Annotated in this window: 374 protein-coding genes, 2 tRNA genes, 5 pseudogenes, 2 CRISPR repeat arrays, 1 riboswitch and 2 other annotated features (1 of these 386 running past the window's edge); of the genes and pseudogenes, 91 read left to right on the top strand and 290 right to left on the bottom strand. The window is 53.1% G+C overall.

The annotated features are described in order from the left end of the window. The 11 genes from hemA to NST08_RS07525 all read right to left on the bottom strand — a co-directional run. On the bottom strand, positions 1-280 hold the 5' end (the start) of the coding sequence (hemA, locus tag NST08_RS07575; RefSeq protein WP_213617200.1) for a glutamyl-tRNA reductase. It extends 1,124 nt beyond the left edge of the window; the window shows 280 of its 1,404 coding nt (coding positions 1-280); it begins with the start codon at positions 278-280; the stop codon falls past the left edge of the window. Between the two features lie 304 nt (positions 281-584). Further along, positions 585-983 (bottom strand): adenosylmethionine decarboxylase, encoded by a 399-nt coding sequence (gene speD, locus NST08_RS07570; protein ID WP_007130744.1) that lies wholly within the window; start codon positions 981-983, stop codon positions 585-587. Positions 984-1,290: 307 nt separating this feature from the next. After that, positions 1,291-1,881 (bottom strand): hypothetical protein, encoded by a 591-nt coding sequence (locus NST08_RS07565; RefSeq protein ID WP_007130745.1) that lies wholly within the window; start codon positions 1,879-1,881, stop codon positions 1,291-1,293. 213 nt (positions 1,882-2,094) lie between these two features. Next, positions 2,095-2,745, bottom strand: coding sequence for a ribosome biogenesis GTP-binding protein YihA/YsxC (gene yihA, locus NST08_RS07560; RefSeq protein WP_007130746.1), 651 nt, complete (start codon positions 2,743-2,745; stop codon positions 2,095-2,097). A gap of 19 nt (positions 2,746-2,764) precedes the next feature. Continuing rightward, the gene (gene lon / locus NST08_RS07555) at positions 2,765-5,101 is read right to left on the bottom strand and encodes an endopeptidase La (protein ID WP_213617198.1); all 2,337 of its coding nucleotides are present in this window, start codon (positions 5,099-5,101) and stop codon (positions 2,765-2,767) included. 84 nt (positions 5,102-5,185) lie between these two features. Then, on the bottom strand, positions 5,186-6,895 hold the full coding sequence (gene lonB, locus NST08_RS07550) for an ATP-dependent protease LonB (RefSeq protein WP_285852581.1): 1,710 nt from the start codon (positions 6,893-6,895) through the stop codon (positions 5,186-5,188). Between the two features lie 1,382 nt (positions 6,896-8,277). After that, positions 8,278-9,387, bottom strand: a complete 1,110-nt coding sequence (gene ispG / locus NST08_RS07545; protein ID WP_007130749.1) for a flavodoxin-dependent (E)-4-hydroxy-3-methylbut-2-enyl-diphosphate synthase — start codon at positions 9,385-9,387, stop codon at positions 8,278-8,280. A 115-nt stretch (positions 9,388-9,502) separates the two neighbouring features. Then, positions 9,503-10,771: an ATP-dependent protease ATP-binding subunit ClpX gene (gene clpX, locus NST08_RS07540; RefSeq protein ID WP_007130750.1), complete on the bottom strand. Its 1,269-nt coding sequence runs from the start codon at positions 10,769-10,771 to the stop codon at positions 9,503-9,505. A gap of 14 nt (positions 10,772-10,785) precedes the next feature. Next, positions 10,786-11,376 (bottom strand): ATP-dependent Clp endopeptidase proteolytic subunit ClpP, encoded by a 591-nt coding sequence (clpP, locus tag NST08_RS07535; RefSeq protein WP_007130751.1) that lies wholly within the window; start codon positions 11,374-11,376, stop codon positions 10,786-10,788. Between the two features lie 272 nt (positions 11,377-11,648). Next, positions 11,649-12,986: a trigger factor gene (gene tig, locus NST08_RS07530; RefSeq protein ID WP_007130752.1), complete on the bottom strand. Its 1,338-nt coding sequence runs from the start codon at positions 12,984-12,986 to the stop codon at positions 11,649-11,651. Positions 12,987-13,131: 145 nt separating this feature from the next. Then, entirely contained in the window at positions 13,132-13,971 is an 840-nt protein-coding gene (locus NST08_RS07525; protein WP_213616078.1) for a hypothetical protein, read from the bottom strand. A gap of 360 nt (positions 13,972-14,331) precedes the next feature. On the opposite strand from NST08_RS07525, the gene NST08_RS07520 reads away from it, so the two are divergent. The 3 genes from NST08_RS07520 to NST08_RS07510 all read left to right on the top strand — a co-directional run bounded on the left by NST08_RS07520 (position 14,332) and on the right by NST08_RS07510 (position 17,225). Continuing rightward, a tRNA-Arg gene (locus NST08_RS07520) sits at positions 14,332-14,405 on the top strand. Positions 14,406-14,584: 179 nt separating this feature from the next. Beyond that, positions 14,585-15,013, top strand: a complete 429-nt coding sequence (locus NST08_RS07515) for an EamA family transporter (RefSeq protein WP_007130754.1) — start codon at positions 14,585-14,587, stop codon at positions 15,011-15,013. Between the two features lie 55 nt (positions 15,014-15,068). Continuing rightward, positions 15,069-15,295, top strand: a binding site (T-box leader). A gap of 64 nt (positions 15,296-15,359) precedes the next feature. After that, complete coding sequence (locus tag NST08_RS07510) at positions 15,360-17,225, top strand: arginine--tRNA ligase (protein WP_341341661.1); 1,866 nt, start codon at positions 15,360-15,362, stop codon at positions 17,223-17,225. Positions 17,226-17,366: 141 nt separating this feature from the next. Here the strand turns inward: NST08_RS07510 and NST08_RS07505 are convergent, their stop codons facing one another. After that, entirely contained in the window at positions 17,367-17,810 is a 444-nt protein-coding gene (locus tag NST08_RS07505; RefSeq protein ID WP_341341660.1) for a hypothetical protein, read from the bottom strand. A 248-nt stretch (positions 17,811-18,058) separates the two neighbouring features. Beyond that, entirely contained in the window at positions 18,059-19,072 is a 1,014-nt protein-coding gene (locus tag NST08_RS07500) for a S66 family peptidase (protein ID WP_341341659.1), read from the bottom strand. A gap of 200 nt (positions 19,073-19,272) precedes the next feature. Between NST08_RS07500 and NST08_RS07495 the strand changes: the two genes are divergently transcribed. Beyond that, the gene (locus NST08_RS07495) at positions 19,273-19,626 is read left to right on the top strand and encodes a hypothetical protein (protein ID WP_341341658.1); all 354 of its coding nucleotides are present in this window, start codon (positions 19,273-19,275) and stop codon (positions 19,624-19,626) included. A gap of 151 nt (positions 19,627-19,777) precedes the next feature. Here NST08_RS07495 and NST08_RS07490 read toward each other — a convergent pair. Further along, positions 19,778-19,851 (bottom strand) — tRNA-Arg (locus tag NST08_RS07490). A gap of 154 nt (positions 19,852-20,005) precedes the next feature. Here NST08_RS07490 and NST08_RS07485 point away from each other — a divergent pair. Further along, positions 20,006-20,302, top strand: a complete 297-nt coding sequence (locus NST08_RS07485) for a DUF4870 domain-containing protein (RefSeq protein WP_007130758.1) — start codon at positions 20,006-20,008, stop codon at positions 20,300-20,302. 82 nt (positions 20,303-20,384) lie between these two features. Here the strand turns inward: NST08_RS07485 and NST08_RS07480 are convergent, their stop codons facing one another. The 3 genes from NST08_RS07480 to NST08_RS07470 form a co-directional block, all read right to left on the bottom strand. After that, on the bottom strand, positions 20,385-21,866 hold the full coding sequence (locus NST08_RS07480; protein ID WP_007130759.1) for a stalk domain-containing protein: 1,482 nt from the start codon (positions 21,864-21,866) through the stop codon (positions 20,385-20,387). Between the two features lie 357 nt (positions 21,867-22,223). Then, positions 22,224-22,589: a hypothetical protein gene (locus tag NST08_RS07475; protein ID WP_007130760.1), complete on the bottom strand. Its 366-nt coding sequence runs from the start codon at positions 22,587-22,589 to the stop codon at positions 22,224-22,226. Positions 22,590-22,646: 57 nt separating this feature from the next. Further along, positions 22,647-22,964 carry a hypothetical protein gene (locus tag NST08_RS07470; protein ID WP_007130761.1) on the bottom strand — a complete coding sequence of 106 codons (318 nt, stop codon included), beginning with the start codon at positions 22,962-22,964 and terminating at the stop codon, positions 22,647-22,649. A gap of 164 nt (positions 22,965-23,128) precedes the next feature. On the opposite strand from NST08_RS07470, the gene asnB reads away from it, so the two are divergent. After that, positions 23,129-24,973, top strand: a complete 1,845-nt coding sequence (gene asnB / locus NST08_RS07465; RefSeq protein WP_341341657.1) for an asparagine synthase (glutamine-hydrolyzing) — start codon at positions 23,129-23,131, stop codon at positions 24,971-24,973. A gap of 68 nt (positions 24,974-25,041) precedes the next feature. Here asnB and NST08_RS07460 read toward each other — a convergent pair whose 3' ends face one another. From NST08_RS07460 to NST08_RS07450, 3 genes are all read right to left on the bottom strand, one after another. After that, entirely contained in the window at positions 25,042-25,674 is a 633-nt protein-coding gene (locus NST08_RS07460) for an XTP/dITP diphosphatase (RefSeq protein WP_341341656.1), read from the bottom strand. A gap of 4 nt (positions 25,675-25,678) precedes the next feature. Continuing rightward, complete coding sequence (gene rph / locus NST08_RS07455) at positions 25,679-26,437, bottom strand: ribonuclease PH (RefSeq protein ID WP_007130764.1); 759 nt, start codon at positions 26,435-26,437, stop codon at positions 25,679-25,681. A 122-nt stretch (positions 26,438-26,559) separates the two neighbouring features. Then, the gene (locus tag NST08_RS07450) at positions 26,560-27,615 is read right to left on the bottom strand and encodes a GerMN domain-containing protein (RefSeq protein WP_341034104.1); all 1,056 of its coding nucleotides are present in this window, start codon (positions 27,613-27,615) and stop codon (positions 26,560-26,562) included. Between the two features lie 216 nt (positions 27,616-27,831). Between NST08_RS07450 and NST08_RS07445 the strand changes: the two genes are divergently transcribed. Next, the gene (locus tag NST08_RS07445; RefSeq protein ID WP_007130766.1) at positions 27,832-28,395 is read left to right on the top strand and encodes a phosphatidylglycerophosphatase A family protein; all 564 of its coding nucleotides are present in this window, start codon (positions 27,832-27,834) and stop codon (positions 28,393-28,395) included. A gap of 447 nt (positions 28,396-28,842) precedes the next feature. On the opposite strand, the gene NST08_RS07440 is transcribed toward NST08_RS07445, so the two are convergent. From NST08_RS07440 to NST08_RS07420, 5 genes are all read right to left on the bottom strand, one after another. Beyond that, complete coding sequence (locus NST08_RS07440) at positions 28,843-31,275, bottom strand: glycogen/starch/alpha-glucan phosphorylase (RefSeq protein WP_341034105.1); 2,433 nt, start codon at positions 31,273-31,275, stop codon at positions 28,843-28,845. A gap of 251 nt (positions 31,276-31,526) precedes the next feature. After that, positions 31,527-32,543 carry an MBL fold metallo-hydrolase gene (locus NST08_RS07435; protein WP_340901226.1) on the bottom strand — a complete coding sequence of 339 codons (1,017 nt, stop codon included), beginning with the start codon at positions 32,541-32,543 and terminating at the stop codon, positions 31,527-31,529. 230 nt (positions 32,544-32,773) lie between these two features. After that, positions 32,774-34,492 (bottom strand): proline--tRNA ligase, encoded by a 1,719-nt coding sequence (locus NST08_RS07430; RefSeq protein WP_341034106.1) that lies wholly within the window; start codon positions 34,490-34,492, stop codon positions 32,774-32,776. A 437-nt stretch (positions 34,493-34,929) separates the two neighbouring features. Next, positions 34,930-35,235: an ArsR/SmtB family transcription factor gene (locus NST08_RS07425; RefSeq protein ID WP_007130770.1), complete on the bottom strand. Its 306-nt coding sequence runs from the start codon at positions 35,233-35,235 to the stop codon at positions 34,930-34,932. Continuing rightward, a complete protein-coding gene (locus NST08_RS07420; RefSeq protein WP_341341655.1) occupies positions 35,216-36,289 on the bottom strand; it encodes a flavin-containing monooxygenase in 1,074 nt (357 codons plus the stop codon). Before NST08_RS07420 ends, NST08_RS07425 begins: the two co-directional genes overlap by 20 nt. A gap of 462 nt (positions 36,290-36,751) precedes the next feature. On the opposite strand from NST08_RS07420, the gene NST08_RS07415 reads away from it, so the two are divergent. Genes NST08_RS07415 through NST08_RS07405 form a run of 3 tightly spaced genes read left to right on the top strand, consistent with a single transcriptional unit; the run spans position 36,752 to position 39,082 of the window. Beyond that, positions 36,752-37,003, top strand: a complete 252-nt coding sequence (locus NST08_RS07415; RefSeq protein ID WP_007130772.1) for a FeoA family protein — start codon at positions 36,752-36,754, stop codon at positions 37,001-37,003. Next, positions 37,000-37,734, top strand: coding sequence for a FeoB small GTPase domain-containing protein (locus tag NST08_RS07410; protein WP_210095148.1), 735 nt, complete (start codon positions 37,000-37,002; stop codon positions 37,732-37,734). The genes NST08_RS07415 and NST08_RS07410 overlap by 4 nt, the downstream gene beginning before the upstream one ends. Next, entirely contained in the window at positions 37,697-39,082 is a 1,386-nt protein-coding gene (locus NST08_RS07405) for a nucleoside recognition domain-containing protein (protein WP_341341654.1), read from the top strand. The genes NST08_RS07410 and NST08_RS07405 overlap by 38 nt, the downstream gene beginning before the upstream one ends. Before the next feature lie 114 nt (positions 39,083-39,196). On the opposite strand, the gene NST08_RS07400 is transcribed toward NST08_RS07405, so the two are convergent. The 9 genes from NST08_RS07400 to NST08_RS07360 form a co-directional block, all read right to left on the bottom strand. Next, a complete protein-coding gene (locus NST08_RS07400; protein ID WP_007130775.1) occupies positions 39,197-40,081 on the bottom strand; it encodes a carbohydrate ABC transporter permease in 885 nt (294 codons plus the stop codon). A 13-nt stretch (positions 40,082-40,094) separates the two neighbouring features. Beyond that, entirely contained in the window at positions 40,095-40,976 is an 882-nt protein-coding gene (locus NST08_RS07395) for a carbohydrate ABC transporter permease (protein ID WP_028406781.1), read from the bottom strand. Between the two features lie 99 nt (positions 40,977-41,075). Continuing rightward, a complete protein-coding gene (locus NST08_RS07390; RefSeq protein ID WP_341341653.1) occupies positions 41,076-42,404 on the bottom strand; it encodes an extracellular solute-binding protein in 1,329 nt (442 codons plus the stop codon). Positions 42,405-42,516: 112 nt separating this feature from the next. Beyond that, positions 42,517-43,305, bottom strand: coding sequence for a response regulator transcription factor (locus tag NST08_RS07385; RefSeq protein WP_341341652.1), 789 nt, complete (start codon positions 43,303-43,305; stop codon positions 42,517-42,519). After that, entirely contained in the window at positions 43,280-45,070 is a 1,791-nt protein-coding gene (locus NST08_RS07380; RefSeq protein ID WP_213616068.1) for a cache domain-containing sensor histidine kinase, read from the bottom strand. The genes NST08_RS07385 and NST08_RS07380 overlap by 26 nt, the downstream gene beginning before the upstream one ends. Positions 45,071-45,351: 281 nt before the next feature. Further along, positions 45,352-45,633, bottom strand: a complete 282-nt coding sequence (locus tag NST08_RS07375) for a hypothetical protein (protein ID WP_213616066.1) — start codon at positions 45,631-45,633, stop codon at positions 45,352-45,354. A 238-nt stretch (positions 45,634-45,871) separates the two neighbouring features. After that, on the bottom strand, positions 45,872-47,605 hold the full coding sequence (locus NST08_RS07370) for a hypothetical protein (protein ID WP_213616064.1): 1,734 nt from the start codon (positions 47,603-47,605) through the stop codon (positions 45,872-45,874). Continuing rightward, positions 47,586-47,813, bottom strand: coding sequence for a hypothetical protein (locus NST08_RS07365; protein ID WP_007130782.1), 228 nt, complete (start codon positions 47,811-47,813; stop codon positions 47,586-47,588). The genes NST08_RS07370 and NST08_RS07365 overlap by 20 nt, the downstream gene beginning before the upstream one ends. Before the next feature lie 218 nt (positions 47,814-48,031). Continuing rightward, positions 48,032-48,256, bottom strand: coding sequence for a helix-turn-helix domain-containing protein (locus NST08_RS07360; RefSeq protein WP_006208732.1), 225 nt, complete (start codon positions 48,254-48,256; stop codon positions 48,032-48,034). A gap of 289 nt (positions 48,257-48,545) precedes the next feature. On the opposite strand from NST08_RS07360, the gene NST08_RS07355 reads away from it, so the two are divergent. From NST08_RS07355 to nagA, 3 genes are read left to right on the top strand one after another with little or no spacing between them, the layout of a single operon-like run. Beyond that, positions 48,546-49,421, top strand: coding sequence for a MurR/RpiR family transcriptional regulator (locus NST08_RS07355; protein WP_007130783.1), 876 nt, complete (start codon positions 48,546-48,548; stop codon positions 49,419-49,421). A 4-nt stretch (positions 49,422-49,425) separates the two neighbouring features. Further along, the gene (nagB, locus tag NST08_RS07350) at positions 49,426-50,154 is read left to right on the top strand and encodes a glucosamine-6-phosphate deaminase (protein ID WP_210095154.1); all 729 of its coding nucleotides are present in this window, start codon (positions 49,426-49,428) and stop codon (positions 50,152-50,154) included. After that, positions 50,151-51,338 (top strand): N-acetylglucosamine-6-phosphate deacetylase, encoded by a 1,188-nt coding sequence (gene nagA / locus NST08_RS07345; protein WP_341341651.1) that lies wholly within the window; start codon positions 50,151-50,153, stop codon positions 51,336-51,338. Before nagB ends, nagA begins: the two co-directional genes overlap by 4 nt. Positions 51,339-51,444: 106 nt before the next feature. Here the strand turns inward: nagA and NST08_RS07340 are convergent, their stop codons facing one another. The 19 genes from NST08_RS07340 to NST08_RS07250 all read right to left on the bottom strand — a co-directional run bounded on the left by NST08_RS07340 (position 51,445) and on the right by NST08_RS07250 (position 68,388). Then, positions 51,445-52,500 carry a YhcN/YlaJ family sporulation lipoprotein gene (locus NST08_RS07340; protein WP_007130786.1) on the bottom strand — a complete coding sequence of 352 codons (1,056 nt, stop codon included), beginning with the start codon at positions 52,498-52,500 and terminating at the stop codon, positions 51,445-51,447. A gap of 210 nt (positions 52,501-52,710) precedes the next feature. Then, positions 52,711-53,658: an NAD-dependent epimerase/dehydratase family protein gene (locus NST08_RS07335; RefSeq protein WP_213616057.1), complete on the bottom strand. Its 948-nt coding sequence runs from the start codon at positions 53,656-53,658 to the stop codon at positions 52,711-52,713. Then, positions 53,640-54,467, bottom strand: coding sequence for a dTDP-4-dehydrorhamnose reductase family protein (locus NST08_RS07330; RefSeq protein ID WP_007130788.1), 828 nt, complete (start codon positions 54,465-54,467; stop codon positions 53,640-53,642). Before NST08_RS07330 ends, NST08_RS07335 begins: the two co-directional genes overlap by 19 nt. Further along, positions 54,464-55,450 carry a polysaccharide biosynthesis protein gene (locus NST08_RS07325; RefSeq protein WP_007130789.1) on the bottom strand — a complete coding sequence of 329 codons (987 nt, stop codon included), beginning with the start codon at positions 55,448-55,450 and terminating at the stop codon, positions 54,464-54,466. Before NST08_RS07325 ends, NST08_RS07330 begins: the two co-directional genes overlap by 4 nt. Then, on the bottom strand, positions 55,440-56,534 hold the full coding sequence (gene wecB, locus NST08_RS07320) for a non-hydrolyzing UDP-N-acetylglucosamine 2-epimerase (protein ID WP_251537046.1): 1,095 nt from the start codon (positions 56,532-56,534) through the stop codon (positions 55,440-55,442). The genes NST08_RS07325 and wecB overlap by 11 nt, the downstream gene beginning before the upstream one ends. A gap of 128 nt (positions 56,535-56,662) precedes the next feature. Then, positions 56,663-58,066: a glycosyltransferase family 4 protein gene (locus tag NST08_RS07315; RefSeq protein WP_341034118.1), complete on the bottom strand. Its 1,404-nt coding sequence runs from the start codon at positions 58,064-58,066 to the stop codon at positions 56,663-56,665. Between the two features lie 148 nt (positions 58,067-58,214). Beyond that, positions 58,215-59,336: a CgeB family protein gene (locus tag NST08_RS07310; protein ID WP_007130792.1), complete on the bottom strand. Its 1,122-nt coding sequence runs from the start codon at positions 59,334-59,336 to the stop codon at positions 58,215-58,217. 46 nt (positions 59,337-59,382) lie between these two features. Continuing rightward, positions 59,383-60,453, bottom strand: coding sequence for a CgeB family protein (locus tag NST08_RS07305; RefSeq protein ID WP_007130793.1), 1,071 nt, complete (start codon positions 60,451-60,453; stop codon positions 59,383-59,385). A 206-nt stretch (positions 60,454-60,659) separates the two neighbouring features. Continuing rightward, a complete protein-coding gene (locus tag NST08_RS07300) occupies positions 60,660-60,971 on the bottom strand; it encodes a hypothetical protein (protein ID WP_213616051.1) in 312 nt (103 codons plus the stop codon). A 22-nt stretch (positions 60,972-60,993) separates the two neighbouring features. After that, on the bottom strand, positions 60,994-61,293 hold the full coding sequence (locus NST08_RS07295; protein ID WP_251537050.1) for a hypothetical protein: 300 nt from the start codon (positions 61,291-61,293) through the stop codon (positions 60,994-60,996). Further along, positions 61,293-61,601, bottom strand: coding sequence for a hypothetical protein (locus NST08_RS07290; protein ID WP_007130796.1), 309 nt, complete (start codon positions 61,599-61,601; stop codon positions 61,293-61,295). The genes NST08_RS07295 and NST08_RS07290 overlap by 1 nt, the downstream gene beginning before the upstream one ends. Positions 61,602-61,638: 37 nt before the next feature. Further along, a complete protein-coding gene (locus NST08_RS07285) occupies positions 61,639-61,929 on the bottom strand; it encodes a nucleoside-diphosphate sugar epimerase (RefSeq protein WP_251537052.1) in 291 nt (96 codons plus the stop codon). A 135-nt stretch (positions 61,930-62,064) separates the two neighbouring features. Further along, the gene (locus NST08_RS07280; RefSeq protein WP_251537053.1) at positions 62,065-62,796 is read right to left on the bottom strand and encodes a glycosyltransferase family A protein; all 732 of its coding nucleotides are present in this window, start codon (positions 62,794-62,796) and stop codon (positions 62,065-62,067) included. Next, complete coding sequence (locus tag NST08_RS07275; protein WP_340901246.1) at positions 62,793-63,524, bottom strand: sugar phosphate nucleotidyltransferase; 732 nt, start codon at positions 63,522-63,524, stop codon at positions 62,793-62,795. The genes NST08_RS07280 and NST08_RS07275 overlap by 4 nt, the downstream gene beginning before the upstream one ends. After that, positions 63,521-64,282, bottom strand: a complete 762-nt coding sequence (locus tag NST08_RS07270; RefSeq protein WP_340901247.1) for a glycosyltransferase family 2 protein — start codon at positions 64,280-64,282, stop codon at positions 63,521-63,523. The genes NST08_RS07275 and NST08_RS07270 overlap by 4 nt, the downstream gene beginning before the upstream one ends. Beyond that, on the bottom strand, positions 64,279-65,220 hold the full coding sequence (locus tag NST08_RS07265) for a glycosyltransferase family 2 protein (protein WP_210095161.1): 942 nt from the start codon (positions 65,218-65,220) through the stop codon (positions 64,279-64,281). Before NST08_RS07265 ends, NST08_RS07270 begins: the two co-directional genes overlap by 4 nt. Positions 65,221-65,345: 125 nt before the next feature. Beyond that, positions 65,346-66,203: a glycosyltransferase family 2 protein gene (locus NST08_RS07260; protein WP_213616047.1), complete on the bottom strand. Its 858-nt coding sequence runs from the start codon at positions 66,201-66,203 to the stop codon at positions 65,346-65,348. 182 nt (positions 66,204-66,385) lie between these two features. Next, positions 66,386-66,961 carry a WIAG-tail domain gene (locus NST08_RS07255; protein WP_213616045.1) on the bottom strand — a complete coding sequence of 192 codons (576 nt, stop codon included), beginning with the start codon at positions 66,959-66,961 and terminating at the stop codon, positions 66,386-66,388. A 281-nt stretch (positions 66,962-67,242) separates the two neighbouring features. Further along, the gene (locus tag NST08_RS07250; protein ID WP_007130804.1) at positions 67,243-68,388 is read right to left on the bottom strand and encodes a glycosyltransferase family 4 protein; all 1,146 of its coding nucleotides are present in this window, start codon (positions 68,386-68,388) and stop codon (positions 67,243-67,245) included. 327 nt (positions 68,389-68,715) lie between these two features. Here NST08_RS07250 and NST08_RS07245 point away from each other — a divergent pair, with 327 nt between their 5' ends. Further along, positions 68,716-69,825, top strand: a complete 1,110-nt coding sequence (locus tag NST08_RS07245; protein WP_007130805.1) for a YheC/YheD family endospore coat-associated protein — start codon at positions 68,716-68,718, stop codon at positions 69,823-69,825. A 147-nt stretch (positions 69,826-69,972) separates the two neighbouring features. Here the strand turns inward: NST08_RS07245 and NST08_RS07240 are convergent, their stop codons facing one another. The 5 genes from NST08_RS07240 to NST08_RS07220 all read right to left on the bottom strand — a co-directional run bounded on the left by NST08_RS07240 (position 69,973) and on the right by NST08_RS07220 (position 76,185). Then, positions 69,973-73,260 (bottom strand): DUF5704 domain-containing protein, encoded by a 3,288-nt coding sequence (locus tag NST08_RS07240; RefSeq protein ID WP_445933630.1) that lies wholly within the window; start codon positions 73,258-73,260, stop codon positions 69,973-69,975. Between the two features lie 11 nt (positions 73,261-73,271). Next, entirely contained in the window at positions 73,272-74,210 is a 939-nt protein-coding gene (locus tag NST08_RS07235; protein WP_007130807.1) for a copper amine oxidase N-terminal domain-containing protein, read from the bottom strand. Between the two features lie 353 nt (positions 74,211-74,563). Continuing rightward, the gene (locus NST08_RS07230) at positions 74,564-74,962 is read right to left on the bottom strand and encodes a helix-turn-helix transcriptional regulator (RefSeq protein ID WP_007130808.1); all 399 of its coding nucleotides are present in this window, start codon (positions 74,960-74,962) and stop codon (positions 74,564-74,566) included. A gap of 102 nt (positions 74,963-75,064) precedes the next feature. Continuing rightward, entirely contained in the window at positions 75,065-75,805 is a 741-nt protein-coding gene (locus NST08_RS07225; protein ID WP_100085240.1) for a hypothetical protein, read from the bottom strand. Positions 75,806-76,029: 224 nt separating this feature from the next. Then, positions 76,030-76,185, bottom strand: coding sequence for a hypothetical protein (locus NST08_RS07220; RefSeq protein WP_007130810.1), 156 nt, complete (start codon positions 76,183-76,185; stop codon positions 76,030-76,032). Between the two features lie 267 nt (positions 76,186-76,452). Here NST08_RS07220 and NST08_RS07215 point away from each other — a divergent pair, with 267 nt between their 5' ends. The 7 genes from NST08_RS07215 (at position 76,453) to queF (ending at position 80,445) form a co-directional block, all read left to right on the top strand. Next, positions 76,453-76,722, top strand: coding sequence for a hypothetical protein (locus NST08_RS07215; RefSeq protein WP_007130811.1), 270 nt, complete (start codon positions 76,453-76,455; stop codon positions 76,720-76,722). Then, positions 76,719-76,880 carry a hypothetical protein gene (locus tag NST08_RS07210; protein ID WP_007130812.1) on the top strand — a complete coding sequence of 54 codons (162 nt, stop codon included), beginning with the start codon at positions 76,719-76,721 and terminating at the stop codon, positions 76,878-76,880. Before NST08_RS07215 ends, NST08_RS07210 begins: the two co-directional genes overlap by 4 nt. A 38-nt stretch (positions 76,881-76,918) precedes the next feature. Continuing rightward, entirely contained in the window at positions 76,919-77,623 is a 705-nt protein-coding gene (locus NST08_RS07205; protein ID WP_007130813.1) for an AIM24 family protein, read from the top strand. A gap of 290 nt (positions 77,624-77,913) precedes the next feature. Next, positions 77,914-78,594 (top strand): 7-cyano-7-deazaguanine synthase QueC, encoded by a 681-nt coding sequence (gene queC, locus NST08_RS07200; RefSeq protein WP_028406449.1) that lies wholly within the window; start codon positions 77,914-77,916, stop codon positions 78,592-78,594. Continuing rightward, positions 78,591-79,082, top strand: coding sequence for a 6-carboxytetrahydropterin synthase QueD (gene queD / locus NST08_RS07195; RefSeq protein ID WP_007130815.1), 492 nt, complete (start codon positions 78,591-78,593; stop codon positions 79,080-79,082). Before queC ends, queD begins: the two co-directional genes overlap by 4 nt. Beyond that, positions 79,075-79,869 (top strand): 7-carboxy-7-deazaguanine synthase QueE, encoded by a 795-nt coding sequence (gene queE / locus NST08_RS07190; RefSeq protein WP_007130816.1) that lies wholly within the window; start codon positions 79,075-79,077, stop codon positions 79,867-79,869. The genes queD and queE overlap by 8 nt, the downstream gene beginning before the upstream one ends. A gap of 78 nt (positions 79,870-79,947) precedes the next feature. Then, positions 79,948-80,445 carry a preQ(1) synthase gene (gene queF / locus NST08_RS07185; protein ID WP_007130817.1) on the top strand — a complete coding sequence of 166 codons (498 nt, stop codon included), beginning with the start codon at positions 79,948-79,950 and terminating at the stop codon, positions 80,443-80,445. Between the two features lie 177 nt (positions 80,446-80,622). Here the strand turns inward: queF and NST08_RS07180 are convergent, their stop codons facing one another. Next, positions 80,623-81,534 (bottom strand): EcsC family protein, encoded by a 912-nt coding sequence (locus NST08_RS07180; protein WP_007130818.1) that lies wholly within the window; start codon positions 81,532-81,534, stop codon positions 80,623-80,625. Between the two features lie 224 nt (positions 81,535-81,758). Continuing rightward, positions 81,759-82,247: a Dps family protein gene (locus tag NST08_RS07175; RefSeq protein WP_245256083.1), complete on the bottom strand. Its 489-nt coding sequence runs from the start codon at positions 82,245-82,247 to the stop codon at positions 81,759-81,761. 328 nt (positions 82,248-82,575) lie between these two features. Between NST08_RS07175 and NST08_RS07170 the strand changes: the two genes are divergently transcribed. Next, the gene (locus tag NST08_RS07170) at positions 82,576-83,685 is read left to right on the top strand and encodes a GNAT family N-acetyltransferase (protein WP_144871455.1); all 1,110 of its coding nucleotides are present in this window, start codon (positions 82,576-82,578) and stop codon (positions 83,683-83,685) included. Positions 83,686-83,935: 250 nt separating this feature from the next. On the opposite strand, the gene NST08_RS07165 is transcribed toward NST08_RS07170, so the two are convergent. Next, positions 83,936-84,613, bottom strand: coding sequence for a general stress protein (locus NST08_RS07165; RefSeq protein WP_007130821.1), 678 nt, complete (start codon positions 84,611-84,613; stop codon positions 83,936-83,938). Between the two features lie 230 nt (positions 84,614-84,843). On the opposite strand from NST08_RS07165, the gene NST08_RS07160 reads away from it, so the two are divergent. Both NST08_RS07160 and NST08_RS07155 read left to right on the top strand, forming a co-directional pair. Then, the gene (locus tag NST08_RS07160; protein WP_210095169.1) at positions 84,844-85,797 is read left to right on the top strand and encodes a hypothetical protein; all 954 of its coding nucleotides are present in this window, start codon (positions 84,844-84,846) and stop codon (positions 85,795-85,797) included. 71 nt (positions 85,798-85,868) lie between these two features. Beyond that, positions 85,869-86,108 (top strand): NHLP leader peptide family RiPP precursor, encoded by a 240-nt coding sequence (locus tag NST08_RS07155; protein ID WP_007130823.1) that lies wholly within the window; start codon positions 85,869-85,871, stop codon positions 86,106-86,108. A 96-nt stretch (positions 86,109-86,204) separates the two neighbouring features. Here the strand turns inward: NST08_RS07155 and NST08_RS07150 are convergent, their stop codons facing one another. From NST08_RS07150 to NST08_RS07140, 3 genes are all read right to left on the bottom strand, one after another. After that, the gene (locus NST08_RS07150) at positions 86,205-88,070 is read right to left on the bottom strand and encodes an ATP-binding protein (protein WP_341341649.1); all 1,866 of its coding nucleotides are present in this window, start codon (positions 88,068-88,070) and stop codon (positions 86,205-86,207) included. A 175-nt stretch (positions 88,071-88,245) separates the two neighbouring features. Next, positions 88,246-90,156 carry a HAMP domain-containing sensor histidine kinase gene (locus NST08_RS07145; protein ID WP_341341648.1) on the bottom strand — a complete coding sequence of 637 codons (1,911 nt, stop codon included), beginning with the start codon at positions 90,154-90,156 and terminating at the stop codon, positions 88,246-88,248. A 205-nt stretch (positions 90,157-90,361) separates the two neighbouring features. After that, positions 90,362-91,813 (bottom strand): SulP family inorganic anion transporter, encoded by a 1,452-nt coding sequence (locus NST08_RS07140; protein ID WP_341341647.1) that lies wholly within the window; start codon positions 91,811-91,813, stop codon positions 90,362-90,364. Between the two features lie 349 nt (positions 91,814-92,162). On the opposite strand from NST08_RS07140, the gene NST08_RS07135 reads away from it, so the two are divergent. From NST08_RS07135 to NST08_RS07120, 4 genes are all read left to right on the top strand, one after another. After that, a complete protein-coding gene (locus NST08_RS07135; RefSeq protein WP_341341646.1) occupies positions 92,163-92,891 on the top strand; it encodes a hypothetical protein in 729 nt (242 codons plus the stop codon). Between the two features lie 323 nt (positions 92,892-93,214). After that, positions 93,215-93,394 carry a hypothetical protein gene (locus NST08_RS07130; RefSeq protein ID WP_341341645.1) on the top strand — a complete coding sequence of 60 codons (180 nt, stop codon included), beginning with the start codon at positions 93,215-93,217 and terminating at the stop codon, positions 93,392-93,394. A gap of 119 nt (positions 93,395-93,513) precedes the next feature. Then, positions 93,514-93,906 (top strand): hypothetical protein, encoded by a 393-nt coding sequence (locus NST08_RS07125; RefSeq protein WP_341341644.1) that lies wholly within the window; start codon positions 93,514-93,516, stop codon positions 93,904-93,906. Between the two features lie 199 nt (positions 93,907-94,105). Further along, entirely contained in the window at positions 94,106-94,897 is a 792-nt protein-coding gene (locus NST08_RS07120) for a peptidylprolyl isomerase (protein ID WP_341341643.1), read from the top strand. A 100-nt stretch (positions 94,898-94,997) separates the two neighbouring features. Here the strand turns inward: NST08_RS07120 and NST08_RS07115 are convergent, their stop codons facing one another. Then, positions 94,998-97,151 carry a class I SAM-dependent methyltransferase gene (locus tag NST08_RS07115; RefSeq protein ID WP_341341642.1) on the bottom strand — a complete coding sequence of 718 codons (2,154 nt, stop codon included), beginning with the start codon at positions 97,149-97,151 and terminating at the stop codon, positions 94,998-95,000. 631 nt (positions 97,152-97,782) lie between these two features. On the opposite strand from NST08_RS07115, the gene NST08_RS07110 reads away from it, so the two are divergent. From NST08_RS07110 to NST08_RS07090, 5 genes are all read left to right on the top strand, one after another. Further along, positions 97,783-98,502 (top strand): 3-ketoacyl-ACP reductase, encoded by a 720-nt coding sequence (locus tag NST08_RS07110; protein ID WP_341341641.1) that lies wholly within the window; start codon positions 97,783-97,785, stop codon positions 98,500-98,502. A 449-nt stretch (positions 98,503-98,951) separates the two neighbouring features. Next, positions 98,952-99,875 carry an AEC family transporter gene (locus NST08_RS07105; RefSeq protein WP_341341640.1) on the top strand — a complete coding sequence of 308 codons (924 nt, stop codon included), beginning with the start codon at positions 98,952-98,954 and terminating at the stop codon, positions 99,873-99,875. Between the two features lie 29 nt (positions 99,876-99,904). Then, positions 99,905-101,092 (top strand): MalY/PatB family protein, encoded by a 1,188-nt coding sequence (locus NST08_RS07100; RefSeq protein WP_341341639.1) that lies wholly within the window; start codon positions 99,905-99,907, stop codon positions 101,090-101,092. Positions 101,093-101,248: 156 nt separating this feature from the next. Further along, entirely contained in the window at positions 101,249-102,517 is a 1,269-nt protein-coding gene (locus NST08_RS07095) for an MFS transporter (protein WP_213616019.1), read from the top strand. A 14-nt stretch (positions 102,518-102,531) separates the two neighbouring features. Then, a complete protein-coding gene (locus NST08_RS07090) occupies positions 102,532-103,638 on the top strand; it encodes an ArsR/SmtB family transcription factor (protein WP_341341638.1) in 1,107 nt (368 codons plus the stop codon). 133 nt (positions 103,639-103,771) lie between these two features. On the opposite strand, the gene NST08_RS07085 is transcribed toward NST08_RS07090, so the two are convergent. The 8 genes and pseudogenes from NST08_RS07085 to NST08_RS07050 form a co-directional block, all read right to left on the bottom strand. Continuing rightward, positions 103,772-105,691, bottom strand: a complete 1,920-nt coding sequence (locus NST08_RS07085; protein WP_028406334.1) for a DUF4855 domain-containing protein — start codon at positions 105,689-105,691, stop codon at positions 103,772-103,774. A 231-nt stretch (positions 105,692-105,922) separates the two neighbouring features. Continuing rightward, a pseudogene (locus tag NST08_RS07080) lies at positions 105,923-106,608 on the bottom strand (N-acetylmannosamine-6-phosphate 2-epimerase). A 55-nt stretch (positions 106,609-106,663) separates the two neighbouring features. Further along, positions 106,664-107,497 (bottom strand): carbohydrate ABC transporter permease, encoded by an 834-nt coding sequence (locus tag NST08_RS07075; RefSeq protein ID WP_007130841.1) that lies wholly within the window; start codon positions 107,495-107,497, stop codon positions 106,664-106,666. Further along, positions 107,497-108,426: a carbohydrate ABC transporter permease gene (locus NST08_RS07070; RefSeq protein ID WP_007130842.1), complete on the bottom strand. Its 930-nt coding sequence runs from the start codon at positions 108,424-108,426 to the stop codon at positions 107,497-107,499. The genes NST08_RS07075 and NST08_RS07070 overlap by 1 nt, the downstream gene beginning before the upstream one ends. Before the next feature lie 108 nt (positions 108,427-108,534). Continuing rightward, on the bottom strand, positions 108,535-109,851 hold the full coding sequence (locus NST08_RS07065) for an ABC transporter substrate-binding protein (protein WP_341341637.1): 1,317 nt from the start codon (positions 109,849-109,851) through the stop codon (positions 108,535-108,537). Between the two features lie 252 nt (positions 109,852-110,103). After that, positions 110,104-111,066 (bottom strand): ROK family protein, encoded by a 963-nt coding sequence (locus NST08_RS07060; RefSeq protein ID WP_144870779.1) that lies wholly within the window; start codon positions 111,064-111,066, stop codon positions 110,104-110,106. 103 nt (positions 111,067-111,169) lie between these two features. Beyond that, entirely contained in the window at positions 111,170-112,039 is an 870-nt protein-coding gene (locus NST08_RS07055) for an SIS domain-containing protein (RefSeq protein ID WP_144870781.1), read from the bottom strand. Positions 112,040-112,284: 245 nt separating this feature from the next. Then, positions 112,285-112,809, bottom strand: a complete 525-nt coding sequence (locus NST08_RS07050) for a hypothetical protein (RefSeq protein WP_144870783.1) — start codon at positions 112,807-112,809, stop codon at positions 112,285-112,287. 236 nt (positions 112,810-113,045) lie between these two features. Between NST08_RS07050 and NST08_RS07045 the strand changes: the two genes are divergently transcribed. Beyond that, a complete protein-coding gene (locus tag NST08_RS07045; protein WP_341341636.1) occupies positions 113,046-113,648 on the top strand; it encodes a M15 family metallopeptidase in 603 nt (200 codons plus the stop codon). A 150-nt stretch (positions 113,649-113,798) separates the two neighbouring features. On the opposite strand, the gene NST08_RS07040 is transcribed toward NST08_RS07045, so the two are convergent. Then, positions 113,799-114,599: a hypothetical protein gene (locus NST08_RS07040; RefSeq protein WP_341341635.1), complete on the bottom strand. Its 801-nt coding sequence runs from the start codon at positions 114,597-114,599 to the stop codon at positions 113,799-113,801. A gap of 248 nt (positions 114,600-114,847) precedes the next feature. Here NST08_RS07040 and NST08_RS07035 point away from each other — a divergent pair, with 248 nt between their 5' ends. From NST08_RS07035 to NST08_RS07025, 3 genes are read left to right on the top strand one after another with little or no spacing between them, the layout of a single operon-like run. After that, positions 114,848-115,234: a GntR family transcriptional regulator gene (locus tag NST08_RS07035; RefSeq protein ID WP_341342618.1), complete on the top strand. Its 387-nt coding sequence runs from the start codon at positions 114,848-114,850 to the stop codon at positions 115,232-115,234. Next, positions 115,224-116,102 (top strand): ABC transporter ATP-binding protein, encoded by an 879-nt coding sequence (locus NST08_RS07030; RefSeq protein ID WP_341341634.1) that lies wholly within the window; start codon positions 115,224-115,226, stop codon positions 116,100-116,102. Before NST08_RS07035 ends, NST08_RS07030 begins: the two co-directional genes overlap by 11 nt. Next, positions 116,099-116,812, top strand: coding sequence for a Tat pathway signal protein (locus NST08_RS07025; RefSeq protein ID WP_341341633.1), 714 nt, complete (start codon positions 116,099-116,101; stop codon positions 116,810-116,812). The genes NST08_RS07030 and NST08_RS07025 overlap by 4 nt, the downstream gene beginning before the upstream one ends. 127 nt (positions 116,813-116,939) lie before the next feature. Here the strand turns inward: NST08_RS07025 and mmsB are convergent, their stop codons facing one another. From mmsB to NST08_RS06990, 7 genes are all read right to left on the bottom strand, one after another. Next, positions 116,940-118,106: a multiple monosaccharide ABC transporter permease gene (gene mmsB, locus NST08_RS07020; RefSeq protein ID WP_028406346.1), complete on the bottom strand. Its 1,167-nt coding sequence runs from the start codon at positions 118,104-118,106 to the stop codon at positions 116,940-116,942. A 2-nt stretch (positions 118,107-118,108) separates the two neighbouring features. After that, positions 118,109-119,641, bottom strand: a complete 1,533-nt coding sequence (gene mmsA / locus NST08_RS07015; RefSeq protein ID WP_144878460.1) for a multiple monosaccharide ABC transporter ATP-binding protein — start codon at positions 119,639-119,641, stop codon at positions 118,109-118,111. 45 nt (positions 119,642-119,686) lie between these two features. Continuing rightward, the gene (gene chvE / locus NST08_RS07010) at positions 119,687-120,772 is read right to left on the bottom strand and encodes a multiple monosaccharide ABC transporter substrate-binding protein (protein ID WP_007130853.1); all 1,086 of its coding nucleotides are present in this window, start codon (positions 120,770-120,772) and stop codon (positions 119,687-119,689) included. 357 nt (positions 120,773-121,129) lie between these two features. Next, positions 121,130-122,365, bottom strand: coding sequence for a response regulator (locus NST08_RS07005; RefSeq protein WP_028406348.1), 1,236 nt, complete (start codon positions 122,363-122,365; stop codon positions 121,130-121,132). Beyond that, positions 122,362-124,305, bottom strand: a complete 1,944-nt coding sequence (locus NST08_RS07000) for a cache domain-containing sensor histidine kinase (RefSeq protein ID WP_007130855.1) — start codon at positions 124,303-124,305, stop codon at positions 122,362-122,364. Before NST08_RS07000 ends, NST08_RS07005 begins: the two co-directional genes overlap by 4 nt. Further along, positions 124,295-125,302 (bottom strand): substrate-binding domain-containing protein, encoded by a 1,008-nt coding sequence (locus NST08_RS06995; protein ID WP_007130856.1) that lies wholly within the window; start codon positions 125,300-125,302, stop codon positions 124,295-124,297. The genes NST08_RS07000 and NST08_RS06995 overlap by 11 nt, the downstream gene beginning before the upstream one ends. Before the next feature lie 195 nt (positions 125,303-125,497). Next, positions 125,498-126,118 carry a TetR/AcrR family transcriptional regulator gene (locus NST08_RS06990; protein ID WP_007130857.1) on the bottom strand — a complete coding sequence of 207 codons (621 nt, stop codon included), beginning with the start codon at positions 126,116-126,118 and terminating at the stop codon, positions 125,498-125,500. A gap of 182 nt (positions 126,119-126,300) precedes the next feature. On the opposite strand from NST08_RS06990, the gene NST08_RS06985 reads away from it, so the two are divergent. Both NST08_RS06985 and NST08_RS06980 read left to right on the top strand, forming a co-directional pair. Next, positions 126,301-127,008: a futalosine hydrolase gene (locus NST08_RS06985; protein WP_210095175.1), complete on the top strand. Its 708-nt coding sequence runs from the start codon at positions 126,301-126,303 to the stop codon at positions 127,006-127,008. Continuing rightward, positions 127,005-127,856, top strand: a complete 852-nt coding sequence (locus NST08_RS06980) for a 1,4-dihydroxy-6-naphthoate synthase (RefSeq protein WP_210095176.1) — start codon at positions 127,005-127,007, stop codon at positions 127,854-127,856. The genes NST08_RS06985 and NST08_RS06980 overlap by 4 nt, the downstream gene beginning before the upstream one ends. Before the next feature lie 135 nt (positions 127,857-127,991). Here the strand turns inward: NST08_RS06980 and NST08_RS06975 are convergent, their stop codons facing one another. Together NST08_RS06975 and NST08_RS06970 are read right to left on the bottom strand one after the other, a co-directional pair. Next, positions 127,992-128,510 (bottom strand): mismatch-specific DNA-glycosylase, encoded by a 519-nt coding sequence (locus NST08_RS06975; RefSeq protein ID WP_341034153.1) that lies wholly within the window; start codon positions 128,508-128,510, stop codon positions 127,992-127,994. 33 nt (positions 128,511-128,543) lie between these two features. After that, positions 128,544-129,047: a hypothetical protein gene (locus NST08_RS06970; protein ID WP_341341632.1), complete on the bottom strand. Its 504-nt coding sequence runs from the start codon at positions 129,045-129,047 to the stop codon at positions 128,544-128,546. A gap of 155 nt (positions 129,048-129,202) precedes the next feature. Between NST08_RS06970 and NST08_RS06965 the strand changes: the two genes are divergently transcribed. Both NST08_RS06965 and NST08_RS06960 read left to right on the top strand, forming a co-directional pair. Continuing rightward, positions 129,203-129,718: an RNA polymerase sigma factor gene (locus NST08_RS06965; protein ID WP_040738902.1), complete on the top strand. Its 516-nt coding sequence runs from the start codon at positions 129,203-129,205 to the stop codon at positions 129,716-129,718. Further along, positions 129,718-130,761, top strand: a complete 1,044-nt coding sequence (locus NST08_RS06960) for a hypothetical protein (RefSeq protein ID WP_007130863.1) — start codon at positions 129,718-129,720, stop codon at positions 130,759-130,761. The genes NST08_RS06965 and NST08_RS06960 overlap by 1 nt, the downstream gene beginning before the upstream one ends. A gap of 131 nt (positions 130,762-130,892) precedes the next feature. Here the strand turns inward: NST08_RS06960 and NST08_RS06955 are convergent, their stop codons facing one another. Continuing rightward, on the bottom strand, positions 130,893-131,774 hold the full coding sequence (locus NST08_RS06955; RefSeq protein WP_007130864.1) for a DUF6612 family protein: 882 nt from the start codon (positions 131,772-131,774) through the stop codon (positions 130,893-130,895). A gap of 125 nt (positions 131,775-131,899) precedes the next feature. Here NST08_RS06955 and NST08_RS06950 point away from each other — a divergent pair, with 125 nt between their 5' ends. Continuing rightward, positions 131,900-132,457 carry a DUF1273 domain-containing protein gene (locus tag NST08_RS06950; protein WP_341341631.1) on the top strand — a complete coding sequence of 186 codons (558 nt, stop codon included), beginning with the start codon at positions 131,900-131,902 and terminating at the stop codon, positions 132,455-132,457. Between the two features lie 102 nt (positions 132,458-132,559). Here NST08_RS06950 and ald read toward each other — a convergent pair whose 3' ends face one another. From ald to NST08_RS06885, 13 genes are all read right to left on the bottom strand, one after another. Further along, entirely contained in the window at positions 132,560-133,678 is a 1,119-nt protein-coding gene (gene ald, locus NST08_RS06945) for an alanine dehydrogenase (RefSeq protein WP_007130866.1), read from the bottom strand. A gap of 272 nt (positions 133,679-133,950) precedes the next feature. Continuing rightward, positions 133,951-134,178 (bottom strand): hypothetical protein, encoded by a 228-nt coding sequence (locus tag NST08_RS06940; RefSeq protein ID WP_040738904.1) that lies wholly within the window; start codon positions 134,176-134,178, stop codon positions 133,951-133,953. Between the two features lie 53 nt (positions 134,179-134,231). Further along, positions 134,232-135,746 (bottom strand): alpha-glucosidase/alpha-galactosidase, encoded by a 1,515-nt coding sequence (locus NST08_RS06935; protein ID WP_341341630.1) that lies wholly within the window; start codon positions 135,744-135,746, stop codon positions 134,232-134,234. A gap of 117 nt (positions 135,747-135,863) precedes the next feature. After that, positions 135,864-136,775: an AraC family transcriptional regulator gene (locus NST08_RS06930; protein WP_251537083.1), complete on the bottom strand. Its 912-nt coding sequence runs from the start codon at positions 136,773-136,775 to the stop codon at positions 135,864-135,866. A gap of 80 nt (positions 136,776-136,855) precedes the next feature. Continuing rightward, positions 136,856-138,835: a methyl-accepting chemotaxis protein gene (locus tag NST08_RS06925; RefSeq protein ID WP_341341629.1), complete on the bottom strand. Its 1,980-nt coding sequence runs from the start codon at positions 138,833-138,835 to the stop codon at positions 136,856-136,858. A 17-nt stretch (positions 138,836-138,852) separates the two neighbouring features. Beyond that, a complete protein-coding gene (locus tag NST08_RS06920; protein WP_260842840.1) occupies positions 138,853-138,978 on the bottom strand; it encodes a hypothetical protein in 126 nt (41 codons plus the stop codon). A 234-nt stretch (positions 138,979-139,212) separates the two neighbouring features. Then, complete coding sequence (locus NST08_RS06915; protein WP_007130870.1) at positions 139,213-139,875, bottom strand: response regulator transcription factor; 663 nt, start codon at positions 139,873-139,875, stop codon at positions 139,213-139,215. 43 nt (positions 139,876-139,918) lie between these two features. Beyond that, positions 139,919-142,375 (bottom strand): sensor histidine kinase, encoded by a 2,457-nt coding sequence (locus NST08_RS06910; RefSeq protein WP_007130871.1) that lies wholly within the window; start codon positions 142,373-142,375, stop codon positions 139,919-139,921. A gap of 294 nt (positions 142,376-142,669) precedes the next feature. Then, complete coding sequence (locus NST08_RS06905) at positions 142,670-143,470, bottom strand: ABC transporter ATP-binding protein (RefSeq protein WP_007130872.1); 801 nt, start codon at positions 143,468-143,470, stop codon at positions 142,670-142,672. Next, the gene (locus NST08_RS06900; protein ID WP_007130873.1) at positions 143,457-144,467 is read right to left on the bottom strand and encodes an ABC transporter ATP-binding protein; all 1,011 of its coding nucleotides are present in this window, start codon (positions 144,465-144,467) and stop codon (positions 143,457-143,459) included. Before NST08_RS06900 ends, NST08_RS06905 begins: the two co-directional genes overlap by 14 nt. Positions 144,468-144,475: 8 nt before the next feature. After that, positions 144,476-145,312 carry an ABC transporter permease gene (locus NST08_RS06895; protein ID WP_007130874.1) on the bottom strand — a complete coding sequence of 279 codons (837 nt, stop codon included), beginning with the start codon at positions 145,310-145,312 and terminating at the stop codon, positions 144,476-144,478. Position 145,313: 1 nt separating this feature from the next. Further along, the gene (locus NST08_RS06890) at positions 145,314-146,324 is read right to left on the bottom strand and encodes an ABC transporter permease (RefSeq protein ID WP_007130875.1); all 1,011 of its coding nucleotides are present in this window, start codon (positions 146,322-146,324) and stop codon (positions 145,314-145,316) included. A gap of 116 nt (positions 146,325-146,440) precedes the next feature. After that, positions 146,441-148,282 carry an ABC transporter substrate-binding protein gene (locus NST08_RS06885; protein ID WP_007130876.1) on the bottom strand — a complete coding sequence of 614 codons (1,842 nt, stop codon included), beginning with the start codon at positions 148,280-148,282 and terminating at the stop codon, positions 146,441-146,443. A gap of 274 nt (positions 148,283-148,556) precedes the next feature. On the opposite strand from NST08_RS06885, the gene NST08_RS06880 reads away from it, so the two are divergent. Next, a complete protein-coding gene (locus NST08_RS06880) occupies positions 148,557-149,819 on the top strand; it encodes an ATP-binding protein (RefSeq protein ID WP_040739039.1) in 1,263 nt (420 codons plus the stop codon). Positions 149,820-150,068: 249 nt separating this feature from the next. On the opposite strand, the gene NST08_RS06875 is transcribed toward NST08_RS06880, so the two are convergent. Beyond that, on the bottom strand, positions 150,069-151,367 hold the full coding sequence (locus NST08_RS06875) for an alpha-glucosidase/alpha-galactosidase (protein WP_007130879.1): 1,299 nt from the start codon (positions 151,365-151,367) through the stop codon (positions 150,069-150,071). 203 nt (positions 151,368-151,570) lie between these two features. Between NST08_RS06875 and NST08_RS06870 the strand changes: the two genes are divergently transcribed. After that, complete coding sequence (locus tag NST08_RS06870) at positions 151,571-152,452, top strand: AraC family transcriptional regulator (RefSeq protein ID WP_007130880.1); 882 nt, start codon at positions 151,571-151,573, stop codon at positions 152,450-152,452. 276 nt (positions 152,453-152,728) lie between these two features. On the opposite strand, the gene pepT is transcribed toward NST08_RS06870, so the two are convergent. The 17 genes from pepT to NST08_RS06785 all read right to left on the bottom strand — a co-directional run bounded on the left by pepT (position 152,729) and on the right by NST08_RS06785 (position 172,788). After that, positions 152,729-153,961, bottom strand: coding sequence for a peptidase T (pepT, locus tag NST08_RS06865; protein WP_040738909.1), 1,233 nt, complete (start codon positions 153,959-153,961; stop codon positions 152,729-152,731). Positions 153,962-154,506: 545 nt separating this feature from the next. Next, the gene (locus NST08_RS06860) at positions 154,507-155,337 is read right to left on the bottom strand and encodes an MBL fold metallo-hydrolase (RefSeq protein WP_007130883.1); all 831 of its coding nucleotides are present in this window, start codon (positions 155,335-155,337) and stop codon (positions 154,507-154,509) included. Positions 155,338-155,407: 70 nt separating this feature from the next. Continuing rightward, complete coding sequence (locus tag NST08_RS06855) at positions 155,408-157,768, bottom strand: glycoside hydrolase domain-containing protein (protein ID WP_341341628.1); 2,361 nt, start codon at positions 157,766-157,768, stop codon at positions 155,408-155,410. Between the two features lie 12 nt (positions 157,769-157,780). Then, positions 157,781-159,382 (bottom strand): extracellular solute-binding protein, encoded by a 1,602-nt coding sequence (locus NST08_RS06850; protein ID WP_007130885.1) that lies wholly within the window; start codon positions 159,380-159,382, stop codon positions 157,781-157,783. Between the two features lie 52 nt (positions 159,383-159,434). Then, positions 159,435-160,292, bottom strand: coding sequence for a carbohydrate ABC transporter permease (locus NST08_RS06845; protein WP_100085248.1), 858 nt, complete (start codon positions 160,290-160,292; stop codon positions 159,435-159,437). Positions 160,293-160,329: 37 nt separating this feature from the next. Continuing rightward, positions 160,330-161,247 carry an ABC transporter permease gene (locus NST08_RS06840; protein WP_050954053.1) on the bottom strand — a complete coding sequence of 306 codons (918 nt, stop codon included), beginning with the start codon at positions 161,245-161,247 and terminating at the stop codon, positions 160,330-160,332. 96 nt (positions 161,248-161,343) lie between these two features. After that, complete coding sequence (locus NST08_RS06835) at positions 161,344-162,519, bottom strand: Gfo/Idh/MocA family protein (protein ID WP_341341627.1); 1,176 nt, start codon at positions 162,517-162,519, stop codon at positions 161,344-161,346. Between the two features lie 118 nt (positions 162,520-162,637). Then, on the bottom strand, positions 162,638-163,666 hold the full coding sequence (locus NST08_RS06830) for a LacI family DNA-binding transcriptional regulator (protein ID WP_306437006.1): 1,029 nt from the start codon (positions 163,664-163,666) through the stop codon (positions 162,638-162,640). Positions 163,667-163,992: 326 nt separating this feature from the next. Further along, positions 163,993-164,613 (bottom strand): LysE family translocator, encoded by a 621-nt coding sequence (locus NST08_RS06825; protein WP_007130890.1) that lies wholly within the window; start codon positions 164,611-164,613, stop codon positions 163,993-163,995. 183 nt (positions 164,614-164,796) lie between these two features. Further along, a complete protein-coding gene (locus NST08_RS06820) occupies positions 164,797-165,630 on the bottom strand; it encodes a MetQ/NlpA family ABC transporter substrate-binding protein (protein WP_007130891.1) in 834 nt (277 codons plus the stop codon). 77 nt (positions 165,631-165,707) lie between these two features. Then, the gene (locus NST08_RS06815; protein ID WP_341341626.1) at positions 165,708-166,412 is read right to left on the bottom strand and encodes a methionine ABC transporter permease; all 705 of its coding nucleotides are present in this window, start codon (positions 166,410-166,412) and stop codon (positions 165,708-165,710) included. After that, positions 166,399-167,157 (bottom strand): methionine ABC transporter ATP-binding protein, encoded by a 759-nt coding sequence (locus tag NST08_RS06810; RefSeq protein WP_198031530.1) that lies wholly within the window; start codon positions 167,155-167,157, stop codon positions 166,399-166,401. Before NST08_RS06810 ends, NST08_RS06815 begins: the two co-directional genes overlap by 14 nt. A 170-nt stretch (positions 167,158-167,327) precedes the next feature. Beyond that, positions 167,328-169,298, bottom strand: coding sequence for a tetratricopeptide repeat protein (locus tag NST08_RS06805; protein ID WP_028404524.1), 1,971 nt, complete (start codon positions 169,296-169,298; stop codon positions 167,328-167,330). Between the two features lie 215 nt (positions 169,299-169,513). Then, positions 169,514-170,026 (bottom strand): DUF3995 domain-containing protein, encoded by a 513-nt coding sequence (locus NST08_RS06800; protein WP_341341625.1) that lies wholly within the window; start codon positions 170,024-170,026, stop codon positions 169,514-169,516. A gap of 178 nt (positions 170,027-170,204) precedes the next feature. Next, positions 170,205-171,197 carry an ABC transporter ATP-binding protein gene (locus NST08_RS06795; protein ID WP_341341624.1) on the bottom strand — a complete coding sequence of 331 codons (993 nt, stop codon included), beginning with the start codon at positions 171,195-171,197 and terminating at the stop codon, positions 170,205-170,207. Positions 171,198-171,214: 17 nt separating this feature from the next. Then, positions 171,215-172,015 (bottom strand): ABC transporter permease, encoded by an 801-nt coding sequence (locus NST08_RS06790; protein ID WP_341341623.1) that lies wholly within the window; start codon positions 172,013-172,015, stop codon positions 171,215-171,217. Then, on the bottom strand, positions 172,012-172,788 hold the full coding sequence (locus tag NST08_RS06785; protein WP_341341622.1) for an ABC transporter permease: 777 nt from the start codon (positions 172,786-172,788) through the stop codon (positions 172,012-172,014). Before NST08_RS06785 ends, NST08_RS06790 begins: the two co-directional genes overlap by 4 nt. Before the next feature lie 230 nt (positions 172,789-173,018). Between NST08_RS06785 and NST08_RS06780 the strand changes: the two genes are divergently transcribed. Continuing rightward, positions 173,019-173,453 (top strand): hypothetical protein, encoded by a 435-nt coding sequence (locus NST08_RS06780; RefSeq protein WP_051425070.1) that lies wholly within the window; start codon positions 173,019-173,021, stop codon positions 173,451-173,453. 356 nt (positions 173,454-173,809) lie between these two features. On the opposite strand, the gene NST08_RS06775 is transcribed toward NST08_RS06780, so the two are convergent. Continuing rightward, positions 173,810-174,748, bottom strand: coding sequence for a LysR family transcriptional regulator (locus NST08_RS06775; protein WP_028404518.1), 939 nt, complete (start codon positions 174,746-174,748; stop codon positions 173,810-173,812). A 119-nt stretch (positions 174,749-174,867) separates the two neighbouring features. Here NST08_RS06775 and NST08_RS06770 point away from each other — a divergent pair, with 119 nt between their 5' ends. Further along, a complete protein-coding gene (locus NST08_RS06770; protein ID WP_341034177.1) occupies positions 174,868-176,259 on the top strand; it encodes an MFS transporter in 1,392 nt (463 codons plus the stop codon). 243 nt (positions 176,260-176,502) lie between these two features. Here the strand turns inward: NST08_RS06770 and NST08_RS06765 are convergent, their stop codons facing one another. From NST08_RS06765 to NST08_RS06750, 4 genes are all read right to left on the bottom strand, one after another. After that, positions 176,503-178,365, bottom strand: coding sequence for an ABC transporter ATP-binding protein (locus NST08_RS06765; protein ID WP_341034178.1), 1,863 nt, complete (start codon positions 178,363-178,365; stop codon positions 176,503-176,505). Further along, on the bottom strand, positions 178,346-180,091 hold the full coding sequence (locus tag NST08_RS06760; RefSeq protein ID WP_341035051.1) for an ABC transporter ATP-binding protein: 1,746 nt from the start codon (positions 180,089-180,091) through the stop codon (positions 178,346-178,348). The genes NST08_RS06765 and NST08_RS06760 overlap by 20 nt, the downstream gene beginning before the upstream one ends. 514 nt (positions 180,092-180,605) lie before the next feature. After that, positions 180,606-181,622: a C45 family autoproteolytic acyltransferase/hydolase gene (locus NST08_RS06755; protein WP_144878433.1), complete on the bottom strand. Its 1,017-nt coding sequence runs from the start codon at positions 181,620-181,622 to the stop codon at positions 180,606-180,608. Positions 181,623-181,748: 126 nt separating this feature from the next. Next, positions 181,749-183,236: an alpha/beta hydrolase gene (locus tag NST08_RS06750; protein WP_034272709.1), complete on the bottom strand. Its 1,488-nt coding sequence runs from the start codon at positions 183,234-183,236 to the stop codon at positions 181,749-181,751. A gap of 179 nt (positions 183,237-183,415) precedes the next feature. Between NST08_RS06750 and NST08_RS06745 the strand changes: the two genes are divergently transcribed. From NST08_RS06745 to NST08_RS06735, 3 genes are all read left to right on the top strand, one after another. After that, positions 183,416-184,153, top strand: a complete 738-nt coding sequence (locus tag NST08_RS06745) for a response regulator transcription factor (protein WP_028404515.1) — start codon at positions 183,416-183,418, stop codon at positions 184,151-184,153. After that, entirely contained in the window at positions 184,150-185,607 is a 1,458-nt protein-coding gene (locus NST08_RS06740) for a HAMP domain-containing sensor histidine kinase (RefSeq protein WP_028404514.1), read from the top strand. Before NST08_RS06745 ends, NST08_RS06740 begins: the two co-directional genes overlap by 4 nt. Positions 185,608-185,792: 185 nt before the next feature. Then, positions 185,793-189,248: a copper amine oxidase N-terminal domain-containing protein gene (locus NST08_RS06735; RefSeq protein ID WP_251537110.1), complete on the top strand. Its 3,456-nt coding sequence runs from the start codon at positions 185,793-185,795 to the stop codon at positions 189,246-189,248. Between the two features lie 155 nt (positions 189,249-189,403). Here NST08_RS06735 and NST08_RS06730 read toward each other — a convergent pair whose 3' ends face one another. The 12 genes from NST08_RS06730 to NST08_RS06675 form a co-directional block, all read right to left on the bottom strand. Beyond that, on the bottom strand, positions 189,404-191,350 hold the full coding sequence (locus tag NST08_RS06730) for a PAS domain S-box protein (protein WP_251537111.1): 1,947 nt from the start codon (positions 191,348-191,350) through the stop codon (positions 189,404-189,406). Between the two features lie 83 nt (positions 191,351-191,433). After that, positions 191,434-192,333, bottom strand: a complete 900-nt coding sequence (locus NST08_RS06725; protein ID WP_341341621.1) for a hypothetical protein — start codon at positions 192,331-192,333, stop codon at positions 191,434-191,436. Positions 192,334-192,363: 30 nt separating this feature from the next. Beyond that, positions 192,364-193,125: an SDR family oxidoreductase gene (locus NST08_RS06720; RefSeq protein ID WP_186311102.1), complete on the bottom strand. Its 762-nt coding sequence runs from the start codon at positions 193,123-193,125 to the stop codon at positions 192,364-192,366. Next, positions 193,109-193,489: a MerR family transcriptional regulator gene (locus NST08_RS06715; RefSeq protein ID WP_144878428.1), complete on the bottom strand. Its 381-nt coding sequence runs from the start codon at positions 193,487-193,489 to the stop codon at positions 193,109-193,111. Before NST08_RS06715 ends, NST08_RS06720 begins: the two co-directional genes overlap by 17 nt. A gap of 132 nt (positions 193,490-193,621) precedes the next feature. Beyond that, positions 193,622-194,299, bottom strand: a complete 678-nt coding sequence (locus NST08_RS06710; protein WP_007130913.1) for a CPBP family intramembrane glutamic endopeptidase — start codon at positions 194,297-194,299, stop codon at positions 193,622-193,624. 200 nt (positions 194,300-194,499) lie between these two features. Next, on the bottom strand, positions 194,500-195,375 hold the full coding sequence (erm, locus tag NST08_RS06705) for a 23S ribosomal RNA methyltransferase Erm (RefSeq protein WP_341034185.1): 876 nt from the start codon (positions 195,373-195,375) through the stop codon (positions 194,500-194,502). 386 nt (positions 195,376-195,761) lie between these two features. Next, on the bottom strand, positions 195,762-196,079 hold the full coding sequence (locus tag NST08_RS06700; protein WP_007130915.1) for a thioredoxin family protein: 318 nt from the start codon (positions 196,077-196,079) through the stop codon (positions 195,762-195,764). Positions 196,080-196,082: 3 nt separating this feature from the next. Further along, positions 196,083-196,460, bottom strand: coding sequence for a MerR family transcriptional regulator (locus tag NST08_RS06695; RefSeq protein ID WP_341034186.1), 378 nt, complete (start codon positions 196,458-196,460; stop codon positions 196,083-196,085). Between the two features lie 173 nt (positions 196,461-196,633). Beyond that, a complete protein-coding gene (locus NST08_RS06690; RefSeq protein ID WP_341035052.1) occupies positions 196,634-197,182 on the bottom strand; it encodes a histidine phosphatase family protein in 549 nt (182 codons plus the stop codon). A gap of 18 nt (positions 197,183-197,200) precedes the next feature. Beyond that, positions 197,201-197,992, bottom strand: coding sequence for a class I SAM-dependent methyltransferase (locus tag NST08_RS06685; RefSeq protein WP_051425067.1), 792 nt, complete (start codon positions 197,990-197,992; stop codon positions 197,201-197,203). A 45-nt stretch (positions 197,993-198,037) separates the two neighbouring features. Then, a complete protein-coding gene (locus NST08_RS06680; protein ID WP_341034187.1) occupies positions 198,038-199,504 on the bottom strand; it encodes a serine hydrolase domain-containing protein in 1,467 nt (488 codons plus the stop codon). Between the two features lie 76 nt (positions 199,505-199,580). Further along, a complete protein-coding gene (locus NST08_RS06675; RefSeq protein WP_341034188.1) occupies positions 199,581-200,387 on the bottom strand; it encodes a class I SAM-dependent methyltransferase in 807 nt (268 codons plus the stop codon). Positions 200,388-200,443: 56 nt separating this feature from the next. After that, positions 200,444-200,674 (bottom strand) — a binding site (T-box leader). 208 nt (positions 200,675-200,882) lie between these two features. On the opposite strand from NST08_RS06675, the gene NST08_RS06670 reads away from it, so the two are divergent. After that, positions 200,883-201,437 (top strand): histidine phosphatase family protein, encoded by a 555-nt coding sequence (locus NST08_RS06670; RefSeq protein ID WP_341341620.1) that lies wholly within the window; start codon positions 200,883-200,885, stop codon positions 201,435-201,437. Positions 201,438-201,618: 181 nt separating this feature from the next. Here NST08_RS06670 and NST08_RS06665 read toward each other — a convergent pair whose 3' ends face one another. The 5 genes from NST08_RS06665 to NST08_RS06645 form a co-directional block, all read right to left on the bottom strand. Continuing rightward, positions 201,619-202,194 carry a PadR family transcriptional regulator gene (locus NST08_RS06665; RefSeq protein ID WP_007130922.1) on the bottom strand — a complete coding sequence of 192 codons (576 nt, stop codon included), beginning with the start codon at positions 202,192-202,194 and terminating at the stop codon, positions 201,619-201,621. A 154-nt stretch (positions 202,195-202,348) separates the two neighbouring features. After that, a complete protein-coding gene (locus NST08_RS06660) occupies positions 202,349-203,746 on the bottom strand; it encodes an MDR family MFS transporter (RefSeq protein WP_341341619.1) in 1,398 nt (465 codons plus the stop codon). Between the two features lie 38 nt (positions 203,747-203,784). Next, entirely contained in the window at positions 203,785-204,138 is a 354-nt protein-coding gene (locus NST08_RS06655; protein WP_007130924.1) for a VOC family protein, read from the bottom strand. A gap of 253 nt (positions 204,139-204,391) precedes the next feature. Next, positions 204,392-204,952: a DUF4256 domain-containing protein gene (locus NST08_RS06650; RefSeq protein ID WP_007130925.1), complete on the bottom strand. Its 561-nt coding sequence runs from the start codon at positions 204,950-204,952 to the stop codon at positions 204,392-204,394. Positions 204,953-204,986: 34 nt separating this feature from the next. Next, entirely contained in the window at positions 204,987-205,181 is a 195-nt protein-coding gene (locus NST08_RS06645; protein ID WP_040738919.1) for a hypothetical protein, read from the bottom strand. A gap of 264 nt (positions 205,182-205,445) precedes the next feature. Here NST08_RS06645 and NST08_RS06640 point away from each other — a divergent pair, with 264 nt between their 5' ends. After that, positions 205,446-206,276 (top strand): methyltransferase domain-containing protein, encoded by an 831-nt coding sequence (locus NST08_RS06640; RefSeq protein ID WP_007130927.1) that lies wholly within the window; start codon positions 205,446-205,448, stop codon positions 206,274-206,276. Positions 206,277-206,350: 74 nt separating this feature from the next. Here the strand turns inward: NST08_RS06640 and rlmD are convergent, their stop codons facing one another. Beyond that, positions 206,351-207,970, bottom strand: a complete 1,620-nt coding sequence (gene rlmD, locus NST08_RS06635) for a 23S rRNA (uracil(1939)-C(5))-methyltransferase RlmD (protein ID WP_341341618.1) — start codon at positions 207,968-207,970, stop codon at positions 206,351-206,353. Positions 207,971-208,377: 407 nt separating this feature from the next. Between rlmD and NST08_RS06630 the strand changes: the two genes are divergently transcribed. Next, the gene (locus NST08_RS06630; RefSeq protein WP_028404495.1) at positions 208,378-209,154 is read left to right on the top strand and encodes a sporulation protein; all 777 of its coding nucleotides are present in this window, start codon (positions 208,378-208,380) and stop codon (positions 209,152-209,154) included. A 64-nt stretch (positions 209,155-209,218) separates the two neighbouring features. Here the strand turns inward: NST08_RS06630 and NST08_RS06625 are convergent, their stop codons facing one another. The 7 genes from NST08_RS06625 to NST08_RS06595 all read right to left on the bottom strand — a co-directional run bounded on the left by NST08_RS06625 (position 209,219) and on the right by NST08_RS06595 (position 216,689). Beyond that, on the bottom strand, positions 209,219-209,893 hold the full coding sequence (locus NST08_RS06625) for a GntR family transcriptional regulator (protein ID WP_007131632.1): 675 nt from the start codon (positions 209,891-209,893) through the stop codon (positions 209,219-209,221). Between the two features lie 93 nt (positions 209,894-209,986). Next, positions 209,987-210,787 carry a Nif3-like dinuclear metal center hexameric protein gene (locus NST08_RS06620; RefSeq protein ID WP_007131631.1) on the bottom strand — a complete coding sequence of 267 codons (801 nt, stop codon included), beginning with the start codon at positions 210,785-210,787 and terminating at the stop codon, positions 209,987-209,989. Positions 210,788-211,096: 309 nt separating this feature from the next. After that, positions 211,097-212,077 (bottom strand): DMT family transporter, encoded by a 981-nt coding sequence (locus NST08_RS06615; protein ID WP_007131630.1) that lies wholly within the window; start codon positions 212,075-212,077, stop codon positions 211,097-211,099. A 141-nt stretch (positions 212,078-212,218) separates the two neighbouring features. After that, a riboswitch (FMN riboswitch) is annotated at positions 212,219-212,380 on the bottom strand. 240 nt (positions 212,381-212,620) lie between these two features. Continuing rightward, complete coding sequence (locus NST08_RS06610) at positions 212,621-212,830, bottom strand: hypothetical protein (protein ID WP_028404493.1); 210 nt, start codon at positions 212,828-212,830, stop codon at positions 212,621-212,623. 354 nt (positions 212,831-213,184) lie between these two features. Then, positions 213,185-214,801: an extracellular solute-binding protein gene (locus tag NST08_RS06605; protein ID WP_007131628.1), complete on the bottom strand. Its 1,617-nt coding sequence runs from the start codon at positions 214,799-214,801 to the stop codon at positions 213,185-213,187. Between the two features lie 39 nt (positions 214,802-214,840). Continuing rightward, positions 214,841-215,722 (bottom strand): carbohydrate ABC transporter permease, encoded by an 882-nt coding sequence (locus tag NST08_RS06600; RefSeq protein ID WP_007131627.1) that lies wholly within the window; start codon positions 215,720-215,722, stop codon positions 214,841-214,843. A gap of 13 nt (positions 215,723-215,735) precedes the next feature. Further along, positions 215,736-216,689, bottom strand: coding sequence for an ABC transporter permease (locus NST08_RS06595; RefSeq protein WP_007131626.1), 954 nt, complete (start codon positions 216,687-216,689; stop codon positions 215,736-215,738). 312 nt (positions 216,690-217,001) lie between these two features. Between NST08_RS06595 and NST08_RS06590 the strand changes: the two genes are divergently transcribed. Together NST08_RS06590 and NST08_RS06585 are read left to right on the top strand one after the other, a co-directional pair. Beyond that, a complete protein-coding gene (locus tag NST08_RS06590; RefSeq protein WP_007131625.1) occupies positions 217,002-219,269 on the top strand; it encodes a helix-turn-helix domain-containing protein in 2,268 nt (755 codons plus the stop codon). Positions 219,270-219,324: 55 nt separating this feature from the next. Next, positions 219,325-219,567, top strand: coding sequence for a hypothetical protein (locus NST08_RS06585; protein WP_138919352.1), 243 nt, complete (start codon positions 219,325-219,327; stop codon positions 219,565-219,567). A 79-nt stretch (positions 219,568-219,646) separates the two neighbouring features. On the opposite strand, the gene NST08_RS06580 is transcribed toward NST08_RS06585, so the two are convergent. Next, positions 219,647-220,849 (bottom strand): acyltransferase family protein, encoded by a 1,203-nt coding sequence (locus tag NST08_RS06580; protein ID WP_341341616.1) that lies wholly within the window; start codon positions 220,847-220,849, stop codon positions 219,647-219,649. 181 nt (positions 220,850-221,030) lie between these two features. On the opposite strand from NST08_RS06580, the gene NST08_RS06575 reads away from it, so the two are divergent. From NST08_RS06575 to NST08_RS06560, 4 genes are all read left to right on the top strand, one after another. After that, a complete protein-coding gene (locus NST08_RS06575; RefSeq protein WP_007131623.1) occupies positions 221,031-221,963 on the top strand; it encodes an AraC family transcriptional regulator in 933 nt (310 codons plus the stop codon). 201 nt (positions 221,964-222,164) lie between these two features. Beyond that, positions 222,165-223,478: an ABC transporter substrate-binding protein gene (locus NST08_RS06570; protein ID WP_341341615.1), complete on the top strand. Its 1,314-nt coding sequence runs from the start codon at positions 222,165-222,167 to the stop codon at positions 223,476-223,478. Between the two features lie 48 nt (positions 223,479-223,526). Next, the gene (locus tag NST08_RS06565; RefSeq protein WP_007131621.1) at positions 223,527-224,477 is read left to right on the top strand and encodes a carbohydrate ABC transporter permease; all 951 of its coding nucleotides are present in this window, start codon (positions 223,527-223,529) and stop codon (positions 224,475-224,477) included. Between the two features lies 1 nt (position 224,478). Beyond that, positions 224,479-225,303, top strand: a complete 825-nt coding sequence (locus NST08_RS06560; protein ID WP_007131620.1) for a carbohydrate ABC transporter permease — start codon at positions 224,479-224,481, stop codon at positions 225,301-225,303. A gap of 95 nt (positions 225,304-225,398) precedes the next feature. Here NST08_RS06560 and NST08_RS06555 read toward each other — a convergent pair whose 3' ends face one another. The 3 genes from NST08_RS06555 to NST08_RS06545 all read right to left on the bottom strand — a co-directional run bounded on the left by NST08_RS06555 (position 225,399) and on the right by NST08_RS06545 (position 228,078). After that, positions 225,399-226,070, bottom strand: a complete 672-nt coding sequence (locus tag NST08_RS06555; RefSeq protein ID WP_341342617.1) for a pectate lyase — start codon at positions 226,068-226,070, stop codon at positions 225,399-225,401. Between the two features lie 316 nt (positions 226,071-226,386). Then, positions 226,387-227,019, bottom strand: a complete 633-nt coding sequence (locus NST08_RS06550; RefSeq protein ID WP_341341614.1) for a GyrI-like domain-containing protein — start codon at positions 227,017-227,019, stop codon at positions 226,387-226,389. Between the two features lie 39 nt (positions 227,020-227,058). Next, positions 227,059-228,078 (bottom strand): helix-turn-helix transcriptional regulator, encoded by a 1,020-nt coding sequence (locus NST08_RS06545; protein WP_341341613.1) that lies wholly within the window; start codon positions 228,076-228,078, stop codon positions 227,059-227,061. Between the two features lie 301 nt (positions 228,079-228,379). Between NST08_RS06545 and NST08_RS06540 the strand changes: the two genes are divergently transcribed. Both NST08_RS06540 and NST08_RS06535 read left to right on the top strand, forming a co-directional pair. Continuing rightward, a complete protein-coding gene (locus NST08_RS06540) occupies positions 228,380-228,862 on the top strand; it encodes a PH domain-containing protein (protein WP_144879172.1) in 483 nt (160 codons plus the stop codon). Continuing rightward, positions 228,855-230,495 (top strand): PH domain-containing protein, encoded by a 1,641-nt coding sequence (locus NST08_RS06535; RefSeq protein WP_445933643.1) that lies wholly within the window; start codon positions 228,855-228,857, stop codon positions 230,493-230,495. The genes NST08_RS06540 and NST08_RS06535 overlap by 8 nt, the downstream gene beginning before the upstream one ends. An 84-nt stretch (positions 230,496-230,579) precedes the next feature. Here the strand turns inward: NST08_RS06535 and NST08_RS06530 are convergent, their stop codons facing one another. From NST08_RS06530 to NST08_RS06505, 6 genes are all read right to left on the bottom strand, one after another. Next, the gene (locus NST08_RS06530; RefSeq protein WP_341341611.1) at positions 230,580-233,480 is read right to left on the bottom strand and encodes a family 10 glycosylhydrolase; all 2,901 of its coding nucleotides are present in this window, start codon (positions 233,478-233,480) and stop codon (positions 230,580-230,582) included. Between the two features lie 352 nt (positions 233,481-233,832). Beyond that, positions 233,833-237,915 carry an S-layer homology domain-containing protein gene (locus tag NST08_RS06525; RefSeq protein ID WP_341341610.1) on the bottom strand — a complete coding sequence of 1,361 codons (4,083 nt, stop codon included), beginning with the start codon at positions 237,913-237,915 and terminating at the stop codon, positions 233,833-233,835. 244 nt (positions 237,916-238,159) lie between these two features. Next, a complete protein-coding gene (locus tag NST08_RS06520) occupies positions 238,160-239,149 on the bottom strand; it encodes a Gfo/Idh/MocA family protein (RefSeq protein ID WP_028404483.1) in 990 nt (329 codons plus the stop codon). Then, a complete protein-coding gene (locus NST08_RS06515) occupies positions 239,149-239,493 on the bottom strand; it encodes an antibiotic biosynthesis monooxygenase family protein (RefSeq protein ID WP_007131611.1) in 345 nt (114 codons plus the stop codon). Before NST08_RS06515 ends, NST08_RS06520 begins: the two co-directional genes overlap by 1 nt. Positions 239,494-239,843: 350 nt before the next feature. Further along, positions 239,844-245,954: a phosphodiester glycosidase family protein gene (locus NST08_RS06510; protein ID WP_341341609.1), complete on the bottom strand. Its 6,111-nt coding sequence runs from the start codon at positions 245,952-245,954 to the stop codon at positions 239,844-239,846. Positions 245,955-246,394: 440 nt separating this feature from the next. Further along, positions 246,395-247,474, bottom strand: a complete 1,080-nt coding sequence (locus NST08_RS06505; protein ID WP_210095461.1) for a CapA family protein — start codon at positions 247,472-247,474, stop codon at positions 246,395-246,397. A gap of 519 nt (positions 247,475-247,993) precedes the next feature. On the opposite strand from NST08_RS06505, the gene NST08_RS06500 reads away from it, so the two are divergent. Genes NST08_RS06500 through NST08_RS06490 form a run of 3 tightly spaced genes read left to right on the top strand, consistent with a single transcriptional unit; the run spans position 247,994 to position 249,657 of the window. Further along, the gene (locus tag NST08_RS06500; protein WP_007131608.1) at positions 247,994-248,476 is read left to right on the top strand and encodes an Lrp/AsnC family transcriptional regulator; all 483 of its coding nucleotides are present in this window, start codon (positions 247,994-247,996) and stop codon (positions 248,474-248,476) included. A gap of 39 nt (positions 248,477-248,515) precedes the next feature. Beyond that, entirely contained in the window at positions 248,516-249,115 is a 600-nt protein-coding gene (locus NST08_RS06495; protein ID WP_276825314.1) for a chromate transporter, read from the top strand. Then, the gene (locus tag NST08_RS06490) at positions 249,115-249,657 is read left to right on the top strand and encodes a chromate transporter (protein WP_251537150.1); all 543 of its coding nucleotides are present in this window, start codon (positions 249,115-249,117) and stop codon (positions 249,655-249,657) included. Before NST08_RS06495 ends, NST08_RS06490 begins: the two co-directional genes overlap by 1 nt. Positions 249,658-249,796: 139 nt before the next feature. Here NST08_RS06490 and NST08_RS06485 read toward each other — a convergent pair whose 3' ends face one another. The 8 genes from NST08_RS06485 to NST08_RS06450 all read right to left on the bottom strand — a co-directional run bounded on the left by NST08_RS06485 (position 249,797) and on the right by NST08_RS06450 (position 259,387). After that, entirely contained in the window at positions 249,797-250,261 is a 465-nt protein-coding gene (locus tag NST08_RS06485; protein ID WP_157462163.1) for a hypothetical protein, read from the bottom strand. A 250-nt stretch (positions 250,262-250,511) separates the two neighbouring features. Continuing rightward, a complete protein-coding gene (locus NST08_RS06480; protein ID WP_251537151.1) occupies positions 250,512-250,868 on the bottom strand; it encodes a Rieske (2Fe-2S) protein in 357 nt (118 codons plus the stop codon). Between the two features lie 51 nt (positions 250,869-250,919). Further along, positions 250,920-251,975 carry an amidohydrolase family protein gene (locus NST08_RS06475; RefSeq protein WP_034272725.1) on the bottom strand — a complete coding sequence of 352 codons (1,056 nt, stop codon included), beginning with the start codon at positions 251,973-251,975 and terminating at the stop codon, positions 250,920-250,922. Positions 251,976-252,022: 47 nt separating this feature from the next. Next, on the bottom strand, positions 252,023-253,573 hold the full coding sequence (locus tag NST08_RS06470) for an extracellular solute-binding protein (protein WP_213616666.1): 1,551 nt from the start codon (positions 253,571-253,573) through the stop codon (positions 252,023-252,025). Positions 253,574-253,658: 85 nt separating this feature from the next. Then, a complete protein-coding gene (locus NST08_RS06465) occupies positions 253,659-254,519 on the bottom strand; it encodes a carbohydrate ABC transporter permease (protein WP_007131601.1) in 861 nt (286 codons plus the stop codon). Between the two features lie 12 nt (positions 254,520-254,531). Further along, the gene (locus NST08_RS06460) at positions 254,532-255,452 is read right to left on the bottom strand and encodes an ABC transporter permease (RefSeq protein WP_007131600.1); all 921 of its coding nucleotides are present in this window, start codon (positions 255,450-255,452) and stop codon (positions 254,532-254,534) included. A 204-nt stretch (positions 255,453-255,656) separates the two neighbouring features. After that, positions 255,657-257,960, bottom strand: a complete 2,304-nt coding sequence (locus NST08_RS06455; RefSeq protein ID WP_251537153.1) for a helix-turn-helix domain-containing protein — start codon at positions 257,958-257,960, stop codon at positions 255,657-255,659. 1,079 nt (positions 257,961-259,039) lie between these two features. Next, positions 259,040-259,387: a hypothetical protein gene (locus NST08_RS06450; RefSeq protein ID WP_251537155.1), complete on the bottom strand. Its 348-nt coding sequence runs from the start codon at positions 259,385-259,387 to the stop codon at positions 259,040-259,042. A gap of 130 nt (positions 259,388-259,517) precedes the next feature. Between NST08_RS06450 and NST08_RS06445 the strand changes: the two genes are divergently transcribed. Both NST08_RS06445 and NST08_RS06440 read left to right on the top strand, forming a co-directional pair. Then, entirely contained in the window at positions 259,518-260,213 is a 696-nt protein-coding gene (locus tag NST08_RS06445; RefSeq protein ID WP_251537157.1) for a hypothetical protein, read from the top strand. Positions 260,214-260,650: 437 nt separating this feature from the next. Next, complete coding sequence (locus NST08_RS06440; protein WP_251537159.1) at positions 260,651-260,938, top strand: hypothetical protein; 288 nt, start codon at positions 260,651-260,653, stop codon at positions 260,936-260,938. A gap of 349 nt (positions 260,939-261,287) precedes the next feature. Here NST08_RS06440 and NST08_RS06435 read toward each other — a convergent pair whose 3' ends face one another. From NST08_RS06435 to NST08_RS06370, 14 genes are all read right to left on the bottom strand, one after another. Beyond that, positions 261,288-261,839: a hypothetical protein gene (locus NST08_RS06435; RefSeq protein ID WP_251537161.1), complete on the bottom strand. Its 552-nt coding sequence runs from the start codon at positions 261,837-261,839 to the stop codon at positions 261,288-261,290. Position 261,840: 1 nt separating this feature from the next. Next, a CRISPR array of direct repeats spans positions 261,841-262,275; the repeat unit is 32 nt; unit sequence ATTTCAATCCACGCACCCGCGAAGGGTGCGAC. A 203-nt stretch (positions 262,276-262,478) separates the two neighbouring features. Then, complete coding sequence (gene cas2 / locus NST08_RS06430; protein WP_251537163.1) at positions 262,479-262,769, bottom strand: CRISPR-associated endonuclease Cas2; 291 nt, start codon at positions 262,767-262,769, stop codon at positions 262,479-262,481. 9 nt (positions 262,770-262,778) lie between these two features. Next, positions 262,779-263,810, bottom strand: a complete 1,032-nt coding sequence (gene cas1c, locus NST08_RS06425) for a type I-C CRISPR-associated endonuclease Cas1c (protein ID WP_251537164.1) — start codon at positions 263,808-263,810, stop codon at positions 262,779-262,781. Then, positions 263,807-264,466, bottom strand: a complete 660-nt coding sequence (cas4, locus tag NST08_RS06420; protein ID WP_251537165.1) for a CRISPR-associated protein Cas4 — start codon at positions 264,464-264,466, stop codon at positions 263,807-263,809. The genes cas1c and cas4 overlap by 4 nt, the downstream gene beginning before the upstream one ends. Beyond that, on the bottom strand, positions 264,453-265,319 hold the full coding sequence (gene cas7c, locus NST08_RS06415; protein ID WP_251537166.1) for a type I-C CRISPR-associated protein Cas7/Csd2: 867 nt from the start codon (positions 265,317-265,319) through the stop codon (positions 264,453-264,455). Before cas7c ends, cas4 begins: the two co-directional genes overlap by 14 nt. Then, on the bottom strand, positions 265,320-267,239 hold the full coding sequence (gene cas8c, locus NST08_RS06410; protein WP_251537167.1) for a type I-C CRISPR-associated protein Cas8c/Csd1: 1,920 nt from the start codon (positions 267,237-267,239) through the stop codon (positions 265,320-265,322). Continuing rightward, on the bottom strand, positions 267,240-267,959 hold the full coding sequence (gene cas5c, locus NST08_RS06405) for a type I-C CRISPR-associated protein Cas5c (protein ID WP_251537168.1): 720 nt from the start codon (positions 267,957-267,959) through the stop codon (positions 267,240-267,242). It abuts the gene before it with no gap. Positions 267,960-268,176: 217 nt separating this feature from the next. Next, positions 268,177-270,603 (bottom strand): CRISPR-associated helicase/endonuclease Cas3, encoded by a 2,427-nt coding sequence (locus NST08_RS06400; RefSeq protein ID WP_007131592.1) that lies wholly within the window; start codon positions 270,601-270,603, stop codon positions 268,177-268,179. Between the two features lie 426 nt (positions 270,604-271,029). Beyond that, positions 271,030-272,137: a CRISPR direct-repeat array (repeat unit 32 nt; unit sequence GTCGCACCCTACATGGGTGCGTGGATTGAAAT). A gap of 318 nt (positions 272,138-272,455) precedes the next feature. After that, positions 272,456-274,732: an outer membrane protein assembly factor BamB family protein gene (locus tag NST08_RS06395; RefSeq protein WP_007131591.1), complete on the bottom strand. Its 2,277-nt coding sequence runs from the start codon at positions 274,730-274,732 to the stop codon at positions 272,456-272,458. A 114-nt stretch (positions 274,733-274,846) separates the two neighbouring features. Then, complete coding sequence (locus NST08_RS06390; RefSeq protein ID WP_251537169.1) at positions 274,847-276,115, bottom strand: polysaccharide deacetylase family protein; 1,269 nt, start codon at positions 276,113-276,115, stop codon at positions 274,847-274,849. Positions 276,116-276,473: 358 nt separating this feature from the next. Next, positions 276,474-278,552, bottom strand: a complete 2,079-nt coding sequence (locus NST08_RS06385) for a stalk domain-containing protein (protein WP_050954068.1) — start codon at positions 278,550-278,552, stop codon at positions 276,474-276,476. A gap of 2 nt (positions 278,553-278,554) precedes the next feature. Next, complete coding sequence (locus NST08_RS06380; protein WP_376773072.1) at positions 278,555-279,760, bottom strand: sensor histidine kinase; 1,206 nt, start codon at positions 279,758-279,760, stop codon at positions 278,555-278,557. Between the two features lie 57 nt (positions 279,761-279,817). Next, positions 279,818-280,510 carry a response regulator transcription factor gene (locus NST08_RS06375; protein ID WP_007131586.1) on the bottom strand — a complete coding sequence of 231 codons (693 nt, stop codon included), beginning with the start codon at positions 280,508-280,510 and terminating at the stop codon, positions 279,818-279,820. Positions 280,511-280,690: 180 nt separating this feature from the next. Further along, the gene (locus NST08_RS06370; RefSeq protein WP_007131585.1) at positions 280,691-281,872 is read right to left on the bottom strand and encodes an acyltransferase; all 1,182 of its coding nucleotides are present in this window, start codon (positions 281,870-281,872) and stop codon (positions 280,691-280,693) included. A gap of 536 nt (positions 281,873-282,408) precedes the next feature. Between NST08_RS06370 and NST08_RS06365 the strand changes: the two genes are divergently transcribed. Next, entirely contained in the window at positions 282,409-283,158 is a 750-nt protein-coding gene (locus tag NST08_RS06365; RefSeq protein WP_007131584.1) for a class I SAM-dependent methyltransferase, read from the top strand. 187 nt (positions 283,159-283,345) lie between these two features. On the opposite strand, the gene NST08_RS06360 is transcribed toward NST08_RS06365, so the two are convergent. The 13 genes and pseudogenes from NST08_RS06360 to NST08_RS06300 form a co-directional block, all read right to left on the bottom strand. Then, positions 283,346-283,834 (bottom strand): cation:proton antiporter regulatory subunit, encoded by a 489-nt coding sequence (locus tag NST08_RS06360; RefSeq protein ID WP_341341608.1) that lies wholly within the window; start codon positions 283,832-283,834, stop codon positions 283,346-283,348. Positions 283,835-283,918: 84 nt separating this feature from the next. Then, a complete protein-coding gene (locus NST08_RS06355) occupies positions 283,919-285,139 on the bottom strand; it encodes a cation:proton antiporter (RefSeq protein WP_340901350.1) in 1,221 nt (406 codons plus the stop codon). 255 nt (positions 285,140-285,394) lie between these two features. After that, positions 285,395-285,649 (bottom strand): response regulator transcription factor, encoded by a 255-nt coding sequence (locus tag NST08_RS06350; protein ID WP_341342616.1) that lies wholly within the window; start codon positions 285,647-285,649, stop codon positions 285,395-285,397. A 21-nt stretch (positions 285,650-285,670) separates the two neighbouring features. Then, positions 285,671-285,976, bottom strand: a pseudogene (locus tag NST08_RS06345) (response regulator); the annotation flags it as partial. 21 nt (positions 285,977-285,997) lie between these two features. Next, positions 285,998-287,113, bottom strand: a pseudogene (locus NST08_RS06340) (histidine kinase); the annotation flags it as partial. 124 nt (positions 287,114-287,237) lie between these two features. Next, on the bottom strand, positions 287,238-288,314 hold the full coding sequence (locus NST08_RS06335) for a fatty acid desaturase (RefSeq protein ID WP_007131579.1): 1,077 nt from the start codon (positions 288,312-288,314) through the stop codon (positions 287,238-287,240). 180 nt (positions 288,315-288,494) lie between these two features. Beyond that, entirely contained in the window at positions 288,495-289,487 is a 993-nt protein-coding gene (locus NST08_RS06330; protein ID WP_028406907.1) for a Gfo/Idh/MocA family protein, read from the bottom strand. Positions 289,488-289,508: 21 nt separating this feature from the next. Beyond that, on the bottom strand, positions 289,509-289,967 hold the full coding sequence (locus NST08_RS06325) for an acyl-CoA thioesterase (RefSeq protein WP_007131577.1): 459 nt from the start codon (positions 289,965-289,967) through the stop codon (positions 289,509-289,511). A gap of 693 nt (positions 289,968-290,660) precedes the next feature. Beyond that, on the bottom strand, positions 290,661-291,656 hold the full coding sequence (locus NST08_RS06320; RefSeq protein WP_144871036.1) for an ABC transporter permease subunit: 996 nt from the start codon (positions 291,654-291,656) through the stop codon (positions 290,661-290,663). Then, entirely contained in the window at positions 291,653-293,143 is a 1,491-nt protein-coding gene (locus NST08_RS06315) for a sugar ABC transporter ATP-binding protein (protein ID WP_341341607.1), read from the bottom strand. The genes NST08_RS06320 and NST08_RS06315 overlap by 4 nt, the downstream gene beginning before the upstream one ends. 141 nt (positions 293,144-293,284) lie before the next feature. Continuing rightward, positions 293,285-294,406: a sugar ABC transporter substrate-binding protein gene (locus NST08_RS06310; RefSeq protein WP_341341606.1), complete on the bottom strand. Its 1,122-nt coding sequence runs from the start codon at positions 294,404-294,406 to the stop codon at positions 293,285-293,287. Between the two features lie 1,157 nt (positions 294,407-295,563). Continuing rightward, a complete protein-coding gene (locus NST08_RS06305; protein WP_007131573.1) occupies positions 295,564-296,199 on the bottom strand; it encodes an SGNH/GDSL hydrolase family protein in 636 nt (211 codons plus the stop codon). A gap of 679 nt (positions 296,200-296,878) precedes the next feature. Then, positions 296,879-298,621 carry an ABC transporter ATP-binding protein gene (locus tag NST08_RS06300; protein WP_007131572.1) on the bottom strand — a complete coding sequence of 581 codons (1,743 nt, stop codon included), beginning with the start codon at positions 298,619-298,621 and terminating at the stop codon, positions 296,879-296,881. 134 nt (positions 298,622-298,755) lie between these two features. Here NST08_RS06300 and NST08_RS06295 point away from each other — a divergent pair, with 134 nt between their 5' ends. From NST08_RS06295 to NST08_RS06285, 3 genes are all read left to right on the top strand, one after another. After that, on the top strand, positions 298,756-300,198 hold the full coding sequence (locus tag NST08_RS06295) for an ABC transporter permease (protein ID WP_007131571.1): 1,443 nt from the start codon (positions 298,756-298,758) through the stop codon (positions 300,196-300,198). A 13-nt stretch (positions 300,199-300,211) separates the two neighbouring features. Further along, positions 300,212-301,720 carry an ABC transporter permease gene (locus NST08_RS06290; RefSeq protein WP_007131570.1) on the top strand — a complete coding sequence of 503 codons (1,509 nt, stop codon included), beginning with the start codon at positions 300,212-300,214 and terminating at the stop codon, positions 301,718-301,720. Positions 301,721-301,794: 74 nt separating this feature from the next. Continuing rightward, positions 301,795-303,618, top strand: a complete 1,824-nt coding sequence (locus NST08_RS06285) for an ABC transporter substrate-binding protein (protein WP_007131569.1) — start codon at positions 301,795-301,797, stop codon at positions 303,616-303,618. 1,919 nt (positions 303,619-305,537) lie between these two features. Here the strand turns inward: NST08_RS06285 and NST08_RS06280 are convergent. From NST08_RS06280 to NST08_RS06260, 5 genes are all read right to left on the bottom strand, one after another. Then, positions 305,538-305,963, bottom strand: coding sequence for a DoxX family protein (locus NST08_RS06280; RefSeq protein ID WP_341341605.1), 426 nt, complete (start codon positions 305,961-305,963; stop codon positions 305,538-305,540). Further along, complete coding sequence (locus NST08_RS06275; RefSeq protein WP_007131567.1) at positions 305,960-306,445, bottom strand: hypothetical protein; 486 nt, start codon at positions 306,443-306,445, stop codon at positions 305,960-305,962. The genes NST08_RS06280 and NST08_RS06275 overlap by 4 nt, the downstream gene beginning before the upstream one ends. 137 nt (positions 306,446-306,582) lie before the next feature. Beyond that, complete coding sequence (locus NST08_RS06270) at positions 306,583-307,014, bottom strand: GyrI-like domain-containing protein (RefSeq protein WP_341342615.1); 432 nt, start codon at positions 307,012-307,014, stop codon at positions 306,583-306,585. Between the two features lie 267 nt (positions 307,015-307,281). After that, a complete protein-coding gene (locus NST08_RS06265) occupies positions 307,282-308,760 on the bottom strand; it encodes an Lsa family ABC-F type ribosomal protection protein (RefSeq protein WP_341341604.1) in 1,479 nt (492 codons plus the stop codon). Positions 308,761-309,291: 531 nt separating this feature from the next. Next, a complete protein-coding gene (locus NST08_RS06260; protein ID WP_341341603.1) occupies positions 309,292-309,849 on the bottom strand; it encodes a protein-tyrosine phosphatase family protein in 558 nt (185 codons plus the stop codon). Positions 309,850-310,225: 376 nt separating this feature from the next. Here NST08_RS06260 and NST08_RS06255 point away from each other — a divergent pair, with 376 nt between their 5' ends. Next, positions 310,226-310,783 (top strand): matrixin family metalloprotease, encoded by a 558-nt coding sequence (locus NST08_RS06255; RefSeq protein WP_341341602.1) that lies wholly within the window; start codon positions 310,226-310,228, stop codon positions 310,781-310,783. Between the two features lie 23 nt (positions 310,784-310,806). Further along, a complete protein-coding gene (locus tag NST08_RS06250) occupies positions 310,807-311,391 on the top strand; it encodes a hypothetical protein (protein WP_007131562.1) in 585 nt (194 codons plus the stop codon). A gap of 129 nt (positions 311,392-311,520) precedes the next feature. Here NST08_RS06250 and NST08_RS06245 read toward each other — a convergent pair whose 3' ends face one another. The 17 genes from NST08_RS06245 to NST08_RS06165 form a co-directional block, all read right to left on the bottom strand. Continuing rightward, entirely contained in the window at positions 311,521-312,387 is an 867-nt protein-coding gene (locus NST08_RS06245) for an IS3 family transposase (protein ID WP_244152659.1), read from the bottom strand. A 35-nt stretch (positions 312,388-312,422) separates the two neighbouring features. Next, positions 312,423-312,854 carry an HTH domain-containing protein gene (locus NST08_RS06240; RefSeq protein ID WP_007127449.1) on the bottom strand — a complete coding sequence of 144 codons (432 nt, stop codon included), beginning with the start codon at positions 312,852-312,854 and terminating at the stop codon, positions 312,423-312,425. A 238-nt stretch (positions 312,855-313,092) separates the two neighbouring features. Then, positions 313,093-315,654: a beta-mannosidase gene (locus tag NST08_RS06235; RefSeq protein WP_007131561.1), complete on the bottom strand. Its 2,562-nt coding sequence runs from the start codon at positions 315,652-315,654 to the stop codon at positions 313,093-313,095. Between the two features lie 185 nt (positions 315,655-315,839). Further along, positions 315,840-316,856, bottom strand: coding sequence for a glycosyl hydrolase (locus NST08_RS06230; RefSeq protein WP_007131560.1), 1,017 nt, complete (start codon positions 316,854-316,856; stop codon positions 315,840-315,842). A 226-nt stretch (positions 316,857-317,082) separates the two neighbouring features. Then, positions 317,083-318,081: a carbohydrate ABC transporter permease gene (locus NST08_RS06225; RefSeq protein WP_040739841.1), complete on the bottom strand. Its 999-nt coding sequence runs from the start codon at positions 318,079-318,081 to the stop codon at positions 317,083-317,085. 98 nt (positions 318,082-318,179) lie between these two features. Next, a complete protein-coding gene (locus tag NST08_RS06220; protein WP_007131558.1) occupies positions 318,180-319,079 on the bottom strand; it encodes a carbohydrate ABC transporter permease in 900 nt (299 codons plus the stop codon). Beyond that, on the bottom strand, positions 319,076-321,652 hold the full coding sequence (locus NST08_RS06215; protein ID WP_007131557.1) for a DUF5696 domain-containing protein: 2,577 nt from the start codon (positions 321,650-321,652) through the stop codon (positions 319,076-319,078). Before NST08_RS06215 ends, NST08_RS06220 begins: the two co-directional genes overlap by 4 nt. Before the next feature lie 15 nt (positions 321,653-321,667). Further along, on the bottom strand, positions 321,668-322,288 hold the full coding sequence (locus NST08_RS06210) for a Yip1 family protein (protein WP_341341601.1): 621 nt from the start codon (positions 322,286-322,288) through the stop codon (positions 321,668-321,670). After that, entirely contained in the window at positions 322,285-323,730 is a 1,446-nt protein-coding gene (locus NST08_RS06205) for a hypothetical protein (protein WP_007131555.1), read from the bottom strand. The genes NST08_RS06210 and NST08_RS06205 overlap by 4 nt, the downstream gene beginning before the upstream one ends. A 10-nt stretch (positions 323,731-323,740) precedes the next feature. After that, positions 323,741-324,652: a carbohydrate ABC transporter permease gene (locus NST08_RS06200; RefSeq protein WP_007131554.1), complete on the bottom strand. Its 912-nt coding sequence runs from the start codon at positions 324,650-324,652 to the stop codon at positions 323,741-323,743. A gap of 5 nt (positions 324,653-324,657) precedes the next feature. Then, positions 324,658-325,626 carry a carbohydrate ABC transporter permease gene (locus tag NST08_RS06195; RefSeq protein ID WP_007131553.1) on the bottom strand — a complete coding sequence of 323 codons (969 nt, stop codon included), beginning with the start codon at positions 325,624-325,626 and terminating at the stop codon, positions 324,658-324,660. Between the two features lie 13 nt (positions 325,627-325,639). Continuing rightward, positions 325,640-328,591, bottom strand: coding sequence for an extracellular solute-binding protein (locus tag NST08_RS06190; RefSeq protein ID WP_341341600.1), 2,952 nt, complete (start codon positions 328,589-328,591; stop codon positions 325,640-325,642). A 66-nt stretch (positions 328,592-328,657) separates the two neighbouring features. Continuing rightward, positions 328,658-330,031 (bottom strand): ABC transporter substrate-binding protein, encoded by a 1,374-nt coding sequence (locus NST08_RS06185; protein WP_007131551.1) that lies wholly within the window; start codon positions 330,029-330,031, stop codon positions 328,658-328,660. Positions 330,032-330,458: 427 nt separating this feature from the next. Further along, on the bottom strand, positions 330,459-331,499 hold the full coding sequence (locus NST08_RS06180) for a LacI family DNA-binding transcriptional regulator (protein WP_341341599.1): 1,041 nt from the start codon (positions 331,497-331,499) through the stop codon (positions 330,459-330,461). 369 nt (positions 331,500-331,868) lie between these two features. Then, entirely contained in the window at positions 331,869-332,777 is a 909-nt protein-coding gene (locus NST08_RS06175) for a hypothetical protein (protein ID WP_341341598.1), read from the bottom strand. A gap of 444 nt (positions 332,778-333,221) precedes the next feature. Then, positions 333,222-333,641 carry a VOC family protein gene (locus NST08_RS06170; protein WP_007131547.1) on the bottom strand — a complete coding sequence of 140 codons (420 nt, stop codon included), beginning with the start codon at positions 333,639-333,641 and terminating at the stop codon, positions 333,222-333,224. 112 nt (positions 333,642-333,753) lie between these two features. Continuing rightward, on the bottom strand, positions 333,754-334,677 hold the full coding sequence (locus tag NST08_RS06165; RefSeq protein WP_341034234.1) for a putative RNA methyltransferase: 924 nt from the start codon (positions 334,675-334,677) through the stop codon (positions 333,754-333,756). Between the two features lie 423 nt (positions 334,678-335,100). Here NST08_RS06165 and NST08_RS06160 point away from each other — a divergent pair, with 423 nt between their 5' ends. The 3 genes from NST08_RS06160 to NST08_RS06150 all read left to right on the top strand — a co-directional run bounded on the left by NST08_RS06160 (position 335,101) and on the right by NST08_RS06150 (position 337,438). Next, on the top strand, positions 335,101-335,610 hold the full coding sequence (locus NST08_RS06160) for a DUF6773 family protein (protein WP_007131545.1): 510 nt from the start codon (positions 335,101-335,103) through the stop codon (positions 335,608-335,610). 23 nt (positions 335,611-335,633) lie between these two features. Continuing rightward, the gene (locus NST08_RS06155; protein ID WP_007131544.1) at positions 335,634-335,828 is read left to right on the top strand and encodes a helix-turn-helix transcriptional regulator; all 195 of its coding nucleotides are present in this window, start codon (positions 335,634-335,636) and stop codon (positions 335,826-335,828) included. Positions 335,829-335,989: 161 nt separating this feature from the next. After that, complete coding sequence (locus NST08_RS06150; protein WP_341034236.1) at positions 335,990-337,438, top strand: erythromycin esterase family protein; 1,449 nt, start codon at positions 335,990-335,992, stop codon at positions 337,436-337,438. A gap of 182 nt (positions 337,439-337,620) precedes the next feature. Here NST08_RS06150 and NST08_RS06145 read toward each other — a convergent pair whose 3' ends face one another. After that, positions 337,621-338,109 (bottom strand): DinB family protein, encoded by a 489-nt coding sequence (locus NST08_RS06145; protein WP_341034237.1) that lies wholly within the window; start codon positions 338,107-338,109, stop codon positions 337,621-337,623. Between the two features lie 241 nt (positions 338,110-338,350). Here NST08_RS06145 and NST08_RS06140 point away from each other — a divergent pair, with 241 nt between their 5' ends. Next, entirely contained in the window at positions 338,351-339,307 is a 957-nt protein-coding gene (locus tag NST08_RS06140; protein WP_341034239.1) for a helix-turn-helix transcriptional regulator, read from the top strand. A 133-nt stretch (positions 339,308-339,440) separates the two neighbouring features. Further along, positions 339,441-340,130, top strand: coding sequence for a hypothetical protein (locus tag NST08_RS06135; protein WP_341034240.1), 690 nt, complete (start codon positions 339,441-339,443; stop codon positions 340,128-340,130). A gap of 92 nt (positions 340,131-340,222) precedes the next feature. Here NST08_RS06135 and NST08_RS06130 read toward each other — a convergent pair whose 3' ends face one another. From NST08_RS06130 to NST08_RS06095, 8 genes are all read right to left on the bottom strand, one after another. Beyond that, entirely contained in the window at positions 340,223-341,515 is a 1,293-nt protein-coding gene (locus NST08_RS06130) for an N-acetylglucosamine-6-phosphate deacetylase (protein WP_341034241.1), read from the bottom strand. Next, on the bottom strand, positions 341,508-342,296 hold the full coding sequence (locus NST08_RS06125) for a glucosamine-6-phosphate deaminase (protein WP_251536695.1): 789 nt from the start codon (positions 342,294-342,296) through the stop codon (positions 341,508-341,510). Before NST08_RS06125 ends, NST08_RS06130 begins: the two co-directional genes overlap by 8 nt. Before the next feature lie 150 nt (positions 342,297-342,446). Next, positions 342,447-343,469, bottom strand: a complete 1,023-nt coding sequence (locus NST08_RS06120) for a Gfo/Idh/MocA family protein (protein ID WP_251536693.1) — start codon at positions 343,467-343,469, stop codon at positions 342,447-342,449. Between the two features lie 16 nt (positions 343,470-343,485). After that, a complete protein-coding gene (locus tag NST08_RS06115; RefSeq protein WP_341034242.1) occupies positions 343,486-344,523 on the bottom strand; it encodes a Gfo/Idh/MocA family protein in 1,038 nt (345 codons plus the stop codon). 3 nt (positions 344,524-344,526) lie between these two features. Further along, positions 344,527-345,384: a sugar phosphate isomerase/epimerase family protein gene (locus tag NST08_RS06110; protein ID WP_251536689.1), complete on the bottom strand. Its 858-nt coding sequence runs from the start codon at positions 345,382-345,384 to the stop codon at positions 344,527-344,529. A gap of 56 nt (positions 345,385-345,440) precedes the next feature. Continuing rightward, positions 345,441-346,265 (bottom strand): carbohydrate ABC transporter permease, encoded by an 825-nt coding sequence (locus NST08_RS06105; RefSeq protein ID WP_007131534.1) that lies wholly within the window; start codon positions 346,263-346,265, stop codon positions 345,441-345,443. 178 nt (positions 346,266-346,443) lie between these two features. Then, positions 346,444-347,409, bottom strand: a complete 966-nt coding sequence (locus NST08_RS06100; protein ID WP_007131533.1) for a carbohydrate ABC transporter permease — start codon at positions 347,407-347,409, stop codon at positions 346,444-346,446. Positions 347,410-347,442: 33 nt separating this feature from the next. Next, entirely contained in the window at positions 347,443-348,804 is a 1,362-nt protein-coding gene (locus tag NST08_RS06095) for an ABC transporter substrate-binding protein (RefSeq protein ID WP_341341597.1), read from the bottom strand. A 199-nt stretch (positions 348,805-349,003) separates the two neighbouring features. Here NST08_RS06095 and NST08_RS06090 point away from each other — a divergent pair, with 199 nt between their 5' ends. Together NST08_RS06090 and NST08_RS06085 are read left to right on the top strand one after the other, a co-directional pair. Next, positions 349,004-350,869 carry a sensor histidine kinase gene (locus NST08_RS06090; RefSeq protein WP_341341596.1) on the top strand — a complete coding sequence of 622 codons (1,866 nt, stop codon included), beginning with the start codon at positions 349,004-349,006 and terminating at the stop codon, positions 350,867-350,869. Next, positions 350,857-351,945, top strand: coding sequence for a response regulator transcription factor (locus tag NST08_RS06085; RefSeq protein ID WP_341341595.1), 1,089 nt, complete (start codon positions 350,857-350,859; stop codon positions 351,943-351,945). The genes NST08_RS06090 and NST08_RS06085 overlap by 13 nt, the downstream gene beginning before the upstream one ends. 20 nt (positions 351,946-351,965) lie before the next feature. Here the strand turns inward: NST08_RS06085 and NST08_RS06080 are convergent, their stop codons facing one another. The 11 genes from NST08_RS06080 to NST08_RS06030 form a co-directional block, all read right to left on the bottom strand. Beyond that, on the bottom strand, positions 351,966-352,574 hold the full coding sequence (locus NST08_RS06080) for a GrpB family protein (RefSeq protein ID WP_341341594.1): 609 nt from the start codon (positions 352,572-352,574) through the stop codon (positions 351,966-351,968). A gap of 64 nt (positions 352,575-352,638) precedes the next feature. Further along, a complete protein-coding gene (locus NST08_RS06075; RefSeq protein ID WP_007131528.1) occupies positions 352,639-353,178 on the bottom strand; it encodes an NAD(P)H-dependent oxidoreductase in 540 nt (179 codons plus the stop codon). A 314-nt stretch (positions 353,179-353,492) separates the two neighbouring features. Further along, a complete protein-coding gene (locus NST08_RS06070) occupies positions 353,493-357,851 on the bottom strand; it encodes an S-layer homology domain-containing protein (protein ID WP_341341593.1) in 4,359 nt (1,452 codons plus the stop codon). A 33-nt stretch (positions 357,852-357,884) separates the two neighbouring features. Next, the gene (locus NST08_RS06065) at positions 357,885-358,934 is read right to left on the bottom strand and encodes a peptidylprolyl isomerase (protein WP_341034250.1); all 1,050 of its coding nucleotides are present in this window, start codon (positions 358,932-358,934) and stop codon (positions 357,885-357,887) included. Between the two features lie 206 nt (positions 358,935-359,140). Next, entirely contained in the window at positions 359,141-360,265 is a 1,125-nt protein-coding gene (locus NST08_RS06060) for a glycoside hydrolase family 88 protein (RefSeq protein ID WP_341341592.1), read from the bottom strand. 20 nt (positions 360,266-360,285) lie between these two features. Further along, on the bottom strand, positions 360,286-362,151 hold the full coding sequence (locus NST08_RS06055; RefSeq protein WP_341341591.1) for a DUF2264 domain-containing protein: 1,866 nt from the start codon (positions 362,149-362,151) through the stop codon (positions 360,286-360,288). A gap of 33 nt (positions 362,152-362,184) precedes the next feature. After that, the gene (locus NST08_RS06050; RefSeq protein WP_210095424.1) at positions 362,185-363,786 is read right to left on the bottom strand and encodes a response regulator transcription factor; all 1,602 of its coding nucleotides are present in this window, start codon (positions 363,784-363,786) and stop codon (positions 362,185-362,187) included. After that, complete coding sequence (locus NST08_RS06045) at positions 363,761-365,566, bottom strand: sensor histidine kinase (protein WP_341035053.1); 1,806 nt, start codon at positions 365,564-365,566, stop codon at positions 363,761-363,763. Before NST08_RS06045 ends, NST08_RS06050 begins: the two co-directional genes overlap by 26 nt. A 120-nt stretch (positions 365,567-365,686) precedes the next feature. Further along, positions 365,687-367,048 carry an ABC transporter substrate-binding protein gene (locus NST08_RS06040; protein WP_210095422.1) on the bottom strand — a complete coding sequence of 454 codons (1,362 nt, stop codon included), beginning with the start codon at positions 367,046-367,048 and terminating at the stop codon, positions 365,687-365,689. A gap of 137 nt (positions 367,049-367,185) precedes the next feature. Further along, complete coding sequence (locus NST08_RS06035; protein ID WP_210095421.1) at positions 367,186-368,007, bottom strand: carbohydrate ABC transporter permease; 822 nt, start codon at positions 368,005-368,007, stop codon at positions 367,186-367,188. A gap of 27 nt (positions 368,008-368,034) precedes the next feature. Further along, a complete protein-coding gene (locus tag NST08_RS06030) occupies positions 368,035-368,943 on the bottom strand; it encodes a carbohydrate ABC transporter permease (RefSeq protein WP_210095420.1) in 909 nt (302 codons plus the stop codon). A 465-nt stretch (positions 368,944-369,408) separates the two neighbouring features. On the opposite strand from NST08_RS06030, the gene NST08_RS06025 reads away from it, so the two are divergent. The 3 genes from NST08_RS06025 (at position 369,409) to NST08_RS06015 (ending at position 371,824) form a co-directional block, all read left to right on the top strand. After that, on the top strand, positions 369,409-369,795 hold the full coding sequence (locus NST08_RS06025) for a winged helix-turn-helix transcriptional regulator (protein ID WP_007131516.1): 387 nt from the start codon (positions 369,409-369,411) through the stop codon (positions 369,793-369,795). 264 nt (positions 369,796-370,059) lie between these two features. Then, entirely contained in the window at positions 370,060-370,605 is a 546-nt protein-coding gene (locus NST08_RS06020; protein ID WP_213616729.1) for a PadR family transcriptional regulator, read from the top strand. A 37-nt stretch (positions 370,606-370,642) separates the two neighbouring features. Next, on the top strand, positions 370,643-371,824 hold the full coding sequence (locus NST08_RS06015) for an MFS transporter (RefSeq protein ID WP_007131514.1): 1,182 nt from the start codon (positions 370,643-370,645) through the stop codon (positions 371,822-371,824). Between the two features lie 174 nt (positions 371,825-371,998). On the opposite strand, the gene htpG is transcribed toward NST08_RS06015, so the two are convergent. The 12 genes from htpG to NST08_RS05955 all read right to left on the bottom strand — a co-directional run bounded on the left by htpG (position 371,999) and on the right by NST08_RS05955 (position 389,260). Next, positions 371,999-373,876, bottom strand: coding sequence for a molecular chaperone HtpG (gene htpG, locus NST08_RS06010; protein ID WP_213616731.1), 1,878 nt, complete (start codon positions 373,874-373,876; stop codon positions 371,999-372,001). Between the two features lie 382 nt (positions 373,877-374,258). Next, the gene (locus NST08_RS06005; RefSeq protein WP_007131512.1) at positions 374,259-375,500 is read right to left on the bottom strand and encodes an MFS transporter; all 1,242 of its coding nucleotides are present in this window, start codon (positions 375,498-375,500) and stop codon (positions 374,259-374,261) included. Positions 375,501-375,557: 57 nt separating this feature from the next. After that, positions 375,558-378,656 carry a glycoside hydrolase family 2 TIM barrel-domain containing protein gene (locus NST08_RS06000; RefSeq protein WP_341341590.1) on the bottom strand — a complete coding sequence of 1,033 codons (3,099 nt, stop codon included), beginning with the start codon at positions 378,654-378,656 and terminating at the stop codon, positions 375,558-375,560. Positions 378,657-378,706: 50 nt separating this feature from the next. Further along, positions 378,707-379,519, bottom strand: a complete 813-nt coding sequence (locus NST08_RS05995; RefSeq protein WP_007131510.1) for a carbohydrate ABC transporter permease — start codon at positions 379,517-379,519, stop codon at positions 378,707-378,709. 3 nt (positions 379,520-379,522) lie between these two features. Beyond that, positions 379,523-380,515: a carbohydrate ABC transporter permease gene (locus NST08_RS05990; protein ID WP_007131509.1), complete on the bottom strand. Its 993-nt coding sequence runs from the start codon at positions 380,513-380,515 to the stop codon at positions 379,523-379,525. A 24-nt stretch (positions 380,516-380,539) separates the two neighbouring features. Then, positions 380,540-381,814, bottom strand: coding sequence for an ABC transporter substrate-binding protein (locus tag NST08_RS05985; RefSeq protein ID WP_341341589.1), 1,275 nt, complete (start codon positions 381,812-381,814; stop codon positions 380,540-380,542). 139 nt (positions 381,815-381,953) lie between these two features. Beyond that, the gene (locus NST08_RS05980) at positions 381,954-383,129 is read right to left on the bottom strand and encodes a response regulator (protein WP_213616735.1); all 1,176 of its coding nucleotides are present in this window, start codon (positions 383,127-383,129) and stop codon (positions 381,954-381,956) included. Then, positions 383,089-384,852 carry a cache domain-containing sensor histidine kinase gene (locus NST08_RS05975; protein WP_213616737.1) on the bottom strand — a complete coding sequence of 588 codons (1,764 nt, stop codon included), beginning with the start codon at positions 384,850-384,852 and terminating at the stop codon, positions 383,089-383,091. The genes NST08_RS05980 and NST08_RS05975 overlap by 41 nt, the downstream gene beginning before the upstream one ends. A 213-nt stretch (positions 384,853-385,065) precedes the next feature. After that, positions 385,066-386,772, bottom strand: coding sequence for an amylo-alpha-1,6-glucosidase (locus NST08_RS05970; RefSeq protein ID WP_341341588.1), 1,707 nt, complete (start codon positions 386,770-386,772; stop codon positions 385,066-385,068). Positions 386,773-386,979: 207 nt separating this feature from the next. Further along, positions 386,980-387,672 (bottom strand): YqeB family protein, encoded by a 693-nt coding sequence (locus tag NST08_RS05965; RefSeq protein WP_341341587.1) that lies wholly within the window; start codon positions 387,670-387,672, stop codon positions 386,980-386,982. Beyond that, positions 387,665-388,264, bottom strand: a complete 600-nt coding sequence (locus tag NST08_RS05960; RefSeq protein WP_028405789.1) for a TetR/AcrR family transcriptional regulator — start codon at positions 388,262-388,264, stop codon at positions 387,665-387,667. The genes NST08_RS05965 and NST08_RS05960 overlap by 8 nt, the downstream gene beginning before the upstream one ends. Positions 388,265-388,522: 258 nt before the next feature. Further along, the gene (locus NST08_RS05955; RefSeq protein ID WP_213616745.1) at positions 388,523-389,260 is read right to left on the bottom strand and encodes a FadR/GntR family transcriptional regulator; all 738 of its coding nucleotides are present in this window, start codon (positions 389,258-389,260) and stop codon (positions 388,523-388,525) included. 108 nt (positions 389,261-389,368) lie between these two features. On the opposite strand from NST08_RS05955, the gene NST08_RS05950 reads away from it, so the two are divergent. Both NST08_RS05950 and NST08_RS05945 read left to right on the top strand, forming a co-directional pair. Then, positions 389,369-390,784, top strand: a complete 1,416-nt coding sequence (locus tag NST08_RS05950) for an FAD-binding oxidoreductase (RefSeq protein ID WP_341341586.1) — start codon at positions 389,369-389,371, stop codon at positions 390,782-390,784. Beyond that, complete coding sequence (locus NST08_RS05945; protein WP_341341585.1) at positions 390,777-392,144, top strand: (Fe-S)-binding protein; 1,368 nt, start codon at positions 390,777-390,779, stop codon at positions 392,142-392,144. Before NST08_RS05950 ends, NST08_RS05945 begins: the two co-directional genes overlap by 8 nt. Before the next feature lie 184 nt (positions 392,145-392,328). Here NST08_RS05945 and NST08_RS05940 read toward each other — a convergent pair whose 3' ends face one another. The 5 genes from NST08_RS05940 to NST08_RS05920 form a co-directional block, all read right to left on the bottom strand. After that, positions 392,329-392,526 carry a hypothetical protein gene (locus NST08_RS05940; protein WP_007131499.1) on the bottom strand — a complete coding sequence of 66 codons (198 nt, stop codon included), beginning with the start codon at positions 392,524-392,526 and terminating at the stop codon, positions 392,329-392,331. Between the two features lie 19 nt (positions 392,527-392,545). Further along, positions 392,546-393,751, bottom strand: a complete 1,206-nt coding sequence (locus NST08_RS05935; protein WP_007131498.1) for a hypothetical protein — start codon at positions 393,749-393,751, stop codon at positions 392,546-392,548. Then, a complete protein-coding gene (locus NST08_RS05930) occupies positions 393,748-394,215 on the bottom strand; it encodes an RNA polymerase sigma factor (RefSeq protein WP_341341584.1) in 468 nt (155 codons plus the stop codon). The genes NST08_RS05935 and NST08_RS05930 overlap by 4 nt, the downstream gene beginning before the upstream one ends. Positions 394,216-394,815: 600 nt before the next feature. Beyond that, on the bottom strand, positions 394,816-395,778 hold the full coding sequence (locus NST08_RS05925) for an NAD-dependent epimerase/dehydratase family protein (protein WP_341341583.1): 963 nt from the start codon (positions 395,776-395,778) through the stop codon (positions 394,816-394,818). 546 nt (positions 395,779-396,324) lie between these two features. After that, positions 396,325-396,840: a TetR/AcrR family transcriptional regulator gene (locus NST08_RS05920; RefSeq protein WP_144871206.1), complete on the bottom strand. Its 516-nt coding sequence runs from the start codon at positions 396,838-396,840 to the stop codon at positions 396,325-396,327. 358 nt (positions 396,841-397,198) lie between these two features. On the opposite strand from NST08_RS05920, the gene NST08_RS05915 reads away from it, so the two are divergent. After that, a complete protein-coding gene (locus NST08_RS05915) occupies positions 397,199-397,669 on the top strand; it encodes a DinB family protein (protein WP_144871204.1) in 471 nt (156 codons plus the stop codon). 424 nt (positions 397,670-398,093) lie between these two features. On the opposite strand, the gene NST08_RS05910 is transcribed toward NST08_RS05915, so the two are convergent. From NST08_RS05910 to NST08_RS05885, 6 genes are all read right to left on the bottom strand, one after another. Next, on the bottom strand, positions 398,094-398,825 hold the full coding sequence (locus NST08_RS05910) for a nucleoside phosphorylase (protein WP_007131271.1): 732 nt from the start codon (positions 398,823-398,825) through the stop codon (positions 398,094-398,096). 1 nt (position 398,826) lies between these two features. Continuing rightward, positions 398,827-399,501, bottom strand: coding sequence for a sulfite oxidase-like oxidoreductase (locus NST08_RS05905; protein WP_007131270.1), 675 nt, complete (start codon positions 399,499-399,501; stop codon positions 398,827-398,829). A gap of 65 nt (positions 399,502-399,566) precedes the next feature. Then, positions 399,567-400,490 carry an ABC transporter permease gene (locus tag NST08_RS05900; protein WP_007131269.1) on the bottom strand — a complete coding sequence of 308 codons (924 nt, stop codon included), beginning with the start codon at positions 400,488-400,490 and terminating at the stop codon, positions 399,567-399,569. Beyond that, positions 400,474-401,541: an ABC transporter permease gene (locus NST08_RS05895; protein WP_077569504.1), complete on the bottom strand. Its 1,068-nt coding sequence runs from the start codon at positions 401,539-401,541 to the stop codon at positions 400,474-400,476. Before NST08_RS05895 ends, NST08_RS05900 begins: the two co-directional genes overlap by 17 nt. Next, complete coding sequence (locus NST08_RS05890) at positions 401,538-403,034, bottom strand: ABC transporter ATP-binding protein (protein ID WP_210095400.1); 1,497 nt, start codon at positions 403,032-403,034, stop codon at positions 401,538-401,540. Before NST08_RS05890 ends, NST08_RS05895 begins: the two co-directional genes overlap by 4 nt. A 71-nt stretch (positions 403,035-403,105) precedes the next feature. Beyond that, on the bottom strand, positions 403,106-404,149 hold the full coding sequence (locus NST08_RS05885; protein ID WP_210095399.1) for a BMP family protein: 1,044 nt from the start codon (positions 404,147-404,149) through the stop codon (positions 403,106-403,108). 617 nt (positions 404,150-404,766) lie between these two features. Between NST08_RS05885 and NST08_RS05880 the strand changes: the two genes are divergently transcribed. Then, positions 404,767-405,441, top strand: coding sequence for a hypothetical protein (locus NST08_RS05880; protein WP_251536655.1), 675 nt, complete (start codon positions 404,767-404,769; stop codon positions 405,439-405,441). Positions 405,442-405,553: 112 nt separating this feature from the next. Here the strand turns inward: NST08_RS05880 and NST08_RS05875 are convergent, their stop codons facing one another. After that, positions 405,554-409,414: an RCC1 domain-containing protein gene (locus NST08_RS05875; RefSeq protein WP_007131264.1), complete on the bottom strand. Its 3,861-nt coding sequence runs from the start codon at positions 409,412-409,414 to the stop codon at positions 405,554-405,556. Positions 409,415-409,604: 190 nt separating this feature from the next. Between NST08_RS05875 and NST08_RS05870 the strand changes: the two genes are divergently transcribed. Beyond that, positions 409,605-412,220 carry a LuxR C-terminal-related transcriptional regulator gene (locus NST08_RS05870; protein ID WP_341341582.1) on the top strand — a complete coding sequence of 872 codons (2,616 nt, stop codon included), beginning with the start codon at positions 409,605-409,607 and terminating at the stop codon, positions 412,218-412,220. 91 nt (positions 412,221-412,311) lie between these two features. On the opposite strand, the gene NST08_RS05865 is transcribed toward NST08_RS05870, so the two are convergent. After that, a complete protein-coding gene (locus tag NST08_RS05865; RefSeq protein WP_341034270.1) occupies positions 412,312-413,664 on the bottom strand; it encodes an MATE family efflux transporter in 1,353 nt (450 codons plus the stop codon). Positions 413,665-414,075: 411 nt separating this feature from the next. On the opposite strand from NST08_RS05865, the pseudogene NST08_RS05860 reads away from it, so the two are divergent. Further along, a pseudogene (locus tag NST08_RS05860) lies at positions 414,076-415,354 on the top strand (chitinase). A gap of 224 nt (positions 415,355-415,578) precedes the next feature. Here the strand turns inward: NST08_RS05860 and NST08_RS05850 are convergent. Beyond that, positions 415,579-415,962: an MmcQ/YjbR family DNA-binding protein gene (locus tag NST08_RS05850; protein ID WP_007131260.1), complete on the bottom strand. Its 384-nt coding sequence runs from the start codon at positions 415,960-415,962 to the stop codon at positions 415,579-415,581. Positions 415,963-416,290: 328 nt separating this feature from the next. Between NST08_RS05850 and NST08_RS05845 the strand changes: the two genes are divergently transcribed. Then, positions 416,291-417,046: a YheC/YheD family protein gene (locus NST08_RS05845; RefSeq protein WP_341341579.1), complete on the top strand. Its 756-nt coding sequence runs from the start codon at positions 416,291-416,293 to the stop codon at positions 417,044-417,046. A 99-nt stretch (positions 417,047-417,145) separates the two neighbouring features. Here NST08_RS05845 and NST08_RS05840 read toward each other — a convergent pair whose 3' ends face one another. The 4 genes from NST08_RS05840 to NST08_RS05825 all read right to left on the bottom strand — a co-directional run bounded on the left by NST08_RS05840 (position 417,146) and on the right by NST08_RS05825 (position 421,072). Further along, entirely contained in the window at positions 417,146-417,532 is a 387-nt protein-coding gene (locus NST08_RS05840) for a RidA family protein (protein WP_341341578.1), read from the bottom strand. A gap of 82 nt (positions 417,533-417,614) precedes the next feature. Next, entirely contained in the window at positions 417,615-419,132 is a 1,518-nt protein-coding gene (nhaC, locus tag NST08_RS05835) for a Na+/H+ antiporter NhaC (RefSeq protein WP_213614765.1), read from the bottom strand. Between the two features lie 36 nt (positions 419,133-419,168). Continuing rightward, the gene (locus NST08_RS05830; RefSeq protein WP_341341577.1) at positions 419,169-420,341 is read right to left on the bottom strand and encodes a MalY/PatB family protein; all 1,173 of its coding nucleotides are present in this window, start codon (positions 420,339-420,341) and stop codon (positions 419,169-419,171) included. 59 nt (positions 420,342-420,400) lie between these two features. Beyond that, a complete protein-coding gene (locus NST08_RS05825; RefSeq protein ID WP_144872711.1) occupies positions 420,401-421,072 on the bottom strand; it encodes a helix-turn-helix transcriptional regulator in 672 nt (223 codons plus the stop codon). 205 nt (positions 421,073-421,277) lie between these two features. Here NST08_RS05825 and NST08_RS05820 point away from each other — a divergent pair, with 205 nt between their 5' ends. Continuing rightward, on the top strand, positions 421,278-421,721 hold the full coding sequence (locus NST08_RS05820) for a DUF5946 family protein (protein WP_210095391.1): 444 nt from the start codon (positions 421,278-421,280) through the stop codon (positions 421,719-421,721). A 185-nt stretch (positions 421,722-421,906) separates the two neighbouring features. Here the strand turns inward: NST08_RS05820 and NST08_RS05815 are convergent, their stop codons facing one another. The 3 genes from NST08_RS05815 to NST08_RS05805 all read right to left on the bottom strand — a co-directional run bounded on the left by NST08_RS05815 (position 421,907) and on the right by NST08_RS05805 (position 423,507). Further along, complete coding sequence (locus NST08_RS05815) at positions 421,907-422,410, bottom strand: CYTH domain-containing protein (RefSeq protein WP_007131253.1); 504 nt, start codon at positions 422,408-422,410, stop codon at positions 421,907-421,909. A gap of 135 nt (positions 422,411-422,545) precedes the next feature. Then, positions 422,546-423,016: a DinB family protein gene (locus NST08_RS05810; protein WP_244152748.1), complete on the bottom strand. Its 471-nt coding sequence runs from the start codon at positions 423,014-423,016 to the stop codon at positions 422,546-422,548. Between the two features lie 173 nt (positions 423,017-423,189). Continuing rightward, the gene (locus NST08_RS05805; RefSeq protein ID WP_210095407.1) at positions 423,190-423,507 is read right to left on the bottom strand and encodes a DUF2628 domain-containing protein; all 318 of its coding nucleotides are present in this window, start codon (positions 423,505-423,507) and stop codon (positions 423,190-423,192) included. A gap of 288 nt (positions 423,508-423,795) precedes the next feature. On the opposite strand from NST08_RS05805, the gene NST08_RS05800 reads away from it, so the two are divergent. Beyond that, a complete protein-coding gene (locus NST08_RS05800) occupies positions 423,796-424,770 on the top strand; it encodes an aldo/keto reductase (RefSeq protein WP_028405405.1) in 975 nt (324 codons plus the stop codon). A 207-nt stretch (positions 424,771-424,977) separates the two neighbouring features. Here NST08_RS05800 and NST08_RS05795 read toward each other — a convergent pair. The 3 genes and pseudogenes from NST08_RS05795 to NST08_RS05785 form a co-directional block, all read right to left on the bottom strand. Further along, positions 424,978-425,175, bottom strand: a pseudogene (locus NST08_RS05795) (KGG domain-containing protein); the annotation flags it as partial. Positions 425,176-425,271: 96 nt separating this feature from the next. After that, a complete protein-coding gene (locus NST08_RS05790; protein WP_007131248.1) occupies positions 425,272-426,123 on the bottom strand; it encodes a manganese catalase family protein in 852 nt (283 codons plus the stop codon). A gap of 238 nt (positions 426,124-426,361) precedes the next feature. After that, positions 426,362-427,141 carry a helix-turn-helix domain-containing protein gene (locus NST08_RS05785; RefSeq protein WP_028405406.1) on the bottom strand — a complete coding sequence of 260 codons (780 nt, stop codon included), beginning with the start codon at positions 427,139-427,141 and terminating at the stop codon, positions 426,362-426,364. 170 nt (positions 427,142-427,311) lie between these two features. On the opposite strand from NST08_RS05785, the gene pyk reads away from it, so the two are divergent. Then, positions 427,312-428,727: a pyruvate kinase gene (gene pyk / locus NST08_RS05780; protein WP_007131246.1), complete on the top strand. Its 1,416-nt coding sequence runs from the start codon at positions 427,312-427,314 to the stop codon at positions 428,725-428,727. Between the two features lie 327 nt (positions 428,728-429,054). Here the strand turns inward: pyk and NST08_RS05775 are convergent, their stop codons facing one another. The 22 genes from NST08_RS05775 to NST08_RS05670 all read right to left on the bottom strand — a co-directional run bounded on the left by NST08_RS05775 (position 429,055) and on the right by NST08_RS05670 (position 461,244). Further along, the gene (locus NST08_RS05775; protein ID WP_007131245.1) at positions 429,055-429,366 is read right to left on the bottom strand and encodes a YbjQ family protein; all 312 of its coding nucleotides are present in this window, start codon (positions 429,364-429,366) and stop codon (positions 429,055-429,057) included. A gap of 307 nt (positions 429,367-429,673) precedes the next feature. Beyond that, positions 429,674-430,423 (bottom strand): MerR family transcriptional regulator, encoded by a 750-nt coding sequence (locus NST08_RS05770; RefSeq protein WP_028405407.1) that lies wholly within the window; start codon positions 430,421-430,423, stop codon positions 429,674-429,676. 287 nt (positions 430,424-430,710) lie between these two features. Beyond that, a complete protein-coding gene (locus tag NST08_RS05765) occupies positions 430,711-431,682 on the bottom strand; it encodes a phosphotransferase enzyme family protein (protein WP_341341576.1) in 972 nt (323 codons plus the stop codon). Between the two features lie 291 nt (positions 431,683-431,973). After that, positions 431,974-432,321 (bottom strand): hypothetical protein, encoded by a 348-nt coding sequence (locus tag NST08_RS05760; protein ID WP_007131242.1) that lies wholly within the window; start codon positions 432,319-432,321, stop codon positions 431,974-431,976. A gap of 239 nt (positions 432,322-432,560) precedes the next feature. Then, positions 432,561-434,837: a glycoside hydrolase family 95 protein gene (locus NST08_RS05755; protein WP_341341575.1), complete on the bottom strand. Its 2,277-nt coding sequence runs from the start codon at positions 434,835-434,837 to the stop codon at positions 432,561-432,563. Beyond that, complete coding sequence (locus NST08_RS05750) at positions 434,764-435,144, bottom strand: glycoside hydrolase N-terminal domain-containing protein (protein ID WP_341341574.1); 381 nt, start codon at positions 435,142-435,144, stop codon at positions 434,764-434,766. Before NST08_RS05750 ends, NST08_RS05755 begins: the two co-directional genes overlap by 74 nt. A gap of 77 nt (positions 435,145-435,221) precedes the next feature. Continuing rightward, positions 435,222-438,005, bottom strand: coding sequence for a discoidin domain-containing protein (locus tag NST08_RS05745; RefSeq protein ID WP_341341573.1), 2,784 nt, complete (start codon positions 438,003-438,005; stop codon positions 435,222-435,224). A gap of 380 nt (positions 438,006-438,385) precedes the next feature. Further along, positions 438,386-440,248 (bottom strand): cache domain-containing sensor histidine kinase, encoded by a 1,863-nt coding sequence (locus tag NST08_RS05740; RefSeq protein ID WP_341341572.1) that lies wholly within the window; start codon positions 440,246-440,248, stop codon positions 438,386-438,388. Continuing rightward, on the bottom strand, positions 440,245-441,270 hold the full coding sequence (locus tag NST08_RS05735; protein WP_144878200.1) for a response regulator: 1,026 nt from the start codon (positions 441,268-441,270) through the stop codon (positions 440,245-440,247). Before NST08_RS05735 ends, NST08_RS05740 begins: the two co-directional genes overlap by 4 nt. Positions 441,271-441,513: 243 nt before the next feature. Next, a complete protein-coding gene (locus tag NST08_RS05730) occupies positions 441,514-443,097 on the bottom strand; it encodes an extracellular solute-binding protein (RefSeq protein WP_341341571.1) in 1,584 nt (527 codons plus the stop codon). Between the two features lie 908 nt (positions 443,098-444,005). Then, a complete protein-coding gene (locus NST08_RS05725) occupies positions 444,006-445,037 on the bottom strand; it encodes a glycoside hydrolase family protein (RefSeq protein ID WP_341341570.1) in 1,032 nt (343 codons plus the stop codon). After that, entirely contained in the window at positions 445,021-446,862 is a 1,842-nt protein-coding gene (locus tag NST08_RS05720; RefSeq protein ID WP_341341569.1) for an alpha-L-fucosidase, read from the bottom strand. Before NST08_RS05720 ends, NST08_RS05725 begins: the two co-directional genes overlap by 17 nt. A 323-nt stretch (positions 446,863-447,185) precedes the next feature. Then, positions 447,186-448,121: an N-acetylneuraminate lyase gene (locus NST08_RS05715; protein WP_341341568.1), complete on the bottom strand. Its 936-nt coding sequence runs from the start codon at positions 448,119-448,121 to the stop codon at positions 447,186-447,188. Positions 448,122-448,135: 14 nt separating this feature from the next. Further along, positions 448,136-449,176, bottom strand: a complete 1,041-nt coding sequence (locus NST08_RS05710) for a sialidase family protein (protein ID WP_341341567.1) — start codon at positions 449,174-449,176, stop codon at positions 448,136-448,138. Then, positions 449,176-451,920 carry an exo-alpha-sialidase gene (locus NST08_RS05705; protein ID WP_341341566.1) on the bottom strand — a complete coding sequence of 915 codons (2,745 nt, stop codon included), beginning with the start codon at positions 451,918-451,920 and terminating at the stop codon, positions 449,176-449,178. Before NST08_RS05705 ends, NST08_RS05710 begins: the two co-directional genes overlap by 1 nt. Positions 451,921-451,932: 12 nt before the next feature. Then, entirely contained in the window at positions 451,933-452,817 is an 885-nt protein-coding gene (locus tag NST08_RS05700) for a carbohydrate ABC transporter permease (RefSeq protein ID WP_341341565.1), read from the bottom strand. An 11-nt stretch (positions 452,818-452,828) separates the two neighbouring features. After that, a complete protein-coding gene (locus NST08_RS05695) occupies positions 452,829-453,785 on the bottom strand; it encodes an ABC transporter permease (RefSeq protein WP_084046713.1) in 957 nt (318 codons plus the stop codon). Positions 453,786-453,806: 21 nt separating this feature from the next. Next, the gene (locus tag NST08_RS05690; RefSeq protein ID WP_341034280.1) at positions 453,807-455,390 is read right to left on the bottom strand and encodes an extracellular solute-binding protein; all 1,584 of its coding nucleotides are present in this window, start codon (positions 455,388-455,390) and stop codon (positions 453,807-453,809) included. Between the two features lie 160 nt (positions 455,391-455,550). After that, positions 455,551-458,001 (bottom strand): helix-turn-helix domain-containing protein, encoded by a 2,451-nt coding sequence (locus tag NST08_RS05685; protein ID WP_341341564.1) that lies wholly within the window; start codon positions 457,999-458,001, stop codon positions 455,551-455,553. 226 nt (positions 458,002-458,227) lie between these two features. Beyond that, complete coding sequence (locus NST08_RS05680; protein WP_007131227.1) at positions 458,228-458,398, bottom strand: hypothetical protein; 171 nt, start codon at positions 458,396-458,398, stop codon at positions 458,228-458,230. 14 nt (positions 458,399-458,412) lie between these two features. Next, positions 458,413-459,054: a TetR/AcrR family transcriptional regulator gene (locus tag NST08_RS05675; RefSeq protein ID WP_341341563.1), complete on the bottom strand. Its 642-nt coding sequence runs from the start codon at positions 459,052-459,054 to the stop codon at positions 458,413-458,415. Between the two features lie 180 nt (positions 459,055-459,234). After that, entirely contained in the window at positions 459,235-461,244 is a 2,010-nt protein-coding gene (locus tag NST08_RS05670; protein WP_341341562.1) for a PTS fructose transporter subunit IIABC, read from the bottom strand. Positions 461,245-461,373: the final 129 nt, after the last annotated feature.

Raw genomic sequence — 461,373 nt, 5'->3', positions numbered from 1 at the left:
CATCTTCATATATATATAGATGCTGTGTAAATTCCTCACGGTTAATGCCGAACCACTGCTCCATAAAACTGCGGATAAAGTAGCCGCACATATGAAGGCGATCTACCACAACATAAATCTCAGTACGGTTGCAGGTAGCGACAATGACGCCCTCCAATACGCTCTTGGTTGATTTCAGCTCCCGCAGCGCCTCCGGCAATTCAGCTTCCGAAAACGTAAAGCGTTCCCTGACCTCCACGGGCGCCGTGCGATAATTCAACCCAACAACGACGATGTGCATTGCATGTTCACCTGCCTATTTCTCCGATAGTATGACCGCGATCAAGCGGTCTGCCCTGACCTTGTTCATTATATCACAGTCAGCCAAATCCCCTTGTCTATTTTATGAAATGTTTATGAAATCCCCATGTTTCGTTATATTCTGTTCATGGGGACTCCCCTCATTTCCTGTTTACCTACACCTTACTATTGTGGATATTGAGCACTGGAGATATACGTATGATTTTCCTTGAAAAGGTCGTCTCAAAATAAATAACCATGGAGGACTCCATGGTTATAGGTATACACAATTTGTAGTTGGCCTGTTAAACGAGTTCGGCCAGTTTCATCTCGGGCGTCTCGACCTTCATTTCTCCAAGTCCGCGCACGAGTTTCTTAGCATAGCATTTTTCAGGTTTCAGTACGGATACCAGGTAGTCAATAGCCAATTGCGGATCTACCGTCTCCCCGCAGGTGTAACAGTCAATCGCAGCAAAACCTCTCTCAGGGTATGTGTGAATCGAGAGATGGCTTTCCGACAGCAATACAAGCACCGTGGCTCCTTGTGGCTCGAACTGCTTGGATTGGACGGACAATACCGTTGCTCCACATGCTTCAGCGGCTTCGACCATCTGAGCTTGTAAAAATTCTGCACTGTTCAATAGTTCAAAATCGACTCCCCAAGTATCAACAGCAACGTGTCTTCCGAAAGTTGAGTATTCCATCTTCCGGTTTCCCCCTTCCTAGGAATAAAATGTTTGAAAATTTCATCCGCTAGGACCTACGTCATTCACTTCCCGAGGGAATAATCTCTCGCAACATTACATGTCCTGAGTGAATCCTGGTTCCTATATTCTTTTCAACGAGATTAAAAATAACATCTATGACAGCGAAATGCAACACCTTTTTCAAAAATAACCTAATAAATAATTTTACAGCTCAATATATGTGCCAAATTCCGAAGCTGTGACTAAGATTACTCCCCTTCCGCAAATAAAAAAGCCGCCCATTTATGGGCAGCCTAACCTAGTCTTATGCTTCGAGAACGAATAGCCGCTGATTGTAGCTCCGGAGCTGTTCATCGATCGATTGGATCTTAGACATGTCATTGCCTGCCGCAATCCGCTGGTCCAGAAGAAGATTAATATTCCGCTGAATGGATTCGATCTCTTTCTCAGCTTCCTTGCTGTTAAACAGGCGCAGCAGCTCTCCGGCCGTATTCTTGTACTCGTATATGACGATACTCTCGTTCCCGGTCATCTGGGTGATTCGGTGAACCGTTCCGACGTGGTAATCATAGCTCATTGTAAAGCCGCGATAGATCCGATTTACCTTCCCCGACCCCTTAAAAGCCGTAAACAGCTTACGTACGGCATCGGCCAGATGGGGAGTTACCAATCGGCACGACAGCTCACAGACGTACAGGCCATTCTTGCGTTCAAAGGGCAAATGAACTTCTTCCCCGCTTTCATCTTCAAGCACGAACTCATGCTCTCCGCCGTCCATCACTTTCACTCGGCTGCTCACCCGGAAAGCGTGGGTCCCTTGCAGAAATCGATCCATTTGAACATCCGTCATTTGCATTGTGGCATTAACATATTCTGTGGCTAACCGCTGAGCCATAAAAATCCCTCAATTCTTTTAACTTACTCCCATTATACTGTACATCCCAGCGGTCTTTCCTGTCGTCCGAACGAGATTATTCATCATATTTCATAAAAAAACGGTTTTAGCCGGAATCAGACTGAGATTTCCCTCAACATGCTCACTTTCCTGTCAAGAATACACCGATTCCCTCTATTACTCAAAAAATCAGGCAAATCCGCTCGATTACGCTTATTCGTCTTCTTCGACGGCTGCATCCCGGAAATCGCCGTTGTCCCCTTCGCCGTTTTCTTGACGGTATCCGATATGTGATTCGATGATTTCCCATAGCTCCTCTTTACCAAGCCCTAACTCCGAAGAGAACATGACGAATGAATGATGAGGCTGAAAGCCAAGCGTTTCCTTTACAATCTTGACGTGTTTCTGTCTGCGCGTCTTCGGGATTTTGTCCGCTTTGGTCGCGACGACGCACACCGGTCGGTCGTAATGCTGCAGCCACTCATACATGCTGACATCGTCCTTTGTAGGCGGGTGGCGCATATCGACCACCAGCAGAACGAGCTTCAGCTCATCCCGGCTGAGCAAATATTTCTCGACCATCTCGCCGAACGCCGCGCGCTGGCTTTTGGATACCTTGGCGTATCCGTACCCCGGAAAGTCGACCAAATACAAATCCTCGTTGACCCGGTAATAATTGAGCTGCTGCGTCTTGCCTGGCGTTGCGCTCGTACGGGCCAAGTTCTTTCTCGATATCATACGGTTGATCAGTGAGGACTTGCCCACATTGGAACGCCCTGCCAGAGCAATTTCCGGCAAGGCGTCTTCAGGATATTGAGCAGGACCGACCGCACTGATGACGAATTCGGCTTTTGTTACTTTCATGATTTTTAAAGGTTCCTCTCTAATGCACTCCCGCCTGCTCTACGAGCGCATGCTCGAGAACTTGGTCCATGTGGGATACCGGAACGAATTCGACGTCATTCTTGACACTGTCCGGAATGTCGCGCAAATCCCTCTCGTTATCTTTCGGGAGCAATATTTTTTTGTAGCCGGCCCTATGAGCGGCCAAGGACTTCTCCTTAAGCCCTCCGATCGGCAGCACGCGTCCGCGGAGTGTTATCTCGCCGGTCATCGCCACGTCACGGGCAACATGGCGCTTCGTTAAGGATGAAATAAGGGCCGTAGCAATCGTGATGCCTGCAGACGGACCATCCTTCGGAATGGCTCCTTCGGGGATATGGATGTGGACATCCAGCTTCTCGTGGAAATCCGGGTCGATGCCGAGCTCTGCGGCCTTCGAACGGGTAAAGCTGAAAGCTGCCTGAGCCGACTCCTTCATTACATCTCCCAGCTTGCCCGTTAGCGTCAGCTTGCCGGTTCCGGGAACGACGGTAACCTCAATGGTCAGCGTCTCGCCGCCAACCTCGGTCCACGCAAGACCGGTTACGGTTCCGACTTGGTCCTCCAGCTCGGCCATACCGTAGCGGAACTTCGGAATGCCGAGATAATCCTTAATATCGTCCGCACCGATCACAATGGAATCGGATTCGTTCGTAACAATCCGCTTCGCGGCCTTCCGGCACAGAGCCGCCACCTGCTGCTCCAGGTTCCGGACGCCGGACTCCCGCGTATATTCACGGATCACCTTCAGGAGCGCCCCTTCGTCTACCTTGAGCTGCTCGGGCTCAAGCCCGTGCTCGCTCTTCTGCTTCGGCAGCAGATAGCGGTTCGCAATCTGGAGCTTCTCGATTTCCGTGTAACCCGGAATATAGAGAACCTCCATCCGATCGAGCAGCGGTCTTGGAATGTTATGAAGAGCGTTGGCTGTCGTCACGAACATGACCTGGGATAAATCAAACGGAATTTCGATAAAGTGATCGCTGAACGTATTGTTCTGTTCCGGATCGAGCACCTCCAGCAGCGCCGAAGACGGGTCGCCGCGGAAATCCGAAGCCATTTTATCGATTTCGTCGAGCAAGAATACCGGATTTAAAGAGCCTGCGGTCTTCATGCCTTGAATGATTCGGCCGGGCATGGCCCCGACATAAGTCCGGCGATGTCCCCTAATTTCGGCTTCATCCCGCACGCCGCCGAGGGAAATGCGGACGAATTTGCGCTCCAGGGAGCGGGCGATGGAACGGGCCAGCGACGTTTTGCCGACGCCCGGCGGTCCGACCAAGCACAGAATCGGCCCCTTCATCTTCTTTACGAGCTTCTGCACGGCCAAATATTCCAGCACGCGCTCTTTCGGCTTCTCCAGCCCGTAGTGATCCTCATCCAGGACCTGCTCGGCTTTTGCGATGTCGAGATCGTCTTCGGTCTTGTTCGTCCACGGCAAGGCAAGCAGCCAATCGACGTAATTCCGGATGACGCCGCCTTCTGCCGAACTGGCCGGCATCTTCTCGAGGCGGTCGATTTCCTTCTCGACTTTCTCGTGGACGCGTTCCGGAAGCTGAAGCTCTTGCAGCTGACTGCGCAGCTCCTCGACTTCCCCAGCACGGCCTTCCTTATCGCCAAGCTCTTTCTGGATGGCCTTCATCTGCTCGCGCAGATAGTATTCCTTCTGGGTCTTCTCCATCTGCTTCTTAACCCGCTGGTTGATCTTTCGCTCCAGCTCCAGCACTTCGCGCTCGTTGTTTAAAATATCCAGCAGCTTTTCCAGCCGTTTGCGGACGTCGATCGTCTCAAGGATCTCCTGTTTATCCTTGATCTTTAACGATAAGTGGCTTGTAATGACATCCGCCAGACGCCCCGGCTCATCGATATCGGAGACGGCCGCAAGCGTCTCGGGCGTAACTTTCTTGGACAAATTGATATAATTCTCAAACTGTGACAGCACCGTCCGCATCAAAGCGGATACTTCAGGGTCATTGTTCTCTTCCTCTGGAAGCTCGCGCGCGATGACCTCGTAGTAATCCGCTTGATCCGTATATTGAATAATTTCCGCCCGTTCCATACCTTCCACAAGCACGCGTATGGTACCGTTTGGAAGCTTAAGCATCTGGCGTACATTCGCAACGGTTCCAATTCGAAAAATATCCTCTTGCGTCGGTTCTTCAATGTTCACTTCCGATTGAGAACACAGGAGAATCAAATTGTCTTCAACCATCGCCTTTTCTAAAGCCTTTACGGATTTCTCCCGGCCTACATCCAAATGAAGCACCATACTGGGGTAGACAAGAAGACCTCTTAAAGGCAATAAAGGAAAACGACGACCTTTGGTTTTACTTGGTCCCATCGCTTTCGCACCTCCAATGGCTCTCAATGTTGACACTATTCCTATTTTATCAAATCTGCGTATAAAAAACCAACAACGGGAAACTTAAACGCCGCCGGCATCGGTCATTTTGCCATTGCGTGGTGGCGTGGCCTGCAGAAGCGATGCCGAGGAGGCCGGATAGATGTCGGTGTTCGGAAGCTCCACGATGTCCGCCGCCAGCGAGCCGCCGAATACTTGGCGGAACACCTCGTCGACCGTTTCGACCGGAATGACCCGCAAGCCGCCGCTCAGATCCTGGAATAACGATTGCCAGTTATCCTTCGGGATGATGACACGGGTTGCTCCGGCCTGGAACGCTGCCTCCACTTTGGCAATCACCCCGCCGATCGGCTTCACTTTGCCGTGAATGCTCATCTCACCGGTCATCGCAATTTTATTATCGACCTCAATTCCCTTAATCGCCGATACGATCGCCGTTGCCATAGCAATACCGGCGGACGGGCCGTCAATCGGGGTTCCCCCCGGGAAATTGATATGGAGATTATAATCCTTCGGCGAGAAGCCCATCGCTTCCAGCACGGTCAGGACATTCTCAATCGATCCCTTGGCCATGCTCTTGCGCCGCAGCTTGCGCGATCCCCCGCCAAGCTCTTCTTCATCCACGACACCGGTAATATTGTAGGTGCCCTGTCCCTTCTCGACCGGCACCGCTGACACTTCAATCTCGAGCAGCGCCCCCATATTCGGACCGTATACGGCCAGCCCGTTGACAACGCCGATCTGCGGCTTCTCCGGCACCTTGCGGTCCGGGCGGGGCTGCAGCTGACTGCTACTCGCTACCCACTCTACATCCGAGGCGCGGATGGAGTCTCTTTTTTCCGTTAATGCAAGCCCTGCGGCGAGTTGAATCATATTGACGGCCTCGCGTCCATTGGAGCAGTACTGCTTCACGACGTCCACCGCTTCCGGCGCTGCGCCAAGGCCTATCTTCTGAATGGCATCCTCCGCGATTTTACCGATCTCCTCGGGGAGCAGCGGACGGAAGAAGATCTCCATGCAGCGTGAACGAAGAGCGGGCGCAACTTCTTCCGGGGAGCGCGTGGTCGCGCCAACCAAGCGGAAATCGGCTGGAAGTCCGTTTTGAAAAATATCGTGAATATAGGCTGGCGTATTGGCATCCTCTGAATTATAATATGCACTTTCAAGCAGGACCTTGCGGTCCTCCAGTACTTTTAGCAGCTTATTCATCTGAATCGGGTGCAATTCGCCGATTTCGTCAATGAACAGAATGCCGCCGTGCGCTTTCGTCACTGCGCCCGGCTTCGGCTGCGGAATGCCGGCTACGCCCATCGCACCGGCCCCCTGATAGATCGGATCGTGCACCGACCCGATGAGCGGATCGGCAATACCACGCTCGTCAAAACGGGCGGTGGTCGCATCGATCTCCGTAAACTTTGCATCGTATTTAAACGGCGATTGCGGATTCTTCTTCGCTTCCTCCATCACCACGCGCGCTGCCGCCGTCTTGCCCACCCCAGGCGGGCCATAGATAATGACGTGCTGCGGATTGGCGCTGCACAGGGCGGCCTTCAAGGCCCGCAGTCCGTCCTTTTGTCCGACGATGTCGTCCATGGTCTGAGGTCTCGTCTTCTCCGCGAGCGGCTTCGTCAACGATACCGACCGGAGCTTGCGCAGCTTATCGAGCTCCTTGCGCGATTCCCGGTCCACTGCGGTCTTGCTGGTCTTCTGCCCACGCAATAAGTTCCAAAAATAAATGCCGATGATGACTGCAAAAAACAGCTGCACCAGCATAATCACGATACTCAGATTCACAAGTCATTCCTCCTGTTTCTCCATTATGTCAAGATCCAACGTTAATACTTGGTAGTATTGCCGATTCGTTTGCAGGTAAAACGCCAATGCGGGAACAATTTGTAAAGGGGCTTTTTCACAACAAGTCCCTTAAAAGACATCTTCACAGCCAGTTGAACCTTTGTGAGCTTAATCAGCACTCCGCATGCGGATTGTTCTTACGATCTCTGTTGTCCTCGGATTTCTTTGAATTCTATGTTCCTATTGATGAAATCCGAGGGCAAGGAGAACGCTTCGCTTCTTCTGAACAATTCCACCTGCTCCGTTGAAGCTTTCCTGGCGGGCAAGGCAAATCCCTTTTGGGGATTTGCTTGCTCCTTTGGAGCCCACTTTCGCTCTGCAGGTTCCCTTTGGGTACATCTTCACTGCCAGTAGGACCGTTGTGAGCTTAATCAGCACTCCGCCTGCGGATTGTTCTTACGATCTCTGTTGCCCTCGGATTTCTTTGAATTCTGAGTTCCTATGATGAAATCCGAGAACAAAGGAGAACGCTTCGCTTCTTCAGAACCATTCCGCCTGCTCCGTTGAAGCTTTCCTGGTGGGCAAGTCCCTTTTGGGGACTTCCTTGCTCCTTTGGAGCCCATTTTCGCTTTACAAGTTCCTTTCGGGGACTTGCTTGCTCTTTTGAAGCCCACTTTCGCTCTACTAGTTCCTTTTGGGGACTTGCTTGCTCCTTTGAAGCCCACTTTCGCTCTACTAGTTCCTTTTGGGGACATCTTCACAGCTAGTAGGACCGTTGTCAGTTTATCAGCACTCCGCATGCGGATTGTTCTTACGATCTCTGTTGCCCTCGGATTTCTTTGAATTTTTGGGTTCCTATGAGGAAATCCGAGGGCAAAGGAGAACGCTTCGCTTCTTCTGAACAATTCCGCCTGCTCCGCTGAAGCTTTCCTGGTGGGCAAGTCCCTTTTGGGGACTTGCTTGCTCCTTTGGAGCCCACTTTGCCTCTTCAAGTCCCTTTTCGGGACCTACTTGCTCCTTTTCTGCAATCGTGTCACTTTGCGACGGCTCTCACGTTCTCCCAGTACTTGCATTGACTCGTGGCTCACCAGAAGTGTCGTTCCCCCAACTTGAGTCCACGGAACGCAATTCGGCTGAATCCGAGGACGATCCCGATGAAGAATAACAAAAAGCGGCAGCCTCCTGAATCAGAGGCTGCCGCTTAAGGCAAACGCTATTGAATTACCAAGCAAAGATGTATGGAGCTCCTGCATGGTGTTTGGAATCACGACACAATGCTTAGCGTACGGTATGTGGCTTCTAGTTACATCGCAACCACCGATGCCAAGGCCATGTGTGACTGACATTGCATACCATCAAGCTCAGACCGTGGACTTATGCTTGCGGCCAGGGATTTCGCCTGTCTCCTCGTACACCTTCACAATGTTATCGATCTCTTTCTTCAGCTCCTCCACCATCGTGGCTTCCGGAACCTTGCGAATCATTTCGCCGTAACGGAACAGCAGTCCCTCTCCGCGAGCGCCGGCAATTCCAATGTCGGCCTCTCTCGCTTCACCCGGTCCGTTCACGGCACAGCCAAGAACGGATACCTTGATCGGCACTCTCAGTTTCGAGATATACTCCTCGACCTCATTGGCAATGGAGAACAAATCGATATCGAGACGTCCGCACGTCGGGCAGGATACGAGCGTTGCCATATCGGAAATCAATCCGAACGTTTTGAGAAGCTCGCGTCCGACTTTAATCTCCTCTACCGGATCGGCGCTGAGCGAAATCCGCATCGTGTTGCCGATGCCCATCGACAGGAGCGCACCGAGTCCGGCCGCGCTTTTCACCGTTCCGGAGAACAGCGTACCGGCTTCCGTAATGCCCAGGTGAAGCGGGTAAGGAATCACCTCGGCAGCCTTCGTATACGCCGCAATAGCCATCGGAACATCCGATGCCTTCAAGGATACGATGATGTCATGAAAATCGAGCTCCTCCAGAATACCGATATGGTACAGGGCGCTCTCCACCATCGCTTCCGGCGTCGGATAGCCGTATTTTTCAAGAAGATGATTCTCCAGCGAGCCGGCGTTTACGCCGATCCGGATCGGAATGCCTTTCTCCTTGCACGCTTTTACGACCGCTTCGACCTTCTCGCGTTTTCCGATGTTGCCGGGATTAATCCGGACTTTATCGATGCCGTTCTCTATGGCGAGAAGGGCAAGCTTATAGTTGAAATGAATATCCGCAACAAGCGGGATATGAATGCGTTTCTTGATTTCCTTAATGGCAGCGGCGGCTTCCTCATTGTTGACCGTTACCCGGACGATTTGGCATCCGGCTTCCTCCAGACGCAAAATTTCCGCGACGGTCGCCTCGACATCCGCTGTTTTGGTGGTGCACATGCTTTGAATAATGACTTGGTTATTTCCCCCTATGGTGAGGTTCCCCACCTTAACGGGCCGTGTGTCTTGTCTCAAAAACATGGTACGATCTCTCCCGTATAACGCCAAAGCTCCACTCCAGCCTAGGCTCATGGCCATAACTGGAAGTGGAGAGGATCAGCGTAAATTTATATCACGTCCGCAGCGTTAGAACGCCTCAGGCGCTTTCTTCCTGTTTCTTGTCATCTTCCGTTCCCTTGCCTTGCATCAGCTCAGGGATCACTCTGTCACGAACGACCTGTTCGGTGATGACGCAATCCTTGATATCGTCTCTGGACGGCACTTCATACATTACATCCAGCATGATGCCTTCAATGATGGAGCGCAGTCCGCGCGCGCCCGTATTGCGCTTGATTGCCTCCTGGGCAATGGCTTCGAGAGCGCCGCGTTCGAACTTGAGATTGACATTATCAAGCTCAAGCAGCTTCTGGTACTGTTTGGTGAGGGCATTCTTCGGCTCGGACAGAATCCGTACCAGCGTCGCCTCATCCAGTGGTTCCAATGTGGAAACAACCGGCAGACGGCCGACAAATTCCGGAATGAGACCGAACTTGAGCAGGTCCTCAGGCAGCACCATCGTCAAATATTCGCCTGGCTTCAGATCTTTCTGGCCTTCAGCGGAAGCGTTGAAGCCGATGACCTTCTTGCCGATCCGGCGTTTGATGTACTGCTCCAACCCGTCAAATGCGCCGCCGCAAATGAACAGAATGTTGGTTGTATCGATCTGAATAAACTCCTGGTGCGGGTGCTTGCGCCCACCTTGCGGCGGAACGGAAGCGACCGTTCCCTCCAGAATTTTCAGAAGCGCCTGCTGAACCCCTTCGCCGGAAACGTCACGAGTGATGGACGGATTCTCGGATTTGCGGGCCACTTTATCAATTTCATCAATATAGATAATGCCGCGTTCCGCTTTCTCCACGTCATAGTCGGCGGCTTGGATCAGCTTGAGCAGGATGTTCTCGACATCCTCGCCCACGTAACCGGCCTCCGTCAACGAGGTGGCATCGGCAATGGCAAACGGAACGTTCAAGATTTTAGCCATCGTTTGCGCAAGCAATGTTTTACCTGAACCTGTAGGTCCCAGCAGCAAAATGTTACTCTTCTGCAATTCAACGTCATCAATCTTGTTTTGCGTATTGATCCGTTTGTAGTGGTTATATACGGCAACCGATAAGGACTTCTTCGCTTGGTCCTGTCCGATGACGTATTGGTCAAGAATATCCCGAATTTCACGCGGCTTCGGAATATCCTTCAAATCCACTTCTTCCTCATGGCCGAGTTCTTCCTCTACGATTTCCGAGCACAAGTCAATGCACTCGTCACATATATAAACACCGGGCCCCGCAACCAGCTTGCGAACCTGCTCCTGCGATTTGCCGCAGAAGGAGCATTTCAGCTGCCCTTTGTCGTCGTTAAATTTAAACATGCAATAACCACCCCTTATGATTTGGTCGGTGAAGACAGAACTTCGTCAATAATACCGTACGCCTTCGCTTCCTCCGCGCTCATAAAAAAGTCACGGTCTGTATCGCGTTCGATTTTTTCAAGGGGCTGACCCGTGCGCTCCACATAGATTTGGTTAAGTTTCTGTCTGGTCTTGATGATCCAATCTGCATGGATTTGGATATCGGATGCCTGACCTTGAATTCCGCCAAGCGGCTGATGGATCATGACTTCGCTGTTCTCAAGCGCATACCGTTTGCCGGGCGCTCCGGCGGTGAGCAGCAGCGAGCCCATGCTGGCGGCCATGCCGACGCAAATAGTGGACACATCAGGCTTAATCAACTGCATCGTATCATATATACCCATCCCGGCCGTCACCGAACCGCCAGGAGAATTGATGTACAGAGAGATGTCTTTCTCCGGATCTTCCGCAGCCAAGAAGAGCAGCTGGGCAATGACGAGATTGGCTACATCGTCATCGATCGCATTGCTGAGGAATATAATGCGATCCTTCAGTAATCTTGAGTAGATATCGTAGGATCTTTCGCCTCGACTGGTTTGCTCCACCACCATAGGTACAAGACTCATGCGACCAACCTCATTTCCTTGAAAATTTACTTATGCGTTACAAAAGTTATTCTAACATGTTCAAAGCGCAATGTCATTTTTTAACCCTGATTACATTCTATGAACTTCGCTAGAAATATATCCAGCCAACTTGTCTCATTATGTATGTCGAAAAAATAACCAATTCATGTCACATTTAGTTGAAAATTGGCTATTCTTAGGTAAAAATAAGGCACGCATAAAGTACGTGCCCTATCTCATGTAACGGCAGCTTCGGCAGCCGCCTGTTCTTATTATTCTTCAGTCGCAGTTTCTGCAGCTTCTTCCTTCTTCTCCACTGGAGCGCCTTCTACGCTGTTTTCCAGCAAGAAATCAATCGTCTTGCGGAGAAGCAGCTCTTCGCTAAGGCTGTCAAGGGAACCGTTGGCAGCCAGGATGCTGCGGATTTCTTCGGCGGAACGCTTGTACGTTTCAGCCATATTGTCCAGTTCCTTGTTGATTTCCTCTTCGGAAACTTCAAGCTTCTCTTCTTTCGCAATCGCTTCAAGCACAAGGTTGTTGCGAACGCGCTTCTCGGCATCGTCCTTCATCTGACCTTCCAAATCCGCATTGGTTTGGCCGGAGAAGCTGAGGAACATCTCGAGGTTCATGCCTTGCTGGCGAAGACGGTTGTCGAAATCGCGCATCATGTTCTGAACTTCGGATTGAATCATCGCTTCCGGAATATCGATTTCGGCGTTAGCTGCCGCTTTTTCAACAACTTCATTCTCGCGGACGCCTTGAGCTTCCTGCTCTTTGCGGGCCAGAAGCTGCTTCTTCAGATCTTCCTTGTACTCATCAAGCGTATCGAACTCGCTTACGTCTTTAGCGAACTCGTCGTCCAGCTCAGGAAGCTGCTTGCGCTTGATTTCATGCACTTTCACTTTGAAGACTGCTTGTTTGCCGGCCAGCTCTTCCGCGTGGTAGGTTTCAGGGAATGTCACTTCCACGTCTTTGAAGTCACCCGTAGCCATGCCGATCACTTGATCTTCAAAGCCTGGGATGAAGGTGTTGCTTCCAAGCTCCAGGGAATAACGCTCGGCTTGTCCGCCTTCGAAAGGAACGCCGTCCACGGAACCGTCGAAATCGATCACGACGATGTCGCCGGATTCAGCCGAACCTTCATCGATGACAGCCAGCTCAGCATGACGCTGTTGCAGGCGCTCAAGCTCTTGGTTCAGCTCCTCATCCGAAACCTCAGCTGTTACAGCAGCAACTTCAAGTCCTTTGTAATCGCCAAGCTTAACTTCTGGCTTCACGGTTACTTTTGCTTTGAATTTGAAGGTTTCGCCTTTAGCGAACTGCTCGATTTCTACTTCTGGACGATCTACCGGGAAAATATCCGCTTGCTCAACAGCTTCGCTGTATACTTCAGGGAGCAGAATGTCGATTGCATCCTGATACAAGCTCTCTACGCCGTAACGAGCTTCAAAGATCGGGCGCGGTACTTTACCTTTACGGAATCCAGGTACATTTACTTGTTTCGCTACTTTATTAAAAGCTTTGTCGAGGGCGGCCGCAACGCGATCCGCATCAACCTCAACGTCAAGAACGCCAAGGTTCTTCTCTATTTTTTCCCAAGTTGCTTTCATTTATGCTTTCCCCTCCAAAATAGTTCACGTGGTCGGCGCAATAATCTATCACGTACCGAATAACCACTATAGTATAAACAACATTACATGCTTTTTCAAGGGCGTACCCTTATGGAGCGATACCGTAAACGTTTTCCATCTCTGCCTATTCCTCCGCCCCGGCAGCTACGAATTGCTTTAACGAACGGTATGCTCCCTCATAGCGAAAACGCATGGTGTCCGTAATTCCGTACAACGGCCGGATTTCGTCCTCATTCCGGAACCCTTTTAAACTCTCCGACACGATGTCGTGCAATGCTGCGGCCCAAATATCGAGCGTAGACTCATCCTCGTCGAGCATGGACTCGTAATCCAAGGTTCCGTAAATGGCCATAATGAACTGCGACCATAATTCCTGAGCGAAATAAAACAGCGTCGGCTCGTGAACCTCTGTCTGATCGGCAACGCGTTCCAATATTTTCGTTATTGCAGGCGGGAATTCCGATGGATCGAGCGGTACCGAGTCAATCTCGATTTCGACGGCCTCCTGTCCTCTCTTAAGCGTTACGCTCCCTTCCATGCCACGTCTGCGCAGCGTCTGCAGCACGCGGAATTGGAGCAGAGGATGAAGCGGGGTCTCGCTAAGCCAATCCGCTAGAGCCGCATCGATTTCCGGACGGTCCAGATAGGCCAGCTGTTCAAGCGCAAGGATCGTCTGCTCGGTCAAAGGTCCGTTCATGACCGAAGCGAGAAGTTTATCCGCATATCCTGCATCCTGTGCTACCTTATCGTTAACCATCTGGCGGGTCATTTCCGCTTCGTCCGGATCGTCGATCTCCTCGGTATCGGCATCATTCTCACGGGGCACGGCTGCTTCGGGGAAGGCTGCCTCCAGCCATTCCAGAAGGGCCCGCCATTCCTCATAGTTCCGCTCATTCTGTCCGCTGCATTGCAGCAGAAACCGCAGCACCTCCATCGCTTCGCCGTACCGTTCATTCTCGAGCATAACCGTTAGCTGAATCTGATAATAATCCAGCGTCTTCGGAAACAGGATGATGTTCTTATCCTCTTGTTCGGGGGAGTAAGAGTCCTTGATAAGGACACCTCCTTTCTAGTCCTGTTTTTAATATTCGTTGATTATAGCATATGTACCGCCAAGATTAAAAAAGCGCGGGTTCCATGGGTTCCTTCTCTTACTTAGAGGGATCGGGATCACCGATCAAGTAAAGAGCAACCGTATTTTATCAATATAACCCCGGATTGCCTAGTCATAATCTAATCGCATCAAAAATCTTCTATTCTCAAAAATATATAGTTGAAATATTCCAGAGCATATGATAATATATTTTTTGCTTGAAAAAAATGTGTCCCAGTAGCTCAGCTGGATAGAGCAACGGCCTTCTAAGCCGTCGGTCAGGGGTTCGAATCCCTTCTGGGACGTAAAAATAACACCGCCTTAGGGCGGTGTTTTTGCGTTCCTTGGGATCCTTTTTGCGTTCCATGGGATACCCAAATTAAAAAATAATGGCTTTTTCCCAATAACCCTATACTATAAAAAAAGAATCCCTGTCGGATTCGAAAGTGATGCCAAGCTACATACATAAAAGAGGAGGATGCGTATGCCTTTGTGGCTTATATACGCGCTGCTGTCTGCCGTAGCCGCTGCGCTCGTGGCCATCTTCGGCAAGATCGGCCTGCAGAACATCGACGCGAATTCCGCAACCGCTATACGATCAGTCATCATGGCTTTGTTCTTGCTCGGGGTCATAGCGGTTCAGGGAAAATTCTCGCAGCTCGGCGACATTCTAACGCAGAAAAAGGCGCTCAGCTTCATCGTGCTCAGCGGAATTGCCGGTGCCTTATCATGGCTGTTCTACTTCCTGGCACTGAAGTACGGCAAAGTATCGCAGGTAGGGCCGATCGATAAATTGAGCGTCGTGATGGCGGTCATTCTTGCTTTTGTTTTTCTGGGTGAAAAAATTTCCTGGATCAACGCAGCCGGCGTTGCTCTGATTGCTGTCGGCGCGCTGCTGGTTGCGGTGAAATAAAAATCGTATTGCTTTTCGAAGCAGATTGGTTATAATATGGAAAACTCGATCATTTTGATGTTCTGTGATTGGGAGAGTAGCTGCACGCGCTTCAGTCCAAGCGAGCCGGGACAGGTGGGAACCGGTACGAAGCCGCCAGTGAAACGGGCCCAGGAGACGGTTATCCGAAACTTTCAGTAGGGTGACCCGGCTTACACCGTTATCGTAGCAAAGGGGTCAGCCTTCCAATTTCGGGGGTTGACAACAAGAGTGGTACCGCGAGCATAAGTCCTCGTCTCTTAGGAGACGCGGACTTTTTTATTTTTTCAGACATGGTTGTCACTGTTAAAAGGGGGATTTCACCATTATGTTAAGTCACTTTATCATTGAAAGCCTGGAACAAGCCGTAAGCAAGGTGTGCCAAAGCTTCGGCACGAAGCTGCCGGATTCCGTGCAGGTCCGTATCGAGCAGCCTGCGAGCATGGAGCATGGAGATTATGCGACCAACATCGCCATGCAGCTTGCCAAAGTTTTGCGCAAGGCACCCATTGAAATCGCCGGGCTGATTCAGCAGGAGCTTCATCAGCATGAGCCATTCCTCGAGCTTATAGCTTCCGTAGAAGTCGCGGCACCGGGCTTTCTGAATCTCCGCATCCGCTGGGAGGCGTGGGCGGGACAGCGTTTCGAGCTGCCTGCTGCCCCGGATGAAAAAATCGTCATTGAACACACATCCATCAACCCGAATAAATCGGCACACATCGGCCATCTGCGAAATTCTTGTATCGGCGACACGCTGGTCAGATTGATGAGAAGGCTCGGTTATGAAGTCGAGGTCCATAACTATATCGACGATCTGGGGAATCAGCTGGCAGATACGGTCGTCGGTCTTCTTCATACTCCGCTCACACAAGAGCATGCCCGGTTCGGGGATTATTGCTGGGATGTATACTCTGCCACCAATCGGGCTTATACGCAGGATCCTTCGCTCGTGCAGCATCGAACCGAAGTGCTTCACGCTCTGGAGGAAGGACACCAGAACTTGGCGTGGATCGGACTCCTCGTGGCGGAGCGGATCGTTAAAGAGCATTTGGAGGAGATGAAGCAGTTCGGCATCGAGTATGATCTGTTGGTGTGGGAGAGCAGCATCGTAAGAGAGGGCTTCTGGGATTATGCATTCGAGCTGCTGAAGAATACGCCGCTGTTCCAGCAGGAAACCGAGGGCAGGCTGGCTGGATGCTGGGTGCTGAAGCAATCCGGCGGCGAAGACGCTGCGGGAAATCCGGAGGCCGAGCACAGCATGGATAAGGTGCTTGTCCGCTCCAACGGCATTTTGACCTACACGGCCAAGGACATCGCGTACCACTTGTGGAAATACGGGGTTTTGGCCAAGGATTTTGCCTACAAAAAATTTACGGAGCATGTGTGGACAACAAGCGCTGACGGCGAGCAGCAGCCGTTCGGCAAAGCCTCTATGGTAATCAATGTTATTGATTACAGGCAGCAATATCCGCAGGCGATGGTCAAGCAGGCGCTCGAAAGCCTGGGGTTCGTCAAGGAAGCGGAGAAGCTCCGTCATGTGAGTTACGGGGTCGTTTCCCTCAGTCCGTCGGCTGCTGCTGACCTAGGGATTGATACGAGTGACGGCAAGGCCTCCTACGCGATGTCCGGGCGTCAAGGGATCGGTATTAAAATTACGGAGCTTATCGATCAGGTGGAGAAGGTCATTGAGGAGACCCGCTCGGATAAAAACGGACTGTCCAGCCGCGAAATCGCGATCGCCTCCATCCGTTACTACCTGCTTCGCTTTGCACTACAGACCGAGGTCGTATTTGATCTCAAGCAGGCTACCGAAATATCCGGCAATACGGGAGTATACCTGCTCTATTCTTATGCACGAGCGCTGAGTGTACTGAATAAAGCGAAGGCATCCGGTGTGGAGCCAGTAAGACCTGTACATTTTCCTGCCATGGAAAAAGCCGAGCACGCCTTGCTGAGACATATCAGCACTTGGCAGGACACCCTCGTCACGGCCGGACGCGAGCTGTCTCCAAGCGCCATTTGCAACTTCACTTACGAGCTGTGCTCATGGTTTAACAATTTTTATTCGGCATGCCCGATCCTGAAGGCGGAGGAGGAGGTCCTCCAATTCCGTGTATGGCTGACCTCGGTGTTTAAAGAGACGCTGGGCGATGCGCTGGACGTCCTCGGGCTGCCTACGCCAAGCCGGATGTAAAATCGTATGCAGAGCATCCGCCCGCTCTCCTTCTTCCTAGAAACTTGCCTGGTAAACGCTTAGGCTTTTAGGTTCTAAAGGACCAGGAATCAGTCCTCAAAAAATAGCCGCCATCCCGATGGATGACGGCTATTTCCCCTTCTATTGCAGCCCTCTAACCGTAAGCTTAACCTGAATCTTCCCGCCTGTCAGAGGTTCTTCTTGAATGGTCCAATTAACAGCGAGCGTATCCTTCAAACGGCCCAGCTGATCCTCCGTCAGCTGCAGCTGATCTATGATCCCTTCGCCTACGCGAAAGTCGGATTCGGAGCTGATGCCAAACGCTTCCTCCAGCCATATTTTCAAGCCATTCCGCGTATTAAATGTAATTCTGTAGCCTTCCTGTACAGCCTTCTCCAGATCCTCCCCATGCTCCTCGGCGTAGGAGAACAATTCATCGTAATGGAAATGGCCGGTTTGAGCCCTCCCGAACCGTTCAACCTCCCGTGAACGAACGGCATCCAAGAGATCGGCGGATGACATTCCTGAATTTTTGGCATGCTCCAATAGAATGGCGGTGTTTTGCGATATTTTCGTAAGCTGCATAGTAAATTAAGGCCTCCTCAAGGATGAAAAAAATCATTTTCTACTATTATAAGACTCGCAATGATGTGAGACGGGGAAGCTTCGCAAGATATAAACTAAACGTTCCATCGCTTATGTACTTGCTAAAGGACTTAATCTCATAATACCCCAGCTTTCTGCAAAAATGAACCGATTCCTACCGCAAAAAGGTTAAGCCATTCTCCCGATTCCCAGTACCGTCTAAACAAAGCGGTTATCGTCTGTCAACCTCATCGAAACGTCTGAACGACCACCCCTTTGCCGTCCTTTACATCCACCTCGGCATATGCCCCATTGATCAATGTCATCTGCGGTGGAACATGTCCGCAGTCCATATCATAAACGATGGGAACGCCAAGCTCCTCGGCAAGGTCTTGGTATACATCCTCCGCCTCGTAATTCTCGATGGCATGATTGGCAGCGCTTCTGCCGAACAGAATGCCGGAACAGTTCGCGAACCAGCCGGCAAGCTTCATCTGAACAAGCGATCTGCGTAAATCGGTCGTGGATAGCTCGCAGTTCTCGAAGTACCAGAGGATGGGTTCATTTCCGATGTACTGCTGCTGGAAGCTCGTCACGTCGCCGTAGGGAGTGCCGATCAGATGGCGGATCACATCGATGCAGCCCCCAAGCAGTCGTCCCTTCATTTGGGCAGGAGCGCCGTTGACGGATTTCCACTCCGTCGGCTCCGTCAAATGGTAGATCCATGGAGTCGGGTTGTCATGCTGCCATTCCTTCTGATAGCTTTCGGAAGATTGCTGGGCGACGGATCCGCCCCTGGACGTTGACAGCACGGTTTGCCATCGTGAAGTCGTCGGGTCAGTTTGCTCCCCGCGCAGGTCAATGAGATTCGTGCCATGCGCAGTGGCGATGCCTCTTACCAACGTGAGTGCCAATAGGAGCACACTCGTGTCCGAGTAGCCAAGAATCCACTTGGGGCTCACTTGATCAAATTCGATATGCTCCAGGATTTCGATCAATAGCTCCCCGCCCCATGGAGGAATGATGAGATCGATCGCTTCATTCTGAAGCATTGCATTCAGCTCTTGGGCCCGAATACGCGCAGGAGCCGACTTAGCCTTTTCCTGTGTCCAGACAGTATCTCCGACAATCGTACGGAATCCCCTCGACTCCATCCGGTTGATCGCTTGCCTCAATAAACCATGCAATTCGGCCTCTACGCCCGATGACGGAGCGGGTATGCCGATGGTCGCCCCTTCCTGCAAGAACGGATAATGGATCATTGGTTATCTTCCCCTCTCATACGTATCGCTTCCTGCCTGCAAGCCTTCACGGTTGTACAGACTTCAGATGCCTTCTACCGAGTATATACTAATCTTAACATCTAAAGCGTCCCAGAAGGGATGCGGCCTTTCAGGCCGCCGCGATGTCATCCTCCCGAAGCGGATGCTTCGACGCCCCCCTAACTGGGGTTCTCATCCTCATGGAACGCAAAAACACCGCCATTAAGGCGGTGTTCAGGCTGTCGAGAAACCCCCTGTTTTTTTGCAGGGGGTTTAAAATTGCCTCGTCGGTCACTGAAGTAGGGTTCTCAGAGCGCTTTAAATCGATTTTTATTTTAAAAGATATGATTCCCCATATAAAAAATAGAGTGTCGAAAAGTCCGTTGGACTTTCTCGACACTCTGAACACCGCCATTAAGGCGGTGTTATCTTTACGTCCCAGAAGGGATGCGGCCTTTCAGGCCGACTGCGAAGTCAGCCTCCCGAAGCGGATGCTCCGACGCCCCCCTAACTGGGGTTCTCATCCTCATGGAACGCAAAAACACCGCCATTAAGGCGGTGTTATTTTACGTCCCAGAAGGGATGCGGCCTTTCAGGCCGACTGCGAAGTCATCCTCCCGAAGCGGATGCTCCGACGCCCCCCTAACTGGGGTTCTCACCTTCTGGAATACGCAAAAAATCGCCGTTTGGCGATTTCTTAGAAAGCGTCCCAGAAGGGATTCGAACCCCTGACCGACGGCTTAGAAGGCCGTTGCTCTATCCAGCTGAGCTACTGGGACATATGTATATTTCTTTTTCAAACAGTAACGAAATATATTATATCGCATCTTCGTCATTTTTCAAAGATTTTTTTTGTAAAGGAATCATTCGGGGAATCAGCCGTTCGCTCGCAGGGTATTGTAATATCAAACAACCTTTCAGGAGGTGGTACCCGTGAGACAGCTGCTATCCTCATTATCGTACTTCAGCATTTTCTTTGCGCCCTTTATTCTCCCGATCCTGGTGTGGATTCTATCCCAAGATGCTTATGTAGCGAAGCATGCGCGCCGCGCCCTTTTCTCTCATCTCTTCCCGCTTCTTGCAGCCATCCCGCTCATCTATATGGCGGTAACCTCAGGCTCCTTCGGTTCCGTGATCGGGTACCTGATTCTGTTCGGCATCATTTATTTCGGCAGCTTCGTGTATAATATCGTCCTGGGCATTCAGGTTCTCCGCGAACCGAGCTACTGATGCTTTTATCTGGGGATTTCGCAAAATCCTGACCTAAAAGAAGAACCATGCCGCAATCGTCCGGCATGGTTCATTTTATTTATTATTTCGTTGTAATGTGCACCATTTTCTCGCTGCTGTCCCACTTGACGTCAGCGCCGAGAGCCGTAGCGACAAATCGAAGCGGTACCATCGTAGTGCCCTTTACCATGCGCGGTGCGGAATCAAGCGTAACGTTCTTTCCGTTCACCACGGCCTGCTTTGATCCCATCTTCAGCTTGATTTGGGAGGAGCCTTTGACGGAGGTTATGGTCTGCGTCTTCTGATCCCATTTCACGGAAGCGTCAAGCGATTCGAAAATCGCGCGCATCGGCACCAGCACGCTGCCGCCGGACATAACAGGTGCCTGTGCATAAGATTGCAGCTGTCCGTTCAGCTTGATGCGGATCGGCATTTGGCCGATTTCTCTTCCGGATTGATCGTAGTATTTCAGCTTCACGCTCTTCACACGGGAATCATAGTCGATCCGCAGCGTTGTGGTCTCATGAGCCGACAAGAACGTAGAGTTGGACTCCGATCCCAAGGAGCGTCCTTTCGCATCGTACGCCGTCGATTTGACGGTAATGCGCTGGGACGTATCCCCGTTCTCGATCCCGATTGTAACGACAAGCTTGTTGTTAACGGTCATCCGGCCTTCGGCGATAATTTTCGGCGTTTGGCTGCTTCCGGTCAGGAACACCTTGATATTGCTGGCCGCTTTGCCTGCTTCCAGCTCAGCCGCAAAATTCGCGATTTCGCTGCCGCTCAGGTAACCTGTGGTCGTGTTCACTTCCAGCACCTTGCCGCTGCCATTGCTGCCGACGACGATTACGCCAACCCGTCCGCCTTCTTTACGGTTTTGGATCGAGCCGGTTACGATCAGCTTCCCGTTCTCGAGACGGCTTCCGGTTTGAAGCAGCTTCACAGCGTCCTCTACCGGATCAATCGCGGAAACTTTAACCGTTTTAATCAATTTGGCTGCTTTCAACTCGACTTCGAAGGTAGAAACCTCGCTGCCGGTGAAGTAGCCGTCTGCCGACGTAACCTCAACCGCTTTACCGGAAGCGTCGTATCCAACAGCCAACATGCCCACATTGCGGCCCTCGGTTCCATTCTGAACGACGCCGGTTACCTTGACCACTCCGTTATCCGTCCTCGATCCGGATGCCAGCAGCTTGGCTTCACTGCCTGCCGGACCGGCTGGAAGCACTTCTACCCGCTTGATGCTGCTCCCGCCGTCTAGATCCACTTCATATGTATTGATTTCATCGCTCATGAAATATTCCGAGTTGCCGGCTACTTCCAGCGCATTGCCGTTCTCGTCATAACCTACGACATAAAAGCCGCCCTCTTTGCCGGAACCGCCATTGCGAACATCGGCAGTAACGCGCATTTTGCCATTAATAAGCTCATGGGATGATTCAAGTATGCTAATTCCTTCAGTGCCTTCTGCCTTCACAGCTCCCTGAACGGGTCCGAAGATGAGCGAAAAAGCGAGCAGTCCCGCGCCCAGCAGCTTCGTCAAATTTCTGTTTGTTTTGCGCAAATCCAATCTCCCCTTGTCAAATATGCTAGAATCATGCTTACACTAATCTAACATTATAGGCAAGATTCCCCTGTTATCAAATAGAGGATAAGTCCTATTTCTTAATTTTGCGTAATCCACAGCCGTCATTGGTCCCTATTCCCCAGAGCGATGGGCTCCTCCACCAGCATCCTATATTCAGACGGCCTTTCGCTTGCAGAACTGCGTAATGAAACGCAAAGGCATCCGAGAAAGGTTGTGCTTACGGCGGCAGCTTCCCCTTTACATGGGCCATGTGACATGAAAAAGCCTGGTCCAAACGGACCAGGCTTTTTACAGGGTTTTGACACAAGCGCTTTATTGTTTTATGTGACTTGCCTAAAAATAAAGCGGACCTTCGCTCAGCCGTTGATTCAGCTGTTCGTACAGCTGTCCGGTGGAGAGCAGCTGCTGCTTGAAGGCATCCCGGTCTTCTTCTGCTGTAGACGCCGCGCTGTTCTCGAACGCCACATCCGTCGCATCCACAAAAGCATCATGCATGCTGTTATCATACCAGTCCACCTCCAAGCTGGCATTGCTGCGTACGATTTTGACCAGATCATAGCCTCCCAAAGGAGACGATGGGGTCAAATAGGCCAGCAAAGCGCTTTCTCCCTCCTCTTGCGGATAAACCTCAACCTCGGCGCAAGGCGCTCCGTTCACTTCCGTAATTCGCCGTATTTTAGCATCTCTAATTGCATACATGGTTCCATTCTCCTTACCCGGATGCGCAGCTTCCATGCTCAGCATCCTTCATATTTTTCAAGTCAGCTCGGATAGCAGCCGCAGCTCCTCCATCTGTTGACGCGTTTCTGGCGTGCCCAGACGGTAGATGGTCCGGTATACTCTGTCCAGCGAGGTCTGAAACAAAGTATTTGTGCTTTGCTCCGGAGTATCCGGCCAAGGGAAGACATATCCCGGAAACGCCTCCTCTTCTTTCTCCTGCAGCATGTCCAGCTCAATCCGGACCTGATCCGCCTCTTCGGGCGTAGCCTCGATCTCCCATTCGTACGGACTCGCCCCTTGTTCGGTTAGAACCGAACGGCTTTGCACGGACACATAGTAGGTTGACTTGTCCATGGACGCTTCTCTCCTTCGCTTTGAATTCGCCGTCGTTCCTTAGTTTTCGTAAAAGGACAGACATTTTATGCCCTGCTTCGGCATATATCTGGTATCACTTTGGCGACTAAGGGAGTAAAAAGATGGGACAGCGTACAACAAAGACAAAGAGAGGATGAACCGTCATGTGCGGAATAACCGGTTTTATACAATGGAACGGCGATTTGACGCAGGATTCGCAGCTGCTGGTAAAAATGACAGAGAGTTTGGCTCACCGCGGACCTGACGGATCCGGCACCTGGATTTCCAACCCGTGCGCATTCGGTCATCGTCGACTCAGCGTGATCGACCCCGAAAATGGAGCACAGCCGATGATCATTCATCAGGAAGATGAAGTCTACGCTATTGTATACAATGGGGAATTATATAATGCAGTCGAGCTTCGAGAGGATCTCATACGACGCGGACACCGTTTCAGCACCAAATGCGATACCGAGGTTCTCCTGGTCTCCTATATCGAATGGGGCCCCGACTGCCTGGAGCGCCTTAACGGTATTTTTGCGTTTGCCATTTGGGACAGCGCGCGTGAACAGGTATTTCTGGCGCGTGACCGGGTCGGGGTTAAACCTTTGTTCTACAGTTATATCGATGGAACGCTAATCTTCGGCTCCGAGCCGAAGGCACTGCTGCAGCACCCCAAGGTCGAGCCGGTGGTCGGGGCGGAAGGGCTTGCCGAAGTGTTCATTATCGGCCCTGCAAGAACGCCTGGGCATGGCGTTTACAAGGATATTTCCGAGCTTCGTCCTGGCATGGCCATGATCTTTAGCCGGGAAGGGCTGCGAAAGTATACGTACTGGAAGCTGGAAAGCAAGCCCCATGAGGATGATGTCCTACGCACGGCAAGCTACCTGCAGGGCCTTCTCCGCGATACGGTAGAACGCCAGCTCGTATCGGATGTTCCGGTCTGCTCGCTGCTCTCCGGAGGGCTGGATTCCAGCGCGCTCTCGTCGCTGGCCGTAGACTATTACCGGCGAACAGGCCAAGGACAAGTGCATACCTACTCCGTCGATTATGTCGACAACAGCAAGCATTTCCAGTCCCACTCCTTCCAGCCTGGCGCCGATGGACCGTGGATCAAGCGCATGCATGAGGAGCTCGGGACCCATCATCATTGGGTCGAGTTTGACACGCCCGAGCTGGTCGAGGCGCTGGATGATTCAACAAGGACGCGTGATCTGCCGGGAATGGCGGATGTCGATGCTTCCTTATTCCTCTTCTGCCGCGAGATCAAAAAAGGCGCAACGGTCGCCATATCCGGCGAGGCTGCCGATGAAATATTCGGCGGCTATCCATGGTTTCACCGGGAAGAAATGCTCAATTCCGGCACCTTTCCTTGGTCGGTTGCACCGGATATGCGGGCAAGTCTCTTGTCCCCCGAAATCCGGGAATGGATCCGGCCGCTGGAATACCTCGGGGATCGTTATTCGGATGCGGTGGCCGAGGTTCCGAAGCTGGACGGCGAAACCGGGGAGCAGGCGAAGATGCGGGTCATGTCATACCTTAATATCACCCGCTTCATGCCGACGCTGCTGGATCGGAAGGACCGGATGAGCATGGGCGTTGGATTGGAAGTCCGGGTTCCTTATACAGACCACCGGCTGATTGAATATGTATGGAATATTCCGTGGAGCATCAAGACGACCGGAAACCGGGAAAAGGGCATTCTCCGAAAAGCGCTCGAAGGCGTTCTTCCAGACGATGTGCTCTATCGGAAAAAAAGTCCGTATCCAAAAACCCATAACCCGAACTATCTCGCGGCGGTCAAGGCTCAGGTGCTCCGCATTTTGGACGATGCCTCCTCACCGCTGCTGCCGCTTATCGACAAGACGCGGATCCGCGAGCTGGCATCCTCACCGGATGCTTCGTCCAACCTTCCTTGGTTCGGGCAGCTGATGTCCGGCCCGCAATTGTTTGCATACCTGTCACAGGTACATTTCTGGCTTAAGGAGTACAATGTCTCGATACGCTGACGATTGCCTTTCAGCATAAAAAAAAGGAACCATGCCCGTCTCGCCAGGGCATGGTTTCCTTACGTTCCCTACATTTCCGATTTCAGCTGGGCCACAAGCTTCGACAGCGCTTCGCCGCGATGGCTGATAGCCTGCTTCTCTTCCATGGTCAATTCCGCCATCGTCTTCTCATGGCTCGGCAGGTAGAAGAGCGGATCATAGCCGAAGCCGCCCCCACCGGCCGGCTCGGATGTAATCCAGCCGTCCACCGTTCCCTCAGCCGTAAGCTTACGTCCCGACTGCGGATCATACAATACCAGAACGCAGACGAACCGGGCCGGACTGAGCAGCGGCTGCTCCGTGTCCTCACCGAGCTTCAGCTTCTCCAGCTCGGCAAGAAGCTTCGCGTTGTTATCCTCGTCGGCGCCGTGCGTTCCGGCGTACCTGGCAGAGTACACGCCGGGCGCTCCCCCGAGCGCATCGACGCACAAACCGGAATCGTCCGCAAGCACGGGCAGCCCCAGCGCTTCGGCGACCTCTTTGGCTTTCTTGAAGGCATTCTCTTCAAACGTTGCTCCGTCCTCGACGACATCCGGCAGGTCGGGAAAGTCATACATGCTTTTTACTTCCGTGCCGAAAGCTGTGAATGCATGGGCGAATTCCTTCACTTTCCCCGCATTGCGCGTCGCTACGATAAGTGTATCTCCTAGTACGAATGCCATCGCCTTACACTCCGCTTCCCGCGTTCACCGATCCAATCTTTGCCGCGATCGGTCCAAGCGCTTCCTGTTGTCTAGCGATCAGCTCGTTGATTCCTTTTTGCCCAAGCTCCAAAATTTGGTCCAGCTCCTGTCGGGAGAACGGGCTCTCTTCCCCGGTTCCCTGAACCTCGACGAATGTTCCGCTGCCCGTCATGACCAGGTTCATATCCACCTTCGCCTTGGAGTCTTCCTCATAGTTCAGGTCAAGCAGCGCCTGTCCGCCCGCAATGCCGACGCTGACGGATGCCAGGTAATCGGTAATCGGGAATACCGCAAGCTTATGCTGCTCGGCAATTTTATTGACCGCGATGGCCAGCGCAACGAATGCACCCGTGATGGAAGTCGTCCGCGTTCCGCCGTCCGCCTGGATAACATCGCAATCCAGGGTAATCGTCCGCTCGCCAAGCGCATTCAGATTTACAACGGACCGGAGCGCACGGCCGATCAGCCGCTGAATTTCCATCGTCCGTCCGCTCAGCTTGCCGCGGTTCGCTTCCCGCTGATTGCGGGACTGCGTTGCGCGCGGCAGCATCGAATATTCGGCCGTAACCCAGCCTTTTCCCTGTCCCTTCAGGAACGGGGGAACCTTCTCGTCCACGGTAGCGGTAATCAATACCTTGGTGTCCCCCATCTCGATGTACACAGAGCCTTCCGCATATTTATTCACATGGGTTGATAAATTCATCGGGCGAAGCTCATCGCTCTTACGTCCGTTAGATCTCATTTGTTTGCCTCCTACTTCATATCGCAATCCTGATTAGCATCCCCTATTCTACCAAAGTGTTGGCATAAAAGCACCTTTTTGGACGAGAGGCAGTCCCCGTATCGTCAGCAAATGCCCGGCTCTTAAATCGATATTTCGTTAATGAATTCCGGCGCGCTTACAGGCTCGCTGTAGTTGCGGCTGTCTTCCCCGATGACCTCGGCCAGATCATTCATATGGATTTTGACCTTCGCGTCGTTCGCGTTTTCGGATACCGTCAATACGACGGCTTGAAGCAGCTCAACCGGAACCGCATCCCCTTCGACAAACATGCCGTCTTCAAGGGATACGGTCACCGAACCGTCCTCCCCTTTCTCGATAGTTTTTACCTTCGTATTGTCCGGAATGACCTCCGCCAGGCCGTCACCGTACTGCGGGCCGCGGATCAGCTCGTTCAGCGCGGCTGTTACCGCATCTTGACCGCTCGGCACGAGTCTTGTAACCGGGACATAGTACTGGATCCCGGACGGAGTAACCGAGGAGAAATATACGGTAACCGGGGAAGAAGCGGAATACACCGCATCGTCGGCCTTCTGCAGATTGATGCCCATCGAGCGGGAGAGCGGGCGGTCCAGCGGCGTTTTATTCACCGGCATTTCGGTCAAGCGTGTCCCCTCTACCCATACCTGCATCTGTTCAACACCCTCATGCCCTGTCAGCGTCCAGGTCAGCGCCTCCAAAATTTTCCGTTCATCCGAAGGCTTGTATTCGGTAAATGCCTTATTGAATTCCACAACGGCCATTTTGTTCTCCGCATCGACGGTCACATTGTTAATTACCGTTCCGGCCGGCAGTACGCCTTGGAAGCCCTGCGGAATATATCCGGTATAGCGTCCGCCGCTGACGAGTACTTCCAAAGACTCCTTTAGCTCACTCCCGGCCTCCGCCTTCGGTATGCCCAGCGTCACAGGCGCAAGCATTCCCCTGGCATCGGCAAGATATACCGTCGTCTGCATGCCGATCTCACCCTGGGCAGCCGAGGAATTCACATTCTCCAACATTTGCTTCTCCACTTGTGCAGGCGGCGGGTCAATCGCTTCGGACTGTTTGCCCGCAAACGGACCGCAGCCGGACATGATAATCGGAACAGCAAGCAGCCCGGCGGCCGAAAGCCTGCGAAGATTACGTTTACTGGTCATGTATTGTTCCTCCCCTAACATTTTTAGTACAGGTTGTACTCCTATGTATACGAGCCCTTTCCAAAAAAATACCGTCCAGTTTCCCCTTTCTGGACAAAGGGGTTCCTAAAAAGTACAATCGTCTTTAAGCGCGAGATCAAAAAGTCAAAAGACGGCTTTTTGAACAACCTCTATAAGCAGCTTTTACCAAACTACGAAAATGAGGTGATATCCATCATGGCTGAAATGGATGCAAACATCCCGTATAGTCTCAACAGCAAAAAGGTAGCGGAAGCAACCCGAAGCCTGCTTAAGGAACGAGGAGTCAAGGTGGAGGAAATCGCCGAGCTGGTGATGATCCTTCAGAAGAAATATTATCCGAATTTGACGATGGAGGAATGCATGCAGAACGTCGACGCGGTTCTAAGCAAGCGCGAGGTCCAGAATGCGGTGCTGACCGGAATCCAGCTGGACAAGCTGGCGGAGGAAGGGAAGCTTATTTCTCCCCTTCAGGAGATGCTGGCCAATGATGAAGGGCTGTATGGCGTAGACGAGGTTCTGGCCTTCTCCATTGTTAACGTGTACGGCAGCATCGGCTTTACGAACTACGGATACATCGACAAGCTGAAGCCCGGCGTCCTTGAACGGCTTAACGACAAAACGGACGGAGACGTCCATACCTTCCTGGACGATATCGTCGGGGCTGTTGCCGCGGCGGCCAGCAGCCGGATCGCCCACCGCAAGCAGGCGGAACGGGAGCTTGAATTGTATGGGACGACCGAAGAACTGCCGAAGGATTAGTGCAATTAAACCTCCTCTGGCGGACGCTACTTTCAACATATGAAGTAAAGCAAGCAGGCCCGCTTCTGAAAGCGAGCCTGCTTGCTGCTTTTAACGCGAAAGACGCTGCAAGAATACAATCTTTACAGAAAAGAACCGTCAAAACGTTCCTCATTTCAAAGAGTTATAGACGAATGGGATAGGTCACAGAAGCTCTGCAACGTCCTCTGCAGCCGGGTTTCTTCTATAATATAGGGTCTCGCACATTCCGAAATAATCGGGCCTTAATTTCGTCCACACCGGTAAATCTATCTAGTCATTCTTCAAACCTCGAACATATCCTATGATGAGAACGATTCAATAGAGCACCTGTTGCTGCCCCCCGTTATCCTGTAACGGGGCTTTTTTTCGTAGGATTATAGATTTATTACTCCGTGCGATCCCGCTCCATTCCGGAAGCCGGACGTCCTATCCCTTCTTCACTGGGAGCACCCGCCATATCTCGGAGGCATACCGGGCAATGGTGCAGTCACTGGAGAAGCGGCCCGAATGTGCGATATTGACAATAGCGCTCTCAGCCCATCTTCTTGGATTGACATAGGCTTTTTCAACAGCTGCCTGTGCCGTGACATAGGCATGAAAATCCTTCAGCACGAAATATTCGTCATTATGATCGAGCAGCGCCTGGAGAATGCGGCCAAATGGCCGGCCGTGACGGCTGAAGGGACTCGGGTAAGCCAGTTGATCCAGCACGCGGGCGATACGGGCATCCTGATCATAACAGGCTCTTGCAAAATACCCGCCGGATCGGGACAGCTCAAGCACCTCCTCGGCTCGCAGCCCGAACAGAAACATATGCTCCTCCCCGATCATCCGGTACATCTCCACATTGGCCCCGTCCAGCGTTCCAATCGTCAACGCCCCGTTCATCATGAATTTCATGTTCCCCGTTCCGGAGGCCTCTTTCCCCGCGGTCGATATTTGTTCACTGACATCGGCAGCCGGAATGACCTTCTCGGCAAGGGAAACGGAATAATTTTCGAGAAAGAGCACCCGCAGCTTCTCATTCACCTCCGGATCCCGATTGATGACATCGGCCACCGCATGGATCAGCTGGATAATGCTTTTCGCCAAATCGTATCCCGGCGCAGCCTTCGCTCCGAATATAACCGTACGCGGAACACGAGGAACCGTCGGCCGCTCCTTCATCTCATTGTAATCATGCATCACCCTCAAAATGTTTAACAGCTGCCTCTTGTAACCGTGAAGCCGCTTGACATGAACATCGAACAAGGAATCCGGATCCACCCGGACGCCTTGCCTGGCTGCAATAAAGTCCGCGAGCCGCCGTTTATTGTCCTGCTTAATCCGCATGAGCCGTTCCTGGAAGGCGGCATCCCGCTTATAGGCTTCCAGCTCCCGCAGGGCTAAGGGATCGTTGATCCACTCCGTGCCGATCGCGGAGCTGATGAGCCGCGTTAGTCCCGGATTGCTGTGAATCAGCCAGCGCCGATGAGTAATGCCGTTCGTCTTATTGCTGAATCGCTCGGGGTACAGCTCGTAGTGATGCTTCATGACATCCGTCTTCAGCAGCTCGGTATGCAGCCCGGCGACGCCGTTAATATGATAGCTGCCCCAAGCCGCTAAATTTGCCATTCGGATCTGATCCCCTTCGATGATCGCCAGCTCCGATATCCGCTCCATCTGCTGGGGATATCGGGCCAGCAGCATACCGCAGAAGCGCTTGTTCATCTCCTCAATGATCATATAAATGCGGGGCAGCAATTCCCGGACCATCCCCGCCGGCCATTTCTCGAGAGCTTCGCTCATCAGCGTATGGTTCGTGTAAGATACCGTCCGATGGGCCACTTCCCAGGCTTCATCCCAGCCAAGTCCCTTGTCGTCGATGAGAATTCGGATCAGCTCGGGGATTACGAGCGTAGGGTGTGTGTCGTTAATGTGAATGGCGGCATGCTCCGGCAGCTCCCTGTACGGAAGTCCAAGCTTATCAAATGTTCGAAGAATGCTCTGAACGCCTGCACTGCATAGAAAATATTGCTGTTTCAAACGCAGCAGCTTGCCCTCGTAGGATTTATCGTCCGGGTACAGAAACTCCGAAATCGACTCCACCTGACGGGCGTATTCCAGATACCGGTAATACCCGCTTTGATGGCTCAGGCGAATGGCTGCGGAATCGACGGTCGCTTCGGCGCTCCACAGCCGCAATGTATTCACTTGCGACTCGCCGTAACCGATCACCGGCATATCGTACGGCACAGCCAATATTCGCTCATCCTCCACGGTATCAAACACCGTTTTGCCATCACGCTCCGAAATCTCCACACGACCCCAGAAGGAAATCTCCACCGCTTTATCCGCTCGCCGCTCCTCCCACACGTTTCCATCCCGAAGCCAATTATCGGGCAGCTCCACCTGCTCGCCGTCCATAATACGCTGCTCGAACAGCCCGTATCGGTACCGGATGCCGCAGCCGTGTCCCGCATAGCTTAACGAGGCGAGCGAGTCCAGGAAGCATGCGGCCAGCCTTCCGAGCCCCCCGTTGCCGAGACCGGCATCCGGCTCCTGTTCCTCAAGCTCCTCAAGCTCCCAGCCGAGCTCCTTCAGCCCGCTGCGGACGATGTCCAGCAGTCCGAGATTGAGCAGATTGGCGCCCAGCAGACGGCCGATCAGAAATTCCATCGAAAAATAATACACCTGCTTCTGCTTCGTATCCCGGTACGTCCGATTTGAAGCTGCCCACTGGCTTCCGACGAATTCGCGAATCATGCCGCCGAGAATTTTGTAGGCATCCTCGGCTGTAGCCTCTTCAAGCCCTTTTCCCAAACGGCTTACCAATAGCTCTGTAAAGACCTGTTTGAACGCTTCCTTGTTGTTAAACAAATGAAATCCTCCTGACGGATCCGTAATCAATACAATGCGGAAGGCTTATGCAATTGCGGCGACCGTACCTATATATATGCGTGTATATGCGGAGTAAGCCTAACTCTGACTGATAAACCCCGCGAGCAAGGGAATTTTCAGAGCAATGGAATATTTGCCGCCAGAACATGAATAACCGCCCTGTCTACGACAGCTTGAGCAACAGTCGTAAACGGGCGGTCTTGGCAAACGGACACGTTAATCGCTCTGGATCAGGGGCGCTTCCGCACAGCGAAATAGCTTGTGCCATCCCCTGCATCCAGCTGCTCCGCGTGGCCGCGGGATACGAGCTCGGCAAGATGGGCAAGCGCTTCGCACATGGCGAAGCGCAGCTGATGGATGCCGAGCTTATCGCCGAAGAGGGCGGTGCATACCTCGAAGGCGGTGAGTCGCCCGGCAGCGCCAAGCATGCCGGCGATGTCACTCAGCCGCTCCTCATGGTGAAGGAGGAGCGCATCAATCCGTTCACGGAAATGCGTGAACGGGTGACGGTGTCCGGGATACGCCGTCCGGACATGCAGTTCCCGCAGGCAGCGCAGCCCTGCAAGGAACGAAGCCAGCGGCCGGGGATCGCTTCCCGGCAGCAGGCTCACGTTAGGCGATATTTGCGGGAGCACGGCATCGCCGCATAACAGGGACCCGCTGTCTTCGTGGAAGAATGAGAGGTGGCCCGGCGCATGACCGGCCGTCTCGATCGGCAGCCATAAGCGGCCTCCCATGCGCAGCGGCACCCCTTTATGAAGAAAAGACACCTTCGGCTGGGGGGTCACCTGGGGAAAGAAGCTGTTCAAATGCCCCGGCAGCTCCGCAAGCCTCGCCTCCGGCATGCCGTGACGGCGGAAATACGCAGGGAGCACCCGATCCATGCTCGAGTTCGTCCCCCACATCAGCCCGGCCTCCTCATGGGCCCGCTGCGACATCCACACGTCAGCCCCGGACCGTTCTTGGAACCAGCCGGCCAATCCGTAATGATCGGGGTGATGATGGGTCAGCACCACGCTAGCGATGTCCCCGAAGCCGATACTCAGACTGGAGAGGGCGTTCAGCCACTCCTGCTCCGAGTCAGCCGTACGCGGGCCCGGGTCCAGGATGGTAACCCCTTCTTCCCCCTGCAGTACGTAGCTGTTCACCCAGCGAAGCGGATTGGCCAGCGTAATTTTGACTTGAATCAGCTCGTGCTCATCCAAACGGCAAATATCCGGATGGTCTCCCTTGCGATTGTTATTCATACAGATAAAAAACCTCCATCGGTCTGTCGCTTCGACTCCTATCCCTACCATCATAAGCCCGTTCCCAACATGGACACAAGCTTGGGCTTACCATCGCATGAACCCAAGCAATTTAAAGGTGCGCTTCCCTTGATCGTCTCGGCCCGCTGAAGGATACGGGCCGATGTGCAGCCACGCAATTTGAATCATCTGATGTACATCTATTTGCTGTCAGGGATTGGAGATCAGCTTTACCTGCTGGAGGCAGCAGTCTCCCTTGCCCGGCGAACGGCCTCATCCGCCTTCAATGGAAGCTTAATCCCGTCCTCGCCCATCCACTCCACCTCGCCGGAGGCGGCCCCGCGGCCAATGATCAACCGCAGCGGCGCGCCTGCCAGATCGGCATCCTTGAACTTGACGCCGGCCCGCTCATCGCGGTCATCCAGCAGCGGTTCAAGACCGGCGTTTGCAAGCTCATGGTACAGCTGTTCGGCGAGACGCATCTGGGCTTCATCCTTGACCGCTATCGGGATAATGTGCACCTTAAACGGAGCGATCGCCATCGGCCAGACGAGCCGTCCGCCGGAAATGCGCTGCTCGGCGACCGCTGCCATGACGCGGGACACGCCGATTCCGTAGCAGCCCATAATCAGCGGCTTCTGTCTCCCGTCCGCGTCCAGGAACATCGCGTTCATGGACGCGCTGTATTTGGTGCCAAGCTTGAAGACATGCCCGAGCTCGATGCCGCGATGAAACTGCAGCCGTCCGCCGCAGCGGGGACACGCATCCCCCTCGGTCGCATTGCGGAAATCGCCAGTATGCGCAAGCGGAAAATCCCGGCCGGGACGGACGCCCGTAAGATGGGCATCGGCTTGATTGGCACCCGTGACTCCCTCGGAAATTGCGGCAACGTCACGGTCGACCAACAGCTTCAGCGATAGCCCGACAGGGCCGGCATATCCGATCGGAGCTCCCGTAGCCTCCGCCACCTCTTCTGCGCCTGCCAGCTCCACGCTCTCGGCCTTTAGGTATCCCTTCACTTTTAGCTCATTCACTTCCCTGTCGCCTCGGACGAGCACCCCGACCAGTTCATCGTCGGCTCGGTAGATCAACGTCTTGATCACCTGTTCAGGGGCGATCCCCATAAAAGCGGTGAGCTCCGCGATCGTCCGAACGTTCGGCGTCCGAACCAGCACCGGTTTCAAAGCGTTCCGGCCCTCAATCTCCGCGTCAGGGGCATTCGCGGGATACTTCATCTCAGCCCGCTCCAGATTGGCGGCATAGCTGCATACGCTGCAGGAGACGATGGTATCCTCCCCGATATCGGCAAGCGCCATAAATTCATGGGTCTCCCCTTGTCCGCCCATCGCCCCCGTATCGGCTTCAACCGCCCGGAACTTCAGGCCGCAGCGCTTGAAGATGCGCTCATACGTTTCGTACATGATCCGGTACGATCGATCGAGGCCTTCCCAGTCCTTGTCGAAGGAATATGCGTCCTTCATCAAGAATTCCCGTCCCCGAAGCAGGCCGAATCGCGGCCGGCGCTCGTCGCGGTATTTCGTCTGAATCTGGTATAAATTCACCGGAAGCGAGCGGTACGAAGCGATTTCCTGGCGCACGATCGAGGTGATGACCTCCTCATGCGTCGGTCCGAGTACAAACTCGCGTTCATGGCGATCATGCAGCCGGATCAGCTCCGGCCCGTACACACCGTATCTTCCCGATTCCCGCCACAGCTCGGCCGGCTGCATCGCGGGCATCAGCAGCTCCTGCGCGCCGAAGGCATCCATCTCCTGGCGCACGATCTCTTCAATGTTGCGCAGCACGCGCCGCCCAAGCGGCAGATAGGAATATATCCCTGCCGCGTTTTGACGGATATAACCTCCGCGCAGCATCCATTGGTGGCTCAGCGCCTCCGCCTCGGACGGCACGTCGCGCTTCGTGTTCATGAGCAGTCGGCTTTGCCGCATGTCCATCATCCTCCTTTATTTCGTAGCGTTCGTGAACGAATACCTGATAGGGCCCGACCAACAGCGGCAGCCAGGGCTGAATCGATCGGGCAAATATAAAAAAGCACATTCATCCCAAAGGGACGAATGTGCTCGTGGTACCACCCTAATTCAACCTTCCGAAATAGCCAAAGAGCGGTCTCGGAAAGATCCTTATCCTCGGCTGTAACGGGCCGTGCCGGCACCGGCTTGCTTGCACAAGGCCAGGGCAACTGCAAGGTAGGAAGCACGCAGCCTTGCGAGCGAAGCCTTTCAGCCGTGGGCCTCTTCTCTGTCTCGCCGGATCCTGCGGACTCATGTCCTTGGTCATCGTTATTTTCGCGAACATTTATTTCCCAATACATTACAGCCAAGTCGCCTGTCATGTCAAGCAGGTTAAGCTTTCAGTTCAAGCTTCCTTAATGAGCAAGGTGGTCCAGCACCTGGCGCAGAATGCCGATGACATGCTCATCCTCATATGTATAGTAATACGTGTTGCCGTCTCTCCGGTATTTGACCAGCCGCAAGCTTCGAAGATAGCTTAGCTGGTGGGATACCGCAGACTGGCTCATGCCGAGCACCTCGGCGATATGACCCACGGGGCATTCCTCTTGGGACAGCAGATGCAGAATCCGGATCCGCGTCGGATCCGATATCGCTTTAAGCAGCCGGGACGCTTCCATCGCCTGCTCCTCATGTAGAAGCTCATGGTGTTCCTTTTCCATTCCTTATCCCCTCTTTCTGAATCATCATCGCTCGCACAACCTCGCGGGCGTCCCGGCCGACACCGGCCAGCAGTGATGAGCCGCGGTGCGTTTGCCAAGGCAATCCGACATAATACAATCCCTCGATCGGACCGACGCCGCGCGTATGGACAACCTTCCGGTTGGCATCCAGCGCCCCATCCACCTGCAGCCAGCCGTATGATGTAACGTAGCCTGTCGCCCAAACGATGTTCCGGACCGTCAGCCGGGAGCCATCGGCGAATTGAATGCCGGCAGCCCCGGCATGGACGGCTCTCGTTTTTAACACCACTTTACCGCACTTCACCGCTTGTTTCAATTCATAGCCGAAGATCGGATCTCTTTGACGTCGTAATCGTTGTCCTGCCCAAGAAGATGAATCGGCTCTCAAAATGCCCGCGAGATCCAGCCACCAGAACAGGCTGCGGCCGAAAAGCGACATAGGCAAGTACCGCGGCTGCTCAGCCAGTGCCAGGTAAGTTTCACGGGTATCGGCCAGCTCCGCCGCAATCTGGGCTCCGCTGTTGCCGCCGCCAACGACGAGCACCGGCCCGTCTTGAAGCTGGGAAGGCTCTTGATAGGCAGAGGAGTGGAGCTGCATAATGTCCCTCGGCAGATGTGAAGCAAAATCGGGAACTCTCGGCTGCTGGAACGGGCCCGTCGCCACAATCAGCGCACGTGATTGGAATACTTCACGCTCGGTATGGATCAGGAAGGTCCCTTCCTCCTTCCGGACAGCGACCACTTCGCTCCCGAACCGAATCGGCAGCTCGAACTTCGCGGCGTATTTTTTCAAATAAGCAGCCATCTCTTGTTTGTTCGGGAAGCCGATGGGATCCCCTTCAAGCTTCAACCCGGGGAGAGCGCTGTGGGTTCGCGGGGTGAACAGCTTCAACGACTTGTAACGCGAACTCCACATTTCTCCCGCCTCCCTCCCCCGGTCCAATATGAGAAAATGCTGCCCTTCCCGCTTCAGCCAATACCCTGCCGCCATTCCAGCCTGTCCTGCCCCTATAACGATCGAATCATAAATCATGTCCGGTTCACCTCATCTTTAAAATGTAATCTTATCCCTGATCGTATGAATATTTATATGAATAATTGCTCATATATAGATATATCATGGATCATCATTCCCCGCAATCCCAATCCACTATTACTAGTCCATAATGACGCCAGGTCTATAATGTCGGGTCCACCATAATACCAGTCCGTCGTAATGCCAGGTCCACCATGATGCCAATCCATCATGATCCCAATTCTGCATTAGAAACGTCATATAATCTAATCGTCAAGCCGTCCTCTTCCGTGGCAACCGACCAACGATCCAGCAAAAGAGGAAGTATGGGTGATCCGGCAATATCCGAATCGGAATCTGAATAGAAAAAATTTCTTCTGCCAGTTGACAATAGAGCGAATCGGTCATACTATAGGCGTAAAGTTGCTTTAAGGAAACAATATATGCTCGGACCAATTTAATAGGGAGAGGTTAAACTTTATGGACGAGACTAATATTTTGCAGCATTTGCATCAGGCGTCTCTCGGGGAACGTTTCCTGATTGAGCGAGTCGATATACAGGGTGAGCTTAAACGCAGGCTTCTGGACCTGGGCTTTGTTCCGGGGGCCGTCATTGAAGTGCTGAAGGCGAGTCCGCTGGGAGATCCCATCTCTTATAGAGTAGCTGGTACGGTCATCGCATTGAGACAAGAGGAGAGTCAGTTAATCTGGGGCAAGGTGATGCCGTCATGAGAACTTATACGATTGCACTGGCCGGGAATCCGAATACGGGAAAAAGCACGCTGTTCAACGCTCTCACCGGCCTCAAGCAGCATACCGGCAACTGGTCGGGCAAGACGGTAAGCTTGGCCAGCGGCTATTACGAATACAAGAATTCCCGTTTCCGGTTCATCGATCTGCCGGGAACGTATTCCCTGTTCTCCAACTCTGCGGACGAAGAGGTAGCCCGCGATTACATCGTCTTTGAGAAACCGGACGTGACGCTGCTGGTGCTGGACTCGACGGCGCTGGAACGCAGCCTGAATTTGGCGCTTCAAGTGCTTGAAATGACGGACCGGGTGATCGTCTGCCTCAATCTGATGGATGAGGCGAAGAAGAAAGGCATTAAGGTTGATGCAGGCAAGCTTGCGCAAAAACTCGGCGTTCCGGTTATCCCGATATCCGCCAGAAACAATGAAGGCCTGGATACGCTGTCCGAGCAGCTGCTTCTCATGTGCACAGGAAGCATTCGAACGACTCCTTACCGCATGAAATATAACGAACGGCTGGAGGAGGAGATCGCCAAGCTTGAGACGGAGCTGAAGCTGATCGTTGGCGATGAATATCCGGCAAGATGGCTGGCAATCCGTCTTCTTGACGGGGACCGGAAACTGATCGACACATTGAAACAGAAACTTGCCGCTTCGGATAGAGGGGGAATGATTTATGGAGCAGCTAAAGCGCTTGGAAGCACTAACCGGTAGCATTCCTGCCGACCAGGTGGATGACGTCCGGGAGTCGATCGTCGGGGAATTGTTCAAAAAATCCAGAGAGCTGTGCGCCGAAGCGGTCACCGTCACGGATCGCGAACGATTGTACCGTTCGGAGCGCCTGGACCGGATATTCACCTCCAAGCTGTGGGGGTTCCCGATCATGCTGGCCATGCTCGGCGTTATATTTTACCTGACGATTGCCGGAGCCAATGTCCCCTCCTCCATGCTGTCAAGCTTCTTCGGCTGGATTGAAGGCTATCTGACGGCGGCATTCGAAGCGGTTCACGCTCCGGATTGGCTGCATGGGATATTGATCCTTGGATTGTTCCGCGGCACCGCCTGGGTCATCAGTGTCATGCTGCCGCCGATGGCGATTTTCTTTCCGGTGTTTGCCCTGCTCGAGAACTACGGATATTTGCCTAGGGTTGCCTTCAATCTCGACCGCCTGTTCAAAAAATCAGGCGCTCACGGCAAGCAATCCCTCACCATGGCCATGGGGTTCGGCTGCAATGCCGCAGCGATTATGTCAACCCGGATTATCGAATCGCCGCGCGAGCGGATGCTGGCCATCCTGACCAATAACTTCGTGCCATGCAACGGACGCTGGCCGACGCTCATTCTGCTGGCTTCCCTGTTTATGGCTGCAGGTTTTTCAGGGGGCTTGCAGACGCTCGTAACCGCATCGGTTGTTATGGGCATGGTTCTCTTGGGGATCGTTGTTACGCTGACGGTGTCTTGGACCTTGTCCAAAACGGCGCTCAAAGGCGTTCCTTCCCACTATACCCTGGAGCTGCCGCCCTACAGGAAGCCGAAAATACTGAATACCATTCTGCGGGCAACGCTCGACAAGACGATCTATGTTCTGCGCCGAGCCGTTATCGTTGCCGCGCCGGCAGGCGTGCTCACCTGGATTCTGGCGAATATTTATATCGGGGATACGAGCATTCTGCTTCACTTCGTCCAATTCCTGGATCCGTTCGCCAAGGCGCTCGGATTGGACGGCTTCATTCTGATGGCGTTTATCATCGGACTGCCCGCGAACGAGATCGTGCTGCCGATCCTCCTAATGGGGTACTTGGCAACCGGGTCGCTGACCGAGGTGGAGAACATGTTTGCTTTGAAGCAGATTTTCGTGGATCAAGGCTGGACCTGGCTGACGGCGCTGAATATGATGCTGTTCTCCCTGCTTCACTATCCGTGCGGCACGACCTTGTTCAATATTTGGAAGGAAACGAAAAGCTTCAAGTGGACCTTCCTGTCCTTTGCCATTCCGACGGCCATTGCGATTCTAGTTACATTTATTGTCGCCCAAGCCGCGCGAGCGCTCGGGTGGGTCTGATACACCAAATCTGTCATGGTCAACGATATCAATGCCGCAGCCCGGTCTCTCATTCTGAGACCGGGCTGCTTAATATGTGACTCTACTTGTCACCCTTTATCAAAACGCATGCAATTATCCCTTCACCGAACCGGCTGCAATGCCTTCCACAATCCGGTCGCTCAGGAAGAGGAACATCAGCAGAATCGGCAAAATGCTGATCATCAGCGTCGCGCCGATGGCTCCCCAATCGGTCGTATACTGCCCGATAAAGTTCTGGACCCCCACGGTCAGCGTCTTGAACATATCCGAGCTGATGAACGTGTTCACGAAAATAAACTCGTTCCAGTTATAGATCATGTTGATGATTGCCGTCGTGGCCAATACCGAGCCTGTCATCGGAAGCACAATCCGGAAGAATACGCGGTGAACCGAGCAGCCATCCATGACTGCGGCCTCCTCCACTTCCCTCGGCAGCGTATAGTAAAATCCGAGCAGAATCATGATCGTGATCGGCATATTGAACGCCACATACGAAAGAATGAGCGACACCGGATGGTCGGTCAGCCCGGCTTTGTTGAACAGGCTGAACAACGGAATCAGCGTGGAGTGAACCGGGATCATCATCGCAACCATGAATAAGCCGAGAACGAAGGAGCTGCCCTTCCACTTCATTCTCGTTATGGCAAACGTCACGAGACTGCCAAGCATAATCGTCAATACGGTGGCGGCGACGGTAATCCAGACGCTGTTCAGAAAATACACGCTGATGTTGCCCGCGCTCCATACCTTTTCATAGTTCTCCCAGCGCGGATTCATCGGCAGCGACAATGGCGGCAGATCGAATACTTCCTGGTTGTTCTTCAGCGAGAACAGCAGCAGCCATACGAGCGGAAACAGCTGGAATACCGCCACTCCGATCAGCACGACATACAGCAGGGTGTACCCCAGCTTACGCGCACCCCCGCCGCCAGATCGGGATGGACGGCTCCGGAGCTGTCCTGCGGCTCCTTGAATCATGAAACATCCCTCCTTATGAATATTGGATCGTATCTTTGGTTGCCGTTAATTTCCGAATGACCCAAGTCACCAGCAGACAGATGACCAGCAGGAAGAAGCCGATGGCACTCCCATAACCGAAATCATAAGCGCGGAAGGCCGTATGGTACATATAGGACGCCATAACCTCGCTCGCGCCGTTCGGTCCTCCGTCGGTCATAACAAAGATTAAGTCGAAATATTTCAAGGAGCCGACGACGGCGAGTACAATCGTTACCTTGATGACTTCCATGATAAGCGGCAGCTTGATCCGGAATGCAATTTGCAGCGAGGTCGCCCCGTCGATCTTCGCCGCTTCCACCAGCGATGCCGGGATGTTCTTGAGGGCGGCGTAATAGATCAGAATGTAAAAGCCCGCATACTGCCACAAAATCGGGATGAACAGGGCGTACAGCACCAGCGAAGGCTCGGCGAGCCAGGCCGGCGGGTTCGTGATCCCGATCGACTCCAGGAAGCTGTTCACGATCCCGTTCGTCGGATGGTACATGCGAAGCCACAGCTGCGCTATGGCTACGGAAGACAGCAGCATCGGAATCAGATAGATTTTGCGGAACAGGCCGGCGCCTTTAATCTTTGAGGACAGCACCATCGCCACAGCCAGGTAAACGATCAGGCTGAGCGCGGAGAATACCGCAAGCAGCAGCGAGTGCCATGCACTGTCCCAGAACTTGCCGTCGGACAACAGCGCCTGGTAATTGTCCAGCCCGATAAACGTCATCGCGCCGATGCCGTTCCACTCGTTCAGGCCGTAAAATGCCGTAAGCACGATTGGAATATACACGATCGCCATGATCACAAGCAAAGCCGGCAGCACGTACAAGGCAATGACTTTTTTATTGGACATTACTTTATCCAAAGTTATCGACTCCTTTCCCGAATCGGTCCTCCAGGAAGCATTTATCCGGCATCGCTGCCGGATAAATGGGATTCCCAGTCTCTTGGTTGCCTGATCGTCTTATTTCCCTTTGGATACGGCCTTGTCGTGCTCGTCCGAGAAGTTCTCCGGCGTGACCGCTTTGCCGAAGAGGGCCTGAATCATATTCAAATGCGTCTCGGCTGCATTCGCTTCCATCTGGACATCCGCAAACAAGGTAATGCTGCTTGCCTGGTTCATTTCGTTGAACAGGTCGATATACAGCTGCGGAAGCTCCAGCGATGCGGTATCCACCTTCGTTGCCGGAATGACGCCCGCGCCGGTCACCGATTGCTCGCCCCATTTCGTGACGAAGTACTCCACGAATTTCTTCGCTTCCTCCTTCACCTTGGAGTCCTCGGAGATGAACAGTCCGACGCCCGGACCGCCAACCCAGCTGTTAATGTCGCCTTTGCCGCCATCCACCGTCGGGAATTTGAAAAATCCGACGCTGTCGCGGAATTCCTGCGGAATCTCTTCATTGGTCGTAAAGTTCGGCAGCTCCCAGGTTCCCATCATATACATGGCAGCTTTGCCGTTCAGGAATTCGGATTTGGCCTCTTCGTTGGACAAGCCGTTGAACCCTTTGACAAAAGCATTGCCGTCGACCAGCGACTGAATTTCTGCGGCAGCCTTCACAAGAGATTCGTCCTTAAACGATACGTCGCCGCTAATCGCGTTCGCCAGCGTGTCCTGTCCGCCGATCCGATCAGCGAGGTACATATACCAAAGGGAGCCGGTCCAGCGATCCTTATTGCCCAACGCAATCGGTGCGATTCCGTTATCGGAGAGCGTTTTCACAATCTGCTTGAATTCCTCGTAGCTCTGCGGCACTTGCAGGTTATACTGTTCAAAAATCGCTTTATTGTAGTACACCGGAGCGATGTTGAACTCCAGCGGCAGCGCATAGGTCTTGCCATCGATCGCATAGGCCTCCGTCGTACCCGAGACGAATTTTCCGTTCAGCTCGCCGCTGAGCAGATCATCGACAGGCGCGAACAGATTGCCTTCCACATAAGGCTTTAAAAATCCGGCAGCCCATGTTACGCCGACATCCGGCAGCTCATTCGATGCAGAAAGCACTTTCAATTTGTTCTTGTACTGCTCGTTATCCAGAACCTCCTGCTTGATCGTCACGTTCGGATTCTCATTCTGATAATCCTCGATGATCTGGTTAACGATCTTGTTCTGGCCCGCGGATACGCCGGCCGGCCACAGATGCATGAAGTTTACGGTTACTTTCTCTCCCTCGCCGCTGCCGCTGCTTTTATCGCCGCCGGCCCCTTCGGTACCGCCGCCCGATCCGCAGCCTGCCGCAAATACAGCCAGGCACAATGTCAGAAGAAGAACTGTCCATTTTTTGTTGAACACGTTTCCAACCCCTTTTTTAGGATGTCTTTTGCGTAATGAAACCGCTTTAGTTCAATTGTAGCAATGAGGGGATGAACGGATAAGGTCATAACGATTGGGTCTAATTCCACTATTATTGGATCTTCTCTCCTGCATCCGTCACGCTCTGCCGGTATTGGCTCGGGCTTACCTGCTCCATGTCCCGGAACACTTTGACAAAATATTTGGATGTCTGGTAGCCGACCTGCTCCGCGATTTCAGCAACGGACAGGGGTGTTGCCGCCAGCAGCTCCTTCGCCCGCTGCACGCGCCGTCTTGTCAAATATTCGCTGAAGGTCAGCCCGGTCTGTTCCTTGAACAATACGCTGAAATAGCTCGCATTCAAGTGAAGCCCTTCAGCCACCTCCTTCAGGGATACCTGCGCCTGGAGATGCTCATCCACATACCGCATCGCCTCCTGCACCTGAACGCTGTACACCTTCTCCTGCCCTGCTGCCTCCAGGAGCTTCGGATCAACGAGCTTCTCCATCCGCGCTACGCGCTCCTTCTGGTCGCCGCGCTGAAGCGCCATCTCCACCGCTTCCACGAGCTTCCGCTTATCGATCGGCTTGAGCAAATAGTCCACCACGCCGAATTGGAGCGCCTTCCTTGCATAGTCGAACTCCGAATAACCGGAAATCACGATAATCACCGGAGGATGCCTCAGATCCTGCAGTCGCTCGATCAGCTCCAGCCCGCCGATTTCCGGCATGCGGATATCGGTCACAATGAGCTGCGCCTCGTGCTCCTGCAGCCATTTCAGCGCCTCAACGCCGCTGGCAGCGGTCTCGATCCGGTTGCGTCCGGAAGACCATGCTTCCAGTGTTTTTCGAATGCCTTCTCTTGTTCTCGGTTCATCATCCACGATCAATATCGTCTTCATGCGTCTCTTCCTCCCCGGGATTTCTACGGTACACGTTCGGGATCTCAAATGAGATGGTTGTTCCTGCGCCTGCCTCGCTCTGAATGCACAAGCCCGCTTGTCCGGCATCATAGTACAACCGCAAGCGCTGCTCGACGTTGGACAGGCCGACGCCGCTGTTTTTGGAAGACGGCACATGCCCTTTTTCCATGGAGGCATACAAGGACGCGAGGGTTTCCCCGTCCATGCCGGGTCCGTCATCCGATACGGACACCACCGTATGCCCCGGCCGTTCGGATGGCTGTGCCCGCACGATGACCGTGCCCGGTCCGAGCCGCTGCTCCACGCCATGGAGAATCGCATTTTCCACAATAGGCTGGATGAGCAGCTTCGGGATCGGAACCGCCCTGCTCGCCTCGTCCGCTTCAATCCTCCAAGAGAGGCGGTCCAGCATCCGCATTTTCATAATGATCAAATAGCGCTCGGCATGATCCAGCTCATCGCCGATCATCACCCACTCATCCTCATCCTTCCGGTTAATCACGTAACGAAACAAGCCCGACATGGCCACTACGATTTGAGCCAGCTCTTCTTCGCCCTGATCATCGAGCGCCCAATAAAACGCTTCCAGGGTGTTGAACAGAAAATGCGGGTTAATCTGCGCCTGCAGAGCCTTCAGCTCGGTCCGGCTCTGGATAAGCTCCTTCTGATACACCACCTCGATCAATTCGTTAAGTGAATCGACCATCTGGTTATACGTATTGGTAAGCTCGTTGATCTCCATCGTCTTCGAGGTGACCGATATCGGCTTCAGCGTGCCGAACCTTGCCCCTCGCATCGACTTGATCATCTTGAGAATCGGGCGGATAATCATCGTCGTCAAGATGAAGCTAAGGATTAGGAACAGCAGCGCGCCGACCGCGCCGGATACGATAACCGCCGTCCGCAGCACCGAAATGCCCTCTGTCGTATAATCCACCGGCGTCAAAATCACGAGCGTCCACCCCGTGGCTTCCGACTGCTTCTGCACCGCGATATAATCCTCGTTACCTATGGTGACCGTCTCGCCCTCGCGATGCAAAATCTCCTTGGAATCCACCGTCACGTCGAAATCGGAGGATATTTCATGGCCGGCTTGATCGAACAGCCCCATCGCTTCCCGGGATTGCCCCGTATCGCCCGCCGAGTCGGCGAGCTCGAAATAGCTCTTCTCCAGCCGGACGAGCAAGTACCCGCCATGTGCGAAGGATTGGTCAACCAGGCGGACCCGCCGCATGGCTACGACCACATCCTGATCCCGGGGATCCTGCCCGAACCATACAAGCTTGCCCATTCCCTCGTCCGCCATCGCGATCCATTCGCCCCTCACCCGGCTCGCCAGGCTCCCCTCATCCAGCGGAAACAATCGCCGATAATCGGTCGTATACAGCTCCAGCGATCGAATACCGGTCGCGTAGGCCTCATATTTGCGAACCTCCTGCTGCAAGGACTGCCGCTCGCCGAACGTAATCGGTTTGCCTTCGGTTTCCTGGGTCAGGAATCGCTGGACCGTGGCATTCGTGGACACTTGGGCGGTCAGCGTATCGACCTGCTTAAGCAGCACATCCAGCTTGCCCGTGGCTTGAACGGCGGTCTGCTGAATATGCTTTTCTGCACTGTTGCGGAGCAGCACGGATACCTGCTCGTATACAAATGCGCCTACCAGCGCAAGCACGATCACCATGACCAGCATAAACCCGAGAAATATTTGATTTCGCAGCGTATTCAGCCTGCCGAATCGGTTCATGTTCCAAGCACACCCCTTCCCGTGGATGAACAGACTGTTATTCGCTGTGCACATCATGAGTGAGCGAAGCGAAAGCTTCGCCTCATGAGAAAGTTATAACAAACGATATCGGCTTAAGTCTATGGCTATGTTTATACTCGTAAGGAAATCCTTTGTAAGTTGAACAAATGAATGTAGTTAGGGCAAGTATGTAGAGTATTCCTTCAATCGCTGTTAGGCAAAAAAGAGGAAGGGCGCAGAATATGACTCTCTCGCCCTTCCTCATTCGCACATGCTCAGCTCTACACGGGATACAGCTCCTGATGCCGCTCCAATTCTCTTCGGCACGCCTTGCACAATCCTCTGACAGCCCCCGAAGCATCGGCATAAAACGTCAGCTTGCGCCGCTGCTTGCATCGGCTGCAGATCTGTCCTCTGCCCGCACCTCCGCTTCTTCGGCTTCTCGATTTCAGATCGATCACGTTACCGCCCTTCGCAGCTTGCCGTGTACGTCTTAATCGAGCGAAAAATACGGGAACGAAAACTGCGATGATTATGACCGCAATTCCGACCGCCACCTCCACGCCGGCCCACCTCCTCGCTCTTTAGGGCGCCAGAACCCGCTTTTTGGCCCTGTCTGGATTCCGGCTTCTATGCCCTCTTCCGGATTCCCTTCTGTCTCTTACAGTCTAACAAATGAGGTGCCCGTTCGGAAAGCAGCCTATTAAACCCTATTCCCATTCCGATGGAGGTGCCCATAAATGACCGCAATACAAGCGAAAGATCGGAATACGCCTTGTGCGCCTTGCTTCTGGCTAAAGCTTAATTTCCTGTTAAAAAACGCCTCTCGACCCAAACTCCCGGTGCCCCCGCAGTAATACACTCCCAACCATCAACAATATATTTGGTTCCTACCGTGCCCAGCTCCGCCCTATTTTCGTTCACAACACGATCACCCTTTTTCCAGCTACCCTGTGTTGGGATGGCCGGGCCTGTAACAGCAACGTTGTCGCCTTCCATTCTAATCTTGGTATACGTTGAATTAAATGAACCCACAGGGCCTGCTGATCGCGTTTTCCATCGTTCGCCCGTCGAGAGGAAATATCCGAGATCATAGACGTGCACGCCATTGCCTACAGGGATATCAACCCAATGCGTATACTGCCCGGCCATTTTGCCTCGGTAGAGTCTGATTTTTGACAATTGCATTTCAGGCCGATTCGACACATTGAGATATGGAACTTGAGCTGCCGGATTGGTCACGTGAGCACTTTGTTCCCCTCCGCCCCATCTTCCAACCTCCCGATCTACAGGGCCGAAGTAGTACACTGCCTGATAGTAATACGTCCCAGCAGCTTCATCAAAGCTCGTATGGTTTGTGACGGGCACCCCGAACAGCACGAAATTCCTTGTGAACTCTGCCTCGTTGATACTCGTGAATATTCGATTATCCGAAATGTAACTGTCTTTCGAGTAGAGCGGGCTGGCGTTCTCCCACTGTTCCGAAATTTTGGTACCGTCAAAGCTTATTTTTGCCGCCGTGGCCATTCCGAATGAAGGATCCAATGCGAACTGCGGACGCCGGAAGAAGTTTGTGATTTTGACATTCGTATTCTTGAAGTAAGCATCAAAATAATCGGGATCCGTGTAATTCTTCGACTGATCGGTTCTGCCCCTTAAGTGTATAACTGCATAGTTTTCGATGATGCACGGCATGGACGGTTTGTCGTTGGCTGCACCGGTTATCGTTAATGGGATCGGCTGATAATCCTTGTGGTACCAGTGATATATGTCCCTCAGCGTTACCTGGCTGGAGATGATATGAATCTTTCCGTGTTCGCAATGGAAATTCTCGATGGAAACGCCCATGGATTTATTGATCCGTATATCCCCGTTTATGCATCCAGCGATTTTTCCGCCATTGCAATATTCCAGGTTCAGCAGATTAAAATTGCTGTCCGCGGCACCTGCTGTATGGCACCGATCGATAAAGAGCCCGTCGCCGTTGTATTTAATGTCAATCAGCGGGTCTGTGCCCATACAGTTCACAAAATAAAGTTTCTCAAGATGCATCATATCGGAGTAATCGCCGTCACTGAACCCCTCTTTCAAAATCCCTTTGTACACACCTCTAAATGTGATGTTACGAAAATTTGTTTTCCCTCTGGTGTAGAACGCCTTAGCGTCCGACAATTGATGAGGGTTTTCGAATTTGAGGTTTTGGATGGTAGGAACCTGTTCCCCACCCCATTTCACGATGGTCGAGTTTTGGAGGGTTGAGTTCACGTAAAACAAAAATCCACCTGTCAACGTCCCGCCGCTCAAAGGGATTATCTTGGCCAGATTCCCTTCAATGCTCACATTATGTGGGATTATGACTGTATTCTTAATGCCGTAAGTTTTAGTCCCATTAAGAATGATAGTCCCAGCTTTGCCCCCCAATTTATCGATCGCGTCCAAGAAAGCTTGAGTATCATCGGAGCCATCACCAGCCGCACCAAACTGAGAAATGCTCACTCCAAAATCGAATTGTTGATCACGGATTTGCTTGTCCATCGGATGCCACCGCCTTCTCTTTGATGGCCATTGCAGCATTGCCATTAGCAGGAGCAAACGCCGTCCCATTCCCCAGCGTATCATCAGCCGATTCTGCTTTGATCTTTACCTTCATACCTCCGTCATCGCTGTCGGCCAGGTTGATCGCTTCGCCGGCGTTGTTGTATTGCTTGTTAAGCAATGGTGCAGCATCATACGCACTGCTCATACATGGTTCGCTCCTTTTTTGACTGGTTTGGACCTCGCCGGTCGTTACTTCATCATATGCTATGTTTTCATGTGTGCCTTCGGTTTGTATTGTTTCGCTAACATAGCAGCAAGGATACTGGGAGAAGTCACCTTCCTCCAACACAAAAAAGCCTTCTTGCTCCCCTTACAGGGGAAGAAGGCTTTCGCTGTGCTCTCGTTCATACAACCGGCATGATGTCAGATCTTTAACTCACCGAGTTTTATCAACTCAACGACAGCTTGCGAACGGCCCTTGACGTTTAGCTTCTGCATGACGTTGGAAATGTGGTTACGCACCGTCTTTTCGCTAATAAACAACTGCCCGGCGATGTCGCGAGTCGTTTTGTCTTGAACGAGCAATTCAAACACTTCGCGTTCACGGTGGGTTAACAAGAACTTGCTGTTATGGTCGGTCCCCTTCAATGGTGTCACCCCTCCTTGCCCGGGTATGTGTGGTCTAACAAGGTTTAGGGATACAGTCAACTCATATTATGTTGAAAATGGGGGGATGGTGCGCGTGCTGCCGCCATTTGGGCGTATTATCGACGATTAGTGATTTTTATCCTTGCTTATCCGCACACGTTGTTCTATGATGATGTTGTTAAAAATTATTTTCTTTTCATTTTCATTTTCAATAAAATTATTTTCATGAATTCGCACCTGATGCCGCACGATAAGCTTACCGGGAATCAGTGAAAAAAGGAGGCTTGCGATGACACCGATCCTGCATATTATCTCTGTCGAAAAGGACCGCCTGCCCCGGCAGGAAAGACGGCTCGCAGAGTTCATTTTGGCGGCCCCGTCCGAGATCGTGCACATGGGCATTAAGGATCTTGCCGATCAGTGCGAAGTCAGCGCCGCGACGGTAACCCGCTTTTGCAAAAATTTTCAATGCAAAGGGTATCCTGATTTTAAGCTCAAGCTTGCCTCTGAGATTGCGCATGCCGAGATGGCAGCGCGGACCGGCAACACCCGCTATCAGGATATCGTGGCCGGGAATCCGCTCGCAGGCATCGTCGAGGCGATCGAATCCAATCATCTGACCTCGATTCGGGACACCACGGAGCTCCTTGATCTCGGGCAGCTGGAACGGGCAGTGGATGCCCTGTGCCGCGCCAAGCGGATCGATCTGTACGGCGTTGCTACTTCATCGATCGTGGCCCAGGACTTCTATCAGAAGCTGATCCGGATCGGCAAGAACTGCACGGCCTTCGCAGACTCCCATATGCAGATCACATCGGCTTCGACCTTGACGTCAAGCGATGTGGCCGTAGCGGTCTCCTACTCGGGCGAAACGCCCGAAACGATTGATGCGCTTGCTTGCGCAAAGGATGCCGGCGCATTTACGATCAGCATCACTTCTTATCGAAGCAGCGCGATATCTGCCTTGGCGGATATCACACTGTATTCTTCCTCGCTGGAGGAAGGCATGCGCCGGGGCGATATGGCTTCCCGGATCGCGCAGCTTCACATTATCGACATCCTGTTCATGGGAATGGCCAGCCGTGACTTTTCCACGTATGTACCGAGGCTGGAACAGTCCTATCTGAATGTTAAAAACTACCGCAAAAGCCGAGGAGGACATTGAAGACATGAATATTTTCATACTGCGTAACGAAGAACAATTTGTACAAACAGGCGCCAGCCTGATCTCGGGACTGCTGCACACGAATCCACGGGCAACCCTGGGTCTGGCTACGGGCAGCACGCCGATCGGTTTGTACGCCAAGCTGATTGAAATGAACAAGCAAGGGCTGGTCAGCTTCGCGCAGGCTACGACTTACAATCTGGACGAGTATGTCGGTCTGCCTGAGAACCATCCGGAAAGCTACCGGACCTTCATGAACGAAAAGTTCTTCAACCATATCGATATTCAGATCGAGCGGACGCATGTGCCAAACGGCAATGCAGCAAATCTCGAAGAAGAGTGCCTGAATTACGACCGGATGCTCGAAGAGCACGGCCCGGTCGACCTTCAGCTTCTCGGCATCGGCCATAACGGTCACATCGGCTTCAACGAGCCTGGCGAATCCCTTACCGGGGGAACCCATTTGGTTGAGCTTCAGGAGAAGACTCGCACGGCGAATGCAAGATTCTTCCCTTCCTTGGACGATGTCCCTACCCATGCCATCACGATGGGAGTGGCCAGCATTCTAAAGGCCCGTCAGATCCTTCTTCTCGTTCGGGGCGAGGATAAAGCCGAAATCGTGCATCGCGCACTGAAGGGGCCAATTACAACGGAATGTCCTGCATCCCTTCTTCAGTGCCACTCCAATGTGGTCGTTCTTCTCGACCAAGGCGCAGGGAGACTGTTCGTATGAAAAACGACACCTTAGCTCAAATGCAACTGCTGTATGGAAACGTGCTGACACCAACAGGTCTGATCCAGGAAGGCGTGCTCGCCATCGCAGGAGAGAAGATTGTTTATGCCGGTGAAGCTGCCGGATTGCCGGCCGAGCTTCAGCAAAATAATGCTCAAGTGCTCAAGCACCCGGATGGTTACATCATTCCCGGCTTCATCGATATTCATGTCCATGGCGGCAACCGCGAAGACTTCATGGATTCGAGCAAGGAAGTTTTGGATAAAATCACATCGTTCCACAGCTCCCAAGGCACGACGGCAATGCTGGCGACGACGATGACCGCGCCGAAGGCAGATATCGACCGGGTTCTGCATGACGTACAGAATTACCGTAATCAAGAGATGCCTTATACCCGGCTTGAAGGCGTACATCTCGAGGGGCCATTCATCAGCCCAAAATGGCCTGGAGCTCAAAACCCCGAGCATATCGTCCTGGCGAACATCGAGTGGCTCGAGGAATGGGTATCGACGTATCCTGGCCTTGTTCGGCAGGTCACCCTTGCCCCTGAGCGCGAAGGCGCACTGGAAGCCGTGAAATGGCTTAGCAGCCATGGTATTGTCGCTGCGCTGGGTCATACCGATGCAACCTATGAAGAAGTCGAGGCGGCCGTTGAGGCCGGTCTGAGCCATGGCGTGCATACATTCAATGCCATGACGGGTCTGCATCACCGCAAACCCGGCGTCGTCGGAGCCATGCTGAGCGATGACCGTCTGAGCTGCGAGATCATTGCCGACGGCATCCATGTTCATCCGGCAGCGATGCGAATTCTGGCTCGCGTGAAGCCTCAAGATAAGCTCATCCTTATTACGGATGCGATGTCCGCAGCAGGGATGCCTGACGGCGAATACACCATAGGCGATTTGCCTGTCGTCGTAGAGGATGGCATCGCTACGCTCAAGAGCAACCGCAACAGTCTGGCAGGCAGTACCTTGACCATGATCAAGGGCTTCCAGCTTCTCGTTCGCGAGGTTGGGTTAAGCCTGGAGCAGGCTTCGCTTGCCGCCAGCACGAACCCGGCCAGGAAGATCGGCATCGACGACCGCACCGGTTCGCTTGAAGCCGGCAAGCTCGCCGATGTGCTGCTGCTTGATCATAAGCTTGAGCTGCAGGGCGTATGGATTCAAGGAACGCGCAAACATTAAGCTGTAACAGCGATCGAAGTATGAAGGAACATGCAAAGGAGCTGCCATGTTAAGGATGTACTCATCCTAACGGGCAGCTCCTTTAGCTACAGCGAATGTTTCGGTTTTACCGGCTGTTCCGGTTCCCGCCGAACCATCCATCGTCCGTATCGTTTCTCATGAGATTGCCGCGGGTATCATTCATGCCGTCACGTCCGCCAAGGTTAAGCGGGAAGATGCGGTTGATCCATGAACCGAAATCACGGGAAAGCGTACCGAACGTGTTGCCGGCATTGCCGTTGGTAGCAAATCCGTTTGCTTGCTGATAAAAATCCTGATCCGAGGAAACATAAACCTGCTGGATATGCGGAGCCGTCTTGCGAATTTTGCTGCTAATTTCCATACGGATATGCTGCGGAACATCATTAGCGTTATTATTTGTGTTCATCATTCCCATATTGTTACCGTTATAAGTTCCATAAGGCACGCCGTTAATGCCTGTTCCGATTCGGGTGTCGTTCATGTTGCCGTCAGTGCCTCTCGTACCTGTCATCGTGTTGGTACGCGGGGTATTCATCGTATTGAAGCCGCCGTCAGCGAAGCCGTTGTTCCGCGTCGTACCGCGAACCCCGAAACCGCGCGTATCCGCATTGCCGCCAAGGCCTGTACCAAATCCGGTATTGTTATCTACGGTACGTCTGGTATTGTCGGTCATATCGCGAAGAAGACCGACACTGCCGGTGCTTGTGTTATACGTGCCGTCCATCGCATTGCTGCGGGTTCTAGTCGTCATCGTTCTGCCGGTACCGGGACTAATTCCCGTCGTACGTCCGTTGATGCTGTTGGTTTGTGCTCCGCCGTTCTGGTTGTCCAGAGCCAGCGAGACATAAGCGTTACGGTTGGTTACAAACACATGCGCAGAGCCTACGCCGCTGATGCGGGACACTTTAGCGGAAAGCTCCCGGCTGTATTTCAGATTTGTAAGGTCGTGCTGCGTGCCTGTTGGAGTTTGGTTGTTCCGAATGGAATTTACCCCGACACGGCCGCCGTCGACATTATTCGTGCGCGTCGTATTGCCGTTGTTCGCTTTGCCGTTGTTCGCATTGCCGCATCCTGCAACTGCGGTCATGCTGAGAAGCAGGGCCGCGGAGACGGTCAGGTTGAGGGCTTTCGATTTAATCATGTTCATCCTCCATCTCTATAATAAGTGTAGTAACACCGTTAGGATGGCTTTGCGGCAGTAGCGGTATGCTGAAAGGTTTTAACATGGAATATAAGTGTATCCTCGGTTCAACGGCACTCCTGTATGCGAAACACCCGCTTTTCGGTCCGCTGCCATATAAAAAATGCCGATGGAATTCCATCGGCATTTGATATGGATCAGCTTACGGACTTAGCGGGCTCGGCTTCGCGCATACTCCATAATATCGGCGACCGATTCCGCCAGCCTATACCTTGGCGTCCAGCCTAGCGACTTCAGAAGAGCGGCTCCTTGCCCATCACCGCTTCCTTTATTAAGTGAATCGGCCGACAAAGGACTCGATTCAGGGCCCCAATCGATAGGCACCGCTTCCTGCGTCAAACCAAGGAGCGCCTGGGTCAGCTCTTCGAGCGTATGATTTTCTCCGGATTCGATCGGGTAGGTTACGCCTGGCGTACCGTGGCTTAATAGATATCCGTATGCACACACCGCATCCCGCACGTCCAGGAAATCCCTGGATTCGTGACGCGAGCTTATTTTAAATACCGGACGCGGTCTTCCGGCTTCGAAGTCGGCGATATAGCGAGCCAGCAGCGTGCAAAAGCCTCTGGATTCTCCCGGGCCGATTAGATTGGATGGCTCCGCTAAAATAATCGGCTGGTTATACAGACTGTGCCAGGCGGCAGCGGCCCATGTGCCAAAGGTTTTGCTGAGACTATATGGATGCGGCACGGCGGCCGGCCCTTTGGCCGGATCGATGCTGAGACGCGAGCCCACCATGAGGATGACGCTATCCGGACGATGGCGGCGCAGCGCCTCAAACAAGTAGACGGGAGCCATCGCATTGCTCTCCATATATTGATCAGGATGCTCCCACGACTCGGAAGCTGAATTTTTTCCGGCCAAATGCAGAACATAATCAGGAAGACTCTCCTTCACCAATCGTTCGGTTTGCTCCCGATCCTCCAAATGGCATTCCCGCGGAAGCACATCCGGGATGGCCTTAAGCCGTGTCAAATCCCGTCCAGCAGCGATAACCGTGCAGCCCTGGCGGATAAAATACGCACAGGCATGAAGGCCGGTAAACCCGGAGGCTCCTGTAATGAGAAGCTTTTTCTTATTTAATGTGCCTGCTGCCATTCATACATCTCCTTTAACATGCGAACATAATCGGGGAACGGATACACGGCATCCAGCCGTGTATTCCGGAGCGTACGGTCCTGAACGAACTCATCGGACGGCACAACATCGACGTCTTGCTTTCCCCATATGTCCTTGAACAACAGCAGCAAATCGTATTTGCTAACCGGATTGGGATGACCGAGATGTATCAATCCTCCGACATCCTTATTCATGAAGAAATCGATGGCTTTCGCCAGTTCCAGGGTCGTGACTCCATTCCATTTGACGGCACGGTATCCCGTAACCTCCCCCCGCTGCTTCATGAACCAGTTGAACAAGCCGATTCCGCTCGGGCGGATCTCCGGACCGATAATAGAAGTCCGTATCGTTAAATGATCGGGCTCACGCACCTCACCCAGCGCCTTCGTAAGCGCGTAGGCGGAGATTCCATCGGGAAGATCATCTTCCCGATAGCCTCCTTTGTTCCCAAGAAACACACAATCCGTGCTGATGTGGATAAGACGTGCCGAGATGGCGTCCGCCAAATAACGCAGACGGTGCGGCAGGAAGCCGTTGATATGATATGCATTTATTTTGTCATCCTCAGCCCGTTGATTCAAGACCCCGACGGCGTTAATGATAATATCCGGCCTTACCGCCCGAACGACATGCTCCACTGCGCTCATATCGGTAACATCCAGCACCAGGCTTTTGGAATCGCAACTGTCTCGGGTGGTATAAAAGACATGGTGCTTGCCTGATTGCTGAAAGTACTGAACAAGGATATGCCCAGCCATTCCGTTTCCCCCGAGAATGAGCATTTTCATGACAAGAAGCCTCCGCGCCGCAGGATCTCGCGAATTTCGTCTTTATTCATTAAATTATGCTCGGAGCTGAAACTGCTGAACGATACCTTCGGCAGGCCTTGATACCGCTCTTTCAGATTCGGAATGTCGAGGGTCGGAAGAATAACCAGGTACTCGTCGTCATAGACGACGGTCGTCAAGCTTTCGAAATCACTCATCAGAATTTCATGGATTTTCTCGCCGGGCCGTGTGCCGGTTTCAACCAGGCTGACCTCGCTTCTTCCGGATGCCTCGATCAGCACGTCCGCCAAATCGACGATCCGGCAGGTCGGCATCATCATCACGAAGATTTCGCCGCCTACGCTTTCAACGGATGCTTTGAACAGCAGGGAGATGGCATCCTTCAGCGTAAGGAAAAAGCGCGTCATATTTTTATCGGTGATACTGATCTGACCCTTCTGCCTAATTTGGCTGTTGAATACATGCACGACGCTTCCGTTGGTTCCCAGCACGTTGCCGCCCCGGACACAGACGAACTTCGTCGTCGGGCTCAGCAGGTTCGCGTAGACGATCAGCTTCTCGCCGATCGCTTTGGTCATGCCGTAGAAATTGGACGGGTTGGCCGCCTTGTCGGTCGATATATAAATGACCTTTTTCACATTGTTCTCAATGGCGGCCTCGATCACATGCTGCGTGCCGACCACATTGGTCTTCAGCGCCTCGTAGGGATGCTCCTCGCACACGGGAACATGCTTCAGCGCCGCCAGATGAAATACGTAATCGACGCCCTGACAAGCCGCGGTAAGCGCCTCCTTATCGCGAATATCTCCGATCCGGAACGTCAACCGCGGATCCTCGAACTCACGGTCCATCGCTACCTGCGTCGCCTCGCTTCTGGAATAAACGATAACCTGCTTCGGATCCATCGGCAGCAGCTGGCTGATCAATTCATGTCCCCAAGAGCCTGTGCCGCCGGTCACCAAAATCCGTTGATTAGTGAACATTCATTTTCCCCCCAAGCACAAATTTTACGACGGTATGCGACACATTGTCCGCCAGATAGCCCTCCGGGCACTTCCAGTCACGGCTCAGCTGCGTCATGAGCTTAACCGCCCCGTGAATTCGCTCGGCATCAAGGCCGGAAACGATATTGCTGCCGCAGTCCACCGTTTCGGGCCGCTCCGTCGTCCGTCGAACCGTTACCGTGGGCACATGCATAATGCAGCATTCTTCTTGTACGGTACCGCTGTCCGTAATAGCGCATAGTGCCTCTTTCTCCAGCCTTACAAAATCAAAAAAGCCGAACGGCTCATGAAATTCGATTAGCGGATGAAGCGGAACGTCCGCCACCTCTTGCAAACGCGAAGCCGTCCGAGGATGCAGGCTGGTGATCAAACGGTGGCCGAAGCTTTCCGCGACGGCATTCAGCCCTCTGAAGATTTCTCTCAAATGCTCAGGCCGATCGACATTTTCCGACCGGTGAATCGTTACCAGAAAGTACTGCCGGCTGGTTAAGGACAGCTTTTCCATAATCATGCTTTTACTGACCTTGGCATCATAATGCTTCAAAACTTCATAGATCGGATTACCGGTTAGGACAATGCGCTGACTGGGAAATCCTTCCCGGAGCAGATGATTTTTGCTGTAGCTTGTATATGGCATATTGATGGTGGAAACCGCGTCGATGATTCGGCGGTTCTTCTCCTCGGGCACCTCCAGGTCAAAACAGCGATTCCCCGCCTCCATATGCACGACGGGATATCCCAACCGCTCGGCCAGTATGGCGCATAACGCACTGTTCGTATCGCCAAGGAGCAGTACAGTGTCCGGCTGCTCCTTCTGCAAAATTTCCTCGATGCGGCTAAACATGACGGATAGCTGTCCACCCAAAGTGGCCTGCCGATCCTGAAGCACATAATCCGGGGCACGGAGACCCATCTCCGAAAAAAATATTCCGCTTAGCGTTTCCGTGAAGTTTTGCCCCGTATGAACAAGCACATGCCGCTTCGCATACCGATCCAGAAGAGGAATGATCAAGCTTAGCCGAATAATTTCAGGCCTTGTACCCAAGATCGTCATGACTTTCATATTGGATTCTCCCTTGCCAACTTAATCACAGATCCGAGGGCGATCATTGACGCAGCACGATCATTCTTCTGCTTTAAGCGGAGACAGCAGCTGTCTGGTCTGGTCCTTTGCTCTGCTAGTTCGTTGTGCTATGCCTTTCTTCGCCTCACGGACGTTCTGCGTATTCTTATTTTTGTCGCCCGGCGTCTTGCTTTTCTAAGCTCAAATCTTCTGCTCTTTCGGGCAGTGCGTAGATGCGGAAACGAGAAGCCTCTCTTCTTCCGGTTCCGTCCCCGGCTTTTATGACGTGATGAAGGCAGCAAATGCCGGAAGTTGATCGCCTTTTTAATTTGGAACCATGAAGGCTGCTCCGTCATCCAGCGAGTAACCATGCCGTTGACGCGTGCTCTGTAGAGTTCAGGACCATAGACGGACACCACCTGTGCCCTGTTTTGCTGCCCCAATGCCTCCCCGTGATCGGATTGCTCCAAAACGGCCGCCACTTTTTCCGCTAAAGAGGCCGGGCTCGAAGGTTCTGCCAGCATCTGCGGGCATCCTACAGCCGTAAGCATTTCCGCAAGCCCGCCGGCAGCATAGGCAACGACCGGTTTCCCATAGAGCAGTCCCTCAAGGGCCGTAAGGCCAAATCCTTCCGGAACCAAACTCGGCACTACCACAATATCCAGTGCAGGGTACACTTGCTCCATATCCTCCTTGGATCCGGAAAATATGAACCGGCTTTGCGCGCCGGCAGCTTCGATGCGTTCCCTGCATTGCTTCTCATAGCCTGGATCCATCACACTGCCTACGATTAGAAACAGCGCTTTAGCGAATGTGTCCTTAAGGGAGAGGGCCATGTCAATAAAATGGTGCACGCCCTTCGTTTCGATGAGAAACGAGGAGATCATGCCGATAACCGGAATGTCCGGGCCGATGCCGAGTCTGCTCCGAAAGGATTCCCTAAGTGCGGGCCATATTTCGGGATGAATGTCGAGATCGTTCCAGGACGGAGGAAGAATCGTCATCTTGGACTGCCTGACATCCACAGGAAAATACTGGGCCACGGATTCGGAGATACTGATGATCCAGCTGCTGTATTGGTGTATCAGACTAGCCGACAGGTGGGCGTACCCGTTATTCGTAATCATCTCGGTCAGCTGCCATAGAACCGGGATACCAAGCTTCTTCCCTGCAACAGCCGGAAGCAAATGCACGCAGGTGTTGGTAACGATGACGCTCGGCGACTCGCCAGCGATCCACTGGACGAAGGAGCGGAATACCGAAGTGGATACCAGCCTGTCAGCCTCGGCAAGCAGACCCGGACCAGGGGTGTATATACTGTGCAGCAGAGGGACCTTGTAGATTCTGACATCATGCCCCGACGCTCTGGCGAGTGTTGTCAGCCTGCCTTCGTTTGGGGCAACCAGAACGCATTCGAAATAAGGGGAGATTTGCTGGCAGAAGAACAGGAGCAGTTTTTCCGCTCCCGTTATGCTTGTCGGATTACAAACGTGCGAGAATATCAACATCTTCGGTTTAAGGACCATCGGCATTGTCCGCATCTCCAGTAACCGTGGTTTGAGCGCAGTACCGGATGCGATCCACCTCCTTTTCACCCAGTTGGTACAATATATTAGAGAGACAAAGATACCGTAACGACACTTGTTCCTCCAGCATTCAACTATTTATGGCTTCATGCCCTTAAGGAAAGATGACCGAGAGCAGCGTATTCAGACGGTGCGCATAGGTATGCTCCCCATACGTTCTCTCCAACGCGCGGTGCGCAATGTCTTTTCGATGCTGATCGTTCGCAAGATAATATTCGATCTTCTCCAGCAGCTCACTTTGCGAACGGTACGTCTCAATCTCGATGCCCGGCGTATAAAAACGCGCCAAGTCCTCTCGCTCGTCGACTAGCTGCAGCGTTCCGCAAGCGTTGATCTCGAACGTGCGCGGATTCGGCGATGCGGCAGGAATTCGGCCACTGTTCTGATTGATATCATCGTCATCGACAGCCCGGTGCAGATTAATGATGATTTTGGCGCTGTTGTAGACGTCTGCGGTCTCCGCAGGGCCCATCCACTTATTGACCTCGATCCGGTTGCTGAATCTGGCGTAACCCGGGAGCCGTTCCCACCAGTTGCCGCTGATGAAGGTACGATGCCGCATCAGCTGATCCATGATCGGCTCGAAAAAACGGATCCGCTTCGGATAAGCCGTGCCGACGAATCCGATGTCCCGGCTCGCTGCCGCCGGCATGGCGATGGGGCGGTAATGGAGCGGGAAGGCGCCGAACGGCAAATAGTGAACCTGTGCACACCCCAAATTCTGATAATGTGCTACGCAGTTCAGCTCCAGCGTAAATATATAATCATAGTGATGAATCCAGCCGACCGATATATCCGTGTAGTACGGATCATCCGTCATCCAAACGGCGGTCCGCAGCCCCATCGACCGGATGGCGTCCATCTGCTCCACAGGCATATACATCCCGTCCAGCACCAGCACGAGGTCCGGTCGGGTCCGGCTAGCCTCGGCCGCCACATCCTGCTTCGCATCCGATACGGTCACTTGCGAAACCATCGTATGCAGAGTTGCAATAATCGCCTCATCGATCGGAGAGTACGGGAAGCCTTTACCCGAGCTGACAAATAATACATGCAGATTCCGCAGCGTAGGGGCGTACAACACCCGATTCACGATTCCTTGCGACTTTCCACGGAAATATCCATCCATATAACCCTGTTGCAAGCCGGAGCTGCGCCCTTGCTCGTAGGCATCGGCAGCAGCCCGTTTCGGGCCTGCGGCAAACATTCTGGGCATCCGCTTCACTCCTAACGTTTTTGTGTTTTCCGACACACGCGACCGTTCATAACGGGATTTTTCCCAGCAGCTCGGGAAGCCTGTGCGCATAGGTATGCTTAGACATCGTAGAGGCAACCGCACGCATGGCTATGCTCCGGCGGTGATCCTCGTTGGCAAGATAATAGGAAATCTTCTGCTTCAGCTCCTCGACAGAACCGAAGGTTTCAATGTCGACGCCGGGTGTATAGTACATGGTTAAATCCTCGCGGATGTCCGTCAGCTGCAGTGTTCCGCAAGCATTGATTTCAAACGTCCGCGGGTTGATCGAACGTCCTTGCAGATTCATAATGTTGCGATTGTCGCTCCCTCTTTCGCTTGGGCGGTGCAGATTGATCACGATCTTCGCCCCGTTGTAGAATTTAACGGTTTCGGCTGCCGGAATGAATCCGCTGTACACAAAAGGCGACAGCTCCTTGTAACGGGCCAGCCTCTCCCAAAAACCGCCGATAATGCGCACACGCTTACCGGCCAAAAACGGAGCCAGCTCATCGAATAAGGCGGCGCGGTTGCGGAAGGCGTTGCCGATAAAGCAAATATCCGACTGATAGGCGGGTCCTGCCATGGTCGGGGCAAACAGCTCCGGGTGAACGGCGAGCGGCATATAATGCACCTCCTGCGCTCCAACGCTTTGATACAGTTGAACGCAGCTGAGCTCATGCGTGAACACGACGTCAAAGTGCCGGGACAGTTCGGGCGTTTCATCCGTGAAGTAGGGGTCATCCACGAACCAGATCGCTGTTCGAAAGCCCTGCTGACGCACTTGGTCCAACGATTCACGGAAATGCTCCGGAAATACATGCAGGCCGTTCATCACCAGAATCAAGTCCGGTTTTACCGACAGCGTCGTTTCCAGCAAGGTTTCGGGGCGCCCGACGATGCATTCACGGACCATGCCGCCAAGCGCCTTCGTGATCCCTTCGTCAATCGATTCAAACCCTTGGGGAATATACAAAATTCTTGCATCGAAAAATGGCGGCGCCGCAGGCGGAATGCGCTCTATAAGCGCGCGATATCCTCCAACGCGGTAGCCTTCGTTATAGCCGGCCTGATAGCCTTCCTTCTGACCTTTACGCATCGCTAAACTCACGGCTTTTCACCCTGTCTTTTGTGAGATTTGCTCAGGTTCATATAACTATATGCCGGGAGGACGGATGCATCATGGACGATTGTCCACTAATGCCAAGAAATTGGCACATGCCCGTAATGCATCAAGCTTGTCCCAACCAAAAAGCGGTTCTCATGGATGGGTATGTTCCATGAGAACCGCTTGGAGCAGCTCCTTCATGAGATTGGAGGAGGAGGGGCTGCCAGACCGTCTTCATAGCCTTTCGCGAATCCGGCTTTGAAGCCTTCATCATAGGCTTGGCTGTAGCCTTGATTATAGGCTTGGGAAGAAGCCGGAAATACACGTCCTACCCTTCTCAAACGGTAGCCTCCACGAGCTCCCCGGCGTCTGGATAGTCCGGATTTGGCCCGGCGACGGCGCCTTGGGCCTTGAACCACCTTCAGACGATGCATGCCGGGAAATGACCTTCTGCTGCCGGCCGGCCGAATTCTCCCTCTCTTTCGCACGGCGGAAATCTTTATTTTCATTTCAATAGCCTCCTGTCCCGCTTCAATTCATTCTTGCGATGTTCTCATTCGGGCTTGCCGAGCATCCGTCCGCAAGCCAGGGCGACGTCGGATTTCCCGTCTTCGTCCGGTTCAGCGATATGCCGGTCAGCATCTCTGTCATCACCGATTGGTAGGCGGTCAGAAGCCTGATATTCTCCGCTAGCGTTCGCGCAGTCAGATCGGAATGGGCAGAAATATCGGCAATGCTCTCCAATATACCGGCAAGGGCCTCCTGGCTTCTCGCAATCGACGAGACAATCGCAACCCTCGCCGCTTGTTCACGGTGAGTGCGCGTAATCATTAATCGGAATCTCCAAATTCAAATTCATCAAACCCTCCGCCGGCACTCCGCTCCTCCGTACCGATGGCGATCCGCAAATTCCGGCATAGTCCGGATCCGATCCTTGTCAGCCCCTCAATCTGCTCCACGATTTGCTCGTGAATGGTCAGGGTTTCCTTCAAGCCATTCATGGCAGAGGGCTCCTGCGAAACGACCCATTCACGGACTTTTTCCGCTTCAACGGCCTTCCCCTCCAGTATCAAAGAGGTCTCCCGCTGAATAGCGACAGCTGCATCCAGCATACGCATCAAAGACTCTTCTTTGCTCACTTTATTTTCCCGCCCTTGTCATCCGGTATAGGACCGGTTATTCTTCCTCTTGCTCACGAAGCTCTTTCAGCACGATCTCCAGGTTATCCGCTGCAGTCTGCTGCAAATCAGCCATCGCGTTCAGGTAGGCTACGATGCTGCGGTTGATTTGCTCCGCCTGACCGCCGGAAGACCGCGCTCCATCAGCCACTCGAAATTCATATTCAGGCAATGCATATATAATTTGAGCCATGCGAACAGCAGAATGGCGCTGCGCCTCCAGAATCCGAGCCAACTGCTGCTGAGAATGCGAGAGATGCGCAAGCATATCATCGATCCGGCTTTCCATGTCAGTACACTCCTTCACTCTCATCTACCCTCCAGCATATGCGGAGAAGAGATTCCCTGTGCCAGACCCCTTCATCCCCCGCATCCTTTTCGGGCACGTGCTACAGCTTGCCGGAACACAAAAAAGCCGCCGGAATCACGTAGCGGCCGTTTTGTTCTCATTGAAAATATCGGGTCGGAAGATGCGCTGCGTCTTTTCTAGCCGATCAAGCCACTTCTGCAGATGCTCCTCCACCGTCATTGTGCCCGCGTCCCACCATCCGATTTCGGCCGGCAGCTTCCTCCGGAACAGCACGCAGCCGATCCTGTCCCTAACCGTCTGTTCCTCTTGAAATGCGGACTGCTCTTGAGCCTGGTCAAACGGGGGACTCAAGGCTCGGGATGCAGCACATACAACCTTCGCTTCCGGATGATGCTCAAGCTCAAAGAGCATTTCACCGATCCAGTTGTCGCAGACGGGGGCAGAATCGGTCAACACGGCAATGTACTCGCCGAGCGATACCTTCATCGCCCGATTGACCACTTGAACCAGGTTCTCCCCCTGACTGCCTTTAATATGCCGGAGCGCTCCGCTTCGGTCGTGAAAATACCGCCTGCTGGAAACCGACGCACCGGCATCTGCAATAAGCACCTCGTAAGGGTGGGGCGTTGCCGCCTCGATTTGCTGGATGATGCGAATCACCGCATCGTCGTGGGGACGGGCGGGAATAATGATGCTCGGTCCCTCGAATACCGTTCCGCTGTCTTCCCGGCCGAGCTGATACCCTAGTGCATATCCCGCTTGATAACCGGCGCGGTAATCGCCGGAAGCCGCCCCTCTCTCCTCCACAGGGTGGAATGCTATGCGTGCAGTTCGGCGTCTGTTCATGGCAGAACATCCTTCATATGAGCCGCCGCCTCCTGTAATGACTCAAAGGTGCCGGCATCACACCACCACTGCTGCAGGATGTCATACATCAGCTTGCCGTCTGCTGCGTACAGGTTGTTGACATCCGTGATCTCCAATTCGCCTCTCTCCGAAGGATGGATCCGGCGAATGATGTCAAACACCGCATCATCATACATATAGATTCCGGTCACCGCTTGGCGGCTGCGGGGATTAATCGGTTTCTCCTCGATGAAGAGCAGCTTTCCGCTCCCGTCCTCGGCAAATACGGGCACGCCATATCTATGCGGGCGATCCGTCGGGCTAAGCAGCACCATCGCCGTGCCCGGCGGCTGCCCCATATATTTCTGGATGAACGGCTTCAACTCATCTTGAAACAGATTATCGCCCAGCAGAACGACAAACTTTTCCCCAGGCAGGATATAACCTCGCGCCAGCTCCAGTGCTTCCGCAATCCCGCCAGCCTGCTCCTGGACTCGGTAGGTCAGGTTCACGCCAAAATCCCGGCCGTTCTCCAAATACTCTGCATATAATCCAACCGATTTGGAGCCGGTAATCAGCATGATATCCTCGATACCGGCTTGATGGAGCTTGTGAATGCCGTATGCGATCATCGGATGCCTGCCTACCGGAAGCAGGTGCTTATTCATATATTTCGTTAGCGGATGAAGACGGGTTCCGTTTCCTCCAGCCAGCAATACCCCCTTCATGATGCGTCACCTCTCTCCTCGATGAACTGTAACGGATCCACTTTCCATTTATCTACAAACCGCTTGCGGTTCCGCTCCACCAACTCTTGGAACCCTCCGGGGTACCGGTTTCGGAAGCTAGCGCTTCCTTCATGATGGACCAGCACATTACCGGCTACCAGCAGCTTGAAGCCAGCCAGGCGGGCACGGTAGCAGTAATCATCATCCTCGTAATGTCCCGGGGAATACATCTCATCCAACAGGCCGATACGATCCATCACCGTACGTTTAAACAAGTAACATAACCCGACGATGCGGTGGACTTCCTTCCACTTTGCGGGGTCCGGCACATTCCAGGACTCGGCCTCACGAATAAAGCCCGCTAAATCGCTGTATCCGACCTTCACCTGCTGGATGCCGCTGGCGTAATTCGTTACTGGTCCCACAATCCCGATGTCCTCCCTGCTGTACAGCGCATCCAGCATATAGGACAGCCAGCGCGGCGAGGCAAAGCAATCGTTATTCAGCAAGAGCAAATTGTCGCCGGAGGCGATCCTCAAACCGCGATTGCAGGCGACGGGAAACCCTGCGTTATCCGGCAGGGATACAAGCAGCAGCTTCTCACGAATACAATATGCAGCTGTGCCGTCACGGGAACCGTTATCCACCACGATTATTTCGTAGGGCACGTTGGTATAAGCGCGGATATGCTCCACACATGTCCGAAGAAGATGAAGCCCGTTATACGTTGGAATAATAATGCTCGTCAGTCCGCTCATATGCCGTTCCTCCGTATTGCGAATTCGTCCCGGGACACCTGTCCCCATTGCAGGCGGGTGCCGGCACTCTTCATGGCTTCCATCAGGGCCTCGATATGATCCCCAATGATCAGCCGGGCTACCGGATTATCCCTGCCTCGGTTCAACGTTCGTCTACGGTTGACGCTGAGCACATCTACCGTTTGAACCGCCTGGATTCGAAGCCCTGCCCGGATGGCAAGCGTCTGCGCTTTCGGCGGTACGGCAAGATTATCGTATCCGATCATCTCGATCGCCCTTCTTGACAGGGCATGGGGGACAGCGGTCATCGAATTCGCCTCCAGATCATCACGTCCCATCATCCGGTTAAGAAAGGTCTTGCAGCGGGTGACCTCATCCTGCCGGTCAAACGCAGGCAAGAGAGGCATAATATCATTGAGTGCCACGTCCACGCCCCGATCTGCCGCCACCAAAAAGGCGGACAGTAAATGAGCGGACACCGGCATATCTCCATCTATAAACAAAACGAAATCTCCCGTACTCAGCTTCGCTCCGATTCCACGCGCCACATCATGCCCAAGCCGCTCGGCGATATGAACGACGATCACACCGTCGAAGGAACGCGCTGCAGCAAAGCTGCCGTCTTGGCTTCCGTTCACTACCACAATGATTTCATGGAAGGGAAGCCGCTTGAGCTCCCTCAATACCGCCGGCAGCGAACCCGCCTCGTTGCAGGCGGATACAACCACCGAAGGACGTCCTGCCAGAGGCGGCATTAGAGGGGAGGGAATCTGGCTGCCGGAGCTTCGGACGAAGCCGCGGCGGAAGGATTCCGCAACGCCGGGCAGCAGGCGAAACAGCTGTCCGGCAGGCAATGCGGCCGATGCCAGCCACTGCCCGAACGCGGCGGCTGCGGCGCCTCCCCTTCTTCCCGCCAAGCGGCCGGCCGTCACTGCCATCCTCCCCCACCTGCCGTTCCGCAGGGAACGTAAGCCTGCGTTCCGTACTAAGCTTCTTCCCGGACGCCTCCGGCCACGCCGGCGGATTAGCGCTGATGCTTTGGGGCCGTGCCTTTTCACACTCGTCACCTCACCATGCTCCGTCTTCGTTCTCCATCATGAAATCCTCCGCGCACACCGCGCTCCACCACCAATGCAGCCAATGCCTCCAGATGATCGCCCAGCACAAGCTTCTCGAGCGGATCTCCTCCGGCAGCCCGACCCGGGTTCAACCTGCCGACCTCTACCCGATGCACTGCCTCGACGCGCAATTCCCTGCACACCGCCGCAGCCTGAGCCTTCGGCGGCACGGACAGGATCTCGGCTCCGATCGTCTGCAGGGCACGTCGGCTTATGGCATGCGGAACAGCGGTCATGGATGCTCCCCGCAGATCGGGCCTGCCCAGCATGGAATTTAATGTATACTTCGCAAGAATGACCCGGTGCACCAGCGATCGGTCAGTAGGACCCGTATAATCGTTTAACGCCACATCGACTCCGGATTGCACCGCATGCACAAATGGCTTCAATTCGCTAGAAGGAATCACCATATCGCTATCCGTAAACAGTAAGATTTGGCCCTTGGCCGCCTGTGCGCCCACGCTTCTTCCCACATCGTTGCCCAGCGGGTCGGCAAAAGCCAAAACCTTCGCTCCCATACGCTCCGCTGCCATTTCCGTATGGTCCCTGCAACCATTCGCGACAACGATAACCTCCGTTGCCGGATGGACGGCCCTCGCTTCGGCGATCACGGCGGCAATCTTGCCGGCTTCATTCATAGCCGGGATAATGACCGATACCAACGGTTCCGGATGGTTCTGCTTGGGGATCAGCGGTTCAAAGAAACGGTAGGTCAGCCTTACCGGCGCCGTCTCCGGGACCTGCGGCGCGGAAGGGCGCCGGACCCTTGATCTTCTTGGTCTTAACCGCTGCACGTGACGCATGATCGTATTCCTCCTCCGCAAAGGGGTCTCTTTTCTCCTCGGCAATCTATGCTATTGTATGTAAGACATCCGGCACCGTAACGGCATATGTACAGTCATCTCTGCTTGACTTACCTCGTGAATCCTGGATGCATACAAAAGGGCTGGAGTCGCCTCCAGCCCTGCTGACCGTTATGCTCTGCCTACTTCAAGCCGATGGCAATCCAGGACAGCCACCCTTCACCTGCGAGGCTGTCTTGGGGTCTTGTAATTCCTACAACCGCCTGCAGTTCATTTTTTGCGCGAACGCCCGCCTGGAATGCCGGGTCATTGCATGAAACGACCATCACATAATTTCCATCCGGGTAAAAGGCCTGCAGTGTTACGGATACATCCATTTCCGTGGCGCCTTCCGGGAATATGAACGGTATTTGACCGAACTGCTGCATCACCGGCCGTTCCGCCGCTCCCTGCACAGGATTAAAATTCAGATGCTCTAATTCCACGGAGTTTAACGCGATCTTGGAGGATGTAATCGATTCAGGAGACAGATGAATGCTGTACACGGAATAATCTTCGATGGCTTCGCTTCGCACACTCCGATGCTTAAGATGGGAAGCGCTGATCGTATCCTCGGCCAAAGCATAATCCGAGTCGCCGTCTGCCCGATCGGCTCCGGCCGTTGTTTTTCCCCTGAAGGCGGATGTCCGGAGACGTCCGGAATATCGCCGGCAAGGGCGTATCCCTCTCCCTCTCGTAATCCTTCTGGCTTTGTTCACTGTCGGCTCTCTCCTCTGCTCTAATCGTTACATTCATCCTATTCGGGAAGGAGGGCTCCTGCCACTGCACCCGGGTTTTGCATGCAGACATGTTATTTCCCGGGCTATAAGCTAGAGCACCCCGGCTTACTTGCAGCCGGTGTACTAGTATCCATTCCGAGCCGGCCCGATTATGAGGATTCCGTAAAAAGGGCAGGCATCCATGATCGATTGTAGATCGTATAAATATAAACCGTTAAGATTGCGGATTTCTTTGTCCCGGTTGCTTCAAATTGTCGGACTCAGATCGTCTGCATCAGCCGCACCCAGCGCTCCGCGGTATGGTCCCATCTAAAGCGCTGGCGGACCGCTTCACGGCCAGCCATCCCGAGCCGAATGCGCAGCTCCTCGTTCTTCAGCAGACGGTCAATCTGTTCAACGAGTCCGGTCTGCAGCTCATCCCCTTTGACCAAATATCCCGTAACGCCGTTTTCAACGATTTCCGGTATACCTCCTGCACTTGCGGCAATGACCGGCACACCGGCTGCCATCGCTTCTACGTTCACGAGTCCGAACGCCTCCCTTGGAGCGGACGGGACGACAACGACATCCGCCAGCGAGTACCAGTCCGCGATAGCCGGATACGGAACAAAGGGGCGAAAATGCACCCACTTCTGATATGGCCTTGCCGCTTGCTTCAGCTCCCGGACATAAGCGGTTTCCCGGTCGGATCCATAAGCCGCGCTTCCGACAATAAGAAGCAGGACATTCGGATGTCTTTCGACCAATTGGGGCAATGCTGCGATGAGATGGTGAACGCCTTTGTCCGGAATGAGCCGTCCGGCAAACATAACAATACGACGTCCGCTCCAGCCAAAGTGCGCCAGCCTCCCTTCTTTCAGCGCTTTGGCCGCCGGACTGAACGGCGGAGTGAAATGCTCGAGGCGGACACCGAGATGATTGATCGTCATTTTCTCATGGAGCCATGGGTATAGCGAGGTTATTTCCTCCAGCAAAAACCGGCTGTTGACGACAATTCCGTCCATCCAGCGGGCGATGCTCCCAAATCGCTGCCGGCTTATATAAGGCGGGGAGATGAAGGTATTCGAATGAAGATTCAGCACGATTTTGATATCCGGAAGATGCATCTTCAGACGCTGGGCCAGAAGCGGACGATTGTGCACTTCAATGATGTCGGGTCTCCACTTCTGAAGTCTTCGCAGCAGGGAGGAATAGTAGCTGGCACCGGCCGGCAGGCGGTAGCACGGCACTCCTCCAATCGTGTCTTTAACAGGCAGTCCTTTGCCCACCACACCATAGATTCGGACGTCCATCGCCTCTTGAGCTAAAGGAATGATCTGTTCGACGACCCGCTCCACGGAACTGCTCCTTCCTGATGGAATGACAAAAGACCCCGGCGTCACGACCGCCACCTTCCGTAAACTCATATCTTCACATCCTTCTCGCAGCATATCTATTAAAAATTTCCATATCCACCCCATTGGATTCCCGAAATTCATAATTTCGCGGCAACCCGTTCGGTGTATAGAATTTGATACGATTCATAAATCAATATTCCGGCCATGCTCTCCTCCGGTGCCTGATTTTCACCGTATCCGATGTGCCGTCTCCCCCGTCCCATAGGGAAGCGAACATGCTCACCTGAAAGAATAGGCCAACCATGCACGACACCCGTCCATCCGGGACAAACTTTCCTATGCATACGATGAGATACGAAAAAACTACAAAGATTTGTGGCAGCAAGGAGGATGACCATGCATCCGGAATTTGTCGGCATTCTGCTTAACAACAGCACGTATCGCAGAATTTCCAGCGGGAGAATCGGTACCGAATCACTGAGCAACTATGAAGAAGCAGCTGCCATATACGGACTGGTTCCTTGTTTTTTTACCATCCGCCATATTTCGCTTGAAACCGGAGAGGTCACCGGATTTATGCCGAAGCGGCCGTACGGATATACACGCGTGCGTATTCCGATTCCACGGGCGATTCATATGCGGGCCATTTATTCCCATCGGCGGGAACGATCCCAGATCGAAGATCTTATCCAGCGCGGATTCTTCGTATACAACGGCCGCACCCGGTACGGCAAGGATGCTATACATCGTATGCTGGAGCAGGACCCAGAGGTCACACCTGCCCTGCCGCATACGGTAAAAGCTACCGCTGCCTCCATTCGAACGATGCTTCACGAGTATGGCGACCTGGTCCTGAAGCCCTGCAGCGGCAGCGTAGGCGTAGGGATCATGCGGTTGCGAAGCAGTCCGCCGGGGGGCAGCTTGCTCACCTACTCCCGCTCCTCTCCTTCAGCGAAGGGCTGGCGAACCGTGAAGCTTGCAGCCGGAAATCTGCATCCGCTGATCTTTCAGCGAATCCGGCGGGCTCCCTTTCTTGCCCAGGAACGCATTCCGCTGGCCGAGTATAAGGGACGCCCTTTCGACATCCGCGTCACCGTTCAGCGGGGAGGCAGCGGAGCCTGGGAGGTAGCGGGCATGTTCGCCAAGACCTCGCCGCCGCGCACATTTGTCTCGAACATCGCCCAGGGCGGATCGGCTTACCAGGTCCCGTATATCCTGCAGAACAGCCTGCCAGACCTGCCGGTTCCGCTCATGATGAAACGAATCACGGAATTTTCCCTTCATATCGCCCGCGTGCTGTCCCTGTTTATACCGTATGCAGCGGACTTCGGTCTCGACATCGGAATTACTGCGGATGGGAAGCTATATTTCATCGAATGCAACGGATGTGATCAGCGCTACGGATTTTTGGAGGCAGGGATGGAGGAAGCGTGGAGAACCGCTTACCGCAATCCGATGGCCTTCGCCCGTTATCTATATGATCACCAGGCATGGCCCGATTACTAGTCGAACACTTTTGAGATCAAGTCTGCTGCGATTAGATGGACCGCAGGCACAAAGGAAAAAACGGGCCAATCAAGCATTTCGAAGCTTGATTGGCCCGTCTTTGAATGACGCTCCAAGCCAGGTTGCAGCAAAACAGCCGTAAAGACATTAATGCGGTACCCTGGAAAGGAAGTCCCCCTTACTGGATTTGTCGCCATGATAGAATACGACATCGCCATCGAGCAGGCTGAATCGGTGCCCGTAGGGATCGGTATAAGAACTTGCGTACCCCTCCAGCCTCCATTGGTTCATCAGCGGAGCATGAATATACTGCAGATGCGGCCTTGCCGTGTTGCCATCCCGGATCGATTCGAGGTTAAACCGAACGATGATATATCCTTTTTTCAGAAAAATATCGGACTTTTCGTCCAATCGCCGGGTTCGACCGTGCTCTGCAATATTCGTTCCTTTCTTGACGACATATACATCAGAGGGAATGCTGTACTCCCCATACCATCGCTGGATTGCTGCGTTGGCTCGCCCGGCATCCACCGTTGCCGGCAGTCCTGCTTTCGGCCCGATCAACGTACGCACCCCTGACGGAAGCATAAGCCAGTCATACCGGCCAACCCAGGTCTTGGATTTGCTAAGCTTCTCGATATACTGCTTGGTGAACGCTTCAGCAGGCATGCCGGCTGAGGCCCCGCCTTGACGGTACAGATAGTCGGCTGTATCCCGAAGCTCTGCTATCGGAACATTTCGAAGCCGCTCGTTCAGAATGACATATCGCTTCTCCGTGTCCTCAGGGGAGCCGATTCGTATAAACTTTCGGTCTCCGCTGTGGTAGTACAGATCCACCTCCTGCCGTCCCGTTCCATCCTTGCCCACAAAATAAAAGCTAGGCGTGATCGCGATCCCGTCTGCGGCACCGAACATATTGCCCTTGGTCTTCAAATCGAATTTGAAATGGTAGCCCGTCTTCACGGCGGCATTGTTATACCCTTTAGCCGGATGCTTCCCTGGCGCGATTGGGAGCATGTATGGAGCGGTATTCCCCCGGACTCCCCCATCGATATCCCGAAGTCCCGTCCAATAGGAGACACCGCTTGGAACGGCGCTCCCCTTCTGTTTGCGAAAGACCCCCTCCCAGTTATAATCCGCGATATCGGTAATATGAAAATCATACATCCGCCCGATCACCTCTACCGGCTCGATATCTGTGGCTGCATGGTGGATCAGATCCACATTTGCGCCCGGCTGCGTCGTATAATCGGGCGGCGCATTCTCAGCAATCGTACGGAAATACACCTGATAATCCCCTTCATCAACCCAGACCGGCAGGAAAAATTCCGTATCGAGCTGGGCTGTCGGGATCGTGATCCACGTATTTTTCGGGTGAAACGTCCGCTTATCACCGCTGTACACATCAAACGGAAAATAGACCTGCTTCGCTTTTACATACTTGGCATAATCCCGATTTCCGTAACCCGGAATATTGCGATGCTGTCCGGACGTCGGGATGCGTACCGTAAACGGTCTGTCCAAAATAAAGGCAGACCGGTCCGGATTCGGCACCGTCTTTTGATTATGAGCCCGATCATCCGTTACGGAGGAATAGTTGACCACGGGAGTATGAACGGTGACCGTATTGATACCGTAAATCGGGAACTCCTTGTCGCTGCCTCCATTTATGCTCCCCGGCAGCAGGCCATACGCGATTGTACCGGCGCTTGTTGTATTCGCCCGATTGGCCTTATCGCTGCTAATCATGTTGCCGGGCTTGTACAGCACGTTCTCGCGGATCTGAGGCGGCTCGGGAATGCTTCCCGGCGTGGGACCGCTCTCCACAGTCCGGCGGCTGTCCATAATCGTTGCTCCGTTAAAAATGAGGGAGTCATTGGCGACCTCCACTTGATCCACGCCGGCCTCTGCGATGCTTTGCAGATTTTCGCTAGGCGGGGATGGCTTGCTCTTGTAAGAGCTGCCTCCGTAGGAGCCGGACGGCGCTATGATCGGATCCGGCGGGGAAGGCGGATAGAAAGCACCCGTTTGGCTGGTTGAATACTGCGGCGGCTGATAGCCTTGCGGATCAAGGCGGATTTCATTGCCGGGGAGCGCATAATTTCGGAGCAGGCCTTGGTTGATTCTGTATACTTCCAGGTTGTCGATCACCCAATAGGAGTAGGGACGCTTAACCGTATATCGCTCCGTCACTTTCTCTTCCGCTTGCTGGGGATCCGGTACCGTGGTCGGCTTACCGTCCGGTCCTTTTGGTCCGGGCTTGCCGGGATCCCAGTGCAGTGTCCAGCTCTTCTCCACATTCACTTCAAATGTGCATACCCCGGTCATTTTGACAAACGTGTTCTGAACAAGATAGCTGCGAGCCAGAATGTTGCCGTATAAGCTCTCGGAGGTCGGAATTCCCTGCAGCACGTCAAAGCGTTCGCTGCCACGCTGATCGGCCAGGATCTTCGCCGTCACCACCGGGTCCATATACCGTCCGTTGATCGTCTGCCCTGGAGCGGGCTCCGTACAGGCTCCGGTTGACGGGTCAGGCGGGGGCGGTGTGTCCCTGGTTGGTTCGTAGTAAAAGTATAGGTAATAGGTAGGGAAAGACCCGTCATAGGTAAACGGATACGGATCCCCCGGCGTAATTGGGCCGCCGCTCGGAGCAGCTATTGTGCTCTTCTTATGCCCCTTGTATGTATAATCCGCATTGCCCGGTGTGTGCGTAAAAGCATAGGGCTTATCCTTCTCCAGCTTCTCCTCCCGGTCTGAAAAACCGGGGACTCCATGTAGCGGTTTCCCTGTAGTGGTGTAGTGTTTAATAATCGCATTTCCTTCCGCCGGTTCAAGCTCGATTTCGAATAAGGTAGGGAAGTAGTAACGCCAGCCTTGTACTAGAGGGGCAAATTGTTGCCCTTTTTGTTCCTCTTCCCTTTTTCTATCTACAGGTAAATCAGATTCTAACATTGCACGAATTACATAAACTGGTACATTAGCAATATTTGTCCCTTTCCCTGACCAAGGTTGATTTGTTAACGAATAGATAGGCGAAGTTGCCCTTACATAATATGATTTTGGGTTCTGTGACATTTCTACGGAACGGGAAGCAAGAAAGATTTCATCCCCATACTCCCGGTTATAATCGAACTTACTAACCCGGATGTCCTTTATTTTTCGAGAGGAATTAAATTCAAATAAATAGTCAAATCCATCTACATCAGTTTGGCTACCTGGTGGCTTTGTAATCCATTGACCAGCAGCATTACTCCAGGTTTCATAGTAGACCATACCCACAAAATAAAATTTATTGGGGTTCTGTGGGTCTTGAAACATTCTATTAACTCCGATGGCCTCTGCTCTACCTGGGTTAATGATGAACACCGTGGTCATGAGAGTGATGAAACAAAGAAATATCTGAATGAATTTCTTTAATCTGTACCTTAGCTGCATAATCCGTCTCCTTATTTAAAAGGATTAACGATAACTACAAGATAGTCTTTCGGTTGGTGGGTACTAAAAGCAATATAATCTGCATTACTCAATGTGAATTTTGTCCAATCATAATATTGATTGTACTTCCCATTTTGAAAGACATCAGAAGTGCTAGTAACCGGATAATAATTCGTTGCTGTCCCGTCTTTATTGTTTACAAATGCACTGTCCAGCCCATATCTAAACTTAACAAAATCATCCTTAACCATGAAAAAAACCGGAGTATTTCGCTCTGAACTACGAGTAACGATATAATCCATACCCTTTACATTTTCTAGTCTAATATCATAAATAATCTCACCATCACCTAGCTTAATCGGTAACTGATTTGCCTGAACGATTTTAATTCCATTGTATGGTTCATCTGAAGCGACCTTATTAAAAAATATGTTGGCCTTCATATACGCCTTAAAATCACTCAACGGCCGCAGCTTAAACTCCGCATCATCGGTATTCCGGAATGTTTTCTCACCAATCCAGACCCACCGGCCAACCTTATCCCACTCCACCTTTTCGCCCAGCCCTTCACTGACAAGCCGCAGCGGCACAAAGGTACGGTTTTGTTTCAAGATCACCTTCGTCCCGTAGTCTTTCGCTTTCCCGTTCACCTGGGCGCTCGTTTGGCCCACGGTCATTTTTACAAGGTCATCGCCCTTTCGAATTTCAACGATCGTCTTGCCTCCAGACTTGCTGTAGCTGATCTTCCCGCCGAGCGCTTCGGAGACGAACCGGATCGGTACCATGACGCTGCCTTGGCTATCTTGGAACGGCTTGGCATCCGGAAAGCTCAGCTTGTTAGCGTTCAATAGGACTTCAACCTGTCTTGGGCTCGAGGCCTCTGCTCCATCAGTTCCCAGTACGGATAATGCCACCATACTCAACAACATCGTCAGAATGATTTTTTTCATCGATCTTCTTGCTCCCCTCTCCATTTCTCAAAAACTAGTTATGCATGTCGTGCATCCCTTGCACGGATCTCCTTTCTACGCCCTTGCTTAGGGACGTTATGCCGCTATATCCCCATCCGGATCAGCAATTGACAGATTCTGATCCCTAGAGATAAATTGTAGTCATTTTATCATATATTCATATAATTTGGTATATTATCCCTATCTTTTATAGTCTTTAAGACACTATTCGCATTGAAGAAGAATGAGTTTATAGTCCTAAACAACAAAAACCCCGAATGACTGTCACATGCCAATTCCATGTGCTTCATTCGGGGCTTCACATTTACGATGTGCGATTTCGTCTGCGAAAATTAGGCTTGGACAGAGGAATCATCACGGTCCCCCGCCTGGATTTCGGCCTTTTCCGCACTCTGTTTATATACGGCAGCCAGCACTTTTTCATAAGCGCTTTCAAATTCTATGGGCAGCAGCGGTTTGATTTTGTCCATTACGGGCATCAGCTTGAATAGTGCCTGCACCTCTTCTTCCGTCAAACCAAGCGGATACATGGCAAAATGGCCGATAAACGTATATCCGCGCCCGCGCCCCTGGTGGGTAATGGGGATATGCATCGCGCTGAGCGCATCCATATCACGATAGATGGTTCTTTCACTCGTTCCGCAGCGTTCCGCAAGCTCTCTCGCCAAAATTCCGGGTCTTGCTTGTACAAGGGTAATGATTCTCATTAGTCGGATCAGTCTGTCTGTCATATGCATTCTCCCTATCTCTCTAGTAAATTAGACGTATATTTTATGACTATAAAATAGTACATTCGACCCTGATATCATTTTTCCTTTTTTGGACAAAGATTCTTAATAACTAGCATCAGAATAAGCCTTAAGTCCTTGTCTTTTCGCAATGCGGGAACGGAACTTACGGTATGTATCCATATACAAAGTGCTTAACCTATACAAAGCCTCCGCTTCTTTTAAATAATCGGCATCCTCTAAACGTGCGGCGTACAGCAGCATTTCATCGGCCCGTCTAAGAATAATCGCTTCCCCTTCGGCCAGTTTTCCACGCTGCATTTCCTGTCTGGCTTGCTCCACGATCATCGGATTCTGCAGCAATTTGAGTGCCTTTTCCACACGATGATCGGCGCCCCGCTTTATTAATGCCGTACTGTTGCTGAACTGGAGGGGGATTGTTCGAGACGGCTGCAGCACCATCTTTTGTTTGATCACATCCAGATAAGTCCACAGCATCGTGACAATGGGGTAAACACCTGACGGCCGGGGGCCGACCGACAGATCGAGCACCAGCCGCCTTACCTTTCCTTCGGACAATGTGCCCAGCGATAATGAGAGATTCCGGTCATTCAGCATTTCGCCTTCGCATCCGTACATACGACCAAGCTGCACGCGCTCACCCAATTGGAGATGCAGCTGAACTTGATCCGCGAGCAGCTGTTTGGAACCTTTTGCCGGCAATTTCGGCCCTAAGACTCCACCCCTCCACTCGATCAGCAGAAAGACTTGATTACAGCCGCTAGCTGATACCTGGTTATGGCTCCATAAAAAATCCGAATACAACCCTGACTGCAATACATCCACCTCTTTCCTCTTCTTCTAATAATGTACCAATAGAGAGGGACATCTTACTGTCACGGAACGTATGTTCGACAAATGTTTTCGACAAAAAAAGACCGCAGCCTCTATCGCTGCAGTCTTTGTCATGGATTCTGTCAGGACCGATTAGATAACCGGCAACCGCCTTGTCGTTCCTCCCAGGGAACCCAAAGCTCCTTCTAAAAAAAAGTAGTCGCTGTATGACCTGCTTAACCAATCACCGTGCTCGCAGCCCTGCTCGCTTCACTGCGGGCCTCCTCTGCACGCCCGACGGGCGCGTAGGTGACTTTATCAATAACCAGGCCGTTTCCAACCGGTTTGCCGTTTACGGTAATCATGATTTTTTTCACGTTATTGTTATTCATATGCATAATCTCCTTATTTCGAAAATTCTATTAATTTGTCATCTTGTTCAAAAGCGTGTCTATTATTCCTTGTCGTATTCTGCCTTTCATGCCTGAGCATGCTTGGCCGCTGCTTGCCAACATCTATTTACCCGATTCAACCGCCTATTAAACATCCTGGCGGCCCGAGATGAAACGCCGCCTCTCCAGTGGGTAAATGATACTATGGAAACTTGTTCCTCTATCATTTCGTATGTACTATTATATATCAAAGGACGGTGATCCCTCATGGACAAGTCTGCACGATCTAAGCTGATCCGACTTTCTTTGATAATACTGGCGACAGGGATCGCGCTTCCCCTCGGAGGCCGCACGGCCAGCGCCGGCTACATCAGTAATTTGTACGACAATATACAGCAATTTCGTGAATTGCCGCAAGAGGTTACCGAGCTGAAGGACAGCTATAATCAAACCTTGCAGGAGCTGGATCGAGCTCGGATGAATACGGAAAAGCTCCAGCAGCAAAATGCGGAGCTAGCGGAGCAAATCGGCAATTGACGCAAATGGTGAACCAGCTGCAGGAAGCGGAAGCCGCCCGAAAGCGGGGAGCGGAACGGCTGAAGAACCTGGCGATTACGGCGGCCGCGCTAGCTGCAGGATATTTTTTGCTGATACGCGCCCTTCGATTCGGCATGCGCCGAACGAACCGCTTTTAAATAAAGCAGCCAGTCAGACTGATAAAGGAGGTGGGCGTGTGATTATCCGAATGGAAGATACGTCCGGCGGCGGGGCCGGGCAAGCGGTTACCTTTTCCTTGGCCGACGGCGACATTGCCCATGTGCTGCATCCCGATCAGATTGTAGCGTACCGGGGTCCCTCGACCGGGCGAAGCGACCGTCTGATGAACGTGAAAGGGATATACCGGAAGAAGAAGCTGATCCGTGCCGACATCAGCGGTCCCAGCCAGTTTACGGCAGCCCTCCCTCCGGGCTTCAACATGCATGAGATCCGGCTGGAAGGCGGGGAGGATATGCTCTACGATTTCAGGCATGTATTCTTCTATACCAGTAATGTAACAATGCAGACCCGTATTTTGAAATTTAAAAATATGCTCGTTACGCGGGACGCCATTAAAATGAAGTTTTCCGGCAGCGGCAGCATCGGCATCCTGACCCAAGGTCCGGTCTGCAAGGTGAAGCTGCACCCTACGGAGCCGCTATACGTCGATGCAGGCAGCATCATTGCCTATCCGGAAGGAGCCAAACTGGATTTGACCGTATACGGTAACCACCTGGCAAGCCAGCATATGAATTACCATTGGAAGCTTACCGGAGAAGGATATGTCCTGTTTCAGGCCGGGCGGCAGAACCAGCGGCTGGTCGACGAATTCAACGATGAAGGGATTATCAAGCGCTTCTTACGGGAAGCAATTCCCTTCGGCGGAGTGTTTATCAAATAATGTCCCCGTGTTATAATGTAGGGCATAAGTACCCGGCTGCAGCGCAAGAGCCGCTAGCGGCCGCTAGTGACAACAGAAGACAAGTCCATACGCTGCAAAGCGTATGGGAGAGGTTCGCGAACTCCCTCTATAAAAAACTACATTGTCTTATTCGGCATCGAATTATCTTTTTTAAGCTGCCGTGAAAATAAGGCTTGTTTTTTTGCGGATTCAGTTCAAGAACTTCTCTATTCTTCTACGGGATCGGCCTCCGGGCTCCCCTAAAACTATGAAGAATGAGAGGTTTTTTTATGCTTAAACATGAGAAAGCGGTCGTCGTGTTCAGCGGCGGCCAAGACAGCACCACCTGTCTGTTCTGGGCGAAGGAACGCTTTGCCGAGGTGGAGACGGTCACCTTTGATTACGGCCAGCGCCACAAGCTTGAGATCGAATGCGCCGCCCAGATCGCCAAAGAACAAGGCGTGAAGCAAACCGTGCTCGATATGAGCCTGTTGAACCAGCTGGCTCCCAATGCGTTGACACGCACCGATATTGAAATCAAGGAAGGCGACCAAGGCTTGCCAACCACGTTCGTGGAGGGCCGGAACCTGCTATTTCTAAGCTTCGCTGCCGTCCTTGCGAAAGGAATCGGAGCCAAGCATCTCGTAACCGGCGTATGCGAGACGGACTTCAGCGGCTATCCCGATTGCCGCGACAGCTTTATCAAATCGCTCAATGTGACGCTGAATCTGGCCATGGACTATCCTTTTGTCATTCACACCCCGCTTATGTGGCTGGACAAAGCGGAAACATGGGAGCTCGCAGACCAGATGAACGCCCTGGAATATATCCGTGATCACACGCTGACCTGCTATAACGGCATTAAAGGCGACGGCTGCGGAGAATGCCCTGCCTGCAAGCTGAGAAAAGCCGGGTTGGATAAATATTTGAGCCGCAGGAACGCGAGCGTTGAAGGGGGGCGCACGGTATGAGCCGAGAGCCTGGAGCATTTCGGATCGTTGAACGGCTGCAGAAGCTCGGCGAGGATATCGATGCCGGCAGCCTGCGCTACCACCGGAAGCGCGTGCTCGTCTCCAAGGAATTTACGTTCGATGCAGCACATCATCTGCATGCTTATGAAGGAAAATGCAAGAACCTCCACGGGCATACCTATAAAGTCGTATTCGGCATCAGCGGCATTCCGGATGAAGTCGGAATTACCGTTGATTTCGGTGAAATTAAGGACATCTGGAAATCGGAGATCGAGCCTTATCTCGACCATCGATATCTGAACGAAACGCTGCCTCCGATGAACACCACGGCGGAGAATATGGTCGTATGGCTGTTTGAGAAAATGGAAGCCGCCCTCAGCGCCAAGCCATCCCATGAGCAGCAGGGAACGCGCACCGAATTCGTGCGTTTGTTCGAAACACCGACCAGCTATGCCGAGGTCAGACGGGAGTGGATGCTAGGTGAATAATCAGCATAGTAAGGCAGAGACCGGCACAAGCGGAGGCGCATTCGCTGCGGCAACCGTCGACCGCCCCATTCCGGTAATGGAAATTTTCGGCCCTACCGTACAAGGCGAAGGGATGGTCGTTGGCCGAAAAACGATGTTCGTCCGCACGGCGGGCTGTGATTACCGCTGCGCCTGGTGCGATTCCGCGTTTACGTGGGACGGATCGGCGGCAGATTCGATCCGCAAGATGAGCACTGATGAAATATGGCAGGAGCTGTATCGTCTTGGGGGAGAACGGTTCGACCACGTCACCCTTTCGGGCGGCAACCCCGCCCTGCTGTCCCAATTAGGCTCCCTTGTGGATGAGCTGCACCGGCACGGCATTACCGTTGCGGTAGAGACGCAAGGCTCCCGCTGGCAGGATTGGCTGAACGACATCGATGAAGTCACCATATCGCCGAAGCCGCCGAGCTCCGGTATGGAGACGGATTGGGAGAAGCTTGACATCATGATCTCCCGCTTGTCCGCGCGCCAGCCCGGCCGCTCCTTCAGCTTGAAGGTGGTCGTATTCGACGATACCGATCTGGCTTACGCCGAAACGGTGCATGAGCGATATCCGAATGTCCCGTTTTACCTGCAAACCGGCAACCCGGATGTCAGCACAAGTGATACGTCCTCCCATGTCAGCTACCTGCTGGAGCGATACGAGTGGCTGGTGAATGCGGTTATGCAATCCGATCGGCTCAACGACGTGCGCGTCCTTCCCCAGCTGCATACGCTCGTATGGGGCAATAAGCGCGGCGTCTAGACAGCTGTCCGGCATGCCGCTTGATGGCCTAATGAACCTGAACAGAAAACGATTATAATATAGAGGAGTTATGCATTCATGGCTGGAAGACAAAGAGAGGAAATGCAAGAGGTTACCCTGCTGGGCAACCAAGGCACGAAATATACCTTCGAGTATGATCCCGGCATCCTGGAAAGCTTCGACAATAAGCATCCATATCGGGATTACTTCGTAAAATTCAACTGCCCCGAGTTTACAAGCCTGTGTCCGATTACGGGCCAACCGGACTTTGCCACTATTTACATCAGCTACATTCCGGATATTAAAATGGTGGAGAGCAAGTCCCTGAAGCTGTATCTGTTCAGCTTCCGCAATCATGGCGATTTCCATGAAGACTGCGTCAACATCATCATGAACGATTTGATCAAGCTGATGGATCCGAGATATATTGAAGTGTGGGGCAAATTCACTCCGCGCGGCGGGATATCCATCGATCCGTACTGCAACTACGGCCGTCCCGGAACCAAATACGAGGAAATGGCTGCACAGCGTCTCATGAATCATGATCTGTATCCGGAAAAAGTGGATAACCGTTAAATACAAGTTACCTGTACTGGTAACAAGTACAGGTACAAGTTAGATTTACAAGCAAGCTAACACTTCTTACACGATGCTTTACCTCTAGGCATTCATACCAATAAGGGCCGCTCCATTTACGGAGCGGCCCTCTTTTTAGTCTCAATCTGCACCCATTCTTCTGGCTTAGCTGAAAACTTACAGCGGATATTCCATATTGCGCAGTCGGTGGTTCAGGCGACGTTTTTTGTAGAGCATCTTTCCGGCTTCCGCCACGTCCCCGATGGTGCCCTTGTTGTTGATCGAGCCGAATACAATCCCGGCAATCGGAATAAGCTGGAACAGCTTCTTCATTCCGAAGCTGTCCGTGTACGACTGGATCACTTCCCTCCATCCCTGCAGCTGGGAGAATACCTGATCCGTCCCCTTCTCGTCATCAAAGCTGGCGAGCTCCTCCAGCACCGCCTTCTTGCCCACTATATCGGCGGAAGCGAACTGCAGGCACTTCACGATAAACACCCGCTCCCTGGTATCGTTCGGATCATAGCCGTAGCATAGCGCCATCTCTTGAAGCACCTTTAGTGACTGTCCGAGCACCATCGGAATATCGACTGCAATCGTAAAGACGCCGCCGATCCCGGTGGCTGCCCCTTGGGCGGCGGCAAATTTGACCCGTTTAGCCGTCAAAATATCCGCCGCGGCATCCATCACCTGCAGCGGCAAACGAGAAGCCTCGGTCAAGGTCAGCTTCTGATCGCCTGAGCCATCCGCCGCGTTGCCACCCGTACGGGAAGGATCGGTTTCTTCTTCGATCTCCCACGCTTCGGCTTCCTTGGAAGCGGTCCCCTCATCTCCCGCCGTTTTGGCCAACAGATTCATTACGGACTGCTCGCGCACCAGATACTGGCCTCCGGTCTGGATAAAGCTGCCGACATCGTTAAGCGCCTCGCCGATTTTATTCCGCACGGCCTTCGGTGTCAGCCGATCCAGAAGCATGAAGGGGATTCTGCCGAGCTTTTCCCAGAACATCACGTCCTTCTGTTCTTTTTCCCACACCAATATCTCTTGAAGCTGTGACTCCAACACTTGCCGTGATTCCATTTCTGCCATGTTCACAATCTCCTCTTCAATTCAGCGTTAACTATGGAGTATATACGCATCAAACGTAAAAACGGCGCAGTATTTTTCAAAACTGATGCCTCAGCACGATATCGCCCAAATCGAGCAGCCCCATTATAGCCAGCTAATCATACGAAAAAGCCATCCCATCTGGGATGGCCATTTTACGATGTTTTTCGAAATGTAATGAACATCAAGCAACCTGTATACGCCGCTTATTTGCCCAAAAATGCGTTCAACATCCAGGCATGCTTCTGAATATCGGTCATCATGCCCGTGAACAAGTCGGCTGTCGCATCGTCACCTGCTGCATCGGCTGCCGCGATCCCCTGCTTAAGCTCGGCTGCGATCGTTTCATAATCGGCGATAAGCTGGCTCACCATCTCTTCAGCGCTGTTCTCACCGTTCGCTTCTTGAAGCGTCGTCAGCTGCAGATACTGGGTCATGCTTGCTGCCGGTTTGCCACCGATGGCCAGCAGCCGCTCAGCCAGCTCGTCCACGTAATCGGCTGCCGCGTTATACAGCTCCTCAAACTTCTCATGCAGCACGTAAAACTGTGGCCCTTTCACATACCAGTGGTAATGGTGCAGCTTTACGCCCAGCAGGCTCCAGTTCGCAACTTGGAGATTAAGGATGCTGTGGAGCTCGTTTTCACCCTGCAGGTTTTGAGTCAAATTTACATTCGCGTTCGTATTTGTATTCATCATCTATATCGTCTCCTTTAGTTGATATTGTATTTAGACTTATTCTAAATCCTTGTCTTTATAATATCAGATTTTCATCTTATTTGCAAAGCAATTCACGATTTCTTAGATGAAGATAGGATGAAGATTTTTCTCTGTTTTTATACCCTATCATAAGTGCTCCTTGCCGAGCCGGCTGTGAATTGAATCATGTTGTTCTTCAGGTGATGGGTGCTGAGAGCGGTTTATCCATAAAAATCTATTAATTTGTAAACGTTTACTGGAAATCCCGCGGTCTGTCACCTTATACTGGTGTTAAGTGACAACCATAGGGAGGCGAAATACCCCAGTGCATATTTCTATCATGAATTCCGATCAACTGACCCAAGCGATTGAATTATCCGATCGTATTTTTCTTAAGCAGCCCGAGCAGCCCTCCATGGGCGTATCCTTCCCGCTTATCTTCTCTCCGGGTATCAGCCATTCATACGGAGCATGGGATCAAGAAAAGCTTGTCTCGTTCATGGGATTTGTCCCGTTTATGATGAAGATCCGTGGAGCACGGCTGAACGTATTCTCGATCGGATCCGTATGTACGGACCCAGACTATCGGGGACAGCGGCTTGCCGGTTCGCTGCTTCAAGCATGCATCAAGCATGGGGAAGCTTCGGGCGCATCCCTGATCTTCATCTCCGGAGGGAGATCCCTGTACACCCGTGCCGGCAGCCGTTTGTTCGGCCGGGCCCAGCGCTTTCAGGTGACCCCTTCCATGGTCGAGCCCCTTCGGTCCTCCACCGCAAAGCAGGTTCAGATCCGGGCCATGAAGCCGGAGGATCTGTTGCAAGTCCACGCGCTTATGGAAGATCGGGAAGCCGGGTATATGTCGACGCCTACCGAGCTTGGCAAGCTGCTTGACGCAAGCGCCTATTCCAACGTGATCCGGCTTGAGCAGCAAGTGCTTGTCGCCGAGCAGAACGGGGAATTGTCGGCATTCGCAATCATTGCCGTGCCCGGAACCGTGATGACGCCTTCCCGCGCATCCACGCTTGTGGAATGGGGCGGCAGCCCGGAAGCCGCCGCGCTGGTCATTGCTGAAGCAATCGCCGGCTTTAACCTGCCGGAGCTGATCATTCCACTGGCCTGGCAGGACCGAGAGCTCGCCGCGCTGCTTCAATCCGCCGGTGCCATGCCGGAATCGATCCAGAATGACGGGACGGTTTACCTGGTGAACGGAATCCGGCTTCTGGATCAGCTGGCTCCGCTGCTGCCGGAAGGCGCCATCCAAGCCGATGGGGAGCATGGACCTTATCGCATTACGCTCTCGGGGGAGACTGTTGTCCTGGATGACGAAGGACTGCTGTCGCTCCTGTTCGACCCTTTGTCTCCGTACCGGATTCAAGGGACAGCAGCGTTCGACCCGATTCCGCTGCCGTATACCTCCGGGCTGCAGTATATTTAAATAAGCCAACGGATACCGAATACTCATCGAACCGAATGTTCACCGAGGTTTGGCCTGATAGTAAATTTTTTATCCTAGAGATGAGCCGCTTTTCCAGATTTAATAGGCATAAAGTGATTGATGGCAAACCGTAACTGCGAAAGGAAATCCATAACGGTTACTGAAGTGGCTTGACAGCAGGAAGAGGGGCTGCCCCAGATCGATGATCTTGTGGGACAGCCCCTCATTTTATAGAGTAATATATAGTATCTTAAAGTCTCTTAGATGACCCTTCGCGGCCCGTGCTTACACCATCAGGTCTCACCGCGCCTCCGTCCCCGTTGCCATAGCCGTGATACAAATTCGGATCCGGAACGGCATCCTCGGTAGCCGCCGCCGCTTCCGTGCGGGAATCGATTGGGGAGCCCGTGCCGTTGTACGTTGTTCCTTGACGGTAATGATGCTCATTAAGCGCGCTGTTGCTGCGGAAGATATCATATACCTTTCCGCCGCGGCTCTCATCCGCATCCACCATGACGAGAATATGCCCTTCATCCACATAGCTTCCGTATTCCTTCGCCTGATCTTCCGGTATGCCGAGTCCGATCAATCCTCCAACCAGCCCGCCTGCGCCTGCTCCGACGGCAGCTCCCGTAAGAGTGGCAGCGATGGGACCTGCAGCGACAATCGGGCCGATGCCCGGTATAGCAAGCGCGCCGAGCCCGGCAAGCAGTCCGGTTACGCCGCCCAGGACGCCGCCTGTTGCTGCCCCGGACGCCAGGCCTTCCGGCGCCTTCGTCCCTGTCTCTTCCTCAATCGCCGACGTTTCACCGCGATCCTTTGCAATGACAGAGATTTCATCTGCTCTGAACCCTTGCGACTTCAGTTCCTCTATAGCGCGGGTTGCTTCCTCTTCCGAACGAAAAGCACCAACAATTTTCTGAGTCATATGAGTTACCTCCTTATGGTCATTTCAGTTATCGGTGTACACTTCATTCTTAAACGTCTGAGGACTTGATCAAACAACAGATCCCGGCCAAAAGGCATCGTTCCATCGATTTCCATACCGAGCGGAAGAATCTCCCCTGAATTTGAATGGTAATATTTAACTATTAAGTTATTCATGCTAGAATTAAAAGTAAGTAATTCCCAATAAAATAGAAATAGGCTGGTGATTCGATGAATTGGTTTAAGTCATTCGAGGACGATCTTGCTGCCGTATTTGCGCAATGCGAAGCTCGATTGTCGGACCTGCCCCCTCCGTTGAATGAACTCGGAATTTCGTATTTGCGCGCTTTCGACGTCTTCGAGCAAGACAGCTCCAAAAACTACATCTGTTATCTACTTCCCTTCTGGATGAAAGAACTTACCACACTCCCAGCAGAAAGTTACCGCCACCTGGCAGCAGCCAACATCATCGGAATGCTCTACTATTTCATTCAAGACGACATCATGGACTCTGTTCGGGAGAGTCCATCCCCGCTCCATGTGAAACAGCATCTTGCACTCGCGACCCTTTTATATTCGGAATTCCTTGCGATGTACCAAGCTTACTTCCCGCCTGACTCCGCATTCTGGCAATTTTTCAAAGTTTATAATCAAGAATGGTCGGATGGCGTCATTCACGAGAGCAGCGCTGATTATTTCGTGAACGTGCCGATTGGAGTCGCCAAGAAGGCCGCTCCGGTTAAACTCGGCAGCACTGCCGTCCTCCTTCTGGCGGAACGCCCTGAGCTGATTCCTGCCGCGAATGACATGATGAACCACGTGCTGCTGACCTTGCAGATGATGGACGATTGGATGGACTGGAAGCAGGATCTTGCAGACGGCAGCTACAACTGCCTGCTCGCCATGATTAAAGCAAGGCTAGGGCGTCCCTGGGATGCAGCGCTAACCGAAGCGGAAGCTCAAGAGGCGATTTATATCCGCAACCTCTTGAAGCCTTATGCAGCGATTGCAGCTGAGACGCATACCCGCCTGACAGAGACCAGGCTTGACGCGCCGAATCTGATATCCTTCCATTATACGATGGTGGACGAGCTCATTTCGGATGCAAATCATATCGAAAATAGCAAGCAAACCCTGGCTTTAGGCGGTTTGAATTATTATTTGTCTATATCAACCAAAAAATAATAGATTTTAAATTTATTCCATGGTATCCTTAAAGAGTAAATTATAACCATTTATTTGAAAGGGTGATTCTAATGACAACAGAAGCCATCTTTCAAACACAACTGATTCAAAAAGCATGGGAGGATCCTAGCTTTAAAGCAAAGCTGGTCAGCGATCCGAAATCAGCGATCAAGGAAGTACTTGGCGTGCGAATCCCCGACCACATTGAAGTAAGAACGCTCGAAGAGCAGCCCAATGAGCTGTACCTGGTCATCCCTCCGAATCCGGCAGGCGTGATCAAGTCCGAAGCCAAAGAAAGAGCCATCTGGTAAAGACTACATAACAGCCCGGGATTTACTCATACATGGAAGAACACGAAGCAAAGAGTGGGGACTGGAAGCCTTCCGCCAAGTCCGCAGCCTACGATTTTATTCGTAAGCTGCGGGCAGCGTGATAACGGCATCCGTCCCCACTCCTTTTTTACTTGTAAATTGAATGCTGCCATCCATGGCCTCGATAATTCGAAACGTGACCATAAGCCCGAGTCCCGTCCCCTTCGTCTTGTTGGAGAAGTACGGCTCGCCTAACCGGGCCAGCACATCCTCCCCCATTCCTTCGCCGTTATCCACGACGTGTATGTATACCCGCCCCTGCTTCTGATAGCAGCGGATCTGGATGACCCCCTCCTCTTGCAAAGCTTCAATGCTGTTCTTGATAATGTTAATGAACGCCTGCTTGAACTTGGAGGAATTGCCGCGTACGGCAAGGTCCTCTGGAATGTCCACGGTGATCTTTCCGCCATGCAGATGCGCTAGCGGTGCAAGAATCCCCTCGATATGCTTGAATTCGTCGGAGATCTGAAGCACGGTGTCCTTGCCGAACTCCGGCTTGGCAAAGGTCAGGAAGTCCGTAATAATGCCCGACGCCCGATCCAGCTCCACCAGCGCCAAATCCAGATACTCGCGTTCAGCCGCCTTGGCCTTGCCCATGAGCAGCTGTAGAAATCCTCGTGTTACTTGAAGCGGGTTGCGGACTTCATGGGCTACCGAGGCTGCAAGCTCGCTGATGATCTCCATCTTCTCGGAGCGCTGCAGCTCATTGTTGAACATCTCCAGCTCCTTGGAGTATTGGAGAATCCGTTCATGATTTTTGGCAAAATGGCGCCCCAGAATGACAATGAGCGATACGATAAAGACGACAACGCCCCATTTCCATAAAAACAGATTATAGCTTCCCCGGCTGAGGAAAAACTGCAGCAGCTCGCCCAATCCGATAACGGCAAACGCGGCAAAGCCTGCATTGAAAATGACGGCATCCCTGTTTCCTTTGATGGCAAAATACATCGAGCTTCCGATCAGCAGCGTGAATTGCAGGATCATAACAACGCCGAGCACCTGCACGGAAAAGAAGTAGTACAGCCCAAACCACTGGTTTGCGGCCAGTTGATTGGCGATCAGGAACAGAATACAAAACAAGGAGTAAAACACTTGGAAATTGCGCAGTTTGTGAAGCATGCCCTTCCAGCCATGACCGAATATTTTTTCGAAAAACAGGCTGAACGAAGGCAGAAGGACGAGTAATGAAATATCATACATGTGTGTAAAGATGTTTCCGTATTCTTCAAAAACGGTGTAAAGGAAAGGGGAGTAAGTAAACACCAGGATGCCGACAGATAGGATGGTAAAGGCCAAAGAATGGACGGCGACCAGATATTTATTGTTCAAAAAGACAGCACATATGAGCATCACGAAGGCAATGAATAAGAAGGCGCTGCCTAAAATGATATCGCCCAGATTCGATCGGACAAACCGGTTCAGAAGCTCGTGGTATGGGCCGATCACGATTTTTCCGTCGACCATAATATGATCTCTTGCCGTTTCCAGCCATACATACAGGTCCTGGCCGGATAAATCCTCATGCAGCGGGAGCAAGATATGGTTCAGCTCATAATTGTAGGTTCTCGCGGATTCATAGATTTTCCGTTCGCCGGCAAACACCGCTACCTGCTGTCCGTGAAGCTTGTCTATTAGTATGCCTTGCGAGGAGGAGGAGATATCCGGAAGTTTCATATGAATCCATGCCGACGTCTTGCTCTGCGGCTTCGAGTGTTCGGAAATCCGGGCGGAGCCTTCCACCCAAATCTCTCCCTCTGGCGGCGCACGATCCGGCACTTCCCCTGCATCCGACCATAGAATTCGCCACTCCTTAATCACAGCTGACGCTGGCGCACTGGCAGCGCCGGAGGATAACCCCGGAATGCCGAGGGTAATACCAATTGTGATGATCAGGGACATACCGATTCTCCATCCAGATCTCATGCACGCACCTCAAACATTATAATGAATACCTCCTAAAAGTATTCGATGCGTTAAAACATTCCCCCTTCTAAAATTCATAATTATGAAAAATTTTTCTATTCTTTTGCTAAAATAACAGGAGATACCGATCCGGTATCTCCTACAAACGCGTTTAAGTTGGGTTTCCTTGATGGTTCGATGCACAGGCAGGGAAGCGGATAATCGCTTCGGTGCCGACCCCTTTCCTGCTGTTGAAGTGTATGGTGCCGTTCATCGACTTGATGATCCGGTAGGTAACCATCAGACCGAGACCCGTTCCCTTGGATTTATTCGAGAAATACGGCTCTCCGAGCCTGGACAGCTCAAGAGCATCCATCCCGACCCCATCGTCTTGGATATGGATAATGACCTCGTTCGATTGAGCATAAGCCCAAATGCGGACAGTGCCTTCCCCGTCGAGAGCTTCAATACCGTTCTTCACGATATTAATCATCGCCTGCTTTAGCTTGGAGGAATTACCGGTAATACATAAATCCTCCGCTTCTTCCAGCTCAATCGTACCGCCTGCAAGGTTGGCTAGCGGAAGCAGAATGCCGGTAACATGCTTTAGCTCCTCGTACACGTTCAGAGGCACAATCTGTTCGACTTGCGGCTTGGCAAACGTCAGAAAATCCGTAATGATCCCCGACGCCCGGTCCATCTCCTTTAAGGCCAAAGCGAAATATTCCTTCTCCTCCGGCTTGGCGCTCTGCGAGAGCAGCTGCATAAAGCCGCGCGTCACCTGCAGCGGATTTCGGACCTCATGCGCAACCGAAGCGGCCAATTCGCTAATAATCTCCATCTTCTCGGAGCGCTGCAGTTCATTATTGAACAGCTCCAGCTCCCGGGAGTACTCGAGCACCTGCTGATGACTCCGAACGAATTTTCGCCCCAGCATGACGATCAGCGATACGACGAGCGCAATAACGCCCCATTTCCATAAATAGAATTCATAGTTGCTGTCTTTCATATAGAAGCTTATCAGGTCACCCAGCGTCAGCAGGGCCATTATGCCGAATCCGAACGAGAAAATATAAGCGTCTTTATTACGTTTGGATGCATACAGGATCGTAATTCCGATAAGCAGCGACAGCTCCAGAATAATCAGAATACCGAGGATCTTCACTGTAAATAAATAGTAGAGCTGAGGAAACGGATGCGTGCCGACCAGCTGAACGATAAGCAAAATCAGGCACAGCCCGGAATAGCCCATCTGGAATCTTCGGCCATAGCGAATGATCCGGTAAGGACCCGGACCGTATATTTTTTCAAAATAAAAAAACATGGCAGGCATGATAGCAAACAAAGCCGTATCAAACAGGGTTACCCATACGCTTCCCAGATCGCCATAGAACGTGTAGAGGAAAGGCGAATAGGCAATCAGCAGCGCACCGAACGCAAAAATAACGACGCACAGGGCAAGCCAGCTGGGTACCGTATGCCGCGGAAGAAACAGGCAGCATACCGTCATGACCGCGGCGATGAACAATAAGGAGCCGCCAAGTATGAAATCCTCCAGATCCTTCTTGATGAATACGCCCCGCATATGTTCATACTCTCCGAGCACGATGTCCCCTTGGATTCCTAGTGCAGTATCCGTTCCCTTCGACCATATATAGACGGTTTTGCCGGCATCCTCCCCGGTAACGGGCAGCAGCAGCGTATGGTTCATATATACAAAATTCCGCTTTACTTCGTATAATGGCAGCTCTTCCAGAAAAGCCGACACATCCTGCCCCTTGACCCGCTCGATCAGTACAGCCGATTGTCCCGGCGGCAGCTTCGGCAGCGTGAACCGGTTCCATGACGAAACAGCCCCGTCCGGCCGAGGGGGGGATGCCATCCCCTTCTTTGCATCGATCCATTGACTGCGGCTCCTGATGCTTGCAGGATTCACGTCCCCTTCCCCATCCTCGAACTCCCACAACACCTGCCAATCGGAGATTACGGCGGGAGCAGCTTGCGCATGAGCGGACGCGCCCCATAATGACGTGAGCGGCAGGATCATCAGCAGCAGGAGTATGTATTTAGGTACATCCTTCATTTTGTGCGCACCTCTAACCGTCCTTCGTTCATAATGTAGGGTTTTACTGCGTTTATGCGTCATGTCGATTCGACAAACTTCGTCTTGATTTACAACCAATATACCATGAAAAGCAACACCCGTTGTCAGAAAAATTTTAGTTGTTAAGAAAATGAAAAGGGACTGCTGGTCTGCCATCACAGTGGCAAGCAGCAATCCCTTAAGGTTAGTGTGAAGAACTGGAAGCAAGCCCCATTCTTTCAACCATCCGCTTGCTTTCCTCATTCAAGCCGACGATGGTCATATGCTTGCCTGCCTCCTTGTACTTATTAAATATTTTGGAAATTGCGTCCGTTCCGGACTGATCCCACACATGCGACTTGGAGAAATCAATCGTGACATGGTCCGGATCGTTATGAGCATCGAACAGTTTGATGAAATACATCGCGGTCCCGAAAAACAACTGTCCCCGAATTTCATATACCTTGACTCCATTGGCCTCGATATGCGGATTGGCATAAATTCTCGCCATCTTCCAACCGAAATTCAGCGCGCTGAGCACGATGCCGATCATGACGCCGATGGCCAGGTTATGAGTTGCAACAACGATGATGACCGTCGTGAGCATAACCACCGTATCTCCGAGCGGAATCCGGTGGAGCGTCCGAAGCGAGTTCCATTCAAAGGTGCCTATGGACACCATGAACATGACGCCGACCAGGGCAGCCATCGGAATCTGCTTGACGACATCACCAAGGACGATGATCAGAAACAGCAGGAACACGCCGGCAACGAGCGTAGAGAGCCGCGTGCGGCCGCCGGATTTAACGTTGATGACCGTCTGTCCGATCATCGCGCAGCCGGCCATCCCCCCGAAAAATCCGGTAATGATATTCGCGATTCCCTGTCCCCGGATCTCCCGGTTCTTGTCACTGTCGGTCTCGGTCAATTCATCCACGAGCGAAGCCGTCAGCAGCGATTCGGTCATCCCCACGACCGCAAGCGCCAAGGAGATTGGAAGTATGGTCATGATCATCTCCAGACTGATATACACATCGGGAACATGGAAGAACGGAAGCGTCTGCGTTATGTTGCCCATATCTCCGACCGTGCGCACGGGAGCCCCTGTCCATACCGCGATGATCGTCATGACAATGATCGCCACAAGCGCTGAAGGAACAGCTTTCGTGAGCAGCGGCAGAACATAGATGATCACGAGCGTCCCGGCCACCATCAGAAACATCGGCCATGACTCCCCGACAAAGTTCGGAAGCTGGGCCAAAAAGATAATGATGGCAAGCGAGTTCACAAAGCCGGTAATGACCGGCTGCGGCACGAAAGAAATAAACCGTCCGAATTTCAATGCCCCCATCAGCCATTGCAGAAGTCCCGTGAGAACCGTCGCTGCGTATAAATACTCAATGCCGTGCTTGGCTACGAGCGGTCCCATCAGGGAAGCCATCGCCCCGGTCGCCGCGGATATCATGCCCGGCCGGCCGCCGAAGAATGAAATGCTGACCGCGATGACAAAGGAAGCATATAAGCCGACCATCGGGTCGACGCCGGCCATGATCGAGAAGGCGATCGCCTCGGGGATAAGTGCAAATGCTACGGTAAGTCCCGACAAAATATCTTTGCGCGTATTGCCAAAGAAGCCTTGTTTAATCCATGCAAACAAAGAGAAAATCACATCCTGTTCGTATCCTATGGTTGGCGCCCCACTCTCAGGTTTGCCCGGGTCCGATAATCACTTTTCCGATTATATATCAAGCCGGTCCCTGTTTTCAGATATTAATAAAGCGCATTCATTGTGGTTTATCTCTCAATTACTCTTAAATTCAAACGATAACGCGTCGATATCCCATTTTCAAGAATTTCATAATGATTCTTGCGGCCGGGAATGCTACCAAAAGACTTACGACTTCCCTCACGGCCTTTGAAAAGCGATTCATTCCTGACCCAGCGGGTAAAGTCGGAATATATAAAACATCCCGAAGCGGGATGGTATGGAAAGGAGTTATCAACCGATGCGCGACGAGAACAATCGGAATACGCTGCCTGAGTTGATATACCTGGAATATGAGACCAAGCGGAAGATCGACGAGACGGATATGATTCCGGAGGATGACATTCGGGATGTAAACACCTACACAACCCAGAGCCTTAGCAGTGAGGAGGCAGACCACAGCGGTTACGACCAGAATGAGTCCGCCCCCGCGGACGCGAAGCCGCCCGCAGCAGTGATAAATCCGGACCATAGCGCTCTTGATGCTTGGGAAGCGGCAGGCGCTGAGCCTGATAACCGGACGATCGCCGGGGAGCCGGCATCCGGGTCCTCGGCAGATGCCGTCGATGGGCAGGAGCTCAAAGCGGAGGGCCGGCTCCCACTGGACCAGGCATCGGCAAATGCCGCCTTCGTCCATGGGGATGAGCGTGAGGCAAGAGAATGGTTGGATATTGAAGGTGAGCCGCCGACGCGGCCAGGAGATGAGGTGATCACGGAATACGCAGGCGATGCTGAACGCCGCGTGACAGCGGATGCTGCCTTTTCCGGAAGCGGCACGGCTTTTCTGGGACAGGGACAGGATCTATTCATCACCGATTCAGCCGGTGATGATGAGGATTACACGCCGCTTCAGGACGTCCCGGATGCCGACGCCATTGCAGCGGACAGCCCGGTTGACCCCGCTGCCCCGCAGACCGATCTAATGCATGGAACGGATCTTTTGAACGGCAGCAACGGTGAAGAGGATTAATCCGGATTCCAGCTGCTCGTTTTGAGCCTATGAATGATCAAGACCCGCTTTCTCTTCGTCACAGTGAAAGCGGGTCCTGTTATATGAATCTATTTTCCGAACAATATGTCCAGCCAGCCAAGCAATGACATCCATAGCAGGATACCGATCAGGGTTCCCCATATGAGTGCTGTTAGTATATTGCCCTTTCGTTCCATACCGAGCCTCCCATATTCTGTCTTTTATAGTAATTCAGTATGGGTCAAGCCACTATTTCTTATACCGGCCAAGCTCTTTATCTTGTAATCTACGATTACCATAACCTAGGAGTAGGAGGATTCGCCATGAAACAGCCTTCCGACCGTGACACCCCTCTTGTCACCGAGCGTGACATCGACGAGAAATTTGGTCTTTTCGTAGAAGGGTCCTATCCGGACAGCGTCCCCATTCCCGACAGCGTCAAGCGAGAGAAGCCGGATGGCAGCGATACCAGCCATCGCGGAAACGAGTCTTCAAACGGCTGAAGCCTTGCATCCACTACAGATATAGGTACAAAAGCTGTGCTGAGTCCTTCTCATCTTTCACCCATAGGATGCCTTCCCACATACACTACACCATATGAATGCGGAAGGATGATGTGAAGATGAGCGGACCTCGATTGACCCGCTTGATGCAAAATATCTCCCTGCAGCAGCGGCTGGCCTCTTTAGTCGGGCATCTCGCAGAAATTAACGGCCCGAATATGGGGCTCGAACCCGGCCGGCTGCAGCGGGTGCTGAAGAACCAATTTATCGTGGTAAAGGGTGAGCTGTTCGTGCCCGCAAGCCTCGAGTCGATCCGGGTATTTGATGTTAAGCCGCCGAAACGGACGATTCATGTCGGCGTGCGTACCACCTTTTCCACGGGCGGCGCCTTTAGCCGGATCCGGCTTGTCCGGATCGGCACGGATTTCATTGAGCTGCTCGCCAAGGATAAGAACCGCTCCCGGATCCTGCTCCCGCTGAACAAAGTGGAGGGCATCTATCAAGTGAAATAAAGACTCGAAGCTTTCTTTGGCCTTATCAACGTACATCCTGCAGCCTGTAGCCTGTAGCCTCCGGACTTGCCGCCAAGCTCCGGGGGCTATTACTTATGTTTACGCTGCGAATGTTGTTTTCAGTACTTGTCCTACCTGTGTTAAAATGGGTTACGGTATACGATCTAACCTGAATAGCTAGTTACAGGAGGAGAATGAAATGCTGAAACAGAGAATGCGCTGGATGCCTGTTCTCGGTATCGTCTTTGCCGTGCTGCTGGTCCTCTCCGCATGCGGCAACAATGACAAAGGAACCGGCAGCGCAAACGGCAGCGCAAACGGCAGCGGAACTGCCAGTGAATCCGCAAGCGGCTCTACAGGCTCGACAGGCGATTCCACGACCGGGTCCTCAAGCGGATCTGAGAACGGGTCCGCACCTGAGGTGAAAACCCCGGAAACAACCGAAACGGAGGCTAATGTACCCGATCCGGATGCAAGCCATCCGATCGTGACGATTGAAATGGAAGACGGAGGCGTGATCAAGGCCGAGCTGTATCCGGAGGTGGCGCCGAATACCGTCAACAATTTTATTTCCCTGATCAAGCAGGGCTTCTATGACGGAACCGGCTTTCATCGCGTTATTCCCGGCTTCATGATCCAGGGCGGTGACCCGGACGGGAACGGTACCGGCGGACCCGGCTACAGCATTCCCGGCGAATTTACCGCCAACGGGTTCCAGAACGACCTGAAGCATACGACGGGCGTCTTATCCATGGCCCGGGGGGATGATCCGAACAGCGCGGGCTCCCAATTCTTCATTATGGTGGCGGATGCGCCTCATCTGGATCAGCTGTATGCGTCGTTCGGCAAGGTGATTGAAGGCATGGACGTGGCAATGGGGATCGTGAATGTAGAAACGAATGGCGAAACGCCGGTCAAAATGCCAATCATGAAAAAAGTGACGGTCGACACCCTCGGCAAGGATTATCCGGAGCCTGAGAAGCAATCATAATTTCCTTGCGATATCAGGGAGCGGATTCCCGGAGATTCTGCTTCCTGATATTTACAACAAAAGGCGGTGCAGCCACGAATGCTGCACCGCCTTTTGTATTTTATTTCACCGGCTCGGCCGGTTTTTCGATAACGAACAGGCATGTACTGTCCGGCAGGGCCGTCACCCGGCCTGCATCATCGGTCAGTTCAATCCGGCCTGCCAGCGCTTCGGCATACCCCTCCTGCAAATAATGCCGCTGTACAAGAATACGGGCCTCGGGGCCCAGCGTCTTCCGTATGCATGCGGCATACCCGGAAGGCGTAAAGACGCCGAACTGCTCCTGGACTTCGTGTACGTACGCTTCCGCCCCCCAGGTATAGGTGTACAAAAATTCCATCGCATCATTGACCGGCATGCGCACCTCATTTGCAGACAAGGGCTCATACCGGATCGCTCTTCCTTGAAAGTCCGCGGCATAACGGGCCAGCCACGCCATCCCGTCCTCCTCGAGAAAACGGATGCGCCGCCATGCGTCCCCTTCGGTCATGATGCCGTCCCGGATAATGATGCGTCCGCCGGGTGAAAGCACCTCGTACGCGCTCCTGAGTGCTGCTTCGACGGTCGCGGTATTGAACCGTCTCCCGTCCGTTTCGATGTAAGAGTACAGCTCATGCAATATGGATGAAAAGATGACGGTATCGACCTTGCCCGGCTCAACATACTGCTTGAGCCGCAGCGCATCCCCCTTCATTACCTCCCATGACCTTTGCTCAAGCCGCTTCCGCTTCTCCAGCGCTTCGATCACGTTCGATGAAATATCGATGCCGATGGGGCGAACCTGCGGCAGCCGCTCCTCCATAAGATCAAGCAGCACGCCGCCGCCGGGCCCGATGTCCAGTACCACCGTTCCCGTTACGTACTCAAGGATGACTTGCTTGTAGTCCCCCGTGCTGTTCATATCCTCCAGATAGCTCTCCTCGTTATGAAACCGGTCGTAGGCGTCCCGGCGGAGGCCGAACAGATCGAACAGCAGCAGTACGGCTTTCTCATATAGCGGAGACTTCTCGGCCTCGATGCAGAATTCGATCAATTTTTCCGCCGCCTTGGAAAATTCGAACGTGAAGAACACGGTGTCCGGAAGACCCGGCTTTCGCACGATACGGTGACGGAGATGCGGGTTTGCGCTGACTGCTCCTTGAAGGCAGGCTTCCCAGTCCGCTTGGCGCAAATACTGCTCGATCATGCGCTTTTTATAGACATTCAGCTTCTTGGCCCCTTTGTAGTCGTAATACATGTCATTCATCAGCGTCTCGAAGCTTAAATGACGGATCGGCTGCGGCATCTCCGGATGTATGGCAAGCCCGCTCGTATCCTCGGTCCCCTTCCTGCCTTCCGCTGAACCTTCGCCCTCGGCCCGAAGAGACAAGAGCATCACCTTCACGAATTCCTCGAGCGAAAAATCCTGCAGCGCGGCTTCCACATACCATAGCGTCATGTTCCGCAAATCGTTTAAGGCAATCGTCAGATCGACCCGCTCCCCGATTCGCTTAAGCTCCGATTCGAAATCTTCGCCGCTTTGGATCGAGCCCGCGCGGAGACGGCGCAGCCGGTCATGCAGGCTCCATTCCTCATCAAAGGCGCCTTCGGCTATGCGGACCACCAGCTGGGCGGTCTCCTCTTTGACGGCATGCCACAATGGCTCGGACACCGCGCCAATGATGCATTGGTTTAGCGGAACCAGCAGCCGGCTCAGCTCCTCTACCGTAAGCTGCCCGCTTTGAACCAGCCCGGACAGCGGGGCGTTCTCCTCAAGGGCGACCTCGCCCCGAATATGCTGGCCGATGAGCCCGTGGGTCCGGATCAGCGTATGTACCATTTGTTCATGCGGCGTCATGCTCCCCCGGCGCTCCAGGACATGCCGTTCGTACAGCTGGGCCGATCCGATATGGTGGAGGAACAGATTGACGCCGGATTGGGTCCAATGGAGCCGCTCCCGTACCGTCCCGCCCTTGGCGGTTTCGGCCCATGCCAGCACCTCCTCCAGCAGCTCCTTGATCCAATAGGACAGCGGCAAGCTGTCGAGGATCGTTAACATCCTTTCTACATAATCCAATACAGGATTGGCATGGGCTAATTCCCCGATGGACGAGATCCGCTCCAGGTTCACGATTCGCTCTTCAGCCGAAACCAGCATGAACAGCCAGGGATGCGTCCTGCATACCGACTCGTCCCCGCCGCGAAAGGCCTTGATCATCTCCAGCGCTTCCAGCATAAATTCATCCTCCGCTTTCCTAGGTTATGGACAGGATAGAGTTATCCCTCCCGTAGTCTGGTTATGATTATATCAGATCCTTCTTTAAGCGATCGCAGCAAGTCCCTAAAAGGGACTTGTGCGAGTGAAATGGAGCTCCGGCAGCCGTGCACGTCCCTAAAAGGGACTTGTGCGGGCGAATTGGAGCTCCAGGGGCCGTGCACGTCCCCAAAAGGGACTTGTGCGGGCGATATGGAGCTCCGGCAGCCGTGCACGTCCCTAAAAGGGACTTGTGCGGGCGATATGGAGCTCCGGCAGCCGTGCACGTCCCTAAAAGGGACTTATGCCGGCGAATTGGAGCTCCGGGCGCCGTGCAAGTCCCCAAAAGGGACTTGTGCGGGTGAAATGGAGCTCCGGGCGCCGTGCAAGTCCCCAAAAGGGACTTGTTCGGGTGAAATGGAGCCCCAGTGCCCGAGCAAGTCCCCAAAAGGGACTTGTGCCGGCGATATGGAGCTCCGGCAGCCGTGCACGTCCCTAAAAGGGACTTGTGCGGACAAATGGACCTGCCGGCATTTGGCGCAGGAGGGCCTGACGAGGTATACTGATCAACGAAACCATATGAAGTTATTCAAAATAAAGGAGTGAATGTTTCATGACCCTGAAAAATAAAACAGCCTTGATTACCGGCGCAGGCAAAGGCATCGGCCGCGCGCTGGCCATCGCCCTCGCGAAGGAAGGCGTACATGTCGGACTTGTAGCCCGAACCGCCTCGGATCTGGAACCGCTGAGCGCGCTGATCGCAGAGCAGTATGGCGTAAAAGCTGTCGCTGCCGTCGCCGACATTTCGGTGCAAGAGGAAGCGGAAGCGGCGTTTGCAGCGGTAAGCATGGAGCTCGGCTCCGTCGACATTCTGATTAACAACGCGGGCATTGCCCAGTTCGGCAATCTGCTGGAGATGGAGCCGGAGGCATGGAAGCGGATCGTGGACGTCAATCTGATGGGAACCTACCATATGCTCCGCGCCACGCTTCCAGGCATGATCGAGCGCAGTCAGGGAGACGTAATCAACATCTCTTCCACGGCCGGAGAGCGGGGCTTTGCGACCGGCTCGGCCTATAACGCCTCCAAATTCGCCGTCATGGGCCTGACGGAGGCCGTACTGCAGGAGGTACGAAAGCATAACATCCGCGTCACCGCCCTGACGCCAAGCACCGTCAACACGGAGCTTGCGGTCAATGCCGGGCTGAAGATCGGCGATGAGGACCGTATGCTGCAGCCGGAGGATGTGGCCGAGCTTGTACTGGCTGCATTGAAGCTGCCGCAGCGCGTGTTTGTCAAAACCGCCGGCATCTGGACAACGAATCCGCAGTAAAAAGCCGCTTCTCTCACGAAGCTCATCCAAACGGGTGCCCGCCTGCAGCGGAGCACCCGTTTTGTTTGTGCTTTAACCGGAGCGCGAATGCACTAACCAGCGGTACCTTTGTTTGCGCTCAAACGCAGCTGCCTGTGATCCACACCGAGGCTTTTTTTATCGGACCATGCCTGGGCATGGCAACGGTACCATCCGTTATGCGTGTTCTACCGCGACACAGCGACGATAGGCAATGAAGCATCCAGCATTATTGCCCTGATCCAAGTTTCCCTCGATACCGATACATACCAGGACGGGCCTTTTCCCGAAGTACGCCCGGTTATGCAGCCATCTTCGCGGTTTCTCTCGTGTCAACCTCGCGATGCCATGATATAATGACAAGGCATTTATCATTTCAATGAGGGCATTCACCTTCAGCTACATTTACGGGGAAAGAAGATGACAACAGCATGATCGCCGACATTTTATTGGAAGTGGTACTCCCGATCTTCGTGCTGATCGGCTTCGGCGTAACGATGCAGTATGCATTTAAGCTGGATTTGTACACACTCGCCAAAATCAATTTTTATTACATCACGCCCGCTGCCGTGTTCATGAGCATGTACGAGTCCGAGATGTCGCCCCAGCTGCTGGGGACGGTCGCCTTGTTCTACGCCCTCTATATCGCCGTCCTATATGGGATCAGCATGCTGGTTGCTCGCCAGCGGAAGTTCAATCGCGGCATGAAGGCCGCGTTCACCAACAGTCTTATTCTCGACAATTCCGGCAACTATGGCCTTCCGATCAACAACTTGGCCTTCAAGGGCGATCCGATGGCGACCTCGGTTCAGGCGCTGATCATGTCCTTTCAGAGTCTGCTGACGTTCACCTACGGCGTCATTTCCATTCAGGGCGCCAAGACCAATGGCCTCTATAAGCAAGCCATTATCGGATTTCTGAAAATGCCCGTCCCTTACGCGCTTGTTCTAGGGATTGCGCTGCATGCGCTGAACCTGCCGCTGCCTGTATTTATCTCGCAGCCGTTGATCTATGCCGACCAATCGATGGTCGCCATCGCCCTGCTGACGCTCGGTGCGCAAATTATCAAATATCCGCTCCGGCTGCGCCGGCTCGACGTCTATTTGAGCGTCCTGCTTCGCCTGCTCGTTGCACCCGCCATCGGGATTGCGCTTGTCCTCCTGCTCGGACTTAAGGGAATTCCGGCCCAGGCGCTCATCATCGCCTCGGGGATGCCGGTCGGCGTCAATTCGTCCATTCTCGCGGAAGAATATCAGAACGAGCCGGACTTTGCTGCACAAACGGTGCTCATCTCGACCATACTAAATGTAATTACCATTACTGGCTTGATATCCCTGGCCAAAACGATAGCCTAATTCCATTTTTGCTTAGGAGGAAATGACATATGAATTTTGATTTGACCATTGACCGAAGCTGCACCGCTTGTCACAAGTGGGATAACGTTCCCGCCGTATTCGGCGTGCCTGACGCTCTTCCGATGTGGGTTGCGGATATGGATTTTGCAGCCCCGCCTGCCGTGCTCGAGGCTCTTCACCGCCGGGTAGAGCATGGGGTGTTCGGTTACACCTTCCCGACGGAGTCGTACCAGGAAGCTATTGCGGAATGGATGCAAAGCCGTCACGGCTGGAGCATTCAAAAGGATTGGATCCAGTTCTGCCCCGGCGTAGTGCCGGCGCTGAGCCTGATCGTGGACGCATATACGGAGCCGGGAGATCAGGTTGTCATTCAGACGCCGGTATATCCTCCGTTTCATAGCGTGGTCAAGGACCAAGAGCGGGAGCTAGTGCTTAACCCGCTTATTCGCGGGGAGGACGGGGACTATGCAATGGATTTCGAGGATCTGGAGAAGAGCCTTGCCGGCGGCCGTGTAAAAATGCTGATTCTGTGCAGTCCGCACAACCCGGTCGGACGGGTGTGGAGACGCGAAGAGCTTGAGCGTCTGGCCGATCTGTGCCGGCAGTACGACGTGCTTGTCGTATCCGACGAAATTCACGCCGACCTCATCTTTGAGCAGGGCAGCCATACGCCGTTCGCCGCCTTGTCCGACGACGCGGCATCTCGCTCGATCATTTGTACTGCGCCGAGCAAAACCTTCAATATCGCAGGGATGAACACAGCCAACATGATCATTCCTAATGAGCAGCTTCGCCGGACCTTCCGGAAAGTGCTGAACCGGTATCACATCGGCTCCATTACGCCGCTCGGAGCAGTGGCCACGGAAGCTGCATACCGCGAAGGAGGGCCATGGCTGGACGAGCTGCTGGTTTATATTCGCGGGAACATGGAGCTCGTTGCGAATTATATCCGCGAGCATCTGCCGGAGCTGAGTGTGACCCTGCCCGAAGCTACATACCTCCTGTGGATCGACTTCCGTTCGCTCGGGATAGAGCATGACAAGCTGAACCGCTTCCTCGTCGAAGAGGCGAAGCTGGGATTAAACAGCGGGGCGACCTTCGGCAAGGATGGCGAGGGCTTCATGCGTATGAATGTAGCCTGCACCCGGGCTACGGTTGAGGAAGCCATGTCACGTTTGCATAATGCGATACGACAATGGCGGGAAATGCGGAAATAGGCGAGAGATCGTCCCTATATAAGAGGAGCCGTGCCCATGTGCACGGCTTCTCTTTTTTATATGCATCGAAGTCGAAGGTTTTATTTTTGTCTAACATTTATATTGACGATCATCTAACCATTATGTTTTATTTATATCTATAAAGGAGGTTAGATCATGGTCTTACAAGAGCAAAGAAGAGCAAAAGCACATCGGTACCGGGATTTACTAACCCAAAGAGAGTACATGAAGCTAATGGCCGCCAATGCCGTCAACCGTTACGGCGACTCCATCGACATGATCGCATTTTCCCTCATGGTCTATCAGCTTACGGGCTCCGCTTCCTGGGTTGCTGTCATCTTCGGAGTCAACGCACTGCCGTCCATTCTGTTCCAGCCCTTTGCCGGTGCGATCGTCGAGGGAATGAACAAGCGGTATGTCATGGCGGCTGCCGACATCGGGCGCGGCCTTGCAGTGGCAGCGACGGCCATCCTGTTCATGCTTGGTCTGCTGCAGCCCTGGCTTCTCCTCCTGCTCACCTTCATGAATTCGACTCTGGAATCCCTGCGCATCCCGGCAGGGCTCGCCATCATCCCCCGGCTGCTTCAGAAATCCATGTACCCGCACGGCATCGCCTTCAATACGACGCTCAAAAAAATGATGGAGCTGATCGGCCTCGGCTCCGCTGCCGCGATCATCGGAATGTTCGGCCTTGGGACCGCCATTCTGATCGACGCTGCCACCTTCATCATTTCGGCTGCTCTCATCCTGGGAATCGACAGTAAAGAAACATCGATTAGCGGCAGGCTCAAGCTGGATATGATAGGTTATATGCATACGCTCAAAGAAGGCTTCGATTACCTGAGCAAGACCCGCACCGTATTTACGATATGCCTGCTGGGAGGCGCCATCGGCATTTTCTTGATCCCGATCAATTCCATGATGGCTCCCTATACGACCGACTCCCTCGGTTTATCCGCGAACGGAATGTCCACAGCCGGCATCTCTTCGACGATCGGCCTTGGTTTGGGCGCGATTCTGTTCCCTTATCTGCGTAAAACATTGTCGTCCCGCATCCTGTTCATCTCGGGTGGAGTCGTAATCGGGGCCTGTTATCTCATTTGGGTCTGGATCGCTGCATATGCGGACCAGCGCGTGTTCGTCTATACCTTACTCATCATTACCATGCTTGTATTCGGCTTTTTCGCTTCCTTCGTCGAAACGGTGATCGGCGTATCCTTTATGGAGCATATCGAAGAGGCGTATTTATCGCGCGTCGGCGCGATTTTCAACGCGATCGCAAGCGTAACGATCCCGCTCGGATCCATGCTGATTGCGGCCGTCATGACGGAATTGAACCTGCTACAGCTCTTCGGGATTACAGGGATTTTTACAATCCTGCTGTTTGTTGGTATGCTCTTCATAAAGACATTACGACAGCTGTAAAGGAGTATTTCCCTATGAAAGTCGCGGTATATTCACAGCCGAATATTCTCTTCGAATGCTTAGAATTGCTCTGCCGATATGCGAATAACGAAGACACGAGAGCGGTCTTGTGCGGGCTTCAGGATAAATACCGCCTGGATACCCCTGAACTGCTGCAAGCCTTCGAACCTATCATTGAGCTTGGCGAATACGTGTATAACGGCGTTAACGCCGATGAGGAACGTCTGGCCTTCTTCTTCAGGAGCCAGGGTCATGAGAAGTGGTGCTGCGCCCGAATGCTCCTGCATTCCTCGCTGCATGCGTATATGCCTCATCCCGAGGCCCCCGACGCGGACTTCAAGCCGCTCGTACCCATGCCGAAGGAACAACGGCTCCAGCAATATACCCAACACCTCAAGCATTGGTTTGCGGGCGAGTTGGACGGCTCCACCGACCTCGTTGTGCAAAACGATGCCGACCTTATCAATTGGATCGATTCATTCGATGTGGACGTGCAGGAGAAATGGCTCCTGAGCCTGCTCTACCAAAATTACGACGCGTACATGCAAGAGCTGCTTCCCATCTTGAATCGGGCGGCTTCGTTATACCGCGAAAAGCTGGACATCGTTTCGCCGCTGCTTGAAGGCTTTGAGGCCCGTTACCGGGAACTGGTCGCCTCGAAGCCCATCGAGCGCTTGAACAGCAAGCTTCAAATCAAACTGCTGGATGATAAACAGGTCCATATCGTTCCGCAAGTCATCGGCTTTAATATGGTTACATACCTCAGCCATACCGGTACAGCAGAGGCCGAAACGCTGTACATCGGCGTCCTGTTTGAAACGCTGGAGGAGATCGTCCGGCAGTCGGTATCCGACGAGGAGATTTGCCGAACGCTGAAAATGCTCAGCGACCCGAGCAAATTCGCCATTCTAAAGTACATTCGGCGTCAGCCGGCTTACGGCTCGGAGCTTGCCGAGCAGTTGGGCCTGTCGACCGCAACGATCTCCCACCATATGAACGCCTTAATCCAGCAAGGCTTCGTGCAAATCGAGAAGCAAGCGAACCGCATCTACTATCGAATGAACCGCGAGGCTGTCGAGAAGTATCTCGACCTGCTGCAAACGAGCCTGCTTCAGAATTAGAAGTATTGGTCCCGCCGGTTCGTCCGCTAAATCCAACGGTGCTTTTTTAAATAAATCATTTCCATTGAACAAAAAAAGGAACCCTTGGAATTTGAAATCCCTCGGGTTCCCCTGTCAGTATCCTTATATGCGCTTACCGCAGCCGTTTAGCCACATAATCGGCGTTTGCTTTCAACAACGGATAGGCTTTGCCGGATACCAGCCCATTCTGCTTATGCTGCTCCAGCAGCTCAAGGAAACGGTCCAAATGGCCGGAGGCCTGTTCCTTGTTCCCTTGCTCCTCAAAACGAACGACCGAATCCCAATGCGCCGTCAGAGAGCGGGCCGCCCCGTGGCTTTTGAATTGTCCGCCCTTTTCCAGCTGATTCACCAGCTCTTTCATATGAACGGTGCCGGTATTATCCAACTGATATGTTCCCTTCACGAATTGATACAACCAATCGTACATAATCCGGATCTCAGGATCCTCGCTGGCCGCGGCTGTGCCCAACACCGGTCCGGAGCCTTTGTAGTAGGCTTTGAACGTATCCGTCATGTACCCGTATTTCACGCCGCCATCCAGATACTCCTTGTAACGCTGGCGGAATACCGGATCCGTGAGCATCCGCCCATCGAATTCGATCTCGACGCCCATTCCGAACCGTTCGGCCGTATAGGCCGCATCGTCCAGACGTTCGCTGCTCATCTCTTCGAAGAAGTAGTTCGGCTGGAATGCCACCGCATCAAACCCGACTTCTTTCCACATATAGCTTTTGTAAGCCAGAAAGTGAGGAATCCAGAACGACTTCAAGCCTTCGGCATGGATTTCGCCGTTAACGTATTTCAGCATATCCGGTCCCGAAGCGCTCGTGCTTACCTGTTCGGACAGCCAATACAACCCGGCAAGCTCCAGGTGGCTATATCCGCTGCTCTCCCAACGCTTAAGCACTTCATCCATCCACCACCGGACAGCCTTCTGCCTGTTGGCCATGGCCTGCTGCTCGCCCACGCTGCCGGCATTGAAATTCTCGGATTTGCCGTCCCCGTCCACATCGCCGAAGTCCGTTACGTATTCGCCCGGGTCGGGAATCATGACGACGACCTTCGTTTTGTGGTCCGGATCGCCGAGCTTGGTGCCCGCTTCCTTGGTAGCCTCATTGAGCTGGAACATATCGCCGTCCGCAGCAAATGTTTTATCAAGATACCAGTTCCAATCCTTCAGATTCGAGCCGCCTCCGAAATCTCTGCCGTCCGGCGACAGCAATCCGAGAACCAGAACGCCGTCGAAGAACCAGTCGACCGGCTCGCCATCCTGATTCACATAACTGATCTGCGGAATGATGTCCTCTTTGCTCCAGTCTCCGTCTCCATTGGCGTAATGCCCGTTATACAGCAGGGACAAATCCCGTATGCCCGCCGTGGCTTCGCCCGGCGCCAGCATCTTGAATTCCTCCGGCGGAACCCGGACCGCGCCTTTCGACTGGCCGTCGGTGCCTGTAATTTCGATCTCGTCGATGAAGGTCCATGCTCTCGTATGCATCGTGAACGTTACCTTAACATAACGTGCGTAGGCGTGACTTGCATCCTCCGCGCCAGGCACGCCGTCCGCGCCTGCATCCCAGGCATAGGTTTCGTCGACCGGAGGTCCGTCGATCCATAGCGTTTGGGTCGCTTTATGGGTCAAGGTTGCCCAATGAACATTATCATCCGATACGTACATCGAAACGGTCAGCGGGAACAGGACGGCAGACCCGGGCCAATCCTGCAGAAAATGCGCTTTAATGCCGGAGATGGATTTCGGCTCGCCGAGATCAAATACGACCTCCCGCGTCTTCTTCCGTAAATGCCCGACCCAGGCCGGATCCAGCACGTTACGCGTCCCGAAGACGCCGTCATTCAGCTTGTTCCCTGGGTCGGGATAAGCGCTCTCCGGCGCTTCCGACCACATGTAGACCGCATCCCTGGCCAAATTCCGCGCCTCCGCTTTCGCTTCATCCGCATAGGCGGCCGGGACGAGCGAAAACATCATCAGGAGTGCCAGAACCAAGGATATCCGTTTTCTAGACGATTTCATATCATCATCCTCCTTATTAGTCATCTTTCTTCCTTCTAAGCTTGCGACCAACTTCATAAGATACTGCAGCTGCTGCCTATCCACCCATTTCTTGGTGGAACCTGCTCTAGGATCGCCAGCTTGCTCAGAACTCGCTGCTCCCGGATCCGAGCCGTTTCATGATCTCACCCCTTCAACATGTATTGTTCTTCCGGAATAAATGCACATCCCCTCTTCGTTGATCACCCCCTTCTAGCTATTCAATACAACCTTGTCCTCAATCGCTTTCCGATAGCGCTCGGTAATATCCTGCGGGCGGGTGATCGCGCTGCCCACCACCACGAATTGAGCTCCTGCGTTCAATGCCTGAATCATCTGCTCCGAGCTCGTGAACCTTCCTTCGGCAACGACCGGCAGCCTGGTTTCCTGTGCGAGACACCGAACAAGATGTCCGGTTTATTCGTTCCGGGGCTGTACGGGGTATAACCCGACAGCGTCGTCGAAATATATTGAACACCAAGCTCTGCCGCATGCAGCCCCTCCTCCAAGGTAGATACATCCGCCATGACGCACACCCCAAGGCGAGTCAGTTCCTCTACGACCTGCCGAATCGTTGTCCCGTCCGGCCGCAGCCTGCGCGTCCCGTCAATGGCCACAATGTCCGCACCCGCGGCATGGACGGCGCATGCATCCTCCAATGTCGGCGTAATATATACGGGGCAGTCTCCCACCCGCCGTTTCAACAAACCGATCACCGGCACATTCACGACAGCCTTGATCGCCGCGATGTCGGCCGTTCCGTTCGCCCGAATGCCGATGGCCCCTCCCAGCACGGCCGCTTTGGCCATCTCCGCCATATGATGGGGACCGAAGAGCGGCTCACCTTCATAAGCCTGACAAGATACGACTAATCCTCTTTCTGTAATCATCCGCCTCATAAGTTAGCTCCTAAATCTGTTTTAGTATGACAGCCCTCCGCAGCCTATTTTTCGGTTATTTCATGCCTGTAATCGTAATCCCCTCGATGAATTTCTTCTGCACGAAGAAGTAGAGGATGATGATCGGGACCGTGAACAGCGTTGCTGCCGCCATCAGAGGCCCCCATGCCACTGAATTTTCCCGGATGAACTGCTTCAGTCCGATGGAGAGCGTCCATGTCTCCTGGTCGTTCAAATAAATCAGCGCGCCTTGAAAATCGCCCCATGCTCCCAAAAACGTAAACAAACCAATCGTGAGCAGCGCCGGCTTCGCCAGCGGCAGAATAATTTGGGAATAGATGCGAAATTCCGATGCGCCATCGATCTTGGCCGATTCCGTCAGCTCGATCGGAATCCCGTTAAAAAACTGCCGAATCAAAAACACGTTAAATGCCATCCCCGTTCCAAACCATGCGCTAAGGACGAGCGGCCAGTTGGAATTCAGCAGGTTCGCCTTGTTAAACACGACATACAGCGGAATCATCGTCACCTGCATCGGAAGCATCAGCGTACTGAGCATAATGATGAACAGTACGTTCCGTCCCTTGAAATCGATTCTCGAGAAGCCGTAAGCGACGAGCGGCGAAAGGATGACCACGCCCGCAACGCTCAACAGGGCAATAACGATAGTGTTCCAGGTGTATTTAATGAACGGGATCATCTGAACCGCATTGCGGTAGTTATCCCAGATCCATTCCGAAGGGAACCATTGCACAGGGATGACAAAGATCTCATCCTCCGTCTTGAACGTTGTCAGCAGCAGCCAGGCGAATGGCGCCAGGAACATCAAGCCGACCAAAATCAGGATCAGATGGGTGAGAAGCCTTCTGCCCAGGATCGACGCATTCATTATTTTTCACCTCCATAGAAGACCCATTTGCTCGATGATTTGAAGATCAGCAGGGTCAGCAGCAGCACGATGATGAACAGAATCCACGCCATTGCGGAGGCATATCCCATCTTCAGGTACATGAACGCATTCTGGAACAAATAAATCGCATAGAACAGAATCGAATTCCCCGGGCCGCCGATGGCTTGGCTGCTGGAATCCGCGAACACATATCCTTGTGAAAAATATTGAAATGAGCCGATAAGTCCCATAATGAGCTGGAAAAAGGTCATCGGAGATATTGCCGGCAGCGTAATGTGCCAAAACTTGTGCCACTTGTTCGCTCCGTCGATCGAAGCGGCTTCATAGTACATTTTCGGCACCTCTTGAAGGGCGGCCAGATACATGATCGTAATCGTCCCCGTTCCCCAGAAGCCCATTAATATCAGGGAAGGCTTCGTCCAATTCTCGTCCATGAGCCAGTTCGGTTCAGGCAGCCCAATGGCGCCGAGCATTTGATTCACCAGACCGTACTGCGCGTTCAGCAGCCATATCCACAGAAGAGAACCTGCGACGGCCGGAACCAGTGTCGGGAGAAAATAAACGGTGCGGTATAAAGACAGCCCTTTTACGCTTTGGTTCAGCAGCAGTGCGATTACAAGCGCGTACACCAGCTGCGGAAAAAAACCGAACAATGCCATGAATACCGTATTGTACAGCGAAGAGAACATTTTATCGTCCCGGAACATCTCGTTGTAATTGTCCAGACCGATCCATTGCGGCGGGTTAAACATGTTATATTCCGTAAAGCTGTAATATAGCGACATGATGATGGGATAGAGCTGGAATACCAGGAAGCCGAAAATCCATGGACTCAGAAACATGAGGCCGATGAACAGCCGCTTTCTCTCCCTGCTCTTGATACCGCTATGGAGCTTTAAACGATCCATGCGGGGGTTCACCTCCTAATAACCCTTGCAAAGCATGCCGGGAATGCCGGGAGCTAAGGTTCCATCTACCATCCTTCTCCCCCGGTATCCTGCAGGCAAATTGCCATGTTATTTTTTGTATTTGTCCGCAATCGGCTGCATCTTGTTCACAACATTATCCATGGCTTCCTGGGCGGTAAGTTGGCCCTTCAGCGCCTTCTCCGTCTCTTCATTCAAGGTTTGCAGGTATTCATTAATGTAAATGCTGTTCGGGAAGCCTTTCAAATTCGGACTTTTAGCGCTTTCATAATATTCCCACAGCACCTTCGTCTCTTCATTCTGCGTCAGCTTCGGATTATCCAGCGCCTTGGTCAAAACCGGGATCGAGCCGAAATCGATGCTGTATTGAATCTGCACGTCCTCGCTGAGCAAATACTGCAGCACCTTCCACGCTTCCTCCTGATGCATCGCTTTGGAAGGAATGAACATCGCAATCGGGCTTACCATTCCGGAGCCTTTAAGCTCAGGGTTGGCCGCCGGATAAGGGAACGGTGCGACACCGACATCCTTGCCTTCACCCCGGTCGTCCACATACCAGCTCTCCCAGCCGATGATCATGGCCAGCTTGCCGGTCAGAATCGGATCCTGCGGGGTTTGGAGTCCGCCCATGCCCGATTTGAATTTATCGATGCTTTCCTGCCCAAATTCCTTGTAGTAACTCATCTGGTAGTCGATCGCTTTAACGTTTGCTTCCTGGTTAGCGGTCAGCTTCCCGCTTTCGTCCACCCAGGAGCCATTAAATATGATGGGCCAGAACACGTTATCGATCCAAGGATAATCCGGAATAAAGCCCATTTGCGTAATATTGCCTTTGTCGTCCTTCTTGGTCAGCCGCTTCGAGTATTCGAACAATTCCTCCAGCGTTTCAGGCGGCGCGGTAAGGCCTGCCTCCTCAAACACTTCTTTGTTATAGAACAATTTATTCGCCATACTCATGGAGATCGGAAGCCCATAAATTTCATCGTCAACCTTCATGCGCTCCAGCGCAGCCGGGATAATCTGGCCGGTGTCGTAACCGTCCCGTTTAATGAATTCCTCCAATGATTTAACGGCTCCGGCTTCCGACCACGGGCCGATGTTGTTCCACTGCGTAATGATGATGTCGGGGGCATTGCCGCCTGAAATCGCGGTCAACTGCTTCTGGTGATCCTGATTGCTGAGTGTCTTTACAACGATGTCGTCATGGCTTTCATTGAATTTGGCTATAGCCGCTTCAATCGGCTTCGCACCGTCTCCGGTTGCCGAGCTCCACAGCTGGATTTCAACCTTTCCGCCCTTGCCCGGACCACCTTCCTTCGAACCGGAACAAGCGCTTAGCACAACCGAAAAGGCCAGTACCAGCAGCAGCGTGGCGTGAAACGACCTCTTTCTATAGTTCTTCTTCAAATGACTCACCCTCCAACATGTTCTGGATTCCATAAAAATAATTTTTGGAGGAAAAATCCTCCTACAAGAAAAATAATGGATATATTTTCTTTAGTCAATCCTTATTTTCTGAGCATTGTATGCGCTTTAACTCATTGACCCAGCAATATTTCGGCGAAAATCCTTGTGTATCCAATGGTTTTTCGTATCTTTTGATGTAATAGAAATAAAATGTATTCCTTAAATTATTTAAATAATGGAGGAATTATTCTCCTAAATTACGTAAATTAATTCCCCTTCATCGTTATGATTCCATACCAGAGCCGCTGCCCCTATCACGCCTGCATCAACTCCCAGACCCGCAGGAATAATCCGGCAGCACTTGCGCATATACGAAGAAGTCCGAACGTCCACTTCCTGTTCCAGCTCCGCGAAAAAGCGCGGTCCCGCTTCCGCAACCCCGCCGCCAATAAGAATTGCCTCAGGATTAAAGGTATGGATATATCCCGCAATCGCTGCGCCAAGGGCGCGCATCACCTTCGTCATGACCAGCGCAGCTCCCTCATCGTTGTGCAGCCAGGCATGAATAATTTCCCTGGAATGAGGCTTCCACAAATATAAAGCGCTTCCATTTTCCTGCATCTCCCGACCTATCCTCGCAATTCCGCTGCCGGAGGCATACAGCTCGATGCATCCGTTATTGCCGCAGCTGCAGCGTGGACCGTTCACATCGACGCAGACATGCCCCAGCTCTCCTGCGCCTCCGAAGACACCTCGAAGAAGACGGCCGGATTCCATAACCGCTCCCCCGATTCCCGTCCCGAGCGCCAAACAAACAAAATTGCTGTAGCCGATGCCGGCACCATACCTCTTCTCGGCAAAAGCGATCACATTCACGTCATTATCAACATACACCTTATGGCCGAACCGGTTCGACACGAGCTGCTTAATCGGAACACCGGTCCATCCTGGCAAGGTATCGCCGGCATACAAAACAACGCCTTCCTGGTAATCGATCTGACCTGCACTGCCAATGCCGATGCCGCAGACTTCCCCATGCTGCTGCGCAGCATTCATCATGCGGTCGATGCCGGACAGCAGTTTATCCATCAGCTGCCCGGCTCCCTTATCCGCTTCGGTAGGCACAAGATACCGGCTGACGATTTCCCCCTGCCGGTTGACTACCGCAAATTGCACCTTAGTTCCTCCGATATCAACGCCAATTGCATACTCCATGATGCAAAGACCTCCCTTTTCATAATCCAAAAATCGATTCGCCTCGTGCCTGCTGTCTAGGAATAAGGGAACGACCGTTAGTACAGTAACGTTAGTACAGATGTTAGTACAGCTTATCGGCTACCGATCTCGCCGTTTTCTCGAGTGATTCGATTGCGTCCTCCTTCTTCATTGACAGCAGTGTCGTAAGGAGGTTGAGCATATACGTCTGCATGAATTTGGTTGCCAGCGCCCCGCCTTCAGTCGGCATCTCCCGCGAAGAGACAAGCAGCACCGTGTCCGCATAGGTTGCGATCGGCGATCTCAGGTGTCCTGTCAGGCAAATGACGTCCGCCCCGTTCTTCTTCGCTTCCTTCACCGGATCCACGAGATCGCGTGTGCTGCCGGAGGTGGAGATGGCAAATACCAGATCCCCCTCCTTCACCAGAGCTGCCGACATCGCGATGATATGAGCATCCCGGTGCGCTTCGACGTTCAGGCCAAGACGCATCAGCTGGTAATGCAGGTCCAGCGCCGTAATGCCCGAAGATCCGACCCCATAAACATACACTTTACTCGCGGCTAGCAGCTTATCGACCGCCATTCTCAGATGATCGGCATTTACGAGATCCAGCGTGTTTTTCAGTAAAATTTCATGCTGCATCGTAAGCTTGCGGGCTACCGTCATGAGGTCATCCTGCTCATCGATGGCCGTATCGACCACAGACTGGGGACGATCCACCAAATCCTGGGCTACGGAAAGCTTGAACTCATGAAACCCGCGAAACCCCAGCTTTCTGCAGAAACGGATGACGGAGGTTTCGCCGACACCCGCCTTTTCCGATAGGTCCGTAACGGTGGCCAGCACCGTCTCCTCCGGATAACTCTTGACGTAATCGGCCACCTTCTTCTCCGTCTTGGTCAGTGACGAATAGATGCTGGATATCATCAGCAGCGTATTGGATTGATTCAGTTTGGGTCCTACTCTCGCCATCGCAACTCCCTCTTTTCCAAATGGTTCTTTTATCTAGTCCATTTCCCAATAGATTTATGGATATTTTCTCCTTGATTATATATTAAAAAAGATATTTCTTTCAATCACAAAAAAGAAGCCTGCAGAACCCTCGCTAAAATGGGTCTGAAGCTTCGGTATAACAGGGATGGATGGTCCGCGCAGCAGCTTACCTCCTGCTACGAAAACAGGGGCCGCCCTCATTGGTTTTTATTCGATGCGTCCAGTCATATGGTCCAGCCGTCATGAGTATCCATGGTCGTCTCTTCAATCGGGACTGCTCCGTTTAAGCTGCCACCGGTCTGCGCCCCCCGCTCCATCTGATAACCCATATCCAGCATGGAGCCGTCCAATTGACGCAGCTGCTGACTGACCTCCGCCATTTGCTGGAATATTTGCCTGTACTGATAGGCTTCCGGGTAACCGCTTTGCTTGGCTGCATCAGCCAGCTGTTCAAATGCGGCCTTGTTCTCGCCAAGAACCTGGCGGTACTGCTCGGCCGCCCGGGCTTGAATGGCCTCCACGGCGTTCATCATGCCATGCAGAAGCATGCGGCAATTGACAAGCTCCTGCCTAGCTGACTCGGAGGCTTCCGACGTAAGCCCCGCTTGTGCGCTTTGAAGCGCAGTCTGAAGCTGCCCCAGCTGGCCCGCTATCGCCCCGACCTCCTCCATACTGCCGCTCTGCTCCGCTGCCGCCAATTGGCCGGACAGCTGACTCAGTGTACCTTGCAACTGTTGAATGCTGCTCATTACGATTCTCCTTTCCCTGCCCCGGCTTTCCCGGCGACGATTTCGCCGCCATCGTTTTGGGACAAGCATTTTCCATCTTGTTGCTTAGCATGCGAAGAACCAGGGATTGCTATTCATTCCTGCTTATGGTCAGGAGTCCGGCGCTGTTGGAACCTGGGCCCGGTTGCCGATATAATAGATTGAGAGAAGATTGATCGTAAGTGATTCTTGTGAAAGTAGGTAGAAACGAAACTCCGATGATTAAACGTAGAAGAAAGACCCTTGTCCTCCTGGCCGCCTTGCTGCTCGCCATATTTTATATGCAGATGCAAACCGCTATTCCCGGCATCATCAACGACATGGATTTTGATCTTGGTAAAAAAGAAACGCCGGCGATCACCGGCCTACACCCTTATGTGTTGAAGCAAAAAAACGAGCTGGTCCGCCTCACCAAGCAGCGGGGCATCACGATCGTCATCACCGACGGATACCGGAGCCATGAAGAACAGACCCGGATCTACAATCAGGGCCGGACAACCGAGGGGGATATCGTTACGAACGCCAAAGCCGGCCAATCTCTCCACAACTACGGGCTCGCTATCGATTTTGCCTTGAAGCTCGAAGATGGAAGCGTCATCTGGGACATGGAATACGACGGTAACGGCAATGGCAAATCCGACTGGATGGAAGTGGTGGCCATCGCCAAAGAGCTCGGGTTCGAATGGGGCGGCGATTGGGACAAATTCCCTGACTATCCGCATTTGCAGATGGATTTCGGGCTGACGATCCGCGAACTTCAGCGCGGCAAGCTGCCGGATGCGGATATCCATGAGTATTCGGAGGGAGCGAAATCGAAATAACGATTTGCCGTGAACGCACGGACCGGCCTGTTTTCTCAAGGTTTTGAACTGCAAAAAGACACATGCGCTTGTGTGCGCATGTGTCTTTTTGCAGTTTAGGAAGTACAGAGTTTTGGGAGATTCATGCAGTTATACGACGACGCTTGACGATTATTTTTTATAAATAGCAAGAAGTTGGGAACGGAATCTATTCTGAGTTGAGACCACATAAATTCTCTCAAAATATTTCGCTAGCTTTATGAGCGTCGTGCTCTCGGCAACGTCCTCTTCATTCCAGCCCAAACATACAAACGTAAAGCATTCGTCGGAAAGCTGCAATTGCTGCTCTAAATAATGAATGGCCTCCATTTCCGTATGATCAAGGACAGCCGCCTGAACGTCGTCTTCCCTGGGCTGAAAGCGATAGACCTCCGTAGCGCCGTCTTCCAATTTGCAGCCCTTTGTATGGTCTATGAAAGAAATGATAAACGGATTTAGACGCGAATCGATGTACAAGCTATGGTATAAACGATAGATTGTTGTTTTTGAATCCAAGCTGGACAGTATGCCCGAAACCTTTGCTTTGTTTTTCTGATAAACCACAATTAACGAGTCGAAAATGGAAAGCAGGTTGGACAACGTCGAATGCTTTAACTTGTCTCCCTTATTTGGATAATGGATCCCACAAGATATCTTCTCATTCGAACGGGTCAGTGTATCTTTATAGTCGCTACTCATTACATAGAATTGATATAACGCAAACTGGATTTCAATGTGGTTTTCAATCACGTTCGCCATTTCTTGCTGGTCGAATACGAATTCCACGACTTCAAGGCCCCCGCTGGAAATTTTCCTGGCAACAATTCTGTTGTTTTTAACGGAATAAAGTACAGTTGTTACAGGTTCCATATGTGCCGGATCATAAGGCTGACTGTATAATTCATTACTGCCGATCTTATGTAATGTATTCATCGTCGACGATCTCCTCTTTATCCTTGTCAAAATCTCTTTGCTCCACAGATCAGCAGCTTGCTAGCCTACAATCAATGACTGGAGCCTTCCCTTTAATACGTCTACTCACTTTAAGATTAATCGGTTAGCAGCCTTTGGCGCAAATTTTTCCAAAATGACCTTGACATGCTCTGCACGTTTTGGTTATATAGTCATATATATAAGCATATAACCTTTACAGAAACATCAACGGCAAGGCGGTGATTCGCATTAGCGGCTCGGTATATCCGGATAACAAGCCCTTGTTCCTCCAGATCAAGGAAAAGATCGAAGACCAGATCGTGAACGACCAGCTGCTCGAAGGGGAGCAGGTGCCTTCCACGACGCAGCTGTCAAGCTTTTACAAAATCAATCACATTACGGTCTTGAAGGGGATCAACCTGCTCGTTGAATCCGGCCTCATTTTTAAAAAGCGGGGTGTCGGCATGTTTGTTGCGGAAGGGGCGAAGGAGCAGCTGCTTCGGACCCGGAAAAATGCATTTGCAGATGATTATGTGGTGCCTATGGTGCAGGAGGCCGACAAGCTCGGCCTGTCCACGGAAGATTTGTTTGAGATCATCACCCAAGTAAAGGAGCGTGACGCCCATGAATCTTGATATCGAATTCGACCGGGTCTCCATTCGCTACGGGGACGTTGAGGCCGTAAAGGATATGTCCTTCCGATTGGACGGCGGGAAGATTTACGGCCTTCTCGGACGGAACGGCGCAGGCAAAACCTCGCTGCTGTCCGCGCTGGCTTCGTTTCGCGAGCCGTCATCAGGCACGGTGAAGGTAGGCGGCGAGCAGCCGTTTGAAAATGCAAAAATCATGCGGGAGGTCTCCTTCCTCTATGACATCGACTACAAGGACGAGTCGGACAAAGTCAAAACGGCGATTGAGACGGTAGCCGGATATCGGCCCCGATTCGATACGGAATATGCCCTTAGGCTTGCCCGTAATTTCAACCTGCCGCTGGATAAACCGCTTAAGGAGCTCTCGAAAGGCATGCAGTCGGCTTTCAACGTTACGATCGGGCTTGCCAGCCGCTCGCCCGTTACGATTCTGGACGAGGTGTACCTGGGCATGGATGCACCCACCCGGGAAATTTTCTACCGGGAGCTCCTCGAGGATCAGGAGCGGCACCCAAGGACGTTCATCCTGTCCACGCATCTCGTGTCGGAGATGGATTATTTGTTCGAGGAGGTCATTATCATCCATAAAGGCCGGTTCATCCTCCAAGACGATTACGAATCGTTAACCTCCCGCGGCGTTTCGATTACGGGACCAGCGCAGAAGGTGGACGAATTCACGCCGGGACTGAAGGTGCTGAATGTTCAACAGCTGGGCTCCACCAAATCGGCCATCGTCTACGGAGAGCTGAGCGAGGAATCCAAGCATGCAGCTAGACGTGCGGGGCTTGAGCTGGGTCCGATCTCGCTGCAGGACTTGTTTATCCATATCACAGGGGAGGAGCAGGTAACATGAAACAACCAACGTCAGCCGCTTCGAGAATAATGATGGAGATGTTTTGGCACCAAGGCTCATGGGCCATAGGATATCTGGTTATCGTGTTCCTCCTTAACCTCGCGCTTGGGATTACCGGCAGCAGCAGCAACATCGGCCAGGACGATTTCTTCTCCATCATCTACCGCTCGACCAAGGGCTTCATGCTGGTCATCGGCATTATATCCTCCTTCGGCTTCCTGAGCTTCTATGTGCGTCATGGCTTTACCAGAAGGGACTTTTTTAAAGGAGCCGCCTTGGCCGCCCTGCTGCTGTCCATTGCCTTTCCGCTCGTCGTCGGCCCCGTCAGCCTGCTGCTCTCGGCGATGAACGTCTCGGACACCGGGAACTCTCCGGTACTGCAGGCATTCGAGCACAACTGGTTCCTTGCCCTGGCGTCCTTTGGCATCCAAATCTTCGTTTACTACCTGATGGGATGGATGATCGGCTCCGGCTTCTACCGTCACGACTGGATTCGAGGTTTAGGCTTCATCGCCATAGCGATCGTTCTTGTCGGCTTCATGGATGCGCTGTGGCAATTCGAACTGGCCTCGCTATGGGATCGCTGGATACCTGCCTTCACCCTTGACGTGCCGCTGTACGCTTCGCTTGCCGGGTCGGCCGTCATCATGGTTCTTGGGCTGGTGTTGATCCGCTTGTTGACACGCAAGGTAACGATTAAGCTGAGATAAGCAGTATTAAACTCAACGCTAAGACGGTGATCCGTTTATCGCAAAAAAAAAAGCACGACCGCTCCGCAGACTTTTAAAAATCTGCCCGAAGCCGGCCGTGCTTTGTTCTATATACACCAAAGGACAATTACGAGGCGCTGCTCTTCTTCTTGTTATAAATATCGAAAGCGACGGCTGCCAGAAGGACAAGGCCCTTGATGCCCTGCTGCCAGTCGATGCCGAGTCCGACGAGGGACATGCCGTTATTCAGGACACCCATGACGAGGCCGCCGATGATTGCGCCGAACACCGTACCGATACCGCCTGTGGCGGATGCACCGCCGATAAAGCTTGCCGCAATGGCGTCCAGCTCGAAGTTCGTACCCGCACGAGGCGTTGCCGCGTTCAGACGGGCGGCAAACATCAGGCCGGAAATGGCCGCCATGACGCCCATGTTGACAAATACCCAGAATGTTACCTTTTTCGTCTTCACGCCGGACAGCGCAGCGGCCTTCTCATTGCCGCCAAGGGCATAAATATGCCGTCCCATCACGGTTTTGTTCATGACAAAGGAATAGATGATGATCAGTACAAGCAGCAAAATCAGAATATTCGGCAGGCCTGCATAGCTTGCCAGCATAAACGTAAAGGCATTTATAACGGCAGCCATCAGAACGAGCTTAAGCAGGAACAGGCCGCCTGGAATCACGTCGAAGTTATACTTCTTCTGGGATTTCCGGTCTCTCAGCTCATTGATGACATAAATCACCGTAAACGCGATGCCGACGAGAATCGCAACCAGATTGGTGCCGGTGTTGCCGAAATCCGGAACGAAGCCCGAGCTGAGCTTCTGAAATCCGCCCGGAAACGGCGAGATCGATTGCCCATCCAGGACGATCATGGTAAGGCCCCGGAACAGCAGCATACCGGCAAGGGTTACGATAAAGGCCGGGATTCTCACATACGCCACCCAGAAGCCCTGCCAGGCGCCGATCAATCCCCCGACGATCAAGGAGGCGATGACGGCGATCACCGGATGCAGCTGCATATCGACCATCATCACGGCTGCGACAGCACCAACGAAAGCCGCCACCGAGCCGACGGACAAGTCAATATGTCCCGTAATGATGACCAGCACCATCCCAATGGCCAGGATGAGAATGTAGCTGTTTTGCAGGATCAGGTTCGTAATATTGATCGGCTCAAGCAGCAGCCCGCCCGTAATGATCTGGAAAAAGATCATAATCAGGACCAAGGCGATGATCATCCCGTACTGCCGAATATTGTTTTTGAATAATTTCATGAGCGTTTCCATGCTTAAGCCCCTCCGTTCTTGGTCATGTATCTCATCAGCGTTTCCTGCGAAGCCTCTTCCTTGCTCACTTCACCGGTGATCCGGCCGGCATTCATGACATAGATCCGGTCGCAAATGCCTAGGATTTCCGGCAGCTCGGAGGAAATGACCAGCACCCCTTTGCCTTCGTCCGCAAGCTGATTGATAATCGAGTAAATCTCGAACTTGGCACCCACATCGATGCCGCGGGTCGGCTCATCGAGGATGAGGATGTCCGGCTCGGAATAGATCCATTTGCTCAAGACTACTTTCTGCTGGTTGCCTCCGCTCAGATTGCCGGTCTTTTGCAAGATGTTCGGCGTCTTGATCTTCAGCTTCCTGCGCATCTCCTCTGCAACAAGGATTTCCTCTCTTTCATCGATCACCATGTTCCTCGCCAGCTTCGGCAGCCCCGTAAGGGAGATATTCCGCTTAATGTCATCGATCAGAATCAGGCCGTAATCCTTCCGGTCCTCCGTCACATAGGCAAAGCCGTTCGCAATCGCTTCGGTCACCGTCCGGTTCTGAATGACCTGCCCGTTCTTATACAGCTCGCCGCTGATATTCCGGCCGTATGCCCTGCCGAACACGCTCATCGCAAGCTCGGTCCGGCCCGATCCCATCAGTCCGGCAATGCCGACGATTTCCCCTCTTCGAATATGGAGGTTCGCGCCATCAATCACCTTGCGGTCCGCCTGCAGCTCGTGATATACCGTCCAATCCTTGATCTCCAGGATGACTTCACCGACCTTCGGAGTACGCTCCGGATAACGGCTCGTCAAATCCCGTCCGACCATCCCGCGGATGATGCGGTCCTCATTGACCTCTTTGCCGTGCATATCCAGCGTTTCGATGGTTTTGCCGTCCCGCAAAATCGTAATGGAATCCGACACCTTGGAAACCTCGTTCAGCTTATGGGAGATCAGGATGCATGAGATGCCCTGCTTCTTGAATTCCAGCATCAGCTGCAGCAGGTTCTCGCTGTCATCCTCGTTCAAGGCTGCCGTCGGTTCATCCAAAATCAACAGCTTTACCTTCTTCGAGAGCGCTTTCGCAATTTCGACCAGCTGCTGCTTGCCGACCCCGATGGTGCCCACCGGCGTGTTCGGATTTTCCGTAAGCCCGACCTTGCCCAGCAGCTCCTTCGCTCCGCGGATCGTCTCGTTCCAGTCCATGATGCCTTTGTGGGCGCGCTCATTGCCGAGATAGATATTCTCCGCAATCGACAAGTAAGGAATCAGCGCCAGCTCCTGGTGGATGATGACGATGCCGAGGTCCTCGCTGTCCTTAATGCTTTTGAATTCGCATACCTTCCCCTTGAACAAAATATCACCATCATAAGTACCGTGCGGATACACGCCGCTCAGCACCTTCATCAGCGTAGATTTGCCGGCGCCGTTCTCCCCGCACAAGGAATGGATTTCGCCTTCGCGAATCTTCAGATTCACGTTATCCAGCGCCTTCACGCCTGGGAACGCTTTCGTTATGTTCCGCATTTCAAGAATATATTCCGACATTCGGGCTGCACCTTCCCTTCTGTTTCGTATCCATAAGGCCGTTATTTACTTCAAACCGATTTCTTCCTTCGTGTAGTAGCCCGTATCAACAAGCTCCTTCTCGACATTGCTGGCGTCCACTGACACCGGTGGAAGGAGGTATGCCGGCACGACCTTGACTCCGTTATCGTAGGACTCGGTATCGTTCACCTCGGCCTCTTCACCTTTTATTACGCTTTCGGCCATCTTTACTGCCTGTTCCGCCAGCTGGCGCGTATCCTTGAACACCGTCTGCGTCTGCTCGCCGGCCACGATCGATTTGATCGAAGCAAGCTCCCCGTCCTGCCCCGTAATGATCGGCAGCGGCTTATCCGGCGTACCGTACCCTACACCCTTAAGCGAGGAGATGATCCCGATGCTGATGCCGTCATAAGGGGAGAGGACCGCATCCAGATGAGCGTTCGAATAATTCGCGCTGATCAGATTATCCATCCGGGACTGGGCCAGCGCGCCGTCCCAACGGAGCGTCGCGATTTGCGCCATGGTCGTCTGCTTGCTGCGCACCACGAGCTTGCCGGAATCGATATACGGCTTCAGCACCGACATCGCCCCGTCATAGAAGAAGTACGCATTGTTATCGTCCGGCGAGCCGCCGAACAGCTCGATATTGAACGGCCCCTTTCCTTCCTTCAAGCCGAGCTTTTCTTCGATATAGGAAGCCTGCAGCACCCCGACCTTGAAGTTGTCGAAGGTCGCGTAGTAGCTCAAATGCTCGGTATTGCGGATCAGACGGTCATACGCGATGACCTTGATCCCTTGATCATGGGCCTTCTTGATGACATCCGTCAGCGTATTGCCGTCGATGGATGCAATCACGATGACATCCACGCCCTTGGTGATCATGTTCTCGATCTGGGCGATCTGGTTCTCAATCACGTCCTCCGCAAACTGAAGATCGGTCTTATAGCCTTTTTCCTGAAACAGCCGCTCCATGTTTTTACCGTCGGCCACCCAGCGCTCCGATGACTTGGTTGGCATCGCAAGCCCGACATAGCCTTTATTCGCATCGCCGGCATCCGTTTCGGCCAGGTTACAGGCCGTCAGGGCAACCAGCATGACCGCAATAAGAACACCCAGCATTCCTCTCTTCATCGGTTGTTCCCCTTTCCGAAAAGTTGGATCGAGAGCGCTTACATCCTTACCATCCGTAAAAGCCTCTCTGTATGAATCAGCATACACCCGCGGATGGAAAGGGTCTTTCGACAGATACAACCTTTTTTATAATTTTCATACTTTTGTGGCCTGATTGGATGGTTAAATGAATGGATGGATGAATGAATGGATGGATGAATCGATGAATGGATGAACGAGTGAGTGGATGAATGGAGGAGTGTGAATGGTAAACCTTCACCGGCTTCCCGGAATCGATCCCAGCGATGAATCCCGAAAAGAAAAAGTCCCTGCTTCGTTGGGAGCTCCAACCAAACAGGGACTGCTTGTTAATATACGTCAACCGCCCTTCTCTTCCTGAAAAGCGAGGCCCTTGCGATAGCCGTTCGGCGATACGCCCATCACCTTCTTGAATGCTGTGCTGAAGTAGTGCTGGCTGTCATAGCCGGTCCGCTCCGCGATTTCAAGAATAGACAGATCGGTGCCATTCAGAAGCTGGATCGCCTTCCGGATGCGGGTCTGGGTGATGAAGACGACAAACGACGTGCCCAGCTCCTTCTTGAGGGTACGGCTGAGGTAAACCGGCGAGACCTGCAGCGCCGCAGCCAAAGACTCCAGCGTCAGCTCCGGATCGGCATACTGCTCCTGAATCAGCTGCCTGGCCCGGCGAACCAGCGGAGACAGCTGGGCGTCACGGAGCACCGCCTCCCGGCAGGCTTCGTACGCGGCCGATATTCCTCCACTGTCGTCCCGTACCGGCTCGACATGCATTTGGATCGAAAGCTTCAAGTATTTCTGAACCGCCTGCTCGGCATCCGCACATGTCTTCGCGGGGATTTCATCCCACAGCAGCATGCCGATATGGCCCGTTCGGTCGCGGAACAGCACATGGGCAGCCGGCTGCAGCAGCTCGCCGATCATGTTCTCCATGGCGAACAGATACAGCTGCCGGTCGCTCTCCTTCATGAGCGGCTGGGGGACGGTCAGCTCGGGCCATCTCGCGATGCCTGCCTGAACGGGCTGCTTTGGCGGCAGGCCGAGGAATTCCAGCTGCTCCACGGCTTCAGACTCTTCCAGCAGCCCGTCGATCCATTCCTGGCAGAAGCGCTCGCGAAGGAGCGGGATATTCTTCTCGATCTGTTCCGATGCCTTCTTCAAATAGTTGCTCTGAATATGGCGCTCATCCAGCTCTTCCCTTACGCTGCGCAGCACCGATACGAGATGCTCCGCATTCACCGGCTTCAAAATATAATCCTTTACGCCAAGCCGGATCGCTTCCTGCGCATATGCGAATTCGTCATGGCCCGTGATGATCACGAAACGGCAATCAGGGCGTTCTTCTCTCAGCCTCTTCATCAGCGCGATGCCGTCCATGAACGGCATGTTCATATCCACAAGCGCGATATCGATAACGCGGCTGAGCGCAAGCTCTAGCGCCTCTTCGCCGTCTTCCGCTTCGGCTGCCACTTCCATGCCGAGCGCAGCCCAATCCACCGCATCCCGAATCCCCTCGCGGATGATCGGCTCATCATCGGCGATCAGCACTTGGTAAAGCACCTGGTTAGCCTTATTCATAGCCTATCTCCCCTATCGTTATCCGGCGGCGGAGGAATCGCAGCGAGCAGCGGGTGACGGATCGTCACCGAAGTTCCTTCGCCTTCCGTACTTTCTATGGTGATTCCGTAAGCCTCGCCGAACGTTAGCTGTATCCGGGCTTGAACATTCAGCATGCCGTAGCTGCGGCTACCCGCAGATGTCCCGCCCGCATCCTCATCCATGGCAGAGATCGGGTCCCGAAGCTTCCGGCGAAGCTCCTCGAGCCTGTCTTGCGGCATGCCCGCGCCATTGTCTTGAACGTTCAGAACCAGGGCATGATTCTCGGTATACGCCCTGATCGATATTCGCCCGGGTCCCCGGCGCGCCTTGATGCCGTGGTAAATTGCATTTTCCACGATCGGCTGCAGAAGCAGCTTAAGGACATACAGCCTTTCGGCCTCGGGCGCAAGCTCCAGCTGCGTCTGCAGCCTGTCCCGGTACCGGGTCTTCTGAATTTGCAAGTAGCTGCTGATATGCGTCCATTCATCCTGCATCGGAATGATGTCATCCCCCTTGCTGAGACCGATCCTGAACAGGGTCGACAAGGATTCCACCAGCTCGGACACCTCATCCGCCCCTTTTTTGCGGGCCATCCAATGAATCGTATCGAGCGTGTTGTACAGAAAATGCGGCTTAATATGCGCCTGAAGGCTGCGCAGCTCCGCTTCCCGCTTCTGCCGCTCGCGCAGCTCGCTCAGCTTCATCAGCTTGCGAATCTGAAGCAGCATGCGGTTAAAGCTCCGGCCAAGCATGCCGACCTCATCCTGCCGGTTCCCCCAGTAGCGGATCGCAAGATCGCCGGACTCCGCCTTTTGCATGAACGACATCAGCTGCCAGATCGGCCGCGAAATCGATTGCGACAATGTATACGAGGCAGTAACGCCGAAGAGGCACACCATAAACAGGAAGCAGATTAAATAGAATCGGATTTCCTTCACTTCGTAAACCGTTTCGTTCGTTGGGAACACGCCGATGGTCCGCCATCCGGTGAAGGAGGACGTACCGTAAATCAGCTGCACCCGCTCGCCGTTCACCTCGCGTATGAACGTGCCGCTGTCCTGCTCCGGAAACCAAGACGGCGGTATGCTTGGAAGCAGGGAGTCGTCCGGCTTATAGATGCTGGATCCCCCAGCCTCCGTCACCATCAGGTACCCGTTCTTGCCCAGCGTCACATCCCGGGCCGCACGTGCTACGGTCCGAAGCTTCAAATCAATAAGGACCGCCCCGGTGACCTCTCGGGTATCCGGATCGACAAAGGAACGGACAACCGAAACCAGCTCCTCATCGGCATAATGCACGTGCGTTGTCACATTGCGGTCCGACGGATGCCCGAGCACGGTAAAGATTCCTTCATTGTTAACGGCTTCCCGGTACCAAGCCTCATCCGTCAGCTTCCCGCTGCCTCGGGCATACATTTCGTTGCTGATATAGGCCCCTTCACGATTGACCACCAGAATAGCGGCAATCTCCGGATACAGCGTCGTAAAGCCTTGAAGATACTGGTGGATCTCGTAATTGTCCGCATCATCCTGATGCATCAGGCGGCGGTCCGAGGCGTATCCGGCATTTGCCTGTACGCTGTTCCCCGCCTGGGCCGGAGGCATATCCCCCTGGATATGTCCTTTCATAAACCGCTCCGTGCGGGGATCGAAGCCGATAAGATAGGTGATGTTCTGAAGGTTCTCCATCTCGTTGTCGAGCGTCTGATTAACCTTCCCGATCAATTGTATGGTATGACTTGTCACCTGCTGATCCACAATCCGATTAACCGTCCAGTTCACCAGCACCCCGAGCCCGATCGAGGGGAGAATGCCGATCATCAGAAACAGAATGACCAGCTTGTAACGAAGCGGCAGATCCCCAAAATGCAGCCACCGCTTCAGCCCCTGCCGCCATGCGCCCAATCCGTTACTTCGCATAGTAATCCTTCACATTCTCTTGGGTCACGATCGTAATGCCGGTATCGACCCGGGGCGGCAGAGGAGCGACATCATTGCCGAGCGTCGGCGCAGGAACGGTAAGGCCATGATGGAGATGGAACAAATATTGCAGCGACCAATACCCCATATTCCAGGTTCCCTGCGCGATCGTGGCCGAAATCGTTCCGTCCGATATCCGGTCGAGCGTCACTTTATTCGTATCGAACCCGATAATTCGGACGTCTTCGGCCCTGCCCGCGGCAATGGCGGCATCGGCGGCGCCGGCTCCCCCGTTTGCCTCCGTCGCAAAGATGCCCTTCAGCTCGGGGAACTTCTCCATCATGCGGGCGGCAGCTTCCTTGGAGGCGATAATATCTCCTTTGCCTTCCCTAATCTCCACCACCGACATGGCCGGATAGCTTTTCTCTAACGTTTCCCGGAAGCCCGCCGTCCGGTCATCGTGGTTCTGCTGGCCGGTTTGGGTAATGATGCCGACCTCCCCTTCCCGTCCAAGAAGCTCAGCCATCTTATCTGCAGCTGCCGCCCCGGCATTGTAATTGTTGGTCGCCAGGAAGGAGTAGGCTTTGCTGTCAGGAGCGTCCGCATCAAACAGGACGACCGGAATTCCCGCATCAACGGCTTTATTGATCGTTGGCGTGAGCGCCTTCGAATCGATGGCCGATAAAGCAATCCCTGCCGGCCGCTTGGCGATAACCTGCTCCAGGACGGTAATCTGCTCCTTGACGTCATATTGCGTAGCGCCGCGGTAATCGACGGTAACGCCAAGCGCGTCTCCGCCGTCCTCGAAGCCCTTCAAAATATTTTTCCAATATTCCATGCCTGATTGAAAGGTGACCATAACGTAGCTCTCGCCGATGCTGCCGTGAAGCCCGCCTTCCTCCCAGCTGGATGTCCGCTTGTCCTCAAGACGGTACATGAATACGTAAAGGAGAAATGCGACAATCAGCGCACCGTAAACCAGCATCATCTTCTTCATTAGCGAATCCTCCGATCATTCTCCTCTGACTCTCCTGATGGAATCGGTTACATACATGTGTATTACGAATATACTCCACTTTCCCGCCATATTTCAAACGATGCTGCAGCGCGAAAGACAGCAAAAACAGACTGCAATCGGCGCATGAAGCGAAGGATGCAGTCGTATTCGTATCCATAATGCAGATTATCGTTGTCATACTCCCTGGAACTTATCGCCTGACACTCGGCCATACGGGTGTTCGCAGATGCCGTGCATGAAGAGATTCACGACATGACGCGCCAAATCCCCGGAAGGCCGCTTGCCGTTAAGTAGCTCCTGCAGCGTCAGCCTTTCGATGACCCCGACCAGACTTTCCGAAATGACCGCCATATCCGCTTCGGCCCGGAAATAACCTTCCTGCTGCTCGGCCCTTAAATTATTCGCGATCATTGCGGCCATTTCCGACTTGATGGCTGCAGATTCCTCGCTTATGTAAAATCCGATCTGGGTTGAATCAGGATCCTTGCCCAAATACTCAAATAAGCTTGTTAAGACAGCCAGCAGCCGATCGGGAACATCATCCTCCCTTATGCCGCCCTCCAGCCTGCTGCCTTCGATCAGCTCCTTCAGCCCGGACCGGAAATTCCCGACCAATTCCCGAAAGATCGCTTCTTTACTCTCAAAATACAGGTAAAACGACGGCTGGGTTAACCCTGCCCGGGATACGATGGTGCTGATCTTCGTATGATGATACCCTGATCTCGCGAATTCATTAGCAGCGATCATCAGCAGTTTCGCCCTGCTCTCTTGTCCGTTCGCACCCTTCTTGCGCAAAGATATCCAACCTCCGAATCTCATCCCGATGTACGTAGTTTTTGTCCATTATACTCTATGCAGGGAAGCTCCTGCTACAAAAACTGAGGCAAGACGAAAGCCCTAAGACTTTACACAAGAGCCGTAACGAGATAACGTTAAAGGGTAGGTCGCTGGAATTCAGCCATGAAGGAGAGCAGAACATGCAAGATCATTCTCAATCAGACCCGGCAAGAGCCGGGAATCATAACACGCAGGATCCGTCCGCCCGTCGCGTGCTGATCGTTACCGCGGTAGAGGCGGAACGGGATGCCGTCATGCGGGGATTAAGGAATGCGGACGGCTTCGATGTCATTGCAGCGGGCGTTGGCCCTGCTGCCGCGGCTGCTGCTGCCGCAACCCGTCTGGTCCGTTCGGCATATCGCCTCGTCATCAGCGCCGGCATCGCCGGCGGTTTCGACGGAAGAGCGGAAGTGGGCGGCGTTGTTATCGCCGATTCGATCGTCGCCGCGGATTTGGGATCGGAAACGGCGGACGGCTTTGCCAGCGTTCGGGAGCTCGGTTTCGGAACCGACCGGATTGAAGCCGAGACTAACGCATCCATTCGGCTTGTCGAAGCGCTGAAGCGCGCCGGCTTGCCCGTAAGTCTTGGTCCGATCCTGACCGTCTCCACGACAACGGGCAGTGCAGAACGCGCGGCAGGGTTAGCCGGGCAGGTGCCCGGCGCTGCCGCTGAAGGAATGGAGGGCTTCGGCGTGGCGACGGCTGCCGCTATGGCCTGCGTACCGGTCATGGAAATCCGCGCAATATCCAATAAGGTCGGTCCGAGGGATCGCAGCGCATGGCGGATTCCCGAAGCGCTGCGCCAGCTTGAGACCGCCAGTTCACTACTTCCGGAGGTGCTGTCATGAAAATTGCGTTTTCCCCTTGTCCGAACGATACCTTTGTATTCCACGCCTGGGTGCACGGACGGATACCGGGTGCCCCAGAGCTTGATGTATCCTATGCCGATATCGATATTACGAACCGCTGGGCTGCGGAGGACCGGACACATGACATTCTGAAAATATCTTATGCAGCCTTGCCGTGGGTACTCGATGAGTATGCCCTGCTTCCGTGCGGCGGCGCACTTGGCCGCGGCTGCGGCCCGCTCGTGCTGACGGCGGACAAGCTCACGGACGGCCAAACCCCGGCCAGCCCTGCATCTCTGTCAGGTCGCCGCGTGGCTGTTCCGAGCGATCGGTCCACAGCCTACCTGCTGTTCCGTTTATGGGCCGCAAAGCATGTACCCGGCGGGCTTGGCGAAATTGTCGTCATGCCGTTTGACCGGATCATGCCTGCCGTACGGGACGGCGAAATCGACGCCGGTCTTGTCATTCATGAAGCGCGGTTCACCTATCCTTCCTACGGCCTCAAGCTAATGACGGATCTCGGAAGCTGGTGGGAAGAGGATACGGGCCTGCCGATCCCGCTCGGCGCCATCGTTGCCCGCCGTTCGCTTGACCTTGGCCGCATTGCCGAATGGACCCGCGCCTCGGTCGAATATGCGTGGAAGCATCCGGAGGAATCCCGATCCTATGTACTGGAGCATGCGCAGGAGATGGATCCGAAGGTAGCGGAGGCTCACATTAACCTGTACGTCAACCCGTTCACGGCCGATCTTGGTTCGGACGGTTACAATGCTATTACGTCCCTGCTGGATCGCGCGGCTGACGAAGGGCTTGTCCCGCGGATCGACCCTTCGCTGCTGCGGCTGTAAGCCGGCACAGCCCATAAAAATTGCAGCACAACAAGAGGAACGCTCAAGAACCGGATATCGGTGTCTTATGAGGCGTTCCTCTTTTTTAGGGAAATCTATCACTCATTTAAAGGACATGTAAAGCGTAAAGCTGGCTTACATCTCCGGGCTTTCGGAAACCAGCCCGTACAGCTCCCGGTATATTGACACAATCTCCCCCATGGGCATGCGGACCAGTCCGCTGGAAGAGGGAGCCACAAAATCGCGGACCCCGTCAACAACGGAATCGGACTGCAAGCCCCATTGCGCCTTCGTCCTGCCGCTGAATTCGGTGTATACGCCTTTGCCGACATAGCAGGCGACTTGAGGTCTGTATTTCTGCAGCTTTTCCCTAAGCGTCTCCCGTCCTGCCCGGTATTCCTCGCGCGTAATATCCTCCGCCCCCCTGGTCGGCCTTGCCACGATATTGGTGAAGCCGTAGCCCAATTTAAGCAGCTCCCCGTCCTCGGAAGCGTCATAAAGCCGGGGCGTCAAGCCCGATTGATGCAAGATCCTCCAAAAATTGTTGCGAGGATTCGCATAATGATGCCCAACCTCCCCGGATCGCAAGCTCGGATTAAATCCGATAAAAATAATCGTCAAGCCATAATCCAAATGATCGCTGACTGTATTCATGCTGCCCTATTCCCTCCTGCCCGTAAGACGGCGTTAATGGGATGCGCTTGCCGCCTCACTGTTATTGCGCTTGCGGATTTCATGGATTCCCATCACGACGGCAATCAGCTCATAATCGCCGAGAACCCCGCTGCTGTTGTGCAGCCGGTAAGCGCCTGGCTGCAGCCATCCGCTGATCCTCGAAAACCGTGGGACAAAGCTTCCCCTGCCATCGCTTATCTCATATTCATTGGAAAAAGCCGGAGATACAATTTCATAAATGCCCCGATCTCCCGCATCATATTCGAATTTCTTGGTTACAAAGCTCATTCGCATACGCAGCACGCCAAGCTCCCTGTCCTCCGCGTCAACGACATTCCATTTGTTCGAGAAGAAACGGAAGGAGCCGCTGCATACCTTGGTCCTTGAGGCATCGTATACATCCAGTGAAGAGCTGAAGGCGCTTTTCAAATCCAGTGTGCCGATGCTTTCCCCATTCACATTCATAATATCTGTCCAGCCCGCGCTAAAAAAGTTATCCTTAAAATACAGATCCATACCCTTTCCTCCCCTCGCGCCTTGTTCGGATGCCGATAATTATATAACGTTTAACCGCCTGATTTCGTTTCGCATAAATGACAACAAGCCGGGAACCGATGATGTCTTCATTTGTCTAATTCATGAGGTGACGAATATTGGAGTACCTAAAGACGATGGTAGCCGCAGACGATGCCGGCTCAGTCCTGAAAGAGCTTATGGAGTCTTTTGGCCAGGATGTATGGAATTATGCCTATTTCCTTACGAAGCGCCGCGATGCTGCCGATGATATCAGCCAGGACGTCTTCCTAAGAGCCTTCCAGCATTTGAAGGATTTCCAAGGCCGCAGCTCCGTCAAGACCTGGCTTCTGACCATCACCCGCAATCTGTCCCTGAATTATCTCAAATCCTCCTTCATATCCAAAGTCTCGCTTGTGGGATGGCTCACAACCAGACAGGCCGGCCCTTCCGCCGAAATGGAGTTTTTGGATACGGAAGCGGTATCGCAGATCTGGAAGCATGTCATGCAGCTGCCCCAGGCATACCGGGAGGTGCTCCTGCTGGAATTTCATTTTCAGATGACCCGCAAGGAAATGGCCGAGCTGCTAGGCATCTCGGAGGGGACGATCAAATCCAGGCTCCACCGCGCCCGCGTAAGAATGGAAAATTTGCTGAGAGGAGAGGATGCCTAATGAATAAGGAATCGAAGCCGGATCGGCCGGAATGGGCCCGGGAGCTTGCAGCTTCCCCGTTCCGGGAGCCAATGTTCACGGAGGAGATGAAGGCCGATATTCTGAATCGCCGGAAATCCGCCGACTTGCAGCATTCGCAAGGCTTGGCGTCTTCTTGGAGGCGCCGCGTCCCTGTCCTGACTGCCGGAATATGTGCGCTCCTTCTGCTAACCGCAGTATGGGGATGGCAAGCGTTTCCCGCCCTTCGACAGCTTGTGCCTCTTAAGGGCCCCGGCTCGGCCTCCGAATGGACACCGCATACGCTGTATACGGAGAACGGGGAGCCAAAGCTTCAAGTGTTTGCCGGTGGAGACTACGCTGCTGGCGCTCCTGCGGGAGCGGCATGGTTCCTTATGTCGCCGATCGAGGAGCTTGAGGGCAAGCATGCCCGCATTACGGCCGTTCATCGGGATTCCGGCACGATCCTGGAGGAGCTGGCCGAGACGGAAATTACGGCGGACATGGCATATTTAGGCGGGCCGGACTCGTCATTCAAGGACGCGACGCGTATTGTTTCCCGCTTTGGACTGCCGCTCGCAGGGCTATGGAAGTTCGATCTGCTGATCGACGGAAAAAAATACGGCGATATCGTCTTCGATGTGCCTGACGGAAGCTGGGAGCCGAGCCCCTCCTTCGTTACCGATCGTTCAGAAGAAGAAGCGAAGATCGCTCCGTCCAGGGGCGCCCCTCCGAGAAGCGTAACGGGCGTGGAGGGTCGGCTTGCTTTCCTCGGCATGGATTTTGCCGCAGGCAAACCCAATAAGTATATGTGGCATTTCTGGGGAAAGGACGAGGAGCTGACCGGCGACTTGACGTTTACCGCCGTTAAACAGCATTCCAATGAGCTGATCGATGTATTTCAAACGGAAATCCGTCCCTCCCCGATGTACGGCGCAGATGCGATGCTCCCGTCTATGATGATGCTGCCTTCACCGGGATTATGGCGGATTATGGCTTCGATTGACGGACAGCTGTTTGGCAGCGTGGTTGTAGAGGTTCGATAGGCCTGCCCGAGCTGATCCATGATGTCGACAATGCCCGCTGATAAACGGCCCGACGAGCACACACATCTAAAAAAACAGCTGTCCCTCATCCGGCGGGACAGCTGTTTCCTTAATTAATATATAATATCCGATTATTCCGCACTCAACGCTTCCTTCGGTACTTCGATCTTGCTTACCTCATTATGCTTGGAATACGTGCTCTTCATCTTCATGTCGAGCGTCACTTTCTGACCTTCGGCTTCCATTTCCATCACCATGTCCAGATCGGTCGCGGTCGGCAAGTAGGTATCCTTCTGTATGCCGTACACGATGTTGATGCTCTTGATGTCCATCTGCTCCATCATTGCAGCCGTTTGCGGGTCACCGCCTGCCTGATTCATCATGGACGTTGCGAGCTCTTTCAAATTATCGCCGGAAACCTCCGCCGTCAAGACGTACTTGTCACCTTCATCGGCTACCTTCATATCCTTGGCGATCGACTTGAACTGCTCGATCTGCTGCTTAGGGCCGGCTGCGGCCATATCCAAGCTGCTGCGGATTTCCTGCTCCGATTCTTGAGGAATTTTCATCCATTGTCCATCCATCAACATATAGATGCCTTCCTCTGTAATATATTGCTTCATCTCGACTTTGCCTTCCGGCGATTCCATCGTCATGTTCTGCATCATTTCCATCGGCTCAAGCGTTACTTCCGAATCCAGCACCATGTCGATGTTCTGCTCGGCATTCTCCGTGCCTTCCACAACGATATTTTGTTTAATATCGGCTTGCATGGCAAAGCTCTTCATGCTTTGGGAAGCTTCCACCGATTTTTCCAGAAGCTCGTCAGCCGTCGGTGCAGCTTCCTCCTTCGGCTCCTCTTTAGCGTCCTCAGCCGGCGGCGTTTCCGGCGTCGTCGCTTCCTGTCCGGCAGCCGGGGTTACCGGCTCTTCTTTAGCCTCTTTGTCATTGCCGCATGCAGCCAATCCCATAACCAAAATTGTTCCAAGTAGTACCGCTGTCCATTTCTTCAAAAGAATGTCCTCCTAAAATATGTATTCTCGCTTACTTACCCAAACCGAAACTTTGTGAAACGATGTTGCTAGATGTTTCTGAAAACTATACACTGATCCTACATCCCATCAAGGAGTGTACGCAGATGGAAAACATTCTGGTCACCGGATATCGGGCCCATGAGCTCGGTATCTATAGCAACAAGCATCAAGGCATCCCCTATATCCGCAAAGCGATAGCGAACCGGCTCATTCCGCTGCTTGAGGAAGGATTGCAATGGGTCATCACCCCCGGACAATACGGAGTCGACTTATGGGCGATCGAGGCCGCCATCGAGCTGAAGACAACGTATCCCCAGCTGAGGTGCTCCATTCTTACCGCCTACTTGAATCCTGAGGAGCAGTGGAACGATGACAAGAAGTCCTATTTCCAGCAGCTCATGAAGGGGGTCGACTTTTATGCCGCTGTCAGCAAGGAGCCCTATCGTGGCCCATGGCAATTCACGGCCAGGGATGATCTCCTTCTTCGCAAAACCGACGGCATCCTCCTCGTTTATGATGGAGACGCAGGCGAAGCGAGCCCGAAATTCATAAAGGAACGCGCATTAAACAAGCAAGCGAAGGACGGATACCAGGTCCTCAGCATCGGATCGGAAGAAATACAATCGGTTGCCGATGAAGAGAGCATGAACCGGGACTTCTGATTCGCCGCTTGTGCCAAGGCGATGACCGTTATAAAAGAGCTCTTTTTTTCGTAATTTCGAAAAAGAGCTTTTTTTTATATGTAAAACACATCTGCTGCAGCCTTAAGACAGCAAGTAATCGTCTATGCTGGTATAAGCATATCCGTGTGCAGCTGCGACCGCTTCATACGTTACTTTGCCGCCGATCACGTTAATGCCCTTGGCCAGCGCCTGATCCTGCCGGGCGGCGGATCGTATGCCTTTGTTCGCGATCTTCAGTCCATACGGAGCCGTGACGTTTGTCAATGCCAGCGTCGAGGTGCGCGCTACGGCACCCGGCATGTTAGCAACGGCGTAATGGATGACGCCGTGCTTCTCGTAGGTCGGATGATCGTGGGTGGTAATCCGGTCAATCGTCTCGATAGAGCCGCCTTGGTCAATCGCCACATCCACGATGACGGATCCGGGGCTCATCTCCTTGACCATCTCCTCGGTAACGAGCCGAGGGGCTCGGGCACCCGGGATAAGGACGGCTCCAACGACGAGGTCTGCCGTTTTCACCGTTTCCGCAATATGATACGGGTCCGACATAATGGTTTTAACTCTCCCCTGGAATAAATCGTCCAGCTGACGAAGTCGGACCGGATTGATATCCAGAATGCTGACATCCGCGCCAAGACCGAGGGCAACCCTGGCGGCATTCGTACCGACGATGCCTCCTCCGATGACTGCCACCTTGCCCGGAGCTACGCCGGGAACGCCGCTGAGCAGCACTCCTTTGCCGCCGTGCGCCTTCTCCAGGAAATGGGCGCCGATCTGAATGGACATTCTGCCGGCCACTTCGCTCATCGGCGTCAAGAGCGGCAAACTGCCATCCGGAAGCTGAATCGTCTCATATGCCACCGCGCATACCTTGCGGTCTACCAATGCTTTTGTCAGCTCCGGCTCGGGAGCCAAATGCAGGTAGGTGTAGAGAATCATATCTTCTTGGAAGTAATCGTATTCCTCCTGCAGGGGTTCCTTTACTTTGACGACCATTTCGGCCTTCCATGCATCTGCGGCAGTTCCTACCACTTTCGCCCCTGCCGCGATGTAATCCTCGTCGGTGAAGCCGACGCCGAGACCGGCACCGGATTGCACCAGCACTTCGTGCCCGGCCTTTGTATAGCTGACGACAGTGCCCGGCGTCATGCCGACACGATGCTCATTATTTTTAATTTCCTTAGGAACCCCAATGATCATCCTATGGCCTCCTTCTTCATTAAAACTTGACTCTCCACTTGCATGCATTGTAAACCATTTCCATTGTGCACGCTTACCTGTTTTAAAGTCAAGTTTATCCATTCATAATTTTGAAAGAGAAGATGTTTGCAACGGGACGCTACGTGTTCGCGTTTGTATGATTTTTCGTATAAATGCATGAGGGTTGACGCTTTCGCAATGGCTTTTGCACGACTTTTTGTACAAAATTTCTGAGGGCATGGATTTAGCAGTCTCATTTTTTAAAATATTCGTCAAATTTGTGAAATGGGGCCTTTGCTCCCCTTTAGTACAACTTTTCGCAAGATACGCGCTTTTGCTTGGGCAAGTGCGGCCAAAAAAGACCTCCGGCCGCATAAAACGGCCGGAGGTCTACCATTGCGGCGATCTCGAGCACCCTTGATCCATGATTCATGATTAATGCTGCTTAGATTCAATGATTCATCGACTTTTATGGCTTTCATTACATCGATCGCTTCCATTGACTCATTGCTTCCAACGATTCCATTAACTCATGGACTCCATTTTCTTCCATTCACTCCAGACCGGGGGATATTTTCTCGCGGTCTTTCCCCTTGTCGGATTCACCCGCATTCCGATTAGCCTGATCCCGGTCCTGACGCATCTCCTCGATCGTCTTCACCTTCAGCCGGGCGGCGCCTTCATAGCTTCGGGTCGGAAGAAGGCTGCCAGCGGCCAGCCGCTGCTTCGCTTCGGCTATGGCGTTCTTGTACTGGGGCAGCCAAGCTTCCCCGGCTACAAGCATCTCGTCAACCAGCTGCCAGATTTCCTTCGGATTGCACACCGCCCCGACGAGCGGATCCATCATGAATGCTTGCCGAAGCAGCTGATCGTCGCCATGGACGGCCGCTTCCACCGCTAACCGCTGTACCGAAATGCTCGCATTGCATACGGCTGCAGGACCAAGCGGCAGCTCGCCTACGAGCGGCATGGAGATCCCGTTCCGGTCGACATATCCCGGCGCTTCGATGACGGCATCGTCCGGCAGATTGGAGATAACTCCCTGGTTGACGACGTTGAAGTGCCCTCGATAAACCCGCCCGGTCTCCAACCCTTCAATGATATAGGAGCCGTGCTCTTCCCCACGGTTCTCTTGGGTGTAGCTGACAGCCGGATCCTTCATCCAGTTCGGGAAATCCGTCTCGAACCAATTCCTTCCCTCCGTGCAGACACGAAGATAGCCGCCGGTTTCTCCGTTGATCCAGCTGCCCAGGTCGATCCAATCCGGGATCTCCTCCGGACGCTTGCGATACCACGGCACGTATTCGCTCAAATGGCCGTTGGACTCCGTGCTGTAATAGCCGAAGCGCCGCAGCATATCGATCCGGACCTTCTCGGTACGGCTGTATTCCGGATGGCGCTCGAACGCCTCCAGCAGCCCCTCGGTCAAATCCCTTCCCTGATGCGATGCTTTTATATACCAAGTCTGATGATTGATGCCCGCGCAGACAATGTCCACGTCCTTCTTGTCCAGCCCGTAGACCTCGGCAATCTGATGATGGCCGTGTTGAACCCCGTGACACAAGCCGATCGTGCGAACGCCGCCGTACTTATTGCAAGCCCATGTCAGCATCGCCATCGGGTTGGAATAGTTGAGAAGCAGCACATCCGGCAGGCAAACCTCCCGAATATCCTTGCATATGCGAAGCATTTCGGGGATTCCGCGCTGACCGTACATAATGCCGCCCGCGCATAGCGTATCGCCTACGCACTGATCAATGCCATATTTAAGCGGTATATCCACATCCGTCTGAAAAGCTTCAAGCCCTCCAACGCGAATCGTGCAAAATACGTACTTGGCACCCGCCAGCGCTTCTCGCCGGTCCGTCGTCGATTGGATGGTGATCGGCAATCCGTTCTCGTTGCTGTCCCTCTGGCAGAGTTCGGTGACCATCGAGAGATTGCGCTCGCTGATATCCGTGAAGGCAATCTGAATATTCCGGAATTCCGGTACAATCAAGAGATCCCGCAGCAGTCCGCGGGTAAACCCTATGCTTCCAGCTCCGATAAACGTTACCTTAAACGACATTCGTTCTTCACTCCCAGCTTCAATATCGGTTGAAGCTATTGTAGCAACGAACCCGCGGTAAGCGTTATCAATATCATGACTTCTTTGCTTTCATCCGAGTCAAATATTCTAACCTCTCTAGGAGTGATTGCTGATCTCGTCCTGTTTCCAGGAATTCCGGTCCTTCGAATGCCGGTATTCCACCGGCGTGCTCCCCGTATATTTCTTAAACAGCAGGTGGAAATACTGCCTGCTGGAAACGCCGACGTAATCGGATATTTCATGGATAGGGATATCAGTCTGCTCCAGCAGCAGCTTGGCTTTTTCCATGCGGATCATCGTCAAATAATCCGTGATTGTTCTCCCGGTCCCCTTCTTGAACACGCGGTGAAGGTACCCCGGGTGCAGATTGACTTCAGCCGCAACATCCTTCACCTGGATGTTCTGGTCATAATTATGATGCAGAAAATCAACGCACCGTTTGATATAGAATTCGCTGGAAGGAACGTCGCTGCTCTCACGCTCCTTATACAGCCGGGCAACACACACAAGCAGCTGGATAAACATCAGATGCGTCATGAGCGTTCCTTCCGTTCCCCGCTGGTCAAGCTCCAGCACCAGGCTCTTCAGCACCGGATATACCTCTTCCCGATCAGCTAACACCACAAAAGGAGAGGTCTGTCCGATCAAGGAGTACACCGCCGCTTCCTCATCTGCGATATGGCGCAAGGAGGGTGAGCTGCTCTCACGCTCCGCAAAACCGAATTCCACGTTAAGCATGCGGCATGAAGCCGCCTTGTCCACGATCAGCCGGTGGGGAACCTTGGCATCCAAAATAATGAACTCCCCTTTTCTCAGCTTGATCCCCTTCTCCTCATTTCCGTCCTTCACTTCGATGCGGCAGGTTCCTGAAATCATGTACATAATTTCCGTTGAATCATGGTGATGAAACGGCATCGTATAATCCGTCCACTGCTTATAGTAATACGCATAAAACCGGGGAATAAAATTGCCGCTCAACAACTGCCGCTGAAACAGGCTGCCAAACATGCCGCTATCCTCCAATCTCTTCCCAAGCAAAAAAGCCTGGCCTTAGGGCCAAGCTTATCACCATTTTCAAGGACTTGCCATCAGATTTTAAACGCCGAAACGGTATGGTTTAGCTCATCGGCCAGCTCGGCGAGAGATTGCGCGGTAGCCGCAGTTTCTTCGCTCGTCGCAGCGGTTTCCTGCGTTGAGGATGAGATATTCTCAATCGCGGATCCCACGGATACGGCCTGAGCCGCCTGCTCCTCACTCGCAGCAGCGATATCCATCACTTTTGCGGCAGACTCATTCACCATGCTGACGATGCGCTCAAAGGCTTCACCAGCCTGCTCGGTGTACCTGACCCCTTCGTGCACCGCCTCCGCGCTGTCGGTTGTATTTTGCTGCATGCCCTTTATAATGTCGGCGATCTGCTTCGTCGCTTCTCCGCTTCGCACGGCCAGCTGGCGCACTTCATGAGCCACAACCGCGAAGCCTCTGCCGTGATCTCCGGCACGTGCGGCTTCAATCGCCGCGTTCAGGGCAAGCAGATTCGTCTGTCTCGCAATGTCATCGATCACCAGCGTAATCTCACCGATCCGCTGCGAATCCTGCTCCAATCTCGCCATATGCTCACGAACGCGATTCATCCCTTCAACCGATTGGTGGACCACCGCTCCGCCTTCGGACGCCACCTCGGCTGTCTGATTGACGAGCTCGGATGCCGACGAAGCGCTGCTTGCCACCGATGTAATGGCCGTCGACCATTCCTGGAACAGCTCGCTCATCGTCTGTACGGACTCGGCTTGCGTGCTGCTGCCAACCGCCAGCTCCTCTGCCCCTGCCGACAGCTGCTGGGAAGCCTCCGCAACCGAGAGGGCATTGCCGTTCACCCGCCCGATCATCGTCCGCATGCTCTCGCCCAGCTGCTTAAATACCCGAGACAGCGTTCCGATCTCATCGGCTTTGGCCAAATAGGCTTCCGGGATTTCTTGCGTAAAGTCTCCGCGCGACATGGATTCGCCGATCGCAACCGCTTGACCAAGCGGCTTCACGATGGATCGGGTCAGAAGCGTAACGACAATCGCCATTTCAAGCAGCGTCACAACGCCAGCGATGATAATCAACTGCAGCAGCCTGTCCGACTGGGCCGTAATCTCATCGGTCGGAACAATGATTGCGACAGACCACGGCGTCTCCGTATGCCCTGTCCGGACCGGGGTGTAGAGCTTGAACAGCTCGTCATCCTGTTCCGAATATGCCTCGCCCTTTGCAATAGCACTCAAAATATCGCCGGCCGTCTCGCCCGGATAGGCATCTTCAAGCCGCTGTCCCATCCTTCCATCCTCCGGAGAGGTCACGATCACCCCGGTATTGGAGTAGATATGGGCATACCCGGTTTCGAACAATTTGAATTGCTCCATCACCGTTTGCAGCGCCTCCAGCGAAACATCCACGCCAACGACCCCGATCGTCTTTCCGTTCTCGATAATCGGCACGACAAGCGACGTCATCATCATCTCTTCACCGCCGACTTTGAAGAGGTAAGGATCCATAATAACCTCTTTGCCGCTGTTCTTCGCAAGCAGGTAAAAATCTCCTTCTCCTTCCGCGGTGTAATCATCCGTAATCGGCGTGTGCTCAAGACCGGATTTCGTTCTGGCCCAATAAGAGATCATCCGTCCGGAAGCATCGCTCCCCAGCTTGTTCCGGAATTCCGCATCCCGGCTGTCGAAGGCATTAGGCTCCCAAATGGTCCAAATTCCTTCCCAGGACGGATTGCCCTCCAAATTCATCCGCAGCATTTCACTTACCACCTCACGGTCAGCCGAGCCGGTCTGTTTCATCCCGATAAAGCTGGCGGACAAGGTTCTTGCGCTGTTCATCACATCATCAAGCTCCCGCTGTACAAGGGCGCCAATCTTCTCGCTTTGCGTAAATGCCAGTGTTCTGGCGGAATCCAGCGCTTCATGTTTCGTCGTAAAGCTGATATATGTAATCATTCCTCCCAGCAAAATCGTAATCGACCCTAGAATGACCCACATCATTCGCGTCCGAAGCTTCATGGCAAATAATGATCTCAACCTCTCCCGTAATCCCATCAATCGTTCCCCCCGCCTCTTCTGGTTGCAGCCTTCATGATTTCCTCTTCTAGCTGAGCTAGGATGACATCAATCTCTTCGGGCGACAAGAGATCGTCCGAAGCAAACTCTAGGTCTTTTGTCATGCCACGAGCCCCTTCCCTTCCTACGTTAAGACTATATTCATCTAGTAACTTAAGCATATACACTCGCTTACGGTTCGTAACCGAAATTTTATTGCGTGATCACGCATTTTTTTTGCGGGGTACCTATTCACAATGCTGCTTTATCGTAAATTGCCTTGGTATGAGCCTTTAAAAGCTCAATCAGAGAGAAACGAAGATCGATAGAATAAAGCCATGCGATTCTTCGCTACATTATTATTGCATTTGCACAAAATCGGTATCAGACAGGATTCCGAGCTGTTTCGCCTTGATGGCAGCCTCGATTCGGGATTTGACACTCAGCTTCTGGAACAGGCTCGTTAGACAGTACTCAAGCGAACGCTGGCTCATCATGATCGTTCCCGCAATTTCTTTATTGCTCTTCCCCCGCGCTATTTCCTTTAGAATGTCGTATTCCTTGTTCGTGATCGACTGGGCTTGGTTGCCCGGGGCGCGTTCCAGCATGGTACCCGTTGTCCGGCGAAGCTGCTTCACCAGCCCGAGCGGAAGAACGACCTCCCCCCGAAGGGCGCACCGGACTGCCGTGACAAGCTGCTCCTTTCCCGCCGTCTTCAGTACAAAGCCTGACAACCCAGCATCCATGATCAGATTGAAGTGATAGCTCACTTCAAAGCCGGTATAGATAAGCATGATCGCATCCGGCATCAGCCCAAGAATCTTCTTCGCCAAATCAATGCCGTTCATGCCCGGCATATGCATATCGATCAGCATCACATCGAAATGCCGCGATGTAACGAGCTGGAGCGCCTGCTCCGGCGTGTATGCAAGCATGACCCTCATATCCTCCTCCTGCTCAAGCAGCATCTTCGTTCCCTCCATTACGGAGGGATGGTCGTCCACCAATAAAATTTCAATCATCCCTTAACCCCCTCGATCTACAGCCTGCATCCCAGGTCCAGGCTTATCTTGCCGTTACCGAAATATATACAGCCAGTCCGCCGCCTGCGGCTGAAGCGAACGCGATGGTCCCGTTCATGCAGCGCACGCGCTCCTTCATCCCGTGTATGCCCATGCTGCTGAATTGATCCCTCTGCTTCTCCAGATCTTCCAGCTCCATGCCGATGCCGTTGTCCTCGTAATTCAGAATGACCTGGCCTGATCGGGTGGACAAGCCCAGCTTTACCTCCGTTGCATTGGAATGCTTGGTCGCGTTTGCAAGAAGCTCCTGCACGATCCGGTAAAGTCCGATAAGTCTGTCGTCGCTGAGATCATCTTCGAATGCCGAGCAATCGAACGAAATGGAATAATTGGTACGCAGCTGCGTGAATTCAAACAGCGCCTCCAGCGACCGTTCAAGTCCCTCTTCCTTCAGAAGCGGCGGCCGGAGCTCATTGCACGTAATCCGGATTTGATAGATGACGTCGAGCAGTCCCTGCTCAATCTCCTCAAGCTGACCCAGAAGCTTTGGAGGCAGCTCCGTATCCGTGACGATCTGGTTCAGCTTTCTGTACCATATAATCTGCTCTTGAAGAGCCGCATCATGGAGATCCTGGGAGAGGCGCTTCCGCTCGTTCTCCGAGAGGTGAAGCATAAGGCGCAGCAGCCATACGGGCTGCCGGGAGGGCCCCAGCTTCTCCAGCTCTGCGGTCAAATCCTCGATCACGCGGAAATTATCATACAGCACGCTCACATAACGCGAGATTGTCTCCAGCCATATTTTTATCGCTTCGTACTGAAGCAACGCCACTTTCTCGCTGATGTAAATCATGCTGTGATCCCCGTTGATCTCGCCGATCTTCACGAAATATCCGCCTGACGTCTCGTGCAGCTTGCAGAGCGGAAGCTGCTCGGGATGGCGATCGCAAATCGCATACAGAGCGTCTTTGGAGAATTCCCCGACACCTCCTGAGACGCAGAACTCTGAGCTGCCGCAGTTCAAGGTGACGAGGCTGACCTTCTCGGTTTTAAGCACTTTTTGGATTTCCTCGACGATCCTTGTATTCAGTTCACTGATCTTCACCATCCCGAACAGGTCCGAGGAGAACCGGTCAAGGCTCATCTGCAGCTGGAAATATCGCTCCTCGCTCTCCCGGATCAGCTTCTCCGCCGCATTCCGCTCCCGCTCCGCCCTCTTCTCCTCCGTAATATCCCGGATAATCGTCAGTGCTGTATTGTCCCCGATATAAGGGATTGGGGCGGTAACGACCTCGATATCGATGACCGTGCCGTCGATTTGGATAATCTGGCTCTCCACCAGCGTTGCAGTGGCCCCTTGCTCATAGACTCCCTTGACCTCCCTTCGAACCAGATCAATCTGATCAGGGGGAACGAATTGCTCATACCCCCTCCCTTCAAGCTGAGCGAGATCCGAGACGCCAAGCAGGCGCATGCCTGCCGGATTCATATAAATACATTCAAAATTCGAATGAAGCACCATCGCGACCGGAGCGATATCCAAAATATGGCGGTTGATCCGTTCGCTGTCGATCAGGGCCCGCTCGGCCGCTTTGCGGGCCGTCACATCCTCGAAGAAAATTCGGACCGCATCCGTTTCGTCGTCGGGCAATGCCGTAACGATGACGTCCACCTTGGCCCCGTCCATTCTCCGGATCGACAGCTCTTCAGGGACGACATTCCCCTTGCGAATGCGCTCGATGACCCTGCCCTGCTTGCTCTGTTCCCAGGGCTCGTACAGCCAGTCCCAAGGATCGGTCCCGAGGAAATCCTCCGGGCCGCCGGCACCCACAATCCGCAGTCCGGCGGGATTGACATAGACCAGCTTGTGCTGCCTGCATACGGCAATGGCCACCGGCGAAGATTCGACGAGCCTGCGGTATCGCTCCATGCTTTCTTTTAGCGCCTGCTCCATCTTTTTGCCCTCCGTAATGTCATGAAGCGCCTCTTCCATCTTATAGCGGGAAGTAACGTCGATCGCGATTCCATCCACCCGGACCATCCGCTTCAGCTGATCCATGGTCGGGATCATCTTCACCTGGACCCAACGCACATCGCCCGCGGCATGGACGATCCGATATTGCGTATGGACAGCTTCTCCCTGCCGCAGCTGTAGAACGCATGATTCAAGCAATGGCAGATCCTCCGGGTGAATCAGGGCTCTCCATGAGATGCCGTTCTCGAAATGCTCCGCCAAATAGCCGCTCATTTCATGAAAGGCCAGGGAGGCGTTAACAATCCGCCCCGCTCCGCAGTCATAAGACCAGATGCCGACATCGAGCGTATGCAGCAGATCGTCCAGCATTCGAAATCTGCTTTCCGCCTCCGCGAGTCTTTTTTTGTCGTCTTTTATCGAATTTCGTTGCTTATGTCTCCTCACCATGATCATCCCGATCATCAACGCGTATATGGCGAGGATAGCAAACGCCGTCCAGAAGTTTTCGTGTCTCAATAAGCGGTTCATCCCTTCTTCGTCATCCATTCTGTCGATGCCATGCCCGATCCAGTCTCACTACCTCCATGGAATGAATCGAAGGGCAGCCAAATGATATATCGGCAAATTTTGCACAAATGCGAATATCGAACGAAAAAAATCTTTGCACACAGACTGCAGTATTGCATCTGCCCCAATAGAATAAGCGGGACGTCCTTGACCGCCTGCTGCTTCTCACCTCCGAAAAAACAAATGCCCGTAAACGGTTCGTTTCCGTTTACGGGCAGCTCTGTGCTGACATGCAACAGCCGGCGTGATAAGCAATCAGGCGAGATCCCACTCCGAATGGATTTTCGGAACATCGGAAATCAGCTGGCGGGTATACGGGTGCTTCGGATTCAGGATGACTTCCTCGGCCGGCCCCTTCTCAACCACTTTCCCCTGCTCCATGATGTAAAGCGTATCGCTCACATAATAGGCCAGGCCGACGTCATGGGTAATGAAAATAATCGTCATATTGTTCTCCTCCCGCAGCTTAAGGAGCATATCCAGGATGGTCGATCTGGAGCAGGCGTCGACCATGGAGGTCGGTTCATCGGCGATAAGCAGCTTCGGATGGAGGATAAAAATTCTCGCGATCATAAGCCGCTGCATCTGTCCGCCGGACAGCTCGAACGGGTACTTATTGTGCAGCTCCTCGTATTTCAGATTGACGAAGGAGCAGGCCTCCTTCATGCGGCGCAGCTGCTCCTCCTTCGTCAGCTTCTCCCCCTGCAGCTTGATGCAATCGAGGAGAAGCTTCTCGACTCTATAGAACTGATTGAAGGAAGAGAACGGGTCCTGAAAGATCGCCTGAATATGCTTCCAATATTTTCTCCGGTCCGAATGCCGCTTCAGTCGCCTCGGCTTGCCCATATATTCGATCGTTCCGGCGCTTTCCTTCAGCAATCCCATAATCAGTTTGGCCAGCGTCGTCTTGCCGCTTCCGCTCTCTCCGACGATCGATATAATCTCGCCTTCATGAAAAGCGAAGCTGACATTGTCAACCGCGGTCGTCTTGTTGCCGCCGAAGCCGAATACCTTCGTCAGATTCTTTCCTTCGATCAGCACGTTATTCCCCTTCATTCGCATACCACTCCCTAAGCGTTTCAGGCTCGACGATGCATCGGTACGTCCGGTCCCCCAAGGTTTTGTTCGCAATCTTTCCCTGGCGGCACGCTTCCTGGGCATACTTGCAGCGATCCGCGAACCGGCAGCCCTCCGGGACGTTCTTCAGGTTCGGCGGCGTTCCCGGAATGGCCGCCAGCTTATGGCCCTTCATGCCTTCCTCCGGCACGATGATGGAGCCCATCAGCTTCTTCGTATATGGATGGATCGGATCAAAGATCATCTGCTCGGCGGTTCCCCGCTCCACGATCTCGCCCGCGTACATGACCATAATGTCATCCGTGACATGGTACAAGAGCGGCAGCTCGTGCGTTATGAAGACGAGCGACCGGATAAAGCCTTTGTCCAGCAAGCTCTTCAGCAGCTTGATCACCGCCTTTTGCGACGTAACGTCCAGGGCGGAGGTCGGTTCGTCCGCGATCAGCACTTTCGGGTTCAAAATGGTGGAGATCGCAATGACGGTCCGCTGCTTCATGCCGCCCGACAGCTCATTCGGATACGCATTCAGCACCCTCGGCGACAGGTTCAGCGTCTCGAACCGCTCGGCGGCCATATCCCATACCTGCTTCTTGGTCAGCTCGGGCCGATGCTCCTTCATGATGTCCTCGATGAAACGAATGATCCGCAGCGTCGGATTCAACGCATTCATTGCCGCCTGCGGAATGTAGGAGATCTCCCTGCCCGACACTTGGGAGCGCAGCTGCTCCTTCCCGAGCTTCATGATATCCCTTCCGCCGACGATAATGGAGCCGCCTCCGAAATGAAGCGGGGGAAAGTAAAATCCCATCAGGCTTAAGGCCAGCGTCGATTTGCCGCAGCCCGATTCGCCGGCGATGCCGAGCGTCTTTCCCTCCTCCAGCGCGAACGTGACGCCATCCACCGCATAGACATGCTCCTTGAGCCGGGTCCGGTAATACGTCTTCAATTCGTTGACTTCCAGAATATGCGTACTCACGTCATCCATCAGCTCCTAATCTTCGGATTGAATATTTCGTCCATGCCCGTATTCATCATGTACAAGGAGAACGTGATCATGGCGATCGAAATCGCCGCCGGAATGAACGCCCACCATGCGCCGGCTACCGGGGCTTCAAACACGAGCGCCCAGTTCATGATGATGCCGAGCGAAATCGTATTGTACGGGCCGAGTCCAAGCATGGAGATGGAAGCCTCAGACAGGATTCCCGACGCGGTCTGCAGCACGAAGGCCATGACGACATAGGAAGCAATATACGGAAGAATTTCAGACACGATGATCCGCGGCGTGCTGTATCCGGATATTTTGGCGATATTCACGTGATCCCGGTTCCGAAGCGAGGAGGTCTGGGCCCGCACGGCCCGCGCCGTCCACGGCCAGCTGGTCACCCCGATGATGACCGCCGTCACGAAGGAGCTCCGTGAATCGATGCTGACCGAGATCAGAATGAGAATGACAAAGGACGGAATGACGATGAAAATATTCGTGACCGCGGTCAGCAGGTTATCGATCATGCCGCCGATATATCCCGAGGTCAGTCCGATCACGAGCCCGATCGCGGTAGCGAACACGCCGGCAATAAGCCCCACCTGGAGCGATGTGCGGATACCGTAGATCAATTCCAGAAACAAATCCCTGCCGAAGTTGTCGGAGCCCAGCAGCAGCTTGGCATCGGGCGGCTGGTACGCAAGCGCGATCATCTCCAGCGGGTCGCTGCGGTTAAACAGCGGATAGATCAGCACAAGACCGATCATGGCCAGCAGCGTGCACGCCCCGAACATGAACTTCGGCGACTTGATCAAGATGCGGAATGAACTGTTCATATCACTGATCCTCCATCTGCGCGGCCTTGATTCTCGGATCGATCCAGCCGTATATGATATCGATCGTGAAGTTGGCGAGCAGCACGGCAATCGCGATGAGCAGCGTGCAGCCCGAAATCAGCGGATAATCCAGCTGCCGGATGGCGGTGAACATCCAGGTGCCGATGCCCGGATAGCTGAATACGATCTCGCAGATCAGGGAGCCGCCGACCATGGTGCCGATGGACAGGGCAAGCCCTGTAATCTGCGGCAGCATGGCGTTGCGGAACACATATCTTGCAATCCGGGAATCCCGGATGCCGAGCAGCTTGCTGTAGAGCACATAATCCGAGTTCAGCTCGTAGATGGACATTTCCCGCATGCCGATCGCTTGGCCCCCGATCGTGACGAGTACGATCGACAGGAAGGGCAGCGTGTGATGGCGGATGACCGAAGCGAAAAATTCCCAGCTTAAGGAAGGCACCAGCTGGTAGTCATAGCCGCCGTGCAGCGGGAACCAATTCAGGGACAGGGCGAACACGTACAGCATAATGATCGCCAGCGTAAAGAACGGGATGGAATTCACGAACAAGGCGACCGGAAAAATCACTTTATCGAACACGCCTTTGCGGTATGCGGCAACGGCGCCGAGGATATTGCCAAGCAGCCATCCGACCAGGATGGCCGGCAGCTGAAGGCCGATCGTCCACGGGACGGCGGAGGCCAGAATTTCCGTGACGGGCTTCGGATACAGCCCGAAGGACGTGCCCAGATTGCCGCTGAGCAGATTTTTCACATAGATCAAAAACTGTTCGCCCAAGGGCTTGTCGATGCCAAACTCAATAAGGAACGTCTCGTACACCCGCTTAATGGTGTCGCTGTCCGTCATGCCCTGCGTCATCTCCGAGACGATCATGCTCACCGGATTGCCTTCGATCATGCGCGGCAGCAGGAAATTAAGCCCGACCGCAATGACCAGCGTAAGGAAATACCAGAAGAACTTCTTGACGATGTATTTTCCGTAAACGCTCAAGCAGCTCACCCCCATGGCCTGTAAGTTGTCGCGACATGTTTCGCTGGAAAAGAGACCTATATCAGGGCCTCATTCGTCCGCTAATATAGGTCTTTCACGCGCGTTTGATTTAACAATCAGTTATGAATCTGATACAGCGCCTTGATGCCTGCTCCATCCATCGAGATTTGAGGCGGGATATTGCTGCCGTCGCCTTCTCTCGGGAAGCCCTTCCAAACCGATTCATTGACGGTATCGAACACCCAAGGGCGGTACATGAGCGGAATGGACGGAATGTCCTTCAGCCAGATTTGGGTGAGCTCGGTATATAGCGCTTTCAATTCCGCCTCGTCCGTCGTCGCCGGAATTTTCTCGATGATGGCATCCGCCTGGTCATTCTTGTAACGGCCCCAGTTCCAGAACGCCATCTCGCCGATCGGAGCAACGCCCTTGGAATACATGATCGTTCTGGCGCGGTCCCAAGGCTGGCTTGGGTTGACGCCGCCGGCCGGCGTGTTCATGATGATGTCGAATTTGCCGGTCTGCAGATCGTTGGTCCATACCGGCGCCTCCGGGAATTTCGTGCGGATCTCGATGCCGATGGCCTTGGCGTTCTGGGCAACGATCTCCAGCGCTGCGTTCCAGTCCGACCATCCGTACGGGCATTCGATTTCAAACGGACCCAGCCGCGTGCCGTTCAAAACGCGGATGCCGTCCTTGCCCTTCTTGGCTCCGATCGAATCCAGCAAGGCGTTTGCGCCCTCCACGTCGGTCGTCCATTGCAGCGGCTTGATGGCCTCCTGATCCACGTATTTCGACTCAGCATCGGTGTTCAGCGTTAAGGAAGGCTCCATTGGCGCAGAGTAGCCGCTGATGGCAAGCTCCGAGATTTTCCCGTAATCAATCGCCATGGCGATCGCCCTCCGGACATCCGGGTTATCAAGCCCCGGCTTCGACATATTGAAGAAGATGGACGGCATGGAGCCCGGCAAATAGTACGGCGCATCCTTCAGGTATGTTCGGACAGGGGCGCCGTCCTCCCACATTTTCCATACCTGCGGAATGAACTGCTGGGATACGTCGACCTGACCGCTCTTGAATGCCAAGTCGCCCGCGGCGTTATCCTTGTAGATGACGTGGGTAATGTATTTCGGTGCCGGCAGCTTGCCGAACAGCACCTGCCCCCAGTAGTTGTCGTCCCGGACGATCGTGATCTTCTGGTCATTGTAAAAATACATCTTATACGGTCCCGTTCCGATCGGGTCGGCGTTCACTTCCTTACGGATCGTCGCAAGATCATTGCCCGCCTTCTTCTCGATTTCTTCCCAGACATGCTTCGGCAGCATCGGAATCAGCTCAATGCTGTCCAGCACGGTCAGCTTGTTGGGATTTTTTTCATTCAACGTAATAATTACGGCATGGGGGCCATCGGCCTTTACGTCCGCAATATACGTCCAGAAGCTGCTCCAATTGATGTCGTATTTTTTGCCGAGCTGATACGTATAAACAACGTCCTCCGAAGTGAACGGCTTTCCGTCGCTCCACTTGGCCTCCGGATGAAGCTCAACCTTCATGTTCAGATCGTCCGTCCATTCGTACTTGGTGCCGAGGAGCGGCTCCAGCTCCCCTGTCAGCTGGTTGACCATGAACAGCGTTTCGTAGACCAATTCCCGGGAGTTCCCATAGTTGATCGGAAACGCGGCGTTCCCGCTGAGCAGGTTGAAATTCGTCGGTGCCCCCCACTGCAGGCCGTTCACATACAGCGTTTCGTTTCTAGGCGTCGCCTTCGGATCTCCTTGCGGTGCCGGCTCATCCTTGCCCCCCGGGGCCGGTGTCTCTCCTCCGGACGGCGGCGTTTCTCCCCCGGACGGCGGAGGCTCGGTTGCCGATGGCGGCGTAACGCCCTGGCATCCGGCAATAAAGAAGGAAATGGCTAACAACAGAATGAAGACGGGTCTCATAACGATTTTCAGCTTCACTCGTGAACCCTCCATTCACAAATAATGTGCTCATCGTGCTCGTTCCTCCGGCAAAAATGCCGGAATTGTGCTGCCGCTTCGCCGGAAGCGTTTTCTCGATGAATTTATATGTCCCTTCATTTCTTCTTTAGTACAGATAAATTTTGAATCCGAAATATGAACCCCAAGGATTTTGAAAGGTAGGCGTCGAATTTTTGGAGGGCGTTGATCATGAGCAAACGTGGAGGAATGGAATCTAATTATCCTAGCGAAGCAAGTAAAGGAGTGTTGTCTGCTGACTGTGATTAAGGATACTCTACTGCAGCTCTTATTTGCGTTAATGCCTTCCGTTGTCTACAACATCTATTACAGGAATCTGACCGTCAACTATTCCCGCAGCTTCATCATCATGATCTGTTCGCTTTGCCTGATCCTGTCCATGACCTTCGCTTCATCGGTGCAGGCTGGGCTGATCTTCGATATCCGCTATGTCATTATGTTCTTCGGCATCCTGTTCGGAGGGCTGACAACGGGCTGGATATTACTCGTCGAATTTATGATCTACCGGCTATACATCGGCGGCACCGGGGTGATCGACGCCATCATTATTCTTGTGATTACGTTTCCGCTATCGGTCATGCTCGCATCGGTGTATCAGAGAACGCGGCATCGGCTATGGATCGTTTTTACGGCCGGAATCAGCTTCTCCTTCATCCCGCTTACCGTACTCTACATCACGAAGCCTGATTACATTATGAACCAATTGGTATTTAACATTCTGGCCATCCCTGTTCAAAATTCCCTTGGCATCTGGCTGCTGATCACACTGTTCAACAAATCGGTAACCGACAAAGAGCTGTCCTTGAAATATATCCAGAACGAGAAAGCGGAGGCCGTCAATCATGTCGCCGCCTCGCTCGCCCATGAAGTCCGCAACCCGTTAACCACCGTCCTGGGCTTCCTGCAATTAATGAAGAGCGGAACCTTCTCTCCCGAAAAAATGAACCGGTTTCTCGAAATCAGCATGGAGGAAATCCGGCGAACCGAGCAGATTTTGTCCGAATATTTGTCCATCAGCAAGCCGGCCGCTTCGCTCCAGCAGCGACTTGAGCTTATTTCCCAAATGCAGGCCGTTGTCGAGGTTATGACCTCTTATGCGAATATGAATAATGTCGCACTTCACGTCCGCTGCCCCCAGACGCCGATCTTCATATCCGGCAGCACAGCGGAGCTGAAGCAGCTGCTGGTCAATTTCATTAAGAATGCCATCGAAGCCAGCAAGGACGTCACCAAAGGTACGGTGGAGATTTCGATTCGGGAGGAGCCGCCTCATGTCGTCATCCAAATCGAGGACAACGGAATCGGCATGACCGAGGAGCAGTTAAACCGGCTGGGCTCCATTTACTATTCCACCAAAATGAACGGAACCGGACTCGGATTAACCTTCTCCTACCAGGCCATCCGCGCGATGAACGGAAGCGTATCCGTCAGCAGCGAGCCGCTGTCCGGTACGACATTTCTAATCCGGCTGCCGATTGCAGAGGGGGTGAAAGGCTGATGGAGGCCGGTGCACCTTTCGGTGCTGCTGTGCTGGTGCTGCTGTGCTGGTGCTGCAATGCTGTTGATCCAATATTTGGTACTACAATGCCGGTGCTATACTCCATCAGTAAAAAAGATACCGCCTTCTATTCCGAGCCCGCCCCGTCAATATAGAATGAGCAGCCAAACTCCCGTCTGCCCACGCAAAAAAGGCGGGAATACCTCCCGCCTCGCTTGCTATTTCTATTCAAGAAGCCTGTGATTTCGTTTAGTGGAATTTCGGCAGCCAATCGCCGTGCGCCTCGATCAGATCGTCGCACAGGCTCTTGATGTCGTCCATGGACAGCTCTGCCGCCGTATGCGGATCCAGCATCGCCGCATGATAGATATGCTCCTTCTTGCCGGTCGCAGCCGCTTCCAGCGTAAGCAGCTGGGTGTTGATATTCGTGCGATTCAGCGCAGCGCACTGCGGTGGAAGATCGCCCACGTAGGTCGGCGTCACGCCGCTCGCATCCACCAGGCACGGCACCTCGACGCACGCTTCCTTCGGCAGATTTGTGATCAAGCCGGTGTTCATCACATTCCCCCCGATTTTGAAAGGAACATTCGTCTCCATCGCTTCCAAAATATAAGACGCATACTCATGGGAGCGCTTGTGCGTCAAATCTTTATTGTTCACCAGCTCTTCGCGCATCTGCTTCCAGCCCTCGATCTGATTCACGCAGCGGCGCGGGTACTCGTCCAGCGGAATGTTGAAGCGCTCGATCAGCTCCGGATAATTCCGCTTAATGAAATACGGATGATACTCGGCGTTATGCTCCGAGGACTCGGTAATATAGTAGCCGAAGTTCAGCATCATCTCCAGGCGTACCATATCGTGATGCTTCTCCTTCTGCTTCTCGGCAGCCCGCCGCTTGATTTCCGGATAGAGGTCAACGCCGTCCTTCGTAACCTCGAGCAGCCAGGCCATATGGTTGATGCCTGCAATCTTGGCCTGCACGCCTTCCTTGTCCATCCCGAGATTATCGAACAGATGCGGAATGCATGCCTGCACGCTGTGGCACAGACCTACCGTCTGAACACCGCCGAGCGTGTTCATCGCATTGGTCAATACCGCCATCGGGTTCGTATAGTTCAGGAACAGGGCATTCGGACATACCTCCCGGATGTCGGCCGCAAAATCCAGCATGACCGGAATCGTGCGCAGGTTGCGGAATATCCCCCCGATCCCGACGGTGTCGGCAATCGTCTGTCTCAGCCCGTATTTCTTCGGAACCTCAAAATCGGTAATCGTGCATGGGTCATAACCGCCGACCTGAATCGCATTGATCACGTACTTCGCGCCCCGGAGCGCTTCCTTGCGGTCGCTGTAGGATTTGATGACGCAGGTGCTGCCGCTCGTCTTCTTTATATTATTCAGCATGTTCTCGGAGTCTTTCAGTCTTACGGGATCAATGTCAAACAAGGCAAGCTCGAACCCCTGCAGCGCCGGAGTCTGCATGCAGTCTCCCAGTACGTTTTTGGCAAAAACACTGCTTCCCGCTCCGATAAATGTAATCTTGGACATAATAACGCCCTCCTTAAACCCAATGTATTCATGCGCTTTCACATGAATAACTATATGTGATTCCTGCATCCTTGAATATGGAGCAAAACAAGGGCGATATGGACATTTGTCGTTTCATCCATTAATCTATGGGTGACTCTTAAAGATGCATTCAGGGCTTAAGATTATTGAACAAGGAATCCTCCAAAGGGGGCTGATACACGATGTCCATCCTGCCTGACCACTCCCTGTACGCGATCGGCATGAACCCTTCCCCGGGCGCCCATGACCTAACCATGCTGTTCAGCGGAGAAGGCATTCCGGTACCAAGGCACAAAATCGGACCGGCCATCCACGACTACTGCTTAATTCATACGGTGACCGACGGCGAAGGCATATTCGAATGCGCCGGCAAGGTATATCCCTGCAAGGCGGGTGATACGTTCATCATTCTTCCGGGCGTTCTGTTCAGTTATCAGGCGGACGACCGGAATCCATGGCACTATCATTGGGTCGCCTTTCAGGAGAAAGGGGCTCCCTTGCTGCTTGCGGATATGGGGATTACCGCCGCAAGACCGGTCATCCGCTGCAAAGACCCGGAGGAGCTGAAGGAGCTTAAATCCATGTACAGCCGCATTCGCCTCGGCTTCAATCAGTCGGATTATCCGCGGCTTGAGGATCTGCAGGGCTCGGCCTGGCTCCGATTGCTGCTATACAAGCTTGCCATGCTGAATCAGCAGCATCTGCCTTCAAGGGAGCGGGATGTAGCTGATATTGAACGCGGTGTAAGGCAGGCGGAGCGCCTCATCTCGACGCAATATCACCAGCAGCTGTCGATCGGGCAGCTGGCGAGCACGCTCGGTTACCACCGCGCCCATCTCTCGAAGGCCTTCAAGCAGCATACCGGGTTATCCCCGATGCAGTATCTGATGAAGGTGCGAATGGAGAAGGCGAAATCCCTGCTGAGGACATCCTTTTCGATTCAAGAGATCGCCTCTTCGGTCGGCTTCAATGATGCCCTCTACTTCTCCAAGCTGTTCCGCAAATGGACGGGCATGACTCCCAGCGAATACCGCAGCGGCCCGGGTAAAGGATTGTCTGGATAAGCGGAGCGGGGGCGGGAGTGGCAGGAGGACCGGCAATGGCCTGTCCAGCCCTGGGTCCCCGGCAAACGCAAAAAAGCCGCCGGGACGTTGCTCCCGGCAGCTTTGGCCTTTGATAGCCTTGTCATGTTCAGCTTTGCCGCTTTGCTGTCATTTGTCAGCACTGAAACTTCCAGCTTGTTGTCATTGGTCAGCACTGAAACTTCCACCTTGTTGTCATTGTCAGCTCTGCAGCTTCCGGCTTTGTTGTCATTGTCAGCCTGTGATTGCAAACCTGGCCTATGCTCTTGCCTCATAGAGCTGGACAATCTCGACGATCGTTTGGACCGCCTGCATCATCGTGTCTGCGGACACGTATTCGTACCGCCCGTGATAGTTCTCCCCGCCCGTAAATATATTCGGCGTCGGCAGTCCCATGTAGGACAGCTGGGAGCCGTCGGTACCGCCGCGAATCGGCTCGATGATCGGCCGAATGCCCAGGTTCTCCATCGCAGCCTTCACAATCTCCACCACTTCGATCACCGGCTCGATTTTCTCGCGCATATTGTAATATTGATCCCGCATTTGCAGCACGATCCGTTCGGCTCCGTACTTCTGCTGAAGCTCCTCCACAATGGAAGCCAGCTTCGCTTTTCTTTCCTCGAAGCGCTCCCGGTCATGATCGCGAATAATATATCGGAGCTCGGTCAGCTCGACATCGCCCTCAATGGAGGTGAGATGAAAGAAGCCCTCGTAGCCCTCCGTGAACTCCGGCGCTTCCTCCGCCGGCAGCATGCCGTGCACTTCCATCGCAATTTTGGCAGCATTCACCATTTTAGCTTTGGCCGTTCCGGGGTGTACATTCTTTCCTTTGCATGTCACCAGCGCCGCTGCCGCATTGAAGCTTTCATATTGAAGCTCTCCGACCGGTCCGCCATCCATCGTATACGCATATTTCGCTCCGAAAGCCTCGACATCGAATTTATGCGGTCCCCGGCCGATCTCCTCATCCGGCGTGAACGCAACCCGGATCTTCCCGTGCTTCAGCTCCGGATGCTGAATCAGATACGACATGGCAGTCATAATTTCGGCAATCCCGGCTTTATCGTCGGCGCCAAGCAGCGTTGTCCCATCCGTCGTAATGAGCGTGTGGCCCTTGTAGTTAGCCAGTTCCGGAAAATCTCGCGGAGAGAGCACCACGTTCTGATTCGCGTTAAGTACGATATCTCCTCCGTCATAGTCTTCAACGATCTGCGGCTTTACGCCTGCGCCCGTGAAATCCGTTGCCGTATCCACATGCGCCAGGAAGCCAATCGTCGGGATATCCTTGTCCGTATTCGCCGGCAGGGTAGCCATGACATAACCGTTCTCATCCATCGTCACGTCCTCCATGCCGATCTCCTTCAGCTCGTCTACAAGCAGACGGCCCAGTGTCAGCTGGCCCGGGGTCGAGGGGCAGGTGTTGCTGGTTTCATCCGACTGGGTATCGATTTGCGCATATCGAATCAGTCTGTCGATCACTTCTTTTTTCATCATTCTCAACTCCCGTCATACGTATTTCGATTTTGTACTGTCATATCGTAGCAATTGGACTTGCTGTGGATTGGATACCCGGCTCTTTGTATCTATATCGATATTCTTCACTATAAAGTGTCAGGCTAGCCAGCCATCCCTTCCTTAATCATCCATCATTATATCCAGTTGCCGCCGCTCAGGTCAATTTCACCAGAGGAGAGGGGATGACCCAAAAGATCTTAGATCTGGTGGGATGCCTTCTTTTTCTGTTAGGAGGCGCTCCGTTTACGAATCGTTCCTTCCATCGCTGCTGCCCCCAAATTTCGGCCTCAAACTTACGAACAGCACCAAGAAAGACTCGGAGACCGGAACAGCTACAGCAAATCGGACCATGGCGCCTCGTTCATGCGGATGAAAGAAGATGCGAAATGGCGGTGCAAGGATCACATCCTTAGCACCGCCATTTCTTCATTTGATACGTTTTTGATCTAAAAAACAATCTGTCGAGTGAATAAACCTACTATTGCATCAGCTCCCTCGAATACAATAGAACTCCTGCCCCCTTATGATTCAGGGAGGATATGAACCGTCAGTCCATCGAAGGCGCACTGGGCGCCGAATTGACCGACCTCTTCCGCCAATTCATGGTGCGGACCGACGGATTGGTGGGAGAAATGAGTCGCAATGAGCTGTGTCTGATCGGTAATGGCCCCGATGCGCTTCAGCCGTTCCACCATCCGGCCAAAGTCCGATCGATTGAGGTGCTCTTTTCCGGGAGGACGGTTCCAGATCGTCCCCTCCAGCACAACGGCGTCAAATCGGCGCCCCTGCAGCGATTCCCATACGTCTTCCTCGTAATACCCGCTATCCGATGCATATAGGAGCGAAGCCTTCCCATCGTCGATCAGGTAATTCATCGCATCGCCGATCCGCAAGTGATGGCAGGCTGCAATGGCCGTAACCGAATATTCCTTCAGCCGAACCGTTTGCCCCGGATGAATGATACGCCTTAGAATCCCGGCCCCCTGGTCATTCCCGCCGGTGTCCTCCCATTTCGTCCAAACCGAAGGTCCCGCAAGCATCGTCAGCTCCGGCAGCTCGGTTGCCAAACGAAACGCTTTGCCCCGGAGCATCAGATTAACGGAATCGAAATGATCGAGGTGGCTATGGGTGATCAATAAGCAGTCCAGGTCGCGCAGGGCAATGCCCAGCCCGGCACAGGAGGCGAAAATATCCGGCCCAAAATCGATGAGCAGATTATCATTGATTAAGACGCTCTGCCGCCGCCGGTTGTTATGTCCGCCGTTTTCTCTGGCATGCTCGCACGTCAGGCAGTCACAGAACGGGGAAGGAATTCCTTCCACAGCCCCCGTTCCCAGAAAAGTCAGCTTCATGCGTTCCCCTCTTTTTATCAAAATGGAGTTGCTAGGTACCCGATTGATAAGCTGCTCCGCCACACCTGCCTCACGGTGTCATCGGATCCTGAGGCGCGGCAGAAGTAAACCGGAAGTTGTCGAAATACAGGGTCTGCGGAGCCGACTGGCGCCACATCCAGATCTCAATGCCCTTGATCCGGCTGAGGTCCAAATTCACCTGCCGAAGCGGAATGCTAACGGTTTCGCCGCTGCCTGCGCGAATATACTGCATGAAGGTATCATCGCTTTTCCCGTCCAGCTGATGGAACTTGACGTAGAATTGTACCGTCTCGCCAGGATTGAACACGTCGAACTCCAGCGTCTCGAATGCCGACCAGTCGCTGCTGCGGAATCCTTTCCCTGCATCAAACAACCGCAAATTCGGAAAATTCACGTTTGCCGAAAACACAGCCTTCATGGAGTAGGTCCCCTCGGTGACATTCACCTTGGCGAGATCGGTATCCACCGTCTGGGATGTGAAGCGGTTGATCGCTTCATCGGTTTCGGCATCGTTTAAAGCGACCGTATACGGAGCATGGGTTTCATAAACGACAAGGGTCCGATTCACGGTTTTGGACGATCCGTCCTTGCTCACGACGATATCCAGCTCTTGGGCTCCGGGATCCAGGCTTAGCACCAGCGAAAATTGATCGTGCTCTGCTCCCTCAGCGGTTATCGGCGCTTGCTGTCCGTTCACCGTTACCTCCGAGCCTTTCTCCGCATAGATCGAAACCTCGCGGCTTCCGTCCGCTGGGCTGCCGACCGTAACCAATACCGGCGCACCCTCCGAAGCGGTAACGATCTCCTGTGCAATCTCGCTTCGTACCTGCATCACCTTCTCGGGGTTCTCTTCGAAAGTTTTGATGTTCTCATACAATCGGTCATAGAATGGGCGCATCGCATCCCGATACGGGAAGGCGTCCGCTATGCCCAGCTTCGAGGCAGCTTCACGCAGCTTCTGCTCATACAGCCACAGATACTCGTAATCCTCCATGCTCTCGCGGAGCACTTCCAGACGGATCGTGCCAATCGGGCCGTCGACGCCTACTTCCGTTCCGGGATAAAACAAATATCCATCGCCGTTCGCCCCGGGGAATGCCAGCGGATCGGTCCATACATCACGGCTGACGTATTTCTTCTGGGCGGCATCATACTTCTGGAACTGGGTCGTCGCCCAATATAACGTGCCCTCCACGCCGTAATCGCGCTGCATCCAGGTTAACAGCCGCGTTCCGACCAAGTCATCATCCAGATGATAGGAAGGGAACGGATGCTTCGGCTTCACATAGGTGTACCACCAGACCGAATCGCCGGCGGCCTGCCGCTCCTTGGCGAAAGCCTCGTCGAACTTTTCAATATCCGCTACCCAAATATCCACATCCCCGACTAATTCATCGACCGGCTGAATCGTAACGAGATGCGGAACATCGGGAGCCGCCTGTTCGAGAGCATCGTTGATCTGCTTCACACGGGCATATTTATCGCGTGTCGGTTCATCGATCTCGGACACATAATAATACGCTTTAGACAGCAGGCCTGCCTCCCTTAAACGATCCACCAGCTGCTTGTTCCGCTGTATATCCGGCTGCCCGTCAGCCGTCCGATAATACGGCAAGCGGTAGGCGGATATTCTCGGATCGTTTACATACTTTGGCGCCCGTTCAACGTAGCTGTCGATGTCGGAGTCCGGAATCGGCAAGTATCCCGGCGTCAGGCGGTGCTCAACGGATGCGTAGTAGTACTTCTCGATGTACTTCCATGCCTCCTCGCCCACGACATTGCCGTGCGCTTCCTGAACCGGTCCGCCCCAGACCCCGAAATTGGTTTTGGCGTGGCTCTCATCGGTAAGCTCGAAATCCCATACGGTGAGTTCGATTGGGATTCGGACCGGATTTCCTGTTTCGTGCAGTGTCATTTCTCCAGTATACGTACCGGGATGCTGCCCTTTGGGCACATAGACTTTGAACCAGATCCCTTGATTATGTCCTTCGGCTACTTCCAATTGCTGATTCAACGGGATCAAGGCATCCGGATACCAGCCTTCCGGATAAGCCGGCGTTGTGGAAGTCTTTACTTCAATGTAATGCTGTTTGAACAATTGAATATGCTCTCGGCCGATTTTGGCGCTTCCGTCCGTAAGCTTCAGATCGCTCATGGATACCTGCAGCTTGCGTAGTGGTTGATTGGCTTTCACGATGACCTGGCCGCTCTCATATTCATTGCGTGCGGCTCCGATCCGAATGCTGGAATTGGGCTCGCCCGGAAAAGCCTGATCCCGCATCACCTTCTCCGTATTGGTCGGCACCCAAACATCGAACAGGTCGCCCTGGCTAGCCGCGGCCGAACCGGGCAGGAAAGACGTCAACAGCAGCATCACCGACAGCAGAGACAAGCAAGCCTTTTTCCACATCCTATCGCCCTCCTACTCGGCCTTGTACCGATTATATGCGGCTGTATAGATTTCGAGATACTGCGACAATCCCATTCTCTCAATGGTGCTTACATATTTATCCCATTCGCTGAACGGTACATCGCCTACAACAAATTTGGCCGTCATTTCATCAACATACTTATTGATGTCCGTATGAAGCGGCGTGAACTGGGTAAGCTCCTCCTGGGTATACGTAAACTGCGGCCATACCTCCTCCGGCCACTGGCCTTCAACTTTCGCCGCGGCTGCGAGGCTTGGCTCTGTCGCTTCACCGGCCTTGAAGGTTTTGTCCGTCAGCATCGCCGGGTAGAACCCGCCTGCCCATGAGACGAATTTTGACTGCTCCTTCAGCGCTTCCTCGGTATATTCAATCGAACCGTCAGGGTTCTCTACATAACTGACATCCTTCACGCCCATGAAGAACAGCTTGCTGCCCTCCTCGCTGTAGAAGTGGTCAATCCAGCGGACCGTCGCTTCCGGATGCTGATTTTTATCGGTGATGACAAAAGCCCCGACATCGATCAGCGGAGAACGCGCTCTTGAGAAAATCTGGTCGCCGTAAGGTCCCTTAAGCGTCGGAGCCCCTACAAAATGCTCGATCGTTACCCCGCCAATCGCATGCGGACTGTTGGTTTCCGCGGAGCCGACAAGCCCTTCATCCATCAGAGCGTTCACCTGTGGACCTTCGATGGTCATGATATCCTGAACCATGAGGCCTTCCTTGTACAGCTTATTCAAGTATTCCAGCACTTCTTTGTATCTCGGATCGGTAGGGATGAACCGAAGTTTACCGGACTGCGGATCCATATCCACCCGTCCATGAATGTTCCCCCGGTTGCCGAGCCCCCACGCTCCCTTCAGTTCATCGAGCAAGGATCCAATGCCGCTTGCGGCATACGGAATTTCGTCCGCTTTGCCGTTCTTGTTCGGGTCCTGGGTCTTGACCGCCTTCAAGTATTCGTAATATTCGTCCGTCGTTTCGGGCTCCTTCATGCCGAGCGCGTCCAGAAACGCTTGGTTGTACCACAGCTTGGTTCCAATAAGCACCGATTTAAAGTTCGGGTCATAAAACGTCGGGAAGGAATAGATGTTGCCGTCAGGCATCGTCATTCCTTTCTTGACCTCCGGATGCTCCTCCAGGAGCTTCTTGAAATTCGGCGCATACTGGTCGATCAAATCATTAAGCGGAATAAAAATGCCCTGGCCTCCATAATTCATCAAATCATTCGCAGACAGCCGCGCCGTGTGGAAGGCATCCGGATAATCGCCGCCGGAGAGCACCAGATTCCGCTTCTCCGCCAGACTCTCTGCAGGCGTCAATTGAAAATCGACTTCGATGTTCGTCTGCTTGGCATATTCCTTCCATACCGGGAGCGAGTTCCAGTCCGCTGGAGCCGAAGCGGCTTTCCCTGCGAAGAACGTAAGCTTGATAGGCTCCTCCACGATCGGAAACCCTGTAGGATTTACAGCCGTTTGCTCCTTAGGCTCCTCCTCCGCCGCCGGCTTTCCTCCGCTGCCGCAGGCGGTTGCCAGACTTGCGGTCAACACGCCTGTGAGCAGGACTTTAGTGAACCGCTTGAAATGATTCCCCATCTTTTCTCAGACCTCCACTTTTCGAAATATATTGCGAAACAAGAGCCGTTTTCTAACCCTTGAGAGCGCCGATCATCATACCCTTGACAAAATACTTCTGAAGGAACGGGTACAGCAGCAGTACAGGTAAATTGGCCACTATGACGATGGCGTATTTAATCGCCTCGGCCTCCATCAGATGCTTCTGCACCGATAAATCCATGCTTCCGGCCATCTGGTCCACTTGGGATTTGATCAGGATTTCCCTTAAGAACAGCTGCAGCGGGTATTTATCCCGATCATTCAGATAGATGAGTGCGTTGAAGTAGGAATTCCAGTGCCCCACGCTGTAAAACAAAATCATAACCGCGATGATCGGCATGGAGAGCGGGAGCACGATTCTCCACAGCGTCTGCATATTGGAGCAGCCGTCGATCGAGGCCGATTCCTGAATCTCATTCGGAATGGAGGTCTGGAAGAAGGTGCGCATGATGATGATGTTCCACACCGATACCGCGCCCGGAATGATCAGCGCCCACATCGTGTTGATCATCCCGAGGTTTTTTACGAGCAAATACGTTGGGATGAGGCCGCCGCTGAAAAACATCGTGAATACGATGTAAGCCGTGATGACATTCCGACCCGCGAAATCTTTGCGCGATAACGGATAGGCTGCAAATATGGTCATAACCAGATTGATTGCGGTGCCCACCAATGTGTACAGCAGCGTGTTCGCATAGCCGGTCCATATTTCCTTATTCGCAAAAACCAGCTCGTAGCCGATAAAGGACAAATCCTTCGGAAACAGCCACATTTCTCCTCTCGATACGGTGAGCGGGTCGCTGATCGAGGCGCTGACGACAAAAATCAGCGGATACAGGACAAGCAGCAGGATAATGGACAGCAAGATATAAATTACGATGAGTGTCATACGATCCTGGATGGATTCTTTCACCCTGATCCCCTCCTTACCATAGGCTGGTTTCATTGACTTTTTTGGCGATTCGGTTCACAAGCACGAGCAGCACCAGATTAACCAAGGAGTTAAACAAGCCGACCGCGGCGGAGAAGCTGTACTGTGCTCCCAGAATCCCCTGTGTATACACATAGGTGGAGATCACTTCGGAGCTCTCGATATTCAGATCGTTCTGCATCAGATAAATTTTTTCAAAGCCGATGCCCATGATCTGCCCGACATTTAAAATAAGCAGAATGACGACGGTTGGCATAATGCCCGGCAGGTTGATCTTCCATATCCGCTGGAGCCTGCTCGCTCCATCCACTTTGGCCGCTTCGTGCAGCGTCGGGTCGATTCCGGCGAGCGCCGCAAGATAAATGATGGAGCTCCATCCCATGCCCTGCCATACACCCGAAAATACATAAATCGATTTGAACCATTCAGGTTCCGTCATGAATGAGATGCGTTCACCGCCAAAAAAGGCGATAAGGTGGTTAATGATGCCGTTCTGAGGTGAGAGAAAAATGATGATGAGTCCTACCATGACGACCGTTGATAGGAAATGGGGAGCGTATGTAACCGTTTGGACAAAACGCTTGAAATGCCGGTTGCCTACTTCGTTGAGCAGGAGTGCCAGGATAAGCGGAATCGGAAATCCGATGGCCAGCTGATACAAGCTGATCCCGAGCGTATTCAGAATCAATCGGTCGAAATAAAAGCTGTTAAAAAAACGCTCGAAATGATCAAACCCGATCCATTCGCTGGCCCATATCCCCTTGGCCGCTACAAAGTTCTTGAACGCGATTTGTATGCCGTACATCGGCAGGTAATCAAAGATAAAGAAATAAAGAACGACGGGAGTGATGAGCAAATATAATTCCCAATTTTTACGGAATGTTCGGCGAAACGCCCTCCACTTCGCGGGCACGGCTTCTCGGGCCTCCGTTCGCCTGGCAGGTGCTGTATTCACTAAGAATCCCCCTCCTTCGCATCGTTGGAGCGTGTGGTTCTATCGGCATGTCGATCAAGTCCCGGATAGGCTGCTCTTCTGTCCAAGCATCCAGGGCTCCGGCTCCTTTACATAAACTAACTGCCCCCCCTTTCTCATCGATTCCGTTGCGGCTACGCCGACCGCTACGCTCATGCGGCCTGCGATCGGTTCGGCGATGGGCTCCTTATTTTGCAGAATCATATCCAGAAAATCCTCGCAAATGATCGGATCGGCTCCGTTATGCGAACCCTCGGCTTTCTTAATCTCGTAAATCCTATCCGATAGATCACGCCAGGTTTGGGACTTGCGCGTTTTGACGTAAACCCGCTGTGCGATCTCATCATTCTCGATGCGGCCCTCGGTGCCGATAATGGTGTAGTTCCGCTGATAGTCAGGCGTGAAATGACACTGCATATACGAGGCTTTGATCCCCCCGTCCAGCTCCATTAACACCATGCTGTTGTCCTCCACGTCGATTTCTTCGCGAAAAGCGCATTGCACAAGCGGGCCTGAACGGTATTCGGGACAAGTCGCTTTTTCGCCGCATTCCGGGCATGTAAGCTCATTCGGCTTCGTTCCGCCAAAATAATCCACCCCGCCGAAAGCGGCTACTTTCTTCGTATATCGCCCGGTCAGCCAGTGAATCAGGTCGATATCGTGGGAAGCCTTCTGCAGCAGAAGCGAGGTTGTATTCCTTGAGCTGCCGTGCCAGCTGTGATAGTAGTAATCGCTGCCCAAGCCTACGAAATGTCGAACCCATACCGACTTCACCTCCCCGATCTCCCCGCTGTCGACAATCTCCTTCATCGTGCGGTACATATTCATATAGCGCATATTAAAACCGATCATGAAATGTTTTCCTGATTGGGCCCAAGCCGTCAATATCCGGTCACAGCCTTCGACCGTAATGGATAACGGCTTCTCGCAGTACACATGCTTTCCGGCCTGCAGAGCTGCAACCGCGATTTCATCATGGCTGTCATCAGGGGTTGTAATTACGATCGCATCAATATCTTCCCGCTGCAGCAGCTCCTTGTAATCCAGAGTAACCACCGCCTTGGGGTTAATATTTTGTTGAAATTTGGTTAGTCTGAGGGGATCCGTATCCGCACCTGCAACGACGAGGGATCTCCCGTTTGGCCGATGCCAATACTTCGTAAACCCCGATCTCCAACCCAGTCCAATGATTCCTAATCGAATTTGATTCATTTCCTTCTTCCTCCGCCAATTATTTTTGGCCCCAAAATCCTATCCAATTTTCCAATAAGGGTATAGAAAGAGAGGAGGTACCGTACCAGCACCTCGATGATTTATGTGTACACTCTTTCTACTCCCGAAAATAATCCGAAGACTGCCGCAGCATTAACTGATAAGGCACAAACAGCTTGAACGGCAAAGGATTCTTGCCTTCGATTTGATCGATCAGCACCTTGGCGGCCATCATGCCGATTTCCTCCTTGGGAATATGAACGGTGGATAGCGGAGGAGAAGTATACTGCGAGACCTCGATATTATCCAGGCCCACGAAGGCGACATCCTGAGGAACCTGAAGCCCATGCTCAGCCGCCGCCCGCATCGCGGATATCGCCATCATATCGCTCGCAGCGAACATGGCGGTCGGCCGTTCATGGTCCGGGAGGCTTAAGAGCTCGTACATAAGGGTATAGCTGTTATTCACATCCCAGCCTGTGTTCAGGACCAGCCGCGGATCCATATCCAGCCCGGCTTCCTCCATCGCATAACGGTAACCGCGATACCGCTTCTCCCGCTCGAGATCCCCGGTCAGTCCCGCCCCGCCGATAAAGCCGATCCGGCGATGCCCCCGTTCGATCAAATGCTGTACGGCCGATTTCGCCGCAGCCACGCGGTCATAAAGAATCACGGGCACAGTCGAATCGGATATATCGATGCCAACAACCGCAGGAACAGATTGTTTGATAAATTCATACACATTCGGGTCAATTCCCTCGATGATAATCATGCCGTCGAGCTGGGCATCCTGTGCTAGCTTGTTCATCGCCCCTTCACCCTTGATTTCATCCATCGTGAGCACATAAGTGAGCACGCCGTTCAGCTCGGACAGCTTTTTCTCAATCCCCTGCAAAATCGGCGAGAAATAAGGATGATTATACTTGTTTTGCGTAACGGATACGATGCAGCCAATCTGGCGATACCCCGTTGTCTGCGGAGGATGATTCTTCTTTAGAGACGGCCGGGCGGATTCGTTGAGGGCATAGCCAAGCTCTTTGGCCGCCTCGACAATTTTGGTGCGGGTGGCCTGGCTGATGTGCCGGCTCGTATCGTTATTGATGACTCGTGATACGGTGGAGATCGATACTCCAACATGGTTTGCTATATCCTTTAAAGTAGCAATAATGGAACTCTCCTTTCTCTCAATCCGCGATCAAAAAAAGCAATTCAAGACAATATATGTACCCAAAACTATGTACCCAAAACAATGAATTATTTTGGCGCTTTGGCCCAAACACGAACTGCTGCTAACGTCATGATAACAGCCGTTTTCGGTTGGTGTCAAAGAGTTTTTTGTAAATTGATCGTAAATTTTTTGCGTATTATTTGGGGCCAAACTTAATACAGAGATAACAATGAGCTCACATTCAGCTCTCCACCTCCCTAAACGAAAATAAGGACAGGCCTATGCGTACCTATCCTTTAAAATATTTATTGCCCTGTTCTTTGGACCCTAAAGATCATATTCAGTCCGAATCCGATTAAAACAACCCCTGTGGCTTTATCGATCAGGCTCTGAATTCTCGGGGACATGAGCCATTGTCGAATATAACTTAACATAAGAACGATGGCCGTAAACCAAACCATGGAAAGCACGACATAACAGAGTCCCATCATTGCAAACTGCATGCTAGAATTGTAGTCCGGCGATACGAATTGCGGTAGAAACGTCAGGAAAAAAATCGCAACTTTCGGATTCAAGGTGTTGGTTATTAGCCCTTGCATAAACGCCGATTGCTTGGATGCGACAGGTTGAGCATGAGTTTGCGCCTGCTTCCGGCTGACCAAGGATGATACCCCTATGTAAATTAAATAGATGGCACCGACATATTTAATGACCTCGAAAGCGAGCGCAGATTTCATTAAGATCAAGGATAGACCGAGTGCGGCTGCTGTTGTGTGAACCAACACGCCGGATGAAATACCCAGCGCAATTTTTAGCCCCTCTTTCCTGCCGTCCGAGAGCGTCCGTTTCGTGATTAATGCGAAATCGACCCCCGGTGACATGATTAGAAAGATAATCAATACGAGAAACGTCAGGATGTCATTCATGATTGCTCCCCCACAATAGCCAAAAAATTTTGATAAGTAATACTAACGCGTGATTCAGCTTTTTTCAACCCTTAAAATGATCCATCAATCTGAACCTTAAATGACTTCCTAATCGTAAAAAACCGCCCCTCTCGGAGCGGCTTCAAAGAACAAGTAAAAATTCAGCTATACCTATAGCTTAATTTAGAATGCAGGCAGTGCAATCTCGGAATAGTTATCCTCGAAAAACTTCTTCACTTCCGGGCTCGTCATCGCCTTCGCCAGCTTCTGGATCGGCTCGGATTCGACATTGTCTTTGCGCGCAATCAGCGTAATCGTGAACTCGGAATCTTTGCCTTCCGTAATCAACGCATCGTTCTTCGGCGTCAGGCCAAGCGGCTTGGCATAAGCCGGAGTCATCGCAACCATGTCCACATCGTCCAGCGTACGCGCCAGCATGAGCAGATCGACTTCCTTGAACTTGTAGTTTTTCGGATTGTCGATAATATCAGCCTGCGTCGCTTTAATGCCGACGCCTTCCTTCAGCTTAATCAAGCCGTTCTTCTCGAACATGACCAAGGAACGTCCGATGTTGGAAGGATCATTCGGAATCGCAATCGTCGCACCTTCGGGAAGGTCCTCGATCTTGTCGTAACGCTTGGAGTACGCCCCGAACACCGCGTTATAGATCGGCACCACCGGTACGAGCTCCGAGCCGTTATTGGCATTGTATTCTTCCATGTACGGCACGTGCTGGAAGAAGTTCGCATCCACTTCCTTATTCGCCAGCGCATTGTTCGGCTGCACATTGTCGGACAGGATGACGATTTCCAGGTTGATGCCTTCCTCTTTCAGCTTGGGCTTCGCCATTTCGAGCACATCCGTCATCGGCGGGATGAGCGCCGCCACCTTTAGGGTTACCTCCTCGCCAGCTCCGGATTGGCCGCTCCCTTGATCTTCTTTACCATTCTGCTTCTGTCCGCAGCCGGCAAGAAGAAGGATCAGAGCCAGCATCATTAACGCCATTTTTTTATTCATCGTCTTTGTTACCCCCATGTAAAATAATTGATTTGTGTAAAATGTGCTGCATGTGTAGTGCAAATGCCCGCGGACGCTCAGTCTTTCCGTTTGTCGAGCAATCTTGCAGCCAGACTGCCCGCAAATTGAATCGATTGCACCAAGATCACCATAATGATGATGGTAAACACCATGATTTCGGTCTCAAAGCGCTGGTACCCGTAACGGATGGCAAAATCGCCGACCCCGCCGCCGCCGACGATCCCCATGACCGTCGAGTAGGAAATGAAGCTGATGGTCGATGTCGTAAGGCCGAGCGTAAGGCCCGATCTGGCTTCGACATACAGAAACTTGAAGATGATCTGCAGCGTCGACGCACCCATCGAAGAGGCCGCCTCCAGCACTTCCTTGGGCACCTCCAGCAGCGACTGCTCAACCAGTCTCGAGTAGGATGCGATGGCGACAACCGACAGTGGAACGGCAGCCGCCAGCGTACCGATGGATGTCCCGACAATAAGGCGGGTGAGCGGGATCATGATGACCACCAGCAGCAGGAAGGGGAAGGAACGGATGATATTGACCAAGCCGTTCATGACGGAGAACAACGGGCGGTTTTCGTACAGCTGCCCCTTCCGGCATAGAAATAACACTGTTCCGACCGGAAGACCCAGAAATACGGCCGCAGCAATCGAAATGCCGACCATGACGAAGGTTTCGCCGATGGCGCGCCATATTTCCGTGTCATACTGCTGCACATATGTGAAGTAATCGTTCAAATATTGAATAATGCTAGGCGCGTCCATGGTCCGGTTCCTCCGCTTCCCTTGATGCTTCTGCCGCCAGCCCGGTTTGAGAGAGCCCGGACGATGATTTTACGTCGTAGGTTCTCGTTAACCGCCCCTTCTCCATGACGGACACCCGATCGCAAATCGCGTGCACCGCATCCATCTCATGAGACACGATGACGATGGTAACGCCAAGCTCCCGGTTAATTTTCCGCAGCACATCCAGGATGCCGGATGTCGTCTTCGGGTCAAGCGATGAGGTCGGCTCATCACAGAGCAGAACGGAAGGGGAATTCGCCAGCGCTCGCGCAATGGCGACACGCTGCTTCTGCCCCCCGCTGAGCTGCGCCGGATACTGCCTCATCTTGTCCTCCAGCCCGACGTATCTCATCACTTCAAGTACGCGCTGCTCCCTGATTGCCCTCGGAGTCTTTGCCAGCTCGAGCGGCAAAGCTACATTTCCATAAGCCGTCCGGTTGCCGACCAGCTGAAAATGCTGAAAGATCATGCCGATCGACCTTCTCGCTTCCCTGAGAGCCCGGCTTCCGAGCGCGGTAAGCTCGAGGCCGTTCACCTGCACGCTGCCCGAATCGGGGCTCTCCAGCACATTCATCAAACGCAGCAGCGTCGACTTTCCGGCTCCGCTTGGACCGATGATTCCATGAATCGTTCCCTCAGCGATGTCGAGGGATACATTGGTTATCACTTGATAATGTTCATTACCATCAACAAAGCTCTTATTCACCTTCTGCAGCGAGATCAGAATACATCCCCCCCTTGCCTGTCTTGCTCCCTCACATGAAGAAAGCCCGCGCGGCTGGATCAGCCTGCGAGCAACGAGCTGCAACAATAACATTAGAATCATACCATAAGTTCGGATAAAGTGTGAGCCATCTTGCGGTGCTTTTAGGCCAAGCATTTTTTACCTGGAAACTAAGACAAGTACAGCTGGTGACCGTACATCCCCGTCAATCGTTCAACCGCCCGCTCCAAGACATCCTCCTCGAAGCCCTCCAAACCTTGGATCGCCTGGATCTTGTCTCCCGGAGACATCTCCTTATCCAGGTGAAGGCTCCAATTGACGATGGCGTTAACAGCCTCCTCCGTCTCAAATTGGCCGTAATAAATATGCGCTTTATACAGATAGCTGTCCGCATGATTCGGGACGGCTTCGAGCACCTGATCAAATGCATACAAGGCGGCATCCTCGTCATGGTCCTTGTAGTGAATCTGACCCAGCCGGAAATAAGCGCCCGGATGCCCCGGCACAAGCTCCAGAAATTTCATCGTATCTTCCTTGGCGCGGCTGTAATCCAGCATGGAATAATAGATTCCGCTTCTCAGACTATACAGATTGCCGTACTCCGGATCGAGCTCCAGACCCTGCGAGCAATCGGCAAGCCCCCGCTCCAGCTGGCCGGTCTCCACGAAGCAGATTGCCCGGAATTCATAGAATCGCGGATTGCCCGGAACCGCCTGTATCGCGTTGGAATAAGCATCGATCGCAAGATCCCACAAGCCCATCTCCTTGTAGATATGCCCGCTGGCCGCCAGATAGGTCGGATGGGTGGAAAAGTCCTCGTCCAGCTTGACCGCCTCCTGCAGCTCCAGCAGCGCTTCCTCATTGCGCCCCTGCAGGTACAACGCATAACTGAGCTTGTTTCTGATCTCGGAGGCATCCTGAATGTCGATCGCGCTCTTCAGCGCCTTCTCGGCAGCCGGCAAATCATGCATCTCCATATGAATATCGGCGCGCTGTACGAAATTCGGCGCATCGTCCGGCTCCAGCCGGAGCAGCTTATCGTTCAGCTTCAGCGCCTCCTCGTTGCGTCCGAGCCGGTAATAGCTGTCCGCCATCCAGTAGCAGACGAGCGGCGACTCGGGCATTCTGGCATACAGCTTCGAGATCAGCTCGAAGGCCGGCTCCTCCAGCCCGTCCTCGCGATAGAGCCGCGCCAGCTCGAAGTAGCCGCGGTAATCATCGGGAGCCGCTTCGATCGCACGCTCCAGATCAGCCTTGGCGGATTGCATGCTGCCGGATTTTTTGTGGATATCCGCCCGCTTCAAGTACAGCTCATAGGCTTCCGGGTAACGCTCGATCGCTTCCGATATATACGCCAGCGCCTGATCGAAGGCCCCAAGCTGCAGGTGCAGATCCGCCATATGTTTCCGGAACGAATACGCTTCCCGCATCTGCCGCTGAAACGACAGAAACGCGCCGTAGCTGTAATTCGTGCTGGAAGCAAACAGGGCATAACCCTGGTCGGCTTCCGCTTCATACCGGTCTGCTAGCTGGATCCCTTCCTGCAGGACGCTCACCGCTTCCTTCAGTTCATCCATCAGGTCCAGGCAAACCGACAGCATGTAATAATACATCGGAATGGCTCGGGAAGGCTCCTTGATGCTGACACGGAAGCAGTTCGCGGCCTCCGCCGGATTCCGGCTCTCATAATACGTCATCCCAAGCTCATAATACGTGGAAATGACCGTGCTCGGATCTTCCCGCTTGATCGATTCCTTAAGATCGCGGATGGCCTCCTCGTACCGGTTAAGGTCTTTATAGGCGATCCCGCGGGTATACCAATTCATATAGTTGTCCGCATTTAATGCAATCGCCTGGTCCAGGTCCGCGATAGCCTCCAGCTCCCGGTCCATCTCACGCAAAATATGAGCCCGCCGTTCATAAGCACGATGGCTGCCGGTGGTCTCGATCACGCGGCCCAAATAGTCGACAGCCTCATCCGAATAGCCACCGTTATGCAGCAGCTCGGCGTAGAGGAGCTTATCATTAAAGCTCGTAATCCCTCCCTCGCCTTTTCTCATATACTTCAATGCCTGTTCAAAATCCTGTTTCTTGCGATAATAGTTTCCGATGCGCAGCCAGATCCGCTTCATTAACTTCATGCCGGTTCACCCTCTATATATGTAAATACAAGTTCAAATCTCTGATCTTACTCCTACTGTATGACGGTTTGCAATAAAATGCAAAGAGGACCCCGGAGGTCCCCCGATATGATATCTATTATATTGTACAATGTTTCCGGAAATGTCCACTCTTTCATCCATTAGAATTTTGCAACCTTCGATTCCGGTCGTATCCGGCCGGTCGACGGGATCCCTCAGCCGGTGACCCGCAACGGCTCGGTCTTCTCCTTGCGGATCTTTGCGGTATACAATGCAGCCGTCCCCAGCGATATTCCCCATACGAGAAAGAGTCCATACCAGAAGTAGCCCCACACCGCCATCGGGCTTGCATCCTGGACCGCAAAGGCGGGAGCCGATTGCACGCGGCCAATCGCAAGCTGAAATTTCAGGACAAAGTATGAGAATCCCCATAACGTTAGACCTGCTGAACCGATCCAGGCCGGGATGAGAAGCAGCAGCTTCGGCAGCCTCTCTCCCCATGGCATGGCAAAGGCAAGCGCGAACAAAGCGCCAAAAACCGCTAAAACTCCCATTCCCCAATATCCGATCAAGACGCTCCAAAATTCACCCGGCGCCCCCTCGAAGTCGCCTGGGAAAGCCAGCCCAATCCCTAATCCCCACCAAAAATGGGGGAGTGCATACATGAGCGCAGCCATACCGGCGATGTACCCGGCCATTCTCGCTCGTGAACGATTCTTCTCCATCATCTCTATCACCTCTATTAGTTGTTTAACAGGCGTAGGTGATCGGCGGTATAATCATACTCTCCATCCCGGCAATCGTAGTCCAGCCTTTTGTTCAACTAACAGTCTACATGCCGTTATGAAAAGTAAAGCGACCTCAAGTTTAAGATTGGGTTAAAATGAAAAGCGATATGAAAAACAGCTAGTAAACCTTGTGAATGACATCCTCGAAATCCGGATCCTGCATCTCGATGTCATCCAGCTCCCCCCATTTCCCCAGCTCCTTGACAATTTCCAGCGTATTCATTTCGCGCCGGTTCGCCTCGATCGTTACGCTCTGGTCCAGAACGCGGGTCACTCGGATTCGGGCCTGGGCCGAGCTATCGCCAGTCGCCATAAATGACTCCGGGATTTGGAACGGTCCCCGGAAGGTGACCGTAATGAGGGTAGGCAATCCGATGGAATCCCGAAGCGAGCGAACCGTTCCGTCATAAGACAGCTTTCCTTCGTTAATCACCATCACCCGGCTGCACAGCTGCTCGATATCATCCATGTCATGGGTCGTAAGCAGAATCGTCTTCCCGAATTTCTCGTTGATCAGCTTCAGAAAATGGCGAATATTGCGCTTGGCATTAACGTCGAGGCCGATGGTCGGTTCGTCTAGGAAAAGCACATCCGGATCGTGCAGCATGGCAGCGGCCAGATCGGCGCGCATGCGCTGTCCGAGCGACAGCTTGCGCACAGGCGTTTCCCAGAACGCCTGCAGATCGAGCAGCTCCGTAAACTGTTCGAGTCTCCGCACTTTGTCCGCCTCATCGACGGCATACATTTTGGCCAAGATATCAAATGAATCCCGAACCGGCAGATCCCACCACAGCTGACTCCGCTGGCCGAACACGACGCCCAGGCGCTTGACGACGGCTCGCCGCTCCCGGTGCGGATTCATCCCCCCGATGACCACCTCTCCGGAAGTGGGGTGCAGAATGCCGGTCAGCATCTTGATGGTCGTTGATTTACCGGCTCCGTTCGGTCCGATGTATCCGACGAACTCACCCCGGTCCACCTTGAAGCTAATCCCCCGAACCGCCTCCTTGGTCCGGTATTCCCTCGAGAACAGGGTCCGGATTCCGGAGAAGCGTCCTTCCTTGACAACGGGGGTTTTGAACGACTTGCGAATTTCTTGAACTTCGATCATGGCGTTTGCCTCCTTCCTTAACTGCCCGTGCTTTGGTATTTGGTCAAACCGAACTGCCAGAATTTCAAGCTGAGCGCGAGACAGAGCAGCGCGGCTCCCGCCAAAGCCGGCAGCACCCACCATCCCAGCTCGCCGCGAAGTATGTATAGGGACGGGACATAATTAACGAGTCCGACCGGAACGAGGATCAGAAGAATGGACGACATCCATTTCGGGTACAGCGTCAGCGGGTATTGGGCTGCGGTCCTTGCGGCGTCCTCCGTCAGATTCTGCAGCTCCGTGATTCGGGTCGTCCAGAAGCCGAAGGTCGCGGTAGCAAGTCCGATCGAGAACAGGATGACAGCCCCGGTCAGGATGATGTATAACGTCTGCGGTACAGCGCTCCATCCCACCTGCCCGCTCCCCATCATGCCGCCCAGCGACCACCAGAGCAGAAAGCCTCCTTGCAGCACTTCACCAAGCATGATGCGGAATTTCTGCGGCATCAGCGCAAGCAGCACCGGCATCGGCCGCGTGAGCAGCTGGTCCAGCTCGCCGTTCACCAAATACTTTTCCAGATGGTGGACCTCGTCAGCGAACGTCCGGTACAGCGTCTTCGATAAGGTCATCACTGCGAACAGATAGCCGATTTCGTGCATCGACCACCCCTGAATGGCGCCGAATTTATAGAGCACGATCGCGACCATCAGAAATTCGGAGATCTGAATCAATGCGGCCAGGATGGAAGCCAGCACAAAATTGAATTTGTATTGCATGCGGCTTTTGATGCTTGTACGTATCAGCAGCGCATACAGCGACAACCAGGATTTTGCGGTCATCCTCCCTGCACCTCCACCTTGCGCCTCAAGAAGCCGGTCGCCAGCAAGCAAGCCAGCGTAAGCAGCACGCACCAAAATAACGTTCCCCACAAATTAGAGACGTTGCCAAAACCTAAATACAGTCGAGTCGGAACATACAGCAGATAAGGGTACGGAGACCACCAAGCTGCCGTTTGCAGCCAGCCAGGCAGCCATTCGATAGGAATAAAGAAGCCTGCGAGGAGGTTGATCATCGCATGGTTGCCCCAATACAACCAAGAGGATTCCGTCGTCCACAACGCGGATGCGCCGATGAGATAATTGATGCAGATCGATAAATAAGCTGCACCAGCCAGCGCAAGGGCTACAAATAGAAGATCCGATGCTTTTCCGGGAAGTTCCAAGGAAAATGTGAAATAGTACACCACGTAGATCGGAATCGATTTGTAAATGAATTGATAAGCGATTTGGCCCCATTCCTTGGCCATCAGGTGGCTGAACAAATGGACGGGACGCATCAAATCCAGGGAAATATGGCCGGTTCTGACGGCTTGGGGAATGCCGAGGCCATTGGTGATGAAGCTGGAGATCCAGAGTGCGGCTTGGGTAAAGGCGATATAGCCGACCATCCCTTGCGTTCCGTACTCTCCAAGCGCATGATCCGCACCGAGACCGATCCAGATGCACGCGTACATGAAGCCGAACATCGCGCTTGCGATATTGTGCACCATGTGGGCCCCGCGGTATTGCAAATTGCGGGCATAGGCTTTGGAAGCCAAAGTGAAATAAAGCATGCAGCACCTCCGATAAGCATATTAGACGGCGGACCCGTCCACTTCAGACAAGGCGAAAATGAGAGAAGGACACCATCATACCAGATCATTCCATAGATGGCAACCGTTAATTTGGGTTAGAAGCGTAAAGGATGCAAGCGCTGCAGAGAAAGTGGATTTAGCCCTACATATCTTGGAACAAGTTGGGAGAGGGTGCGTAAATAAATAAGTAAGCGAAGGGGGCTAATCATATGTTTTTGATGCTGCTCGGTATCATGCAAATCGCATTCGGATGGTATGCGTTCCGCAATCCGGATTCCGATTGGATGAGGATGCTCGCACGCATTCCGGAAGATGTGGAACAAGACGACAGCGATTTATTTAAATCGCAAATCTACAGTGTAATCACTGCCTTTATCGGCGTGATTTTTATCCTAATCGGGCTGTCCTATTATTTTGATGAATTCCCTATTCAGACATTTATAACTTCACTTTTGCTGGGCGGCGCTGGAATTGCAATTGGTGTAGTTGCGCTGCTTCGCCCCGAATCCCGATGGTTCAAACGACGCGGGGAAGATGGCGAAGATATCGAACCCAGAATCTGGCTCATGAAGCTTGCCGGCATCACCATGATCGGAATCAGTATCCTTACCATGCTCCTAAGCGCACAGCATCTCTTTTCTTAACGGCTTCTGCGGCTTTAAGCAGGTCCTATGGCAGCTTCCGGCTGCCGACTCCCTCTATGAATCTTCCATTTCACAAACAACGTAAACACGACAAAAAAGCCCCCGTCCCTCTTACCGGGTTGCAGCCGAACAAGAGATAAGGGGCTCTATCGTTTTGTGCTGCCGCTTCAAATCTTGCGGCTTGCGCAGCAGCCGGGAAATCATCCACATCCGCTCTAGGCCTAATCATCTTTCGCTTTACGTTCCGATTGCGGCTCCGTCTTTTCAGCGCCTGGACCTAATCCTGCCTCTGCCCCGCTGGTTATATTGGGATAAATCAATTATTGCAGCTGCCGGCACGGCTGGGGCTGCTCCATTTATTGCAGCTGCCGGAACGCCTGCGTTTGCTCCATCCGCTCTTGCTCCACCGGCTCCTGCAGCTCATTAAAATAGTCGACGAGAAATTGCCGAAACCGCAGCGCGGCCTTGGACAAATACCGCTGTTCCAGCCAAGCTATGGAGAAGGTTCGGTGGCAGGAGGGAGATTCGATGCGCAGCATGGAATACGGCGGCTTGTCATCCCCTTTGCATCCGGGCACAAATGCGAGCCCCAGCCCGGCTGACACCAGGCTGTTAAGGGCTGCCGGTTCATCCACTTCGCAGACGACCTCTCGGCGGATCCCCGCCGACTCGCAAAACTCATCATTCATTTTACGGAACGGATGTCCCTCCTTGTACTCGATGAAGGCTTCGCCCGAGAGCTCCTGGAGCGAGATGCACTCGCGTCCTTCCAGCCGGTGTCCTGCAGGTACAGCCAGATACACCTCTGCTTGCAGGACAGGCATTTCCCGGATTTTAGCTTCCTCCAGCGATGCTGCTATAAAGCATAAATCCACCTCGCCGTTCTCCAGCATCCCCACCATATCCAACATGGCATTCGGGGGAATTTGGACGACTCGAAAGTTCACCTCCGGATAAGCGGTACGGAACGCGCCCAGCGCCTTCGAAAGCCGGTTTAAGGCCGTTGTCGCCAAGCGAATGCTCCCGCGCTCCATTCCCGCAAGGTCCGTCACTTCGCGCCGCCCCTCCTCCAGCGCCGACAAGGCGGTTTCCACGCTTTTCAGAAACGCTTTACCGAACGAATTAAGCTTAATCTGCCGATTCTGCCGGTCGAAGAGCGGAACGCCCAGATCCTCTTCCAGGCGGGCAATCGTCTTACTCAGGGCAGGCTGGGCGATTCGCAGCTCCTTGGCGGCGTTGGTCATATGCTCCATCCGGGCCACGGTCTGAAAATATTGAAGCTGAAGCAGTTCCATGATGAATCAACCTCTCTTTCCATAACCTTTAGTATATGAATGCATAACTTAACATATATTTTTATTTATTAACTATCGATTGTAAAATAAATCGTAATCAAAGGAAAGGGGGAATCGATATGCACGTCGATCCCGAAAGACCCCATGCTAATCAATTGATACGCATTTTGGCGTTTACGATGGTTCTCTCATCCATGAGCGCAACGATGTTTAACATCGTCCTGCCTGAAATGAGCAAGGACTTTCAGTTATCCTTTGCGCAGGTCAGCTGGGTGTCTTCGATTTATATGCTCATCTATGCCATCGGCTCCGTCATATACGGCAAGCTTGCCGATACGTATAAATTGAAAAATCTGCTTACGTTCGGCTTGCTGCTGTTCTTCGTCGGCTCCATGGTCGGTTTGGCATCGCAGGCTTACTGGATGGTGCTTCTCGGCCGCATCCTGCAAGCCTCCGGCGCTGCGGTCATCCCCGCCACCGCGATGATTATTCCGGTACGTTACTTTCCGGCGGAGACCCGCGGTCGGGCGCTCGGGATTACCGCTACGGGACTCGCCATCGGCAGCGCCATCGGCCCGATCGTATCGGCGCTCATGGTAAGCGTGTTTCATTGGCGTTGGCTGTTCTTCATCCCGCTAGTCATCTTGTTTACGCTCCCGTTGTACCATAAATATTTGGGCGATGAGCAGGGGCAGGGCGGCAAGATTGACTGGCTTGGCGGCGGTCTGCTCGCCGGAACGGTTGCCCTGCTGCTGCTGGCCGTTACCCAAGGCGGCTGGATCTATGCCACAGGCAGCCTCATCCTGTTCATTCTATTCGTGATTCGCATCAAAGCGGCTAAGACGCCATTCGTCCAGCCCCGCCTGTTCCGCAACGCCGGCTACTCCGTCGGCTTAACGCTCGGCGTATTCATTGTGAGCATCGGCTACGCCCTTCCGTTTTTGACGCCTCAGCTGCTCGCCGACGTTCATCGGCTTGAGCCTGGCTGGATCGGATTCATTATGGTACCGGGTGCCGTCCTTACGGCATTTCTTGGGCGGACCGGAGGCAAACTGGCGGATACGAAAGGAACCTCTTACCTGTTCTATGCCGCTTCATCGCTGCTTATCGCCGGATTTGTGCTGCTGTCCTCCTTCGCCTGGGTGTCCCCGATTGGGATCGCGCTGATTCTGATTCTCGGCAATGTCGGCCAAATGTTCATGCAAATTTCGCTGTCGAAGACGATCTCACTGTCCTTGCCGAAAGAGCAGACCGGGGTCGGCATGGGACTGTTCTCCCTGCTGAACTTTCTATCGGGAGCGATCGCCACGGGGATCTACGGGAAGGCTGTTGATGTAGGAGCCACGCATGCCTGGAATCCGCTCAATACAGACCAAGGCGCTTCCACCTACAGTAACATCTATGTCATTCTGGCGGCTGTGCAGCTCGGCATCCTGCTGCTGTACGCCGTACAGTTCGGACGGAACGCCCGGCGTACTCCGGAGCTTCAGGCAACAGGATCCAAGGGATAACGGCGAAGCTCTGGGGCAGCCGGCCACCAAATACGCTGCTGGGATTGTTCCTTCGATTGCAAACGGACAGCGCAGGATAGGACTAGTACTAACCGTCAAAAGGCATTAAAAAAATACCACCGGATGCTTAGAGCGAATATAATACTTCGCCCGTTAACGTCCGGTGGTATTGCTTTGCTTTTGCTTTTGCTGTGTGCTTTTCGAACCTGTATTCGCATCGTTCGCAGACTGCACGCAGAGCCTTTACATTGCCGCCCGCTTCAATTGGCTGTGATACAGCTCGCTGTAGAAGCCGCCCTGCTTCAGCAGCTCGTCATGGGTGCCCTGCTCCAGCAGGCGCCCATCCTTCAGCACGAGAATCCGGTCTGCCGAGCGGATCGTGTTAAGACGGTGCGCGATGACAAAGCTTGTTCTCCCCTTCATCAAGCGCTGCAAGCCCTCCTGGATTTTGATCTCCGTGACGGTATCGATGCTGCTCGTCGCTTCATCCAGCACCAGCATCGAGGGATTGGCCAAGATCGCACGCGCAATCGCAAGCAGCTGCTTCTGTCCCTGGCTGATTCCGCTTCCGTCCGGCTTAAGCATTTTGTCGTAGCCGTCCTTCATCCGCATAATAAAGGAATGCGCATTCGCCAGCTTGGCCGCCTCTTCAACCTCTTCGTCGGTCGCATCCAGCCGTCCGAAGCGGATATTCTCCCGGATGGTTCCCTGGAATAGGAATGAATCCTGGAGCACGAAGGCCATTTGCGAACGCAGACTCTCCCTGCGTATGGTGGACAGGTCCCGGCCGTCCAGCGCAATCCGGCCGCTGTCCGGATCATAGAAGCGGGACAGCAGCTGGATCAGGGTTGTCTTGCCGGCGCCTGTCGGGCCGACAAGCGCGATCATCTCGCCGGGCTTGGCCTCGAAGCTGATGCCTTCCAGCGTGTCCCCTCCTTTTTCATAAGAGAACGAAACATTCTCGAAGGCTACGGCCCCGTCGACATGCGTTAACGTAACGGCTGCCCCTTCATCCTTCGCCTCGACTTCCTCGTCCAGCACTTCGAATACCCGCTCTGCCCCTGCAATCGCCGACAGCAGCGTATTCCACTGGTTCGCCAAATCGTTCAGCGGTCTTGTGAACTGTCTGGCATAGCTTTCGAAGATAATGATCGTGCCGATCGAAATATAGCCCTTGATGGCCATAATGCCGCCGATTCCCGCTACGATCGCAAAGCTGAGGTTGTTCAATCCGTTCATCAGCTTCGGAATGAAGCCGGAAATGCTCTGCGCCCAGAAGCCGGATAACCGAATCCGCTTGTTGCGCTCATTAAATTCCCGGATTACCCGCTCTTCCTGGGAGAATGCCTTGATCACCCGCTGGCCGGACAGCGTTTCCTCGATATAGCCGTTCAGATCGCCGAGATTGCGCTGGCGCTCCTTGAACAGCGGCCCCGTCCGCCGGGTGATCCAGCGCATCCCCAGCACCATGAGCGGAACGACCAGGAATGTCAGCAGCGTCAGCAGCGGACTGAGCCACAGCATGACGGTCAGCGTTCCGGCCAGCGTCAGCACGCTCGAGAAGATTTGAATGGCCGAGCTGTTCAGCGTCGAGCTGACATTCTCGATATCATTGGTCAGACGGCTCATAATTTCGCCCTGCTGCCGTTTGCCGTAGAACGGAATCGGCAGCCGGTGCAGATGCGTGAACAATTCCATGCGCATCCGGTATACGGTCTCCTGGGCGATCCCGATCATCCAGACGTTATGAAGCCAGGTCGTCAGGGCCTGCAGAATGTAGACGGCTGCCAAGCCGATCAGGAAGTAAATCCAGCCCGAATCGTAGGGGGCCTCCTCCGGCCCTTTCAGACTGACCAAGAACTCATCCACGCCGATCCCAAGCAGATAAGGGCCCAGGAGGGACAGTCCCGAGCTTAGCATGACCATCAGCAGCACCAAAGCCAGCTTGCCCTTGCGCCGGGCAAGATAGGACCAGATTCTGGCCAGCGTGCCTGACATGTTTTTGGCCTTTGCCTTCGGTTTGCGGCCTGACGCGCCGTCCGTTCCTTTCCCCAAATCCAGCTGAGGTCTCGGATGGCGGAACGGTTCAATGAATGCCTTGAGCATGCTTCCCGGCCTCCTCTCCATATTGGGATTCATAGATGCGGCGATACAGCGGAGAGCTTTCCATCAAGGTTTCATGGTTCCCTTTTCCGATGAGGCGCCCATCGTCGAGCAGCAGAATGAGATCGGCCGAAGTCGTAGAGCTGATCTTCTGCGTAATGATAAACGTCGTGCAGGATAGATCCTTCAGCGCATCCAGCAGCGCCGCTTCGGTACGCACATCCAGCGCGCTCGTGCTATCGTCCAGGATGAGAATTGCCGGCTTGCGGACAAGCGCCCTGGCAATCGACAGCCGCTGCTTCTGGCCGCCCGACAGATTGACCCCGCGCTGACCGAGCATCGTGTCATATCCGCTCGGCAGCCGTTCGATCGTATCGTGAATTTGCGCGCGCCTCGCAGCCTCCTGAATCTCCTCCAGCGTGGCGTCTTCACGGCCCCAGGCGATATTCTCCCGCACCGTGCCCGAGAACAGCAGAACCTCCTGCGGAACATAACCGATGCTGCCGCGAAGATGATCGGCCAAGATCGAGCCGACATCCATGCCGTCCACCTTAACCGTGCCCTGATCCGGCTCATACAGCCTCGGAATGAGCTGAACGAGAGAGGATTTACCGGAGCCGGTCGCCCCCATGATCGCAATGCGCTCACCTGCCCGGGCCCGGAAGGAAATATCCGTCAGCACATCGATATCGCTCCCGGGATAGCTGAAGCTGACTTGCTCAAACTCGACGGCCCCTTCGATCCGCTTCATTGCGGATCGTTGGCCGTTCTCCTGATCGGCTTCCCGGTCTTCCGTCTGCAGAACCTCCTGCGCCCGCTGCGCGGAGGCGCGTCCGCGGGAGAACGCGACCACGATCCAGGACAGCGCCGACATCGCTCCGATGCAGCGAAGAGAGTAGTTGATGACGGCAACCACTTCGCCGACGCTTGCGCTTCCCGCCGCGATATCGCTGCGTCCGAACCACAGCACGGCCATAATTCCGGCGTTCATCACGAGCAGGATGAAGGGCATCGTGATCTCCGTAAGCCGCAGCGTCGACACGGTCGTGCTCATCAGCTCGCCCGACGTCCGGGCAAAGCGTTGAATCTCGTGCCCCATGCGAACGAACACGCGAATCAGGCGGATGCCGGTCAGATTCTCCTGGATGACGCCGTTGACGGCGTCCAGCTTCTGCTGTACGGTACGGAACGCATCGGCTGCCCGTCTCATCATCCAGGCGATAAAGATGAACAATGCCGGAACCGTCAGCACCAGCAGCACGCCCAGCTTTGCATTGACGACCAGCGCCATGATAATGCTTCCCGTCACCAGCAGCGGCACGCGGCTCATGAACCGCAGCGCCATGAACACGGTCTCCTGGATTTGGGTCACGTCTCCCGTCAGCCTCGTTATAAGCGAGGAGGTGGCGAACCGGTTAAACAACGAATAGGAGAAGGATTGAACCTTGTCATACAGCTTGTCCCGAAGATCATAGCCCAGCCCCTGGCTCGTATGCGCGGCAAAGAAGGAGCTCGCAATGCCGGCAATGAAAGCGATGCCAGCACTGCCCAGCAGGACGCCTCCCCACATCCATACGACCGGGAGATCTCCTTTCTGGATGCCGTCGTCGATAATTTTGGAGATGAGCAGTGGCTGAATCAGCTCCACGGTAAGCTCGATCAGCATCATGACGAGTGCGGCAATCGCGGCAACGCGGTATTTTTTCAAAATCGAGAAGACCATTCCCATAAGCAATTCCTCCGAAGCCGAAGACCGGGATGTTCGATTCATGATGATGTTCCCACCAGGGTCTTCCTGTAGTCGCAAATTTTGTTTCGTATCAGAGCTCGAATATGTACATTATAATATAATTTCACCTGGAACTAGCCGGCTGAACGAAAAAATATAACATTCATTTTCTAAGGCAGCAGGAGCCCGCAGTTAATCATGAGACCAACAACGAAAAAAAGCGCTCCTCCCGATTTAGAAAGAAGCGCTTTAGATGGTAACCGCCACCGATCGGCTTCCCTTCATGGTTCCATGAAAGCCGCTCTATCCTCCGGCGTCAGTTTCGAGACTAATGCCGACGGGGCCCGTTCCGTATAGCTGACCGATTGAACGATCCACCGTCCCTCCACCATCGCGTATGCGGCCGTAGCAGGCCTTCATCCCGGTGACGATGCTCACTGGTCCCCTTATCCGGGTCACCGCCTGACAATACCGTTAAGTAAGGATCCATGAGCTTGACCTCTCTCGCATCGCTTTATTCCTTTTGACCGTCGATACGCCCCGTAAGCTCCCGAGCCTCGATATCTTTACCCTGAACCCATTCCCGGAAGGAAAACTCGAGCGGATGGCCTTGCGCCAGGGAAGTTAATACGACGCCGTCCTCATACGAATACGCGAAGGTGTGAAGCGTTCCGAAGAGCTGGTCGTAATCCGTGAAGAATAGCGGGGATTGCCGGTTCTTAAATATGTCGAAGGCTTCCGCGGCAGTTAACCGCTCCGGATCCAAACTTTCGAGGTAGCGTTTCCGGCGAAGGGAATGCTCAATGGACGGGCGGTTACGGCCCGTTAGCGTTTCATAATGGTTCACGCAAGCCATCGCCTCCTCGCCAGTACGGATGAGCACTTGATCCGGGCTTGCTTCGGCAATCGCCATGCTGCCATGCGCATCCCCGATCGAAAAGTTGTAACACGCCGCATGCGGAATGCTCCGCAGCATGTCGGCGGCCTCCTCTACGGTCGCGCAGGACTCGAGAACCATCCGCACGCTGATCCAAGGGGACACGCCCGTCCGGTATCCTTCGAAGCTGACAAAATGCAAGCCGGCGGCGAGTCCCTTCTCATTGACGCCGTCATGCCTGCCGATCCCTTGCAAATTGTAGCCGGCCGTCGCATAGCCTTGGCCTGTTTGGGACAGCGTAAACAGTCCGTCATAGAACTCAGGGGCAAAATCATAATTTCTGGCGTAAAACCCGCGGGTCATCAGGGCAGAGCAGCCCATCGCAGCAATCTTCGGCACATCGTATCCGCTGAATAAAGCGGCTGCCCTGCCGAACGGAAGCTTCAGCCCCTCCGCCAGCCCCTCAAGCTCTTCCAGCAGCACCGGAGCAAACGTGCGGTAAATGCCGCGCATCCGGTCTGTATCAATCTCCGGCTTGGTCATCGCTTCGAACGCTTGCACAATCGAATGTCCTTGCAGGCTGCGGCCCAAGCTGTATCCGTTGGCACGGGCATCCTCCCGAAGCTGCAAAATGCGGACGTGATACTCCGACATTTCAATCCCCCTTGTCACATTCCATTTGGAAATAAAATCCTGATTCCATTATAGATGAATGGGGTTCATTCTTACTATCAAAAACTCCAGCCCGGCATGTCACCATGCTTGGCTGGAGTTGAAAATTTACGGTCGGATCAGTCCCGGCAGGCTGAGCGCGGTCTTTTCAACCGAGGCGCCCGGATCGCCTTTCACATATTGATCGAAAAAGGCCTCGGACAGCGCGTTGATCGAGCTGTGCATCTGCCTTGGCTCCGCACCCTTGGGCGGAAGCAGCGGGGAGAACAGGTAAAAATCCGTAAAGCTCATATGGTTCGCATGGGCAAATATGATCGTATGCGCTTCACCCGACTCCGCGCGGCTTCGGCGTTCGACCGACTCGGCCCAGAACTGCTCGTAATCCTCCCGGCTGCGGCCGGAAGACGCCATCGCCCGGTCCAGCGATTGTTCAAATACGGCACGGTCGATGCTTAGCTCAGCATTCATCTGCATATACGGCTTGCCAAAGCCGCCTTCCGGCACCGGCTGTCCGTATAGGGTTCCGTCCATATTCAGTGCGGCCTTCACCCGGCTGTCCGCCAGCAGCATTTGCGCCGCGGTCGCCCCGCCGAACGAGTGGCCGAACATGCCGATCTTGTCCATGTCGAGCCGCCCGGACAAGAACCCTGAAGCGGCAGGCCCGCTCATCCGCTCCAGCTCGTCCAGGACAAATTTCGCATCCTCCACCCAGAGCCGGCTCTTCTCCTCGTAGGCATCAAAGCCCGATAAATTGCCAAGCTTGAGCATGGCGGTCCGGTCCGGGAACACGACGGCGGCGGCGTCATAGGCATGGTCGATGCCGACCACGATATATCCCCGGCTGGCAAGCTCCGTTACCTGAAACGTGTTCTGGTTCCGAAAGCCGGAAAGCCCGTGAGAGAAGAGCAGCACGGGATATCGCTCCTGATCCCGGGATACTTCCGCATCCTGCATGGCATAAGGCTGCACATACTTTAGCTGGCTCAGCAGGAACGGAGGCATTGAAATCGACTGGCGCAGGCCTTCCAGAACAATCGGCAGATGCTCGATGTATGGCGCCTTGCCGCTGCCTGTGCCGGCTTCCGCCGGATACCAGATTTGAATCATGAGCCTGCGCCGATCCGCCCGATCCTCCGTAGCCGGCTCTTCCCTTCGTTTATCCTCCAGCATCAATGTCGTTGTTCCGACCTTGTACGTTCCTTGCGGTTCGGCAAACGTGAACACCGGCAGAAGCGACGGCAGGGCAGCCGACAGGATGGCATACAGGCATAATACCAAAGCGATCATCAAACGCTTGAATCCGCGAAGCCGTGGGCGCGGATTATCGCTCATGTCCGAGGCTGCGTTCCTTGTCTTCTTGCGCGAAGTCCCGGCATGATACAACGCCATTCCCCCTGCAGCCAGGCTGGCGGCATAAACCGGCAACATCTGCCAGCGGTATCCTTCCGCGAATATTTGCGCGATGCTTAATGCTGCGCTCAAGGCCGCGGCCCAGGAGCAGAAGCTAACCGGGCGGCGGCGTTTTCGCGATAGCATGACGCATCCGATGACGATAGCGAGATTCGTGATCCATAGTGCCGTTTCGAGTGTACGCATAAACATCCTCCAATCGTTGTCATGTCCTCAGCGTATCATTCCTGCCTGTAGCCTGACTGTCGGGAACCTTACATTATCCTTACATTTCCCCCAAGCCGATGCCTGAACCGATCGTTACGGTGTATAGTTCTATATAGAGCAAGCGGCTAGGCCGTCGATGATTGAAAGGAAGAAACCAAGTGGAACCTTATGCGAAACCAAGCGAAGAACGTACAATCTTAATCGCCGATGACGAAGCGGACATCACCGAGCTGCTGCGGCTGTTCCTTGAGCGCGAGCACTATCGCGTACTGGAAGCATCCAGCGGCCGGGAAGCGTGGAATCTGCTGCAGCGAGAGCGGATCGACCTTGCAGTGATCGACATCATGATGCCGGAGCTGGACGGTTATCAGTTGATCGCGCGCATCCGTGAGAAGCTCAGGCTGCCCGTCATTATTTTGTCGGCCAGGAGCGGAGATGTCGATAAAGTTACCGGGCTTGGGCTCGGGGCGGACGATTTCATCTCCAAGCCGTTCAGTCCGATCGAAGTCGTGGCGAGAATCAAGGCGCAGCTAAGGCGGTTTTACGATCTTAAGGGGGCGGAGCCGCTTCGGGCGGCTGAACCGCTTCGGACCGTAAACGGACCGCTGGTTCTGGACCATGAAGCCTGCGTGTTGTACAAACGGGGCGTGACGATTACGCTCGGGCCGCTGGAGTACAAGCTGCTCAAGCTGTTGATGGAGGCGCCGGGCCGGATATTCACGAAGCGTCAAATATATGAGAGCGTATGGAACGAGCCGTATCTGGAAGACAGCAATACGGTCATGGTCCAGATCAGCAGGCTGAGGGATAAGCTGGAGGACGATCCGCGGGAGCCGCAGTTTTTGATCACGGTTAAAGGGCTCGGCTATAAGCTGAGCGCAGAGGATGCTCTATGATGACGAAGCGCCGAAGCGTACATGCGAGCCTGATGATCAATTATGCGCTGTTCTCCGTCATCCTCGGGATCATCGGATTTCTGGTGTATGACGGCATGTATGATGCCCGCGACGCCTATGTAAACCGAACGCTGCCCATGGTGGAAGCGGACCGTCTGGTCCGGGAGGATTGGGAGAGCATCCCTTACGAGACCGTGGAGTCTTTCGGAGGGTACATCCAGGTGCTGGATCAGCGCTTGAATGTCGTTTTTGCGAGGGGCAAAGGGGCCGGGGAAGCCCAAACCTCCTATTCGGAGGAAGAACTCTACGCCTTGTTCTACGAAGGAAACCGGTCGGACTACCATTCCCTCGCCCCTTTCCAATCATCGGGCGAAGAATATCGGCTGCTTGTAACGATACCGGACGGGGCGGTCAAGAAGGAAAGCCGCCTGGTGAAGACGACCGCGGACATCACCGATGCGTTTACGGGAATATTGCTGCGCGGCCTGCTGTGGTTCGCCGCTGCATTTCTGTTTAGTTTATGGCTGTACGGACGGTTGACCGCGCGGAAGTTTACGAATCCGTTAGCGGACGTATCCCGGGGTCTTGAACGGATCGCCGAAGGAGGGGGCGGGGAGCGGCTCCGTTATAACGCCAGCAAGGAGCTGATGCAGCTTCGGCATCATTTCAACCGGATGGCGGACAGGCTTGAGCAGGCGGAGTCGGATAAGCGAAAGCTGGAACAAGAACGGATGCGGCTGATGATGGACATTTCGCATGACTTGAAAACGCCGATATCCACGATCCAGGGATATGCGGAGGTGCTGCAGCTCGGCATGGAAGAGGATCCGGAGCAGCGCCGGAAATATGCCGGCCGGATTCATGCCAAGTCGAAACTGATCGCTTCCCTCGTGAACGACCTGTTTGAACTGACGAAGCTGGAGAGCGCGGATATGCCTTTTGAGCCTCAGCCAGGGGATTTTGCCGAGCTGTGCCGCACGACGGCCGCCGATCTGTACGATTCGTTCGAGCGGAAGGGAATCGGCTTCGACATCCGCATTGCCGATAAGCCGGTCAAACTGTCCTATCAGGATGATCTCATGCGCCGGGCGCTCACGAATACATTGGCGAATGCTCTGAAATACAATCCGCCAGGCGCGAGCGTCTGGCTGGAGCTCGAGGCGATGCCTGACGGCGCGCTGCTGACCGTAGGCGACAATGGCCCGGGAATTTCCGAGAACGTGAGACACTCGGTGTTCGAGCCGTTCGTTCGCGGAGATCGTGCCCGGAAAAGCGACGGAGGCAGCGGACTCGGATTATCCATCGCGAAGAGCGTGGTTGAGCGGCATGGCGGAAGGATATGGCTGGATCCGGACGCGGAAGGCACGGTCATTCGGATCCGGTTATTCCGGGAGTCCATGAACGGTCTGGACGAGCCGCGGGCGAAAATGATACACCGTGGAGTAAGCAAGTGACGGCCTGCTGAACCATGCTTCAGGAAGGGAGATGCCTTACGATACAAGGGCTTTCCCCCTTTGAGCGCTGCCAGGTGCAAAAAAATATTTACGCTGCCGACGTTAACCATGAAACTTTATTCCGGGCGAATGCGTCATATTGTAGAGGAAAATAATAACAAGATTGAATTCAGGAGGTTGAGTGTGTGAAAAGAATATGGACTGCCTTGCTAGCAGCTATACTCATTGTTCCATTCCTATTCCAGTCACAGGCACAGGCGGCAGTTAATATCAGCGTCGTGATCGACGGCGTCCGCTTGAAAACGCCGCAAGCGCCGGTCATGATTCAAGGGCGGGTCATGCTGCCGATGCGGGTGATCTTCGAAGCGCTGGATGCATCCGTGAAATGGAATCAGAAGACGAAAACGGTCACGGCCGTGAAAGACGGCACCACCATCGTGCTGAAGATCAACTCCAAAACGGCTACGATTAATGGCAAGACCGTATCTTTAGACGTTCCGGCGAAAAACCTGAAGGGCAACACGATGGTTCCGGTCCGCTTCGTCAGTGAATCGCTCGGCGAGAAGATCGGCTGGAACTCCAGAACCAAAACGGTTACCATTACCACGTCTTCGGAACCGGATATCGGATTTACGGGAGTTAACCACGTAACCCTCCGGGATATCGGCAACGCCGGAGACGGACGCGATCTGTCGGTCAGCTTCTCCAAATCCTCTACGGAGTCGCAGGTTTCGCATTATCGCGTGTTTATCGTGAAGCAATCCCAGTCACTCAGCCTTGCCGAAGCACAGCGCCTGCCTTCGACGGCCTACACGTCAGTGCTTCCGACCGGCTCGGATCTCACCCGAACCCTCTCAGCCAGTACGACGGATACGAATGGAGATTTGATCCGAAATAATCAGCCGTATAAGGCGTATGTGCTGACCGTAGGGAATACTAGCGGCAACTATGCGTTGTCCCCTGCTTCCCCGTCACTGACGCTGACGAATTCGAATGCAGTCGCTGCGGCGACAAATGTGAAGGCCAGCGACGTCAGCAATTACGGCGATGGCCGCGATCTGTCGGTTAGCTTTACCCGCGCTCAGAGTGAAAGCAACATTTCGAATTACCAGGTGTTTGTCGTGAAATCCAAAGACGCAGCAAAATTCGACCTGGCAGCAGCGAAGGCGGTAGCTAGCACGAACTACACAACCGTCAATAAGTCCAGTTCAAGCAATACGACCCTGACAACGGGCTTCAGCTCCACGTCAAGAGACACGTCGGGCGAATATATCCGCAGCGGCGTCGCTTATACGGTATTTGTTCTGTCCGTCAGCAGCAACGAGAGCGCAATCGCAAGCAAGCTGTCTTCCGGTTCGTCTTCGATTACGCTCAGCACAGGCACCACGACGGTTCCAAGCATCTCGCAGGTGACCGACGTGAGCGATTACGGCGACGGGCGCGACCTTCGCGTCAGCTTCAACCGGGTATCCAATGAGTCTTCCATCAGCGGCTACCGGATCTTCGTGGTCAAGGAGAGCGACTATCATAACTTCAGCGTGAGCCGGGCGAATGCCATCAATTCGAGCTCCTACTACACGAATGTCAGCAAATCAAGCAACAATACTCTCACGCTCGGCTCGGGAGCTCGGGACGTAGACGGCGCCTTGATTCGTAACGGCGTATATTACCGGGTGTTCGTAATGGCCCTCGATAATCATAGTCAGAGCAACAATGTTCTTTCCTCCGCTTCGAGTTCCATCATCCTGACGAACAACAGCTATCGTGTAGGAACGATCTCCAGCCTGTACGTCAGTGATGTAGGCAATTACGGAAACGGCCGGGATCTGGAAATTTCATTTAATCGGGCTTCGGACGAAAGCAATATTAGCCATTACCGGGTGTTTGTCGTAAAATCCTCGGATTATAACTATTTTGATTTAAGCAGAGCGGAAAACAACTCTTATTACACGCAAGTAAACAAAACCGGCTACAACAATTACAGGCTCAATCTGTCATCCGACAGCCGCGATGCTGACGGCGCATTGATTCGCAACGGCGTAAGCTACCGCGTATATGTTATGTCCTACGCATATTCGGGCAGCAATCACGCCCTGTCCTCTGCTTCATCGGCGATTACGCTCAGCGGTAACAATCAAAATGTCAGCCCGGTTTCGACGCCTGTAGTGGAAGACATCGGCGACAATGGCAACGGCAGCGACTTGAGAATTTCGTTCAATCGTCCTTCCGACGAGTATTACATCGACCACTACAGAGTATTTGTCGTGAAGTCTTCCAAGTCACTGTCATTAAACGATGCTACGTATAATCAATATTTCACAAGAGTGAACAAAAATTCGGGCTATTCCGTCCGTCTGGATTCGAACGCTCGAGATACAGATGGAGAATTGATTAAGAACGGCACGGGCTACCGCGTATACGTGCTGTCGGTCGGCACCTATGGCGTCAACGCCATTTCCCCGAGATCGAACGAGATCAAGCTTCAGGGCAAAACACAGGTCGGCACGGCAACCATCAGATCCGTTGAGGATGTTGGGAATAAAGGCGACGCCAGCGACATCAAGGTCAAATTCGACAAAGCAACCAACGAAACCAATATTTACGGATATCGCATCTTGATCGTTGAGGCTGGGGATGCCCAAAATTTCAAATTAGAGCAAGCTAACGCGGTACAAAATCAAGATCGATACGATTTCGTGCCTGTAGGTAATTCTTTTGATAACACTTTAAGACCAGGGACGAAGGACGTAAACGGCAAAGACATCCGCAACAAGGTGCCTTACCATGTGTTCGTCTTATCCGTTAGTAACGATGGCGGAAGCACCAATGCACTGTCCCAGCCATACGGTCCGATCGTGCTTGAGGGAACCGAAGTCGCCGTTCCTGCCGACGTGTATGCAGGAATTGAGGGCAACAACGGCAACGCCAGCGATATCAAAGTGAGATTTACCCCAGCAAATAATGCGGGCACTATAAGTGAATACCGCATCATGGTCGTACCTGATGCGAAAGCGTTCGGGGAAGCTGAGGCCAGCCTGGTTAAACAAGGAAACTACACACCAGTCGCGCCGCCGCAAGGACAATACGACAGCCTTTTGCCTGCTGAAACGAAGGATGTCGACGGCAACCCAGTCAAAGCCGGCAGCACTTACAGAGTCTTCATCCTTGTTGTCGCTGACGGAACCGTCTCGACCAAGAATAAGCTGTCGTCATCTTCACAGCCCTTTACGATTCCCTCCCCGACTCAGGTGACCGATGTAAAGGCCGAGCTGAACGGCACGGGAGATAAAGTGAAGGTGAGCTTTAAGAAGGCAGCGGATGAGCGCAATATTGGCGAGTACCGCGTCTTCATCGTAGCCAAAAGCGAAGTGAATAAATTCAAAGCTGACGATGCGAAGAATCACGTCTCCGGAAGCATTGCCGTAACCGGCAAAGACATCGCTGAAGAATTGACAACCAAGATCGATGATCTCAAAGATGCCAAGGGAGAAGCCATCAAGCCGGACACCGAATACGTTGTATTCGTTCTGTCAGCAGCAAAGGACACGAAGAAGCCGCTCTCGGCTACGGCTACCCAGGCTCCGGCATTGTCGGCACCGTCCAAAGCCTTTGTTATCAAGAAAACAACTACAACACCTTAAGCCTCCACATGAGGCTTATGCGATTAATATCGCAAGCAAGAAGGAGCTGTCCCCCGCGGTTGAAAAACCGCAGGAGACAGCTCCTTTAATGATCTTATAAGCTCGCCAAAATACCGGACGTTTTATCCTCATGGCCAAAAGGCTCGTTGCATCGGTTAAGCCGTCGAGCCGTCCGTGGAACTGTTCACTCGGATACTACGGAAAATGTCGATAACATCCGATACCGCCTGCATACTGACAGGCTTGCTCACATATTCATCCATGCCCATCGCCAAATACTTCTCGCGATCGCCCTTGATCGCGTGAGCCGTGACGGCGACAACATAAGGGCGCTTATCCGCAGGAGCACTTTGCTTAATGATTCTGGCAGCTTCCATCCCGTCCATGAACGGCATCTGAATATCCATGAATATCAAGTCATACGGATACTTCTTATAAGCCTCAACCGCTTCCAGCCCATTGGGGACAGTCTCCGATGAATAACCGAGCTTCTCGATGATTTTCTTTAGCACCAGCTGATTCACTTCATTGTCTTCCACAATCAAAATTTTGAAGGAATTGCCGTCTGCATCATCGAGCTCCTGAACCGGATTCTCCTCTCCTTCATTCACCGCAACCAAAGGGTACTTCAATTGAACGGTAAACGTAAAGACGGATCCGGTCTGCTTCGGATTCGGTTCATACCAGATTTCGCCGCCCATCAGCTCCACAAGCTTCTTGCAGATCGCCAGACCGAGACCGGTACCTTCCACTTGGCGGGTCATGTAATGATCCACCTGATAGAACGGCTCGAACAATTGGGGGACCTTCTCGCTTGGTACCCCAATCCCCGTATCGGTTACGGAGAATTGGATCAGCCCCGATCCATGGATGCTCTGAATACATGACACCGAGACGGAGACAGAGCCGGTCGGCGTAAATTTCACGGCATTGCTAAGCAGATTCATCAGCACCTGCCGCAGCTTTGTCATGTCACCGTACACTTGATCCTGAACATCGGGAGCTACCGAGGTGGTCACCTCAATATTTTTCTCAAGCGCCTTCGGGAGCATCAGGTTCATGGTTTCCGACAGCGTGTTTCGAAGACTGAAGGTTTCTTCGGACAGCTCGGTTCGGCCGGACTCGATCTTAGAGAAGTCCAGAATATCGTTAATAATATTCAGCAGTGTGGTGCCGCTCTTCTTGATGATCTGGACATATTCCCGCTGCTCCTCATCCAGATCGGTATCCAATATCAAATCCGTCATGCCGATTACGCCATTCATCGGGGTTCTGATTTCATGGCTCATCATGGCCAGGAACTCACTCTTGGCCTTGTTGGTTTTCTCGGCAGCCTCCTTCTCGATGATAAGCTTCTTCTGCTCGGTCATGTCCTTCGCGATAATGTAGAAACCGACATTCTTGTTATGAATAACGATCGGCGCCAAGGTGGCGAGCACCTCGACCATATGCCCGTCCTTGTGCCTGATCCCGTTGATCGATTTCTCGGCGGAGGTATAGTCGGCTGAATCGGAGAGCACCCGTCTCAAGTTGTGTTCTCCCATCAGAAGAGATATACGCTTTCCGGCCAATTCGGGAATCGTATATCCCGTAAGCTGCTCGGCCATCTGATTCCCGTTCATAATTTCCCCTTGGAGATTAAAGGAAATGATGGCGTCGTGATTATATTTTTTTAATGAGGTATATCGTTCGATACTTTCCTGAAGCTTCTGTTCGGCCACCTTGCTGTCGGTAATATCGACCATTTGCGAAATAAAAAACAGCGGGGTCTTGTCCTTCTCATCGCGCACGAGGGATACGTGAACAGAAGTCCAAATCCGTCTGCCGTCTTTATGCATAAATTGTTTTTCCAAGGCGACCGTCGGGACCTTCTCGCTTAAGGACTGAACCAGCTTCTCCGGACTATCGACGTTATCGGAATATATATAATCCGTAGCCGGCTGCTGCATCAATTCTTTCTCGGTAAATCCGAACATTTTGCATGCTGCCGGGTTAACACTGATCCAATTTCCTTCGATCGTAACTAGGGCAATGCCAATCGGAGCACTCTTGTATACATGCTCAAACAACGCTTGATGACCAAAAATGTTAGCTTCACTCATACTCGGCACCTCCTAATACCGAATATTATACATCAGCAGACAAAGAATAAGTCTTTTAATTTGGAGGTTTTTTTCTATGAATCTCATTCAAAAGTTTCTTCATCAATCCACGTTAAGTTCAAAAGGGTACTCTCCCCGTACTGCGGCGCCATCTGTTCACTATATGACTCCACTTCCTCAAAGGGAATGTTGAGCTGAACAGCCTCCTCTTCCAGCCCCATATCGATAAGCTCATTTGTCACCAGTTTCCGTATCTCCGGGTCATCGTACAGCAGCTGAGAGGTTTGAGCGTCACGGATAAACGCCAGTTTCGGCAGCCTCGGTGCTTTCAGAAAAAAAAGGCGAACCGATTCCAAATCCGTAGTTTCATCCGGTAGCAGCCGGACTCCCTCCACGGAATCATCCGGAGACCATCGCACAACTCCCAAGGGGGATTTGGTCGATAAGGCAATCTCCTCCGCCCGCTTTCGACTCAGCTCCGCAATATACCGGGGCATGTCGGGGATCGGCTCTATCGCAAATCGCTCCCGCAGCATCCGCTTAGCCTGCAATCTCTCCTCACTGTCGTATTCGGTCTCCCGCTGCTGCATATGCTCGCGTAAATCATCCGCAGCCCGAAAATGGTTGTACAGGATGATGTTGTCTGTATATACCACACGTAAAAAGTCACGGATGCTTGGGGCAACTAGCCATACTTCATCACCAATATCCATCGGGGATACGCAAACAATATAGGCCTGCTCCAAATCGGATACCGTCCCGAAGTCCGTTAGAAACCCATAGTGAATGCCGTCAACGCCCGCTGAGGCAAATGGAATGACATCCGGCGGCGTTGAGTTATATCTGAAACGACGGCCTTCCATAATCAGCCCCAAATGAAAATCCAGTGACAAGCCGTTGTCTTTCAGTTCCTCTTCAAACTTCAGCAGCTCCTTAATCGTCTCAGGAACGGCATACTTACCGTAATCTCCCCTATCATTCAATGCGATACCCTCCAATTGCTTTATAGTGGTTCACCAGGCAATCCTTCTCCGCTCTCGAAAGTATCCTCCGCTTGGGCCGGCATCATCAAGGGTAGCGAGCCATACGGCCGTATCCGCACCCTCCGCGACGGAGAGCGGGGCATCCGCTCCTCCCATATCAGTCCGAACCCGTCCCGGGCATACCGCATTTACCTTGATTCCGGTACCTGCCACCTCTTGGGAAACAAGACAGGTCATCGCATTCAGCATCGTCTTGGACATCCGGTAGGCGGACGATGCTCCCCCTAGCTTGAAGCCCGGATCCAAGCTGCCATCCATGATTTCGAATGCACCGAGGCCTGAAGATATGTTGACGATTCGACCATAGTCATGCAGCTTCATCAAAGGAATTGCAGCCTGGGTCATCCGCAGCGCGCCGAAGAAGTTCGTTTCGAAAGTAGCCCGTATCAGACGTTCTTCGACATCCAGGATCGAGATTCCTTGATCCAAAATGACCCCCGCATTGTTCACAAGCACATCCAGCCGTCCATATTCCGTCCGAACAAACGCCATCAGCCGTTCTGCCTCATCCGCTTGATCGATATCCAGCACATGCAGTGCCGCCCGGTGCCCCTCTGCATGCAGGTCTTGCACTGCCTGGCGCCCTTTCTCCTCATCCCGCGATGTCATGATAACAACGATTCCTTGGGCCCCCAGCTGGCGGGCGATTTCCTTGCCAATGCCCCGATTCCCTCCGGTAACGACGGCTACCCGATCCCTGGACGGATCAAAGTTTCTACTCACGGCTCCCATCTCCTTTACGTAAAATGCGTTCCCATCTCGCAATGCTCTGCTCCAAATGAGTCTTTGCCTGCTGCAGCTGCTCCATCCGGCGCGTGATTTCATCCAGCTTCTTTCTGCCCACTTCGATAGCGCTCGGCAGGCACTCCTGTTTGGGGCTGTCGTCAAAGGCGCATTCAAAAAAGCTCACAATCTCCTTTACCGTTAAGCCTAAGCCGAAATACATTTGAATCAGGCGGACCCGCTCGATATCGGATTCCGCATATTGACGGTAGCCATTGGCCGATCGATCAGGGTGCAGCAGCTCCTTTTCCTCATAATAACGAAGCGATCGGAGACTCACCCCGGTTTTATCCGATAATTCGCTGATATGCACATGCAGCAGCTCCTTTTTCGTTTCGATGTATTCGCATTGTAAACCATCACATCATGTGAAGGTCAATGCCAAAAAAGCCGGCCAAGAGCAATCTTGACCAGCTGTGTCTTCGGCCTGTCTCTAGACCTGTCTCTATATGATGTCAAACAATATAAATCCAATTGTATTAATAGCGAGATTCGCACACAAATGAACCATCCAGGAAGCGTAAATGTTGCCGTTTCGCTCGTTCAGCCAGTTAAACAGCAGGCCCGCGATGAACAGGCTCGCGATCAGGAGCAGGAACAGCGGCAGCGTAAACCAGCTGGTCATCATCGCAATATGATAGACGGCAAATGCTCCCGCACTGAACAGATAAGCGAATGTGCGGCCGACTTGATCCTTCAAGGTGAAGAAGGCAAAGCCCCGGAAGAAGAATTCCTCCAGCAGCGAGTTCACAAACGATATGTAAATCGCGACGAACACGAAGTTGCCGGCGTTGACGCCGATATGCTGCTGAAGGGCTCCGGTCACCCGTGAAAAATCAAAGAGCGGCCCGATGAGAGCATAACTGGCAAGGATGAATGCAAATACGCCGGCTCCGAGCAGGAGCGAGGCCAGCAGACCTTTTTTCTCGAAGTTGAACAGCTTCCGAAACGGAACCCCTCCGCCCATCAGCGCATAGCCGATCGGCAGCGTAAGGAACAGCAGCATTTTGATGACCGATTTGACCGCATAATTCGGCCTTATGACAGCATCCACATAGGCCATCACGATACAGCTTACGAGAATGATCGCGATTAAGGACCAGGCTTTCGTTCTGGATTTCATAGATATGAAACTCCTTTAGCATCATTTCCAATAAAAGGTTCAAACTTCTTCTATCATAACATACCGGCAGCTGGTGAAGAGGCGGACTACCTATATTAATGAGGAGAACATAAGCAAAAAGCAAAAAAGAGAGGCGTGTCGCCTCTCTTTCGCCTCTCTTGGTTATTTGCCAGCTTGATCGATTCATACGCTTTCTTGGACTACCTCCGCTTTTTCGGTTTACCGAATCCAGGCAGCGGCGTTCTCGGCCACCGCTCCGGCGGAACATGCTTCAGCATCGCGGAGAATAGCTGTCCCCACCCCGCTTCGTCCAACCGGCTGACCGGAAATCCTCGATCGACCCCAAGCTGCCGGATCAACCGAGTCATTTGCGGCGGGGTGAATACCCCGGACAATGCCTCTGGCAGTGGGAGATCCGGATATCGCAAGGTATAAGCTGCCAGCGCCATAAACCTGGCATGATGCTTTGGAGGAACCAGAGGATCTTTCCTTCTGCGAATGGTAAGGATGCCTGAATCCACCTTCGGCGGCGGTGAAAAATTCGAGGGCGCGACCGATCGGACAAGCTGAAATTCATAACTCATTCTCCAGCCTAACATTCGCGGATTCCGGACGAGCCGTCCGGTAAAACGTTTGGCCGCCCCAAGCTCCACCAGCAGCACGGCTCTTTGAAGGGGGACGGCCGGATGATCCAGCAGCTTCCCCAGAATCGGTGTCGTGATCGAGTAGGGAATATTCGCGACCACGACAAACTCCCGGCGCGGAAGCTGAATCTGTAATATATCTGCCGGCACCACGCGGACATTCTGCATATGTCCCGTCTCTGCCCGGCTCTTTAGTTTGTTGACGTACTCCGGATCGGTCTCGACGGCGATGACGTTAGCCGCTCTTTCCGCGAGCTGAAAGGTGATCGCTCCTGTCCCGGCACCGAGATCCAGAACGGTTTCGTGGCGCTGGATGCGCGCGAGGTCAATCATATCAAGCACGAGCCGTTTGTTGATCAACCGATGCTGCGCGGAGAAATTGTTAGGATTGTTCTTCGATTTATGATGACAATGTCGATTGTTTTTAGACACAAATATGCACCTCATTCATTCGTTTAGTAATGAAAAAGGCACAGCTCAAATAAACCTTGCCGTCATTGATCAAAAAACGGCAGGATCTAAATGCTCTGTACCCTCATTACCGAATCCGAATGTATGCGATGCAACACATGCTAAGGACAAGCCTCCTTTAACGAAATCAAAAACACCCATAGTATAGCATAGGCACCCGGGCGACCCCCAGGGGATTTTCAGTGTAAATCATTCTTTACCAAAGGGCTATATCCCTTGAGTTCCCGTCGCTGGATAAAAAAGAGGAGCATTCAGCTCCCCTTAACCACAGTTATACCTCATCGCGCAAAATCCATTTATATGCTCCGGCACACGCGCTTGTTCCCAGTCCGTTTTTATCGCCACCGTTAGGCATAGCGCGCAAGCGCCGCCTCATAGGCCTTCTTCGGTCTCAACCCGACGAGTTTATTGACCGGTTCGCCTTGATGGAACACGATGACGGTCGGCGTGGACATGATTCCATAACGTGCAGCAAGCTCCGGCGACGCGTCACAGTCGACTTGCAGCACCGACAGGCGATTCCCCTTTTCATTCCCCAGCTCTTCAAGGATCGGGCGAAGCACTTTGCATGGCGGGCACCATTTCGTACTAAAACTAACCAAAACTACATCCTTCTGGCGCACCGCGCTGCGAAATGCTGATGTACTGACGGTTTGCAGGCTCATTGCTCATTCTCCTTCCAGCGGTTGATTTGGCGGATCTTCTTCCATAATGGACCGGATGCGTTCCTCCAGGTTGGACTTCACCGCCGACAACAGAGCGATTTGTTCCTCGATCTCGGCTAACTTTTCACGGTACACCGGGACGACCTCCTTACAGAACGCTTCTTTATTCTTCATGACGCAGTGGAGAAAGCCGGCGATCTGCTCTGTCGATAGCCCGAGATTAAGATATAGCTGGATCGTCCGTACCTGCTGTTCCGCAAACGGCGAGTACTCCCGGTAGCCGTTCTCAAGGCGAGTCGGCGTGAGCAAGCCTTGCTTGTCATAGTAACGGAGCGAACGGATGCTCACGCCGGTCCGGGCTGAAAGCTCTCCGATTTTCATACCGTTAACGCCACCTCCTTCATGATCTTGAACCTATCATAAACCCTGACATTAGTGTCAGGGTCAAGAGGCAGATGCATAATTACAGCTATAATATTTGTGAAGTCGTTAAGACCTCTATATTCACCCAGATTCTGCAATCCGCTTATAAGGTCATGCAATCAGCGAAAAAGTCATGCGGGCCAGATCCGAAGCAAGCTTGGACTTCCGCCATCGATCGGAAAGGACAACCGATACACATCCGGGTTGGTTAGCGCCTCCCACTCCTTGAATCCGATCCGGTCATCAAAATATTTCAGCAGCAACGAGATCAGATTGCCGTGCGAAACGAGGACGGCATTGCGGCAGCCTTGGTTTAGAATATCCTCAACCGCTTGAACGGCCCGCTTCATCGCCGTACTGCTGGACTCCCCGCCATCATAACATAAGTCCATATCGTCATAAGTAAGCCGAAGCTTCTCCCGCCAATCAGGTGAAGGCGATCCGGATAATACCCTCTCCGTAAGCCTTTCATCCAGGGTTACCTCCAAGCCTAACCGTTCGGCAAGCGGGGCAATACTTTGCCGCGCCCTCGCATATGGACTTGAAACCATACAATCGATCGCGTGATCCGAGAAAAACTCGGCAAGCCTTGCCGCCTGCAGCATGCCGGTGCCGGTTAACCTGGCTTCCGGTGCCTGCCCTTCGGCTTGGCAATGCCTCACGACATAAATGTTCCTCAGCTTCGTCATCGTCCGTCCTCAATCCTTACGGAACCGGAAGATAACGGCAGGCGGAATCTCGTACCAGTCGAACTTGCCCTGCTCCAGACCGTCTTTATGAAAGCTGGGCTCTTCCAGCCCGTTAAGAACAAAGCCGCACTTAAAGAAAACGTTCATATAATACGACAGCGGCCTGTGAAATACCAGGTGAGGAACCGGCTGGCCTTGAATGCCGATCGATTCCATCGGTTCCGGCTCCAGGTACTTGGAAATTTGAATACGGTGTTCAGAGACGATGTGTCCGTCCTTATCCACCTTTTCGTGAATTTTGTGCAGACCCGGCGGCTGGAAGCATGGATGCATGATCGAGAACACGAAGGTCCCGTGCTTACGCAGCAGCTTATGGAGCGCGTTTGCCAGCACCGTAATGTCCGAGATATCCATGAGCGCCATATTGGAGACAGCGCGGTCAAATCTCTCCTCACCGAGGCTGAGCAGCGCATCGTGATCGGTTGCGTCGACGACCCGGTAATCGATACGGTCCAGAGCGCCGGCCGATCTTGCCTTCGCCCGTTGGATCATCTCGAAGCTGTAGTCCACAGCCGTCACATTGGCGCCCAGTTCAGCTAATCTTCTGGCAAAATTGCCGTTGCCGCAGCCGATGTCCAGCACCTCGTGACCCTCCGATACTTCCAACAAATGCTCCGTGCCCGGGCGGATGATCTCGCGATGGAAACGATTGCTATGCTCCCCCATGTAATCGTCCCAAAAGCCCGCAATCTCATTCCAACGCACCTGCGACTCCTTGGTTAATTCCTTCCAATCACTCATCGCTCACAATCTCCCTTTCATCAATTCGAATGATTGCATACGAAGTCAAAGCTTCTTATTCATTAGCCTCCCGGAAGCCCGATAATCGGACAAATGGAAGGAGACGTTGATCTGAAATTGGACATCGATGCTCTCTCCCTCGAACGTCATCGTGTAGGTAACCACATATGGCGTTTCAATATAATACAGATTCAGCCGCAACATCCGTTTATCCAGCCAAGCAGCATAGGTCACCACCTCTTGCAAAGGCATGGACAAATCTTTATGGAACCTATGCCGCGTTTGCTCCGGTTGCGTAAAGTCGAGCTCCAGGAGCTGCTCGCTGTCCTCCTCACGACCATAGCCCAGCAGAAGCGATAGCTTAGAGTCCCGCAAGCGAAAACCGATTCGGTTCAGCCCTTGCGGATTGTCATTGTCACTCAATCCGTAGGTGCGAAGATGCAGATCCGGTACACCGGCCGGTATCGGCCGTATTTCCGGCTCCTTGGAGCTGATGGAAGCTATGGTCTGCTGCAGCCGGGGATCGTCCTGAAAGTCCTCGGACTGCTGAATATTCTTAGCGTCCAGCAGCTCTTCATAAATCAAATCCAGCAGAACCTGAAGGCGGGCCATACTCTTAAAGCTGGCGTTCACTGCAATGACGATGTTTTCGCGAGGGGCCACAAAGCACATCTGGCCAAAGGAGCCGTCCCCCCGGTAACAGCCCCGGCGGCATAGGTGAAACTGATACCCATACCCTTGTGCCCAGTCGACCCGTTCTACGCCTGGACGGTTATCGCTCTGCTCGGATGCAGCAAGCTCAATATACCGCTCCGATACGATTCGCTTGCCTTCATACATCCCCCGGTTTAACAGCATCTGGCCGAACTTGGCCACGTCTGCGGTGGTAAGACTGAGACCCATTCCTCCAGCCGCGATGCCCATTGGGCACGTCTCCCAGGTTGGCCTTGAAATCCCCAGCGGTTCAAACAAGCGGGGCATCAGAAAATCAACCAGACTTTGGCCGGTCACCTTCTCGATTATGGCGGCCACCATATAGGTAGCGTGCGTGGTGTAGCAATAGCGTTCTCCCGGTTCAAGCTCGACTTCTTGGGCAAGGAACGCCCTGACCCAGTTCTCCTCCCTCGCGATTGCAGGATAGATGTTGCCGAGATGGCCGGTGCTCATGGACAACAGATGATGCACGGTCATTTTCGCAAGATTCGGTGACACCCGGCCCGGGAGTTCATCGGGAAAGAACGAGATGACCGGGTCGTAAAGCTCCAAGTATCCTTGATCCCAGGCGATCCCCGCTGCGATCGAGGTAAAGCTTTTGCTCAAGGAAAACAGCAACTGCGGGCATTCCTTCCGGTAGGGGGCGCGGTACCATTCGGCCACCGTCCTCCCCTCCTTCAGCAGAATAAAATGATTCACTTCCAGGGCCTGCTGCTCAAGCCGCGTAAAGAACGAGTTTATGGCGGCGGCTGACAATCCTTGATGCCCAGATTTCGCGATGTTGATGATACGTTCCAACCGTGCTCCTCCCCTATCCTTTTATATATATCGATGTATTTTTCGTTGGCGTACGTATAATTTCACGGTTCTGCCGCTATTTCCTTTTGCCGATGTACAGCAAATGAGAGGAGATCCCCGCAATGGATGGGTCCCTTGCCATATCATTCAGCGTGTTCAGCAGCTGTTCAGACTCGCCCTTGTCCTCCCATGCCTGCAGCTGTTCCTGCGACAGCAAGCCGCCGATGCTAGAAGAGCCGATCAAATCGATCGTTTCGAATCCATGGCTTTCCATGAAGGGCTTGATCTCATCAATGTTGAAATAATACGCACCCGTAAAGCGCCCCGGATCGGCGTGATTAAGTATCCCTGTCCTGCGGAACTGATCGATCGCATCCATCGTGTTATTCGGCTTCCAGAAATCCGGGAATTGTAACGACGTCAATGTCATCCGCATTCGGCTCTGGAAAGCAACAAACACCATCCCTTCCTGCTTCGTAACACGGAACAGCTCTCGAACGGCACGAATTCGTTCTTCTTCCCGCTGCAAATGATAGAGGGGTCCTAACATGAGCGAGGCATCGAAGGACTCATCGGGAAATCCGTTTAAATTCGTTGCATTCAATACATGAAAGCCGGCGAAGCGTTCCATGAGCCCCCGTTCGGCCGCCTTCTCCCTTGCCGTTTCAACAAGCCGGGGCGTTAAATCGGAAAGGGTGACTTGATAGCCCTGCTCCGCTAATGCCATCGCATATTTTCCGGGCCCTGCGCCGTTATCCAATACCCTCCCGCTTGAAGGCAAATAATGCCTCATATAATGCCAGTTAATGATAAATTCGAGCGGCTCCCGATCCAGCCTTCCCCACTCATCGAACCGGGAATAGTATTCAATCACATGTTCCATGCCGATCCCCTGCCTTTTATTCATGGTTTGTTGTTACAAAAAAAAACCTATGCCTATAAAGAGGCGATAGGTTTTCCCTCGCGGTACCACTCTTTTCAATTCGCTGGAAGCCTAAAGAATCCGCGAATGATCTTGGAACCTTCTGACGGAGGTCATCCGTTAAGACCTACTGAAATTCAGCCTCACCGCTCATGGGTGAGCTTCAGGGCCTGATTGACTGTCTCCCACCGATACCGACAGCTCTCTGAACAATGCAGCTCCTTACTGTTCCCATTCATTGCGTTTTCCCTTGATTAAATTTCACACAGTATACCCCTTCCAAATAATCCCTGTCAACACCCATTTCAATATCCAATATTCCGGGAGCGGATGGTGAAGCAATAGAGGCTTCTACGCTGCTTCTTCCTAATCCCGTTCAATCCTTCAGCTTATATTGCATCGATCGATATGTTAAAATATGGTGCATAATCTTGAGAAGAGAGTTGGTTGGCGCACATGATGACAAACCTCTATTTCGTTCGGCATGCGCACTCGGTATATTCCCCGGATGAACGAAACAGACCCTTATCGGAACGCGGACATCAGGACGCTGCAAGAGTTGCGGAGCTGCTGGAGCCTGAATATATTCATGTCCTCATATCGAGTCCGTATAAGAGAGCCGTTCAAACGATCGAGGGGCTAGCGGAACGAATCGGGGCCGGGATCATCCTCGAAGAAGATTTTCGAGAACGATTATTATCAGAGCACCCCGTCGACGACTTCGAGCATGCAGTCGCCAAGGTGTGGGAGGACTACTCTTTCGCCTGGGAAGGCGGAGAGTCCAATCAGGCTGCCCAATCGAGAGGGGTCCGGGCACTTGAAAGAGTACTGGAACAGTATAAAGGGAACAACATCGCCATCGGGACTCATGGAAACATCATGGTGTTGATCATGAGCCATTTCGATCCGCGGTTTGATTTTAGCTTCTGGAGACAGCTGGATATGCCTGACATTTACAAGCTAAGCTTCAGCGATCAAGACCTTGTGGAGGTACAACGGATATGGAACTGACCCTCGCCATCCACTTGGTGAGGGTCTTAATACGATTCAATCTCACCAGAGCTGATTAAAAAAACAAGAAGAGGGGCATGCCCCTCTTCTCTATTATTTCAGTCCATATTTTCGACACATTGTCATTTCGAGTTCACTATGGTCGACCACTTCTCATGGTTTGCTTTAAGCTTATCAGCTCTTACTCCCGTTCAAGCTCTTTTCCTTCCGCTCGATGGCCATCGATTAACTGTAAAACCCACTCTTCGTCAAAGCGGAGCTTCTCCAGTCGATGCCGGAAAAAGATCTGAATGTAGCGCTGCTCTCCGGCAGGAATCCGCTCGTCCTTGCTAGCATATTCCAACCGTTCTTCTTCATGACGGATTTCATAACGCAGGTAATCCTTGTATTGGTGTAAAATCAAAAACTGCAATTCCTTGCTAATCATTTCAAAGTTTTTCAATTTCGTATAAAAATGCAGCTCGTAATCCGGGGAGTATGGAATCGGTTCTTCCATCAGCCGGAAAAAACGAATTCGGCCTTCATCTGTAAGTTTATAAGTCTTTACCTTTTTACCTCTTCCCTGCCGGGCACCCTCCGGTTGTTCATCGGGAACCTGTTCGATCAGACCGTCTGCAAGCATGCTGTGGATAAGCGGATAAATCGCCCCCCAGCTGACCTTTCGCGTAGGTCCAACAATTCCGTTCAAAATCTGATGCAGCAAATAGCCGTGCATCGGGTTATTCATCAATTCGCCGAGTATGAACAATTCGTACAAGCGAATGGCCTCCCTTATCCGTTCTACTGCTATTAAGTAAACAACAGTATAACATACGGTGGGCTGAAAAAACAGAAAAGCCGCGGTCGCCGCGACTTTTCCGAGTCCTATCTATCCGTTTGGAGGGCCGATTGTCGGCCTATTGTCCACTCCTCTATCCCCCGACCTGCTGCTGCGCCATCATATTACGACGTTTTGGCAGAAGCATCACGGCAAGCATGTTCGCAACCGCTATGCCGAACAGGAGCAGAAAAACGGCATGCAAACCGGCAGCCAGCTCCGATCTGGAGCTGAGGGATGTCACATGTTGGTTATAAATCGTACCGAACACCGCGATGCCGACCGTTTGGCCCAGCGAACGGAACAGCATGCTGGAAGCGTTCGCGACGCCGCGTTGCTCCCAGCCGACGACCGATTGCACGACAACCGTGGACGGTGTCGCCACGAAGCCCATTCCCAGCCCGATTAGAATGAGGATGCCAATCCAGAATACGTAAGGGGAGTTCAACTGAAGCGCAATAAGCCAGACTGAGCCGGCCACTACCAGCGCAGACCCGAATACAATCGAGGTTTTCGCCCCGACCCGGTACATCAGCCTGCCGGCGATGTTGGCGGCAAGCGGCCAGGCCAGGGACATCGGCATGACGATCAGTCCCGAGCTCGTCGCGGAGTTCCCGAGCACCGACTGAATCCAGATCGGCGTGTAAACCGTCAACCCTGTCGTAATGCTGAACGTCAGAAAACCGCTGATATTGGTCACGTTCAATACGCGAATCCGGAAAATCGACAAAGGGATCATGGGTTCATCCGCATGTTTCTCAATCCAGAGGAACAGCATTAAAAATACGGCGGATGCCATGAACAGCCCCACAATCAACGGGTAATTCCACGAATGCTCGGCTCCCCCGCTCAGCAGTGCATAAAGGAGCGTAGAGAAGGATACGGTAAAGGTCAGCGCTCCGAGGTAATCGATCTTTTTCGCCCGGCGTTCGATCGGTTGGTGCAAAAATAGGACGACAAGCAGCAGGGCCGCGGCACCGATCGGCACGTTGATGTAGAATATCCAGCGCCATGACACCTGATCGACGAAATACCCCCCGATCAGTGGGCCTAGAAGGCCAGCCACAGACCAAACGGATGAGAAAATCCCCATCATTTTGCCGCGCTGCTTGCCCGAGAACAAGTCGCCGATAATCGTAAAGCATACGGGCGCGAGCGCCCCGGCACCGAAGCCTTGCAAAGCCCGGAACCAAATGAGCTCAGGCATCGACTGTGCAGCCCCGCACAATATGGAACCGAGGACGAATAAACCGATGCCGACCGCGAACACGGCTTTGCGCCCGAACAAATCGGCCAGCTTGCCGAAAATGGGCGTCGCCACGCAAGTAGTCAGCGTATAAACGGCGAACACCCAACTGAACAGGTTCTGGCCATGCAAATCCGTAATGATATGCGGCGTCGCGGTGGCGACGACTGTCGCGTCCAACGCGCCGATAAACATCGCCGCCAGCAGTCCGGCGACGACCATAATGACGTTGGTTTTCGGCCCCATGGGAAGATGCCTCCTTACTTTGTCTCTATATCCTTGGCTTATCGGTTACAAACCAAATAGAGGGCATTGCCGTCAGGGTCACTGAAATGTACGACTTTGGCGGCTTCGCCTTCTACAGCATGATGGAACTCTACGCCGCGAGACTTAAGTGTCTCGATGGCCGACTTCATTTCTTCTACCTCCAAGCCAATCGACATGCTGCCCGAATTTACCGGGTCACCCCCATGTTCGCCGGCTAGATGCAGGAGTCCGATCGTCAACCCTGGTGCTTCGATCTGCGCAAAATGCCCGTCGCTTTCAGGCAACAGCTTTAATCCAAGGGTTTCGACATAAAATTGCTCCGCCTTCTTCATATCCGACACCATCACCGTTACATTGCCACTCTTAAACATCGTGTTTTCCTCCTTATTCGTTTGATCGATTTTTATTATATCAAAATAATATAATAAGTAAACATATTAAATTGATATAATAATAATTACCAAAGATAGCCCCATTCCCTGCCAGCCAAATAAAAAGAGAGCGCCCAAAAAGACGCTCCCTAAAAACATTTCCTATTCCATTAAAAATTCTCAATCGACGTGCGGATCTATTAGTACAATCCAAAACCATGGAAGCCCCGCAGCAGCGCCGACTCCCTGCTTTTTAGACTCTTAGCGAGCCGCGGAACCCCCTGGCTGCATAGTAGGATTCCGCTCCATTATGGTATACAAAGACCGTGTCGTAACGGCGATCGCAAAAGAGGGCCCCGCCGAGTCTTCGAATCCTTTCAGGTGTGATCACCCAGCTCGATGTCTTCATATCGAAATTGCCAAGCTGCTGCAGCTCCCGGTACTGCTCTTCCGTTAACAGCTCAATGCCCATGGCAGCTGCCATTTCGACGGCACTGCTTTTCGGTTTATGTTCTTTCCTTGACTCCAGCGCTTCGCGGTCATAGCAGACGCTCCTGCGGCCTTTTGGACTTTCAGCCGAACAATCATAGAATATGTACTCGCCTGTCTTGCCGTCGTAACCAACGACATCCGGCTCTCCCCCGGTTTCCTCCATTTCATGGAGCGACCACAGTTTTTCAGGATTTTCTTCAAGCTTTGCTTGTACGTCGGCCCATTCAAGTCCTGGATGGCGGTTCATGTTTTTCTCGAAACGGGCTTTCAATGTTTGGAGTAGTTCTTCACGTTGTTCTGGCGATAACTCCATCTTTGTCATGTTCATTCCTCCTTCGCTTGATCTGCCGCATCTATTATCGGGCATATATGTTGCATTCAATGCTGCCTTCACGGGCATCGAATGCGTCGATCCGGCCTTCCATCCCTTCCGGCGGAAGCCAGGCAACGAGTGCCTTAGGATTCATGAATGCTCCATAGACTGCGTGCGGCGTCGCTTTGACGATTCTTGATGCGATGTCCTTTCTTCTGGATCTTTCCAACATCATCATCAGTCCTTTCCATATTATACACCGATGAAACTCGCAATTTAGCCCTATTTTATATCGAATCAAAAGCGTCCATTTCTTATGGTTTGCTTTTTCTCAGCAATGATAGACTCTGTCGGCTTTAACTTACGCCCTCTCAGGAAGCGGCTCTATGAATTATTCTTGGCTCAACTGGTGGTTGAATAATATAAAAGCTCAAATATGAAGTTATTGTTCATTGCAGGCAGCTCCAATACAATTGGTTTACTAGAAGGAGCGTGAGAGATCATGAAGGAAACATTAGCAAGGAACATAGCCATATACCGCAAAGAGAAGGGACTTACCCAAGAAGAGCTTGCACAAATCCTTGGGCTTTCTTTCCAAGCAGTCTCCAAATGGGAGAATGCTCAGTCGATGCCTGATATTGCATTACTCCCTGAGTTATCGAGAACGTTAGAAGTAAGCATCGATAAACTTCTTGGGTATACAGCGCAGGACAAACGGATTACGATTTATGAGGAAGAATATAAAACACAAGATTATTACTGGGGGACTGAGCCTAATGATGCATGCTATCAGGTCTTGCAACTTATGCCTCCGACCAAACGCCTGAGATTACTGGATATTGGTTGCGGCGAAGGGAAAGACGCCGTATTCTTTGCAAGAAATGGATATGAGGTTAGCGCATTTGACGTTTCTGACGCGGGGATTGAGAAGACAAGAAGCCTCGCTGAAAAAACCGGAGTTCACGTTCATGTCTTTAAGGCAGATATTTTGGATTACCGTTTAGATACTCATTATGACATTATTTTTTCAAGTGGTGTGCTGCACTACATAAAGCCGGAATATCGTAAAGAGATATTTGATAATTATAAGCAGTTTACAAACGAAAACGGCATTCATGTCTTTAATGTGTTTGTAAATAAACCGTTTATTGCTCCGCCACCTGAAAAAGAACCCAATGCCTATAAATGGTACTCTGGGGAGTTACTCACGCATTATCACGACTGGCTCATGAAGGACAGTTCGGAAATCGTTTTCGACTGCAATTCTTCAGGGATTCCTCACAAACATGCCATGACTAACATGATTGCACAAAAGATAACCTCGTTTAGCTAATGTTACCATGCTAAAATACGTCAAAAAAAAGAGGGGCTCTTTCACCCCTCTTGATTTGGCCAATCATCTCCGATTTAATTGTCCTTTCGCACGAGCAGTGTACAGGATTCCACATGACTCGTCTGCGGAAACATATCGACCGGCTGCACCCAATCGATCTCATAGCCTCCGTCCAGCAGCACCTTGCAATCCTTCGCCAACGTCGACGGATTGCAGGAGACGTACACGAACCGCTTCGGTTTGGTGCGGAGGATCGTCTCCAGAAAGCGCGGGTCCAGGCCGGTCCGCGGCGGATCCGCGATTATGACGTCGGGACGCAATCCGTCCTTGACCCAGCGCGGCAGCAGCTCCTCTGCCTGTCCGACATGGAAGCTTGCATTGGTGCGGCCGTTGCGCTGCGCGTTGATACAGGCGTCCTCCACCGCTTCGGGAATCGCCTCGATCCCGCGGATCTCCTTCGCATACGGAGCCAGCCACAGCCCAATCGTGCCTGTCCCGCAGTAGGCATCAATGACCGTCTCTTGGCCGGTCAGTCCGGCCGCAGCACGCACCGATTCATACAGCTTCACCGTCTGCTGCGGATTCAGCTGGAAGAATGCCCGCGGCGACAGCGCAAACTGCAGGTCGCTCAGCGATTCCTGCATGTTCTCGGCTCCCCACAGGGTTATCGTCCGCTCTCCGAATATGAGGGAGGTCTTCTTCGGGTTGATGTTCATGGCAATGCCGCTGACCTCCGGCATCGTCAGGCGCAGCATTCGAACAAAGTCGTCCTGCCGCGGCAGACGGCTGCCTGCCGTTACGAGCGTCACCTGCAGCTCGCCGGACTGGAAGCCGTGGCGGACCACGATGGTTCGCACCCCATCCTTGCTCCCGTTCTCCTTATATAGAGGAATGCGCAATTCCTCCAACACCGACTTCACCTTTTCCACCGCTTCGTTCACCTTCGGATGCTGGATCGGGCAGCCGCTGATATCGACGATGGAATGGCTGTCGGCTTCATACAGTCCCGCGATGACCTCGCGGCCCTGCCGCTTTAGCTGCAGCTGGGCTTTATTCCGATAATTCCACGGATGCTCCATCCCGAGGATCGGCTTGAACCGCAGATTGTCCAACCCGGCGTACCGGTTGAACGCCTCGCGGACGATATCGGTCTTCGCCGCAAGCTGGCCCTCATAGGATATGTGCTGGATCTGGCAGCCTCCGCATATCCCGAACACCGGACACGGCGGCTCGATCCGGTGGGGTGAACGCTTCTCCACTTCCAGCAGCTGGGCCTTGATGAATTTCGGCTGAACCTCTTGGACCTCCGCCTTGACGACTTCATCCGTAATGGCGCCGTCAATAAAGACCGCCTTGCGGCGATAGTAGCCGACGCCTTCGCCGTTGATGCCGAGCCGCTTGATCGTCACGATGATGATATCGCCGGACTTCAGCTCCTCCGCGTTGGTGGTATTGGAAGTTGAACGCCGTTTCTGGTTATATGAATGAGGCGCCTTCCCCACTTTCGGATTCGGCCTTTCCTTGGAAGAAGCAGCCTTTCGGCCTGTTGCCGGCTTCGAATCTTCTCGCGAGTAGGCCGGCTTCCCGGAAGGCTTCGGACGGCTCGACGCCGCTGGTCCGTTCGGTTTGGCTCCTTCTGCCTTGCCATGCTTGCTATTTTTGTTATTATGCGCAGAACGTTGTTGTTTGCTCATGTTACATACTCCATCCTTAAAGGGTATCGACTTCACTATACCATGCGCCCTCCGCGAAAGCTAACTCCTGGCGGCAAGCCGCTGCATCTATGCAGATGAGAGGGACGCAAGCACTGTTGAGGATACATGTCATCGGTTGATCGCATGAATAAGCCCCCCGCGAAGCTGGCGTGTCGGCACGGCAAATCTGCGAGAGCACCACTTTAATTCCCTAAAAAATATTTTTTGAAAAATGCCTTGATGTAAGAAACTTCCGGCCGCTTTTGTCCGTATAAGCCAGTATTATACATCCTAATATAGGATGAACAAATGAATGGGCTGCGGGCACGATTGTAGGAACATTTTACGTGCTTGGCCCACATTCAGTTCAATCGTTCGTCTTATATACTTTAAGGAGGACAACGTTCATGTCGTTTTTTAACAAAATTCTGGCCAGCGTCGGGATCGGCGCAGCGCAGATTGATACCCGCCTGGAGAAATCCTCATATTATCCGGGGGAGGAAGTAAGCGGGATCGTCTATATTCGGGGCGGCAATGTGGAACAGAAGGTGGACCGCATCTACCTAAAGGTAATGACCGAGTATATCCGCGAGCGGGATGACAGCAAATTCACGGAATCCTGCGTGCTGGCTAAGGTTAGCATTACCGACTCCCTGCTTGTAAAGGCGGGCGATGAACTGGAAATCCCGTTCTCCTTCCCGCTTCCGCTGGAAACGCCGCTCACGCTCTCCAGACAGCGGGTATGGGTTCATACCGGACTTGATATCGAAAATGCAATCGATCCGAAGGATTACGACTATATTGAGGTTACGCCAGGGCCGGAGGCAGCTGTTATATTCGACGCGGCTTCCGAGCTCGGGTTCCAGTTTAAAACGGCCTCCTGCGAATATCATTCCCGACTGGGACGCGGGGTTCCGTTCGTGCAGGAAATTGAATTCTATCCGGGACGTGAATACGCAAGCCGGATGCGTGAGCTGGAGCTGATTCTGTATCCCCAGCGCGACGGAATTTCGGTTCTGGTCGAGGTTGACCGGAAGGGAAGCGGTGTTGCAGGCTGGCTTGAACGCTCGCTGGATATGGATGAGCGCCACAGCTGGTTGACGCTGAGCAGCGCGGATCTTCAAGAAGGACCGTCGCGCGTTGCGGATCTTCTCGATCAAGTCATTCAACGATCGATACGATAACCCTGGTCTCCAGAGCTAAAAAAAGATGGCCTCTGCCGATGCAGGGGTCATCTTTTTGTGCGGTTTATATAAAATATTGAGGGTACTTCTGGCGAAGCAGGTCCTGCTCCACAACGACCAGGCGCAAATGGCCTTCCATGGTCTTCACGGCCTGCTCCGTCTCCCCGCTCACGATCAGCCGATAAATCTCCTTATGCTGGGCAATGATCGTCTCCCAGTTGGAGTCCATCGAGAGCCGCAGCAGACGCAGCCGGTTGAAGTGGATATTGAGCTGCTGGAGCATTTTCCATGTCCGTTCCTTCCCCGTGCCTGCGAACAGTATTTGATGGAACTCTTCGTCCAGCTCGAACAGCTTATATCGGTTGCGGTTGTCCGCGCTCACATCCTGCAGCGCAAGATTGGTCTCTAAGCGAAAACGGTGCTCCTCCGGGAAACGCTCGCAAGCCAGCGCAACGATCTCCTTCTCAATCTTCTCCCTGATAAACCGGCCCTCCTCCACATGCGTAAGGTTGATCCTGGATACAAGCGTCCCGCTCTGCGGAATGATATCCAGCAGCTCCTCCTCGGCAAGCTTCATGAAGGCTTCGCGTACCGGCGTTCGGCTGACCTGCAGCTCTTCGGCAATTTCCTTCTCCGATATTTTGGTGCCCGGCTCCAGATCGAGGCGCATAATACGGTCTTTTAATAGATGATATGAATAATCCCGGGTCGATCCTTTGATCCTTGGCCCTGTTGACATACGGTTACCTCTTTCTATCCATACAATTTCTTGATATTCTCTCTCTCGATATCTTTCCAGATACAGTAGTACATCGACCGAACAAGTTTAAGTCTAGATGATATGAATCAACGGACGTGCCGGGAGAAAATGAACGGGAAGCTCCTGAAAATAGTCCCGAAGCCGATCGGCAACCAGCCGCATGCCCGGCTCCTCGCTCGCCCCATGCCCGAGCAGCATCAGCGCTTGGTCCCGTCCTTGCGCAGCCGCATCGGCGACGTATTCGGGCGTCTCCCACTCCGGTCCTTCGCCTGCAATCAGCATATCCATCCGCTCGCGTTCATACAGCGGAATGGCGTGCTGCCCGCCTCCCCGATAGCCAACCGCGATTCCGATCCGTTTGCATACCGTGTCCCGGCTGCCCACAAAGCGAACGTACGGCAGATGCAGCCGATCCTTGATATATTCTGCGATCCCTTGAACGGTCATCCCCTCCGGCAGAGCCACGATGGCCGCTGTTGGCAGATGCTTCTCGAGCTGGTCATTCCAGCCCAAGGTTTTAACCAGCCCTTCGGTTATCACGTCGGGCTCGGTCCGATGCGGAGCATCATGCAGCCGGTATATATTCATCCCCTTGGAGCGGATACGCTCCAGCTTGGCCTGAACGACCGGGCTGTCCCCCAAATGATCCGGCCCAGCTTCATGATGGCTGTAAAAGACGCCCTCATGCGTAATCAACAAATTCGCGCCCAATTCCGCCGCCCGTACGATCACGTCGTGCGAAGCAATGAAGGCAACCGCAATTCCCCGAACAGCCGCGCCCCCGTCCCCCGCCACGATTCCGTCGACCGAGGCATCCGGCGATCCGGATTGTCCCGTTAATCGATCAATGACATCTTGGACCGTTATAGTCATAGGCAACCCATCCACCTTTTCATACTAGTATGGCAGTTGGTTACCACTTTAATCGAGAGTTGCTCCGATTTCAACTGCTTTTTTATCCAGACCTATGAAAAAAGCCTTCTCCCCGCAGGTTAGAAGCGAAGATAGCTCCGTTACCAAGGGAAAAGGGCTGTTAACGACGGTTATGAAATCATGCGTTGGCCTCGATATACCGGCGGACCTCCTCAAGGGTGAATGCCCGCCGGGTCATGGAAGTTATACGCCGTGAAGCTTTAGATTATGAATTATTCATTAAGAAGTCATTCATTAAGAAGTCATTCATTACGATAGCGTCCGCTCAGACGATTCCGACTGCCTCGATATGACAAACAGAACGATCCAGATCAGCAGAAAGCCCAGCAGCTGGGCGCTTGTCACAACCTCCTGGAATACGATCCAGTTAATGAGAACGCCGACCATAGGGAAGCTCAGCTCGGCAAGCGTTGCGACGGAGGCCTTCGTAGTAGTCAGCCCTTTATAATACACCAGCAGGCTCAAGAGTCCCGGCAGCAGCGCCTGGCCGATCAGATTCAAGGATACCGCGGCAAAAGCGCCGGTACCGAATGCCGGCATATTCCATGCGGCTCCTTCGTTCCACGTCATGAAGGTCAGCAGCGGCAGCGCCAGCACGAAGCGCAGCGAGGTCACCGTCTCATACTTCAGCTTGCCGACCATCAGCCGTCCCATCACCGTCGAGCCGCCCCATAATGCGGCTGCGCCCAACGATAAGAGGCTTCCGATCTGCACAAAATCGTTCCAGTGACCAATAGGCAGCGTCATGCCAAAGGTAAGCAGATAAGTGCCCGCCAGAGCAACAATAAGCAAAATGCCAAAGTGGCGAGGCAGCTTCTCCTTCAGAAGCAGGCTGGCGAGCATGATCGCAAACAGCGGCTGAAGCTTCTGCAGCAGCAGGACGGCGTTCAGGTTGCCGTTTGACAGGCCCATCGTGAACAGGATCGTGGCCAGCGCGGAGCCGCCCCAGGAAATAAACAGCAGCGCTCCGACATGGCGCCAGCCGATACCTCGCAATTCAACGCGGTTTCTCCACAAAACCGGAATGGCAATCAAGGAAATGATGATGTGCTCGAGCAAAACAATCTGCGCCGACGTCAGGTTTTTCAGAAGAATGACCCTGAACAAAGGGTCCACGCCCCAGAGGGCCGCTCCCAATACGACAAGCCAAAATCCTCCCCGCATTCGGCCCCTTGCTTGTGCGCCGGAGTCGTAAGGCTTGACCTTGACACCGATATTTACGTTATCCATCTTTACCTCTCCTCATCCTGAATACGGAGGTCTTACCAGCAGAAAGCCCCCGCCTGCCGAGCAATGTCGGCGTAAACGGGGGCTGATCAAATAAGCCTGCTATCATGCGATTTTTCGAAAAAAATCCACAGCAAACCAAGCTTTGATCTTCTCCCATCCGGACTATACCGTCGGCCTTGGAATTGCACCAAGTCAGTCGCGATTGCAGGCCTTGCGAAGGCTGTTTTGTCGCGAGTCGCGGGCTAAGCTTCGAATCGAAGCATCACCGCCGGTCAGGAATTTCACCTTACCCCGAAGATCCATATTCATGTTTTATTTTTTAAATGCTGCAACAAACTCAAACCAGGGTATCCCGGTTGATGTTGTATGGTATGGAAATTATACCATGAATGGTTTCATGAAAATACATTTTTCTTTCAAATTAAAAAGATATATTTTTCTTTACTAACAATTATACAGCAAATATATAATAGTTACCACAACTTTTTTCACTCTGATTCTAGTCCTGTCTTATAATGGACAGCTCTTTGACAATAATACTGCTTAATCAAACACGCCGAAATGCCTCATCGTCGCAACCGTGATCAGGATAAACCAGCGAATCACGATAAAAGCCCAAAAAATGAGTATCGCTTTGAACAGCAATTCCACCATCCGCTCGATTCTCGGAAAGCGCCCGTACCTGCGTCTCGGCCTGAATACCCATTCCGCTACCCCTTTTGGAATCTTCTTCATGGAAACCTTCCGCTCCATCGCTACACAGCCCCCTCTTAAACCATCATCATAACTCCCGCCAATGATGACTTGAGCTCCTGACGCTGCAACGACCTGCGGGTCAACATCTTTTCATAAATATTACCATTCCATATAGAGAAAATCACCAGCAAAAATCACGGCGCCAGTCGGACACGTTCTTTCCACAATGCCCCTGATCGTGCTGCTTGGAGATGCGTAATTGACGTCTATGCCTTTATATCAAACCTCAGCGCATATATACGAGCAATACCTCTCAGGAATAACGGAAACAGCCCGCAATCAAGGGATATTCCCTTGAGCGGGCTGCTCATGCTTGCACAATAATAGCTTATACCCTAAACCAACCGCTTGTTACTCCGCCTGGTAGCGGTCGTATGCCGCCTGATACACTCGCATGTATTCCTCCAGGCCCATCTTGTTCAGCGTGTTCACGTACTCGTCCCACTGGTCGAAGGATGCGGAGCCATTGACGAACTTCGCCTCCATCTCGGTGACATAATCCTGAATATCCTTGCCGATCGAGGACATGATATCCGTCTCTTCCAGCGTAAAGTTGAAGTTATACAGAATTTCCTTCACTGCATAAGGCTCCGCCTTCTCGGCTGCCGCCATCGCGCTCGGAAGCGTCTCGGAGCCCTTGAACCAGCTCTCCCGCACCAATCCCGGATAGCTGCCGCCAAGCCATGTAAAGTACTTCGCCAGCGCCTGGTCCTGTGTCAAGCCGTCCGGATTTTCGGTAATTTCCTTCACATATTCAAGCTGACCGTCGGCGTTCTTCGTGTAGGTCTCGCCTTCTTTACCCATGAAGTAGAACTGCGCTCCCTCATCGCCATAGAAGTAATCCATCCAGCGAATCGTCGCCTCCGGATTCGGGTTCTTGTCCGTGATCGCAAATGCCCCTACGTGGACCATCGGCACCTTTACGTGGGAGTACAGCTGATCGCCGTGAGGTCCCTTGAGCGCACCGAGACCGATATATTCCTTGCGTCCCATGACGGTCTCCGGATTCGGCACGACGGTAGCCCCGAGCAAGCCTTCCTGCCCTTTCGCGTTCAAAGCGCCGCCTTCAATCGTGAAGATCTCTTTATCCAGCAGTCCTTCCTTATATAGCTTGTTCATGAACTCCAGCATTTCCTTGTATTTCGGCTCCGCCTTCGTAAACCGCAGCTTGCCTGTTTCCGGATCGACATCGACGAACTTATGGCCAAGCCCGCTCGTTCCAAGGCCCCAGGAGCCCTTCAAATGGTCAACGAGACCGGTGATGCCCGTTGCAGAGTATGGAATCTCGTCATGCTTGCCGTTGCCGTTCAGGTCGGTTTCCTTAACCGCCTTCAGGTAGGCGTAGAACTCCTCGGTAGTCTTCGGCTCCTCCATACCGAGCTTATCCAGCCATTCCTGATTGATCCACAGCGGCGTACCGATCAGCATCGAGAGCAGCTCCGGATCGTAGAAGGATGGCAAGGAATAAATGTTGCCGTCCGGCATCGTCAAGCCCTTGCGGATATCCGGGTACTGCTCCATCAGCTTCTTGAAATTCGGCGCATATTTATCGATCAGGTCATTCAGCGGAATGAAGACGCCTTGCTCGCCGTAGCGCGTCAGCTCAGCCGACCCTACCCGGGCGGAGTAGAACACGTCCGGATAATCCCCGCCGGCAAGCGCCAGGTTCCGCTTCTCGGTCAGCGTCTCGAACGGAACAAGGTTGAACGTAATGTTCATGTTGGTCATGTCCTTATACGTCTTCCATACGAGCGTATCCTCGAACTTGCTTCCGTTTGTCGGCGATTTGCCCGTGAAGAAGGTCAGGTTGAGCGGTTCATTTACGATCGGCATGCCGGTCTCGTTGAAATTGGACTTGGCCGTCTCCCCCTCCTTCGTTGCGCCATCCCCGCTTTTGCTCCCGCAGCCAGCCAGCAGCCCCGCTGCCAGCACCGCTGTCAATGTGAGCGAAACCCATTTTTTCACCATAATTGTCACTGCCTCCTATAGTCTTATCATTTGAATATGTCAGCCTTTAATGGCTCCAATCATGACTCCCTTGACAAAATACTTCTGCAAGAACGGATACAAGAGCAGCATCGGCAGATTGGTCACAATGACCGCCGCGTATTTGATTGCTTCCGCATCCATCAGACTCCGGGCCAGCGAATCGTCGCTGATATCGACCATTTCCTGCATCTGCCCTTGGACGAGAATTTCCCGCAGGAACAGCTGCAGCGGATAATTCGACCGGTCGGATAGATAGATCAGGGCGGTGAAATAGGAATTCCAGTGGCCGACCGCGTAGAACAGCACCATAACGGCCAGGATCGGACCGGAGAGCGGAAGCACGATGCGAAACAGCACCCGCATATTCGAGCAGCCGTCGATGAAGGCCGCTTCCTGCATCTCCTTCGGAATGGAGTTCTGGAAGAACGTACGCATGATGATGATGTTCCATACCGACACCGCGGACGGAATAATCATAGCCCAGATCGTATCGAGCATGCCAAGCTCCTTAACCAGCAGGTAGCTCGGAATCATGCCGCCGCTGAAGAACATGGTGAAGACGATGATGAGCATGAACCCGTTGCGTCCCTTAAAGTCCGCCCTCGATAACGGATACGCCGCCGCGATCGTCATCACGAGGTTCAGCGCCGTCCCCGTTACCGTATAGAGCACGGTGTTCAGAAATCCTTGAATGATCTCCTTGTTGGCGAACAGCCGCTCATATCCGACAAACGACAATTCCTTGGGCCACAGCCATACTTCTCCGCGCATCACCGTCTCCGGCGCGCTGATCGAAGCGATAAGCACAAAATATAACGGATACAATACAACAAGCGAAATTAATGATAATATAATGTAAATACAGATTCCGGCAATGCGTTCGCTCCGGCTTTGTGGCATAGCTGCTTCCTCCTTACCATAGGCTGGTCTCGCTGACTCTGCGGGCGATCCGGTTGACGGTAATCAGCATGATAAAGTTGACGACGGAGTTGAATAATCCGACCGCCGCCGAGTAACTGTACTGGGCGCCCAGGATCCCGCTTCGGTATACGTTCGTGGCGATAACGTCCGAGGCTTCCATGTTGAGCGAATTTTGCATCAGGAAGACCTTCTCGAAGCCGACCCCCAGAATGGATCCGATGTTCAGAATCAGCAGAATGATCATCGTCGGGGCGATCCCCGGCAGATTGATATGCCAGATTCGCCGGAACCAGCCTGCACCGTCCACCTTGGCGGCCTCATGCAGCTGCGGATCGATGCCCGCGAGCGCCGCCAAATAAATGATGGAGCTCCACCCCATGCTCTGCCAGACGCCGGACCACACATAGATGCTCTTAAACCAGGACGGCTCCGTCATAAAGGCAATCGGTTCCCCGCCAAAGGAGGTGATAATGAAATTGACAAGTCCGCTGACCGGAGACAGAAACATCATGATCATGCCGACGACCACGACCGTTGACAAGAAATGAGGTGCATAAGTTACCGTTTGAATGAACCGGCGAAACCGGCCCGACCGCGCTTCGTTGATCATCAAGGCAAGTATGATCGGAATCGGGAACCCGACAATCAATTCATACAGCCCGATGCCAAGGGTATTTTTAATGATTCTCCAGAAGTAGAAGCTGTTGAAGAAGCGCTCGAAATGCTTGAAGCCTACCCAAGGACTTTCCAGAATGCCTTTATTGGCGATAAAATCCTTGAAGGCGATCTGTACCCCGTACATCGGCACGTAGTGAAACACGATGAAGTAGAGCAGAACCGGCAGGAATAATAGATACAGCTGCCAGTTTTTGCGCACCTGCTTCACCGTACCTCGCCAGACGCTGCTGCCACGTGTGCTGCCGGGTTTTGTTGAATGCGCTTCCATGTTACGAACCTGACGCTCTAAAATCGGACATCCCCTCACTTTCGTTTCTGAACCTTTCTCCTGCTCTTCGGTTCACATCTGCATCATATACGACCGATTGCCGGGATGGGTATTGACCATTTTTTCGATGTCTCGCCTTTCATTGGATTGCCGGGCTGCCGGGCGTTTTTCCTAAATTAAAGCTTAAAATCTAAAATAATGACTATTCCTTTTTTACGGTGGGTTAACACCACGCAGCACGATCCTTAATACTTGTCCTTTATACTGTGGGGAGGACCATAAACGCGAATACATACAAAAGGGGGATCGTTTATGAACTGGATCAAAAGCAAGAGCAGAAGCCTGTTCTTCAAAATTTTCCTCAGCTTTTTGGCCATCATCGTTTTGTTCGGCCTATTCTATGCCGTGATCTTCCATCTATTTAAATCCAGCCTTCAAAAAGAAATTATCGATACGAGCCAGCAGGCGGTCCACGACACGGCGGAACGGTTCTCCTACCAGTTCAGCCGGCTGCAGGTGCTGTTATTTGACATATATAATCATGCCGATTTAATCGGGTTCAATAATCAGCTCCGCCAGCAGACGGGCAACGAGGTCAATTATTTGAAGGCCCGTGATGTCATGCTCCAGATGCGGAGCGATATCTACAACCCGCTCTTCTTCCTGGAGGATACGCTGATTTATCTGAAGGAGCATGATTTTGTGCTCAGCAAATCCGGAAGCGGGAATGCTCCTTATATGCTCGACCGGTCTTATACTAGCAAGCAGTACCCCTACGCCTTCTGGAACAGCTACAAGAGCAGCGGGGAATCCTTCAGCCTGCTTCCGGCTGCTGTCTACCGTATCCATAATGATCTGTCCGAGAAAAAACTGATGCCATTCGTCTATCAGCAGCTGGACAGCCGTTACCAGATTATCGCGCTGATCGATATCGACAAGGCCGCTCAATCCTTCTTCGGGGAGCCGAGCGACCGCTCGCTTGCGATTTTGAACGCGGACGGGGATGTGCTGTACACATGGGGAGACCTTCGCGCCAATGAGCTGCCGACGTTTGCCTCTGGGCAGCAAGCCGTGCTCAAGGACGGAACTTACTATTTTGCGGAAGCCGGAGACGACGGATTGACCTACATCTCGGCCGTCCCATACAGTCATGTGTCTGCTCAGCTGAGCAGGCTGACCGGGGCGCTGCTGCTCATCTTCTCGCTATCGCTCGGGGTAGCTCTGGCGGCCTCCTATTTCTTCAGCCGCAGATTGCACAAGCCGGTGAAGCAGATATTGACGACGGTGCTCAATCGCAAGACTCACGCGCCGCAGCCGTATCAAGGCAGCATCAATGAATACGATCTCATCAAGAGCCGCATCCAGGACCTGCTGCGGGAGAAGGAGGAGATCCGGGACCGCCTGAACAAGCAAAAATCGGTGCTGACCAGCTACTCCTATATCAGCCAGTTGAAAAGCATCAATACGGATATTAGCGAATGGGAGGATTTCCTGTCGGATGACGGCAGCTTTATCGTCGTGCTGTATCATATCCGGTTCCGCCTGAATCCAAGCGGCGAGCCGCCGCTCCAGACGGACCAAGCGGTCCGCCATATGCTGGAGCATATCCATCTGTTTACGGCGGAGCGCTACCCGGATTCGCATACGTTCCAGATCGAGAAGAACGAGATCATCTCGATCTTCAAGCGCGAAGAAGCCAGTCAGCTGGAAAAACTGCTGGAGGAAATGAAAGATATGCTGAACAACGAGACCGAGCTGTTCCTCGTTACCATCGCTGTCAGCTCGCAGGTCCACGATTCCTCCGGCTTCAATGAAGCCTACCGTCAGGTCAAAGCGCTGACCGAGCAAGCCCCTCTTCTGGAGGAATCGCAGCTGGTGACGAAGCCGCGGACGCTTCCGACGACGGTCCATCTCAGCCCGTCCCAGGAGAAGGGATTGCTGGATGCCCTGCAGGAAGGCAGCGACGGCCGAGCGCTTCAGATCATTGAGCAGGCGCTTGCGGCATTGCAGCGCAAAGAGGCCGGCATTGCCCAGTTCCGTTTCTTCGCCGATGCCGCCGCCTCCAAAATTATCGGCTATGCGGAAATGGCCCAGGTCGACAAAGCTCAGCTTCAATCCTTGAAGCAGTGGGGCTCGCGGCTGGCGGAATGCCACTGCCTGCGCGAATACCAAAGCGTCTTCCGCCAGCTGATCGAAGCGTCCTGCGCCCTGATACGGAAGAAGAAGGATAGCGGCGAGGAACCGCTGATCGCCATGTTCCTGAGCATCATTCATAACCAATATGCGGAGGACCTGTCCCTCGACTATCTCTCCGCCAAGCTGAACCTGTCGAGCGCCTATCTCTCGGTGTACATCAAAGAGAAAACCGGCCTCAACTTCAGCGATCATCTGCTTGGGATCCGCATAAATAAAGCGAAGGAGCTGCTGACTTGCACCGACCTGACCGTTAATGAAATCAGCCAGCGCGTCGGCTACCTCAACATCACCTCCTTCAACCGGACCTTCAAAAAAGCGGTCGGCATGACGCCGGGTGCCTATCGCAGGCAGCAAGTGGTGCAGACCCATGCCAGCAGCGGATGATCGGATCGATGGAATGCAACCACAACAAACCTTCTCTTGTGCAAGGCGGGGCTGAATGCCCCGCCGCCGAGAGAAGGTTTGTTTTTTTATATGCGCACCGCCGCCCGGCATGCTGAAATCAGGCCGGGCGCTTCCTCGTGCTGTGGCTCCTGCAGACGGCAATGGCGATGATGTGCCTGGCGGCAATCGCCGATTCCGTGCCTCGCCAGACGGCTACCGCCGGTGCCGGGCCTCGCCAGACAGCAATCGCGGTGCCTTGCCTCGCCTGACGGCAATCACTGTGCCTTGCCTCGCCTGACGGTGATCGCGGTGCCGGGCCTCACGTTCCGTGCCTCGCGGTAATCGTCGATTCCATGCCTCGCCAGACGGCTTTGCGGTTAATCCATCGCTTGTTCGCCGGCTGATACCGGCTTTGTTCCCCCTTTCTTCCCCGCCCGCTTCGCTCCGATGAACATCCGTTTGTTCCACCGGGACAACATATCAAGGATCACGGCGTCAACGAGCCGGTAGAACCCGTGTGCGAATGCCATGATGAACGCCAGCGTTACCGTGAACGTGATCAGAAGATTGATGCCATAAGGCAGAACGGCGCTCAGCTGTAAGAACAGGAAGCAGCCGAAAGTGCATAGGATCGTGAAATGAACGAGATAGAGCGAGAACGAGATTTTCCCCAAATACGCGCACCACTTGCTGCCCAGGAGAGCCTGCAGCCGGCTAGAATTCAGCACAGCCGTCAGCACCAGTCCTGCCCCGATCACGTGATAGAACACAAAGAAGTCAAACTTGCTTGATTCCCATAAGAGCACGGCATAAAGGGTGCCGGCTGGATGAATGTACGGATACGAGCCGAAGAACAGGCCGGCGGCGAGCAGGACGGCATTGATCCAAGGACGCCGGACCCGTGCCAGCCGGTCCCTCCCGCTGTGCTGAAGGTCACTCAGCAGCACGCCGATCACAAACGCAAGGTAATAAGAATCGAGCAGCCAGCAGACAAGGGCGGCGTATAGGACAAAGCGGATACGGCGTCTGCCGCAGAGAAGCAAAAACGCAAAAATGAACAGCGAACCGAACAGCTCGTACGTCATCGTCCACAGCACCGGATTATACTGCGCGCCATAGGTGAAAAACGTATGAAACAGCCCCTCCTTCACCATCGTAAGCAGGCTCGCATCCGCCGCAAACGGATCCGGCATCGACGAGCCGGTCAGTCCCCTGACATCGTCGAACATGCCCCAGCCGGCAATCATGCAGACATAGGCGATCACAACCGACGCAAACGCAGGTCCCGCCAGCCGAAAATACCTTCTTATTGCCGCGGAATACAGAATCGTGCGGTCCCCGGTGCGAAAATAGCGCCAGCTCAGCACATAGCCGCTCAGCGCAAAGAACAGGCATACCGAAAAATTGCCGTTAAACAGCAGGTTCAGCGGCGTTTCCGCCAGCATCTCCTCGAATGCGAAATGCCGGATCTCCTCCCGCCCTTCAATCACGGAAGGCATAAACACCTGAACGAAATGGGCGATCACGACAACAAAGGCCGCAAGCCCTCGCAAGCCATCCAAATACACGATTTTTTTCATGGTCTTTAGCTCCCTTTGAAACCCGGCTTACACGAAACCGGCGACTTATGGTTCCAAAGGGGAGGAAGAAGGACGCTGCAAATTTCTTAGAGATCGTCGGGGGGAAGGAAACAGCTTTGACGAAATATGTTTTGAAAGCGTTTTCTTAAAAATCAGGGATACGATCAGGGAGGGAAAAACAATGCGTATTTATTGGAGCCAAGTTGATCTTGAGAAGCTAACGGGATCAGGTGTCGTTTATTTTAACTCAAAGATGGAGATGTTGGAAGGACTTCCTTGCAAAATGTATCGATTGATCCGTCAGCAGAGCTTGTGGACGCACTGCCACGACTATTTTCAAATATGGTACGTGGCCAAAGGCACGTTGTCGCACACGGTGAACAACCGGGCCTATCAGCTGACCAAAGGCGATATCTTCGTCATCCCGCCGTTCACGCTGCACAGCGTCACGATCCCCAAGGACGGAGATTATGAAATCTACGGCTGCGAATTCATGCCTTCGTTTGTGAATGAGCGGTTCGAGGAGCTTCCGGAGGAGGAGGTCTTCTTCGATGCGGCCTTTCTGGGATCGTTTCTGCGCGAGGATACGGATGCCCAGGCCCGGATTTCTTTGGACGGCGGAACCGAAACCGCAGTGCGTAACGTGATGAAGGAGATGCTGATGGAATATGAGCGGCGCGCCCCCTTCTTTCAGCTGACGCTCAAGGCCCAGCTGCTCGTACTGCTCTCCATTCTGGTACGGCAGGTCAACGGCGAGCTCGTCCGGGAAGGATTCGAGAAATCCGAGAAGTACCGGGAGATCATGACCAAGGTGGTCGATTACATTCACCGCCACTACCAGGAGGATTTGAAGCTTCACGCGCTGTGCGATCTCTCGAATCTGTCCAGGTCCACCTTCTGTCAGGTATTCAAGGATTGGACAGGCAAAACCTTCAACCGCTATTTGACCGACCTCCGGATTCTTCAGGCTATGGTCATGCTCAAGCAGGCCGAGCTCTCCGTCACGGACGTATGCTATTCCACCGGATTCAACGAGCTATCCTATTTCTGCCGCATCTTTAAAAAATACACCGGCATCTCCCCGACGGAGTTCCGCAAACAAGCGATCAAGTAGCTTGGCAAATCATACGATAATCCTATTTTTACGCACGATAGTGAAATGAAATGGCGAAATGAAATGCTACGATATCCTACAAATAACGGGATCAGGGCCGGTTATTGGAGCACCAGGACTTGTTGATGGATTGGGAGGGAAATGATCTATTTTTTAAGCAGACAATCTTTAATCGGACTTCGAAAAAGGGGAGGAAGAAGGATGAAGAAGAAAACATGGTTTGGTTTATGGTGTTTGCTGTTATCGATCATGGTCGCCGGATGCTCGGGAGGAAGCGGGAGCACCGCAGAGCCCGGCAAGACAAGCGGCGAAGAACCGGACCAGCCCGCTGCCGCGGATGCCGTGGAGCTGAGCTTCTGGTACGGCTGGACCGGTCCGGAAGCCGAAGCGCTGGAGAAGCTTATCGCCAAATGGAACGAGGCCCATCCGGAAATTCAGGTCAAGGGCCTTTCGCAGAGTGACTACCAGAAGCAGCTGACCGCCATTACGGGAGGCAATCCGCCGGATGTTGCCTCCCAGTTCGGACAGAACGTCGTCCCATGGGGCCTGCGCGGAGCGATGATGCCGCTGGACGATTATATCGCCAAGGACGGGGTCGATCTAGACGACTTCGTGCCTGCAGCGCTGAGCACGTCGCAGCATGAAGGCGCCACCTATGCGATTCCGACGGCCATGCATGTGTCCATGCTGTTCTACAACAAGGATATCCTTAAGGAAGCAGGTTATGACGGCCCTCCGGAAACGCTTGGCGAGCTGAAGGAATACATTCAGGCGCTCAGCATCGTCGAAGACGGCGGCCGACTGTCGCGGCTCGGCTTATGGCCGGGAATGGACGCCTACACGTTCTCCTATGCCTACGGCGGCTCGTTCTATGACGAAGCGGCCAAGCAGGTGACGCCTGACCATGAAGGCATTCAATCGGCCATCAAGCTGTCGAAGGAGATCTGGGACCAATACGACTCGGATAACCTGGACCGTTTCTCATCGGGACTCGGACAATACATGTCGGCGCAGAACCCGTTCTTCTCGGGCAAGTACGCCATGACGGTCGACGGCGAATGGCTGCCGACCTTCATCAAGCAGTTCGCGCCCGATCTGAATTACGGCATTGCTCCGATTCCATATGACGAGAATCATCCCGAACGCAAAAATCCGGGCAATGTCACGACCAGCGTATTCTACATTCCGAAAGGGGCGAAGCATCCGGACGCCTCATGGGCCTTCATCAAGTGGATGACGGAGCCGGAGCAAATGGCCGAGTTCACGGCGGCCATCGGCAACCTGCCGACCCGGACCTCGGCATTCGCGAGCCCGCTCTACGAGAATGTGCCCGGCTTCAAGGAATTTCTCGATTACTCGGCAAGCGAGAATCTGAAGTCCTTCCCGGCCACTTCCTTCACGAACGAGTACATGGCGGAATTCAGCGCCCAAGTGGACGCGATTCTCCGCGGCACGGTCAGCATCGAGGAAGGACTTGCGAACGTGAAGGAAAAAATCCAGCCGCTCGTCAAATAAACCATCATGCACTGATTACGATCTTCGAAATGGAAGGAGTACGCGAAGATGAATGCCTCCGCACCCGTACATTCACCAAGACCTAAAGCCCGCTGGTCGAGGAAGGAACGCCGGTACTTTTGGCTCGGCCTGGCATTCGCCTCGCCTTGGATCGTCGGCTTTCTGGCTTTTACTGTGTACCCGTTCTTCGGTTCGCTCTATTTGAGCCTGACGGAATACGATCTGTTCAGTACGCCTAGGTGGGTGGGACTGCAAAATTACGAAAATATCTTGCAGGATGACCGCTTCTACACCTCGCTCGGGAACACGTTCTTCATGGCTTTCGTATCCGTGCCGATTACGCTGGCGGCATCGCTGCTGATCGCCGTCGTCTTGAACTTCAAGGCAAGGGGGATCAATTATTACCGGACGATCTTCTACCTTCCCTCCGTCATTCCGATCGTCGCCAGCGCCTTGCTGTGGACCTGGATGCTTAACCCCGATTTCGGCTTGGTCAATATGGCGCTGCGGGCCTTCGGCCTGCCCGATCCTGCCTGGCTGCTGGATCCGCGCTATACGAAGCCTTCGCTGATCTTGATGAGTTTGTGGGGGTCAGGAGCCGGGGCCTTGATCTTCCTGGCCGCCCTGCAGGGCGTTCCGAAGCAGTACTATGAAGCGGCGCAGGTGGATGGGGCGGGCGCCTGGCATCGCTTCTGGAAGATTACGCTCCCTGCCCTGTCGCCGATCATTCTGTTCCAGCTCATCATGGGACTCATCGGTGCATTCCAGATCTTTACCGAATCGTATATTCTGGCTGGCGGCAAAGCGGACGGCGGCTCCTTGGGCGGACCGGAACAGTCGCTTCTGTTCTATGCCGTCAATCTGTACCAGGAAGCCTTTGTTTTTCTGAAGATGGGCTACGCGTCGGCCCTGGCCTGGATTCTGTTTATCATCGTGCTGCTGATGACGCTGCTGCTGCTCAAAACATCGGGCCGCTGGGTCTATTATGGAGGTGAGTAACGTGGCCGTCAGATTAAAAGCCGTATTGCCGTACGTCTTGCTTATCCTGTTATCAATCGTATTTCTGTTCCCGTTCCTATGGCTTGTCATGACCTCGCTCAAGACGCCGGAGGAGATTCTGAAGTTTCCGCCGACGATCTTCCCGGAGAAGGTCCAATGGTCGAACTACCAAGCGGCGGTCGAGGCGATCCCCTTCACGAAATATATGATGAACACGTTCCTGATCTGCATCTTGAACATTATCGGGCAGCTGTTGTCCGCACCGCTCGTAGCCTACTCGATCTCGCGGATCCCGTGGAAAGGGAGAAAGGTCATATTCACCATCGTGGTGGCAACCATGATTTTGCCGGCTCAGGTCCAGATGATCCCGCAGTATATCATCTTTACGAACCTTGGCTGGGTCAATACTATCGTGCCGCTGACGATCGGCGCTTTCTTCGGAGCTCCCTTCTTCATCTTTCTGCTGCGCCAATTTCTGCTCGGCGTGCCGATGGAGCTGTCGGAGGCGGCCAAGATCGACGGCGCCTCGGAGCTGCGGATATACGCCCGGATTATCCTGCCGATTCTGAAGCCGGCTCTAGCCACCGTCGCTTTGTTTTCCTTCGTGTGGTCCTATGTCGATTTCATGGGCCCGCTGATCTATCTGAACGATTCGGCCAAGTGGACGATCACCGTCGGCCTGCAGAGCTTCCAGCAGGATCACGGGGCCCAGTGGGAAAAGCTGATGGCGGCTTCCACCATCATGGCGGTCCCGATGATTCTGATCTATTTCTTCGGCCAGAAGTACTTCATGAAATCCGGATCCGCCTTAACCGGGTTTAAATAATCTTCGGGAACGCCGTTTCCGGCACAGAAAAGCTCCTTCGCGTCATGGCAGACGCTTAGGAGCTTTTCCCGTTGCATAGCTAGTCCAGCATCAGGTTAATACGGCGTATTCCCCGATTGGGTTGTATTCCCGGAAGCAAAGCCTTTAAACAACGTCGGCACATTCGAGTAGCGCGTGTTGACGATTCGCCCCGTGGAGCTGCTGCTGTCCGTTCGCAGGATCGCGTCCTTCACATTCGAAATGTCGCAATTCTCCACGTTCATCACCACTTTATACGACGTGCCGCCGTTCTGCCGAACCAGCTTTCCGATGTCGTCCGCTCTGAAATTTTGAATGTTGATCGTTCCGGCCGCGTTCATTTGGAACACCTTATCGTACGCTTTATACGCCGCTCCCCCCGAAATGTTGACCGTACCGGACGATTTCAGAGTCAGCTCATCCTCGCCGACATCCTGCCAAATGACATTTGTGATTGTGCAATTTCCGTAGCAGTGGACGCCGTCTGCCGCAGGCGCGCCGATCACGACGTTTTTCAGTGTCGCGCCCGCTTCCAGCCGGAAGATTGGCTTCTGGTTCTCGGCCTGGCTGCCGTCACCAAGCGTGTCCGGATTGGCCACGTAGGTCTGGCCTTTGCCGTCGAAGGTCTGACCGGCCTCCACGCGGATCGTCTCATTCACCACCGTGGCAGCCTCAGCCGTTGATGGTTGGACACCATACAACGATATCGCCAAGCCTGCGCATAACATCATGCCTAGAAATTTTTTCATCATCCTCATCCTTTCGCTTCTTTTTTCAACAAATTCATCCTTTTGCCATGCATCTGCCTGAAAAATACCGCCCCCTTCCGTTCCGAAGTCGGATATCGTACTAGTACCGATGTGCACCTCGGGCTGATACCCGCAAGCCAAAGATATCAAATTTATTCCATAACCGGTATAATCATCATATTAGGTCGTCGATTAAACATTTTATGTAAAATATAATGATTATTACAAAATGATCGAATCCTCTCATTTCTATCGTTTCTATCATCAATAGACCGCCCTCTAACACGAGGACGGCCTGGGATTTCACATTCTTCGGCTATTTAATCGCAATATAGATCTCGACGACGGGATGGGCAGGATCAGCCGCCTGGAAACGATAATGTTCAAAGTCTCCCGAATAGGCTCGTACTTCCTCGGCATTCTGGAAATAACTCCAGATTTCCTGCCAGGCCTGCGGCACCGTTTCCTGGAACGGACCCGGCTTCGCCGGGAATACCAAATATCTGGATTCCGGTATAAAGACGCTGCGCTCTACAATAGTTCCTTCTTCTTCGCGCTTAGCGCCGTCTGCGCTCCCTGCACGATTCAAGTTCTTTACACTCTCAGTGCTCTCTATGCTCTCTACGCTCTGGCTTTCCGTACGCTTAACGTGCTCAACCTCTTCGCTGCCTTGCCCATCTCCGAAGATTCCTTCCGTTTCATGGCCAATGACGAGTGTATACGCACCTGAAGCGTCGCTTTCGTAATCCGTATATACCGCATAGACAGCTTGACCGCTGTCGGCAACCTCCTTGATCCCCTTCCGGAAATAATACTCCCATAACCGGGGAATCACGCCGTTTGCCCCCGCCTCCGCTTCGTTTGTCGTCCTTGCACCCGCTCCCCATACGGACATAGCCGGTCTGGATTCGATCCGGCGCTTCTTCTGGCTGCCGATGTTTGTATTCATGATGACGCCCTCCTTTAAGAATTGAATCTATGATCTATTCTAAAGGGGGAACGTGGACAGCTGCCTGTCCGGGTTGCCGTAGCGGTTCAACATATTTTCCGCCCTTCTCCTGACTTCCTGCGCGGCTTCCTCGGGATGCTCGATAATAACCTGGTCGCCAAAGCTGAGAACCATGCCGTAAAACCATTCGTCCACCTTATGAATGACCCGCACGCGGAAGGAGCCGTCTTCCAAGAGCTCCATTTGCTCTGCCGGGAATACGTCCGCTGCCCGCCGGCGAGCCTTCGGCCCAAACCATAATACAACCTCCTGCTCCGGCACCTCCGACCAGGCATCCTCCCAGTCCATCCGTTCCATCAAGGGCATCGGCCTCGGCTCGAAATGATGGTTCGTTAGCTTTACATCCTGCATCCGCGACACCCGGAACACCCGGGCATCCTCACGCTCCAGGCAGTAGGCTTGTACATACCACACATTTCCCTTCAAAATGAGGGACACCGGCTCCATCGTTCGGCACTCGGCCGTGCCGGATGAATCGATGTAACGCATCGATACGGTCCGCTTTTCCTGGATCGCCTTCTTCAGAAGGCTGACGGTTGCTTTCAAACCTTCCCGCTGTCCCCAAGGCTGAAAATCCATAACGACAGAGGGCCTGCTCCGATCACTTCCCGGTCCGTTTTTTACGTCGCCATGTTCATATGCATCCCCTTTCCCGTAGCCCTGCTCTACCTTGTAAAGCAGCGCCTTCACTTTCTCGAGCAGCATATCCAGCTCGCGGTCATCCAGCGCACGGCTCATGCCTTTGACAGCGGTCACTAGCGAACCCATCTCCTCCGCCGTCAACCAATACCGGTCAATGGTATATTGCTCCATCATCTCAAATCCGCCGGATGTGCCCTGATGGGCAGCGATCGGCAGCCCTGCCCGGCAAAGTGCATCCATATCGCGGTATATCGTTTTCGCGGAGACTTCAAAGCGTTCGGCCAGCTCGCTGGCGCTCCATCTTCCCCGGTTCAAGAGCAGTACGGTTATCGCTAATAAACGATCGATTTTCATCATTCATGTCCTTTCCTGTCCGATTCCTTCCATTATACAAAAAAAACCGCTCCCGGCCGCTGTCTAATCTTAATTCGAGCTTAACGGAACCGCTGCCTGTTAATGCAATCGTTAAGTCAGGTTCACAAGCCATTCAAGTCGGGATGCTATAATGACAGACATGAACCATTATAAGACGGACGGACATCACAGTATTCGGTCGGCAGGATGAAACGGACGGCTTCCCACAAGCGTAAACAACTACATAGAAGTTCATATGTCATCAGAACTGCCTGATTCTCAAAACATCGAGGAGGAACCAACAATGGATCATCGAATGGACGCCATGCGCCGGTGTCACCCCGACTCTGTCACCATTTCACGCCTGACAGGCTTTATTACCGACGGGGTCATTTTGTTAGCGGCTATCGCTTATCTCGTCGTTGCGGGCATCTTCGGCTGGACCCTGCTGCCGGGGTGGATCGCTATCGGGTTGTTGCTGGCAGGAGCCTGGTTTACCTGGTCGGTGCCGGCCTTCACCTATAAACAGTTTGGCTTCCGGGTCAGCGAAGAGGAGCTGGAGCTCAGATCCGGCTGGATTTGGCTGAGCGATACGCTCGTTCCGATGACCCGCGTGCAGCACGTTGAATTGGAACGGGGACCCCTGCTCCGCAAATACGGACTTGCCAAAGTCAAGGTAGTTACCGCCGCAACGACGCACGTCATCCAGGCGCTCAAGCTGGAAGAGGCGGAGGCTTTGAAGAAGCAGATCGGCGAGCTGGCCAAAGTGGTGGATCATGATGAATGAAGCAAGCAGGCTCCACCGTCTTTACATTCTGTTTCCGCTCGTGAACAGCGTCAAATCGCTCGTACCGCTCGCTGCTTTTGTATCGATCAAGTTCTTTAACGGAAAATCCCTGGACGATGTCCCATGGTACTGGTTATCCGCCGGCATTGTCGCCCTTGCAGCCCTTCTGCTACTGTACGGATACTTACGCTGGAAACGGTTTGCCTATACGCTGGAAGAGGACAAAATCCTGATACGGCGCGGCGTGTTATTCCGGGAGGAGCTGTCCATATATGCCGGACGAATTCATACGATGAATACCGAGCAGCCGCTGCTGCAGCGCCTGCTCGGGCTGACGCAGATCCGCATCGAGACGCCGGGCAAATCGGAGGATGGCGGTGTGCTTCCAGCCGTAACGGACCACGAAGCGGAACGGCTCCAGCTTTGGCTCCGGGACCGGACACGGGCCTTGCAGCCGGATCGGCCTGCAGCGCAAAAGCACGATGTGGCAGCACTTGCGGACGGCGACATCGTCAATGCGGATGGTACGGAGCAGATGATCGAAGGCACTTCCCCTCAAGAACGCATGGCGTCATGGGAACGGGATGAGGCTGAAGCATCCGGAAATACGCAGGGAGCAGGCAGCGACGGCGGCTACCCTAACGTCCGCGGTAACGTTATTCCGCCTGCATCGGTCTCTCCGGAAGAACGGAGCATTTTGCTTCAGCTGCCGTCTCGCCGTCTGCTTACCGCTGCCCTGTCTTCCCCGAATTTGTCCCTGGCTTTGGCCTTCGTCGGCGGTATCATATCGTTTGCGGATGACCTGCTTCCGGATCAAATATACCAAAGCCTGTTTCAATCGGCAGGGCGGATTCTCCCGGGACACTGGGCAGGCATTGCCATACTTGCCGTCGTGCTGGCCTGGCTGCTGTCCGTCATTCTGTATATGATTAAATACGCCGGGTTTACCGTAGAACGGATCGGCAAGCAAATCTCCGTAAGCTACGGTCTGCTCGAGAAAAAGAGGCTGCTGTTTTCCCCCGAACGGGTGCTGGCTGCCACGGTAAAAGAAGGCATCTTCCGCCGCTGGTTCGGCTATGCCGAAGTGAAGGTGCACGTGCTTACGTCCGAATCGGAGAAGCATTTCATGCTTCACCCGCTGATAAAAACCGCGGACATTCCGGAGCTGCTCGCGCGGGTCACGCCCCAGCTGGGCGTTCAGGCCATTACGGCTTCGCCGCCGCCCCATGCGAAATGGATGTATCTTCGGTGGAAGCTGGCCTTTGCCGCTGCGGTCAGCATCGGATGCATCTGGTACTTCGGCTGGCTCGGCATGCTCTCGTTGCTCCTGTTCCCGTTTGCCATAGGGTGGGGATTGGCGGCCCATCGCGATTCCGGCCTGAACATTACCGGCAAGCAGCTTACGATTCGCAGCAGGTTCCTGGCCCTTTCCACGAAATATATCCGGCGGCCGCAGATCATCGCGATCGAGGTTACCGGCACACGAAGACAGCGAAGACGGGGGCTGCTGTCCCTTCAAGTGAAGATGATATTAAGCGACATTAACGAGAGCCTCGTCGGGATGGACGAACGGGAGATCATGGCCGTCTGGGCTTGGTTCCAAAACAAAAAAGGAGAGAGATCAGCTTCGTGACAAAGCTGATCTCTCTCTTTTCATTCAGGCACTTCTTTCTCAGTTACTCAGGTCGCTCCATGCTTTTAGGTACCGTGTTTCCGGTTACTTCGATTTTCCGGGCGGCTTGCCGGTTCCCCCGGCTTTCACCGTTAGGGCGGCGGTCGCCGCGCTTTCGTTATGAAGACGGTCAATGGCAGTCACCACATACGTATAGGTCTGATGCTTGATCACCGTGTCGTCCGAGAAATGCTGCGTCCCGTTACCGGTTCTTCTGAACGTGCCCAGCAGGTTTGCCGGATCGTCTATGCTGCCGGCATTCCCCCCGTCGAACCGGTAGATCGCATAGTAGGTCTCGTCCCCGGCTGGCTCCCAGCTCAGGTTTACGCCATGAGCCTTATTGGCCTTAAGCTTCCGCGGCGCGGACGGAGCCTCCGTATCGAGCCACGGCATGGCCGGCACCAGTGCCGGATACCGGTACAGATCTGTCTTCAACCGGTCCGTAAAGCCAAGCGCATTCTCGGCGAACCACTTCGAGCTGAAGTACATGCTGCCGCGGACTTCCTCGAAGCTGCGGTTATACTTCACCTGATTCGGCATTTCCTCCGGATTGGACCACTCGGCCGTTGTCCCGATTTTATATACGGCTTGCCCGCTATACAGATGCACGTTATGACCGGCGACCACATCGCTCCACCATTCGATCAGCTTGTCGTAGGCGGCAGCCGAGTAGCCGATATTCCAGTAGATTTGCGGCGTGATATAGTCGATCCATTCCTCTTCAACCCATTTTTTCGAATCGGCGTAAATGGCATTGTAGCTTTCCAGTCCATTCGTTTCCGACCCGCTTGGATCACTGGACTTGTTCTTCCAAATGCCGAACGGACTGATGCCGAACTTCACATAACTCTTCTCCTGCTTAATCGCATGGCTGACCTTCTGAATGAACTGGTTCACATTGTTTCTTCTCCAGTCCGCCTTGTTCGTGAAGGCCCCTTTATACTGGGCATACGTATCCTCGTCCGGGAAATCAACGCCCGTTACGGGATACGGATAGAAATAGTCGTCAAAATGCACCGCATCGATATCGTAGTTTTTCACAACCTCCATAATGCCGTCCAGGATAAACTGCTGGGCCTCCGGTATGCCCGGATTGAAATACAGCTTGCCACCGTATGCTTCCACCCACTCCGGATGCTGTCTTGCCGGATGGTCGGCTACAAGCTTATTAATATCCCCCTGAAGGCTGATCCGGTACGGATTAAACCAGGCATGAAACTCCATATTCCGCTTATGCACTTCCTCCAGCAGGAAAGCGAGCGGATCGTAGCCCGGGTCCTTGCCTTGGACGCCGGTCAGCCACTCGGACCATGGACCGTACTCGGACGGGTAGAACGCATCCGCCGTTGGCTTGATCTGCATGATAACCGCATTCATCCCGGCGGCTTCCAGTTCGTCAAGGAGCTGGATGAACTGCTGCTTCTGCTGCTCGGGATCGGTAACCCCTTTGGCCGGCCAATCGATATTGTCAACGGTGGCAATCCAGGCGGCTCTCATCTCGGCTTTCGGATGCTCAGCCTGCTTGTTCACGATGATATAGAGCGAGCTGGTCTTCCCCTCATAAGTCGCCGTGATGCGTGATGAACCGATGCTCAAGCCCTTTACAACCCCCTTCTCATCGACGGATGCCACTGCCGGATTGCTGCTAGTAAATGCAACGCCTTCCGTAATCGTTATCGGCTCGTCCATCCACGAATAGGTCGCCGAGACGGACGTTTCGAACGAATCCCCAACCGTCACCGAGGTTAATCCTTGCAGTGCAATGCTCTGCAGAACAGGCACCGGATCGGTGACCGTAATCGCGTGCTGCGCGGCTGCTCCTTTATAAGAAACGGTAATCACCGCAGTGCCTTTCCCGACGGCCTGCAGGCCTCCGCCGCTATCCACGGTGACGACGTCCGGACGGTCACTGGCATAAGCAACCCCCTCCGCCAGCAGAACCGGCTCCATGGCCGTACCGTAAACGGAATAAACCACGCTTGTTCTCAAGGCGCCGGTAACCGAGGTTTCCAGATGAACCGGACCGGATACAAGCAATTGGTCAGGGGAAGGAGCATCTGCCGTTACATGCAGCTCCAGCTGAGCCTTCGGCGCATCGGCGTACTCTGCCGTAATCGTAACTACGCCCGGTGAAAGCGCTTCAATCGCATCGTATGTAGCTCCCGTAACCGTAGCGATCGTCTCGTCGCTGCTCGTCAGCTTCACGCCTGAGGTTAATCGCACTGGTTCGGACTCGCCGGCATACGTCGCATAGATCTGTGGCTTGATGGCTTCCCCGACGCCCATCGGCGTCAAACCGCCGATATCGAGCCCGTAGATCTGGGAATCGGTGTAGAATGCGGTCAATCGATCGAAGTACACCGTGCCGCTGTTTTTATTTGTATCTTTTAACTCGGTGATATAAATTTGATTGATTTTGAGAGGAGCCTTGATGGTGGATGGAACGGAAAACTTGACGTATTTCCAGCCTTTCCAGCTGAATCCCGAGGTAGCGGTTAAGTCAACGGCGTGCTTGCCGCCTGCCGCATCCTGAAGCTGCGCCCGAAGCCAGTGATTCCCGCCGTCCCCGTATACCCATAAGCCGAGCACTTTCGGAGTGCCCGGAACGCTTCTGCCGGCCGAGCCGTCGAGGTCTTTAAAATTGAGATACGCTGCCGACGTGCCCGACTCGCTGCCGACAAAATCATAGGTTAAACTCGCAGCATGATACCCGTAATATACCGGATCGGGATGGCTGATCATCCCCAGCTGGGCTTTCCCCCTCACGGCGGAGGCAGATAAATTCCCGGGGGTTTCAAACTCCTCGATAACAAGCGATTTCGGAACATCGTCTGCGTAAGCGGCTCCCGAACTGCCCCACACGGATACCGAACTGATCATGACAGCCAGTGCCAAAGCCAAAGACAAAAAGGATTTGCTTCGTTGAACGCTCCTTGAGGTGTTCATATTCACTAATTCACTCCTTGCCACTAAACATCGTGGAATATTGGTAATGACAACCATCCGATTTCATCGAGAGCTGCCGCCCACCTCCTACGCGTGATATGGAAAACCGAAGGGAAATAAAACCAACGATCATCCTGCCTCTATCATATTGAAATTTTGTTTCAAATTTCAATAGTTTTTATAAAATAAAATTTTAGAGATTCGGCAGGAATTTGGAAGAGTGATGGCGTAGATGGCCGAGCTGCACAAAAGCACCGATGGTCTTGCTCTGATCAAAGACGTCCTTCTTTGTTTCCTTCATCTCTATGAAAAAAACCAATGCGAGACTTCCTCGCATTGGTTCAACGATCCTTTATTCTTCTTTCTCCAAAAGACGAACAATGAACACAACCGCTTCAGCACGGGTAGCCGCCTGCATCGGCGCGAAGCGATTGCCGGATGCGCCGCCGACCAGGCCAGCTTTTACGGCTGCTGCCACGTACGGTGCGGCCCATGCCGGAATGTCCTTCGCGTCCTTGAAGTGGAGCTTCGCCTTGGCATCCGGCTTGATGCCGCCGGCGCGCGCCTGCATCGTTACCATCTCCGCCCGGTTCAGCGGCCGATTCGGGCCGAACGCGCCGCTGTCATAACCGCTGATGATGCCGGCAGATGCCGCTCCCGCGATATATGACTTCGCCCAGCTTGGAATTCGGGCCGCGTCCGTGAATGAAAGCCTGCCGCTCTCGGAATTCAGATTGAGAGCACGGCCCAGCATTGTGATGAACTCGGCGCGGGTTACCTTCTGATTCGGGCGGAAGGTGCCGTCCCCATAGCCGTTTACGAAGCCTGCGGCTAGCGCTTTGTCGATGGCCGGCTTCGCCCAGTGGCCCGCGATGTCTTTCACTGCCGGCGAATTCCCGCCGTTTCCGCCGCCTGAGCCGGTGCCTGGCTCGGAATGGTTTCCGGAACCGCCGCTCGAACCGCTGCCGCTGCCGTTGCTGCTGCCACTGTCCGATCCTGATACGGAACCGTTGCTGCTCCCCGAGTTGGATCCCGATCCGCTGCCGTTACCGGAACTGCTGCCCGAACCCGGGTTAGATGGCCCCGGATCAGGATTTGGCGTGCTCGGACCCGGATTCGGTGTTTCGGTCTTCTTCACGATACCGAACTGTTCAATAATGAACGGGGCTGCTCCGTTCAGATTCTGATCGATTTCATACGTGACGGCGGTCAGCTTGCTGCCGTCGATCGTAATGCCAACGAAGTTTTGCACCTGACTGCGCTTTGGCCGGCGATTGTCTTTCGGATCCGGGCCGTATTTTGCCGCGTGATTCTCCTCTGCGCGCTCGAATAATCCGTAGTAAGCGTCACCAAGGCTAGGGCTCGGATTTTTGTAATACACTTTCGGACCTGCCGTTGCCGGGATCAGGTAGATCGTTCCGTTCGGATTCACGGCGTATTCGATCTTCTCGCCGTTATTCATCTCCGTGATTTTCTCCGGCTCATGGGCTTTCCCCTCGCGATCCACCGGCTTTGTTCGTGCATAGATATGATCATGGCCCTGCAGCACGAAGTCGATGTCGAGTTCTGCCATGATCGGCGCAATCTTGGTCCGCACGCCGTTTGGTCCCATGATATCGGAATCCGTGGCGTGATTCGAGGTGGTATACGGACCTTTATGAATGTTGACGATGATCCAGTCAGCCCCGTTCTTCTTGGCTTCCTGGACGTCTTTCTTCAGCCACTCGACCTGCTCTGGCGAGAAATTGTCGTATTCGTCCGAATCCTCGTTGGAATTCAGCACGACGAAATGGGCGTTGCTGTAATCGTAAGAATAATAAGCCCCCGTCTCCGTCTTTGAACCGGCCGGAGGATCGATGTTGAAATGATCGATGAATGCAAAGTTTTCGTCTTCATGGTTGCCTGCGGAAGGCACCAGCGTGGTGTTCAGCAAGCTTTCCTGAGAATGTCCCAGCAGCCAATTCCACTGCTCCTCTTTCACGCCCTTGTCCACGAGATCTCCATTATGCACAACGAAATGCGCATCCGGCACGGTGGCAAGCGCTTTGGCCAGCGTTTCGGAGGAAAGGATCGCCTCGTCCTCCTCCTTCGCCTGCGTGTCCGCCAGGTCGATGAAGGTGAACGCGCCTTGCTTCGGTGCTGTACGGAACGTTCCTGTCTCGCTCCATACCGAGCGCGATGCATCGCCAACGCGGAAATAGTATGTCGTATCCGCCTTCAGTCCGGTCGCTTCAGCTTTGTGCACCAGCTCTGCCGGGGAATTGACTGGCTGCGCGGATCGTCCTTGGAACGACAATGGGTTCGTAAAGTCAGGCGATGCGGAAGTTTTCTCCACCACTTGAAGGTCGCTTCCCGTTACCTTCCCGGACGTATACCAGGCAAAGCCTTTGCTCTCCGCCGGGTCGCCACGGAACGTTACGGTCACCTTGCTCACCTGTTCAGGAGACGGCGCTGGATTTGATTCCTTGTGGATCCCGAACTGATCCACGATAAACGGCTCCGCGTTATTGCGGTTCTGGTCAATTTCATAGGTGATGGCCGTCAGCTTCCCGCCGTCGATGGTTAACGAGACGAAGTTCTGAACCTGCCCTCTCGCTGCACTCGTCGTATCCCCGTACTTCCGGGCATGATTCTCTTCCGCTCGCTCGAACAAGCTGAAATACGCGTCGCCAAGCGCCGGCTTCTGGTTCTTGAAGTATACTTTCGCGCCTGCGGTAGCCGGAATCAGGTAGATCGTTCCGTCCGGCTTAACCGCGTACTCAATGCTTTCTCCATTCAAGGTCTCGGTGATCTTTACCGCATCCTCGGCCGTACCGTCTTGCTTGATCGGCTTCGTCCGGGCATAGATATGGTCATGCCCCTGAAGGACGAGATCGATGCCCAGCTCATTCATTAGCGGTGCGATTTTGTTCCTTACACCGTTGGCGCCGATAATATCATTGTCCGTAGCATGATTCGATGTCGTGTACGGACCTTTATGAATATTGACAATGATCCACTCTGCTCCGGCGGCTCTCGCCTGCTCGGCGTCCTGTTTCATCCAGGCCACCTGTTCATTGGAGAAGTTGGCGTACTCGGATGAATTCTCGTTGGAGTTCAGCACGATAAAATGAGCATTGCTGTAATCATAGGAGTAATACGCCCCCGTCAAGGTAGCGGCATTCTCCGGTGTTTTAACGTTAAAGTGCTCGTAAAAAGCAAAATTCTTGTTCTCGTGATTGCCTGCGGAAGGCGCAATCGTCGTGTTCATGAGACTGGCCTGCGAATGGCCGAGCAACCAGTTCCATTCCTGCTCCGATGTCCCGTTCTCCACTACGTCGCCGTTATGGACGACGAATGCTGCATCCGGTACCGCGGCCAGCGCCTTGGACAGCGTCGAAGCGGACAGGATCGCCTCATCTTCTTCCTTCGCTTGGGTGTCCGTTAAATCGATAAACGTAAACGCTCCGTCAAGCGGAGCCGTCTTGAATGTGCCGACATCGCTCCAGATCCCCTGGCTCTCGTCGCCTACCAGGAAATAGTACGAGGTATTCGGAGCCAAGCCGGTCGCTTCCGCTTTATGTACCATCTCGCCCGGGGAATTGGAAGAGACCGATGCGCGACCACTGAAGCTTATGGCTTGGCTGAAGTCAGGCGCTCCCCCAAGGTTCTCCACGACTTGCACATCGCTTTGGGCGGATTGGAGAGGCGTATACCAGGTGAAGCCCTTCGCGGTTGACGAATCACCATGGAAGGTAACCGTTACTTTACTGATATTCAGCACTGGCGCATCGGCAAGGGCTTTGAGCTCCATGTCAAAATACAGATCCGAGCTGCCGTCGCTTTGCTGATGCACCTCGACCGCAATTTCGTTGTCGCCGTCCCGCAGATAAGTCTTCAGCGGTTCCGTTAAATCGACATCTTCATACATTACCGGCAAATCTTTGCTCGATACGGCTTTGGTAGAATAGAGGATCTCGCCTTCCGGCAACCCGAATCGGCGGATTTCTTGGCCGTTCACATAAAGGACGGCTCCGTCGTCAATGCCGAACGTGCCGAGGATCTGCCCGTATGTATCGATCTGATCCTTGTTGACGGCCAAATTCGTGCGGAAATAGGTTGTGCGGTGCTTCATTTTTGAGTCCGGACCGTAGCTGACTTCCGTCTGAAGCGGCCCGAAATAGGAAGTGGAAATGCCGCTCCCGTTGTCCTTATACCCAAACGGCGACTTTCCTGATGCCCAAGAGGCATCGTCGTAAGTCGCACGCCATACCGTCGTTAAATCCTGGCCCTGATCGAAATATTTCCACTCGGCGTTACGCGCAAGCAAAATATCCGGCTGGTCCGGGGATGCGGCTTCGACCGTGCGCGTTGCGCCGACACTGGCAAGCCATCCGAACGCCAAGGCGATGGATAACAGGATGGATAACAGCTTTTTATACAGATGATTAACCATGGTTTTCTCCTTTACAATGCGGGATTAAGTATCGCAGCAGAATCTATCCATGCCAGCATAGCAAAAGGAGTTTGTCCCCTTGTTATCCCCATGTAAAACTTATGTAAATAATTACATTTCCTGAATCGCTAACGGGTCAATGGCAAAAAAAGCAGCGCGGGCTGCTCCGCACTGCTTGTTCACTGCTATCCGTCGGCCAATTTGATGCCCTTTCCCTTTAGCTCTATCTATAAGCTGACCTGGCTCAACCTTCCGAAGGATACTTCAAGCCCCATTGGCCCCGGATTTGATCCAGCAGCTTCATAATCGCGACAGATTCATTCAGGGGGATGACATCGCTCTCAAGCTGCCCTTCGGCCAGGCAACGGCCCACTTCATAAGCCTCGAAAGCATATCCGATCTCCTTGCGGTCATCGTTAAAATGCACGGTGTCCTCGCCGTCGACGTGAAGCGTTGCCGATTTGGCGTTCAAGAAGGAGGGAATATGAATATGTCCGTTCGTTCCGAAAATGTGGGCTTCATTGGTCATGCCGAGGCGGATCGCCCCGTTTAACGAAGCGGTTTTGCCGGAATCATAGGATAAGATCACCGAGAACTGCTCGTCTACGCCCGTCTCCCCGATATGTGCCGTGCTCCATATTTGATCGGGCTCGGCCCCGAAAATCATCGATGCGAAGGATACCGGATAAATGCCTGCGTCCAGGAGCGCGCCCCCGCCAAGCTGAAGATTAAGGAGTCGCCCTTCGGGGTTCCAGCCGCTCCGGAATCCAAAATCTGCTTTCAACAGGCGGACTTCGCCGATCCGTCCTTCCTTCAGCCACTCGCGCACCTTCACGATCGGCGGCAGGAACCGCGTCCACATCGCTTCCATCAGGAACAGCTTGCGTTCGCGGGCCGCGGCGACCAGATCCTCCAGCTCGCGGCTGTTGATGGTGAACGGCTTTTCGCATAATACGGCTTTGCCCGTATCAAGACATAAACGGACGTTCTCGTGATGAAGCGGATGCGGGGTGGCTATGTAGACGACATCGATGTCAGGGTCCCGAACCAGCTCCTCATAGCTTCCGTATGACCGCGGAATGTCATATTTGGAAGCAAACTCAGCGGCGCTTCCCGCCGTACGCGACCCGACCGCCAGCGCCTCGCCGTTGCTGACAAGCGCCAGATCGGAGGCAAATTGCTGGGCGATCCAGCCGGTCCCCATGATCCCCCATTTGATTTTCGATTGCTGCATCATAACTCCTCCTCGTGTGTGCTGTGGTCAAAAAAATGATCCCTTTCCACCTTGCATACTCTTAGTGCAAAGCTCTGATACCACTCCTGCTTTCCCCGCTTCTGGGCAACCTGGTGAGCGGCATTTGCCTTCCAGGCGGCGATGGCTTCCGGCGACTCCCAGTAGGAGACCGTGATGCCCAAAGACGTATCCCGCGCCGATTCGATGCCTAAATAGCCCGGCTGCCGGGAGGCCAGCTCCACCATTTTGTCGGCCATCGCTCCATAACCGTTGTCCCCCTCGGTACGCTCCGATACGAAGATGCACGCATAATAAGGCGGGCTCGGCGTTTTGGCGTACGGCATGGTCCTCAAGCTCCTTTCATCGGGCCATCAAGGGCCTTCTTTAAGTAAAGTATCTTTGAAGGCGCCTCTCTTGGCCTTTGATTTTCATTATAAGGGAGTTTGCCGCATGAAAATATCTAAAATTTTCCGCCGCCTCGATTCCGAACGTCCGGGCGGCCGCAGCAGGCCTTGTTTGCGGGAGCGATTTTCCCGGGTACGATTCATTTCACTGCTGCCTGTGCTTTGTCCTCCGCTGCCCAGGCCGGGATCGCATCTCCGGCACTTATAGGAGGTCCGGGACATACATACGAAAGAACCGCCCTCCCACTCCTGCAGTCCTGCAAGGAGATGGGAGGGCGGTTCATCCGTGATTACTGCAGCTTATTCAACAGATTGAACATGACCTGCGCGCTTTCCGCACGTGTCGCGAGTCCTTCCGGTGCGAAGCGGCTTGGCGTATGTCCCTTGATGAAGCCGAGGGCATATGCCGTATTAACGGCCTCCTGTACCCAGTCAGGAGATCCGGCGATATCCGCAAAACCGCTGCGGGTCACGTCCGCTGCATTCGGCTGCTTCACCGCATAAGCGTAGGCACGAACGAGCATGGCCGCCATTTCCTGCCGCTTGATCGGCGCTTCGGGAGCAAAGCGGTCGCCGCTCGTTCCATAGACAATGCCTGCATCGGCTGCAGCAGCAACTGCGTCCGCATACCACTTGCCGGGGGTGACATCGCTATACGGCACCGGCCCCTCAGCCTGGATGCCCAGGAGCCGGACCAGCATCGCCGCGAATTCAGCCCGGGTTACCTTCTGGGCCGGGGCGAAGCGTTCCGCGGAAACGCCTTTGATCAGCTGTTTTGCAGCCAAGTCTCCAATCGCTTCCTCGGCCCAGAACGTTGACGGCACATCGGCAAACATCTTCTCGTACTGCAGGAGGCCATATGCGCTGAAGTGCTTGATCGGTGCCGACATGCGGCCGTCCTTCAAGATCCCCGGAATATACTCCAGTGCTCCAGAGTCGGAAACATAGTAGATGGAGACTCTGCTTCCACCGGTACCAGGTGGCAGCGGTAGTTCTAAAATGATTGCCTTGTCGAATTCCTTCAAGCTGTCGGCCGTACCGTTCGCGGACACCCATTCCAACCCGAGCTCGTACAAAGCTCCAATCTGTCTCAGCTGTGCCCCTTCTCTTCGGGCAGCATCTGCAATCCGCTGATTGGCTGCGGACTCCTTCAGCTTCTCGCTGCTCAGCTTGATGGAGCCCTTGTCCGGTTCATTCCCTTGCTCAAGTCTGCGCAGCTGAGCAAGAACTTCGCCCGGGATCGTGATTGTCATATGATTAGCCACAACCCGGATCGAACCTTCCTTAACCAGCTCAGCCGCGTTGCCCGGCAGGATCAGCTCCTCGAATTCGCCGTTCACCGTCAACACAGCCTGACCATTTACCAGCTTGTCGGCCAATTCCTCAGCCGTTACAGTAATCCTGCCCGGAGGCGGGGTAACCGGCGGTTTTGGCGGTATCACCGGCGGCTTTACCGGTGGGAACACTGGAGGCTTGCCCGGAGGGTCCACCGGCGGCGAAGGATCGGGATTCGGATTCGGATTTCCGCCGGTTCGGATGACCTTCAAGCCGTACTCCGACTTGAAGCCTCCGTAGGTTGCCGAAATCACCGTGCTTCCTTCAGCCAGCGCCCGGACGGTCCCGCGTTCATCAATGGAGGCTACTTCCGGCTTGCTGCTCTCATACGTCACGCCCTCGATGACAGGGATCCGGCTGCCGTCCGAATATACGGCCTCCGTCACGGTCTGGTCGGTGTCGCCAACCCTCAGCACCGGCTTGCCTTTGAAACGGATGGATTCGAGGGAGACATCCGTTTCCTTACCGACCATAATCCGCACATCCGCGAAGACTTCCGGCGATACGGTGCTTGTCGCCCGAACGATGGCCTCGCCAAGCTCGATGGCGGTCACGGTTCCGTCCGCCGATACGCTGACGGCTTGCTGCGGCTCGGCGCTGTACACTGACCACGTAACCGAAGCTTCTGCGCCGTCCGGCTTCACTTCCGCTGCCAGCTGACGGCTGTCGCCAACGGCAAGCTTGAGCTGCTTCGGCGATACGACGATGCTTTCCGGCTTCGGCTTCGGCGTTCCGGATTTGGTGAGCGTAAATTCATCGACGAGGCGGCCGCCGAGCGTTTTCGTAACGAACCGCAATTCATCTCCCTTCACTTCCACGGAGGCGTACATCTGGGTTTTCTCTTCATCCACAACCCGGTGCCAGCCCCGTTCGGTATGGGCATAAAACTTCGGCCCGGTCGAGCCGGCCACAACGTATGTCGTTCCGCTGCCGTCCGGTGCAATGGCAAGATTCTTCATCGGATAGGAGCGGACATAGATATGGTCATGCCCGTTCAATACAAGATCCACTTCATACTTCTCCAGAACCGGCGCCCATTGATTGCGTACCTCGGCGGAATCATAAATGCTTCCGTAAGGGCCGCGGTGGAAGATCGCGATCGTCCACTCCTTGTTGTTGGCCGCAAGGTCCTGCTCAAGCCACTTCTTCTGCTCTTCCAGCTCATATTCACTATTCAGCATGATGAAATGAATGTTTTTGTAATCGAACGAGAAATTCGTGCCCTTCAGACTGTCCAAGCCATTGCCCGGCTGGTTGAAATGGGCCAGAAAATCGCCGTTCTCCTTCGATCCCATCACTTCATGGTTCCCGATCGCCGATACAAGCGTCGTATTCAGGAAATGCGGCTGCGCCTCCCGGAACCAGTCATTCCACTGCGCTTCCAAAAAGCCTTTATCGACCATATCCCCGGCATGCACCATAAATTCCGCATCGGGATGCTCGCCTGCAGCCTTGTCAATCGTCTGGCCCCAGAGCTCGAATTCCTTCGCGGTGGATGCCTGAGAATCCGCAAAGTACAAGAATTTGGTCGATTCTTCCGTCAAGGACGCTGTTTCAAACGAGCCTTGTTCACTGTAATGGCCCTGGCCGTCCCCAACGCGATATACATATGCCGTTCCGGGCTCCAGGCCGCCGGCTTCGGCCTTATGGACACGAACCGTCCCCAGATCGAGCGTGTGGTACAGCTCGTTTGTCCCGCTGACTGTCTGTACGTTCGGCGCATCAAACCCGGTAAATTCGGATTGCTTCACCAGCTCAACCACCGTATGCTCGATCGCCGGGTGCGTATGCCAGTTGAACATCCGCGAGGATGCCGGATCCGCCCCCATGCCAACGCTGATGTTCGTCGGCGTCTCGGTTCCGGACAGCGGAGAGACTTTAAACGCCACAGCCGGGCTGTACTGATTGTCCTTCACCGCTTGAACCGTATAGGTCTTGATCTGCGATGTTAACGCGTTTGTCCTCAGCTCGCCGGCCGTGTCCGTCGTGCCGATCAGCGCGCCGTCCGCCGTAATCTGCACGTCTTGAACAGCGGCACCTTGGGCGTCGGTTACGTGGAATACCGTCTCATAGCCTTCGACGGCTCCCTCTTCATTCCAGTTCAGCGCCAAATGTGCAGCCATCTTGGAAGTGATCGGGAGGCCGAAGAACGTAAACTCCGTATCCCCCGTATCCGTCAAGGTTAGCGCGCCGGATTTCAGCGAGATCACGCTACTACCTTCCGCATCCTTCTTCACGTCATACCCAATCCGTCCGATCACATCATCATCGCTTAAGGATGCGGTATGGATGTCCTTCCAGGTCACCTTAACCGTTCCTTTCGCTTGATCGATATCCGCCCATACCTGGGACGAATCCAGTTTGTCGCCCCGAATGAGCCGCACATTCTCCAGCTTCATCGGATCAAACTGGAACTCGATATGTCCGCTGCGGATCCGGGACGTGTTGACGCCGCCGATATCCAGCGTATAGCTGTTCCCCAAGTATACGGTGTCCGGCGTATCATACACGATCTTTGCTGCGTCTGCGCCTGTATTGATCGTGAAATGCCACTCCTTGGTCGTCTGATTCCCGGAGAGGTCGCGGACGGTCACCTTCGCTTGATGGATGCCGTCTGCAAGCGGAACGCTTGGCGTATAGTGGATTCTTCCTTCCGGCGGATACAGCGTATGCTGCACAAGCACGCCGTCTACATAGAAGCGAATCCGGTCCGGATCGATTAGCGTCGTTCCCGGATGCTTCGAAGGATCATAGCCCGCATCCTCCGCATATACCGTGATCGTTGGCGTATTCTTCGTGATCTCTTCGCCGGCGGCAGGCGAGAAGCCCTTGAGAACCGGCGGTTCAATATCGTCGTTAGCCGGGCCGTACAATGCCCGGATTTCGTCCACGTAGATCGCTCCGGCATCCTTCTTGTCCGCCTTGGTCTCCATATAACGGACAGGCATGTCCATGACGAGCGGAAGCGTTCTTCCCTTCGGCACGTCAGCCTCAAGGTACTTCCAGCCAACAAAATTCACGCCGTCGCTCTCATCGGTAAAATTCAACGGGATATTTCCCTTAGCGTCCCGAAGCTGAGCCCGGAGCCAATGCCCCTTGCCGTCGCCGTACACCCACATGCTGATCTTCTCGGGATAGCCCGGAATTTCGATATTGTCTGCCGCGCTGTTCGTCTGCAGATATGCACCGGAAGTCCCCGTCATGCCGGTAAAATCATACTCCAGCTTCAACGCGCCGCTGCCGGATCGGACATAGGTATCGTCCGTCTCGACCGATACCCGGGTCGACTTAAACTGCGCGCCCGCGCTTTCCTTATACCGGCCAAGGCCATTCTCGAAATCCTCCAGCATAACCGGCGGGAGCCCGACGTTCACATCGATGGAGGTCTCCACGCTGCCGTATTTAACATAGATCTTGCCGCTCACATTCTGTTTATCGGCAGCCGTAAACGTGCCGGTGCCGTCAATGGTTCCGATATCGCCTTCGACGCGCCACTCAAAGCGGCTGTTGTCGGCCTGAATGACCTGACCGTTACGGAGGGCCGTGACGGTTAATGTATTCGTGGAGCCGGACGGGAAGGTCATCACCTCATCCCGGAAGGATAGCTCCGTTATTTGATCAACGACTTCCAGCTTCGCACTGCCCCTCAGCGATCCCGATTGAACGGCTATTTCCGTCTCTCCCGGCTGGCTGCCCGCTGTGAATCTGCCATTGGCGTCGAAACTCCCGAATGCAGAATCGGCCTGCCATACTGGCGTGCCCGGCATCGCCGCGGGATGAAGGTTCGCGTCAACAGCCGCTGCCGTAAATACCGCCGACGATCCCGTCAGCACCCGTGCAAGGTTCGGCGATACGACAAGCTTCTCCGCTTGTCCTTCCGGCGCCTTGTTCACGAGCAGAATGCCGTTCGCGGTTTTGCGTTCTCCGCCGTCCGAAGGGGAGTTCAGCACCTTGCGTCCGGTCTCTCCCGGCAGGCGGGCGACGAAGGTTGCCGAGCCGCCGCCATCCAGATTGAGCGCGTTAACAACGCCAAGTTCCTGCAGCATCTCGCCGAGCTGGATGTAATTGACGCCTTCGCTGAAGCCCGGCTGGCGGCCGTCCACTTCGAACAGAACGACAGAGCCGTCCGCCTTCGTGCCAACCACCGTTCTCGGGTGAATGGCCGGATCCGCATGCTGCTGCACGATGCCATCCTTGACCAGCATCACCGTGCCGCCGATGGCCATCGTCACGTCCTTCCAGGCGTCCTCCAGCTCGAACCGGGCGGTCACTTCATCGCCGGGCTGAAGATTCGCGAGTTTGGCCCGCTGTTGGCCCGAAGCCGACAGAACGGCCTGATTCGGTCCGATTGGCGAATTCCCCCGGTCCTTGTGAACGGATGCGACCTTCATGACCAGGGTTTCACCGCTTGCAGCCCGCCCGCTGACGATATCCAGAACAACCTCATCGCCCAGGCTGTTCGTCATCGTCGTCTTGTTGAATTTTTCGGTATACAGCACAAGTGCGTCCGTCCCTCTCAGACGGTTGATGGACGTTATGCCAGTATCGGTCCCGCCAATCCGGACCGTCTTCGTTAATTTGGGGCTCCCGTACAAGGTTGTCCCGTCCTGCCGGATGCCGAAAGCATTCCTGCCGTTCGGCGGGTCGGTCAGAAGCTCTCCGTCTCCCATGAACAACCCCAGCGGGATGCCCGTCGACATATCGTAGAAATCCCCGTTGACGGCGGCAATCACCCGGTTGCCTTCCTTGTCGGCATCGGCTGCCATTTTGCTCACGCCCTGCATGCCGTATACCTTGCCGTCGGTTAGTCCGGGCTGGAGCTCAAGCTGTCCTTGCGCCGGATCGAATTCCACCATATGAACCTTCTGCTCCCCGCTCCCCTTATGCATGTTCATCCAAGTATATGTAGCGCCCGGTCCAATCTCCATTTGCCGCATATCAATAAGGCCGGATGGGGCAGCTGCTGCCGCCGGCTCCGACGCTTGAAGCGCACCGGCGGGAAACAGCAGGGAAAGGAGCATCACACCGCTCAGCAGTGAAGATATTCTTTTCTTCCTTCGAAACATATCATCAATTCCTCCTTCGTTCTTGTAGGGGTGCTTCCTCATGCTTGAAGGCCGCCCGAATAACGGGCTTGCATACGGAAGTATAACGGCGACTTGTTAAGCCCACCTCCTTTCTCTGTAAATCCGAAGTTAACTCTCTTAAAAACTTGAAAGAGGCGTTTGCGCCAAGCTAGCGGAATCCTCTTTCTCTAATCATATTGAAATTTAATTTCAAAATACAATATATTTTATAAAATAAAATTTTATTATTTGTGCAGGAATTTCTGCCCTCATGCCGTAATCGCGTAAATTGTAGAATCATGGAAAGGAGTTACGTCGGGGCGGGTTGCCGTCATTCGACGCCTTTCGCTCCCCTCTGCCTCTACACGATCCGATCAGACACAAAAAAACAACCGCTGCCACGAAAGGCTGCGGTTGTTCTTAAAGTTGCGCAAGGCTCGTTACTTCTTCGTTACATTGCCGTTGGCATCGATCTTCGCATTATAGGAAAGCTTGTTCAGCTTCGCGATGATCTCCTTGTTGTACTTCTTGTCCATCAGGTTCGGCTGGCCCTGGAGAATCTTCACCGGGGTGATCCGGCTCGTAATCTTGGAGCCCTGAATTTCAAAATGGACCATCATGGACAGGAGCGTCTTGTCTCCGCCGCGCGTGGAGCGGTTGAAGACAAAATTGCCGAGCGAATAGTAAATCGGCTTGTTCTTGTAATACTCAATTCCCATGAGCGTGTGGCTGTGCGAACCGACGATGATGTCCGCTCCCGCGTCAATCATTTTCTTCGCCATGCTCCGGGCGTAATCATCAGGGTAATCGGCGAATTCCTGGTTCCAATGAATATAAACGATCGTAAAGTCATTCGCCTTCGCCGACTTTTTGATCTGGCTGAGCATCGGCTCCATCGTATAAGCGGATGCGGCCCCCGGATGGTTCTTGCCGGCGATCCAGGAGTTGTCCGACAGCACGCGGCTGACGCCTAACACGGCGATCTTCTTCCCTTTGACCGTCTGTACATACGGCTTGAACGCTTCGTCGATGTTGCGGCCTGCGCCGGTATACCCGATCTTCTGGCGTTTCAGATGGGTGATGGTGTCCAGCATCGCCTGCTGGCCATAGTCCAGAATGTGGTTATTGGCCAGCGTTACGCCGTCGATCCCTGCGTATACGAGGCCTTTCAGCGTATCCGGCTTGGAGCGGAAAGCAAAGGTTTTGTTCGCGGCCTTGCCGCGGACGGACACCGGCGTTTCAAGGTTGGCGAAGGCCATGTCCGCTTTTTTCAAAATAGGAGCCACCTTCTTGAACGGATACAGATTCCCGTAACGTTCGATCTGGTTCCCCACATATCCGTCCAGCAAAATATCCCCGACAAAAACGAGATCGATCGGCTCGTTCTTGGAAGCATTCGTCTTGGTTGCTGCACTCGTCTTGCTCGTGGCCGTCCCGGTCCCGCCAGCCGACGCGGCGGATACGATGGAAAAAGGGAGCAGCATTGCGCATACCAGAATGAGGGCGATTAATTTCTTCATCTAAGCTGCCGCCTTTCTATGAAATCCTATGAAGCCATTTCTTCACCGGAGTATTCTATCATAAATTGATAGAAAAGGGTAATTCTATTAATTCATCCAATTAATAGAACGATCTCCCTCCAATGAATGCCATTCTGTATAAGTTGAACAAATGAATGTATATTAGGGCAAGTACGTAAAATGTTCCTACAATCGCTGTTGGTTTCAGATTTCATGATTTAATAGAACTTATTACGGTAGAAATCTGAAACCAAAGGCGACCGTTCCACTTCTTCGGAATCATTTTACTCCCTCGCCTGCATCGTTTTCTTAATTGCAACTTATATCTTTAATATTTCATAGATTTAGACTGAATTCGCGGGCAAAAAGTTTCAATTCGGAAGAGAAATATTGAAAGTGAAATCAATTGCTTATATATTTAAACATATCGTAATCAAAATGATACATTCGATTTCGTTTTGTTGTCATTTAAGCTGTTATGCATTACATATTCATAAAAAAAAGAAGGAGCTGATCGCAATGGATGTTCATTCCGAAGGGGCCTACGCCTCGCTCCCGATCGACGAAACGGACCGCAAAATCATCTCCATCCTCGGCAAGCACGGCCGAATCTCATACACGGATCTGGGCAAGGAGGTCGGGCTGTCCCGCGTAGCGGTGCAGGCAAGGGTCACCGCCCTGATGGACAGCGGCGTGATCGAGCGGTTTGCGGCGGTAATCAATCCGGAGAAGGTCGGAATCGCGGTATCCGCCTTTTTTAACGTGGAGGTTGAGCCGAAGCATCTGCAGCAGGTGGCGGACGCTTTGGAGAACGAGCCACACGTCACAAGCCTGTACCATATGACAGGGCCGAGCAAGCTGCATATGCACGGGCTGTTTACGGACCATAAACAGATGGAAATGTTTTTAAATGAGAAGCTGTATCCGCTGCCGGGCATTACGAGCGTAGATACGCAGATCCTCATCAAGCGTTATAAAAGCCGGATGGGCATCAGACTCTGATGCCGTGTGTTTATCTTTACGAAAGAAAGGACTTATATCGTGAGCTCTAACAACCGCAGCAATCCCTACATCGAATTGACCATCGGCATGTTCCGAACCGGAATCCTTGGTTATGGCGGCGGACCTTCGGTCATCCCCCTCATCCGCCACGAGGCGGTCGTCCGGTATCACTGGATGAACGATGACGAGTTCGGCGAAGTGCTGGCCCTTGCCAATGCGCTCCCCGGTCCCATCGCCACGAAGATGGCAGCCTATCTCGGCTACCGGGAAAAGGGCGTGCTCGGCGCCATCATTGCCGTGATCGCCCACATTTTCCCAACCTGTATTGCCATGGTTGCGCTGCTTTCGGCCGTGACATTTCTCAGCAGCTCCAAAATCGTTGCCGGGATGATTGCCGGCGTAACGCCGGTCATTGCCGTCATGCTGGGCACGATGGCTTACGAATTCGGGGAGAAGGCCGTCAAGGGACTTGGCATTTATGTCGGCATTGGCCTGTTTGTGATCTCGTTTCTGCTGCTGGAGACGGTCCAGCTTCACCCCGCCATCGTGATCGTCCTGTTCCTGGCTTACGGAACCGTGCATTTCAAAGTCGTGGCTAAGCTTAAGAAGCAGCGCGGGGATAAGGAGGGATCGGCCTGATGGAAGACTGGCTTCAGCTATTGATCAGCTTCTTCATCTCCAACGTGCTCGGATACGGCGGCGGCCCCGCCTCCATCCCGCTGATGTATAAGGAAATCGTCACGCATCACGGTTGGCTGAGCGATCCTGATTTCTCGAATATGCTAGCGCTCGGCAACGCGCTGCCGGGGCCGATCGCCACCAAAATCGCCGCTTTCGTCGGCTATGGCGTCTCCGGCTGGGTAGGCATGGTGATCGCCCTCGCAGCTACCGTCATCCCGTCCGCCGCCGCTTTAAACTGGCTGCTGAACCTGCTTCAGAAGTACCGCACGTCCCCGGTCGTCAAAGGCATGACGCTTCTCGTCCAGCCGGTCATCGCGATCATGATGCTGACCTTGACCTGGCAGATGGGCAAAAGCTCGGTCATCTCCATCGGGCTGGTGCAATCCCTCGGCATCGCCGCCGTCGCCTTCTGGGCGATGAATATCCGCAAGGTTCACCCGGCGATCGTCATCGTAGCGGCATTCGCTTACGGCGGACTGGTGCTGTCGCAGGTGGTGTGAGCGAGCAGCTAGAAAGGCATCCCATCTTGGGGATGCCTTTTTTCTTTTTCAAAATCCTCTAATTGGGCTAATTAACATTGAGTTCCGCGCTACACGCAGCAAGAAGTGATTCACCGAGCGAGGTCTCTCTGTACACTCCTTAAGAGCCGCTCGGCAACGCTAAATCAAAGTTAAATAAAATATCCTGAGCTTCTATATTGGATTTCGCCAAGATATGGACCCTCAGTTGTAAAGGCTCGGGTTGGCCCTGCACGCCTCTGGCTTTAGCCGTTAAGTAATAATGATTCTCCCCCAATTTATGCTGCTCTCCGCTTTCTGTATCTGCGAGCAGCTGCCCATTGCTGTAGAATCTATAGCCCAGATCGTTTTCCTCTGGTCCGCCGCCTTGGAGTTCGAACCCAATCGTAACTTCATCATCACGGTAGGCAGCGTTTCGTAACACAATGGTCATGCCGTCAATCGTTTTCGTTTGAACGTCAATATTGGGCTCCGGCATCGTCCAATTCTTTTCTGGATTGAAATAATCATAAGCAAAAAGGATACCCAGGCCGATCAAAATAATAGCTACGGCAGCAATTCCAATTCCTCGCTTGTTTTTGTTCACGTTGCTCATTCCTTTATGCAATCTTGTAAGGCGGGGCTTGTCCCCTCCCTACATGATACATGATTTCATAACTTTATACTAAAAAGGGACGACTCCCGATCATTCCGGAGTCATCCCGAAGCGCTGCTTTATCTTGTCTTTATAACTTTCGTTCTCTCATTCTATTTTTTCCTGCTTAACTTTTACTTCTGTTCTACATCTTCTACTATTGTTCTACTTCTCTTCTACTTCTACTGCTGTCCTACTTCTTCTACCTCCGCATGACGATCCCGATCTTCCCTTCATGCACCTCCACCTTATACTTCTTCACCCTGATCCGTTCGCTGAACAGCGACTCGCCGGTCCGCAGGTCGAACTCCCACCCGTGCCAGGGGCACCGAACGACCTCTCCCTCCCGGCCGTACTCGTAGCTGTACACTTCCGAAGGAAGCGTCGTTCCGGAGACAGGGCCGGCGCAGATCGGGGCTCCCTGATGCGGGCAGTAGTTCAGGATGGCATGATATTCGCCGTTCACGCGGTAGATGCCGATCTCGCGGCCGTCAATTTCGACGACGGCGCGGCCGCCCTCCGGGATCGCATCTTCCGTCAGTACATAATGTACAGCCATAATCGCCCTCCTTTACTCGCAAAGCATAGAGTAGCCAGCGTCCTCTTCCGATTAATCCAGCCGGTACAGCTGCTTCGCGTTTTCGTAGAAAATCTTCCGTCTCGCTTCCGGCTTCAGCCCCCGCAAAATGTGATGGGGCGAATCGAAGTCCCAATGCGGGTAGTCGCTGGAATAGAGCAGGATGTTCTCGGCATCGATCATATTGAAAAGGTCGATCAGATGCTGCGGATGGTCCGGCTCCTCGATCGGCTGTGTCGACAGGTAGCAGTGCTCCCGGATATACTGGCTCGGCATCTTCTTCAGCCAGGGCACGGTGGAGCGGAGCGCCTTGTAGTTTTTGTCCAGGCGCCACATCAATGCCGGAAGCCAGGCCACCCCGCCCTCCACGAGGACGACCTTCAGCTTCGGAAATTTCACGAAGATGCCCTCGCATACCATGCTCACCAGATGTGCCATGAACATCTGGGAGAGGCAGGTATGCCATTCAATGTACCGGGCCGGGTAGCCGGCCGCGGTCGGAGCCGTTGAGCTGCCGCCGCCCTCGGCTCCCGGATGGATCGCCACCGGGAGCCCGTTCCGCTCGGCCGCTTCATAGATCGGATGATAGTGGCGCTGCCCGAGCGGGGAACGCGCCGCGCTCGAGATCATCACCTCGACGATGTCCGGATGCCCGCCGACCCGGTCAATCTCGCGGGCGGCAAGCAGCGGATCCTGGGTCGCCACGACCATCGCGCCCTTAAACGCTTTATGTTTGCCGAGCCATTCGTTGATCAGATAATCGTTGTAGGCGGAGCATATGGCTGCCGCGTAGTCCGGGTCATGCGTGGATGAAATGTTGTAAACGACGCCGGTCAGCACGGCATACTCCACATCGTAGCCTTCGATAAGCTGCTTGATCATGAAATCCGGATCAGACCCGGCTTTCCCTCCGCCAGGGGGAATCGAATCCTTCTTCATCACGCCGATCGGCGAATAGTACCCGGAGCCTGCATAGCCGATGCCGGAAGCCGCTACCCGGGAGCGCCATGGCTCCTCAAGATAAGGGAGCAGGGCGCGGTCATCCTGCTCGTTATGAACATCGACGTCAATGATCTTATAGGTCTCCACTTTCGTCTCCACGTTCGGATTCCTCCTCTCCTCCCTATCTGCTTCCCTTACTTGCCGCCATAGGTGCGCGTATAGGCCGTATTGTACATGGCCAGAAGCTCGTCGGCGCCCAGCTTTTTCGCCTGATCGATAAATTGCTGATACGTCTCGTCGTTAATCGGCGTTTTGCCGGTCACGAATTCCGTCACCTTCTGCTCCAGGAATTTGTTCAGGTTGTTCAGCTTCGACTTCTCCAGCTCCAGCTCTTCCTCCGTCTTGACGATCTGCTTCGGCGCCGGGATGATATACTCGGCATAGCGCGCGTTGATGTCCTTGCTCTTCTCGCTTAGGCCGCGCTCCCAAGCCTCGCGTGACAGCGCGTTGTTCAAGGTGATGAGATCATACCAGACGCCCCAGTCCTTGCGCAGCGTATTGAACGGGGAAGCGCCAAAGTCTTTGTTGTAGACCGGCTTGCCGTCCTCCATCGTATATGTTTTGCCTTCGATGCCGAGCGAGAGATAATTCGTTCCCTCCTCGCTGACCAAATAGTCGAGGAACTGCACGGCCCGCTCCTTATCCTTCACTTTGGCCGAGATCGCCCGGCCGACGGTGCCGACGACGGGACGGGAGAACTGATAGTTCTTGATGCCGTCAGCCGCAAACGACGGGATCGCGTCCAGATCGTATTCCGGAATCCCCGCATCCCGCGCCTTTGCGACAAGCGATTCCAGATCCGCCTTCCAGAAATACGTGACGAGCGATTTACCCGTCAGAATCCGCTCTTCCCACTGCGCCTGCGTCAGGAGCGAAAATTCCGGATCAAGCAGCTTCTCCGTGTACAGCTTATTCAAATACTCCAGCATCGCCTTGTAATTGTCATGATACGGCGCGAAGGCATACTGATCCGTCGTCGGATCCAGGCTGTAGAAGCCGTGAATGCCGGTGAATATGCGGCCGAAGGTCGTGAAGAGACCGGTATCGCCGACGATCGAGTTGGAAATGAGCGGATAGGAGTCCGGATATTTTTCCTTCAGCGTTTTAAGGAATTGGTAGAACTCATCCACGGTCGTCGGCGGCTTAATGCCGTGCTGATCCAGAATATCCTTGCGCGCATACCAGATGAAGTTAAAGCCCTTTCCCTCCGCATCGCCTTCCAGCACAGGGACGGTGTACAGCCCGCCATCCGTGCCGGTTGCCAGCGCTTTGGCTTCCGGGTACTTCTCGTAGAATGCCTTCAGATTCGGCGCCTTGTCGAGATAATCCTGGAGGTTGAGGAATACCTTCTCCGGTCCATGCTCTCTGCCGTCCTGCGTAGGCACCTGGATGAAATCGGTAGCGGTGTTCGTGGCGATCATGATCTGCCGCTTCTCTTCGAGCCCTTCCTGGCTGACTACCTGAAATTCCACCTTGACCCCCGTCTTTGCCTCGATTTCTTTAAAAATCTCCCAGTCGTCCCTGACCTTCCCCTCCACCCGGTCATACACGAGCCATGAGAAGGTAACGGGATTGTCCGGACTCAGCGTCCCGTCATCCTTCCCGCCTCCGCCGCCGCAGCCGGTGACGAGCAGGGCGCACAGCAGCATCAATAGGAGCGCCTTTCTGAAACCCTTCCGCGTCATGCACACAACCTCCCTTTTCTTAAAAATACAGCATGCCTTATAGAAACGGATGAGCCAGCATCCATCGCTACCGTTATCGTTATCGTTATCCCTTGATTCCGCCGATCATCGTCCCTTGGACGAAATATTTCTGAATGAACGGGTAGACGCATAGTATCGGCAGCGTCGCGATGATGATCATCGCGTACTTCAGCGTTTCGAGGTGGGTCAGATCCCCTTCGCCCTGCACATTCGTGCCGGCAATCAAAATGTTGCGCAGCATGATCTGCAGCGGATACATCTCCCGGTCGTTCAAGTAGATCAAAGCGCTGAAGAACGAATTCCATTGATTCACGGCGGTAAAAAGGCCGATTGTCACCATCACGGGAAGCGACAGCGGCAGCACGATCCGCACTAAAATCTGCATGGAGCCGCACCCATCGATGGCTGCTGCGTCCTCCAGCTCTTCCGGCAGTCCCTCGAAGAACGTCCGCATGATGAACAAATACCAGGTGCTGATCAGCGACGGGAGGACGATGGCCCAGATCGTATCGAGCAATCCAAGCCGCTGGACGATCAGGAAGGTCGGAATCATGCCCCCGCTGAAGAGGAGGGTGAAGGCGGCCATCAGCAGGATCACCCTCCGTCCCGGCAGCCAGCGCTTCGCCAGCGGATAAGCCATCGCGGACGTCGCGATGAGGGTCAGCACCGTATGCAGCGCCGTATACCGGATCGTATTCCAATAGCTGACCCACAAATCCGGATTATAGATGAGCTGCTCATATGCGATCAGCGTTATCTTTTTCGGCCATAGCAGCACCGCTCCGCTGGCGACGAGGGCATTATTGCTGATCGATGCCGAGAATACGTATACCATGGGATAAGCCATCACGATGATGAGCACGATCATGAATGTGATGTTGAAGAAGTCAAACAGCCTCGAGCCGAGGCTCACCTTTTGTTTCATGGCGCATCTCCTTTACCACAAGCTGGTCTCCGAATATTTGCGCACGATGCGGTTCGCCGCCACGACCAGAATGAATCCGATCGCCGATTGGAACAGGCCGACCGCGGTGGCGAAGCTGAAGTCGGCGTCGAGAATGCCCCGCCTGTAAACGAAGGTGTTGATAACGTCGGACGTTTCGTAGTTCATCGTGTTGTAGATCAGCAATATTTTCTCGAAGCTGGCTTCCATGAAATTGCCGAGGGTCAGCACGAACAAAATGATCATGACCGGCACCATGCCGACAAAGGTGATATGCCGAATTTGCTGCCACCGGTTCGCGCCATCCATCTTCGCCGCTTCATACAGCATCGGATCGATGCCGGCAATGGCGGCCAGATACAGGATCGTGCCCCAGCCAACCTTCTGCCATATTTCCGAGCCCACATATACCGTCCGGAACCACTCCGGCATCCCCAGAAACATAATCGGCTCGATCCCGAACAGCTTCACCAGCAGGTGGTTGATCACCCCGGTCGTCGGCGACAGGAAGGTGACCAGAATACCGGCAATGACGACGGTGGACAGAAAATGCGGCATATAACTGATGTTTTGCACGAATCGCTTGAACCATTTGCTCTTCAGCTCATGGAACAGCACGGCCAGAATGATGGGCGCCGGAAAGTGAAACAGCAGATCATACACGTTCAGCATGATCGTGTTGCGGATCAGCTTCCACGCATCAGGCGTCACGTAGAAGAACTCAATGAAATGCTTCAAGCCGACAAACTTGCTGCCCCATATCCCCCGGCCGATCGAGTAATCCTGGAAGGCGATGATGATGCCGTACATCGGCGCGTATTTAAAAATCAGGTAATACAGAATGCCCGGCAGCATCAGCAGGTACAATGCTTTGTGCTTTTTTAGCACATATCCGATACGCGATAGCTGCGCCAATCCCCACCACCTCCTTGTTTGGCGTTTGTGTAGTCGACACCTCCGGCTGTTGTCCCCACTATACGAGCCTAAGGCTCAGGGCGTAAAGCGCGCATCTTTTCCTGCGGGCGCCCGGTTTGCAGCCCTTGTGGAGCAAGGGTTTGCGGCTTCGTCCATGCAAAAAAAGAGACTTTTCGAAAAAAATCAGTCTCTCTCTTTGTAACGCTATTGGTGCAGCGTCCGGTATTTCGCCGGCGTAATGCCCTCATATTTGCGGAAGGCCCGGATCAGCGAGTTTCGGCCCCAATATCCGACCCTCTCCGCAATCTCGTCCAGCTTCAGATCCGTTTCGAGCAGCAGCTGCTTCGCTTTCATCAGCCGGTACTTCGCGATATACTCCACATATTTCTCTCCGACCTCTTCCTTGAAGGTACGGCTGAAGTGGCCGATCGACATGTTCATCATGCCGGCAAAAGCCTCGATCGACAGCTCTTGGTCGTAATGCTCGTGAATGTACGCCACAATGCCGGCGATCTGCTGAGCGCGCGTGCCGGGTGCCGGCCGCCGAAAGAGGAACGCGTGAATCTCCTCGAAGCACGCCCTGAGCTCACCCCATGTCATGCAGCGGTTCATGCGTTCAAATAACCGGGAGTAATACGGAACGTTCAGCTCGTTATGCTCGGATTCGGCTGCCCGGATCCACGTGTTCAGCACATCCGCCAGCAGATACTTCATCTGCTCAGCGGCCGCATCTCTGCGCTGCCCTTCCTCCAGCAGATCTAGCACGGACCGGAGCAGCTTGTCGTATTCCCTGGTTTTGCACTGGTTCAGAATCCGGTTGACCTCCTGCACGGACAGGAAGGAATCGCCTCCCTGCAAATCGCGGACGGGTTGACTCCCGCAAATTTCAACGGTGGAGTTGAGCCCCCGATACTGGAGCACGATGACGGCATGCTCGTAGGAAAGGTGAAGCTCCTCCATCGTTTGAACGGTTTTGCCAATGCCGATGGTGGCCTTAAAATAGTCTCCGTATTGCAGCAAAATAAGTTTCGCCATCTCCGCTATATGCTCGGGGCCATCACTCATCGCCTTGTCATGCTGCACGATGCAGGCCAGCAGATTCGGCTTGGTCTGGCACAGCCATATCCGGCCCGGAGCCAGCTTACGGATCTTGTCCTTCATCTCGGCCAGCAGAAAGGTTTTGCCCGTTTCCGTCGGATGCTCCGGCACATCTAGATTGTCGTGAAGCGCAATGGTCAGCACCGTTCTGGCCGCTACGGGGTTGTACGTAAACTCAATCTCCTTGGCGTAGTATTCAATGGACAGGGCGTCGCGGTATTGACCGAGCAGCAGCTTGGTCACGAACTGCTCCTGCACGATCGGCAGCATCCCGTGGACCATGTGGGACAGCTCCCGGTTCTCGGTCATGATGGACTGGGAATAGCGTTTAATGACGTCAAATTCATTTCCTTCATTCGCAGGGCTTTCCCCGGTACGGCGGTGCGACTTCAGTCCATTCCGGATTTCCGCAATCGGCCGGTATAAACGCCGGCTCAAGTAATATGACACCCATCCCCCGACGACCAGAAAAAATGCGAGGAACGCCCAGCTTATGAAACGGGTGACGTATACCGGCTTCATCAATGTGCCCAGCTCGATCATGCTGATATAATGCCATTGCTCGTCGAATGCCGATTTCATAAGCGAGAGTCCGGTCTTGTCCGAAATCGTAAATTGCGGGGATACGCCTTCGGCATGGATCCGCTGCTGCAGCGTCTGCCGGTCCCGCTCGCTTAAACCGTTCTCGGAGATCAAACGGCCCCGATCGTCTATGATCGCCGTTCCGCGGACCCAACTTTCCGGAATATGAATCTGCTCCTGGAGCTTGTTCGTCCTCAGATCGACCAGGAGATACACATCGGGGGCGTTTGTATTGAAGGGATAGCTCATCACCGCCGTCAGGGAGCTGCCGGAGTCGGTGAAATTCATCATTTTTTTGCCGATCAATTCGGCCTCCAGCTGTTTGCGGCTTCGGGGCTCCATCGGATAACGCGTGGTAAAATAGTAGGCTTTGTTCGTATACGTCTCCGCATCGATGATCAGGTCCTCGTGCATGAAAATGTAATACGCCCGCTCGACAAGCTCATCCGACTCCAGCTGCTGCAGCTGCTCCCGCAGCGAATGAAGCAGCTCCGGCTGCAGCTTGCCTCCCGGCGAGTCGGCTGCGCCCATCAGCACGCTTCGCAGCCTGGAGGTGCTCAGCATCTGGATCATGTTCGTCTTTAGCGCCTGGAGCGAAGCGTCCGTCTGCTCGGCGAACCGGCTCATCACGATGTCGTTCAGGCGCTCCGCATCCTGCTCGATGATTCGCACGACCAGCACCTGTGCAAGGACGCTGGCGGCAATGACCGGGATGAGGATGAGCAGAAAATAGTTGGCGAACAGGCGCCAAAACAGGGTGCGCCTCCGCGGCGCTGGGTTCGGGACGGCTCCTTGCTCAGGAGATCGGCTGTGCGCAGCTGGCTTCATGTGAGATCCCCCTTGGTTTTGAAATGGCAGGTGGCGGGGCCTGCGGGGTTTTAGCGGGTGATAAAACGTAGGTCCCTTACGCGGGCTGATCGGTCGAGACAAGGTTGCGGAATCTTGAGACGGGCTAATGCGCCCGGAAAGACAGTACAAGGCCCAAAGGGCTAGGCTGGGCACCTTATGGGTCCAAAGAGAGTGACCCGGAAGTCTGGGGCTGGCCGTAGAACTTAGTTGGGGCACACAAGGCGGGGCAAGGGCACCTCAACACATCCTTTTAGGGACTAGTCAGAGCTGTGCGACCGTGCACAGCCGGAACCCCGGCTGTAGCTCCCTCGTATAAGTCAAGCCTTCTGCTTTCACTATATTTTGATGGAAGTTACAATATGCCCTGTAAGGGGAAGCCTTGAGAAGCACCTCTGACCTTTTCCTCAATCGTCATATATATTGAAAAACCGCATGGAGTAATTATACTCACATGCGGCTTCCCGAACCGACCCTACGCACGTAACCCTTTCTATATGAAGAGTATAAGTCATCAAAACCGACCGATCGCTGTAATGAACTGCGGAGCCAAAACCAAGCACCCACGAAGGGTGCAACGCGGAAGCATGGCAGGCTGGAGGCTGCTGAAAGGACATATTTCAACCCACGCACCCGCGTAGGGTGCGACGCAGGAACTTTGTGTTTCTCCCCGCTGCTATATTATTTCAATCCACGCACCCGCGAAGGGTGCGACGCAGCCAGTTTTAGGAAAGACTAGGATGATGATGACGATGATGATTGACCATTCCGACTAGATCTAGTCGGTTTTTTTTATTGAACGACCCCGGTATGTCTCGTAAAGGAAACTGCTGGGACAATGCCTCCATGGGAAACTTCTTCAGCCATTTTAAAATCCTCTGCAAGCAGGGGAAACATGCTGCTTAGCAATACAACCCTTTTACAACCATGCACGTTTCCAAACGAAACTAAACAACCTGAGTGCGTATGACTCAGGCTGCTTAAATATGCTATTGCAATTTATTTTCTGTTTACTTGACAGGGGTCATATCAGATGAGTTTTGCATTTTTTACTGCGATTGTTACTCGACGGGATTAGATCGCTTAGTGTTTCTTGTACGTACTATTACTATTATTTTAATTACAGCAAAAATAACCAAATAAATAAGGACGGCATTTAGAAAATACAGAGGTGCATTAAACAAAACATGTCGAGTAAAGACATCCCATGTAAACAACTCATATTTATACGCAGGTAAGGTCTCACCATAATAATTCAAAAATCGAAACGGTAATCCTAAAGCATAACGGTCATCGCCAATTGGTTCATAATTAGAAATAAATATAGATAACAAAGGTAGTAACAAACCTACTCCTAGAATTATTAATCTTACTGATAGAGTCATTGTTCCTAGTTTGTTCATTTTCATGTTCACATCACTCTCCCTTTAAGTTATATACAATCAATAGGAAATGTTTGAAATTATTGATTATATATTCCAAATTATCTCAAATTATGTTACTATTATTTTACTATAACAGAAAGGATTGATAAAAACATTGAAAATTAAGAAAAAGAATTTTCTGTCTGTCGTCCTTGCGACTGTGTTACTCTCTGTCTCATTACAACCAGTAGCATCTGCACAGCAAAATGTTATGAGCGATCCTCGACTGAATGAAATTTCTCAGAAATACGACACAGAATTTGTTGTTTTAAGTGACAGCGAATTGGAAGAAGTTAAACAAAATGGACCTCTATTGAGTTTTACAGATCTGGATGAATATGAATCATTTCTTGCAGATACGATAAGCGAATTAGAGAAGTTTGATACCGATCAGAATTCTGTCTTAGAAGTACCAGAGAAAACTGATTCAACTATATCTCCAATGGCTCAGACATCGACAACTTTAAGTTGGTGGGCACCATTTTCCGGAGGACTGAGTGGGATATTTACATGGAAAAATATAGCCCTCGTTTATAATTATGAAAATAACAGCAATGGCCTACCCTATTTTACTGGTGTATCAAAAATCAATTCCTACATCAGTGGTATGCAAGTAGCAGTATCATGGACACAGACAACTGGTACTAAAACATATTCCAATACGTGCTGGGATAAAGATACAGCTAACTTTGTTGTACAAGGCTATTATTTAATCGGAGCTGAAATAAATGGTCTCCCTATTGGAGCAAAAATCAATGATACATGGAATCGCTCACTACAATTAGAAAAACCTGGTCGAGGTTGTTTTTAGTGTAGCGTACACGACGCCAAAAACCAAGGAGTTAAGCGAGGGTAAATCGCTTAATTCCTTGGTTTTTTTCTAATTTCAACCTAATTTATTTCTGAGGGTATTCCAAAGGTTACTTTTAGGAAACCCTCTTTTATTATTTAAAGGCATGGAAACTTTCCTGCCGGAAGGATCCCGATTCTATTGCCTGCCGGCAGTTTTTCGTCGGGGGTTCGAGGGGTGGTGGTCCTTACGCTACAAACTTACCACTTCGCGCCTCGTACAGTGCAAGGACAAGCCCCTGACGGGGTGGGCGAAGCCGATTCAATGATGATGGCCAAAGCCGGACTAGACCGCCCGGCTCCTGGCCTTTTTTTCATGATGCCCATCCTTGCACTGCCGGCGCTGCGTGGTGCGTTTTACGCGTAAGGACCACCACAAATCACAAAGGAGCTGTACCCATGAAGAAAAAACAAGGAAAACATGCGTCAAGCGAGCAAACGGTTCATCTGTTGTATTTGGAGTATTGCGGATTCGATGACGTCCAGCCGCACTTATACGAATTCATGAACATCTTAGAGCGATTGGGACTTGAAGCCGTCACGGTGCAAGAACATCTTGTTCATATCGTCCCAAGTCACCGCATCGAGGCCGTCCGTTCTGTCGTCCACCATATCCTGAAAGACATGGACTTTCCGATTGTTGCGAGGTTTGTAGAAACCGTAGATCAAGAACTGAAGGCGGCATAAATTCCATACATCAAAAATCAGGGCCGTCCGAATGAGGCGGCCAAAGGAGGGATTTACATTGGACATTCGTGGATTGAATACGACAAATTTAACGACACTCATTTCAGTACCGGAACGCGGTCCATACGGAGATCGAACTTATCGGGGGAATTACGCAGGCGAAGTGCTTATCAAGCTAATCTCTTATCTCCAACGTCTGAATATCCGCACGCCCTACATCTATGACCCGATGGAGGGAGGGAAAACAAGCCGCGACGTTTGCAATAGTTTAAAGTTGCCCTACATCGGGGATGACATTCACAACGGGTTTGATGTTGTCGGGGATGACTTTCATGATACAGGGTTTGATTTAACCATGCTGCATTATCCGTACTGGAAGATGATCGATTACGCCCTCGATCTTCCCAAGGAAATGCAATCGAAAGACATGAGCCGCATGCCATGGAAGGAGTTTATACAAGCCGTGAGCCATGTGAATGCCAAAGCAGCTGCCCATAGTCGATACGTTGCTGTGCTGGTCGGGGACATGGTGGTGAAAGGAAAAGGATATATCAAAAGCATTCAAAGGGAAATGGCTTGGGTCGGCATGCCAATTCGTCATTTCACGAAAGTCCAGCACAATGCCTTGAGCTACGGAAGCAAGTATAACGGCCACTTTATTCCGGTCGTAACGGAACATCTTATCTTGTTCAAAACCGATTACCAACCTGGCGGCATGCTGTGGATGTTTGTCCCAGGTACATACGGAAAAAGAGAAGCCGACACCTATATTACCTGGAAGACCGTTATCCGACATGTGACACGAAGCATGGGGGAAGTTACGCCGCGCAACGTTTTTGAAGCCGTTCGGAGTAATTTCCCCGTAAAACTGGAGAAAACGAATACTCCCGACGCTGATCATAATTTCAATCCAAGCACCCGCGAAGGGTGCGACCCGACGAACGTTTGGAATCGCCCAATCTCGCGGATTATTTCAATCCACGCACCCGCGAAGGGTGCGACATCATACCCTCGTCAATCATCCGGACAAATTGATCATTTCAATCCACGCACCCGCGAAGGGTGCGACTATTTTTGGCCATCCAAATGATGTATGGCATTAAATTTCAATCCACGCACCCGCGAAGGGTGCGACTGGTTACAGCGGCCATGGTTGCCACAGATATGCAATTTCAATCCACGCACCCGCGAAGGGTGCGACTCCTAACGTTCGCATATTACGCTGTAATCGCACTCGATTTCAATCCACGCACCCGCGAAGGGTGCGACCATCTGGAACGCGGACCAACACGCAAAGGTAATCGAATTTCAATCCACGCACCCGCGTAGGGTGCGACCGCGAAAAAGCACATGAACAATCTCATCCCGGCATGAATTCATAATTGTGTTAGGTAAATCCATATCAAAAATGAAATATCCCGATCTTTACTTTTCGCATTATATCTATAAACAGACTTCTTTCGACAAATTCTGAGGTGCGAAGGACCCGGGGAAATCATGTGAGCTTTACATTCGCACCAATAATCATTCATTCCCTACATTAAAGAATCAACGGACTTTCCATATCGTAAGACGATTTGGCTCCGATGTGTTCGATCTTCTTTTTATAATTGTCACCCAAATTATAGAACCGTAAGCTATCCTGGTCCTTATCGTTGATTTCTTCAAGCTCATATTTCAAACGACGGAATTGGGTCGCATCCAAAATGCACTCAAAGACGGAGTTTTGAACCCTCTGACCGTAATCTACACATGTTTTGGCTACTCTGGAAAGCCTTCTTCTGCCTTCGCTATCAGTCGTACTCACATCATAAGTAATCAGGATCAACAAAGGGACCACCTACTTCCACAAAAATGGAGGATACTCATCAAGATCTCCACGAATATACCTTGCTAATAGCAACGCCTGTGCATAAGGAACCAGGCCCCATGAGATTTTCTCGTTTAAAAATGGGTGCAGGATCTTATCCTGCTTCCTCTCCTGCCAGAACTTTAGCACTTTTTTTCGAGTATCGTCATCCATTAAAACTGCACCGTTCTCTTTACGATAGAAACCCTTCTCATTGATCAGTTTCTTGTTAATCAGCGAGATAACGAAACGGTCAGCATACACACCTCGAAGCTCTTCCATCATATCCAGAGCCAAAGAAGCTCGTCCGGGACGATCCCTGTGAAGAAAGCCAACATACGCGTCCAGGCCAACTGCTTCAAGTGCGGAGCTCATATCATGGGCTAATAAGGTATAGGCAAAAGACAATAGTGCATTGACGTTATCAAGCGGTGGTCGTTTATTGCGGCCATGAAAGAAGAAGTCCTCCTTCTGCTGCAGAATCAAATCATCAAGTACTGAGTAATATTGAACCGCTGCCGCACCTTCCAAACCTCTCAAGCTGTCCAGGTCCTCTGTACTCCGTACCTGCTTCATCGTTTCCGTTAGCGAAGCGGATACCTTCTTCATCCGCTCCACATCAATGCGAAGCGCATAATCCCGAGTAGAGCGCTCCACAATCCACTTATGGTTATAGATTTTGCCGAGAATCATGTTTTTGGCAACAAAGGCACTTCGATGCTCGTCATCCGATATTCGGTACTGCTCTTTCCTTAGCACCACGTTGCCGCGGCTTTCCCCTATTACTCTAGCTAGGAAACGTCCGCTTCTTGTCATAAAGGTTAGCGCAATATTACGCGTCGCGCAGGCTCCCATTAATCCAGGACTTACTCCAGCGTAACCAAACGTGCAAACCGCCTCCAAATTATGAAGAGGATATCTGGCGAGAACCGCATCTTCCTGCTTGACTACAATATTTTCCCCGTCCAAAGACAAATAGGTGTCCGGCAGTGTTACAAACAACGTATTCAGCAGCTTTTTCACTCATTCAACCTGCTTTCGATATATCGAGATACGGACTTCTTACTGAACATTTCCGGCAGACAGATCTTATTTAAGGAGCAGCTTTGACAGTGCGGCCCTGTTTTGACCTTGGGCGTATGGTTTCTTTCGAAATACATTCGCATCTCCCGAAATATCTCTCTAACCAGCTCTCGATCTTGATCCGTTACGATGACCTCTTCCCGGCGTTTGATCTCCTCGTAAAACAAATATCCTTTTGAGATTTCACAGCACAGCATTTCTTCCAGGCACAGTATTTGCGCAACAAGCTGAGAATGGTCGGAATCGTTACGCTTCGGCCGCCCCCGTTTGTATTCTACCGGAACAGGCAAATAGAGCCCTTCTTCCCCGGCAATTGGGACGCCAGATGGATCGAGCACAAACTCCACTACATCGCAAATTCCGGTTACACCAAGCTCACGAGATTGAATGGGGAGAGCTCGGACGACGAGCCTCTCCCCCCTCTTCTCACGAATCATCGGCTGATCGGCTTTCCTGTGCAGGTAAGCCCCTTCCACCGTCTTCACATTTTCTTCCCACTGCTGCTCAATATGGATCAAAGCCCACTGCCGTTTGCAAAAACGGAAGTGCTGAATGCCCGAAAGCATCAAAAAATCATCTTCACTATATCCCTGCATACTCTTGAACTCTTAAACCCTCAAGCGGCTCAACAATGCACTCATAATCGGCAAAAGACTTGGCATCACTCACGCCTTCCTTCCGCTGCACTTTCAAGGATCGATGCACCTTGGCCGAGGAATATTGTCCGAGTTTGGAGGAATGCTCCCACCAATACAGATGGTGAACTTCCATGCTGCCGTCCGGACGAGCGGAGGACGTGTCATTTTCAAACAACGTCCGCAGTGCTTCGCGGATCTTTTCCGCATCCTCCCTCGTAAAGCCCGTCTTCTCGGCAAGCTGTGTGTTGATGCTTCCGTAGAACACATAGACGCCAAAATCCACCCGATGCTTCATCCCCATCGTATCCGAGCTTTTTTTGTTCGGGTCTTTCGGCGTGACTGCATTCACACTCTTTGTGATTTGCATGCTGGTAATATCGATGGGATCTACACTGACTGCCGTATGAATGGATACCGGACCGCGAATGCCGACCGACACATCCGTTCCGCTAAAAGCGAATACTTGTCCAAAGCTTCGAACATCCATCCAGGCTTTGCATGCCGCCTCAGCGTACATTTCGTTATTCTGCTTCTTGCCCTTGGCGAACTCGGACACTTCAGCATTGGCGTCTACACGTTCTTTGATACTGCGGTAAGCATCGCTGCGCCGCTCATCAGACTGCACCAGAATGGACTCTCCCATGTCCTGCAGGCGGTTGCGGATCTTCCGTTTGATGCAGACATCGGAAATTTCACCATGTCCGTCATAGTTTTGACGGGGGCGATTACCATTTAACGGATCACCGTTGGGGTTAGCATTGTGGACGGACAATACGACGGCAAAATCGATTTTATGGTCAAGTATGCTCATTTAAATCTCTCCCTGATCATTATTTTCGGAGGAATCCTCGGCATTCGCCTCGGCCTCTTTGGCTTTCTTGCTTGTGTAAAGATCATTGCGTTGGCTGTAAAAGCCCAGCAAGTACAACCCGCTCAGCGGTTTATCCGTAAAATCCTCCAGGCTTAATTTCGATCCCACTTCATCCAGCAACCGATTTAAGTATCCGGCTTCGGTTCCCATTTTTGCCTGATAAGGCTGAAGATTTGATTGAATGATGGTCCAGGTACGGCCCGGTCTCTGCGCAAAAGAATTCATATACCGGATAGCATTTGTAGCCCTTTTCTCTTCCTTGCCTAACGCTCTTCTCTCCAGTACATCCGCAATCGCCAGCATTCGTCCGAACACATAGCTGCGGTCTGATGTTTCGGTATTCAAGCTCACAGTAAATTCCTCCTTCTCATAAGTTTTTTTCACCAGAGCACAGGCGATGCTCAGTGTCTTCTCCCATTCCCAGTCCTCCATAGCGACCGGATTGGAAGCCCGGTTAACAACGCTGCGAACAATATCGAATGGAATCTTCCGACCGTCCACGATACAAGGCAGCATTCGTTCCATCAGGCCTTTGGCCAGCTTATCGTTGGCTCTCGGTCCATAAGCTGCAAAGGCGATATCCCTTGTTGCTGGAGCTCCTATGTAAGTGCGAGGCTTGTTATTTTGATCTCTTCCATTCCTGTGCTGCCAATAACAAGTTTCATGCCATGCTTGCAGCCGTTCCAGATATCTTTCCTTGTCCATATCCCGGTAATAAACGATAGACATCCGTCCAGGCGTGGCCGCATCCAGTACCATGATGATGGCATTAGATTTGTAGTCGCCATCGAACCGGTAGCCTCTGATCGCTCGCCGGATTTGTTCCGCATATTCCTTGAGTGTACTGTCTCCGGCGCCGGCTTCCACATCTTCATCCCGGTACAGACTGAATGTACCGCCAAGGGGGTCAGGCAAATCCAATTGCTCTGTACCCCAGATCAGAAACACCCTTCCATCCATCTGAATGCCCTGCCGTTCAATTAGCCATTTGAGGGCGTTATGAGCTTTTTGGGACACATCAAAGCTGACAGTGGCCACATCACGACTGGTGCGAAAGCGCCCCCGATAAGTGAATCCGCTGGAATCGTTCGCCGAGATCAGCTTGGATTTATCGCCAGAATTCCGAATCCGGGAAGCGTGCTTCTCCGCATACGGCCGCATTTCACCGCTTACATAGCATAAATCCAGTTCCTTCAGGCTTGTCTCATAGAACCCGATAAAAGCCTCCTGAACGGATTGATCCCGCCATAACCTGGATTCTGGTTCCCCCGGAATTTCTACGGAGAAACGAACGAACGCCGAGCTCTGATCCGAAGCGATCACTTTAAAAATATCCGGCTTCTCCGCATTTTGTTTATCAAGTAAGGGCCAACTAGCCAACAGCTTTCCGGCCTCATCCACCCAAAGGATCTTGTCCCGAATCAGATCGGTCAGCAAAGTTCCTTTGGCAATGTACCTGTACACACTCTCCACCCTCGGATGCTTGTATGGGGATTCACACCAGGATTTGAGCTGATTAAGATAATCTGCATATGGAGTCCCCTTGGGCTTGTCACAGTAAACTTCATAATCGCCAGCCACGTACACCAGCTTGTCAAAAAGCGGATACGGAACCGGAGCACTCGTCCTACTAGCGGATGCTTCCGTACAAGGGATAATCGTGCTGCTGTCTTCCTTATCCACAACTTTTGCCCGGAGATAGTTTCCGTCTCCATCCAGAACGACTTCGATATGCGCCGTTTGCGTTGTATGCGATACAGGTATCAGTGCGTATTCCCGGCCGTTTTTCTTCTTCTCAAACTGTCCGATTAATTTCTCATGCTGTTCATACGTTTTGTTCAAATTCGCGAGCCAGCTCATTTACATCCCTCCATCCGGAAACATTTCATCATACAGACTGTCCACGGATTGCATATTGCCGGAAGCGAAAGCCTTGACAGGAGGTTTGCCTGTCTTGCGGACCATGGTGCATTCTTCAGGGCGGATAAAACGGATAATCCCGTATTCCATTTTCGCTCTCCATAAACGCGTCTCCCGCTCTGCTCGTCCCGTCTCATCCGGATAACTGATGCCGTGCACCATAGTGCCAAAATCGATTTCAGGAACTTCATCATAGGCTCCTATTCCCTCACCGAACGAGCAAGGTTCAACATATCCCTGACATTCGCGTGATCCCAGAAAAATATCCCGGCGTCCTCCCGCTTTAACAGAGCGTTTCGCTATGTTATGATGCTTGAATTCGTTACGATCATAGGCCAGATCTTCGCGATGTGGATTAAACTCAAAATGGGCTTTCACCTGGTAGCGGACATCTTTAAGGTAAGTATAATAGGCCAGGGTGTTGCCCCCGCTATATTCGATAGGACGCATTCCCTTGGATTCCGTCTGGATTGGGTTCATCACGCGAATCTCATCTATATACCAGATTATGGTGGGTTTCCAGTAAACGCTTTCAACAATCCCCTTTATCGCTTCGTAGGTTGGTAGCTGATAAGAGAATTTTTCTCCTCCCAGCTTGGTAAGCGGGTCCGTAAAGAGCGCATAGTTGCCGAAAACTTCGAATTCGATTTGATTGCGCATTTTAATCCTCCTTTCTTATATAGAATTATTTATACATACATTAAACCAGCATCCAATATAATACAATGGAAATTTTTCCATTTCTCTAAAATCGAATTATACAAAAATGATGCGCTTATGCTAAACTCTATTTGTTATTTGTCGCTGCAAAGCGTGGATTGAAAATTATAAAGAATTATTTGAGAGCCCGCTCATTATTAGCGGGTTTTCATCTTTTTTATAAGATAGCCTCGTCCCATGCTCCCTCCCCCTCGGCATCCACCCCGAATTCATCAGAGTAAGCCGGTTTTAATAACGTCAGAACATGCCCCTGAAGCAAGTGTTGAACATACCCGATATTATCCAGTTTCTTCAGATCTTGATCATAAACATTAACGATATACGGCTGCAGCCGACGAAACAGACTGCCTAGCTCCCCGGCATCCACTTTCCCGTTAAGGGCAGCAATCAGGCTCTCCGCCTCCTCGTTATAAGGAACCACAACGGATGTCGCCGTGTTGCTAATGGCTTCGAAATACAGCTCTGCCGTCGCAAACGAAGCGCGGTTTACCGACTCCAAGTGCTTGCCATGTTTATATTTATAGTTATCTACATAAGCCTTATTGGCGCTGAGCAAATCAAACATGTTCCTCCCAAGCCTTAAAATGGGAAAATCCATTTCGCCCTGAACATGCTTGTAGTAATAACTGAAATAAGTCTTCATCGCGGCAGGAGACAGCAGGTCGGAGCCAAATCGGGCGGGGTTCTGTTCGAAATCACGCAGTACCCGTTCCGTTTTCTCTGCCCCAATGCGGATCTCCGGCAGACTCGTGAGTTTCTCATCGGCAGATTTGATGATGTACACTTTGCGGATGGGGGCTTTCCCGTGACGATTACAACGACCTGCTGCTTGTGCGATTGAATCCAGTCCGGCCAATGATCGAATAACACAATCAAAGCTGATATTAACGCCGGCTTCGATAAGCTGTGTGCTGACACAAATGACGGGTTCCTGAGCTTCAAGAGAATCGATCACCTTCGACAACACTTCCTTACGGTGTGCGGCACACATGTTGGTGCTGAGATGAAACAGCTTCACCCCCCGCTCCTTCATCCACTCCGATTGACTGAGTTGGTCATACAGCTTCCGGACAGCGGTTTTGGTATTCAGAATGACGAGCACGCTCCTGATCTCATCCAATCGTGACCTAACAAAGTCGGTGAGTTCTTCGGCTCCCCATCCTAAAGGCGTTACTGCCGAAACAAGCTCGACGCGTTTAAAATTGTCAGCCACTTGTTCCAGATCCTCTATGATCTCGGCCTCCTTGGAAATATGCAGTTTATGCTTTACGAAATCAAGCGCAGGCTGAGTGGCCGTACAGAGCAGCAGGCTGGATCGGCCCAATATATTCAGAAAATTGAGTGCGGCATTGAAAATCGAGATGCAATTGACTGGTACGGACTGCACCTCATCGAAGATGATCACTGCATTCGAGAGCCGATGCAATCTTCTTACGTTGCGTGTCCCTTTGGCATAAAACGTATTCAAGAACTGCACCATCGTTGTGAATATAATCGGACTGTCCCACGAATCCCGAGCATTCCTGATCTTTTTCCTGTGGACATCATAATCCTCTGTTTCCAGATCGTCCTCGTGCTCAATCACATTCGAGTGATGCTCCAATATCCATTCATCCTCCTGCAAAATCTCCCGAATCTCCGCAGCGTTCTGCTCAATAATGGTTGTGTACGGAACAACATAAATGATGCGGTCCTTGCCATGGATACGGGCATGCTTGAGCGCATAACGCAGGCTTGCCAGCGTTTTCCCACCGCCTGTCGGAATGGAGAGCGTATAGATCCCTGAAGCTCGCTCTGCGAACTCATCACACCGCTGTGACATCTCTCGTCTTAGCCGATTGATCGGATGATCCGAATCCATCCCCTGCTCAAGCACTTGAAGCTTGCATAACAAGGATTTATAGCTTCGAGCAAAAAAAGCCTGCCTGTTCAAGGGTTCTTCCGGCTCCTCATTCTCATCAAATCTGCGCGTATTCGTCCGATCCGCGTCAATTAAGCAGCTGAATATGTACTTCAGCAAGAGCGAGGCGGCAATCGGTAGAAGCTTACGCTCTTTAATTTTAGATAAATATCTGGCCAATTCTTTCTTGGCACCTTCAAAACAAGCATCTATCTCTTCTTCCGCCACAGCCTCGAAAAATCGTTGCTTCGCCTGTTCATACTCATTCAATGCTTTCTTCTCAACTCGCTCCAGAAACGGGGAAGATGCGTTTGGTTCCACAAAATCTCTAAGTCCTTGGTGATGTGATATTACGCAGTTGGCAATCCATTCTGCGGCAAATTTATCGATTGCGGTTGACGCCGTTCTATGATAACGTTCATAGACTAGACGGCCACCGGCCGTGGAATGGTCAACAGAACCTTTTCGAGGGGGAGCCTCCGGGTGGGCTACCGCTTCCTCAATATAATTTTTAAATTCTGTAGTATACTTGCCCATATCATGCAAAAGTCCCGCCAATCCAGCCAGATGGGCAGCACCTATCTTAGCGCCATGCCGTTCACTAAGTTCTTTCACTTCACGTAAATGCTCATCGACCGTTTGAATTTTTCCGTCTGACTGACGAATATGAGCAATATAAGTCATTACACACCCCCAAGACCCAAGACTTAACACCTACAAACGATCCCTACCAGAGATTGAAGACCTATAATACTCATTCGCCACCAACTGACAATTTCCTACCAATAATTCAAAAAAATAAAAAAAGCGATTTTATTACGACAAAATAGAAGAGAGAGGACCGATCGAAATAGTCGCAGTGAAATAAAAGCTTGGCAACTGGAAAGTAATCAAGTAATTTTAAATCAGGCTGCTTGGTTAGAAATTCAAGTGCGAATGTGAAGCTCGCATGAAATCCCCGGGCCCTTCGCACCTCAGAATTTGTCGAATAATCGAGAGTTGTTTCATCCTGACAAAAAGTCAAGTATGAACCTCTGCCTTTTTTCGATAAATGTGGCCGAGAGCACTTTACATTCATACCTAAAATGGATTGATTACTGTTATTTCACGGTCGCACCCTACATGGGTGCGTGGATTGAAATGTCTACGCAATACCATATATGTAATCGGAGGTGCAGTCGCACCCTACATGGGTGCGTGGATTGAAATTAGCGAACCGAATAAAAGGATTGTTCGCGTAAAAAGTCGCACCCTACATGGGTGCGTGGATTGAAATGTCTTTGGAATATTTGTGTGCGTGTTTGGCGTTGGACGTCGCACCCTACATGGGTGCGTGGATTGAAATAAACGCCAATTTGACGAGGACTACCGCATTAAGTGTCGCACCCTACATGGGTGCGTGGATTGAAATAAACGCCAATTTGACGAGGACTACCGCATTAAGTGTCGCACCCTACATGGGTGCGTGGATTGAAATTCGTAGACGTAAGAAAAGCATTAGGCTTGGCCTAGTCGCACCCTACATGGGTGCGTGGATTGAAATTGCAGTAGCTGCAGGGGATAAATTCTAGACTTCGGTCGCACCCTACATGGGTGCGTGGATTGAAATTTAGTATCGGTTATTGCGATGCTCTCCATTTTAAAGTCGCACCCTACATGGGTGCGTGGATTGAAATTCCGCATGATCCACAACATGAAAACCTCTCTTTCCTGTCGCACCCTACATGGGTGCGTGGATTGAAATGATTTCCTCTTCGGCGGCAACCAACGAACGAGCAGTCGCACCCTACATGGGTGCGTGGATTGAAATAGATCAAGACACAATCGACCTTTGGGTTGAAGCAAAGGTCGCACCCTACATGGGTGCGTGGATTGAAATCTTGAGCCGTATCCATAAAGATTGTTTTAGATTCGTCGCACCCTACATGGGTGCGTGGATTGAAATGGAACCTTTGTGATAAAAAAAATCATAAATAAGGTCGCACCCTACATGGGTGCGTGGATTGAAATATTTCGACGGGGGTGTAGTGACAGAAGATTTAGCGGGGGGTCGCACCCTACATGGGTGCGTGGATTGAAATTATTATTGGCGGAAGCATAAAACGGTTCTGCGTCTCCGTCGCACCCTACATGGGTGCGTGGATTGAAATAGAACGGTAGCGCACCATTAACGATGGCAGCGCAGCGTCGCACCCTACATGGGTGCGTGGATTGAAACAACCAACGCTGGAATTGGTGGCTCGGGAGTCTAGTGTCCTACCCTACATGTATCAGCAATATGTCGTTAAAAATCAGATGATTGTTTTATCTAAAAACGTGGATATATAAATCGTCCCCATAGCCTCTACCCGGACTACGGGGACCATTCCTTATCTCTTAAGTTTAACTTACTTGCCGCCACTTACGATAACGGAGGCTCTTCCGGCTTCACTCATTTGGAAGAGCCTACTGATCATTTGCGGGATTTACCGCCGTATTTTAGAGGAGCTTACATCAACCTCATTTGCGGATTCCGCAATTCCCGTTTATCGCTCTCCTATCGAGTATGGTCCAATTGCCCCCCAGCAGCGTCCATCTCCGCCCCCCGCTCATCCAGCCGTTCCTTCAACTCCTCCGCATCATAACGGACGAACGCCCCGTTGACGGTACCGATATAGACTTCGCCATCGGCAATATTCAGTGCGCCGCTTCTTGCCGCCTGCTCGCGCAGATCGACGTTGCCGGTGGGGATGTCGCCTAACCTGCCAAGGATCCTGCCGTTCCCTTTGTCCAGGACGATTAGGTCGCCGCCAAAGCTAATAAGCAAATACCGGTCCAGGATGCCGAAGCTGCTGCCGACAAGCTGCGTAACATCTTCATTGCTCTTTAAAGAGGTCTTCATCTTCCAGATCGTCTCCCCGGTCTCTTTCTCGACGGCCGCCGGGATCCCGTTCAGCGTCAGATAAATGACATCCCCCTCCATAATACCGCGGGCGGCCCTGCCCTTCACCGTCCACAGCTCCCGCTGATTAACCGCATCGTACAGCACGGTCTCATATGATTTAGCCCCTGTGAAATAATTCCCGTCAAGCGCCCGCTGCACCAGAAGATAGCGCTCATCCAGCACCTCGATCCGCTCCATCTCATTCGCGGGATAGCTGCCCTCCCGCTTGCCGCTCTCCGTATTGAGCAGGGTCCATTTGTCTCCGAGCAGCATCCATCGGGAGGTCGTGCCGGGAGGCGACAACGGCTCATATCGGTATCCGCCGGTGAAGTAAGGATCCCATGCCGGATCATCCATCACCTTTTTACCTGATTTGTACGTCCAGGCGATCTTCCCGGTCATCGGCTCGTACGCCGTCAGCTTGCCGCTTTGCTCAATAAGCACATACGGATCTTCCGGGCCCTGATTCAGCAGCCGATACTCGCCGGACAACGTTTTTTTCCAGCGAAGCTTGCCGTTCTGCTGATCCACGACACTGAGCATGCTTTTCTTGGCATTCAAGTCCAGCCCTTCTAACAAAAGGATCGTGCCCGAGGCAGCGGTCATCGTAAGCCCGAACTCCGCTTTATGCTTTCTTTCCCACAAAATGCGCCCGTCCGTTAACCGGATATGCCGCACTCTGGACTCGTACGCCTTTTTCTCTGGATTATAGGCTGAATACATGGTGACATGTTCCCGCTTCCGATCCGGGACAGCCGTATACCAGCCGAAACCGGCATCCTGCTGCCACAGCTTCTTCCCCGTGCTCCGGTCAATCGCGTACAGGGAGGAGTTGTCATGCATCCCGCTGAATCCGCCGTCATCCCCCTTGATGAGCAGGACGTTCCGGCTGGCTTCCAGAAGGAAGGTGAAATTCAGGTTACCCTGATTTCTCCAGACTGGCCCAGCTTCAATGGTCCGCAGCAGCGGCATGGCCGAGAACCGATAGCTGAATGGATCATGGCTGCCCGCATAATAGTTCCCCTCAAATGCTGCGGCGTTCGGGAAGGTCCATTCCCAGGTGGTCAGCTTCCCGGCCGGGGAGAAGGTCGCCGTAAACAACGCCTCCCGTGCCTCATATCTCCAGGTCTCGCCGATCACCGGCGGCCGGCCCGAGCGCTGCTCCTTTACCTTCGGCTCGCCAAGCAGCTGCTTAACATAGGACTTGCTGTCACCTTCATCCACCAGGTAATCCGTCAAATTCCGCACAGCTTCGATCGGCAGCTCCGATGAAGGCTCCAGCAGCCCGGCAGGGAGCTTCTCCTTGGACTTCACATCCTTGGCCTTAACCCACATGACCGCGGGACGATAGATGGTGCGCTCCTTCTTCCATGGATCCGGACTAATCAGCACCCCGTACCAATCCTGCCACTTCGATACGGCAATGAGCGGCATGCTGCCCGCTTGCGAGGCTGGCCAGCGGACCGAGCTGCCCGGAGCCACGTAGATGCTGCTGCTGTCCGGAAGCTTTAGCGAGAGCGGATCGATATTCCGGACCTGCCCGGCTTCCTTGGACAAATACCATGCCGGGAGCCACAAATTACCCAGCTCATCCGATTCAATGAAAGCCATTTCTCCCTTGACATCGCTAACGCGGAACGTCTGGCCCGGTAGGCCGTAATAGGCGGCGTTGTGATTGCGCAGACTTCTGCTTCGGGACGGAGCATTTTCATAAAAGACTGCCTTCTGCCGAAGCGTGACTTTTCCGGGCTTCAAGCTCCCCGGACCATCCGCATATGCCGTGGGAACGGCCTCCTTCACTGGTTGAACCGGCAGCGAGACCAGCGAGAGACAGGTCGCTGCTGCTAGAACAATGCATAGCCGTTTCTTGATCGATAAACGTGAGCGCACAGGAATCACCCTTTCGAATACAAACCTTTACCATGTAAACGCTATTATAAGGCAATGCGTTCCCATTTGGAAACGAAAAAAGCTCCCTTCCTCCGAAGGGAGCTTGCGAAATTCCTATTCTATGCCGCCCGCATCCGCGGCCTGGGATGTGGTCATGACCGCCCGTTTCTTTTTATGGTTCCAATCCACCTTGATCTCATACTTCTTGCAGATCTCTCGCAGCGGAACGAGGATATCCTCCGTCGCCACTCCGGTCAGCATTTTGGAAAACTGGACGGCCTCCCCGTCAATCTTGAGCTTGGCTCCCTCTCCTGTCACCAGCTTGCGCTTGGTCGGATCCTGCCCCTTCAGCTTCGCAATGACCGCCTCCGGACTTTGATCGGATCTTCCTCCATTGATTCGGAATCCGTTACGGTCACCGCTTCCGTTCCGGCCTTCCTTCACCATGAACGAAGCCTCTACGCCGATGGAATCCAGCACGGCCAGCAGCTTGTCGTTGTAAGCCCCATACGGCAGAGCTACCGCGCTCCGGGTATTGCCGAGCTCCTCCTTCAGCCTTGCCTCGGCGCGAATCAGATCGTCCTTCACCCGCTGTTTATACTCATCCTCCGTCTCGATTCGCTTCTCATCCGGCAGGTACAGATTTCGGGTCGTTACCGGCTTCTTTCTGCCCTTCCCATCGGTATCCCCGTATCGATGCATATCATAGGTATGGTTATAGAAGCCAATGTCATGCTGTGCCATCTCCCGCATCTGATCCCAGGTCAGCTTCGGTCTGCCGCTGGCAGCAGGCTTATCGATGCTCGATACGATGATAAAGTTTGCGGCCGGATATTTATATTCTTTGAGAATCGGGTAGGCAAGTTGGTAAAAGCTTTCGTACCCGTCATCAAACGTAATCAGTACCGCATTGTCAGGGACCGGTTTCCCCTTCCCGATAAAATCCAAGTAATCATCCATGCTGATCGGCACAAACCCTTCCTTACGAAGCAGCTCCATCTGCTGCTTGAACTGCTGGGTGGACAAGATGTCGTCCCGGTCCGGCTTTTCCATGATGTCATGATACATCAGGACGCCAACCTTGCCGGAATAGTGTACGGCCTTGGCCTTTTCTTTCTCTTCCTCACCCTTCTTATCGGTCTCTTTCTCCCATTCCACCCGCTTGCCTAACGCTTGCTGTATAAACGATGCGGGAACCATCAGCTGTCCCTCATAAATCTCCGCAGCAGGCTCTTTGAACTCTTTCCCGTCCAGCGATATCGTCACTTCATCCGGTACCGGCGTCCCGCATCCCGTCACAAGGACGGTCGCCGCGAGCACCAATGCTGGCAATATCTTCGTTAGTTTGAATTTGTTCGTGAATGTACCCCATGATTTCTTCATTCCACTGCCTCCTTGTCTGTATCTGAGACACAGTATAAGGAAGACATCTTAACGGAAGTCGCCGGCAGATCTTAAGAAGCGCTTAAAGGTTGCTGAATAAATGGAGCCGCTTGGCAAGATCATGTTAAGGATGGAGGATAAAAGACAACCAACGGGCTATGGGTCCCGCTGTTTCTCCAACAGAGGCCCAAAGTCGATGCCGGGATGCGGAGGCATCAGGGAGCAGGATTGGAAATGAGACCGGGAACGAGAAAGTTCACACCGGCCCAGGAAAGATGGTCAAGGCTCTCTGTCCGACCATCTTACTGCCGAACCGACGAAAAAAAGCCCCCTATCAAGGGGGCGTTCACGAGCTTCATCAATCGTGTTGCTCAGGCAGCGGCATAAACAGCATATGCACCGGCAGGTTGCTGCCCGACGCGGGAATGAAGCCGATTCGAACGGTCTCCTCCTGCGCTCCGGTCCGGTACAGGACGCCGGCTTCGGATGAATTTTTCAAAATGCTGCCGCTTGTCATCTGCACCACTTCGCCGTTCACGAGCAGGGCGCCCGCATAATGCCCGCCACGCGCATTCAGCGCGACCAGGGTATTCGGCGCTACTTTCAGGCTCATCGAATAGAGCACGCCGGTGTTGCCAATATTCTTCTCGGCTTCGCCGGTAACGGCATCCACGCCTTCCAAATACCCGTCGAGCGAAGGATCCCCGAGCACAAGCCGCTGCGGGCTTTCGCCGACGACGCCGTCGACCTGGACCTCCCGGTCTGCGCCGGTAAACGTTCCGCGTACATGCTTGCCGTCCCGCGGAAGCACCGGCAGCTCTTTGAGCGCGGCCACCGGATCGCGCGATGGGTCGACCGCAACGACGGACAGCTTGATGTCGCCCTCGAGCTCCAGATCCGCGTAGATGGTCCGGACCTGGCTCGGCTTCAACGGAAGCTTCGTCCATTCCTGCAGCAGCACGGCCGATTCACCGGCCGGAATGTGTACCGTATCCGATATTCCGCCGGAGCTCAAGGCTTCCAAATAGCGGGTCACCGCCGCCTTTCCGCTCGTGGATACATACTGGGCCGGGCCGCCGATCCCGGCCGCGCCCACCTTGACCGAAGCAGCGGAGTTACCAGGGTTGGTAGCGATCAGGTAGACGTTCAAGTCCTTCTTCGAGCGGTTCTGATTATGAATATTAATCCGCACGTTGCCGGTTAGCGTATCCTCATAAGCAATGCCCTCTTCCGTTAAATGCTCCGGGCTGTTGCTGCGTATAAACTGCTGGCTTTCGTCCGGGGTGACTGAATAAGAAATTTCGTCCATCATCAGTACAGATGCGCCGTCGATATCGAATTTATTACCCATGGGGGTATATAAACGATCATACTGCTCCTTCGTGTACAGCCATTCATCCACCACGTTCACCGTCTTGCGGACCGAGGCCGATACGCCTTCGCTGTTTATCACTTCCAGCGTGACTTCATGCTCGCCGGGTGTGAAGAATGCCGGCTCATTTCCCTTCCACGTTTCCTTCACGATCTTATATTTCGGATCATGACTCGTATTTCGGTAGACCACCGGCTCGCCCAGACGGTATTCTATCTTGTCCGTCGTGAAGTCGGCAACAGGAGGTGAAGCTGCCGTCAATCGCTTGCCCCAGGTTAACGTAACTTTGTTACCTGTCACCGCAAGACTGCTTCCCGTCAGCTTGGCCCAGCTCCGGACGGGCACCATCATGCTCCCCCGGTATGTAGTAGCAGGCGCATCCATTCGAACCGTCGATCCATCCTTACGGACCGCCGAGCTTCCGTTCTTGAACCGCCACTCTCCTTCGCTTCCCTTTACGACAGCCTCTTTGGTCTTCGCGTCATAAGACAAGCCCCAGCCGTACAGCTTGGCCATCGTGCTGACCGGCACATAGCTGTACCCCTTTCGGATCATCATCTTCTGCGCGGCGGCTACCGGCTTCCCATTGAATATATAAGAAGCGGATCCCGTAGATATTACCAGCTTGTTGCCTTGCGTCTCCGTGCCTTGCGTTAAAGCTTCCGCCCCAGCGGAAGAGCCTGCGGGTTGTACTGCGTCGCTCGAGGCATCCGTCCCGGCCGAAGCTGCATCTTGCCCATCTTGAGCTGCCTGCCCGACCGAAGCTGCACTTGGATCCTCTTGATCTGCGGCCCCAGCCGAAGCTGCGTCTTGCCCCTCTTGGGCTGCCTTCTCACCCGAAGCTGCACCTTGCCCCTCTTGGGCTGCCTTCTCACCCGAAGCTGTGCCTTGCCACTCTTGAGCAACAGCCCCTGCAGAAGCTGCGCTCTGCTTCTCCTGGACTGCTGCCCCGCTAACCGGCTCAGCGCCGGCAACCCCGCCCCAAGACGAGGCGGTCAAGAGCGGAACGGCCAGCATGACTGCTGCCAGCCGCTTCCGCCCCGGTTCGTATACGTTCTTCATCATTGTCATCTCCCTTTTGTTTCTTGATTGGCTTTCGCTTTGGGAAACCGCGTCGCGAAGGTTGTGCTCTGGCGATCGCTGCGCACCGAGATTTCGCCGCCCTGGACCTCGACAATGCTTTTCGTGATTGCGAGACCTAGGCCGGTTCCGCCTGTCTGCTTCGAACGCGAGCTCTCCACACGGTAGAAGCGGTCGAAGATGAACGGCAAGTCCCGTTCGGGAATCGGCTCGCCGTAATTCGTGAAGCTGACCAGGACGAAGCCGTCCACCTCCCAAACTGCAATATCAACAGCTCCGCCTGAGGCGCCATACCGGATCGCGTTGGACATCAAATTCTCGTAAGCGCGAACGAGCTGGCTGCCGTCAGCCATAATCGTGAGCCCATCCTCGGCCTCAAGCCGGCATTCCATACCCGATTTTTCCAAAGCCGGAACCGACTCCTCGATCAGCTGCCGGATGAATTGCGCCATATCGATCTCCTGCACCTCGAGCGGCAATCCGTTGTTGATCCGCGTATATTCGAATAAATCATCGATCAGCCTCTTCAGGTTTTGCGCCTTCTCGTAGGCGATATTCACGTAATATCGAAGCTCAACTTCATCCTGGTAGCGATCCTCCTCAATCACTTCCAGAAACCCCAGGATCGACGTCAGCGGCGTCCGCAGGTCATGGGAAACGCCGGTGATCAGATCGTTCTTCGTCTTCTCGGCACGGCGCTCCTCCAGTATCGATTGATACAGCTGCTTGCTCATCTGATTGATGCTGGCCGCCACCTCGCCGAGCTGGCTTCCGGGATGCTCCGGGATTTCGGTATCGAAATTGCCCTTGGCGATTTCCCGGAGACCGCGCGTAATTTCTTCGAGGTAAACATTCAATTCGTCGGCCATTCGGTTGATGCCCTCGGCTACACGGCCCAGCTCGTCCCGGGAAGAGAGGTCGATTTTATAATCGAAGCGGCCGCTGACGACCTCCTGCAGGCCGGTTTCGATCTTCGCCAGATCGCGGACGAACCACTTCGTGCTCATGTAATAGCTGACGAAGAACAGGATCATGCCAACCACAATCATAACCGGCTCCGACCCGATATTGTTGACCACCCAGGCCAAGGGAACGTTCAGCGTTGGAACCGTCAGGATCAGGGAACTTAAAGCATAGAGCGTAACCAGCAGGGCTGCCGTTATGCCGATGCTTGCAAGCAGCATAAGCAGCATTTTGATGCGGATGTTATCCGGCTGTATTCTTCTCAAATTAGTCACCTCTGCTATAGTCTACTCGATTTTGTACCCGATCCCCCAAACCGTTTTAATATATTGCGGATGCTGCGGGTCCTTCTCGATCTTCTCGCGCAGCTTGCGAATATGTACCATGACGGTATTCTTTGATTCCATGAACGGTTCGTTCCATACTTCCGTATAGATCTTGTCCATGCTGAGCACGAGCCCCCGATTGATCGCCAGCATATGCAGCAAATCAAATTCCCTTGGCGTCAGCTTGACCTCTTCGCCCGCCACCGTGACCCGGTGGGAAGCGGCGTTGATGATCAGCTCGTCGATTTGGATTTCGTTCTCATTCCGGGCGGTGCTGCTGTTCAGCTGTTTATACCTCCGAAGCTGGGATTTGATGCGGGCAATCAGCTCCAGCGGGCTGAAGGGCTTAGTGACATAGTCGTCCGCCCCGATGCTGAGCCCTGCGATTTTATCGATCTCCTGGCTTTTCGCCGACAGCATGATGATCGGAGTGTTGTTCTCCTCCCGGATTTTCATGCATGCCTGAATGCCGTCCATCTTCGGCATCATGACGTCCAGAATAATCAAGTCCACCTTATGCGTCTTCAAAATCTCCAGCGCTTCAATTCCGCTGTTGGCGGTAAGCAGCGTATAGCCTTCATTCTTCACATAGATTTCCATCAGTTTAATAATTTCGACTTCATCGTCGACCATCAGTATGGTTACTCCAGACATGGCCCCTCCTATAAAAATGCTGCAGCCTTATGCCCCGTGTCTTTCAGGACAGTCCCGCACAGGCCCTAAGTTGTTGTTTGTATGCCACCATGCTACCACATGCGCGCTGCCGTCGCACTTCCCCAGGGTTCCGCCTTCCTGCGCAGCACCTGTACCGCTGCCGGTAAGCATCGCGCAGCACTATCTGGATAACGGCACTCCCTGCTGCTCTTGCCGTCTCCGGCTTTTCTCTGTTTTTGGCACATTCCCGAATACGAGCCACGAGGCAGGAAGATATCGGACCGTCAACTCCACGACAAGCCACGAGCAGAACAGTGCAGCCAAGAAGCCGCCCGCATACCAAGCATGGGTCAGGACAGAATTACCCGTGGATAGCGGGAATTGCCGATAAACCAGCAGGAAAAACGGATGAATCAGATAGATCCCGAAGGATACCGCGCCCAGCCGCTCCAGCGCTGGGGTCAAGCCCCCCTTGAAGGTTCGGTACACGATCGACGCCAGCTGAAGCAGCACAATCGCCCCCAAATACGTATGCGCATTCCACATCAGCTCGTACAGCGTCGAATTGTACGCCGTCCCGTATAAACGGTTCGTGTAATAAATGTACACATGCCCAAGCCCGCAAGCCGCCCAGCTCAGCCACAGCAGGATCCATGAAACGGTGCGGACCGGCGTGGCGTTCGAGCGGCTAACTACCAGCCAAGCCTTCAGCTTCGGATAATAAATGCCGACGAAGGCCCCCAGCATGAAGTATGCGATATACGTCAGCGCCCAGCTTCCCTTATTCGGCACCTGCCAGTAATATTTGTTCAGAAACACGAAAGCCCACTGGATCGCCAGGCCGATCGGGATGGCCCACTTCGTAAGCTGCGGCACTTTTTTAAACAGCCACCAAGCAAGCGGAAACAGCACATAGAACTGAATGCTGATGAATACGAAATACAGATGCGTGTAGGCTTTGCCCGTCACCAGCTTGGTGAAGAAGCTTTCAACCGTATCCGCCAGCGATCGGTCCGGGTAGTACAGGAAGTGCAGCAGACCGAAATAGAAGATGGAGAACAGCGTGTACGGGATGATGATATACAGCAGTCTTTTCTTATAAAACCCGCCGATCCGCTGCCTGGTCATCGGCTGGCTGTAGTAGTTGTAGAATAGGACCAGGCTGCTCAAAAAGATAAATGTCGGTGTCCCGTATTTCATGAAGATATTCATGAAATTGTAGAGAAAAAAGTACTGGGATTCCTTCATGGCCGATACCGCATACGACGTCGAGTGGACGGACAGCACGCCGATAATCGCGAATGCGCGCACGAGCTGCAGTTCAGGCAGGCGCTCCCTTTGGGTTGCAATGCTTTTGTTCATAACTATACCTCTCATTTTCATCCGGATTTTTCTCTGTGGCCGATTCGGATTCACACAGTATACATGACAGTTCTTAACGCGAGGCTTCCAAGTTCTTAACAATTACTTAAGATTTTGGGTTCGCACCTCTTATGTATTTCGGCTTGTTCCCGGCAAATTCCTTGGCGTACAATGAATATAACCTTTTTTAAAAATCGGGGTGAATGGAATGTCGATCCCAAACGTTCGAAGTAGACGGCATGGGCAGGAGTAGAACCGGGCTTGGCAGCCAAGGGCTGGTCAAGGGTATCTGCCTAATTAAGGCTAAAACAGCTATGCTGGCCTTGCAAGCATATCTTCGCCTATTTCTTATATAGCCGGATGACCCGACTGGTGGATATGCCCTTATTCACTGCTAAAAAAGAAGTCTTCCGCATGCACCCGCCTGCCGGACGATAACAATCCGGGCACGCCATGACCCGGTATCCGCTCCTCCTAAGGCGAATGTGACCAACAGCAAGCGTCCAATATTCTCCTGACGAAAGGTGGAGCTAACCATGAATTCACAATCTTACGAGCATTTTTATGATGCGATCGGGGCCATCAACGGCTGGGACTTCAGCCAAGTCCGATGCATAAGCGAAGGCGCGGCATGGGATTTCTACGATACGGTGCGGCAAGCGTGCCGGAAAACCGATTGTCTGCTGGATATCGGAACCGGGGGCGGGGAGAATGCATTGTCTATCGCGTCCTCCCTCGCCTTCCTGATCGGGATCGATCTTTCCCGCCCCATGATCGAGGCGGCGAGCCGGAACCAGCGCCGGGCTTCGGTGACGAACGCGCGCTTTATCCCGATGAACGCCGATCGGCTGGAATTCCCGGCAGGGCTGTTCAATCTGGTCTCCTGCAGGCATGCACCATTCTCTGCCGCGGAAGCGGCCAGGGTATTAACCGATGACGGCGTACTCATCACCCAGCAAGTGAGAGAATCCGATAAGTCGAACCTGAAGAAGGCCTTCGGCAGAGGGCAAGCCTTAGACCAGGAAGACGGCGCCTTAAGGGATCGCTATATCGCAGAGTTACGGGAAGCAGGCTTTCGCGATGTACAATATGCCGAGTACGATGCTGCCGAATATTATGAACGCGACGAGGATCTGCTCTTTCTGCTGAAGCATACGCCGATCATTCCGGGCTTCGGGGAGGATGAGCAGGATTACCGCATTTTGCAGCAGTTCATCGATGAGTTCCGCGAAGCGCGCGGCATTCGGACGAACGCCGCCCGGTTTATGATCATTGCCAGGAAGTGAGGTGCGGCTCTGGGCAGCATGTCTACTACGGAAGCGCGGTAGATTTGAATTCGAGCATTACGCCAAATTCGCTCCTCGCTTGGTTCACGCCTCTATTTAATAGACGACTTATAACAAAAAAAGTCTGCCTCAAGGTCCATTGCCCTGGGACAGACTTTTTCATAAATAGCAGCACGTATGCTTCTAACTAGCCGTTCACGAGCAGCTCCTTCAGCTGCTTGATCTGCTTCCGCTCGCCGGCCAGAACCAGCGTTGAGCCAGCCGTCAAAATATCGCTCGGCCCCGGATTGATCTTCTGTTCATTCCGCTTCACAATCGCCAGCACGTTGGCGCCGGTTCTCTGGCGAACCTCCAGCTCGGCGATCGTCTTATCGACGCATTTGTAATGCGGCTCGATACGCGCCCACTCGATGATCAGATCCTCAAGCGTAACCTCGATCGTCTCCAGCGCCTTCGGCTTGTAGGTCATGCCGCCGATAATACCGGCAATTTGACGAGCCTCATCGTCCTCCAGCGTGATTTGGGAAATCGTCTCATCGGCGTTGTCATCTTCAAAATGGTACATTTCTCTGCGGCCGTCATCGTGGATAACGACAACCAATTTATCCCCTGATCTCGCCTGGATCACAAACTTCTTCCCGATACCCGGCAGGTCCGATTCGCGAATAATACTCATCTGTAAATCCTCCGTTCTGGGTTCATTCAATCTCTTGATTATATAGACTCCTTGGCAGAAAGTAAATCGGCTTGGTTCATCTTCTTAGACATTCTTCTTCTTCTCTTTCTTTACGGGGTCGGTCCATTTGAATATTTTATTCATTCCATGGTACATAAGCTTCGATTCTTTTGCAAACAGCGGACCCAGAATCGCCAGAATCAGGACATACAGCGCGGAGAAAGGCTTAAGCACCGCCGCCAAGCCTCCAGCCAAACCCAGGTTGGCCACGATAATGGTAAACTCCCCGCGGGCCATAATGGTAAGGCCGATGTTCAGAGACGACTTATGCTGCAATCCGGCCTTCCGTCCGGCAATCATGCCGGCCACGATATTGCTGACGATTGTCAAAATAACCGCTCCAAGCGCCAGCCAGATCGCATCTCCCAGTGTGGTCGGATCAATGCTGAGGCCAAAGCTGAAGAAGAAGATTGCTCCAAAGAAATCACGAAACGGAATCACCAGATGCTCAATGCGTTCACTATGCTCCGTCTCCGATAAGGCAAGCCCGAACAGCAAAGCGCCGATCGCTTCGGCCACATGCAGCGTTTCGGAAAATCCGGCAATAAAGAACATCGCCGAGAACACGACGATAATAAAAATCTCACTCGACGTAATATTAAGCAGCCGATTAAGAATCGGAGGCCCTTTTCTCGCGATAACAAAAAACAACAGCATGTACGCGATGGATATGAGGACCGAAAGGACCGTCCCGCCAACCGTCGTGGATCCGCCAAGCAGCAGCCCGGACATAATCGATAAGAACACCGCCAGGAAAATATCATCAAACAGGATAATCCCGAGAATCAGCTCGGTTTCCGCATTCCCGGTCCGGCGCAAATCCACCAGCACCTTGGCGACGATCGCACTGGAGGACACCGACAGCATCCCTGCAATAATGAGCGTCTCATAGAAAGACATTTGAACCAGAAAGCCGTAAGCCAGGCCCAGAACAAAGTTCAACAGCACATAGATGGAGCCGCCGACGACGATATTGCGGCCGGATTTGATTAGTTTCTGAACGGAAAACTCGAGACCCAAATAAAATAGCAAAAACAATATCCCCATCTGTCCCAGAAAATGAATGATTTCCTGGCTTTCGATAAACCGGAAGTCCAGAATCCCGAGCTTAGGCGCATGCGGTCCGACCAGCATTCCAAGCACAATCAGAAACGGGATGATGGAAAACCTCAGTTTACCTGCAATGATGGAAGCAATCGCTACCAGCAGCAGCGCTGTTCCGACTTCAAATACGATATGGTCCATAGCTGTAGTTCCTTCCTTCTGCCCAATCATAATAACGGATCGAACATCCATTTCAGCTGCTTTCGGCAGATCGTCATTAGCATCTACATTATTTCCAACTAACGAAGCAATATCCAAAATGGTATGGGGAGACAAACCGAGCAACAGGAATCTGTATGGATCGAGCCTGACCAGACAAGCATCTAGGTTTCATATGCAAAAAAAAGATGCCCCCCGGCTGTCCGGAAGCGCATCGCTTGAATATCGTTATGTTGTTTATTTGAACCAGCCTTTTTCTTTGAACCGCGTAATGGCTTCGATCCGGTTGCTCACGCCGAGCTTATCCAGAATGACCGAAATATAATTTCGGACGGTGCCCGTCGTAATAAACAGCTGGCTTGCAATCTCCTTCGTGTTCTTGCCGTCGGCGATCAGGCCTAGCACTTCCTTCTCGCGCTCGGTGAGCGGGTTCTCCTCACCGCTATAGGCTTCATCCACAAGCTCCGAAGCATAAATCCGCCTTCCGGCCATAATGCTTCGAATCGACGTGGCCAGCTCCCCGCTTGGCGTATCCTTCAGCAAGTAGGCATTGGCTCCCGCCTTTAATGCCCGTTCGAAATATCCGGGTCTCGCAAAAGTCGTAAGGATCATGATTTTGCAGCCGCTATCCTTGATCGCCTCCGCCGCTTCAAGGCCGTTCATGAGCGGCATTTCGATATCCATAATGCATATATCCGGCTTATGGATCCGGACAAGCTCTACCGCTTCCTTCCCCGTTCCTGCCGTTCCGACCACCTGCATATCCGGTTCAAGATCAAGCAGCGAGGCTAGCGCGCCAAGCAGCAGCCGTTGATCCTCGGCGATGACGATTCGGATCATCTCCGACATTCTGTGAACGCTCGGGACCCGAATAATGAGCGTTGTCCCTTCGCCCGACACAATCTCCAGGCTTCCATTGACGAATTCCAGACGTTCTCTCATTCCACGAAGCCCGTTGCCGGGATGGACAGCATGCCCCATAATGCCCGTTCCATTATCCTTTACCCTGACGATAAGCTCCGTCTCGGTCTGCTCCATCGAAATGGTGCAGACCGTTGCATTGCTGTGCTTTACAATATTGTTGACCGCCTCTTTCAGGCACATGCTGATGACGTTCTCATTCATTAACGAGATATTGTCCGGCGTGGTTGTACCTTCTAGTGTCAGTTCAATCTGCGCTGCCTTCAATATCTGCTGAATCCGGAACATCTCATCTGCAATTCGGGTGCCTCTCATCCTGGTCACCATCTCGCGGACCTCCGTTAAGGCGGTTCGGGCAGTCTGCTGCACATCGTCGATTTCGGCCTTTGCCCTATCCGGATCCTGTGTGATCAGCCTGCCCGCCAGATCGCTCTTCAAGCCGATTAACGACAGCTTCTGCCCCAGCGTATCATGCAGATCCCTTGCAATCCGCTGCCGTTCCTCCAGCTTCACCAGCTCCGAAATCCGTTTGTTCGCATCTTCCAGCTGCCCCTGCAGACGGTCGTTCTTGTTGCGGTTATAGTTGGTGACCGGAAGCAGGATGACCCCGACAACGCTGACGAGCACGAACGGCAATTGCGTAATGAAGAGCGGGTTTCTTGTCAGCAGGCCGTAGTTGACAGTAATGAGCGTCGTCAGCAGATGAATGGAATACAGCGTAATGAACCCGACTTTATGTTTAATATTCCCGATAAAAAATGCGAGAAACAGCGAGAAATATACGTAACCGAACAGAAGGGACATCGTGATCGATATGAGAATCTGCAAACTTGTCCAGAAATATACGAGCCAGCCCTTCGACAAGAAGGACAGCACGTAGAATAGAAAGAACATGCCGATCATCAAGATGCCCATAACGATCTGGTAGGTGGAGGTCGACCGGAAGATGAAATAGAACGGCAGAATATAAAAGACGACCCATACATAAGGGCTCAGCCCCGTGCTTCTATGAAAAATCTGATACCATTTTTGCATGAAGTCCCACCTTTTAGTAACCGCCGATTAGGTCAATTTCATCTTCCGTATACCTTTCCCTTGCCTGAGCGGGGCGTCGTGCCCCCGTAACATCCTCTATCCTTATTCTTACCCTGAATCCAAGCTAAGATTTACTCTGCACGACCGTTCTACCCTTGATCGCGCTGACCTCCGGAACGGAAGCCGATCCTTGCGGCTTGCGCAGCAGCGCCTTGGCCTCCTTGAAGGTAACAAACACTTTCCGCTCTTCATCCCATAATCGGAAGCTGATCGATTTGAAGCTCGTTTTTAAAGTGATGGTCGTTGCCTTCTGAAGAGGCGGAGAAGCTTCATGCGCTTTTTCCAGATTGTAATTCGGAACCTTGGGACTTAGATGATGGACGTGGTGAAATCCGATATTACCGGTAATCCATTGCAGCGGGCGCGGCAGCTTGTAATACGAGCTTCCCTCCACCGCCGCATTGACGAAGCTCCATTCTTCATCATGCTCATAATAGGTGTCCTCGAATTGATGCTGAACGTAGAACAGCCAAATGCCCAGCATGCCCGAAAGAAGGAAAATCGGTGCCTGGATCAGAAGGAATGCCTGCCATCCGGTCGCCCAGCACAGCAGAGCGTATAGCACGAGAATCGATCCGTTCGTAATGTACGTGTTCAGCTTCTCCTTGCGCCCGGCTGCCTTTCGGTTGAAGCGGTAAGAGACGAGGAATACCCAGATCGGCCCGAGACCGAACATCACAAGCGGATTCCGGTAAATTCTGTAGGACAGCCTTTGCCACAGCGATGCATTGCGGTATTCTTCCACCGTCAGCACCCACATATCCCCGATTCCCCGTTTATCGAGATTGCTGCTCGTTGCATGATGGATCGAGTGGGTACTCTTCCATTGCTCATACGGGCACAGCGTCAGAATGCCGGTAATCGTGCCGAGAATCCGGTTGGCGCGGCGGCTCTTAAAGAACGATTGATGACAGCAGTCATGAAATATAATAAACGTCCGGACCACAAAGCCGGAAGCGATCAGCGTAATCGGAAGCGTCAGCCAATATGATACCGAAAGGCTCAGGTAAGCTGCATACCAGAGCAGTATCAACGGAATCAGTGTATTCAACAGCTGGCGAATGCTCGCTTTGGTATCAATTACTTCGAAAGGAGTCATGTTTTTTTTCAAGCTGGACAATCTGTTATCGGGCTTAGCCATCGTTGTCTTCCCCCTCGTTTTAAGGCGCAAGGACGTTAGAAATGAATCGGTCACGCACTTGTCTTCTTTAATTATAGACAGTGGGAGGTGTGCACCGTAGTCATAAACGTCATTTCGAGGGGATGACAAATATCATATACCGCTTGGTTTTTGACTCGTTAGGCTAAGTTCGAGTCCCGCTCAACTCCGTGTATCCGCCGGGAACACGAGTCCGATCTGCCTTCTGGCCTCCTCCATGATTTCTGCAGTAATCAGAGAATTCGCCAGGGTGTTGACTGCGCTCTCCCTTTCCCCGCATTTTAGGAGATCGATGAATTCCCGCACTTCGTAATACATGGATTCGTGGGTCTGCAATTGGGTCACGTTCTCGATCGTCCCGTCCCGGTAATGAATCTTCACGTCATACGGCTGGTTGATCTTATCGATGATCATCGTCCCGATCTCGCCCTGGATTTCAGCCGGCGCGTAGGAATCACTGATTTTGGAGTGCATAATGACAGCGTCCATCTCAGGGTATGACAGAATCAAGCTTCCTTCCCCGTCCACCCCGGAGGAGAGCATATAGCCCGAAGCCTTCACGGTATCCGGCTTGCCGAACAGGGTAACCATCGGATAGAGACAGTAGATTCCCAGATCCATCAGCGATCCGTTGGAAAACTCGGGATTGAAGGCGTTCAATACAGTCCCCTGCTTAAAAGCATCATATCTCGAAGAATATTGGCAGTAGCTTGCAAAATAGCGCCGGATCGGGCCAAGCTTGTACAGATTGTCCCGCACCGTTTGAAAATTCGGCATCAAAGTGGACTTAAGCGCCTCCATCAGCAGAACGTTATTTCTTTTGGCGGCGTCGATCATGGCTTGAACCTCGCTTGCATTCGAGGCCATCGGCTTCTCGCACAGCACATGCTTGCCGTGATTCATGCACCGGATCGCCTGCTCCGCATGGTATGAATTCGGGCTTGCAATATATACGGCGTCGATTTCCGCTTCTCGCAGCATTTGATCGAGATCGGTGTACACATCGGGGTCTGCATATTTAGCCGCAAACGCCCGTCCCTTCTCCTCCGTGCGCGAATAAACCGCTGCGAGCAGAAACTCCTCCGCCTCCAGGGCTGCTTGAAGAAAACGCTCCGTTATCCAGTTTGTGCCGATGACGGCAAATCGGGTAGTCATCCTTATATCCCTTCCCTTCCTCTAGGTTCTTGTTCCTTCAAAAGCGAGAATCCGTTCCTTGGCCGCATCCGGTATCGGCGTACTCTTGCCGGTAGCCGTATCGATGAGCACGATCGTTCCCCGCCCGGCGGCTTTCAGCTCGCCGCGCACGACTACAGCGTAATGCACATCCATGGAGGAGCGCCCGATCTCAGCCACCTTGACGCGCAGCTTAAGCGGATCCTTCAAATACAGCTGCGCCAGGTACTGGCATTCCAAATCAGCCACAACCGATACATGCTTCTCGCTGAACAAATCCTCGGTTAAGCCCAAATGCTCGAAGTATTCAATCCGTCCCTGTTCAAAATACATGAAGTAGCTGACATTATTGACATGACCCAGCATGTCCGTCTCGCAGTAACGAATTTTGATTGGAATCTCGAAATGGAATGAATCGATCCAGGTTTGCGGATCGGGTTGTACAAAGGTTGGTTTTTTCATGATGAGTCCCCCTTCTATGTAATAAAGAAACCGCGGGTGCATTTGAACCGGATGTGGGCAAGACCATGCCGCTTGAATCGCCGTGCTCCGCGATATCTTGATCTGATGATTCGGGAAGAAATCCGTTTACAAGGGCAATCTCTGCCTTTTCTACGGATCGTTTACTCCCTTGCCTGCATCTCATTCTATTGTTCATCCGATCTGTCAGCCTTCTACAAGGATAATGAATGCGCGCCGGACCCGTCAACTGCCTTGTGGCTGCGAAAGCCGGAAGGTCTGCTAACCTACCGGCTTTTTCTCCAGGTCGCCAAGCTCTCTCCAGAACAAACAAAGAGGCAGCACGGGTTACCCGCGCTGCCTCTATCGCCATTTTCTTGATATATTAACTGTTTGATGCTCTGTTGCCTGTTGCTCTATTGCTCTGGTGCTATTGATCTGGTGCCTTTGCTCTCTGATACTCTGGTGCTCTGCTCACTCTGTTGCTATGGTGCATTTGTTGTTGCCTTGGTGCTCTGTTGCTATGGTGCCGTGTTACGCCGATTGCCATTTTGATTACTCTGAGGTTGTAATCGATGTTCTGTGAACTTTCTTTATAGCTCCGGGCTTCCTTCTCGAACATCGGAATGATCGTCTTGATGATCTCCTCGCCTGCTGCAACGGGCCGGTCAAGGAATGGAGCCGCCGCCTCGGACGTCACTTTCTCTTTCTGTAATAGGTCAGGGCCAGCGCAAGCGCCAACACGGAGCCCTTCACGATGTCCATGGCATAGTACGGCACGGACAGCATGATCAGCCCGTTTTGCAAAATTCCGATCAGCACAGCGCCGACGAATGTTCCAAGCGCATTCGGTTTTCCTGCCCCGAAGACGGAATAGCCGATAAATGCGGCGGCCACCGCGTCCATTAAGTACGGGCCGCCGGAGTTCACCTCAGCGGTCATGACGCGCGCACCCAGAATAATGCCGCCGATGGTCGCGAACAGTGCGGATACGAGGTATGCGATCAACCGATACCGGCTCACCGGGATGCCGGATAACGCCGCCGCTTCGCGATTGCCGCCGATCATGTACATATATCGCCCATGCTTCGTATAAGTCAGGAACAGGTGGACGGCCAGGACCACGAGCACCATGATGACGATGATCCATGGCACCTGCCCGATTTTTTCGAATGCCGCCGGTATTTTTCCTGTTGCAAAGTCGCCGCTCGGCATGATCATGTTTTGCGATATCGTTGCCCCCCGGGTATAGGTCATGGCCACTCCCTGGAAGATAAACATCGTAGCAAGGGTCATCAGCATATCGTCGATCTTGAAATTGATGACCAGGAAGGCATTGATTAAGCCAACCGCCAAGCAGATCAGCAGCGTAAGGCCGATACCGATGCCGATTTGCTGCCCGTGCCAGACGAACATGGAGATGACCAATGCATTGGCTAGGGTGGCCGTCGAGCCGACGGACAGGTCAAAGCCGCCAACCGATAAAGATACCGTTAATCCGACCGCAATGATCGTTACAATCGAAATCGAGCGGAGGATGTTAATGATATTGCTGGTGCTTAGGAAACTGTCGGCAACCGTGCCGAACACGAGAATGAGCACCGCGACCGTGATCAGCGTGCCGTATTTGTATAGAAAATCAAACGCGAAACTCGCCGCTGGCTTCTCCTTCAAAGGTTTTGCTGTATTCATGTCAACCCGCCTCCTGTGCAATAAAGCAAAATTTCCTCTTCCGTGGATGCCCGCGTATCCAGCTCTTTCGTAATCGCGCCGTCATACATGATGTACACCCGATCGGTAATGCCGACGATTTCCGACAGCTCGCTCGAGGCATATAGTACGGATTTGCCGCGTTTTGCCAGCTCCGCCACCAGTTGAAAGATGTCCCGCTTCGCGCCTACGTCAACGCCCTTCGTCGGCTCGTCAAAAATATACACATCCGCATCCGCCAGCAGCCACTTGCCGATCGCAACCTTCTGTTGGTTGCCGCCGGACAGGTTTTTCACCCTTGCCTTTTCATTCGGTGTCTTAATGCCAAGCTGGTCGATCATGTCCCTGGCGGCCTGTTTCTCTTTGCCGAAGCTGAGCCACGAGCCCCATTTGGTAAAGCGCGACAGCACAGAGGCCGTCAAATTGACGGATACCGGCTCCTCCACGAACACGCCTTCCCGGCGCCGTTCCTCGGGGACAAGCGCAATACCCTGACGCACGGCGTCGTGCGGCGAAGAGATGCGCAGCCGCTTACCGTTCAGGGATATCTCTCCCGTGGATGTGCTCGAAGCGCCGAACACTGCTCGGCACAGCTCGGTTTTTCCGGCGCCGACGAGGCCCGCCAGGCCTACGATCTCCCCTTTGCGGATATGGAAATCGACATGCTGGACTTTCCCCGGGTCATGGAAGCTGCGTGCCTCGAACGCTACCTGGCCGATCTCCCGTTCGATATGCGGAAACTGCTGCTCCATTTTGGCGCCAAGCATGTGCTCCACCACCTTCGGCTGAGCGATGTCCGCAATCCGCTGGCTTACGACATGCCGGCCGTCCCGCATGATGGTGATATCATCACAAATTTCATACAGCTCCGGAAGCCGGTGCGATATGAAAATGATGGCTACCCCGTCTTCCTTCAATTTTCGGACCAGCTTGAACAGCTGCTCGGTTTCGCTGTGGCTGAGCGGCGCCGTCGGCTCGTCCAGCACCAGAATCCGGCACTGCTTGGACACGGCTCTGGCGATCAGCACCATTTGCTTCTCCGCCAAGGTCAGCTCCGACACGAGCTTACGGCTCGGAACGCGGATGTTCATGCGTGCCAGCACAGCCTCTGCCTCTTGATGCAGCCCGTTCCAGCGAATAACCTGCCGGCCTCCCATATCATGGACCATCCGGTCGAGCATGATGTTCTCGCCGACCGACAGGTTCGGAATGAGCGCCGTATCCACCTCTTGATAGACGATCTGGATGCCCAGATCCTTCGCTTCCTTCGGGGACCTGATATTCACCTGGCGGCCATCCAGCCATATCTCCCCCTCATAATGGCTGTACGCGCCCGATAGAACCTTCATAAGCGTCGATTTACCGGCGCCGTTCGCACCGATCAGCGCATGCGCCGCTCCGGCGGCCGCCTGAAAATCAACAGCGTCAAGCGCCTTAACGCCCGGAAATGAAATCGATATTCGCTTCATTTGAAGTAAAGACGCCGCCCCAGCCTCCGTAGCCGGGCGTGTTCTAGTTGCCTCCAAACCGCTTCGCACATGTCCTCTTCCCTTCAAATAGGATAGAGCGCCCTTATCGAATGACCGATAAGAGCGCCTGTATGCCGTAGCTTATTTTCCGTTTGCTTCTTTAAGGGCCTTCATCCAATCTTCCTCGAACTCGGTGCTGGTGCCCCACTTAGGAATAATATTGGCCAGGTTCACCATATTGACCGCCTCGGAAGCTCCCTCCAGGCTGGAACGTTCAATCAGCACAGGCTCGAGGTTGTGGGTTTCCGGCGTTTCCTCGCCGGCAATCTTCTTGGCCAGCAGTCTGACGTTAACGGCTCCGATCATTTTCGGATCCACCGCCGCCGTCGCTATCCATGGGCTGTTCTCTTTCTGGATCAGCTCCAGGTCCGCGTTCGAAACGTCAATGCCGTAAATTTTGATCTCCGTGCGTCCCGCTTCCTCAAGCGCTCTCGCCGCGCCGATCGCAAATGCATCCCAGGTCGCGAAGATCGCGTCGATCTCGCCCTTCGGATATTTCGTCAGGATGGCGGATACGGCATTCTGCGTGTCGAGCGAGGTTTGGTTGCTTGCAACACCGAAGCGCTCCACCTCTTTGATGCCCGGATTGTTCTTCAACGTTTCTTGGTAAACCGCATTTCGGCGTACCATCGGCGGAAAACCGTCGACCCATAGGTACACAATGTTAGCGTCCGGCCCCTGCTCTTCCACCAGCTTGTCCAGCGCCAGCTTCGCCAGCTGCTCGTCGTCCTGCGAGGTCTGGGTCACGCCTTCAATTTCGCTAAGTTCCGGAAGGGAGTCAAAGGTAACGACCGGAATGCCCTTCGCGGAAATTTTCTTCACGTCTTCAACGGTTGCCGGATCGTCGCCGTGCGAAATGATGAAGCCGTCGTAATCGCTATCAATCGCCTGAGCGATCGCATCATGAAACTTCGCGGAGTCTCCGTTGGCGGAGAAGGTATCGACCTTGAATCCCAGCGCCTCCCCCTCCTGCTTCGCACCTGCCAAAAATTGCGCCGTGTGGTCATCGCCACCGATTTTGCGGACGACCATCAGCTTGACCGGATCCTTCTCGGCGATGCCTGCCGGCAGATTCTCCACCTTGTCCGAAAGCTTGCCGGCATTGCTGCCTCCGCCGCTGCCCGATTCGGCACAGCCTGTCAAGACGATGACGAATGCGAGCACGAGCGCCGTAAAACTGCGTACATGTTTACTTCCCCTCATGTTCTCTCTCCCCCTGTTTCCCCTAAAAAAGACTTTAATACAAGTAATCCTATAGGATTTAATGAGGAGCGTCAATACTTATTTTTTCGCGTTAAAGCTTTACAAGGGATAGGTGGTAAAAGGATGGCGTGAGAAAGGTGGTAGTCTAGTAAAATGGAGGGACAGAAATGTGGGACAGTAAAATGGTGGTGCCAACATGGTGCAAAAAAAACGGAGGGACAATTTACCTCCTTCTCCCGCCGCAAGTACCTAAAAGGAACTTGCTCCGCCCATCTACCACCATTCTCTCGCCACAGGTACCTAAAAGGGACTTGTTCCGCACAATTCACCTCATTCTCCCGCCACAAGTGCCTAAAAAGGACTTGTTTCGCCCATTTACCGCTGTTTCCCCACCACAGGTACCTAAAAGGGATTTGTTCCGCCTACTTACCACCGTTCTCTCACCACAGGTACCTAAAAGGGACTTGTTCCGCACAATTCACCTCATTCTCCCGCCACAAGTGCCTAAAAAGGACTTGTTTCGCCCATTTACCGCCGTTTCCCCACCACAGGTACCAAAAAGGGACTTGTTCCGCCCATCTACCACCATTCTCTCGCTACAGGTACCTAAAAGGGACTTGTTCCGCACAATTCACCTCATTCTCCCGCCACAAGTGCCTAAAAAGGACTTGTTTCGCCCATTTACCGCCGTTTCCCCACCACAGGTACCTAAAAGGGACTTGTTCCGTCTATTTACCACCGTTCTCTCACCACAGGTACTTAAAAGGGACTTGTTCCGCTAATTTACCGCCTTTCTCCCGCTACAGGTACTTAAAAGGGACTTGTTCCGCCTATTTACCGCCTTTCTCCCGCTACAGGTACTTAAAAGGGACTTGTTCCGCCTACTTACCGCCTTTCTCCCGCTACAGGTACTTAAAAGGGACTTGTTCCGCTAATTTACCGCCTTTCTCCCGCTACAGGTACTTAAAAGGGACTTGTTCCGCTAAAGTTACCTAATAAATAGCCAACCAGAAATTCCGGCTTGCCTAAAATACAAAAGGCTCCGGACGATACACAACCGCCCGCAGCCTTGTCACACCCCGAAAGTAAAAGCCAGCGCCAGCCAAATAAGGCGCCCGCCATACTCCCGCACCTCAAAGTTCTACGCTCATTCTAAATTAGCTAAGACGCACACCCATCGTTTCAAGCCACGCCTTCGCGATCAGGCCATGGCCCGCAGGAGACGGATGCACGCCGTCCGGCGCCCAGAAGGAAGCTTCGCGCCGCACCGCAGCGGCAGCAAACAACCCGTCCAGCGGCACCAGCAGTGCGCCGTATTCAGCAGCCAAGTCCCGCACCGCATGGATCTTCGGATCGAGGTCCTCGCGCCATGCTCTCCGATCCTCCGGATGCGGAAGCACGAACGGCTCGACCATAATGAGCTTCGCGTCCAGGGCCGACTTCGTCCGTTCGATCAGCTTCCGATATCCGTCCTTGAAGTCCTGCGTGCTGGTCGGATCCCCGCTATCATAACGGCGCCAGCAATCATTGATGCCTATGTAAATCGATACCCAATTCGGCTTCAAATCCAGGCAGTCCTCTTCCCAACGCGCATTCAAATCGACCACGCGGTTCCCGCTGATCCCTCTATTCAGAAAAGTCACGTTCATTTCAGGAAAGTTCATGCCAAACCACGAGTCGACGAGCAGCGGATACCCGTTACCCAGACTGTTCGGATTATTGCGGTCACGTCCGCAATCCGTAATGCTGTCTCCTTGGAAAAGTACAATATCTCCTTGCTGCAAACGATTCATTTCATGTTCCTCCTTCATAAGTGCGAAGCTGTTGTACGTACAATGGGAAATCTAGCAGGCTGTCACAGCCGGTGAGAACGCTTTACGTTTTATATATTTGTCATGCGGTCCGCAAACTCCTCTATTTTATGGCCCTCCTCAGGAGTTTTTTTCCACATCCCCAGCAGCTCTAGACCACCTTCATGTGATACCGAGCAACGATCGACGAAGGCCTTCCGCGGTCGCCGTTAAAGATACAATCTCAATACACCAAATCCCAAAGAATGCAATCAGGCATCACAAGAAATCGAGGGAAAGGCCGCGAAAATGCCACACCGGCGCTTCTCCCGATTACCAAATTCCCCACCAGCCCTAGATAGCCGCACAGCAACGCCGAGCCCTCGTAAGCAACTCTAATATAACGCAGGACAGACTGGCCACGCCGGGGCCCTCCTTAACCGCTTATTTAAGAGATTCACTTAACCGTTTATTCAAGAAATTCATCGGAGAAGCCTGCTCAATGAGCAGCTGCAGCACTTCATTATTAGTATTAAAAGATACGTAGCGTATATCAAAAAAGCCTCTCCCAGCAAAACCCGCCGGAAGAGGCTGTTCACGATTTATATGTTCACAAAATGCTGTTCACAAAAGCTGTTCACAAGAGCAATGCGCTCGAATGCCTCAGGAAACCCGCAAACCGTCAAGCCCCGGTCGGCATAGCCACCCAGTGGCCTTCCGAAACCTCCACCAGCTCCGAATGCTCCAGATTGTACTTATCCTCGCCGGTCCGCTCTTCGAGCATTACCCGCTTTTTCTTCGATTCGATCTTCGGATCAGGCACCGGAATCGCCGCCAGCAATGACTTCGTATACTCATGCTGCGGGTTGGAGTACAGCTCCTCGCTCTCCGCAAGCTCCACGATTTTCCCCATATACATCACCGCGACGCGGTCGCTGATATGCTTCACCATGGACAGGTCATGGGCAATGAACAGGTATGTCAGGCCCAATCGATGCTGGAGTTCCTCCAGCAGCTTCACGATCTGGGATTGAATCGACACATCCAGCGCCGACAAGGGCTCGTCGCAGACGATGAATTTCGGCTCTACCGCCAGCGCCCGGGCAATGCCGATCCGCTGACGCTGCCCGCCGGAAAACTCATGCGGATACCGCGTCGCGAACGCAGGATCCAGACCAACCATATCGAGCAGCTCCTCGACCCGCTTCTTGCGTTCCTGCTTGCTGCCGCTCAGCTTGTGGACATCCAGCGCTTCGCCGATAATATCAAGAACCTTAAGCCGTGGGTTCAGCGACGCATACGGATCCTGGAAGATCATCTGCATATGGCGCCGCATCGCCTTCATCTCCGAAGCCGACAGCCGGTTCACCGACATGCCCTGATATAGCACTTCGCCCCCCGTCGGCTGATGAAGACGCAGGATGGCTCGTCCCGTCGTCGATTTGCCGCTGCCGGACTCCCCGACAACGCCGAGCGTTTCACCCGCCTGGATATGGAAGCTGATATCGTTCACGGCCTTTAAAACCTTGCCTTTTCCCATGTCAAAATACTGCTTCAGCGACTTCACCTCAAGCAGCGGTCCCTTGTAATCCGTGCCGGGAACGATCAGAGGGGCCGGTTTCGGCTTCTTCTTCTCGTCCAGTCGAGGCAGCGCGTTGAGCAGCTTCAGGGTGTAGGGATGCTGAGGATTCTCGAAAATCTCCTCCGTCGTTCCCGTCTCGACAATAACGCCGTCCTTCATGACAACCACGCGGTCGCACATCCCGGCAACGACGCCGAGATCATGTGTAATTAAAATAATCGAGGAGCCGAAACGCTCCTGCATATTTTTCATCAAATTCAGGATCTGCGCCTGAATGGTTACATCGAGCGCCGTTGTCGGCTCATCGGCGATCAGCAGCGCCGGATGGCACGCCAGGGCGATGGCGATCATGACCCGCTGGCGCATGCCGCCGGAAAATTCGTGCGGGTACTGATTATACCGGGCTTCGCTGTTCGGGATGCCGACGAGCTTCAGCATCTCCAGCGCTTGCTGCTTCGCTTCCTGCTTGGACAGCTTCAGATGCTTCACCAAGCCTTCGGAGATTTGCTCGCCGATTCGAATGGTCGGATTGAGCGAGGTCATCGGATCCTGAAAAATCATGCCGATATCGCGCCCGCGGATACTCTCCATTTCCTTCTCCGTCTTCTCTGCCAGGTTTTGGCCGAGAAACAGGATTTCCCCATCCTTCATATAAGAAGGCGGGGATGGCAGAAGACGCATGATCGAGCGAGCGGTCACGCTTTTGCCGCTTCCGGACTCCCCAACGATGCCGAGCGTCTCTCCTTTACGCACCTCGAAGCTGACGCCGCGCACCGCATGGAATTCGGTATCCCGGGATTGAAAGGCGACGCTCAAATTTTTAACCTGTAAGATCGGTTCCAACTTCCTCACCTGCCATATGCATTATGTCATCGCGTAAGACGCTAATAATCTATTGACTTTTAATATATCTCAAAATAAAATATACTATATCGCTCGGAATAATGCAATTTAGAAACAAGGAGGAAAGACACCTTATGGGGGGGACGGAAGCAGCTAGAAGAGGCGGACTCATAGGTTCGATAAGCACCACTTATCATAAGATCCTTCTGAATCCTTCTTATAAATACTTACTATTATTATTGGGAGCACCCGTTAATCTCGTGGTCTTCCTCTTTTATTTGGTCCAGCGAAGGAAGGACGACTATACAGCCGCCGAGAACCGCATTCGCAGCGCGATGCTTGCATCCGGGTATTTGGAAGCCCTCCAGGCCGAGATTGCCCAGCAGCAGAAGCGCAAGCACGAGTTCTTCAAGCAGAAGATCAGCGAGCAGCAGCTCCAGCAGGAAGTTGAACGAATCGCACAGGCCCGGTTTAAGGAGGAGCTACGTGACCGGACGACCAAGGAGCTTCTATTAAATAATAAGAAGCGTTTGACCATGGCCGATACGTTCGACCGACTGATCGCCAATCCGTTATTCTTCATTATATCACTGATCCCGGGTCTGCTGATGTATATTCTTATATTTTTATATCGCAGTCCCTATCTGAAATATATTGTGGAACGGCTTGCGATGACGATTCTCGTCATCTTCGGGGTAGCGGTTCTCGTATTTACCATCCTGTACTTGTCGCCGTTCAATCCTGCAGCCAATATTTTAGGAGAGACGGCAACGCCGGAGCAGATCGCGGCCTTCAATAAAATGCACGGTCTCGATCAAGGCTATCTGACGCAGCTGTGGAACAACATCAAGGGCATTGCCTACTTCGATCTTGGCAAATCGTTCTCGGGCAACGAGGATATTACGAACAGCATCGCCCGAAAATTCCCGATCACGCTGACGCTGACCGTCATCTCGCTCATTATTGCGATTGCGATCGCGCTGCCGATCGGCATTATTTCGGCAACCAGACCGAACTCGTTCTTCGATTATACGTTCATGTTCGTTGCGCTGATCGGATTGTCTATCCCGAACTTTTGGCAAGGATTAATCCTTATCCTGAATTTCTCGATTAAGCTGCAGTGGCTGCCGGCAACCTTCAATCCGGAGAATTGGCTGTCCATCGTGATGCCGGTTATTGTGCTCGGTACGGGACTTACCGCTTCCGTTGCCAGAATGACGCGCTCCTCGACGCTTGAGGTCATCCATGAAGATTATATGATCACGGCCAGAGCGAAGGGACTCGGAAAACAGACGATTCTCATGAAGCATGCGGTCCGCAATGCCATTATTCCGATCATCACCGTCATTGGTCTTCAATTCGGGGGTATGATGGGCGGCTCGGCCGTTACGGAAAAAGTGTTCAACATTAGCGGTATCGGGAGCTACATCGTGGACAAGCAATTCATCCCTGATATACCGGCCATCATGGGCGGCGTCGTTTATACCGCCATCACCATATCGCTGGTGAACGTCATTATCGATATCTTGTACGCGTTCTTCGATCCACGGATCCGATCCAAGATGAAACAATACTAAAGCAGGTGTACTCATGATCAAGAAGCTACAATCTAAGCAAGGCACTGCACACCAGCTGAAATCATCACCGGAGTACCGTCAAGCCAGCTTCACATGGGTTATATCATTGACTCTGTCCGTGATCCTGCTGCTGAACAGCTTTGATTTCGCTGGAGGCGCCTTGAAGCCTTGGGTATTTACCGCCTTTGCTGCGTATGCCCTATTTACGATCGTTCAGATGATTATTACGCTCCTGATCCGGCGGGACCTTCTTCGGACCGGGGACATCAGGCGATCAACCCGATTGCTCGGATACATCCAGCTGCTAAGCATCATAACCGGGAATCTGTTTACCGTTACGTTCGGTTTTAACCTCGTCAAACAGCAGAAGCCTCCCGAGTACACCATTGCGGTGTACATGCTGCTAACCCAGCTCTATGTCATCGCTATCTCGGCGCTCAATTTGTTCAAGCCTTATGTATCGAACACTTTTCTACCGGCGATGTTCATCCTCGTCGTGGTTGCAATCCTTCAACTGATCGCACTGCTTTTGGTTGCTAAGTTCGTTACGAGCCACTATGCGCATCCGAAGCTTGTGTGGCTCGCGCTGCCGATTATTGTTACAGCGGCAACCGGCAACATTTTTGCACTGGTGCTCGGGATTAACCTGCTGGCAAAAATCCGCAAGAATGGCAATCCGGCGATGACGCGCTGGAGCGACGTATGGATCAAGCTGACTGCCAACTCGACGGCGATGGCCGGTTTGTTCTTTGTCATCTTTCTGTTCTGCCTGTCGGTATGCAGCGTATTCACCTTTGATTACAGCGTCGCGATCGACAACAATTACAGCGCGATCCTGCTGCCGCCTAGTCTGGAGTATCCGTTCGGCACCGACAATTTCGGGCGGGACTTATTCTCCCGGATCGTGTTCGGCGCACGAATCTCGCTGATCGTCGGATTCGCATCCACCCTCATCCCGGTGATTATCGGCGGGATCCTTGGAGCCATATCCGGCTATTACGGCCGTCAGACGGACAACATCATCATGCGGCTGCTTGACGTGCTGTATGCGATACCGGGCATCCTGCTCGCCATCGCGATCATCGCGGCATTCGGCGCGAATACGGTCAACCTTATTCTTGCGCTTAGCGTAGGGGCCATCCCGACGTATGCCCGAACGATGCGGGCGAATGTCATGCTTGTTTCCACATACGAATACGTGGATGCGGCCAGAGCCTTCGGCTCCAGCAATTTTTCGATTATTTTCAAGCATATCGTTCCGAATTCCCTTGCGCCTATGATCGTCAAATCGACGTTGACCATCGGTGCGGCGGTCATCTCGACAAGCAGTTTGAGTTACCTGGGCCTTGGGGTAGAGCCTCATATTCCGGAATGGGGAAATATCCTCAAAATCGGAAGCACGTATCTGGAGACCAACTCCTACCTGGCGATTTATCCGGGTCTTGCCATCATTGCCCTCGTGCTGTCCTTCAACTTTTTGGGGGACGGACTGCGGGATGCGCTCGATCCGAAGCTGGACTAGCCTGACGGCCTTAGCAGTACCCAATTAACGGTTTCAAACAAATTTATATATACATCACTCAGGAGGGAATCACCATGAAAAAGAGTTCCTTGCTGTTGCTGTTCCTCTCGCTCGTCATCGTACTGGCAGGATGCAACGTAAAAACCAAAGAGGACGCACAGCAGCAAAACCAACAAGAACCAACGGATTCGTCCACGGACGCTTCGGCGGTGACGATTGAGCTGCTCGGTATGAGCTCTAACGAATCCGATGTCAATATCATCCGTGACCAGCTGACCAAAAACGGCTTCAACGTGAAGCTGAATCTTCAGCCTGATTACGGCAGCTTCAAAGCCCAGCAGGATGCCGGCAACTACGATGTCGCGCTGTCCAGCTGGACGACGGTTACCGGTAACCCGGACTATGCCGTTCGTTCCTTGTTCAAAACCGGCGGCGACTACAGCATTATGTCCGATGAAGAAGTGGACAAGCTGATTGACGAAGCCGCTACCCAAACGCCGGAAGAGGCTGTTGCCACTTATAAAAAGCTCGAGGATCGCCTCGTGACGGAAAAAGCCTACATTGCGCCGCTTTACATCTCTCTGAAGAGCCAGGCGTTCAACAAGGACGTTCTTGACGAGAACTCCGTCCGTCTGTCGAAATCCCGCTCCCTGCCATGGGAAGCCGTTGATTTCAAAGACCAGTCGAAGCGCGCAACGCAGCCGCTTATTTTGTCCCAATCGATTTCCGAATTGACTTCCCTTGACCCGATCAAAGGAAACGACGGTTCCATCAACATCATCAACACCAACATGAACGTCCGTCTGATCAACCTGACCGATGACGACAAAATCACGTCCGAAGGCTCTCTGTCTTATAATCATGCCATTGCGGAAGGCAACTCGGAGTACTATTTCATTCTTCGCGACGATATCAACTTCGCCAAAATCACGGATAAAAAAGCCGTTGACTCCGGCGAGCGCGTTGGTGCAGACGATGTCATCTTCTCGATGAATCGTGCGAAGGACAAAAACTCCGTGCCGGATCACCGTACCTACACCCTTCACGAGCACATCAATACCGTTGAAGCGGTCACGGATCTGAGCGTACTGGAGAACACGAAGGTGTCCGGTGGCGGCGAAAGCGTGAAAGAAGCGCTGGAGAAAGGCCTCGACACCAAAATCACTTCCCTGGTCAGCGACAAAAACCAGGCCAGCACCAAGGACGGTAAATACCAGGTCATCAAATTGACGACCACTGAGCCGTTCCCGCAAGTTCTGAACTACCTGGCTCACCAATCCGCAGGGATCGTGTCAAAGAAACAAGTTGAATCCATCAACACCTATGATGTCGAGAAATTCGATGTGAACAAAGACATTCCTTACGGTGACCAAAACACGGTAACGGAAGGCGACAAATACAACAATACGCTGTTTGCAAGCGGTCCTTACATCTTGTCCTACAAGAACGATTACGAGGCCATCTTCTACAAAAACCCTGGTTACATGAAGGGTACGGAGCATGAGCCGAAAATCGAGCAAGTGAAAGTCCGCTTCATCAAGGACGCCGACAGCACGCTCTCCGCGCTGCGCAGCGGCGAGATTCACCTCTACTACGGCGTGCCTGAAACGAAGTACGACGTTGTGAAGGGCGACAGCAAGCTGAAGCTGCAAACCATTGAGAGCAACGCGGTATCTTACCTGCTCTTCAATACGAAGAATCGCGATGTGGCAAGCAGCGAAGATCTGAGAAGAGCGGTGCTCTACTCGATCAACCAGGATGAAATCCTTGCTTACTACAACAATAACAAAATCAAAGCCTACTCCACCGTGAGCCCGATCGTCAAAACCGGCAACGAGCTCGTAGCGGATCCGGCGAAGGTGAAGGAATACTTGGCTGCTTATAAGGCGAGCAAGTAATTTTAAAGTGGGAAGGACGACACTAGCTGTTGCTGGTGTCGTCTTTTTTGTGCTGGGGGTTAGGAGGGGGATTGTTGTTAGCATTGCTTCGTACGCTTATTCCTTGCAGGCATCGCTCCTGTGATGTTTCTGCTAGATTGCATCGCTATCCATGCGGATGTTTCTCAAAGTATGCATCGCTCCGCATGCGGATGTTCCTGCAAATATTGCATCGCTCCGCATGCGGATGTTCCCTCCGATCCCTCTTGTCTCCAGATTTCCTTGAACTAGTTATAGCCATCGTAGAAATCCGGAGACAAAGGGGCACGCTAACGCTTCTCCTGGAACATTCCGCCTGCTCCGCTGAAGCTTCTCCTGCAACTTTCCGTCTGCTGCGCCGAGGCTATTCAGGGATCCCGAGAGAGCACTGCTGCGTTGCTCTGCCCGCAGAAGGTGCTAATCCCTTTCCCCACTTCCAGCAATGGATCGTGAGAACGCAAAGGCTAGTCTCGTCCTTCCCATAGGGGGAGAGGAATAAAATCGTTGAGAAGTTAGTTGTCTCAATAATAAAACCAGCTTGACTCCGCCTGCGGATGTTTCTCCAAGTATTGCATCGCTGCGTATGCGGATGTTGCTCCCAGTACTGCATCGCTCCGCATGCGGATGTTCCCTCCGATCCCTCTTGTCTCCAGATTTCTTTGAACTTGCAATAGCTATTGTAAAAATCCGGAGAAGCCGATGCTTCCGAAGTAGCTTTCTTCCAGAAAGCTTTGAGGGGAACGCTTCCGCTTCTCCTGGAACACTCCGCCTACTCCGCTGAGGCTATTCAAGGATTCCGAGAGCACTGCTGCGTTGCTCTACCCGCAGAAGGTGCAAATCCCTTTCCCCACTTCCAGCAATGGATCGTAAGAACGCAAAGGCTACTCTCCCCCTTCCTATAGGGGAAGAGGAATAAAATCGTTGAGAAGTTAGTCATCTCAATACTAGTAGACCCTTTTTTCAGCAAGGATGTTTGTGGGACCTTCTCCATGTGTAAATACAGGTTAGCCTCGCATATAGCGAGATGACTCTGTCAGAAGATAGCCGGCTCCATGGTAGCTCATTTCCAAGAGGGCTGTTCCATTGGAGTTTGCTCAAATGCTTGTAAATACTGCACTGATTCCTTCCCTAGCTCTCGATAAAAGTGCGAGAGTAGGCAATATTGTGGAGGCATCAGCTCGGCCAGTCTCTTTTTATTAATACCTGCCAAGGAGAATCCCCTATGAAAAAATCAACCCTGATCGTTATCTGCATCATTATTGCATTGTACCTGCTGAGTATAATCAGTTACTTCTTCGTAGAATCATATTGACCCTGAAGCATGGAGCTTCACAAACGTTGGTTGCAGACAAAAATGCAGCACTAGAAGTCTTTTGCCCTTCCCCTAACCCATCACTTTTTCGACATGAACTGGCAGTCCGACTCGGAAATCGTGATCTTCTCCCTCAATTTCCCGGGTAATGGTATAAAAACAGACCGATTCAAATTTGATATCGCTCTGTTTTTGCACAGGAAAGCAAAACGTTTATACCTTCTTAAAAGATTACTCCAATCCATTAGCACTTAGGCTATTACTGAAGACAACTTGAAAGTGGCCACTCGAACATTGATGACCTAACCTATGACGTCCTTAGCGAACAGGTCCAACCCATGACAGAAAGTTAGTCTGCGACTAGGAGATGTCCGTTACCGGATTAAATGAATATACCTGCCCGCTGGCTAATGAGTTCGATCAAAAACTTGGCTGCTTAAAACCATAAAAGCCGCAGTTATGCGGCTCTGCTGTCATATCTTATTGTCGTAGTTTTGTTCTGATATCCCCCCTTCACCAATAGATTTTCTTGGATTTAAAAATCTATTGGTGATACGAAGGGGAAGCCGTCCGTGATATTTACCATCCTTTAAGATAAGCGGCTCTTCGATGGCTGCAGCGCCCACGAGCAGATATTTAATGCAGCATAGGCAAGGGGGAGGATAAAATTAAACCCGTAATCCCCATAGTCGTTGGCAAATGCATGCGATAATGCCACACCCGTCATTAAAAAGAAGATACCGGCATGAGCCCATTCTTTAAGTCGCGGTAAACCTGGCACGACGAGCGCAATCGCTCCAAGCACTTTCCAAATCCCGAGAATGGTCATTACGTATAATGGGTACCCCAGCTTCGTCACTAATTCGACATTTCCTCCTAATTGCATCAGCTGGCCGATACCACTTAACGTAATAGCTGCTGCGAGTAGGATGGTGACCGACCAATAAGCAACCTTCCTTCCACGGGGTTGGGTATTACCTTTCATTGTTGTTTCCGCACTGATCAGCTTACTCATTTCGATTCCTCCTCATAGCTATATTCTCTCTTGATTACAAAAAACGAGCCACGAATCGTACCAGCTAATTTTGATTTTTGCCTTGCAAATTTAAACTTCCCTTCCAGCTCCTCGGGTACCTCCATCCCCTCAGAAAGCTTAAAACCAACGGCACGCTTCTTAGGATCATCAACCGTATACATGACATTGAGCGCAAGCCCATCCTCATAAAAAACATAGGTAAATTGGATATTTTCCACTTGGAACCGCGATGTTTCCAATGGTTTGGCCGCAATCTCTATATCACGTTCCTTTTTCAAAATGCGGTTCACGTAATCCAGGGCCTCTTGGCTCTCGCTGGCGGGTACAACCGTAAATTCATGCTTATATTTGTTCATAAAATAACGGGCTTCATTGGCTCGTAAACCAGCGAGTGCTTCGGCTACGGGTGAAGATTCTAAACCGGCGGTGGATACATTTTTGAAATCAACGATATGGGACATGTTCATCTCTCCTCAAAGTTTTGTGAGTGTTACTACTTCGAACTACTTCGAGCAAAACTCGCATCGAAAGCGTAGACTTAGTTTTGTGTGAGGCACTTCTTTGAACCGACTTCGAGCAAAACTCGCATCCGGAAGCATTACTTCCTAACAACAGGAATCCACATTTCACCAAATACCAATCCGTTTCGCTCCCCCATCTCAACCGTGGCGTTCGGTCCGCCAACATAGGCGATATCCTTTGCCTCCGGCAAGACTTGCCCGAAAGCAATGCCAGTTAGCATATGATTCAACTCATCTGCCGTCTTCCCTTCCCCTTTTACAACGAGATATTCCCCTTTAGGAAATTGAATGACCCGGGTTGCTTCGGGTAGAGCTTCATCGGTCATGACGCCAGCATAATACATCATCTTGTTATTCACCGCTTCGTTCACGGCAAACAAATATTCATTCGCGGCTGCCGCCTTTAATGCATCCAGCCTTCCGTCCTGCTGTACTTCCTCCCAGAAATCTGCCTTTTCCTTGTTAATACCGGCATAATCCGTATAGTCGCTTTGAAGCTCGGTTCCGATCCCTCACACCGTAAAGCTGTCTTTTTGCTCAATACTGTAGTTTGCCATTTTTAATCCCTTCCTTTTCTTTAGCTTCGCTTGAATTGTCTTATCGCTTTTGTTGACTTTATAATAACTTTTAATCATGTCAAAAAGTGATACTGTTTAGGGGGCCGATGGAAAAAGTTTCGGACGGGATGATTCCCCCGCCTGGAACATTGAAAAACGAAAAAGGACATTACATAGTTGTCGCTAAACATGTAATGTCCTTCCATTCTTCGTATTCAACTAGACAGATATCATTTTGGTTGCAACTGATTGTTGAAATGCCTGATCATGCTCCACCATAATCATGGTGGGATTAAATTGTTGAATTAGTTCTTCAAGCTGCATGCGCGAATACAGATCAATAAAATTTAACGGTTCATCCCAAATGTAGACATGAGCCCGTTCACACAAACTTTTGGCTATAAGAAGCTTTTTCTTCTGCCCGCCGGAATAATGGGAGATATCCTTCTCAAATTGGATTCGGTCAAAGTCCATCTTGCGCAAGATGGACTTAAACAAGGATTCATCAATCTCATGTTCTTCTATAAAGTCCGATAACTGACCCTTTAGATGAGAAGTATCCTGTTCGACATAGGAAATGATAAGTCCAGACCCCCGTTTGATTGAGCCTGTATGCTGTATCTCATTCCCCAATATTAGTTTGAGGATACTGCTTTTGCCGCTTCCATTCTTTCCATCAAGTATGATGCGATCACCTTGTTCAACCGTGAAGCTAACGGGTTTATTGACGATTTGATCATCGTACATCACTGACAAGTCAGCCAAAACGATCAATTCTTTTGACTGAAATTCCAATGGTTCTAATTTTAACGGCTCGGTTTTCTCCACATTTTTTAGCAGCATGGACTTTTCCCCAATCGCCTTTTGCTGCCTTGACTCAATGCTCTTTGCCCTCTTCATCATCTTCGCCGCTTTATGGCCTACAAAACCCTTGTCGAGTTTAGAACCCGAATTCGTTGTCCCGTTTTTGGAGGCTTCCACTTGGTTAGACCAATTTGCTGAACGCTTCGAAGACTCCTTTAACCGCCCGATGTCCTTTTGCAGACGCTGATTGATTACCTCTTCGTGTTCCTGCTGCCTATCAAAATTTAACTTCCATGAAGAATAGTTGCCGCTTTGAACCTCGATATTCGCTCGATTGATCGACAAGATGTGGTCAACGCATCCGTCTAAGAAGCTTCGATCGTGCGAGATTAGAATAAACCCTTTTTTCTTCCTTAAATAATCAGAGACAACCTTTCGTCCATCGGTGTCTAAATGATTCGTTGGCTCATCAATCAATAAAAATTGGGCTTCATTCAAAAATAGTCCGGCCAGCAATACCTTGGTTTGTTCTCCATTGGATAAGGTTTTGAACGGTCGGTACATGACCTCGGCATCCACTTTCAGATAGGATATTTCACGAAGAAACTCCCAATCCTCTGCTTGGGGACAAATTTCTTCAAGAACTTCATAAGTTAACTTGTTAGGATCCGAAACGGGATAAGGAAAATAATTAAATTCGACCGAAGAAAGGATGTTCCCGCTATACTCATACTTCCCTAATAACAGCTGAAAGAACGTTGTTTTGCCCCGCCCGTTTCTTCCAATAAAGCCAAGCTTCCAATTGGTATCGATTTGAAAGTTTACCCCTTCGAAAATATGGTCAAAGCTGCCTGGATAAGAAAACGTTAAGTCTTGAACTTTTATCATTGACATGAAAAATTCCTCCTTTGTATATCGCACTTCTTTCTGTATACAAAGTCGGTAAATCCATCTATTTTCATACTCCGCATAAGTTTGATGGATATTAACGACTTATACGGAGTATTACATGCGTAACGATCGTGTCTGAACTACTCATTTCTCTCTCCCCTTTATATTTAGATTTTAAAACATCACAGCTTACCCTATGAGAGAATAAAAAATCCTCCCAAATGGATATGGAAGGATTAGCCGTTAATTTTCATAAATAAGTTTGTAGTTTGCCATTACATTCATGACATGTACACTGATTTATAGAAATGGATAGACTAACCCTATATTTTGTATTTGGAAGTTATTCAACTCAAATAAAAATATAGATTAGTTAACCATTGTCCATCCATCAGTCCTCTCATCATTATGTTCTTATATTAACAATTATTTTTGAGGAATACAATCATCCTTTCCCCTCAATAAATGTATGGTTGTCACCTTACATCTTTTCAACGATTGTATGGTGATGTTTTTAAGTTTCGTTTACCCTCGTTAGGAAAAGGCATCCCTGCATCGATTAAGCAGCTCATCCAACCTTTTGTCTCTTGATTCACGTGCATTTCTGCCTTGTCTTTTTACTGCCGTAATCGCCTCCTCGTTGGACATTCCTCGACAGCTTACGAGCCAGGCAGCAAGAACATGACCTGTCCGGCCTACTCCACCTGAGCAGTGAACGACCGTTTTCAGTTGCAGCTGCTCTGACTCCGCCAAAAATGGTAAAATACGATAAATAAGTTGGTCCTCTTCTACCAGCTGGAAATCTTCAACGGGAACCCAAAGCACGTTATCTTTACCAAACTCCTGGTGGTAACTTCGAAGCAGATCCTCATAAGCGGCTAATTGACGTGGGGGTAATAAACAAATGACGCGTATTATGCCTTGTGTCCGCATAAATGCAATCCACCTTTGCAATAGCACGGAGGAAACACGAGCAAAAGGAAATCCAGGGCGGCGCGCTCCAAAAACGAAATGTTCCCCTTCATAAGCAGCGGTGAACCCATGTTTAGGATTACTTATCCACTCCGCAAGCTTCATCATGAATTTATTCATATGAACGCCATCTCCTTTTTTTGTTCTAGAAGGCGGACAGTCATATATCATATTCGAGCTCTAAGACAAAGACCCCTTTTCGGGGTCTTTGTCATTTTGATGTTCAGAACACATGCATTTACCTGATCCCAATGCTTCTATGAGCATCTCCTGGCTCAGGTCCATTGGTTTTTTCCCATTTTTTAGAGAAATATTACCGTAACCTTTTCCAAAGAAAGCGTTTTGTATTATACAGGGAAATAGCATAACCCAGAAACATTTGGTTCTGCTGTTTTCATTAAGCGGATTCTTCAGTGATACGCTGGGTTAAGAAAGGAGGATAACAAAAGCATCAGCCCTAGAATCCGCAAAAATTAAACAGATGGGAGGAAATCCGGTGAATACTAAATCAAAAGTAATGCACGCCTTAGTTTTCCTAATCGTTCTATCTTTTACGTTAGGTTCTTATGCTTTTGCTTACAACAACAAAGACAACATGTGCGGCAAATGGAGTTCTCCCGGAAGCATTAAATATAAATTTATCGGGGACACGCCAAGTGATTACAGAAACATTTTTGCCACTGCTGTCGTTGGGTGGAATGATACACCAACCAAAGTTGGTCTGTCACATGATTATTCTTTACTTACTGCAAATATTTTCGGCATATATAACGAAGAAGGATCGAATATGGGTAGAGCCCATCTATACTGTAAACCTTTTACCTCAGAAGCTAGCAGCGGCGATGCAGGTCTAAACAACTTGTGGTTCTATAATTACTCCGGACCGCTAAACAAAACGAATTTGCAGATTAATACCGCACTGCATGAAATCGGACACTTTATCGGTCTAGGGCACTCTACGGTTTCCCCAACAGTGATATGGGCAACAGGACTTTATACCGATACTAAACCACTACAAGATGACATTAACGGTGCTAATGCCATGTATCCTTAATCAATGGAAGGGAGGGAATATAATTGGTTAATAGAATAAAGAGTTACGCTCTAACGATTTTGGCGGCTTTTGTAGCTGCTACTCTGGTTTACTTTGTTTATGCACAGGTTAGCGGATCGTCGAATGGAGAAGTAAGAAGAGCCACGGCAAATAACATCGATCTAGCAATTGAAACCTCCCCGGTTGTAGTTATTGGGAAGATTATCGATGATAAGGGAACAACCCGAAACCTTAGACGGGATTCGGTCGATCCGACGAAAGAAGACCAGAACGTCAGTGTTCCAGGAACGGATTATGCTGTTGAGGTAACCAAAGTTTTAAAGGGGGATGTCACACCGAATAGCAAAATTCATGTCGCTGTTCCTGGAGGAAACTACAAAGGAGAATCCACTCCCTTACAGGCTACTTTAACAAAGAATGGTGAGTATATCTTTGCATTAGCTCCTTCACCGTCAGGTCCTTCAAGTTATTACGGTATGATTGAACCATATATTTTTCAATTGAAAAACAATAGGGTTGTCGCAATTACCAATGACGATACTATCAAAGCGGATTTTCAGGAAGTGAACCTGACTGAAGCAGAGCTCACTCAGAAATTCAATAAATAAACTTACACCCACCAATCTCTCCGTCACGGTAATTACCAAAAGAAGTTCTGTATAAAAACAAAACCGCTCCTCTCGCCTATATGAACTGTGACCCGATTTGTGGACAGTTTGAAATAAACCGCCTAGAGCTTAGCTAGCAAGCAGATGACCTCTGAATTCATCGGGGGTCATCTTTTTTAATGTCCACTGGTATCGTTCTGAGTTGTAGTAGCTTATGTACTCCTTCACTCGCACCCTCACTTCATCAATAGTTTGGCAATCGCTAAAATCAACGTCGTCTTTCAAGTGACCGAAGAATGATTCCATCGGGGCGTTGTCCCAGCAATTGCCTTTGCGCGACATCGACTGCTTAAATCCTGCCTTAGCAATGAGAAGACGGGTTTTAGGATGCGTGTAGTGCATCCCTTGGTCGGAGTGCAGAATCGCTTCTGGATGAATGTTTCCATCTAATCGCTCTAAAAGACGCTGTAGCGTCCGCTCGACAATTGGAAGCTCGAGTGTTGCTGCCACGCTGTCGGCAAGGATCTGCCTGGTCGCCCCGTCCTTCACGCAGGAAAGGTATGCCCAGTGTCCGCTTCCATAGCGCAAATAAGTGATGTCAGTGAGAAACACTTTCTCAGGTTCGCCTTGGTCAAACTTTCGCTCCAGCAGGTTCGGACACGTCTTGTGCTCTTGAGTTGCCTTAGCCATCTTGCGGTAGGGGTTCGCCTGACGGATTACGGCTACCAAGCCTGCCTTTTTCATAAGCCGGCGAATCTTCTTGTGGTTCATGACAACGCCGCTTATCTGTTCCAGCCGCATCTTAATCACAAGCGCACCTGCTTTGCCGCGGAGCGCGTCAAAGTGCTGCTTGATGAGAAGGATGTCCTGCTCGTCGGCGGCAGCACGAAGTTGACGATCTTCTTCCGTCCCCAGCCACCTGTAATAGCCGCTTGGACTTACTTCCACGAGCTCGCATAGATAGCGTGTCATTCGTTTCAGGCCATATGCCCGAATGGTGCGATTTATGATCTCATAGCGCTCGGAGGGCGTCAGCGTTTCTTCTTCTGCCGATCGAGCGCTTCGAGCTTTTTTAGCATGTCCACTTGAGCTTCAAGCAGTTTGATCTGGGCCTTAGCCCGTTTCAATTCTTCTTCGGCTGACAACTGACCAGTTGGCTTGCGCCCTGTACTGCCCTTACCGCGCCGCTCTGTAGCCAAACCTTCCTCACCGTACAGTTCGAAGGTTTCACGCCACCGTTTTAAGCTGTCCTTGGGCTTCTTATGACCAATAACGTCCAGGTCGAAGCCGGCACGAATAAAGATTTCTGAAGGTGTCTGCCCCTGCTTGTAGGCTTTCAGCGCCTCCAGCTTGAATGCAGGTGTGTATGTAATGGCCGCCTCGGTCACATGGTGTACGTTTGGATTCTCCTCCAGCTTCCTCATTTGCTCCTCGGTAAAGAGCACCCGTTTCAACTTCCCCATTCTCGTATCACTCCTCGTCACATACCTTGATTAAAACACAAATGACCCACAAGAAGTCACTTTTTTCAAAGTGTCCATCTTATGGGTCACAGTTCAATATGGCTGGAGAAGCGGTTATCCCTCACCCTAACTGTTGATCGCTGTCAACTAATATGCACTACGAACGAGGCTGCTAATGAATCATCCGTATAATCCGTGCGAATGAATTTAATTCTGGTAGCGGTAAGAAGGTAGCTGACTATACCGACACGACCGCCGCCGGATCGATGCAGTCCGCCATTGATCGGACCTCGACCTGCCCCGGGCGGCCCGTGACGAACGGCGTTTCGCCGGCAGCATTTCTGCGGTTAAAGGATACCGTCACCGGAATGCCCGGAATCAGGTCGAAGAAGTTGTCGCTGTAGAAGCCTTCCTCCTCCTGGGACAGCCACACATGACGGGCCAGCACGTCACTCTCCAGCACGAACGCGGTACCCCCGCTGCCATCAACCTCGCTTACGCGAATGTTCGGGCGTTGAAGGCGGAGCGCCTTGTCGTTCACGAAGTAATGGGTTTTGCTGTCGAGCACGTCATCCTCCTGAAGCAGCTGCGCCAGCAGCACTACCCGGGACGGGTCATGGCCTTGCAGAAGCCCGTCTTCTGCCGCCCGGAACGCCACAAAGGATGCCTGCGCCTCCGCATCGACCGGATGTTCGGAAGCGTACAGCTCCTTACCGTCAAAATCGAACAGCTGGACGCGCAGCGTTCCGCGAACCGGTTCGTTCACGTCGGAGACGAGATGAACGCGGACCTCCTGTTCCCTGGAATCAACCGACAGGCTGACGTCCCGGAAGCTGCGCTTAGCCACGTACTGCAGCGCCTTCCATCTTCCGAGGTAGTCCATGCCTGCCCAGGAAGCGACCGGCCAGCAGTCGTTCATCTGCCAATACAGGGTACCCATGCAGTACGGTTTGTTGCGGCGATGGGCCTCGATTGCCATTTTCATTGCTTCGCCCTGTTGAATCTGGCTCATATGCAGGAATGCTTCAAAATCCTTCGGCTCATGATAATACTGCTCCATGTAGCTCTTGATGAGCCTGTTGCCCGCCCCATTCTTCTGGTGCGCCAGCATGACCTTCGATTCCAGCTCCATGTCGCCTTCCTCCGCATAAGTGCGGACCGTCTTCGGCTCCGGGAACGACTGGAAGCCGTACTCGCTCATAAAGCGTCCTACATACACGTTGTAATTATCGAACGGTTCAGTGTTATGCCAAACGCCCCAGTAGTGAATGTCACCGCTTGTGGTGGATGGATTGGCATGCTGATCCTTGTCACCGCTCAGCGATACGAGTGGCGATGACGGCCAATATTCCGCGCCGGGCGCATAGCTTGCGACCGCTTCCGGCAAAATCCGGTGGAAAATGGCCTCATAGTCGGCCCAAATCCGCTCGCGCTGCTCATGCGTATAATCCTTCTTCCATCCCCATCCAGCGTTCTCGTCATAGTGGGCCCAAGCAGAGTCAATCTCATTATTGCCGCACCAGAGCACGATGCTCGGATGATTCCGCAGCCGGACGATATTCTCCTCCGCTTCCAGCCGTACGTTTTCCAAAAACGCCTCATCCCCGGGATACATGCTGCAAGCAAACATGAAATCCTGCCATACCATCAAGCCGTACTCATCGCACAGGTCATAGAATACCTTTTCTTCATAAATGCCCCCGCCCCAAATGCGCAGCATATTCATATTGGACTCCGCAGCGGACGCAATCTCGTGACGATAACGCTCAGCGGTCACTTCCGTAATGAAGCTGTCGTTCGGGATATGGTTTGCACCCTTGGCGAAAACCGGCGTGCCGTTCAGCTCAATATAGAACGATGTGCCTCTCTCGTCCTTGTCCCGTACGAGCCGGACGCTGCGCAGTCCGGTTCTCACCCGGTACGACGCTGCAGTGTGCTGATCCCGGACGAGCTCCACTTGAAAATCATACAGATGCGCTTCGCCCAATCCCCGGCACCACCACAGCTTTGGCTCGGCAATGGCCAATTCCAGCTCGACGGTGTTGCTGCCCTCCGCCAATTGGACCTCCTTCTCCCATACCTGTCCGGCTGCCGACACGCGCAGCTTGCCCTGCCACGCCTGCTCGGCCTCAATGGATGCCACAGCCGTCAATTGTGCCGATACGGCCGTAATTTCATCCTGGCGGATGAACACATCATCCAGACGCACCTCCGACCAGGCTTCGATGCGGGCCTCCCGCCAGATTCCGCTCGTGACGAACCGCGGACCCCAATCCCAGCCGTAATGGTACGGCGCCTTCCGCGCAAAGATGCTGACCTTCCGGTCGCCCAGTCCCCCAAGCTCGGACTGATCATTGCTCGCCGGCAGCGGGTATCCCAGCTTCTCCAGCTTCGGCAAATCCTCCTGGATCGGCGAGCGGAACCGGATGCGGATGGCGTTGCCGTCCGCCTTGACGAGTGATTTTACGTCGACGCGCCATGAGCGGAACATATTATCCGCTTCCAGCACCTTCACCCCGTTGAAGTACACATCCGCATATGTATCCAAGCCCTCGAATACCAGCTCAACCTTGGCTTGAGACTGTAGCTGCGGATCGATTTCAACCACCGTTTCGTACTCCCAATCCTTCTTGTCAATCCACTGCAGATCATGCTCATTCGTTCCGTAGAACGGATCCGGGATCTTGCCGTTTCTCAGCAGATCTGTGTGAACGCAGCCCGGCACTTGGGCTGGAAGCCACTCCGTCTCGTCGCTAGCCTTAAAATTCCACTTCGTTAATGTCAGAATGTTTTTATTCATGGTAGTCACCTTGCCCTATTTTTATATTTTGTATGGAACTCATCGTTTAGCATGCGGCATGGCTTCGATCCAGCATCGTTTTCTCCACTCCGAAAAGACATTGCTGCACCATAACACACATAGATTCAAAATCCTTTTTTAGCATTCGATGGGCAGCGCCAAAATCGCCTCCGCCCAATCTTTCCCTAGTCCTTCAAATTCGGAAGCTCATCCAGCGTAACCGTAAAGGGATGCGCATAGGTCTTCACGAGCTGCTCCGCATCCGTATATTCTTCGGAATAGACACGCTCGTCTCCTTCCCCGGTGAAAACAAAACTTCCGTACCAGGTGCAGTTCCATGCCCAAGGGCAGTCATCCGCAAGCATCCGGTCTGGATCGGGGACGACCCCGTTCTCGGTCAACGCGATAATCTTCCTCGCAGCTGTATACGACTCCGCCATGCGGAATCGCTCCGCTTGGGAGCCGTAATCCTGAGCGGGCGGATAAATATCTTCGCCGATGATATCGACGTACGCATCCCCGGGATACCAGTCCTTATGCTGGCCGTTCCATACCCAGATCAGGTTGTTCAGCCCGTGAACATGGGTCATCCGCTCGTACATCAGCTTCCATAAAGCGATGCAGGGCTCCGGCCCTTTCGCTCCCCACCAGAACCATCCGCCCGACGCCTCATGCAGCGGCCTCCACAGCACCGGCACCCCTTCGTCCTGCAGCCGTTTCAGCTGATCGGAGATTGCATCGATATCGCGGATAAGCAGGCGGTATTCCTCCGAGTCCTGATCCGACATCGCCCGCTGAACGTCGAAGGTTGTGGCTTTCGTATAAAACCCGCTCCCCCATGTGCGGTCCGGCGGCAGATCAATCAGATCCTTCGGGGCATTCCAATGCCAGCAGAAGGTGACGATCCCGCCGCGGTTCCACCAATCGATTGCAAGATCGGTGTCGCGGCATTCAGCACCGCGTTCCACCCTGGACGGCGAGTAATTCATGAAGTCGAAGCCGCCAACCGCAGGGTACTTTCCCGTTACCCTGTGAATCATCTCGAATTCAGGCGTCGATACGACGCCGATCTGCTGTCCGGTCAGCATCCGCTTTCCGTAAATGCTGCACAAATAACGCATCAATCGCTTCGCGCCCTCGGAGGCCCTTGGATTAATCAACTCGGGCGCAACCTCGAATCGGGAAGTATTAGCTTTCGCCATTGTCTTCTCTCCTGACCTGTCGTTATGGGACAATTCTTGGCAGTAGCTACCGGCCCTCAATTATCCGCTTTCCGCGCACACCCTTAATTTCATGCCACTCTTTGCACAACATCACGCTTAGTCCACAAAGCCCATACCCCATGCTTTTCATGGGCAGCCTACTACTCCGGACGCTCCATCTTGCCGCGCTTAGCCTACGACTCTGATATGCTCCATCTTTTCACGCTTAGCCTACAACCCCCGTACGCTCTACGCTTTCCACGAAATGGCGCTGCACGAACAGATACAGGGCGATGAGCGGCAAAATCGCCAGCAAAATGCCGGTGTCCACCACCAAGGCCACATAGTTCGGATCCGCCTTGGCCGACGAGCCGAGCCCCATGATGGACGGCAGGAACTGATTCGCATCAGCGGGCAGCGAGGCGATCTTCAGCGGCATGAGCGCCCCTTCGCTCATGAAGAGCGAGGTATAGAACGTGTCGTTATACTGCCATACGAACGAAAACAGCGTGACTGTAATGAGCGGCGGAATCGCATTCGGCAGCATAATCGCGAAAAAGGTCTTGAGCCCGCCCGCTCCGTCGATCAGCGCCGCCTCCTCAATCTCCTTCGGCAAGCCGCGGAAGAACTGGCGGAAAATATATACGAACAGCCCGGCTTTCAGCCCGGTCGCCGTAGCCGACGTAATGATGGACGGCCAGTAGCTGTTGAGCAGATTGATTCCTTCCTGGCCGCTGAACAGCCGGACCAGCCCGAGCACGTCAAAGCTTCGGAAGTGCAAATACATCGGCACCATCAGCGTGCTCATCGGTATCAGGATCGTCAGAACGACCAGCGCGAACAACAGATTGCTCCCCGGAAAGGTGAACCGTGCAAATCCATAGCCCGCAAGCGCCGTCGACATTGTCGTAAGCAGCATCGTAATAAACACATAGATCATCGTATTGAGCAGCAGCGGCCAATAATCAAGCAGGTCCAGCACGATTTTGAAATTATCCAGCGTGAAATGTACCGGAATCATGTAAATCGTCGGATTATAAATGTCCTGCTTATCCTTGAACGCAACCGAGAATTTGGAGATGATCGGATAAATAATGATAAAGGTGATGCCGATGATCAGCAGATAACGGAATACCGACCATAGGATCGGCAGCGTCTTGTTCCTGATCCGGTTCATGCGTGCCTGAGCCGATTGGTTCACGCGCGCCTTAACCGATTGGTTCATGCGTGCCTGAACCGATTCTTTCGACGGATCCCGAATAATTGCCATGCGTTGCTCCTCCCTTCCTCCCGTTCCTTGTTCCGATCGTAAATGTGACAGCCTTAGTTTTGGTAAAAGGTTCTTCTGGACACGATGATGCCCATGATGACCAGAAGCAGGCTCACCACGATCGTGTACAGCCAGGCCATCGCCGCGCTGAGTCCGAAATTTTGCGTCTTGAAGGCCGTCTCATAGATCGTTCGGGTTACCGTGCTGTCCGTAAACGAGTCGATGATGGTGTAGATCATGTTGGTCAGGATAAGCGGGCTCACCATCGGGAACGTAATTTTCCAGAATGATTCATAAGCGGTTGCGCCTTCGATCTTGGCCACTTCGTACATCGAGCTCGGCACGGCCTGCAGCGCCGCCAGAAAGATCAGAATCTGAACGCCGGAGCTGCTGATGATGTCATAGATCCGCATGACGGCCTCGACGATGTAATCGGTGATCGTGATCGGGAATCCGGCTTCCGTCAAGATCCGCACCATGGAGAGCACGTTAAACTGTCCGGATGCCGTGCCGAGCTCCTCCGCCACGGACGCGTTTCCGACCAGGTTGATGAGCCCTGATGTTTCGGCAGCAGAAATCGCTCCGGAGGCCAGAATGACCGGCAGGAAGAAGATCGCCCTTGCCAGCGCCCGGCCCCTGAATTTCTGATTGAGCAGGACTGCGGAGAACAGGCTGAAGAACAGGATTAAAGGCACATCCACGACCGTCCCCAGAATGGATTCCGTCAAAATCCGGTTGAAGTTAGCGTCCACGAACAGCGCATCCTTGAAGTTCTGCCAGCCGACAGCCTCCAGCTCATACCCTCCCGGGGAAATGACCAGCTTGCTGAAGCTGAACAGAATGGACTGAAGCAGCGGCCCGGCGAACAGAAAGACAAAGCCGATGAGCCATGGTGCAATGAACAGCAGGCCGAGCATGGATCTTTTTTGCGTTAAGGACAGTCTTAATTTCATGCCCGGTCACCACCTACTGCATAGGATTGCGGCTCCACCGTAATGCTGCGAACCGAGGCCGGCTTGTCGGTATAATTGATCAGAATCGACATGCCGCTCTCATACTTCACTTCGACCACGCCATCCGCATGCTGCGTGTGCTCGACCATCCGCTCGGTTCGGACCGGAGCGAGCACCTCGTTCAGCTCGTTGTACAGGGCAACGGCCTCCTCGTACCAATCCCGGTAATCGGCTGCATACATCTCGTCGAACCGCGTGTATTTCAGCTCCGAGCTCTTCTCGTAGGACCACAGATAGCGAGGAGCCGAGCCCATCTCCAGCGACTGGAGCAGCTGCTTGCGGGGATTCTGCTCGTTGCCGATATTGAACGCGCCCGCCGCATAATCGATGTAGCCGTGAATGACCATCTGGTAAAAGGGCACCTCGGCATCGGTAAGGCCAAATTTGCTGCTTGCCGCCGGAACATCGATCAGATGCTTCGCGTACGGCCAGCTGTATGCATTGCCGCCCGATACCATCAGATCCGGGCTCGCCTCCCGCAGCCGCTCCAGCTGATCTTGGGCGATCAGCTTGGCCGTCTCCCGGAATACGACCCGCTGTACCCGGTAGTCGGAGCTCAGAACATCGCCCAGATCCCGCAAGGATAATGAAGCGATGCCGTAACGGCCGTAGGAATCCGCAAACCGGCTCACGTAATGCGGAAGCTTCGCCGGGGACATAAGATAGTAGGTGCCGTAATACGAATCCATCCGGTTCATGTTGCGGTCGTAAGGATGCAGCTCCGCCGTTTCCCTGGTGACGAACCTGGCGGCATCCGATGCCGGCGTAAAGGAACCATCGTCCCGGTAAACATGCTGGAACGCAACATCCGGGTACAATCCGCCGCCTGCGGCCTGCAGCTCCGCCGCCAGCTCCTTCAGCTCCGAGACGCTGCCGACGGCCCCGTCCGTCTTGGCGTTGACCGGCGGCTTATGATGAACGCCTTTGCCGAACCAGCCGAGATAGCGCATGCGCAAATTCGATACCCCATCCTTCATAAGCTTACCGGCAATTTCCCCTGCCTGGTCAAATGTCGTCATGGAGACGACGGCATGATACGGCACGCCGAGGAAGGATCGCTGCTTATCCACGCTGCCGAGCATGTCGAGATAGAACGGAAGCGAATCGCTTTCCGCCAGCGGCGTCAGTTTGTTTTCCTTAACCAGCCGCTGCTGGTATAAGCGAGCCATTCCCGAGTAAGTCGCATCCCCGCCGGATAAGAAGCTGTACCTGACGGAGAGATGGCCGTCGTACATTTTGTCGCTCAGCAGCTGGATTTCCTGAACCGTGCTTCCGGTGTACAGCTCCAGCATATCCTCGCCCCGGACGGCAAAGCTGCTGAACACATGATTGTACGAGTTCTGCTTGCCGCTGATATCGGCCGACACGCTCGCGACGGCATCCCCTTCCTCAATGATGGCAAGCCATGCGCCGTCTCCGCTCTTCATTCCGAATACGGGCATGCGGGCCGGATCGGCAACCTGTCCCCGGCTTTCGCTGTTATGGTTCGGATCGGTGCCGTATATCCGCTGCACGTATTGCTCTTCCTTCACCTTGCCGTTATTCAGCATAATCAGGCTGCCGCTGCCGTCCGGAACGAGCATATACCCCTGCTCCTTCGTACCAGCCGCCCCGAAATAGCGGAGGAGCTCCAGGCTGCGCAGCCGGTAGGTCTCGCTTTCGGTTACCTGGCCAAGCGGCACCGACACCATCAGGGAATCCTCGTCGAGGCGATATTCGATCGGAATGGTGAACCGCGGCTTTGAATCTGCGCTTGCCGCCTCCCCACCCCCGGACGCATTGTCGATGGCCAGATCATCTGCGGTGTATCCGGCCTGCTCGAACGCCCCCAGCATTTTTTTCAGGACCAGCTCTTTCTTGATCTGTTCGTCCAGGCGCTCCAGCACGGCGGGGTTATCCTTCATCGGGTAGTAGCGGGCCTGCACGTATTTAGCCAACGTGGCATCCAGCTTGCTGAGCACTTTCTCCTGCAGCCGATCGGGCGTAATATATTTCGGCAGGGCATCGATGCCCAGCGACACATCGCCCAGAGTGTATGTAACCCTGATGCCGTTCTCAATGCTTTCGGCTTGGAAATTCCCGTTCGTTACGCTCCATGTGTAGTTCGGATACGTTTCGAGCGTGCCGATCGAATCGCGGAACGTCACCGTCAGCTGCGAGGACAGAGCCTCCTTCTCGAACGGCGATGCGATCGGATCCTCCGCCCGGTCCGCCGGGTTGCTGTACCATATGCGGCCGCTTCGTTTGTCCCGAATCGCGATTTCGGTCGTCTCCGGATGGTAGTACAGGCCAAGCCCGGCCGTCTCTGCGACCAGGCTCATGCCTGGTACGCCCTCGGTCCGGTCCGGCAGAACGGTAAGCTCCTTCCCCGGCGCCGGCTCCGAGGCTCCTGCAGCATAAGCAGCAACGTCCACCGCCGGCGCGCCCCGGTTCGCGCCGATCAGAAAGCCCGTTGCAATGCCGGCGATGACGACACATGCAAGCACCGTGTAGAGCCATTTTCTTGATTTCACGGCTTAAGGCCTCCTTTACTGTCTAAATATGATCTCGCGGTAGACGTTCACGAGGAACGTGTAGATCTGCTGCATCATGCTGAAGACAAGCGTTCCAAGAAACACGATGATAAGCATCACGATGACGCTGAGGAACATCGTCAGAACGGTCTTGCCCGCCGAGTATTGATGGATCGTCATGGATCCGACGAAGAGCAGCCCGATGAACCAGATCGTCGCGACCATGGTGAGGAGATAATAGAACACGGTCTCCTCCTGAACCATGAACCGGCTTGCAAGCGTCATCGGCGGGTTAATCAGCACCATCGGAATGAGCGCATAGGCGCTGGCGAGCACGATTTCCTTGAACTTTCCCTCCCCGCCCATCAGCGTGGTCACCGACCAATTCGACACGCACCATAGAAAGAACGGGAGCACGATATACAGCAGCTCATCGAAGCTGTTGAGCCTCCGGGGATCGTTGAAGTTTACGAGGAACCCGGCATACTCCCGCTGCACGATGCTCGCGATGACGACAAGGGCCAGCACGGAGAACGCCACGCCGAGTCGTCCGCGGTTCTCATACTTCAGATCCCAGTATCCGTCAAAGGGATGAACGATCAAATGCAGAGGGAATTTAAAATACTCCTGCCTCATGCCTCCTTCACCCTCCTCTTGTTTCGATGTCGAACCGTCCGATATACGGCATACAGCAGCACGGCGCCTGTCGCTGCCGACAAGAAGGTGCCGAAATGCTCCTTCATTACTTCACGGCGGTATCGTTTGAAGGCGACGGAGTAATTTTTGCGGTCCATCCCCATCTCGAAGTAATGCAGGGCTTCCTTGTTCTCCCCCTTCATAAGCTTCGCTTTCCCGATCCCGATGTACGCGATGTCGTAATTGGCGTTAAGCTGGAGCACCCGCTCCCAATAAGCCTGCGCTTCCACATCGTCCCCGCGGTAATGATGGCGAACCGCTTGATTGACGTTCTGTCCGAATGCCGTCGGCTCAAACACCACGATGCTTCCCTTGCCTCGATCGAGCACCAGCTGATGCTCCCCGAGCATTTCGACTGCCGCGGGCGTCTTGAATACTCCTAACTGGTTGCCGATTCCGCCATACACATAGAGCAAATTGCCCGTATCATCGTATGTGAAAATACGTCCCTGCGTGGAATCCAGCGCGCTGTACATCCCGTCGCCCAGCACCTTGATATCCACGAATTTCGACGGGCCGACGGCTCGCCGGTAGTAAATATCGCCGGCCACCGGGAAATAACCGAACCGCTTAAGCACATCTTCCCCTGAAGGATTCAGGCGCTTGATCGGCTCCTTCGATCCGACGTCGATGTTCGTGGCGTAGACGAATCCTTTACGGTCAATATCCAGATTGGAGAATTCCGTCGGTATAAACAGCCGCATCTGCGCTTTCTGCGCATCGGTCGAAATGAGCCTCCAGAAATAATCCCCGTAATCGCGCTTCACTTTGATCGTGCCGACATAGCCGAGGAACGTCCCATCCTCCTCGAATTGCATGATGCCTTCGTAAACCCCGCGGGCAACAACGAACACTCGGTTCGCCTGGTCCACGGTCACCTTCAGCGGAATAAATTGAAAGCCTTGCGGCAGAACGTCGGACTGCGGCTGCTCAATGACCCGGATCAGCTTGCCTTCAGCGCTTAGCACCACGATCCGCTGGTTATCCGTATCCGCAACATAAATCTGTTCCTTATCGTCCGTAAAAATGCCGGATGGATTCGCGAAGGTCTCCTCCTTCCCTTCCCGGATGAAGGAATCGATCACGCGGACCACCTTCCAGCTGTCGTCCAGGCAGACGATCCGCCCGTTGCCGCTGTCCAGCACATAAACATGGCCGGAGCCGGACACGTGCATATCGCCGGGATCCGCGAATTCGCCGATCCCAAGCTCCGTTCCCGTAACCGAGCGAACCGGAAGATACGGTGCCGGAGCCGGCGTTGCTTCCTCCCAATAATTGTAGTTATAGCTCTCGTATGGAGCGCTGGCGGCGGCTGTTCCCGGAATCAGGACGGTCAGCAGGGAGACCGCCGCAAGCGAAATGAGCCATCGTTTCGCTGACATGTTATCCCCCCTAATCCTTCATCCCGGAGGTAGCCATCGTCTCGATAATCCGGCTCTGCGAGAACAGGAAGAGCACGATCGGCACGCTCATCAGGATGACCGCCACGGCGGCGCCTGCGCCGGCCCGGGAAATGCCGCCGAGAATAATCTGATTGGACGCGTAATGCAGCGTCTTCAGCTGCTCGCTGTAAATGAAGCCGTTGCCGTCGGTCCCCCACAAAATTTGAAAAAGCAGGATAATGAGCGTCAGCCAGGCAGGCTTCACGTTCGGCATGACGATCGACCAGAATATCCGGTACTCGCTGGCCCCGTCGATCTTCGCGGCTTCCAGCAGGGCATCGGGAATCTGCTCCATAAACTGCTTCATTAGATACAGGCCGAGCGAATAAGCGAATGCCGGAATAATGACCGCCCAATACGTATCGATCATGCCAAGCCACGACAGAATCATGTAGTTCGGCGTCGCCGTCACCACCGGCGTGAACATGAGGGACAGTACGACGACCTGAAACAGAAACGTCTTCCCGGGGAATCGATGCTTCGCGAGCGGATAAGCCGCAGCCGAGGCCAGAATGACATGCCCGACGATGCCGATCCCGGTGATGAACACGGTATTGAAGATATATCGGGAGAAAGGCACCCACGATTGTCCGAGCAGATTGATCAGATCGGAGAAGTTGTTCCATGTCGGGTTGCGGACAAACAGCGTGGGCGGGAACATGAAGATCTCGTCCAGCGGCTTGAACGCATTGTTGATCGCGTACACGAGCGGCAGCGCCATGAAGGCGCCGAACACCGCCAAGAGCGCAAACAGGGAGAAGGTGCCCATGAAAGAACGGTTTACCCGCTTCCTGCGCCGCTTGAGCGATAGGCTTAGAAGGCGGCCGCTTCGTTTCTTCGGCAGTTCATATACAGCTTTCACGAGTGCTACTCACCTACCTTGCGCAGCAGTTTTTGAACGATCAGATTGGTGCCGACCATCAGGATGAACAGCACCGTGGCAATCGCGGAAGCAAACCCCATCTCGAACCGGGTCGTGCCGAAATCGATCAGATGCGTGACGATCGTCTCCGCCGCATAGTTCACGCTCGGGAATCCGGCAAGCGCAATGGAGACGTCGGCGACGGCAAAAGAGGTCGTAAGCTGAATCACCGCGCCGAACATTAGCTGCGGCCGCATCGACGGCAGCGTAATATACCACAGCTCCTGCCACCGGTTGCGGACCCCGTCAACCGCGCCGGCCTCGTACAAGGTCTTGTCAACGGTTTGCAGGCCGGCAATGAAGGCCAGGAATCCGGTTCCCAGGCTTAGCCACAGCTGCACGAGAATGATGATCGGCATGATGAAGGCTTCCGTCTTCAGCCATTGAATCGGCTCCAGGATGATCCCGAGCTTGATCAGCATCCCGTTCATGATGCCGTAGCGGTCTCCCGAGAAAATCATAAGCCAGATGAAGTAGACGTTCCCCGAGATGGAAGGCGCATAGAAGATCAGCGTCATGAAGGCCCGCATCCTCGGTCCGAGCTCATTGATGACCCAAGCGAACAGGAAGCATGCCAAATAGCTGATCGGCCCGGTGATCGCAGCGAATAGAAGCGTATTTTTAAGTGCGATCAGAAAAATATCGTCTTCGAGAAACAGCCGTGTGTAATTATCCCATCCGACGAACCGCGGAAACTCCAGCATGTTAAAGTACGTGAAGCTGAGGATCATGGAAATGACGACCGGAAGCACGGTAAACAACGTAAACAGGATCATGTATGGTGCAAGCAAAATATACGAATGCTTGCTGGCCTTGATTTCCGCCAGCTTCCGGCTCCGCCAGGTTTGCGGCTTGACGGGGCGAACCGCGGCGGGCATCGCCGTCTCAGGGTCTTGAAGCCCGGCATTATGCATTTTGGATTCCCCCCTATCCCTCCGGCACGCCGAATTCTTCTTGCTTGGTTCGAATTTCATCATGAATATACTGAACAGAATCCATCAGAGCCTCCCGCGGCTCGACACCGCTGATCACCGCACGGTAGAACGCGTTGAACAGATGTCTTCCCGTGGAGTAGCCTCCCGGCACCTCCGGAATTCCCCGAACCCATTCAAACTGGGCTTTTAAATTTTCATAATCGGCCACGGGCCAAGGCAGGCTGTCCAGCGCCTTGATATTTGCTGTCGGATAACGCGCGGCGGCCCCCATCAATCCTTCCATCTCCCGCCCGAAGTTCGTCTGCGTCATGTCGCTGGTCCACCATTTGAGGAATTCCCAGGCGGCCTCCTTATCCTTCGCATCTTCGAGCATCAGGACTGCGCTGCCTCCGCTCGGTACGGTCCGGTCAATCGTTCCATCCTCTCGTACGGTTCCGGGAATCGGGGCAAATCCCCATACGCCGCGAATCTCCGGTGCAAAGACGGACAGCTGATTATACGTCGTGTAATCGGAAATGCCGATCGGCATCTGACCGGTACGGAAGCGGTTCGCAAAATCATACTCCCGCTCAAGCTTGTAGTCGGTGTAGTACTCGGTCCATCGCTTAAAGGCTTCGAGCGCGGGTTTCGAATCCAGATCCGACTCCCGGTCATGGTTGCGGTAGAACTGTCCCCCCGATTGCATGAGCAGGGCCGCAAACATGGAGTTTGGCGGCAGCGTGGTCCACTGGTCGGGCGCCTGCGCAACGACGGGAAGCCCGAACTGCATATGGTTCTTGTTCAGCACGGCCAGCATGCTTGCCACTTCGTCCCACGTTTCCGGCACCTCCAGCCCAAGCTCCTCGAGCACATCCTTCCGGTAGAACATCATGTTGAACGTCTGCGTCTCCGGCAGGGCGTATACGCCCCCGCGGTATTGATACGGTACCAGCGCGCTGTCCCGGAACCGGCCCGCAACGGCATCGAAATCTGCAAACTGCGTCAGATCCGCCGCCGAATTGCGCATCGCGAAGTTCACCGGCAGGTCGTTGCCGATTTGCATGGCAACATCCGGTCCTTGACCGGACAGCGTTGCGGGCAGGAGCGTACCCATGTTGACCAGCTTCAGATTGACGCTGATCCCTGTCTCGGGCGTAAAGGTCTCGTCAATCATGGCCTTTACCGTATTCGCCTGATCCCGGCCGCTGCCGATCCATACGGTAATCGAATGCTGATTCTTCCCATCCGTCACATTGCCGATGTTGTTGTAATCGATGAAGAAGGAGCTGGCAAAGGTATTCAGCTCGTGCTTTACTTTATCTCCTGCCCCCATTCCGCTCTTCGGCAGCTTGACGTCAGGAGAAGCGACATATAAGGCATCGAGCTCAAGCGGCTGCTCCCTGGCCTGCTGCAGCCATGTACCGAGGCCTCCGGTGTTGGTCTTGTATGCCTCCAGCCGGCGCGGAATCGTGTCGGGCTTGGCAATCATCTCATCGAGCTGCAGCACCATGGTCTTCAGCAGCGCCTCCTGATCGCCGGACTGTCCCGACAGCTCTACCAAACGGGCGGCGATCGCTTTCAATCTGTCGCTTTCAAACTGCAAAGTCTCAATCAGCTCAGGAATGCGCTGCTCCACCCGATAATCCCGGAACTCATCCGGATTGGTGCCGGTGATCATTAAAATTTTGCGGTACATCGCATTCAGATTCAGCAAGCTGTCCTCCACTTCGTGAATCAGCGGAGCGAATTCGCCGAGGCTCACTTCAAGGCGCAGCACATGCTTCCCGCGCGTCAAGTGGAACAGGTACGGCTCCTCGCCGCCAAGCACATCCATTCGGTACCCGTTCTTGAAGCGGAACGGAATACGATTCATCTCGTCAAATGGCACTTTCCCGTCAATCGTCAGCTTCCGCGTGGAATATATCCCTCTTACGAAATTTTGCTGGGATTTGAAGGCGATTTTGTACAGCCCCGTTTCCGGCACGTCCAGCTCCCACTCGATCCACTGACCCGGCAGTCGCCAGTTAAAGCCGCCGATCGTATTGATCCGTACCTCGGATGCGCTGTACGGGCGCACGCTCGGACTTGCACGCTCGCTCAGCGGATACAGCGTCGGGGAGGATTTGGCCGTTGACGCTTCCGCTTGGATCTCAAGCAGGATTCCCTCGGTTTGCGGTGTTCCCTCGGCTTCGTATTTGGCTCTCGCTTCGGAGTAAGGAAGCGGTTCCGGCTGCTGAAGCAGCCTCAGCTCCCGGATCACCATCGGCTCCCTGGCGGCGGTAAGCGAGATCGTATGCTCGCCCTCCGTGAAGTAGAATAGAAACGGCTCGGTTTCATAGCCGTCCGCATCTTTCAATACCGCCTCGATCCACGCGGGGTGCTCTATTTGCCTTGGCCTAAGGTCATTGCCCTGATTGTCCCGGTCCACACTGTCTTTCGCATTGCCCCAAATCCGGTCGAACTGTAAATAAGCGGCTTCCTGAAAAGGAATGCTGCCATCGATCCGAAGCGAGCGCTCGATCGAGGAGCTTTTTCCCTCTACTGGGTAATACAGCACGGACAGATTGTATAGTCCCTCTTCCTGCACTCGGAGCTTCCACTCCACCTCGCCCTTCTCGCCGGTGTAGAGCGATGTGCCGGGCCTGCCTTCATAATGGTCGAGCTTCCGGAATTCTCCGCCTTCTGCACGGCTGTACTCGGAAGCGGGGATGATGATTTCTTGTCCCGGTCGACCGCTACCTTCATATTTCGACAAATACTGAACGTAGGGCATCGCTTTGCCGGCCTGAGCACCGGTCTGTATCAAAGAGGCCGGACGTTCAAGCTTCCATTCCGCCGGAGCACCGATCAGCATTTCGCCGGGATCATCCTTGCCCCGGTTGAAGAACAGCATCAGGGCCGCGACGATCAACAAAAGGATCAGGAGTCTGCCCATCCATTTTTTCAGCTGAAATTGGCGTGTCAATGTTCATCCCCCTTATCAGGAGAAGGGAGGCTTAGGCTGCCGCTCTTCGCCCCCCGTCCATCCGTCTTATTTGCCCATTTTGTCGACGGCGGCCTGCGCCTGCTGCTTGTATTTTTCAGCCGTCGCCGTCACGGATTGGTTGTTTACGATAATGTCCTCGATGAATGCACCCGTCGGATAATCCGTATACGCTTCGTCAACCGTAATTACGCCGGTTCCCGCAATATGCTCGCGGATCATGTCGATATCTTCCTGATTGGTGTAAATGCCCTCCAGGTAGTCCTGTCCCGGATATTCCTCCGTCGATTGGATGTCGAACGTTTCTTCATAGATTTGATAGACGATGGCCGGATCTTCGACGCCCTTCGGAATGAACTTCGCGGAAGCGGCCGTATTCGCGTAGGTCGCCTCCGGCGAGCCTTGCGGTCCGTTCGGAATCGGTACGATGCCGACTTCGAAGGTCACGTCGCCCAGCATCCATTCCGCAGCCGGGAACATGGCGACATCTCCGTCCTTGAACGTGTTCGTTTCTTCCCAGTTCGTCTTGTTGCCGCTCTTCACCTTGACCACCTTCTCGACGTTATAGAGACGGTTAACGAATTCGGCGGCCTCCAGCGTTTTCGGATCGGACAAGCCTTCTTTGCCGTTCGCATCGTCGACGATTTTCCCGCCGTTGGCTGCGGTGAAATGCTTCACGGCGTCGATTGCCCAGCCCGAGAAGCCCCACACGTCCGTCTTGCCGTCATTGTTCGTATCCTTCGTTGCCTGTTTGGCAATCTCCATGAACTTATCCCAGTTCCATTCGCCCTTGGCATGCAGCTCCTGAAGATCCGGAAGACCGTGCTTCTTGAACAGCTCGCGGTTATAATGCAGCCCAAGCCCGAGGGAGATCGGGTTGTCGAACCCGTATTCGCCGCCGCCGATGGCAGGGTATTTCATCTGCAGATTCGCCTCATTGTTTATGTTGTTCTGATCGGTCGTAAACTCGCTGATCGGCAGGAGCTGACCTTTCATGATCGCAGGCAAAGCCGACTTGTACTCCAGCTGCACGATATCGGCAAACGGCTCGCCGGCCAGCACGCTCGTCGTAAACTTGTTCATATATTCCTCGAAGGGCACGTTAACGAACTCGATTTTGACATTGTACTTCTTCTCGACCTCGGCGATCTTCTCTAGGCGCGCCTTCTCGTCGGCCGTATTGCCCGCCGGCGTCAGGTCCCACCAGGCGGCAACCTTGATCACTCGGCCGCCCAGGTCAACCGGCTCGGCCGCCGGCTGTGCCGGCTCTTCTTCCTTCGGCGTTTCGCTTCCCGCCTGTTCCGCAGCCGGTGCGGGCTCGGTCTTGGGAGCTTCCGTCTGGGCGCCGCCTCCGCCGCTGCAGGCAGTGATGACAAACATCAAGCAGATAAGCAATAAAGAAAGCCCTTTCATTTTTCTCACTTTAAAAACCTCCCTTATTTGTAAAAGCACGATTTAACTTGATGTCGTTCCCGGATGCGATGGTTTTGGATAAACGGAACATCTTGAACCTCGGTATGCCCCCTCCATTCCGTTATCTATGTTTGCCAAAAAATATAACATCAGTTTTTCTAGTCGTCAATATTTATTATTTTATAAATAACAACAAACCTAATATTTTTCGATGATAATCTATTCTAGTTATTAATAATCAACTCATTTTGTATGTTGAAAAATGTCGTCATCGCCTTAAAACCCCTTTAAACACAAGGAATCGACATCTTTTCCGCCTACTTGATTTCCCACCATCCATTCCCCTAAAATGTTATTTGTTTGTTATGAATATAAAAAGGCCCCGATGCTTCAATCCGCATCGGAGCCATGCGTATACACCCCATGGAGCTATAATCTAATCGGTCTCTCCCCGGGAAGGCTGCTGAAGATCCCTGACGATGACGTCAGCCTGGATCAGGATCCTCTCGTAACCGGAATCCGGGTTCGTAATCCGCCACAACAATTGATCTACAGCCCTCATTCCGAGCAATTCCTTGTCGATATTGACCGTAGCCAGAATGGGCAGCTGATCATAAGTATTGTCGAATCCGGTGAATTGTACATCCCCCGGAACCTCGATTCCTCGCTGCTTCAAAATATCCATCGCAAACATTGCCGTGATGTCGTTATTGCATACGAACACCTCCGGCAGCTCTTGACCTGCTAAAGCCTTGCTCAACGTTGCTGCCAGATCCTGGTCAATCTCGTGACTGATCAGCTCGGGGATTTGACGATGCTCGATTTTGTAATCGGCCAGCACGGATGTGAACCCAAGATACCGCTCGTAAAAACTCGGCGCATCGCTTATGTTGCCAATGAACTGGTACTTCTTGTACCCCCGGCTCACCAGCTTGGTCATCATTTGCCGCATGCCGTACAAATTGTCGGTGAACACCGTATCCGACTGAAATGCCGGGTCCATATGATCCACCATGACGACGGGAATGTTCAATTTTTTGATATCCATCAAATTTTGCGTCGACACGGAGCCTACGGTGACAATCCCGAGCAGGCCCTGCGGGTTCAACAGCGAGAACATATGGTCATTAGACGGCTCGGTCAGTGTCAGAATGTCAAGGCCCCGTTGATTTAAACGGGTAGAGATCCCGTCGAAGACAGGCCCCCAGTACAGAGACTCCCGATTTTGGTACCGCACGTTAGGGAAGAGGACGAGAACAGCCCCTGCCCATTTACGGTTTTCCGGATCCTGAAGCTCGGAACGACCGGCCGTATGTCCGGGCTGATCCTTGAAATACCCCAGCTGCCCGGCAGCCTTCAGTATCATTTCCCTTGTCTGCGGGCTGACGCCCGACTTGCCGGATAGCGCACGGGACACCGCAAATTTGGACACGCCCGTAAAATCCGCAATTTCTTGAATGGTTACTTTTGATTTCATCGTATCAACCTACTTAAGCATATTTGTAGAACCGTACCAACCCATGTGTGTTATGCGTGTTATTTGTGTTAGTTTTTGTTAGGTTACATTCATAATACTATTCGAGAAATGCTTGCAAGTCAAAGTATATCCTGCATTTTCTTGTTTTCATTTTCATAAAAAATATGACTGGGGACGTATGAGGGGGGAGGACTAAAGGCCATCACCAGCATTCATCCGGCCCCATGAATGAACGTGTGGTTTCGCCTATAAGCGGCCCTTTTGATAAATCGATAAAAAATAAAATAAAGCCGCTCCGGAAGGACTGTCTAACAGTCTCGCCGGAAGCGGCTATACGTTTACTATAGGATGATCATGTTTCGACGCTTGTTATTCTTTAATCAGCAGCGGCTCCCAAGTAAAGCCCTCACCCGTAATTTCGGCACGGAGCTTCGAAATTCGGCTCAGCGTCTCTTCCCGCTGAGCTTCCAAGGATTTCACCGAATCCGCATACAGCTCGCCGAGCTTCTTCTCCGTGCCGCTTGCCATAGCCGTAATCTGCTGCTTCAGAGCTGCGTTGCTCTTGGACAGGGCAGCAGTCTGTGTCTTAAACAGCTTGCTGTACTGGCTCTTTGCGGCTGACTTGCTGATCTGTCCTTTTTTATACTTCCATATCGGGCTATTCAGATAATGCGCGTTGGAGCCGTTTTTCAGCTTCCACATCGGACTATTCAAATAATTTTCATTGACATTTTTCGACATTTTCCATGCCGCGCTGTTCAAATAGGTCGGAGTAATCGTTTTTTTGTAGGTCCACATCATGCTGTTCAGATAAGTATCGCTCATTTCCTTATCCAGCTTCCACAATGTGCTGCTCATATAATGTCGTTTCGCCTCCGAGACATACTTCCACATCGAACTTCTCATCGAGGTGGGATTGATCTCCCGGGCATACTCACGAAGCTTATCCTGGATATCCCGATTTCCCTCATACTTCGCCTTCAACTGCTCGAGATCCGCCTCCAGCTTCTCGTTCCATAGCTTCTGATCGTCCAGCAGCGTCTTCTCCAATTGGTCCAAGGACGCATGGGAAGCATCATAGAACTGCTTATATTGCTTATCAATTTGCTTCTGGAAATTGTTATAAGCATTTACGGTTTTCTTATTGTACGCTTTGTAATCATTCCATACCTGATTAATCCATTTCTGGTCCGCCGCATGCGCCGTCAGCGGCATCATGCTGGAGACTGCAAGCAAAAGGCCGCAGACCATGAGCAGCCATTTCCGCATGAATCTCATCACAATCGCCTCTTTTCCTAATATATACCAAAGGCTATTGTACCTTAATCGAAAGTTGCCTTCCAATAGGCATGACGACCCACTGACTTTCAGACTAGGATGCATGGAAACCGCTTTCTCGGACAAGGACATATCGAGCTGTCTATTTTCCTCATCAGGACACAGCTTCTCCCTTTCGTTCGGCACGGTCTTCCCTTCATTTAAGATCCCATCATCCCGATCCTTCGTCCTATGGTCCTTTAGTAATGAATCGGAAGCAAGCTAGTTACAACTAACCATCTTTGATTAGCAGCAGCCTGAATCGCTTGACCGGTCGAAAAATAGGTGGGACGGGTCGCGTGCGTAAAGCACCTTCCTTCTAACTTGATTCCCAATTGATATGAAAAACGAACGAAGACCCCTTGGCTTACCGCCAAGGGGTCTTCGTCATGCTTGTTGCGGAAATCAGGATTCCGTGGAAATATTCCATGTCACCCCGTACTTGTCCGTCAATATGCCATATGCCGGGCTCCAGAACGTTTCCTGCAGCGGCATGCCAACCTTCCCGCCTTCCTGCAAAGCTTCAAAAATTCGCTTCGAATGATCTGCCGATTGCGAGATGATGCAAATCTGAACCTGATTGCTCGATTGTACGGGCTGGCCCGGGAACGTGTCCGAGAACATGAGCTCGCTGCCGCCCACCTTCAGCAGTGCATGGGATATGCGGTCCTTGGCGCTTTCAGGCAGCGGAAAATCAGGGTTTGCCGGCATTTCGCCAAATGTCTGAATCATCACGGTCTCGGCTCCCAGTACCTGCTCATAAAAACGGATCGCTTCCTTCGCATTTCCATCCAGGATAATGTATGGATTCAAACGCAGTGTCATGGTGGACCCACCTACCTTTTTTCAATGTACGTATCGACTTTCATTATCGCCAAATCCTTGCCGTTTTAGCAACGGGGGCAAAACTGGTTTATATTCCCTACAATGTGCTTGTTCACACGCTCTCTTCAGCAGCGGGAACAGGCTTTGGTTTGCCGTAGAGCACGGTGAAATCCACCGTGACTTCCAGTTCCCTCGGAAGGTTATCCGACATTTTCAACTCCGGGGAAGCACCCCATGCCAATGGCGTCATCTGTACCAGAAGAGAGCTCTCCTCGGGGCTCAGTCTCTTGCGGTACCGAATTTCTTTGGTTTCGATGAGCTCAAAGTAACGGCTGAACAGCTCGATCGTATGGCCGCTCGAATCGCGCTCCCTGCTCTTCCTGCCATATAACAGCTCACGAAGCTCCTGCAAATACGACTTCCCTGGAATGACCTTAATCAGCACGCCATCTTCCTTCAGCAATCTTCCGAACTCAGCATAGTTGGAAGGCGACAATATATTCACGATAGCATCAAACTGACGGTCAGCAAACGGGCTGTGCGCCAGATCGGCTACGCACCATACCAGGTCCGGCGAAGCCTTGGAAGCCAGCAGGATCCCTTCTTTGGCAATATCGATACCGGTTCCTAAATAGCGCTTGCGGCCAGGCCTTTCCTCCAAATTGCTAATAATTGACCGAAGGTGGGAGCCTTCGCCGCACCCGGCATCCAGTAAAGTCTGAATCTCGGAATGCGATTCCCGCCTGCGGATCAATAGATCACATACATATTCGATCAGCGGATCGAAGAAACCGCTGTTACTGATCATGCTGCGCGAAACAAACAATGATTTATCATACTTGCTCTTCGAAGGACGCGGCAGCAAATTGACATATCCATGCTTCGAAATATCGAAGCAATGGCCGTTGCTGCAGTCCAGGCTGGACAGCCGGTTGACGCGCATCGAACTTTTGCAGATCGGACAGCGAAACAGCTGCTCTTGGGAAGCAACCAAACTTGCTTTGGTTAATACCTCCTCTGAATTATAACGGGACATTTCGTTTCCACCCTTTCCATTCGATTAGTCGATGAATAAAGGTGCAGCAAAATAAACCCTTGTCCCATAATTTTCAAAAAATTGGACCGGGCCTATCTCTAAATCTGCACCTCTGATTATCGCAACCGAATGTAATAGATCATAACGAAGCCTCCCTTAATTTAAATAGGACAAAATTGCCCTATTGCCAATTCTATCACAATTGGAGAGCGGATAGAATCTAAACAACAAATTAGCAAAACGGATCAAAAAATGAGGGCTCCGCTTCTGCTATCATGATGAAATCGTTATACAAGCTCATGCATGATTATTATTTTTAACAAAATGACATATATATATTGCATAATGACATCCATAGCTGTAGAATACGGATAAGTAATAAACGCACGAACTTGTCTTTTACTAGAAAGGAGCCGTACACAAATGAATTGGTTTAAAAAGAAAGCAGTCGATGACGAACGTATCGTCAACCTGAAAAACAGCATTTATAAAGAGGCCTATATTCTGATCATGCTGATCTGCAGCGTTTCGGCCGTAATCAAAACCTGGTTTTTACCGGACCGCGGATCCGTTCTGACCGAAATGCTGGTCATCCTGGGAGGCAGCTTGTACTTTAGCATCCGAAGCGTGGCGATGGGGATATACTCCGATGAGGTGGAGGTACATGACCAGCGCAACAAAATGTCGTTTAGCCGGCGCACGGCGATTTCCGGACTGGCCATCGGCTTGATCCTTGCCCTCATCTTAGGGATACGAAGCGCCGTCGTATATGGGGATGGCAGCAGTCAGACCGCTTGGAAGTATTTCCTTTCCGTATTCCTGTTTTCGCTAATCTTCTACATCCCGCTGTTTGCCGGAACGATGACGGCCATTCACCATTTCGCGAATCGAGTGAGCCGAAAAATATCGCAAAATGACCAACTGGACTCATAAGAAGGGAGACAAGGTGATTTTGCATGAAAAATATCAAGCTGAAAATGGCCCGGGTGGAAAAGGATCTCTCGCAGGAAGAATTGGCCCGGATCGTCGGGGTATCGAGACAAACGATCGGATTGATCGAGCTCGGCAAATACAACCCTTCACTCAGCCTCTGCATTGCCATATGCAAGGCGCTGTCCCGTACGCTGGACGACCTGTTCTGGGATGAATGAGTTATGGGGAAACCCGTACATTCGTCAAGACATTCATGACTTTTGAAAGGAGGGGATGCCGCGTCTATTAAAGCCGTAAACTGCCGTGCTTCTGCCCTTTGAACCGTCGACCGAATGAACGACTTGAATAAACCAAAGACCAAGGAGTGAACTCTTTCGAAATGACACTACATAAGACAAGAAAAGCTTTTACCGCGCTAATGCTGGCGACTGTCCTGCTTGGAGGCACAGCGTCTTATGCGGGGAGCGCTCAAGCAGCCGCCCCTGACACCATTCAGGGGAAGGTGACGGAAATCCGGCCAGCCCGAACCCATGAAGAGAAAATTGCCGAATGGGAGGCCTGGGCTGCGGATCATGCTTATAAGCTTGATACGATTCAGCCGGTTGGCTCGGACGGCAAGCCGGACTCGTTTCAAGATCTGGAAATGCTGAAGCCGCTCCTGCATGACAAACGTTTCGTGTTCCTTGGTGAGAGCTCCCACGGCGTAGCCGAATTCAATCTCGCCAAGACGCGCTTGATCCAATTCCTCCATCAGGAGATGGGATACAACGTATTGGCATTCGAGAGCGGGCTGGCTCCTGCCTCCATCGCATACGGAAAAGTCAGCGGCCGCAGCGCCGAGCAGACGATGAAAGATTCGATTTTCGGCGTCTGGTGGTCCAAAGAAACGCTGCCGTTGTTCGATTACATCAAAGCGTCGCATAACAGCGAACAACCGCTTGTTCTGACCGGGTTCGACATGCAGCTCCATTTCCCCCTCCTTGACGGAGGATGGCTGAAGGATAAAGCTCTCGCGAAGCGGCTTGCGGAAGCCGACAAAAAGCTGTCCGACTATTCGGTAGCTTCGGACGCAGCCGCATACCGCAAAGAGAAAAAACATCTGATCAGCGTGTACAAGGAAGCTCAGGAAGCATTGAAAACCGAGGCGAATCAGGCCCATATCAAGCAGCTCTACCCGGACAATCCGAAGCTTTCCCTCCTTCTGGAGAGAGCTTTAGGCGACCGAATCCGGGTAGCGGAGGAATATGTGGAGCTGTCCATTGAATCCACCGCCGCCTTGGAAAAAGGGGACTATATGCCTTTCCTGAAAACGATGGAATGGCGGGATCAGGCAATGCACGATAATCTCATGTGGCTTGCCACCGAGGCATATCCTACGGAAAAATTCATCGTCTGGGGACATAACGATCACATCCGCAAGGCCCAGACCGAAGTGATGGGCTCCCCGTACCCGGTTAAACTGATGGGCGAGATGCTGTCGGACGAGGTGAAAAAATACAGCTATGTAATCGGTCTTTATCCGGCCAGCGGCAAAACCGCCGACAATACGGGTGCCGTCCATGGCGTGCTGCCGCCGGAGCCTGGATCGGTCGAATCGATTCTAGCGGCATCGGGAGCTCCATATACCTTCATGGATCTTCGCTATCGCAGCCATGAATCCGGAAACTCCTGGATGTTTGAACCCCGCTTCGCGTACAGCTGGGGCATGATTCCCGAGAGCCTGATCGCCCGGGATCAATACGACGGCATATTGTTGATCGATGACGTGAATCCGCCCCAATATCTGAGATCGAGCGCTTCATCCAAAGCTTCGTCGCAGGACGAGTAAAAGAAATCGGCATTTTTGTATATCCTTATTCCAACACGAAATCCCTTAGAGTCCGGTTAAGAGCGTGACGCATGCCGGATTCTGAGGGATTTTTGTTACCTCCCCGGTCTGAACCAATGCAAAAGAACACCGCCCGAACCTATGGACGGTGTCCCAAGATCATCTTCACAGCTGCTGTGTAATTAATACAAATCAAACATGCTCACTTCATAGCCTTGGGCTTTGAGGTAATTGAACATTTGAGCCCGGTGATGCTGGACATGCGTCACGACCTCGATCAGCCATTTGGCTTGTGCCGAGCCGTGCTCCAAGTAGAATGGCGTCGTCTTTTTATGCAAAAAGTCATCATCCGACAGGCCGTCCATATACGATTTCAAGTCGGCCAGCCCCTTGTTCATCCATGCGATCAGCTTGTCCTTGTCGCCGCCGTCTGCAGCGATGGCCCCTTCAAGCTGGCGCACCTCTTCTTCAGGCTTCTCCCGCATGATCAACAGATCGGCTCCGGGAACCGACACCAGATGATGGACGAGCTCCAGGAGCGATCGCATATTGGAGGCAGGACGGTAATCCCAATCCTTGTCCGAAATTTTCATGATGAGATTGGAGGAGGTTTTCACGATATGCTCCAGCTCCTCAAACAGCAATTGCTTCATTTCAACCAGTTGACTCATGGGCGTTCACTCCTGCTTTTTAGTTTGAATGATAATGGAAAGAGATTCAGCGACAGGAAGGCGCAACCGTGGCATCGCTTTTCCGGAAACCGCTGGTCGTTATGGTTATCATTACTCAGTAGCGTCCTGCGCGCTATGTTGTATCATTTTCCATTCTGCTCTCTCTAGGGTTATGATACAAGTATAGGCTATAATAGTGACAACTATTGTCATAGTCATTCAAAAAAACGGAGCTGATCCCATGTCGAAATCCAAGCGGCTGATCGAACTGATGATGACCGTCAATCGGATGCGAAAGTTTACGGTGAAGGAGCTTGCCGACCAATTCGGTGTTTCGGCCCGTACGATCCTGCGGGACCTGCAAGAGCTTAGCGAGCTTGGCGTCCCGCTATACTCGGAGGTAGGTCCGCATGGCGGCTACCAAGTGCTAAGAGAACGCATCCTTCCGCCGATCGCGTTTAGCGAGGAAGAAGCGGTCGCGATGTTTTTTGCCAGCCACGCCCTTCGCCATTATTTGTTCCTTCCCTTCGAAGCCGAGTCGTCCGCAGCGCTCCAGAAATTTTATTATTACATGCCGGGCGATGTGCGTGACCGGATTGACGAGATGAAGAACCGGGTCGATTTTCTAACCCATACCCGGAAGCAGAAGGCGGCATTCCTGGGGGTATTGCTGGATGCAGCCGTGGAGCAGCGGGTCGTCAGCATCCAATATGAGACCAAGCACGGCCTGTCGGCACGAAGCATCCAGCCTGTCGGCATTTATGCCAGCAACGGCTTCTGGTACTGTCCCGCTTACTGCTTTATGCGCAGGGACTTTCGCTTGTTCCGCTGCGACCGCATGCATTCCGCCGCCTTTGACGAGAGCGGGGTAGAACCGCTGGATCACCGCCATATTCATCTGGGAAACTGGAGAGAATTCGCGGCGGAAAAAGCCGTCTATGTCCGAATGATTGCCGAACTGACGAGAGAGGGCGTTCAGCGCTGTGAGGCCGAATTATGCCCCGTTCCCCGGATCGACGTGAATCCCGATGGAAGCGGCCGGCTCGAGCAGGAAGTGCCTATAAGCGAAATGCGCTATTTCGCAAAGTTTTTCCTCGGGCTGGGTAACGAGGCTGTCGTGCTGGAGCCCAAGGAGCTCGTGGACAGCATAAGAGATATTCTGAGAGAGCTTACGGAGAAGTATGGGCAGGGTGTATAAGTGTAAAAGTTCGTTTATTTATGATATTTTCCGTTGATTGCTGTAATTGTTTTTCATTAAGGATGCTTATATATTTAAGCTTAGCAAAGGAAATATCCAGTAACCGCGCTGAACCCTAAGGAGCGAATTGCCTTTGAGCAGATCCAGTCGAAGGAAGACGATGTTTGCACTTCTTATCGCTGCCATTTCCGTTTCTCTGCTAGTAACCTTGGTTTTTGTCAGCCAGCCCGCCTATGAACCGCAAACCTTTGAGGTTAATGTAGAAAGTGACTATGCGGTCAATGGGAATATTCCCGGCATCGTTGAGCGTTCCGAGTACATTGTACGGGGGCGATATATAAAGCCGGTCGAGACCTGGGAAATGGCACCCGGTTACGTTAGCGAGATTTATACTTTTGACGTAGAGCAGCAGCTGCTAGGCGATTTGGACGGACAGATTCAAATTGCGATTCCAAAGTATGAGGTGGTTCAATATCCGCTGGAGGAGCAGGTAATTGAAGCTAAAATTCAGCTGCCTTATTTCGATGAAATCCGATTAGAGGAAGATTATGTGCTGTTCCTGACAAAGTCGCAGCTTAGGGACGTGCTGTTCCCTGCAAGCGTTCCGTTCCAAGTACGCCTGGATACCGAGGGGGAAAGCCATCTCGACTATAATGCCCTAGCCGTGGAGGAAACGATGAGCGCCAAGGGGGACCGGATTACATTCCGGCGTGATTTCACAGATATACAAACCATTGATGAAATCTCGGGACTGCACGTCGAAGATTTATATGAACAAATCAACACGGCAGTTGAGCAGGCTGCAAGTCAATCCCAGCGTTAATCACGGCAAGGAGCCCTTCCATCCCGGAAGGGCTCCCTGTATTAGAATATCGGCCATTCATGCTTGGAACGGCGGCTTTCGCCAGCGGGCTTTCAGGAGCTCGCCTGATATACCGGCACGCCCCCAAGTACGGTCTCGACAATACGGATCTTTCCTTCATGCCGCTCCAACATGACAAAATCCGCCCGCGCTCCTTCATTAAGCCCGTGCAGGTTCTTCCGTCCGACGGCTTGGGCCGGCGCGTTGGAAGCCATGTCCCAGGCTTCAGCAAAAGAGCATAGCCCCGATGCAGCAAGCCGCTCGACGGCATCGGCCAGCATCATCGCCGAGCCTGCGAGCAGCTCGGGCTTTCGTGCCAGATGGAGCCTTCCTTCGGGGGTCAGCACCACCTCGCCGCCGATATGCGTTCGGTAGCTTCCGGGTGCCATGCCGCTTAAATAGACGGCATCGCTGACCAGCAGCGCTTTGCCCGCTTTGGCCCGGAGAAGCACCTTAATGACCGAATCCGGCACATGATAACCGTCGGCTATGAAGCCGCACCACAGCTCATCCAATGCCAGCTGCTCCCACAGATAATTCGGGTGCCGCGGCAGCGTCAGATGCGCGCCGTTGCCAAAGTGGGTGGACATGCTTGCTCCGGCCAGTGCCGCCTGGCGAATCTGCTCCGGCGTAGCCGCCGTATGCCCGATGGAAACGATGATGCCGCTCTGCACGCAGCGGCGGATCATCTCCGGTGCTTCCGGCCACTCCGGCGACAGGGTCAGGATGCGAATCCGGGAGCCGGAGGCATCCTGCCACCGCTGCAGCAGTTCCCAATCGGGCGGCCTGATATACCGTTCATCATGGGCTCCGCGCGGCCCTTCCTCCGGCGAAAGGAAAGGGCCCTCCAGATGAATTCCGCCGATGCTCTTCCCTGTCAGCGCATCCTCCCGGCAGGCTTGATCGATGGCGCTTACAAGCTCTTCGATCTCCCGGTCGCCGTTCGTAATGACGGTCGGGTAATACGTCGTTACCCCCGTCTCCCACAAACGGCACGTCAGCCGAATGACGGATTCGCTTGTCAGCGGGAGCGAGTTAAGGTCAATCCCGTACCCGCCGTTCAACTGAAGGTCGATCAGTCCCGGCGCGATCCAAACCTCTCCGTCGCCGCCGCGAACCGAATGCTCGCCGTAGGTGGCCAAAGCCTCGCCGCCATCGCTGCCAGCTTCAGCTGACGCCGCCCCTGAAATTTTGCTGTCTATGCCGTCTGCAGACATCTCTTCTATTCGGCCAACGCCATCTTCTGTAAATATCTCTGTAATGCGACCTTCGCTACTTATGGTAATTCGAATCCGTTCGCCGGTTGCGTAATGAAGGCCTTCGCGGACAAGCGCCTTACTAGTCATGGAGACCTTCCCCATAGGCGTCCCGGTCAAGATACAGCGTGCAGTCCGGATGACGCCTTAGAATACTGGCCGGGCAAGCCTCGCTAATATCACCGGTTAACGTTCTCCCCACGGCGTGCCGCTTTCTTGCTCCAGGAACGATGCAAAACAGCTGCGTCCCCGACATAAGCGCCGGTATCGTCAGCGTAAGCGCCCGCTTGGGGACATCATCCAGGCTGGCAAAGCAGCCGTCATTCACCTGCTGCAGGCGGCATGCTTCGTCCAGCTCGACAGGCTTCACGAGCGCCGGATCGTCAAAATCGGCAACCGGCGGATCATTAAAGGCAATATGCCCATTCTCGCCGATGCCGAGAACCACGATATCGATCGGCGCTTCAGCCAGGAGGCGGCCATACCGCTGACACTCCGTATCCGGATCATTCAAGCCGTCGAGCAGATGCACGGCTCCGGGGGAAACCCGGTCAAACAGCTTCTCGGACAAAAAGGTGCCGAACCGCTGCGGTGCAGCTTGCGGAAGCCCGATATATTCATCCATATGAAAGGCCGTCACCCGGCTCCAGTCCAGCCCCTCGGAACGGACCAGCTCCTCCAGGCATTCATTCTGGGAAGGAGCCGCGGCGAACACCATCCGGATACGTTCCTTTGCGGCCAGCAATTCCTGCATCGCAGCGCGGATATCGGCCGCCGCCGCCATTCCCATCGCTTCGCGGCTGTCATAGATGCGGACCTTGAGCCGGTCCTTCACCTGCGTATTCACGAGCCCGAAAGATTGATCGTGCATATCCCCACCTCCTTCATCTGTGCACTTCCCTAGCTTGGAAGACTTCTCCCATTATGGCTAATTCCCCTGCATGCAAGAACCTGCTCAGAACATGCATTTCCCGGCATGCTGAGTCTTCCCCTATACTCCAGCTGATCCGGTTCGTTCCTTCTATATTGCAGGTGCCTTCTCTCCGATGCTGATGTCTTTACGCTGTCGCGATGCCTCATAGGTGCCAAGGATGATCTCCAGCGAATGGATGCCCTCCGTTCCCGGCACGATCGGCTGCCGCCCTTCGCGGATCGCTCTCGCCAGATCTTCGATCTGCATGCGGTGCCCGTCCGGGATGATGCGGAAAGCCTCAAATTCAGGCAGCGTCACGTCCTCGCCATCGATTTGCAGAGACACGATATCGTCTTCTTCAATCACCAGTTCACCCCGCTCGCCGCGAATCGCCAGCCGCTGTCCCTTGGCGTTCCTGGCCGTCGTCGTAATCTCAAGAATGCCCAGGGCTCCGCTGGCAAATTCCAGCGCCGCCGTCACCGTATCCTCCACCTCGATGCTGCGCAGCACCGCCTTGGCTTTGGCCGATAGGGAAGTCACCGGGCCGGCAAGCCACTGCAGCAGATCCACCGTGTGAATGCCCTGATTCATCATCGCACCGCCGCCGTCCATCGCCCAGGTTCCGCGCCAACCAGCGCTGTCATAATAAGCCTGGTCCCGATACAGCATCACATAGGCCGAGCACAGGCTGAGCTTGCCAAGACGTCCCTCCTGGATCAGCTGCCGGGCGTAATTCGCCTGCGGGGACATCCTTCTTGGAAAAACCGTCGCAAGCCGCACCCCGGCCTCATTGCAAGCCTCAATCATACGCTCGGCATCCTCCAGCCGGATTGCCATCGGCTTCTCCACCAGCACGTGCTTGCCCGCCTTCGCGGCGAGCACCGTCTGGTCCGCATGCAGTCCGCTCGGCGTGCAGATACATACCGCTTCCACGTCGGGGCGGGCCAGCAGCTCCTCTAAGCTCCCACAGACGTCCCCTCCGTATTTCTCCACGAATGCTGCAGCCGACTCAGGCTTCGTATCGAACACGGCTGCCAGCTCCGCTTCATCCGTGCTTTCGATGCACTGTGCATGAATATCCGCAATAATTCCACAGCCAATGATGCCGAATCGTATCGGTCTTTGTTCCATTCGAATACACCCCGCTCTATCGATATTGGTTGTGCCCGGTTTCCAGCGTGCTTCGGACGATGACACGGGCGGCTTCGTCTGCTTCAATCGTGCCCTCCGACGCTTTGTAAATATCACGGTGGGAGATCTGTCCCGATCCTCCCCGTATGCGGTCTAGGAAATCCTGTGCCAGCAGCTTCGGCGGAGCCTCCAGCTCGAGTGGCCGAAGCTGTTCCGCATCCGTTAGGAGCACCGTTTCCCGGCTCTGCAGCAGCGGATCGCCCTCCAGCCGGATCTCTGCCGTGCCGATCGTGCCGGTGATGAAGATCCGGCCGTCCCCCCAGGTCCAGCTGCCCGCCGGCGTGTGCCAATCGGCATACAGCTCTGCGGTGACCCCGCCCTCCATGACCGCATGCACGGCTGCTGTGTCGTAAAAGCTCGGATGCTCCGGCAGGATGTTTTTGGCCATATGACCGGATACCGCCTCCACTTCCCTGCCGGTCAGCCAGCGCAGCAGATCAAAATCGTGAACGAGGAGGTCGTTGATGATGCCGCCCGATTTCTCCTTGTCAAAATGCCATGCCGGACGGTTAGCGGGGTTCAGCCGGTGCGGCTTCCGCATCGCGATGTGGACAATCTCCCCCAGCTCCCCGGCCATAACCAGCCTGCGTGCCGTATACAGCGAAGCGCGAAAGCGTTCGGTGAGCATCATGCCGATCTCAATCCTTCCCCGCTCCATCACCCCCTGCAGACGGCGGAGACCCTCGCGACTCGTTACCGCCGGCTTGTCGATCATCACATGCTTCCCGTAGCTCTCGCACAGCTCGATCACATCGATCTTCTCGTTATTGACCGCCGCACAGCCGATGATGCCGACATCGTCATCCTCCAGCAAAGACTCGCGATCCGACGTGATCGCAAGGCCGAACCTTTCTGCCACCTCGCGGGCCAGTTTCGTGTTATCCGGTTCGTAAACACCGGCACATGGATACCCGAGCCGCTGCATCTCTTCGATAAACATGCCGATGTGGGCGTGCTGACATCCGATAATGCCATATTTGATTCGATCCGTCATTCCTTACACCTCCACAGCCCGAAGCCATGTTCGCAGCATCTTCATATCCCAGGCCAGCCGCTCGATCGGCGGGTACGGAGCCGCGCATTCCAGCGTAAGCCAGCCATCATAGCCGCTTTCCTTAAGCCCGCGGAGCAAACCGCCGTGGTCGACCTCGCCTTCGCCGAGACGGCACTGCAGAAAGCTTTCCTCTCCGTGCCGGGTCAAATTTTTAAACGTTCCCGGAGCCCCGGCGCTCGCGATCCGCTTCTCATCCTTGATATGGACGTGGAACAGCCGGCTTCCGAGCCGCCTGACCGATTCCTCGCCGTACCCGGTATCCGTAATGTACATATTGCCTGCATCGTGAATGAATCCGACATTGTCCCGGCCGACCAGATCCGACAGGTGAAGCGCACCGTCTACTGTCTCCACCAGCGAGAGATTGTGGATTTCCAGCGCGATCCGCTTCCCCGCCTTCCTCGCTTCGTCCGCGCAGCGCCGGATCCAATAGGCCGCCTTCTCATAGTGCTCCGGCTCGGCCAGAAAAGCGTTCGGCCCCCCGGGGAACACCCGGATCATATCCGACTCCAGCAGCACGGAGCGCTCCAGCAGCTCCATGAAGCGGTCGTATTCCGCTGCGCAAGCCTCAGCTTGAGCTGTTGAGAAATGACCCATGTAGCCTGCCAAGGCGGGGATCGCAAGGCCGTGATCCTCGGCGGCGCTCTTGATTTCCCGGACCTGCATAAGCGGCATGTCCGGATGCAGATGCGGCTCCCGGCAGGCAATTTCGATGCCGTCAAAACCAAGCGAAGCACTGACCGCCATCGCTTCCTTCAAATCGTAATCGATCAGCGAACCGCTGAACGCGGCTATCCTCATTGTAGATCCTTCCCTTCCGGCGGCCGCCGCCAAAGGCAATGCCTCTGGCGGGACCGTTATTTGATTCCGGCCATATTGTGATTCTGCACGAAATATTTTTCCGCGAACAGGAACACCAGCAGAATCGGCACCAGACTGACCAGCGCCGCGGCAATCATCAGCTGCTCATTTCCCGTCCATTGTCCGGACAGCGACAGAATCCCGATCGGCAGCGTGTATTTCTCATTGGATGTCAAGTAAATGACCGGCGTCAAAATTTCATTCCACTTGCCCATGAAGGTGAAGATCGCCAGCGTCGCCAGCGTAGGCCTGGCCATCGGGATAAAGATCCGCCAGTAAATCTGAAACGGATTGCAGCCCTCCATCTTCGCCGCTTCCTCGTACTCTTTAGGTATATTCATGAAAGCCTGCCGCATGAGAAATATTCCGAACGGCTGGGCCAGCCACTCAATCACCCACAAGGGAGTCAGCGTATCCAGCATGTTCAGCTCATTAAAAATCATAAAGTGCGGAATGATGATCACGACCGCGGGAATCATCATCGTGCCGAGCACCATGACGAACAGCGCGCTTTTCAGCGGAAAACGGAGACGGGCGAACGCATACCCAACCATCGAGCACGACAGCAGCGCCCCCGCAACCGACAAGCCCGCCACGATCACGCTGTTCATCGTATAGCCGCCGATATTTCCGAGCTTAAATACAGCCGCATAGTTCGACCATTGGAATACTTCGGGGATCCATCGGGGCGGAACGGTCGTGTATTCCCGATAGGTCTTGAGCGAGTTCATCAATGCCGTCGCGAACGGCACCAGCATCACAAGCGAGCTTATCCCGATCAACAGGTAAGCAATGCTTCGTCCTAGCAGCTTATACTTCATGCGAGTCCCTCCTTCCTGCACCAGCTGACTGCCTGACGATCCTCGCCGAGGAGGCCGAACCAAGGAACTCCACGGCTCGAAGCCCCATAACCCTTTTCTTTCCCTCCGTAAAATATACCCTTCCACCGCAAACCAATCGCCGAAGCATCTTCCGTATTGACACACAAGATTTCCTTTGTCATTCGTAATGCACCCACTTCTTCTGGCCCCGCAGCTGGATCAGCGTCAGCAGGAACAGGATCATGAACAGCACCCACGCAATCGCGGAAGCATAGCCCATCCGCATAAACGTGAAGCCTTCGCGGTACAGATACAGCATGAGCACCAGACTGGAATGGTTCGGTCCTCCGGCCGCGCTGATATCCCCTCTTCCCGTCAGGACGTAGATCTGCTCAAATGCCTGGAAGGTAGAGATCGTGCTCATGATCAAGACAAGGAAGGTGGTTGGCGAGATCAAAGGAATCGTAATGTACCGGAATTTGCGGAGCGCCCCCGCCCCGTCGATCTCGGACGCCTCATACAAGTCGCCTGGAACGCTCTGTAAGCCGGCCAAATAAATGACCATGATGTAGCCGATCCCCTTCCACACCGCGATCATCACGAGGAGCGGGATTGTCAGCTTCGGGTCCTGCAGCCAGCCTTGACCGGCGAGGCCCAGCTTCTGCAGCAGCATGTTCGCCAGACCGAAGCGCGGATTGAAAACCGCGTCCGCGACATACAGAATGACGGTCCAGGAAGAGATGACCGGTATAAAATGCGCCATGCGGAACCACTTCAGCCCCTTCAAGCGCTGATTCAGAGCAACCGCCAGCACCAGGGCCAGGAAGGTCTGGAGCGGCACGAACAGCACGGTGAAATAGAGCGTGTTCCACAGCGAACGCCAGAACATCGGATCGTCCGCCATCCGGCGGAAATTATCGAGCCCCGTCCACTCAGGCGGGTTCAGCATGTCGTAATCGGAGAAGCTGAAGTACAGCGATGCCGCGAGCGGCCCCGCCACAAACACGATGAAGTGGAGAATATAGGGGGATGCCATCAGCAGCCCCCATCGTCCTTCATGATCCCAGGTCCGTTTTCGGGCGGGTTTGCCGTGCGGTAGAAGCTCGGCTTTTGGCTTTGTCTTATCGATCAGCGTGTTGTCCATAATCGCTCCCGCCTTTCTTGAGCAGATCTTGCATTATTTTTTATAAAAATCGTCCAGCACCGCTTGAACCGCCGCATCAGCATCGCTCAATGCCTGATCAATCGTCGCGTCTCCCAGGAATGCCCGCTCCGCGTTCTCGTTGAATTTGCCGACCCATTCCTCCCATACGGCGTTATTGTCCAGCGTCTGCGCGAATTCAAGGCTGTCGAGGAACGCCTTGCGGTTCGCCGGCTGCTCGCCCGCTTTCAGGAACACATCCGACTGCGCAACGGATTTCTTGACCGGCACCGCTTCGCCAAGCTCCGTCCACTGCTTCTGCACCTCGTCCTCGGTCGCCCAGTATTTGATCCATTCCCAGGCGGCTTCCGCTTTCTCGTCACTCGACTTCTGGTTGATGACCCAGGAGTTCGCGATCACCGGAGATACTCGTTTGCCGTCGGGACCCTTCGGCAGCAGGGTCACGTCATAGTTCAGCCCTGCCTCGTTCGCCGCCTGCACCCTTGCGTAAATGCCGATCCGCATCGCTGCCGATCCGCTCGGAAATACGGCCGTATTGCTCTGGAAGCTCTTCAAATCCACCGGGTCCGTAATAATCCCGCGCTGCATGCCGTCTACCATCCATTCAAAAGCCTGTTTGTTCTCCGGCGTGTTGACGATCGAATTCTCGGCCTTCTCGTCGAGAACTCCGCCGCCATACGACTTCATTACCGAGAACCAGCCCTCGGTAATACTGAAGAACGTCAGGCCGAATTGATTGACGCTTGCCGGATCGAAGCCGGCATCCTCGGCCGTTTTCCCTGCAGCATCGACCGTCAGCTTGGCTGCCGTCGCCTTCAGATCCTCCCAGGTCCAATCCTCGGAAGGATAATCGACGCCTGCCTTATCGAACAGATCCTTGTTGTAGAACAGCACGCCGACCTGGATGCCCTGGGGCACGCCCCAATAACGGCCCTCGGCGTCCTTGTTGAAATCCAGACCGTAATATTCCTCGGCCTTCAGATCGCGGACGATCCAGTCCGTCAGATCTTTAGCCGCGCCGCGCTGCGCGTATTTCATCACATAGACGCCGTCCGAGAGCCATACGTCCGGTGCCTGACCGGCCGCAATCTGGGTGTCGAGCTTCTGATAGAACTGGCCGTACGGCGCGCTCTGCGTCTTCACCTTAATATTCGGATGCTGCTCCTCGAACCGGTCGATCAGCTCCTTCATCTTGGTGTCGGAGCTGTCGCTGGAGTAGTAGCCCAGCAAAATCTCTACCTGCTTCCCGCCGTCTTCTTCCTTGGGAGGAGAGGCTGCTCCGCCATCCTGTTTACCGCCTCCGCTGCAACCGCTTGCAAACACGGTTACAATCAGCAAAGCGGCAAGCCAGCTGTACAAGCCTTTTCTTTTTTTCACGATCGATTAACCCCCTGTCTTCATATTCGTATGGATTACTAGCATTGTAATGAATATCCCGGCGGCGGCCCATGTGCTTTCTTGACTGACTTGTGTATTCTTGCTCCCGACTGCTGTTCTTTTATTTACAACTTGTGTTTTTTTGCTACAATGTTCCTTACAATCCACACTCCATAACTGAAGGAAGGCGGATCCATAGATGAACAAGCAGCGGATGTCCTTTGGCAATCTGACCATCAACCAGCGACTGTTCGTATTGATTATTGTATTCATCGGTCTTCCATTCTTTCTGCTTGGCAGCTTCTGGTACCAGTCCTCCACCGAAGCCATCGAGAAGTTTGCCGTCGACACGAATAAACGCATCATCGAGCAGACCAACGTGTCGCTAGATTCTTATATCAACAATCTGGAGAATTCTACGTATCCTTTCATCCATAATCCGCAGATTCAACAATTTCTGTCGGCCCAGCCCTTAACTCCCTACCAGTACTTCCAGCTCGCCAAGAAGGTCGAAGACGATCTGTTCGCCCAGATGATCTACGGCCGATCCGATATCATCGGCATCTCGCTGGTTGCCAGCAACAAACGGCAGATCACCGATTACGAACAGGCTCCCGGACTGCTCAATATGACGGATATCCGCAAACGCAACCTGTCCTATCTCTCCCGGATGGATCAGCTGAGCGACTTTCAGATCCTGGGGCTAAGCAAGGTTGGACCCACACCGTCCCTGACGATTGCCCGGAAGCTCTATGACAACTCGTCCTTTCTGTACAAGGGCCTGCTGGTCGTTGATCTCAATCTGCAGCAGATCGGAGCGATCTGCACCAATGATTCCCTGGGCAGCTTCAACGTCTGGATTATGGGAAGCGAAGGGCAAATCATCTATCATCCCGATTCCAGCCTCATCGGAACCGAGGTCGAAGAAAGTCTGCTGCAACGCTTGGAGAGCCGCAGCAGCTCCTCCTTCTTTCGCCACCAGGATCCGGCCTCTCCGGCAGAAAAGATGGTGATCCATGAGCAATCGCGGATTGCCGGCTGGACCGTCGTTGCCGATCTTCCGCTGAGCAGCCTGATCGGCAATCTGATCACGCAGCGGAATTATTCTTTGGCGGCGGCGGCCGTACTCATCGGCATCTCGCTGGCTCTTGTTGGGGGCTTCTCCTTGTCGTTGACACGGCCGCTTGTGATGCTGCAGAAGCTGATGGCCCGAGTGGAGAAGGGTGACTTTGTTCTGCCTGCCAAGACGCATTCATTCCGGAACAATGAAATGCGCGCTGTTTTCCATAGCTTTTACCGAATGACGGATGAGCTCAAGCGTCTGATCCGGGAGGTTCATACCTCGCAGCTCAAAGAGCGCGAGCTGATTATCAAACAGAAGGAGTCCGCGCTGCGGTCGATGCAATCCCACATCAATCCGCATTTTCTATACAATTCCTTGGAAATCATTAACTCTTACGCTATCGCAGACAACCATATGGAGATCAGCCGCATGACGCGCGCGCTTGCCCATATGTTCCGTTACAATATTAGCCACGCCGGATCCATCGTCCTGCTCCGAGAGGAAATTGCGCATATCCAGGCCTATCTGGAGCTTCAGCAAGCCCGCTTCCGCAAGCTTGAAGTCGAGCTCGATGTCGATGAACGCTTTGTCACCCGGGTCCAGGCCGTCAGGCTGACGCTGCAGCCGATCGTCGAGAATGTGTTCATTCACGGATATCGCGGCAGGAAGCCACGGTATATCGGAATCAGCGCACGGGCCGAGAGCAGCTGCTTCGTCATCGTCATCCGCGATGAAGGTAACGGCATGCCGCCGGAGAAGCTGACCCGGATTCGGCGGGCTCTGCAATCCGCGGTGTACCCGGGAGGAGACCCCCATGCGGAAGAAACGCAAGGGGAAGCCACGAGCGGCATCGGCATTATGAACGTTCATGAACGGCTCGCGCTTACCTTCGGCTCCGGATATGGGCTGCAGCTGATCCATTCGGCGCCGGACGAAGGAACCATCTTCGAAATCCGTCTTCCCTATACTGCTGACGAGGAGGCTTCGGCATGTACAAATTGATGATCATCGATGACGAATATGCGATTCATTTGAGTTTAAGAAAACTGACGGAGATGTCGGGTCTTGGGATTGAAGTGGTGGCTGAAGCGGAGGATGGCGCCGAAGCGCTGGAATTGATGGAGGAGACCTCGCCCGATATTATCGTGACGGATATTTGCATGCCCGAAATGGATGGACTGGAGTTCATCCGCAGAGTTAGAGAGAGCCGCAAGCATACGTTTATCCTGATTCTGTCGGGTCACGACAATTTCGAGTATGCCCGGCAGGCGATGCGCAGCGGGGTATCCGATTTTCTGCTGAAGCCGGTCGATCCTGCCCAGTTCCATGCGGCGCTGGTGAAGGCCTGCGAAGAGCTGGATCGCCGGGTGGAGCGCTTCTCCCGTCAGACCGCTTGGACGCTTGCCCAGCAGCGGTCGAAGGCACAGCTCGTCGACCTGCTCTGGTCGGCGCAGGAGCGCGAAGCCTTGGCGCTCGCCGGCGACATGATCGCCCATTTCGAAACAGGCGGACCGGCAGATGTCAGTTTGCCGCGCTATGTTCGAATGCTTATGCAGGAATTGCTGCTAATGCTGGAGGAGCGTGGATTAAAGCTGCCGGACGGGGAGCTTAGGAACGGCTTGCACACCCCGGACATCGCTCAGGACGATGACAAGGAAGCCTGTAGACAGCGTCTTCTTAAGAGCATAAGCGAGACCATCTGTTGGATAAAAGGCATGCGGAATCTCGGCGCGCATCACAATATCGTGAAAGCCAAGCGTTATATCGAGGAGAATTATGCGGCGGAGGATCTGTCCTTGCAGGAGGTGGCCGACTCGCTCGGGATGTCGGTGACCTACTTAAGCCGGACCTTCAAGAACGAGACCAGTATGAATTTCGTCAAGTATGTAACGCAGGTACGGATGGAGAAAGCGAAGGAGCTGCTCGCACAAGGCGGCTTGTCCGCGCAGGAGGCCGCATATCGCGTCGGGTACTCGGACTATGTCCACTTCAGCAAAACGTTTAAAAAGGTGCATGGCCTTACCCCGTCGGAATTCCGAAAGCAGAGCAAGACCATGACGCAGGGCCCGGCCCGATAAAGCAGGGATAAAGATTTTCGCTAAGCTCCGGCCCATGCTGCTGCCCGCTCCAGCAGTCCGCTCACAAATGCATGCTTCTGATCCGAGTAGGATAACAAGGTCTGCGCACCACGTTCAAGGATGTACTTCTTCATGTCGCTGTAGCGCTGCGCTTCCTCGGGATGCTCCCTCAAATAATCGCGGAGCAGCAGGTTGTTGTTCCAAAGCTCCTCTCGATATTGAACGATGTGCACATTGTAATCATGGAGGCCTCTTTGGCGAAAATATCGCCTTCCGGGAATACCGGCTTCGCCCAGATGCTCGTATCCGATGCCGTTCAGACGCCGGATGATCTCATCCGCTGCAGCGGACGGGGCCTCTACACCCACCAATATATCGATGATCGGCTTGGCGGTCATTCCCGGCACGGATGTGCTTCCGAAATGCTCGATGGCCTTCGTTAACTCGCCGACGGAACGCAGCAGGCGCTTACGCTCCGAAAGGTATAATTCCCTCCAGCTCTCGACATAAGGTTCAAGGTGGACCGGTTCATCGATCTGCATCGTCATTCCCCCAATCAGACGCTTCGTCCCCTTTCGCTCGTGCGGCGCGGGCACGAAGCGGGAAATGTCGGCGGGTAAGCAGTCCAAGAAGCTGCCCGCCGACCCATTACCATATCATCCCTCATTGGCGTTGCGGCAGGCAAGTGAATGTTTAGCGCGCCAGCTGCTTGACCCCGGCCTGGATATGCTCCGCATAACGTTCTGCCTGCTCCCGGAACTGATGAGGCGTTAGCCGGTCCGCATCATACATGGCATAGGGCGGAAGGAACTCCCCCTTGCAGTGCGTCAACGTGGCCTGAATCGGCCGCAGCAGCTCACTAATCGTAAACCGATTGTCACCGCCTGCACGGAACCCGTTCTCTGAGCCGCCTGCCGTTATTGCAACCATAAACTCCTTATCCTTCAGATGATTGCCGTCCGGCCCGTATGCCCAGCCGCGTACCAATACATCATCGAACCATTTTTTCAAAAGCGGCGGGCAGCTGTACCAATAGAACGGAAACTGGAATACGATCCGCTCGTATCCGAGCAGGAGCTCCTGCTCCCGCTTTACATCAATATGCCAATTCGGATATTCCTTATACAGATCGTGGACATGCACATTTTCGATTCCTTGGATTGCATCAAGCAGTGCCCGGTTCGCGCGGGAATTCTCCAAATTCGGGTGAGCAGCAACAACCAATATATTCATGCGTTCTCTCTCCATTCGGTTTGATGTTGTAGACACCCTCATTATCGTTCCGATCGGGATGTTTGAAAAGTACGCTCTTTTTTCGTACATGGTCAGGTTTTTCGTACCTTGCGGGGTGCTCCGCATGATCGATAAACAAAAGATGGCGGCTCACGGATAACATCCGAAGCAGCACCATCCCTTGTTTTGATATGCTTTTTGATTGTGGGGCTGTCATCAAGCAGCGGATTTACTTATGGGCCAGCCCCTTTACAATGCAAAATTTAAAGTTTTAGCCGTTAGCCCCTTCAAAATACATTTAGGCATCCCCTCTATTACTCGCTCAGCATAGCAACGATCAAGTGAACGGATTCAGCCCGGGTCGCAGGCTGGTGCGGGGCAAACATGCCGCCTCCTCTTCCTTGAATCAGCTTCGCGTCGTAAGCTGCAGCCAAATACGGCTTAGCCCAAGCAGGGATTAGCTCTGCATCGGCAAATGGAACGCTCGCCGTGGAATCCAATGGCACCCCCTTCGCTCTTGCGATCATGACAGCCATCTCGAGTCGGGTAATTTCCTGCGACGGCCGGAAGGTATGATCCCTATACCCTTGAATGATTCCGGCCTTGACGGCCCCAGCCACATACGGTCTAGCCCAGACAGGAATCCGGTTCATATCCTTGAGGTCTGCCGAAGCCTCCTGCTGATCCAAATCCAAGGCCCTTCCCAACAACACGGCAAACTCCGCACGAGTAATGTTGGCGTTCGGCCGGAAGGTCTTATCCGCATATCCCCGAGCCCACCCTAGCTCAACAGCTTTCCGGATCGCAGACTCAGCCCAGTGTCCATAAAGATCGGTAAGGCTTATCCCTGGCTTCGGAGGTGTTGGTTTCACGACCTCTTCCCCGTCATCTCCCTCCGCATCCCTGCCGTCTTCCTGTCCGCCCGTATTCGGCACAGAAGGGGCTGGCATAGGCGTTGATGGCCCGCCATCCGAAGAGCCGCCTCCAGCGCCCGGATCGACGACGGCCGCTGCTGTCGTTACGGATATTTCAGGACCGTCGGTGCTCCATCGTCCATTCGAATCGCCGGCTTCAATCTTGAATGTGTATGGCGTATTCGGACTTAATCCGGCAGCCTCGTACCGGTATACGGATCCGGTCACGGTCACTCGTTCTGCACCATTTTGATAGATTATAAACTTATCCACCTGATCGGCTTTAATGGTACCGGACCAATGCAGGGTGACGCTCGATGGCGATACTTTCTCCGCTACGAGTCTCCCTTCCGTCCAGCTAGGCGGCGCTTCACTGCCTGGATTAACGCTTGCCTTGAATTCGGCGACAGCCGCAATTAAAGCCGTAACGGCTGCTTGAATTTCTCCTTGCGTGACATCCTGGCGTTCCATGACGGCTTCAGCAGCCTCAATGGCTAAATGGAGCTTCTGCTTTGCTCCCAGCGGATATTCCCCCGGCGCACTTCCTTCTACGGCCTCGGCGTAGACCGCTTTCGCAACCGTAATGGCTTCATTCAATTCACGCTTATCCGCCGGTATGGACGGATCGACGATCACCGAGGATTGGAATGCCTTTACCGCCTCCTGAAGTGCGATCACAGCCGCATCGATCTCCGCTTGCGTTAAATCCGCTTTACTCAGCGCCTGTTCGGCAGCTTCGATCGCCTCATACAAGCGAAGCTTCGAGCCTTCAGGATACTGGCCCGGTTCATCTCCTTCTACTGCAGAATCATAGACGCTCTGCGCAACGGTTATGGCCTGCTCTAATGCCGCCTTATCCGCTTTAGGCTTGACGGACAAAGTAAGCGGAGCCGCAGACTTCGTAATCTTCTCATCGGTTAAAGCGTACTTGATGTTATCGAAAGCGAAGGTACGGCCATTCGCCGAATCCCATAAGAAGCCGAGTACGATCCGGTCAAAATCTTTTATGGCACTCGTCGTTTTTACCAATTGCCCGTCAATGTACATCTTTAAATCTGTGCCTGAAGTGTAGTCCCATTTCAACTCATGCCAGCCCTTGCTGCGTTTCACTTGGGTTGCCTCCCAAGCGGTTGAGGAGCTGCTTGCCCGTACGGAATAATAATCCTGCAACCCATAGCTACTGCCATCGTAAAGCACGCCCATTCCTGCGAGCAAAGTGGTTCTCGCGTTGCCGACATGGGCTACAACCCGCGTGTTTCCGGATTTGGAGCCGTCATCGTACATCATGATCGTTACAATTCCTTGCTGCTTGGTCCCGAACAGCTTCTGGATCGCATTGCTGCCGTTCCCGGTAACAAACAACGCACTGCGCTCGCCTTGATAGGCGACTTTATCGGAGATCGCTCCTGTCGTAATCTCGGTTCCGGTCTCCGGTATGAAGTCCCCCCACCCGGCTTCAAAGCTCTGGGAGTATTGAAGATCCTGATATTCCTGTACCTCGGCCTTAACCTCGACGGAATCCATGCCGGAAAGGTCGCCGATTGCAGTCAAAATGCCGGTGTCCGGATCAATGTTGAACGATTTCGGATCCGCCTCATATCGAACGCGATAATAAGGCGCATGCTCCATCACAACTCCGTCCTCGGTTATGCCGTCCATTCGCAGCTGAACGGATGGATTGGATTCGGATAACTCGAGTGAATCCGCAGCGACCTGATATGATTCAATGCTTGATGCAGCATGCACGGTTACATGGGCCTCAGCATAGATAGCCGGATGAACCGTGCTTTCAGCCCGGATGATGGCTTCACCGGGACGAACGGGTGTAATGAACCCATTCGGACTTACCGCTGCGACCTGGCTGTCGCTGCTTGACCACTTGACTCCTTTGAACCAGGTGTCCTTCGGTTCGAACTGGGCGGTTAACGTTTTGCCTGCCTGCTGCGCGTACAGGTCCAGTTTCTCATAATTTAAACTCATCGATACCGGCAAGACCTCGGGAACCTGATGATCCGGTTCGTCGTTCGATTCGTGAGCGCCGATATCAATGGAGCCATCCGTTATCGGGTTGTTGAAGAAATCCTTATCTGCCGGAGCCCACACAGAGGGAGTGAGATTCCGAATATCCGTCCCTGCATTAATAGCCGGCGATCCCGGTAACAGCTTATATCCATTCAATTGCTCAACATCGAAAAAACCGGCTCCTGCATCAATAATATCCTTCGGCTCTTCGCCGGGTCTGGCCAATTTCGGGCTTTCGAAGATATTATCTTCTACAGCTGCACCAGGAAAGTCGGTATCTTTGATATTCGTCCCGGGATAGAACACATTATGCTTGATCTCACCGCCGGAAAACGTGCTTGCCCCCATCGGCGTATCCGCTTTCGTATAGAAAATATTATTATACAATTTGGCGTATTTACCGGAGGCATTAAAGATTTTGGTCGAAATATTCGCATCCGTGAAGAACGTATTGTTATGAATAAGCGGCGCGTACGCTTCCCTTGTCGGCAAATAATGCAGCAAATATCTGCCGTCGCCATCGTTTACGCTGATATTATACCGGGCGACGGAATTGGTGGAGCCGTCCATAAAAAGAATAAAGCCGCCTCGATTACTGTGACTGTAGTTGTATTGATACAACGTCCCCTCACAGAACATATCGACGTCAAAGGCTTGACCGTCATTGTACCCGTAGATGCCGCCATATACTTCGTTGAATTGCATCACCATATCCTTGACGCCGATGACCCAAAGACCGGCATAATTGACATTCCCCACGTTTTTTGCGGAATGCTTGACTACGGTGTTGTACTCCATTCTTCCATTCGTGCCGACATTGCTCATGACAAAGCCATCGCCTTGAACCTCTTCCACGTAGTTATTTCTGAAAATAATATTTTCAAAAACCCTTGGGAAGTTGGCTTTGACATCGCCTTCCTTATACAGCCCGGCGTTACGGATGCCTTCGATATCCACCCGCTTTACAATATTGCCTTCAACCAGAACATCCGAAATATTGCCAAGGATCAGGATGCCTCCGCTGCCGATCTTCCACCCCTTCGGATTCCCGTCCACATCATGGATATAGTTATTCTTGATGACGATTCCCTTATGGGGGTTCGCCTCCCATTCCGTTACCGTGGTGGAAGCCGTACGAATATTGATGCCTGCGCGCTGGGAAACGACGTTCGGGTTGTAGTTGGTCAGCTCAAAGTTGGAAAACTCGAGATAGCTTCCGTCCACGACATCGATGGTGGCTGACATCGTCTTGTCGGCTACCCCTTTATAATTAAGTATGATCTTTGAAATTTCCGTTGTGGTTGTTCCATTTCCGTTAATTACAGGACGGCCGAGTTGCTCGATATCACCATAGCTGCTGAATACGATTGGAGCATCTTCGGTACCCGAGATGCCCCGAAGCTTAAGCGAGCCATTCCATACGTCCCCTGCTTTGAATAAGACACGGTCACCCGGAGCAAATTTCATGCTGTTTACTTTCTCAAGGCTTGCCCACGCATGATCTTCCGACCTTCCGTCATCCGCATCATTCCCGTCTACACTGACATAATAGGTTGTTCCGACAGCTGCTTGAGGTACCGCACCATCTGTTAGGGAATGAACCGCTTCATCACTAGGGTTAGCGGCAGCATTGGCCTGCCCGCCTGTTAGACCGGTTGTTGCCAGGGAGAACCCTAACAGCATGCTGAGACAAACGGCAAACAGCCTTCTAATCGGCTTTATTTTACCAAGGTTCATTTTTTAATACCCTCCTGTTCCTGTTCTAATGATCTAGTTCGAGAACGAAATCGTCTTAAGCACCTCCTCGTCGATCTCCATCGTTGCTTGACGCAGTTGGTCTTCAACGAGCTGCTCCAGCTGCCTCTCCATATATAGCTGAACCAAGGAAGTTCTCGCTTGCTCATAAGGCACGTAGCCCTTGTCCTCGGTTTCGAGAAGCCTCAGCATCATCGGGCCGTTATGATCACGTAGAATGTCGGTAAACTCCCCGGGCTGCATGGTCATGAACATCTCCTGCAGCTCTTGTGCCCCATCATCGTCTTTGGACTTTGTATCCATGTCCAGCGTGTCCTGCCGAACGACGATATCCTTCGAAGGCCCTAATGGAACGATAGATTCCTGGACACTGCCAGGCCGCGTTAAGAGTTGATCCCACAGCTGTTCCAACGGTTGCGGGCTTTCCGCCGAGATGATTTCGTAATCAAAAGAATAGCCTAGATGAAAATCGTCCGATTTAATCTCGTCATACAATGGCTTCAGCTCTGCATCCGTAAGCGCAGCCTTATTCTTCTTGACCAGGTCATCGATTAGAGCTTGATAGTTCATGCTGTGGAGATACGAATAAAATGGCTCGGCCCCATACTTCTGAAGACCGTAAATCGGCTGCTTATTGCGAATATTCTGCTGCCGGTCCTTATTCTCCGCTTCTAGCTGCTTCAAAAAGGAAGCAAAGGACGAATCTTCGATGATCCCGTACCGTTTCATCAGCATTTGCTCGATCTTTATTTTTTTCAAATCCTCGATCGTTTTCTGTTTGGCGTAGTCCAGTGGATTCTGTCCTTGGTAGGAGGAGGTCCAGAAATCCGCATGGTAATCCGCATGATATTTGCGTTTGAAATCACTGACGGTTAAAGCTTTGTTCTGCTGCAAAAAAAATCGAAACTCTTCAGCCGTCACGGGTTCATCATTAATCGTAAATACAACGGGATCCTCTGATGACTGAGCCGCATGGCTCCAGATCACGGTGACGGAAAGTCCGGTGACCACAACCAGCAGGAAGACGAGCAGCATTCCCGTCCTGGCAGGCCTCTTTATTACCAACAGAATCTCCTCCTTAAATTGAAATCGCTTTCATTTTATTGCCACCCTTATTATAGTCGGGCTTCAAGCGTGGATATAATGAACATATTTGACGGATACCGTACGATTTTTACTTGTTGGTTCATCCCTTTGCCTTGCCCTCGCATATCGTAAAAAAACCTCTGCAGCTAAAAGCTGTCAGAGGTTTAGAACCTTATAACGCCATCTTATGTTTCATACCAATAGCCTTTGATTCCACGCTCAAGCCGGACAAGGGCTTCCAGATAATAATAATCGCCCCAAATCATATAATCGTCCGGGGCCCGGTCCCCCCTTACGTGATAGGAGCCATGCTTCAGCAGCCCTTCCGCGTCCGGCAAATCGGTCGTGGCATAGCGCTCAACGAGTGATTTCATGCTGCGATTCAGCGCATCTTCAAACAGAGCCCGATCCGGATCGCTGTCGCCTATCAGCTCCAGCAGCTCAAGCAGTCCGGACGCCGTAATCGCCGAGGCCGAGCTGTCGCGCGGTGTGCCATCCTCGACCGGAACATCGAAATCCCAGTAAACGACCGCATCCTCCGGCAGACGATCGATAAAATAACGGGCCATGCGCTTTGACGTTGACAAGAAATCGGCATGCTTCGTATATCTGTATGCAAGGGCAAAACCGTAAATCCCCCATGCCTGGCCCCGGGTCCACGTCGATCCGTCCCGGTAGCCCTGGTGGGTGCCTCCACGGAGCGCATTTCCATTGTCGGTGTCGAAGTAGAAGGTATGATAGGAAGAACCGTCCCCCCGTACCAGAAACTTCTGGCTCTTAAGAGCATGCTTCATTGCTACATCATAATACTTAGCATCACCTGTCTGCTCATGCGCCCAGAACAGAAGCGGGAGATTCAGCAGACAGTCGATAATGATCCGCCCCCCATTTTCGGGATCGTCCTCTTTCCCCCATGCCTGAATAACCCCGATCTTAGGCCTCCACCGCGCTAATAAGGCATCGGCTGCTTGGAGCGCAAGCTCGCGCGCAGCTGTATTCCCGGTTACACGCCACTGTGCAACCGCGGACAGTGAGTATAAAAATCCGATATCATGGTGGTCCAGCTCGATATGGTGATCCAGACGATGCTTGAAGTTGGCTAAATAGGACTCGGCTGCTTCTTTATAGAACGGATCCTGACCAAATTCATAGGCGAGCCACATCATGCCGGTATAGAAGCCCTCGATCCAGTCGTTGTTCTCACCCCAATCATAGCGCTGTCCTTCGATGATGTGTGGTAATTTTCCAGGGTGTTTTTGAATATTCTGTTTGATTTTGACGAGGGCGTCCTCAATCGCAAACTTCCACATTTTACTCTCCCCTTTGCCGATTATTCTGTCTTGATTTCAACAATAAAGCTCCTGGAGAGAGCTTCGGTGATCTTAATCGTTCCTCCAGGGGTCAACTCTGCCATTGGCGGATGGTTGAAACCGCTTTCGTTCCTTTCAGAGCTCGAAGCTCCGAATACCGCAGAAATCAGGAAGCTCTCCCCCGGTTCAAGCTCCGCGCTAAGCGTAGGTATCATCGTTCGCGGCTTCAGCAAATTCGTATTGGCTTCCGGATAGACCATCATGGCGCCGGCATATCCTTGCAAATTGACAATGCCGCTAATGCCTCCAGGCATAATCGCTGCAATTCGATCCGCTGCCGTCCGGATGGCATCCGGTTCGCTTCCGGTCAAGCCGGTCATCCTCCCCACTGCGAATCCGCCTTCGGCCGCCGTCAGTCTGCGGCCCGTATGAATGCGGTGAATCCGCACATGCCACAGCCCTGCAGGAATAAGCCATGTCCGTACCTCGACGTCGTGCCAAGGCAGCCATCTCGAATACACAAACTGTTGTTCAACCCGAAACTCCTCGCAGTAACGCCGCACACGGTAATGCTCATCCCGCTCACTCAGGGCAAGCATGGAATCGTAGGCCCCTTCCGTCAAGCCGTAATAGCCTTTGGGAACGCTGAAGCCAAAGCGCGTGGAGTAAGCAAATTTTGAGTATTTGGCTGCGCTGTGTGCCATAGTGAAATTCGCCATTTGCCCGGATGTCAGAGCAACAGCATGTCCATCATCCTCCGGACGGCAAATCATCATGCGAGCGTGTGGCTGAACGGAGATCGGCTCCAAGCTGGGGAGGGGTTCCTCCTCCACCGACCAGAATGGATGGTCATCCGGCAAATCCAGAATGAGAAAGGTTTTAAACGCCCAGTAAGGAGATCCGGGAGCATTATAGCTCTCCGCCATGATCAGATTGGGGTAGGCGTAGCCTATGCTAAGCAAACCGTCCGTCGTAAAGATCGGCTGGGCGAGCCACCACCGCAGATGACGCATAATGATCCCTTTCATGGCCCCCAGCGAAAACGGCTCGACGCCGGCATATACGAGCGCGCACCAGAAGGAGACTTGAGCGAAGCGATAGGTCTGACTGCGTCCAAAAGGAATGCTGCTTCCATTCTCAGCAAACCAATAGATGAACTGCTCGGCAAATATCTTCGCCCGCTCCCGGTAAACCTTGGCGCGCACCGGATCATCATCTTCCATCAGTTTGGCGTAGATCAGCGTGTAGAAATGCATGGCAAAAGGAATGTAATAATCCCGCTGATCCGTCTTGCCGTCGGAATACCAGCCATCCCCCAGATAATAGGAATCTATCGTATCCAGGTACTCATCCATGATGGCCTGGTTATATGGCATTCCTACCTTCTTGAACCCGATATTCACAAGAACCGTGAACATCAGCCAATTATTCGGATTCGAACGATCCACCAAGTTAATTTGATTCAACCACCCATACAGGTTTTCCTGCTCGCGCTCGTTCAGCGGGTGCCAAAGTTTATGCGGCGCAAGCGCCAGCCCAAGCCCCAGCACGGCCTGCTCGACCATTCGCTGGTCCTTGGTTGCAAAGGCCCCCCAGTATTCCTCGTGTTCCGGGTCGGTTCCGTTAACGATCCCCTTCAGGTAGAGAGGCCATAGATCTGATTCGCCTCCCCCGCCGGCATGGGGAACCAGCCCCCATAACGGCCTTGCGAAAGCCTCCATGAGAGCAATCGCCTCATTGTATTCGGCAGCCGTATCTCCAAGCTGAAGACCGGCGCATCCCGGCGTAAATCGCCGTTTCAACGGCTCCAGCATATCCGTAACCGCCTGCCTCACATCGGCTTTCGTACGAAATGCGTTATATGCTGCACTACCATTCTGCCGCAAGCTATCGCTTCCTCTCTGACTCATGGACCAGGATTAGTTCCATGACATATATTCGCTGGGTGTCTTTCCGTATTCCCGTTTGAACAATTTGATAAAATAGCTCTTATTCGCATAGCCCAAATAATCCGATATTTCTTCAATTGATTTATTGGATTTCTGTAATAATTGTTTGGCCTTCTCCAGCTTGACCATATTGACATATTCGATGAAATTCTGGTTGGTTTCACGCTTGAACAGGCGGCTGAAATAGCTGGCATTCAGATTCAAATATCCCGCGATTTCCTCAAGGGTCACTTTCTCGGTCACATGCTGTATGACGTACTGCTGGGCCCGGATCACTTCGGGCCGTTTCGATTGGATTGACAATACGCTTAATTTGCGGGAGAGCTCCTTTAAATAATGCCTGATCCAGCTGAGCAAATGCTCCATCGTATGAATGCCGTTCACGGCGTCATACAGCTTCTCTTCGGAAATGCTCTGCTGGACCTGCAGCGTGACCTTCGTCTTCATTTGCAAATCCATGAGAAGCTGAAGCACCCATTCTTTGACGTCTGCGGGATGAAACCGGCTCTTCTTCACCCATTTCGCCCATTCGTTAAGCATTCCTTCCAAGCTTTCCGAGCGGTTCAGCGCCAGAGCGTCATTCATTCTCGAGAAAAATGCAGCATACTCCGCGTACATATCTCCATCCGCAAAGGAGGATTTCTCGAAACGATGGACTCTCGCTTCCTCTAAATAAAACCGATGGTTCAGCTCCTTCATCATAGGCATCAGCACTGCCCGCAGCTCGGTAGGCCCGGACGCTTCCCTCCCCAGCAGACAGGTGATCGATATTTTCAGATATTGTTGGACGGCGCTTATGGCATTCTGCAAAGAGTAATGCAGCAGCTGCTGTTCCTTGACAGGGTCCTCGCAGCAGATCCACACCACCAGTTCGCAATTATTGTGATGAAAAATAACGCTCCGGTGCATGGTGTCCAGCACTTCCTGCAGGATATTTTCGACGGCAAAAGCGATGGTGTAATCATACATATTGCGAGCCCGGGACACTTCCGATATCCGGTCGATAGATACGATCACAGGCAAGTAATATCTGGCATCCAGGACAATTCCGTTCAACCGGGCGTGCTTGAGCCATGCCTCCTTCGTCCAAGACGGCTGGTACAGCGTATCCTTCAGCAGCTTTTCTTTGAGCGCCGACCGGTTCAGCGCATCCTTCTGCATATACTTTATGACTTCCGACGCCTGTTTCTTCTCCTCGTTCAGATCAACGGACAGGTTGTGAAGCACATCCTGCAGCTGCTCAACCTTCAAGCTTTCTTTAAGAATATAATCGCTTACCTTTAATTTCATGGCTTGCTGTGCGTAATGAAACTCATTGTGGCAGGATAGGATAACGGCTCTAAACCGGGGATTGATCTTGCTGAATTTCTCCAGCATCTCCAAGCCATTCATTTTGGGCATTCCGATATCCGTTATGACGATGTCGGGCAGGCGCTGCTGCGCATCCTCCCATGCCTCCAAGCCATTCGAATAACAGCCGATCAATTCGATACCAAGATCCTTCCATGAAATACTTTGAGACAAGTAACGTACTACCGGATAATCATCATCCACCAGTATTGCTGTCAGCACCCTGTTCACCTCGCTCCATCTCGAATGGAAATATTAACGTGATGGTTGTTCCTAAGTCCTGCTCGCTGTCGATCTCCAGCTGAATGTCCGCTCCGTAGATTAGGCGCAGCCGCTGAAACACATTGTGCACGCCGATTCCGGAAAACCCTTTCCTGGCAGATGCTGCAGGCTCCTGTGTGCTCATCACCTTGGCGCGCAGCTCATGCAGCTTGGATTCATTCATGCCTACCCCGTTGTCCCGTACAGATATGCGCAATTGATTCGAAGCATTGTCACGGACCTGTGCCGCCGTAATAAAGATGTCTCCGGCATACTGCTCAAATCCATGAATAATCGCGTTTTCAATGAACGGCTGAATCATGAACCGGGGAACAAGGGCCCCCTCACAGCCCGGCTCGTAATCAATACGCAGCCGAACCTGATTCGCATGGCGAAAATTCATGAGCCGGATATAATGCTGGACGGTCTCCACCTCTTCGCGAAGCGGAATGAACTCATTATCGCGGTTAATGGTCATCCTGAGCAGTGAAGACAGCGAAGCGATTAGTTCGGCATTTTCCTGATCGCCCCGAATCAGAATGTTAAGCCTGATCGAATTCAGGAGGTTAAACATAAAGTGCGGATTAATTTGTGCCTGCAGCATTTCCAGCTCCGCCTTGCGCTTCTTGGATTGTTCAATCGTAATCTGCTCGATCATGGATTCGATCCGATCCAGCATATGATCAATCGTCCGTGCCAGGAGGGACACCTCATGATTGCCTCTAATACCCGAGCGCATATCCAGCCTTCCCCGGCCGATATGGGTAATAAAGCGGCTTAAATCCCGGATTGGCTTCGTGAATGTCGCAATCAGCACCGTTAGCAGCACACAAAATAATGTAAAGAAAAACACCTGTAATCCAAAACTGATTAATAGAATCTGTTTGTGCTTCGATACGGCCGAGGATAACGGGATTAAACTAACCAGACGCCAGGAATTCGCGCGGATCGGCTGCTCGGCATACACATATTCCTGACCGTTCATTTCGACTGTCGATGACTGTTCGTCCCTGTTCCACCATGCTACTTGACTTCCGATCAAGGAAGGGTCTGAATGGGAAATGACCACCCCCTCCTCGCTTAGCAGCATCATCTCCTGATCCGAATTTGCCCGCTGGATTAGGTGGCTTCGAATTTTGCGCTCATTCACGCTGATAATGACATAACCAATGACACTGCCGGCCGACGTCCGAATCGGGCGCCCTATGGTTATGATGTGGGAGCTTTGTTTTTGCAGGGGATTGAAGCTGTTCTCCTGCAGCCCGACCCAATAGGTTGAGAAGGACGGAAGTTGATTCAGCTGTTCAAACCACGGCTGCTTATACAGCTGCTTGGGATCGAAATCGCTGTGAGAGTAATTGGTATATGTAACATCGTTTTTTCCTAATATGGTGACATAGTATTCGTCATGCTGCCGGAACAGCTCATCAAGCAGCCGAACGAGCCTGCTGTAATTCACCAGGTTCTCTTCCTTAAGCTTGCGATTCTGCCTGGCTGTGATCTGCTGCCTGATTTCGGTATTCGTGAGGACGATGTTCGACAGCTCCAGCGTCTGATCGAGCACGCCGTTCACATCCGACTGGACTGCTCGCAGCGCATCCTCAGAGCTGACAACCGCCCGTTCGAGCAGCAGATCCTTAGTTAAATAGTTTGTCAGTAAGTAGATTCCGCCAAGCGGAAGGAGAAAGCATACCAATGCCGACCAAATCAGCTTTTTGCGTAACGAGAACCTTGGTATCATCACAAAAACGACGCCTCAAATCGGATTGAATTGGAATAGGGAAAAACCTGAAGTTTTCCCCTGCCCATGATCTATATTTCTAGTAAATGAAGCATCCATCTTCCGTACGTTTATAACGGATTAGTTTTGATTATTGTTTACGACCTCGGTAATTTTCTGATCGATGCTGTCAATCGTCTGATCGAGGTCCTGATTATTGAGAATGTACAGCTCCGCCTCCGGAATCACGACGTTCTTCGCCTCATCGGCATATTTAACAGGTACCGGGGCGGATCCCGGTATAGTGTTGTTGATGGTGTATTTCAACGATTCTATATCGATCTTCGAAGGATCGATCGAGGAGTTGACAATGGTGTCCACAAGCTTATCCGTATCGGATTTAGCCCAGCCGGAGAATACTCTGCCTCCGATTTCGAGCCCTTCGGATGTATACCATCTGACGAACTGGTAAGCTGCTTCCTTATTCTTGGACTTTGCAGCCACTGCCATATATGTCGGCTGCACCGGGGAGTAATGCTTGCTTTCCCCTTCGAGTTTAGGAAGCGGAGCAAAGGCTGTCACGAATGTCGCCGGAATCGCTTCGGTTCCGCCGGATTCCGCAACCATCCAGTCTCCCATAGGAAGCATTGCCGCAAGTCCGTTGAAGTATTGATTACGATAGGCAAGCTTTTGGGAAATGATATCTTCGTACGGGTTGACGCTCTTATCCTCATACATCATCCGTTTCATCATTTCCAGATTCGCCTTCAGCAGGGGATCCTTCGCATTGGATGTGCCGTCGCTCTTGAGGAAGGTATTATCGGAAGGCTTGCTCATGAGCTGCAGCTGGAAGTAATCCGGCCAATTATGCAGATAAGCGCCATAGCGTTTCTCCGCGCCGTCCCCCTTGGTCAGCTTCTTCGCATATTCCTCGAATTCCGCCCAAGTCCAATCGGTAGGGACCGGTAATCCGGCTTCCTCCAGCATGGCCTTGTTCATAATCACGAACCACCGCTGCATGGAAGAAGGAAGCGCGTAAATTTTGCCGTTTACCTTGGTATCTACCAGATATTCATCCTCGTATTTATAGCCGTCCTTCTCAATGTAGCTATCTAGCGGCTCGAACAGTCCGATATCCGCCCTTTGCGAATAATTCGTATATGGAAGCTCCACGATGTCCAGCTGGTCGTTTGAGGCCGCCATCAGATCAAGCTTCTGCATGGCAGCAACCGAGTCTCCTTTCTCGTTCAGAAGATCCAGCTCCACCTTAATGTTCGGATGCTTCTTCTCGAATTCCGGTATGATCTTGCTCCACTGCGCTTTTGCGTCTGTCTGCCACGTGCTTAATTTGAGTACGATCTGTTCGGGCGCAGCCTCCTTGCCCGATTCGTTCTTGGCTTGGCCAGACTCTGAAGTGCTGCCCCCGCCTCCGCCTCCGCAAGCTGTAACCGCCAAGGCAAGAGACAGACTTAGCAATAGCGATGGTATTTTTTTGATTTTCATATAGACCCTCCTCTAATAGTAACAGGTTTTTTCAGGTTGTCATCAACATTTGTAAGTGCTTACAGGATCCATCCTATCATGCGTAAGCTTCTGGCGTAGGCGCCATTTTTTACGGAAGCCAAACGATTTTGACTTTATCATCCTTTCACTCCCCCAAGGGAGATGCCCTCAATAACCTGCTTCTGGCCAATGGCGAAAATGATCAGCAGCGGGAGTATGGCGGATACGGCACCGGCCATCATCAAGGAATAGACATCGCCGTATTGATCCCCGAACAGCCGAATGCCGAGCTGAATCGTAAACAGCTCTTTGGACTTTAGGAAGATCAGCGGATACTGGTAATCGTTCCACGTCCAGATAAACCGGAGAATGGCGTACGTCGCGACGCCGGGACGGATCAGCGGGAGGGCAATTTGCCAAAAAGTTCGAAAGTACCCCGCCCCGTCCATTTTTCCGGATTCGATGTATTCATCATGCACGCCCATGAAAAATTGCTTTAACATGAAGGCCCCGATAATGCTGAAGCTGTTCAGCAGGATGAGGCCGGCATGGGTATCAATCAGCTGCATCCAGTTGAACAACAAAAACTGCGGTACCAGGGAGGCCTGCGGCGGCACCATGTACAAGGCCAGGACCAGAACGAACATCGCGTCCCTGCCCCAGAATCGGAGCTTCGAGAAGCCATAGGCTGCCAGCGCGCATACGAAGACATTAATGACCGTCGTTGCGATCGTGATATAGATGGAGTTCCAATAGTAACGGACAAATTGGCCGCTCCATACGGTCCGGAAATTCTCGATTGCATTCCAGTGCTTCGGAATCCATTCGATCGGAAATTTGAATACGTCCGCCTCCGACTTGAAGGAAGTGGACAGCATCCACACAAACGGAAGAATGAACAGAATGCCGATTAAGGCCATGATGACGGTCCAGAAGGCTTTTGAAATACTGATTCTCATGTCAATCTCCTTTCTTGCCAAGTCGTCTTAATAGTTGACCCATTTCTTCTGAGCCAGCATCTGCGCGCCGGTAATAAGCAGACAGATCAGGAATAAAATCATCGCCATGCTTGAAGCGTAGCCTGTCTTCAGCTGGTTGAAGGCCGTGTCATACAATTCATACACAATGACGGTTGTGGAATTAGCCGGACCTCCCTGGGTAAGCACCTGAATCAGGTCGAAAATTTTGAAGGTTCCGATGATCCCGGTCACCAGCAGGAAAAAGGTGGTTGGCGATATGCACGGCAGCGTGATGCTGCGGAATTTCACCCATGCATTTGCCCCATCGATCTCAGCCGCTTCGTATAGGTCCTTCGGAATCGATTGCAAGCCAGCGATGTAAATAATGATGTTGTATCCGAGAAGAATCCACACCTGAATCATCATCAAGGACGGCAGTGCAAAGTCGATGTCCGCAAGCCATTTCGGGGGATTGTCGATCCCTAGTGACATGAGCGTCTTGTTTACCGGCCCGAGCGAAGGGTGGAATAAGACCTGCCAGACCATAGCCACAGCAACGATACTCGAAATATAAGGAAGAAAATAAATGACCTTGAAGGCATCCTTCATGTATACATGCTTATCAATGAGTACAGCAAGCACTAATGCAATGATCATGGTAATCGGTACCGTAATGATAAAAATAAGATTGTTGACCAAGCTCTTCACGAATGCGCTGTCATGAACCAATCTGACAAAATTATCAAAGCCGGCGAATTTCATGGCACCCATGCCGGCAACAAAGTTCCAATTCGTAAAGCTGAGCAGCAAAGACCCGATTACGGGAATGAGCGTCAGAACCAGCAGTCCCAACATTAAAGGAGCCACAAATAAATAACCGGCGATTCGCTCCCTCGCAACCATGCTGAGCCTCACGGAATTCTTTGTTCGTTTCATATTTCTCTCCTCCTGGCGTTAATGCTTGGCAAAGCGTAATTCGAAAAAGCCCTTTTCGAATATGGCGATAGAAATGTCGTATCTTCATTGTAAAAAAGCCGTCTGCAGCATATAAGAAATAGAAATGAGTATTTTGGAACGAATTTTACTTTTTTGCGCACAACAAAAAGACGAGCCCTCGGCGGGCCGTCCTTTCTCTTGTCCTATCCATATGATTCGCGGCTTCCCTTCCCACCTCATGGTACGATAAACCGTACTAAGTACATTTTAGAATCGTACTGGGTCTAAAACGGATATTGTGCTACATTACAATCATCGAGATTTCTAAAACGAACGGCGATGCCGGGAGGGATCTAAACAGTCAGCATGCGTTGCCACTCAGCTGGCTTAACCGGTATTCCATCGTTCAACCTATAGATCGCGGAATGATTCAATGGGGTTAACAAATGGGGGGAGTGAAGGGATATGAACAGATTTGAGCATCAACCGCATGAAACGGCCGGGATATTGACAACCCTGCAGTTGATCGGCGGAAAGTGGAAGCCGCTGATCCTGTTTATTCTGCTTCAAGACGGAACCAAGCGCTTCGGAGAGCTGCGGCGGCTGCTTCCGGGTGTCACCCAGGGCATGCTGACCAACCAGCTGCGGGAGTTGGAGCAGGATGGGCTCGTTGTGCGAACGGTCTATCCCGAGATTCCGCCTAAAGTGGAATACTCGATCTCGGAGCATGGAAAGACGCTGGGAACGGTGCTTACCGATATGTGCAGTTGGGGATTTCAGCATCTGGAGTATACCGGGCGCATGAACAGCCGCGAAGAGGAGCCGGTGAGGAAGAACACGGGCAGCTCGTAACGCAATTCAAGCGGCTCTAGTCAGCGCTTTGAAATGGAGAGGCATCCAGAGCTTAATGCCTCTAGTTAAGCGCTGCGAAATGAAGAGGCATGCAGCTAAATGGCTGGAACATGGCGGTCCAGGGGTTCCCTGTGCCGCCATGTTCCGTTTCGTTATAGGAGCCTTGTCTTGTCTATAATTTAGAAACGTGAGCCGCTTTTCGGCTTGATTAATATGTCGTATCGATATATATTTATATCGATACGACATATTTAGGAGGTGCTCATGTACGAACTATTTGTGTTAGGCGAATTGATGACGGGTGAGAAGCATGGCTACATGCTTCAGGAAATCCTTAAAAATGCCGGCGGCCCCTATCGGCAGATCAGTTCCGGTACGCTGTACCCGCTGCTATCCCGAATGGTGGAGAACGGCTGGATCCACCTTACCATGGATGAAGTCCCAACAGGTAAACGGCCTCGCAAAATATATCAAATCACCGACGCGGGAAGAAGTCGGTTTTTAGAGCTGATGGAGAAGCCGCTGGAATACGGAGCGGATACAACAGAGCTGCTCCATTACAAGATGGTGTACTTCCGTTATGTCCCGAAATCGGTCCGGCTCGACTGCCTGAACCAGTATTTGAAGTACCTTGAAACAAATCTCAAGCATGTCAGCGATTTCGAGGCAGAGCTGATGTTCTATAAACCGGAGCCCGAGAAACAGCGGACGCAGCTCCTGCGCGTGCTGGATCACCGGAAACGGATCGGATCAGCCGATATCGAATGGGTAAGAGCTGAAATCGAGCGTCTCGCGTCGGAACCGGAATAAGCTTACCTAATCAAGGATGATAAAGGAGGAATTGAGAGTGGAGCGTTTATGGACCAAGCCGTTTATTCAAATGACGGTTGGCATGCTGTTTCTGTTTACGGGCTTTTACCTGCTGCTTCCCACGATGCCGCTGTATATCAAGCATTTGGGGGGCAGCGAATCCCAGGTAGGCCTTGCTGCAGGGCTGTTCACCTTGTCGGCGGTCGTCTTCCGCCCGTTCGTGGGAGCTCTCGTCGACCGTCACGGTAGAAGGCCCTTTTATGTGTGGGGACTGTTATTGTTCGTCATTTCCATGGTCTCGTATGACTGGGTCGGCGGCATTCTGCTGCTGCTCGCCCTCCGGATGGTGCATGGTGTAAGCTGGGCATTTGCCACGACGTCCGTGGGGACCGCCATCACGGATTTGATTCCTGCCTCGCGACGGGGCGAGGGAATGGGCTGGTACGGCATGGCCATGACGGTTGCGATGGCGATCGGTCCGATGCTCGGCACCGCGCTTGCCTCCGGCGACTCTTTCCACACCCTGTTCCTTGTTGCCGCCGGACTTTCCTTAGCTGCATGGGTGCTCGCGTTTATGACCAAGGTCCCCTTTCAACCGAAGCCCTCGGCCGGGCGGATTCGGCTGATCGAACCGTCGGTTCTGCCGGTAACGGCCGCTATCTTTTTTCTCGCCGTGGCTTATGGAGGAATTACGACCTTCCTTCCACTATTCGCTGCATCCATCAGCGTCAATCCGGGAACCTTCTTTCTGGTTTATGCCATTGCGCTGACCTTGATCCGTCCACTGGCCGGAAAGCTGTCGGACCGCTTCGGCGAAGCCGCCGTCATCATACCATCCCTCATTATAACGGCGCTGTCGCTGCTTCTCCTCAGCCTTTCCGATAGCCTCGTCGGTCTGATCGCCGCCGCCATCCTCTACGGGATCGGATTCGGCTCGGCGCAGCCTGCACTGCAAGCGGCAACCCTGCGAATCGCTCCCGAGGACCGGCGGGGCGCTGCCAACGCTTCCTTTATGACTGCGTTTGATCTCGGCATCGGCCTTGGGGCCATTATCCTCGGCTGGATATCGGAGCAAACCGGGTATCCGCTGCTATTCGCGATCGCCTCTGTCTCCGTCGTGGTGTCGCTTGTCATATTTGCGCTGTTTGTGAAAAGATTGCTCAGAACCGATGCTGTCTTAGTAAGCTCAGCCGGAACACCGGTAGAGCGCGCGGAATAAGCAGGAGAGGCGAATATGGACCCCCGATCAGCGAAGCTGCACTTGCGCTAGCATCTCGCCTAAGGAAAATTATCCGTAACGAAAAAGACCCGGCCAGCCCGGCGGTTATCGCCAGCCGATCGGGTCTTTCGTTTTTATTTTGTTAGCTTCCCCCATGAACGGAGATCGCCGCTGTTACACCATAATTTTGCAGATGTCGTTCGTAAACTTTACCGGATCGGCAATCGGCAGCCCTTCGATGAGCAGCGCCTGGTTGTACAGCAGATTGGTGTAGAGCGCCAGCTTATCCTGATCATCCTTATGCGCCTTCAAGGCTTGGAACACCTCGTGGCCCGTGTTGATCTCAAGGACCTTATCGGCTTTCACGTCCTGCCCGTTCGGCATCGCCTTGAGGATTTTCTCCATCTCGATGGACACTTCGCCCTCCGCCGACAAGCAGACCGGATGGGATTTCAGGCGCTTGGAAGCCTTGACGGATTTCACTTTACCCGCCAGGATGCCTTCCATCGCGGTGAACAGCTCCTTGTTGTCGTTCTCCTCCGCTTCGGTCTCCTTCTTGTCCGCATCGGATTCAATTCCGAGATCACCGCTCGACACGGATTTGAATTCCTTCTCCTTATACTTCATCAGCATCTTGATGGCGAACTCATCCACATCGTCGGTGAAGTACAGAATTTCATAGCCCTTATCCAGCACCATCTCCGTCTGCGGCAGCTTCTCGAGGCGGTCAATCGAATCGCCTGCGGCATAATAAATATACTTCTGATCCTCCGGCATTCTGGATACATACTCATCGAGGGTAACCAGCTTCTTCTCCTTCGAGGAGGTGAACAGCAGCAGGTCCTGCAGATCGTCCTTGTGCATGCCGTACTCGTTATAGACGCCAAATTTCAGACCGCGCCCGAATGACTGATAGAATTTCTCGTATTTCTCGCGCTCATCCTTGAGCATGCTCTGCAGCGCGCTCTTGATCTTATTCTTGATGTTCTTCGCAATGAGCGTCAGCTGACGGTCATGCTGCAGCATTTCGCGGGAGATGTTGAGCGAGAGGTCCTCCGAATCGACCATCCCCTTCACGAAGCTGAAGTAATCCGGCAGCAGATCGCCGCATTTTTCCATAATAAGCACGCCGTTCGAGTACAGCTCCAGCCCTTTCTCATATTCCTTCGTGTAATAATCAAACGGCGTATGCTCAGGGATGAACAGAATCGCGTTGTACACGACCGCGCCGTCCGCCTTCACATGGATATGCTTCAGCGGCTTGTCGAAGCCGTAGCGCTTCTCGTTATAGAAGTTCTCGTAGTCCGCGTCGGTCAGCTCGCCCTTGTTCTTGCGCCAGATCGGCACCATGCTGTTGAGGGTCTGCTCCTCCTGAACCTCCTCGAATTCGTTGTCCGCGCCTTCCTTTGGCCGCTGCGTCTTGACGTCCATCTTGATCGGATAACGGATGAAGTCGGAGTATTTCTTGATGATCGCCCGCAGGCGGTACTCTTCCAGAAACTCGTCATATTGATTTTCTTCGGTGTTCGGTTTAATCTTGAGCACAATCTCCGTACCAACTGTATCTTTCTCGGCCGGAGTAATCGTATAGCCGTCCGCGCCTTTGGATTCCCACTGATAGGCCTCGTCGCTGCCAAGCGCCCGGCTGGTTACCGTTACGACGTCGGCGACCATGAATGCCGAATAGAAACCGACACCGAACTGGCCGATGATGTTATGCCCGTCCTTCGCTTCAATTTCGTTCTTGAACGCGAGCGATCCGCTCTTCGCGATGACGCCGAGGTTGTTCTCCAGCTCTTCCTTCGTCATGCCGATCCCCGTATCGGTAATGGTCAGCGTACGGTCCGCTTTGTTCGGCGTAATCTTAATGAAATAATCGTCCTTATTGAACACCAGCTGATCGTCCGTCAGCGCCTTGTAGTAGATTTTATCGATAGCGTCGCTTGCATTCGAGATCAGCTCGCGCAGGAATATTTCGCGCTGCGTATAGATGGAATTGATCATCATCTCAAGCAGACGCTTGGATTCCGCTTTAAACTGTTTTTTCGCCATGAGAAGAGGTCCCCTTTCCGTTATGAATCAGGATTTTAGCACTCCATCGCATAGAGTGCTAACACTTCTTCTATTTAAACATGTTCCAATTTTTCATGTCAACCTATTTGAGGACTTTTCGGTACGAAAATAAAAGCGCTGTCTTTATCCTTGTATTCTGGTGTAATTCTGATGTTATTCTGCCGTTATACTGCGGATTCCCTGCGGATACTCTGTGGATGCACCGCGGATGCTCTGCTGATAACTCTGCTGATACTCTGCTGATACTCTGCTGATCCTCTGTCTAGTCTCCGCGGACACTCTCCGGATCCTCCACCGGAAATCTCCGCATAAAACTTCACCCCGGTCGCGCTGAAATCCAGCCAGCAACCGGGGTTACATTTTACGTTTCTATGCTGCCGCCCAATCGCCTCGACAAGACCGGACGTATCCACAACACATAATACAGACCGCATATCAGCAGCGCCCCGGCCGTGGCAAGGAAGGGAAGCTGATAATCCTGCCTGGCCAGAATCAATCCCGAGACAAAGGTTGCCCCGGAAGATCCCAAGCTCCGAAATACCGACCGCATGCCGGCATATAGATTCCGTTCCTGTTCGTTAAACGCGGACATCAGCAGGCTGTCAAGCAGATTGGACAGCATCGTTACTCCGCCGCCCCGCAGCAGGAACAGGACGACAAACAGCCATACGGGAAGTACCGTATACAAAGCCGCGAACAGCAGAATATTGACGATAAATACGGAAACGATCGCCGTATGATAACCGAACCGCTCCATGACGTAAGGCGTCATTAGAGAGCAGATAAAGAGCAGAATGGCACCGACGGCCAAGATGAGCGATACTTGATCATCCATCCAGTCCAGCCGGAATTTCACGATCACATTCAGGAAGGAGCCCGTCATCGCGATACACCCTCCCAAGAGGGCCATGAACACGGCAAACAGCCATAAGGTCCCGGAAAGAATGGGCGCCGTTAGCTTGGATGCCCCTTCGGAAAGCGGACGGCCCGGCGCTTCCTCCTCCCTGCCCACACGCTCGGCCGGCAGCCAGAACGCCCGAACGGCTCCATGAATCACGAGAACCAGCCCGGTGAGGAGAAGGGAGGCTTCATAGCCTCGACTTCCTTCTGCCCCCTCCGCGATATATCCGGCCACCAGCGTGCCGAGACCCGTAAAGGCCGTAAACACGGCAAACATCAGGGAGAAGGCGCGGGCTTCCTCCTTGCGGGAACGGCAATAATGGAAGAGAAGCTGAATCTCCGTGGTTTCGACGAGCGTCAGCCCGGTCGACACGAGAATCTGGGCGGCATAGAACCAGAGCAATTGATCGCTGACGGCAAACAGCACATTTCCTGCGGCGATAAAGAACACGCCGGTAACCAGCAGTTTTTTTCTTCCCGTCCGATTCGCGAGCAGAGAGACCGGAATGGCGAGGATCCCCATGATCAGAATGCCCATCGATACCAGCGCGCCGATCTGATCCTCCCTCAGCCCCCGGAAGAGCAAATGCAAATTCAGAACCAGCGTGTAAAGACCGATGCCTATGCCGTACAAGGCTTCGCTTATAAGGAACCGGCGTACGCCGGTAGACAGCTGCAGCAGGTCTTTGATGTAAAAGGACATGTGATTCCCCTTCTGTCGGAATATCCGAAACGATAAGAATATGAGCAAAAACCAGGATCAGCTGTAAAGCTTTGCTTCCGAACGCATCCGCCGGGAGAGCGTCCCCGGATCGGTATCCTCCGAGGCGTATGCCTGCAGCAGAATTCGGAACTCGAACGGTTCCGGCTTAACCGTATGCTCCGGAGCCTGCGCCGGACCGCAGCTGTTGCTTCCGAGCCCGTTCTGGCGGTAATCCAGGTTGAACGTAATATATTCGCTCGGCATCAGGTCGCTGGCATGTTTGGCATATTCCACATCAGAGTCGGAATACCGGCTCGCGCTGAAATTCAGGGCAGACTCGGAAGCGGCAAGCAGGCCAAGGCCTGCGCCATCCGCGATGGAAATCCAGCGGACATCCGTGCGGTTCCCGTTCTCTTGCGGATAAATGTACGGCGTAAACAAGCCTTCCACCGTGCTGCGGTACGTACCGAAACGCCCTGCCTCCTTGCTGTCCGGATAGCTTTCGCCCGGACCCCGTCCATACCAGCGGACATGCTCCATATCTGCCGCAAGCTTCATTTGCAGCCCGATCTTCGGCAGCATGGATGGCGGCGTACCGATCGGCTCGCCCTTGATATTCATGATGATCAAGCCGCCTGAGGTGATCGTATAGACGGTTTCGCAACGGAACCCCCAATCGTACACCGGCGGCGCGATTCGGGAGACCCAGCGGGCTTGAATCGAAGCAGAATCCGGTCGCTTCCATTCGAAATGGTCGACCCGCTCGGTGAGCCGGTCCAGATGGGCCTTCCGCCAATCCTCCAGCACGTACATGTCGTTGTCGATCGGCGGCCGCCAGAAATTCAGCCGCGGACCGTCAAGCGTAAGCAGCTTGCCGCTCACGGACAAGCTTTCAAACCCCGGCCGGGAGGAATTCAGCGACAGCTCGATGCCGTCCATCGCCGCCTTGAGCTTGCGCTTCTCTTCAATGATCCGCAGCTCCCCCCGTCCAGCCGTATCCGTAGGCCGGAATTCGGGTACCGTTGCTGCCCGCAGCTGGAATTGGGACCAAGCCACCTCGTGCCCGCGCTCCGCCCAGCGGCAGTCCGCAGCCAGATGGAAGGATACCTCAAGCCACAGCTCCGCATAAGGATTCACCACGGCCGCCGCTTCCTCGAGGCTCACGGGAAGACGCAGCTCCGCGCTCTCGCCCGCTTCGATAAGCGGCAGCTCCAGCACCCCGCTGCGGACAAGCTCGCCATCGGCCAAGATCCGGTAATGGGCCTGCAGATGCTCCAGCGTAATGAAATCGTACCGGTTCATGACGAGCAGCGTACCGGCTTGCGGCATGGTAACGCGAACCGGTTCAATCACCTTCTTATACTCGAGAAGTCCCGGCGAAGGCGTTCGGTCCGGACGCACCAATCCGTCGATGACAAAGTTGCCGTTATTCGGCACGTCGCCGTAATCTCCGCCGTACGCATAATCCTTCCTGCCGTCTTCCGTCGTTCTCGTCAACCCATGGTCGATCCACTCCCACACGAACCCTCCCGCAAGACGGGGATACCTTTCAAAGGTGTCAAAATAAGGGCGCAGTCCGCCGGGTCCGTTGCCCATGGCGTGGGCATATTCGCACAGAATATGCGGCTTGGGATGCCCCTCCAGTTGACCGAACCCCTCCATCTTCTCAACGGAGGAATACATCGTGCTCACCACATCGCACACCTCGGCTTCCCGGTCCTCCTCATAATGGATCAGCCTCGTGGTGTCATGCTCCCGGCACCAGTCCGCCATCGCGCGGAAATTGCAGCCGAAGCCGGATTCGTTGCCGAGGGACCAGAACAGCACGCAAGGATGGTTCTTATCCCGCTCCACCATCCGGCGGACACGGTCCACATAAGCCTCCTTCCACGCCGGATCATCGCTTAGACGCGAAATATTGCCGAGCAGCTCGAAGCCGTGGGTCTCCAGATCAGCCTCTTCCATGACGTACAGCCCGTACTCGTCGCACAGATCGTAGAACCGCGGGTCATTCGGGTAATGCGCCGTCCGCACGGCATTGATGTTGTGCTGCTTCATCATCTGAATGTCCTCGAGCATCGTTGACATCGTCACGGTCCGGCCGGTATCCGGGTGATGATCATGGCGGTTGACTCCTTTGAGCAGGATCGGCCGGCCATTCACCATGAGCTGGCCTTCCTTGACTTCAACGCTCCTGAAGCCGACGCGCTGCGCAATGGTCTCCAGAGACTGCCCTTTCGAATCCTTCAAGGTCATGACCAGATGATATAAAGCCGGGGACTCCGCACTCCACAGGGCCGGGTTGATCACCTCGATTTCAAGCTCCGCCGAGGAGGAGCGGGCGACTTCCTTCCCGATTGCGCCAACCTCGGCGCCGTTCCCGTTCAACAGCTGCAGCTGGACCGAGCCGTCCTCCGTCCCCTCCAGCTCCAGGCGGACGTTCAGCTTGGCTTGCCGGTACTCCGCATCAAGCTCGGTGATCACGCGGAAATCGGCGATGCGAAGAGCTGCAGGCTCCGCGACCAGGTACACATCCCTGAAAATGCCGCTCATCCACCACATATCCTGATCCTCCAGATAGCTTCCATCGGACCACTGATATACGCGGACGGCCATCCGGTTCACCCCGGTCGTCACATAGGGCGTCAGATCGAACTCGGAGGTCAGCCGGCTTCCTTGGCTGTAGCCGATAAACGACCCGTTGAGCCATACATGAAACGCACTGTCCACGCCGTCGAACTTGACGCTGATCCTCCTGCCGTCCCAATCGCCGGGGATCTCAAATTCCCGGACATAACTGCCGGTCGGGTTCGCATCCGGCACATGCGGCGGATCCACCGGGAACGGATAATACAGATCCGTGTAATGCGGATGGCCGTAGCCCTGCAGCTGCCAATGTCCCGGTACGGGAATATCGTCCCAATCCGAAACGTTATACTCGGTTAAATAAAAATCTTCAGGAGCCGCCTCCGGCTCCTCCGCATAATGAAATTTCCACATGCCGTTCAGCGACTTGTACCATGCCGAGCTGCCCCTGTCATAGCGGAGCGCTTCCTCGGCATCCGTAAACGGGATGAAATAGGCCCGGCTCTTGGAGCGGTTTCGCTCCAGCACGCCAAGATTATCCCAATCCCGGTCAATCGGTCTGACTTTCATGCTATTCTCTCCATCCTTTCCATATTGCTTTATCGTTGCTGTCATCTGATCTAGCCTTTGATCCCCGTCGTCGCGATTCCGCCGACGATATACCGCTGGGCGAAGAAAAATACGGCAAGCGGCGGAATGGAGATCAGGCATGTAATGGCCATGATGGACTGCATGTCGACGCCATGCATGCCCCTGAACTGGGACAGGCCCAGCGTCAACGTATATTTGGTCTGATCATTCAAGAAGATGAGCGGGCCCAGGTAATCATTCCAGCAGCTCATCATATGAAACACCGCAACTAAGATCAGCGACGGTCCCATGAGCGGCACGATGATCCTCGCCAGAACCGTCATTTTTCCCGCACCGTCAATCGTGGCCGCCTCGTCAAGCTCTCTTGGCAAGGTCATGATGAACTGCCGCAGCAGGAAGATGAAATACGCGGAGCCGAACCAGGACGGGACGATCAGCGGCTTAAGCGTATTGATCCACCCCAGGTAGTTGAACTCCATATACTGCGGGATCATGGTCACTTCCCAGGGGATCATCATGGTTGCAAGCACGATCAGGAACAGCGCATCGCGTCCCTTGAATTGGAACCGGGCGAACCCGTACGCCACCAGCGTGCAGGAGATGAGCTGCCCGAGCGTGGACAGCAGCGTCACGATCACCGTATTTTTCAAAAACAGGTTAAACGGCTGGATGCTCCAGGCCTCCGCGAAATTGCTGAACCGCCAAACGGACGGCAGCCATTTCGGTGGAAACAGATACAGCTCCTGTGGGGACTTTAGCGCGGTCGTTACGGCCCAGAACAGGGGCGCAATGAACAGCAGGGAGCAAAATACAAGCAGCGTGTACGTGATTACTTTTCTCATGCGTCAATGCCCCTCTCTGCCGGCAGCCCGGCGTTTGACATGCTTCGGTTTTGCCTTCTTCATCTCGCCCTCATAGAACACCCAAGCCTCCGAGGACTTGAACACAAGGAACGTAAGCGTCAGGACGATCAGGAACATGAACCACGCATTCGCTGCGGAGTAGCCCATCTTGAAGTATTTGAACGCATTCTCGTACATGTACATCGCATAGAAAAAGGTGGATTTCAGCGGCCCCCCGCCCGTTAACAGGAGCGCCAGCGTCAGCTGCTGGAAGGCGGCGATGATGGACGTGATCAGGTTGAACAGCAGCGTCGGCGTAATCATCGGAACGGTCACATTGAAAAACTGTCTGATCTTGCCGGCTCCATCAATGGAAGCCGACTCGTACAAGTCCTTCGGGATGCCTTTGAGCCCCGCGAGAAAAATAAGCATCATCGAGCCCTGGCCCCACAGGCTTGCGATCACCATCGCGACCAGGGACCATTTCGTATCGTTCAGCCAGTCCGGGCCCTCAATGCCGAATACCGACAAGAAGTAATTCAGGATCCCGTAATCCCCGCTGTAAACCCATGACCAGATCATGGCGAGGGCCACGCCGGAAATGACCGACGGCAGGTAGAAGGCGGTTCGGAAGAAGGCGCTGCCTTTTACCTTCTGGTTCAGCAGCATCGCCAGTCCCAAGGCGACGATAATGTTCAGCGGCACGAATAAAGCCGCAAATTTCAACGTAATCATCAGGGATTTCCAGAACAGCGGATCATCCGAGAACATCTCCACGTAATTGTCGAAGCCGACGAAGGTGACTTGACCGACGATCGGCCAGTCAAAAAAGGAAATAACAAGAGAGAACAACAGCGGGCCCAGCGTGAAGACCAAGAAGCCGAATATCCATGGAAAAATGAAGAGGTAGGGCGCTGCCCCACCCCATCGTTTTCGTCCAAGCCGCTTCGGGGCCGCTGTCTGTCGTTGCGGGTTAAGCACATTGATCCGGGCCATAGTAGCGAGCCTTCTTTCTATCGTTTATTTCAAATAGCGTTCGCTGTCCTTCACCGCTTGGTTCAGAGCCTCTTGTGCATCGCTGCCGAACATGACGGACTCCACGGCTGCCGACAGCTGGCGGTTGACTTCGTTCCATTTCGGGTTGAGCAGGAAGGCCGGCGTATTGTCCGAACGCTCCAGCATCGTGTAATACGGCTTGTAGAGCGGATCCTGATCCTTCTTCAGCTCATTGACGACGCTTGCCCGGACCGGAAGGTCAGCCACGCGCATTTTGATCGCCTCATCGGATACATAGAACTTGATGAACTCCCAGGCCAGATCCTTATGCTTGGAGTCCTTCGCAATCGACAGCGCCGATTCGGCAAGAACCCCCTTGACCGGCTTGCCCGGGAAGGCCGGCATCTCGACGGTGCCCACATCGATTCCGGCTTCCCTGAACGATTCGAGCGGCCATATTCCGCTCTCCCACATCGCGATCTTTCCGGCCTTGAAGATGTCCTCCCCGCTCTGCTGTCCCTTGCCACCGGCAAGCACGGCGGTACCGTTCTTCAGCATATCACCCAGCATCTGAATGGCTTCAGCCGTCTCTTTGCTGTTCATATAGCCTTCAATCGTCGTGCCGTCCTCCGATATGAATGAACCTCCGTTGCTCCATACCAGGCCTTGCAGGTCATACGTGTCGTTCTCCGCGCGTACGCCGAAGCCGTACTGCTTCTTGGACGGGTCCGTCAGCCTCTTGGCAATGTCCTGAAAGTCAGTCCAGGTCCATCCGTCGTTCGGATATGCGATTCCCGCCTCATCGAACAGCTTCTTGTTGTAATACACGACCCGCGTCGTGAAGCCGGCCGGGATTCCGTACAGCTTATCCCCGATCTTGCCGTAGTTGAACAAGCCCTGGTAAAAATCATCAATGTTCAAATCCTTGTCCTTGGACGCGTAATCGTCCAGCGGCTCCAGCGACTGATGATACGTCGGGAAATCCCACATATACATCACGTCCGGCGGGTTTGCAGCGCCGAAGCCGGCTGCCAGCTTTTGATCGAACCCGTCTGCATAGGCCTCTACCTGGACCTTCGTGCCGGGATGCGATTCCTCGAATTTTTTGGCGATATCCTGTTCAATCTTCAGCGCATCGCCGGTATCCCAAGTTGCGAACCGAAGCGTTGTAGTCCCGGCTTGCGAGCCATTGTCCGGCTCCTGCGCCGTACCGGTGCCTCCGCCGCCGCATCCGGCCAGCATGGATGCCGTTAACGCCATCACGGATACGATAACCATCCATGACCTTCTTTTCATCATGTCGATTCCCCCTAAAGAGTTGAGGTAATATGAATTAAACCGCTTTCATCATAACCCGATGAAGAGCGGTCCAAAACGTGCGCTGATTCGCAGTTTATCGTGTTTTTGTTCGAAATGGTCATTCTCGGTGTTCGTTTGTTTACGATGATTCCCCTTTTTGTTCGGTACGGTATTGGCTTGGCGTCTTCCCGGTGCAGCGCTTGAACCATTTGCTGAAATATTTGCTGTCCCCAAGACCTGTCCGCTCGGCGATTTCCTGCATGGTTAAGGAGGTTTCGCGCAGCAATCCGTAAGCGAGACGAAGCTTGCGCTTATATTGGAAAGCGATGAAGCTGTCGCCAACCGTTTTTTTGAACAAAATCGAAAAATGGCTGCGGCTTAATCCCACCTTCTGGGCCAGCTCCGCCGCCGACCATTCGGCCGACGGAAACGCATGCAGCAGATGAACGGCTTGCAGAATCGGTTCGGGCCAATGCTCCGCGCTAAGTCCGTACACCCGCTCCAATTCGGCTTCCTTATGCAGCGATTGAAAGGCATCCTGTACATCCTCCAGGTCCTCAAGGCCTCGCCGCGAATCCCACGTCAGCTTGCCGCACCGGCTCTTCATCTCGATCAGCAGGCTCTCTATACCGTCCTTTAGCCCATCCGGAACGACCCAATAACAGCTGTCCGACCCGTAGCGAATCCGTTTGCCGCTGTGCAGTCTCGGCTCATCGGCTTCATGCTCCTGAAGAAGGCTCTCCCATGAGCTGCCACAGCCGGCGGACTTAACCAGGTAAAGCGCGGCAGGCTGTCCTTTCATGCGCCAACTGCCGCTCCAAAGCTTCCGCAGCACCTCCAGGAATTTGTCGTTATGCCCATTAAGCCAAGCATACAGATGCGTGGACAGCTGATCGTCCTGATCCTGCAAGGATACTGCCGTCTCAGACAGCTCCCGCTGAAATTTGCCCAGCAGGGCCTCGAGCTCTTCATCCTCGAAGGCGGTCTTCAACAAATAGGCCGAGGCTCCGAGCCGCATCCCCTCTTGGGCATATTCGAAGTCCCGATGGCAGCTGAGCAGAATGATTCTGGTCTCCGGCGCTGCTTCCTTGACCCTGCGGGACAACTCGATCCCGTCCATCTCCGGCATGACGATATCCGTGATGACGACCTGGGGACGATGCTCCAGGAAAGCTTCCCAGGCTGCCTGGCCGTTAGGGCTGTCCGCCACAACCTCCATCCCGAAGCGGTCCCAAGCCACCGTTGTGCGGAGTCCCTTGCGCACGATACTCTCGTCATCGGCAATCAGCACCTTGATTTTCTCTGTTTCCAACATCGTCAGACTCCTCCTTTTTCGGCCAGCGTATGGTGATTGTCGTTCCTTCTCCCTTCACGGAATACACCGTGAGCCCGTACAGCGGGCCAAAATGCAGCTTGAATTTTTGATCGGCGTTGCGTACGCCAAGCCCGCCCCGTCCCTTGCGTTTTACTTCAGGCGAGAATAGCCTCGCCAGCTGCTCCTCCTTCATGCCTGCCCCGTTATCCCGGAGCATTAGCACCAGATCGTCGCCGTCCATCCTGATCGACATATCGATCTCTCCTTCGCCGTCCGTGAAGGCGTGGAAGAATATATTTTCAAATAACGGCTGAAGCGTCATCCGCGGAATCAAATACGGAAGCAGTGAATCGTCACATTTCAGGCGATAACGAAATACTTCCCCGTACCGGATTTCCTGGACCTTAAGAAAATGCTCGATCATGCGCAGCTCCCTGCGAAGCGTGACCAGCTCCTGGGAGATATCAAGATTTCCCTCGAGCACCATCGTCAGATGATACAGCATCAGGCGGATGTCCTCGGCGCCCTCGAGCCTGGCTTTCCACTGAATGGAGTTGAGCGTGTTGAACAGCAGATGGGGATTGATCTGATAGTGAAATGCCCGCAGCTCCGCCTCCTTCTTCAGCCGCTCGCTTCTTTCCACTTCGCCGATCAATTCCTGAATCCCCGTAACCATCCGGTTGAAGCTCATATCCAGGCTGCCCAGCTCGTCTCGGCCATCGATCGGCGTGCGGGTGTCCAGCTTGCCGAAGCTGACTTTCTGCATCGAATCCTTCAATGTCCTGATCCTTGAGGTGAAGCGCGAAGAGAACAGGTAGGCGATGCCGAAAGCGAGCAGGCAGGACAAGATGGCAACCGTCATCGTGTTCGCCCGGATGATGCCTGAGGATCGATAGAAGGCTTTCGCCGGAATCCGGGCCTCGAGCGTCCATTGATTGACGGCGAGCGTCCGTGACCAGGTTACATCGCTGTCTTTGGGCGAGTAGGCGGCATCCGTCTCGTAGATGACCGTACCGTCCGGCGAGCTGATCTGCAGATGGGCATGGGTATCCTCCTCGAATTGCCGGAACATCTGCAGCAGCTCTTCCGCATACTCTTCGATGAGAATGATGCTGCCGTCCTGGGACTTGTCCGGATGGTGAATCGGAACCGCCAGGCCGATGACGCTTCGGTTGCCGCTGTCGCTGCTCTTGATGAAATGATCCTGCGGATAAAAGCCGAGCCAATAGGTTCCGGCATACGCCTTCGGCTTCGACCGCCATAAGGGGATACGGTCAAGCTTGGCGACATCCAGGTTGTTCTCCCCGTAGTAATAACCCGAGGTCGTAATAATGTAGATGCCGGCCGTCAGCTGCGTCCGAAGGGATTTCAGCAAGGATTCAAAATCATTCTTCTCCAAAATGTCGCGGTAGGTGGTGGGTGCCTGGTTTCCAATCCCCATGCGGCTCGGATCCAGCAGATAGGAATAAATCGTTTCGGCCGTCTGCTTCATCCGGCTCAGGGTTGAGCTGGTTTGCTGCTCCAGCTGGGCGACGGCATTATCTCCGTATTTCCCGAATTGGGAGTTGATGATCCGGGCCGACTGGTAGTAGGACAGCGCGCCAAGCGAAAACAGAGGGATCAGGGTTACGATTAAAAACCAGGAGAGCAGCTTGGTTCGGATGCTACGATAGGCGCCGGCGAACATGCGGCCGGCTACCTTTTTGGTCCGCTGAAAGCTCATGATAATCTCCCCGCTGTCTTTTCGTCTTTTTTTCAAAAACAAGCTTTAAGCCTGAAGGCATTCACAGCCCCGGCGGCATTGATACCGCTTTCATTATAAACCTCAACCTATGGCTTGTAATTAGGCGCCAACTGGAAAACACAGGGGAAACGGAAAAAGCACCTCCCCCCAAGGCAAAAAAATGCCCGGGAAGAAGTGTTTCTCTAAGGTCGGTTAATGCGTGTATTCATGTCCGAGTATCAAAAATACGCTGGAGGTCCAGGTAAAAGCCCGGTCTCTAAGCCCCGCTCCGGTCAGGGCGTCAAAGTTCTCAGCCATGCCGCTGCTGCTAAGCATCCGGCAGAACCGCTGCGCCACCTCCATGGCCAGCTCTCGGTCACCGGCTGCCGCAACGCCTTCGACGAGCAGCATCGTCGAGGGAGCCCAGATCGGCCCGCGCCAGTATCCGTCCGGCTTATAATAGCGGCTGCTGACGCTCTCTGTGGCCCAGCCGTTCCAGGTCAGGAATCGGGTCTCATCCCGAAGTCCCGCAAGCAGCGCGGCACGGATATGCTCCGGCAGCCGCTTGCCCAGCAGGATCGGGACGAACAGCAGCAGGCTGTCGCCTTCCGACACCTCATGCGTGCCTGAACGGCAGGCCGTGAACCTTCCATCCCTCCAAAAATGACAGAGCATGCGCTCAAGCGTATCGTCCGCTTTCTGCTTCCATGCGGCAGCTTCCTCCGGCAACCCGAGAAGGCCGGCGATTTCGGCCAGCACCTCCATCTGAATAATCAGATAGGACGAGAGGTCGGGGCTTTCCACAGGGATCCCGTTATTGAACGCCGTGCTGTTATCCCAGCCCGAATCGTTGCCGTGGTTGTACTGGGGAATGCCGTCGCCGTCATGATCCCGGTACGTGAACCACCACTGCGTCCATTTGGAGAGCGGTCCGTACACCTCGCGCAGCTGCTCCTCTTGTATGAAATCGGTGCGCCGCATCATCCAAGACAGCGTCCAGCCGTGAATCGGCGGCTTGTTGCAGTTCCAGAGCTCGTATTTATCATTCACGAAGTCCGGAATCAGCCCGCTCTCATCCTGCCGGTCGAAAAAGATCATAAACTGGTCCCACGCCAGCTTCGGGTTATGCCGCACCAAGGCCATTGCATTAAAGCAGTTGTCCCAGCTCCAAATGTTGGTCATCCAGTTCTTTGACATATACATCGCCGGGCGGGTCAGGCAGCCTTCGGCGGGAACCAGGCAGGACCAAGTGATATAGGCGGCGAGCTCTCTGGCCTCCTGCCAATGCTCCTGAACGGTTAAGGTGCGGTTTAACCAGCTGCCGTAATCCTCCTGAACGAGCCGCACCGCCTCGTCGAAGCTCTCCCATTCGGAGCGCGGCGTCATTACCGTCATGAACTCTTCCACGGCAAATTCCGCCGTGTCGGTCTCCTCATCCGCTGAAAATACGGCGGTTACCCGCGAGCTCTTGATCTCATCCCATGCAACCTCCATGCTCATGCGTCCCGCAAGCCTTGTCAGCATAAAGCGGCAGCCATGGGTAAAGCTGTTCACTTCCCAGCGGTCCGGATCCGTCTCATAAGCATAATCATATGCGGCGGGAAAAAAGGTGAGGCGTATGCCGCATCCTTTCGACCGGAACCTGACGGTCCGGGAGTCGGATATGCAAATATCTGCGTGGCCAGCCCAATGCGTGGTCTCCAGCCTGAGTTTTTCGGGTGATGCAATAGGGTCAAAAGAAACCGGCTCGTTGTTCCGGTCCAGCAGCTCAATCAGAAAGGCCTCGCCAAACTTGTCGTCTCCTCCGCGGACTGTACGCAGGTAAAGCCCCTTTCTCCGCTCCTTAGCCTCGGGCAGGAGGGAGATCGCCAAGAAGGACTCTCTTCGGCTGAAAGGCACGATATTCAGATCAAAATTCATAAGACATCTCCTTCGAGTGAGGTATCGCTTTCGAGGTATCGCTTTCATTGTAAAGCTTCTCTTTGAAGGAAAGGACCGCCGGATGTCTTATCTCAAGAGGGAAAATTGTTTGCGAGAGCGGTGTAGGGTGTCTTTTTGTCAGATGGAAGGGGTTCATTTGTTTGAGAGTGGAGGAGCAGGTTGCTGCCATTACGGTCGCTACAGTCGTTAAAGCCGCGATCCATGCAGACGCCAGTACTGCCGCTTTCCTTCGTCACGGACCGTTACCCCGAGCTTTGAGAGCTCCCGACGCAGATCGTCTGCATCATCCTTGTCATCGTCCCGCAGTGCCTTCTCCCTCGCCTCGAACAGGGCGTTCATGGCTGCGGTCAATTCCGGGGAATTTGCGACCCACCTGCGGTATTCATCCGCATACGGATCTCCTTCCCGCCACGGGTAGCCGTGCCTTAGAAACTCCTCCGTGAACAGCCGTGCTTTCCCTTCAATCTTCTGTCTATACAGCTCCTGACCCTGCTGACCGACAAGGACGAGCTCCTTGCCATCCAGGAAGGCGGCGAATATGTCTTCTCTTGCGTAACTAGCCTCTGCACCATTCACGGATAGCTGCAGTTCCCGGTCGGATATTCGTACATGGAGGCTCTCACGTATGGCCGCATGGGAAAGCCACATGCCCGCAAGGAGCCCGAGCAGTGCCGTAATCAGCGCAACCCACGGTCCATGCAGCGAAGCAACCAGCTCCAGCGGCCCCTGGAATGGCACCCATGGCAGGCTGGACGCCCATTCCGCGATGACAGGAAGGAACCAGCCGACCACGCCCCCAAGCACCGGCGGAATCGCCCATATCAGCATTTTATCCACTGTCGATAATCCAAGCTCCGTCCATTCCGTTCGTTTATCCAATACGATCCTCCCCTTTCCGGAAGACGCTGTTGACGGCTTCCTTCCATAACTCCTGATACGGCAGCTTCATGCCCATCATCATGTAGCTGGTGATATTGTCAATGAGAAGTGCCAGCAAATGGGCCTTAACCGTCACGTTCTCGGGTTCGATTACGCCTAACTCGGCTCCCCGCTGCATGACCTTCTCGAATCCGTCCAGAAATTCCCGCTGCATGGCGATGACTCGCTCGCCATAGTGTCCGTTTCGGCCGGCAGTCAGCATGAATTCGTTCAACAATCGGAAGACCGGGGCAAAATGCTCCTCATCCTCTGGAAACATACGCAGCCCGCCCTCGTACAGCTTCAAGGCGAAATTCTCCGCAGTCAACTCTGAAACCGAGAAGTAATGGTCGAAATGGTAGTCACTGAACATGTATTCGAAGACCCGCTCGATGAGTTCATCCTTTGAAGCAAAATGATAATAAATCGAAGGCTTCGTCATGCCTACCGCCGCTGCGATCATTGCAAGGCTGGTCTTCTCGATACCGTGCTGCGCAAATAAGTGCAGGGCCGCTTCAATCAACTGCTGTGAAGTCATATCACGTTTCTTCATTGGTTGCTCACCTCTTTTTTAACTATCGTTAGGTAAAATAATAGCGTGCAACTCTCCGTTAAGTCAATATTTTTTAACGATAGGTAGAAAAACAGAATGCAATAAACCGGACCGCACAATAAAATGAAATAAGCCAGTGCCAAGCGGCACTGACCCGAAGTAAAGTGTAAGGCTCATCCTTAAGTCGATTGCAGGTTACCTTGGGTACAAGGGCAGCAAAAAAATCGAGTTCTTCCCCCTCCCTCAGCCATGTACGCGTTAATCCGGCAGTCTGCCGCTTTCCGACTCCAGCCCTGATCGAAGCACCTGCTCCACCTTGGTCAGATGTGCTGCGATTCTCGCACCGGCCTGCTCCTGATCCTGCCGCTCAATCGCATCAAATATTATTTGATGCTCCGTCAATAACCGGGCGGCGGTTGATTGTTCCTTGTAGAACCACAGCTCCCTGGACTTCTGAATGGTGTCCGTTAAACGGTCAGATAGCGACTCCATCAGCTGAATCAGCAGCGAGTTGCCGGACGCTGCCGCAATCGCCATATGAAAGGCGACATCCGCGCGCTCGCCTTCCCCCGTATCGTTCACCTTCAGCCCATGCTCCATCTGCGAAAGGGCCTCGCGCATTCGGTCAAGATCCTGCTCCGTCCTTCGTTCCGCAGCCAAAGAGGCGGTACCGGACTCCAGCACCTTGCGGACTTCAAGCAGTTCAATAAGGGACTCGGCCCCTTGGAACAATAAGTCGGCGCCGCTTCGGGGCTCGCTCGGAAGAACCGTCTTCACATACGTTCCGCCTCCCTGACGCACATCGACCCATCCCATGGCCTTGAGGGCGCTGACCGCCTCACGGATCGTGGATCTTCCTACGCCATATGCGGCCGCTAATTCAACGACGGAGGGGAGCTTCTGGCCCGGCTTGAGATGCCCCTCCCGGATCTGCTGAAGCAGATGCTCCCCCACAATTTCATGCCCCTTCTGGTTCTCCACTTTGATCGTTCGCATGGTCCGTTTGCCTCCTGCTCATTTTTTGTACTATTCATTACTATAATCATGTCATATAATAAAACAAAAGTCATCAGATGACCTGATCGATTAGGAGGGAACTCGTTTATGTTAGACCCGTCTCTCGCCGCACAGCTTCGCTCCATCGTTGGCGATGCCCACTTCCGGGATGATCAAGAGGCGCTTATCGCGCATTCCTATGACGGCACTCCGATGCTGCAGGCTTTGCCTGACGCTGTAATCTATCCTGCCAACACGGAGCAGGTTTCCGCCATTATGAAGGCGTTATCAGCCTATAAAGTCCCGCTCGTGTCCAGAGGCTCAGGCTCCAATCTCTGCGGAGGAACCGTTCCGATTCAAGGCGGCGTCGTCATGGTGATGCACCGGATGAACCGAATTCTGGAGCTGGATCTGGAAAATTTGACGGCCACCGTTCAGCCCGGGATCATTACGGCCGACTTCATTCAACATATTGAATCCTTGGGCTTGTTCTATCCCCCGGACCCAAGCAGCATGCGCATCTCGACGATCGGCGGCAATATCGCCGAATGCTCGGGCGGTCTGCGCGGTTTGAAATACGGCACGACGAAGGATTATGTGATCGGGCTCGAGGCCGTGCTCGCCAGCGGCGAAATCATTCGTACCGGCGGAAAGCTGATGAAGGATGTAGCGGGATATGATTTGACCAAGCTGCTGGTCGGCTCGGAAGGCACGCTTGCGATTATTACCGAAGCGACCTTGAAGCTGATTCCCCCGCCGAAGAGCAAAATGACGATGCTCGCCATGTACCGCGATCTATACGGAGCGGCCCGGACGGTTTCCGCCATTATCGAATCCAAGATTATTCCGGCGACGCTGGAATTCATGGATAATCCGACGATCCGCGTCGTCGATGATTTTGCCAAGCTTGGCCTTCCGCTGGACATGGAGGCGATCCTGTTGATCGAGCAGGACGGTGACCCCGAGACTGTAACCAGGGACATTGAGCAGATCCGCCAAATTTGCATGCGCGAGCAAGCCGACAGCATTCTGGTGGCTGCCACCCGGGAAGAGGCGGAGCGGCTGTTGACAGCGCGAAGAAGCGCCTTTACGGCGCTGGCGCGGCTTCGTCCGACCACGATTCTGGAGGACGCGACTGTTCCCCGGTCCAAAATCGCCGATATGGTCCGCCGGATCAATGACATTTCAGCCAAGTATAATGTGACGATTGCCACCTTCGGCCATGCCGGCGACGGCAACCTGCATCCTACGGCAACGACCGATGCCCGGGATGCGGAGGAAATTCACCGGGTGGAGCAAGCCTTTGAAGAGATTTTCGCGGCGGCCCTTGAGCTTGGCGGCACCATTACCGGCGAGCACGGCGTGGGCATGGTGAAGGCACCATTCCTTGAGTGGAAGATCGGCGCTTCCGGCGTCTCGCTCATGAAAGGGATCAAGCAGGTATTCGATCCCGATAATTTGTTGAATCCAGGCAAGGTGTTTGCCAAAGAATCACGAAAAAGGGTGGTAATTCATCATGACTAGCCAAGCGAATATCGGGAAAAAGCCCCAGATCAACCATACCAATCCCCTGGCCCGTACCTTGCTCGAAAAGCTCGATTACGATCAATTGACCAACTGCATGCGCTGCGGGTTTTGCCTCCCGGCCTGCCCTACATTCAGGGAAACGGGCGTAGAGCCCGAATCTCCCCGCGGGCGCATTGCCTTAATGAAGGCCGTGGCCGACGGGCTGATGGAGCCGGATGATCGCTTCCGCGATCAGATGAACCATTGCCTGGGCTGCCGAGCCTGCGAGCCGGTATGTCCGGCAGATGTGAAATACGGTCAGCTCATTGAGCAGGCCCGAGACGCCATTGAGGATCATCCGGTGCATTCCATTCCTGTGAAGGGAATGCGCAAGCTGTTCTTCAAGGGCGTCTTCCCGCACCGCAAACGTCTGAAGACGCTGGGAAGAACGCTGAAATTTTACCAAAAATCCGGCTTGCAGCGCGTGGCGAGAGGAACCGGCGTCATGCGTTTCTTCCCCAAGCATCTGCGGGACATGGAGCGGATTCTGCCGGACGCCACCGCCGATGGCGTCGTCGAACAGCTGGGAACGGTGTATCCGGCTAAAGGCACTCCGATCGCTCGCGTCGCTTTATTCAGAGGCTGCATCATGGATGTCATGTTCGCCGGCACCAACGTCAATACCGTGAAGCTGCTGTCGGAGGCAGGCTTCGAGGTGGTTATACCGCCGGAGCAGGTTTGCTGCGGCGCACTCCATGCCCACAGCGGCGAGCTGGAGCTGGCAAGAGATATGGCGAGGATCAACGTGAGGGTGTTCAAGGAGCTGGATGTGGATTATATCGTATCCAATGCCGGCGGCTGCGGTGCCCTGTTGGTGGAGTATGACCATCTGCTTCATGAGGATGAGACTTGGAAGGAACAAGCCGCCTGGTTCGCCAGCCGGGTCGTGGACATCAGCAAGCTGCTCGTGGAGCATGGCAGACTGCCTGCATTCAGCGAATCCGCGACGTCCACCGAGCCTGTCGTTGTGACCTATCAGGACTCCTGCCATTTGCGGAATGTGATGCGCAGCGGGGCGGCACCAAGGCAGCTCATAAGCCAGGTGCCCAACGTCAGCTTCCAAGAGATGAGGGAAGCGGACCGCTGCTGCGGCTCGGCAGGCATATACAATGTGACGCAGCCGGAAATGGCGGGTCAAATCCTGGAGCATAAGATGGAGAACGTCAACGCCACCGGAGCCAGATACCTGCTGACCAGCAATCCGGGTTGTCTGCTGCAGATGAAGCTGGGCGTGGAACAGCACGGCTGCAGCGAAACGATGGAAGTCAAGCATGTGGTTGATTTTCTGTATGAGCGAATGAATGAACGCAACGCTTGATTCTGCATGACTGAGGTTCCGCATGACTGGCCTGAATTCCGCATGATTTGGCTTGATTGGGCTTGTCTCGGGTTGATTCGGGCTGAGCAGGTTGCGCGGGTTGAGCGAGTTGACTTGCCCCATTAAAAATCGCCGGGCCACTTTCTTGGCACCGGCGATCTATACAATGGATCACATATTGAAATTACAGCAATCGTCTTCCCATCATCATGATGGTATCCAGCAAAGCCTTCCATTTGCCTGCAGTCTTCGCGCCGCCTGCGACAGCACCTGCAGCTTCATTACGGGTGGCTTTCGTTTGTTGAGCCAACCTGCATCGTTCGAGTTCCTGGCGGAGATCGTTCACATGCTGGTTGGCAATATCTTCATTATTGATATTCATTTTACCTTCCTCTTTTCTTTTATAGCGACAACATTCCGACATTACCGATACCTGCAAACTTCTCCTCCGTCCCCTTCACTATAATACTGCCGCTCATGCTCCGAAGGTAAGGGTATAAAACACCTTTAATTCTTTTTTCCGCGATCATCACTTTCCCGAACAGATCCAAGGAACGCAGTTTGGCCTCCAATACATCCTCCGTAACGTCTTCTTCGAGGATCAATGTTCCGTCTACAATGAAGCTGGCCGGTTCCTTTAAAGCAAGCAACTGGTCCTTCGACCATGCTTCCTCGCCTTCCACGAATACGAATGCCTGCTCATAGCTGACGATTTCCGTATTCACGTCCGGACAGCGTTCCCAGACCAGATCCTCGATATCTTCGCTGCAGATCACGATCGAGGACGATTGAATTCCGGCGATGGCGCGGCTGAACGCCTCCCTTGTCACGTCAGCATCAAGCACAATGGGGTGCTTGGTATATAATTTACGGTCGGCGAATCGGCGAATCGTTCGGGCGTTCAGTCTCAGCGTTTTCGTTACATGCTCGAACCCTGCAGGAATTACTTTTACCTGACCGTTGATCGACTGCATTTTGTCATAAAAATAGGGGCTCTGCTCCTCATGGATCATCGCGATGCCGTTCACATGGATCTTTTCAAGCCGGTCGGCGAATTGTTCCATGTCCAGGTCCTTCTCCACTTCAAGGACCCCATTCACGACCAAGTACCGGGGCTCCTTGAGCGAAGACAAATACGCGTTGGTCAGACGGAATTTCCCGGACTCAAACCGAAGCTCGGATTGATAGGCTTGGATGCTCGCTTCCGCTCCCTCCATTTTAAGCAGCGATGCGGTGACGGCTCCCTCCAAATGCTTCGGAACATACACCTCGCCCCTCACTGCCATGTGCGGCCCGCTATGCTCAAAAGCTTCAAGGCTGACATCCCGATCGATGACCACCGTGCCATACGTAAATACATTCTCCGGCTGCTTGTGCTTAAAATACTCGGCGTTCAATCTCAAAGTGCCTTTAAAAAAGCGGTAGCCTCTGGGGATTTCCAGCGTTTTGCCGATGTTGCCGGCGTTCGTGAGCAGCGCCAGCAGATGGGCGGTCTCCGCCCGGTACAGCACCATGCCCACATTGTCGATCCGTTCAATGTTTTTCACGCTTTCCTCCGTTGCCTCCGTAAGATCCAGCATCCCCACATTGCCAATGATTCTGCTCATTTCATATCTTCCTCCCAATAGGTTCTTAATTTCTTGATGGCGGCCTGCAGCTTGTAACGGATCGTCGCGGCTGGCAATCCAAGCTGGTCCCCGATCTCCTGACTGGACATGCCAAGCCAGTAGCGCTTAAACACAATATCGCTTTGGGACTGCGGCAGGCGGCCCAGCCATTCCGTGGTCTCCATATCGAGGTTTGGCACGGACAGCAATGTGGCATCCAGATCATCATCCCAGGGAAGCAGCCGTTTTTCCCGGCGGGTAATGTCGATCAGACGATTCTTGATGACCCTGAAAAACCAAGCCTTTTGCTTGTGGAGCGGCCACTGTGCCAGCTGCGGCTCCTTCATCGCCTTGATGAAGGCATCCTGCACCAGATCGTCGGCTTCGTACGCGTGCTTTGCGACCGACCGGGCGTAGCGCTGGACATCCACCTTCAAATTTTCGTACAGCTCATTTACGTCCATAGCCGACCTCGTATCTTCCGTTTTCGTCTTTCTTGTTAATATAACGTTTGAACGACTGCAACTGATGGATGGAATATAAATATTTTTGAAAAAAAAAAAACGCCAGCCCTTTCGGCCAGCGTGCAAGCATTTTTCGCTAATCCCATATGGAGAACAGTACCAACAAGACCGCGGCAATTCCGAGCCAAAGCGTATGCTTCGATGCCCAGGCCGAACGTAAACCTTCATTCATAGATCCAAACCTCCCTAACAATGATTTGTTGCACACTGCGACCTTTAAAGCTTGTTTGCTAATCCCACCAGCTAAGCATTGATACCAGAATGATGGCGGCTAGTACGCCGTCCACAAACTTCAATTGAAGTTTTGCCATTGAAATCACCTCCTTTTTAGATTGGTAGTAAGTGAATAGGTGAATAAGTGAATAAGTGAATAAGTGAATAAGTGAATAGGTAAACAGGCGAATAAGCGCATAAAGTTTATAAGTCCATAAGTACATTAATGCATTATTCTCAATATTATTGATTGACCAATTACTATTAGTGGAAAATAATGGGCAAACGTTGCGTGTATCTTATACGAGTGCTATTCGTACAATCCGTTCACACGCCCTGCTTCTCCATCAGCCGCTCAATGGTCTCCTTTATCGCTTCTTCATGCGGCGTCCAAGATAACGGTCCGATGAGGCGCTCGTATTTTTCCCCGCTCAGCACGAGAGGCTCTTCGGTAAGATACAGCATCTCCACGACCTCCTTCATCACGGGATTGAACAGGCCGATCAGGGATAAACCGATGCGTCCCAGCGGTATGACGGCTTTGCGGCTCCCGCTCGCCTCCTGAGCGATGCGTACCAAGTCACGACCTGAGATGACGCCAGGACCGGGAATGTGCCAGTTTTGCCCGTAAGCTTCCTCCTGAACGGCGATATCCAAAATCATCCGCGCTGCATCCGGTAAGTAGACATATTCGCGGGGAACCGTCATATTTCCGATGAAGGCCGTAGGCTTACCTGCAGCTATAGCCTCCATCGTCACAGATAGATAAGATGCTTGAGCCGAGGGGCCGTAATAATCAGGTAACCGGGCGATCAAAGGGCGGGTGCGGGGTTTCCAGCGTGCCGAAAACAGAAGCTCCTCATAGGCAAGCCTGGTCTTGCCTTTTCGGGTATGAGGCCGCTTCGGGTGCTCCTCCGTCGCTTTCTCCATTCTGCGTCGCCCATAGGGATATATGCCGTCCACGACAACTACTCTTGCGTTCATCCGCTGGGCGGCCTGCATCACGGATTCCCCGAGTGGAAGCAGCCGTGATTCCATCTCGTGATACGGAATATTCGCGCTGTGAAAAATGACATCCGCCCCTTCGGCCGCCTGAATGATGTCCTCCGGTTTAAAGGCATCCCCGGTCCGGAGCTTCAACAATGGGGAGCTGCCAATCTCCTCGGCCAGCGCATTTAACTTGGTCATCGATCTGCCGAAGGCAATCGTTTCGATCCCTCTTTTGACCAATTCGGCAGTCAGCGGATTTCCTACTCCGCCCGTTGCACCCAGAACAATCGCCTTTTTCATAATCAAACATCTCCTTTGTTTTTTTGTTATTGATTGACCAATTACTAATGTTCAAAAAAATAATGCCTAACTCCAAATGACTGGAAAATCAGAGCTCTTACACTACAGTGGGGCAGACGTGACCTGCCGTTAGCTGTGCTCTCCGATAAGCTGTTGCGGCAATCCGGGGGCGCCCTCCCGGTAAGGGGCAGGCAGTCGCGGCGAGGCAAGATTGGTGCTCTCACTGTATAGGGTGTGCATTCCCGGTGGACGTAGCTTGGTGCTCTCACTGTTCGGGGCGCGCATCCCCGTGAATGTAGCTTGGTGCTCCCACTGTACAGGGTGTGCATTCCCGGCGAATGTAGCTTGGTGCTCCCACTCTACAGGGTGTGCATTCCCGGCGAACGTAGCTTGGTGCTCTCACTGTACGGGGCGCGCATTCACGGTGAATGTAGCTTGCTCTCAAGCAACTATGGCAGACCTTGCGGCTCGATGCTTTGATGCCTCCATGGTGTAAAGTGCTGGGCTGCACTCACCTTTACCATCTCCCGCTGCCATCGGCAACCCCTAACGCTTCGGCATGATGCTCGGCATGTCCATGGCCATTGCAGCATTACAGAGCATTCCCCTTGCAAGGAAATTGGAGACTCTTACATCCGCATCCTGAAATCCGGCATGGATGAAGGCATTCTCCACCAGCTCCTTTACCTCTCCCATTCCCTGCTGCATCGCTGCTCGAACAGGTGCATCCGAGATCGTCTGTGCCTGCATCTGCAGTAAGATTTCACTACGATGAGCAAGCATGATCTCCTCGTAAGCACGGATCAATCCCTCTTCGAGCTCCTGGGACGGTGCCGAATCAATCACCTGACGGAAGGCTTGAACAATCCGCTTCCAAGATACGGCCAGCGCTTCAACCAGCAGCGATTCCTTGGTGAAAAAACGGTACACGTAAGGCTGCGATATGGCTGCACGTTCGGCAACCTGTGCGGTTGTCGCACGATAATAGCCGATCTCTGCAAACACCTCGATTGCTGCTGCAACAATATCCTGACGCCGGTTCGCGGAGGCTTCGCGCGGCATACGGAATCACTCCTTTCAGAAGTTAATTTTTAATTTTTATTATTGATTGACCAATTACTAACTGAAATCAGTATATGCGAAAGAATGTCCGATTGCAACAGTTATTTTTCATGATTTTCCATTGGGCTAAGTTGAACTAGAAAACGAGGTCCAGGCAAGGATGGGGAATCATCCTTTTCGACATTTCACTTTTATATGCTTATTAAGCATGCCTAGATAAAGGATATTCATGCATACTATCGAATTTACTTACTATTGCTCCACTACACCCATGCGCCATAGTCAGGCCATATGACAAACAAGGTTAATACCAGAAGCAGTTCGAATCTACTGTGACGATTATGAGGAGGGACTTTTTATGTACATGGAAACTGAACAACAGTTAAAGCGATGGCTCCGCCATCGGGGTGTGCTGCAGCAGCTGCTTGAAGAAATACGGGACGAGCATCTGGAATATAAGCCTTGGCCGAATGCTATGACATTAGGGAAATTGATAGTCCACATGGCTGCATCTTCCGATATGTTTTTGCAATCGATCAAGCATGGGGCCTTCTCCCCGCCAACGTTCCCGACAAGCTTCGAATCGATCAGCGATATCCGGGAGATCGTTCAAGCCTCAACCAATGCTACGGAAAAAGGCTTTGCTGAACTGACGGAAGCCCAATTGGAGCAACCGCTGGATTTTAACGGCTTTGTGGCCCCGGGCTCCGTCTGGCTAGGCAACATGGTCGACCATGAGATCCACCACAAGGGACAATTGTTTACATACGCGAGATCGGTCGGCATTGAAAAGTTACCGTTTTTCATTGTTCAACCGCCTAAAGCATAAGGGGCGAATCTAGACAAGCGGGCCAGGGCTGGCAAGGTGTGTCCCGGGTTGATGTGCAAGTCCCTTTTCGGGACTTGTTGGCCTCGCGGGCGCGCTTTCCATCGCTGCAAGTTCCTTTTCGGGACTTGTTGGCCTCGCGGGCGCGCTTTCCATCGCTGCAAGTCCCTTTTCGGGACTTGTTGGCCTCGCGGGCGCGCTTTCCATCGCTGCAAGTCCCTTTTTGGGACTTGTTGGCCTCGCGGGCGCGCTTTCCATCGCTGCAAGTCCCTTTTCGGGACTTGTTGGCCTCGCGGGCGCGCTTTCCATCGCTGCAAGTCCCTTTTCGGGACTTGTCAGGCCCCGCGGGGGCGCCGCAAAGCGCCGCCCGCGCCCCCATCAAAAAGCCGGTTATTCCCACGCCTCGGGAATAACCGGCTTTTATCCATCACCCTTGCTTCGCCAGCTTCGCAACGGCCATCAAGGCCGCATGAATCTCGCGCTCCACGGCATCCGACACGACATTCGTGTTCGGATCATACTCCGCCGCGAGATCCGCGTCCGCGAAGCCGTCGATCGCCACGATCGCACCAGCGCGGACGCCGCGGAGGGCGGCCACTACATAAAGCGCCGAGATTTCCATCTCCACGCCGAGCGCGCCGGCCGCCTTATATTTCGGATGGGGGAATTCCTCCACCCCGTTAAAGAATACATCCAGCGTCACCGTCATCCCTTTGCGGACGACGCCCTCGCCTAACGAGAGCGCGGATTCGTACAGCGCCTCAGCGACCGCGCTGTCCGCCACAGCCGGGAAGCCTTCCGGCACAAGCTGCTTCGTCAGCCCGTCCGTACGGATGGCCGCGGTGCTGACGACCAGGCTTCCCGCCGGCGTATCCGCCCGGTAGGAGCCGGCGGTGCCAACGCGGATCAGCGTCTTCGCACCGGCGCGAATCAGCTCCTCGAAGCAGACGGCCGCCCCCGGGCACCCGACGCCGTGGCTCGTCACGGCCAGCTCCACGCCTTCGTACGTCCCCACGAAGGTCCGGTATTCGCGGCTGAACGCCAGCTCGCGCGCGCCTTCCAGCTTGCGGGAGATGACTTCCGCGCGCTTCGGATCGCCGCAGACCACGACGAATTCGGGAATATCCTCAGAGTTCACTTGCAATATCGGCATCAACATATCAATCAAACTCCTTACGTGTCCATTCGTCTTCCGGTATATCCAGCGCTTCGCCGCTAAACCGCTGCTCCTTGAACGGATCGGCTTCATTATGGAAGCCGTTGCGTTCCCAGAAGCCCGGCCGGTCCTCCGCCATAAACTCAATGCCGCGCAGCCACTTCGCGCTTTTCCAGAAATACCGATGCGGCACAACCGTGCGCAGCGGCCAGCCATGCTTGTCCGTCAGCGGCTCTCCGTTGAAGCGGTAAGCAAGCAGCACATCGTCCCGCAGCAGGTCCTCGATCGGCACGTTCGTGTCATAGTCCGGATCCGCATGGAACATGACGTACTTGGCTTCCGGCTTGACCTTCAGCTCCTTCAGGAAATCCCGAAACAGAACCCCTTCCCACACCGTATCGAATTTGGACCAGCGTGTGACGCAGTGAATATCGGTTTGGAGCGTTACCGACTTCATCGACAAAATATCCTCATACGAAAATATCCGCTCCTCCTCAACTTCGCCGAATACCCGCAGCGTCCACTCAGACATGTCATAAACCGGTACCTCCCCTTCATGCAAAATGGGGAACTTCTCGGTCAGCGTCTGTCCGGGAGGCAGCTTGACGCGCTGCTCCTCGGTCAGGTTGCCGGCCGCGACCGGCTTCATTTTTTTCAAACGTTCCGCTTTCTTATGCACCTTCCGCTCATCTCCTTATGCAAAGTCTCGGGTCCATTTCCGAAAGATCACCGGGGCATCAAGCTTTATCGCGAGCTTGAGCCCTGCTTCAGCGCATCCTTCTGGAAGCTCTTATCCTTGAAGAAGAACATCGCCAGGATTGTAACGACATACGGCAGCATTTGGGTGAAATGTGTCGGCAGCGCCAGTCCCTGGAACCGGATGCTCAGCGCATCCATGAACCCGAACAGCAGACTTGCCGCCGTTACGCCAAGCGGGCCGGATTGGCCCAGCATTGTGGCAACCAGCGCGATGAAGCCGCGACCGGCGGTCATGCCCTCCGTAAACATCGTCACTTGTCCAAGCGACAGCTGCGCACCCGCAAGCGCGCACAGCACGCCGCTAGCCAGTACGGCGCCGTATTGATAACGGGCTACCCGAATCCCGACGCTCTTGGCCGCCAGCGGATTTTCACCCGCAGCCAGGAAGCGGAATCCGCTCTTCGTGCGATAAAAATAGTACCACATCAAACCCGCAATCAAAAATGACAAGTACACAAGCGGCGTCAATCCCGCCAAAATCGGCCCGATCACGGGAATATCCTCAATGACGGGGATATTCCATTTCGGCAGCCCCACCATCGTGTTGTCGTAAAAGGCGCCCTTTACATCGAAGATCGCCCGCAGGCTGAACGTGGTAAGCCCGGCCGCCAGCGCATTCATGGCGATCCCGACGACGATGACGTTCGCCCGCAGGTTTATGCTCAAATAGGCAAATATCAACGAAAAGATCGATACAATCGCAATCGCAAACAATATCGCATAAAACACGTTGCCGAAGTAGTAATTCCCAACCACTGCGGAGAACGCACCCAGCAGCATAAAGCCTTCCAGGCCGACATTGAACAATCCGACGCGCGAGCAGAGGGCTCCGCCGAGGGCTGCGAGCAGAATCGGCGTCAGCACCCGGAGCGCCGAGTTAATCAGGGCAAGGTCAAACAGCTGTTCCATCGGATTTGTTCTCCTTTCTGCGCTTCAGGAAGCTATATGTGAATCGGGCGGAAATAAACAGGATCAGAACGGCTTGGATGATATCTCCCACCTCAAGCGGCACTTCCGTATTCCGCTCGACGCCCATGCCGCCGGTCTGCAGCGCCGCCAGAAAGATCGCCGCAATCAGCGTGCCGATCGGATTCGATCCGGCCAGCAGGGCTGCCATAATGCCTGTCCAGGCATAATCCGCCGTGGATAATGCGCCGTCGATATAACGATACTGGGAGCCCAAGATCTCGACAGCACCGCCGAGACCCGCAAGACCGCCGCTTGCGAACATAGCGCCGATCATCATCGGCCCCCGCTTCACCCCGCCGAACAAGGCGAACAGCGGGTTCCCGCCGAGCATCCGGATTTCATAACCGACCACCGTACGCTTCAGCACCACAAAAATGATCAAAGCGGCGAGAACGGCCAGCACAAACCCGACGTGGAGGGGCATGCCCGAGATCAGCTTCGGCAGCCAAACGCTGTTGTCAAGCATCTCCGACTGGGCCATCGCCGCTGAGCCTGAGCGGTCCTTCAGCGGGTAGGCAACCAAATAGCCGGCAAACAGTACTGCCACATAGTTGAGCAGCAGCGTCGAGATCAGCAGGTTCACGCCGAATCTCGAATCGAAGTATCCGGCCATGACCGACCATAATCCGCCTGCGATAACGCCGGCGAGCAGAGCGGCAATGCACACGAGCCAGCCCGGTCCAGGCATATACAATCCGACCAATGCGGCGCAGAGCGCCCCGAACACCATCTGGCCTTCCGCTCCAAGGTTAAAGAAGCCCGCACGGAAGGCAAGCGCCGCGCCTAATCCGATCAGAATGATCGGCGTCGCCCGCGAGAGGGTGTTCGTGAAGAAATACATTCCTCCGAACGCGCCTTTCCACATTTCCGCATACGTCTCTAAAATGTCGCCTCCGGCAATAATAATTGCAATCGCTCCAGCCAATAGACCCACGATGATGGCTGCGACCGGCTGAAGCAGCGGAAGCGTTAATTTTGTCCATTTGTTCATTGCAATGTTCCTCCCGCCATCAGCAGTCCCAGTTTTTCCTCCGTCGCTTCCTTCGCGGACAGCTCGCCTGCGATCCGGCCTTCATACATAACCAAAACCCGGTCAGAGAGCTTCAAAATCTCGGTCAGCTCAGAGGACACGAGCAAAATTCCCGTTCCTTCTTCGCGCCGTTTCAACAGCTCGCCGTGAATCGTCTCCATGGCGCCAATGTCGACGCCGCGCGTAGGCTCCGCCGCGATCAGGAACGGCGTGCCCTGCTCCAGCTCGCGGGCGACAATCAGCTTCTGCAGATTGCCCCCGGACAAATACTGCGTGCTCGTCTCCAGCGAGCCCGTCTTAATCGAGAATTTCTGCACCCATCCCGAAACGAGGGCACGGATGTCCTTCAGCTTGAGGAGGCCGCTCTTCTGCAGCCGACGATGGTGACCCATCAGTCCGGTATCCATCACCGTGGCCGTCCGGTTGGCCCCCCACACGTAACGGTCCTCCGGGATGTGCGCAAGACCGCTCTCCCGAATATCTCTTGGTGCCTTGCCCGTAACGTCCTTGCCAGCGACGGCGATCCGGCCGCCGTCCGGCTGGGCCAGACCCGAGATGAGCTGAAGCAGCTCGGATTGTCCGTTGCCGGATATGCCCGCTACTCCTACGATCTCGCCTGCGCGGACGCTCAGGCTAACCGCATCCAGCACCGGCTTGCCCTTTGTGCCGCGCAGCGAAAGGTCCGTTACCTCCAGCACCTTATCTCCAGGCGTAATCGGCTTGCGATCCAGCTCCAGCAGCTCACGTCCGACCATCAGCCGGGAGATTTCATGCGCATCGGTAGCATGCTTATCCACCACGCCCGTCACCGCTCCGTCCCGAAGGACGGTAATGCGGTCGGCCACATCAAGCACTTCATTCAGCTTGTGACTGATCAGAATAAAGCTTTTGCCCTGCTTCGACAGCTGTTTTATAGCCTCCAAAAGCTCCTGGACCTCCAGCGGTGTGAGAACCCCCGTCGGCTCGTCCAGGATAATGATGTCCGCCCCTTGATAAAGCACCTTTAATATTTCGACCCGCTGCTGCACGCCGGGAGCGGTGCTGCTTACGATCGCCTGCGGATCCACCTTCATCCCGAATTTTTCGCATAGCTCTTCCACCGTCTTCACGGCCTGCTTCCGGTCAAAGACGGCCCCTGCGCCCGGTTCGTTGCCGATAACAATGTTCTCCGCGATCGTAAAGGAAGGAAACAGCATGAAATGCTGATGCACCATGCCGATTCCGCTCTGTATGGCATCCAAGGGACTGGCAAAGGACACTTCCTTGCCGTTCAGACGAATCGTACCCGAGGTCGGCTGCTCCATCCCGTACAAAATCCGCATCAGCGTCGTTTTACCTGCACCATTCTCTCCGACAATCGCATGAACTTCACCTGCGCGCAGCGAAAAATCAATGCCGCGGTTTGCGCTAAACTCGCCATACTTTTTCGTAATACTGTCCATCTGGAGTAGCATGTCGGTTATGCCTTCCTTTCGCTTCTGAATAAAAGACCGACTGCCCTATGCGCAGCCGGTCCAGGTGAGAACTAGTTTTGTTCCAATGCGTTCGTTACTTTAATTTTTCCAGCGATTATATCGTCAGAAATCACCTTGAGCTGGTCTACAATGTCTTGTCCAATGAACGGGTTCAGCGGAGTTTTGCTCTCATGCGTGACATAAGTGAGGCCTACGCCGCCTTCCTTCAAGCCATACTCGCGAACATCAAAGGAAAATTTGCCTTCCACAAAGTCTTTGACCGTCTCGTACGCAACGGCGTCCGTTCCCTTCAGCTGAGCCAAGACAACATGCTCGGGATCGGTGCCGGTGTTGTCCGTATCTTGGCCGGACGTGTAGAAGCCCTTCTCCTTCGCAGCTTCGAATACGCCTAGGTCGCCTACGGCGGACATGCCTGCTACGAAATCCGCGCCTTTGGAATTTTGCAGGAGCGCAAGCTCTTTCGCTTTCGCCGGATCGTCAAATCCGCCGACGAAGTTAACGAAGATTTCGACATTCGGGTTGACGGATTTCGCGCCTTCCTCAAAGCCCTTGATATACTTGTGCATAATCGGAATATCGTCTGCCACGACATTGCCGACCTTGTTCGTTTTCGTTGCCAATCCGGCAGCCGCTCCAAGGAGGTAAGCCGCCTCATGCTCGCGGAATCCGACGCTGCGAACGTTCGGCAAGTCGACAACGGTATCAATGATCGCGAACGGTACGTCCGGATTCTCCGGCGCAACCTTCTTAAGCGCATCTTCCATCTGGAATGTGGTTGTGATGATCAAGTCATATTTCTCTGCCACGGCGGTGCGCAGATTTTGCTCGATCGAGGCCGGATCCGTCGATTCGATCGTCTTCACTTCCACGTCGAAATCGGCAGCCGCTTTCTGCAAGCCTTCGTCCATCAAGGCAAAGAATGGATTCACGCCGATCTTCTCAGGAAGAACGAGCGCAATGCGTTTCTTATCTTTAGACCCTTCAGCACCGCCAGCTTCGGCACCTTTGTCGGTCGACTTATCATTGCTGCCGCAGCCTGCCAGCAGTCCGACGGAGAGTACGAGTGTTAATAGAATTGACCATGTCTTCTTCATGTCCTGAGCTTATCCTCCTAAGTGAGCACGTTTTATACTATTATCCTAGGGTATAGACAAGCAGATGTCAAAACAAAAATTTTAGCGTTTTATGTAGTTTAATGTGTTTTTTAGCAAAAATTTGGTCGAAAACTGCATATATCACAGAACATTCCTTAATAAAAATGTCATTAATGTTCGGAAAATGCCAACATTTGATCAGTCGTTTTTACCATAGAACCAGGGTGAAAGCGCATTATTTTTCAAAACAGCCGGCATTCAACCGCTCCTTATTATTTCTATATCGTACAAAGCAGAGATACATCCAGACCTTCGGCCGTACTAGAGGAAGGCAATTTATTGGAGAATAGACCACGACTTGGACTTCTTCCTTTACCATAGGACCATGGATTTTGTTTAGAGGACCACCACAATTATTGCATCTAGTCCCAGCTAAAACCTTTCTTAATTAAATACGAGAATTAAATACAAGTTAAAAAATGGTTTTTATTTGCAACATTTATGAGTTGTTATGCATTAAGAATATGAACGATCATTATTTAGTAGTGATTTTTATAATTCATGAAAAGAGGGAGAAAACTCTCCAACTCCCCCATCATTTAGGAGGAAGAATTTCAATGAAAAATAAATGGTTGGCTATAATTTTGGCATTTTTCGTATTGATTGGCGGGGTGATCTATTCAACGGGTACAGTTAATAGTAAACAAGGTTCAACAAATATCGCTACACAGACGGACCATACATCTGCAGACAAGAGGATCGATAAATCAACATCAAAACCGAAATCTGTGCATGGTCAAATTCAGATTTTTCCTTTTGAAGAGGCAGTTAACCGATCTGATTTAATTGCCAAAGTTAGAATAGGAAAAAAGTCAGGAGAATTGAATGAGCCTGTACCAAAAACGGTATTTAATGCTCAGATATTAGAAACTCAGAAATCCGATGTGAAGGTTGAGCTGGAATCTATCCAGATTATGCAGCAGGGTACCGATGAAATATTGTTTAATGATAACCCTATATTTAATGAGAATGAGGAATACATTTTATTCCTGAAAAAAGCCGTGGGACCAATAACACAAGAGTATCCTGACTTATATTGGATCACTGGAGAAGAATCAAACATGTATAAAGTAATCGGGGATCAACTAGTTGAAAGACAGGCATTCATTAAAAATGAGCTTCTAGATATTCAAGATAAAAGCTTTGCTTCTAAACAATCCTCCGGAAAACCTACCCAAATTCTTGATGAAGCTGAACTGAGCAAAAAGATAAAGTCTTTCGTGAAGAATTAGATATTGGCCTCATGCTAAAGGGGATGCCTGACACGGCATCCCCTTTCCATTAAAATGAAGCAGCCTATGAAACAACAACTGATCCCGAATCCAAGCTTACTTCAAAGGCATCTCAATCGATGAGCTGCGCCGCCCTCAATAACCGCTGCAGCATCGCCGCCGCTTCGCCGCGGGTCAGCTTCGAAAGCGGCTTAAGCGCATCGTCGGCTCCGTAGACGATCCCTTCGTTCACAAGGACGGCCGCTGCCGGTTTGGCCCAATCGGACAGGTCTTGAAGGTCTCTGTAACCGTCAAGAACAATATCTGCTTCCTTCTTATTCATTACAGTCGTTAATCCTGCCAGCTTCATCGCTCTGGCCATAACGGCCATAGCCTCTTGACGCGTAATGCCTTGATCTGGCCGGAAACGGCCGACCGCATCCCCTTGGATCAGCTCATACTGCACAGCTTGTGCAATGACGCCGCTGTACCAGTCGCCTGCATGGACATCCTGGAACGCGGAGCCTTCACCCTTCACCTCAGGCAAGCCGAGAGCCCTCACGATCATGGCGGCAAATTCGGCACGGTTCACTTGAGCGTTCGGCGCAAAATGGAGCGTCGCATGATCTGCACCTGAGCCCGCTCCAGCTCCATCCTCGCTGCTCCCCTTTCCGCTTAGGATCATGCGTGAGGCAAGATCATTCACCGCATCGTTGGACCAATGAAACGTAACATCGGCAAGATTCGCTTGATGAGCAACGAAAGCAACGGTTCCTGCATCCAAACGGTGCATGATGGCCTCAACGCTGCCATCCTTCCTCGGTTCAACGCGTGTCGGGATGTGGTATAATTCCCCGTTGTCATCCACTCCGACAGCTGTCGTGATGCGGCCCGGCATTCCCTGCGGCCAAGTGATTCGGTGCTCCATATATTGCGGGAATCGCTTCAGCTCAAGCGGCTTATCATGGGCCTTCGCTTTCGCTGTTATATCGAAATCGACTGGGGAACCGACCAGAGCAGCCCCTGATTCCGATAGAGCCTTCTTAACGGCTTCTGCCTTAGCTGCATCGGTAGCAGCCATCTTCAAGGTCACCGACATTTGATCTGCCGCTAACGGCAGCTTCGGATTGTCCGGCTCGTGCCAGCGAGACGATGCCATCACGGCTGCAGGAACATGGAAATGGCCCAGCGTTGATCGGATTTCAACGGCTCCCTGCTTGGCGCTAAGCAGATCTATCGCTTCTCCGCTTGCCTCCAGGGAGACCTGATCCGCAGGCTGATCCAGCGCGATAATGATTACCGGCTTGTAGTCCACTGTCTTTAAACGGGCTTCCAGCTTAGCCGTATCCAATTTCATCGATACGACGGTATGTCCATTTATCTCATGGGACAAACCAGCAACCATCCCTTCCTGTGACTCATCGTTTAGGGTAACTCTGATCTTCACGCGATTCTCCGAAGGTGCGGCATGGTTCGATTGGCTCGGCAAAGCCGGCCCTTGGCCCGAATCTGGCGCCGAGCCTCCAGGAGCTTCAGGAGTTCCGCCGCCCCCGGTTGACGCTGCTTCCGTCACCGCCGCTCTATATTTCTGCTGCTGACCATCGGGCGCCGTAACAACCACCTCGATGACATGGTTCCCAGCAGCAATGGGAAGGTCCGGGCTTTTTTGCCCGGAGACGAGATCGATCGGTCCGAACACCAAATCTCCGGCTACGCCGTACACGCTGGCCGCAACCGTCGCCCTCGCATCATACACCTGCGCCGTCACTGTGATCCGATTCGTTTCCTTTGGAACAGCTGCCTTGTAATCATAGTGATATCGATCGAATGCAGGGCTAAGACCGACTTCGCCTTCGGATGACTCAAAGCGCAAACCTTGCAGGCTTGCGTCGTACGCCGGAACCGCAGCTTCCTTCACCGTAAAGCTCCATGTATCGGCCCCTTGAATCCCGGCAAAGGAGGCACCTGAAAGATTACCGGTAAAAGCCCCCGGATCGATCTCGACATAATAAGCCATCCCCTCATCGAAATCGTTCAGCGGATCAATAATCGCCGTGTTGCCGAGAATCGTTACTCTCCCTGCATCGGCCGCGTCGATGGTCTCCACAACATGCGAATCCGGGCTCTGCCTGATCGTAATCAATCGGCCCGAGACAGCTGTCACTTCTTCTTGAAATACCACTCGCAGGGGCACGTCTTTTTCCACTCCGACAGAATGATGAGACGGCGTATACGACAATGCCCTAAGCTCGGTCGGGGACGGGAGCGGCTTCCATTTGGCGTACAGCGTGACATCCTGTGTACCGAATGTCAGCTTGCTGCCGGCCGGATAATCGCTCCCGCTGCCGTCCGGCTCCGTGTTCCAGCCTTCGAAGACAAATTCATCCTTGCGCAGCTGTCCCGTATTATCCGCCACCAACGTCTCGTCTCCTCTGGCAAACAAACCGCTGCTTACCGGAACATTCCCTGCGGTGTGTCCGTTGCCGTCATAGGTTAACGAGTAAAGGTTCGGCCATTTCGTTGTCACCTTTACCATACGGTAGCTGCTTTTTCTGCCGGCAGCATCTTTGGCAATGACATTAAAATAATAGTCCGTGCCTTCAGAAAGACCGTTCACCACAAGGGCGGTTTGATCCGCCGCATAGCTTCCGACCGGCTTACCGTTCTTCTCCATCTGACTGACGTCCCCGATATTCGGGCTGCCTGATGAATATAAAAGATACTGCAGCTCGTGCTGCTCCGTCATATTGTCCACAGCCTTGGGCCATTGCAAAGCAACCGAGTCCGTCGTGATACTGTCCGGATTCAGAGTCCCGCTGCCTGGATCCGGCGGCGTTGTATCCAGTACGGCCTTCGTCAGCGTCGGCGTATCCCTGGTGCTGGATGTCCCGTCCCCGAGTTGTCCTCCGCCGTTAAAGCCCCATCCCCAGACGGTTCCATCCTTCTTCATTGCCACGCTGTGAAAACCGCCTGCCGCAATTTCCCGAACATGCTCGATGCCTGACACCGGGACCGGAATGAGGCTGGATGCATTCGAGCCCACGCCAAGCTGCCTCTGACTGTTATCCCCCCAGCTCCATACGTTTCCCGTCCGGTCCAGGGCAAGGCTGTGGTAGCCTCCGCCCGCAACGGCAACGATATGCTGCAAGTTTTTAATTTGCACGGGTCTTGTTCGGTTGGTTCGTGTGCCATCCCCAAGCGTGCCGTATGTGTTTTTTCCCCATGCCCATACGGTGCCGTCTTGCGTAACGGCCAAACTATGGGAGCCTCCGGCGGCGATCGCCATGACGTCAGTCAGCCCGGCAACCTGCACCGGAACGTACCGATCCGTCGTCGTCCCATCGCCAAGCTCCCCGTCCCCGTTTACTCCCCAAGCCCATACGGTGCCGTCGGATTTCAAGGCAAGGCTGAAGTAACCGCCTGCCGCAATCGCCGTCACATCGTTCAGACCGGCGACCTGAACCGGAGTATTTTGTTGTAACGTCGTTCCATTGCCCAACTCGCCGTTGTCATTCTTCCCCCAAGTCCATACGCTCCCGTCCTCGGAAAGCGCCATGCTGTGATAGCCAAGCCCTCCGGAAACGGCCTTTATTCCGCTCAGCCCGCTCACCTGGCCAGGCACGTTCATATCCGTTACCGTCCCGATTCCTAATTGCCCATTCTCATTGGATCCCCAGGTCCATACGGTACCGTCGCTCCGAAGCGCCATAGTGCTGCGAACGCCGGTGTGAACGTCGATGACATGGTTCAACCCCTTCGCCATCACCGGCGTCGTGCGGGCACTCCAGGTGCCGTTACCCAGCTGTCCCCTGTCTCCATACCCCCACGAATAAACTTCACCGCTGCTTACGAGCGAAGCGGTATGATAGTACCCGGCCACAAGCTTCGGTGCAGCGGCCGGTGCCGCAAACGCATGACGATATCCCGCGACCCAATCCAGCTGCAGCAGAAGCATCGCCATGCACAGCAGGATTTTCACTGAACGCCTTAGCATATTCTCCTCCTTCGTTTCATTAAGCGTTTATAGCCACAGCCCGATTGGGACCGCGGCACCAAGGATGGTATCAAACTTATCGCAGGAAAACGATTGACAAACGTTAACTTTTCATCTTTTTTTTCATATAATCTAGTTATCTCGACTCAATTCCCGTAAAAATAACGTTCGTATATTGTGAGGGTATCCTATGAAACTACTGACCGACCCACCTATTCTGAAAATGAAAATAAGCCCTCCCGGGCTGAAAAAGCATCTGATCCATCGGGATCGGCTGCTGCGAATGTTGACGGCAGGGCAAGGAGGACAGCTGACCACCATTATCGCCCCTGCCGGATACGGCAAATCGACGCTGCTTGCCCAGTGGGCTTATGAAGCCGGCAAACGATGCGCCTGGGTGTCCCTGGATGAACGGGATAACGACCCCGTCCGCTTTTGGCGATACGTCACCGCAGCTCTCGGCTCGGCGCTTCCCAAGCAGCTGGGAGATCGCCTTCTGGACCATACGCATCTGCTGCCGGGCTCCTCGGTCGAAAGCTTTCTGGATACGCTGATCAGTGAATTATACGAGCATCATGAACCGCTCCATCTCATTCTCGAGGACCTGCACAGCATTCACAATGCGGCCATCCATGAGGGGATTTCCTACTTGATCGACTACCTCCCAGAGCATCTCCATCTCCTCATCTCCTCCCGAACCGAGCTTCCGTTCCCTACGATCAAGGGCGTGATTAACCATGAGATCCGTCATATCGGAATAAAGCAGCTGGAGTTTACATTGGATGAGACGGAGCGTTTTTTTCATCACGCAGATGACACTGGGCAGCAGCCTCTCCTGACTCCAATGCAGCTGGATACCGTCTGGAGCCAATCGGAAGGCTGGATTGCCGGTCTCCAGCTGGCTGCCGTTTCCCTTCAGAACGGCATGGGACCGGAACCCTTTATGGATGATATGAGGGGGAATCCGTCTCTGCTATCAAAATACTTGTTTCAGGAGGTCGTGAGTAAGCAATCCTCCAAGGTGTTTTCCTTTCTGCTCCAGACGGCCGTCCTTTCAGAGCTCCATCCGCAGATTTGCAATGCCGTAACGGATTTCAGGGACAGCCGCCCGATGCTGGAGGAGCTGCAGAAGCTGAACCTGTTCCTGGTTCCGCTGGATGAACAGCATGCCTGGTTCCGCTACCATCATCTGTTTTCGCAATTTCTGCTGGACCTCCTGCAGCGTGAGTATGACGGTGAGCATGCGAAGCGTCACCGGCTTGCCGGGCAATATTACGCCGCCATCGGCTCCATGGATGAAGCCATCGACCATCTGTTAGCAGCGCAGGACTTCGAGGCTGCCGTGAATTTGCTGGAGCCGCATATGCAAAGCGTGCTTGAACGGGGCGAAATCGCCACGCTCCTAAAATGGTTTGACCGAATCCCCCCTCAATACCCGATGACACCCGAATTATCATTGGCGCATGCCTTTATCGTGGTTCTTACAGGGGATCTGATTCGCTCCGAGCGCATGCTGTCGCGGATTGAAGAAGCGTGCGCTGCACTCGCGCCTTCGGATCGACGAGAGAAGCTCCAGAGCAGCATATTGTTCGTGCGCTCCAATCTCGTGTTTTTGAACGGGGATTTCGCCAAATGGCTCGCCTTCAGCGAAGGCTTCCTCAATAACCTGATGCCCGACAATCCCATATACTATCAGTTCGATTACAATCGGCGGGAGCCATACGTAAGACGAACTCCGCTAGGCATGAAGGGTGCACTATCGGCCGATACGGAGAAAATTGCCCATCTGTTTACCGGCGTGCTCGAATCCCATGGCTGGGATCATTCGCTTATGAATTTATACGTGAAGCAATCTTTGTGCGAGGGGTATTATGAATGGAATCGCCTTACCGAATGCCGTGAGCTGCTGGTTCACATTCGAAACGCCCCGCCAGCCGAAGACACAATGGGTTTGCTTGTGCCGCTGCATATTACCGAAGCCAAGCTGTACGCAGCGGAGGACAAATTCCATCTTGCCCATTATGCGCTCGATGAAGCGCAGGCCGCTGTCCTCTCCGGAAGATCAAACCTATGGCTCCCTCCGTTAAAGGCCGTACGGGGCTTGCTTTATCTCCGGGAAGGGCGGATATCCGAAGCCCGGAAGGAAATTTCCGCCCTTCACGTTTCGGTCAAGGACAGGCCTGCCTATAGCCGGGAAACCGAATACCTGGCTTTCATCCGCCTGTTAGGCAGACAGGGCAGGGAAGCCGAAGCGCTTCATCTGCTGGACCTGTTAAAGCCCCAGGCGGAGCGCGAGCAGCAGCGGTCCAGCATCATCGAGATCACGAGCCTTCAAGCGCTGCTGGAGCATCAGCGTGGTCAGCGACGGAAGTCGCTTCAGCTTCTTGGGCATGCTTTGCATGTGGGAGCGCAAAACGGTTATGTCCGTACCTTCCTGGACGAAGGTGCGGATATGTACCGGCTTCTGAAGCTGTATTCCAACCAGGCTGGGCAGGAAGATAGCTTGAACTCGGAAGCCCTGCAGAACCTTGACTATGCGCGCACGCTGATGGAGCATTTTTCCTTAACGGATCCTTCTACCGCCAAGCCGGCCATGCCGGTTCTTCCGGAAGGGCTGAATCGGAACGAAATGAATCTGCTGCGCTTGATCCGGCAGGGTGCCGCCAATAAACAAATGGCCGCTGCCCTGGGCCTGTCCGAAGGAACGATCCGGGTGTATTTATCCAGGCTGTACGGCAAGCTCGGGGTGACCACCCGAACGCAGGCTTTGGTTAAAGCCCAGTCGTTAAATCTGCTGGAAGAGTGAATGTAACATATATAAAAAAAGGAACCTTTCGCGGTCTGTGGACCCGAGGTTCCTTTTACTTTTCGATTTCCTTTAGGCATCCTTCCATCGCTTATGAGCTGAAGGATCGTATCCATTTAAACCGGTTGACCTTCACGATCGCCACAAAACACTTCAAAATCTGATCCGATTTCAAGCAAATGAATACAATCAGCGGCGACAGGCTGAACGCGAAAGCGCAGAGCGCCGAGGACGGCAGCACGATGAGCCACATAAAGATGAAGTCGTTGTACAGCACGAAGCGCGTATCTCCGCCGCTGCGGACGATCCCTGTCAGGGCCGGCATCTGATAGGCGGTGCCGACGACCGTAATCGATAGCACCGTCATGAAGTGTCCGGCAAGCGTCTTCGCCTCTTCGGAGATGGAGTAGAAGCCGAGGACGGGGCCTTTCAGCAGGAACAGGACCGCGCCGGTCGCGAGGCCAAGGAATACATACAAAATCTGCAGCGTTTTGGCGTAAGCTATGATTTTATCCATCATGCCTTCGCCGATCGTCTTCCCAATGAGCACCGCGGTCGCGCTGGCTGAAGCGTAGATGATGACCGTGACCATCTGGAAGATCGTGTTCGCAATGGAGTTGGCCGCGATCGCGGATTCCCCCATATGGCCCAGAATAGCGGTTTGTACGGCCATGGCCAGTCCCCAGATCGCATTGGACATCAGAATCGGGGAGCCGACCCGGATATACTGCTTGAACAGCTCCCGGTCGATATGCAGGAAATCCCGAAGCGCGAGCCCGATTTTGCGGTCGAATCGTTTGATATAGAAGCAGACGATGATACATTCCAGGATGCGCGCCGTCAGCGTAGCGATCGCCGACCCTTGAACGCCCAATTCGGGAAACCCCAGGTGACCGTAAATCAAAATATAATTCAGTACAATATTAATCACCAGCGTGGATAACGACACGATAAAGCCGATTTTCACCGTCTCCACGCTCCGCAGCGTGGCAAGCAGCGAGCTGGTCACGGCAAAGAAGATGTAGGAGAAGCACATGATCCGCAAATACTCGACACCGGCGGCGATCACGTTCGCGTCCTTCGTGAACAGGGACAGTACCTCTTGCGGGAAGAAGAATACCACCAGCCACATGATGACGCCGAGCGCTATCGACATCCGCATGCCGATGCTTGCCGCTTGTTTTATCGAATCGATCCGCTTTGCCCCCCAGAACCTGGAGGACATGATGACAAGCCCCTCACAGGCTCCCATCACGAGCATATGCAGCAGGAATTGAATCTGGTTCGCAAGCGCGACGCCGGACAAAGCCGTCTCGCTGTAACCGCCAAGCATCATATTATCCGATAAATTCACTCCTACCGATATCAGGTTCTGCATCCCGATCACAAGCGTCAGCCAGAAAAATCGCCGGTAAAACCCGCTCTCGCGCACAAATAAACTCATGTCGTCTACCCTTCTTCGTCTATAAGATGTCTATTTATTTTATTTAAATATATATGAATTGCAGAAAATGAAAAGAACAATCGGAATCGAAACACACTCATGACGCAAACGATGCGATAGATTCATAGATTTGGAGCGGACATAATAACATTATAATGTTTTTGGGGTAAAAAACTAGTCGTGAAGACGGAGGGGACTGCGAACGGCAGCTGCCCGTCTTCGACGGCATCCCTCCCGATTCCGCAGCATGTTCCCTGCCATACGTCATAGCAATCGCCAAGGATATGAATCTACCTATGGATGAGGCGGCGCTCCGGCTGGCTTTCGTAGTCGCAACAGACTATGTACAAACCAACATACCGTAGATATGATGGCAATGGATTCCCAATCCAAATTATGGAATGAAGGAGAATGTGTATGACCGTGTGGAAATATCCGTTATCCACCAAGATGATTCAACGCAGTATGATTGCCGTGCTGGGAACGGCACTTCTCATCTCTCCGCTTGAAGCTTTTGCTGCCAATTCCGCACATAGTCCCGAAGCTTCCCCGTCCAGCCAATCCGCGAAAGCCGAGCCGGTTGCTCCTTCCGGACACGAACCGGTGATTGAGGGCAGCCTGCTGGATGTTGGCGAACACCGTTTTCTAAACCGTAAGGAGCTGATGCAGGAATGGGATGATCTGGATCCGGATTATGCACCGGAGAAGGCCATCGATGCTGTTCAATCATTGCTCTCGGAGGAAGACTTTGAGCAGCTGTTCCCTTATCGGCTCGGCTCGGAAGCATGGTTCCAGGTCGCCAAGGGGAAAGAATATTATAAAGCCGACCAGACGGATTATTTCTCATATGACAATCTCATTTCCGCGGTAGCGGACGTATCGAATCTGAAGATTAAAATCAGCACGAGACAAGGATCCCCTTCAGCTCAAGAGATCCAACGGCTGGACAAGGAGGCCCGGATCGAGACGCTTGTGCTGCGGTCGCCAGACTTTAACGCTCCGGAAAATCGCAGCAAGCCGATTGAAACCGTTATTATTGACGGCGGTACGTTTCTGAAGGAAGGCTTCAAGAAGGACCGCAAACGCGAGCTGGCCGCCTTCCTCGCCAACCTGTCGCATGAGACCGGCGGCGGATGGGCGACGGCGCCTGGAGGCCCGCTGCGCTGGGGACTGTTCTGGAATGAGAACATCGCGGGCCGGACGGGAGCCAATCCGGACGCCTTCGTCGATCCTGCGTCAGCCGAGCTGTACCCGGGAACGCCCGGCAAGCGTTATTACGGCCGCGGACCGATCATTGCTCAGCTGGAATTTCAACTACGGTTTGTTCAGCTCCATCATTTACGGGGACAAAAGCGTGCTCCTTAACCAGCCGGAGATTGTCGCAGCCGACGGCAAGATCGGTTATATGACCGCGATTCTATTCTGGATGACGCCGCAGAATCCGAAGCCTTCGGCCCATGACGTCATGGTCGGCAAATGGAAGCCTTCCGCACTCGATAAATTTAGAGGCCTCGGCGACCCGGGCTTCGGCACAACGATTATCGTCTTGAACGGTCTGGAAGCAAACTTAGGTGAAACCGAAGGAAGTCCGGTCCAGCGGCGGGCAGGGCACTACCGCGATATTACCGCCCGGATAGGCGTCGATATTACGGGAGAAAAGGTAGATACGCTCGGCATGAGACCTTTCTAACCGTCGCCTCCATTGGCGGGATAACCCGACACAAGCACCGCCGGTCGGAAGATTGGTGGTGCTCCTTGCAGCTTACCATCGTGCGCAGGCTTGAATCCCATAATGCCAACCCTTGCAATCGACGGGCAGGGCTCCTGATGCAGCCTACCGTCGTAAACTGCCTTGCTGTCCGATAATCCAATCGCTGCGCGATCGACAGGCGCGACGCCTATGCAGATTACCGCTTACGTAGCCTCTCCATCCAATGACACCAGTCGCTGCGTAATCGCCAGACGCTTTGCCTTCGGCAGCGTATTCAGCACCAGGTCGTAAGAATGATCAATCATGTCTTGCAGATCGGCTTCACTCAAGGAACCGTCGATCGTGACCGTATTCCAATGCTTCTTGTTCAGATGGTATCCAGGCTGGACGGCTTCATGCTGTTCCCGTAAGTTCGCTGCAATCACCGGATCGCATTTCAAGGAAATATGACTGACCTTCTGGTCCGCTATCGTTAACAGAGCGAACATTTTGCCGCCGACCTTCATGACGACCGGGAGCGGACCGAACGGATAATCCTCCAGGGCTCCCTTTTTTGAAAGGCAGTACGCCATAATCGGGTCTCGCAAGCGACCACTCTCCTCTTCTAAAAATAGACTCATCATAGAATCATTCGAACCGATAGATTCGGGACTACCTTACATCATAATTTTCCTTACCATCCTTGTCCATGATTTGTTCCTGCTTTCGTGTTCGATTATGTTCGGTCACTCCCGCACGGTTAGTTCATCATTTCCGCAGGATTCCTGCTCATTGCCATGACATTAGTTATCATCTTGCGCTTATCCGATAAAAAATTATTTTCAATCTCACAGCTTGGCTCAAGGCCAACGTGGAGGCTTGCTCATCTTTCCCGGCATATGCTGAACAAAAAAAGAGAGGTGAGCCTCTAAGAATATGCCCTATAAAAGCAGCACCATCAAAAGCAAATGGAAGAAAACGAAGTGGCTGTTAGAGGACGCCTATTTTCGGCGTTATGTCCCGCACACCCTGCTCTTTAGCAAAAAAAACCTGACCTCCATGCTGAACGACTATAATACCGTCTTCTTTAAGCCGACCGACGGGTCCGGCGGCAAGAACATTATTCGGATCCGCAAAACCGACGGGGGCTATCAAAAGCAGCTCAAAACGAAAAAAACGTATTATTCCGGCATCGATCAGCTGTATCAGGAGCTGAAGCGTTTTGCCGGCAACCGTTCCTACTTGCTTCAGAAAGGCATCCGACTCGCGAAGAGCAACGGCAAGCCGTTCGATATCCGGGTGATGGTCCAGAAGACCAAGAAGGGAAGCTGGGTCGGCACTGCCTTGTTTACAAAGGTCGGCAGTCCCGGCAAAGTCGCCACCAACTACAATCAGGGAGGCAAAATCGGCACGTTCCGGCATACGATGGAGGGCGCCGGCTTCAACCCCGCCTTCATCTCCCAGATGGAGACCGAGCTGAAACGGGTCGGCGTAGCGACTGGCCATAATTTTGACCGTCACTACAAAGGCTTTAAGGAGCTTGGACTCGACGTTGCGCTGGATTTCAGCGGGCGGCCATGGATTCTCGAGGTGAACACGAGACCGCAGGTCTACCCGCTCCTGACGCTGAAGGACAAGAGCCTGTATAACCGCGTTATTTCTTTTGGCAAGCAGTACGGCAGATATAAATAGCCGGGTCCCCTTATCATGGTGGATCATACGAACAACGGCCGGGCATTATGCCCGGCCGTTTGTCCGCTTATATAGAGGTCAATATAAAGAGAAATCCGATTATGACTTGATCGCCACCACTTCAATCTCGACCAATCCATCCTTAGGTAAACGCGCTACCTGCACAGCGCTGCGTGCCGGATAAGGCTCCACGAAGAACGAAGCATAGACTTCATTGACTGCTTGGAAATCGTTCATATCCTTTAAAAATACGGTAGTCTTGATGATATGCTCCATCCCGAAGCCGGCAGCTTCCAGAATCGCCTTGACGTTCAGCAAAGAACGTTCCGCTTGTTCTGAGGCCGTCTGCGCAAATTGTCCGTCTGCATCCATTCCCAGCTGACCGGAGGTAAACAGCATGTTTCCGTATTGGACGGCTTGCGAATAAGGGCCGATGGCACCTGGAGCTTGGTTTGTGGAAATGGTTGTTCTCTGTTGTTCTGTCATGTTGTCTCTCTCCTCATTAGCGTGTCTAAGCACGCATTTATATTTTTTGATGGTACTTGGTGCATTTCCTTCAGGGTAATTCTTAATTGGCAGATGCGGTGGTTGCGTTAGGCTTGCTGAGGCTTCGCTCTTGATCGCCCCCATACTCCTTTAGCATTTCCTCCTGCTGCTCAGGCGTCAGCTTCGCGATCCCGAACCCGGTAAAGCCCCAAATCGTTGCAAAAATGATGCCTGTCCAGCACAGCACGGCCCAAGGCAGATAGGACAGCGTCGCCACGCCCAGCGTTCCTGCCATATAGGCACCGGCCGCCGTCCATGGCAGGATCGGCTCGGTAATGGCGGCAGAATCTTCAACCGTCCGCCCCAGATTTTTCGGATGCAGCCCACGCCGAATATACGCCTCGCGCAGCATCTCGCCCGGCATTAGGATCGATACCTGGCCGTTGCTGGTTACCCCGATCATAGTCAGACCCGTTGCAATGGTAGCCAGAATCAGCGATCCGGTGGAATGGACGAGTTTCAGAAGCTTATCGACAATCAGCTCCAGCGACTTGGTTAGCGAGATCGTGCCGGCAAATGTAATGGCGCTGAAACAGATAAGCAGCGTTCCCATCATGGAGCTCATGCCTCCCCGGTTAATGAGCCGTGGAATGTCCGCAATGACCGCCTGAGGATCAAAGCCGCTCACGTGTACCATTGCGATATCGAATCCGCTTACCACAGAGGTTACTACATCATGCAGTGTGAATCCGTGGAAGATCATGCCGTTCGCCATCGCGACAAAAGAGGATATCAGCATAACCGGAATCGTCGGTTTTTTGGTAATGGAGCCGTATAGTACGATCAGAACAGGCAGAATCAGCAGCAAATTCCAGTCGTAGATCGTGGTGAGCGTATTCATGATCTCGGTGACCTTCTCCGGAACTCCGCTGCTCGATGTATGCGTGTTCAATCCTGTCACTACATATACAATCCCCGCCACGAAAAAGGACGGCAGCGTCGTGTACAGCAAGTGGCCGATGTGCTCATACAGGTTAACGCCGGTGGACAGTGCCGCGATATTGGTCGTATCCGAGAGCGGCGACAGCTTGTCCCCGAAATAAGCGCCTGCCACTACAGCACCTGCTACGGCTGCAAGATTGGCATCCATACCGGCGCCAACGCCCATGAAGGCAACTCCGATCGTACCGGCCGATCCCCAGGATGTACCGGTACACACCGATACGACGGATGTGACCAGAAAGGCGGTAATTAACAAGAACTGCGGATCAATGATTTTGAGCCCGTAGAATATCATCATCGGAATGGTACCGCCGACCATCCATGCGCCGATCATGAATCCAACGACGATCAGAATAAGAATGGCCGGCATCGTCTTCGCTATTTTTTGCGAGATGGACTCCAATATGTCGTTATAGCTGTAACCCAGCCTGATCGCGATGATGCCTGCGACAATGGCCGATGTGATAATCAACGGCTCCGGAGGCAGCTCAAATAAAACGTAACCAAGACACAGCAGAATCACCATCGTAAATATCGGAAGCAGCGCAAGAAACATGGTAGGCTGCTTAATTACTCGTTCCTTTTTCGGCTTAGCCATATCAATTCCCCCTGGATGTAAATAAACGTTTGTTTTTTAACGGTTTAACGGATATGCCGAAGCCATCCGCGCTAAGCCTTCTTGAACAATCCCTCGCGGAGCGGCGATATTGACCCTGATGAAGCCTTCACCGCCTGAGCCGAAGGATGTGCCATAACTGACGCTTACTCGGGCCTTCTCCTGGATCCAATCCACCAGATCGCTCTCCCGTCGGCTGACGGCCGAACAATCGATCCACAGCAAATAAGTTCCTTCCGGCTCAATAATCTTTAGTTCGGGCATATGCTCGGCGATATATTGTTTCGTAAAAGCAATATTGTCCTTAATGTATCCTTGAAGTGCCGTTAACCACTCCTCACACGAGGTATAAGCTGCTTCGAGCGCAGGTACGGAAAAAAAGGTCGGATTGTGGATGCCCGCCTGCAGCAATCCCTGCTTAAACCGCTCCCTCAGATCGCGATTCGGAATTATAATGTTAGCGATTTCGAGACTGGCTAAATTAAAGGTTTTGCCCGGCGACGTACAGATGACGGTCCGCTCTGCGATCTCTTCCGACAGCTTGGCGATGACCGTGTGCTCATGTCCCTCATGAATGAAATCCGCATGGATATCATCGGAGACTATCAATGCATCATACTCGATACAGAGCCTGCCGATGCGCTCCAGCTCCTCCCTTGTCCATACCCGTCCTACCGGATTATGCGGGGAAATGAGCAGAACCATTTTGACACCTTCCCGCATGCGCTGCTCCATGTCCGCAAAATCGATCTCATACCGGCCGTTCACCAGATGCAGCGGACTCTCGGTCAGGACACGGTCATTAAGCGTAACCGCTTTCGCAACAGGCTGATAAACCGGCGAGTGGATCAGCACCCTGTCACCGACTTCCGTACATTTCTGGATCAATACCGAAACTGCTTGAATAATTCTCGGGCAATAGACGATCCAATCCCTCTCTACTTTCCATTGATAAGCTTGATCCATCCATTGACGGACAGCCTCATAATAAGTCGGGAACGGATCTGTGTATCCGTAAATACCGTGGCGGGCCATCTCGCATACCTTGTCCACAACGGCTGGCGGCGCCGGCACATCCATGTCGGCTACGGAGAGGGCGATCATGTCGCTGCCCAAGCTTTGCGCCATTCCGTCCCACTTCGCACTGTTCGTACCAAACCTGCTGACAATATGGTCGAAGTTGAATGTCATGATGTCACCTTCCTTGGTTGTTATTCTTTCATTCATGATGATTGATGGACTAAAGCCGGTTATTTCAGCTTCTGCAGATATCGGTACACGGTAGGCTCGGATATGGATAAGGCTGCGGCGACTTTGGATACTCCGCCTTTTAGCAAAAATACGCCCTGTTCATTCAATTCTTTCACGATATCGATCTTCTCTTGGGATGATAGCCGATCAGCCGGCATGCTGATTTTGCTAAGAACAGACTGGATGATGTGCTGAAGCAAATCGTCGACGTTTCCTTGCAGGTATTCCGTTGACGGCTTCTCTTCTTTCGGAGCATCGATCGATGTCGGCGGCGTCAGTGAAGCGCCTTGCAGTATACTGTTGATCCATTCGGCCGCAACATCCATATGCGTAACATCAATATTTAGACACATGAGGCCCACCAGCCCGCCGTTTCGGTCTTTAATAAAATACGTTGCCGACCTGAAAGTCTGCCCTCTCGGACCGGAGGCTTTATAGTTTGCAATGAATTGCTCTTCGCGGTATGCCTCCGCCTTCAGAATCTTCAATACGAGGTCGGTTGAAGCATCACCGACCTTGCGTCCGCTAATATGCCCGTTCTCGATAAAAATGATGGAGCGTTCCGGATCACTGATGTCGTGCACGACCACCTCGCATTTCGGCCCGATAATTGCCGCGATGAACGAAGCAATCGGAAAATAGCTTTCGAGCAGCTGCCGGGTCTCATTCATGGAACGTTCTCCTTTCTGTTGAGTGTAATTGTATAATGTCATAACTGCATAAATAATAATTATTTATCATGATAATATTATATTATACAAATGAAACGTTTACAACTTTTATTTTAAAATCAATTCTCGCTCTGGACATTAACGTTACGTCATCGTTTATCCTATTCATACATATTCATGAAAACAGTTATGGGAGGGGAACGTCATGGTTGACCATTCAACCATCATGAAGAACGGACGGTGTATGGAATGCGGGGCAATGGAGCTTGATCGGTACTCTTGTTATGAACAATTCGGCTTTCCTCTCGCTTGGGAGCATCAGGATCCGGAATTATACGCCCTTCATTTCTGGCTTGTCTCCTGTTATATGATCCAGCACCCTTCCAATTATACCGATGCAGGGTACGACCAGTTAGTCGACTTATTTCGAGATGCTTATGACAACAATTGGGATGCGGCAACGATATTACGGGAAAACCGCGAACGGATTCAAACCGTAGGCAAAATAGCGAATCCCCTCCCAAGTAATGAGAGATCCCGCAGCCAGAGAAGCTGGACGCGTACGATCAATGATGTTTACATCGGCGGGGAAGCGATGGCGATCGACAACATCAAGAAGTGGCGTGACGCCATACGAAGTGAACTCTAATCGATTGCACGAATTCCCCCTGAACGAAACGACACTCCTTTGCATCAGCCAAACGCAAAAAAAGGCCCTTTCACACCGGTCATAGCTGACCTGTTGAAAGAGCCTCGTCGGGCGCCGACTGAAAAATGCCAAGCGAGAAGCGCAGCGGTCCTCCGCTTCAACGGCCCGCATCGACTGTGCCGGTATCAAGCTTCAGAGCGTGCCTGCAGATCCCGCCACACCTTTTTATTGCTATACTGCTTCTCCATGCTGATATCCCTGCCAAACCATGCCGGCGGCACGAACGCTTCAGCGTCTTCGAGCGAAGGAAACTCCACTTCCAGCACCAGCAGCTCGATTTGGCTGTAGTCATCGATTTCAATGATGCGCTCTCCCCAGCGGGCAGTGACTCTCCTCTTGGTAAGCGGAATCGCCCCGTGCGCCGTCACCACCTGTTCATACAGCCCTTCCGAAATGGAATACTCAACCTCTTCCCTGGCCAGCCCCCAACCCTTCTTAAAGGTATGGGTGAACTCCACCGCCCCGGTCCTCATGTCGATGATTTTGCGCACGCGCAGCTCTTGATCGCCGTCCAACGCCAAATACGTCTGCTCGATTTGCTGCTCCTTCTCGACGATAAGCGCCCCATTCTCGATAAGAGCTGCAGGGTATTCGCCCAGCAGGTATTTCCGTTCGATTTCAACCGCCATAACTCCTATTCGCCTCCACTCGTTAAACCATTGCTATCGTTTCTCAATTATAAAGACGAAAGGGGCAAGCTACAAATAAAAAAACGATAGTTGGCAACTGCGGTCAGGCAGCCCTACTATCGCTCTCGGTATAACTTATTTTCGAATCAGCTTCTTATAGGCTTTAATGGTCTGGGTGTGCATCCCTTCATGAAACAAGCTGAACGAAAGAAACTCGCCAACCGTTTGAAGCGTGAGCGGTCCAATGGTGACCGGATGCGCCGAGGATTGGTCCATGCGGCCTTGGAAGGTATCCCGAATCCGCTTGATTTGGCCTTCCAGAAGCTCAATCAGTTCAGAGAGTGCAGGGGCCTTGGAGGTCCAATCGGCCGGTTTGGTCCCCGTTGCAAACCAAGCCTCGAATCCCTCCGGCAAATGCGGCTTCTCGCCTGCCGTCGCAAAGGCAAACTGTTCATGAACGGTGTAGATATGCCCCAGATTCCAGCGAATGCTGTTCGCGAATCCTTCCGGCACGATGTCGGCCTCCTGCTCCGTTACATCCTTCGCCGCTGCAAGGGTCGATGCTCTGGCAAAATCCAGTTGATTCAGCAATGCTTCATTCATCATCTGATATCTCCTTTCTAATCGTATGTAACTATCCTATCGAAATTCCATAGAGTTCGCAAGAATAGGCGTGTTCCCGTGAGGGGAGATACATTTCAGTCGGTCGATATCGAAAATAAAAAGCTTGTATCCCTTCTTTCTTGAGGGGAAATACAAGCTTTATTGCTCTACTGTAACTACGCCGCCGTTCTTGCGATGATTTGGGTGCGTTCCAAAGCGGTACGGGCTGAATCATCAGCAGGGCGGTAACCTTTTTCCAACAGCTCCTTGATATAAATCTTGTTGTAGACGAAGGAAAATACGATTCCGCTAATCCATGCCCCGAGCCCGAGCGTAAATGAACCAAAAACTGCAGAAATAATAAACATAATAACTGCCCATTTCAAATCCCCGCGGAATAAAGCCGGAAGAAACGCGAAGAAAAGGGTTGTCCAGCTAAACCCCAGCTTCACTCGTTTGGTGACCCCCGCATCATTCTTTAAATAAATCTTCACCATTTCACGTCCCATGATTCATAGTGAAAAAAGCAGCAGTCTCTCATATTCTCGTGCAGTTCTTAGGTAGGAATCCGATAGACAAAACCACTTCTTTTATCCTATGACTATATTACCATTTCATGACATGGAAGTTAATCTATATTTTTTCCTATGCCGCTAAAAAAGAATGTTTTTTGGGTAACCCCTCAGTCCCATGGCCCTCCCGATGATTTGAACCCGTTCGGCCAAACTGTTTATACTAAAGAAAAACTATACAATTTACGTACATAAAAGGAGTCGATCATGATGAACTACCGTCGTCTTGGCAGCAGCGGGCTTAAGGTGTCGGAGCTTGGCCTCGGCACCAATGCGTTCGGCAAACGAGCCGATGAGAAGACCTCGATCCGCATTATCGAACATGCTCTCGATCACGGCATTAACTTTATCGATACAGCCAACATCTACGCGGGTACCGAATCGGAGCGAATTATCGGACAAGCGCTCGCCGGGAAGCGGCAACATGTCGTGCTGGCCACCAAAGCGGGGTTGATAAAGGGGACGGGCCCGAACGAACGCGGCTCCTCCCGCTATCATCTCCAGCAGGAGCTGGACAACAGCTTAAAGCGGCTCCAGACCGATTATGTCGATCTTTATCAGATCCACACCTTCGATCCGCACACGCCGCTGGACGAAACGCTGCGCGCCCTGGACGACATGGTCTCTGCGGGCAAGGTCCGCTACATCGGCGCCTCCAATTACGCGGCATGGGAGATCATGAAGGCCCTCGGCATCAGCGAGCTCAAGGGGTATGCCCGGTATGTATCCACGCAAGTAAGCTATTCGCTGGCCGACCGCACGCCTGAACGGGAGCTTGTGCCGCTGTGCTTGGATCAAGGCGTCGGCATTATCCCGTATTTTCCGCTGGCAGGGGGGATTCTTACGGGGAAATATAATCAGGACAACCGGGTGCCGTCCGGTTCCCGGGCGGATACGGACCCGAACTTCCAGCGTTTCCTTGAGGATCACAATCTCAAGCTCGGCACTCAGGTCTCCCAGCTGGCTGCCGAGCATGGGCACTCTCCAAGCGCTTTGTCCCTGGCATGGCTGATCCATCGTCCTGCGGTTTCCACCGTCATTGTCGGCGCAACGAAGACCGAGCAGCTTGATGATAATTTGAAGAGCCTGGACATTAAGATGGACGATTCGCTTGCGCGCAGCCTGGATGAAATCAGCGAACCGTTTGTTCATGGCAAGCCGTTTGCGACATATCGCCTCGATTGAGCAAAGGCTCTTAGAAGCCATGAATTCATCGTGGCTCGCTTGCGACCAAAAGCACACCCGGTGCAAAATATGCAAGAAACGTAGAACAGCGACCGTCCCCGTATCGGGAACGGCCGCTGTTTATTTATGCTGTATTGGTTTCATCTGCTGCTTGTGGCTTCAACATTTCCTGATTCCACGCTTCTTTAGCGCAGCAGGAAATCCTCAGTCGTTATTATTGCCGCGGGACTCTCCGCCCTTACGGCCGATTTCCTCATAGAATTCCTTATCATGCGATTTAGACGTGGCCTCGCCGCCCTTGCGGCCGATCTCCTGATAAAACTCCTTGTCGTGATTTCTGGCCGTTGCTTCTCCGCCTTTGCGTCCTGCTTCTTCTCTGCTCATTTTGTTATCGTTGTTAGCCATGTTTCATCACTCCTAGTCGTTTTATTGATTACTGCTATGTCTCATATTTAACCATTCCCACTGGGGTGAAACATCCGATATCCTTCGTACGATTATTTAATTCTTCACGGTTTCGTTCACGACGTATGGCCCGGTTCCGGGCGTCGAATGCTGGTGCTTGGCAGCCGGCTTCAGAACGGGCGCTTCCCCGTAAGCCGTAGGGTTGGCCACATACTCGAAGTTGCCCGTACCGTCCGGCATCGGCCCGTTCGCCCAGCGTCCCATGCTGCTCTCCTCGCCTACGGAGAAGTTCATGAATTGCCGGGTTGCCTCCGTAACCGCACGCTCCCGAGGGAACGACGCCGGTGCGATCGGACCGTCAATCGCTTCGATCTCCTCGATGGCTGCCAGCCATTGATTCTGGTGCATAATATCACGCGCAATCATGAACGACAGCATATCCCGGACGCCAGGATCCGTCGTCTGTTCGTACAGTCGCACGACCTGAAGCAGCCCTTGGGATTCCGCATTCAGGTTCGCCCGGAAATCGGCCAGCAGATTGCCGCTCGCGATAATATACTTGCTGTTCCACGGATAGCCGTTGCTGTCCGTCGGCATTGCGCCAAGCCCTGACACGATCGCATGCTGCGGATTCATACCGCCGAGCGCGGCGGCAATAGCCGGATCCTTGGCCGCTTCGTCGACTTGATCCGCCGGTGCACCGTCCAGCAGCTGAGCGATCATCGTGCTCAGCATTTCGACATGCGCGATCTCCTCTGTCCCGATATCAAGCAGCATGTCCCGATATTTTTGCTCCGCACGACAGTTGAAGCCTTGGAACAGATACTGCATCATGACGGACATCTCGCCATACTGTCCACCCAGCACTTCCTGAAGCTTCCGGGCAAATACCGGATCCGGTCTTTCCGGTTTTGCGCGGTATTGAAGTTCTTTCATGTGAATAAACATCAAGTCGTCCTCCTTCAGGGTTGGATTGATATGGATCGAACGATTATTTCTTACCCGGACCCATCGATATTAAACAGTTGTGCATCATGAAGTCCGCGTAAGCTTCAATGTTCCGTTCATAATAATTAAAGCCGCGACCCGCGCGGCTAAAAGCGTAAACCAATATTTTCGTCAATTTATACGGTCCCCCTCCAACCGGACTGCTAATCCGCCAAGATTCGTCCTTCCCCAAGAATGCCTATATCGTCCGTGGACGCTCATGCAATAAATCCGACGGAGCGGTGCCCATGACACGCTTATAGGTTCGATAGAAATAAGAGAGGTCCTGATATCCTAAAAATACGGCAATCTCCTGTACCGTCAGCTGCGATTCGGTTAACAAATAGGCTGCCCGTTTCATCCGCTGAGCGTGAACGTACTGGCTGATCGTCTGCCCCGTTACGCTCTTAAAGATCGCCGCCGCGTAATTGGGGGTTTTGCCAATGGCATCACCCAGCTCCTCTTTCGTTATTTTCTCACGGTAATGCCGCTCGATATATGACTTCATCCGTTCCGCATGCAAGTGCTTTTCGGACGGAATGGCCCCCCTGTCCAGCTCGCGGCTGACATAAATCAATACTTCTGTCAATAATGCTTCTATCATCATGGCATAATACGATGGGCGCTCCTGCCACTGCTGATGGATCCCTTTCATACGTTCCAGGAGCAATTCATAACAGCCCGGTTTATGCTTCAAAACGTCTTCCCGTCCGAGCACGGGTAAAGCCCGGGAGACGTCTTCCGTCCATTCAACGACGATTTGCGTATGCGTTACGGTCGGGATGCTTTTGGCATAAAACGGAACGCCCGCCGGAATAACCAGAAGCTCGCCCTTCTTCATGATCTGCTTATCCCCATTCAGCCAATACACGCATGTTCCATATGTCACAAGGCTTAACCGCCATGCTCTCTTCGCCGGGTCTGCTTCTTCATACCAATCGACGCCGTTAATTTGCCTTACATCTATCGGAGTGACCATAACCCACCTCTTTCACGATACTATAGTCTAATCATTGTACTATAGTTCCTATCATGATTCGACAAGACAGGCTACAATGTCATCATTAGGAAAGTTTGAATTGAACTTGTATAACGGAAACAGACTGAAGGGTACAAAATAGTACGAATACAAAGGAGGATCCAATAATCATGCTCAAAACAAAAATCATTTGTACGATGGGACCTGCGTGCGATTCCATTGAGGTGTTGAAGAATATGATTCAAGAGGGAATGACCGTTGCCCGTTTGAATATGGCCCACGGGGAGCCGGAAGATCACGTGACCCGGATCCGGAATGTTCGTCAGGCCGCGTCCGAGTTAAACAAGTATGTGCCTATCATGATGGACATTAAAGGACCGGAAGTGCGGATCGGCAAGCTGAAAGAGCCTTCCTGCCTGCTGGAGCCGGGTCAGGAGCTCATCCTGACGACGGAGGAAATTCTAGGCGACGCCCGCCGCATCTCGGTCAACTATCCAGAGCTTCATCAAGTGGTCAAGCCGGGAGACCGCATACTCATCGATGATGGCCTCGTGGACCTGAACGTTCTGCATATCGACGGGCACGACATCCATTGCAAAATCATTAGCGGCGGCGTGCTCAAACCGCGTAAAGGCGTCAATCTGCCGGGAATAAAAACGACGCTTCCCGGGGTCACCGAGCGGGACGTGAAGCATATCGGCTTCGGACTGGAGAACGGGATTGAGATCATTGCCGCCTCTTTCGTGCGCCAGGGCGATAACATTCGCGAGATTCGCCGCATCCTCAAAGAACGCGGCGCGGACCATGTGCAGATCATCGCCAAGATCGAGAACGAAGAGGGCATGCAGAACCTGGATGACATCATTGAAGCATCGGACGGCATCATGGTTGCCCGGGGAGATCTTGGCGTCGAAGTGCCAGTCGAAGAAGTGCCTATGATGCAAAAAGAAATGATCGATAAATGCAACCTCGCCGGCAAACCGGTTATCGTGGCCACGCACATGCTCGAATCCATGCAGGTCAATCCCCGCCCAACCCGCTCCGAGGTAAGTGACGTGGCTAACGCGGTCATTCAAGGCGCGGACGTTGTCATGCTGTCCGGGGAATCCGCCGCGGGCAAATACCCGGTGGAATCCGTGCGCACCATGGCGGCCGTCGCCCGCCGCGCCGAGACGATGATCGATTACAAAGATCAATTCGCCTTCAAATCCAGACAACAAGTGGCTAACATTACGGAAGTCATCAGCCAGGGAGCGGTCAGCTCTTCCCTTGTCTTGAATGCGAAAGCCATTATTACGGCGACGGAGAGCGGATTTACCGCGCGGATGATTTCGAAGTACCGGCCGAAGGCGCCGATTATCGCCGTCACGCAGCATGAGGAAGTGCTGGCGAAAATCTGCCTGCTCTCCGGCGTCATTCCGGTAAAAGGCGACAAGGTTACGACAACGGACGAAATGTTTGAATCCGCAACCCGGAATGCCATTAAGACAGGCTACATTGAAAAAGGCGATATTATTGTATTATCCGCCGGCGTGCCGATCGGCCAATCCGGCAACACGAATCTGATTAAGGTACTGCAAGTTTAATATTTTTTAAGACCTCCCCATGTTTCAGCCGTGCCAATTGCTACTCAGAGCAATAACGACCTAGAGCAATAACGACCTAGAGCAATAAAGCGCAAATGATATAACGCTCTATATGGGGGCAGGATAAACGTCGGATTAGGACCGATTACGATAAAAAGGGTTAGGCAGATCGGGCTTCGAGCCCTCTGCCTAACCCTTTCATATTAAAGATGCACCGATTGTCTAGCAGCCGCCCCCGAACAAAATGAAATCGAACCGCTGGCTGTCCGCAGACAGCTCGGGAACGAGCTAAGCTATCGTTATATAACCGCCCCGGGATCTTCTCTGCTAGACAACTACGGCCGTTCCGCTGACGGCGACCATCAGCATGCCTTCGCGAATGACCTCATAATCAATGTCGACGGCTAAAATCGCATTGGCTCCCATATGATCGGCTTGCTGTTTCATTTCGGCGATGGCTGCGTCCCTTGCTTCCTGCAGCTTGTTCTCATATGCGCCCGAACGCCCTCCGACAATGTCGGTGATCGAGGCCAGAAAATCCCTCACCACATTAGCGCCCATAATCACTTCGCCTGTCACGACGCCGATATAACGTTGAACCGGATAACCTTCAAGGGTGGATGTTGTTGAGATTAACATTGAATATTCCTTCTTTCGTATTGGTTTCCTCTTATTACGCTGGAAAAAGGGATCGGTTGCGGACCTCGAAACTGTTAATTGGACGAAGACCACCTTATTTTGGGTATTGCCGCTTATTTCTATGTATTTTGGGGCGAAATATGTTGCTCCGGTGAAGTAAGCTTGTGAGTAACCTATACCGCGGCTCATCGATGATCCCCCCTTCCCGCATCTGCCTAACCATCCTGGAATAAATAAACAAACAAACGGCATTCCTGCCGCTTGTTTGTTTCGCTTTTCGTCTATTCTGCTATCTCTGCCGCTTCGATTAGGCAAGGGCTGCGTATTGCTCCCCGGCTGCATGAAGATAATACGCAAGACCGGTCTGCTGCTCCTCCAGCATCCGGAGATGGAAGTCATCCTGCAGGAAAAACTTCGTCTGCGCCGCAAAATCCGCCGGCGTTATCGAATGGCCATGGGCGTTCAAGAATGCCAAATGCTTGCCGATCAGGCGCTGTACGCGTTCATCGTTATGCTTGACCCCGGACGTTAACGACTCGGCCATCGCCGCCATGAATGCGGAGGCCTCAGCCGCTTGCTCGTTCAGATCCGCTGCATGGATCTGCCCATCCTGAAGCAAATCAACGTCATAGGCGTCCTTCAAGTAATCATTCTGTTCCTTTAACGCTTCCTTCCAGGCTTCATCGCTATCAAAGCCTTTAAACATTTCCTCTGGTTTCATCGGTTGTCCTCCCTCCAGTTCTTTCATTGATTTTCTGAGCGTGTCCAGTATCGTGTCCAGGCGGTCCAGGCGAGCTGCAAGCAGCTCTTCCTGCTCCGACAGGATGGTCCGACGGTTCTGCGAGCCGTCCAGCAGCTCTTTGATTTTATCCAGCGGAATGTCGAGCTCCCGGTAGAATAAAATTTCCTGCAGTCGTTCCAGCTCGCGCTTCCCGTACAATCGGTAGCCAGCGTCGCTGATTTCGGCGGGCATAAGAAGGCATATCTTATGGTAATGATGCAGTGCCTTGACGGTCACGCCCGACAATGTCGACACTTCCTTTACCGTGTACAGCATGCGGTTAACCTCCTTTCAGCTATCAGTCTAAAGCCTCCTCCAAGAGGAGAGTCAAACGTTATTTGGATTCCAGCAATATGAAACGAGACGGTTAATATGTATGATTCCTTATTAACGAACAAAGCCAAGACCTGTCTGTAACAAGTCTCGGCCATCCTCTTGCTAATAATCGCTGCGTTGCGCCCTTCACTTCCCCATGATTGTAATCCGAAGTTGACGCTGATCATCGTGCTACAGTCAGCATTACACCGCACTCCGGGAGAAGCACAGCGAAACAGAGCTGCAATTTACCATGGTTCACTGAAGCTTCCGCGATCGTCGTCGCAATAGGCAATCAGTTTATCCCGAAGCCCCTTATACCAAGGGGGCGCGTCGTCAAGAACGAGATCGCTATGCTCCAAGGAGCGGAGGATTCTGGCGAAGCTATACAAGCGTCCAAAGCGCCGGAACCTCGGAAGCTCCTCTTCGGTCTCCGGCTCCAAGCTCCGGATGGAGCGATAGCCTTCAAGAAATGCCTCCCGCTGGATCCGGCACTCCGTATCCGCCAGCGTTGATGCGATATCCATCGCAAACCAATGATACATCGAGTCGTCAAAATCGATAACTTGAAACGAGCGCTGATCCGCTTGATAGAATACGTTATCCAGTTGGAAATCATAGTGGATCAAACCGAAGCTCTGTCTGGACGCAGGCATGAACTGCAGCCATAGACAGATGCGGTACAGCTCTTCCCTCGCCTCCCGTTCTTCGGGATGCCGCTTCAGCACCCCGTCGATCCACTGCAGGATCTGCTCCGGACCTCTCCGCCGGTATAGCCCCGGCTCGTATTCACAAGATAACCTGTGAAGCCGTGCAAGCGCCCTCCCCCAATCCCGGCACTGCCGCTTCGACACAGTCTCGTTGTTCAGCACGGCACCGATGGCCGCGCTAAATACGACACCGTAGTATGTGCCTTCCGAGGTCCGTACCGTTTCGACGATATTTCCGCCGGATGATGGCACAGGAAGTACGCACGGGTACCCCCGCTCAGCCAAAAACCGCATATAATCCAGCTCGGCGGTCAGCTGTTCCATGCTACGATCCTCATCCGAACTAAAACGCAGAAAATACCGGACGCCCTGACGGTCAAGCACATACACGAAATTGGTGCTTGCTCTCCAGAACTTCATCGTCCCTTCGTCATGCTCCCATCGGTTCGCCATTTCGCGGGCCACCATATCGCCCGTCAGACCTCGAACCATTGTCGTTAACCTCATCATCTTCTCAAGCGTTCCTCCCATGACAGCGCGAGAGGACCGAGCGTATATCCCTAAATCTCGAGCCCTCTCTCCTGTATCCGATTGTGAATGAAATGCGTATTCAACAACGTCACCCCTTTCCATGGCTCCTTCAAGGCCCGGACGTTCATCCGTCCCTTCCTTGATGTCATTGTACAGGAGCGGCAGCCGCCGCGGATGGGGGAGAATGGGTATAGGCGATTTTTACACGAAGCTTGCCCAGAATTGCAATAACCCCGCGACATCGCGGGGCTCGTGCATGCGTATTGTTTCTCACTTTTTTTCCACTTGCAGTATCGTAATGCGCTTTGCCGCATAGGTATCCTTGATGGCGTCTTCGGAAATCACGTTCAATTTGATAAGCCCGGCAATCTTGGACGCATCCGGCTTGGAGAGCAGCCGCCATACATCCGGATCCGGCAGCGCTTCGTACAGCTTCTGCTCATCGAACTCCTTCCGGTCTTGAAGGACCAGCTTAGCCCGATACGTCCCCGCCTCCAGCTCCTGGACCCCCTGCTGCTGGCAATGCTCAATGATTTGCCCGCGCAGCTCCGATAATTCCTGCTCCAGCTCTTTTTGCTTTTGCTTGAGTTGATAGTATCTTCGCAACTTCACATCCATCGCATCTCACGCTCCTCTACACAACATATGTATGCAGATGGGCGGCACAATTAGGATAAAATCAAGCAAAAACGCGTAAATCCCACCGCTTGGCGAGTCTTGTCCTGTGAGTTTTTTAATAGGCCGTTTCTAATAGAGAGGACGTCGAGCAGTAGACAAGCTGAGAAGCTTGGCCTCTCTGCCCTGCCCGGATTCATAGTTGCTGGTTGCTGGTTGCTGCTTGCGCTGGCGCCATCCCTTCATATCGGGAAGGTTTGCATGGATGGATCACCGCCGGGCTTTCCGAAGTCCCTCCTCAGAATATACGACTCCCCTTCCTTCATAAGAAACGACAGACGATGGCCGCCAGAAGAGTTTTCGTGGCGATCCTCCTCGTTCGTGCTCGACGCTTCCACGGGAACGGGAACAAGGGGCGTGGAGGACCACACCGTGCACCGGCCTGCTCTCGATGCATACACCTTCGCTTCGGATAACTCCCCATCCTCCCATCGTATATCCACGACCCAGCCTCCCCGGGCGCGCAGCCCTTTCACATCGCCGCTGCTCCATCCAGACGGGAGCGCCGGCAGCAGCCTCAGCTCGCCTGCATGCGACTGCAGCAGCATCTCGCCAACGCCTGCAATTCCCCCAAAATTTCCGTCGATTTGAAAAGGCGGATGGCAATCGAGCATATTCGGGAATGTCGAAGAGGCAAGCAATTGAAGCAAATGCCCGTACGCTTCCGTTCCGTTCAATAGCCGCGCATAATAATTAATGATCCAAGCCCGGCTCCAGCCGGTATGTCCTCCTCCATGCGCAAGCCGCCGCTCAAGCGTCCTCTTGGCGGCTTCGGCCAGCTCCGGCGTATGAAACGGGTCGATCTGCTCCCCCGGATATAAGGCGAACAATTGAGAGATATGGCGATGGCCCGGGTCCGCCTCTTCATAATCCTCGAGCCACTCCATAATGCCTCCGTGCCTTCCGATTTGCGGAGCCGGAATGTCACGGATCGCTGCTTCAAGCTCGTCAAGGATGCGGGAATCCTCTCCAAGCAGCCGCCCGGCCTCCAGACAGGCTTGCAATAAAGCATGGGCAATCTGCGAGTCCATGGATGGGCCCATGCAGAGACTGCCCACGGCACCATCCGGAAGCACGAAGCGGTTCTCCGGAGATACGGAGGGCCCGGTAATCCGCCTGCCCTCCCCGTCTATCGTCATATAGTCCAGCAGAAAGATGGCCGCTTCCTTCATGACGGGGTATGCCCGGTCGCGGAGAAAATCGGCATCTCCTCCGAAGCGGACATGCTCCCACAGGTGCAAGCACAGCCATGCGGCTCCCATCGGCCACACGGTGCAGGTCATCAAGATCCCCTCGGGTCTGGTCTCCCCCCATACATTCGTATTATGATGGGCCGCAAAGCCGCGGCAGCCGTACATCTCCCGGGCCGTCTTCCGGCCGTTCGGCAGCATTCGGTCAATCAGATCGAACAGCGGCTCATGGCACTCCGGCAATCCAAGAAGCTCCGCGGGCCAGTAGTTCATCTGGATGTTCGCGTTAATCGTGTACTTGGACTCCCACGGCGGCGTAAAGCTGTCGTTCCATATCCCTTGGAGATTGGCTGCCAGGGACCCCGGCCGGGAACTGGACAGCAGTAAATACCGGCCGTACTGCACATATAATTCAATTAGTCCAGGGTCATCATCCGGATACGCCCCAGAGTTACCCTCCGGATCTGCGCCTGAGTTTCCTTCCGGATTCGCCCCCGAGTTTCCTTCCGGATATGCCCCTGAGTTTCCTTCCGGATTCGTCCCCGAGTTACTGACCCTGACCCGCTCCTTCAAAAGGTTCAGCCGCTGATCGGTAGGGAGGGAAGCATAATCCCGCGCGCCGGCGTCCACCTCCAGCTTCAGCGAAAACCTGCCGAACTTCTCCCTGTATTCCTCCACGTGGCGGCTGAACAACCGCTCATAGGGGATCGAAGACGCATGGTCCAGCTGCTGCAGGCACATCTCTTCCGGTTTCCGGCACCGGAACGTCGTCTGAGCGGATAACAGCAGCGTTACGGCATCCGCACCTTCAACGGACATGAAATCGCCGATGATGCGGATACTCCCCCCTTCAGCGGCTCCGCGCAAAGCGGCGCAGAAGGAGACGCCGTCCGCCCCGGCCTCCCCTTTCATAGTCAGGGTGTCATTCCCGATCGATCGGGTGCCGCAGTCGAAAGGACGGCGCATCAGGTTTGCGGCAAAGGTCAAACTGCCGGGGCGTTCTGCCGTCAGACGGATGACCAGCACACCGTTCGGCGCGCTTGCAAAGTAATGCCTGCGGTACGTGATTCCCCCCGATGTGTAGGTCACGGCCGCCATGGAACGCTGCAAGTCCAATTCCCGCTCATAGTGCGTCGCCGGTGCTTCGGCGTTCAGGAATTTCAGCAGCAGATCGCCCAGCGGCTGATAGGGCTGCTCATATTTCGGCGAAGAGGTCATTGCCATCCGGGCCAGATGCTCGGCCTCCGCTTGACGGCCATCCTGAAGCAATTGCCGGATGTCGCCCAAATATGGGATAGCATTCGGGTTGCCCCCCCCTTCCCGGTCCGCCGTACCATAGCGAATCCTCGTTCAATTGCACCCGCTCAAGGCCGGTTCTGCCAAACACCATCCCTCCGAGCCGACCATTGCCGATCGGCAGCGCCTCATTCCATTCCGCCGCAGGCGAGGTATACCATAACCGCAGAGGCCGCTCAACGCCTCCTGATAATGACGCCTCGTCAGTCCCCATGATCCTTGCTTTAACCTCCGCATCGAATCGCTGCCTCCCGTCCATGTTCAAGCCCTGGTTGCCCATACCTATTCATGCCTCCCATTCCTATGGAAAAGGGGACTCCAGACATCGCTGAACATCCCCTCTTCCCCTATATCAGATCAAGGTAATTCCGGTACATCCAAAGCACCGCCTCCCACCGGCGTACGGGCGAGATGATCCACCGCTTCCTGGCCGAGACGATCCTTCAGCTGCTGGATAAACAAGCTTTGCGGCGCAACATGCCGACCCGTCGACTCCCAATAACCGTCCTCCCGCGGACGCGGGTCGTAGTCGTTCGGCACGAGCGGCCTGACGTTCAAGCCGTCCTCCGTCGGAACATGCCCGATTGCGTAATTCTGCGCAGTCGGCGGCTTCTGAGCGACGAGCCCGCCCTCGGTATTCCACATGACGTAATTGGCGCCTGCCCACCCGTGTCCGCTGCCGAGCCAAGCCCGGTCGCGAACGCTGATCCGTGCGCTGACATTGTCGTACAGACCGCCCGTCGACCAGCGGTGATGAGGCTCGCTCGTATTGTACTCCCGGGTCGCCCTGTTATCGTACATTACATTGGGTCCCTGTACGCGGCTCTCAATGACGTAAGCATGCCGGGAGGTTTCGGTATAGTTTCGCTGGACTAGGTTTAACTGCCCCTGAATGAAGAGGCTGTAGCGTCTTCCCCCGGTGATGATGCTCACCATGTCGTACATTTCGCTGTCCTGCACCGTTACCCATTTGGCCTGCCGGCCGACCTGCACCAAGGCATAAGAGAAGTGGTATCCTTCCACCTCGCGAACCCAGGCATTCTTCACGCTGTTCATCATGATAAAGCGCTCGGCGTGGTCTTCATCCGAATAATACGGCGTATCCAGAACGTCATTATCCATCTTCGTGTCCGTCTTACTCGGGTCAAAATCGGAGACGGCCCGCATGTTCTCGATGCCGACCTGTTCGATCCGCTCCTCGTCCGTCGCTTTGAAGAGCTTGCCGCCGCCCCACTGACGCTCGATGGCGTTGGCCAGCGGTGCGTCAACCGTAATCCGGTTGCCGTCAATTGCGGTGATCACCCGGTCAAAATCAAGGTTAAAGGGCGTCCATTGCTTCGTTCCGCCGGTGAGCGGCCTCATAAAGATATGATCCATGCCGATTTCATGAATCCAGCGCTCGCTGCCGATCCGTCTGACGATAACGGAATCCCCCGCCTTATAGCCCGAAGCATCCTGAACATGAAACGTTCGGGAGCCCGCCGGAACATACAAGTCCTGGATGTCCGTCTCCGTCCCCTCCACGATCGACGGACCGGCCGTACCGCCGACCTCGATCAGGTTTCGAGCAGCTGTCCCCGTGCCGCGGATGATCGTCCCATTGTCGTCCTTGCCTTCGCCCCGGAGCACGACGCCGCTTGCCTGAATGCGCAGGGTTCCGCCGACGAAATACGTTCCGCTTCTTAGCAGCACGGCGCCCCGGAACCCGTCCGCATCCCGCGGGAGCCGGGACACTTCATCAATCGCCGCTTGCAGCATCGCCGTATCGTCCCCGCCGGTCGGCTCCACGGCAACCTCCGCCTGAACATCCGGCAGCCTTACGCCGCCCCCTTGGTATCCGACATGAGAGAAGTCGATGATCCGATTGCCTTTATAGTCGGGAACGTAAACCATCCGTCCGTTTTTGCCGACGTAGGCGATCCGGCTCTGCCCGTCAGGCACCCCGTTCTTGGGCATGACGGTATAATACAGGCTGTCGTAGTACGTCCCGCCGTCCGACATATGGAACGTCATTTGAATCTCATAGGTTCCCGGCACTTTCATACCGCCTGGAAGCTGTATGGAGGCATCCTCGCCAGCGATTAGCGTTTTCGTCCCGAGATTTCCTCTCGATTGGCCGTCCCTCAGCCATCTCGCGGAGACGCTTCCGCTTAGATTCGGTGCAATCATGACGACCGGCAAGGTCTTGGTCTCCTCCAGAATCGCCGCCTCGCCGATTCTCTGCGTCAATGCCGGATGACGAAAGGAAGTGAAGGCAACATATTTCGCATCTTCGAATTCGTGCTCATCCTTCACGACAAACCATAAATCCGGCGAACGGACCGTCTTGCCGCCCACGCTGGCTTCGGCGTAGATGCGGGTCGCGCCGACTTTGTGGCCGGTCACAGTCCCGTCTGACGTAACCGTCGAGCTGGCTCCATCCGCTAGATACCGGATTTGGTGAGGAGGCAGCGCCGCCCACTCCCCGTTCGCCCCTCTTCCTCGGACCTCGAGAGGAGCGGTACCGCCAATCTCCAAGCTTAGCTCGTCATTGTTGCCAAATGGAGTTCCGTCCTCCTTCACGAAGGCAAGCTCCGTTACATCGACCGGAATCTCCGAGCTGCCGTCCTGCATATAAATCTCCATCTCCTTCAGCTGCACGTTCAGGTTCCGCGACAGCTGCAGCGTGATACGGACTTGAGAGGCCGTTACGGCATCAAATGAAATACGCTCCTGACCGTCCGCCCGAATGCCCTCGGTCTTTGTGAACGCCCGGCTCCATGACTCCCCTTCCAGCGAGTAATCGATTTCCACAGCCTTCAGGTTATCCCCCCGGTTCAAATCAAGTATGACCTGGTTCAACGGCTGTCCGCTTCCAAGCTCGACCTGGATATGCACGCTCATATCTTCGCGATCCGTGCTTGCCGGCTGCCAATAGGTATCCCTGCTGCCGTCAACGGCTTTTCCGGCTTCCCGCCCGCTTACGGCAGAGCTGGCCATGGCCGGCTTGTCGAGCGCAAGATTCACGGGAGCGCCGCCGGTATTCAAAGCCGCGTCCCCTTTTACCGGCAAATTTCCCAAGGAGAGCAGCAGAACGCCCAGCAGCAGGACGGCAATCCTGCGGTTTTCCCATCCATCGCGCTTTCGTGCCTTTTTCATCATTCATCCCCCATCCTTCGTCTAATGTCGTGATTGACGATCGATCCGTAATTGACGCGCTCCTCCTTCCTCCACTTAGCGGATTATGATTCCATCGTAGGGCTGCCCGGCCGGTTACGCCATGCCGTAACTTGCGGAGACAGGGTGTTTTTTTAAGAAATATGCTCTCCTAAGAAAACACAATCGCAAACGAACGGAGCCGCATGTGCCGTTGGCGTTACGTCCGTTACAATGAGGCTGCATGAGGCTGCAGGAAGCTACACGAAGCTGCACGAAGCTGTGCGACCATGATTAAGCGGCTTGAAACCGAGGGAAGCCTTAAGGCAAAACAAGCTGAGGTATGGGTGATCGCACCGGTTTTCGATTCCTAGGAGAAGCCGGCTTTAAGCAGACTGCGGACTTGGCATCATCATCTTGACGGTGGTGCCCATCCCCCCGCCTTCCGAGCTCAGCCTAAGACCATAGCGTTCACCGAACACAAGCTGGATCCGGCGGTGCACATTGAGCAGCCCGATGCCTCCAATCCCTCCGATGCCCCACGCGTCTCCGCTTGCAGCTGACGAGGATTCTGCCGTCGCAGCGTCCCACTCATGAGCATGGGAGAACCGGTCTAATATTTCGCGCTGCCTCTCAGCGGACAGACCTGCGCCGTTATCCGTCACGCTGACCCAGAAGATGTCATCGCTCAGGCCTGCTGAAATCGTGATCCAGCTCGACTCGTCGATGCCGTCCGGAAACGCGTGCTGAAACGCATTTTCGATCAGCGGCTGCAGCGTCAAGCGAACCATGCTGAATAGCAGCAGCTCAGGCGGCACCTCCACCCGCAGGTCAAATTCCAGTTCATGCCGATGCTTCATGATGGTCATGTAGCTCAGCACATGGTTCAGCTCATTAGCCACCGTAATCTCCTCCAGAGACGTAAGGAGGGAGTAACGCATCATATAAGCAAGAGAGGATACCATTTCCGTAATTTCGGATGAGCCTCTGACCTCTGCGTAACAGACGATCGTCTCCAGCGTGTTATACATAAAATGCGGATTGATCTGCAGCTGAAGAGCCTGGAATTCCGCGCGCTGCCTGGCGATAATGATCTTCTGCTGCTGCAGCTCGCTTTCGTACACCCGCTCGATGAGCTCCGACAGACGGGTTACCATCAAATTGTAACGCTGCATCATCTCGGTCAATTCATCGTCCCGCTCGGGAAGCTCAAGCGGCGTCCAGCGGCCCTGCTCCGTCTGCCGCATCCCCCGGATGATGGTCTGGATCGGCTGGGTGATGGAACGCACGAACCGGTAAGCGAGCAAGCACGCTGCAAGCAGGCTGACAAGGCCGATGCCCCAGACGGTGGTGCGGATATTGGCGATGGGCTTGCGCCACTCTTCGAGCGGTATGGAGGTGACCAGACGCCAGCCCGAATAAGGCGACATTCTTGCCATGAATACCCGCTCCTCGCCATCCGCCGTCGTGTACCGGAAGGAATCCTCGCCCGCATCCATAATCCGGTCCCTCAGCTTCGGATCCTGTGCAGGTGATGAAGCGTCGCCCACCAGGCTCTCCGGCTGGTACACCACGTGGCCGTCGGCATCGGCGATGAAGAAGTATCCTTGCTCCCCAAGATCGATTCCTTGCCAAAGCGTCGAGAGCTCTTGAGACCGTACCTCCATGGCCAGCACGCCCTTTTCCGCGATGGAGGACAGGCCCTTGATCTGTCTTGTCATCCGAACCACGCTGCCGCCTCTTCCCGGAATGATGCTTGCGGTATCGATCATCAGCCCGCTCTCATCCTTTGTCAGCCTGCGCAGATCCGCAAGCTGTGCCGACTTCTCCTCCGCGCTGAACACCGGCTCCGCAACGTCGGAGCTGAAGCTGTAGACGGCATTGCCGTCGTTGGAGAGAATATACATGGTCAGCAAATCCGGCCCCCGGTCCATCTGCGGGCGAAAGACCATTTCCTTAATCGTCGAGCTGATATGATAGTACTCGTAGTTGTCGGCGGGATTCGGCAGATCCACGAATTTTTTCAATTCCCGGTTCGTCAGCAGCGTAATCATCGTCCGGTCATACGACTTAATGTACATATCCGTATGAATCAGCGCATTCTGTACCGTTTGTGACATATGCCGGTCCAGCTGCTGGTCCAGTTCTGCCGATGAACGGGAATAAGTGACAATGCCGATTAGAAGTGAGGACAGTACGATGATGGACACGCAGTACAGAAACAGCTTGCGGTACAGCTTGCTGCTCATCCGTTAAACCCCAGCATGGACCGGTATTCCGTCGGGGTGTGCCCCGTCACTTTCTTAAACATCTTCGTAAAATGGGGGTAATCCTCATAGCCTACATTCGCGGCGACATCGATGATCCGCATATGCGGCAGCGCCAGGAGCTCCTTCGCCCGCTCCATCCGTCTGTGGATACGGTACCGGACAAAGGTTTCGTTCGTCATCTTCTTGAACATCGCGCTAAAATACGTGGGCGTGTAGCCCGCCATTTCAGCCACTTCCTCCAAGGTGATTTCCTCGGACAGATGCGAATCGATGTAGGACTTCACCTCCTCCAGCGGATTTTTGAAGTTGCCCCAGCGCTGGGTGATCAAATCCGCGGTCATTTGCTTGACCCTTAGTTCAAACGCTTGGAGCAGCGGCTCCGGAGCAGCCCCATGACCCAGCGGCTTGATGGCCGTCAGCTCCATGTATCCCTTGGACACCAAGCGCCGGTAGATCATGCCCACCGCGTCATCCAGCAGCTGCTGCAGCTGCTGGACGCTGAGCCCGGCTGCCAGCAGCTGCTCTCTCCATTCCTTTAACAGCTGATCCAGCCGTTCCGTCTGCAGCATCCAAATTTCCTGTCCAATATTTTCGATCCAGTCGACATAGGAAGCAAGGGACACAATCCCTTTGTGACGATGCTTCATGATCGCATCGAACGCCTGATGAAGCATCGCCCCCGTCACCGGTTTCAGCAGATAATGCTTTACGCCGTAAGCCAAGCACTGCTGGGCATACTGAAATTCGCCATACCCGGAGATGACGACGATCTGAATGTGCCCGTACTGCTCATGAAGCTCCCGGCACAGCTCCAGCCCGTTCATTCTGGGCATCCGAATATCGGTCAAGAGCACGTCCGGCTCGGCCTCCTTGATCCGCGACAAAGCATGCTCGCCGTTTACGGCCGTATCAATCGCGTCAAACCGCAGGCGGTAGGATTCCGCCATTTTAACCAGCCCTCTCCGAATGACGGGTTCATCATCAGCAATAAGCAACCGCATTATTATCAGCCTCCTGTATGTAGAAGAATCCGAATGATTCCGATGAACAATCTCGCCGGCGGAACGAGAAGGTACCCTCCTGGGTCAGCCGACAAGCGGCTTGACCGGCGGATACCTATTTTTTTCGCAGCCCACATCAGGTGAAACGCTTACATATCGGCTTTATTGTATAGAAAAATTCGCCTTTGCTTGATAAGTTCTGCCGGCTATTTTGCAGGGTACCGAGGCTGCGCGCCAGTAGAGTCATCTTGTGCGATCCACGACATTCTCCTTGTTCTTCCAGCGCTCCGTCGCTTCCTTAATGATCTCGTTCCCGCCTTTGGCCCGATATTCCTCCAGCACCTTCGGCCAATCGGAGATCGGCTGCTTGCCGTAGATCATTTTGACCATGCTGTCCAGAATGAATTTCGGTCCCGTATCTCCCGTCGAGGCAAGGTCCGGGAACTTGGAGAAGCTGTTCAGGTTCGCCGTAAAGGTAATGCCGCCGCGCCCTTCGTTGCTGAGCACATCGCGGAATGCGGCCACTACGTCCTGGCCGTCTTCCGTAAGGGCTGTCTGCTTCTTGTTGTAGGTCAGCTCATGCACAAACCACAATTGGTTGGCCCGGAACCCGGCTTCATCCACTTCCTCCTTCTTTACCGGCCATGTGTAGTTGACTTTACCGTTCTCAATCGTGTAGTTCTCGCCTTCGATCCCGAACGAGAAGAACATATCCGCTTCCTCTGTCAGCATCCAGTCCAGAAACTTAATGATCTCGATCGCTTTTTCCTTGCCGACCTTGTTGTTGATGTAAAACGTCGTTGAGATCGAGCTGTATAAGCCCAGGCCCCCTTTGCCGTCCGGCCCGGTTGGAGACGGATAAATATCTACTTTCATCGAAGGGTCCACTTCCTTCAGCTTCGTGCGAAAGCCGATGAGCCCTTCGCCGTTGGAAGCCCACATGCCGGACTTGCCTGAATTGATATTGCGCCTGTAATCAACCTGCGAGAGCGAGGCAAAGTCCTTCGGGATCAGCCCTTCGTCATACATGGTCTTGTACGTTTGAAGCGCCTTGGTCATATTCTCTACATCGAAAAACTTCGGCACCACCTCGCCGTTCAGCTCCATGAATTGAAACGGCAGCACATCGTAAGCGCCAAGGAAGGTATCCGCATATTTGAAATTCTCGCGATACTGATACGGATGCTCAATGCCCAGCTTCTTGAACGCGCGCAGCATATCCAGGTACTCCTCGACCGTCTTCGGCGCTTCCTTGATGCCGGCCTTCTCCATCAGATCCGTACGGATAAATGTAGCGCGGCGCGACAGGTTCTCCAGCCAGGAGGGAATGCCGTAAATGCTGCCGTTATACGACACCTCCTCCCATGCCTCCGGTGTCACCATTTTCATCAGATTCGGCGCATGCTCCTTGAGCAAATCATCAAGCGGCATGAATATGCCGGCTTCCACCGAGCCCGACATGGAGGCCGTCGTAGGCCCGCCTCGCATATTTCCCACAACATCCGGGATATCGTTGCCGGCAAACATCAGGCTCATCTTCTGGTCGAATTCCTTGTGCGACATCAAACGGATATCCAGATCGGTGTTCGTCATTTCCTCCAGCTTCAGCACCCATTTGTCGTTATTGATATCCGGCGAGGATTCAATATAGATATTGCCGCCCGTAGAGAATGAAATCGAGAAGGACAGTTTCTCGGATGCGGCCGCCCCATCCTTAGCTCCCGGCTGAGCTCCCGCTTGTCCGCCCTCACCCGCTTTTCCTCCGCAGCCTGCCAGCAGCGTTAGGATCAGGCAGCTCACGAGCAAAACCGAAAAGCCTCTCTTCATCAACCTCTCCCCTTTCCACGAAATCATCAACCGTTCATTTCATCTGGAGATCAAACAAGCTCCAACATGCCATCGATCCATATCGATCCTTATGATTCATATCTGTCCATGCCTATCCGTCGCTTATCCATGCCGAGCCATGCCCAATCAGTCACCCTGCCACTCAAAGGTAAGCGCTTACGTAAAATCAATTTCATGGTAGCCTATATCGCCTCATTTCCGTATTGGCGTTTTTTATGATCCTGTGTGTTCTTTTACGATCCGGCTTGATCGAGCCGATTATTGTGTCCATCCCCCCTATCTGGTTGGTCATGGCGATCTCCCGCAGGCGAACCTGCAGCGAAAAACAGCCTCAGGTTATTGATATAGTATAGTGCGAACGAGTACGAATTCCAATGCGCGACCGCGCAGAACAACCCTTAACGCCGACGCCCCAGTCGTGACCAAAAGCTGTGCGGATCATCAAACCCATAATACGCTTAATGGCGTTGTAGGTACGAAGCGGTTGTTATCAGTGTTATCAGATTGCACGCGGTTTTCTCTGCCATTACGTACAAGCTCTCACCAGGAACAACCGTCAAACGGAGGCGACGTTCCATCCGATTACATCATAGAGTCTCGCTATTATCGCTATATGTGAAAAAGCGTCCAATCCCAAACCACGGTGAAGAACCGCGGATTACGGAAAAGGACGCTTAAAAAGCGATTGATATAAACATCTCTACATCAGTCTGTCGACTTTTTGCCGGCCATGCTTGAATCCCGCGAAAAATGAGAGCACGCCTGAGAGACAAGGCGCGATGCAATACCGGCTTGCTCGTTCCATCAGCCGGGATCGACGCGTAATCAGCATCGCTGGTGCATCCTTCTTGCGAGACTCGTCTGCCTAACGGCGCGTAATGCTGCCGCTATTCATCCGGATGAAGGATTTCCCGGATCGGAATCGCCATATTCCAGGTCTCCGTGCAGTCATGAAATCCGCGGCTTCCATCCGACGTCGCCGCGAACATCCAGGCAGGGCGCCCTCCCTCCATAAGCAGAAACGGGCGCTCCAGATTGCCCATCAGCCGCTCGGTGCCGTCATCCCAGCGTACCCTGCGGGAGTACGCCGGCTCCCCGGGCGTCGTCGTCAACTGCCATCGGCCGCCGGAAGCGGACCATGCGTGGATGCCGCCATATCGCTCCCCGGACAGCGAGCCGTCCATATCCTTGGCAATCATCTCGTATCCGCGTGGTGTACGCCATATAAACGGATCCTCAACATGAACCGACGGGGGAAATAGCGGCTCATCGCCGCGAACGTAAGGACCGTGCACCGATCCTGCACAGGCCACCCCAAGCTGCATGTTTCCGTAAGAATGCCCGGCATAAGGTCGGGATTTATAGATGAGCAGCACCCGGCCGTCCGGATGGATGCATGGAGCCGGATTGGACACCAGGTAGCTGTCGAAGCGGTCCGGGCGCGGCGTCAAAACGGGTCGGTCCGGCCGGGTCCACGGCCCCCCAACGGATGGCGCCGTCGCGATGCCGATTCGTTTATTCGCTCTTGCCGCCACGGCAAGCGGATCATCCGGCCGCAGCTGCCTTCCGTCCTCCGGCAGAGGGAACGGGAACGTGGTGCCCATATAATAGAGCACATATATCCCGTCCACCTTCACGATGTGCGGATTATGCACGCTGCATCCGTCCCAATGGGCCGGGGATCTGGCGCCAAGCACCGTTTCCTCGTATCGGTACGGGCCGGCCGGATGATCCGCAGCCGCCCGGACGATCTCCGAGGCCGCAAGCCACCCGGGATGCATGGGCAGCGATTTCGGCCAGCGCGAAGCGAACATATGATATCGGCCGTCCTCCCCCTCGATTACGCTTCCGCACCAGACCCAATAGCCCGGCATGCGGAAGCCTCCGGCTGCCGGTGCAGGATCAAACACCAGCCTCATGGCTTTTCCCTCCTTCTTCTATAGGCAGCAAGGTTATTTTTCGCAACTTCATTAAAGAGTTTCCGGCTAGTGATAAGCCCCGGATTTCAAGATGGTGGAGTCCCCGCGAGCTTACCGTAAGCGGGCCCGTCTCGAGCTCTCCCCAGCTCCCGTCGCCGCCCGTCTCCTCTATCGTTGCCTCCACCTTCTGCTCATCAAGCGACACCTCGAACCGGCCGCCCGCCTGCTCGGCATCGGCGGATAATGTGACCACAAGACGACATCGGACAGGTCTTTCTTCTTCCGAACGAAATGTCCAGTGAACAGCTCCACCGGGATCAGTCCAGCCAGTTACGCCGTCATGCCCGCGTTTGCCGTTATCGTAATGAACGCCTCCCTCAATCCGTCCATCGTATGCCCAGAACGTGTTCGGCATTCCGGCAATGAATCTGGGGGTCGGATCCGCCTTCAGCTCCCCCAGGATCTTGACCTTGATCACCGTTGCATACGGATGCTTCCGGACCGAACGAACGTCAATCTCCACGTCCCAAGGCCCAAGCTGCCGGAAGGCAAGGCTGCGGGGATGCTCATGCTCTCCGATGCCCCCTACCGGCTGCGCATACTGGACCCGGCTCGCGAGACCGGGCAGGATCAATCGCCCGTCCGAAGGCCAATCTCTTACAAACAGATATAACGCGGACTCGTCCGGCTTCCATGTACACCAGCCCCACTGCGGCACGCCGATCGGACTTTCCTCTGTCCCGTAAATCGCTTCGCCGCTGTACTCCAGGAAACGCCCTACCGTCTCCAGCAAGCATCTGGACGTATCATCAATCGACCCGCTTCCCATCGGCCCAATGTTCAGAACGAGATTGCCGCCCGCGCTTACGACCCGGAGCAGCTGCTCGATCAGCTCATCCGGGCTCTTCCAATTATCATCGTCATAGCGGAAGCCCCAGGAGTCGTTCAAGGTATGGATCGACTCCCAGTCCGGCTGCACCGGACGGAATCGAAGCTGGTTATCGTGCGGATTGCCGTAATCCGCAAACCGCTCGTCCCGAAGGCGCTTATTAATGAGGCAATCCGGCTGAAGCCTGCGCACCCGGTCACGGAACCATTCGGCGTGCTCATCGCTGATCTTATGGCCGCAGTCGAACCACATCACGCCGATCGGGCCGTAACCGGTCAACAGCTCCTCGACCTGGGGCAATGCCTTCTCCTGAAGATAGCGCTCGAAGCGGGTTCTTTTGCCGTCGTCATCCACCCAATCCTCCAGCAGGTCCCACGCGCCGACATTGTCCGGGTAGTCCAGCGTATTGCCTTGCGAATCCGGATGATGCCAATCCATCGCGTGGGAGTAGTAGATTCCAAGGCGAATCCCCTCTGCTTCGCAGGCCGCCGCCAGCGCTTTGAGGGGGTCGCTCGGAAAATGAGCGTGGCGAGTGATGGAATAATCGCTGACCTTGGAGTCGTACATCGCGAATCCGTCATGGTGCTTTGCCGTTACAATCATATATTTGGCACCGGCCCGCTTCGCCAGTGACACCCATTCATATGCGTCAAAGGCATCCGGCTTCATCCCTGCGGCAGCCTCGGCGTACTCGGCAACGGGAATCTTCCCGCGCAGCTGGATATGCTCTGCATAATTCGCTTCTACGCGCTTCCCCTTCCACATGCCGCCCAGCATCGAATAAGGCCCCCAGTGCACGAAAATGCCAAACCGGGCCGCTCTCCACCAGGCTATGCGCCGGTCGAATTCGGACGCAAACTCATCCCTCTTCCATCCCTGCGCCTCCATCGGCCCTGTCTTTAGTCCAGCACCGTCCATGTATTCATCCCGTTTCATGCTCGCCCTCCTTGCCCTGATTCATCAGCAGCTCTTGGTCCGTTCATGGCTTCATTATAGGATGTCGGCAGGTGCCGATTGATTGTTTTTTTGCGTTGGGGTTGTGTTTTGTTTGGGAGCATGGCCGAAATAGGTATTTTGATATTCAAATGGATCTGAATCGTCCCAAGGCAACGAACGTCAAAACAACAGGCCGGTCACGACCGGCCTGTTGCTGCTTTATCATGGATCAAGTTTTACCGTAGATGAGCGTGCCAAAATGACGGATTCATCTTCTTCCACGATTAACCAGAACATTACATAGGCTCTGCCCAATAGCTGGCTTAAACGCTGACACGGTGGTCCTGCAGCAAGGCGCAATTCCGATAGAAATCATCAATCTGCCGCCGTTCGCCATCCGTCAGCTGCTTTAAGGGCTGGCGTACCTTCGGGGAGCGCAGTACCCCTTGGAGATATAAAATATACTTTTCATACGCGATAACATCGTATTGGATCATGTGCGAGATCACCGCATTGACCTCCGTCTGCAAAGACTGTAGGAGCCTCATATCAGGCCTTTGGGCAGTGCTGATATGATCGTGCATTTGAATGAATGGTCCGGGCATCATATTGAAGGTGCTCCCGATCGCGCCGTCGGCTCCGGCACAAGCCCCGCTTAAATATACCTCGTCATGCCCGTTAAAAATCATGAACCGCTCATGGCATAAGGCGCGGATTTGCTGCATCTCAAACAGGTTCAAGGACGTAAATTTCACGCCGATACATTGGGAATGACTGCTCATTCCCGTGTAAAAATCCATCGTCAGACTCACGCTGGTAGCACCCGGGTAATGATAGACCAGCATGGGCAACGGCACGGCGGACATGATCGTTTCATAATGCTCCCGGATCTCTTTCATCGTTACTTTATAATAGAACGGAACGACGGCCGAAACGGCATCTACGCCAAGCTCTTCCGCGTGGCGGGCAAGCTTAACCGACTCCATGGTGCTGATGCAGCCGATATGCGCGATCACGATCACCCGGCCGTTCACCGTCTTGACGACGGACTCAAGCACCTGCTTCCGTTCTTCCGTCGTCAAAATAAACGCTTCCCCGGTGCTTCCTCCAACGTAGAAGCCCGTAATTCCCAGCGAGATCTGATGCTCCACCAAACGCGATAACGACTCGTAATCGATCGATCCGTCCTCGTGCATAGGCGTCAACAATGCGGTAAATATGCCTTTAAACTTGCTTCGTTCTCCAGTTACCAGGTTCAAGGGGAGTCCCCTCCTTATGGATTAGGTCTTAACAGAAAATCATCCTCATAAAAGCTGTACCCGCGAATTTGCGCTTTCAGCGCATCGTCGGCAATATATTGGACAACATAGATTTCCCCATCTTCAAATTGCACCCATCCCGAATAACCGAGATCGGCTGCCGGGCTGCGGTCATAATCGATGGGCATGATTCTCGTCCACTGCTCCCGCCGCTCGGTCGCCTTTGCCGATTCCTGATCCGTCAGTGCGACAAAGAAGTTCTGCGTCCAGGTGCCGAGCCAGCCTTTGCCGCCTTGCATGAAACGGTACGCGATCATAATGTTTCCGCTCTGCAGCATCCCTGCAACCGGACGATGACACCCGGGGATGGGGACGCGGTAGGGTCCGCTCCAAGTCTCGCCCTGGTCATAGGAAATCGATTTGTAACAATCGAGCCCCAGCCCGGAGTTCTCCCGCAGGAAGGCAACCAGGGTTCCATCCGGGAGCGGAAGTATGCTCCCCTCGCACAGCTTCAGATCCGGATGCGAAGCCACAGTAACCGGTCCGTACCAATCTTCGCCTTGGCTATCCGAGTACCATAGACGCTGCTCGCTGACGCCTGTCTCCGCATTTCGCTCATGGGCGGACAGCAGCCACCGTCCGGTTGCAAGCTCGCACAGCTTATCCGGCACGATACCGGTAACCGGCGTCTCGATGGGCTCGGACCAGCGGTTCCCTTCGGCATCCCCAATCCATATATAATTCCGTCCCCCGTTCTCCTTCTTCTCTCTAATCAGATCTGCGACGATAACAAGCCGGTCATCCCGCAGTCTCGAAATCCGAGCGCAGTTCCAGTAGGGAAATCCTTTCGTCCATGAGGTAAACGGCTTCTTGTCACTCCAGGTTCTTCCTCTATCCGTACTTTCAGTCAGCATCAGGCGCGTAGCCGACCTGTCGCCGTGATGCGTGCATTGGGAAAATACGCATACCAGCTTGCCCGCTGCAGTTAGCGTTACATCGGGCCATGCTTCATACCATTCCTCGTCTCTGCTGATCGCAAACTTTTCAATCGCCATTAACGTTCATCCTCCTTAACCGTTCTCGCCACTTCCACGGTTATTGTCTTCGTCGTTGAATGCCCGGCCTTATCCCTTGCTTCATAGGTAATGATATACGCCCGCTTCTCTCCGCGCCGATGGTTTGCGGCCAACAGCTGAAAGGACGTATCCGCTGTTCCGATGTCCGCATCCCGAATTCCCTCAAGAGGGTCCGGCGTGCCTTCGGTTGTGACAGACACCAATACAATTGAATCGATTCCGGATGATTCATCCTTGGGGTCAAGCCTTATCTCCATCGGCACCCACTTGCGGTTAGGCGGCCAGAGAACCTCAAGATTCGGAGTGACCGTGAGCTCTGGCTCCGTCTTGTCAATGGGAAGCGCCAGGGTCCGGGTCTCTTCCACATTGCCTGCTCCGTCCCGGCTCCGGTACTCCATCGTGGTGATTCCTTCCGCAGAAACGGAGACTGCTCCTGAATAATTCGTCCATTCCCCGCCATTCAGCCGATATTCCGTGTAAGTCACCTTGGAGCCTTGATCCGCTGCCGTGAGCTCCACCGTCACATCGGACGTATACCATCCATTCATTCCGTCCGGCTCGTTCGGCGTAACGACAGCTTCCGTGACCGGGGCGGCTGCGTCGGACGGAAGCTGATACAGCTTCCTGATGTCGGATGGATCCAGCGCATGGCGATATATCCTTACATCGTCCAGACTGCCGCTCCAATCCCGATTGGCAACTGTGCCTTTATCAAAGCCGACCAGCGGCGGAGCGTCTTCGTTCGTCACATTCATAGCGGCACCGTCAAATTGGGCCGATGTCGCAGCCAATTCCCCGTTGACGTACACCAGAAGATTGCCGCCCTGCCGGACACCGGCAACATGCGCCCATTCCCCGGTCTTGACCAGACCGGACGGCGTTGCTATGCCAATCTCCCTGTTCAGCGGCAGCCCGTTCAGATTCATCCGGACTGCACCGTTCTGTTCAACCGACATCCACCACTGCGGGACGCCCCGGCCGGCCGTTCCGTACCATATCAACAGATGCCGCTGCCGGGAAAGCGTCTCGGGGTTGACCCATGTCGCGAAGGTAAAATCGCCGGTTCCAAAATGAAGATCATCGGCCTTCGTGATCTCGACGTGCGAACGCTGCATGGCATCCAAATGCAGAACATGGCCCTGTCCATCGGAACGCACCGCCCCAGGCAGGATCGCCGCGCCGTTCTTCAGCAAGCCGGTATGCCCTCTGCCTGTCACATCCGTCACGCCCTCAACGCTAACCTGCTCGAAATCCCAGTGCAGCAGCAGCTCCGGACGCGGTCTGGACCTATCCAATTCAATCGTATAGGTGCGCGTGCGATGCCCAAGCCGGGCCGTAACGAGAAGCTTATCAAGTTCGCCCAGCCGGATCGTCCTTGGTATTCCTGGTGCTGCCGGCTCGCCCGCTATTTCGATTTCGACGCCAGCTTTCGATGCGATCGGCGTAACCGTCACTGCTTCGCTTCCTTCATACAATGTAAGGCGGTAATGCTCGATATCGCTCCTAAACACGGGGGACAGCGAGCCTTCCGAGAACACCAGGCCGTCCAGCTGCACATCCTCCGTTTCGAACCAAGCCAAATTGAAGGTTGCAAACATGATTTTGTCATAAGGTGTATAACCCCCGCCTTCAAACAACAGACCTATCGTTCCGTCCGGCAGTACGGTGAGCGAGGAGTAGGCGGAATGCCCGCTGTATACCGTTTTCGCTACCGGCCAGGTGGCTCCGTCGTCATGGCTTAGGCGGACCGTCATATTTTCCCTGACGTTCTCGCTGGCCGGATTGGCGAATACCAGCAGCCTGCTGCCAAGATCATTATCGGCCGGCAAATAACGCACAATGCTCGCTTGCACGACCGGATCAATCAGCTCAGGCGCATAGTGCACAGGTGACCAAGTCGCTCCTTGATCTCTGCTTGTCGAGATCGCCCTCCGTTTACGTTCTTTGTTGGCGGACAAGCGGTCGTTCCGCATCAAGGTGCCGTCCGTCAATTCCACCACGGTGGCCTCGTTCGTATCCCCTTGAATATAGCCGCTCTGATACCAGGTTAAGCCATGATCGTCGCTCTGGATGTTCCGGCCAATCGCGGGAATCACCAGCCGCCCTTGGTTAGGTCCATGCCGAAGCTGAATGCCGATGGCAGGCCCTGTTGCATCCCACCTTATATCAGGCGGCTGCACATCTTCAAACCGATTAACCGGCTCCGACCAGGAAGCTCCGTCATCGTCGCTGTATGCGCTCCAAATCGTCCGTACGCCCCTGCTCGTTCCATTGTTGATCTCCTCGATCGTGTCGTCGCCATAATTATGGTTCATAAATAACCATATGCGGCCATTGCTCTCATCTTGTACCGCTGTTGGATTGCCGCAGGTATCCGCGCCCATATCGCAGACCGTTTGGAGCGGCCCCCATGTCGTGCCGCCGTCCATACTGCGCTTTAGCACAAGGTCGATGTCTCCCGTATCGGAAGCGCTGTTTTTCCGCCCCTCGGCGAACGCCAGCAGGGTTCCGTCCATGGTCGTCAACACGGTCGGAATGCGAAACGTATGATACCCTTCCGTTCCTGCCACGAACAAATCGATATTGCGAAACTGCGCTTCCCCGTCGGCCGCTGCCTCAGCTTTGGCAGCATTACTTAAGCTAACGGGGCCATGAGGGAAGCAGGCAGCCATAACAATAAACACCATCCAGCCAATAAACGCCTTGCGAAGCGGCCTCATCATAAACGAACCCTCCTAACCTTTAATGGAGCCGACCATAACCCCTTTAACGAAGTACTTCTGCAGAAACGGATACACAAACAAGATGGGAAGCGTGCTGATGATTATAACCGCCGACTTCAAAGTGGCGGCCGGCGGGGGATTCTGCACGTATTCCAGCTGTGCCTCGTTTTGCGTTATCCCCGTTAGCAAAATATTGCGCATGATGACCTGGATCGGCATCTTGTTAATGTCATTGATATAGATTGATGCCCCAAACCAATCATTCCAATGATGAACCGCATAGAACAAGCCGATCGTTGCCATAGCCGGCATGGAGAGAGGAATGACGATTTTGAACAGAATCAGCTGAGGCGTAGCCCCGTCAATGACGGCGGACTCCTCCAGCTCCTCCGGCAGTCCCATGAAGAAATTCCGAAGAATAAACAAATTCCAGGCGCTGACCAAGCTTGGAAAAATAAGCACCCAAAGCGTATCCTTAAGCCCCAGCGTATCCATCAGCATATAATTAGGGATCAAGCCGCCTTGAAAGATCATGGTCAGAAAGATGAACAGCACCAGCCCGTTTCGGCCCGGCAAGCTCCGGCGCGCCAAACCGTATGCCAGCATGGACGTGAACAGCAAATTGAGGAACGTGCCCACGATGACCCTGAAAAGCGTAACCTGATAAGCATTCAAAATGATCTTCCCCCGGTTAAGAAGCACGTCATAGGCCGTAAAGTCGAGCCTTTCCGGGATCAGCACGAATGCCCCCCGGCGCATGGATTCCTCTGCGCTGATGAACGACGTCGACAGCACCGCCAGAAACGGGATGACGAACATGAGGGACAAAAAGATCAGGAAAACAATGTTGGCAGCATCAAAAATACGTTCGCTTCTCGTCGGCTTTATTCCACCCACCGTATCCCTCCTTACCAGATTCCCGTTTGGTTCATTCGCTTCGCGAAATAATTCGCGCCCAAGATGAGCGTCATGGCCAGAAGATTTTTGAATAAACCGACCGCCGTGGCGAATGAATAGTTAAGCGATGTCAGGCCCTCTCTATACACATACGTATCGATGATGTCAGCCACCTCGTATACCGCAGGCGAATACAGCAGCAGCACCTTTTCGAACCCCGCATTCAGCAATCCCCCGATCGACAGGATAAGCATAATGACAATGACATGCGAGATGCCTGGCAGCGTGATATGCCATGCTTGACGAAGCCGGTTGGCACCATCGATTTTTGCGGCTTCATACAGTCCCGGATCAATCCCGGCCATGGCTGCCAAGTACAAGATCGTGCCCCATCCGACGGTCTGCCACACATGGGATACAACGAGGATGGACCGGAAATACTTGGGCTCCCCTAGGAACAGAATCGGCTCTCCGCCGAAAAACACGATGATCGCATTAAGCAATCCATTGTCCGTGGACAGCATCATCATGATGAGTCCTGCAACCACGACGGTCGAGATGAAGTGCGGCAAGTACGAGACGGTTTGAACGAACCGCTTGAACAGCCCGTTCTTCAGTTCATTCATCAAGAGTGCCAATACGATTGCAGCCGGAAACCCGAACAACAGATTGTAGAAGCTGATCAGGAACGTATTGCGGAGAACATTCCAGAAATAATAGGATTGAAAGAAACGGACAAAATGATCGAAGCCTACCCATTCGCCCGATAATATCCCGCGTACTCCTTCGAACGGCGAGATGTCTTTGAACGAAATGATGACGCCAAACATGGGCACGTAATCAAAAATAAGAAAATATAATAGACCGGGCAGGATTAAGTAATAGTAGAACCGATGCTTTTTCACTGCAGGCCATCGGCTTTTTTTCTTGGACTCCGGCGGGGGAACCGTCGCTGCTTTAAGCTCCATGATAGGCGTGCCCTCCCGCTTTTATTTTTTCAGCTCGTGGTATTGCTTCGTGTATTCATCAATCCACATCTGCAGCCCCGCCTTGTTCAATTGTTCAATGTATTGATCAAATTCACCCAGAGGTCTTACACCGGTCACAAACTTTACGAGCTCCTCGCTCCGCAAACGATCCAGGTCCTCCAGCATGGGAACATTCTGCTTCAGCCGCTCCTTGTCGTAGACGACGGTCGCATCCAGCGGCATTTTGGCAGCGCTCACATTCGTAATTTCATGATTTAAATAATCGGCGTGCATCTTCTTCACCGGATCGCGGAAGGCGTATTTGTTCTCCGTCGCAAGGCCCAAAGAGAGCATATATTCGCCGGCATACCGAAGCTCCGGACTAAGCAGCTCGATCTCGAACTTTTGGTCATCTAAATATTTCCAATTCCTGCCGAAGGCTGCATTCAGGGTATTGGTCGGCAAGTCCTTGTATTGATAATTGATAAACTTGATTACGGCCTCCGGATTTTTGGCCTTTTTCGTGACCAGCATGCCCGTTGTGTTTCCGCGCGACGCCGTCATCAGCTTGCCGGCAGGACCCGTAAGATCTCTCGCAATCGCATAGTCCGCGCCTTCCGGAAGGTTTGGCTTGATCTGCGGGAACAGCAGCGTAATTCTTGAATACCACATGGAAGACATGCCCACCCGGTTGGTCTTCAGCAGCTCGAGCGGGTCAAATTTGGCAAAAGCCTCCTTGTAGATGTAGCCCTTCTGATACCAGTCCGCCATCTTGGCCAAGAAATCCCGGTAGCCCGGCGCCAGCTCGACCGGCTTGATTTTGTTATCGGCAGGGTCGAGCCAGTTGCTGTTGCCGCCTTCAACGAAGCCGCCCATGAGCGCATTATTGATTCCATTGATATCGGTCATCATGGGAATGGTATCCGCTTTGCCGTTGCCGTCAGGATCGCCCTCCTGGAACGCCTTCATCACCGCCTCGAGCTCATCGATCGTTTTCGGCATTTCCAAGCCCAGCTTCTCCAGCCAGTCTGTGCGAATCCATACCGGATAATGAACGGAAGGCAAGCCGCGGGGAATCCCCCAGATCGTCCCGTCTTTATCGGTCATATAATCCCAGGCTTCCTGCGGCCATGCCTTCAAAATATCCTGGCCGTGCTCCTCCAGCAAATCGTTCAGCGGAATGATGGCCCCCTTCGAAGCATACTGATCCCAATCCCCCTGAAATACATCCACTTGATCCTTGGACCCGAGCAGCAGGTTCAGCTTTTCGCCCTCGGAGCCTTTCGGAGGCACAATGGCGATCGGCTCAATCCCGAGCTCTTCCATATACATCTGTTTCATTTCCTCCAACGCGTCCGGTACGCTGCCTTCCGGCTTCTGATTCAAAGCCCCGGTATTCTGGTAAATATAAATTTTGGGCATTTCCCCGGAGCCCTTGCTGGAACCTCCATCAGCTTCCTTGGATCCGGTTGGTGTTCCATTGCCCCCGCTCCCTCCGCCGCCACATGCCGCGATCGCCAGGACGAGCATGGCCGTCAGCGTGGTCTGTGCGAATTTTTTCATCATAATCCCTCCTTCTACTTTGCGGGTCCACGATTCCAACATGGCCGGGACCTTCTGTCAGGTGACACCTTATCACGGATTGTAAACGCTTTAAATGAAAAACGCCGTACATTTATAACAACATTTCTACTTATCAATTATTTGTTATGGAAGCTAAAAATCCCGGTACTCCTTTGGCGGGAGCAAGGAGCCGGGATCATGGTTAAGAGTATATTTTTTTGTATTCGCCGGGGGTGAGTCCGGTTATTTCCTTAAACACTTTAATAAAATAGTGGGCGCTGCCGAATCCGACCTGTCTGCCGATCTCATTGATTTTAAGCCTGCCTTCCGCAAGCAGACGCTTGCTGTTATCGACCCGAACCTGCTTCAAATAATCAATGAAGGGCTGACCGGTGCTTTGCTTAAACAATCTGCTGATATAAGCCGGATTGAGGTTCAACCGCTCGGCTACCCACGAGAGCGAAATATCTTTATCGTACTCGTTCTCCAGGATCTCGATGATTTTGGCGATATGCTGATTGCCCCTGGCATGAATTTCTTGACGGATGCATTCAATTCCACGAGTTATAAGCGATTGAAACCAGAGGACAATGTGATCCAGCGATTCCAGATCAAGCAGCTCCCGATAGGGATCTGTTCCGTCCCCGAACAAAATCTCGATGTCCGTTCCGAACGAGCTGAAAGAATGCCGGATTGATGTAAGCAATTGAATGAAGATCGGCTGGATCTGGTTGTAATGCAGCTTATTCTTGCAGGCTTCGATCTCGGCCACAAAAGCCCCGAACGTCGAGAGTGCTTCCTCCAAGCAGGCGGTCCGGATGTAATTATTGAGCTTCTCCTCAAGCTGGCTTGGATAAATAAAGGTCTGCCCGTTGTCGGCACGGATATCGTCCATGGATATAACATAGCCTTTGCCATACAGAATGCGATATTTCAGCGCCTCCGCCGCTTCTTCATACGCAAGCGGCAGCTCGCCGATCCCCTTGCAGATGCTTCCAACGCCGAGGGAGCATTGGGCTCCCAATCGGGCATTGACTTCATCGAGCAGCTGCTGCGCCAGGTGGAATAATGGCTGGCGTCCCTTGCCGGGAAAATGAAAAACAAGAGCGACCTTGTCCTTTTCCACATTGACCACGAAAAATGCGGTCTCCTGCCCCAAAACCTTGCTGTCCCGCAGGGCATCCATGATTTTGATCTTGCACAGATCCTGAGCCAGCATATCCTCGCCATTCGAGGCCAGCTCCTCATCAATAGACAGCAAGAATACGGACAGATCATGAAGGCTGATGTCGAGCCCAAGATAATCCTTCTTCGCTTCAATCTCTTCAAGACTCATGGCATGCCGCTGCAGCAATGATTGTTTAAACCGTTCCAATTGGAAAGGCAGGCTTTCCTCCAGCCGTTCTTTATAATAATTGCGCTCATCGATGGTCGAACTGACAAAGCTGCCGATGACGCTGAGTTCATCATTCGCCCCCTTAAGCGTATGATCCGGAACGTGAACGCTCCTTTTACGGTGCCTGAAATCCTGATGATCGTTACCCTTTCCACGATCCGGCCGGATATCATCCTCCCTGCCTTTCGCCAGCGCATTCAAGCGGGAAATGGGCTTATACAAGCTTCTGGACGAAAAATAGGACAGCAGCAGCGAAAAGAGGATTAAGGCGCCGGCTGTGTAGGTTATCGTCTGTTTGATGTCAATCGTGCCCTGGGTATATACCCCCATATCGGAGACGTTGACAAACGTCCAATCCAGCAGTTTCGAGGAGGAGTAGCTGACCAGCTTTTTGCCGCCGTCCAGCTCAATGGAGTAAGATCCCGCCCCGCCTGCATGTTGGAGCGCTTCGGATAATCCGATTCGCGGAAAGTCATCCTTACCGGAAGCTTGGCTGCGGAACACGATATTTCCGCTGGAGGACACGACATACATGTCGTCATTCGCGTTCAGTTTGCTGATAATATCCGCATAAATCATGGATGCATCGAGGTTAACGATAATCGCGTTGCTGGCTTTCTTGGACTTGTAGATCACGGACAGGAGCTCTTTCTCGCCTTGAGGGTATTGCTTGGCGACCCGGGTGTCCAGGAAAACGGGGTTCATCTGCATGTTTTGCACGGCTTCATACCAGCCTTGATCATAAAAGTCCTCTCGGCGGAACTGGCGGTTCGAGCGGTCATTGTCCGAGGTAATCACCAGGTTCTTGCTGCTGTCGTAAAAATATACGGAATCCACGAATTGATCCGAAAGTTTAAATGAGTTCATCGTGAGGAAGGTGTTCTTCTTAGCCTCCAAATAAGCATACAGCGCAGGCAAATCCTCCTTCGGGATCGCCCCTTGGAGGCTCTCGTAATAAGCCCCGTTCGGGAAATTCTCGAAGCTGATAAAAGAACGATTAAGCGCAAGCAAATTCGAATTTTCCTTAATCCGGTTCAATAGAATCTCAAGCGTGTTGATCGTTTGGTTCAAATACTGCAGCTTGTTGTTTCCCGTCTCTTCCTCGACAATGTCAGATACTCTGTAATAAGCGAAGATATTGGACATCAGGCTCGGAAGCACGGTAATCAACACGGTCGTGACGATTAACTTTAAAAAGAACTTACGCCTTTTTATTCTTCCAATCGAGTCGATCCAGATTCTCAGCTGAGGCATCATCCCTATCCCCCTTGGTCCGAAATATTGTATATTGCATGCCGGAACCTGTAGAGAATCGTGCTGTTCAAGCCGCCGTTCCAGGGATTAAATAAAGCGCTTTCAATTACTTTTAAAATGATTATACCTTATAGGCTTGTTGTTGGGGTATAGGGAGGGATCGTTTGAGGCAAGTATGGATCCTTTCCTTTTCTCAGCGATCCCGCATGTTTGGTTGCGTTAGTATTCATCATTTTCGCAGCAGGTTGAAAATCGCCTCCAGTCGGATCGTATGGCTGCATGACTCGCAGGTATACTTCCCGCGTTGGTTGTTTTCCTTAAAATTAGCGTAACCCGCGCTTCCTTCGTAAATCCGGAATTTCTTCTTGCAGCAGAAGCATTCCACCTCGTAGAACAGCATGCCCCGCCCCCTCCTCATTCGTAATCTACGTTACTTACGGCCCGCTCAAAGATGCCGATCAGCTCCTCCGTGTACTCCTTCACGCTAAGATCCGGAGTACGCATCAGCTCAAGGCTGAATCCATCAATGGCATGGCGAATGGCTAACGCCGTGACCCGTGCCGACAACGGGGTAAATGTCCGGAAGCATCCAGCCTCCGCACCCGCATATAGAATCTCCTCAATAGGCTGATAGATGCCCTCGTCCGCATCCGCTGAGAACCGAAGCTTTCCATCCTTCGTTCGCATGCCTGCCGCGATTTCCACGACGGCAAATACCATTTCCCGGTGCTCCGCAATAAACGCCAGATTCGCCTCCATATACTTCCTAAGCCGTTCTTTCGGTGTGGCTGCGTTAGCCACAACTGGACGGATAAAAGCCTCCGCCGAGATCGCGTAAGCCGCCACCACTTCTTCCAGCAGATCATCCTTACTGGCAAAATGATAGGTAATCACCCCTTTGCTAACATTGGCGCGCTTGGCGATTTGCCCGATGGAAGCTTGGGCATAGCCGACTTCGGCAATCGTCCCGATCGCGCATTGGACGATTTGAGCACGGCGGGCTTTTTCGATAAACGACAAGTCATTGGGGTCATTTGCTTTATTTTTAGTACTCATGTTTATATTTTAGTACGATCGTACTAATTAATCAATAAAGAACCGGCCCATCTTTTACCGATGGCCGGCCCTTTCATCGCTGTCTAACGACAGCCATTATCTTTTTGCTTAAACCAAGCTCCTTGGGCTGCTGCTGCCCACCCAACCAATGGCCAGGTAAAGTCATTTTAGCATCTTGAATTATTGCACCTGATCGAGCAATCGATAGGCCTCTTCCTTCGATGTCACCGCCAAGAGCGCTTCTCTGAAATCATCGTCCATCAGCTTACGGGACAGCATCTGCAGCACTTTCAAATGCGCATTTTGTTTACTATTGCGCGGCACGGCAATCATAAAGATCAATTTGGCTTCGCTGCCGTCGAGACTCTTCCAGTCGACACCATCCCGCTGAATACCAAAGACCACGCTTGGTTTCAGGACAGCATCCGATTTACCGTGAGGAATCGCAATATTCATGCCGATGCCGGTGGAGCTTTCTTGTTCCCGGGCTAATATGGCCTGTTTAAAATCACCGTCAGCTCTGACCGCCCCATTCCGCTCCAATACAGCGATCATTTCGTCGATAACAGCATCCTGTGTCGTACCGGCCAGATTCAGGTTAATGAGATCCGGTGTTACGATATCCGTCAATTTCTCAACGCGGATAGGAGACGCTTCCATCGTTGTACCGTTACTGTTCTCGGCTGAAGCCGCTTCGGTTGCATCCGCAGCCACGGCTGCAGCTGGGGCCGCTTCGGCTCCGGCTGGCTTTTCTACTGCTTCTGCTCTTCCTTCTCCAACAACTGCTGGAGTCACAGCTGCAACATCTTTCTTGAGCAGGCTCACCATGATAACCGACACGGCTGCACCGACCATGACCGCTATGAAGAACATCAACACATGATCCACGGCACCGAGCACGGCTACAATCGGACCGCCATGGGCTACGCTGTCACCGACACTGCCCAGCATGGCAATCACCGAACCTGTCATGGAACCGACCATAATACTCGGAATGACGCGTAGAGGATCTTGCGCCGCGAATGGAATCGCTCCTTCGGTAATACCGAACAATCCCATCGTAAATGTTGCTTTTCCAGCTTCACGTTCCGCAGGCGTAAACTTCCTTTTGTTCATCATGGCCACCAGTCCCATGGCAATCGGAGGAACACAGATGGCAACGGCAATTTGGCCCATAATTTCATAGTTTCCTTCACCGATCATGGCCGAGCCGAACAGGAACGCAACCTTATTCACGGGACCACCCATGTCAAAAGAAATCATCGCTCCCAGAATAAGCGCGAGCAGAATCGAACTAGTACCCTGCATTCCCGCAAGCCAGACGGTTAACGCTTCAAACAGATCCGCAACCGGAGCGCCAATCACAAAGACGAAGATTAACCCTACAACTAGCGAAGCCAGTACCGGGATAACGATAATGGGCATAATCGGCTGCAGCGACCGAGGAACCTTGATCCTTTTAATAGCAAGTGCAACATAACCCGCCAGGAAACCGGCAATAATCCCCCCGATGAATCCAGCTCCTGCTTCACTTCCATAAAAGCTGCCGTTCGCAGCAATGAACCCGCCGACCATACCTGGTGCAAGACCGGGCCTGTCCGCAATACTCATGGCGATAAATCCGGCAAGGATCGGAACCATGAAGGTAAACGCAGCCGCGCCGATACTTTCAATCGTTTTCCAGATCGAATCTTCCGGTATCACCAGGCCACCCGGCGTTTTCACGCCGCCCATCGTCAGGGCGATTGCGATGAGCAGCCCGCCGATCACGATAAACGGCACCATATAGGATACACCGTTCATCAAGTGGCGATAGATCGGATTTTGTTTGGGTTTGTTCTCTCCCGTCAGAGCTTCAGCCGACTTGGACTGTGCCTGGTAGACGGGCACATCCCCTTTCATCACCCGTTGAATCAGTTCTTCCGGACGACGGATGCCATCCTGCACCCCAACGACAAGCAGTTTTTTACCCACAAACCGGTCCTTCACCACCGTCTTATCCGCTGCGATAATAATGCCATCCGCTTCGCGGATATCCTGCTCCGTGAATTGATTCTCCACGCCAATGGAGCCTTGGGTCTCCACTTTCATCTCAACGCCAAGCTTCGCGCCTGCCTTCTGCAGATTCTCAGCGGCCATATACGTATGTGCAATTCCGTTAGGACATGAAGTAATCGCTAGTATTTTCATGTTCGTCATTCTCCTTCGCTGTCATGTTCCCGCTTACATTTATAGTGTACACGCTGAAAGCGCTGTTATCGGATGAACTTATTACCGGAACTTTCGGAAAAAACGGATTTATTTCGTAAGCAAAATATC

The sequence above is a fragment of the Paenibacillus sp. FSL K6-1566 genome (assembly GCF_038050475.1).
In the GTDB taxonomy this organism is placed as follows: domain Bacteria; phylum Bacillota; class Bacilli; order Paenibacillales; family Paenibacillaceae; genus Paenibacillus_AQ; species Paenibacillus_AQ lactis.
Note: the sequence above shows the minus strand (reverse complement) of the source record. Positions and strands in the feature narration are given on the sequence as shown.

What these genes read in the sequence shown, in the direction of transcription:
- NST08_RS06265 (WP_341341604.1), bottom strand. Translation starts at nt 308,760, where the DNA reads ATGTCAATGATAAAAGTTCAAGACTTAACGTTTTCTTATCCAGGCAGC.
- NST08_RS06730 (WP_251537111.1), bottom strand. Translation starts at nt 191,350, where the DNA reads ATGAGTGAAGCTAACATTTTTGGTCATCAAGCGTTGTTTGAGCATGTA.
- NST08_RS06905 (WP_007130872.1), bottom strand. Translation starts at nt 143,470, where the DNA reads ATGAAGGGGAATAACGTGCTGATCGAAGGAAAGAATCTGACGAAGGTA.
- NST08_RS06995 (WP_007130856.1), bottom strand. Translation starts at nt 125,302, where the DNA reads ATGAAGAAGATGATGCTGGTTTACGGTGCGCTGATTGTCGCATTTCTC.
- NST08_RS06240 (WP_007127449.1), bottom strand. Translation starts at nt 312,854, where the DNA reads ATGGGGAAGTTGAAACGGGTGCTCTTTACCGAGGAGCAAATGAGGAAG.
- NST08_RS06045 (WP_341035053.1), bottom strand. Translation starts at nt 365,566, where the DNA reads ATGATACCAAGGTTCTCGTTACGCAAAAAGCTGATTTGGTCGGCATTG.
- NST08_RS06455 (WP_251537153.1), bottom strand. Translation starts at nt 257,960, where the DNA reads ATGAAGCCAGCTGCGCACAGCCGATCTCCTGAGCAAGGAGCCGTCCCG.
- NST08_RS05870 (WP_341341582.1), top strand. Translation starts at nt 409,605, where the DNA reads ATGAAACTACTGACCGACCCACCTATTCTGAAAATGAAAATAAGCCCT.
- NST08_RS06765 (WP_341034178.1), bottom strand. Translation starts at nt 178,365, where the DNA reads ATGCTCAAGGCATTCATTGAACCGTTCCGCCATCCGAGACCTCAGCTG.
- speD (WP_007130744.1), bottom strand. Translation starts at nt 983, where the DNA reads ATGGAATACTCAACTTTCGGAAGACACGTTGCTGTTGATACTTGGGGA.
- NST08_RS05775 (WP_007131245.1), bottom strand. Translation starts at nt 429,366, where the DNA reads ATGTTAATCTCAACAACATCCACCCTTGAAGGTTATCCGGTTCAACGT.
- clpX (WP_007130750.1), bottom strand. Translation starts at nt 10,771, where the DNA reads ATGTTTAAATTTAACGACGACAAAGGGCAGCTGAAATGCTCCTTCTGC.
- NST08_RS05845 (WP_341341579.1), top strand. Translation starts at nt 416,291, where the DNA reads ATGCCCTATAAAAGCAGCACCATCAAAAGCAAATGGAAGAAAACGAAG.
- NST08_RS06365 (WP_007131584.1), top strand. Translation starts at nt 282,409, where the DNA reads ATGAATTCACAATCTTACGAGCATTTTTATGATGCGATCGGGGCCATC.
- NST08_RS07365 (WP_007130782.1), bottom strand. Translation starts at nt 47,813, where the DNA reads ATGAGCAGTGCGTATGATGCTGCACCATTGCTTAACAAGCAATACAAC.
- yihA (WP_007130746.1), bottom strand. Translation starts at nt 2,745, where the DNA reads ATGAAAGTAACAAAAGCCGAATTCGTCATCAGTGCGGTCGGTCCTGCT.
- NST08_RS07385 (WP_341341652.1), bottom strand. Translation starts at nt 43,305, where the DNA reads ATGAAGACGATATTGATCGTGGATGATGAACCGAGAACAAGAGAAGGC.
- NST08_RS06175 (WP_341341598.1), bottom strand. Translation starts at nt 332,777, where the DNA reads ATGAGATTCATGCGGAAATGGCTGCTCATGGTCTGCGGCCTTTTGCTT.
- NST08_RS07045 (WP_341341636.1), top strand. Translation starts at nt 113,046, where the DNA reads ATGATTAAACGTAGAAGAAAGACCCTTGTCCTCCTGGCCGCCTTGCTG.
- NST08_RS07160 (WP_210095169.1), top strand. Translation starts at nt 84,844, where the DNA reads ATGAATTGGTTTAAGTCATTCGAGGACGATCTTGCTGCCGTATTTGCG.
- NST08_RS06805 (WP_028404524.1), bottom strand. Translation starts at nt 169,298, where the DNA reads ATGAAGTTAATGAAGCGGATCTGGCTGCGCATCGGAAACTATTATCGC.
- NST08_RS07500 (WP_341341659.1), bottom strand. Translation starts at nt 19,072, where the DNA reads ATGATCCATTATCCGTTCTTGCAGGAAGGGGCGACCATCGGCATACCC.
- NST08_RS05865 (WP_341034270.1), bottom strand. Translation starts at nt 413,664, where the DNA reads ATGAGTTTATTTGTGCGCGAGAGCGGGTTTTACCGGCGATTTTTCTGG.
- NST08_RS06030 (WP_210095420.1), bottom strand. Translation starts at nt 368,943, where the DNA reads ATGAAACGAACAAAGAATTCCGTGAGGCTCAGCATGGTTGCGAGGGAG.
- NST08_RS07005 (WP_028406348.1), bottom strand. Translation starts at nt 122,365, where the DNA reads ATGAATAAGGCTAACCAGGTGCTTTACCAAGTGCTGATCGCCGATGAT.
- NST08_RS07265 (WP_210095161.1), bottom strand. Translation starts at nt 65,220, where the DNA reads ATGGCAGTGACGGCCGGCCGCTTGGCGGGAAGAAGGGGAGGCGCCGCA.
- NST08_RS05765 (WP_341341576.1), bottom strand. Translation starts at nt 431,682, where the DNA reads ATGATGAGGTTAACGACAATGGTTCGAGGTCTGACGGGCGATATGGTG.
- NST08_RS06490 (WP_251537150.1), top strand. Translation starts at nt 249,115, where the DNA reads ATGGAAGACTGGCTTCAGCTATTGATCAGCTTCTTCATCTCCAACGTG.
- NST08_RS06600 (WP_007131627.1), bottom strand. Translation starts at nt 215,722, where the DNA reads ATGCCACAAAGCCGGAGCGAACGCATTGCCGGAATCTGTATTTACATT.
- queD (WP_007130815.1), top strand. Translation starts at nt 78,591, where the DNA reads ATGAGCCGAGAGCCTGGAGCATTTCGGATCGTTGAACGGCTGCAGAAG.
- NST08_RS06625 (WP_007131632.1), bottom strand. Translation starts at nt 209,893, where the DNA reads ATGTCAACAGGGCCAAGGATCAAAGGATCGACCCGGGATTATTCATAT.
- NST08_RS05680 (WP_007131227.1), bottom strand. Translation starts at nt 458,398, where the DNA reads ATGCTGTTCTACGAGGTGGAATGCTTCTGCTGCAAGAAGAAATTCCGG.
- NST08_RS05670 (WP_341341562.1), bottom strand. Translation starts at nt 461,244, where the DNA reads ATGAAAATACTAGCGATTACTTCATGTCCTAACGGAATTGCACATACG.
- NST08_RS06760 (WP_341035051.1), bottom strand. Translation starts at nt 180,091, where the DNA reads ATGGGAATGGTCTTCTCGATTTTGAAAAAATACCGCGTTGCCGCGATT.
- NST08_RS07510 (WP_341341661.1), top strand. Translation starts at nt 15,360, where the DNA reads ATGTTAAGTCACTTTATCATTGAAAGCCTGGAACAAGCCGTAAGCAAG.
- NST08_RS07215 (WP_007130811.1), top strand. Translation starts at nt 76,453, where the DNA reads ATGGACAAGTCTGCACGATCTAAGCTGATCCGACTTTCTTTGATAATA.
- NST08_RS07135 (WP_341341646.1), top strand. Translation starts at nt 92,163, where the DNA reads ATGCGCGACGAGAACAATCGGAATACGCTGCCTGAGTTGATATACCTG.
- NST08_RS07145 (WP_341341648.1), bottom strand. Translation starts at nt 90,156, where the DNA reads ATGAAGGATGTACCTAAATACATACTCCTGCTGCTGATGATCCTGCCG.
- NST08_RS06040 (WP_210095422.1), bottom strand. Translation starts at nt 367,048, where the DNA reads ATGAAAATCAAAAAAATACCATCGCTATTGCTAAGTCTGTCTCTTGCC.
- NST08_RS06710 (WP_007130913.1), bottom strand. Translation starts at nt 194,299, where the DNA reads ATGAAATCCAGAACGAAAGCCTGGTCCTTAATCGCGATCATTCTCGTA.
- NST08_RS05745 (WP_341341573.1), bottom strand. Translation starts at nt 438,005, where the DNA reads ATGATGAAAAAGGCACGAAAGCGCGATGGATGGGAAAACCGCAGGATT.
- NST08_RS07420 (WP_341341655.1), bottom strand. Translation starts at nt 36,289, where the DNA reads ATGATTTATGATTCGATCGTTATAGGGGCAGGACAGGCTGGAATGGCG.
- NST08_RS06205 (WP_007131555.1), bottom strand. Translation starts at nt 323,730, where the DNA reads ATGTCAGCGAAACGATGGCTCATTTCGCTTGCGGCGGTCTCCCTGCTG.
- NST08_RS07475 (WP_007130760.1), bottom strand. Translation starts at nt 22,589, where the DNA reads ATGTATGCAATTAGAGATGCTAAAATACGGCGAATTACGGAAGTGAAC.
- NST08_RS06035 (WP_210095421.1), bottom strand. Translation starts at nt 368,007, where the DNA reads ATGAGAATCAGTATTTCAAAAGCCTTCTGGACCGTCATCATGGCCTTA.
- NST08_RS06180 (WP_341341599.1), bottom strand. Translation starts at nt 331,499, where the DNA reads ATGAAATCAAAAGTAACCATTCAAGAAATTGCGGATTTTACGGGCGTG.
- NST08_RS06100 (WP_007131533.1), bottom strand. Translation starts at nt 347,409, where the DNA reads ATGGACAACACGCTGATCGATAAGACAAAGCCAAAAGCCGAGCTTCTA.
- NST08_RS05970 (WP_341341588.1), bottom strand. Translation starts at nt 386,772, where the DNA reads ATGAATTTTGATCTGAATATCGTGCCTTTCAGCCGAAGAGAGTCCTTC.
- NST08_RS05955 (WP_213616745.1), bottom strand. Translation starts at nt 389,260, where the DNA reads ATGCGAACGATCAAAGTGGAGAACCAGAAGGGGCATGAAATTGTGGGG.
- NST08_RS05840 (WP_341341578.1), bottom strand. Translation starts at nt 417,532, where the DNA reads ATGACAGAACAACAGAGAACAACCATTTCCACAAACCAAGCTCCAGGT.
- NST08_RS07285 (WP_251537052.1), bottom strand. Translation starts at nt 61,929, where the DNA reads ATGGAAAGCCGGATCGATGATATGCTTGCGCATCTCTCGCATTCTCAG.
- NST08_RS05940 (WP_007131499.1), bottom strand. Translation starts at nt 392,526, where the DNA reads ATGAATATCAATAATGAAGATATTGCCAACCAGCATGTGAACGATCTC.
- NST08_RS07125 (WP_341341644.1), top strand. Translation starts at nt 93,514, where the DNA reads ATGAGCGGACCTCGATTGACCCGCTTGATGCAAAATATCTCCCTGCAG.
- mmsB (WP_028406346.1), bottom strand. Translation starts at nt 118,106, where the DNA reads ATGGAAACGCTCATGAAATTATTCAAAAACAATATTCGGCAGTACGGG.
- NST08_RS07000 (WP_007130855.1), bottom strand. Translation starts at nt 124,305, where the DNA reads ATGCGAAGTAACGGATTGGGCGCATGGCGGCAGGGGCTGAAGCGGTGG.
- NST08_RS06980 (WP_210095176.1), top strand. Translation starts at nt 127,005, where the DNA reads ATGAAAATTGCGTTTTCCCCTTGTCCGAACGATACCTTTGTATTCCAC.
- NST08_RS05705 (WP_341341566.1), bottom strand. Translation starts at nt 451,920, where the DNA reads ATGATGAGGCCGCTTCGCAAGGCGTTTATTGGCTGGATGGTGTTTATT.
- NST08_RS05710 (WP_341341567.1), bottom strand. Translation starts at nt 449,176, where the DNA reads ATGGCGATTGAAAAGTTTGCGATCAGCAGAGACGAGGAATGGTATGAA.
- NST08_RS06020 (WP_213616729.1), top strand. Translation starts at nt 370,060, where the DNA reads ATGTACGAACTATTTGTGTTAGGCGAATTGATGACGGGTGAGAAGCAT.
- NST08_RS06090 (WP_341341596.1), top strand. Translation starts at nt 349,004, where the DNA reads ATGAACAAGCAGCGGATGTCCTTTGGCAATCTGACCATCAACCAGCGA.
- NST08_RS07115 (WP_341341642.1), bottom strand. Translation starts at nt 97,151, where the DNA reads ATGCTGGAAGCGCTGGAGATGATCAAGGCCTTTCGCGGCGGGGACGAG.
- NST08_RS07380 (WP_213616068.1), bottom strand. Translation starts at nt 45,070, where the DNA reads ATGAACCGATTCGGCAGGCTGAATACGCTGCGAAATCAAATATTTCTC.
- NST08_RS07280 (WP_251537053.1), bottom strand. Translation starts at nt 62,796, where the DNA reads ATGAACAGACGCCGAACTGCACGCATAGCATTCCACCCTGTGGAGGAG.
- NST08_RS06465 (WP_007131601.1), bottom strand. Translation starts at nt 254,519, where the DNA reads ATGAAACAAAAGGTGAGCCTCGGCTCGAGGCTGTTTGACTTCTTCAAC.
- NST08_RS06145 (WP_341034237.1), bottom strand. Translation starts at nt 338,109, where the DNA reads ATGAGTCAACTGGTTGAAATGAAGCAATTGCTGTTTGAGGAGCTGGAG.
- NST08_RS05920 (WP_144871206.1), bottom strand. Translation starts at nt 396,840, where the DNA reads ATGCCGCGCGAAGCCTCCGCGAACCGGCGTCAGGATATTGTTGCAGCA.
- NST08_RS06610 (WP_028404493.1), bottom strand. Translation starts at nt 212,830, where the DNA reads ATGGAGCGGAAGGTTTCCATGAAGAAGATTCCAAAAGGGGTAGCGGAA.
- NST08_RS07165 (WP_007130821.1), bottom strand. Translation starts at nt 84,613, where the DNA reads ATGACTCAGAAAATTGTTGGTGCTTTTCGTTCGGAAGAGGAAGCAACC.
- NST08_RS06650 (WP_007130925.1), bottom strand. Translation starts at nt 204,952, where the DNA reads ATGACAAAGATGGAGTTATCGCCAGAACAACGTGAAGAACTACTCCAA.
- queF (WP_007130817.1), top strand. Translation starts at nt 79,948, where the DNA reads ATGGCTGGAAGACAAAGAGAGGAAATGCAAGAGGTTACCCTGCTGGGC.
- NST08_RS05730 (WP_341341571.1), bottom strand. Translation starts at nt 443,097, where the DNA reads ATGAAGAGAGGCTTTTCGGTTTTGCTCGTGAGCTGCCTGATCCTAACG.
- NST08_RS06565 (WP_007131621.1), top strand. Translation starts at nt 223,527, where the DNA reads ATGAATGCCTCCGCACCCGTACATTCACCAAGACCTAAAGCCCGCTGG.
- NST08_RS07430 (WP_341034106.1), bottom strand. Translation starts at nt 34,492, where the DNA reads ATGCGGCAAAGCCGACTGCTCATGAACACGAAGCGCGACGTGCCGTCC.
- NST08_RS06140 (WP_341034239.1), top strand. Translation starts at nt 338,351, where the DNA reads ATGTCGAAATCCAAGCGGCTGATCGAACTGATGATGACCGTCAATCGG.
- NST08_RS06750 (WP_034272709.1), bottom strand. Translation starts at nt 183,236, where the DNA reads ATGCGTACACTCGAAACGGCACTATGGATCACGAATCTCGCTATCGTC.
- NST08_RS07110 (WP_341341641.1), top strand. Translation starts at nt 97,783, where the DNA reads ATGACCCTGAAAAATAAAACAGCCTTGATTACCGGCGCAGGCAAAGGC.
- NST08_RS06920 (WP_260842840.1), bottom strand. Translation starts at nt 138,978, where the DNA reads ATGACAAAAGACCTAGAGTTTGCTTCGGACGATCTCTTGTCGCCCGAA.
- NST08_RS06525 (WP_341341610.1), bottom strand. Translation starts at nt 237,915, where the DNA reads ATGGTTAATCATCTGTATAAAAAGCTGTTATCCATCCTGTTATCCATC.
- NST08_RS07230 (WP_007130808.1), bottom strand. Translation starts at nt 74,962, where the DNA reads ATGACAGACAGACTGATCCGACTAATGAGAATCATTACCCTTGTACAA.
- NST08_RS07470 (WP_007130761.1), bottom strand. Translation starts at nt 22,964, where the DNA reads ATGGACAAGTCAACCTACTATGTGTCCGTGCAAAGCCGTTCGGTTCTA.
- wecB (WP_251537046.1), bottom strand. Translation starts at nt 56,534, where the DNA reads ATGAAAGTCATGACGATCTTGGGTACAAGGCCTGAAATTATTCGGCTA.
- NST08_RS05790 (WP_007131248.1), bottom strand. Translation starts at nt 426,123, where the DNA reads ATGTTTATTCACATGAAAGAACTTCAATACCGCGCAAAACCGGAAAGA.
- NST08_RS06150 (WP_341034236.1), top strand. Translation starts at nt 335,990, where the DNA reads ATGACACTACATAAGACAAGAAAAGCTTTTACCGCGCTAATGCTGGCG.
- NST08_RS07330 (WP_007130788.1), bottom strand. Translation starts at nt 54,467, where the DNA reads ATGAAAATGCTCATTCTCGGGGGAAACGGAATGGCTGGGCATATCCTT.
- NST08_RS06775 (WP_028404518.1), bottom strand. Translation starts at nt 174,748, where the DNA reads ATGGAACTGCTTCAGCTTCAATATTTTCAGACCGTGGCCCGGATGGAG.
- NST08_RS07180 (WP_007130818.1), bottom strand. Translation starts at nt 81,534, where the DNA reads ATGGCAGAAATGGAATCACGGCAAGTGTTGGAGTCACAGCTTCAAGAG.
- rlmD (WP_341341618.1), bottom strand. Translation starts at nt 207,970, where the DNA reads ATGAGCAAACAACAACGTTCTGCGCATAATAACAAAAATAGCAAGCAT.
- NST08_RS06585 (WP_138919352.1), top strand. Translation starts at nt 219,325, where the DNA reads ATGCCCCGCCGCCGAGAGAAGGTTTGTTTTTTTATATGCGCACCGCCG.
- NST08_RS06110 (WP_251536689.1), bottom strand. Translation starts at nt 345,384, where the DNA reads ATGAGGATAGCCGCGTTCAGCGGTTCGCTGATCGATTACGATTTGAAG.
- NST08_RS06130 (WP_341034241.1), bottom strand. Translation starts at nt 341,515, where the DNA reads ATGACTAGTAAGGCGCTTGTCCGCGAAGGCCTTCATTACGCAACCGGC.
- NST08_RS06965 (WP_040738902.1), top strand. Translation starts at nt 129,203, where the DNA reads ATGGTAGCCGCAGACGATGCCGGCTCAGTCCTGAAAGAGCTTATGGAG.
- pepT (WP_040738909.1), bottom strand. Translation starts at nt 153,961, where the DNA reads ATGAAAAAAGAAGTGATCGACAGACTGATTCGATATGCGCAAATCGAT.
- NST08_RS07100 (WP_341341639.1), top strand. Translation starts at nt 99,905, where the DNA reads ATGAATTTTGATTTGACCATTGACCGAAGCTGCACCGCTTGTCACAAG.
- NST08_RS07410 (WP_210095148.1), top strand. Translation starts at nt 37,000, where the DNA reads ATGAGAACTTATACGATTGCACTGGCCGGGAATCCGAATACGGGAAAA.
- NST08_RS06740 (WP_028404514.1), top strand. Translation starts at nt 184,150, where the DNA reads ATGATGACGAAGCGCCGAAGCGTACATGCGAGCCTGATGATCAATTAT.
- NST08_RS07305 (WP_007130793.1), bottom strand. Translation starts at nt 60,453, where the DNA reads ATGCGTAAAGGTCAGAAGGAAGGCTATCAGGCCGGCTATAACGAAGGC.
- tig (WP_007130752.1), bottom strand. Translation starts at nt 12,986, where the DNA reads ATGAAAGCAACTTGGGAAAAAATAGAGAAGAACCTTGGCGTTCTTGAC.
- NST08_RS06640 (WP_007130927.1), top strand. Translation starts at nt 205,446, where the DNA reads ATGAAGGAAACATTAGCAAGGAACATAGCCATATACCGCAAAGAGAAG.
- NST08_RS06620 (WP_007131631.1), bottom strand. Translation starts at nt 210,787, where the DNA reads ATGACTATAACGGTCCAAGATGTCATTGATCGATTAACGGGACAATCC.
- NST08_RS06220 (WP_007131558.1), bottom strand. Translation starts at nt 319,079, where the DNA reads ATGAAATTAAGACTGTCCTTAACGCAAAAAAGATCCATGCTCGGCCTG.
- NST08_RS07405 (WP_341341654.1), top strand. Translation starts at nt 37,697, where the DNA reads ATGGAGCAGCTAAAGCGCTTGGAAGCACTAACCGGTAGCATTCCTGCC.
- NST08_RS05925 (WP_341341583.1), bottom strand. Translation starts at nt 395,778, where the DNA reads ATGAAAAAGGCGATTGTTCTGGGTGCAACGGGCGGAGTAGGAAATCCG.
- NST08_RS06825 (WP_007130890.1), bottom strand. Translation starts at nt 164,613, where the DNA reads ATGAATGACATCCTGACGTTTCTCGTATTGATTATCTTTCTAATCATG.
- mmsA (WP_144878460.1), bottom strand. Translation starts at nt 119,641, where the DNA reads ATGTCGGAATATATTCTTGAAATGCGGAACATAACGAAAGCGTTCCCA.
- NST08_RS06165 (WP_341034234.1), bottom strand. Translation starts at nt 334,677, where the DNA reads ATGTCCCGTTATAATTCAGAGGAGGTATTAACCAAAGCAAGTTTGGTT.
- NST08_RS07245 (WP_007130805.1), top strand. Translation starts at nt 68,716, where the DNA reads ATGCATCCGGAATTTGTCGGCATTCTGCTTAACAACAGCACGTATCGC.
- NST08_RS06470 (WP_213616666.1), bottom strand. Translation starts at nt 253,573, where the DNA reads ATGACGCGGAAGGGTTTCAGAAAGGCGCTCCTATTGATGCTGCTGTGC.
- NST08_RS05810 (WP_244152748.1), bottom strand. Translation starts at nt 423,016, where the DNA reads ATGATGAATGAAGCATTGCTGAATCAACTGGATTTTGCCAGAGCATCG.
- NST08_RS05900 (WP_007131269.1), bottom strand. Translation starts at nt 400,490, where the DNA reads ATGGAACAGCTGTTTGACCTTGCCCTGATTAACTCGGCGCTCCGGGTG.
- nagB (WP_210095154.1), top strand. Translation starts at nt 49,426, where the DNA reads ATGAATATTTTCATACTGCGTAACGAAGAACAATTTGTACAAACAGGC.
- NST08_RS06820 (WP_007130891.1), bottom strand. Translation starts at nt 165,630, where the DNA reads ATGAATAAAAAAATGGCGTTAATGATGCTGGCTCTGATCCTTCTTCTT.
- NST08_RS06785 (WP_341341622.1), bottom strand. Translation starts at nt 172,788, where the DNA reads ATGCTTTATTTCACTTTGGCTTCCAAAGCCTATGCCCGCAATTTGCAA.
- NST08_RS07085 (WP_028406334.1), bottom strand. Translation starts at nt 105,691, where the DNA reads ATGAAATCGTCTAGAAAACGGATATCCTTGGTTCTGGCACTCCTGATG.
- NST08_RS06260 (WP_341341603.1), bottom strand. Translation starts at nt 309,849, where the DNA reads ATGAATAAATTCATGATGAAGCTTGCGGAGTGGATAAGTAATCCTAAA.
- NST08_RS06790 (WP_341341623.1), bottom strand. Translation starts at nt 172,015, where the DNA reads ATGACCGCAAAATCCTGGTTGTCGCTGTATGCGCTGCTGATACGTACA.
- NST08_RS05760 (WP_007131242.1), bottom strand. Translation starts at nt 432,321, where the DNA reads ATGGATGTGAAGTTGCGAAGATACTATCAACTCAAGCAAAAGCAAAAA.
- NST08_RS05910 (WP_007131271.1), bottom strand. Translation starts at nt 398,825, where the DNA reads ATGTTGATGCCGATATTGCAAGTGAACTCTGAGGATATTCCCGAATTC.
- NST08_RS06120 (WP_251536693.1), bottom strand. Translation starts at nt 343,469, where the DNA reads ATGGAACAAAGACCGATACGATTCGGCATCATTGGCTGTGGAATTATT.
- NST08_RS06075 (WP_007131528.1), bottom strand. Translation starts at nt 353,178, where the DNA reads ATGAATATATTGGTTGTTGCTGCTCACCCGAATTTGGAGAATTCCCGC.
- NST08_RS05815 (WP_007131253.1), bottom strand. Translation starts at nt 422,410, where the DNA reads ATGGCGGTTGAAATCGAACGGAAATACCTGCTGGGCGAATACCCTGCA.
- NST08_RS06450 (WP_251537155.1), bottom strand. Translation starts at nt 259,387, where the DNA reads ATGAAAATGAACAAACTAGGAACAATGACTCTATCAGTAAGATTAATA.
- NST08_RS06870 (WP_007130880.1), top strand. Translation starts at nt 151,571, where the DNA reads ATGTCCATCCTGCCTGACCACTCCCTGTACGCGATCGGCATGAACCCT.
- NST08_RS07060 (WP_144870779.1), bottom strand. Translation starts at nt 111,066, where the DNA reads ATGGAGTATGCAATTGGCGTTGATATCGGAGGAACTAAGGTGCAATTT.
- NST08_RS07155 (WP_007130823.1), top strand. Translation starts at nt 85,869, where the DNA reads ATGACAACAGAAGCCATCTTTCAAACACAACTGATTCAAAAAGCATGG.
- NST08_RS06370 (WP_007131585.1), bottom strand. Translation starts at nt 281,872, where the DNA reads ATGAACAAAAGCATTGCAACCCAAAGGGAGCGCCTGCCTGAACTGCAG.
- NST08_RS07220 (WP_007130810.1), bottom strand. Translation starts at nt 76,185, where the DNA reads ATGAATAACAATAACGTGAAAAAAATCATGATTACCGTAAACGGCAAA.
- NST08_RS07450 (WP_341034104.1), bottom strand. Translation starts at nt 27,615, where the DNA reads ATGACCAGTAAACGTAATCTTCGCAGGCTTTCGGCCGCCGGGCTGCTT.
- NST08_RS07055 (WP_144870781.1), bottom strand. Translation starts at nt 112,039, where the DNA reads ATGGCGAGAGTAGGACCCAAACTGAATCAATCCAATACGCTGCTGATG.
- NST08_RS05935 (WP_007131498.1), bottom strand. Translation starts at nt 393,751, where the DNA reads ATGAGCAGAATCATTGGCAATGTGGGGATGCTGGATCTTACGGAGGCA.
- NST08_RS05725 (WP_341341570.1), bottom strand. Translation starts at nt 445,037, where the DNA reads ATGAGGCTGGTGTTTGATCCTGCACCGGCAGCCGGAGGCTTCCGCATG.
- NST08_RS06580 (WP_341341616.1), bottom strand. Translation starts at nt 220,849, where the DNA reads ATGAAAAAAATCGTGTATTTGGATGGCTTGCGAGGGCTTGCGGCCTTT.
- NST08_RS06350 (WP_341342616.1), bottom strand. Translation starts at nt 285,649, where the DNA reads ATGGCCGGAAGGCGGATTTATGCTTCGGAGCTTGTGGATGAAGCCTAT.
- NST08_RS05880 (WP_251536655.1), top strand. Translation starts at nt 404,767, where the DNA reads ATGAAAAATAAATGGTTGGCTATAATTTTGGCATTTTTCGTATTGATT.
- NST08_RS05830 (WP_341341577.1), bottom strand. Translation starts at nt 420,341, where the DNA reads ATGACATTCAACTTCGACCATATTGTCAGCAGGTTTGGTACGAACAGT.
- NST08_RS06480 (WP_251537151.1), bottom strand. Translation starts at nt 250,868, where the DNA reads ATGGCTGTACATTATGTACTGACGGAAGATGCGATCCCGGAGGGCGGC.
- NST08_RS06930 (WP_251537083.1), bottom strand. Translation starts at nt 136,775, where the DNA reads ATGTTTGGCAGCCTGTTTCAGCGGCAGTTGTTGAGCGGCAATTTTATT.
- ispG (WP_007130749.1), bottom strand. Translation starts at nt 9,387, where the DNA reads ATGTTTTTGAGACAAGACACACGGCCCGTTAAGGTGGGGAACCTCACC.
- NST08_RS06085 (WP_341341595.1), top strand. Translation starts at nt 350,857, where the DNA reads ATGTACAAATTGATGATCATCGATGACGAATATGCGATTCATTTGAGT.
- NST08_RS06505 (WP_210095461.1), bottom strand. Translation starts at nt 247,474, where the DNA reads ATGAAGAAATTAATCGCCCTCATTCTGGTATGCGCAATGCTGCTCCCT.
- cas5c (WP_251537168.1), bottom strand. Translation starts at nt 267,959, where the DNA reads ATGCGCAATCAAATCGAATTCGAAGTTTTCGGCAACTATGCGCTCTTT.
- NST08_RS07260 (WP_213616047.1), bottom strand. Translation starts at nt 66,203, where the DNA reads ATGCGTCACGTGCAGCGGTTAAGACCAAGAAGATCAAGGGTCCGGCGC.
- NST08_RS05995 (WP_007131510.1), bottom strand. Translation starts at nt 379,519, where the DNA reads ATGAGAAAAGTAATCACGTACACGCTGCTTGTATTTTGCTCCCTGCTG.
- NST08_RS07435 (WP_340901226.1), bottom strand. Translation starts at nt 32,543, where the DNA reads ATGAATAACAATCGCAAGGGAGACCATCCGGATATTTGCCGTTTGGAT.
- NST08_RS06360 (WP_341341608.1), bottom strand. Translation starts at nt 283,834, where the DNA reads ATGAGTATTATTCGCGAATCGGACCTGCCGGGTATCGGGAAGAAGTTT.
- NST08_RS06210 (WP_341341601.1), bottom strand. Translation starts at nt 322,288, where the DNA reads ATGAGGCAGGAGTATTTTAAATTCCCTCTGCATTTGATCGTTCATCCC.
- NST08_RS05890 (WP_210095400.1), bottom strand. Translation starts at nt 403,034, where the DNA reads ATGCTACTCCAGATGGACAGTATTACGAAAAAGTATGGCGAGTTTAGC.
- NST08_RS05720 (WP_341341569.1), bottom strand. Translation starts at nt 446,862, where the DNA reads ATGAAACGGGATGAATACATGGACGGTGCTGGACTAAAGACAGGGCCG.
- NST08_RS06850 (WP_007130885.1), bottom strand. Translation starts at nt 159,382, where the DNA reads ATGGGGAATCATTTCAAGCGGTTCACTAAAGTCCTGCTCACAGGCGTG.
- NST08_RS07460 (WP_341341656.1), bottom strand. Translation starts at nt 25,674, where the DNA reads ATGGCATTCGTACTAGGAGATACACTTATCGTAGCGACGCGCAATGCG.
- NST08_RS06510 (WP_341341609.1), bottom strand. Translation starts at nt 245,954, where the DNA reads ATGTTTCGAAGGAAGAAAAGAATATCTTCACTGCTGAGCGGTGTGATG.
- NST08_RS05960 (WP_028405789.1), bottom strand. Translation starts at nt 388,264, where the DNA reads ATGAAGAAACGTGATATGACTTCACAGCAGTTGATTGAAGCGGCCCTG.
- NST08_RS07400 (WP_007130775.1), bottom strand. Translation starts at nt 40,081, where the DNA reads ATGATTCAAGGAGCCGCAGGACAGCTCCGGAGCCGTCCATCCCGATCT.
- NST08_RS05975 (WP_213616737.1), bottom strand. Translation starts at nt 384,852, where the DNA reads ATGAGCTTTCAGCGGACCAAAAAGGTAGCCGGCCGCATGTTCGCCGGC.
- cas7c (WP_251537166.1), bottom strand. Translation starts at nt 265,319, where the DNA reads ATGAGCATACTTGACCATAAAATCGATTTTGCCGTCGTATTGTCCGTC.
- NST08_RS06815 (WP_341341626.1), bottom strand. Translation starts at nt 166,412, where the DNA reads ATGGACGCGCCTAGCATTATTCAATATTTGAACGATTACTTCACATAT.
- NST08_RS06155 (WP_007131544.1), top strand. Translation starts at nt 335,634, where the DNA reads ATGAAAAATATCAAGCTGAAAATGGCCCGGGTGGAAAAGGATCTCTCG.
- NST08_RS06320 (WP_144871036.1), bottom strand. Translation starts at nt 291,656, where the DNA reads ATGAATACAGCAAAACCTTTGAAGGAGAAGCCAGCGGCGAGTTTCGCG.
- chvE (WP_007130853.1), bottom strand. Translation starts at nt 120,772, where the DNA reads ATGAAGAGAGGAATGCTGGGTGTTCTTATTGCGGTCATGCTGGTTGCC.
- NST08_RS06975 (WP_341034153.1), bottom strand. Translation starts at nt 128,510, where the DNA reads ATGAATACAGTCAGCGATCATTTGGATTATGGCTTGACGATTATTTTT.
- NST08_RS06530 (WP_341341611.1), bottom strand. Translation starts at nt 233,480, where the DNA reads ATGAACACCTCAAGGAGCGTTCAACGAAGCAAATCCTTTTTGTCTTTG.
- NST08_RS06380 (WP_376773072.1), bottom strand. Translation starts at nt 279,760, where the DNA reads ATGCTGCTTATGCTGCTTGCAAGCATCGGCATAACGGCAGCCCTGCTG.
- NST08_RS07310 (WP_007130792.1), bottom strand. Translation starts at nt 59,336, where the DNA reads ATGCCCAGAATGTTTGCCGCAGGCCCGAAACGGGCTGCTGCCGATGCC.
- NST08_RS05945 (WP_341341585.1), top strand. Translation starts at nt 390,777, where the DNA reads ATGACTAGCCAAGCGAATATCGGGAAAAAGCCCCAGATCAACCATACC.
- NST08_RS06770 (WP_341034177.1), top strand. Translation starts at nt 174,868, where the DNA reads ATGCACGTCGATCCCGAAAGACCCCATGCTAATCAATTGATACGCATT.
- NST08_RS06125 (WP_251536695.1), bottom strand. Translation starts at nt 342,296, where the DNA reads ATGCACGATCAATCTTTCGGGCTCGTGAATACGCAGGTGAAGGACCGG.
- NST08_RS06695 (WP_341034186.1), bottom strand. Translation starts at nt 196,460, where the DNA reads ATGAAAATCGGAGAGCTTTCAGCCCGGACCGGCGTGAGCATCCGTTCG.
- NST08_RS06970 (WP_341341632.1), bottom strand. Translation starts at nt 129,047, where the DNA reads ATGGATCTGTATTTTAAGGATAACTTTTTTAGCGCGGGCTGGACAGAT.
- NST08_RS05825 (WP_144872711.1), bottom strand. Translation starts at nt 421,072, where the DNA reads ATGAATGAGACCCGGCAGCTGCTCGAAAGCTATTTTCCGATTGCTTCG.
- NST08_RS07315 (WP_341034118.1), bottom strand. Translation starts at nt 58,066, where the DNA reads ATGCCGATGGTCCTTAAACCGAAGATGTTGATATTCTCGCACGTTTGT.
- NST08_RS06700 (WP_007130915.1), bottom strand. Translation starts at nt 196,079, where the DNA reads ATGAGCCTGCAAACCGTCAGTACATCAGCATTTCGCAGCGCGGTGCGC.
- NST08_RS07235 (WP_007130807.1), bottom strand. Translation starts at nt 74,210, where the DNA reads ATGAAAAAAATCATTCTGACGATGTTGTTGAGTATGGTGGCATTATCC.
- NST08_RS06515 (WP_007131611.1), bottom strand. Translation starts at nt 239,493, where the DNA reads ATGCCGTACGCCAAAACGCCGAGCCCGCCTTATTATGCGTGCATCTTC.
- NST08_RS06895 (WP_007130874.1), bottom strand. Translation starts at nt 145,312, where the DNA reads ATGAACAGTTCATTCCGCATCTTGATCAAGTCGCCGAAGTTCATGTTC.
- NST08_RS06670 (WP_341341620.1), top strand. Translation starts at nt 200,883, where the DNA reads ATGATGACAAACCTCTATTTCGTTCGGCATGCGCACTCGGTATATTCC.
- cas8c (WP_251537167.1), bottom strand. Translation starts at nt 267,239, where the DNA reads ATGAGCTGGCTCGCGAATTTGAACAAAACGTATGAACAGCATGAGAAA.
- NST08_RS07130 (WP_341341645.1), top strand. Translation starts at nt 93,215, where the DNA reads ATGAAACAGCCTTCCGACCGTGACACCCCTCTTGTCACCGAGCGTGAC.
- clpP (WP_007130751.1), bottom strand. Translation starts at nt 11,376, where the DNA reads ATGAGTCTTGTACCTATGGTGGTGGAGCAAACCAGTCGAGGCGAAAGA.
- NST08_RS06720 (WP_186311102.1), bottom strand. Translation starts at nt 193,125, where the DNA reads ATGGGAGCCGTGAGTAGAAACTTTGATCCGTCCAGGGATCGGGTAGCC.
- queC (WP_028406449.1), top strand. Translation starts at nt 77,914, where the DNA reads ATGCTTAAACATGAGAAAGCGGTCGTCGTGTTCAGCGGCGGCCAAGAC.
- asnB (WP_341341657.1), top strand. Translation starts at nt 23,129, where the DNA reads ATGTGCGGAATAACCGGTTTTATACAATGGAACGGCGATTTGACGCAG.
- NST08_RS07445 (WP_007130766.1), top strand. Translation starts at nt 27,832, where the DNA reads ATGGCTGAAATGGATGCAAACATCCCGTATAGTCTCAACAGCAAAAAG.
- NST08_RS06985 (WP_210095175.1), top strand. Translation starts at nt 126,301, where the DNA reads ATGCAAGATCATTCTCAATCAGACCCGGCAAGAGCCGGGAATCATAAC.
- NST08_RS07275 (WP_340901246.1), bottom strand. Translation starts at nt 63,524, where the DNA reads ATGAAGGGGGTATTGCTGGCTGGAGGAAACGGAACCCGTCTTCATCCG.
- NST08_RS06105 (WP_007131534.1), bottom strand. Translation starts at nt 346,265, where the DNA reads ATGAAGTATAAGCTGCTAGGACGAAGCATTGCTTACCTGTTGATCGGG.
- NST08_RS06375 (WP_007131586.1), bottom strand. Translation starts at nt 280,510, where the DNA reads ATGTCTGGAGTAACCATACTGATGGTCGACGATGAAGTCGAAATTATT.
- NST08_RS06000 (WP_341341590.1), bottom strand. Translation starts at nt 378,656, where the DNA reads ATGAAAGTCAGACCGATTGACCGGGATTGGGATAATCTTGGCGTGCTG.
- NST08_RS07565 (WP_007130745.1), bottom strand. Translation starts at nt 1,881, where the DNA reads ATGGCTCAGCGGTTAGCCACAGAATATGTTAATGCCACAATGCAAATG.
- NST08_RS06275 (WP_007131567.1), bottom strand. Translation starts at nt 306,445, where the DNA reads ATGTCCCATATCGTTGATTTCAAAAATGTATCCACCGCCGGTTTAGAA.
- NST08_RS05820 (WP_210095391.1), top strand. Translation starts at nt 421,278, where the DNA reads ATGGTTGACCATTCAACCATCATGAAGAACGGACGGTGTATGGAATGC.
- cas4 (WP_251537165.1), bottom strand. Translation starts at nt 264,466, where the DNA reads ATGCAGGGATATAGTGAAGATGATTTTTTGATGCTTTCGGGCATTCAG.
- NST08_RS05685 (WP_341341564.1), bottom strand. Translation starts at nt 458,001, where the DNA reads ATGATGCCTCAGCTGAGAATCTGGATCGACTCGATTGGAAGAATAAAA.
- NST08_RS05750 (WP_341341574.1), bottom strand. Translation starts at nt 435,144, where the DNA reads ATGGGCAACCAGGGCTTGAACATGGACGGGAGGCAGCGATTCGATGCG.
- NST08_RS06005 (WP_007131512.1), bottom strand. Translation starts at nt 375,500, where the DNA reads ATGTCCTTTTACATCAAAGACCTGCTGCAGCTGTCTACCGGCGTACGC.
- NST08_RS06540 (WP_144879172.1), top strand. Translation starts at nt 228,380, where the DNA reads ATGGATCATCGAATGGACGCCATGCGCCGGTGTCACCCCGACTCTGTC.
- NST08_RS06310 (WP_341341606.1), bottom strand. Translation starts at nt 294,406, where the DNA reads ATGAGGGGAAGTAAACATGTACGCAGTTTTACGGCGCTCGTGCTCGCA.
- NST08_RS05675 (WP_341341563.1), bottom strand. Translation starts at nt 459,054, where the DNA reads ATGAGTACTAAAAATAAAGCAAATGACCCCAATGACTTGTCGTTTATC.
- NST08_RS06555 (WP_341342617.1), bottom strand. Translation starts at nt 226,070, where the DNA reads ATGAAAAAATTTCTAGGCATGATGTTATGCGCAGGCTTGGCGATATCG.
- NST08_RS06875 (WP_007130879.1), bottom strand. Translation starts at nt 151,367, where the DNA reads ATGTCCAAGATTACATTTATCGGAGCGGGAAGCAGTGTTTTTGCCAAA.
- NST08_RS07515 (WP_007130754.1), top strand. Translation starts at nt 14,585, where the DNA reads ATGCCTTTGTGGCTTATATACGCGCTGCTGTCTGCCGTAGCCGCTGCG.
- NST08_RS06400 (WP_007131592.1), bottom strand. Translation starts at nt 270,603, where the DNA reads ATGACTTATATTGCTCATATTCGTCAGTCAGACGGAAAAATTCAAACG.
- NST08_RS06520 (WP_028404483.1), bottom strand. Translation starts at nt 239,149, where the DNA reads ATGCAGCAATCGAAAATCAAATGGGGGATCATGGGGACCGGCTGGATC.
- NST08_RS07505 (WP_341341660.1), bottom strand. Translation starts at nt 17,810, where the DNA reads ATGCAGCTTACGAAAATATCGCAAAACACCGCCATTCTATTGGAGCAT.
- NST08_RS06935 (WP_341341630.1), bottom strand. Translation starts at nt 135,746, where the DNA reads ATGTCGTTTAAGGTAACGTTTATCGGAGCTGGAAGCATAGGGTTTACC.
- pyk (WP_007131246.1), top strand. Translation starts at nt 427,312, where the DNA reads ATGCTCAAAACAAAAATCATTTGTACGATGGGACCTGCGTGCGATTCC.
- NST08_RS06615 (WP_007131630.1), bottom strand. Translation starts at nt 212,077, where the DNA reads ATGGATAACGTAAATATCGGTGTCAAGGTCAAGCCTTACGACTCCGGC.
- NST08_RS07250 (WP_007130804.1), bottom strand. Translation starts at nt 68,388, where the DNA reads ATGAGTTTACGGAAGGTGGCGGTCGTGACGCCGGGGTCTTTTGTCATT.
- NST08_RS06950 (WP_341341631.1), top strand. Translation starts at nt 131,900, where the DNA reads ATGGAAAACATTCTGGTCACCGGATATCGGGCCCATGAGCTCGGTATC.
- NST08_RS06535 (WP_445933643.1), top strand. Translation starts at nt 228,855, where the DNA reads ATGAATGAAGCAAGCAGGCTCCACCGTCTTTACATTCTGTTTCCGCTC.
- NST08_RS05875 (WP_007131264.1), bottom strand. Translation starts at nt 409,414, where the DNA reads ATGCTAAGGCGTTCAGTGAAAATCCTGCTGTGCATGGCGATGCTTCTG.
- NST08_RS07070 (WP_007130842.1), bottom strand. Translation starts at nt 108,426, where the DNA reads ATGGATCGTTTAAAGCTCCATAGCGGTATCAAGAGCAGGGAGAGAAAG.
- NST08_RS06280 (WP_341341605.1), bottom strand. Translation starts at nt 305,963, where the DNA reads ATGAGTAAGCTGATCAGTGCGGAAACAACAATGAAAGGTAATACCCAA.
- NST08_RS07325 (WP_007130789.1), bottom strand. Translation starts at nt 55,450, where the DNA reads ATGTTCACTAATCAACGGATTTTGGTGACCGGCGGCACAGGCTCTTGG.
- NST08_RS06385 (WP_050954068.1), bottom strand. Translation starts at nt 278,552, where the DNA reads ATGATGAAGAACGTATACGAACCGGGGCGGAAGCGGCTGGCAGCAGTC.
- NST08_RS06390 (WP_251537169.1), bottom strand. Translation starts at nt 276,115, where the DNA reads ATGAAGAAATCATGGGGTACATTCACGAACAAATTCAAACTAACGAAG.
- NST08_RS05800 (WP_028405405.1), top strand. Translation starts at nt 423,796, where the DNA reads ATGAACTACCGTCGTCTTGGCAGCAGCGGGCTTAAGGTGTCGGAGCTT.
- NST08_RS05770 (WP_028405407.1), bottom strand. Translation starts at nt 430,423, where the DNA reads ATGCTGTACACGGTAAAGGAAGTGTCGACATTGTCGGGCGTGACCGTC.
- NST08_RS07300 (WP_213616051.1), bottom strand. Translation starts at nt 60,971, where the DNA reads ATGAAAATAAAGATTTCCGCCGTGCGAAAGAGAGGGAGAATTCGGCCG.
- NST08_RS07075 (WP_007130841.1), bottom strand. Translation starts at nt 107,497, where the DNA reads ATGAATGCGTCGATCCTGGGCAGAAGGCTTCTCACCCATCTGATCCTG.
- ald (WP_007130866.1), bottom strand. Translation starts at nt 133,678, where the DNA reads ATGATCATTGGGGTTCCTAAGGAAATTAAAAATAATGAGCATCGTGTC.
- NST08_RS06675 (WP_341034188.1), bottom strand. Translation starts at nt 200,387, where the DNA reads ATGGAACATGTGATTGAATACTATTCCCGGTTCGATGAGTGGGGAAGG.
- NST08_RS06910 (WP_007130871.1), bottom strand. Translation starts at nt 142,375, where the DNA reads ATGAACCGCTTATTGAGACACGAAAACTTCTGGACGGCGTTTGCTATC.
- NST08_RS07105 (WP_341341640.1), top strand. Translation starts at nt 98,952, where the DNA reads ATGATCGCCGACATTTTATTGGAAGTGGTACTCCCGATCTTCGTGCTG.
- NST08_RS06295 (WP_007131571.1), top strand. Translation starts at nt 298,756, where the DNA reads ATGGGGGGGACGGAAGCAGCTAGAAGAGGCGGACTCATAGGTTCGATA.
- NST08_RS05885 (WP_210095399.1), bottom strand. Translation starts at nt 404,149, where the DNA reads ATGAAGAAGACATGGTCAATTCTATTAACACTCGTACTCTCCGTCGGA.
- NST08_RS06355 (WP_340901350.1), bottom strand. Translation starts at nt 285,139, where the DNA reads ATGGACCATATCGTATTTGAAGTCGGAACAGCGCTGCTGCTGGTAGCG.
- NST08_RS07090 (WP_341341638.1), top strand. Translation starts at nt 102,532, where the DNA reads ATGAAAGTCGCGGTATATTCACAGCCGAATATTCTCTTCGAATGCTTA.
- NST08_RS06330 (WP_028406907.1), bottom strand. Translation starts at nt 289,487, where the DNA reads ATGACTACCCGATTTGCCGTCATCGGCACAAACTGGATAACGGAGCGT.
- NST08_RS07495 (WP_341341658.1), top strand. Translation starts at nt 19,273, where the DNA reads ATGGAACGCAAAAACACCGCCATTAAGGCGGTGTTCAGGCTGTCGAGA.
- NST08_RS05690 (WP_341034280.1), bottom strand. Translation starts at nt 455,390, where the DNA reads ATGTTGGAATCGTGGACCCGCAAAGTAGAAGGAGGGATTATGATGAAA.
- NST08_RS07050 (WP_144870783.1), bottom strand. Translation starts at nt 112,809, where the DNA reads ATGAGCAGCATTCAACAGTTGCAAGGTACACTGAGTCAGCTGTCCGGC.
- NST08_RS06685 (WP_051425067.1), bottom strand. Translation starts at nt 197,992, where the DNA reads ATGAGTGATTGGAAGGAATTAACCAAGGAGTCGCAGGTGCGTTGGAAT.
- NST08_RS06590 (WP_007131625.1), top strand. Translation starts at nt 217,002, where the DNA reads ATGAACTGGATCAAAAGCAAGAGCAGAAGCCTGTTCTTCAAAATTTTC.
- NST08_RS07295 (WP_251537050.1), bottom strand. Translation starts at nt 61,293, where the DNA reads ATGATTACGCGCACTCACCGTGAACAAGCGGCGAGGGTTGCGATTGTC.
- NST08_RS06795 (WP_341341624.1), bottom strand. Translation starts at nt 171,197, where the DNA reads ATGATCGAAGTTCAAGAAATTCGCAAGTCGTTCAAAACCCCCGTTGTC.
- NST08_RS06845 (WP_100085248.1), bottom strand. Translation starts at nt 160,292, where the DNA reads ATGACACTCATCGTAATTTATATCTTGCTGTCCATTATCCTGCTGCTT.
- NST08_RS07335 (WP_213616057.1), bottom strand. Translation starts at nt 53,658, where the DNA reads ATGGCAGCAGGCACATTAAATAAGAAAAAGCTTCTCATTACAGGAGCC.
- NST08_RS06440 (WP_251537159.1), top strand. Translation starts at nt 260,651, where the DNA reads ATGAAGAAAAAACAAGGAAAACATGCGTCAAGCGAGCAAACGGTTCAT.
- NST08_RS07525 (WP_213616078.1), bottom strand. Translation starts at nt 13,971, where the DNA reads ATGCTCGAGAATGAACGGTACGGCGAAGCGATGGAGGTGCTGCGGTTT.
- NST08_RS07355 (WP_007130783.1), top strand. Translation starts at nt 48,546, where the DNA reads ATGACACCGATCCTGCATATTATCTCTGTCGAAAAGGACCGCCTGCCC.
- NST08_RS05740 (WP_341341572.1), bottom strand. Translation starts at nt 440,248, where the DNA reads ATGAGCAGCAAGCTGTACCGCAAGCTGTTTCTGTACTGCGTGTCCATC.
- nagA (WP_341341651.1), top strand. Translation starts at nt 50,151, where the DNA reads ATGAAAAACGACACCTTAGCTCAAATGCAACTGCTGTATGGAAACGTG.
- NST08_RS06595 (WP_007131626.1), bottom strand. Translation starts at nt 216,689, where the DNA reads ATGGAAGCGCATTCAACAAAACCCGGCAGCACACGTGGCAGCAGCGTC.
- NST08_RS07425 (WP_007130770.1), bottom strand. Translation starts at nt 35,235, where the DNA reads ATGGAAAAGGAACACCATGAGCTTCTACATGAGGAGCAGGCGATGGAA.
- nhaC (WP_213614765.1), bottom strand. Translation starts at nt 419,132, where the DNA reads ATGGCTAAGCCGAAAAAGGAACGAGTAATTAAGCAGCCTACCATGTTT.
- NST08_RS07040 (WP_341341635.1), bottom strand. Translation starts at nt 114,599, where the DNA reads ATGAATACATTACATAAGATCGGCAGTAATGAATTATACAGTCAGCCT.
- NST08_RS06335 (WP_007131579.1), bottom strand. Translation starts at nt 288,314, where the DNA reads ATGGCTAAGCCCGATAACAGATTGTCCAGCTTGAAAAAAAACATGACT.
- rph (WP_007130764.1), bottom strand. Translation starts at nt 26,437, where the DNA reads ATGAGATCTAACGGACGTAAGAGCGATGAGCTTCGCCCGATGAATTTA.
- NST08_RS06230 (WP_007131560.1), bottom strand. Translation starts at nt 316,856, where the DNA reads ATGGCGAAAGCTAATACTTCCCGATTCGAGGTTGCGCCCGAGTTGATT.
- NST08_RS06435 (WP_251537161.1), bottom strand. Translation starts at nt 261,839, where the DNA reads ATGATCAGCGTCGGGAGTATTCGTTTTCTCCAGTTTTACGGGGAAATT.
- NST08_RS07340 (WP_007130786.1), bottom strand. Translation starts at nt 52,500, where the DNA reads ATGATTAAATCGAAAGCCCTCAACCTGACCGTCTCCGCGGCCCTGCTT.
- NST08_RS06860 (WP_007130883.1), bottom strand. Translation starts at nt 155,337, where the DNA reads ATGAAGCTGACTTTTCTGGGAACGGGGGCTGTGGAAGGAATTCCTTCC.
- NST08_RS05950 (WP_341341586.1), top strand. Translation starts at nt 389,369, where the DNA reads ATGTTAGACCCGTCTCTCGCCGCACAGCTTCGCTCCATCGTTGGCGAT.
- NST08_RS05985 (WP_341341589.1), bottom strand. Translation starts at nt 381,814, where the DNA reads ATGATGAAAAGAAGGTCATGGATGGTTATCGTATCCGTGATGGCGTTA.
- lonB (WP_285852581.1), bottom strand. Translation starts at nt 6,895, where the DNA reads ATGCTGGTGCAGCTGTTTTTTGCAGTCATCATCGGCATTTATTTTTGG.
- NST08_RS06545 (WP_341341613.1), bottom strand. Translation starts at nt 228,078, where the DNA reads ATGATGAAAATCGATCGTTTATTAGCGATAACCGTACTGCTCTTGAAC.
- NST08_RS06755 (WP_144878433.1), bottom strand. Translation starts at nt 181,622, where the DNA reads ATGTCGGAGTATCACGTCCGCATTTTGCAGCTTCGGGAGGATGCCCGT.
- NST08_RS06645 (WP_040738919.1), bottom strand. Translation starts at nt 205,181, where the DNA reads ATGATGATGTTGGAAAGATCCAGAAGAAAGGACATCGCATCAAGAATC.
- NST08_RS06570 (WP_341341615.1), top strand. Translation starts at nt 222,165, where the DNA reads ATGAAGAAGAAAACATGGTTTGGTTTATGGTGTTTGCTGTTATCGATC.
- NST08_RS05930 (WP_341341584.1), bottom strand. Translation starts at nt 394,215, where the DNA reads ATGGACGTAAATGAGCTGTACGAAAATTTGAAGGTGGATGTCCAGCGC.
- NST08_RS05785 (WP_028405406.1), bottom strand. Translation starts at nt 427,141, where the DNA reads ATGGTCACTCCGATAGATGTAAGGCAAATTAACGGCGTCGATTGGTAT.
- NST08_RS06060 (WP_341341592.1), bottom strand. Translation starts at nt 360,265, where the DNA reads ATGTGGAAGTTTGCGATTGAGGACGCCCTCGTCAAAATCAAACAGAAT.
- NST08_RS07175 (WP_245256083.1), bottom strand. Translation starts at nt 82,247, where the DNA reads ATGAATACAAATACGAACGCGAATGTAAATTTGACTCAAAACCTGCAG.
- NST08_RS06660 (WP_341341619.1), bottom strand. Translation starts at nt 203,746, where the DNA reads ATGGGGCCGAAAACCAACGTCATTATGGTCGTCGCCGGACTGCTGGCG.
- NST08_RS05915 (WP_144871204.1), top strand. Translation starts at nt 397,199, where the DNA reads ATGTACATGGAAACTGAACAACAGTTAAAGCGATGGCTCCGCCATCGG.
- NST08_RS06115 (WP_341034242.1), bottom strand. Translation starts at nt 344,523, where the DNA reads ATGACGGATCGAATCAAATATGGCATTATCGGATGTCAGCACGCCCAC.
- NST08_RS07240 (WP_445933630.1), bottom strand. Translation starts at nt 73,260, where the DNA reads ATGCAGCTAAGGTACAGATTAAAGAAATTCATTCAGATATTTCTTTGT.
- NST08_RS06195 (WP_007131553.1), bottom strand. Translation starts at nt 325,626, where the DNA reads ATGCATAATGCCGGGCTTCAAGACCCTGAGACGGCGATGCCCGCCGCG.
- NST08_RS06855 (WP_341341628.1), bottom strand. Translation starts at nt 157,768, where the DNA reads ATGTGGAAAAAGGCTTGCTTGTCTCTGCTGTCGGTGATGCTGCTGTTG.
- NST08_RS07270 (WP_340901247.1), bottom strand. Translation starts at nt 64,282, where the DNA reads ATGAGCGGACTGACGAGCATTATTATTCCAACGTATAACGGGCTTCAT.
- NST08_RS06025 (WP_007131516.1), top strand. Translation starts at nt 369,409, where the DNA reads ATGAACAGATTTGAGCATCAACCGCATGAAACGGCCGGGATATTGACA.
- NST08_RS06160 (WP_007131545.1), top strand. Translation starts at nt 335,101, where the DNA reads ATGAATTGGTTTAAAAAGAAAGCAGTCGATGACGAACGTATCGTCAAC.
- NST08_RS06500 (WP_007131608.1), top strand. Translation starts at nt 247,994, where the DNA reads ATGGATGTTCATTCCGAAGGGGCCTACGCCTCGCTCCCGATCGACGAA.
- NST08_RS06315 (WP_341341607.1), bottom strand. Translation starts at nt 293,143, where the DNA reads ATGAAGCGAATATCGATTTCATTTCCGGGCGTTAAGGCGCTTGACGCT.
- NST08_RS06170 (WP_007131547.1), bottom strand. Translation starts at nt 333,641, where the DNA reads ATGACACTGCGTTTGAATCCATACATTATCCTGGATGGAAATGCGAAG.
- NST08_RS07025 (WP_341341633.1), top strand. Translation starts at nt 116,099, where the DNA reads ATGAAACAACCAACGTCAGCCGCTTCGAGAATAATGATGGAGATGTTT.
- NST08_RS05735 (WP_144878200.1), bottom strand. Translation starts at nt 441,270, where the DNA reads ATGCGGTTGCTTATTGCTGATGATGAACCCGTCATTCGGAGAGGGCTG.
- NST08_RS06780 (WP_051425070.1), top strand. Translation starts at nt 173,019, where the DNA reads ATGTTTTTGATGCTGCTCGGTATCATGCAAATCGCATTCGGATGGTAT.
- NST08_RS05895 (WP_077569504.1), bottom strand. Translation starts at nt 401,541, where the DNA reads ATGAACAAATGGACAAAATTAACGCTTCCGCTGCTTCAGCCGGTCGCA.
- NST08_RS07150 (WP_341341649.1), bottom strand. Translation starts at nt 88,070, where the DNA reads ATGTCCCTGATCATCACAATTGGTATTACCCTCGGCATTCCGGGGTTA.
- NST08_RS06305 (WP_007131573.1), bottom strand. Translation starts at nt 296,199, where the DNA reads ATGAATCGTTTGCAGCAAGGAGATATTGTACTTTTCCAAGGAGACAGC.
- NST08_RS06800 (WP_341341625.1), bottom strand. Translation starts at nt 170,026, where the DNA reads ATGATGGAGAAGAATCGTTCACGAGCGAGAATGGCCGGGTACATCGCC.
- NST08_RS07095 (WP_213616019.1), top strand. Translation starts at nt 101,249, where the DNA reads ATGGTCTTACAAGAGCAAAGAAGAGCAAAAGCACATCGGTACCGGGAT.
- NST08_RS06290 (WP_007131570.1), top strand. Translation starts at nt 300,212, where the DNA reads ATGATCAAGAAGCTACAATCTAAGCAAGGCACTGCACACCAGCTGAAA.
- NST08_RS06285 (WP_007131569.1), top strand. Translation starts at nt 301,795, where the DNA reads ATGAAAAAGAGTTCCTTGCTGTTGCTGTTCCTCTCGCTCGTCATCGTA.
- NST08_RS07030 (WP_341341634.1), top strand. Translation starts at nt 115,224, where the DNA reads ATGAATCTTGATATCGAATTCGACCGGGTCTCCATTCGCTACGGGGAC.
- NST08_RS06835 (WP_341341627.1), bottom strand. Translation starts at nt 162,519, where the DNA reads ATGAATCAAATTCGATTAGGAATCATTGGACTGGGTTGGAGATCGGGG.
- NST08_RS06575 (WP_007131623.1), top strand. Translation starts at nt 221,031, where the DNA reads ATGCGTATTTATTGGAGCCAAGTTGATCTTGAGAAGCTAACGGGATCA.
- NST08_RS06940 (WP_040738904.1), bottom strand. Translation starts at nt 134,178, where the DNA reads ATGGAAGCGATCGATGTAATGAAAGCCATAAAAGTCGATGAATCATTG.
- NST08_RS07415 (WP_007130772.1), top strand. Translation starts at nt 36,752, where the DNA reads ATGGACGAGACTAATATTTTGCAGCATTTGCATCAGGCGTCTCTCGGG.
- NST08_RS06325 (WP_007131577.1), bottom strand. Translation starts at nt 289,967, where the DNA reads ATGAAAAAACCAACCTTTGTACAACCCGATCCGCAAACCTGGATCGAT.
- NST08_RS05695 (WP_084046713.1), bottom strand. Translation starts at nt 453,785, where the DNA reads ATGGAGCTTAAAGCAGCGACGGTTCCCCCGCCGGAGTCCAAGAAAAAA.
- NST08_RS06070 (WP_341341593.1), bottom strand. Translation starts at nt 357,851, where the DNA reads ATGAACCTTGGTAAAATAAAGCCGATTAGAAGGCTGTTTGCCGTTTGT.
- NST08_RS06225 (WP_040739841.1), bottom strand. Translation starts at nt 318,081, where the DNA reads ATGAACCAATCGGTTAAGGCGCGCGTGAACCAATCGGCTCAGGCACGC.
- NST08_RS06235 (WP_007131561.1), bottom strand. Translation starts at nt 315,654, where the DNA reads ATGAATAAAAACATTCTGACATTAACGAAGTGGAATTTTAAGGCTAGC.
- NST08_RS05990 (WP_007131509.1), bottom strand. Translation starts at nt 380,515, where the DNA reads ATGGCCCGGATCAATGTGCTTAACCCGCAACGACAGACAGCGGCCCCG.
- NST08_RS06550 (WP_341341614.1), bottom strand. Translation starts at nt 227,019, where the DNA reads ATGAATACAAACATCGGCAGCCAGAAGAAGCGCCGGATCGAATCCAGA.
- NST08_RS06605 (WP_007131628.1), bottom strand. Translation starts at nt 214,801, where the DNA reads ATGGTGAAAAAATGGGTTTCGCTCACATTGACAGCGGTGCTGGCAGCG.
- NST08_RS07370 (WP_213616064.1), bottom strand. Translation starts at nt 47,605, where the DNA reads ATGGACAAGCAAATCCGTGATCAACAATTCGATTTTGGAGTGAGCATT.
- NST08_RS07120 (WP_341341643.1), top strand. Translation starts at nt 94,106, where the DNA reads ATGCTGAAACAGAGAATGCGCTGGATGCCTGTTCTCGGTATCGTCTTT.
- htpG (WP_213616731.1), bottom strand. Translation starts at nt 373,876, where the DNA reads ATGGCGAAAAAACAGTTTAAAGCGGAATCCAAGCGTCTGCTTGAGATG.
- NST08_RS06960 (WP_007130863.1), top strand. Translation starts at nt 129,718, where the DNA reads ATGAATAAGGAATCGAAGCCGGATCGGCCGGAATGGGCCCGGGAGCTT.
- NST08_RS05980 (WP_213616735.1), bottom strand. Translation starts at nt 383,129, where the DNA reads ATGTTGGAAACAGAGAAAATCAAGGTGCTGATTGCCGATGACGAGAGT.
- NST08_RS06915 (WP_007130870.1), bottom strand. Translation starts at nt 139,875, where the DNA reads ATGATTGAAATTTTATTGGTGGACGACCATCCCTCCGTAATGGAGGGA.
- NST08_RS06630 (WP_028404495.1), top strand. Translation starts at nt 208,378, where the DNA reads ATGTCGTTTTTTAACAAAATTCTGGCCAGCGTCGGGATCGGCGCAGCG.
- NST08_RS06655 (WP_007130924.1), bottom strand. Translation starts at nt 204,138, where the DNA reads ATGTTTAAGAGTGGCAATGTAACGGTGATGGTGTCGGATATGAAGAAG.
- lon (WP_213617198.1), bottom strand. Translation starts at nt 5,101, where the DNA reads ATGGGACCAAGTAAAACCAAAGGTCGTCGTTTTCCTTTATTGCCTTTA.